At 57.2% G+C, this 385,424-nt stretch carries 341 protein-coding genes, 7 tRNA genes and 2 rRNA genes (2 of these 350 only partly in view); 160 read left to right on the top strand and 190 right to left on the bottom strand.

Annotated features, from left to right (window positions below):
* From EUU25_RS11200 to EUU25_RS11150, 11 genes are all read left to right on the top strand, one after another.
* Positions 1-2,751 (top strand): 23S ribosomal RNA (locus EUU25_RS11200) (it extends 41 nt beyond the left edge of the window).
* Between the two features lie 135 nt (positions 2,752-2,886).
* A 5S ribosomal RNA gene (gene rrf / locus EUU25_RS11195) occupies positions 2,887-3,001 on the top strand.
* Between the two features lie 135 nt (positions 3,002-3,136).
* A tRNA-Met gene (locus tag EUU25_RS11190) sits at positions 3,137-3,213 on the top strand.
* Positions 3,214-3,425: 212 nt separating this feature from the next.
* Positions 3,426-4,598 carry a dipeptidase gene (locus EUU25_RS11185; RefSeq protein ID WP_158901011.1) on the top strand — a complete coding sequence of 391 codons (1,173 nt, stop codon included), beginning with the start codon at positions 3,426-3,428 and terminating at the stop codon, positions 4,596-4,598.
* A 67-nt stretch (positions 4,599-4,665) separates the two neighbouring features.
* Positions 4,666-4,752 (top strand) — tRNA-Leu (locus EUU25_RS11180).
* Positions 4,753-5,223: 471 nt separating this feature from the next.
* Complete coding sequence (locus EUU25_RS11175) at positions 5,224-6,459, top strand: glycosyltransferase family protein (protein ID WP_158901009.1); 1,236 nt, start codon at positions 5,224-5,226, stop codon at positions 6,457-6,459.
* Positions 6,460-6,479: 20 nt separating this feature from the next.
* The gene (locus EUU25_RS11170; RefSeq protein ID WP_158901007.1) at positions 6,480-7,697 is read left to right on the top strand and encodes a glycosyltransferase family 4 protein; all 1,218 of its coding nucleotides are present in this window, start codon (positions 6,480-6,482) and stop codon (positions 7,695-7,697) included.
* A gap of 5 nt (positions 7,698-7,702) precedes the next feature.
* Positions 7,703-8,854 carry a glycosyltransferase family 4 protein gene (locus EUU25_RS11165; protein WP_158901005.1) on the top strand — a complete coding sequence of 384 codons (1,152 nt, stop codon included), beginning with the start codon at positions 7,703-7,705 and terminating at the stop codon, positions 8,852-8,854.
* Positions 8,848-10,695 carry an ABC transporter ATP-binding protein gene (locus tag EUU25_RS11160; protein WP_222848787.1) on the top strand — a complete coding sequence of 616 codons (1,848 nt, stop codon included), beginning with the start codon at positions 8,848-8,850 and terminating at the stop codon, positions 10,693-10,695. The genes EUU25_RS11165 and EUU25_RS11160 overlap by 7 nt, the downstream gene beginning before the upstream one ends.
* Complete coding sequence (locus EUU25_RS11155) at positions 10,679-12,913, top strand: aminoglycoside phosphotransferase family protein (RefSeq protein WP_158901003.1); 2,235 nt, start codon at positions 10,679-10,681, stop codon at positions 12,911-12,913. Before EUU25_RS11160 ends, EUU25_RS11155 begins: the two co-directional genes overlap by 17 nt.
* Positions 12,910-14,217, top strand: a complete 1,308-nt coding sequence (locus EUU25_RS11150; protein WP_158901001.1) for an alginate export family protein — start codon at positions 12,910-12,912, stop codon at positions 14,215-14,217. Before EUU25_RS11155 ends, EUU25_RS11150 begins: the two co-directional genes overlap by 4 nt.
* 82 nt (positions 14,218-14,299) lie before the next feature.
* Here the strand turns inward: EUU25_RS11150 and EUU25_RS11145 are convergent, their stop codons facing one another.
* The 4 genes from EUU25_RS11145 to EUU25_RS11130 all read right to left on the bottom strand — a co-directional run bounded on the left by EUU25_RS11145 (position 14,300) and on the right by EUU25_RS11130 (position 17,143).
* The gene (locus EUU25_RS11145) at positions 14,300-15,217 is read right to left on the bottom strand and encodes a hypothetical protein (protein WP_158900999.1); all 918 of its coding nucleotides are present in this window, start codon (positions 15,215-15,217) and stop codon (positions 14,300-14,302) included.
* Positions 15,214-15,717 (bottom strand): hypothetical protein, encoded by a 504-nt coding sequence (locus tag EUU25_RS11140; protein ID WP_222848786.1) that lies wholly within the window; start codon positions 15,715-15,717, stop codon positions 15,214-15,216. Before EUU25_RS11140 ends, EUU25_RS11145 begins: the two co-directional genes overlap by 4 nt.
* 113 nt (positions 15,718-15,830) lie before the next feature.
* Positions 15,831-16,619 (bottom strand): anti-sigma factor family protein, encoded by a 789-nt coding sequence (locus tag EUU25_RS11135; RefSeq protein ID WP_158900995.1) that lies wholly within the window; start codon positions 16,617-16,619, stop codon positions 15,831-15,833.
* Entirely contained in the window at positions 16,616-17,143 is a 528-nt protein-coding gene (locus EUU25_RS11130) for an RNA polymerase sigma factor (protein WP_246162691.1), read from the bottom strand. The genes EUU25_RS11135 and EUU25_RS11130 overlap by 4 nt, the downstream gene beginning before the upstream one ends.
* 158 nt (positions 17,144-17,301) lie before the next feature.
* Between EUU25_RS11130 and EUU25_RS11125 the strand changes: the two genes are divergently transcribed.
* Positions 17,302-18,789 (top strand): S8 family serine peptidase, encoded by a 1,488-nt coding sequence (locus EUU25_RS11125; RefSeq protein WP_246162690.1) that lies wholly within the window; start codon positions 17,302-17,304, stop codon positions 18,787-18,789.
* A gap of 264 nt (positions 18,790-19,053) precedes the next feature.
* Here EUU25_RS11125 and EUU25_RS11120 read toward each other — a convergent pair whose 3' ends face one another.
* Entirely contained in the window at positions 19,054-19,716 is a 663-nt protein-coding gene (locus EUU25_RS11120) for a DUF937 domain-containing protein (RefSeq protein WP_158900993.1), read from the bottom strand.
* Between the two features lie 266 nt (positions 19,717-19,982).
* On the opposite strand from EUU25_RS11120, the gene EUU25_RS11115 reads away from it, so the two are divergent.
* The 3 genes from EUU25_RS11115 (at position 19,983) to EUU25_RS11105 (ending at position 27,171) form a co-directional block, all read left to right on the top strand.
* Positions 19,983-20,858 carry an ABC transporter ATP-binding protein gene (locus EUU25_RS11115; protein ID WP_158900991.1) on the top strand — a complete coding sequence of 292 codons (876 nt, stop codon included), beginning with the start codon at positions 19,983-19,985 and terminating at the stop codon, positions 20,856-20,858.
* Positions 20,859-20,870: 12 nt separating this feature from the next.
* Entirely contained in the window at positions 20,871-24,461 is a 3,591-nt protein-coding gene (locus tag EUU25_RS11110) for an ABC transporter permease/M1 family aminopeptidase (protein WP_158900989.1), read from the top strand.
* A gap of 70 nt (positions 24,462-24,531) precedes the next feature.
* Complete coding sequence (locus EUU25_RS11105) at positions 24,532-27,171, top strand: DUF2339 domain-containing protein (RefSeq protein ID WP_158900987.1); 2,640 nt, start codon at positions 24,532-24,534, stop codon at positions 27,169-27,171.
* A 3-nt stretch (positions 27,172-27,174) separates the two neighbouring features.
* On the opposite strand, the gene EUU25_RS11100 is transcribed toward EUU25_RS11105, so the two are convergent.
* The gene (locus tag EUU25_RS11100) at positions 27,175-27,861 is read right to left on the bottom strand and encodes a PilZ domain-containing protein (RefSeq protein ID WP_158900985.1); all 687 of its coding nucleotides are present in this window, start codon (positions 27,859-27,861) and stop codon (positions 27,175-27,177) included.
* A 201-nt stretch (positions 27,862-28,062) separates the two neighbouring features.
* On the opposite strand from EUU25_RS11100, the gene EUU25_RS11095 reads away from it, so the two are divergent.
* From EUU25_RS11095 to EUU25_RS11085, 3 genes are all read left to right on the top strand, one after another.
* Positions 28,063-31,287, top strand: a complete 3,225-nt coding sequence (locus EUU25_RS11095) for an amidohydrolase family protein (protein WP_158900983.1) — start codon at positions 28,063-28,065, stop codon at positions 31,285-31,287.
* 604 nt (positions 31,288-31,891) lie between these two features.
* Positions 31,892-36,025, top strand: coding sequence for a beta strand repeat-containing protein (locus EUU25_RS11090; protein WP_158900981.1), 4,134 nt, complete (start codon positions 31,892-31,894; stop codon positions 36,023-36,025).
* Between the two features lie 314 nt (positions 36,026-36,339).
* The gene (locus tag EUU25_RS11085) at positions 36,340-36,969 is read left to right on the top strand and encodes a hypothetical protein (protein ID WP_158900979.1); all 630 of its coding nucleotides are present in this window, start codon (positions 36,340-36,342) and stop codon (positions 36,967-36,969) included.
* Positions 36,970-36,984: 15 nt separating this feature from the next.
* On the opposite strand, the gene EUU25_RS11080 is transcribed toward EUU25_RS11085, so the two are convergent.
* On the bottom strand, positions 36,985-38,448 hold the full coding sequence (locus EUU25_RS11080) for a phospholipase D-like domain-containing protein (RefSeq protein ID WP_158900977.1): 1,464 nt from the start codon (positions 38,446-38,448) through the stop codon (positions 36,985-36,987).
* A gap of 106 nt (positions 38,449-38,554) precedes the next feature.
* Here EUU25_RS11080 and EUU25_RS11075 point away from each other — a divergent pair, with 106 nt between their 5' ends.
* The 3 genes from EUU25_RS11075 to EUU25_RS11065 are packed head-to-tail and all read left to right on the top strand — an operon-like array spanning position 38,555 to position 44,077.
* Complete coding sequence (locus EUU25_RS11075; protein ID WP_158900975.1) at positions 38,555-39,334, top strand: ImuA family protein; 780 nt, start codon at positions 38,555-38,557, stop codon at positions 39,332-39,334.
* The gene (locus tag EUU25_RS11070; protein WP_158900973.1) at positions 39,234-40,772 is read left to right on the top strand and encodes a Y-family DNA polymerase; all 1,539 of its coding nucleotides are present in this window, start codon (positions 39,234-39,236) and stop codon (positions 40,770-40,772) included. The genes EUU25_RS11075 and EUU25_RS11070 overlap by 101 nt, the downstream gene beginning before the upstream one ends.
* Positions 40,769-44,077, top strand: a complete 3,309-nt coding sequence (locus EUU25_RS11065) for an error-prone DNA polymerase (protein WP_158900971.1) — start codon at positions 40,769-40,771, stop codon at positions 44,075-44,077. The genes EUU25_RS11070 and EUU25_RS11065 overlap by 4 nt, the downstream gene beginning before the upstream one ends.
* A gap of 27 nt (positions 44,078-44,104) precedes the next feature.
* Here EUU25_RS11065 and gloB read toward each other — a convergent pair whose 3' ends face one another.
* On the bottom strand, positions 44,105-44,830 hold the full coding sequence (gene gloB, locus EUU25_RS11060; RefSeq protein WP_158900969.1) for a hydroxyacylglutathione hydrolase: 726 nt from the start codon (positions 44,828-44,830) through the stop codon (positions 44,105-44,107).
* Entirely contained in the window at positions 44,830-45,270 is a 441-nt protein-coding gene (locus tag EUU25_RS11055; protein ID WP_158900967.1) for a VOC family protein, read from the bottom strand. Before EUU25_RS11055 ends, gloB begins: the two co-directional genes overlap by 1 nt.
* Before the next feature lie 147 nt (positions 45,271-45,417).
* Between EUU25_RS11055 and EUU25_RS11050 the strand changes: the two genes are divergently transcribed.
* Entirely contained in the window at positions 45,418-46,176 is a 759-nt protein-coding gene (locus EUU25_RS11050) for an SIMPL domain-containing protein (protein ID WP_158900965.1), read from the top strand.
* On the opposite strand, the gene EUU25_RS11045 is transcribed toward EUU25_RS11050, so the two are convergent.
* The 14 genes from EUU25_RS11045 to ruvA all read right to left on the bottom strand — a co-directional run bounded on the left by EUU25_RS11045 (position 46,164) and on the right by ruvA (position 56,836).
* Positions 46,164-46,946, bottom strand: coding sequence for a tetratricopeptide repeat protein (locus EUU25_RS11045; RefSeq protein WP_158900963.1), 783 nt, complete (start codon positions 46,944-46,946; stop codon positions 46,164-46,166). The genes EUU25_RS11050 and EUU25_RS11045 overlap by 13 nt on opposite strands.
* Positions 46,947-46,982: 36 nt before the next feature.
* Positions 46,983-47,723, bottom strand: coding sequence for an alpha/beta hydrolase (locus EUU25_RS11040; RefSeq protein ID WP_425505217.1), 741 nt, complete (start codon positions 47,721-47,723; stop codon positions 46,983-46,985).
* Positions 47,720-47,974, bottom strand: a complete 255-nt coding sequence (locus tag EUU25_RS11035; RefSeq protein WP_158900959.1) for a DUF6356 family protein — start codon at positions 47,972-47,974, stop codon at positions 47,720-47,722. The genes EUU25_RS11040 and EUU25_RS11035 overlap by 4 nt, the downstream gene beginning before the upstream one ends.
* Before the next feature lie 38 nt (positions 47,975-48,012).
* Positions 48,013-49,101, bottom strand: coding sequence for a M48 family metallopeptidase (locus EUU25_RS11030; protein ID WP_158900957.1), 1,089 nt, complete (start codon positions 49,099-49,101; stop codon positions 48,013-48,015).
* Positions 49,102-49,104: 3 nt separating this feature from the next.
* A complete protein-coding gene (locus EUU25_RS11025; RefSeq protein ID WP_158900955.1) occupies positions 49,105-50,193 on the bottom strand; it encodes a YjgN family protein in 1,089 nt (362 codons plus the stop codon).
* Between the two features lie 113 nt (positions 50,194-50,306).
* Entirely contained in the window at positions 50,307-50,837 is a 531-nt protein-coding gene (gene pal / locus EUU25_RS11020; protein ID WP_158900953.1) for a peptidoglycan-associated lipoprotein Pal, read from the bottom strand.
* Between the two features lie 50 nt (positions 50,838-50,887).
* The gene (gene tolB, locus EUU25_RS11015; protein ID WP_158900951.1) at positions 50,888-52,261 is read right to left on the bottom strand and encodes a Tol-Pal system beta propeller repeat protein TolB; all 1,374 of its coding nucleotides are present in this window, start codon (positions 52,259-52,261) and stop codon (positions 50,888-50,890) included.
* Between the two features lie 7 nt (positions 52,262-52,268).
* Positions 52,269-53,096, bottom strand: a complete 828-nt coding sequence (locus EUU25_RS11010; protein ID WP_158900949.1) for a hypothetical protein — start codon at positions 53,094-53,096, stop codon at positions 52,269-52,271.
* 11 nt (positions 53,097-53,107) lie between these two features.
* Positions 53,108-53,563, bottom strand: coding sequence for a protein TolR (gene tolR / locus EUU25_RS11005; RefSeq protein ID WP_158900947.1), 456 nt, complete (start codon positions 53,561-53,563; stop codon positions 53,108-53,110).
* A complete protein-coding gene (gene tolQ / locus EUU25_RS11000) occupies positions 53,563-54,258 on the bottom strand; it encodes a protein TolQ (protein ID WP_158900945.1) in 696 nt (231 codons plus the stop codon). Before tolQ ends, tolR begins: the two co-directional genes overlap by 1 nt.
* Positions 54,259-54,266: 8 nt before the next feature.
* Positions 54,267-54,719 carry a tol-pal system-associated acyl-CoA thioesterase gene (ybgC, locus tag EUU25_RS10995; RefSeq protein ID WP_158900944.1) on the bottom strand — a complete coding sequence of 151 codons (453 nt, stop codon included), beginning with the start codon at positions 54,717-54,719 and terminating at the stop codon, positions 54,267-54,269.
* Between the two features lie 97 nt (positions 54,720-54,816).
* Complete coding sequence (locus EUU25_RS10990; RefSeq protein WP_158900942.1) at positions 54,817-55,209, bottom strand: hypothetical protein; 393 nt, start codon at positions 55,207-55,209, stop codon at positions 54,817-54,819.
* Positions 55,206-56,231, bottom strand: a complete 1,026-nt coding sequence (gene ruvB / locus EUU25_RS10985) for a Holliday junction branch migration DNA helicase RuvB (RefSeq protein WP_158900940.1) — start codon at positions 56,229-56,231, stop codon at positions 55,206-55,208. The genes EUU25_RS10990 and ruvB overlap by 4 nt, the downstream gene beginning before the upstream one ends.
* Complete coding sequence (gene ruvA, locus EUU25_RS10980) at positions 56,228-56,836, bottom strand: Holliday junction branch migration protein RuvA (protein WP_158900938.1); 609 nt, start codon at positions 56,834-56,836, stop codon at positions 56,228-56,230. Before ruvA ends, ruvB begins: the two co-directional genes overlap by 4 nt.
* Before the next feature lie 179 nt (positions 56,837-57,015).
* Between ruvA and EUU25_RS10975 the strand changes: the two genes are divergently transcribed.
* Positions 57,016-57,792, top strand: a complete 777-nt coding sequence (locus EUU25_RS10975) for a hypothetical protein (protein ID WP_158900936.1) — start codon at positions 57,016-57,018, stop codon at positions 57,790-57,792.
* Positions 57,793-57,796: 4 nt separating this feature from the next.
* Here the strand turns inward: EUU25_RS10975 and ruvC are convergent, their stop codons facing one another.
* The 6 genes from ruvC to EUU25_RS10945 all read right to left on the bottom strand — a co-directional run bounded on the left by ruvC (position 57,797) and on the right by EUU25_RS10945 (position 60,852).
* Positions 57,797-58,267, bottom strand: coding sequence for a crossover junction endodeoxyribonuclease RuvC (ruvC, locus tag EUU25_RS10970; RefSeq protein ID WP_158903347.1), 471 nt, complete (start codon positions 58,265-58,267; stop codon positions 57,797-57,799).
* A 99-nt stretch (positions 58,268-58,366) separates the two neighbouring features.
* Positions 58,367-59,110, bottom strand: a complete 744-nt coding sequence (locus EUU25_RS10965; protein ID WP_158900935.1) for a YebC/PmpR family DNA-binding transcriptional regulator — start codon at positions 59,108-59,110, stop codon at positions 58,367-58,369.
* 41 nt (positions 59,111-59,151) lie between these two features.
* Positions 59,152-59,874: a hypothetical protein gene (locus EUU25_RS10960; protein ID WP_158900933.1), complete on the bottom strand. Its 723-nt coding sequence runs from the start codon at positions 59,872-59,874 to the stop codon at positions 59,152-59,154.
* A 26-nt stretch (positions 59,875-59,900) separates the two neighbouring features.
* Positions 59,901-60,221 (bottom strand): heavy metal-binding domain-containing protein, encoded by a 321-nt coding sequence (locus EUU25_RS10955; RefSeq protein WP_158900931.1) that lies wholly within the window; start codon positions 60,219-60,221, stop codon positions 59,901-59,903.
* A 28-nt stretch (positions 60,222-60,249) separates the two neighbouring features.
* A complete protein-coding gene (locus EUU25_RS10950) occupies positions 60,250-60,492 on the bottom strand; it encodes a DUF2312 domain-containing protein (protein WP_143777477.1) in 243 nt (80 codons plus the stop codon).
* Positions 60,493-60,558: 66 nt separating this feature from the next.
* Complete coding sequence (locus tag EUU25_RS10945; protein WP_158900929.1) at positions 60,559-60,852, bottom strand: DUF1244 domain-containing protein; 294 nt, start codon at positions 60,850-60,852, stop codon at positions 60,559-60,561.
* 96 nt (positions 60,853-60,948) lie between these two features.
* Between EUU25_RS10945 and pyk the strand changes: the two genes are divergently transcribed.
* Positions 60,949-62,400, top strand: a complete 1,452-nt coding sequence (pyk, locus tag EUU25_RS10940; RefSeq protein WP_158900927.1) for a pyruvate kinase — start codon at positions 60,949-60,951, stop codon at positions 62,398-62,400.
* A 5-nt stretch (positions 62,401-62,405) separates the two neighbouring features.
* On the opposite strand, the gene queA is transcribed toward pyk, so the two are convergent.
* Positions 62,406-63,437 carry a tRNA preQ1(34) S-adenosylmethionine ribosyltransferase-isomerase QueA gene (gene queA, locus EUU25_RS10935; RefSeq protein ID WP_158900925.1) on the bottom strand — a complete coding sequence of 344 codons (1,032 nt, stop codon included), beginning with the start codon at positions 63,435-63,437 and terminating at the stop codon, positions 62,406-62,408.
* Positions 63,438-63,455: 18 nt separating this feature from the next.
* Positions 63,456-64,109 carry a peptidylprolyl isomerase gene (locus EUU25_RS10930; protein ID WP_158900923.1) on the bottom strand — a complete coding sequence of 218 codons (654 nt, stop codon included), beginning with the start codon at positions 64,107-64,109 and terminating at the stop codon, positions 63,456-63,458.
* Between the two features lie 340 nt (positions 64,110-64,449).
* Here EUU25_RS10930 and EUU25_RS10925 point away from each other — a divergent pair, with 340 nt between their 5' ends.
* The 3 genes from EUU25_RS10925 to EUU25_RS10915 all read left to right on the top strand — a co-directional run bounded on the left by EUU25_RS10925 (position 64,450) and on the right by EUU25_RS10915 (position 72,707).
* Complete coding sequence (locus EUU25_RS10925; protein ID WP_158900921.1) at positions 64,450-67,491, top strand: TonB-dependent receptor domain-containing protein; 3,042 nt, start codon at positions 64,450-64,452, stop codon at positions 67,489-67,491.
* A gap of 337 nt (positions 67,492-67,828) precedes the next feature.
* On the top strand, positions 67,829-71,017 hold the full coding sequence (locus tag EUU25_RS10920; protein WP_158900919.1) for a TonB-dependent receptor plug domain-containing protein: 3,189 nt from the start codon (positions 67,829-67,831) through the stop codon (positions 71,015-71,017).
* A gap of 103 nt (positions 71,018-71,120) precedes the next feature.
* Complete coding sequence (locus EUU25_RS10915) at positions 71,121-72,707, top strand: tetratricopeptide repeat-containing sulfotransferase family protein (protein ID WP_158900917.1); 1,587 nt, start codon at positions 71,121-71,123, stop codon at positions 72,705-72,707.
* Here EUU25_RS10915 and EUU25_RS10910 read toward each other — a convergent pair.
* Positions 72,704-73,720 carry a hypothetical protein gene (locus tag EUU25_RS10910; RefSeq protein WP_246162689.1) on the bottom strand — a complete coding sequence of 339 codons (1,017 nt, stop codon included), beginning with the start codon at positions 73,718-73,720 and terminating at the stop codon, positions 72,704-72,706. The two genes, EUU25_RS10915 and EUU25_RS10910, sit on opposite strands and share 4 nt — an antisense overlap.
* Positions 73,721-73,770: 50 nt before the next feature.
* Here EUU25_RS10910 and EUU25_RS10905 point away from each other — a divergent pair, with 50 nt between their 5' ends.
* The 3 genes from EUU25_RS10905 to EUU25_RS10895 all read left to right on the top strand — a co-directional run bounded on the left by EUU25_RS10905 (position 73,771) and on the right by EUU25_RS10895 (position 75,644).
* Entirely contained in the window at positions 73,771-74,955 is a 1,185-nt protein-coding gene (locus tag EUU25_RS10905) for an aspartyl/asparaginyl beta-hydroxylase domain-containing protein (protein ID WP_246162687.1), read from the top strand.
* A gap of 95 nt (positions 74,956-75,050) precedes the next feature.
* Positions 75,051-75,332 (top strand): hypothetical protein, encoded by a 282-nt coding sequence (locus EUU25_RS10900; RefSeq protein ID WP_158900913.1) that lies wholly within the window; start codon positions 75,051-75,053, stop codon positions 75,330-75,332.
* A 3-nt stretch (positions 75,333-75,335) separates the two neighbouring features.
* On the top strand, positions 75,336-75,644 hold the full coding sequence (locus tag EUU25_RS10895; RefSeq protein ID WP_158900911.1) for a hypothetical protein: 309 nt from the start codon (positions 75,336-75,338) through the stop codon (positions 75,642-75,644).
* A 24-nt stretch (positions 75,645-75,668) separates the two neighbouring features.
* On the opposite strand, the gene clpB is transcribed toward EUU25_RS10895, so the two are convergent.
* Entirely contained in the window at positions 75,669-78,245 is a 2,577-nt protein-coding gene (gene clpB, locus EUU25_RS10890; RefSeq protein ID WP_158900909.1) for an ATP-dependent chaperone ClpB, read from the bottom strand.
* A 103-nt stretch (positions 78,246-78,348) separates the two neighbouring features.
* Positions 78,349-79,917 carry a leucyl aminopeptidase gene (locus EUU25_RS10885; RefSeq protein ID WP_158900907.1) on the bottom strand — a complete coding sequence of 523 codons (1,569 nt, stop codon included), beginning with the start codon at positions 79,915-79,917 and terminating at the stop codon, positions 78,349-78,351.
* 92 nt (positions 79,918-80,009) lie between these two features.
* Here EUU25_RS10885 and EUU25_RS10880 point away from each other — a divergent pair, with 92 nt between their 5' ends.
* The 6 genes from EUU25_RS10880 (at position 80,010) to EUU25_RS10855 (ending at position 87,093) form a co-directional block, all read left to right on the top strand.
* Positions 80,010-82,121, top strand: a complete 2,112-nt coding sequence (locus EUU25_RS10880; protein ID WP_158900905.1) for a penicillin acylase family protein — start codon at positions 80,010-80,012, stop codon at positions 82,119-82,121.
* A 92-nt stretch (positions 82,122-82,213) separates the two neighbouring features.
* Positions 82,214-85,093 carry a M16 family metallopeptidase gene (locus tag EUU25_RS10875; protein WP_158900903.1) on the top strand — a complete coding sequence of 960 codons (2,880 nt, stop codon included), beginning with the start codon at positions 82,214-82,216 and terminating at the stop codon, positions 85,091-85,093.
* A gap of 11 nt (positions 85,094-85,104) precedes the next feature.
* Complete coding sequence (locus tag EUU25_RS10870) at positions 85,105-85,404, top strand: hypothetical protein (protein ID WP_158900901.1); 300 nt, start codon at positions 85,105-85,107, stop codon at positions 85,402-85,404.
* 147 nt (positions 85,405-85,551) lie between these two features.
* Positions 85,552-86,112, top strand: a complete 561-nt coding sequence (locus tag EUU25_RS10865) for a TspO/MBR family protein (protein WP_158900899.1) — start codon at positions 85,552-85,554, stop codon at positions 86,110-86,112.
* A gap of 41 nt (positions 86,113-86,153) precedes the next feature.
* Entirely contained in the window at positions 86,154-86,471 is a 318-nt protein-coding gene (locus tag EUU25_RS10860) for an accessory factor UbiK family protein (RefSeq protein WP_158900897.1), read from the top strand.
* A 109-nt stretch (positions 86,472-86,580) separates the two neighbouring features.
* Entirely contained in the window at positions 86,581-87,093 is a 513-nt protein-coding gene (locus EUU25_RS10855) for a type III secretion system chaperone family protein (protein WP_158900895.1), read from the top strand.
* Positions 87,094-87,109: 16 nt separating this feature from the next.
* On the opposite strand, the gene EUU25_RS10850 is transcribed toward EUU25_RS10855, so the two are convergent.
* The 8 genes from EUU25_RS10850 to argH are packed head-to-tail and all read right to left on the bottom strand — an operon-like array spanning position 87,110 to position 94,205.
* Complete coding sequence (locus EUU25_RS10850; protein ID WP_158900893.1) at positions 87,110-87,529, bottom strand: PaaI family thioesterase; 420 nt, start codon at positions 87,527-87,529, stop codon at positions 87,110-87,112.
* Entirely contained in the window at positions 87,526-87,999 is a 474-nt protein-coding gene (locus EUU25_RS10845; RefSeq protein WP_246162685.1) for a PaaI family thioesterase, read from the bottom strand. Before EUU25_RS10845 ends, EUU25_RS10850 begins: the two co-directional genes overlap by 4 nt.
* The gene (locus EUU25_RS10840; RefSeq protein ID WP_246162683.1) at positions 87,999-89,606 is read right to left on the bottom strand and encodes an amidase; all 1,608 of its coding nucleotides are present in this window, start codon (positions 89,604-89,606) and stop codon (positions 87,999-88,001) included. The genes EUU25_RS10845 and EUU25_RS10840 overlap by 1 nt, the downstream gene beginning before the upstream one ends.
* Positions 89,603-90,403, bottom strand: coding sequence for a pyrroline-5-carboxylate reductase (gene proC, locus EUU25_RS10835; RefSeq protein WP_158900891.1), 801 nt, complete (start codon positions 90,401-90,403; stop codon positions 89,603-89,605). The genes EUU25_RS10840 and proC overlap by 4 nt, the downstream gene beginning before the upstream one ends.
* A 44-nt stretch (positions 90,404-90,447) precedes the next feature.
* Positions 90,448-91,227, bottom strand: a complete 780-nt coding sequence (locus EUU25_RS10830; RefSeq protein WP_158900889.1) for a precorrin-2 dehydrogenase/sirohydrochlorin ferrochelatase family protein — start codon at positions 91,225-91,227, stop codon at positions 90,448-90,450.
* Between the two features lie 12 nt (positions 91,228-91,239).
* Positions 91,240-92,502, bottom strand: coding sequence for a diaminopimelate decarboxylase (gene lysA, locus EUU25_RS10825; protein WP_158900887.1), 1,263 nt, complete (start codon positions 92,500-92,502; stop codon positions 91,240-91,242).
* 12 nt (positions 92,503-92,514) lie between these two features.
* Complete coding sequence (locus EUU25_RS10820; protein WP_187351269.1) at positions 92,515-92,820, bottom strand: hypothetical protein; 306 nt, start codon at positions 92,818-92,820, stop codon at positions 92,515-92,517.
* Entirely contained in the window at positions 92,817-94,205 is a 1,389-nt protein-coding gene (gene argH, locus EUU25_RS10815) for an argininosuccinate lyase (protein ID WP_246162681.1), read from the bottom strand. Before argH ends, EUU25_RS10820 begins: the two co-directional genes overlap by 4 nt.
* On the opposite strand from argH, the gene EUU25_RS10810 reads away from it, so the two are divergent.
* The gene (locus EUU25_RS10810; protein ID WP_246162680.1) at positions 94,204-94,797 is read left to right on the top strand and encodes a TlpA family protein disulfide reductase; all 594 of its coding nucleotides are present in this window, start codon (positions 94,204-94,206) and stop codon (positions 94,795-94,797) included. The genes argH and EUU25_RS10810 overlap by 2 nt on opposite strands.
* A gap of 301 nt (positions 94,798-95,098) precedes the next feature.
* On the opposite strand, the gene EUU25_RS10805 is transcribed toward EUU25_RS10810, so the two are convergent.
* Positions 95,099-95,174 (bottom strand) — tRNA-Val (locus EUU25_RS10805).
* A gap of 51 nt (positions 95,175-95,225) precedes the next feature.
* A complete protein-coding gene (locus tag EUU25_RS10800; RefSeq protein WP_158900885.1) occupies positions 95,226-96,149 on the bottom strand; it encodes a helix-turn-helix domain-containing protein in 924 nt (307 codons plus the stop codon).
* A 217-nt stretch (positions 96,150-96,366) separates the two neighbouring features.
* Between EUU25_RS10800 and EUU25_RS10795 the strand changes: the two genes are divergently transcribed.
* The gene (locus EUU25_RS10795) at positions 96,367-98,493 is read left to right on the top strand and encodes a M3 family metallopeptidase (RefSeq protein ID WP_158903335.1); all 2,127 of its coding nucleotides are present in this window, start codon (positions 96,367-96,369) and stop codon (positions 98,491-98,493) included.
* Positions 98,494-98,827: 334 nt separating this feature from the next.
* Here EUU25_RS10795 and EUU25_RS10790 read toward each other — a convergent pair whose 3' ends face one another.
* A complete protein-coding gene (locus tag EUU25_RS10790; RefSeq protein ID WP_158900883.1) occupies positions 98,828-100,075 on the bottom strand; it encodes a YceI family protein in 1,248 nt (415 codons plus the stop codon).
* A 180-nt stretch (positions 100,076-100,255) separates the two neighbouring features.
* Here EUU25_RS10790 and EUU25_RS10785 point away from each other — a divergent pair, with 180 nt between their 5' ends.
* Positions 100,256-102,244, top strand: coding sequence for a hypothetical protein (locus tag EUU25_RS10785; protein ID WP_158900881.1), 1,989 nt, complete (start codon positions 100,256-100,258; stop codon positions 102,242-102,244).
* Positions 102,245-102,348: 104 nt separating this feature from the next.
* Positions 102,349-104,358, top strand: a complete 2,010-nt coding sequence (locus EUU25_RS10780; RefSeq protein WP_158900879.1) for a trypsin-like serine protease — start codon at positions 102,349-102,351, stop codon at positions 104,356-104,358.
* A 7-nt stretch (positions 104,359-104,365) separates the two neighbouring features.
* Here EUU25_RS10780 and EUU25_RS10775 read toward each other — a convergent pair whose 3' ends face one another.
* Positions 104,366-104,632: a hypothetical protein gene (locus tag EUU25_RS10775; protein ID WP_143777504.1), complete on the bottom strand. Its 267-nt coding sequence runs from the start codon at positions 104,630-104,632 to the stop codon at positions 104,366-104,368.
* 28 nt (positions 104,633-104,660) lie between these two features.
* Positions 104,661-106,607 (bottom strand): TIR domain-containing protein, encoded by a 1,947-nt coding sequence (locus EUU25_RS10770; RefSeq protein WP_158900877.1) that lies wholly within the window; start codon positions 106,605-106,607, stop codon positions 104,661-104,663.
* Positions 106,608-106,724: 117 nt separating this feature from the next.
* On the opposite strand from EUU25_RS10770, the gene EUU25_RS10765 reads away from it, so the two are divergent.
* The 4 genes from EUU25_RS10765 to EUU25_RS10750 all read left to right on the top strand — a co-directional run bounded on the left by EUU25_RS10765 (position 106,725) and on the right by EUU25_RS10750 (position 111,476).
* Entirely contained in the window at positions 106,725-107,561 is an 837-nt protein-coding gene (locus tag EUU25_RS10765) for a peptidyl-prolyl cis-trans isomerase (protein WP_158900876.1), read from the top strand.
* A complete protein-coding gene (locus EUU25_RS10760) occupies positions 107,558-108,535 on the top strand; it encodes a HupE/UreJ family protein (RefSeq protein WP_246162677.1) in 978 nt (325 codons plus the stop codon). The genes EUU25_RS10765 and EUU25_RS10760 overlap by 4 nt, the downstream gene beginning before the upstream one ends.
* An 83-nt stretch (positions 108,536-108,618) precedes the next feature.
* Positions 108,619-110,865, top strand: coding sequence for a putative bifunctional diguanylate cyclase/phosphodiesterase (locus EUU25_RS10755; RefSeq protein ID WP_158900874.1), 2,247 nt, complete (start codon positions 108,619-108,621; stop codon positions 110,863-110,865).
* A gap of 77 nt (positions 110,866-110,942) precedes the next feature.
* Complete coding sequence (locus tag EUU25_RS10750) at positions 110,943-111,476, top strand: hypothetical protein (RefSeq protein ID WP_158900872.1); 534 nt, start codon at positions 110,943-110,945, stop codon at positions 111,474-111,476.
* Between the two features lie 15 nt (positions 111,477-111,491).
* Here EUU25_RS10750 and EUU25_RS10745 read toward each other — a convergent pair whose 3' ends face one another.
* The 3 genes from EUU25_RS10745 to xseA are packed head-to-tail and all read right to left on the bottom strand — an operon-like array spanning position 111,492 to position 114,110.
* Complete coding sequence (locus tag EUU25_RS10745) at positions 111,492-112,418, bottom strand: peptidoglycan DD-metalloendopeptidase family protein (RefSeq protein ID WP_158900870.1); 927 nt, start codon at positions 112,416-112,418, stop codon at positions 111,492-111,494.
* 31 nt (positions 112,419-112,449) lie between these two features.
* Positions 112,450-112,653, bottom strand: coding sequence for a DUF2093 domain-containing protein (locus EUU25_RS10740; RefSeq protein WP_158900868.1), 204 nt, complete (start codon positions 112,651-112,653; stop codon positions 112,450-112,452).
* 44 nt (positions 112,654-112,697) lie between these two features.
* Positions 112,698-114,110 (bottom strand): exodeoxyribonuclease VII large subunit, encoded by a 1,413-nt coding sequence (xseA, locus tag EUU25_RS10735; protein ID WP_158900866.1) that lies wholly within the window; start codon positions 114,108-114,110, stop codon positions 112,698-112,700.
* Here xseA and purD point away from each other — a divergent pair.
* Both purD and EUU25_RS10725 read left to right on the top strand, forming a co-directional pair.
* Complete coding sequence (gene purD / locus EUU25_RS10730; protein WP_158900864.1) at positions 114,109-115,380, top strand: phosphoribosylamine--glycine ligase; 1,272 nt, start codon at positions 114,109-114,111, stop codon at positions 115,378-115,380. The two genes, xseA and purD, sit on opposite strands and share 2 nt — an antisense overlap.
* A gap of 74 nt (positions 115,381-115,454) precedes the next feature.
* Positions 115,455-116,270: a hypothetical protein gene (locus EUU25_RS10725; protein WP_158900862.1), complete on the top strand. Its 816-nt coding sequence runs from the start codon at positions 115,455-115,457 to the stop codon at positions 116,268-116,270.
* A 29-nt stretch (positions 116,271-116,299) separates the two neighbouring features.
* Here EUU25_RS10725 and EUU25_RS10720 read toward each other — a convergent pair whose 3' ends face one another.
* From EUU25_RS10720 to EUU25_RS10705, 4 genes are read right to left on the bottom strand one after another with little or no spacing between them, the layout of a single operon-like run.
* Positions 116,300-116,488, bottom strand: coding sequence for a DUF1272 domain-containing protein (locus EUU25_RS10720; protein ID WP_158900860.1), 189 nt, complete (start codon positions 116,486-116,488; stop codon positions 116,300-116,302).
* A 9-nt stretch (positions 116,489-116,497) separates the two neighbouring features.
* Complete coding sequence (locus tag EUU25_RS10715; protein ID WP_158900858.1) at positions 116,498-117,220, bottom strand: M48 family metallopeptidase; 723 nt, start codon at positions 117,218-117,220, stop codon at positions 116,498-116,500.
* Entirely contained in the window at positions 117,189-117,623 is a 435-nt protein-coding gene (locus EUU25_RS10710; protein WP_158900856.1) for a YcgN family cysteine cluster protein, read from the bottom strand. The genes EUU25_RS10715 and EUU25_RS10710 overlap by 32 nt, the downstream gene beginning before the upstream one ends.
* Positions 117,624-117,631: 8 nt before the next feature.
* Complete coding sequence (locus tag EUU25_RS10705) at positions 117,632-118,267, bottom strand: SCO family protein (RefSeq protein ID WP_158900854.1); 636 nt, start codon at positions 118,265-118,267, stop codon at positions 117,632-117,634.
* Positions 118,268-118,340: 73 nt separating this feature from the next.
* Here EUU25_RS10705 and EUU25_RS10700 point away from each other — a divergent pair, with 73 nt between their 5' ends.
* Positions 118,341-118,979 carry an ankyrin repeat domain-containing protein gene (locus tag EUU25_RS10700; RefSeq protein ID WP_246162674.1) on the top strand — a complete coding sequence of 213 codons (639 nt, stop codon included), beginning with the start codon at positions 118,341-118,343 and terminating at the stop codon, positions 118,977-118,979.
* A 3-nt stretch (positions 118,980-118,982) separates the two neighbouring features.
* On the opposite strand, the gene msrB is transcribed toward EUU25_RS10700, so the two are convergent.
* The 4 genes from msrB to EUU25_RS10680 all read right to left on the bottom strand — a co-directional run bounded on the left by msrB (position 118,983) and on the right by EUU25_RS10680 (position 123,055).
* Complete coding sequence (gene msrB, locus EUU25_RS10695; RefSeq protein WP_158900850.1) at positions 118,983-119,465, bottom strand: peptide-methionine (R)-S-oxide reductase MsrB; 483 nt, start codon at positions 119,463-119,465, stop codon at positions 118,983-118,985.
* A 62-nt stretch (positions 119,466-119,527) separates the two neighbouring features.
* Positions 119,528-120,808, bottom strand: coding sequence for a cytochrome P450 (locus EUU25_RS10690; RefSeq protein WP_158900848.1), 1,281 nt, complete (start codon positions 120,806-120,808; stop codon positions 119,528-119,530).
* A gap of 91 nt (positions 120,809-120,899) precedes the next feature.
* The gene (locus tag EUU25_RS10685; protein ID WP_246162673.1) at positions 120,900-122,126 is read right to left on the bottom strand and encodes an ABC transporter permease; all 1,227 of its coding nucleotides are present in this window, start codon (positions 122,124-122,126) and stop codon (positions 120,900-120,902) included.
* Positions 122,123-123,055, bottom strand: a complete 933-nt coding sequence (locus EUU25_RS10680) for an ABC transporter ATP-binding protein (RefSeq protein WP_158900845.1) — start codon at positions 123,053-123,055, stop codon at positions 122,123-122,125. Before EUU25_RS10680 ends, EUU25_RS10685 begins: the two co-directional genes overlap by 4 nt.
* A gap of 48 nt (positions 123,056-123,103) precedes the next feature.
* Between EUU25_RS10680 and queG the strand changes: the two genes are divergently transcribed.
* A complete protein-coding gene (queG, locus tag EUU25_RS10675) occupies positions 123,104-124,261 on the top strand; it encodes a tRNA epoxyqueuosine(34) reductase QueG (protein WP_246162671.1) in 1,158 nt (385 codons plus the stop codon).
* Here queG and EUU25_RS10670 read toward each other — a convergent pair.
* The gene (locus EUU25_RS10670) at positions 124,258-124,641 is read right to left on the bottom strand and encodes a hypothetical protein (protein WP_158900843.1); all 384 of its coding nucleotides are present in this window, start codon (positions 124,639-124,641) and stop codon (positions 124,258-124,260) included. The two genes, queG and EUU25_RS10670, sit on opposite strands and share 4 nt — an antisense overlap.
* Positions 124,638-125,303: an EI24 domain-containing protein gene (locus tag EUU25_RS10665; protein ID WP_158900841.1), complete on the bottom strand. Its 666-nt coding sequence runs from the start codon at positions 125,301-125,303 to the stop codon at positions 124,638-124,640. The genes EUU25_RS10670 and EUU25_RS10665 overlap by 4 nt, the downstream gene beginning before the upstream one ends.
* A 73-nt stretch (positions 125,304-125,376) precedes the next feature.
* Between EUU25_RS10665 and EUU25_RS10660 the strand changes: the two genes are divergently transcribed.
* Positions 125,377-126,372 carry an adenosine kinase gene (locus EUU25_RS10660; RefSeq protein ID WP_158900840.1) on the top strand — a complete coding sequence of 332 codons (996 nt, stop codon included), beginning with the start codon at positions 125,377-125,379 and terminating at the stop codon, positions 126,370-126,372.
* Here the strand turns inward: EUU25_RS10660 and EUU25_RS10655 are convergent.
* The 3 genes from EUU25_RS10655 to tsaD are packed head-to-tail and all read right to left on the bottom strand — an operon-like array spanning position 126,369 to position 129,936.
* A complete protein-coding gene (locus EUU25_RS10655) occupies positions 126,369-127,865 on the bottom strand; it encodes a lipopolysaccharide biosynthesis protein (protein ID WP_246162669.1) in 1,497 nt (498 codons plus the stop codon). The genes EUU25_RS10660 and EUU25_RS10655 overlap by 4 nt on opposite strands.
* A gap of 44 nt (positions 127,866-127,909) precedes the next feature.
* On the bottom strand, positions 127,910-128,905 hold the full coding sequence (locus EUU25_RS10650; protein ID WP_158900838.1) for an NAD(P)H-dependent glycerol-3-phosphate dehydrogenase: 996 nt from the start codon (positions 128,903-128,905) through the stop codon (positions 127,910-127,912).
* Positions 128,902-129,936, bottom strand: a complete 1,035-nt coding sequence (gene tsaD / locus EUU25_RS10645) for a tRNA (adenosine(37)-N6)-threonylcarbamoyltransferase complex transferase subunit TsaD (RefSeq protein WP_158900836.1) — start codon at positions 129,934-129,936, stop codon at positions 128,902-128,904. Before tsaD ends, EUU25_RS10650 begins: the two co-directional genes overlap by 4 nt.
* Before the next feature lie 42 nt (positions 129,937-129,978).
* On the opposite strand from tsaD, the gene hemC reads away from it, so the two are divergent.
* The 10 genes from hemC to EUU25_RS10595 all read left to right on the top strand — a co-directional run bounded on the left by hemC (position 129,979) and on the right by EUU25_RS10595 (position 138,222).
* Positions 129,979-130,917, top strand: coding sequence for a hydroxymethylbilane synthase (gene hemC / locus EUU25_RS10640; RefSeq protein WP_158900834.1), 939 nt, complete (start codon positions 129,979-129,981; stop codon positions 130,915-130,917).
* Positions 130,914-131,567 (top strand): uroporphyrinogen-III synthase, encoded by a 654-nt coding sequence (locus tag EUU25_RS10635; RefSeq protein WP_158900832.1) that lies wholly within the window; start codon positions 130,914-130,916, stop codon positions 131,565-131,567. Before hemC ends, EUU25_RS10635 begins: the two co-directional genes overlap by 4 nt.
* 59 nt (positions 131,568-131,626) lie before the next feature.
* Entirely contained in the window at positions 131,627-132,460 is an 834-nt protein-coding gene (locus EUU25_RS10630) for an MICOS complex subunit MIC60 (RefSeq protein WP_158900830.1), read from the top strand.
* Between the two features lie 91 nt (positions 132,461-132,551).
* On the top strand, positions 132,552-133,229 hold the full coding sequence (locus EUU25_RS10625) for an alpha/beta fold hydrolase (protein WP_158900828.1): 678 nt from the start codon (positions 132,552-132,554) through the stop codon (positions 133,227-133,229).
* Positions 133,230-133,330: 101 nt separating this feature from the next.
* The gene (locus tag EUU25_RS10620) at positions 133,331-133,762 is read left to right on the top strand and encodes a flagella basal body P-ring formation protein FlgA (RefSeq protein WP_158900826.1); all 432 of its coding nucleotides are present in this window, start codon (positions 133,331-133,333) and stop codon (positions 133,760-133,762) included.
* 228 nt (positions 133,763-133,990) lie between these two features.
* Positions 133,991-134,263 carry a flagellar biosynthesis anti-sigma factor FlgM gene (gene flgM / locus EUU25_RS10615; protein WP_158900824.1) on the top strand — a complete coding sequence of 91 codons (273 nt, stop codon included), beginning with the start codon at positions 133,991-133,993 and terminating at the stop codon, positions 134,261-134,263.
* Between the two features lie 4 nt (positions 134,264-134,267).
* Entirely contained in the window at positions 134,268-134,561 is a 294-nt protein-coding gene (locus EUU25_RS10610; protein WP_158900822.1) for a hypothetical protein, read from the top strand.
* Between the two features lie 67 nt (positions 134,562-134,628).
* Entirely contained in the window at positions 134,629-135,411 is a 783-nt protein-coding gene (locus tag EUU25_RS10605; protein WP_158900820.1) for a lysozyme family protein, read from the top strand.
* Positions 135,408-137,522, top strand: a complete 2,115-nt coding sequence (gene flhA, locus EUU25_RS10600; protein WP_158900818.1) for a flagellar biosynthesis protein FlhA — start codon at positions 135,408-135,410, stop codon at positions 137,520-137,522. The genes EUU25_RS10605 and flhA overlap by 4 nt, the downstream gene beginning before the upstream one ends.
* Positions 137,509-138,222 carry a sigma-70 family RNA polymerase sigma factor gene (locus EUU25_RS10595; RefSeq protein ID WP_158900816.1) on the top strand — a complete coding sequence of 238 codons (714 nt, stop codon included), beginning with the start codon at positions 137,509-137,511 and terminating at the stop codon, positions 138,220-138,222. The genes flhA and EUU25_RS10595 overlap by 14 nt, the downstream gene beginning before the upstream one ends.
* Here EUU25_RS10595 and EUU25_RS10590 read toward each other — a convergent pair.
* Together EUU25_RS10590 and EUU25_RS10585 are read right to left on the bottom strand one after the other, a co-directional pair.
* A complete protein-coding gene (locus EUU25_RS10590; protein ID WP_158900814.1) occupies positions 138,219-138,539 on the bottom strand; it encodes a DUF1905 domain-containing protein in 321 nt (106 codons plus the stop codon). The genes EUU25_RS10595 and EUU25_RS10590 overlap by 4 nt on opposite strands.
* A gap of 12 nt (positions 138,540-138,551) precedes the next feature.
* Positions 138,552-139,565 carry a peptidylprolyl isomerase gene (locus tag EUU25_RS10585; RefSeq protein WP_158900813.1) on the bottom strand — a complete coding sequence of 338 codons (1,014 nt, stop codon included), beginning with the start codon at positions 139,563-139,565 and terminating at the stop codon, positions 138,552-138,554.
* 80 nt (positions 139,566-139,645) lie between these two features.
* Between EUU25_RS10585 and EUU25_RS10580 the strand changes: the two genes are divergently transcribed.
* Positions 139,646-139,736 (top strand) — tRNA-Ser (locus tag EUU25_RS10580).
* Positions 139,737-139,841: 105 nt separating this feature from the next.
* Here EUU25_RS10580 and EUU25_RS10575 read toward each other — a convergent pair.
* From EUU25_RS10575 to EUU25_RS10565, 3 genes are read right to left on the bottom strand one after another with little or no spacing between them, the layout of a single operon-like run.
* A complete protein-coding gene (locus EUU25_RS10575) occupies positions 139,842-141,155 on the bottom strand; it encodes an ABC1 kinase family protein (RefSeq protein ID WP_158900811.1) in 1,314 nt (437 codons plus the stop codon).
* Positions 141,152-141,496, bottom strand: a complete 345-nt coding sequence (locus EUU25_RS10570) for a thiol-disulfide oxidoreductase DCC family protein (RefSeq protein WP_158900809.1) — start codon at positions 141,494-141,496, stop codon at positions 141,152-141,154. Before EUU25_RS10570 ends, EUU25_RS10575 begins: the two co-directional genes overlap by 4 nt.
* Before the next feature lie 44 nt (positions 141,497-141,540).
* Positions 141,541-142,317 (bottom strand): citryl-CoA lyase, encoded by a 777-nt coding sequence (locus EUU25_RS10565; protein WP_158900807.1) that lies wholly within the window; start codon positions 142,315-142,317, stop codon positions 141,541-141,543.
* An 80-nt stretch (positions 142,318-142,397) separates the two neighbouring features.
* On the opposite strand from EUU25_RS10565, the gene EUU25_RS10560 reads away from it, so the two are divergent.
* The 11 genes from EUU25_RS10560 to EUU25_RS10510 all read left to right on the top strand — a co-directional run bounded on the left by EUU25_RS10560 (position 142,398) and on the right by EUU25_RS10510 (position 156,185).
* Positions 142,398-143,549: a CaiB/BaiF CoA transferase family protein gene (locus EUU25_RS10560; RefSeq protein WP_158900805.1), complete on the top strand. Its 1,152-nt coding sequence runs from the start codon at positions 142,398-142,400 to the stop codon at positions 143,547-143,549.
* Positions 143,549-144,361, top strand: a complete 813-nt coding sequence (locus EUU25_RS10555; protein WP_158900803.1) for an IclR family transcriptional regulator domain-containing protein — start codon at positions 143,549-143,551, stop codon at positions 144,359-144,361. The genes EUU25_RS10560 and EUU25_RS10555 overlap by 1 nt, the downstream gene beginning before the upstream one ends.
* 101 nt (positions 144,362-144,462) lie before the next feature.
* On the top strand, positions 144,463-146,658 hold the full coding sequence (locus EUU25_RS10550; RefSeq protein ID WP_158900801.1) for a TonB-dependent receptor: 2,196 nt from the start codon (positions 144,463-144,465) through the stop codon (positions 146,656-146,658).
* A gap of 9 nt (positions 146,659-146,667) precedes the next feature.
* On the top strand, positions 146,668-147,270 hold the full coding sequence (wrbA, locus tag EUU25_RS10545) for an NAD(P)H:quinone oxidoreductase (RefSeq protein ID WP_158900799.1): 603 nt from the start codon (positions 146,668-146,670) through the stop codon (positions 147,268-147,270).
* A gap of 42 nt (positions 147,271-147,312) precedes the next feature.
* A complete protein-coding gene (locus tag EUU25_RS10540) occupies positions 147,313-147,858 on the top strand; it encodes a VOC family protein (RefSeq protein ID WP_158900797.1) in 546 nt (181 codons plus the stop codon).
* A gap of 19 nt (positions 147,859-147,877) precedes the next feature.
* Positions 147,878-148,699, top strand: coding sequence for an alpha/beta fold hydrolase (locus tag EUU25_RS10535; protein ID WP_158900795.1), 822 nt, complete (start codon positions 147,878-147,880; stop codon positions 148,697-148,699).
* A gap of 1 nt (position 148,700) precedes the next feature.
* Positions 148,701-149,843 carry a cobalamin-independent methionine synthase II family protein gene (locus EUU25_RS10530; RefSeq protein ID WP_158900793.1) on the top strand — a complete coding sequence of 381 codons (1,143 nt, stop codon included), beginning with the start codon at positions 148,701-148,703 and terminating at the stop codon, positions 149,841-149,843.
* Positions 149,844-149,958: 115 nt separating this feature from the next.
* Entirely contained in the window at positions 149,959-153,549 is a 3,591-nt protein-coding gene (locus EUU25_RS10525; RefSeq protein WP_158900791.1) for a hydantoinase B/oxoprolinase family protein, read from the top strand.
* Positions 153,550-153,568: 19 nt separating this feature from the next.
* The gene (locus EUU25_RS10520) at positions 153,569-154,261 is read left to right on the top strand and encodes a DUF969 domain-containing protein (RefSeq protein ID WP_158900789.1); all 693 of its coding nucleotides are present in this window, start codon (positions 153,569-153,571) and stop codon (positions 154,259-154,261) included.
* Positions 154,258-155,199 carry a DUF979 domain-containing protein gene (locus EUU25_RS10515; RefSeq protein ID WP_158900787.1) on the top strand — a complete coding sequence of 314 codons (942 nt, stop codon included), beginning with the start codon at positions 154,258-154,260 and terminating at the stop codon, positions 155,197-155,199. Before EUU25_RS10520 ends, EUU25_RS10515 begins: the two co-directional genes overlap by 4 nt.
* Complete coding sequence (locus tag EUU25_RS10510) at positions 155,196-156,185, top strand: DUF2891 domain-containing protein (protein WP_158900785.1); 990 nt, start codon at positions 155,196-155,198, stop codon at positions 156,183-156,185. The genes EUU25_RS10515 and EUU25_RS10510 overlap by 4 nt, the downstream gene beginning before the upstream one ends.
* Positions 156,186-156,239: 54 nt before the next feature.
* Here the strand turns inward: EUU25_RS10510 and EUU25_RS10505 are convergent, their stop codons facing one another.
* The 5 genes from EUU25_RS10505 to EUU25_RS10485 form a co-directional block, all read right to left on the bottom strand.
* On the bottom strand, positions 156,240-156,464 hold the full coding sequence (locus tag EUU25_RS10505) for a hypothetical protein (RefSeq protein WP_158900784.1): 225 nt from the start codon (positions 156,462-156,464) through the stop codon (positions 156,240-156,242).
* A gap of 66 nt (positions 156,465-156,530) precedes the next feature.
* Entirely contained in the window at positions 156,531-157,115 is a 585-nt protein-coding gene (locus tag EUU25_RS10500; RefSeq protein ID WP_158900783.1) for a hypothetical protein, read from the bottom strand.
* 4 nt (positions 157,116-157,119) lie between these two features.
* On the bottom strand, positions 157,120-157,350 hold the full coding sequence (locus EUU25_RS10495) for a hypothetical protein (RefSeq protein WP_158900781.1): 231 nt from the start codon (positions 157,348-157,350) through the stop codon (positions 157,120-157,122).
* A gap of 53 nt (positions 157,351-157,403) precedes the next feature.
* On the bottom strand, positions 157,404-159,446 hold the full coding sequence (locus EUU25_RS10490; RefSeq protein ID WP_158900779.1) for an amidohydrolase family protein: 2,043 nt from the start codon (positions 159,444-159,446) through the stop codon (positions 157,404-157,406).
* A 130-nt stretch (positions 159,447-159,576) separates the two neighbouring features.
* Positions 159,577-160,623, bottom strand: coding sequence for a hypothetical protein (locus tag EUU25_RS10485; RefSeq protein WP_158900777.1), 1,047 nt, complete (start codon positions 160,621-160,623; stop codon positions 159,577-159,579).
* A gap of 218 nt (positions 160,624-160,841) precedes the next feature.
* Here EUU25_RS10485 and EUU25_RS10480 point away from each other — a divergent pair, with 218 nt between their 5' ends.
* Together EUU25_RS10480 and EUU25_RS10475 are read left to right on the top strand one after the other, a co-directional pair.
* On the top strand, positions 160,842-161,960 hold the full coding sequence (locus tag EUU25_RS10480; protein ID WP_158900775.1) for an Rv3169 family protein: 1,119 nt from the start codon (positions 160,842-160,844) through the stop codon (positions 161,958-161,960).
* Positions 161,961-161,968: 8 nt separating this feature from the next.
* A complete protein-coding gene (locus EUU25_RS10475; RefSeq protein WP_158900773.1) occupies positions 161,969-163,018 on the top strand; it encodes a phosphotransferase family protein in 1,050 nt (349 codons plus the stop codon).
* 254 nt (positions 163,019-163,272) lie between these two features.
* Here EUU25_RS10475 and EUU25_RS10470 read toward each other — a convergent pair whose 3' ends face one another.
* The 3 genes from EUU25_RS10470 to EUU25_RS10460 all read right to left on the bottom strand — a co-directional run bounded on the left by EUU25_RS10470 (position 163,273) and on the right by EUU25_RS10460 (position 167,744).
* Positions 163,273-164,556, bottom strand: coding sequence for a glycoside hydrolase family 130 protein (locus EUU25_RS10470; RefSeq protein ID WP_187351267.1), 1,284 nt, complete (start codon positions 164,554-164,556; stop codon positions 163,273-163,275).
* A 12-nt stretch (positions 164,557-164,568) separates the two neighbouring features.
* Entirely contained in the window at positions 164,569-166,956 is a 2,388-nt protein-coding gene (locus EUU25_RS10465; protein WP_246162667.1) for a glycosyltransferase family 4 protein, read from the bottom strand.
* Positions 166,957-167,132: 176 nt separating this feature from the next.
* Entirely contained in the window at positions 167,133-167,744 is a 612-nt protein-coding gene (locus EUU25_RS10460; RefSeq protein ID WP_158900772.1) for a superoxide dismutase, read from the bottom strand.
* A gap of 205 nt (positions 167,745-167,949) precedes the next feature.
* Here EUU25_RS10460 and EUU25_RS10455 point away from each other — a divergent pair, with 205 nt between their 5' ends.
* The 3 genes from EUU25_RS10455 to EUU25_RS10445 all read left to right on the top strand — a co-directional run bounded on the left by EUU25_RS10455 (position 167,950) and on the right by EUU25_RS10445 (position 170,916).
* The gene (locus EUU25_RS10455; protein ID WP_158900770.1) at positions 167,950-168,939 is read left to right on the top strand and encodes an NAD(P)H-binding protein; all 990 of its coding nucleotides are present in this window, start codon (positions 167,950-167,952) and stop codon (positions 168,937-168,939) included.
* Between the two features lie 54 nt (positions 168,940-168,993).
* The gene (locus EUU25_RS10450; RefSeq protein WP_158900768.1) at positions 168,994-170,274 is read left to right on the top strand and encodes a DUF3422 domain-containing protein; all 1,281 of its coding nucleotides are present in this window, start codon (positions 168,994-168,996) and stop codon (positions 170,272-170,274) included.
* A 111-nt stretch (positions 170,275-170,385) separates the two neighbouring features.
* Positions 170,386-170,916, top strand: coding sequence for a c-type cytochrome (locus EUU25_RS10445; protein WP_158900766.1), 531 nt, complete (start codon positions 170,386-170,388; stop codon positions 170,914-170,916).
* 69 nt (positions 170,917-170,985) lie between these two features.
* On the opposite strand, the gene hemA is transcribed toward EUU25_RS10445, so the two are convergent.
* From hemA to bchF, 14 genes are read right to left on the bottom strand one after another with little or no spacing between them, the layout of a single operon-like run.
* Complete coding sequence (gene hemA / locus EUU25_RS10440; RefSeq protein ID WP_158900764.1) at positions 170,986-172,206, bottom strand: 5-aminolevulinate synthase; 1,221 nt, start codon at positions 172,204-172,206, stop codon at positions 170,986-170,988.
* On the bottom strand, positions 172,203-173,000 hold the full coding sequence (gene puhE, locus EUU25_RS10435; RefSeq protein ID WP_158900762.1) for a putative photosynthetic complex assembly protein PuhE: 798 nt from the start codon (positions 172,998-173,000) through the stop codon (positions 172,203-172,205). The genes hemA and puhE overlap by 4 nt, the downstream gene beginning before the upstream one ends.
* The gene (gene acsF, locus EUU25_RS10430) at positions 172,994-174,070 is read right to left on the bottom strand and encodes a magnesium-protoporphyrin IX monomethyl ester (oxidative) cyclase (protein WP_158903321.1); all 1,077 of its coding nucleotides are present in this window, start codon (positions 174,068-174,070) and stop codon (positions 172,994-172,996) included. The genes puhE and acsF overlap by 7 nt, the downstream gene beginning before the upstream one ends.
* Positions 174,070-174,366, bottom strand: coding sequence for a hypothetical protein (locus tag EUU25_RS10425; protein ID WP_158900760.1), 297 nt, complete (start codon positions 174,364-174,366; stop codon positions 174,070-174,072). Before EUU25_RS10425 ends, acsF begins: the two co-directional genes overlap by 1 nt.
* Complete coding sequence (gene puhC, locus EUU25_RS10420) at positions 174,363-174,839, bottom strand: photosynthetic complex assembly protein PuhC (protein WP_158900759.1); 477 nt, start codon at positions 174,837-174,839, stop codon at positions 174,363-174,365. The genes EUU25_RS10425 and puhC overlap by 4 nt, the downstream gene beginning before the upstream one ends.
* On the bottom strand, positions 174,836-175,453 hold the full coding sequence (gene puhB, locus EUU25_RS10415; RefSeq protein ID WP_158900757.1) for a photosynthetic complex putative assembly protein PuhB: 618 nt from the start codon (positions 175,451-175,453) through the stop codon (positions 174,836-174,838). The genes puhC and puhB overlap by 4 nt, the downstream gene beginning before the upstream one ends.
* Positions 175,450-176,220, bottom strand: coding sequence for a photosynthetic reaction center subunit H (gene puhA, locus EUU25_RS10410; protein WP_158900755.1), 771 nt, complete (start codon positions 176,218-176,220; stop codon positions 175,450-175,452). The genes puhB and puhA overlap by 4 nt, the downstream gene beginning before the upstream one ends.
* Before the next feature lie 26 nt (positions 176,221-176,246).
* A complete protein-coding gene (locus EUU25_RS10405) occupies positions 176,247-177,671 on the bottom strand; it encodes a BCD family MFS transporter (protein WP_158900753.1) in 1,425 nt (474 codons plus the stop codon).
* The gene (gene bchM / locus EUU25_RS10400; RefSeq protein WP_246162665.1) at positions 177,668-178,369 is read right to left on the bottom strand and encodes a magnesium protoporphyrin IX methyltransferase; all 702 of its coding nucleotides are present in this window, start codon (positions 178,367-178,369) and stop codon (positions 177,668-177,670) included. The genes EUU25_RS10405 and bchM overlap by 4 nt, the downstream gene beginning before the upstream one ends.
* The gene (gene bchL / locus EUU25_RS10395) at positions 178,366-179,256 is read right to left on the bottom strand and encodes a ferredoxin:protochlorophyllide reductase (ATP-dependent) iron-sulfur ATP-binding protein (RefSeq protein ID WP_158900751.1); all 891 of its coding nucleotides are present in this window, start codon (positions 179,254-179,256) and stop codon (positions 178,366-178,368) included. Before bchL ends, bchM begins: the two co-directional genes overlap by 4 nt.
* A gap of 13 nt (positions 179,257-179,269) precedes the next feature.
* Positions 179,270-182,869: a magnesium chelatase subunit H gene (locus EUU25_RS10390; RefSeq protein WP_158900749.1), complete on the bottom strand. Its 3,600-nt coding sequence runs from the start codon at positions 182,867-182,869 to the stop codon at positions 179,270-179,272.
* Positions 182,859-184,400: a ferredoxin:protochlorophyllide reductase (ATP-dependent) subunit B gene (gene bchB / locus EUU25_RS10385; protein WP_158900747.1), complete on the bottom strand. Its 1,542-nt coding sequence runs from the start codon at positions 184,398-184,400 to the stop codon at positions 182,859-182,861. Before bchB ends, EUU25_RS10390 begins: the two co-directional genes overlap by 11 nt.
* Positions 184,401-184,403: 3 nt before the next feature.
* Positions 184,404-185,687, bottom strand: a complete 1,284-nt coding sequence (locus EUU25_RS10380) for a ferredoxin:protochlorophyllide reductase (ATP-dependent) subunit N (protein WP_158900745.1) — start codon at positions 185,685-185,687, stop codon at positions 184,404-184,406.
* Positions 185,684-186,157 (bottom strand): 2-vinyl bacteriochlorophyllide hydratase, encoded by a 474-nt coding sequence (gene bchF, locus EUU25_RS10375; RefSeq protein ID WP_222848785.1) that lies wholly within the window; start codon positions 186,155-186,157, stop codon positions 185,684-185,686. Before bchF ends, EUU25_RS10380 begins: the two co-directional genes overlap by 4 nt.
* Positions 186,158-186,432: 275 nt before the next feature.
* On the opposite strand from bchF, the gene EUU25_RS10370 reads away from it, so the two are divergent.
* The 7 genes from EUU25_RS10370 (at position 186,433) to EUU25_RS10340 (ending at position 193,057) form a co-directional block, all read left to right on the top strand.
* Positions 186,433-187,380 (top strand): cobalamin B12-binding domain-containing protein, encoded by a 948-nt coding sequence (locus EUU25_RS10370; RefSeq protein ID WP_158900744.1) that lies wholly within the window; start codon positions 186,433-186,435, stop codon positions 187,378-187,380.
* 16 nt (positions 187,381-187,396) lie between these two features.
* Complete coding sequence (gene ppsR / locus EUU25_RS10365) at positions 187,397-188,812, top strand: transcriptional regulator PpsR (protein ID WP_158900742.1); 1,416 nt, start codon at positions 187,397-187,399, stop codon at positions 188,810-188,812.
* A gap of 87 nt (positions 188,813-188,899) precedes the next feature.
* On the top strand, positions 188,900-189,802 hold the full coding sequence (gene chlG, locus EUU25_RS10360) for a chlorophyll synthase ChlG (protein WP_158900740.1): 903 nt from the start codon (positions 188,900-188,902) through the stop codon (positions 189,800-189,802).
* Positions 189,799-191,124 carry a BCD family MFS transporter gene (locus EUU25_RS10355; RefSeq protein ID WP_158900738.1) on the top strand — a complete coding sequence of 442 codons (1,326 nt, stop codon included), beginning with the start codon at positions 189,799-189,801 and terminating at the stop codon, positions 191,122-191,124. Before chlG ends, EUU25_RS10355 begins: the two co-directional genes overlap by 4 nt.
* Positions 191,121-192,314: a geranylgeranyl diphosphate reductase gene (locus EUU25_RS10350; protein ID WP_158900736.1), complete on the top strand. Its 1,194-nt coding sequence runs from the start codon at positions 191,121-191,123 to the stop codon at positions 192,312-192,314. The genes EUU25_RS10355 and EUU25_RS10350 overlap by 4 nt, the downstream gene beginning before the upstream one ends.
* 9 nt (positions 192,315-192,323) lie before the next feature.
* Entirely contained in the window at positions 192,324-192,806 is a 483-nt protein-coding gene (locus EUU25_RS10345; protein WP_158900735.1) for a TspO/MBR family protein, read from the top strand.
* Positions 192,806-193,057, top strand: a complete 252-nt coding sequence (locus EUU25_RS10340; RefSeq protein ID WP_158900733.1) for a hypothetical protein — start codon at positions 192,806-192,808, stop codon at positions 193,055-193,057. Before EUU25_RS10345 ends, EUU25_RS10340 begins: the two co-directional genes overlap by 1 nt.
* 53 nt (positions 193,058-193,110) lie before the next feature.
* On the opposite strand, the gene pufM is transcribed toward EUU25_RS10340, so the two are convergent.
* The 9 genes from pufM to EUU25_RS10295 form a co-directional block, all read right to left on the bottom strand.
* The gene (gene pufM / locus EUU25_RS10335; protein ID WP_158900731.1) at positions 193,111-194,037 is read right to left on the bottom strand and encodes a photosynthetic reaction center subunit M; all 927 of its coding nucleotides are present in this window, start codon (positions 194,035-194,037) and stop codon (positions 193,111-193,113) included.
* A 16-nt stretch (positions 194,038-194,053) separates the two neighbouring features.
* The gene (gene pufL / locus EUU25_RS10330) at positions 194,054-194,878 is read right to left on the bottom strand and encodes a photosynthetic reaction center subunit L (protein WP_158900729.1); all 825 of its coding nucleotides are present in this window, start codon (positions 194,876-194,878) and stop codon (positions 194,054-194,056) included.
* Positions 194,879-194,985: 107 nt separating this feature from the next.
* Positions 194,986-195,195 carry a light-harvesting antenna LH1, alpha subunit gene (gene pufA / locus EUU25_RS10325; protein ID WP_158900727.1) on the bottom strand — a complete coding sequence of 70 codons (210 nt, stop codon included), beginning with the start codon at positions 195,193-195,195 and terminating at the stop codon, positions 194,986-194,988.
* 12 nt (positions 195,196-195,207) lie between these two features.
* Positions 195,208-195,435 (bottom strand): light-harvesting antenna LH1, beta subunit, encoded by a 228-nt coding sequence (pufB, locus tag EUU25_RS10320; protein WP_158900725.1) that lies wholly within the window; start codon positions 195,433-195,435, stop codon positions 195,208-195,210.
* Between the two features lie 127 nt (positions 195,436-195,562).
* Positions 195,563-197,008, bottom strand: coding sequence for a chlorophyllide a reductase subunit Z (bchZ, locus tag EUU25_RS10315; RefSeq protein ID WP_158900723.1), 1,446 nt, complete (start codon positions 197,006-197,008; stop codon positions 195,563-195,565).
* On the bottom strand, positions 197,005-198,441 hold the full coding sequence (gene bchY, locus EUU25_RS10310; protein WP_187351320.1) for a chlorophyllide a reductase subunit Y: 1,437 nt from the start codon (positions 198,439-198,441) through the stop codon (positions 197,005-197,007). Before bchY ends, bchZ begins: the two co-directional genes overlap by 4 nt.
* A 108-nt stretch (positions 198,442-198,549) precedes the next feature.
* Entirely contained in the window at positions 198,550-199,533 is a 984-nt protein-coding gene (locus EUU25_RS10305) for a chlorophyllide a reductase iron protein subunit X (protein WP_158900719.1), read from the bottom strand.
* Positions 199,530-200,465, bottom strand: coding sequence for a chlorophyll synthesis pathway protein BchC (gene bchC / locus EUU25_RS10300; protein WP_158900717.1), 936 nt, complete (start codon positions 200,463-200,465; stop codon positions 199,530-199,532). The genes EUU25_RS10305 and bchC overlap by 4 nt, the downstream gene beginning before the upstream one ends.
* A gap of 112 nt (positions 200,466-200,577) precedes the next feature.
* A complete protein-coding gene (locus tag EUU25_RS10295; protein WP_158900715.1) occupies positions 200,578-201,699 on the bottom strand; it encodes a methyltransferase in 1,122 nt (373 codons plus the stop codon).
* A 14-nt stretch (positions 201,700-201,713) separates the two neighbouring features.
* On the opposite strand from EUU25_RS10295, the gene crtD reads away from it, so the two are divergent.
* Both crtD and EUU25_RS10285 read left to right on the top strand, forming a co-directional pair.
* A complete protein-coding gene (gene crtD / locus EUU25_RS10290; protein WP_158900713.1) occupies positions 201,714-203,330 on the top strand; it encodes a 1-hydroxycarotenoid 3,4-desaturase CrtD in 1,617 nt (538 codons plus the stop codon).
* 122 nt (positions 203,331-203,452) lie between these two features.
* Complete coding sequence (locus tag EUU25_RS10285; RefSeq protein WP_158900711.1) at positions 203,453-204,169, top strand: hydroxyneurosporene dehydrogenase; 717 nt, start codon at positions 203,453-203,455, stop codon at positions 204,167-204,169.
* Here EUU25_RS10285 and EUU25_RS10280 read toward each other — a convergent pair.
* From EUU25_RS10280 to EUU25_RS10255, 6 genes are all read right to left on the bottom strand, one after another.
* Positions 204,166-204,327 carry a hypothetical protein gene (locus EUU25_RS10280; protein WP_158900709.1) on the bottom strand — a complete coding sequence of 54 codons (162 nt, stop codon included), beginning with the start codon at positions 204,325-204,327 and terminating at the stop codon, positions 204,166-204,168. The two genes, EUU25_RS10285 and EUU25_RS10280, sit on opposite strands and share 4 nt — an antisense overlap.
* A gap of 23 nt (positions 204,328-204,350) precedes the next feature.
* On the bottom strand, positions 204,351-205,232 hold the full coding sequence (bchO, locus tag EUU25_RS10275) for an alpha/beta fold hydrolase BchO (protein WP_158900707.1): 882 nt from the start codon (positions 205,230-205,232) through the stop codon (positions 204,351-204,353).
* Between the two features lie 51 nt (positions 205,233-205,283).
* Positions 205,284-206,969, bottom strand: a complete 1,686-nt coding sequence (locus EUU25_RS10270; protein WP_158900705.1) for a magnesium chelatase subunit D — start codon at positions 206,967-206,969, stop codon at positions 205,284-205,286.
* On the bottom strand, positions 206,957-207,958 hold the full coding sequence (bchI, locus tag EUU25_RS10265) for a magnesium chelatase ATPase subunit I (protein WP_158900703.1): 1,002 nt from the start codon (positions 207,956-207,958) through the stop codon (positions 206,957-206,959). Before bchI ends, EUU25_RS10270 begins: the two co-directional genes overlap by 13 nt.
* A 419-nt stretch (positions 207,959-208,377) precedes the next feature.
* On the bottom strand, positions 208,378-209,919 hold the full coding sequence (locus EUU25_RS10260) for a GMC family oxidoreductase (protein WP_158900701.1): 1,542 nt from the start codon (positions 209,917-209,919) through the stop codon (positions 208,378-208,380).
* A gap of 139 nt (positions 209,920-210,058) precedes the next feature.
* Positions 210,059-210,661: a TetR/AcrR family transcriptional regulator gene (locus EUU25_RS10255; protein ID WP_158900699.1), complete on the bottom strand. Its 603-nt coding sequence runs from the start codon at positions 210,659-210,661 to the stop codon at positions 210,059-210,061.
* 258 nt (positions 210,662-210,919) lie between these two features.
* Here EUU25_RS10255 and EUU25_RS10250 point away from each other — a divergent pair, with 258 nt between their 5' ends.
* Complete coding sequence (locus tag EUU25_RS10250; protein WP_158900697.1) at positions 210,920-211,600, top strand: TetR/AcrR family transcriptional regulator; 681 nt, start codon at positions 210,920-210,922, stop codon at positions 211,598-211,600.
* 21 nt (positions 211,601-211,621) lie between these two features.
* Here EUU25_RS10250 and EUU25_RS10245 read toward each other — a convergent pair whose 3' ends face one another.
* The 3 genes from EUU25_RS10245 to EUU25_RS10235 all read right to left on the bottom strand — a co-directional run bounded on the left by EUU25_RS10245 (position 211,622) and on the right by EUU25_RS10235 (position 216,502).
* Positions 211,622-212,080: an META domain-containing protein gene (locus EUU25_RS10245; RefSeq protein WP_158900695.1), complete on the bottom strand. Its 459-nt coding sequence runs from the start codon at positions 212,078-212,080 to the stop codon at positions 211,622-211,624.
* Between the two features lie 335 nt (positions 212,081-212,415).
* Complete coding sequence (locus EUU25_RS10240; protein ID WP_158900694.1) at positions 212,416-214,815, bottom strand: EAL domain-containing protein; 2,400 nt, start codon at positions 214,813-214,815, stop codon at positions 212,416-212,418.
* Between the two features lie 106 nt (positions 214,816-214,921).
* Positions 214,922-216,502 (bottom strand): FecR domain-containing protein, encoded by a 1,581-nt coding sequence (locus EUU25_RS10235; protein WP_158900692.1) that lies wholly within the window; start codon positions 216,500-216,502, stop codon positions 214,922-214,924.
* 227 nt (positions 216,503-216,729) lie between these two features.
* On the opposite strand from EUU25_RS10235, the gene EUU25_RS10230 reads away from it, so the two are divergent.
* The 3 genes from EUU25_RS10230 (at position 216,730) to EUU25_RS10220 (ending at position 219,998) form a co-directional block, all read left to right on the top strand.
* Entirely contained in the window at positions 216,730-218,367 is a 1,638-nt protein-coding gene (locus EUU25_RS10230) for a ShlB/FhaC/HecB family hemolysin secretion/activation protein (RefSeq protein WP_158900690.1), read from the top strand.
* 253 nt (positions 218,368-218,620) lie between these two features.
* On the top strand, positions 218,621-219,484 hold the full coding sequence (locus EUU25_RS10225; RefSeq protein ID WP_158900688.1) for an OmpA family protein: 864 nt from the start codon (positions 218,621-218,623) through the stop codon (positions 219,482-219,484).
* Positions 219,485-219,641: 157 nt separating this feature from the next.
* The gene (locus EUU25_RS10220; protein WP_158900686.1) at positions 219,642-219,998 is read left to right on the top strand and encodes a hypothetical protein; all 357 of its coding nucleotides are present in this window, start codon (positions 219,642-219,644) and stop codon (positions 219,996-219,998) included.
* A 15-nt stretch (positions 219,999-220,013) separates the two neighbouring features.
* Here the strand turns inward: EUU25_RS10220 and EUU25_RS16495 are convergent, their stop codons facing one another.
* The 4 genes from EUU25_RS16495 to EUU25_RS10205 all read right to left on the bottom strand — a co-directional run bounded on the left by EUU25_RS16495 (position 220,014) and on the right by EUU25_RS10205 (position 226,131).
* Positions 220,014-220,163, bottom strand: coding sequence for a hypothetical protein (locus EUU25_RS16495; RefSeq protein ID WP_187351266.1), 150 nt, complete (start codon positions 220,161-220,163; stop codon positions 220,014-220,016).
* A 35-nt stretch (positions 220,164-220,198) separates the two neighbouring features.
* Positions 220,199-222,130, bottom strand: coding sequence for a S9 family peptidase (locus EUU25_RS10215; protein WP_158900684.1), 1,932 nt, complete (start codon positions 222,128-222,130; stop codon positions 220,199-220,201).
* Positions 222,131-222,365: 235 nt separating this feature from the next.
* A complete protein-coding gene (locus EUU25_RS10210; RefSeq protein ID WP_158900682.1) occupies positions 222,366-224,960 on the bottom strand; it encodes a TonB-dependent receptor in 2,595 nt (864 codons plus the stop codon).
* 112 nt (positions 224,961-225,072) lie between these two features.
* Positions 225,073-226,131, bottom strand: coding sequence for an AraC family transcriptional regulator (locus EUU25_RS10205; RefSeq protein ID WP_158900680.1), 1,059 nt, complete (start codon positions 226,129-226,131; stop codon positions 225,073-225,075).
* 136 nt (positions 226,132-226,267) lie between these two features.
* Here EUU25_RS10205 and EUU25_RS10200 point away from each other — a divergent pair, with 136 nt between their 5' ends.
* A complete protein-coding gene (locus EUU25_RS10200; RefSeq protein WP_158900678.1) occupies positions 226,268-227,419 on the top strand; it encodes a glutathione S-transferase family protein in 1,152 nt (383 codons plus the stop codon).
* Positions 227,420-227,495: 76 nt separating this feature from the next.
* Here the strand turns inward: EUU25_RS10200 and EUU25_RS10195 are convergent, their stop codons facing one another.
* Positions 227,496-228,098 (bottom strand): Crp/Fnr family transcriptional regulator, encoded by a 603-nt coding sequence (locus EUU25_RS10195; protein WP_246162997.1) that lies wholly within the window; start codon positions 228,096-228,098, stop codon positions 227,496-227,498.
* Between the two features lie 181 nt (positions 228,099-228,279).
* On the opposite strand from EUU25_RS10195, the gene EUU25_RS10190 reads away from it, so the two are divergent.
* From EUU25_RS10190 to EUU25_RS10175, 4 genes are all read left to right on the top strand, one after another.
* Positions 228,280-229,713 carry a DUF1254 domain-containing protein gene (locus tag EUU25_RS10190; protein WP_158900674.1) on the top strand — a complete coding sequence of 478 codons (1,434 nt, stop codon included), beginning with the start codon at positions 228,280-228,282 and terminating at the stop codon, positions 229,711-229,713.
* Positions 229,710-231,608 (top strand): DUF3604 domain-containing protein, encoded by a 1,899-nt coding sequence (locus EUU25_RS10185; RefSeq protein WP_158900672.1) that lies wholly within the window; start codon positions 229,710-229,712, stop codon positions 231,606-231,608. The genes EUU25_RS10190 and EUU25_RS10185 overlap by 4 nt, the downstream gene beginning before the upstream one ends.
* A 57-nt stretch (positions 231,609-231,665) precedes the next feature.
* Complete coding sequence (locus tag EUU25_RS10180; protein ID WP_158900670.1) at positions 231,666-232,481, top strand: sterol desaturase family protein; 816 nt, start codon at positions 231,666-231,668, stop codon at positions 232,479-232,481.
* A gap of 111 nt (positions 232,482-232,592) precedes the next feature.
* A complete protein-coding gene (locus tag EUU25_RS10175) occupies positions 232,593-233,723 on the top strand; it encodes a hypothetical protein (protein ID WP_158900668.1) in 1,131 nt (376 codons plus the stop codon).
* A gap of 453 nt (positions 233,724-234,176) precedes the next feature.
* Here EUU25_RS10175 and EUU25_RS10170 read toward each other — a convergent pair whose 3' ends face one another.
* The 10 genes from EUU25_RS10170 to EUU25_RS10125 form a co-directional block, all read right to left on the bottom strand.
* Complete coding sequence (locus EUU25_RS10170) at positions 234,177-235,043, bottom strand: class I SAM-dependent methyltransferase (protein WP_158900666.1); 867 nt, start codon at positions 235,041-235,043, stop codon at positions 234,177-234,179.
* 25 nt (positions 235,044-235,068) lie between these two features.
* Positions 235,069-235,170 carry a DUF2474 family protein gene (locus EUU25_RS10165; RefSeq protein WP_187351265.1) on the bottom strand — a complete coding sequence of 34 codons (102 nt, stop codon included), beginning with the start codon at positions 235,168-235,170 and terminating at the stop codon, positions 235,069-235,071.
* The gene (gene cydB, locus EUU25_RS10160; RefSeq protein ID WP_158903315.1) at positions 235,170-236,168 is read right to left on the bottom strand and encodes a cytochrome d ubiquinol oxidase subunit II; all 999 of its coding nucleotides are present in this window, start codon (positions 236,166-236,168) and stop codon (positions 235,170-235,172) included. Before cydB ends, EUU25_RS10165 begins: the two co-directional genes overlap by 1 nt.
* Positions 236,165-237,601 (bottom strand): cytochrome ubiquinol oxidase subunit I, encoded by a 1,437-nt coding sequence (locus EUU25_RS10155; protein WP_158900662.1) that lies wholly within the window; start codon positions 237,599-237,601, stop codon positions 236,165-236,167. The genes cydB and EUU25_RS10155 overlap by 4 nt, the downstream gene beginning before the upstream one ends.
* 112 nt (positions 237,602-237,713) lie before the next feature.
* Entirely contained in the window at positions 237,714-239,483 is a 1,770-nt protein-coding gene (locus EUU25_RS10150; protein WP_158900661.1) for a SulP family inorganic anion transporter, read from the bottom strand.
* A 5-nt stretch (positions 239,484-239,488) separates the two neighbouring features.
* Positions 239,489-241,069 (bottom strand): bifunctional protein tyrosine phosphatase family protein/NAD(P)/FAD-dependent oxidoreductase, encoded by a 1,581-nt coding sequence (locus EUU25_RS10145; protein WP_158900659.1) that lies wholly within the window; start codon positions 241,067-241,069, stop codon positions 239,489-239,491.
* 36 nt (positions 241,070-241,105) lie between these two features.
* Complete coding sequence (locus EUU25_RS10140) at positions 241,106-241,309, bottom strand: YgaP family membrane protein (protein ID WP_158900657.1); 204 nt, start codon at positions 241,307-241,309, stop codon at positions 241,106-241,108.
* An 11-nt stretch (positions 241,310-241,320) separates the two neighbouring features.
* A complete protein-coding gene (locus tag EUU25_RS10135) occupies positions 241,321-241,740 on the bottom strand; it encodes a DUF6691 family protein (protein ID WP_158900655.1) in 420 nt (139 codons plus the stop codon).
* On the bottom strand, positions 241,737-242,177 hold the full coding sequence (locus EUU25_RS10130) for a YeeE/YedE family protein (protein WP_158900653.1): 441 nt from the start codon (positions 242,175-242,177) through the stop codon (positions 241,737-241,739). The genes EUU25_RS10135 and EUU25_RS10130 overlap by 4 nt, the downstream gene beginning before the upstream one ends.
* Positions 242,174-243,094, bottom strand: coding sequence for an MBL fold metallo-hydrolase (locus EUU25_RS10125; RefSeq protein WP_158900651.1), 921 nt, complete (start codon positions 243,092-243,094; stop codon positions 242,174-242,176). The genes EUU25_RS10130 and EUU25_RS10125 overlap by 4 nt, the downstream gene beginning before the upstream one ends.
* A gap of 103 nt (positions 243,095-243,197) precedes the next feature.
* Here EUU25_RS10125 and EUU25_RS10120 point away from each other — a divergent pair, with 103 nt between their 5' ends.
* Positions 243,198-243,845, top strand: coding sequence for a peroxiredoxin (locus EUU25_RS10120; RefSeq protein WP_158900649.1), 648 nt, complete (start codon positions 243,198-243,200; stop codon positions 243,843-243,845).
* A complete protein-coding gene (locus tag EUU25_RS10115; protein ID WP_158900648.1) occupies positions 243,842-244,252 on the top strand; it encodes an ArsR/SmtB family transcription factor in 411 nt (136 codons plus the stop codon). Before EUU25_RS10120 ends, EUU25_RS10115 begins: the two co-directional genes overlap by 4 nt.
* Before the next feature lie 74 nt (positions 244,253-244,326).
* On the opposite strand, the gene EUU25_RS10110 is transcribed toward EUU25_RS10115, so the two are convergent.
* From EUU25_RS10110 to EUU25_RS10095, 4 genes are all read right to left on the bottom strand, one after another.
* Positions 244,327-244,701: an EAL domain-containing protein gene (locus tag EUU25_RS10110; protein WP_158900646.1), complete on the bottom strand. Its 375-nt coding sequence runs from the start codon at positions 244,699-244,701 to the stop codon at positions 244,327-244,329.
* The gene (locus EUU25_RS16710; protein ID WP_158900644.1) at positions 244,650-244,865 is read right to left on the bottom strand and encodes an EAL domain-containing protein; all 216 of its coding nucleotides are present in this window, start codon (positions 244,863-244,865) and stop codon (positions 244,650-244,652) included. Before EUU25_RS16710 ends, EUU25_RS10110 begins: the two co-directional genes overlap by 52 nt.
* A gap of 488 nt (positions 244,866-245,353) precedes the next feature.
* Positions 245,354-245,428, bottom strand: a tRNA-Thr gene (locus EUU25_RS10100).
* Between the two features lie 202 nt (positions 245,429-245,630).
* On the bottom strand, positions 245,631-246,476 hold the full coding sequence (locus EUU25_RS10095; protein WP_158900642.1) for a helix-turn-helix transcriptional regulator: 846 nt from the start codon (positions 246,474-246,476) through the stop codon (positions 245,631-245,633).
* A gap of 306 nt (positions 246,477-246,782) precedes the next feature.
* Here EUU25_RS10095 and EUU25_RS10090 point away from each other — a divergent pair, with 306 nt between their 5' ends.
* From EUU25_RS10090 to EUU25_RS10080, 3 genes are all read left to right on the top strand, one after another.
* Positions 246,783-247,820, top strand: coding sequence for a quinone-dependent dihydroorotate dehydrogenase (locus tag EUU25_RS10090; RefSeq protein WP_158900639.1), 1,038 nt, complete (start codon positions 246,783-246,785; stop codon positions 247,818-247,820).
* A gap of 46 nt (positions 247,821-247,866) precedes the next feature.
* On the top strand, positions 247,867-249,609 hold the full coding sequence (gene ggt / locus EUU25_RS10085; protein WP_158900638.1) for a gamma-glutamyltransferase: 1,743 nt from the start codon (positions 247,867-247,869) through the stop codon (positions 249,607-249,609).
* 105 nt (positions 249,610-249,714) lie between these two features.
* Complete coding sequence (locus EUU25_RS10080) at positions 249,715-251,529, top strand: AMP-dependent synthetase/ligase (RefSeq protein WP_425505216.1); 1,815 nt, start codon at positions 249,715-249,717, stop codon at positions 251,527-251,529.
* A 344-nt stretch (positions 251,530-251,873) separates the two neighbouring features.
* Here EUU25_RS10080 and EUU25_RS10075 read toward each other — a convergent pair whose 3' ends face one another.
* The 3 genes from EUU25_RS10075 to EUU25_RS10065 all read right to left on the bottom strand — a co-directional run bounded on the left by EUU25_RS10075 (position 251,874) and on the right by EUU25_RS10065 (position 255,948).
* Positions 251,874-252,392 carry a hypothetical protein gene (locus tag EUU25_RS10075; RefSeq protein ID WP_158900635.1) on the bottom strand — a complete coding sequence of 173 codons (519 nt, stop codon included), beginning with the start codon at positions 252,390-252,392 and terminating at the stop codon, positions 251,874-251,876.
* 125 nt (positions 252,393-252,517) lie between these two features.
* Positions 252,518-255,181, bottom strand: coding sequence for a M1 family metallopeptidase (locus tag EUU25_RS10070; protein ID WP_158900633.1), 2,664 nt, complete (start codon positions 255,179-255,181; stop codon positions 252,518-252,520).
* A 26-nt stretch (positions 255,182-255,207) separates the two neighbouring features.
* Entirely contained in the window at positions 255,208-255,948 is a 741-nt protein-coding gene (locus tag EUU25_RS10065) for a TlyA family RNA methyltransferase (RefSeq protein ID WP_158900631.1), read from the bottom strand.
* A gap of 49 nt (positions 255,949-255,997) precedes the next feature.
* On the opposite strand from EUU25_RS10065, the gene EUU25_RS10060 reads away from it, so the two are divergent.
* A complete protein-coding gene (locus EUU25_RS10060) occupies positions 255,998-256,528 on the top strand; it encodes a hypothetical protein (RefSeq protein WP_158900629.1) in 531 nt (176 codons plus the stop codon).
* 398 nt (positions 256,529-256,926) lie between these two features.
* Positions 256,927-258,801 (top strand): signal peptide peptidase SppA, encoded by a 1,875-nt coding sequence (gene sppA, locus EUU25_RS10055; RefSeq protein ID WP_158900627.1) that lies wholly within the window; start codon positions 256,927-256,929, stop codon positions 258,799-258,801.
* On the opposite strand, the gene EUU25_RS10050 is transcribed toward sppA, so the two are convergent.
* The 3 genes from EUU25_RS10050 to EUU25_RS10040 are packed head-to-tail and all read right to left on the bottom strand — an operon-like array spanning position 258,798 to position 261,599.
* Positions 258,798-259,109, bottom strand: a complete 312-nt coding sequence (locus EUU25_RS10050) for a hypothetical protein (RefSeq protein ID WP_158900625.1) — start codon at positions 259,107-259,109, stop codon at positions 258,798-258,800. The genes sppA and EUU25_RS10050 overlap by 4 nt on opposite strands.
* The gene (ppa, locus tag EUU25_RS10045) at positions 259,106-259,642 is read right to left on the bottom strand and encodes an inorganic diphosphatase (protein ID WP_158900623.1); all 537 of its coding nucleotides are present in this window, start codon (positions 259,640-259,642) and stop codon (positions 259,106-259,108) included. The genes EUU25_RS10050 and ppa overlap by 4 nt, the downstream gene beginning before the upstream one ends.
* Before the next feature lie 19 nt (positions 259,643-259,661).
* Positions 259,662-261,599 (bottom strand): M61 family metallopeptidase, encoded by a 1,938-nt coding sequence (locus EUU25_RS10040; RefSeq protein ID WP_158900621.1) that lies wholly within the window; start codon positions 261,597-261,599, stop codon positions 259,662-259,664.
* A 326-nt stretch (positions 261,600-261,925) separates the two neighbouring features.
* Here EUU25_RS10040 and hisS point away from each other — a divergent pair, with 326 nt between their 5' ends.
* Both hisS and prfA read left to right on the top strand, forming a co-directional pair.
* Positions 261,926-263,245 carry a histidine--tRNA ligase gene (gene hisS / locus EUU25_RS10035; RefSeq protein ID WP_158900619.1) on the top strand — a complete coding sequence of 440 codons (1,320 nt, stop codon included), beginning with the start codon at positions 261,926-261,928 and terminating at the stop codon, positions 263,243-263,245.
* Complete coding sequence (prfA, locus tag EUU25_RS10030; RefSeq protein WP_158900617.1) at positions 263,242-264,321, top strand: peptide chain release factor 1; 1,080 nt, start codon at positions 263,242-263,244, stop codon at positions 264,319-264,321. The genes hisS and prfA overlap by 4 nt, the downstream gene beginning before the upstream one ends.
* Here the strand turns inward: prfA and EUU25_RS10025 are convergent.
* From EUU25_RS10025 to EUU25_RS10010, 4 genes are read right to left on the bottom strand one after another with little or no spacing between them, the layout of a single operon-like run.
* On the bottom strand, positions 264,318-265,382 hold the full coding sequence (locus tag EUU25_RS10025; protein WP_158900615.1) for an LLM class flavin-dependent oxidoreductase: 1,065 nt from the start codon (positions 265,380-265,382) through the stop codon (positions 264,318-264,320). The two genes, prfA and EUU25_RS10025, sit on opposite strands and share 4 nt — an antisense overlap.
* Entirely contained in the window at positions 265,379-266,281 is a 903-nt protein-coding gene (locus tag EUU25_RS10020) for an aldo/keto reductase (RefSeq protein ID WP_246162659.1), read from the bottom strand. Before EUU25_RS10020 ends, EUU25_RS10025 begins: the two co-directional genes overlap by 4 nt.
* On the bottom strand, positions 266,278-267,309 hold the full coding sequence (locus EUU25_RS10015; RefSeq protein WP_158900613.1) for a LacI family DNA-binding transcriptional regulator: 1,032 nt from the start codon (positions 267,307-267,309) through the stop codon (positions 266,278-266,280). Before EUU25_RS10015 ends, EUU25_RS10020 begins: the two co-directional genes overlap by 4 nt.
* On the bottom strand, positions 267,306-269,318 hold the full coding sequence (locus EUU25_RS10010) for an alpha-glucosidase (RefSeq protein WP_158900611.1): 2,013 nt from the start codon (positions 269,316-269,318) through the stop codon (positions 267,306-267,308). Before EUU25_RS10010 ends, EUU25_RS10015 begins: the two co-directional genes overlap by 4 nt.
* Before the next feature lie 215 nt (positions 269,319-269,533).
* Between EUU25_RS10010 and EUU25_RS10005 the strand changes: the two genes are divergently transcribed.
* The 9 genes from EUU25_RS10005 (at position 269,534) to EUU25_RS09965 (ending at position 279,587) form a co-directional block, all read left to right on the top strand.
* Positions 269,534-271,870, top strand: a complete 2,337-nt coding sequence (locus EUU25_RS10005) for a TonB-dependent receptor (protein ID WP_158900609.1) — start codon at positions 269,534-269,536, stop codon at positions 271,868-271,870.
* A gap of 333 nt (positions 271,871-272,203) precedes the next feature.
* Positions 272,204-272,575, top strand: coding sequence for a BlaI/MecI/CopY family transcriptional regulator (locus tag EUU25_RS10000; protein WP_158900607.1), 372 nt, complete (start codon positions 272,204-272,206; stop codon positions 272,573-272,575).
* Complete coding sequence (locus tag EUU25_RS09995; protein WP_158900605.1) at positions 272,572-274,206, top strand: M56 family metallopeptidase; 1,635 nt, start codon at positions 272,572-272,574, stop codon at positions 274,204-274,206. Before EUU25_RS10000 ends, EUU25_RS09995 begins: the two co-directional genes overlap by 4 nt.
* Positions 274,207-274,315: 109 nt before the next feature.
* The gene (locus EUU25_RS09990) at positions 274,316-275,239 is read left to right on the top strand and encodes an MBL fold metallo-hydrolase (protein WP_158903311.1); all 924 of its coding nucleotides are present in this window, start codon (positions 274,316-274,318) and stop codon (positions 275,237-275,239) included.
* A 61-nt stretch (positions 275,240-275,300) separates the two neighbouring features.
* On the top strand, positions 275,301-276,077 hold the full coding sequence (locus tag EUU25_RS09985) for a hypothetical protein (RefSeq protein ID WP_158900603.1): 777 nt from the start codon (positions 275,301-275,303) through the stop codon (positions 276,075-276,077).
* Positions 276,025-276,813, top strand: coding sequence for a DUF4230 domain-containing protein (locus EUU25_RS09980; protein WP_246162657.1), 789 nt, complete (start codon positions 276,025-276,027; stop codon positions 276,811-276,813). The genes EUU25_RS09985 and EUU25_RS09980 overlap by 53 nt, the downstream gene beginning before the upstream one ends.
* A 78-nt stretch (positions 276,814-276,891) precedes the next feature.
* Positions 276,892-277,881, top strand: a complete 990-nt coding sequence (nadA, locus tag EUU25_RS09975; protein WP_158900601.1) for a quinolinate synthase NadA — start codon at positions 276,892-276,894, stop codon at positions 277,879-277,881.
* A 62-nt stretch (positions 277,882-277,943) separates the two neighbouring features.
* Positions 277,944-278,792 carry a carboxylating nicotinate-nucleotide diphosphorylase gene (gene nadC, locus EUU25_RS09970; RefSeq protein WP_158900599.1) on the top strand — a complete coding sequence of 283 codons (849 nt, stop codon included), beginning with the start codon at positions 277,944-277,946 and terminating at the stop codon, positions 278,790-278,792.
* A gap of 111 nt (positions 278,793-278,903) precedes the next feature.
* Positions 278,904-279,587, top strand: coding sequence for a ribonuclease T2 family protein (locus tag EUU25_RS09965; RefSeq protein ID WP_246162655.1), 684 nt, complete (start codon positions 278,904-278,906; stop codon positions 279,585-279,587).
* Here EUU25_RS09965 and EUU25_RS09960 read toward each other — a convergent pair.
* The 5 genes from EUU25_RS09960 to EUU25_RS09940 are packed head-to-tail and all read right to left on the bottom strand — an operon-like array spanning position 279,574 to position 287,420.
* The gene (locus EUU25_RS09960; protein WP_158900596.1) at positions 279,574-279,996 is read right to left on the bottom strand and encodes a DUF4112 domain-containing protein; all 423 of its coding nucleotides are present in this window, start codon (positions 279,994-279,996) and stop codon (positions 279,574-279,576) included. The genes EUU25_RS09965 and EUU25_RS09960 overlap by 14 nt on opposite strands.
* A gap of 19 nt (positions 279,997-280,015) precedes the next feature.
* A complete protein-coding gene (locus EUU25_RS09955; RefSeq protein WP_158900594.1) occupies positions 280,016-281,464 on the bottom strand; it encodes an ABC transporter substrate-binding protein in 1,449 nt (482 codons plus the stop codon).
* 42 nt (positions 281,465-281,506) lie between these two features.
* Complete coding sequence (locus tag EUU25_RS09950; RefSeq protein WP_158900592.1) at positions 281,507-283,075, bottom strand: S1C family serine protease; 1,569 nt, start codon at positions 283,073-283,075, stop codon at positions 281,507-281,509.
* An 11-nt stretch (positions 283,076-283,086) separates the two neighbouring features.
* Positions 283,087-285,189 (bottom strand): transglycosylase domain-containing protein, encoded by a 2,103-nt coding sequence (locus tag EUU25_RS09945; protein ID WP_158900590.1) that lies wholly within the window; start codon positions 285,187-285,189, stop codon positions 283,087-283,089.
* Between the two features lie 53 nt (positions 285,190-285,242).
* On the bottom strand, positions 285,243-287,420 hold the full coding sequence (locus tag EUU25_RS09940; RefSeq protein WP_158903307.1) for a primosomal protein N': 2,178 nt from the start codon (positions 287,418-287,420) through the stop codon (positions 285,243-285,245).
* A gap of 105 nt (positions 287,421-287,525) precedes the next feature.
* Here EUU25_RS09940 and EUU25_RS09935 point away from each other — a divergent pair, with 105 nt between their 5' ends.
* From EUU25_RS09935 to EUU25_RS09920, 4 genes are all read left to right on the top strand, one after another.
* Positions 287,526-288,206: a DUF4197 domain-containing protein gene (locus tag EUU25_RS09935; protein ID WP_158900588.1), complete on the top strand. Its 681-nt coding sequence runs from the start codon at positions 287,526-287,528 to the stop codon at positions 288,204-288,206.
* Between the two features lie 85 nt (positions 288,207-288,291).
* Positions 288,292-288,945, top strand: a complete 654-nt coding sequence (gene fsa, locus EUU25_RS09930) for a fructose-6-phosphate aldolase (protein ID WP_158900586.1) — start codon at positions 288,292-288,294, stop codon at positions 288,943-288,945.
* 267 nt (positions 288,946-289,212) lie between these two features.
* The gene (folE, locus tag EUU25_RS09925) at positions 289,213-289,833 is read left to right on the top strand and encodes a GTP cyclohydrolase I FolE (protein ID WP_158903305.1); all 621 of its coding nucleotides are present in this window, start codon (positions 289,213-289,215) and stop codon (positions 289,831-289,833) included.
* Positions 289,834-289,916: 83 nt separating this feature from the next.
* The gene (locus tag EUU25_RS09920) at positions 289,917-291,869 is read left to right on the top strand and encodes an alkyl/aryl-sulfatase (protein ID WP_158900584.1); all 1,953 of its coding nucleotides are present in this window, start codon (positions 289,917-289,919) and stop codon (positions 291,867-291,869) included.
* An 18-nt stretch (positions 291,870-291,887) separates the two neighbouring features.
* On the opposite strand, the gene mltG is transcribed toward EUU25_RS09920, so the two are convergent.
* From mltG to EUU25_RS09880, 8 genes are all read right to left on the bottom strand, one after another.
* The gene (gene mltG, locus EUU25_RS09915; RefSeq protein WP_158900582.1) at positions 291,888-292,859 is read right to left on the bottom strand and encodes an endolytic transglycosylase MltG; all 972 of its coding nucleotides are present in this window, start codon (positions 292,857-292,859) and stop codon (positions 291,888-291,890) included.
* A 41-nt stretch (positions 292,860-292,900) separates the two neighbouring features.
* Complete coding sequence (gene fabF / locus EUU25_RS09910) at positions 292,901-294,160, bottom strand: beta-ketoacyl-ACP synthase II (RefSeq protein ID WP_158900580.1); 1,260 nt, start codon at positions 294,158-294,160, stop codon at positions 292,901-292,903.
* Positions 294,161-294,292: 132 nt separating this feature from the next.
* A complete protein-coding gene (locus EUU25_RS09905; RefSeq protein WP_143774736.1) occupies positions 294,293-294,526 on the bottom strand; it encodes an acyl carrier protein in 234 nt (77 codons plus the stop codon).
* Positions 294,527-294,608: 82 nt separating this feature from the next.
* Positions 294,609-295,346 carry a 3-oxoacyl-[acyl-carrier-protein] reductase gene (fabG, locus tag EUU25_RS09900; RefSeq protein ID WP_158900578.1) on the bottom strand — a complete coding sequence of 246 codons (738 nt, stop codon included), beginning with the start codon at positions 295,344-295,346 and terminating at the stop codon, positions 294,609-294,611.
* Positions 295,346-295,822, bottom strand: coding sequence for a GxxExxY protein (locus EUU25_RS09895; RefSeq protein ID WP_158900576.1), 477 nt, complete (start codon positions 295,820-295,822; stop codon positions 295,346-295,348). The genes fabG and EUU25_RS09895 overlap by 1 nt, the downstream gene beginning before the upstream one ends.
* A gap of 1 nt (position 295,823) precedes the next feature.
* Entirely contained in the window at positions 295,824-296,618 is a 795-nt protein-coding gene (locus EUU25_RS09890; RefSeq protein ID WP_158900574.1) for a crotonase/enoyl-CoA hydratase family protein, read from the bottom strand.
* A gap of 4 nt (positions 296,619-296,622) precedes the next feature.
* Positions 296,623-297,561: an ACP S-malonyltransferase gene (gene fabD, locus EUU25_RS09885; protein ID WP_158900572.1), complete on the bottom strand. Its 939-nt coding sequence runs from the start codon at positions 297,559-297,561 to the stop codon at positions 296,623-296,625.
* A 32-nt stretch (positions 297,562-297,593) separates the two neighbouring features.
* On the bottom strand, positions 297,594-298,430 hold the full coding sequence (locus EUU25_RS09880; protein ID WP_158900570.1) for an LD-carboxypeptidase: 837 nt from the start codon (positions 298,428-298,430) through the stop codon (positions 297,594-297,596).
* Between the two features lie 89 nt (positions 298,431-298,519).
* Here EUU25_RS09880 and EUU25_RS09875 point away from each other — a divergent pair, with 89 nt between their 5' ends.
* From EUU25_RS09875 to EUU25_RS09845, 7 genes are all read left to right on the top strand, one after another.
* The gene (locus EUU25_RS09875; protein WP_158900568.1) at positions 298,520-299,911 is read left to right on the top strand and encodes a glutamate ligase domain-containing protein; all 1,392 of its coding nucleotides are present in this window, start codon (positions 298,520-298,522) and stop codon (positions 299,909-299,911) included.
* 53 nt (positions 299,912-299,964) lie between these two features.
* Positions 299,965-301,092, top strand: a complete 1,128-nt coding sequence (locus tag EUU25_RS09870; protein WP_158900567.1) for a GGDEF domain-containing protein — start codon at positions 299,965-299,967, stop codon at positions 301,090-301,092.
* Positions 301,093-301,281: 189 nt separating this feature from the next.
* Positions 301,282-301,719: a 30S ribosomal protein S6 gene (rpsF, locus tag EUU25_RS09865; protein ID WP_158900559.1), complete on the top strand. Its 438-nt coding sequence runs from the start codon at positions 301,282-301,284 to the stop codon at positions 301,717-301,719.
* Positions 301,720-301,722: 3 nt separating this feature from the next.
* Entirely contained in the window at positions 301,723-301,947 is a 225-nt protein-coding gene (rpsR, locus tag EUU25_RS09860; protein WP_143774744.1) for a 30S ribosomal protein S18, read from the top strand.
* 11 nt (positions 301,948-301,958) lie between these two features.
* Positions 301,959-302,639, top strand: coding sequence for a 50S ribosomal protein L9 (gene rplI, locus EUU25_RS09855; protein WP_158900557.1), 681 nt, complete (start codon positions 301,959-301,961; stop codon positions 302,637-302,639).
* Between the two features lie 79 nt (positions 302,640-302,718).
* The gene (locus EUU25_RS09850; protein WP_158900555.1) at positions 302,719-303,225 is read left to right on the top strand and encodes a 2'-5' RNA ligase family protein; all 507 of its coding nucleotides are present in this window, start codon (positions 302,719-302,721) and stop codon (positions 303,223-303,225) included.
* 77 nt (positions 303,226-303,302) lie between these two features.
* Positions 303,303-303,379 (top strand) — tRNA-Met (locus EUU25_RS09845).
* A gap of 32 nt (positions 303,380-303,411) precedes the next feature.
* On the opposite strand, the gene EUU25_RS09840 is transcribed toward EUU25_RS09845, so the two are convergent.
* Positions 303,412-304,917 carry a tryptophan halogenase family protein gene (locus tag EUU25_RS09840; RefSeq protein WP_158900553.1) on the bottom strand — a complete coding sequence of 502 codons (1,506 nt, stop codon included), beginning with the start codon at positions 304,915-304,917 and terminating at the stop codon, positions 303,412-303,414.
* A gap of 155 nt (positions 304,918-305,072) precedes the next feature.
* Here EUU25_RS09840 and EUU25_RS09835 point away from each other — a divergent pair, with 155 nt between their 5' ends.
* The 4 genes from EUU25_RS09835 (at position 305,073) to EUU25_RS09820 (ending at position 311,610) form a co-directional block, all read left to right on the top strand.
* A complete protein-coding gene (locus tag EUU25_RS09835; protein WP_246162653.1) occupies positions 305,073-308,270 on the top strand; it encodes a TonB-dependent receptor in 3,198 nt (1,065 codons plus the stop codon).
* A gap of 105 nt (positions 308,271-308,375) precedes the next feature.
* On the top strand, positions 308,376-309,353 hold the full coding sequence (locus EUU25_RS09830) for a glycoside hydrolase family 16 protein (RefSeq protein ID WP_158900551.1): 978 nt from the start codon (positions 308,376-308,378) through the stop codon (positions 309,351-309,353).
* A 3-nt stretch (positions 309,354-309,356) separates the two neighbouring features.
* Positions 309,357-310,418 carry a LacI family DNA-binding transcriptional regulator gene (locus EUU25_RS09825; RefSeq protein WP_158900549.1) on the top strand — a complete coding sequence of 354 codons (1,062 nt, stop codon included), beginning with the start codon at positions 309,357-309,359 and terminating at the stop codon, positions 310,416-310,418.
* Positions 310,363-311,610, top strand: a complete 1,248-nt coding sequence (locus EUU25_RS09820) for an MFS transporter (RefSeq protein ID WP_246162651.1) — start codon at positions 310,363-310,365, stop codon at positions 311,608-311,610. Before EUU25_RS09825 ends, EUU25_RS09820 begins: the two co-directional genes overlap by 56 nt.
* A gap of 6 nt (positions 311,611-311,616) precedes the next feature.
* On the opposite strand, the gene EUU25_RS09815 is transcribed toward EUU25_RS09820, so the two are convergent.
* The 6 genes from EUU25_RS09815 to EUU25_RS09790 form a co-directional block, all read right to left on the bottom strand.
* Positions 311,617-312,894 carry a sugar MFS transporter gene (locus EUU25_RS09815; protein WP_158900547.1) on the bottom strand — a complete coding sequence of 426 codons (1,278 nt, stop codon included), beginning with the start codon at positions 312,892-312,894 and terminating at the stop codon, positions 311,617-311,619.
* An 18-nt stretch (positions 312,895-312,912) separates the two neighbouring features.
* The gene (locus EUU25_RS09810; RefSeq protein ID WP_158900545.1) at positions 312,913-315,321 is read right to left on the bottom strand and encodes a glycoside hydrolase family 3 protein; all 2,409 of its coding nucleotides are present in this window, start codon (positions 315,319-315,321) and stop codon (positions 312,913-312,915) included.
* Positions 315,322-315,471: 150 nt separating this feature from the next.
* Positions 315,472-316,290, bottom strand: coding sequence for a hydrolase 1, exosortase A system-associated (locus tag EUU25_RS09805; protein ID WP_158900543.1), 819 nt, complete (start codon positions 316,288-316,290; stop codon positions 315,472-315,474).
* The gene (locus EUU25_RS09800; RefSeq protein ID WP_158900541.1) at positions 316,278-316,967 is read right to left on the bottom strand and encodes an alpha/beta hydrolase family protein; all 690 of its coding nucleotides are present in this window, start codon (positions 316,965-316,967) and stop codon (positions 316,278-316,280) included. The genes EUU25_RS09805 and EUU25_RS09800 overlap by 13 nt, the downstream gene beginning before the upstream one ends.
* Positions 316,964-317,224: a phosphopantetheine-binding protein gene (locus tag EUU25_RS09795; protein ID WP_158900540.1), complete on the bottom strand. Its 261-nt coding sequence runs from the start codon at positions 317,222-317,224 to the stop codon at positions 316,964-316,966. The genes EUU25_RS09800 and EUU25_RS09795 overlap by 4 nt, the downstream gene beginning before the upstream one ends.
* Positions 317,225-317,238: 14 nt before the next feature.
* A complete protein-coding gene (locus EUU25_RS09790; protein ID WP_246162649.1) occupies positions 317,239-318,285 on the bottom strand; it encodes a GNAT family N-acetyltransferase in 1,047 nt (348 codons plus the stop codon).
* Positions 318,286-318,315: 30 nt separating this feature from the next.
* On the opposite strand from EUU25_RS09790, the gene EUU25_RS09785 reads away from it, so the two are divergent.
* On the top strand, positions 318,316-319,836 hold the full coding sequence (locus EUU25_RS09785) for an acyl-CoA ligase (AMP-forming), exosortase A system-associated (RefSeq protein WP_158900538.1): 1,521 nt from the start codon (positions 318,316-318,318) through the stop codon (positions 319,834-319,836).
* A 57-nt stretch (positions 319,837-319,893) separates the two neighbouring features.
* Here EUU25_RS09785 and EUU25_RS09780 read toward each other — a convergent pair whose 3' ends face one another.
* Positions 319,894-320,694 (bottom strand): hypothetical protein, encoded by an 801-nt coding sequence (locus tag EUU25_RS09780; protein WP_158900536.1) that lies wholly within the window; start codon positions 320,692-320,694, stop codon positions 319,894-319,896.
* A gap of 219 nt (positions 320,695-320,913) precedes the next feature.
* Between EUU25_RS09780 and EUU25_RS09775 the strand changes: the two genes are divergently transcribed.
* Positions 320,914-322,140 carry a pyridoxal-dependent decarboxylase, exosortase A system-associated gene (locus EUU25_RS09775; protein ID WP_158900534.1) on the top strand — a complete coding sequence of 409 codons (1,227 nt, stop codon included), beginning with the start codon at positions 320,914-320,916 and terminating at the stop codon, positions 322,138-322,140.
* Here EUU25_RS09775 and EUU25_RS09770 read toward each other — a convergent pair.
* From EUU25_RS09770 to EUU25_RS09760, 3 genes are read right to left on the bottom strand one after another with little or no spacing between them, the layout of a single operon-like run.
* Positions 322,137-322,331, bottom strand: a complete 195-nt coding sequence (locus EUU25_RS09770; RefSeq protein ID WP_158900532.1) for a zinc-finger domain-containing protein — start codon at positions 322,329-322,331, stop codon at positions 322,137-322,139. The two genes, EUU25_RS09775 and EUU25_RS09770, sit on opposite strands and share 4 nt — an antisense overlap.
* Before the next feature lie 39 nt (positions 322,332-322,370).
* Positions 322,371-322,967 carry a DUF4402 domain-containing protein gene (locus EUU25_RS09765; RefSeq protein WP_246162647.1) on the bottom strand — a complete coding sequence of 199 codons (597 nt, stop codon included), beginning with the start codon at positions 322,965-322,967 and terminating at the stop codon, positions 322,371-322,373.
* Between the two features lie 19 nt (positions 322,968-322,986).
* On the bottom strand, positions 322,987-323,499 hold the full coding sequence (locus EUU25_RS09760) for a DUF4402 domain-containing protein (RefSeq protein ID WP_158900530.1): 513 nt from the start codon (positions 323,497-323,499) through the stop codon (positions 322,987-322,989).
* Positions 323,500-323,612: 113 nt separating this feature from the next.
* Here EUU25_RS09760 and EUU25_RS09755 point away from each other — a divergent pair, with 113 nt between their 5' ends.
* From EUU25_RS09755 to EUU25_RS09745, 3 genes are all read left to right on the top strand, one after another.
* Positions 323,613-324,530: an ABC transporter ATP-binding protein gene (locus EUU25_RS09755; RefSeq protein WP_158903295.1), complete on the top strand. Its 918-nt coding sequence runs from the start codon at positions 323,613-323,615 to the stop codon at positions 324,528-324,530.
* Complete coding sequence (nadB, locus tag EUU25_RS09750) at positions 324,530-326,104, top strand: L-aspartate oxidase (protein WP_158900528.1); 1,575 nt, start codon at positions 324,530-324,532, stop codon at positions 326,102-326,104. Before EUU25_RS09755 ends, nadB begins: the two co-directional genes overlap by 1 nt.
* A gap of 69 nt (positions 326,105-326,173) precedes the next feature.
* Positions 326,174-327,412: a dipeptidase gene (locus EUU25_RS09745; protein WP_246162645.1), complete on the top strand. Its 1,239-nt coding sequence runs from the start codon at positions 326,174-326,176 to the stop codon at positions 327,410-327,412.
* 51 nt (positions 327,413-327,463) lie between these two features.
* On the opposite strand, the gene EUU25_RS09740 is transcribed toward EUU25_RS09745, so the two are convergent.
* The 5 genes from EUU25_RS09740 to hflK all read right to left on the bottom strand — a co-directional run bounded on the left by EUU25_RS09740 (position 327,464) and on the right by hflK (position 332,689).
* Positions 327,464-328,666 (bottom strand): M20 metallopeptidase family protein, encoded by a 1,203-nt coding sequence (locus tag EUU25_RS09740; RefSeq protein WP_158900526.1) that lies wholly within the window; start codon positions 328,664-328,666, stop codon positions 327,464-327,466.
* Between the two features lie 123 nt (positions 328,667-328,789).
* Positions 328,790-328,987 carry a hypothetical protein gene (locus EUU25_RS09735; RefSeq protein WP_158900524.1) on the bottom strand — a complete coding sequence of 66 codons (198 nt, stop codon included), beginning with the start codon at positions 328,985-328,987 and terminating at the stop codon, positions 328,790-328,792.
* 110 nt (positions 328,988-329,097) lie between these two features.
* Entirely contained in the window at positions 329,098-330,591 is a 1,494-nt protein-coding gene (locus EUU25_RS09730; RefSeq protein WP_343032362.1) for a trypsin-like peptidase domain-containing protein, read from the bottom strand.
* Positions 330,592-330,710: 119 nt separating this feature from the next.
* On the bottom strand, positions 330,711-331,556 hold the full coding sequence (gene hflC, locus EUU25_RS09725; protein ID WP_158900522.1) for a protease modulator HflC: 846 nt from the start codon (positions 331,554-331,556) through the stop codon (positions 330,711-330,713).
* A complete protein-coding gene (gene hflK / locus EUU25_RS09720) occupies positions 331,553-332,689 on the bottom strand; it encodes a protease modulator HflK (RefSeq protein WP_158900520.1) in 1,137 nt (378 codons plus the stop codon). The genes hflC and hflK overlap by 4 nt, the downstream gene beginning before the upstream one ends.
* Before the next feature lie 71 nt (positions 332,690-332,760).
* Between hflK and EUU25_RS09715 the strand changes: the two genes are divergently transcribed.
* The 5 genes from EUU25_RS09715 (at position 332,761) to EUU25_RS09695 (ending at position 338,096) form a co-directional block, all read left to right on the top strand.
* Entirely contained in the window at positions 332,761-333,735 is a 975-nt protein-coding gene (locus tag EUU25_RS09715; RefSeq protein WP_158900518.1) for an Mrp/NBP35 family ATP-binding protein, read from the top strand.
* Positions 333,732-336,008 carry a xanthine dehydrogenase family protein molybdopterin-binding subunit gene (locus EUU25_RS09710; RefSeq protein WP_158900516.1) on the top strand — a complete coding sequence of 759 codons (2,277 nt, stop codon included), beginning with the start codon at positions 333,732-333,734 and terminating at the stop codon, positions 336,006-336,008. The genes EUU25_RS09715 and EUU25_RS09710 overlap by 4 nt, the downstream gene beginning before the upstream one ends.
* Positions 336,008-337,006, top strand: a complete 999-nt coding sequence (gene hemH / locus EUU25_RS09705) for a ferrochelatase (protein ID WP_158900514.1) — start codon at positions 336,008-336,010, stop codon at positions 337,004-337,006. The genes EUU25_RS09710 and hemH overlap by 1 nt, the downstream gene beginning before the upstream one ends.
* Positions 337,007-337,097: 91 nt before the next feature.
* Positions 337,098-337,820 (top strand): acetoacetyl-CoA reductase, encoded by a 723-nt coding sequence (phbB, locus tag EUU25_RS09700; protein WP_158900512.1) that lies wholly within the window; start codon positions 337,098-337,100, stop codon positions 337,818-337,820.
* A gap of 39 nt (positions 337,821-337,859) precedes the next feature.
* A complete protein-coding gene (locus tag EUU25_RS09695) occupies positions 337,860-338,096 on the top strand; it encodes a ribbon-helix-helix domain-containing protein (protein WP_373472801.1) in 237 nt (78 codons plus the stop codon).
* 326 nt (positions 338,097-338,422) lie between these two features.
* On the opposite strand, the gene EUU25_RS09690 is transcribed toward EUU25_RS09695, so the two are convergent.
* Complete coding sequence (locus tag EUU25_RS09690; RefSeq protein WP_158900499.1) at positions 338,423-339,031, bottom strand: LuxR C-terminal-related transcriptional regulator; 609 nt, start codon at positions 339,029-339,031, stop codon at positions 338,423-338,425.
* Positions 339,032-339,135: 104 nt separating this feature from the next.
* Positions 339,136-340,416 carry a UDP-N-acetylglucosamine 1-carboxyvinyltransferase gene (murA, locus tag EUU25_RS09685; protein ID WP_158900497.1) on the bottom strand — a complete coding sequence of 427 codons (1,281 nt, stop codon included), beginning with the start codon at positions 340,414-340,416 and terminating at the stop codon, positions 339,136-339,138.
* A gap of 66 nt (positions 340,417-340,482) precedes the next feature.
* Between murA and EUU25_RS09680 the strand changes: the two genes are divergently transcribed.
* Positions 340,483-340,827 (top strand): energy transducer TonB, encoded by a 345-nt coding sequence (locus EUU25_RS09680; protein ID WP_158900495.1) that lies wholly within the window; start codon positions 340,483-340,485, stop codon positions 340,825-340,827.
* A 15-nt stretch (positions 340,828-340,842) separates the two neighbouring features.
* On the opposite strand, the gene EUU25_RS09675 is transcribed toward EUU25_RS09680, so the two are convergent.
* Together EUU25_RS09675 and EUU25_RS09670 are read right to left on the bottom strand one after the other, a co-directional pair.
* Positions 340,843-341,445: a 2-hydroxychromene-2-carboxylate isomerase gene (locus tag EUU25_RS09675; protein ID WP_158900493.1), complete on the bottom strand. Its 603-nt coding sequence runs from the start codon at positions 341,443-341,445 to the stop codon at positions 340,843-340,845.
* Positions 341,445-342,170, bottom strand: a complete 726-nt coding sequence (locus EUU25_RS09670; RefSeq protein WP_158900491.1) for an SDR family NAD(P)-dependent oxidoreductase — start codon at positions 342,168-342,170, stop codon at positions 341,445-341,447. Before EUU25_RS09670 ends, EUU25_RS09675 begins: the two co-directional genes overlap by 1 nt.
* 54 nt (positions 342,171-342,224) lie before the next feature.
* Here EUU25_RS09670 and EUU25_RS09665 point away from each other — a divergent pair, with 54 nt between their 5' ends.
* Positions 342,225-342,683, top strand: coding sequence for a winged helix-turn-helix transcriptional regulator (locus EUU25_RS09665; RefSeq protein WP_158900489.1), 459 nt, complete (start codon positions 342,225-342,227; stop codon positions 342,681-342,683).
* Here the strand turns inward: EUU25_RS09665 and clpS are convergent, their stop codons facing one another.
* The 4 genes from clpS to EUU25_RS09645 form a co-directional block, all read right to left on the bottom strand.
* Positions 342,684-343,013 carry an ATP-dependent Clp protease adapter ClpS gene (gene clpS / locus EUU25_RS09660; protein ID WP_343032361.1) on the bottom strand — a complete coding sequence of 110 codons (330 nt, stop codon included), beginning with the start codon at positions 343,011-343,013 and terminating at the stop codon, positions 342,684-342,686.
* A gap of 221 nt (positions 343,014-343,234) precedes the next feature.
* Entirely contained in the window at positions 343,235-343,867 is a 633-nt protein-coding gene (locus EUU25_RS09655) for a phasin family protein (protein ID WP_246162642.1), read from the bottom strand.
* A 203-nt stretch (positions 343,868-344,070) separates the two neighbouring features.
* Positions 344,071-345,210 carry an acyl-CoA dehydrogenase family protein gene (locus EUU25_RS09650; protein WP_158900483.1) on the bottom strand — a complete coding sequence of 380 codons (1,140 nt, stop codon included), beginning with the start codon at positions 345,208-345,210 and terminating at the stop codon, positions 344,071-344,073.
* A gap of 54 nt (positions 345,211-345,264) precedes the next feature.
* A complete protein-coding gene (locus EUU25_RS09645; RefSeq protein ID WP_158900481.1) occupies positions 345,265-346,458 on the bottom strand; it encodes an acyl-CoA dehydrogenase family protein in 1,194 nt (397 codons plus the stop codon).
* Positions 346,459-346,666: 208 nt separating this feature from the next.
* Between EUU25_RS09645 and EUU25_RS09640 the strand changes: the two genes are divergently transcribed.
* The gene (locus tag EUU25_RS09640; RefSeq protein ID WP_158900479.1) at positions 346,667-347,434 is read left to right on the top strand and encodes a CsgG/HfaB family protein; all 768 of its coding nucleotides are present in this window, start codon (positions 346,667-346,669) and stop codon (positions 347,432-347,434) included.
* Positions 347,435-347,528: 94 nt separating this feature from the next.
* On the opposite strand, the gene EUU25_RS09635 is transcribed toward EUU25_RS09640, so the two are convergent.
* Positions 347,529-349,268: a PHA/PHB synthase family protein gene (locus EUU25_RS09635; RefSeq protein WP_187351263.1), complete on the bottom strand. Its 1,740-nt coding sequence runs from the start codon at positions 349,266-349,268 to the stop codon at positions 347,529-347,531.
* Here EUU25_RS09635 and EUU25_RS09630 point away from each other — a divergent pair, their 5' ends adjacent.
* The 4 genes from EUU25_RS09630 (at position 349,269) to EUU25_RS09615 (ending at position 353,638) form a co-directional block, all read left to right on the top strand.
* On the top strand, positions 349,269-351,122 hold the full coding sequence (locus EUU25_RS09630; RefSeq protein WP_158900475.1) for a DEAD/DEAH box helicase: 1,854 nt from the start codon (positions 349,269-349,271) through the stop codon (positions 351,120-351,122).
* Between the two features lie 81 nt (positions 351,123-351,203).
* Positions 351,204-352,415: an LL-diaminopimelate aminotransferase gene (locus EUU25_RS09625; RefSeq protein ID WP_158900473.1), complete on the top strand. Its 1,212-nt coding sequence runs from the start codon at positions 351,204-351,206 to the stop codon at positions 352,413-352,415.
* Position 352,416: 1 nt separating this feature from the next.
* Positions 352,417-352,887, top strand: coding sequence for an acyl-CoA thioesterase (locus EUU25_RS09620; RefSeq protein ID WP_158900471.1), 471 nt, complete (start codon positions 352,417-352,419; stop codon positions 352,885-352,887).
* Positions 352,888-352,957: 70 nt separating this feature from the next.
* Entirely contained in the window at positions 352,958-353,638 is a 681-nt protein-coding gene (locus tag EUU25_RS09615; protein ID WP_158903289.1) for a class I SAM-dependent methyltransferase, read from the top strand.
* A 181-nt stretch (positions 353,639-353,819) separates the two neighbouring features.
* On the opposite strand, the gene EUU25_RS09610 is transcribed toward EUU25_RS09615, so the two are convergent.
* Entirely contained in the window at positions 353,820-354,356 is a 537-nt protein-coding gene (locus EUU25_RS09610; protein WP_158900469.1) for an adenine phosphoribosyltransferase, read from the bottom strand.
* Positions 354,357-354,497: 141 nt separating this feature from the next.
* On the opposite strand from EUU25_RS09610, the gene EUU25_RS09605 reads away from it, so the two are divergent.
* The 3 genes from EUU25_RS09605 (at position 354,498) to EUU25_RS09595 (ending at position 356,442) form a co-directional block, all read left to right on the top strand.
* A complete protein-coding gene (locus EUU25_RS09605) occupies positions 354,498-355,028 on the top strand; it encodes a DUF2975 domain-containing protein (RefSeq protein ID WP_158900467.1) in 531 nt (176 codons plus the stop codon).
* Positions 355,028-355,240 carry a helix-turn-helix domain-containing protein gene (locus EUU25_RS09600; RefSeq protein ID WP_158900465.1) on the top strand — a complete coding sequence of 71 codons (213 nt, stop codon included), beginning with the start codon at positions 355,028-355,030 and terminating at the stop codon, positions 355,238-355,240. Before EUU25_RS09605 ends, EUU25_RS09600 begins: the two co-directional genes overlap by 1 nt.
* A 305-nt stretch (positions 355,241-355,545) precedes the next feature.
* Positions 355,546-356,442 carry a hypothetical protein gene (locus EUU25_RS09595; protein WP_158900463.1) on the top strand — a complete coding sequence of 299 codons (897 nt, stop codon included), beginning with the start codon at positions 355,546-355,548 and terminating at the stop codon, positions 356,440-356,442.
* Between the two features lie 76 nt (positions 356,443-356,518).
* On the opposite strand, the gene rplL is transcribed toward EUU25_RS09595, so the two are convergent.
* Together rplL and rplJ are read right to left on the bottom strand one after the other, a co-directional pair.
* Positions 356,519-356,893: a 50S ribosomal protein L7/L12 gene (gene rplL / locus EUU25_RS09590; RefSeq protein ID WP_158900461.1), complete on the bottom strand. Its 375-nt coding sequence runs from the start codon at positions 356,891-356,893 to the stop codon at positions 356,519-356,521.
* A 75-nt stretch (positions 356,894-356,968) separates the two neighbouring features.
* Entirely contained in the window at positions 356,969-357,484 is a 516-nt protein-coding gene (gene rplJ, locus EUU25_RS09585) for a 50S ribosomal protein L10 (RefSeq protein WP_158900459.1), read from the bottom strand.
* 445 nt (positions 357,485-357,929) lie between these two features.
* On the opposite strand from rplJ, the gene EUU25_RS09580 reads away from it, so the two are divergent.
* The 4 genes from EUU25_RS09580 to EUU25_RS09565 are packed head-to-tail and all read left to right on the top strand — an operon-like array spanning position 357,930 to position 360,780.
* Positions 357,930-358,343 carry a ketosteroid isomerase-related protein gene (locus EUU25_RS09580; protein WP_158900457.1) on the top strand — a complete coding sequence of 138 codons (414 nt, stop codon included), beginning with the start codon at positions 357,930-357,932 and terminating at the stop codon, positions 358,341-358,343.
* Positions 358,340-358,930 (top strand): GNAT family N-acetyltransferase, encoded by a 591-nt coding sequence (locus tag EUU25_RS09575; RefSeq protein WP_158900455.1) that lies wholly within the window; start codon positions 358,340-358,342, stop codon positions 358,928-358,930. Before EUU25_RS09580 ends, EUU25_RS09575 begins: the two co-directional genes overlap by 4 nt.
* On the top strand, positions 358,927-359,832 hold the full coding sequence (locus tag EUU25_RS09570) for a carbon-nitrogen hydrolase family protein (protein ID WP_158900453.1): 906 nt from the start codon (positions 358,927-358,929) through the stop codon (positions 359,830-359,832). Before EUU25_RS09575 ends, EUU25_RS09570 begins: the two co-directional genes overlap by 4 nt.
* A gap of 39 nt (positions 359,833-359,871) precedes the next feature.
* Entirely contained in the window at positions 359,872-360,780 is a 909-nt protein-coding gene (locus EUU25_RS09565) for an EamA family transporter (protein ID WP_158900451.1), read from the top strand.
* Positions 360,781-360,833: 53 nt separating this feature from the next.
* Here EUU25_RS09565 and rplA read toward each other — a convergent pair whose 3' ends face one another.
* The 4 genes from rplA to secE form a co-directional block, all read right to left on the bottom strand.
* Positions 360,834-361,529 (bottom strand): 50S ribosomal protein L1, encoded by a 696-nt coding sequence (gene rplA / locus EUU25_RS09560; protein WP_158900449.1) that lies wholly within the window; start codon positions 361,527-361,529, stop codon positions 360,834-360,836.
* 4 nt (positions 361,530-361,533) lie between these two features.
* Positions 361,534-361,965 carry a 50S ribosomal protein L11 gene (gene rplK, locus EUU25_RS09555; RefSeq protein ID WP_158900447.1) on the bottom strand — a complete coding sequence of 144 codons (432 nt, stop codon included), beginning with the start codon at positions 361,963-361,965 and terminating at the stop codon, positions 361,534-361,536.
* Positions 361,966-362,173: 208 nt separating this feature from the next.
* Positions 362,174-362,710 carry a transcription termination/antitermination protein NusG gene (nusG, locus tag EUU25_RS09550; protein ID WP_143774815.1) on the bottom strand — a complete coding sequence of 179 codons (537 nt, stop codon included), beginning with the start codon at positions 362,708-362,710 and terminating at the stop codon, positions 362,174-362,176.
* 27 nt (positions 362,711-362,737) lie between these two features.
* Entirely contained in the window at positions 362,738-362,938 is a 201-nt protein-coding gene (gene secE, locus EUU25_RS09545) for a preprotein translocase subunit SecE (RefSeq protein ID WP_158900445.1), read from the bottom strand.
* Between the two features lie 221 nt (positions 362,939-363,159).
* Between secE and EUU25_RS09540 the strand changes: the two genes are divergently transcribed.
* From EUU25_RS09540 to EUU25_RS09530, 3 genes are all read left to right on the top strand, one after another.
* A complete protein-coding gene (locus EUU25_RS09540; protein ID WP_158900443.1) occupies positions 363,160-364,383 on the top strand; it encodes an NAD(P)/FAD-dependent oxidoreductase in 1,224 nt (407 codons plus the stop codon).
* 85 nt (positions 364,384-364,468) lie between these two features.
* A complete protein-coding gene (locus EUU25_RS09535) occupies positions 364,469-365,374 on the top strand; it encodes a DUF808 domain-containing protein (protein WP_158900441.1) in 906 nt (301 codons plus the stop codon).
* Between the two features lie 74 nt (positions 365,375-365,448).
* Complete coding sequence (locus EUU25_RS09530; RefSeq protein ID WP_158900439.1) at positions 365,449-365,808, top strand: NTF2 fold immunity protein; 360 nt, start codon at positions 365,449-365,451, stop codon at positions 365,806-365,808.
* A 44-nt stretch (positions 365,809-365,852) separates the two neighbouring features.
* Here the strand turns inward: EUU25_RS09530 and EUU25_RS09525 are convergent.
* The 5 genes from EUU25_RS09525 to EUU25_RS09505 form a co-directional block, all read right to left on the bottom strand.
* A tRNA-Trp gene (locus EUU25_RS09525) sits at positions 365,853-365,928 on the bottom strand.
* A gap of 125 nt (positions 365,929-366,053) precedes the next feature.
* Positions 366,054-368,294 carry a TonB-dependent receptor gene (locus EUU25_RS09520; protein ID WP_158900437.1) on the bottom strand — a complete coding sequence of 747 codons (2,241 nt, stop codon included), beginning with the start codon at positions 368,292-368,294 and terminating at the stop codon, positions 366,054-366,056.
* Positions 368,295-368,446: 152 nt separating this feature from the next.
* A complete protein-coding gene (locus EUU25_RS09515; protein WP_158900435.1) occupies positions 368,447-369,820 on the bottom strand; it encodes a glutamate--cysteine ligase in 1,374 nt (457 codons plus the stop codon).
* Between the two features lie 49 nt (positions 369,821-369,869).
* Positions 369,870-370,793 (bottom strand): proprotein convertase P-domain-containing protein, encoded by a 924-nt coding sequence (locus EUU25_RS09510; protein ID WP_158900433.1) that lies wholly within the window; start codon positions 370,791-370,793, stop codon positions 369,870-369,872.
* A gap of 72 nt (positions 370,794-370,865) precedes the next feature.
* Positions 370,866-372,800, bottom strand: coding sequence for a proprotein convertase P-domain-containing protein (locus tag EUU25_RS09505; protein WP_246162638.1), 1,935 nt, complete (start codon positions 372,798-372,800; stop codon positions 370,866-370,868).
* A gap of 223 nt (positions 372,801-373,023) precedes the next feature.
* On the opposite strand from EUU25_RS09505, the gene EUU25_RS09500 reads away from it, so the two are divergent.
* Positions 373,024-374,853, top strand: coding sequence for a CshA/CshB family fibrillar adhesin-related protein (locus EUU25_RS09500; protein WP_158900431.1), 1,830 nt, complete (start codon positions 373,024-373,026; stop codon positions 374,851-374,853).
* On the opposite strand, the gene EUU25_RS09495 is transcribed toward EUU25_RS09500, so the two are convergent.
* On the bottom strand, positions 374,850-375,590 hold the full coding sequence (locus tag EUU25_RS09495) for a 16S rRNA (uracil(1498)-N(3))-methyltransferase (protein ID WP_158900429.1): 741 nt from the start codon (positions 375,588-375,590) through the stop codon (positions 374,850-374,852). The two genes, EUU25_RS09500 and EUU25_RS09495, sit on opposite strands and share 4 nt — an antisense overlap.
* 93 nt (positions 375,591-375,683) lie before the next feature.
* On the opposite strand from EUU25_RS09495, the gene ubiA reads away from it, so the two are divergent.
* Both ubiA and EUU25_RS09485 read left to right on the top strand, forming a co-directional pair.
* Positions 375,684-376,595 carry a 4-hydroxybenzoate octaprenyltransferase gene (gene ubiA / locus EUU25_RS09490; RefSeq protein ID WP_158900427.1) on the top strand — a complete coding sequence of 304 codons (912 nt, stop codon included), beginning with the start codon at positions 375,684-375,686 and terminating at the stop codon, positions 376,593-376,595.
* 9 nt (positions 376,596-376,604) lie between these two features.
* Positions 376,605-377,624, top strand: coding sequence for an aldo/keto reductase (locus tag EUU25_RS09485; protein WP_158900425.1), 1,020 nt, complete (start codon positions 376,605-376,607; stop codon positions 377,622-377,624).
* A gap of 69 nt (positions 377,625-377,693) precedes the next feature.
* Here EUU25_RS09485 and EUU25_RS09480 read toward each other — a convergent pair whose 3' ends face one another.
* Together EUU25_RS09480 and EUU25_RS09475 are read right to left on the bottom strand one after the other, a co-directional pair.
* Positions 377,694-379,160, bottom strand: coding sequence for a Ppx/GppA family phosphatase (locus tag EUU25_RS09480; RefSeq protein WP_158900423.1), 1,467 nt, complete (start codon positions 379,158-379,160; stop codon positions 377,694-377,696).
* Complete coding sequence (locus EUU25_RS09475) at positions 379,157-381,307, bottom strand: RNA degradosome polyphosphate kinase (RefSeq protein ID WP_187351262.1); 2,151 nt, start codon at positions 381,305-381,307, stop codon at positions 379,157-379,159. Before EUU25_RS09475 ends, EUU25_RS09480 begins: the two co-directional genes overlap by 4 nt.
* 179 nt (positions 381,308-381,486) lie before the next feature.
* On the opposite strand from EUU25_RS09475, the gene EUU25_RS09470 reads away from it, so the two are divergent.
* The 3 genes in view from EUU25_RS09470 to EUU25_RS09460 are tightly spaced (at most 47 nt apart) and all read left to right on the top strand, a layout consistent with a single transcriptional unit that may run on beyond the window.
* The gene (locus EUU25_RS09470; protein WP_158900421.1) at positions 381,487-384,303 is read left to right on the top strand and encodes a TonB-dependent receptor; all 2,817 of its coding nucleotides are present in this window, start codon (positions 381,487-381,489) and stop codon (positions 384,301-384,303) included.
* A complete protein-coding gene (locus tag EUU25_RS09465; protein WP_158900419.1) occupies positions 384,303-385,337 on the top strand; it encodes a phytase in 1,035 nt (344 codons plus the stop codon). The genes EUU25_RS09470 and EUU25_RS09465 overlap by 1 nt, the downstream gene beginning before the upstream one ends.
* A 47-nt stretch (positions 385,338-385,384) precedes the next feature.
* Positions 385,385-385,424 carry the 5' end (the start) of a hotdog fold thioesterase gene (locus EUU25_RS09460; RefSeq protein ID WP_158900417.1) on the top strand. The gene runs 398 nt beyond the window's last position, so only the first 40 of its 438 coding nucleotides appear in the window; it begins with the start codon at positions 385,385-385,387; the stop codon falls past the right edge of the window.

The raw sequence follows: 385,424 nt of genomic DNA, 5'->3' as shown, positions 1-385,424 counted from the left end.
ACAGGCGATGAAGGACGTGGCACGCTGCGATAAGCGTGGGGGAGCCGTGAGCAGGCTTTGATCCCACGATTTCCGAATGGGGAAACCCATCCTCACTATTTAATTTCAACGCTGAGTAATCAGTTTTGGAGTTAAATAGGAAGGATATCACTTAGCTGAATAAAATAGGCTTAGTGAAGCGAACCCGGAGAACTGAAACATCTCAGTACCCGGAGGAAAAGACATCAACCGAGATTCCGTTAGTAGTGGCGAGCGAACGCGGACCAGGCCAGTGCCTGGTGTTTAATTAGCAAAAGCTTCTGGAAAGTAGCGCCATAGTGGGTGACAGCCCCGTATGCGAAAATGAAACATCAGGACTTGAGTAGGGCGGGACACGTGTAATCCTGTCTGAATATAGGGGGACCACCCTCTAAGCCTAAATACTCGTATATGACCGATAGCGAACTAGTACCGTGAGGGAAAGGTGAAAAGCACCCCGATGAGGGGAGTGAAACAGTACCTGAAACCGAATGCTTACAATCAGTTGGAGCCTCTTTATGGGGTGACAGCGTACCTCTTGTATAATGGGTCTGTGACTTAATGTATCATGCAAGCTTAAGCCGTTAGGTGTAGGCGTAGCGAAAGCGAGTCTGAATAGGGCGACTGAGTATGATGCATTAGACCCGAAACCCGGCGATCTATGCATGACCAGGTTGAAGGTGCGGTAACACGCACTGGAGGACCGAACCGTTCAATGTTGAAAAATTGTCGGATGAGTTGTGCTTAGGGGTGAAAGGCCAATCAAGCCGGGAAATAGCTGGTTCTCCGCGAAAACTATTGAGGTAGTGCCTCGGATGTTTTCCGATGGGGGTAGAGCACTGGATGGATGCGGGGGTCGCGAGATCTACCAATTCTAACCAAACTCCGAATACCATCGAGTTAGTCCGGGAGACAGACGGCGGGTGCTAAGGTCCGTCGTCAAAAGGGAAACAGCCCTAACCTACAGCTAAGGTCCCCAAATCATATCTAAGTGGTGAAGCATGTGGGATTTCCAAAACAACCAGGAGGTTGGCTTAGAAGCAGCCATCCTTTAAAGAAAGCGTAACAGCTCACTGGTCTAAATAAGAGATCCTGCGGCGAAAATGTAACGGGGCTAAAGATATGTACCGAAGCTTAGGGTGTGCAATTTATTGCATGCGGTAGCGGAGCGTTCCGTAGGCCGATGAAGCGATCTGGTAATGGGTCGTGGAGGTATCGGAAGTGCGAATGCAGACATGAGTAGCGATAGGAGGGTGAGACACCCTCCCGCCGAAAGACCAAGGGTTCCTGCTTAAAGCTAATCTGAGCAGGGTAAGCCGGCCCCTAAGACGAGCCCGAAGGGGGTAGTCGATGGGAACCACGTTAATATTCGTGGGCCTGGTGGTGTGTGACGGATCTCGTGAGTTGTCAGTTCTTATTGGATTGAACTGGCTTCGAAGAGGTTCCAGGAAATAGCCCCACCGTATAGACCGTACCCGAAACCGACACAGGTGGTCAGGTAGAGTATACCAAGGCGTTTGAGAGAAGTATCCTGAAGGAACTCGGCAAATTGCCTCCGTACCTTCGGAAGAAGGAGGCCCTCACATTGCGCAAGCAGTATGAGGGGGCACAGGCCAGGGGGTAGCGACTGTTTAGCAAAAACACAGGACTCTGCTAAGTCGGCTTCAAGACGACGTATAGGGTCTGACGCCTGCCCGGTGCTGGAAGGTTAAGAGGAGGAGTGCAAGCTCCGAATTGAAGCCCCAGTAAACGGCGGCCGTAACTATAACGGTCCTAAGGTAGCGAAATTCCTTGTCGGGTAAGTTCCGACCTGCACGAATGGCGTAACGACTTCCCCACTGTCTCCAGGATATGCTCAGCGAAATTGAATTCTCCGTGAAGATGCGGAGTACCCGCGGTTAGACGGAAAGACCCCGTGCACCTTTACTGCAGCTTCAGAGTGGCATTAGGAAAGAACTGTGTAGAATAGGTGGGAGGCTTTGAAACTTGGGCGCCAGTCCGAGTGGAGCCGAAATGTGAAATACCACCCTGTTGTTTTCTGATGTCTAACCCAGGACCGTTATCCGGTTCGGGGACCCTCTGTGGCGGGTAGTTTGACTGGGGCGGTCGCCTCCTAAAGAGTAACGGAGGCGCGCGATGGTAGGCTCAGGACGGTTGGAAACCGTCTGTTAGAGTGCAATGGCATAAGCCTGCCTGACTGCGAGACTGACGAGTCGAGCAGAGACGAAAGTCGGTCATAGTGATCCGGTGGTCCCTCGTGGAAGGGCCATCGCTCAACGGATAAAAGGTACGCCGGGGATAACAGGCTGATGATTCCCAAGAGCTCATATCGACGGAATCGTTTGGCACCTCGATGTCGGCTCATCACATCCTGGGGCTGGAGCAGGTCCCAAGGGTTTGGCTGTTCGCCAATTAAAGTGGTACGTGAGCTGGGTTCAGAACGTCGCGAGACAGTTTGGTCCCTATCTGCCGTGGGCGTCGAAATTTGAGAGGAGTTGACCCTAGTACGAGAGGACCGGGTTGAACATACCTCTGGTGTACCTGTCGTGGCGCCAGCCGCGCAGCAGGGTAGCTATGTATGGACGGGATAACCGCTGAAAGCATCTAAGCGGGAAGCCTCCCTCGAGATTAGATTTCATCGAGTCGTAGTAGACCACTACGTTGATAGGTTGGGTGTGGAAGCGCAGTAATGCGTGAAGCTAACCAATCCTAATTACTCTTTTCGCGCTTGAAGTCCCACCATCAATGACAGTGCTGACTAGTTCAGTATGTCGATGGCGGATGATTAAGTCACACCAGATACTTTTTTCCCTGCACGGGCATCGATTATAACCCAATATCACTTGATTGTGAGCGCCTGCTTCATTGCTTGGTGGCCATAGCGTTTGTGACCCACCCGATCCCATCCCGAACTCGGCCGTGAAACCAAACTGCGCCGATGGTACTACCGCTTAAGCGTTGGAAGAGTAGGGCGTCGCCAGGCATTGCAGCCGGCGCTCGCAGGCAAGTGCATTGGATAAACCCATTCATAATTCAAAAGGCGGACCGCTGTCGACATTCGATGGTGTCCGCCTTTTTTTGTTTTGATTGCATGCTTCGGCATCAATCAAGTTGGTAGCGCGGGATGGAGCAGCCCGGTAGCTCGTCAGGCTCATAACCTGAAGGTCGTAGGTTCAAATCCTACTCCCGCAACCAACTTTTCCCCCTAAAACAGAGCTTTACAAACCTCGCTGCTACCAGCGGGGCTTTTGTCGTTTTAGCTGGCGTCATCTCGTGCGCACGCGAACAAGTCCAATTTGACATCGTTTACTAGCACCTCTTCCATACCGGTTGCTCCTTACCATCCCGCCGTTTTATTTGGCCTTTACCAAACCACGCAGTTAGCAAGAGTTTTCTGGAGGACGCCTATGACGAAATCATTGCTTTCCCTGCTCGCTCCCGCCGTTCTGGCAGGCTCTTTATTTGTTTCTCCGGCACGGGCGGATGAACCTGCGCTCTTGCTGGTCGATGGACATAATGATCTTTTCATCCGCTACATGGATTGTCCGTCCTGCCCGCGCGGGTTGGATGCCTATGATATTCGCAACAGGACGGATGGCGATACCGATATACCCCGGCTGCGCGAAGGTGGCGTAGGTGCCATTTTACTCAACGTGTTTTCAAGCGACAAGACGACCAAGGGAACTTTGGGAGCTTTTGATTTCCTCAGACATCTGGAATTGAAATATAGGGATCACTTCGAAGTCGCAGCGACCGCGGCCGACGTCCGCAGGATTCATGGCGCTGGCCGGATCGCACTCATTCCGACCATGGAAGGGGCAGGACGATTGGAAAATGACCCCCTCATGGTTCGCACGCTCCAGCGCCTCGGTCTTCGTGCCGTCACTCTTGCCTATCAGACGAATGATCTGGCCGACGGGGCTAATGCCACGCCGCGCCACAACGGCTTGTCTGATTTGGGTCGGGCGATCGTAGCGGAGATGAACGACAGCGGCATATTGGTCGACCTGTCGCATGTATCGACCAAAGTGATGCACGATGTGCTGGATGTGACCAAAGCGCCGGTTATTTTCAGCCATTCATCGGCGCGGAGCCTTGTGAATGTGGAACGGAACGTGCCGGACGATGTGCTAAAGCGCGTCGCGAAAAATAGCGGCATAGTGATGGTGTCGCTCGTCCCCTATTTCACTAGCCAAGCCCACGCCGATTGGGTGAAGCGGGAAGAGGTGCTGTCCAACCAGATTGGCCAGGACTTTGAAGCAAAACGTATCACACAAGCCGAGGGCGACAGGCTGTGGACCGAATGGCACGCAGCGAATCCAGAACCCAAAGTCAGCGTCTCTGCCGTTGCGGATCATATAGAGCATATACGCACGATTGCGGGCATCGACCATGTCGGCATCGGCTCCGATTTCGACGGCATGCCAAACAAGATCACGGGACTCGAGGATACATCCAAATTCCCCAATCTGTTCGCCGAATTGCGACGCCGGGGATGGAACGCCGAAGAGCTGCAGAAACTGGCGGGAGAGAATTTTCTTCGGGTGATGGAAGACGCAGAAAAAATTAGCCGTAAATAGTTCGCCAAATCAACGCGGCGGCATTGACAACGCCCAAACAATACGGCATCCGCGCGGCCTACCCCGTGCCCAGATGGCGGAATTGGTAGACGCACCAGCTTCAGGTGCTGGCGCTCGCAAGGGCGTGGAGGTTCGAGTCCTCTTCTGGGCACCATTTTCATAAATATTTGATATTTATGAATCGCATCATTCATCTACCCAGCATTGGTAAATTGAGCGTTTTTCGCAACGGCCGCGAACCATGCGGGCTTTTGCGCCCTTGGTTAGACTTACCAACTGTTGCGTTCCTTAGAAAATTCGAGCCGCGCCGAATATTCGCATGCTCTTTTCTGGGCATTTCCGTGCGGACTGCCGATCGACATTCCTGCCTAATCCGTAAAAACTATCCAAATATTTCAGATTGATGACAGTTATTTCCCGATCCATTTGATATTAGGGGAATAATCCATCCGAGCTGTCGTTGTCGCATTGTAATTCTTACGATTTCAATCTTCAACGCGGGAGGGCGACCTTTGCTTCTGGACTTAGCGAACGCCACGGCTGGCAAGCTGTTTGGACCAATTTCACGCTCGAACCCGTATCGCTGCCAGGCGCGTTGGAAGTCGAATGATGCAGGCTGCGGATCATGATCGTCAGCCCCATTCGCCTGCCGAGTCCCCGCATTGCGCTCTACTCGCATGACACCATGGGACTGGGCCATATCCGCCGCAACCAGTTGATTGCCATGGCGCTTGCCGCACCGCCGTTGAATGCCACGGTGCTGTTGATCACCGGCGTGCGCGAGGGCGGTGCCTTTCCTATGCCGCAGGGGATCGATTCGGTTGTTCTACCCGCCTATCGCAAGGATGCCGATGGCGGCTATTCATCGCGTTCGCTCAACATCGGTATCGATCAACTGACGCGCTTTAGGGCGGACCTCATTGACCTCGCGCTCAAACGGTTCCAGCCTGATCTGTTCATCGCCGATAATGTCCCGGGCGGCGCTCTCGATGAGTTATTGCCAGCGCTTGAACGGATGCGGCGCGATGGGAACACGCATTGTGTGCTCGGTTTGCGCGACATATTGGACGATCCCGAAACGATCCGCCGCGAATGGGAGCGCCGCCGGAACTTCAGCACGATCGCCCGGCTTTATGATGCGATCTGGGTCTATGGCGATCCGGCCGTATACCCCACGGCGGACATCTATGATTTCCCCGCCGAGTTGAAAGCCATCACCAGCTACACCGGCTATCTTGATCCCTTTCGCTCGTCGGCCAGCCGCATGTCGGCACAGGGTGTCGATGCGGATGTGCGCAAGACTGTCCTGTGTTCGGTGGGTGGCGGACAGGACGGCTTTGCGCTCGCCTGCCATTTCGCCGCCGCTCCTATGCCCGCGCACATGCGTGGCCTGATCGTGACAGGCCCTCTGATGCCGAACGAGAAGCGCGAAGCATTGCTCCGCATGATTGCGCACCGCGAGGATATGGAGCTTGTCGAAGGGGTGTGCGATCTTGTGCCGCTTCTTGTGCGTGCCGATCGGGTCGTGGCTATGGCGGGCTATAATACCGCCAATGAAATTCTCGCGTCGGGCCGACCCGCCCTGTTCGTCCCCCGGTCGACGCCCCGCACCGAACAACTGATCCGCGCGCGCCGTCTGGAAGAATTGGCGCTTGCCTCCTGCCTGCCCGATGCGCAGGCTTCGTCCGATGCCATCGGCCGGTGGCTCGCTTTGCCCACCGGTCAGCCGAACGCGCGCGCCAGCATCGATTTTGGCGGGCTGGACGCCATTGTCACATGGGCGGGCGAAATCACCAGCAGCCATGCGTGCGAACATACCGCGCTGCCACCCCTTCAGCTCGCGTCAGTCGGGCTTGCCTAAACCGGAAAGGAATTCCCCCGATGCATATCGGCTATGTCGTCAAGCGCTATCCCCGCTTTTCGGAAACATTCATCGTCAACGAGATACTCGCCCATGAACGGGCAGGGGTTCCGGTCGAGATCTTTGCCGTGCGCCGGGTTAATGAGCCTTATTTCCAATCGATCCTTGGTCAGGTGCGCTCGCCCGTGCACTATATTTCGGACAGCACGCCCAAGGCGGAAGGTCTGTGGACCGCCCTGAAGGATGGCGCGAAGTCGCTGCCCGGCTTCTGGGACAATCTGGAACGGTTTCGCAACGAGGAATTGCCCGACGTGCTTCAGGGGATTCACCTGGCAATTGCCGCACGCAAGGCAGGCGTCACCCATTTGCATGCCCATTTCGCTACGGTCGCAACCACGGTCGCCCGCATCGCCGCATGCTTTGCCGGCATTGGCTATAGTGTCACGGCACACGCAAAGGATATTTTCCATGCCGATATCGACCCTCTCAAATTGCGACCCAAGCTGGCGGATGCGAAGGCGGTGGTTACGGTTTCGGATTTCAATGTCGATTATCTGGCGACCACACACGGCTTTCGTCCCCCGCATGTGCAGCGCATCTACAACGGATTGTGGCTGGACGAATTTCCCTATTCATCACCGGCAATCCGGCCCAAGCATATTGTCGCGGTCGGACGTCTTGTCGAAAAGAAGGGCTTTTCGACTCTGGTCGAGGCCTGTGCCCTCCTTGATGCTGCCGGCCAGGAATTCACCTGCGAGATTATCGGCGACGGCCCACAACGCGCTGACCTGGCACAACGCATCGAAGAAAGCGGCCTGTCGGACAAAGTCCGTCTCGCAGGCGCGCTACCCCGCCCGAACGTCATAACCGCGCTGCAGTCCGCAGCGGTCAGCGCGCTACCCTGCATCGTTGCCGATGATGGTGACCGCGATGGTCTGCCGACCGTTCTTGTGGAAGCAATGGCTCTCGGCACACCCTGCGTCTCGACCGATGTCACTGGCGTTCCCGAAGTTGTGAAACATGGTACGACGGGCCTTTGTATAGAACAGCGCAACCCGAAGGCGCTGGCCGAAGCGCTTGGGGCTATCCTCGAAAATCCGGCAATGCGCGAGCGGCTGGCGTCGGAAGCGCGGGCGATGATCGAACGTGATTTCGACGTTGATCAAAATGCCGCCTATCTGCGTACTTTCTTTTCCGCCCGCGCCGCAACGGTCGCATTGCGGCGCGCGGCGGGATGACGGCGATGCGGATTGCCTATATCTGCGCCGACCCCGGTGTGCCGGTTTTCGGGACGAAAGGATGTTCGATCCACGTTCAGGAAATCGTCCGGGCCTTGAGCCGTCTTGGTCATGAGGTAACGCTGTTTGCCCGCCGGCGGGGTGGGGAAGCGCCCGCTGATCTTGCGGATATCCATTGCGTCGATCTGGCCAAGCCGGATGCGGCCGCCGGTTCCGCGCGTGAGCTGCAATTGGTCCAATTGGACGCCGATATCGTGCCGCTTCTGGAAACCCATGGCCCCTTCGACATGCTGTATGAACGCTATGCCCTGTGGAGCAGCGCGGCGGTAAAATGGGCGCAGCGCAACGTCGTGCCTTCGGTTCTGGAGGTCAACGCTCCCTTGGTGGAGGAGCAGGCGACGCATCGGGAACTGGTCCACCGTGAACTTGCCGATATGCTTTCAAGCGAAACCTTTCATGCTGCAAACCGGATTGTCGCCGTGTCGACGGGCGTTGCCCGATGGCTCATCCGCGAAGCTGTGGAGAGCGCAAAGATCGACGTCCTCGCCAACGGTGTGGATGCCGCGCGCTTTGCACCGGAATATCATCCCCAAAATGGTGCGCCGGTCATCGGCTTTGTCGGTACCCTCAAGCCTTGGCACGGGCTGGACATCCTCGTCGACGCCGCCGCACAGTTGAAAGCGCAAGACTTGCCATTCCGGCTGTTGCTGGTCGGTGACGGCCCCGAAGGTGCCGCAGTCGAACACGCTTTGGCCGACCGCGGATTGACGGACCGCACCGAATTGACGGGGGCGGTAGCTCCTGCGGAGATACCCGCATTGATTGCCCGGATGGATGTTGCAGTTGCCCCTTATCCCGATCTGGCCGACTTCTATTTCTCCCCGCTCAAGGTCATGGAATATATGGCGGCTGGCCGGGCAGTCGTTGCCAGCCGGATTGGCGATATAGACGGGCTGATACGGCACGGCGAAACAGGTCTGCTGTGCGCGGCAGGTGACCGGGACGCACTGGCCCAGGCCTTGGGCGAACTCATCCGTTCCTCCCACAGCCGGTCGCGGCTGGGGTCGGCGGCGCGGCACCATGCCCTGAACGAACTCGGCTGGGACAGTGTTGCGCGGCGGATATTGGAACGATCCGGGGAATCGGTAGCGTGCTGAAACGAAGGCACCCCCCGGCACGCTTCGGCGAGCTGCGCACCGGACTGTCGCGCGTGTACCGCCATGTCGCGCCCTATCTGCGCGCCCAACGTCGGCTCGCTTTTGGTGCAGGAATGGCGCTGATCGGCGCAACGGCTCTGCGCCTCATTGAGCCTTGGCCTCTGAAGCTCGTCATCGACCGCGTGGTCGCCAGCACCCCTGCGGCCAGCAGCGGTATTGCCGCGCTGGATGCACTGCCGTCCATGACCCTCTTGTTTCTGTGCGCCGGACTTGTTCTGCTCAGCGTCGGCCTTCGCGCGTTGTGCGAATATCTGGCGACGGTCGGCTTTGCGCTGACCGGGTCGCGCGTTCTTGGCCAGTTGCGCCATGATCTTTACTGCCATTTGCAGCGTCTATCGCTTGCTTTTCACGAGACCACACGGACTGGCGATCTGACAATGCGTGTGGTGAACGATGTGTCCTCCATGCGTGAGGCGATGGTGACGGCCATGTTGCCCTTTGCAACCAATGTGCTGATCCTTGTCAGCATGGCCGCGGTCATGCTGGTCCTGGACTGGCGGCTGGCGTTGGTGGCGCTGGCCCCGCTGCCGCTGCTTGCATTAGCGACCGTCCGGCTGGGCGGGCGGATCCAGCAGGTCAGCCGCGACCAGCGCAAGCGCGAAGGCAGCATCGCGGCAACGACTGCCGAGGCGCTGGGCGGTATTCGCGTCGTGCAGGCCCTATCGCTCGAAAGCCGCATGGCCGGTGCCTTTGCCGCGAAGAATGATGGCGCCCTTACCGATGGCGTCAAGGCCAAGCGGCTGTCGGCCAGTCTGGAACGTGCAACCGATTTGATCGCCGGGCTCTCGACGGCGTTGACGCTCTGGTATGGCGCTGTGCTCGTGCTGCGCGGGGAATTGACCGCCGGCGATCTGGTCGTTTTCCTGACCTATTTGAAAAACACCTTCCGTCCCGTCCGGGACTTCGCCAAAAATTCCAGCCGCATAGCCAAGGCGACGGCTGCCGGTGAACGCATTGCCGACCTGCTCGAAGAAGAACCCCAGATTCGTGAAGCCGCGCACGCCTATAAGGCTCCGCACTTTTCAGGTCAGATAAGCTTCAACCAGATCTCCTTCGCCTACCCCAATGGGCGCAAGGTGCTCAATGGCTTTACCTGCGATATTGCGCCGCGCGAACTGGTTGCGCTGGTTGGGCCTTCGGGGACGGGCAAGAGCACCATCGCAAGCCTGTTGCTGCGCCTGTATCAGCCGTCGGGTGGCACCATCCAGATTGACGGGCATGATGTCTCCGACCTGACACTTGCCTCGCTGCGGGGACAGATTGCGGTGGTCCAGCAGGACAATTTCTTTCTGGCCGATACCGTGCGCGAGAATATCGCGCTGGCCCGGCCGAACGCGAGCAGCGCGGATATCACGGCGGCGGCGATATTGGCGGGCGCCCATGACTTTATTTCCATGATGCCCGACGGCTATGACACGGTGCTGGCCGAGCGCGGCGCATCTTTGTCGATGGGGCAGCGGCAACGGATTGCCATTGCCCGCGCCGCCTTGCGCGGGTGCCCGATCCTCGTCTTTGACGAACCGACCAATGGCCTTGATCCGGACAATGAAGCGCTGATCAACGAAGCAATTCACCGGCTTTCCAAGCGGGCAACGGTTATCCTGATCACCCATGACATGGCCGTTGCGGCAAGTGCCGACCGTATCCTGGTTCTCAGCGACGGGCGCATTGCCGAGCATGGCACGCCGCAGGAGTTGCTGGCGAAAGGCGGCGTGTTTTCCGCCATGCAGGCCGAGCGTAGCCCTTCCCAGAGGGGAGGCGTCCATGCTCACTTCGGCTGATCGCGAACTGGTGGCCCGCGACCCCGCGTTGCCGGGTCTGGCTTTGCTGCTGGACAGTTCCGCGCTGCTCGACTTCCTGCGCCATCGCTACCCGCATCTGGTCCTCGACACTTTGTCGTCCACCTATTTGCGTTACAAGCCCGGAACCAGTTGTGTTGCAGGTTTCAGCCTGTCGGTAAATGGCGTGCCGACATGGCTGACCTTCACCGCGCGGCCCAAGGATGCCGCCGACAAGCTGGCGAAGGTGACGAATAAGCAGGGCATAGACGGGCCCTTTGGTCCGGGGCGCGTTGTTTTCCCCGAAATCGCGATCAGCATGGCGTGCTTCCCCAACGACCCGCAGTTGAAACGTCTGTGGCGCATCACCAGTGCAGAGGCGCAAGCTCCACTATTGGCAAGGCTGGGGTTGCCGCGCGATGCCACGATCATTCCGCTGCGTTATCGGCCAGGACGCCGGTTTGTGGCGCAAGTCCGGCAACAGGACCGGCCCATTGCAGTTCTGAAACTGCATAGCGCCGAAAGCTATACCCGCGCGCTGGGTGCAGCCCAGATTTTTGCCTCGTCCGGTGCGCTCAAGGTTCCCGACTTTCTGTCCTGCTCGGATCGCTATGGTGCCGTTGTCAGCAGCTGGGTGTCCGGCGTTGCTGCGCGCGCAACACCGGAAACCGCGCATCAGATAGGCTGGGCGTTGGCGTCGTTGCACCGCCAGCCGGCAACAGGCTTGCGCCGTCTCAGCCTTGCAGAGCAACAGGCCAGTGCGCGCTTTCTCGCCGCAGATATCGCCGCGCTTCGTCCTTGCTTGGGAAAACGGGCTGTCCTGCTGGCCGAGGCCATCGCCACAGCATTGGACAGCGACGCTGCTCCGGTGGCGTTGCATGGGGACTGCCATCTGGAACAATTTCTGCTGCGCGGGACCGACACGATCTGTGTCGACTTTGACGAAGCCGCGAGCGGTCCCGCCGCCTGGGATCTTGGCAACTTGCTTGCGCATCTTGTGGCGGATGGCCTGCCGCAGGTTGAGTCCATCGCCTTTCGCGATGCGTTGGTCGATGGCTATCGCGCGCAGGGTGGCTCAATCACTCCCCATGATCTGGATGCCCAGATGGCGTTGGGTCTCCTTCGCCTTGCAACCCGTCCCTTTCGGGAACGATGTGCAGATTGGCCCGCTGCAATCGCTTCGATCCTGACCTTGGCGGAAAATCTGTGCCCCGTACCTTCAAACAATTTGACGGGCGCAGCTATTCTTCAAGGTTGCCCCGAAGACCCCGCTATCCCGCATATTGCCGCAGCCCTGGAACCGGACGAGGTGAACCGGGCGCTTGTCGAGGCGGGATGTAGCGCCCGCGTCGAAGCGGCGCAGCTTGTCCGGCACAAGCCCGGCCGCCGCTGCCTGATCTCCTATGTATTGCGTGACCAAGACGGCAGGTCGTTTGCAGCTTATGGAAAAATCCGCGCGAAGGGTGCCGATAGCCGCAGCTTTGCCGTGCAGCAGGAGCTTTGGAACAGCGGCTTCGGACCCGATGGGCAGTCGGGCGCATATGTTGCCGAGCCACTCGCCCTGCTTCCACATCTGGGCATGTGGGTTCAGGCGAAAGTGCCCGGCAAGGCTTTCTCGACCCTGACATGCGATGCGGGCCAGGCAGCGCGCGCTATCTCGGCGCTGCACAAGTCCGGGGTGCGACCGTTGCGGCGTCATCTGGTCGCCGATGAACTGGCCATATTGGACGAACGCTTGACCATGCTTGTCGACCGGCGTCCCGAATGGGCGTCGCAGATTGCCGACATCCGTCACGCCGCGAACGAGCGGGCTGCGCACCTTTTGCCGATCGCACCGGGTCCCATCCATCGTGACTTCTACCACGACCATTTGCTCAGCAATGGGACGGACCACTATCTCATTGATCTGGACTTGCTCTGCCTTGGCGACCCTGCGCTCGATATCGGGAATTTCAATGCACATCTCACAGAATGGGCGTTGCGCGAGTGGAATGATCCCGAAAAATTCGCGGACTGGCAACGGCAGTTTACCCGCAATGCGTGCCGGGAAAATCCGGTGACCCGACCCGAAAACATCGCCGTCTACGAATTTCTCTCGCTCGTCCGCTTGCTCGAAATCAGCGATCGCATGCCCGAACGCCGCGCGAGTGCCCCCGCCTTGCTGGAGCTGTGCCTTGCGCATGTCCAGACACTACCCCTATACCGCAGGAGTCCCAAATGATCCGCAAAAGCTTTGGCATGGGCTTTGCCTTTTGCATTGCCAACACTGCCTTACTGCCCGTTTCCCAGGCGCAGGCCCAGACGAAGGCGTCTGTGCCTGACGAAAGTCTGTTCGGCGATAATACCGTCAGACTGGACGAAGAGGATGATCTGCAGATCAGCGCCCGCCTGACGATAGAAGGCAGCCTGTTGGATGACATCGATCTCGACAGTCTGACCGACGATTCCCAGGCCCGCATCCAGCCCGAGGCGCGGGTCGATGTGCTGTACACCCCCGATGATGATATCGAGATACTCGCTTCGGTCGAGGCAGGCTTTGACCTTGATCGGCGTACCGGTCAGTGGGATTCGATCGAGCGGTTGGAAATCCGCGAGCTGAACATTTTGTTCGACGATTTTCTTGCCAAGGACTTCCAGCTTCAGGTCGGGCGTCAGGATGTGGAGGATGGCCGCGAATGGCTTTACGACAGCCGCCTCGACGGAATCCGCGTCGCCTATGACCACCGCCAATGGCGTATCGAAGCCATGTGGGGCCGCGAGGAGTTGGTGCGTGCCAATCTCCTGAAGAACCAGCCGGTGCGCCGCAAGGTCGATAACTGGTTGTTCCACGCGGAATATGAAGCCACCCCCGACTGGGATATCTCGGCCTATGCCATCAAGCAGAAGGATCTGCGCGCCAGCAACATCAGCCCCCTGACCATCGGCATCCAGTCCGAAGGCCGGATGGGGCAGATCGGACACTGGCTTGAACTCGCCCAGCAAAGCGGCACGTCGGGCACACGCAAGCTGCGTGCAAGGGCAGTGGACGCGGGCGTCATCTGGCATCTTCCCCTACCTGCAAAGCCGGCATTGTTCGCAGGCTATGCCCATGCCACCGGCGGCGGAGATGCCACCAAGGACAAGGGCTTCCGGCAAACGGGGCTGCAGGATAACGAAGACCGCATCACCGGCCTCGGCAATGTGCGCTATTATGGCGAAGCGCTTGATCCCGACTTGTCCAATATCGAAATATTCACGCTCGGAATGGGCATCCGTCCCACCGCGTCCAGCTCGCTGGAACTGATCGCCCACCGCTACCGGCAGGCAGTGCGGGACGATGACGATGTCCGCGGCTCCCCAATCTCGGCCGAACTCAGCGGCGACGACCGCGACATTGGCACCGAAATTGACGTCGCCTTTTCGACCCGCCTTGCAAAACCCGTCGCGCTGGAGGCTAAGGTCGGATGGTTCATGCCCGGTAAGGGATTTGATACCTTCAGGAAGGACGCCATCCTCGCCAAGGTCCGGCTGGTATTCCGGTTCTGATTTCGCCTTTTGGGCAGCGCATAAAAAAGCAGCTAGCAACTTGAGGTCGCTAGCTGCCTGATACTTTCCCTAAATAGGGGGCTCAGTTGAGCTTGATGCTCAATCCAATGCCACCGGCAAAATCCGCGCTGTTGCTATTGAGCCCGGTGGAGCCGAATATGGACAGGTTCATTTTGCTGTTGAGGCGCGCACTGGCCCAGGCTGTCACGTCGCTATTGGCAGGGTTGCCTGCAAAAGTGGCTTCCTGCCAGTCATAGTCCGCACCCAGGGTGATGGCTTTTCCGGCTTTGATGCTCGCACCGCCGCCTGCACCCCATGTGCTGCGGATCAGGGAACCTGTCGGTTTGCCTGCAAATTTACGGCGGCCGTGAATGTAGAATGTTGCCGGACCGACCGACTTTACAAAATCCAGGCCGGTCGTGACGTCGACTTCGCCCGTGCCCAACCGCTTTGCGGTGGATGCCGTCGGCACTTTGACCTTGCCGGTTGCATCAATGTAAAAGTCGGATCCCAGATCGAAAGAATAAGTAGCGGAAATAACAACGTCGCCAAAACCGCTTCGTTTGGAACTGACGGGAACGCCGGTGCTATCGTCGATTTCCACACCGCCAGATCCGGAGTTTCCGGAGCCCGAATTGGAGCTTCCATGTCCGCTATTACCGGATCGCCCCGAGCCGCTGTTCGAACCACTGCCGGACCCTTCGGGTGTCTGGATAAGCGAACCCGGACCATCTACGCGGACATAGGGAACCGAAACCCGGATGCTGAAATTTCCCTTGGTATATTTCAATCCAATTGGCGCAGAGACGACCTTGGTGTCGTCGATCTCGCCATAGCTTCCCGTTGAATAGTTCAAGCCGGTCGATAACCGCCAGCTTTCAGGTGAGGAGTCCTCATCTGCCTTTTGTTGTTCATTGGCAAAGGCTGGCGCTGAAAAGGCAGCGGACATGGCCAATGTTGTCGCAGCCACCATGGCTGGCTTGAAAAGATTCTTAATCATATAAATTCCCCCGGACGACATAACCTGAAATTTTGTTGCTTCATGTCATGTCGAAGAATTAGAAAAAAGTAAAAAGGGTTATCCCCTTTGTCAAACGGCCCTGGAAAGTAGCTATCCTTCCAGGGCCGCCCGGCGACCCGAAACTCAGCTCGGATCGTCGCTGCCGCGACCTCGTCCGCGACGGTCATCGCCGGGGGCGTCATCACCACCGCGACCGCGACCACGTCCACGTTCTCGACCTCGTCCTTGTCTGTCATCTGCAGCTGCATCATCCGAGCGACGCGACCGACGCGCACTGCTGTCATCTTGCGTCCGCTCCAGCTTGTCGCCGCGGTCCTTGACCGATTTGTCATCGGCGTCGCGACTGCGACGATCATCGCCAGGTTCATCATCGCAACCACGGCATTGCCGCACATGGCCTGCCGGATCGTCAGCGCCCCGGCGTGCGGAAAGGCTGCTGGCTGTGAACACGGTGGCGCAAACGACCGCCGTGCAAACACTCATTTTCCAAAGTGTTTTCAATTTTCGTCTCCCGCTTGATAGCGTCGACCAAAGTGCCGACGGATCAACAACGGGAGAGATCAGGCTTTATTCCCGGCGCCGTGCAGGAACGTCAGTTTTTTACCCAACCCTCTGAAATTGCATCCATTTCATTTTCGCGGCTCAGCGGATCTCCGGCACCCAAGCGGCCGTAGGTCGCATCCAGCGATGCGGCATCCTGACCAGCGGCTGTCCGAATTTCGCTACTTGAAGGCAGCGCTCCGCCACCTTTGACCAGCGCTTCGATCACCCATATGTTGCCGGACTTGCACGCCACGCCCTGCTCGCCGCTCCCTTGGCCTTCCAGCGCGAATTCGCGGCAAAAACGGCCATCGCCCGCCTTGAAAGACAGGATAGGGGTCAGTTTCTGTTGATCGTTAAGCGCCACCGATGTCCCGGAAGCCGAGCCGTCAAGCGCGGATTGGAATAAGGGTTCGCTCCCGATGCCTTCCGGTTTTGATGTCCAGAAACTGCCGACCGCAATCGCCACGGCAACGCTTGCGGCGATTGAACCTGCAATGGCCCAGCGCCTTTGCGGTGAAGCTACATTGTCGTTTTGCGCCGTCCCCGGCGACCGCTTTGCCGCGCCTATCGCGATCACATTGCTGTCGGCACTATCGGCCGGAACGTCGGCAAGGCCGAGACGTTCCAGCAGTGCGCCCGACACGTGATCCGCTTCGGGCGTTGTGAAGGCTTGCTTCAGCAGTGCGTCATTGCGCTGCCATCTTTCGACGATCGCTGCCAATTGTGCGTCTCCCTCCATCTCCCGTTCAAACGCCGCTGCCTCGGTGGGCGTCATAGCTCCACCCAGATAGGCGCTCACCCGGTCCTGTTCGCTGTCCATGTCTTTTGCCCCGCTCATTCCGCTTTGCCATTCAGATAGAGGTCAATTGCCTGGCGTGCCCTTGAAACCCGGCTCATGACGGTCCCCATGGGAAGATCGAGGATATCCGCAACTTCCCGGTAGGATCGTCCGTCAATCACCACGAGAGCCAGCACAATGCGCTGTTCATCGGGTAATGCCGCCATCGCTTTTTGTGCATGTGCAAGTTCGGAACGCGTTTCGACGACTGTCCGCCCGTCTTCACCTGAAAGGTCCGCCAATTCGTCGACATCTACCTTTTGACCCCTCCGTGCTCCTTTTCGGACGGCATCAATGTGGAGATTTTGCGCGATGCGGAACATCCAGCTTTCGAGACTGGTCCCTTCCTGCCATTGCTCTATCCGTGTCAAAGCCCTTTCTACTGTTTCCTGCAACAAATCGTCACAGCTGTCATTGCTGCCGGTGAGCGCCATGCAAAAACGGCGCAAGCGCGGCAGGAACGCTATTATGCGCGGCTTGACGTCCACATCGATTCCGTTGCGGCTTTGCACTCTAACGTTCACTCCCCAAAACGACGCCTTGCACAGTTTATTCCTTGTTAGGCACTAAATGTTACTAGGCGCATGGATAATAAGACTTTTATTTATTCATTGGCCAGTGGAATAATTGCTATGATAAAGCGTTGTTGGGCTAGACATTCACCCGTTTACGGACTGCAAAAATGACAAATCCCAAAGCTGCGCCACGTCGCCTGATCACCATGACATTGCTCTGTGCTTTGGCCTGCTCGACTTTATATGCGCGCGGCGGTTCGCGGGAAGATCGCATGGACCGTGTGGATCCAAACGAACAGCGGGACTTCGACCGGGCGCAACAACGCGCGGCGGAGGAGAAGGTGAAAGAATTCTCCGGCAAACAGAGCCGCGAAACCAAAGAGGATCAGAATCGTACCAAAGACGTGACCGACGCTGAAAAGCGGGCGGCAAAAGAGGCCGAAGACGCCGCGAAGGATGCAGAAGACGCAGCGGAGGAAGCCGCAAAGGAAGCTGAAGAGGCTGCTGAAGAAGCAGCTGAGGCCGCCGAGGAAGCTGCGGAAGAGGCGGCTGAAGCGGCTGAAGAGGCGGCGGAAGCGGCCGAAGAACATCGTGGCTCGTCCGAATCCATGCGCGATCTTGCAAGTTCGGAGAGCCCGGATCAGGACAAGCACGGTTTTCCTGTTCGCCGGGGTGAAATTGTGGCGCTCGACTTGCGCGATGCCACCCTCGCAAGCGCACAAGCGAAAGGTTTTGCCGTCATTGAACGCACGCCACTTGCGGCGCTGGACAGCACGGTCACACGGCTATCCATTCCCAAGGATATGGATACGCAAACCGCCTTGGCTACCATGCGGGCAATCGATGCTGAGGGCGCGTTTGACCTTACCCATTATTACGCGATGCAATTTGCCACCCAGGGCGTCGGGACGGGCGCGAAGCCAGGCAAGATTGCCAGCCGCAAGGGCAATTTGAAAATCGGAATGATCGACACGGGCGTGACGGCACATCGGGTGTTGAGCGACACCAGCCTGCAACAGCGCGATTTTGGTGATGGCAAAACTGCCGGCCCGACCGAACATGGCACGGCGATCGCATCTTTGCTTGCTCGCGATGGGGCAAGCCAGATTTACGCTGCGAACATCTTTCGCGGCAGTTCGACCCGGCCCTTTACCTCCGCCGACGCCATCGTGCGTGCGCTTGACTGGATGGTCGGACAGGATGTGCCCGTCATCAACATCAGTCTGGCCGGACCGCGCAATAAGATTTTGGATAAACTCATCTCACGCGCCGTCAGCAAAGGCCATGTGATCGTTGCCGCTGCCGGCAATGGCGGTCCGACGGCACCTCCGGCCTATCCTGCCGCGCTGCCTAATGTTGTTGCCGTCACGGCGGTCGACCGTAAACTGCAGGTCTACCGCTATGCCAATCAGGGGGGTTATATTACTGTTTCCGCATATGGCGTGGATGTTGCCGCAGCGGCCCCGGGAGGAGGCATCGGAAGCTATAGCGGCACCTCTTTCGCAACCCCGCATATCGCGGCCTGGCTTGCGCGCTGTGCGAAATCAATCAACAGCACGACCCGTGCAAAATGCATTTCCGCCCTTGCCAAAAGTGCCAAGGATCTTGGCGCACCCGGTAAGGATGAAATCTATGGCCTGGGGTATATTTCGTAACATATGAATATCATAGACTTAATGATGTTACGATAATTGAAGCTATCGACAATCGACGAATTGCTTCGCGAGCATTTATCCTGAACAAATGTCTGCATCGTCCAACGAAGCTGACGCTAGCCTAGATCGGCAGAGCCACCAAAATTTCCCAATAATTTGAGTGCCCATCTTTGGTGTCTGGATCGACGCAGATCGCGGATTTGTTGTCGACCAAAGTGCCGAAGGTGTTTACTGCGTCACATCTTTAAAGCGACCCGGCAAGGTTTACTTCGCAAACTTTCCAGCCATAGCGACGATATCATCGAGCGGATTGCCGTCACCGTCTATGTCGAGCATCGACGCCAGTCCACCCAAGCCGCTGGTGGCAGGTTGTGCTTTTTGACCTCCGCCCAGAGCGCCACCCAAAACATCGCCAAGCATGCCGCCCAAACCGCCGCCGCCAGATGCCTGACTACCGCCGCCAAGCATGCCGCCGATGAGACCGCCAAGTCCACCTGCGTCCTGACCACCGCCCGCAATGCCACCGCTTTGCTTGGCCATGTAACCGGCGACCAGCATCGCAAGTATCGGCAACATCTTTTTCAGAAGCGATGGGTCGATGCCGGTCTGGTCAGAAGCATGGGAGGCGACGCTGCGGCTGACATCTTTAGACCCGAATATCTGGCCGAGCACGTCGTTGCCTTTCTCCACCGGCGTCGGCTCTGGTGATATGACCGAGTCGAACAGTCCGCCGCCACCCAACTGGCCCAGCAAACCGCCCAACCCTTCAAGCCCGCCCGGCTGTGCCTGTGTCGTTTTCTTGAAGCCACCCAATATTGCGGGCAGCAATGCTGCCGCACCCGTTTCAGCAACTTGCTCGTTAACGCCAAGCTGCTGAGCAACTTGGCCGATAGCACCGGTCTGTTTCAAGATGCTGGCAATATCCATGTCGACGTCCTCCGCAAGATTTGGAAAAGAGTGCGCCTAATTGGTGACATTGGCAAGACAGCCCAACCCAGCAAATGCTTGGAAATCAGCGAATTTACATTCTAGCCGGAATCACATTTCCTTAAATTCACAACAGCGGCACATGGTCCTGCAACGCTCGACACGGAAAATGTTGCCCGTCGAGCACCAATTGCCCCTTGTCGAAGCCGAATTTATTTTGCGGGTGGCGAGTCTACTGTCATAGTCGCGCAATACAGGAGGAATTGATGCTCGAAATCAGCGGTATAAGCCATGTCTATGCGAACGGAACACGGGCGCTCGATAATGTAAGCCTGTCGATACCGCGTGGCATGTATGGCCTGCTCGGTCCCAATGGTGCGGGTAAATCGACGCTGATGCGAACAATCGCGACGTTGCAGACGCCGACCGAGGGCACAATCCGGTTCGGCGATCTTGATATATTGGCAACCCCTGAGGAGCTTCGCAAAAAGCTTGGTTACCTGCCGCAGGATTTCGGGGTGTATCCGCGCGTAAGTGCGTTCGACATGCTCGATCATATGGCTGTGCTCAAGGGCATCGCGAACAAGGGCGAGCGCAAGGCCGTCGTTGAAACGCTGCTGAACCAGACCAATTTGTGGAACCACCGTAGCAATTTCATCGCGGGTTTTTCGGGCGGTATGCGGCAACGGTTCGGCATTGCACAGGCGCTGATCGGTAACCCGGAACTGATTATCGTCGATGAACCGACTGCGGGCCTCGACCCCGAAGAGCGCAACCGGTTCCTGAACTTGCTGGCGGGCATTAGCGACAATGTCGTGATTATATTGTCGACCCATATCGTTGACGATGTCGCCGACCTTTGCCCGCGCATGGCGGTGCTGGCGGGCGGCAAAGTGCAACTTGAAGGCGCGCCGCTCGATCTCATCGCCGACACTAAGGGGCGCATCTGGAAAAAGACGATCGCCCGAGACGAGCTTGAGGCGCATCAGCAACAATATCAGGTGATTTCGACCCGGCTCTTCGCCGGACGTACGATAATCCACATCCTTGCCGACAATAAGCCCTCGGGTTTCGACGATGTCGAGGCCGGACTTGAAGATGTGTACTTCACCACGCTCGCTGACCTGCGCCGCGCGGCTTAAGGGGGAATAGACATGCTATTTGGCGTCGCGCGTTTCGAACTGCGCTACCAGCTCCGCAACCCGGTTTTCTGGGTTTCGATGATCATGTTTTTCCTGCTGGGCTTTGGCGTGACGGCGAGCGAAAATGTCAGCATCGGTACGCCAGGCACAGTGCATGAAAATGCGCCTTTTGCCATTGCTTCGATGATAGCGCTTGCCTCGCTATTTTACCTGTTTGTCATTACTTCCTTTGTCGCCAATGCAATCGTGCGCGACGACAGCAGTGGTTTCGGGCCGATCGTCAAGGCGACTGCGGTGGGCAAGCGTAACTATGTGATAGGCCGGTTTCTAGGCGGCCTGGGCATTGCCATTCTCGGCTACCTCGCCATTCCGCTTGGAATGTTCATAGGATCGAGCATGCCGTGGGTGGACCCCGAAACTGTAGGGCCGCAAAATCCAGCCTTCTACATGTGGCCCTATCTCATCCTTGCCGTGCCCAATATCATCCTTGCAAGCAGTCTGCTGTTCGGCATGGCGACGATAACCCGTTCGATGTTGTGGAGCTATATCGGCGTTGTCATTTTCGTGATGGGCTATCTGGTTGCCACAACGATTTTGGGATCGAAGGTCGAATATCAGCAGTTGATGGCGCAGTATGAACCGCTCGGTTTCGGCGCTCTGGCGGAAGCGACGCGCTACTGGACCGCGGCCGATATGAATTCGCGGCTGCTGCCGCTCGACGATAATGTCCTTTTCAATCGCGGGCTGATCATTGCGATTGCCGCTGTGTTGCTGGCGCTGACATATTGGCGTTTCTCGATGGAGGAACGCGCGCCTTCCAAAAGACGGCTGAAGAAGTTGGCGCGGCAACAGGCATCGGAAACCGAAGCGCCCCCGAGCCAGCTCGCCGGGATGCATGCAACGCAGCGTTTCGACGGCGCTACCACGCGCGCGCAGTTTATGGTCCGCTTGAAAACAGAGATCATGCAGGTGCTGCGTAGCCCCGGCCTGATCGTCCTTTTACTGCTCGCCGTCATCAACACAGCGGCTGGGCTTTGGCTGACGCAGACGACCTATGGCACACCCTCGCATCCGCTGACCGCCCAGATCATCAGTAATATCATTGATGGATTTGCGATTTTCCTGCTGATCATCGCCGTCTTCTATGGCGGCGAGCTGGTCTGGCGGGAGCGTGACGTAAAGATCAGTGAAATAATCGACTCAACGCCAACTGCCAATTGGGCAATCACCATCCCAAAGGTGCTTGCGATCTTTTGTATATTGCTGCTGCTGAATATGGCCGCGATGGCAACCGGCCTGATATTCCAAACGATCAAGGGCGCATCCGAATATGGCATAACAAGCTATGTCGGCTGGTTCATCCTGCCTGTTACGGTCGAAATGCTCATGATTGCGGTCCTCGCCGTGTTCTTTCAAGCGCTCAGCCCTAATAAATATGTCGGATGGGGCTTGTTCTTTGCCTATTTCATCGCCGGGATTTTCCTCAACAATATGGGCTATTCCAACGCACTATACCGTTATAGTGTGAACCCGGCCGAGCCGCTGAGCGACATGAATGGCGCGGGCGGTTTCAGCTATGGCGCTTGGGTGCTACGCAGCTATTGGCTCGCTTTTGGCGTTATCCTGTTGGTCATTGCCCATCTCGTCTGGCCGCGCGGAACCGATACACGGTGGCGTTCGCGGCTGAAGCGCGTTCGCCCGGGGTTGCGCGGCGCGCCCCTCGCGTTGATCGGGGCAGCGGTGGTCGCGATGATCGGAACTGGCGGTTATGCCTATTACAACTTCAAAATTCTCAACCGCTATGAAACCAGCGATGAGGCAGAAAAATTTCAAGCCGATTATGAGCGGACCTATCTGAAATATGAAAATCTGCCACGCCCCGTCGTCAAGTCGGTCAAGCTCGATGCGCAGATTTTTCCTAAAGAACGCCGGATGGATGTCACCGGCAATTATGTCCTGCGCAACGAAACTGCGGCGCCGATTTCCGAAGTTCATGTCCGTCAGGGCGGGCGCGATGTCGAATATCGCAAACTCGCTTTATCGGGCGCGAAGCTGGTGAAGGATGACAAGAAATTTGGCTATCGGATTTTCCGCTTCGACGCCCCTTTGCAACCGGGCGGCGAGGCAAAGCTCGATTTCAATTCGCGTATCCACCACAAGGGCTTCCGCAACGGCCAGCCTGAAACGCAGGTCAATTTGAATGGAACCTTCGTCAACAATTTCGAATTCGCGCCCATCATCGGCATGAACCGCAACGGCACGCTGCAGGACCGGACAGTCCGGCGTCGTCAGGGGTTACCCGCCGAACTTCGTACGGCGAAGCTCGAAGACCTCAGCGCCACCCGCGAGAATTATGTGCGTACCGATTGGGTGATGTCGGATATCACTGTCACCACCGATGCCGACCAGACGCCTATTGCGCCCGGCCGCCAGCTTTCCGACGAGACGAAAAACGGAAGGCGCACTGCGCACTTCGTCACCAGCGCGCCGATCCACAATTTTCTCTCGATTCAATCGGCGCGCTACAAGCTCACCGAACGCACGCATGACGGCGTAAAGCTGTCCATCTATCACGACCCGCGGCACGAATGGAATGTGCCGGCAATGCTGAATGCGCTGGAGGCTGGCCTCGATTATTTCCAGAGCAACTTTGGCCCCTATCAATTCGACCATGCGCGCATCATCGAATTTCCGGGTTACCAAAGCTTTGCGCAAGCCTTCGCAGGGACCATGCCTTATTCGGAAAGTATCGGTTTTGCCGCTGATGTCACCGACAAGGATTCAATCGACTACGTCACTTATATCACCGCCCATGAGCTCGCGCACCAATATTGGGCGCATCAGGTGGTCGGCGCAGACATGCAGGGGCAGACGGTCACGTCAGAAACATTGGCGCAATATTCGGCGCTGATGGTGATGAAAAAACTATATGGCGAGGACAAGATTCGCCGTTTCCTGAAATATGAGCTCGACAATTATCTGGGCGGACGAAAGGGCGACGCGGTTGGCGAACAACCGCTCTATCGTGTCGAAAATCAGGGCTATGTCCATTATCGCAAAGGGTCGCTGGTAATGTACTTGCTGCAAGAGCGGCTGGGCGAGGCGGCGGTGAATCGCGCGTTGGCACGTTTCATCCAGACCTGGAAATTCAAGGGTGCGCCATTCCACCGTTCGGTCGATCTCATTGCCGAATTGCGCAAGGAAGCGACCACGCCCGAACAACAGGCGCTTATTACCGACCTGTTCGAGAAGATCACAATTTATGATTTAAAAGCGAAAGAGGCCAAGACGGTAAAGGCTGCGAACGGTCTTTGGCAGACCTCGATCCGCGTCGAAGCAGCCAAATATTATGCCGATGCCAAGGGGAACGAAAAGGCCGCGCCGCTGGGGGAATCCATCGAAGTCGGTCTGTTCGGGGGCCGCCCGGGCATAGGTGCGTTCGGTAAAAAGGACGTGGTGATGATTGAGCGCAAGCCGGTCAAAAATGGCGTGCAGACAATTATCGTCACGTCGAAAACCAAACCTAAATTTGCCGGTGTCGATCCTTACAACTTCTACATCGACAAAAATTCGGACGATAATGTGGTGGGAGTGACCGGATAACGTTCCTTTTGCTGTTTGCGCATGCTGCAAAGCACGCCATACAGACGGCAGGGCAACTGGCGAGGGCAGCTTGACGATCGCACTTCTATTTTTGGGTCTATTCGGTCTCGGGTTCATATTGCATCTGACCCGGGCAGATATGCGATTTCTGCACCGGCGCATTACCGAATTGGAAGAGCGGATTGCCCTGCTTTCCGTGGCACCTTCGCCGGATCAGGGTTCCGATCTGGTTGCTGCCCCGACGCGCGTAGCGGCCAAGGCGCGACGGACGGCGGTCGTGACGAGTGTGCCGGTGACCCCAAAGCCCGCGGCTTCAGTATCTCCGCCTCCGCCGTTACCCCCACCGGTTCCTTCAGATCCGGAGGAAGACGAGCCGCAGCCTTCCCGGTTTGCCGATATCAGCTTTGAATCGCTGATTGGCGGCAAGCTGCCTATCTGGGTCGGCGGTATTTCGCTGGTCTTCGCCGGATTTTTCCTCGTTCGTTACACCATAGAGGCCGGGCTATTCGGTCCCGGCGCACGCTCGGTAACCGCAACAATTTTCGCGCTGGCAATGATAGCGATGAGCGAATTGGGCGGACGGTTGCCGAAGGTCGGTGCGTCGTTCACGGCCGATCCCCGGATAGCGCAGAGCCTCGCCGGGGCGGCGGTCGCGACACTTTATGGCACCTTATATATGGCGGCCGAGATTTATGGATTATTGGGGGTCGGCACCGCCTTCGCCCTTGTTGTGGTTACCACGATCATCGCCTTCACTCTTTCAATGCGGCACGGACCACCGACCGCGCTGATGGGTTTGGTTGGAGGTTTTGCCGCACCTTGGGTGGCAGGTCTGGGGGCCAGCAATCTGCCCACATTGCTGCTATATCTCGCGGTGTTCATGGCCGCGCTTTTCGGCCTTGCGGTTTGGCGGCGCTGGTTGTGGCTTTTGGTGCTGGCGTCGGGGGGCGGTCTCGCGTGGAGCTTTGCGATGCTGGCCACCGCCAATGGCGACCTTGGCCTGCTGGGCGGGTTCATTGCGGTGACCGGCGGTGGGGCGATCTTGGCGGCCAAGCGCTTTGACGATGGAAACGGCCCATGGGCCTATCTCGCGCGCTATGCACCAATGGCGCTCGCGCTGGTGCAGCTCATCATGCTCATGCCCAAAATGGATTTTTCGGTCTTGAGCTGGATATTCTATTTCGCGGTGTCGGCGCTCGCCATTTTGCTTGCGTGGCGTGACAAGCTGCTGTTCCCGTTGGTGGCCTTGGCGCTGGTGCTGGCCATCGGCCCGCTCAGCCTCGCATGGGACGAAGCTGGCGCGTCCAGTTCCAATATCGCCATGACCCTTGCTGTTGCCGCGCTGTTCGGCATTGCCGGCCATGTGCGTGGCCGATCGTCAGACGAGATGGCGCTCGGATGGATCATGGTCGGCCTGTTTGCGCCACTTTTATGCTGGTTCACGGCCTTTCTCTCGCACAGCAGCGATTCGGATTATGTCTGGGCGGGGCTCGCGTTGCTGTGTGCGGCGCCTGCGGTTTGGACGGCGTGGGAATGGCATGCGAAGCCGCGCAATTCTGCCGTGCAGCCTTGGGCCACAGGCGCGGCTGCGCTCATGCTGTGGGTGGCGGCAATATTGTCGATCGATAGTGACTGGTCGGCCAGTTACAGCGCGGTCGTCGCCCTTGGGGTCGCTGCATGGGCGCGCATCACGGGCGGCAAATGGGAAGAACGGCTGCTTTGGATTCCGCTCGGCATGGCGATGCTTTTGGCGTGCGGCTACTCCTACCGCTTTTTCGGCGCCATCGGCGCATCACTATCCGGTGAAGGGGCAGTGCTGAAATATCTGCCTGCTGTCGGCGCGGGCTTGCGCGAGACATTGTTGCCCAGCTTGCTGATCGCCGCAGTGGCGTGGACGCCGGTCTTTGCGGCCGGCCGCAGGACACGGGCTCTCGCGCTCGCCTTGGGTGGAGCCGGGGTGGCGGCTGTCATCTGGTTGTTGGCAAAGCAGGTCGCGGCTATTGTTTCGCCGTCCGATTTCATCCGCCTCGGTTTTGCCGAGCGGGCGGTGTTCACGCAAATGATCTTCGCAGCCGGCTGGCTGTCGCTGCGCCAGCATGCCCGGCAGCCCGACTGGCCCTATGTACGCATGGCCGGACTGTTTCTGGTTGGTCTCGGCCTGTTCCGCGTGATCTGGTTCGATCTTGCCCTGCACAATCCTGCGCTGGACCCGCAGGCCGTAGGCCCTGTACCGGTCGCGAATTTGCTGACCGGCCATTTCGCGCTCGTCGCGATGTGGCTCTGGCTGATCGCCCGCGAGGGTTCGGAACATTTGCGCGTGCCGGTGCAATGCTCGAGCCTTGCCATGATGGTGATCACGACCTTGGGTTCCATCCGGCAGGCCGTGCAGGGTAGCTTGGTGTCCGGGGCCGGCATCGAAACCGGGGAGAATTATCTCTATTCCGCAGGCCTGCTGGCGCTGTCTATCGTCTGGCTCTTCCTTGGCATTTCCCGAGCGTCCAAATTGCTGCGGATCGCCGGTCTTGTTCTGCTGACGGTGGTGACCCTGAAGGTATTTCTGGTCGATGCGGCGGCGTTAACGGGCGTACTGCGGATCCTGTCGTTCCTCGGCCTTGGCATAGCCTTGATCGGGATCGGCTGGGCCTATGGACGGGTGATGGGACTGTCGGTTCCCGGCACCGAAGCGGCCGAAGCGCCCGAACGCCGATAGAGGTTAATGCGCGATGCGGGTGGGGTAGGCGACGCCCGCGGTGTCCGGCTGCACTGCGCCAAGCGGTGCGTGCGGGCTGGCGTAATCCAGCAACCATTCCTGCAGCTCGGTATATTTCAGCGGGTGGCGGAATTTGATGCCCGCGCGGTCGCCGTCGGTCCAGGCGACGGTTGCGTGGTGCGAGGATATGCCGTCGGCGATCAGCTTGACGACATGGCCTGCGCGCAACTTGGTCCGGGGTGGCAGGTCGCACAGGCCCGCGCCGGACAAGCCGATATCGAACATCGAGCAGGAAAAGCAGCCGCCATCGGTCACAAGGACCACATTGGCCGCGCATTGGTAGCGTGGCGGTCTTGGCTTACGGCGATCAATCCGGCTTTCCGAACGCATCAGAAAGCGCGATACGTCGATTGCCGCATCGAACTGTATGCCTGCATTGCCATCCTTGGCCCACATGACCCGACCGGTCATCTTCAGGTCGGACCGCAGTTCCAGCGCCAACAGCGCCCCCTGTTTGAGCGCCATGTTCGTCTCAATTCGGGCGCCCATCGACGAGATGTTGCGGATGCGGCAGATGGTCTGGGTGTCGGCGCACGATAATTTGGCAATCAGCATGACGGCGATATGCCGCGCGCTGGCACGGCGTTCCACGACCTGAATGTCGGGTTCGGCTGCTGCGGCTTCTAGCATATCTTGGCTCCATCATCTTGCGCTCGCCCCCAAATGGGGCAGCGGCATCTATGGTTAACGGCACGGTCCCTGTTTTCTTTAATCATATTGCCGAACGTCGTTCGCCGAAGCCCGCATCCCGATCATCGAAGCGTCAATGCGGCCTTGCCGACGGGCGCTAGGCATGACAGCATAAGAAAAATTCTGTCAGGGGATCCAATCATGAACCGTATCTTTAAATCAGCCTTGCTGCTGGGCGCCGCCTTTGGTCCGGGCCTCGCCTTTGCGCAGACTCCGCCGGCCGAAGAAAAGCCCGTCAAATGGGATGTCGCTGCCCCTCCAGGTTTGACCGTGCGGCAGGTGCAGATCGACACCGCCGAAGGGTCCTGGATGAATCTCGACGTCAGCCCCGATGGCAAGACGCTCGCGTTCGATCTGCTTGGCGATATCTACACCCTGCCGGTCAGTGGCGGCACGCCCACCCGCATTGCCGAGGGCCTGCCTTTCGAAACACAGCCACGCTTTTCGCCCGATGGCCGGCGTATCGCCTTCACCTCGGATCGGGGCGGCGGCGACAATATCTGGATCATGAATGCCGACGGCAGCGACAAGCGCCAGTTGACCAAAGAAGACTTCCGCCTACTCAACCAGCCGAGCTGGAGCCCGGATGGCCGCTTCATCGCGGCGAAAAAGCATTTCACCACCGGCCGCTCGCTCGGCACCGGTGAAGTCTGGCTCTACCATGTGTCTGGCGGTGCAGGCGTGCAGTTGGTCAAAAAGCCCAATGAGCAGCACCAGAAGGAATTGGGCGAGCCGATCTATGCCCCCGACGGCAAGAGCATCTATTATACCCGCAACATAACGCCCGGCCCTATTTTCCAATATGCGCAGGACAGCAACGGCCAGATTTTCGACATAGAAAGCTATGATCTGGAGACCGGAAAGACCGAAACCGCGGTTGCAGGTACAGGCGGTTCGGTGCGACCGACGCCATCGCCCGATGGCACGAAGATCGCCTTCGTCCGCCGCGAACGTACCAAGTCGAAGCTCTACGTCAAGGACATGTCCACCGGTGAAGAGCGCAAGATTTACGACGCGCTGGATCAGGATGTGCAGGAAACCTGGGCCGTGACCGGCGTTTATCCCAATATGGACTGGTCGCCCGACAGCAAGAGCATCTATTTCTGGGCGGGTGGCAAGATCCGCAAGGTCGATTGGCCAAGCGGCACGGCAACGGAAATACCCTTCCGCATTGCCGACAGCCGCGATGTCATCGACCCGCCCCGCCCACCGATCGAGGTGGCCCCGGCCAGCTTCAACACCAGCATGCCGCGTGGTGTCATGACGTCGCCCGATGGCCGCACTATAGTATTCGAAACCATGGGCAAGCTTTGGGTCAAGCCCGCATCAGGCGGCGCGCCCAAGCGCCTGACCTCTGCCACCGATGAAATGGAAAGCTACCCCAGCTGGTCGCGCGACGGCAAAAGCATTGCCTATGTCGCCTGGACCGACAAGGGCCTGGGCGACATCCGCACCATCGCCGCATCGGGCGGTGCGCCGCGTAAGGTGACAACGCAACCGGGCCATTATGCCCGCCCGCGCTTTTCGCCCGATGGCCGGACCATTGTCTTTGAAAAGCAGCAGGGCGGCGGCCTGACCTCGCCCGCCCGTTCCGACCAGCCGGGCATCTACCGCGTCGCGACCGCCGGTGGTGCGGTGGTGCGCGTGCAGGACGGCGGGTCCGCCCCGCATTATGGCAGCAGCAACGACCGCATTTTCTACACTGAATCCGGCGCCAACAAGCGCCTTCTGGTTAGCGTCAATCTGGACGGTGAAGCCAAACGCACCCATGCGAGCGGCGAGCTGACGACCTTGTACGAAGTGTCGCCCGACGGCACCAATTTCGCCTTCCGCCAAAATTACGAGGCCTTTGCCATGCCGCTGATGCCCGGCACGCAAGAGGTCGGCGCAAGCCCTTCCGGCGGGCCGCTTCCCGTCACGCGGGTCAGCAATGGCGGCGCGGACTATATGCATTGGAGCAATGGCGGCGCGACGCTCAACTGGGCGATGGGTCCGGTGGTCTATGCCGCGCAAACCAGCGCCTTCTTCCCCTCCGCCCCGCTCGCCAAGGATGCGAAGCCTACAAAGTTCGAGCCGCCCAAAACCGGCATTTCGCTGTCCATGCCGGTCAAGGCCGACCGCCCCACCGGTCTGGTCGCCTTCACCGGCGCGCGCATTGTGACGATGGCGGACAAGAGCGGCGGGATCATCGACAATGGCGTCGTGCTCGTCGAAAATGACCGCATCAAGGCGGTCGGCAAGGCGGGCGAGATTGCCATTCCGGCTGGTGCCAAGACCGTCGACGTCGCGGGCAAGACGATCATCCCCGGACTGGTCGATGCCCACGCCCATGGCCCGCACGGCAGCGATGAAATGACGCCGCAGCAAAATTGGGTGAATATGCTCAATCTCGCCTTTGGCGTGACGACGCGGCACGACCCGTCGAGCAGCGCGGCGACCGTGTTCCCCGCGCTGGAAATGCAGCGGGCTGGGTTGATCATCGGTCCACGTTCCTTCTCGACCGGCGAGATTGTTTATGGAGCCAAAGCCGCCGACGTCTATGCGGAGATCAACAGCCTCGACGATGCGCTGGCCCATGTCCGCCGCCTGAAAGCGCAAGGCGCGCACAGCGTGAAAAACTACAACCAGCCCCGCCGCGAACAACGGCAACAGGTCGTGGCCGCCGCCTTGCAGGAAAATATGCGCTCTGTGGCCGAAGGCGGCTCGCTGTTCGGGATGGACATGAATCTGGTCGCGGATGGCAACACCACGCTCGAACATAATGTGCCGCTGGATGTCTTTTACGACGATGTGGTCCAATTCTATTCCAAGACGAAGGTTGGCTACACCCCGACGCTGGTCGTTACCTATGGTGGCCCTGCGGGTGACCCCTATTGGCGCTCGCACACCGATGTGTTCCGCCATCCGTTGATGGCGAAACATTATCCGCCCGCCGAACTCGCCGCGAACAATGCCCGGCGTGAGCTCGCCCCGGAAGAGGATTATGTCGACGACAACAACGCACGCGAGGCGCACAAGCTGGCCAAGGCCGGTGTGCCCGTCTCGATCGGCGCGCACGGGCAAGAGGCCGGCATCGCCGCCCATTGGGAGATATGGTCTTTCGTGCGGGGCGGCATGTCCCCGGTCGAGGCGCTTGCCGCAGGGACCATCGAATCCGCCCGCTCGCTCGGCTATGACCGGGATGTGGGATCGCTGGAGGCCGGAAAGCTCGCCGACCTTGTCATCCTCGACGGCGACCCCACCGCCGACATCCGCAACAGCGAAAAGGTCGCAAAAGTCATGATCGGTGGCCGCCTCTTTGACGCCGCCACGCTGAACGAGGAAGTCACCGGCACCCGCAAACGCCTACCCTATTATTGGGAGTAAGCAGGCAGGAGGCCAATGAAGTAAAACGGGGACCGCCCATTCAGGGACTGTCCCCAACCCCGCTCAGGCCGAAGTGCGTGATCACGTCATTCTGTGGGCTGCAAAACCGGAATGGTCGGTTCGCACGAAGACACGAAGACACGAAGGGAGAGGGGAGAAAGAGACAAGAAGCGATGCCACTTTAAAAAGCATCGTCACCCTGAACTTGTTTCACCTTCGGTGACTGCGTTTCAGGGTCCATTTGTCAGCCTATCCCTGCGCTCGTTATGACAAGCCAAGCCGTGAGGCGCAGTTGGTGAGGGGTTCGGACGATGAGGGTAACGCACTCGAATCACTCTGCGTCAATATGTCCCCAATAAGCACAAGTCCCCCAATCGCGTGCCAAAGCCCGCTCCACGGCCGGCTGCCAGCCCAGCCGAAACCTCTTGAAAACCAACGTTAAAAGTCAGATCAATGCATCTGAATTTTAACATAGCAATACAATGTTTACAAACATAGCACTACTATTTATAGGGAAGCGGAATCTGAATTGGGCATTCTATTCCCTGCACCCTGGTGCACGCCCTTTTTGTCAGATTGAACGCGACACGAAGGAGTATTGATAATGTTGATCACGAAAAAAGCATATCTGGCAGCCGCGCTCACCAGCGCGAGTCTCGCCGCACTAGCCATGCCGACCAGTGCTTGGGCTCAGGCTACGCCGAATGTAACCGACGAATGTGCGCCTGCAATAGAGTCTTCTGCGGGTTTGAATCCGGAGGCATTTGATCCGGTAACTGGCGCGCCTTTGAATGCAGGTGACATAATTCCTGACGCCGTTCAGTGCGGAATTGGGGCGACCGCATCTGGTAACGGGGCCTTGGCAATCGGTAATGGTGCTAACGCCGCTTTCGCTGATTCAACTGTAATTGGTACCGATGCAAGTGCAGCCGCACGAAATGCCACCGCCATCGGCGCACGCGCGCAGGCGCTTTTTGAAAACAGTGTTGCAATCGGTGCGGATTCCATCGCAAATGAAGATGGCACAGTGTCCTTTGGTAAGGCCGCTGATCCCGTCACAGGTCTAGGGGGTGTAACCCGCAGACTAACTAACGTCGCTAACGGCACCGCAGCAACCGATGCTGTCAACGTTGGGCAGTTGAATGCCGCGGTGCTTGGGGTGGTCGCGGGCGTAAATCCGCTTGTTTCTTTCGATACAACCACGGGTCCTGTCGCTGCGTTCGTCAGCGCTGGTTCGAACGCCATGGCCATTGGCAGTGGATCGGAAGCTGCGGGTGGTGATTCGGTCGCTGTTGGTAAAGCAACAGTTGCTACGGGCGATTTCTCCGTCGCTTTAGGAAGTGATTCATTAGCTCAGGGTAATGAATCAGTGGCCTTGGGAAACAAAGCTAAAGCGGAAAGCGATCGCTCGACGGCGGTCGGCGCTTCTGCTGAGGTTACTGACCTTTTTTCATCCGCAGTAGGTGCGTTTGCGAAGGCTGATGGTGTAAGGGCCACGGCCTTTGGTGACGGAGCTCTGTCCGAAGGTCTTCAAACACTTGCTGTGGGCTCTGATGCCAAAGTAAATGCGACCGACCGGGGCATTGCCATAGGTGGATTTGCCAATGTGGCGGCTGGTGCAACCGGGTCTATTGCCCTGGGTGCTGACTCGAACGTTGCTGCTGGGGTATTTGATGCCGTCGCCATTGGTTCTGATGCCGTTGCGGATCGTGCAAATACCGTTTCATTCGGTGCTGGGGTTGATGCAGTTGCGGGCGTACCCGTGGTCAAAGAACGTCAATTGGTCAACGTGGCCGCTGGCACCGCCGCAACCGATGCGGTAAACAAGGGGCAGTTGGATGCCGCGACGGTTGATGATGCTTTTATTGCGATAAGTGCCCCAGTGGGATCTACAGTCGCTACAGCAGCAAACACCGGAGCAATCGCGATCGGTGTCGGAACGGAAGCGAATGGGCTACAATCAACCGCAATGGGTAATTTTGCAAAAGCCAATGAGGTAAATTCAGTCGCGTTAGGTTCGACAGCTAATGCAGGCCTGACTGTATCGACGGCGACTCCATTGGCTGGAACTGCCCTTGGCGTTAAAGCGACGGTGCGGGGGGCCGCGAACAATTCCGTTGCTTTGGGCTTTGGTGCCATTGCAGAAGAGGCGGATGTGGTTTCCGTTGGCGGCGGACCCAATGTACTACCTAATGAAGGCCCCGCCACGCGCAAAATTGTGAATGTGACGGCGGGCACCGCCGCAACCGACGCTGTGAACAAGGCGCAGTTGGACGGCAGCTTTACCGCTGCGAACACCGACCTTACCGGGGTGATTGACGGTCGGTTTGACATCACTGCAAACTCGACATTTTCCAATGCTGTGGAAGGCGTGGTTTCGGCATTAGGGATTGGTGGCGCAGGCAATGCCTTTGTCGATGTTAATCCAGACGTCGTTGGTGGTGTTGTTTCGGCGGATGCGGATGCATCGGTTGCAGGCAGCGTTGCCATTGGCGGCGCAGCGACGGCCTCGGCGGCCAACAGCGTTGCCTTGGGTGAAGGTTCGGTGGCGGATGTTGCCGACACCGTTTCGGTGGGTAATGCCACGCTGAAGCGTAAGATCGTGAACGTAGCTGATGGTTCGGCCAACTCCGATGCGGCAACGGTAGGCCAATTGAATACGGCGACAGCGGTCAACAAATTTGTCGGCATTGACCGCACCAATTTCACCGCTAACAGCATCGTGGGCACCGACGCAGTCGCCTTGGGTGCCGGAACCAACGCCGCCGGGCTACGCTCGGTCGCCATCGGCAACGGGTCGATCACCGCGTCGGGCGATACCGATGTAGTTTCATTCGGGGGCAGTGATAAGCCCGGCGGCGCAGTCGGTGAAAAACTGACCCGCAGGTTGACAAATGTGGCGGCGGGCACCGGCGACAATGATGCCACCAATCTGGGTCAGGTCAAATTACTTATCGCAAATGCCGGTGTTGGTGGTGGGGTTGTTGTGCCAGCCAATGTCTTTGTGGCGGTAAAGGAAGTCGCCGGTGCGGCCCCTGCGGAAGCGGCGGTTGCAGGCACGATCGCCCTTGGAGGCGGGTCGAAAGCGACCCTGGCAGGTGCGGTAGCAGTTGGTGAGGGTGCAACCGCATCGGCAGGAAATGCGGCTGCATTCGGTGCTGGTGCAAATGTTGGTGCAAATGCGCTCAACAGTGTTGCATTGGGATCGGGGTCAGTCGCAAGTGAAGCCAATGCGGTGTCGATCGGTTCGGGCAAGACGGGCGATGCGTTCGCCACACGCAAACTGGTAAACGTTACCGCAGGCACTGCAGACACCGATGCAGTCAATGTAGCACAATTGAATGCCGTAAAAAGTGACCTTAAATTGGCCACCGATGACATTGGCATCCTTAAGGGTGATGTGCTGGCACTCAAAAATGCTGCCAATACTGGTGGCGCAGGTGGCGGTTTCCTCGCAGTAAAGCCCGCGACGGGTGCTGCTGCCGCGGTTGCGGATAAGGATGGCGCGATCGCGCTTGGCGGCAATGCACTAGCCGCAACCGAAAATGCGGTGGCAATCGGTACGGGCGCAACGGCCAAGGACGGCGCGGCTGTCTCCATCGGTCTGGGCAATACCGCTTCAGGCAATGGTGCGGTTGCCATTGGCGATCCCAACACCGCCACCGGCCAAGGTGCGGTTGCATTGGGCTTCACCAACACCGCCACCGGCCTTGCCGCGGTTGCGCTGGGTTCGGAAAGCCAGGCCGTCGGTGACAGCGCCTTTGCACAGGGTAATAAGGCAAAAGCTGTAGGCGTATCAGCCATCGCACTAGGTGAAGGCGCTGTTGCGCAACTTGATCCTGCACGTCCTTTGCCAACAGGCGCCAACGCTGACTCAAACATTGCCATCGGGCGCGGATCGCTTGCCAACGCTCAAACAACCATTGCTATCGGTAATGGTGCAATCGCGAATGACGAAGACGCAACAGTAGTCGGCGACAAATCGCAAGCAGGCTTTCACGCCACGGCCATTGGCGGTGAAGTGATCGCCAGCGGTCGTGGTTCGCAAGCTTTTGGTTGGCAGACTAACGCTACAGGTAATCTCTCGACGGCACTCGGCTTCCGGGCGAACGCGGTAGGCGGTAGCGCGATCACGGTCGGTGCCAATACCCGAGCAGAGGGCGCGAGTGCCACCGCGATCGGGGCAGGGGCTACGGCAAACTTCGCCAACAGCACAGCAATCGGAACGGGTGCAGTAACCACCCGTGCGGATCAGATCGTTCTGGGTCGCAAGGCGGTCACCGCAAATGGCGTAACCACGCCTGGCACCTCGGTTACCATCGCCGACATCGCTGCCAGCACGGCGGCGCAATCGGGTCCTACCGATGTCATGACTGTTGATGCTTTTGGTACGATCGGGCGGGATCCGTCGATCCGCGCGTCGATTTCGACGCTCAATGGCCAGGTTGCAAACCTGCAGAAGGGTCAGGAAGAGCTGTTCGACTTGGTAAGCTTCAACCGCAAGGAAGCGCGCCGTGGTATTGCGGCGGCCTCGGCCTTGACCGCGGCACCCATGCCGTCCGAACCGGGCAAAACCTCGTTCGTCGCTGGCACGGCCTTCTACCGCGGTGAAGGTGCCTTCAGCATGTCGTTCAACCACCGCCTGAATCTGGACATTCCGGTGGCTTTCGGCGGCGGCTTTGCGCACTCCGGCGGAAAGGATACCGTTGTCCGTGCGCACGTGGCAACCGAGTTCTAAATAACGGACGTTGGGTGGGGCACATTCTCACCTGACGATCCATCATGTTCGTGGTGCAGGGGCGCGTTGTAAAAAGGACTTGAGCAATCAAGGCGACCGTCCGTGCACCATATTCCGGAAAGCCGAAGCCAGCGAAAAGCAGGCTTCGGCTTTCCTATTTGCAACCTTGTTGAAGCGCGTTGCAATTTCGGAAATAACATTGTAACACTATTTATGAGCGTGCTGGGCGGACGATTCTTGGAATGTCCTTTCTGGCCGGAACTGAAATTCGGGTTGCGAAAAACCCGCGGAGCAAGAGTGAAGTGACCCAGTCCATGAGTAAGGAAGGCCGGATATATCGCCGGAAGAAGGCCTTTGCGTCGGTTGCCTATCGGGTGGCTGTGCTGGTCGTACTTTATGCACTATCGCTGTTCGGTTTCGCAACGCTAGGGCTGGCGCAGACACCCGCTCCACCGGCATTCCCGCAAACGGTGGCCCCGCAAAATCCGCTCTCAACCGTCCCGGTTCCCGGCGAACTGGAATTGGCAAAGCTGATCTGGGGAACGATTGCGGCGGTCGATAATGCCAACCAGTCGGGCAATTATTCCGTGCTGCGCGACCTTTCGGCGACGGGATTTCAGATCAACAACAATCCGGCGCGTCTGGCCGAGATATTCGCGACCCTGCGCGCGAGCAATATCGACCTGTCCAACGCTCTGTTGGTGGCACCATCCTATACCGCGCCGCCGCAGCTGGTGCAGCCGGATGTCCTCTACCTCAGGGGATATTTCGGCATTCGTCCGACGTCGGTCGAATTCGAACTTTATTATCAATGGATGGCCGGCAAGTGGCGTCTTTATGGCGTGTCGATCGTTCCGTTGCAGGTGGCTGGCGTCGCCCCGCCGCAGCAAGCCCGTCCGGCACCCGCGCCCGCCGCTGCGCCGGAAAAGAAACGGAACCGCTGAACCCGGTTTCGCAAACTATCCTGGTGAACGCAGCCGTTTGACGCGGGAAAACAGACCGGGGCTCGAAAATGGTTCAAACATCTGGTCGGCACGTTCGGGGTCGAGCGCCGCATTCTCGGCAATCGCCTTTTCCGCATCTGTAAGTTCCGGAATATCCAGCCGCACCAGACGGCGGCCATTGCCTTTGACCGTGTCGATGATGTGCCGCATGGTCTTTCCCTGTTCGAGAAGCTCGAGCACCTTTTCTTCGGAAAGTCCGCAATGTTCGGCCAGAAGCGAAGCACGCATTAATCGGATCGTCGGACCGGCGCTTTCATTGCCCGGGCGGGTCGTATCGATGAAAATGTCGCATTCGCTGTCCAGGCCCAGCGAACGGTTGTTCATATTCGCGGACCCGATGCGCAATATTTCGTCATCCACAATCATCAGCTTGGCATGGACATAGATCGGCTCACCCTGTTTGGTGTGCGGAACATAGATGCAGAACCGGTCCTTGGGGTCGTGCTTCCCTATGGCGCGCAGCAGCTGCGCGCGGGCGCCATCCATGGCCTTTTGTTCCAGCCACCCGTCCGCGGTCTCGGGGTTGACGACGATAATCTCGGGCGGGTCGGGTTCCGCCATACGCTTGGCGATGGCATCGGCGATTTTGGGCGAGGCAAAATACTGGTTCTCTGCGTAAATGAACTTTTTGGCGCGGGCGATCTGTTCCAGAAACAAGTGCTGGATCTCGCGGATTTCGGTGGCGTCCTTATATTCCGCACGGGTGCGCGCGATCCCCATTTCGACAAATTGATATTCGGCCTCCAGAAATTCGGGCCAGGGCGAGGCAGCATCCGTGGGGCAGGGTTCCATAGGATCACCACCGGCCAATTCCCAACGCGCCCGGCTAAGGACGGCGAGTGCAGCGGCGGCGTCGCCTTCGACCAGCATGGTCGTGTCATGCCAGGGGCCATAGAGCTTCCCGTTGGGGCGCTTGCGCCGTAGGTCGCCGTCGACATGTTCGGGGGTATCCCAGCGGTCTGCGGTCATGTCGATGCCACCGCACGCGGCCATCTTGTCGTCAATGACGACGATTTTCTGGTGGTGGCTGCATCCCACAGGATGCGCACTGTCGAGTTTGAACTGGATCTGCTTGTGCATCGCCCATTTGGCGACATCCACCATAGCCGACCCCCGTGTCATCAGCTTTAGCGCACCGAAATTCCATTTAAGCAGTTTTATTTCCAGCCCCGGCGTCCGGTCGGCCAGCCACAAAATGAAATCACCAAGCCGTTTGGGCGGGTCGCCTTTTTTCCGGCGGCTCCGGCTTAAATCGATACGTGTGTCGAAATCCCAACCGATCAGCATGATGCGGTGCTTGGCATTCATCATGGCGGCCTGGATGATCTCATAATAGGGTGCCGCGTCGACGACAGCATGCGCCCGCGTCGCTTTCGCATGGCACCAGATGCTCGGGCTTTCGGAAATGTCGGGGTTCATGTGGTCTCCTGCATCTTTCTATATGACAGCATCTAACAGGTCCTACCCAAATTTAACGACAAAAAGCTGACTCCACATTCTGGAAAAAGAAGATATAGAACAAAACATGAACATTAAGGCGATTCTATCTGCGCCCCCGTCCAACAGGTTGTGGCAGCAGTACCAGTCGGAGAAGCCGCAAAGGCTTCTGCCGGTCGGCGCGCCTTTGGTGGACCAGCGGCTGCAGGGGGGAATCGCGCAGGACGGTTTGCATGAATTTTTCGCGGCTGACCATAATGACGCAACTGCTGCTGCGGCCTTTGCAATGCTCATGGCGCTCCGCTTGCCCGAGACGGAGACGCATATTTTGTGGGTTTCGGGGGACAAGGAACGGCAGGCCTCGGGCCGGCTCTATGCGGCGGGTCTTGCGCAAATGGGTGCGGATCCCGCTCGCCTTTTGCTGGTTCAGGCGGCGGATATGCGCGATGCCTTGCGCGCTGCCGCCGATGGAATCCGTTCAAAAGCCGCAGGTGCCGTCATCTTGGAGGCGCAGGGCCATGCCCGGCTGATCGATCTGACATCGACGCGGCGGCTGGTGCTGGCCGCGCGCGAAGCCGGGGTTCTGGCACTTCTGGTGCGGGGTGATGCGGTTCCGATGCCCAGCGCGGCCACCACCCGCTGGCAAGTCCGGTCCGCGCCATCGCTGCCTCTACCCGGCAACGTGCCGGGCTTTGCAACATTCGACATCAATTTGCTGCGCCACCGCGGCGGCATTGCGCCTTTTGCGGCGAGAGTGACCTGGGATCATGGAGACAGAATTTTTCACGACGCGCCGTTATCTGGCGGTCTTTCTGCCGGTTCTGCCGGCGGAACGACTGATCCGGAGCTGCGGAGACAAAGCGCCTGACGTTCCTTTTGCGCTGATTGAAAAGCAGCGCGGGGCCATGCGGCTTGTCGCCTGCGATACGGCTGCGCTTGGGCTGGGCATGACGCCCGGCATGGCGCTTGCCGATGCGCGGGCGCGTGTCCCGGATCTGGCGGTATTTGACCATGATCCGCAGGCGGACAGGCAATTGCTCGAATGGCTTGCCGACGGATGCGAGCGCTACACCCCCAGTTGTGCTTTGGATCCGCCACAGGGTCTGATTCTGGATATTAGCGGCTGCGCGCATATATTTGGCGGCACCGAAGCGGCCCTTGCCCGGGATTTGAAAATGCGGCTGCGGCGTCATGGCCTGACCGCGCGTATCGCCTTGGGTGCGACACCGGACAGCGCGCGGGCCAAGGCCAGATTTGGTGTGCGGACGATAAACGCATTGCCGGTGCACGCGCTGGATTGCGACGCAAAGGTGCATGCCGCGTTGCAGCGGGCCGGATTGAAAACGGTCGGTGACCTTGCCGCGCGTCCACGTGCCGCCTTTGCCGCGCGCTTCGGTAAGGATTATGGCCGCACACTTGCGCGTCTGTTGGAGGAAGAGGATCCCCGCATTACGCCGCGCCGGGCCGCCCCGGTTATCCAGGTGGCGCTCAATTTTGCAGAGCCGGTGGCGCGCACGCAGGATGTAATGGCGGGGATCACCCATCTGGCACAGCAAAGCGCGATCCTGTTGCAGGAACGTGGCGAAGGTGGCCGGCGGTTTGAAATATCCCTGTTCCGCAGTGACGGTCATGTCGCGCGGCTTGCCGTGGATACCGGCACCCCGACACGTGATGCGGCTTTGCTCGACCGGTTGTTCGGGGAGCGGATTGATACATTGTCCGATCCGCTCGACCCGGGATTTGGCTATGACATGATCCACATGGCTGTTCCGCGCAGCGAATATTTGGCCCATGTGCAGGCAGGTCTTGAATCCAAGGTGGATGTAAAGGCGGAAAAGGCGGCGCTGATCGACCGGTTGAGCGTACGCCTGGGGCCGGAGCGTATCCGTCATTTTCACATGGGCAACAGCCATATTCCCGAACGTGCAACCTTTGAGCGTCCCGCGCAGGCCGGACCGCCATCGGCTTTCCGGACAACATCCCAGATGCAGGAACCGCAAATGCGGCCTTTCCGTCTGTTCGACCCGCCGCAGCCTGTGGAGGTGACGGCGCTGCTGCCCGATGGACCGCCACGCCAGTTCCGGTGGCGGCGTCATGTCCATCTGGTCCATTCTGTGGAGGGGCCTGAACGGATCGCGGCCGAATGGTGGCGGCGTCCTGCGGGGCATGAACCGGGAAAGGGCGGACTGACCCGCGACTATTACCGTGTGGAGGACAGTGAAGGCCGGCGTTTCTGGATGTTCCGGCATGGGCTCTATGGGGAGGGGGGTGACCCGCGTTGGTATCTGCACGGGTTGTTCGCATGATTGCCTACGCCGAACTGGTTGCTGCAACCCATTATTCCTTTTTGCGCGGCGCATCCTCTCCGGCGGAGATGGTGGTGCAGGCGGCCGCACTTGGTATGAAGGCACTTGGCATAGCCGACCGTAACAGTGTGGCAGGTGTTGTGCGGGCGTGGAGTGCGGTCAAAGCCGCCCGCGCCCAATCCCTATTGCCCCAAGGTTTCCGGCTTGTAACCGGCGCGCGGCTGGTCTTTGCCGACGGGACGCCGGATATTGTCGCCTATCCCCGCACCCGTCTGGGGTGGGGACGGCTGACCCGGCTTTTGACAACCGGGAATATGCGGTCGAAAAAGGGGGGCTGCATCCTTTATTTCGACGATCTGGCGGCGCACGCGCAGGATATACTCTTCATCCTTTTGCCTGTGTCCACGGCGCAGGAAAATACGCCGCAGGGCAGGCCTGTCCCCTATGATCATCATGACGGCAGCGAGGGGTTGCGCCTGGTGGAGCCAACGCCGCAGGGGATCGAGAATATTCTGCTGCGTCTGAAAAAATGCGCGCCCGACCGCGTCTGGTTGGGGGTGTCCATGCATCTTCAGGGCAGCGACAGGCGCCGGTTCGAACAATCCCGCCTTTTGGCCCAGCATTTGGGCGTTCCGCTGCTCGCCACGAACGACGCCCTCTATGCAGAGTGCCGGAACCGGCCCTTGCACGATGTCCTGACGGCAATATCCCTCGGCGTCCCTGTGGCACAGGCTGGTGCCCGACTGGACAGCAATGCGGAGCGGTATCTCAAATCACCCGGGCAGATGGCCGATCTTTTCGCACATTGTCCTGATGCCATTGCCGAAACGTCCCGCCTGTTGCGGCAGATCTCTTTTGATCTGGCGCAGCTGGGTTACGAATATCCGCATGAGCCCGTGCCGGAAGGCTGGGATGCACAAGGCTGGCTGGAACATTTGGTCATGACCGAGGCGCAGCGTCGCCATCCCGATGGGTTGCCGCCCAAATTGGCGAAGATACTGAAGGAGGAATTCCAGCTTGTCCGGCAGAAGAATTATGCACCTTATTTCCTGACCGTGCACGACATCGTCCGATTTGCCCGCACGAAAGAACCGCCCATCTTGTGTCAGGGAAGAGGCTCTGCCGCCAATTCGGTGATCTGCTATCTGCTGGGGATTACCTCGGTCGATCCTGTCGCCAACAATCTGCTCTTCTCGCGCTTTTTGTCGGAAGAGCGGGACGAGCCGCCCGACATCGATGTGGATTTCGAACATGAGCGCCGCGAGGAGGTCATGCAATATATCTACCAGCGGTACAAACGCCACCGTGCCGCCATCGCCGCCACCGTGATCCATTATCGTCCGCGCAGCGCGGTGCGCGAGGTTGGCAAGGCGCTGGGGCTGACCGAGGATGTGACGGCGCGGCTGGCGGGAACGATCTGGGGCAGTTTCGGGCGGGAGTTGCCCGAAGAGCGGCTGATGGAGGCAGGCTTTGATCCGGCCAATCCGCAGATTGCCCAACTGCATGCGCTGGTCGGCCAGTTGCTCGATTTCCCGCGCCATCTATCGCAGCATGTCGGCGGTTTTGTGCTCACCGAAAACCGTCTGGATGAAACCGTTCCCATCCATAATGGCGCCATGGAAGATCGCACTTTCATCGAGTGGGACAAGGACGATATTGCCGCGCTCAACCTGTTAAAGGTCGATATATTGGCGCTGGGGATGCTGACCTGTATCCGCAAAAGCCTCGACCTCATCCGGGAAAACGGATTGGGCGATTATCGTCTGGACAGCATACCGGCAGAGGATCCGGCAGTTTACCAGATGCTGCAAAAGGGCGATAGCATCGGCACCTTTCAGGTGGAAAGCCGCGCGCAGATCAACATGCTTCCCCGGCTGAAGCCCAAGGAGTTTTACGATCTGGTCATCCAGGTCGCGATTGTCCGCCCCGGGCCTATCGAGGGGGATATGGTCCACCCCTATCTGCGCCGCCGCAACAAGGAAGAGCCCGTCGATTTCCCTGCACCCGCCCCGCCGCATGACCCGCGGGAACTGTACGACATTCTTCACCGCACCTGTGGCGTGCCGCTGTTTCAGGAACAGGCCATGAAGCTTGCCATGGTTGCGGCGGCCTTCACCCCGGATGAGGCCAATGGATTGCGCCGCGCGATGGCGACGTTCCGCAATGTGGGGACAATGCCCGCCTATCGCGACAAGATGATCGAGGGCATGGTGCGCCGTGGTTATGAGCGTGATTTTGCCGAGCGGTGCTACAAGCAGATTGAAGGCTTTGGCAGCTATGGCTTTCCGGAAAGCCATGCGCAGGCCTTTGCCCATCTGGTCTATGTGTCGTCCTGGCTGAAATGCCACCACCCCGCCATTTTCACCGCTGCCCTGCTCAATTCCCAGCCCATGGGTTTCTACGCGCCCGCGCAATTGGTGCAGGATGCGCGGGCGCACGGGGTCGAGGTCCGGCCGATCGACATTAACTTCAGCCAGTGGGACAACAGCATCGAAGATGGGGCCTTGCGGCTGGGATTCCGGCAGATCGATCATTTCCGGCAGGATTGGGCCAGGGCAGTTGTTGCCGCACGGCCCTTTGCCTCCATGGAGGACCTCGCGCACAAGGCGTCCTTGCCGTCGCGCGGCCTGCATCTTTTGGCCGATGCCGATGCGCTGCGGTCCTTGGGCCTCGACCGCCGCGCCGCCGGATGGGAGGCGCGGCGGACGCCGTCGGACCAGCTTCCCCTTTTTGCCGCAGCGGATGCGCGCGAACTGGCCGAAGAGATGGACGCCCGCCTACCCGTCATGCCGATGTGCGAGCATGTGGCTGCGGATTACCAGATGACGCGGCTGTCGCTGAAAGGGCATCCGATGCAGTTTCTGCGTTCGGTATTTGCGCGCGAGGGGATATTGAGCTGTGCCGAGACCGACAAGGCGCGGCATGGTTCTCGGGTGAAGACTGCCGGGGTCGTGCTGACACGGCAGCGCCCGGGGAAGGGCAATGCCATTTTCATCACCATCGAGGATGAGTCGGGCGTCATCAACGCCCTTTTATGGGCACGCCTGTTCGAGCGGCAAAGGCGCGCTGTCATGGGCGCGCGCCTGATGGTGATCGAAGGGGAAGTGCAGCGCAGCAAAGAGGGTGTTGTCCACCTGATGGCGACGACGATTACCGACCGGACGCATGAGCTGGACCGGCTATCCGAAGACCATGATCCCAATGTTCCGCTCAGCCGATCGGACGAATTTGCCCGTCCTGTCGCCCCCCGTCATGGCCACCCGCGCGACGTCCGCATCCTGCCGAGATCGCGCGATTTTCATTAGGCCTGGTAACGCGCAAGTGCCCCCAACTTACGCGGCATCCTTCGCAGCGCGCCGTGCGGCGAGTTCGGCCACGGATGTGGCGCGCATAAAGGGATTGGTCGCCTTTTCGAGAGCGATGGTGGTCGGCACTGTCGGTTCCCCCCGATCGCGCAAGGCGACAACCTCTGCCATGCGCTGCACCAAAGCGGTGTTTTCCGGCTCGACGGTGAGGGCGAAGCGGCCATTGCTCAAGGTATATTCATGGGCGCAGTAGATGGCGGTGTCGTCGCCCAGCGCTTCGAGCGCGCGCATATTGCCAAACATCTGCTCCGCCGTGCCCTCGAACAAACGCCCGCAGCCCATTGCGAACAATGTGTCGCCGACAAAAGCGGCTCCATCTTCGGCGAAGTGAAAGGCGATATGGCCTGCCGTGTGCGCCGGGACATCAAGGACATCAGCGGTCACATCGCCCAGCCGCACAGCATCGCCGCCCTTCACCTGCACATCCAATGTAGGGATACGCCCCGCTTCGGCGGCAGGGCCTGTGATCGTGCAGCCGGTGGCCTGCTTTATCTCGGCATTGCCGCCGGTGTGGTCGGGATGCCAGTGGGTGTTCCATATCTGCGAAATCTTCCAGCCGAGCTCTTCCGCCTTTTCCAGAACGGGGGGTGCAACGGCAGGGTCGACCACCATGGTCTCCCCGCTCACCGGTTCGTGGACCAGCCAGACATAATTATCGGACAAGACCGGAATGCGGACAATCTCCAGCGCCATTACCAGCTCCCGACATTGGGCATGCTGACCCAAGGCTCCGCAGGCTCCAGATGGCCTTCCTGCAGAAGTTCGATCGAGATGCCGTCCGGTGTGCGGACAAAGGCCATATGGCCATCGCGCGGCGGGCGGTTGATGGTGACACCTGCATCCATCAGCCGCTGGCAGGTCGCGTAAATATCGTCGACCCGATAGGCCAGATGCCCGAAATTCCGGCCGCCGCTATAATCTTCCGCAGGGCTGCCATCGGCGGGCGGCCAGTTGTAGGTCAGCTCGACTTCCGCAATCCCGTCCTGGCCGGGCGCGGCGAGAAAGATGAGCGTGAAGCGCCCCGCCTCGCTGTCGAAACGCCGCACTTCCTCCAGCCCGATCAGTTTAAAAAAGGCGACGGTCGCGTCGGGGTCGGTGACGCGGATCATCGTGTGCAGATATTTCGTCGCCATTATAACTCCATTCATCTCTATTAAGGCACGGTTCATCGCCGATGCATTAGCGGACCGTGCAGTGGGTCGACGCAACAAATGGACCCTGACAGCATCCGGCGCAAGGGGCGCACAGGGCTGCGGGGCAAAATTTTCTAGGATCAGATCATGGGTGATGAAGGTGGCGATAAAGAAGGATCGGGCTGGCTGGGCAGACTGACCGCCAATCAGGGTAAGGCATGGCTTGCAGGCACCGCGCTTTTGGCGACGGGTCTTGTGGCGGGTGGCTATCTGATGGGTGACGGGCTGGTGCGGATGAAACAGTCCGATCGCGCGGTGACCGTCCGCGGGCTGGCGGAGCGCGATGTGACCGCGGACCTTGCCACATGGACGATCGCCTATTCGGCAAAGGCGGGCGATTTGCAATCGGCGCAGGCCAAAGTCGACGGCGACACAAAGGCAATCCGCAGCTTTTTCAACAGCCTCGGTTTTGATGCCGATGCCCTGCAGCCAACCGGCGCCAATGTCTCGCAATATAATGAAAACGGCATTCCCACCTATACGGTGAAGCAGCGCCTGTCGCTGCGTACCACCGACATCAAAAAGGCCGAAGCTGCCGTGAAGCGCCAGTTTGATCTGGTCAAAAGCGGCGTCGAGCTGGAGGAGGGATCGGGCATGGCCTACACCTTCACAAAGCTGAACGCGATCAAGCCGGAGATGATTGCCCAGGCCACGAAAGATGCCCGCAAATCAGCCGAGCAGTTCGCAAAGGACAGCGGCACCGGCGTCGGCAGCATCAAATCGGCAACCCAGGGCTATTTCGAAGTTACCGCCCGCGATGGCGATAGCGCCGGTGGCTGGGGCGTTTCGGATTCGCCTTACAAAAAGGTCCGGGTCGTCACGACCGTCGAATATTATCTCGACTGACCATCCACAGGCGGTGTTGGGGAAGGCCCCAACGCCGCCAACTGGGCCTTCGCACTTGTGGCTTGCCGGCTGTTGGGCGCGATGGCCAGAACTTGCTCCCATTGCTTTCGGGCACTGGCGTCGTCGCCCGCGGCGATCGCAATATTGCCCGCCTCCAGCGCGACCGCCGGATCACGCGGGCCGAGTGCGGCGGCAGTCTGGATAAACCGCAAAGCATCGGGCAGCTTGTTTTCCCGCCGCGCCAGGGTTGCCGAAAGGAGCCATGCGGCAGCATTTTCAGGTGCCAGACCCCGCGCCGTCGTCAGCGCTGCTTCCGCCTCTCCATTCCGGTTTAACCCGACAAGCGCGCGGGCCCGGTCAATTTCGGTATCTGCTCTTTCGCCCGGGGTCAGCGTCGTCGCTGCCAAAGCCCTGCTCAACGAGTCCAGCGCGACATCCAGTTCGCCCACGGCAATCGCCGCATTGCCGGCCTGCGCCCAGAAGCGGGCGGCGCGGTCGTCTTGTCTGGCTTCGGCGCCACGGGCCGCCTCGGTCAGAAGCGGGACCGCCAGATCAAATTTGAAATCCGTCGCCAGAGCATAACCATGGCACGCACGCGCCAGATAGCCGCCCCCCTTTTGTGCCCAGTCGCTCGCCTGTGTCACGGCGGAAGGCGCATCGGTCACCGCCTGTTTGAGACATTCGCTAAATTGCACCTCGTCCAGCGTCGGAAGCGGTTGGGCCGACGCAGGTGTGGCGGTTTGCAGAAGGAAAAGGGGAAGCAGAAGCATAGTCAATCCAAGAAGCCGGCGCGGCACAGATCCGCGTCAGAGTTTCGCCACCACATCAATCAGCAACGCAATATCCTGATCGCGCGACAGCCGGTGGTCTCCGTCCTTTATCAAAAGCGTCTGCACATCGGCTGAACAAAGACAGGCAGCGAGCTTCAGCGAAATCTCCCACGGAACGTCGGGGTCCTGCTGCCCATGGATAAGCCGTACGGGGCAGTGGATTGCGACACGGTCGGTCAGTTGCAGATTATCCTGACCGGATGTCCAAAAATCTTGGGTAATGACCATGGCGTCATAACCATAATCGCTGGGTCGCTCGATCCGTCCCTTGTCCAGCAAGGCGGCCTTATCGGCTGCGTCAAAATCCCAATCGGTAAAATCAGGGGCCGCCGCAATACCGACCAGCGCACGGACTTGGCCGCCAAGAGCTTGCGCCACCAAAAGCATCAGCCATCCACCCATAGACGACCCGACGAGAATTATAGGCCCGGTGACGACCGCAGCGATGACCGCGCAAACATCGTCGCGCCAGACATCAAGGGTTCCCGATTCAAATTCGCCGTCGCTTTCACCGCAACCGGAATAGTCCAAGCGCAACATGGCCCGATTTTGCGTTTGCGCCCATGCGGCCAGCGCCTGCGCTTTGCCGCCCTGCATATCGGACATATAGCCCGGTAAAAACACGATGGTTGGGCCTTCGCCGCGAAGATGGCGATAGGCAAGACGGGTCCCGTCCGGACGATTCAGAAACTGGACAGGCGGTTCGACCAGCGTCAAATCACCCAATCAACGGTCAAGGTTTGCGCAACATCCTGCCCCTTTGCCCGGCGCTGTTCGACCATGATCGTGTTCAGCCGTTTGACGGTGTCGCTTCCGGACGTGATGCACATCCCCGGAATGATCGCGTGCACAAGTGCCTTCATCCCGCCCCAGATCATCGCGAAGCCAAAGCGGCTTGCGACGCCGAAATGCTCCAGATAATTTTCATCTACGCTTTTGGGGTGATCAATGAACAAGCGGCGAAACATGGTCGGGTCAGTCTCCTTTTGCGCCCCATAGCGCAGCGTCATTCAAAATCAAAGCCGAAGCCCGATTTCGCTTTTCGGTCTTGCGTGCACATGGTCTTCAGTTCGGTCCACTCGGTCGCGGTCAGGGCAGGCTTGTAATTCTTGCCTTTCACAATGCTCTTCTCGAACGCTTTCTTGCGCTCGCGCGATAAAGGGTGGCTCGACATATAGCCCGCAATTCCCTGACCTTTGTCTCCACTTCGGGCGCTGCCGTCCAATTCCGACAATCGTTCAAAAAAGGAAGCCGTGCCAACGGGCGATATTTCCGCCTTGCCCAGCGCTTTCATCGAATGCGCGTCAGCCTCGGCCTCTGAATTGCGGCTGTAGCTCATCGCCAGCATATTGTTCACAAGTGCACCGCTATTTCCGTCTACGCCGCCCAGCACAACCGCAAGGCCCATTTGCCGCAGGAGCGCCTGCATCACATGCTTTTCGCGCACATGCCCGATTTCGTGCGCAAGGACACCGGCAACTTCATCGGGCGAACGGGCCTGTTTCACCAGGCCGTCAAACAATATCACCTTGCCACCGGGCAGGGCGACGGCATTGATCATATCGATCTTGGCGACCTCAACCTGAAGATCTTGCGGGTTGGAATCGAGCGAGTTGACCAGTTTTTTCAGTGCAGCGTCCCCGGCGGGCGTGCTGCAGAAGCGTCCACCAAAATCACCCACGAGCGCATCGCCCAGTTTCTCGTCCACGCTGGACGGAATGAGCGGCGCCAGCCATTGCGGACTGAGCAGGACCACCGCAACCGCAGCAGCGCTTGCAAGCGTGAAGGCGATGGTCGCCTTGCCAAGGCCCAGCCGGTCAACCCACCCGCCATATTTGCGATGCGCAGGCAGAAGCTCCGACAATTCGCTTGGAACGGGCCCCGACAGCATAAGCCGCCAGCCGTCCACATCGGCGAGGCCGTAAACGTCGACATTCTCTTTGCGGGTTACATATTCGACATCGGAAAAGGAAAAGGGGCCATGCCGCCGCTCGTTTTCCAGCAAGAAGAACTGGCGTCCGATTGTCTGGATTTCCACCTTCCGGCGCACGGCGCTCCGCCCGTCATAATGCCAAACGTTGAAAAAGGTATCCATCGGTCAGATCGCGCCGACATCAAAAGCGTCGAGCAAGCCTTCGCCATGTTTCGACACAATGGTTTTGGACTGGGTCAGCTCGTCAATATTGATATCGCCATAGGCTTCCATATGGTCGACGAAGAATTTCCAGTTGCGATAGGGCATGAAGATATAGCCGATACCCAATGTGCAAATGACGATTGCCATATTGGCGAGGAAGAAGAGTATCCAGTCCGGCGCGCGGGCGCGGAAGTCAAATTCCAGATTGTGAAGGCGCAGGCCACCCACCGCGAGACGGAAATATTTGCTGTAAAAGGCCAGGGCCGCCAGCGGCAGGATGATATAGAGGCTTAAAACGGCAACAACCACAATAACGACGCCCACTGCCATACCGGCGCCACCTACTGCGCCAAGTTGGTCACCCGAGGCTGCAGCAACGATGACCATTGTGATAATGCCTGCAACCAGCAAAAATGGCACCAGATAGAAAAGAAGATACCGCTTCATAAGCGGCTTCCAATCCGCATTGGCTTCGAAGCGGTGGGGGCCAAAGCTCATCGCGTTCCAGCGTTCGTTCCACAGCGAAATCATCGACCAGGGCACCAGCAGGAAAATCGGCAACCAGCCCACAAAGCTTTTCCACATATAGGAAAGCCCATACCGAAATCCGGGGTCATTACTGCCCCCGCGGATCCCGCGCCAATAGGTGCGGCTCAGCCGGTAACGAAGCGCGCGGAAATAGGCGACGCCGGTAAGATAGAACAGCAGCAGAAACATGACGAGCGTGATCACGCCCGCAATCACCGTTTCCCCGCGGAAAATAAGCCCTTGGGAAATAAGCTGGATAACGATGAAGGGCAGGCCGAGCAGCAGGAATACCATGATGAAGCCGATGAACAGCTCCATACCCTTGCCGGTCCATTCCAGCCGCTCGTCAATGAAGTCGGTCTGTGCCCAAAGATATTCACGTTCGCGGGTAGTTGCCCAGAAACGGTAAATGCCCAAAGTGACGATGGACAGTAAAAGGTTGGGGAATGCAATTTTGGCAAATTCCTGCCAGCTTCCATGGAAACGGAATGCGCTGTGGCGCTGTGTCAGGTCTTCACTCATAACTATATTGCCCCCGAAAATCCGGCAAAACATGCGCGGAAGGGCTTGGACTTGTCAAGAAAAGCCATGTCAAAGGGACGACGCGCTTCGACAAAAGCGCGCCGTACCGATAATTATTGAACGGTAACCGTCACCGCCCGGCGGTTTTGGGCCCAGCTTTGCTCGTCCGAGCCAAGCGCCTGCGGACGTTCCTTGCCATAGCTGACGGTCTGGATCCGGCTGGCATCGACGCCCACGGAAATCAGATAGTTTTTCGCCGAATTTGCCCGGCGCTCGCCCAATGCAAGGTTATAATCACGCGTTCCGCGCTCGTCGGCATGGCCTTCGACCGTTATGCGCGTATTGGGGTAGCGTGCGAGCCACTGTGCCTGCCGCTGCAAGGTTGCCTGATCTTCGGTATCGACATTGAACCGGTCAGTGTCGAAGAAAATACGATCGCCAAACTGGCCGACTGTTTGCAGAAAATCTTCCTGACTTCCCGGAACAACCGCACCTGTGGTCGGCGTTGTGTCGGTTGGCTGTGTGCCATAATCCGTGCCTTCGGCCGCGGGTGGCAGAACGTCCACTTTCTTTTTGCCGCATCCCGCGACAAGCGCGGTGGAGGCCAGCAATAGTGCCGCCATCTTGACTGTGTTGCTTTTCATCAGCTTACTCCTTTTTCTCAGCCCCGCTTGATATCCAGATAGTAACGCCCTCAGGGCAAAACAGGTCCCCAGGCCGGATCTGATCCATCGACCGGGGTCGGCAACTTGCGTTCGTTCGATCCGGTCAAGTCTACCTGCCAAATGCTTGTTTTACCACTGCCTTTCGCCGTGCGGAAAAACTGGATGACGCGGCCGTTGGGCGCCCAGGTGGGGGCCTCATCCTGCCAGCTGTCGGTCAGCAGGCGTTCGCCCGAGCCATCGGGCCGCATCGTGCCGACGCGGAAATCCCCCGCGATGCGCGTGTAGGCAATCAGGTCGGCGCGCGGGCTCCATTCGGGTGTTGCATAGCGGCCTTGGCCAAAGCTGATCCGGCGCTGGTTCGTGCCGTCGGCGTTCATGACGTAGATTTGCTGGCTGCCCGAACGGTCGCTTTCAAACACGATCTGGCGGCCGTCGGGCGAAAAGCTGCCGCCGACGTCAATGCCGGGCGAACTGGTCAGCTTAACCGGCGTGCCGGTGCCCGATGCCGAGATTTTATAGATATCGGTGTTGCCCGATACCGCCATCGAATAGAGGATCGTCTGCCCGTCGGGTGACCAACGCGGCGCGAAGGTCGGGTTACGCGATTGCGTAATCAACCGCTGCCGTCCGGCGTCGATATCATACACATAGATACGCGGATTGCCGTCGACATAGGACAGATACAGGATCGATTTGTAATTGGGCGAGAAACGCGGGGTCAGCGCGGTCGACTGGCCATTGGTGATGAAGCGGTGGTTGGCACCGTCCGAATCCATGATGGCAAGGCGCTTGACCCGTTTGCCCTTGGGACCGGTTTCGGCAATATAGGCAATGCGGCTATCGAAAAAGGGCAGTTCGCCAGTCAGTTTCGAATAGATCGCATCGGCGCATTTATGCGCGGCGCGGCGCCACTCACGGGGCGGCACGTTAAAGCCAAGGCGTGTTGTTTCGTTGCCAAAGCCGACATCATATAGATAACAGCCGACGGTCAGATTGCCGTCGCCGCCCACGCGGACAAAGCCCTGCACGAGCTGTTCGACCGGACGTGCTTTCCAATAATCGAATTGCGGTGCGGTGACTTCGGGCAGGGTAATCGCGCGCAGGCCATTGGGCCCTTGCGTTTCAAACACGCCCGATGCGCGCAAGTCGGACGAAATCACTTCCGCAATCTGGCGACCCAGCGCAGTGCTGTTGCCCGCAGCCGTGTCGGCGGGCGCGGGCGCAACGAGGGCAGGGACGGCGATGGAGCGGACCCTGTTTTCAACATCAACCTCAATAAGCTCTGGTTCATCGCTGCCGGAGGCGGTTGGAGTCTGCGTTGTTGGTTGAGCATTTGAGCCGTTAGCTGCCAAAACAAACAGGCCTAAGAAAAATGTCACTTTAAATATTATATGGTTTTTCATAGTCCACCTATTTGAAATTGACCTTTAGTTGCACTCGATGACCTTTCCAAACCTCATACTCTTCCGGGTCGAGATTGTAAGGCGAAGCAGCTTTCAGGCTTTGCAAGACGCACCGTTTCATTTCATCAACCTGCGCCTCATTTGAGGGTGTAATTCCTTGCACGTCATAAACGTTTGCGCTGACTAAATTTGCAGATGGGCTGATGCTCAGCGACACAAATACCCTTAGCGAGCTATTGTCGCTGGTCCTTGGTGCGCAAGAAGGAATAAGTGGTCGGACTTCGGCAGCAATTGTTGTATTTGTTGCACTTCGAATGACGGATGCACTGCGTGCCGCCGGGGTTCCAACGGCCTTGCCCGCGCCCGGTGCTTTGCCGATGGCGTTGATGCTGTCTTCGAAACTTTTGCTCAGCCCGCCCGGCTTGGCAGGCGTGGTGCCTTTCCCGCTTTTTGCAGCGGCAGTGCTGGTCTTGCCAGGGGGCTGTTTGACGGCGACTTTCTTGGTCGCCACTTTTGCCGGGGGCGGTGTTTCGCGGGGCAAGGGTTTGGGCACAGGCTTGGCCTGCGGCTTTTCGACCGGCCGCTCGATCTGCATCGCCGGGCTTGGTGGCGGCTCTGCAGGTTCGGCCTCGGCGGGGGCGGGGGGTGCGGATTCTTCCTGGATCGCGTCCGGCGCGGTCGAGACATCGGCAATCTCGCCGACCAGCGAGACCGAGATGGCTTCAGGCTTGGTGACGGGTTCTGCGGACATCATCAGGCCAAGCGCCATCGCGCCGAGCAGCACGACATGGCCACCAACGGCAGCGCCTAATCCCAGTTTCTCCGCCCGGTCCATCGCCCTACTGCCTAGTTTTCACCAGATGAACCTGTGGTGACCAAGCTGACACTGTTCAGCCCCGCACGGTTCAACTCGCCCATCACCCGCATCATCTGGCCGTAGCTGATCGTCGTGTCGCCGCGCAGCATGATCTGCCGCGGCGTGGTTTCATCTTGCGCGGCCGCAATTTCTTCCAGCCGTGCGGGCAGGTCACCCGGGCCGACTTCGGTTCCGTCGATGAAGGTCACGCCATCCTTGTCGATGGCGATCTCAATCGGTTCGTCCTTCTGGTCCAGGGCATTGGCGCGGCTTTCGGGAAGCTCGACCGGCACGCCGGTGACCAGCAAGGGGGCCGTCACCATGAAGATGATGAGCAACACCAGCATGACATCGACCAACGGCGTGACGTTGATCTCCGCCATCGGCGCGCGCCGCCCGCCCCGACCCCGCCTGCGTCCACCGCCGGAGGATAGGTTCATCGCCATCAGTTGCTTTCCCGTTCCAGTTCGCGGCTCAACGTGCCGTGGAATCCGTCGGCAAAGCGACCCATGCGCGCCTCATACTGGTTCAGCCGGTGCGAAAAGCGGTTGTAGGCGATGACCGCGGGTATTGCGGCAAAAAGGCCGATTGCGGTGGCGAACAATGCCTCGGCAATGCCGGGGGCGACCACGGCGAGCGAGCTGTTCTGCTCGGCGGCGATGGCCGCAAAGCTGCGCATGATGCCCCAAACGGTGCCAAACAAACCGACAAAGGGTGCAACAGAACCGGTCGTCGCCAGAAAGTTCAACCGGTTGGCGAGCTTGTCGGTTTCGGCCGCAATGGTTGCGTCCATCGCCGTTGCCAGCCGTTCGCGCGTACCGGCGCGGTCGATATTCTTTCCATTGGTCGATCGCCGCCATTCCGCGACCCCTGCGGTAAAGACGCGAGCTACGGGCAGTTCGCTTTTGCTATGGCCGCTGTAAAAGCCGTCAATGTCGCTGCTCGCCCAGAAATCCCGTTCGAACTTTTCGGTCTGGCTGTTGATCCGCGCCATCTTCACCGTGAAGCTGATGATGATCGTCCACGCCCAAATGCTCGCAAGTGCCAGTCCGATGATCACCGCCTTGACCACCCAGTCGGCGTCCATGAAGAGTGTAATCGGGGAAAAATTTACCGCTTGCGCTGCCAAAACCAGATTCATGGGATTCCTTATACTGCTTTACGGTTCAAAATCGGCTGGAACGCTGCCACCCATTCGGCGGGTTGGCGGCGTGGTTTGCCGTCGGGGGATACGAAAGCGGCCGTGACGGTCGCCTCCACCAATATTTCACTACCGCGCGTGACTGTTTGATGAATATCGCAACTGGCGGCGCGAACTGCCTCTACCGTGCTGACAACAACTAGCGCATCGTCAAAATGTGCCGGACGGCGGTATTTGATATGCATTTCGGTCACGGCATAGGCGCCAGCGCCCTCTTCATGCACGCGCCGTTGGTCGATGCCGACGCACGCCAACATGTCCGAGCGTGCCCGTTCCATGAAGTGCAGATAGCGTGCATGATAGACTACGCCCGAAAAATCGGTGTCCTCGAAATAGACGCGGACCGCAAAATAATGCCGCGTGCCGTCAAAATGGCCTTGATAGGGTTGGGGCGGGGACATTGGTCAACGGCTTACCGCAAGGATTCACAGACCGAAAGGGGGTTTGGCCCGCAAATCCTCAACTTATCGCCTGAAAGAGTCGCTCTGCCTGTCGATCTCATTCCCTTGGCGGATATTCACCATCATCACCGGTAATGCAGTAGCCCTCCCTGCATATTCCAGATCTTTCTATGAGTGCGCGTGTTTCCTTGACCACAACACAATCAGCATGGGCGTCAAAGTCAAAATAGAGATAAGGAAGCATCGGGCGCTTTCTCTCTTCTTGCGCTAAAAATGCTTCAAGTCCCTGAGTGTCAATAGCGGCTTCGTTTAATAAAACATGGCCGCTGTGTGTGACTTCGATTTTATGTTCGACTATCTGATGCGGTGACGGGATGCTTTCTGCGGGAACCCAGACATCCGACGGTCGGCCACAATGAGGCTCGATCATTCTTGGCACACTGCAACCCGATATCATAAGAGCGATTAAAGTCAGGGCACCACGTTTCATTTATCAAACAACCCGTCCTGCGAACCGGCAGGCGGGTTGAGGCCCAGATGCTTCCATCCCGGGGCATTGAGCGCTCGGCCACGCGCGGTGCGGGCGATGAGGCCGAGTTGCAACAGATAGGGTTCCACCACATCCTCGATTGTATCGCGTGGTTCCGACAAACCGGCGGCTAGCGCCTCGACACCGACCGGACCGCCCCGGTAAATATCGGCAATCATGTGCAGATACCGCCGGTCCATGGCATCCAGTCCCAGCGCATCGACCTCCAACCGGTTAAGTGCGGCGTCCGCAATTTTTGCGGTGACCACCGGTTCGCCTGCAACATTGGCGAAGTCGCGCACACGGCGCAGCAAACGACCTGCGATGCGGGGTGTCCCTCGTGCGCGCTTAGCAATCTCATTCGCACCGTCGGGCGCAATGCCCAGATCGAGCAAGCGGGCAGCGCGGGTCACAACCAGTTCCAGTTCGGCATGGGTGTAGAAATTCAGCCGCACCGGAATGCCGAAACGGTCGCGCAACGGCGTCGTGAGCAGTCCCTGCCGCGTTGTCGCCCCGACCAGCGTGAAGGCGGGCAAATCGATCCGCACCGACCGCGCCGATGGCCCTTCGCCGATCATGATATCAAGCGCGCGGTCCTCCATGGCAGGATAGAGAATTTCCTCGACCACCGGACTTAGCCGGTGGATTTCGTCGATGAACAAGACGTCGCCATCTTCCAAATTGGTCAGCAGCGCGGCCAGATCGCCTGATTTTGCAATGACCGGACCTGACGTCGCGCGGAACCCGACACCCATTTCCTTGGCCACAATTTGCGCCAATGTGGTCTTGCCCAAGCCCGGTGGTCCGAAAAACAGGACATGGTCAAGGGGTTGCCCGCGACCTTTCGCTGCCTCGATAAATACCCGCAAATTATCCCGTGCCGCGGCTTGTCCCACAAATTCGGCAAGCGTCTTCGGACGCAGCGCAGTATCCATATCTTCTGGGCGCTTGTCGGGCGTGGTTAGGCGTTCATCTGGGTTCATCGTGAAGCCTTCTTCAACGCCAGCCGGACTAGCGCATCCAAACTCGCATCCGCCCCCAATTCCTCGACCGCCAAGGCCACGGCAGCCCCCGCCTCGCCGGGTTTGAAGCCAAGATTGGCAAGCGCCGACAGGGCATCGCCCGCATGGCCGCCGCTGGCCGTTCCACCAGACATCAGTTTTGCCCCGCCGCCAATTCCCGCAAGCGCGCCGACCTTATCCTTCAATTCATTGACAATCCGGCTGGCGAGTTTTGGCCCGACGCCATTGGCGCGCGCGACCATCGCGGCGTCGCCGCTACCAATCGCAAGCGCGAGATCCTGTGGTTCGATGGCGGACAATATCGCAAGCCCCACCTTGCCGCCCACACCCTGCACCCCTGTCAAAAGGCGGAACCAGTCGCGCTCTTCGCGGGTGGCAAAGCCGATGAGGCGCATGTCGTTCTCGCTGACCTGCATTTCGGTGAATACGGTAGCGAAGTCGTCGGCCTTTCCAAGCGCCGCCAATGTCCGCGCGCTTGCTTGCACCAGATAGCCGACGCCATTTACGTCGATGACCAGATGGTCCACGCCCGTTTCGTCAATCCGGCCATATAGCTTTGCGATCATGCCTGCCCCTTCATATCTAATGGTTAGCGCGGCGTAGACTCGAGGGCAAGAAAAAGAGAACAAGATGCGAACTTTGCTTGGACTTCCCTTCTGCACTTTAGGGAGCTATCGGAAGAGTACAGGCTGGGGGGCTTATGCGCAGGATACATAGAACGGGACTTTTAATCGCGGCGTTGGTTATGGCACAGCAGGGCCAGGCCCAAACACCCAATCCGGAAGAGGCCAAGCCTTGCAACGAGGCTGAGGTCATGATGATGATCGGACCCAACAGCAAAGCGACCGATTTGCTACTCGCCTGCGCTCAAGTGCCCGACCAGACCCCATTCAAGATCGCAAAATCGCGGTTTCGCAGGTTCCAGCTTCTGCAAGCCATGCAGCAAAATGCGTTGGCCGAAGCGGAACTCGTTGCCCTGACCACGCCCCCGCTTTCAGAAAAGGATGTGTTTACCGGCACAGCCAGCGGCAATATCCTGTTTGGTGGAAAACGGTCCATTGGCGCTACGCAAATAGCCTTGCTGGGGGCGCGTGCGAGTTATCGGGTGTTTGAAAAGGATCTTGCTGCTGGGGTTCCGTTGGCGGACAAGGCGATTGCCCTTGCGGGACATGATCCTGCCTTTGTCTTCGATGTTGCCGCCGCCTATGCGGCCAAGGCCAAGGCCGCTTATCTGCAGCAAAATACGACGGAGATCGTCGCGAACAGCGTGCGCGCCTATTTGCGCGGCGTAGAAGATCCGTGGATTAGCGATATCATCAAGCAGTTGCCGGCCGACACCCAAGCGGCCCTGCAAGCGCAGCGGACTGCTTTGCGCAATGGCGCAGGGGCCTATGCCTTTGCAATAAGCCCGCAAGCGCAAACGTCGGACAAGATCGAAACGGCCAAGCGCGTGGTCACCGAAGGAATTATGGCCTTGAAGGCATTAGAGGATTTCGAGCAAAACCAGCTCGGGTTACGTTAGTTTTTTAACCCCGCATATGATGGGCGTGGGTAATCGCCACGGCCAGGGCATCGGCGGCATCCGGTCCGGCCAGTTTGAGGCCCGGTAGCAAGATGCGCAGCATCGCCTGGATTTGTTCCTTATCCGCCTTGCCTGTGCCAACGACCGATTTCTTCACCAGCCGTGCGGCATATTCGGTTACAATGACCCGCGCCTTTGCGGCCCCGAGCAGAACGACCCCGCGCGCCTGACCCAGCTTTAAGGTGGATTGCGGGTTTTTGTTCACGAACACTTCTTCGACCGCCACGGCATCGGGACGGAAGCTGTCGATTACGGCATTCAGCTTGGCATCAAGCAGCAACAGGCGGTTTGCCAGCGGCAATTTGGCGTCCGTTTCAATCTCGCCATTGTCGATGTGGGAAAGGCGGTTGCCTTCCTTGCGAATGACGCCCCAGCCGGTTGTACCCAGGCCGGGGTCAAGTCCGAGGATGATCATACCCGAAATCCGTTCGTGTCGAGCGAAGTCGAGACAGCGATCGGTCGTGCGCGACATAGCGGCATCTCGACTGGGCTCGATGCGAACGGCACTGGGTGCTTAGCCAAGCTTCGCCATGACCTCGTCGGACATGTCGTAATTGCCCCAGACCGTCTGAACATCATCATCGTCTTCCAGCGCGTCGATCATCTTCAACAGGGTCGCGGCATTGGCTTCGTCAACTTCCACGAGGATTTGCGGTTTCCAGGCAAGCTTCGCGCTCTCGGCTTCGCCAAGGGTCGCCTCGAGTGCCTTCGAAACTTCGTGCAGGCTGTCCATCGCCGTCCAGATGCTGTGTTCGTCTTCGCCCGATTCCACATCTTCGGCGCCCGCCTCAAGCGCGGCCTCGAACACATGGTCGGCATCGCCGGCACTTGCGGGATAGGTGATCAGGCCCATACGGTCGAACCCGTGGCTCACCGCACCTGACGCACCCAGATTGCCGCCATTCTTGCTGAATGCCGTGCGCACATTCGTCGCCGTACGGTTGCGGTTGTCGGTCAGCGCCTCGACGATGACAGCAACGCCGCCCGGACCATAGCCTTCGTAGCGCACCTCTTCATAATCTTCGCCGCCGGCGGCATTCGCCTTGTCAATCGCGCGCTGGATATTGTCCTTGGGCATCGACTGCGCCTTGGCCGCGTTGACCGCCAGCCGAAGGCGTGGGTTCATGTCGGGATCGGGCATCCCCATCTTGGCCGCAACGGTGATTTCGCGGCTCAGCTTGGAAAATTGGGCCGAACGTTTCTTATCCTGCGCGCCTTTGCGGTGTTGGATATTTTTGAATTTACTATGGCCTGCCATGGCTCTTTTCTTTGAAGCTAAAGTGAACTGAAGGCGCGCCCTTACATCAGGGACGGGGTCGAGGGCAACTGTTCAGCTATCCGGGATTCAATCTGGTGATGTCCCAGCGCTGCAATTGCTGTCTCCCCGATACTCGAAACCGTCCACAAAGCCCAATTGACGAAGGCGATACCGGCGAGGGCGGCTGGCGAGGAGACATTTTCGGCAATCAAAGGGATCGCGTGAAGGCAGAGAATGGGGAAGATCGAAAAAATAAAATAGGCGCTACGAAGATTGTCAAAAACAGCCCGTCCATTTTCGAGCGTATCTTGCAAAGTGATGTGCGCTAAACGGGATGCACGCCGCATCGCATGAACCAGAAAAGGCAATGCTGCGGTACTTAATATCAGCCTGAAGAGCGCATCACTCCAATAGCCAGCCTCTTCATCAAAGTGCCCGATCATATAGGACATGATTTCCGCTCCTCCGGTGAACAGAAGTCCGAATAAAAATGTCCAAAGGAACCATCCGCCAAATGAACCTTGCGGGTTCATAGGCGTTTCGACCAGCTTCCGGCTCAACAACCAATAGGTCCAAATACTGAGCGTCACACCGGCGATACCCAAGACGAGATACCAATTGTCCCGATCCGAATTTGAGGCTGGGGCGGGGTAGAGTTCAATCAGGGCGAAAGGTAGATAGACAATAAGATACAATATCCAGAGCCATGCTGGAATTGCACCGGAAAATGCAAGCCTGCAGGCAGCTTTTAGAGTATCTTTCACCGTCGATTATTGCCCGCGGCTCAGCGCTAACCCAGCTTCACCGCTGTGCCCGATGCGGTGACCATCAGCATCGATCCTTCCTTGCCCAGCACCTCATAATCCAGGTCGATGCCGATGACGGCGTTCGCGCCCAGATTGCGGGCTTCGTCGGCCAGTTCGGCAAGCGCGGTCTGACGGGCGTCGCGCAGGGAGTTTTCATAAGCGCCCGAGCGGCCGCCGACGATGTCGCGGATACCGGCGAACAAATCCTTGAAGATGTTGGCGCCGACAATGACTTCGCCCGTTACAACGCCAAGATATTCGCGGACGGGTTGGCCTTCGATGGTGGAGGTGGTGGTCATCAGCATAAGGAATCTCCTTTTTGGGGGTGACCCTTTATGCCAGACCCAGCGCCGACTTGTAAGTGTCGAGAACGGCTTCCATCTCCTGCCGGTCATCGTTGCTCATTTTACGCAGGCGGACAATCTGGCGCATGATTTTGGGATCATAGCCCTGGCTTTTCGCTTCGCTGTAGACATCGCGAATATCGTCGGCGATGCCCTTTTTCTCTTCTTCCAGCCGCTCGATACGCTCGATAAAAAGACGCAATTGATCGGCGGCGACATTGCCATCGGACATGATATTCTCCTGTTAGTTGGATGGGCGCCGATGGTTGTCGGCGGCCCGAATCAGATTGGCACCCGCTTAATGCGACGCTGCATTCTTCGCTATGCTTTCCTGCATGCGTTGCAGCTTTTCCGGTGTCGCCTCGCTTTGGTAGCGGGTCTTCCATTCGGCGGCCGGCATGCCGTGGATCAGTTCGCGTGCCTCGTCCTTGGTCAGGGTGCCATCGGCTTCCATCACCCAATCGGCCAAACAGTTGCGGCAGAAACCGGCGAGACCCATCAGGTCGATATTTTCGGCGTCGTGCCGGTGCTGCAAATGTGCGACGAGACGGCGAAATGCAGCGGCTGCGGCGTGGTCGGTCAGTTCTTTCATCGGTGAATACCTATTCTTGTCACGGGAAGGCCTTTCGCCTTGATTCCCATGTGCTATAGCCGCTTACGAAACGATTTCCAGTAACGGAGCGGATGCTTGACTCACTATACGAAACCACGCGCCCGCAAGGTGCGTATTCTCGCCACGCTTGGCCCGGCCAGCGATACGCCCGAGATGATCGAACAGTTGTTTCTTGCCGGTGCCGACGCCTTCCGTATTAACATGAGCCATGGCGAGCAAGCCGACAAGGCGAAGCTGATCGAGCATATCCGCGGGCTTGAGAAGAAATATGCGCGGCCGACCACGATCCTCGTCGATTTGCAGGGTCCAAAATTGCGCATCGACAAATTTGCCGGCGGCAAGGTCGAATTGAAAACCGGCGCGAAGTTCATATTGGACGCCGATACGAAGCCGGGTGATGCGAGCCGCGTCTATCTGCCGCATCCCGAAATCTTTGCCGCGCTGGAACCGCAGACCCGGCTGTTGCTGGATGATGGCAAGATGGTGCTGCGCGTGCTGAACGTCAGCCCGCAGCGGATTGAGACCCAGGTTGAGGTTGGCGGCATGCTGTCCGACCGCAAGGGGCTGAATGTCCCCGATGTGGTGGTGCCTGTGGCTGCGTTGACAGAGAAGGACAGGTCGGACCTTGCCTTTGCCGTCTCGCAACATGTCGACTGGATCGCGATGTCCTTTGTGCAGCGCCCCGAAGATGTGGCCGAAGGCAAGAAGCTGATCGGCGGGAAGGCGTCGTTGCTGGCGAAGATTGAAAAGCCGGCGGCGATCGGGCGGCTCGAGGAGATTTTGGAGCTGGCCGATGCGGTGATGGTGGCGCGCGGTGATCTGGGCGTGGAACTGCCGCCCGAACAGGTGCCGCCTTTGCAGAAACGGATTGTCAGCACCGCACGGCGGATGGGCAAGCCGGTGGTTGTTGCCACGCAGATGCTGGAGTCGATGATCACCTCGCCCTCACCCACACGCGCCGAAGTGTCGGACGTGGCTACGGCGATTTATGACGGGGCGGATGCGATCATGTTGTCGGCCGAGACCGCCGCAGGGGCCTGGCCGATTGAGGCGGTGTCGATCATGGACCGGATCGCGATGCAGGTCGAAAGCGACCCCGATTACCACGCCCGCGTGCAGTTCACCAAGATCAGCGCCGATGCGACCACCGCCGATGCCCTCGCGGCGTCTGCGGCGCAGATTGTGCAGACCATTGATACGAGCGCGATCATCTGCTTCACCTCGTCCGGATCAACCGCGCGGCGGATCGCGCGGGAACGGCCGATGGTGCCGGTGCTCGTCCTGACATCGCATATCGCGACCGCGCGCAGGCTGGGCTTGCTCTGGGGCGCGCATAGCGTGCGGACCAAGGACATTGGCAGCTTCGAAGAAATGGTCGCCAAGGGCCGCCGCATGGCGCTGCGCCACCATCTGGGTACCGCAGGCGCGCGGATCATCATCATGGCGGGCGTTCCCTTTGGTACGCCGGGCTCGACCAATGTGCTGCACATCGTCCGCCTGACCGGGGACGAGCTAAAGGGTCACTAAAAGGCCTAAGCCGGGATGAGCAGGCTGCTGTCCCCATAGCTGTAGAAGCGATAGTCGTTGGCGATGGCATGCGCATAAGCCGCCTGCATCGTCTCGCGCCCCATCAGCGCGCTGACCAGCATGAACAGCGTCGATTTCGGCAGGTGGAAATTGGTCATCAGGCCCTGGATCGCCTTGAAGCGATAGCCGGGCGTAATGAAAATGTCGGTGTCGCCCGAAAAGGGATTGATGGTGCCATCCGCATCCGCCGCACTTTCGATCAGCCGGAGCGACGTCGTCCCCACCGCAATCAACCGCCCGCCCTTTTCGCGCACGCTGTTGAGGCGATAGGCCGTGTCGGCGTCGATCTGCCCCCATTCATGGTGCATCCGGTGCTCGGTCGTATCCTCGGCCTTCACCGGCAGAAAGGTGCCCGCCCCGACATGCAGCGTCAGCGTCGCTGTCTCGATCCCCGCTGCCTCGATCCCCGCCATCAACTCGGGCGTAAAATGAAGCGATGCCGTGGGCGCCGCCACCGCGCCATCCTTTTTGGCGAACATGGTCTGGTAATCCTGCGCATCGCGTTCATCGGTTGGACGCTTCCCCGCAATATAGGGAGGCAACGGCATGGTGCCCGCGCGTTCGAGCAACAGTTCGACCGGATCGTCGCCTTCGAAATAGAGCGTGAAACTTCCGTCCTCATGCCGCTCTTCGGCGACAGCCACGACATCGCGCCCGAAATCGACACTCTCCCCGACCCGCAGGCGTTTGGCGTTGCGGATAAAGGCCTGCCACCGGCGCAGATCGATACGCTTGTGCAAGGTGGCCCCGATTTTGGCGTCGCCCCTTGTGCCCTCCAACTGCGCCGGAATGACGCGTGTGTCGTTGAAAATCAGGCAATCGCCTTTGCGAAGCAGGTCCGGCAGGTCGCGCACGACATGGTCGGTCAGGCCCTGCTGCCCGTGGATATGCAGCATCCGCGCGGAATCGCGCGGTGCGACCGGTCGAAGAGCGATCCGCTCGGCGGGTAAATCAAAATCAAACAGGTCAACACGCATTGCAGGCAAGCCAGATAATCAGGATCCCGGTATCGGATCAACCATGATCTGGGGTGCTGCCGGCAATTTGGGCGGAACATTGTCGGCAGCGATTGATGCCTGCAAGACCGTACTAGGCGTCGCTGGCGGTTCGCCGCGTTCGATCGCGTCTACAAACTGCATTCCGGACATGACCCGTCCGAAGACCGTATATTTATTGTCCAGACTGAAGCGTGGCTGGAAGCAGATGAAGAACTGGCTGTTGGCCGAATCGGGTTCGGTGGCCCGTGCCATCGACACCGTGCCGCGCAAATGGGGCATTTTGTTGAATTCGGCCTTCAAATCGGGAAGCGGCGAGCCGCCCTGGCCTGTGCCCGTCGGGTCGCCTGTTTGCGCCATGAATCCGTCAATCACCCGGTGGAAGACGACACCATTGTAAAAGCCCTGACGCGCAAGGGTCTTGATCCGGTCCACATGTGCAGGCGCAATTTCGGGATAAAGCTGGATCGTAACCCGGCCACCCGTCGACAGATCAAGGTGCAGGATGTTTTCGGGCAGGGCAGATGCCGGTGGAACTGGAACCGCAGGGATTGCTGCTGGCGCTTCCTGTGCCCAAAGCTTGCCTGGTACCAATAGGGTAAAAGCGAGGAAAAGCGCGGTTAAAGCACGGGCAATCGAGGGACATGCAGGCATAAAGATATGATCACTCCACTATGAGGTTGAGCCGCTATTAACGAAACCCGCTGTCGCTGTCATGAATGAAATGCATTTCAAACGCTTCCTCCGCCGCAAAGCACGCTTCGGCAAACTGTTGCATAAATGTTACATCCGCTGATATTTCATGCTGCACCCCAGCAATTTCTTTGCGTGAAAAGTGGATTTAGGTCAAAGCGGGGCCAATCTGGAAGCATTCCGCTCGCCTTGTCGTGTGCCCGACGCGCGCAAAAAGAGCAGAAATTCCGGAGCATTAACAAGTTTTGCAGCCGCGTCCGAGGCGTCTGCGTGACCCAAATAGCTTATGGAGGGCTATACCGTGAAAACTACACGTATACATAAATTGAAATATGCCGCAGCGCCGCTTGCGATCGGTCTGGCGTTGATCTCGACGCCGTCATTCGCGCAAGATGCAGCTGACGAAGAAGAGCCAGCCGGTGAAATCGTTGTTACCGGTTCGCTGATTCAGAACCCCAACCTCGTGCAGTCGACTCCGGTCAACGCAACGACCGCAGACGAAATCGATCTTCTGCAGTCGAACGTTGCTGAAGAAGTCCTGCGCGAACTGCCTGGCGTCGTCCCCAGCATCGGTTCGGCCGTGAACAACGGTAACGGTGGTGCATCTTATGTCGACCTTCGTGGTCTGGGTTCGATCCGTAACATCGTTCTGCTCGACGGACAGCGCATTGCACCTTCGGGTTTGCTTGGCCGCGTCGACTTGAACAACATTCCGCTCGCTCTGGTTGAGCGCGTTGACGCCCTGACCGGTGCGGCTGTGACCACTTACGGTGCAGACGCTATCACGGGTGTTGTCAACTTCATCACCCGCAAGGATTTTGCAGGCGTTGAAATTTCGGCCGGTACGCAGCTGACCGAAAAGGGTGACGGACACACTGTTCGTATCGACGCAACTGTTGGTGGTAACTTTGATGATGGCCGCGGTAATGCGGTCTTGTCGATAGGCTACCAGCAGTCGGATCCTATTTATCAAGGCGACCGTGATTTCGCGAATTTCCAAATCAGCAGTTATACAGGCGGCACAGCCGGTTCGGGGACATCAATACCTTCGCGTTTTTCAGGCACGCGGCCGATTGACCCACTAACCGGACTGCCCAGCATTGACCCCACGGTTGCGAATGGTGGCGTGCGGCAGGTCAACGCATCGGGAGCAGCTGTACCAACGTTCCAAACATTCAACTTCAATCCGTTCAATATTTTCCAGACGCCGTTCAAGCGCTTCAATATATTTGCCCAAGGCAATTATGAAATCTCTGATGCCGTTGAGATTTATACACGGGGCATGTTCTCTAAGAATACTGTCGATACCATTATCGCACCGTCGGGCTCGTTTGGCGGAACCGTGACGATCAACCTGAACAACCCCTATCTGCCGTCGACATTGCGCAACCAATTCTGCGCATTCAACACATCGACTGTCGCTTCGGGTCTCTACACTCCACGGTTTACTCCCGCGCAATGTGCGGCGGCGGCGACTGCAACCGGTCGTACGGATCCGAATTACCGCGAAGTTACAGTTACGCTGAATCGCCGAACTTCGGAAGTCGGTCCACGTATTTCAAACTACCAGACCACAATCTTCGATTACCGTATCGGCGCACGTGGCAGCATCTCCGAAAGCATCGACTGGGATATCAGCGGAGCATATGGCGAGTCTGAAAATGTGCAGACAATCAAAAATTACACGCTTCAATCGCGATTCCGTCAAGCGACATTGGCTGACAATACAACGACATGTCAAACTGCTACCGCAGGATGTGTGCCTGTTAATCTGTTCGGTCCAGAAGGTTCGATCACGCCAGCAATGGCGGCATTTTTGACTGCCGATTCGAGTACCGTAGTACGTACTACACTTGCGCAAGTGCGCGGTACAATTTCGGGTGACATTGGATTTACTGCGCCTTGGGCTGGGGAAGCTGTTGGCTTCGCCGTCGGCGGTGAATATCGCAAATACGGAGCGACTCAATCTTCAGATTTGTTAGCTCGTACGCCCGGAGAACTCGGTGGTGCAGGCGGTGCAGCGCCTAATATCGATGGTGGTTATGACGTTTATGAAGCATTCGGTGAAATCATTGCACCGATTGTTTCGGACAAGCCATTGTTCCACAGTCTTACACTTGAAGCAGGGCTGCGTTATTCTTCATACAAGGTCAACGCCGCAGGCAGTCCGAAAAATGACACTTGGACATGGAAAGTCGGCGGAAGTTGGGAGCCAGTAGAATCGTTGAAGATTCGCAGCAACTATAGTCGCGCTGTCCGTGCGCCGAATATCAACGAATTGTACTTTCCGGCAACCGTCGGTCTGACTAATTTGGCGATCGATCCATGCTCCGGTGCGGCACCGACTCTCAATCCTAACCTCAGTGCTATTTGTATTGCTCAAGGCGCTCCGGTGGGTTCGATAGGGTCGATCACCAATCCAACTGCTGCCCAAGCAAATATTACTACGTTTGGAAGTATTAATCTCTCACCGGAAACTGCAGATACGTTGACGCTGGGTGCGGTATTCCAACCCGATTTCATACCCGGATTCAGTATGTCGCTCGATTATTATAACATCAAAATAAAGGATGTTATTGGTGCGGCGTTACCGGGTGATTTGATCGGTGCCTGCTTTGGAACAATCACTGCAGCTAGCGCAACAAGCGCGGATTGTACTGTAATTCGTCGTAATCCGATTACGGGGGGCTTAGATGGCGACCCGGCAACTACGGCAGGTCTCTTTGGCCCTATCACCAACCAAGGTAAGTTGAAAACGGATGGGATCGACTTGTTGGCTAATTGGAAGGGTGACATCGGATTTGCTGATCTTTCGCTCGCTTTTGTTGGTAACTGGACGAACTCGTCGAAATTTCAATCGCGCCCCGGCGGATTGAACCGAGAGTGCGTAGGTTACTACAGCGTCAATTGCTCTTTCACGGGTTCAATTCAGCCTGAGTTCCAGACTTCGACCCGCGCAACTTTTGGCTTTGAGGACGTTGATCTGTCGTTCTTGTGGCGTTGGACTGATGCTGTGCAGTTTGAGCCGCAGCAACTTGCCGATGACTTGGTCGTAGCTAACGCTACAGGATGCACGGATCCGAACGGCGCCGACCCTGATGGCTGTATGGTCAACCCTGAGTTCCGTAACATTGGGGCCGAACATTATTTCGACCTCACGGCACGTTGGAATGCGAGCGATAACTTCTCGTTCACATTCACCATCCAGAACCTGCTGAACAATAAGCCGAAGGTTGTGGGTAACACGATCGGTGCGACTTCGTTCAACAGCGGTAACGTCTATCCGTCGACCTACGACGCGCTGGGCCGCCGCTTTGGCGTTGCAGCCAAGCTGACCTTCTAATCCGGTCAACTACCAAATTTGAAAGGGGGCGGGCAGCAATGTCCGCCCCTTTTTTTATGCTCTTTTTGCGGCTGGCGATGCGTCAAATCCGCATTAACCACTGTTGCAGAAATGCTACAGGACCTGAAATATCCTGACGTGAATTAGCAATTTCTTTGTGCAGAAAAAGGAATTGGGTCAAAGAACCCTCGTTCCGGAGGCGTAACCTACGCCTTGCCGCGTGCCCGACGCGTGCAGATTAAGCAGAAGTTCCGGGGCATCAACAAGCTTTGCAATTGTAACTCGCAGGCGCGTGACGCGCGTCTGCGCGACCCAAAAGCTTATGAAGGGATATACCGTGAAAACTACACGCACCTACAAATTGAGATATGCGGCAGCCCCGCTTGCTATCGGCCTGGCATTGCTGTCGACGCCATCATTCGCGCAGGAAGCTGCCGACGAAGAAGACAGCGCAGGCGAAATCGTTGTGACAGGATCGCTGATCCGCAATCCAAACCTTGTCCAATCGACCCCCGTCAACGCCACCACGGCGTATGAAATCGATTTGCTCCAGTCCAACGTCGCCGAAGAAGTCCTGCGCGAACTACCTGGGGTTGTCCCCAGCATCGGTTCGGCCGTCAACAACGGTAATGCCGGTGCATCCTATGTCGACCTTCGCGGCTTGGGTTCGGAACGCAATATTGTTCTGCTGGATGGCCAGCGCATTGTACCGGCCGACCTGCAAGGGCGTGTCGACTTGAACAATGTTCCGCTCGCTCTTGTTGAACGCGTTGATGCCCTGACAGGCGCGGCTGTGACCACTTATGGTGCGGACGCGATCACCGGTGTTGTCAACTTCATCACGCGCAAAGATTTCGCGGGTGCTGAAATTTCCGGCGGCAGCCAGTTGACCGAGAAAAGCGATGGCCACACATTCCGCATCGATGCCACGGTGGGCGGCAATTTCGACGATGGTCGCGGCAACGCCGTTCTCTCGATCGGTTATCAGCAGGCTGATCCGGTATTCCAGGGCGACCGTGATTTTTCGTTTGAACAGATCAGCAGCTTTACAGGCGGCGCAGGCGGTTCCGGTACCGCGGTTCCATCACGCTTTTCTGGCACTCGTCCGTTAGACCCTGCTACGGGGCTTCCCAGCGTCGATCCGACCGTACAGAACGGAGGCGTAAGGCAGGTTAATGCCGCAGGCGCAGCTGTTGCGCCTTTTGCCTCGTTCAATTTCAATCCGTTCAACGTGTTCCAGACTCCGTTCAAGCGTTTCAACATATTCGCCCAGGCGAACTATGAAATTTCGGATGCGGTGGAGGTGTACACGCGCGGTATGTTCTCCAAAAATACCGTCGACACGATTATTGCACCTTCAGGTGCATTTGGCGGATCTGTAAATATCAATCTGAACAATCCGTTTTTGCCCGCAACATTGCGGAACCAGTTTTGTGCATTTGACGTCAACCCGCGTGAAGACATTTACACGCCGCGGTTTACGCCCGCGCAATGCGCTGCAGCCGCAACAGCTACGGGACGTTCGGATCCGAACTATCGCGAAATCGGTTTGGGTGGCTTCGTCGCATTCGACGTAAACAATGACGGGATATTGGCTGCAAAAGAAGGTTTCGATCCAAATCCTGCCATTACCCTTAATCGCCGGACGCCAGAGGTAGGTCCGCGTATTTCAAACTATGTGACCACCGTCTTCGATTACCGCTTGGGCCTTCGCGGCGCCATATCGGACAGCATCGATTGGGACATCAGTGGCGCCTATGGCGAATCGGAAAATGCGCAGGCTATCAAGAATTTCACGCTGCAATCGCGCTTTCGTCAGGCGGCATTGGCAGACAGCGCGACGTCGTGCCAAAATTCATCCAACGGCTGCGTTCCGGTCAATCTCTTCGGACCTGAAGGTTCGATTACCCCCGAAATGGCGGCATTCCTGACCGCCGATTCGACGACCATAGTACGCACGACGCTGGCGCAGGTGCGTGGAACGATCTCGGGTGATGCGGGCTTTGCGTCGCCGTGGGCATCTGAAGCGGTCGGCTTTGCTGTTGGTGGTGAATTTCGTGAATATGGCGCGACCCAATCATCCGATTTGCTCGCGCAAACCCCGGGTGAACTGGGTGGTGCTGGCGGCGCAGCGCCCAATATTGACGGCAATTACAGTGTCTATGAAGCGTTCGGGGAAATCATCGCGCCGATCGTTGAAGACAAGCCGATGTTTCACAGCCTGACATTGGACGCTGGTCTTCGCTACTCATCCTATACGGTCAAGGGTGCGACGTCGCAGAACCAGACCACCACCTGGAAAGCGGGGGGTAGTTGGGAACCTGTGGAATCGTTGAAGTTCCGCGGAAACTATAGCCGTGCGGTCCGTGCACCAAATATCGGGGAGCTGTTCACGCCGCAGACCGTTGGACTTACCAATCTTTCCATCGATCCCTGCGCTGGTGCGGCGCCGACATCCAACGCGAATTTGCGGGCCATCTGTATTGCACAGGGTGCGCCTGTCGGGTCCATCGGTTCGATCACGAACCCGACAGCAGGGCAGGCCAATCTTACCGTTGGAGGCAATCTGGACCTGAAGCCGGAAAAGGCCGATACGCTGACCCTTGGTTTTGTGTACCAGCCGGACTTCGTTCCCGGTTTCAACGTGTCGCTTGATTATTACAACATCAAGATCGACAGCGTGATCGGTACAGCGTTGCCGGGGGATATTATCGCGGCTTGTTTCGGCGCTATTTCGGCATCAAGCGCGACAAGCGCGGCGTGTACAAATATCCGCCGCAACCCCCTCACAGGCGGCCTTGATGGCGATCCTGCAACCACAGGCGGGCTATTTGGTCCGACGAACAATCTAGGCAAATTGGCCACCGACGGTTTCGATCTTCTGGCGAATTGGAAGGGAAATATCGGCGCCGCCGACCTCACGCTGTCGTTCGTTGGGAACTGGACACGCTCATCAAAATTCAACGCAAACCCCAGCGATCCAGGCTCTTTGAACCGCGAATGTGTGGGTTTCTACTCGGTCAACTGCTCATTCACGGGATCCATTCAACCCGAATTTCAAACGTCGACCCGAGTAACTTTTGGATATAAGGATGTCGACCTTTCCTTCTTGTGGCGCTGGATGGATGCCGTTCAATATGAACCTGCCCAACTTGAGGCTGAACGCGCCGCAGCAGACGCAGCTAACCGAAATGACGCAGGTGTGTTGTTGCCGATCAATCTGGCACAGATTGGAAAACCAGGCTTTCAAGGCTGTCCTAACTTTGAAACGACCGATGAAGGCGGTTGCCTGGTCGAAGAAGGCTTCCGCCGGATTGGTGCCGAGCACTATTTCGACCTGACAGCTCGATGGAATGCGAGCGACAATTTCTCGTTCACCTTCACCATCCAGAATCTTTTGGACAACAAACCTAAGCTGGTAGGTAATACGATCGGTTCGACCGCATTTAACAGCGGTAATGTCTTCCCGTCGACATATGACGCGTTGGGCCGCCGTTTTGGCGTCGCAGCCAAGTTGACTTTCTAATTCGGTAAGATGTGAAATAACGAAGGGACGGGCAGCGATGTCCGCCCCTTCTTTTACCTGAAGCCCACTTGACAACCCGGCACCCAATGAGCCTAGTCCATCTGTGATTAGCTCCGATCTCGAAGCCGCTGCGGCACTATCCCAAACCGCTCTGGTCCGCGGAATAGGGGACGCCTATGACCATGCTATCGTTGCATTGGCTCATTCGGCGCGCGGTGAGTTTGCCAAAGCGGACGCATTATTCCAGCATGCCCTATCGCTTGAACCTGGTAACCCGTCCACGCTTACCAGCTTGGCTATCCATTACCGCAATCAAGACAGGAACCGCGAAGCCGTGCTGGCATGTGACGAGGCCATTCGTCACTACCCCGATTATGCAGATGCATGGCTGGAGCGCGGTGCAATTTTGGCCGCCGGCGGGTCGAGTGCAATGGCCCGGGACAGTTTTGGAAAGGCCACGCAACTCGCCCCCCATAATCCATCAGCGCATGCAGGCCTTGCATCGCTAGCGGCACGTGAAGGGGATGCTGAAACTGCCCGCGAACATGCGCAACGCGCATTGGCAATCGACCCCACCCACGCGGTCGCCACTAACGCACTGGCGCGTGCTGAATTGCGTTCCGGCGCGCTAGAAAAGGCGCGAGCTCTGCTGGACGGACTCATCCCGCGGCTAAGTTATCCAAGTCTCGAGCGAAGCATTGCGCATTCGCAAATGGGAGATGTTTGCCACCACAAGTCAGACCATGCCGGGGCGTTTCGTCATTTTTCAGCATCAAATGCCGATTTCGCCGCCATCCACGAAAATCGAACCACGGGAAATTTGGATAATCGGGCTTTCGTCGAGGCCTTGCTTACAGGTTTGGCTCCCATTGATGAAGGTGCTTGGCAAAAAGCGAATGGCGATCAGCCAGCGCACGCAGCCCAACGCCATGTATTTTTGATCGGTTACCCTCGTTCCGGTACAACTTTGGTCGAAAATATCCTCGCGTCGTTACCCGGTGTTGCAGCTCTTGAAGAGCGCCCAACTCTTTACGATGCCGATATTGAGTTTATCGCGGGTAACGCCAGCCAAATCGCGGAAGGCTTGAAGCGCTTTTCCGAATTAGACGCTTCAGATTTGGCGCAATACCGGAAGGCTTATTGGGACAAAGTTGTCGCTTCAGTTGTTCCTGCAGGTTCGCCCTGCTTTGTGGATATGGACCCTCTGAAAGCAACAAGATTGCCATTCATTGCGCGGCTATTTCCTGATGCGCGTATTTTGGTCATGCGGCGCGATCCGCGCGATGTTGTTTGGAGTTGCTTCCGTACAAACTTTGCCATGAGCAGCGGAACGCTCGAATATACCAGTTTGGAACGCACGGCTCTGCATTATGATGCGCTTATGCGTCTCACAGAACTGGCCTTGCAACGCCTTCCAGTAAACGCCCACTTTGTCCAATATCACAGATTGGTGCAGGATTTTGAAACCGAAACAAAAGCCATGTGCGCTTTCGTCGGGCTCGAATGGAGCGAAGCGGTGCGCGATTTCGACCGCACTGCCACAAAGCGGGGCGTAAGCACAGCGAGTGTGGCACAGGTCAATCGCGGCCTGTATGATGGAACGCGGCAATGGGAACCATATGCTCAATATCTTGAACCGGTCTTGCCGATCTTGGAGCCGTGGCTCGTTAAATTCGGATATGAAATCTAAATCAACGGATGTGGCAGATTGAGGTCGATGCCCGAAGTTTCCGCGACCTGCTGCGCCCATTTCAATATGGTGTCGATTTCTTCGCCATAGGCCGCTCGTGCGGCGGCATGCTCGGCTAGGCGATCCTCGGTGGTAAACGATCCACCAAATTTGCTGTGCGTGCTAAATGCAGGGTGGCCTTTGATCTCGGCTTCAGTCACCGCGATGCCAAAATGGCGCGCCGCAGCCATAAGGGCTGACTGCGGGTCTCGCGTTAATTGTTCACTATCCAGTGTCGCGATACGGGTCGGGCCATATTTGTCCGCTAGCTGTCGAAATAAATGCTGCTGCGCTAGCCAGCCAACGGCCGCGATTTGCAGATCCGATTGGCGGAAAAAATCGGCGGGCTCAAATCCCAGATCGACTAGGCCGTCGGTCAGTAAACCTTCCAGCAATTCGCGGCACCATAATCGACACCAAAGACCTTTGCGGGCAACGGAAACAAGGAAAACAGGAAGAGGTGCGTGGAGCAAAACTGCATTGCTGTTCGGACGCATAGCAAGGGTGACTGGCATCAAGGCATTGAACACATTGGACGGTTTTATAATAACGGTATGATCGTTGCCGATTGGACGTGCCAGCATATGCAGTGCGTGATCCAATCGTTCGGCTACCGCAGAGGAAGGTGCCCCGCGTCGGCGATAACCAACAATATCGTTGAGAAGGACCGGTTCTTTCAAACCCATGGACAGCCCAGGAAGATTGAACCCCTTGGCCAAAAGGGTCGAAGCGCAGAAGGCCGAATGGATGATGAAGTGCAGACCGTTATTTTTGGAAACCAACTGCATCGCGTCATGTCTAAGAACAACGACAGGCTTAGACTCTGCGCCCAAATAATCGTCTGTCAAAAATGTCGCTGCATCCTGGACTTCACGGGTGAGATGGCGCAAGTGATAAGTGTCGGCTTCCGCATCATAGCGATGCGCAAGCCATTCGCCATTGGCCAAAATCGGTTCGAGCGCGTTCAATGCCATGATGTCGGGGACCTTGCCGTTTGTCCCTGTAAATGGCAAGTGGGACAGCGATGGACCAGAAAACACCGCCGGCCGAAGCGGCCCGACTGAACAGCGCCGGAATGCAGGCTCTGCGTGCACAAAGCTTTGCCGAGGCAGAGCGCCTTTTTGTCGAGGCTGTGGGACATGATTCTGCAGCAAGCGCTTTATGGCGCAATGTCGCCGCTGCCCGACGTGCTCAAGGCAATGATGCCGGGGAGTTACAGGCACTAGAGGCGGCGATAAGCGTCGACCGGGTGGATTTTATGGCATGGCTTAGGAAGGCAGAGCTGCACCAACGCCGCCTAGAGGAAGCCGAAGCCTTAGAGGCATGGCAAGCTGTGCTGCAACTGGCCGCACAGGCGGGAGAATTGCCGCCTGCAGTGGGCGACGCTTTGTCGGTCGGACGTGCATTCGTTGAAAATGCAATGGCACGGATCGCCTCGGCGGTTGAAAGCGAGTTACAACCATTCCAGCTTACTATGGATGAAACTGAGAAGCGTCGAAGCGGCGCTTTTGTGGATCTCGCCTTGGGACGGCGACGTACCTATTTCAACCAATGCGAAGGCCTCTACTATCCTTTCCTTCCAGCTGATGAATTTTTTGACCGACGTCATTTTACGTGGATGCCGGAGGTCGAGGCTGCAACTGCGGATATTCGAGAAGAATTTCTGGCATTGCACGCTGATCCAGGAGACACGCTGCGTCCCTATGTGCGCATGGATAGCGGGATTCCGGACAATAAATGGTCGCCCTTGGATCATTCACTGGATTGGGGCGCCTGCTTTTTATGGGAATATGGCAAGCCGAATTTGCCGGTACTCGACCGTTGTCCAAAGACCGCAGCAGCTTTGGCATCTCTGCCGTCCGCTCATATCCCGGGAAGATCGCCCAGCGCCTTTTTCTCGTTACTCAAACCCCGCACACGCATTCCTCCGCACACGGGTGTTACGAACACGCGGGCGATCATCCATTTACCTTTGATCGTACCTGTAGACTGCGGTTTTCGGGTGGGTGGCGAAACGCGGGAATGGTGTGAAGGCGAGGCTTTTGCATTTGATGACACGATCGAGCATGAGGCTTGGAACAATAGTGACGAGTTACGTGTGGTTCTGATCTTCGACGTTTGGAATCCGCATTTGACAGCTGCCGAGCACGATCTCATTACCCGCTATTATAACGCGGCGGACGCAACAGGCCTGAATCCAGCAAATTGATACCGATTGCATTCGACAAACGACGCCTTCCTGCGATTGCGACCGCTCTATTTGCATGATACACCTCTCCAATAATCATACCCAAGGAATCTCTCATGCGTCACATTTTCTTTGCTCTTGCCTTCACCACATCACTGTCGGTGTCGCCGGTTTTTGCCAACGATGAAGCTGCAAAACCTACGACCACAGCGTCTGATCCCGATCAGGTTATCCGCTGCCGCAAGGTCGAAGTAACCGGTTCGCTCGTCAAGAAGGGCAAAGTGTGCAAGACCATCGCGGAGTGGAAACAGATTCAGGCAAATGGTAATCGCACCGCGCGCGCGATTGCTGAAAGCGGGAACGTATGTGCAGGCGGGTCCTGCGGTAACGGCAACTAATATATGACCAGGGAGGCAACGTTTCGCGTCGCCTTCGTTGTCTGGATAGCGGCGCATGCTGTCGCGGCCAATCCTGCTGCTGCGCAAGTAGCAGCAACCGCAGTCGCCCCTGACGATCCTGACCAACAGATTAAATGCAAGAAATTTGCGGCTGTGGGTTCAATCATCCGCAAAGTTAAAGTCTGCAAAACCTTAGCCGAGTGGCGACGCTCCCAGCAGGCAGGCAATGACGCTGCCCGTGCGATTGTCGGCGAAAATGTCTGCTCGGGCGGTGAGTGCCGTGGATATGAACCTCCGGACGCACAGCCTTAACACGAGCAACTTTCCGCAAAGGGGCTAGACGGCGAGCGCCAATGCTCCGTCGCCCTCGTCCACCTTAACGGTTGCACCATCCGGGATTTCACCGCGCAGTAGCATGTCTGCGAGTGGATCCTGCAAGTAACGCTGGATGGCGCGTTTCAATGGACGGGCACCATAGACCGGATCATATCCAACCCGCCCTAACCAAGCTTTCGCTTTGTCAGTCAGCGCCAGTTCGATCTTTCGGTCTTTCAGTAGCTTCTGCACCCGCTTGACCTGTATTTCGACGATCGGCGCCATATGTTCGGCGGCGAGACGGTGGAACAGGATAATCTCGTCTAGACGGTTCAGAAACTCAGGACGGAAGTGGCTCCGAACAATTTCCATAACCTGCGGTTCGACATCTTTCACATCCTGACCATCTTCCAAGCCTGCCAGATACTGACTACCCAGATTTGACGTCAGAATGATGAGCGTGTTTGAAAAATCAACAGTGCGCCCCTGTCCGTCGGTCAGTCGACCATCGTCGAGTACCTGCAACAGGATGTTGAAGACATCACTATGGGCCTTTTCGACCTCGTCAAACAGGACGACCTGATAAGGCCGACGCCGTACAGCCTCGGTCAACACACCGCCCTCTTCATAACCGACATAACCTGGAGGCGCGCCGACGAGACGCGACACGCTGTGCTTTTCCATGAACTCGGACATATCGATGCGGACCATGGCATTGTCATCGTCGAACAAAAAGCTCGCCAATGCTTTGGTCAGCTCGGTCTTGCCGACGCCCGTCGGGCCTAAAAACAGGAACGATCCCAATGGGCGGTTCGGGTCCTGCAACCCAGCGCGACTGCGGCGTACCGCTTTGGATACGGCCTCGACGGCATCTTTCTGTCCAATCACCCGGCTCCCGATCAACTCCTCCATATTGAGCAGTTTGTCGCGCTCGCCTTCAAGCATCTTGTCGACTGGAATACCCGTCCAGCGGCTAACGACACTGGCTATATCTTGTGCTGTTACCTCTTCGCGCAGCATTGCATTGCCTGCCGCCGCCTCGGCTTCTTCCAGCTGCTTCTCAAGGCCGGGGATGGTGCCATATTGCAGTTCACCCGCCTTGGCGAGGTCGCCGCCACGCTGTGCCTGTTCCAGCTCAATACGCGCGGCATCGAGCTGCTCCTTGATTTTGGCTTCTGCCGAGATCTTTTCCTTCTCCGCCTGCCAGCGTTGCGTCAGACCTGTGGACTGTTGTTCGAGATTGGCAAGCTCATTCTCAAGCGCCGCAAGTCGGTCTTTGGACGCGTCGTCGCTTTCCTTTTTCAGCGCTTCGCGCTCAATCTGCAATTGCATAATCCGGCGGTCGAGATTCTCAATTTCCTCCGGCTTGGATTCTACCTCCATCCGCAACCGCGACGCGGCTTCGTCCATCAGGTCGATGGCTTTGTCAGGCAAAAAACGGTCCGAAATATAGCGATGTGATAAGCTAGCGGCGCTAACAAGTGCACCATCTGTTATTCGCACACCGTGGTGCAGTTCATATTTTTCCTTGAGCCCGCGAAGGATGGATATCGTGTCCTCTACGGTAGGCTCGCCAACGAAAACCGGCTGGAACCGGCGTTGCAGCGCGGGGTCTTTTTCGACGTGCTTTTGATATTCATCGAGTGTTGTCGCACCAATGCAGTGCAATTCGCCACGTGCTAGTGCGGGCTTAATGAGATTGGCGGCGTCCATCGCGCCTTCGCCTTTGCCCGCGCCAACCAGCGTGTGCATTTCGTCAATAAACAGGATGATGTCGCCCTCGGCCTGCTTAACCTCGTCCAGCACACCTTTCAGCCGTTCCTCAAACTCACCACGATATTTCGCGCCGGCGATCAAAGAACCCATGTCGAGCGACAGCAGCTTTCGATGCTTCAGGCTGTCGGGCACATCGCCATTGGCGATGCGGAGCGCAAGACCTTCGGCAATAGCGGTCTTGCCGACTCCGGGTTCACCGATCAGCACAGGATTATTCTTGGTCCGGCGGGCCAATATCTGGATCGTTCGACGTATTTCCTCGTCGCGACCGATTACGGGATCGAGCTTACCTGCGCGTGCAACCTCCGTCAGGTCGCGGGCAAATTTCTTGAGCGCGTCATAGCGGTCTTCTGCCCCGGCTGTGTCAGCGGTACGTCCACCGCGTAATTCGTTAATCGCTGCGTTCAGCCCTTCGGCATTTACGCCCGCAACTGCAAGCGCTTTGCCAGCTGCCGTCGTCGTGGCCAGCGCGAGTGCGAGCAGCAAGCGTTCAACGGTGACATAGCTGTCACCGGCCTTTTGCGCGACCTGCTCCGCTGCGTCCAGCACGCGTACAGAATCATTATCCAAGCCCGGCGTTTGTTGTGCGCCGCCGCCCGACACAGCGGGCACCTTTGCTAACGCGGCATCTGTCTCGCGCAGTGCGGTGGCTGCATCACCGCCCGCTGCCTTGATTAGGCCGGACGCCATGCCCTGCTCATCTTCGAGCAGCGCTTTGAGCAAATGCTCCGGGCTGATCCGTTGATGGCTCATACGGATGGCTACAGTTTGTGCGCTCTGCAGGAAGCCCTTGGCGCGGTCAGTAAATTTTTCGAGATTCATGCCCTCATTCCATCTTTCTCAATTGCTTCCCCATGGATGATTTAGGAAGCGCTCTTCAAAGATGTAATGTTGCATTTTTGCCACACAAGATGCGAGTGTGATTTTATTCCGCTCGCCAAGTTCGTGCCATCTCGTCGAGCAAGCGTACGCCCCATCCTGATGCTCCCTTCGGGTTAACTGGGCCTCCCTTGTCGGACCAGTTCACGCCTGCAATATCCAGATGTGCCCAAGGCGTTTCCTTGTTCACGAAAAAGCCGATGAATGTGGCACCCAGCCCAGCGCCTGGACCACCGCCCTCGACGACATTTTTGATATCGGCAATTTCTGATTTCATATCCTCGACATAATTTTTGTGCAGCGGCATCCGCCAGAGTTCTTCACCTGTGGCGCTTCCAGCTTTACTTAAGCTTGCAGCCAATTTTTCATCGCGGCTGAACAGGCCAGCATATTCATCACTGAGGGCGCCGACAATCGCCCCGGTCAATGTGGCCATGTTGATCAATGCAGCAGGTTTGCGGGTCGCCAGAACATATTCATTGGCATCGGCGAGCACCAGACGGCCTTCGGCGTCGGTATTCAAAATCTCAATGGTCTTGCCGCTCATGGTGCGGACCACATCGCCCGGGCGCGATGCGTTGCCGTCGGGCATATTTTCGGCCAACGCAGCCACGCCGATGACATTGACGGGTGCTTTCGATTTCGCGAGCGACAGCACCGCTCCCATGATATTGGCAGCGCCGGACATATCGGCTTTCATCGCCCACATGCCTGCACCGGGCTTGAGAGAAATACCGCCCGAATCAAAAGTAATACCCTTACCGACGAGAGCCAATGGCGCTTGTGCGCCTGCTCCGTTATACTCGACGAGCAACAAGCGGGACGGGCGCCGCGATCCTTGACCCACTCCGACAAGCGAACCCATATCCAATTTACGCATTGCGGCTTCATCAAGTACCTCAAACTTTACATTTGCCGTGGTTCCCATAGCGGCGCGCACACGGTCTACAAAGCTCTCGGGATAGATGACATTCGCAGGCTCGGTGGCGAGATCTCTGGCGAGAGCGACACCCTCGGCCAGGGCAGCATAGCGCGATTTCCATAGGGCCTCTGCGGCCGCTGAATCCGCACTCACCACCGTTACAGACTGCGATGGCGGTGCCTTTTTGTCGACCGTCTTGTATCGGTCGAAGCGATACTGGCCCAAAGCAAAACCCAGTGCTGCAGCTGCAGCTTCATTTTGTGTCAGGCCCCCCGCGAGCGCGACCGGTTGAGCTTCCTCCTTCAACTCTTGTGCGGCCTTACCCGCTGCATCACGTATATTAGCCGCGCGATCGCCTTCGTTGCCAGTGCCGGCAAGCAAAATGCGGGCATAGCCACCTATCCCCCGCAGCGAGAGCATGCTTCCCTGTTTGCCCTCATATTTCGCAGCCGCGATGGCGGTGTCTATTGCTTGCGCTGTCACGGGATCGATTGTGTTTGCTGGTAAGGACGCGTCGCGCATCGGAATAACCAAAACGCCGCTCGCCGGAACCGTCCCCGAAAATCCAATTGGGCGACCCGCCGAATTGGCTACAGTTGCGGGCGCTATTCCAGAACCTGCACTTACATTTTGGGCAAGAGCAGGCGAAGCAATGGCTGTTGCTAGAGCAAGGGCGATGAGGGGGCGGCGCATGGGGGACTTTCCTTTCCTTCAAACTTGGTTATGCCTCCCTTTATTAGGCGAACGGACCGATGATACAAGGTCACGTCGCGTGGGAGATTGGAATGCGGAAATTATTATGGGCGCTGTTGGCGCTGGTTGGTCTTGTCGCGGTCGCGGGACTGGTGTGGGAACCATTGGTCGCAACACAATATGCCGCCCCGGCACCCCGTAAATATGATGTTGAAATCGCGCGTGATTCTTTCGGTGTCCCGCATATCAATGGCAAAACCGACGCAGATGCGGCCTATGGCCTTGCCTATGCCCATGCCGAGGATGACTTTTCAACTATTGAAGATGTCGTAGCCATGACCCGTGGCCGCTACGGTGCCATTGCAGGTTCTGATGGAGCCAAGGTTGATTTTGTCCTCCATTTATTGGGCGCGCGTGAAACGGCCGATCGCCGTTATCTGGAGCTATCCCCGCAAGTACGTGCTGTTGCCGAAGCCTATGCCGCGGGTTTGAACCACTATGCTGAAAAGCATCCGCAAGAAGTTCGTCTGTCGAAACTGTTTCCAGTGACCGGCAAGGACATCGTCACGGGCTTTGTTCTGCGCGCACCCTTTTTCTATGGCCTCGACAGCACCATCGGTGCGCTGGCTGAGGGCAAGCCACAACCCAAGGAAAGTGCCGCGCGGATGACTCCAATCGGTCGTGATCCCGAAATGAACGGATCCAATGCCTTCGCCATCGCACCCAAACGTATGGCCGATGGTAAAACCTGGCTCATATCCAATTCGCATCAACCCTATGAAGGGCAGGTCGCTTGGTATGAAGCAGTGACCCATTCGAATGAAGGTCTGGACATGGCAGGCGCCCTGTTCCCGGGCTCGCCTTTTGTGCTGTTGGGACATAATCGCAATCTTGGCTGGACCAACACGGTAAACCGGCCGGATCTAATCGACGTCTACAAATTGGTATTGAATGAAGCAGGCGACAAATACCGCTTCGACGGTAAATGGCTGGCTTTGGATACCAAGCGCGTATGGTTGCCCGTAAAATTTGGACCATTTACCCTGCCGGTGCCGCAGACAGTGTACCGGTCGGTTCACGGACCTGTGATCAAGAACAAACGAGGCGCGTTCGCCATCCGCTATGCGGGTATCGACAATGTCAAACTGGTTGAACAATATTACCGGAATACGAAGGCCCGGAATTGGGAAGAGTGGGCTAAGTCGATGGCGATTGGCGGAATACCGGCGACCAATTTCATCTACGCCGACAAGACCGGTCGTGTAGCCTATATCTACAACGCGCTGTTTCCTGATCGGAAGCCAGGTTTTGACTACACCCAGGAATTGCCTGGCGATACGTCTGCGGCACTGTGGAATGGACCGGTCGAATTTGACCGCTATCCCAAGATCGTCGATCCGGCATCGGGCTTCGTTCAAAATGCTAACAACAACCCGTTTTTGGCCGCAGGGCCCGGATCGGAAATGAAGCCGTCGGACTATTCACCCTATCTCGGGATTGAACTCGGCATGACCAATCGCGGATTGCGCGCGACCGAACTGCTCTCGGCCGATAGCTCGATAACCCACGAAGAACTTTTGGCCATCAAGATGGACACGATATACAGCAAGAAAAGCTGGGTCGGTTCGTGGATTGCATCTTTTGCGGCGTTAGACCTGAAAGACGATCCCGAGCTGCTAAAAGCCCAGAAGCTTCTAGCGACATGGGATTGGACAAGCGATGGAAAGGGTGCCGCTGACGCCTTTGCTGAACGGGTCATCCGCTTGGGCGCGCGGCGGAACTGGCGCGGTGAGACCATGCCCGATCCACGCAAGACCCTCCGTGAAGCGGTAGACGAATTCCAGGAACGCTTCGGGCGCATTGATCCACCTTTGGCCGATATCCAGCGGCTGCGGCGTGGCAAGGCCGACATGGCGATGTTGGGTGGCACCGACACGTTGCGTGCGACAACCATGTGGGACGCCGAACAGCCGGACAAGAAAGTGCGCGTCCGGCACGGCGACAGCTTCATCATGTTGATCCGGTGGGACAAGGACGGCACGATTACATCGGAGTCAATCCAGCCATATGGCGCTGCGACCACCCGTCCGGAATCGCCCCATTATACCGATCAGATGAAATTGTTCGTGGAAGGAAAATACAAGCCGGTGCATTTTGAATGGGCCGACGCGGTCAAGGCATCGAAGCGCCGTTATCGCCCTTAAATGCCGTTTGTCGAAATATTGGCACCGTAACATTGTGTTTGGCCGCGTCCACGCTATCTTTCCGACTAATATTAAAGCTTTGGGAGCATATAATGGTTCGTAAATTCACACTCGCGCTGATGTTGTCCGGCAGTGCATTGATTTCCACTGCACCCGCATTGGCACAAGAGCCAGCGCCTGTTTCCAAACTGGTTGATGCGGTCAATATTCCGCATGAAAAATTCACGCTTCCCAACGGTCTGACCGTATTGGTGCATGAAGATCGCAAAGCGCCAATTGTGGCCGTATCTATCTGGTATGGAGTGGGTTCGAAGAATGAGCCTAAGGGCAAGACGGGTTATGCCCATTTGTTCGAGCATATCATGTTCAACGGCAGCGAGAACGCGCCGGGCGATTATTTTGAATATACCAAGAAAATCGGCGCAACCGATCTGAATGGAACGACATGGCTGGATCGGACCAACTATTTCCAGACGGTACCCACAACCGCGCTTGAGTCGGCGCTGTTTTTGGAAAGCGACCGTATGGGCTATTTGCTGAACGGCCTGACCAAGGAAAAGCTCGATAACCAGATCGGCGTTGTATCCAATGAAAAACGGCAGGGCGACAATCAGCCATTTGGACTTGTCGACTATAAGCGTTCGGAAACATTGTTTCCGGTTGGCCATCCATATCATCACGACACGATCGGTAGCCTTGAAGATTTGGCGGCAGCGTCGCTGGATGACATGAAGCTGTGGTTCACCGACCATTATGGCCCGAATAATGCCGTCCTTGTTCTTGCAGGTGACATTAACGCTGCGCAGGCAAAGCCGTTGGTCGAAAAATGGTTCGGTAGCATCAAGCGCGGTAAGGATGTGCCGCCGGTGAATGCGCCGATCCCGACGCTCGAAAAACCGATCAAGATTGTGATGAAGGACAAGATCCCTGCAACACGCATATATCGCAACTGGATTGTTCCAGGTCTTGCCGATCCGGACGCCAATGCACTTTACGTCGCGATGGCTGCGCTTGGTGGTCTCTCCAGCTCGCGGCTAGACAATATCCTCGTTCGGCAGGAACAAAGCGCGGTTTCCGTTGCTGCCTATATGCTGCCATTTGTACATGGTAGTCTCGTGAATATTCAGGTTGATGTAAAGCCCGGCGGCGATGCCGATGCGGTGGCGAAGCGGCTTGATGAAATCCTGTCCGAATTTGTCGCAAAAGGTCCGACCGCCGAAGAGGTGCAGCGCGTTGCGACCAGCACCATTGCACAGCAGATTGACGGGTTGGAGCAGGTGGGCGGTTTCGGCGGTAAAGCCGTCGCGCTCGCCGAAGGTCAACTTTATGTGGGTGATTCCAATTTCTACAAAAAGGAATTGCAGCGTCTTGCCGCAACGAAGCCCGAAACGGTTAAGGCGGCGATGGAGAAATGGTTGACGCGGCCGGTTCTTGAAATTCGCGTAGAGCCCGGTGAACGAGAAGCCTATCAGGAAGTTGCTGCCGGTTCGGGTATGCGTACGGGCACCTTATCGGCGCCTGCATTTTACTCTCCTCCGGGAAGTGAGGATCTCTCTGGAACGGTCGGGACTAGTTTCCAGGATCGTAGCAAGTTTCCGGAGCCAACCGGGACGCCTGCTCTCGACTTTCCCGCTGTTGAAGAAACTACGCTGAAAAATGGCATCAAAGTATTTTTCGCGCGTCGGGCTGCTGTGCCGACGGTGCGCGTCGCGGTAAGCTTCAACGCGGGATATTCTGCGGATCCTGTCGACAAACGGGGGATCGCGTCCATGATGTCAACCATGCTGTTGGAAGGCACAAAAACGCTCACTTCCACGCAGATCGCGGAAACTGAGGAAAAGCTTGGTGCGGATGTTAATGTCAATTCGTCGCTCGACCGCACGGTTGCGAGCCTGCGGGCAGTAAAGCCTAATCTGGCTCCGTCGCTCGACCTGTTGGCGGATGTAATCAAGAATCCGGCCTTCGACGAAAAGGAAATGGAGCGCGTTCGGGTACAACAACAGACACGCATCAAATCGGAAAACAATCAACCGCAGGGAATAGCCGTTCGGACGCTGCCGCCGCTACTCTACGGCAAGGGGCACCCCTATGGCGGCCCGCAAACCGGTAGCGGGTATCCAGAAACCGTTGCCACGATCACCAAGGCAGATGTATCGGCTTTCCATCAAAGCTGGGTCCATCCCGCAAAAGCCGAAATTTTCGTGGTCGGTGATACCAGCCTGAAGGAAATCAAGCCGCTCCTAGAAAAGCGTTTTGGCAATTGGAAAGCCGCTGGAGCCGCTGCTCCAGCGAAAAACTTCACGGCTGCGATACCAGCGGCGCAGTCCAAAATCCTACTGGTGGACCGCCCCAATTCACCGCAATCACTGGTGATGGCGGGCAAGGTGCTGGACGCCAAAGGTTCGGACGACCTATTGACATTGCGCGCTGCTAACGAGATTTTTGGCGGTGACTTCCTGTCGCGGATTAATATGGACCTGCGCGAAACGAAGGGCTGGTCTTATGGGGTTCGCTCTCAGGTGAACGGCGCAGAGGATCGTGTGCCGTTCTATATGTTTGCTCCAGTGCAGACTAACCAGACCGGACCATCGATTAAGGTGTTGATGGATCAGCTGAAGGATTTCAACGGATCAAAGCCCGTAACTCCTGACGAACTGGACAAGACGATCAAGGGCAATGTTCTTGAACTGCCTGGAAGCTATGAGCAGTCAGCGGCTGTGCTTGGTCAGATGCAGGCGGACCGGCTGAACAAGCGCCCGTTCGATTACGCTGAAACTATTGCGGCCAAATACACCGCTCTTACCGCGAAAGCATTAAACGATGAGATGCGGGCGAAGATCGATCCTTCGAAGATCACGTGGCTGGTCGTAGGCGATGCGGCAAAAGTGAAGCCACAACTTGAAGCGCTCGGTTTGCCGATTGAAATGGTCGGTGAAGCTGCTAACACAAGTGCAAGCAACAACGCTAAATAAGGAGCAGGATTATGGCATCAGTTGATGGCGATTGGGACGTAACAATCAAAAGCCCGATGGGCGACCAGAAGGCTGTTTTGACCGTCAATAGTGATGGTGGCAGTTTCTCGGGAAAAATGGCCGGGGGCCTTGGTTCGATGGACATTCCCAGCGGCACCGTTGATGGTGACACGATCAGCTGGTCAATGGACATGACTGTTCCAATGCCCATGAAGCTTGACTGCACGGCAACGGTTGATGGCGATGCCATCTCCGGTGAAGTGAAGGCGGGTGCATTTGGTTCGATGGGCCTTTCCGGCACGCGCAAGTAAATTGGCGCGCGGCACACCCCGCGCCTCATATTGAAACAACAGGCCGTCTTCCCGCAAGGGCAGGCGGCCTTGTTCTATTTGTCCGGGATGCTAAGGAATTGGTCGAACGGCGTTCGCCCGAATCGCCGGATAAGTCTGGAGACTCCCATGAACCAGCTTGCATCTGCTTCGCAGCTGCGCATGTCGCTTTTGCGCTGGGCGCTATTTGTGATCCCGGTCACGATGTTTCTCGGGTTTCTATCGGGCACGATATCCGGTTCGACCGGTGAAAACAGCTGGTACCAGACATTGATAAAGCCCGATATTCAGCCTCCAAGCTGGGTTTTCGGTGTGGTGTGGCCCACGCTTTATTTTCTGATGGGGCTGGCGTTCGCAATGGTGCTCCATGCGCGTGGCGCACGAGGAAGGGGCATTGCGATCGGGTTGTTCCTTACGCAATTCCTGATCAATCTGACGTGGTCGCCCGTGTTTTTTGGTCAGCATAAAGTATCGACCGCCTTTTATATCATAGTTGCAATGTTGATTGTGGCCATCGCAACAACCGTGGCATTCGGGCGGGTACGAAAGGCTGCGGCCTGGTTGATGGTCCCCTATCTGGTATGGATCAGCTTTGCTGCGATCCTGAATTATCAGATCGATCAACTTAATCCCGATGCGGAAAGCCTTTACGTTCCGGCCGCGAGTTCCCAAATAGGGTCAGGACGCTAATTCCCACCCCCGGGGACACTAGCGGAAATGGAGTGAACGACATGCAAAGCGAAAAGCGTATTTTTGATGATCTGGCCAAGGTGCTGAACGGTGTTGCCGGCACGGTTGCAGGCATGGGCCGCGAAGCAGAAGCCAGCATGCGCGAACGCGCACGCGAATGGGCTGGTGGCCTGGATTTGGTAACCCGCGAAGAATTTGATGCGGTCAAAGCGCTTGCTGCAAATGCCCGTGAAGAAGCGGAAGCGTTAGGCAAACGCGTTGCCGCTCTGGAGGCTGCTTTGGGCACAAAAACCGCGCCCGTTGCGAAGGCAGCGCCCAAAGCCAAGCCTGCGCCAAAAAAGCCAGCGGCCAAAAAGTAAAAACTTTTCCACAACCGGCCCACAGACTTGTGCAGATACTCGGCGCAAGCCCCTTGCGCGCGAGTCCGCGGCAAGGCAGAATCACCGCATAATGATGGGCGCATAAAGCATGCACGATGCAGACGAACAATATGAGCATTTTGAACGGGACGAATCCGCTCCTGTAGACATGCTAGCCGCATTGTTCGAAGCGCGGGGCTGGTCCTATGAACTGGATGGCGAAGATGAGATAACTGCCGAATATAAAGGCAGTTGGACCAGTTACCAGATCCGCGCCATTTGGCGGGAAGAGGATAATGCCCTGCAGCTTATCCTGTTGCCCGATGTTACGGTACCTAGCGATAAGCGCGACGCTATTTATAAGGCGCTTGGCCTCATCAATGAACAATTGTGGCTGGGCCATTTTGACATGTGGTCGGCTAACGGCATTTTGCTTTTCCGGCATGGCAGTTTGATGCCGTCTAACGGCCTGCTGGGTGTTGACCATGCCCAGACGATCATCGACGTTGCAATTGATGAATGCGAACGCTTTTATCCGGTCTTCCAGTTCATCATATGGGGTGACAAGACACCTGAAGAAGCAATCACAAGCGCGCTGATCGAAACCCACGGCGAGGCGTAAAAGGCTTCTATTCCTTTTAGTTGCCACCAACTTTTGGTTTTCGGATAAGATAATGCATCGTGCCGATTGCAATCGGCTTGCTGCGGTCGTCCTGCCAAGCACGAGCTTCGACATTGGCCATAGTGCGGCCCAAGCGTATGACTTCACCTATCGCATAGGTCATCTGAGGCGCTCCGCCGCGCATGAAATCAATCGTCACATTGACCTGCTTAATACCGCTATCACTGCCTTTGTCGCGCAGTGCCTGGTGGATGGCGGCAATTGCGGCCATCTCCAATAGACCAGAAATAGCACCTCCGTGCAGAAAGCCCGGACGGCCTTGTACTTTATCGGCAAAGGGCATGCCGATTACCGGCGTGCTGTCGATGCGGTCTACAACTTCCATATCCAGCGCAAGCGCATAGGGCGGCAATCCGATGGTGAGAGGTTCACTCATGACACCCGGTCCCCAACCCTGATGAACGTTCCACTGGCATGGGCCAATGGGTCATCAATATCGCCATTGTGGGCGAAACCCCTCACAAATCCAATGGTCTGTGTCAGATGATAACAAATTCCCCGGCCATAGACTCGCGCACCGGCGGGCGACGGACGCAGATAATCGAGCCGTAAATCCATTGTCACTTGCGGTCGAAATTCACCCAATTTTGTCCAGATCGACATGCTGGTCGCATTGTCCATAAGGCTGATAACGGCCGCAGAGGCCAATATCCCGGTTTCCGGATCGGCGACCAGATCCGCACGCCAATCGATCGCTAATTCAACCCAATCCTCGCCATGGCCGACATATTCCATATCCAAAAAGCCGCCATGGCCAAATTTCCCCATCAGCTTATTGACCATAGCAGGATCGAAAGCGGTGTTGGTTGGAATTAAGCTACCTAATTCCGGTTTGTTGAATGCCATTATTTACTATCCAGACTCGTCTTATAGGTCGGCGTCGCCCGTTGCTTTGAGATCTGCTCATAGGCATAGCCCGCTTTCAGCACCTGATGATCATGCCATTGGCTGCCGATGAAACTGAGGCCGATAGGCAAGCCACCGGAAAGGCCCATGGGTACTGTAAGATGCGGAAAACCGGCGATTGCCGGCAATTGGCTTGCGCTTGGACCAGAAAAGGCATCGCCCTTGCCCAAAGTCGACAGCCACGCAGGTCCATTAGTCTGCGCAACAATGACATCCAGCTTGTGTGCGCCCAGCATACCGTTCAGCGCGCCTGCCGCAAGCTGACGCGAGGTTGCTAATGCTTCCTTATAGGCGGGGTCATCAAGGCCTGCGTCGTTATCGGCAAGCTCAAAAGTTTCCTGCCCGAAATAGGCCAGTTCCTTGTCTGCGTGGGCCTTGTTGAAGGCGATGATATCGGCCAGCGTTTTGTGTGGAACACGGTTCTCTGGCAGGCCTTGTAGATAATCGGCAAGATCGGCTTTCAATTCGGCGAGCAGGACTTTGAATTCCGCTTGTCCCAATTTTTGCCGGTCAAGGTTCGGCATTTCCAAAGCAATAATCTCGGCACCGCCCTCTTTCAGATTGGCTATCGCCGCATCGAAGAGAGCCGCATCGACGTTGGGGGCACGCAGTACACCGATGCGCATTCCTTTCAGACCGTCGGCCGACAATCCCGCAGCATAGTTACCACGCCATTTATCGGCATCTGTAGTCGCGGGGTCTTGTGGATCGGTGCCCGCCATGGCGGTGAGCAAAATAGCCGCGTCGCGCACTGTACGAGTCATAGGTCCGGCCGTGTCCTGACTATGGCTAATTGGTACAACATAGCGACGTGAAACCAGACCGACGGTCGGTTTGAACCCGACAATACCGTTGACGCCTGCTGGGCATGTTATGGAGCCGTCCGTTTCGGTACCGATTGTCGCCGCCGCCAGTCCGGCTGCCATCGCCGAGCCACTGCCGCTCGATGAACCACAGCTGTTGCGATCAAGCGCGTGCGGGTTTTTGGTCAAACCGCCAACTGCGCTCCACCCGCTGGTGGAGTTGTCGGACCGTATATTGGCCCATTCGCTCAAATTGGTTTTGCCCAATATAACCGCGCCTGCTTCGCGCAGACGGGCGATAAGAGGTGCGTCGCGACCGGTGATGTTGTTTGCGAGTGCCAGTGAGCCAGCAGTCGTCGGGACGGGACCAGCCACTTCGATATTGTCTTTCACCAAAACCGGCATTCCGTGCAATGGACCGCGATACTTTCCAGCCTTTATCTCCGCGTCCATCGCCCGCGCCTGATCCATAGCATCGGGAAATGTCGCGATGACGGCATTCAGCATCGGTCCGCTATCATCGACTGCCGCAATTCTTGCGAGATAGGCGGCAGTAATCGCTTCGCTGTTCAGTGCCCCGTCGTCGATGCCATCAGCCAACTGGAAAAGGTCGAAGCTTTCGATAGGTCCTGCTTTGGCAAGATTGGCTTTGGCTGTTTCGGTCGTGCGAGGGGTGGCGACGGAGGCGCACAGTGGGGTCGAAAGAAGGGCAAGACCAACCCATAATGCACCTCTGTATGTCACAATTTGTCCCCTTTTGCCAATTCACCACCCCTGTCCCGGGCCGCCTTAATTGTTGCTTCTATGAGTTTTTTGAGATGATCGTCGGCATCCAGCACGGCAAGTCCCGCCGCGGTGGTGCCGCCAGGACTGGTGACGCGCTGGGCCAGTGTTGCAGGGCTCTCAGTTGACGCCGCTGCCAGCCGCGCGGCACCTTCAACGGTTGCCAAAGCCAGCCGTGCGGACGTGTCTGCAGGCAAGCCCGCGGATTCGCCGCCCTTCGCCATGGCGTCGATGAAGCGATAGACAAAAGCGGGACCCGACCCGGCTAAGGCTGTAACAGCGTCCATCAAGTTCTCATTTTCTATCCAAACTGGCGTCCCAAGCGGTGCCACAAAATCAGCAAGTGTTTCGCGTTCGGTTGAGGATAGATCGTTTGAAAAAAGTCCGAGCGGTGAAAGTCCTATTTCGGCAGAAAGATTCGGCATTAACCGTACAATGCTGGTGTCAGGAAACAGCTTGGCAAGGGTCGCTGTCATCGTGCCCGCCAAAATCGAGAACACCAGCGCACCCGGCGCGACCCGCGAACGAATGGCAGGCGCGAGGCTTTCTAGCATTTGGGGTTTGATGCCGATCAGAACGGTGTCGAAAATTTCGTCCAGTGCACTAGCGGAGGGAACATGTAGGACGCCCACGGGCAAATCCTGTGCCGCCGGATCAATGACCGTGAATAGGGACGGAGACCGACCCGCTGCGATCCATCCGCGCAGCATAGCACCACCCATATTGCCGCAGCCAACAATCAGCATATGAGACGACATTTCGGGCACAGTATCCATCCTGCAATTCAAGCAGGGGTCATGCCCTATCCTGACGCGGACGGCAACCTTAGGTAAAGTACTAAGCCTTCCGGCGCTGGCGTAGGCGGCGCGCCTTCGTGGCGTACGGCATCTGCGCGGGCGCGGTTGAGAATCGCGCCAGGAATATTCGAGTCATGGAAAACATAATCAGCTTCGCCCAGCAAGCGCGCCGTCAGCAAGGTCAGGTCATCGGCATTGCCCGATAGCAGGGGTATTTCCACCAGACGGGAAGGTTGGGCTGCGTCGTCTTGGTCCAGCCAGGTTTCGATGGCGGCTGGGCCATGGCTTTGAAACGGGTCGAGCGAACCACCTGCTGCAAATGCCTGATCGAGTGCACGACGACGGTCCGCGGCCAGCGGCCACTTACTGCGAATAGCATCACGTGCGTGCGCGACCGCATTTGCAAGCGCGCCTAGATTTTGGGGCAATATTGTTTCAATCCGCTGCCGAATGGCCTTTGCCATCCCTGCCGACGCACCGCCTGTTCCGACTGCGACAAGGACAGGCTGCCGGTCGACGACGGCCGGTGTCGTAAAATCGCATTGGTCCGGACGATCGACGACGTTCACCAATAGTCCACGGGCTTTCAGGTCCGCGGCGCTGCCCAAAGCCTCGTCTTCGTCTTCGATCGCAACGAACGCCAGCACGGCATCAGCATTTCCCGCATCGACGCAATGTCCGCCCGCGCGTTCGATGAGCCGCCGTTTGGCATCCGCCGCGTCGCCTTCGCCAACCAAGATGACTTTCCGGCCCCGCACATTTACGAAAATGGGTAGCTGGTCCACCAAAAGTTCCTTCTATTTCAGCCAATCCGGCACGTGTTCGGCGGCTAAAATAGTTTCGGGCGCTATGCGTTCCGCGACTATCGCGAATTTGCCGCCGTCAACCAGCACTTCGGGCACCAGGCCGCGGCTATTATAGGTGCTGGCCATCGTTGCGCCATAGGCACCTGCGGTCCGGAAAATCGCCAGATCATTGGCGGCGACCACATCAATGTCGCGCGCCATAGCAAAAGTGTCGCCGGTCTCGCAGACAGGGCCAACGATATTAGCAGTCATTTTTTGTCCATTGGGTTCAACTGCTTCAAAATCATGCCAGGCGTCGTAAAGCGCGGGACGCGCGAGGTCGTTCATCGCTGCATCGACGATCGCGAAGGGCAAATTGCCCGCACCCGGCTTCACCCGGATCACGCGTGTCAATAATATGCCTGCGTTTCCGGCGATGACGCGGCCCGGTTCAAACATTAGCCGCACATCCCAACCGCGCGTCACACGCGCGACCATGGCACCATAATCGGCAGGCTCGGGCGGATTGTCGCCATCCTTGTACCGCACGCCGAGTCCACCGCCCAGATCGACATGGGTTATGCGATGGCCATTGGCCCGCAGATCCTGCACCAGCGTTCCGATCTTGCCAAATGCGGTTTCCAGCGGTTCCAGACTTGTGAGCTGACTTCCGATATGCAGGGCTACACCACGCATGTTCAGGCTAGGTAGCGCATCGAGACGGCCGTAGATCTCTGGCGCGCGGTGGATGCCTACGCCGAATTTATTGTCCGCTTTGCCTGTTGAAATCTTGCCATGCGTGCCCGCATCGACATCCGGATTGATACGCAGCACGGCATTTGCAGGCAGGTTCAACGTGTTGGCGAGGGTGGCAAGTTCGCGGCCCTCTTCCTCCGATTCAATATTGAACTGGCCGATTCCGGCTTTCAACGCGCGGACGATTTCCTCTGCGGTTTTGCCTACGCCTGAAAACACGATATCGTCCGCGGCCATGCCAGCCGCAAGCGCGCGGTCCATTTCGCCGCCCGATACCACATCCGCGCCATAACCCTGCCGCGCAAGAACTTTGAGTACCGCGAGATTGGGATTGGCCTTTACCGCAAAGGCGAGGTGCGGGTTGTCCAGCCCCGACAGCGCATCGCGGAAGACCTGCGCATGCCGTTCCAGCGTCGCGCGGGAATAGACATAAACAGGGGTCCCGACACTGTCGGCGATGGTGGGCAAGGGCACGTCTTCGGCGTGCAACACGCCATTCACAAGATCAAAATGGTTCATGGGAGAATGGACTTAATTCTGCTTTGGTTTGGGATCGGTGCCGGGGTCTTCCGGATTGAACGGTTTGGGCTCCTCGCCGGGGGGAACGTCAAAGGGGTCATCCTCCCGCCGTTCAGACCGTTTGAGCAATTCATCCGTCCGGCCCGGGCGCGCTTGCACATTCGGTGTGGACAGCGCCTGCGCGGATTGTTCGGTCTTCTGGCCGTAGGCTTTGACGGGCAGGGCGTTGCCGGTGCGCGGTTCAAGGTCGCCAACCTTCCCACAGCCAGCCAGACCAAGGCCAAGAGCAAGGATCAACAGTTTCTGTTTTGATGTCATGCCTCAAGCTCCTTGCGCGCGACCGCGATGGCTTCCCTTACCCGAAGCGGCGCGGTACCGCCAGCGCTCGTCCGGCTGGCGACCGACCCTTCGACGGATAAATCGGGCAATGTGCATCCCGCCAGCGGCGGATGAACGGCAGCAAGGTCATCTACGCTAACCGCTTCCAGGCCGATGCCGCGCGCCTCGGTTGCTTTGACAACGCTGCCTGTCACATGATGGGCTTCGCGGAACGGCATGCCATGTTCACGCACAAGCCAGTCTGCAAGATCGGTCGCGGTCGAAAAGCCGGACGAAGCCACATCGCGCATGCGTTCCGTCTTGAACGACACATTACCGACCATACCGGTCATTGCCGCAATGGATAGCGCGAGCAGATCATAGGCCTCGAACACCGGTGGCTTATCGTCTTGCATGTCCTTGGAATAGGCAAGCGGCAAACCCTTCATCGTGACCATCAGGCTGGTCATACAGCCCATGATCCGTCCCGCATGGCCGCGCACCAATTCGGCTGCGTCGGGGTTCCGCTTTTGCGGCATTATGGAGCTTCCTGTCGACCATGCGTCGGGCAGGGCGATAAAGCCGAAGGGTTGCGAAGCCCACAGGATCATTTCTTCGGCAAGGCGCGACAAGTGGAGTGCCGTCTGTGTGGCGCAGGTTAAAAACTCCAGCGCAAAATCGCGGTCTGACACTGCATCGAGGCTGTTCGCCATCGGGCCGTCAAAGCCGAGCGACTTCGCCGTCGCCGCGCGGTCGATAGGGAATGATGTTCCGGCCAGCGCCGCAGCGCCTAATGGAGAATGGTTCAGGCGGTTCGCGCAGTCCGCAAACCGGCTGCGGTCGCGTTTTGCCATTTCATAATAGGCCATCAGGTGATGGCCAAGTGTCACCGGCTGAGCAACCTGCAAATGGGTAAAACCCGGCATGATGCTTTCGGCATGTTCGTCCGCCCGCATGACCAACGTCGACTGAAAAGCCCTTAGCCCGGTATCGATCTGGCCGATTGCAGCACGTACCCAGAGGCGGAAATCGGTCGCCACCTGGTCGTTGCGCGACCTTGCGGTGTGCAGCCGTGCTGCCGGCTCGCCAACCAGTTCGCGCAGGCGGGTTTCGGTCACCATATGAATATCTTCAAGCGTCCAGTCTTCCGGAACGCCATTCGCCTCATATTCGGCGTGGATGGTGGACAGACCTTGCTGGATTGCGCTCTCGTCTGCGCTGGAGATTATTCCCTTCGCCGCCAACATTTGCGCATGGGCCTTGCTTCCGGCAATATCTTCCTGCCAAAGGCGCTTGTCGAATGGAATCGAGGCATTTATCTCCCGCATGATATCCCCGGGGCCTTCGCCAAAACGGCCGCCCCACATGCTATTGGAATCTGACATGCGCTTGTTAATCGCCTTAGTCCTTCTCGTTCTGGCCGGGTGCGATACGGGAACATCGCCGAAGGGGCAAGTGCAAGCCGATTCACCGACCGATAATGCCAAATCGGCAAAAGCGGACGTAGGTCTGGAAAGCGCCAATGGCATGCGTGCGACGCTCAGTTACGCATCGGCAGGTCAAAAGGCACCCATGGCTGTTTTTGCCGATGCAAAAGGCGGAGATGTGACCTTGTCTGATTTTGCCGGTCGTCCGGTGTTGGTGAATTTCTGGGCGACATGGTGTGCGCCGTGCAAAGCGGAAATGCCCACATTGGATGCTTTAGCTTCCTTGGAAAAAGGACGCATGGCGGTGATTGCGGTGTCGCAGGATCTCGAGGGGCGCCCGCCCGTGGACGCTTTCTTTGCGAAAGCGGCCATCAAAAATCTGGAGGCTTATACCGACAGCGACAATGCACTTCTTGCGGCATTCAACAACCAACTCGCTTTGCCCACCACCATTTTATATGATTCCGAGGGCCGCGAAGTTTGGCGTGTGATTGGCGGTGTGGAATGGGATGATGCCGAAATGGCAAAGCTGCTGCGCGAAGCGGCCTGACTACATCAATACGCGGCGGACTCTGCTTTTGTCTTTTGTCCGAATCGGCAAGGATTCGGTTAGAGGACGCACGACCGAATGCCGATGTTTCGGGTCGGTACAGTTCAGCGCATCATGCTGTTCATTTTGCTCATTTTCACGCGCATAGGCAGAATCAGGTGCGAACATCGCTGCGCACATGACCAAGGCGGCTCCTAATGTCGGAATATGACCCCTCATACGTGGAAAATGCACGTTGAAAGCTTTCTGTACGATGAACGACACGAGCTTTCTCCTTATTTTTCAGCCTAATTCTGAAAAATGGTGGGCGCTAACGGGCTCGAACCGCTGACCCTCTCGGTGTAAACGAGATGCTCTACCAACTGAGCTAAGCGCCCCCGGTGGGGAAGCGCGCCTTTGCCAAAGCGCTGCGCCTTTGGCAAGAGTATTCAGATAATTTGTACGAGACGATCGGCAATGGAGGCAAAATAATCCTTGATTCTGGCGTTTGTTTCCTCCGAAAGAAGAATGAAAACCCGCCGGGCGTCGTCCGGATCTTGCTGCCGGATCAACATTCCGCTTTCGGTCATTGCGGAAATCCAGCGTAAGGCGGTGGTTGGCGGTACCGCTGTCGCGATACAAAGGCTCGACACAGACACCATTTGCTTTTCAAGCTGCGCTGCTTTCAGGTCGAGGAGTATGTCCCAAGCAGGATCGGCAAAAAGGCTATTGTCAAAAAAGCGTTCCTGCTGCCGCCGCAGCCGGATAATCTCGCGCAATCTCTCCGGGGTCAGCGAAGCCGGGGTAGCCGCCGCTTTCGTCGGAAAGGGCTGGAATCCTCCCAAGGGCGCGGGTCGAAACGAAACGGGCTTGTCGGCCATAGCCGAGGGCGTATCGGACTCCGCAATTTTGGCCAAAGTCCGAGCGAATTCGGCAAGTTCATCACTGATCCGGTGCAGTGAACCGAATTCCACTAGACGGTCTTTGTCGTGCACTCGGTTCATTCCGCGACGTCCCAATGCCCCTGCCAAAATTGGCACCGATTCCACATCGTCGGCGTCGATCAGGAAATGGCATCGCGCTTGGGGCAAGATAGCATAGGCTGCCTCCAACTCATTAAGCGATGTCCACACCACAGCGACACTACGATAACGCTCGAGATATCGCACTAAATCGGACAAGAAATCCTGTAGCCTCTCCGTTTCGGAGCAAAGGTCTACCAAGATAATGTCAGACGGCTGATCCGGGTTCCACGCTTTGGTCGCATAGCCCGAAACATGCGCAAGCAACGAAAGAGACTGCGCCCTTTGGTTTGAAACGGCCTGAATCATGGCTGTCATGCGCAGCGATTGAGAGTCGAAGCGGGCATCCAAATTTCGTCTCCTCGACATTCTGAGGCATGGTTTCGACGAAAAATCTATTAAATTCAATATCTAAATAGCTGTTTGGTTTCGCTCCATAATGGAGACGTTTGTGCCTTTGAAACGGGCATTTGCATGACCGAAGCGCAAAGGCTACTCCTGCTCATCTGCGCAGGAGTGGGTGCCATACCCCCTGCAGTCTGTCTTTTGAGGAGTGATATGCGTGAAAATGGGAAAAATGCTGGCAAGTGCTGCGGTGCTTTCAATCTCCGGGGTCGCCATGACTGCGGTTGCTGATGCCAAGGAAATGAAAGCCGCCCAGAATTCTGAGCCTGCTTTGTTGCAGGAATGGACAGGACCTTATGGTGGCGTTCCGCCTTGGGATCAGGTGAAGGTGTCGCAATTTCCATCCGCATTTCAGGCGGCAATGGCTGCCTATAAAGCCGAATTTGAAGCGATCCTGGAGACGCCCGGGCCAATCACATTCGACAACACGATCACGGCCAGCGAATTATCCGGCGAAAAAATGGGGCGGCTATTCTCCATTTGGGGCGTACATTCGTCGAACTTGTCCAGCCCCGAAGTGCGCAAGATCCAGGCTGAATGGGAGCCAAAGGTAAGCGCCTTTTTCTCCGAGTTGACGCTCGACGCGCGATATTTCCAGCGCGTGAAATTTCTTTACGACCAGCGCGCTTCGCTCAACCTCGACGCGAAGCAGATGCGTTTGCTGGAGCGTACCTACGATAGCCTCGTGCGTAATGGCGCATTGCTCAACGCCGCTAAAAAGGCGCAGGTGATCGGCATTGAAACCGACTTGTCGAAGAAATTCTCGGCTTTTTCCGAAAAGGTTCTAGCGGATGAAGAAAGCTTTATCCGGATAGACAAGGAAGCCGATCTTGCGGGATTGCCTGAAACTTTCGTGGCGGCGCTCAGTGCGGCCGCAAAGGAGAAGGGCAAGACCGGTTGGGCTGTCGTCAACACACGGTCCGCAGTTCAGCCCTTCCTCGAAAATTCTACCCGCCGCGACTTGCGTGAGAAGGTATGGCGTGCCTTTACCAAGCGCGGCGATAATGGTGGGGCGAACGATACCAACGCTACCATCGCTGAAATATTGAAACTACGTCAAGAACGTGCCGAGATTCTCGGCTTTCCGACGCACGCCCATTACCGCATGGCGGACACGATGGCTAAAGACCCCGATCGGGCGATGGATCTTATGATGAAAGTGTGGCCGGCGGCCGTCGCACGCGTCAAAGAAGAAGTTGCCGATATGCAAGCCATCGCCAATGCGGACGGCATCACTATCGAGCCATGGGATTACCGCTTCTACGCCGAGAAAGTACGCAAGGCGAAATATGACCTCGATCAGGAGGCCATTAAACCCTATTTCCAACTCGACAATATGGTAGCCGCCATGTTTGATGCCGCGGGCAAACTCTACGGTATGAGCTTTACTGAAAATACGGGAACGGTGCCCGTATTCGAACCCCAAGTGCGGACATTCGAAGTCAAACGTGATGGCAAGATGATAGGGCTATTCTATCTCGACAATTTTGCTCGTGCCGGAAAGAGATCAGGCGCGTGGATGACGACTTACCGCAGCCAGCACAAGCTGGGCGGCAAAAATGACATTGTGCTGGCATCTAACAACAATAACTTTGTGCCCGGCGCTGATGTTGTGCCGACGCTGATCAGTATCGACGATGCGTCAACACTGTTTCACGAATTCGGCCACGCCATTCATTATCTCAATTCGGATATTACATGGCCCGGCCTCGGCGGAACCCCGCGCGATTTCGTGGAGTATCCAAGCCAGGTGAACGAGAATTGGCTTCTCACTCCCTATATCCTCAATACCTACGCCAAACATTACAAAACCGGCGAGCCAATTCCGGCCGCGCTGGTGGAAAAGATCAAGGCGAGCGATACGTTCAACCAAGGTTTTGCAACGGTCGAGTATTTGTCGAGCGCCATTCTAGACATGAAGCTACATAACAGGTCGACCCCTGTGGCAGACCCGGCAGCTTTTGAGCGCGATACCTTGGCAGAAATTGGTATGCCGAAGGAGATGGTCATGCGGCATCGCCTGCCGCAGTTTAACCATCTGTTTGCTGACGATGGCTATTCCGCCGGCTATTACAGCTACCTCTGGTCCGAGACTATGGACGCCGACACATGGGCAGCCTTTACCGAAAAGGGCGATGTCTGGGATAAGGAGACGGCAGAGCGTTTTCGTTCGATGTTGCTGGCAACCGGCAATGAAACTGACCGGATTGAAGCCTATCGCGCATTCCGTGGACGCGATCCAGACGTGAAATATATCATGAAGAAGCGCGGTTTCCCGACCGGAGAATGACATGTTTGGGGCGCCTCGGCACAGTCCGGGGCGCTTCACCTTTGTTTAGAGCTTAGAAAAAGAAAAGCTCTCCTCATTGTGGGAAGAGGAGAGCGTGGATGCCCATCGATGGGGTCGCAATTCACCGTTAGGCATTGTTAAAATCGGAATGGCTCTCCGGACGGAGCGTGCCCCCACACCCGATTCTTTCCTATGTCAATAGGGCATAACAAAGCGGGGCTGTTAGTCAAGAACCAACAGGCTATCCACACATCCAAAACGGAGCTGAATTACCGATAATTCGTCTACTGTGGGAAAGCTGCAACAGTTTGCCAAATCATGTAAAATGCTGGGGCTAAGGAGCAGACTGTGCCGAGAAATTAAAAGCGATGGTCACTGCATCGGCAATCTCGCCAGTCGTTGCCCATTCACCGCTACCTACCCCGAACTGAGTCCGGCGGAGGCTCGATGAGCCGGATACTTTGGCTGTCGTTCCATCGATCTTCAATCTGAAGTCGAGTGTTACCGGATGTGCTTCGCCAAGCAGGCTCAATGTGCCGCGTGCGCGATATGTGTCGCCCCGGACCAGCTTGATTTCGGACGAAGAAAAAACGGCCTTGGGGTGTGTGGCCACATCCAGAAAGCCTTCGCCCAGCAGCATTTCATCGCGCTGGCTATCGGCAGTACTGGCGGATCCCAAATCGATGGTCACCTGCACGCGCGACTGCGCCAGATCGTCCGGACTGAAGCGAATATCGCTGCTCCACCGTCGAAAGGTTCCATTTATGGGTGTTCCGTTCCAATCGGCCGTGAAGGCAAGCCTTCCACCTTGGGAAACTCGCCATTTTTTGACGGGCGCGGCTAAATCCTGTTCGTCCGCTGTCTTCGACGTTTCCTCCCCTTTGGGCGGGGCAATTGCTGGTGCCGCAGTTGCAGGCGCCGGAGATTGTAGTTTGGGCGGAGTTGATGGCTTTGTATTGGTCAGCACGAGTGAGGCCCCTACCGCATAAGCGATTCCCAATGCGGCTAAGGCCGCTGCTATCGCAACCGCAGAATTCGATCTTTGCTTTAGTAGCCAAGGCAGCATCCGCTGCAGAATATCCTCATCTTTGAAGAATTGATGCCGCACTGCGCCGACAACGTGCAGCAGCAGTAGGGCAATAGTCAGCCATGCCAGTTGCGCATGGATTGCCTCGGCTGGCGCATGCACGGCATGTCCGACGGGCAAGTGTGGAAAAGGTAGGATACCGAACAGCACCGTCGGAACCGCGATCTTAGAGCTTGAAACCAGAAGCCAGCCGGTCAGTGGCCCGCCAATGAGGACCACATAGAACGCACCATGCACGAGATTGGCCATATAGCGGGACCAGAGTGTATCGGCCAAAGGCATCGGCTGTGGACGCCAGATGCGGATCGCAAGCCGCGCAAGGCTAAGCACTAGGATGGCTATGCCCACAGATTTGTGCAGCTGGTAAAGAGCAAAAAGGTTGGGGCCGCGGTTCAGGGTTTCAAATTGCCAGCCCAGGCCGATCTGGAAAACAAGAGCTAACGCGAGGCTCCAGTGCAGAGCCATTGCTGTCTTGGAATAACGGGAAGAGGTCATGATAAGGGCACCCGGCATTATTCGATTATCGGCCCGAAAGAACGGGGACAATATCGTGCGGTCGCGAAGTGGCGCTAACAAATCCCGTGCGGTGAGGCAACCCTGCGCAGGATGCTTGAACAAATGGCGATCCGGTTCTAGGTCTTGGTCAACCGGGATAGGGAAGGACGTATTAGCCGCATGCAACGCGACGATGTCGGCAGTTCTGTTCTGCGCCCTCCGGCGGTAACGCTGGATATTGCTATTACTGGCCATCGCAGCCGTCACCCCGTATTTGCGAAAAACAAAGCTGCGATCGCGCAAAGTCTCTCGGCTCTGATGGATCTGCTCGGCAGGATTGCGATCGAGGAATCCGGGTGTGAGGGACGCGGAGAACTTCCAAGCATCCGTTTGCATTCGATGTTGGCCTATGGTGCAGACTTGATGGCGGTCGATGCGGTGCAGAGCAAAGGTTGGCCCGTCATTGCGCCTCTGCCTTTTGGCCAGACGCTCAATCTCGCCATCAATGCCCAGCCTGTGCATGTGGATGACATGCAGGCACTGCTTGACGGCGGCATGGCGTTGGACACGGAAAGCGCCGAGCGTGCCGCCGAAATCAGAAATATTGCTGCCAAAGCGCAGATATTTGAATTGGCGGACCAGGACCTTGAAGTTGAGAGGCTATACCGCAAGCACCTGGCCGAACGGGACAATCGCGCGGCAGAACAGGATTTCGTCGCTATCTGTTCCGACAGGGCCGCCATCGCTGCGCGGGTCATGGTGGAGCATTCCGATATATTGATCGGTATCTGGGACGGCGTCACGCGCGGTAATATCGGGGGCACGCGGCACACGATTGAAAGCGCGCTGGAACAGGGGATCGCGGTGATCTGGCTAGACGCGGGCAATCCCGATCGGTGGCATTTGTTGCGAGCGACCGAAGAGCTGGCCGGACTGGCGGGTCGTCCCGCTTCAGCAGACACCGAGGTCGTCATCCGCTCGGTCGTTCGCGAGGCGCTGTGCCCCGTTGGCGACACATGGCAGAATGCACATACAAACCGGATTTGGCGGGGAAAGAGCAACCGCTTCTTCCATGCCTACCGTAGGATCGAGGCCATATTCGGCAATCCCGGCCTTGGCGCGTTGCGCAGTCTGCGCCAATATTACGAACATCCCGACGCGATTGCCCAGGGCAACGGCGCGCCCATGTTAGCTGCGGTGGCTGCTCTACCGGGTGGCGATGTTGCGCTCGCCCAGCGGATCGGAACCGATGTCTTGAAGCCATATGCATGGGCCGACGGGGTCTCTACATGGCTGTCCGATGCCTATCGCGGGGGCATGGTGGCGAGCTTCCTACTTTCTGCCTTCGCAATCATCGGGGGTATCGGCTATCTGCCTTTTGCAACCATAGAACAAAAATGGGGCTTTGCGGCGTTCGAGTTTCTGCTGCTCACCGCGATCGTCGTCATTTTTCTAACAGGCAAAAGCCGCAAATGGCATGAGCGGTGGTTCGAGACGCGGCGTGTCGCGGAATATTTCCGCCATGCACCGCTCTTGCTGTTGCTCGGCGCAGCACGCTCGACCGGACGCTGGCCAAGAGGGCCAAAGGGAAACTGGCCAGAATGGCATGTCCGCCACGCCTTGCGTGCCATCGGCTTGCCACGGATGCAGGTAACCTCGACCTATTTGCGGGCAGTCCTGACGCTGATGCGCGACCATCATGTTGTGCCGCAGAGGACATATCATTTGGGCAAAGCCGCCCGCCTGAAGCGTACCCAGCATAATTTGCACCGCTGTTCGGAAATGCTCTTTTTGTCTGCGGTGTTGTCCGTCGCTGCCTATCTTTTGATCGAGATTGGAGCAAAAATGGGCTTCGTTCCGCACAACTTGCCCCATGATGTCGCGAAGATGTTCACTTTTCTTGGCGTGCTCTTCCCAACCCTGGGCGGCGCTTTGGCCGGAATACATTATTTCGGAGACTTCGAACGGTTCGCTGCGATTTCCGAGATTACGGCGCAAAAACTGGGTGATGTCGAAACACGCATTGCCTTGCTGCTGGCTGCGCCCGACAGCGACATCAGCTATGCCCGCGTGTCCGGCCTAGCCCACGGCATTGACGACATTGTCGTTGACGAGATCGAAAATTGGCAGTCCGTTTTCGGCGGGAAGCATATCACTGTTCCCGTTTGAAAGCATAGTATAACGACCCCGAACATTGGGGTCGTGTCCAGTGTAAAGTCATGTTATCCAGTTCGTAGGGTCGCACCGAAACCACCTTTGGGGAGGGGTATTGGATGCGTCGCTTACAGGCAAATCGCCAAACTTCATGGTCTTTCCGCCACAAATTGGCCATTGGCCTTTTGTTCGGCGTAAGCGCGCTCGCAAGCCAGCCTGGCTATGCGCAACAACTCGAAACGGATGATGGGACAATAGCGGACGATGAAACCGTCCCGCCCTATGTCCCGCCGCCTTTGCCCTCGTGCGCGCCGGAACGGGTCGCTCCCGGGGCGGTGATTGGCGAAACGGTGACAGGAAATGAGGGCTGCTCCGAATATCAGCCCGTTGCAATCGGCTTCCGTACAAATCTGGGCGCCGATCTTGATCGGATGCAGGCGCTTGTAACGAAAAGTGCTGCCTTGCGCATCGGCTGGCCAGCAGAGTTTGAAATGAGCCGCTCGATCGAGGATGTCCGCCAGATCATTTTGCTGGATATGCTCAACCCGCCGGCTCGCAACATTGCGCCAGCGGAGGACATTTCCTTTTTCACCCACAATTATGACGTCGAAGCAGTTCAAGAGCCGATGGAATATGGTGTCATGATAGGTGATCCTGACGCACCGGATTTTGGCGTTCGTTTTGATCGCGCGATACGCAAAATCATCCGGGCTAGAGCTGTCGTAGCATTTGCACAGACACCCCAGGTTCCAGAGTACACACTCTGCGCAGAAACAGGTGGACGGGAGTGTCCATTGTCGGGCAGTTCGATACTTACCGATTTGCGGAAAAATGATCGTGTAAGCCTGGGCGTGCGTAACGAGGGCAAAACGGCGCAGTATCTATATTTATTGGTGATTGATCCCGATCTGGAATTGCAACTTTTGCTCGCTAGTGAAGCACCGGTCGCACCCGGCGCTTTGCTTGAAGATAAGCAAAAGTCTTTCGTGATTAGGCCGGGTCGAAACCGGTTCATCACCATTCGTTCAGACCAGCCTATCAACTCCGCTTTGTTCAATCTCGACCCGGCAACGCTGAATCCTGCAAATTGCCGGACGCGAGCAGAAGAAACGTTATGCGCCCTGTTGTCGGGTCAGGATATCCGGATCCCACGCATGGCTGACGAGTTCGATGCAAGCTGGGGCATGACTTTAGATGCGGTGGTAATAAGTGCTCGGACTTCCGTAAGAGTCGGCGGCGGCTCATATGTCCGAGCAGGCTATGCACCATGGCAAGTGCAGATTTATTCCAACCAAACCTATAGTCAGCAGCAGTTGGACGCCGACGCCAGGCTGCTTGGTGATGGCAAATGGTTGAAGCAGCAATTACCCTTTCAACGCTATCACCGCTGTGGCGGATCGCTCATTGCACCGAACATCGTTCTGACCGCAGCCCATTGCGTAGCAAAACCGCCGTTGGACGATAAAAATCTTCTCAAGATGCGCGAGATATTGGTTGGCACACAAAATCTGACAGTGGGTGGCGCGCGGTACCGGATTGCTTCAGCAGTGGTTCATAGCGGATACAAGCCGGGCGGGCAGAAGGATGACATTGCGCTGCTTCGGATTGAACCTAAAGCCGCTGCTGCCCCGCAGAGACCCGTCGACCTACCCGCAGATATTCCCGGGTTTCAGCGCGCGACAACCGGTGGCACCATCAAGGTGCTGGGCTGGGGCTTTACAGAAGTTGTCAAACGCGGCGAACGACATGAACAGACACAAGATGGACCACAATTCCCGCAAGCACGTCTACGCATTGCGGATATGGAGGTTTTCGATACCAACAGATGCCGCAAGATTCCCGGCTATACCGATATCGACAAGAAGATTTGTGCCGTAACACCGCAGCGCAGAACGCAAGCAGGAAATAGTTTCAGTTGCCGCGGAGATAGCGGCGGTCCAGTTGTTCAGGAAGTGAATGGACGCGTTGTGCAGGTCGGCCTTGTGTCGGGAGGTGTGGGCTGCGGCGCAGATGAGAATGGGCAGCAAAACCCTTCTCTCTTCGTGGATCTGGTTCAGTTTACGACATGGATAAAGGCAGCGGAGGCACGCGTACGCGCGCTCTCCGGCACCGTAATATCCCTACCTTAAAGGTATCTTATTGGTCTGTCGAACCCTGGTCGGTCGAACCCTGATCAGTTGAACCCTGATCGGTCGAGCCTTGATCGGTTGAACCCTGATCCGCGGGCTTGGTTTCCGTTGCGCCGTCTTCGGTCTTGGCGGCTGAATCTTCAACGGCAGGTTCGGCAACCACGGTTTCTTCAGCTACTACCTCTTCCGATGTTTTTTCGGCTTCGGGCTTGTTGCAGGCGGTAACGCCCAGAACCAGAAATGCAGCTGCTGACAATGTTACAATTTTACGCATATTCTTTCCCCCTTCAGGAAACACGAGTTTACACGAATTTCAGTTGTCCTAGCAAGGCCTTATACCGCGCGTCCTCTCGCAACGGATCCAGGAACGGATCGTTCAGCAAATAGACCAGTCCGGAATCCCCGGCATCATAGGCCTTTTGGAGCGTCGCAAAAGCGTCCTCCTTCTGGCCCCATTGCGCCAGTATCTGCGCCTGTTGGTAAAGTGCGTTGTCGCCATGTTCACTGATGAGCGCCGAAAGCGCTGCCTTTGCCTTGTCCAAGTCGCCTTTTTTCTGCGCAATGATCGCATTCCCCGGCAGCGCAAGCAGGCTGTTTGTTTCCAGCGCAAATTCTGCTTGCGCCTTATCGACATCGCCCAGCATCAGATAGGCATTGCCAATGTCCCCATGCAGGGTGCTGCGCTGCGGATTGAGGGCAAGCGCTTTGCGCCCGAAATTGATCGCCTCTTGATAAGCCTTTGCCGCATATTTGATATTGCCTGCGGACTTGAACATCGTGGAATTGAGCGGGTCAAGTATCGCGGCCCGATTGATTGCGGTTTCCGCCGCGACGAACCTTCCTGTCCGCGCACAATATACGGCATAGCGGCTCAGCACATCGACATCGCTTTTCGCCAGTGCATATGCCTGCTCATACGGCTTACGGGCCGCTGCCGCATCAAGCCGCCCGTAAAACAAGGCGTATCCCAGTGCGGCATAGGCCGGCGCAAAATTCGGTGCTGCCTTGGCTGCCTTTTGGGCTTCATTCACCGCTTCTGAGTAGAGAGCTTTCCGCTCGACTGCCGTGGCATATTGGTTGGCGATAACGGCAAGGGTACGCGACCGGAGCGCCCGCGCGGCGGCATAATCGGGGTCAATTGCAATAGCCTGTTCCAGCTTTGCCAAAGCTGCACGTTCCGACGCCTCGTCAATATGCGATTCAAAAAGTTCGCGTCCGCGCAAATAGGCGTCGAAGGCTGTCAGGCTGCGGGTGCCACCGACTTGTAATGCCTTCTTACCTGCTGAACTATCGTCCATCGCTGCGGACAGTGCCCCGGCGACTGCCGTGGCGATTTCGCTTTGTACCGCGAAGATATCCGACAATTGGCGCTCAAAAATTTTCGACCATTTGTTTGTGCCGCTGCGGCCATCGGTCAACTCGACCGCTATTTTGACCTTGTCGCCAACCCGCTGCACATTGCCGTCGAGCAGGTAGGAAACCTTCAATTCCTGGGCGATGGATTGAATATTGCCTTTTCGATCGCGGAACTGGTTTGATGATGTTTGCCCGACAATTTCCAATAATGCATTGCGCGATAGATTGGACCGGATTTCTGATGCCAGACCATCTGAGAAATAACGTTGTTCAGGATCGCCACTGAGATTGTCGAAAGGCAAAACGGCGACGCTGTTGCGTGTGGAGGGGCCGCCAAATACATCGGTCTTCCACACCGCGAAACCGGCAGCACCCGCCGCCACCGCAAGTCCGCCGCCTATTGCCCAGCGGCGGTTGATCTTAAAACCGTTTTTCGCAACCGGTGCGGGCATGTTTAGTACGGCGCGGTGGGAAGCTGCAATCGCGCGCAGCATCCGTAATATTTCGGTATCGGAGCTGTCCATTTTGGATTGTGCGAGGTTGATGACCTGAAACTGGCCAAACCCCAAGGGTGGTTCCGTACCGTCGAGCGACAGAGGGATAAGGATACTCCGGTCACGTCCGCGGGTGGCCTCATCATGAACCCAGTGCGACTGGACTGATGTTTTGGACCAGAGCACAACGACTGCCTTTGCTCTGTCCAACGCTTCTTCGGTCGACCGGGAAAAACGCTCGCCGCCTTCCAGCATGCCATCCCACCATGTGGCGAAACCGGCATCTTGAATAAGCCCGATTATCGGAATTGCACGTGCCTGGTCTTCACGCGAATAACTGAAAAACACAGTCGACTTTTGCGTATCGGTTGCGTCGGTTATCGGGTCGCTCTCAGTCAAATCGGTGCGTGCCCCCCAGTTGCAGCAAAGCCCGATATTTCAGGCCCGAAATTCACCTATTTCTCACATTGTTTATCGGTGCTTGCAACCGTTTTGATGGCGCTTTAGGCAAATAAAATGACAGGCCCAGAAAAGTCTCCATCTCGTCTTCGCTCTTTGTTGGGTGAACCTCTTGTCCATTTTTTGATTGCCGGCTTTCTGGTTTTCCTTTTGTCGCTTTGGCGCGGTGGGGGCGTCGATGCCGAAAGCCGGACGATCCACATCACCGAAGACAAAGTGGCGCGCTTGTCCGCCAGTTGGGAGCAGATATGGCGACGCCCTCCGACCCAAGCCGAGATTGATGGCCTGATCCGGGATTATATCAAGGAAGAGGTCTATTATCGGGAAGCTAAACGGCTTGGTCTGGACGAGGACGATACGGTCATTCGGCGCCGCCTTCGCTCCAAAATGGAGTTTCTAGCCAAGGCGCAGGTTGAAAACGCGCAGGCCGACGAGAAAACCCTGCAAAACTGGCTGGACCGCCATCCCGAGCGTTTTGCCACCGACATCATCTATGATTTTGACCAGATCTATCTTGGCGAAACGGCACAGGACGGCACCGCGATATTGAAAAGCATTGCTCAAGGTGCGGATTGGCGCACGCAGGGCAAATCAATTTCGCTGCCTCGCGCCTTGGAACAAAGCTCCGCATCGGACATTGCCCGCCAATTTGGCGACGCCTTCACGCAGGCCTTGTCTACTTCGCCATTGGACAGCTGGACAGGTCCTGTCCAATCCGGCTTTGGTGAACATCTCGTTCGGGTCCGTGCCAGAAAGGCATCGGGTAAGCCAACGCTTGATGCCGTCCGGCAAAGGGTCGAAAATGACTGGCGTGTCAGCGGCGCCAATGCACGTGAAGCGGAGGCCTATCAAGCACTGCTGGACGCCTACACGATCAAGATTGCCAAGCCGTGATCAGGCTGCTGTTTCTGCTGCTCCTTCTCGCGCTTGGCACCCCTGCGCGAGCGGATGAATTACGGCCCGGATATATGGAATTCACCCAGCAATCTGCCACACAGTGGATGCTGGTTTGGAAGCTTCCGATGCAGGGCGGTTTCACGCCATCCACCGCTCCGCTCTTGCCCAAAGGCTGCGCACTGACAGGAGAACCGCAACGGGACATCGCGAACGCGGCCGTCACAACGCGGTCCGCTGTAGTGTGCAAAGGAGAGGTTGCGGGGCAATTTATCGGCCTCGACGGCATAGAAACCGCGCAGTCGGACGTTCTGGTGCGGGTTGCTCCGCTTGGTCGTCCTGTGCAAGCCCTGCGTCTCACGCCTGCCGAGCCTCAGGTTTCCATTCAGGAAAAGGCGAGCGGCTGGCAAGTAGCGTGGACCTATTTTGTCACCGGCATCGACCACATCCTTTTTGGCTACGATCATTTGCTGTTCGTGGTTTCCCTCGTTCTCTTGCTGTCGGGCTTCTGGACAATCGCCAAGGCGGTTACGGCTTTCACCGTCGCCCATTCGCTGACGTTGGTGGGCACAACTTTGGGGTTGATTGGACTGCCACAGCAACCCGTTGAAAGTGTTATTGCGCTTTCCATCCTCTTTCTGGCTGTTGAAATAATCAAGCGAAAGCCTGGCGAAGCGCGTCTATCGGAACGGGTGCCTTGGGTCGTCGCCTTCGGGTTTGGCTTGCTGCACGGCTTTGGTTTTGCGGGGGCGCTGAAGGAAATCGGCCTGCCGGAGCAGGACATATCGGTCGCATTATTGACCTTCAATCTGGGTGTTGAAGTCGGCCAGATTATGATTGTCGCGCTCACATTGCTCCTACTGGCTACTTTGCGGCGCGTTTCAGATGCTCTTCTGCTTCCTGTGGTGAAACTGGCGACCTATGCCATCGGCATCACGGCGAGCTATTGGTTTATCGAACGCACCTTTTCGTAAGCGCCCGAAACAAGGGAATATTTACCATTCTGAAAGAGCTTGCTGCTAACTTTCCTGACTGGATCAGTTAGGCATTTTGTAAAATGGCGGCAGGAAAATTTTCATGGGGTGGTGGCAAGAATTCAGACACGCCGTCTGAAGGCTCGTCCAGCCTGTTCGGAAAAATTACCGCACGCTCTGTCGCCAAACCGGCGCAACTTGCGATCAACGCTATCGGCGGCACATCAAAAGATGCGCTTTTGCTGCTGCAAAATTACGAAGAAAGCGGGCGTGGCTGGTTCTGGTCGACCGATGCCGAAGGCCGCATAACCTACCTTACCGAATCTGTCTGCGAGTTGCTTGGCCAAACCCGTGACGAGCTGATCGGTGCGCCCTTCACCAGTCTCTTCCAGCAAGCCGATGAGGCTGCCGGGCACCAGCGCACCTTGCCCTTTATCTTACGCAAACAGTCCAAATTCGACGACCTCCCCCTGCAGGCCGCCAAGCCGGGTGAAGGCGAAATCTGGTGGTCTGTGTCAGGGCGTCCTTATTTCCATACACCTGACCATTTTGGCGGATATCGCGGGAGCGGCACCGACATCACGGCGCAGCGGATCAGCGCCAAGGACAATTCGCGTCTCGCCACATATGATTCGCTAACCGGCCTGCTGAACCGCTTCCGGATGGGCAAGCTTCTCGAAACGACACTTTCGGCGTTTAAACAGCAACGGCGTGCCTGCTCGGTCATGCTGATTGACCTCGACCGGTTCAAGCATGTCAACGATACGCTGGGTCACCCAGCTGGCGATGCGTTGCTAAAGCAGGTCGCGGAGCGGCTGATCAAGGTTGTTGGCGACCGCGAGAAGATCGGTCGTCTTGGCGGCGACGAGTTCCAGATCATCCTTCAGGACGTTGATGATCGTGGCGCATTGGGCGACATGGCCGAGAAGATCATCAAGAGCCTGTCCCATCCCTATTCCGTCGATGGAAGCCGCTGCATCATCGGCGCTTCGGTTGGAATAGCGGTCAGCCCCTTTGACGGGCAAAGCAGCGAAGAATTGATCCGCAACGCCGACCTTGCGCTTTATGCGGCAAAAGGCGGCGGTCGCGGGCGATTCCGTTTCTATTCCAGCGAGCTGCTGCAAGCGGCCGAAGATCGGCGCGTACTTGAAGAAGATCTGCGCGATGCGCTCGCCAAGGACCAGATATGGCTTGCATACCAACCGGTCGTGGATGCCAAAACCAACGTGGTCACAGGCTTCGAAGCATTGATCCGGTGGAATCATCCTGAACGTGGCAATATATCGCCCGCGCTGTTCATCCCGATTGCCGAAGAAACCAACCTCATCGGCGAACTCGGCGAATGGGCGTTGCAAAAGGCATGCGAACAGGCAGCGACCTGGCCCGGAAGGCTGCGCGTGGCTGTTAATGTATCGCCCATCCAGTTTGCAAACGACCTGCTGCCCAAACTTATCGAAGGCGCCCTTTCCACGTCGGGCCTTTCGCCGGACAGGTTGGAGCTTGAAATCACAGAAGGCGTTTTCCTGCAGGAAAGCTCCGATACCGACGCCATGTTCCAGGCGCTGAAGAAGATAGGTGTCCGCCTGGCGCTTGATGACTTTGGTACGGGATATTCGTCGCTCGGCTATTTGCGAACCGCGCCTTTTGACAAGATCAAAATCGACCAGAGCTTTGTCCGCACCGCGACCGAACCGGGCAGCCGTGACGGTGCGATCATCGCCGCCATCGTGGCGCTCGCCGATGCGCTGGATATGGATACCACGGCGGAGGGCATTGAATCCCTCGATCAGTTGGCCATGATCCGCGACCTCAATGTCAGCCATGTCCAGGGATATGTGTACAGCCAGGCAGTCAGTAATGAAGTCCTGCTCGAACGGCTGCAGGCCGGGGAATGGTCCATTAGTCCTTCTGGCCCAGCAGTGACGCGCGGGGACCGCCTGTCGATGTTCCGCAAGATTGGCGCGATCCATGAAAACCATTGCTACAACGTTGTTCTGCGCAATCTGTCGGTGTCGGGCGCGTTGATAGAAGGCATATTGGACGTACCCGAAGGCACGAATTTCGTGCTCGATTTCGGCGACGGTCAGCTTGCCGTGTCCACCGTTGTGCGCTCCATGGGGCATCAGCAGGGTCTGGCTTTTGAAGAGCGTCTGGTGAACGATGGCAATGGCGGCTTGTGCACGAGCCGCCGGATATCCCCCTATATGCTTGCCGCGGCCGGCATGCCGATCAGCAATCTGCCGCCCGGCTATTACCAATCGACCGAAGCCGAGCCACGCCCCAAATCCCTGCCGGTATTCAGCACGGTGAGCGATTGGAAGGCTGGCTGAGTTTAGACCATTCCCCGCTTGCGAAATTGCCCGATTGAAGGGTAAAACCGCTCCCTGTCTAAACGAGAGGGAATAGGATGCGGAAATTCAGGCAAATCGGCCTCATCGGTGCATTGGCTTTGGTGGCATCGCCCGCCTTGGCCAAGGACGACAAGCTAACCGAGGCGCGTCCCCCCATTTTCGAAGAATTGGTAAACTGCCGCACCATTACCGACCCCACTGAACGGTTGTCCTGCTATGATGCGAAGGTCGCCGCAATGGACGAGGCCGAAAAGAAAGACGAGCTCGTCCTTGCCGATAAGGCGTCGATGAAAGAGGCACGGCGTGGCCTGTTCGGCTTTTCCATCCCAAAGCTGAAGATATTCGGCAATGACGGCAAAGAAGAGGAAAAGTTCGAGCTCGTCGCCAAAATCGATTCTGCCTATCAAGCCAGCCCCGGGAAATGGACGATCCTGCTCGACGATGGCGCGCGCTGGGTGCAGATCGATGCCCAAGTCATGCGCAAAAATCCGGAACGCGGTAACGAAATCAAGATCCGTGAAGCGGCAATGGGAAGCTATTTCGCCAATATCAATGGCCAGCGCGCCATCCGCATGCGGCGGGTGAATTAAGCGAAGTTTTGGGAACTAAGGGCCGTTGCCGCTTGGCGAAACAGCCGAGATCACCAACCTGGGGTCAATTCGCGCGCTATTCCATTTCATGCCCCAGTGCAGGTGCGGTCCGCTGGCACGCCCGGTGGCACCGACTTTGCCGATGACCTGCCCTTGTTTCACCACATCGCCTTCGCGCACCAACAGTTCGGAGCAGTGCAGGAACGCACTGTTGAGGCCCATGCCGTGATCAATCATCAGCAAATGTCCCTCTAACGTGAAGACGTCTTCTGCGGCGGCGAGTGTGACCACGCCGTCGGCGGGTGCAACAAAGGGCGTGCCAGCCGCCGCTGCGATGTCCATACCACTGTGGTAGCTTCCGGGTGTGCCATTATAAATGCGTTGCGCCCCGAACAGTCCGGATATCCGTCCTGCGACCGGGCGGATAAAATTCTGCCGCCATCCATCACTTGCCACGCGCGTCGCCCGGGCCGCGTTGATACGGGCGAGTTCCGGTCCGCGCCGCGCCTGAAATTCCTCAGTGGTTTTTGCACCGCCGGTTGGGTTGGCGGCCACATGTTCGATTTTCCAGTTACCCGGTGCAACGGGAAGATAATGCTCCTTACGCTGCCCATCGGAAAACAGGGCGACAAGGCTGGCGCTGTTTTCCGCATCGCGGTCGAAACCTATCAGGAAAAAACCTTCAGCAGTTAAGGGAAGTTCGGCACCGTTAAAAAGGACCGCGCGCGCGCCGCTGGGCGCTCGGGCGGTGACGAGGCCGCCTTGGATCGCAGGGGTAGAAAACCAGAAATCGGGCCGCATGCTCTCGACCTGAGCTGTGGTGGAGCGCGCGGGTGCAGGCGTGATGGCGGGAGGTTCAACTGGAACGGACGCGCTGCGTGCCGGTGTGGACGCTTGTGGCGGTGTCGCTGTGCAGGTTGCGAGCGCCGCAAAAGCGATCATCAGGACCGAACTGCGTCCATGCATCCGGTCGTTAACCCTGTCCGAGCGCTGCCCGTGTCGAAATCTCCGCACTGGCATAGGGTTCCTGCTTGATCACGCTCCAATAGCGCAATTCTTCCAGAGGGATGGCTTGTCCAGTCACTGCACACAGCACATGATCCCCCGGACTCAAGAGGCGGAATCCGTTCGCCATATAGTGCAGGCGTGCGACTTTGTTTTTGCTCGACATCAACATCCCCTCATTATGGCGCAATGTGCATGAATGGGCAATGACAGCATTCAGCCGTCGAACAAATTGCCCTGATTTGGGGCGGGGCGCGGTGGCTTGGGGGATGCATTTTTGGGCTGTGCCGTCGCACCATGTACCGTGGCGCCAATCTCACCATCGGCAAAACGCAAGCCGACCTCGCCTGCCAATTGTGCCGCCTCACGGGTAAGAATTGTCCTGCCGTGGGCATCGGTAACCCGTGCAAATCCGCGTTTCAACGGAGCTTCGGGATGCAGGCTGCCCGCGAGCCGCGCCAGTGCATCCAGCCTTTGTTGCCCTTGATCCACCCGCCGCGCCAACAATCGGGGGTGTAGCATCTGGGCCGGGCCGGAAAAGGCGAGTTCGGCTTTACCTACCCGCGTGCGGAGCGATTGGCGCAACCGTTCGGCCAGTTCGTCGGTGCGTTGCTGGTGCGGGGCAGACAGGTCGGTCAATTTGGGCATCAGGCGACGCTGCGCCTCCAACCGTTCGGTCGCGCGGTCGACATGGCGACGGACGGCACCGGACATACGCAGCGCGGCCTGACCGACCCGCTGAAGCAATTCGCTTCGTACCGGTACGGCCATTTCGGCGGCGGCGGTGGGGGTCGGCGCGCGGACATCTGCGGCAAAATCGCACAACGTAGTATCGGTTTCATGGCCGACGGCCGAGATAGTCGGTATGGTGCAATCGGCAACCGCGCGCACCACCACCTCCTCGTTGAACGCCCATAGGTCCTCGATTGACCCGCCACCACGCGCGATAATGACAAGATCGGGTCGCCGAACCGGGCCATCGGTGGGCAGAGCGGAAAAGCCGTTGACGGCGCGGGCGATCTGGGCGGCGGCGCCTTCACCCTGCACGAGCACGGGCCAGACAAGGACATGGCTCGGAAAGCGGTCGGCAAGGCGGTGCAAGATATCGCGGATCACCGCGCCGGTGGGGGATGTGACGACGCCTATGGTGCGGGGAAGCGCGGGTATCGGGACTTTCTTCTGGGGTGCAAAAAGCCCCTCAGCCGCAAGACGTGCTTTCAGTTTTTCGAACAGCAACATCATCGCGCCTTCGCCGGCGACTTCGAGGCTTTCGACGACAATCTGGTAGTTGGAACGGCCCGCATAGGTGGTCAGTTTTCCAGTAGCGATGACCTCCAGACCATCTTCAGGCGCAAAGGGCAGGCGGGCCGCGCCGCCTTTCCACATAACGGCGTCGAGGCGGGCATTCTCGTCTTTCAGGCTAAAGTAGATATGGCCGGAAGCCGCCCGTTTGAAACCGGAAATCTCGCCGCGGACGCGAACATGGCCAAAACGGTCCTCAACCGTACGCTTGAGTGCGGACGACAATTCCGACACGCTCATGGCCTGGGCATTGTCGCCGGGGCGCTCCTCGGCTAACAGGCGCGCAGTTGGGCCGTTGGGGTCGTTAAAAGGGGCGTTGTCGGACATGAATATCTTGCTCATCGGTTCAGGCGGACGTGAACATGCGCTTGCTTGGAAGCTCGCACAGTCACCCTCCTGTGATACACTCTACGCCGCCCCCGGCAACCCTGGCATCGCAGAAGATGCCGAACTTGTTGACCTGAACGTATCCGACCATGCTGCAGTAATAAGCTTTTGTGCAGGACATGACATCGGATTGGTGGTGGTGGGGCCGGAAGGCCCTCTGGTCGATGGTCTTGGCGATTCCTTGCGTGAGGCGGGCATATCTGTCTTCGGACCGAACCGGAATGCAGCGCAACTCGAGGGCTCGAAAGGCTTTACCAAGGATATGTGCGCAGCGGCCAACATTCCAACGGCCGGCTACCGTCGCCATGATAGCAAAGCCTCTGCGTTGGCCGGGCTTGATGAGTTCAAGCCTCCCTATGTGATCAAGGCGGATGGACTGGCCGCAGGTAAAGGCGTGATCATTGCGGAGAGCAAGGCGGATGCGGAGGCGGCCATCGAGGACATGTTCGGCGGTGGCTTTGGTGATGCCGGGGCCGCCGTGGTTCTCGAGGAGTTTATGACGGGCGAAGAAGTGAGTTTCTTTGCCCTGACCGATGGCCATGATGTCGTCGCTTTCGGCTCGGCACAGGACCATAAGCGGGTGGGCGATGGCGACACCGGCCCGAATACAGGCGGCATGGGGGCCTATTCGCCCGCTCCGGTTTTGACCCAGCTTCTGCAGGACGAGGTGATGGAGCGCATTATCCAGCCGACCGTTGGCTATATGGCGGAACAAGGCATGCCCTATTCCGGTGTGTTGTTTGCAGGACTGATGCTGACGGAAGAGGGTCCGAAGCTGATCGAGTATAATGCCCGATTTGGCGATCCGGAATGCCAGGTATTGATGAGCCGCTTTCAAGGCGATCTGGTGACGCTTATGCACGCCGTCGCGACAGGAGGCCTGTCCGCCGAGTCCGCACCGGGCTTCTCCCCAAACTCAGCCTTGACGGTTGTCATGGCCGCCCAAGGCTATCCCGGCACGCCGCAAAAGGGTGGCGCGATTTCCATTGATTATGTGACACAGGCGAAGGTGTTCCACGCAGGTACGGCGGAAAAAGAGGGCCAGTTGGTTGCCAATGGTGGCCGGGTGCTCAATGTGACAGCCATGGGTGTCAATGTGACCGAAGCACAGCGCAACGCGTATGCGGCGATTGAGGCGATTGATTTCCCCACCGGCTTCTATCGGCGTGACATCGGCTGGCGCGAAGTGGAGCGTGAATCGGCTATTTGATTTGCGCTTTTGCTTTCTTCGAAAATTTGCTTAACCTGCTGTGTTGAGTTGAGGGCCGTTTCGGGGAGAAAATCATGACTGCATCTTTGTTGATTATCGTAAGCGCCATTATCATTTTCACTGCATTGATGTGGTGGTTGCTCGCACTTGGATCGGTCAAAAAGGATTCAGGGACCAAGGATGCAGCAGCGCCCAAGGCTGTTCCTGCTCCGCCGGTTGCAGCCACGCCTCCGCCTGCGGCACCTAAAGTCGCTGCACCCGCCAAATTAATGGACGATCCAGCGCCAGCATCGAAGACGGCGCCTGCAAAAGCGCAGGCACCTTTAAAGGCTGCTGCTACCAAAGCTGCACCGGCCAAACCGGCGGCAAAAAAGGCCGCGGCTCCAAAAGCTGCTGCCCCCAAGGCAAAAGCCGAAAAAGCTGTCACAGCTAAAGCGCCTGCGCCAAAGCCAGCCGCCAAGGCAGCTGCAAAAGCGCCGGTAAAGGCAAAAGCCGAAGCCGCGCCCAAGCCCAAGGCAGCGACGAAGAAAGCCGTTGTGGCACCCGCGCCCAAGGCACCTGCAGCGAAAGCCAAAGCGGCACCAAAGCCGAAAGCCGCAGCAAAGCCGAAAGCGGCTGCAAAACCGGTTATCCCCGACAATCTCGAATTGCTGAAGGGCGTCGGTCCGAAGTTGAATACGCTGCTTAAATCGCTCGGTGTGACCAGCTTTGCGCAGGTTGCCAAGATGACGGCTGCCGATGTGGCGGAACTGGACAGCAAGCTCGGCACATTTGCCGGACGGATTACCCGTGATAACTGGGTTGATCAGGCCTCGCTTCTGGTCGCAGGAGATGTTGCCGGTTTCGAAAAGAAATATGGCGCGCTCGGCAGCGAGATTACCAAAGGCTGATACGGCGCCCCTCCCGTAAGCGGGAGGGGTTAAGCTGTCTTCCGAATCCGCGTAGGCCGGGGTTGCAGAACTCCGCCGCAGTTGGGGCATTTTCCGGCTAGCGGTCCGTCGACACAAGGTGCGCAGAATGTGCACTCATAGCTGCAGATCCGTGCATCCTCGCTTTCCCATGGCAGCGGTGTGGCACAAATTTCACATGTGTCGCGCATTTCCAGCATCAAGCCCTCCTATCGTCCGACCCTTTGCAAACCGGTTCCGTGCATTTTCAACCAACGGTCCGCCGTTTTTCGGTCACCTTCATATAACGCATCCAGCCAAGCGTAGAAAGCCGGGCTATGGTCCATATGCCGCATATGTGCGACCTCATGCGCGATGACGGATCGCCGGACATGAACCGGCGCCATGATGAGGCGCCAACTCAGCGATATCGTGCCTCGGCTGGAACAGCTGCCCCAACGGCTTCGGGGATCGCCCAGCGACAGCCGCGGCACCGGTTCGGCGGCTTTTTCACAATAATGCCGGATTTCCTTTTCATAAATCCGCCGCGCCTCCGCCTTCAGCCAGCGTAGGACACGCGCTTCAACCGATGCTTCGGGGCCACCGAGCCGGATCATGCCTTCGCCGCACCGGATCGTGCGCGGCCACTCCTCGCGCCATTCAATGCGATGGCTTTCGCCCTCTACCGCGATTTCACCGCCCGGGCCTATGGGCGCTGCATCCGGCGCGCTTTGCAGCCGCGCGGCAATCCATTCGCGCTTCTTCGACACAAAATCGAGCGCGACGGTAGTCGGAGTATAATGGGGCATTGTAATCCGGATTTCGCGCTTCACCGCATCGGCGCGCATCGAAATCCGGCGGGCACGCGGGTTGCGCCGGATACGCACCGGAACGCTTTCGCCTTCGATATCCACCTCCGGGTCAGAGAGGCTGTTCGATAATATGGTTTTCAAGCGGTCCAGCATGCAGTTCGGATATTGCCCGACCTTTGACCGACATGCCAGCTTCATGAATCGTTTCGGTACTTCCGCTGACGAGATAATGCCATTCGGGCAGCGGCTGTCCTGCGGCGCGCAGGACATAGGCACATGTCGATGGCAGCCAGACATAGTCATCAATCTTGCGCTGGGTCAGACGAAGGCATTCGGGTACAATGGCTTTCCGGTTGCGATAATCGGCGCAGCGGCATGTGCTCAGGTCTAGCAATTTGCACGCGACATTGGTGGGATAGATACGTCCGGTATCTTCATCCTCCACCTTGTTCAGGCAGCATTTGCCGCATCCATCGCACAGCGCTTCCCACTGCGCGCGGTCAAGCGTTTCGATCGGAGCTTCCCAGAAGGGTGTTTCGGCCATCGGTTGGTTCAGCGAACCCACTTTTCGAGTTCGGCTTCGACCAGTTTCGGCGCACCTTCATTGGCATCCGTATTCGGCTGATCGGCGGGCAATATCGCGATAGGCTTACCGTCCGGCCCCATCAAATAGGGTGTCTGGCTGTGGCTCATCAGGTAATTTTCAGGGGATGAGCCTTCGACCCGGCTGGAGTATATGGCGAATTTCTTGGCGGCGTCCGCGATTTCGGCATCAGTGCCTGACAGTCCAAGGGCGCGCGAATGGAAAGCGCCGACAAATTGCTTGAGCACGTCAGGCGTATCGCGCTTGGGGTCAACTGTAATGAAAATGGGTTGAATCTTGGCCGCCAATTCGGGCTTGGTTTTTTCAAAGGCTTTCAGGCCTGCCATCAAATTTTGCATGTCTGGCGTACAGATATCCGGGCAATTGGTGTAGCCGAAATAGACGATACGATATTGACCGTCGAATTCCTTCCACGTCCGCTTCTTCCCATTCTGATCAGTCAGGGTAAAGTCACCGCCAATGGCAGCTCCGGCCAAGGGAGCTTCGGTTAGCGAAGGTTGGGCGGGTTCCTGATTACAGGCGCTCAAGACAAGCAGAAGGGGCGAAATTGCGATGGATAGCGCGATACGGGGATTTTTGTTCATAGCGGGGCCAGACATGGTCTGCTAATGCACGGATATCAAGTATTTTGGGTTGTATTTTATGGGGCAGTTTTTCGTGAACAAGAAAATGATTTTGGCTCTGCTGGCGGCATCACTCTTTCCTGTGGCTTCCGGGGTCGTCGCGCCGCCAGCCCAAGCCCAGTTTTCGGACAGCTATAACTTCCTGAAGGCGGTACGCGAACGCAAGGGTGAAGAGGCGGAGAAATTTCTGTCGGAACCGGGCACCGTCATCGTCAATACACGCGACAGCACCAGCGGTGAAACAGCGTTGCATATTGTGATTACCCGCCGCGATTCGACCTGGCTCGGTTACTTGTTGCAAAAGGGAGCCAATCCCAATCTGGCCGATAAAAAGGGTACAACGCCGCTGATGCTCGCCACGCAGCTTAACTATGTCGAGGGCATCGACTTGCTGGTGAAGAAAAAGGTGCAGGTCGACCAGACCAACCGTTCCGGTGAAACAGCCCTGATTCTGGCGGTGCAACTGCGCAATGCCGAAGCCGTCCGCGCGCTGCTGAAAGCGGGTGCCAATCCCGATAAGAAAGATAGCCGCGCGGGCTACTCTGCCCGCGACTATGCCAAGCAGGATGGCCGCGCCACGGCGATTGTCGCAATCCTGGAAAATAATGGCAAAACGGATGCCACGAAAAAGCCGGCCGAGCTGGACTTTTCGGGGATTGGCGACCCCAAATAAGTCTTAGCCGGGGACGAACTTCATCGCGACGCCGTTCATGCAATAGCGTTTGCCTGTGGGCTTCGGTCCGTCGTTGAAGACATGACCCAAATGGCCGCCGCAGCGCGCGCAATGCACCTCGGTACGAGGCAAACCGATCTTGTAATCGGTCTTTGTGCCGACGCCGCCGGCCAACGGTTGCCAGAAACTGGGCCAACCGGTGCCGCTGTCATATTTGGTGTTGGACGCAAACAGGCGCTGGTTACAGCCTGCGCACACAAACGTCCCCTTGCGCTTTTCCTTGTTTAACGAACTGGTGAACGGGGTTTCCGTATCCTCCTGACGCAGCACGCGATAGGCGGCGGGGGAAAGCCGCTTTTTCCATTCCGCATCTGTCAGTGTGACAGCAAAGCGGGCTTTAGCCGTTGCGTCCTTGCCGCATCCAAACATGAACGCGGCGACGCCTATGCTGCCCAAGGAAAAAAATTGACGCTTGCTCAGCTTCATGACGAATATCCTCTATCTGGTGACAGGCTTAAATACGCGTCATTCCGCTAAAAGGTTTCATCTCAATATTTGGAAAGTTCCACCATCATCTTGCGGTAACCGTGCACGAAGCAACCTGAGACGCGCTCGGGTTCGGCGACCACATTGGGGCGCAGTCGACGGGTGGCCATTTCTTCGAGCAGGATGCGAATTTGCAATTCAGCGAGACGCGCACCCACACAACGATGGATGCCATAGCCGAAGGCGAGATGTCGGCGCGCATTTTCACGGTCGACGATCAGCTTGTCAGGATTGTCAAAAACACTTTCATCTCGGTTGGCCGACAAATACCACATACCGATCTTGTCCCCTGCCTTGATGGGCGCACCAAAAAGGTCATGGTCGCGAAGCGCTGTGCGCCGCATATGCGCCAGCGGTGTCTGCCAGCGGATGATTTCACTAACCGCATTGGGAATGAACTCCGGATTTTTCTCCAGCTTTTCCCGCTCGTCCTGGAAGGAGTGCAGGCCATAGGCATAACCCGACATGGAATTGCGGGTCGTGTCATTTCCGCCCACGATCAGCAGGATCAGATTCCCCATATATTCGAAGGTCGTCATGTCCTTCATCGGTGAATGGATCATCCGGCTGATGAGATCAGGTGCTTCACCGCGATCTTTGCGCTCATCCCACAGACGCTGGAAGTAGGCGCCCATTTCGAACATCTTTTCCAATCGCGCTTTGCGCGTTTCTTCCGTGCGGAACAGTTCCACGTCACCGGCCCAATCGGACCATTCGGTTAGCTTGCGGCGATCCTCCCATGGGAAATCAAAGAGCAAAGCCAGCATCTGCGTCGTCAGTTCAATCGACACCAGATCGACCCAGTCGAAAGCCTTGCCGATCGGTAGCGAGTCGAGAAGTTCACCCGTGCGGCGGCGAATATCGACGGACATTTGCTCCATCGCACCCGGCGTAAAGGCTGGAGCGATCACGCGCCGTTCCTCGGTATGTTTCGGCCGGTCCATGGCAATGAACATCGGCATGACAATCTTCTGGTCGTCCGGAATAGGTTCGGCCAACGCATCATCGTCGATCAGCGTGATTCCGCCATGTTCAAACGAGGACGAATATATGTCGGGCAAGGCTTCCACATGCTGGATAGCCTTGAGGGTGGTCACGTTCCAATAGCTTCCGAAATCGGACCCTTCGATCTTGTTGATCGGCGCTTTGTCGCGCATTTCCTTGAATATCGGGTGCCAGCGGTCTTCGGTGTAAATCTCCGGGCGGGTGACATCCCACTCATGCGGTGCCTTGTTGACTTCCCAGGGAAGCGAATCGTTTTCGAAGACGGGGGCAGTGGCCATTTTATAAACTCCTCTCGAAGCTGAAACTGCCACTACTGACAAATATGTCAATCCCGTTTCGATAAGCAACTGATCTCGTATTTTAAACCATTCACCCCCGGACGGTGATGAGCCCGAACAATTTGCGCTTGCCTGCATCTTTGATCCGGCCCGCATTTCCGGACTTCATGACGTTGCGCTTGAACAGAACGACCCCAAGACGGAGCAGAAGGATGGCAAATAGGATTTGGCCGACAATGGCTACGCCGTGATGCCACAAATTGGGCTCCAAAGCCGCACGGCCGATCATCGCGAACGGTGAGCTGAACGGAAAGATTGCTGCGAATTGTTCGACCGGCTGGCCGGTTTTCGTCAAGGCATAGGATGCGAAAAAGAAATTGATGAGCTGCGCCATGGTCACGGGCATCGAAATAGTCTGCACTTCGCGCACCGTTGCCGCCATTGCGCCGATTCCGAGGAACAACGCCCCGAGCATCAAATAGGCCATGATGAAATAGGTGAAGCACAGCGTTATGAAAATCGGCCAACCCACCGCTGGCGTGGGAAAATTGGGGATGCCTTGCGCGACCTGAAGGCCGATCCCGCCCACAGCCGTCCAGACAAATATGCCGAGCAGCGCCATGCCAAGCATCGCAAACAGCTTACCCAAGAATACCGATTCCATGGGAATGGAGGCAGCCAATATCTCGATAATCTTGTTCGATTTCTCTTCCACAAGATTGGATAGAACCATGCCCGCCAGCAACATCGTCAGGAAAAAGACCAGAATTTGCCCGCCTTGGGCGGTGACGGTCCGCAACTGCTTGTCGTTATTGGCGGTCTCCGCCACGAAGTCGGCTTTCGCTTCGGGTAATTTCATCGCCGAAGGGTTCTTGGCATAGGCCGCAAGCAATTCGATGCCGGCGCTTTCCCTCTCGACCGCCCTCCTTGTCCCCGTGACCGTGGGGTCTTGCAAACTTCCAGTCACTACCACGCTTAGATTATCTTCCTTCTTTTTGAGATAATCTTGGGGGTTCGTGGCCCCGTCGCGCGCAGGATCGCCTACAATTTTCATCTGGGTGAAGTAGCTCTCGCCCATATTAACCGCGAGCGTTTCACGCGCTTTCAACAATTTTTCGGAATCCGATTGGACCATGGCAAGCCCGACCACAGGTTGTGCGGCTTCGCGTGCAATCTGTCCGCCGAGATTTCCCGCGGCGATGCCTACCAGAACCGGGAAGAAGGGGCCCAGCAGGAAAAAGATAAAGGCTTTGGAATAGATGATTGCCGTGAAGTCGCGGCGGGCGATAACCATCGCAGCGCGGAAAATCTCTTTCACAATGTCTCTCCAGCTACGGGTTCATCCATTTCGGCTGCCACCGATTCCCCGGCAATGGCAACAAAGGCATCGTGGAGGCCAGGGCGCTCAATCGAGAGGGATTTAATTCCTGCCTTACCTTCCACCAGTGCCGTCAAAAGTGGTTCCACCCCGCTTTCGGGCAAGGTGAAATGCCACCAATGTCCCTCGGCCCGTGTGTCGGCAGGCAAGGCCTTGCGCCATACACCATCCAGCGTTTCGGTTTCCAGATGCACCTGCGGGCGCAACCGGTCGCGGGCTTCGGATACGAGCCCGTCGAAACTGATTTTGCCTTTGGCAATGATGGCGATGCGTTCGCATAGCCGTTCGGCGTGCGCGATGACATGGGTCGAAAAAATGACGGTCACACCCTTTGCTGCCTGGGCACGGATCATCTTTTCCAGCTTAGCCTGATTCAGTGCGTCGAGGCCTGAAAAGGGTTCGTCCAGCACGATCAACTTGGGATCATGCACGATGGTACCCATCAACTGTACGGTTTGCGCCATGCCTTTGGAAAGCTGACGGATCTGGCGGTCGGCGGCATAGCCGAGGCCTGCCTCTTCCAGCAACGCGCGGCCTTTCTCTTTGCCTTCCTTGAGCGACAGGCCACGCAGCGCGCCCATGAATGCGATGGTATCGACCGCGCGCATGGATTGATACAGACCGCGCTCCTCCGGCAGATAGCCCACATTGCGCGACTGAGTAATAGGCCGGTCCGAACCGAGCAGGGTGCGCACACCTTCGTCAGGATCAATAATGCCGAGCAATGTGCGCAACATCGTCGTCTTGCCGGCACCATTTGGTCCCAAAACACCAAAAATGCTGCCCAACGGAACTTTCAGATTTACGCCGTCTACCGCCCGAAATCCGTCGAACTGCTTGACAAGTCCCTGTGCCTCGATTGCATACATTCTGAAACGCGCCCCGGATGAGATTGAGGTGCTGAATAGGGTTGGCGTGTGAAAAGACACAAGACAAATTTGGTTAACGCGTTGAAAGCCAAAGCCGCGAGCGAGGGCTTCGTCGCGGTCGGCATCGCGCCGGGCCATTTGGCCCCCGCGGCTGGAGCGCGGCTGCGCCAATGGCTGGACGAGGGTTGCCATGGCGAAATGCTGTGGATGGAAAGCCGCGCCGACCAGAGGGCCAATCCCGAAATACTTTGGCCGGATGTGCAGTCGGTTATCATGTTGGGCATGAGCTATGCCCCTGCCACCGATCCGATGGCGCTGGCGGATCATCCCGAACGTGGCCGCATTTCGATCTATGCGCAGGGACGCGATTATCATGATGTCGTCAAAGGCGCGCTGAAACGTGTTGCCGGCTGGTTGGCCCATGCTGCGGACGTCGGGGTTAAGGTTTTCGTCGATACAGCGCCGGTGATGGAAAAGGCACTGGCCGAAGCCGCCGGTCTTGGCTGGCAAGGGAAGCACAGCAATATCGTCAGCCGTGAGCATGGAAGCTGGTTGTTCTTGGGCGCAATTTATACAACGGCGCAACTTGAGCCCGATGCGGCGGGGTCGGACCGATGTGGATCATGCCGCGCCTGTCAGGATATCTGCCCCACCGATGCCTTTCCGGCTCCCTATAAAGTCGACGCGCGTCGGTGCATTTCCTATCTCACCATCGAACATAAAGGACCGATCAATCGCGCGCTGCGTCCCCTGATTGGAAATCACATTTATGGATGCGACGACTGTCTGGCGGTTTGTCCCTGGAATAAATTTGCCAGTGCCGCCGCCGCACACAAAGCCTTTCTGCCACGGGCGGAATTGGTTGCACCGCGTTTGTCCGATTTGCTGACATTGGATGATGCCGCGTTCAGGGCGATGTTTTCGGGATCGCCGATCAAACGGATTGGCCGCAACCGCTTTGTACGCAACGTCTTGATCGCAGCGGGGAATAGCGGGGATGTGTCGTTGCTGCCGCACGTGATCCATTTGTTGCGTGACCCCGACGACGGAGTTCGGGGAAGCGCCATTTGGGCCTTGGGGCGGCTTTCGCCTGCCCAATTCGGGGAAATGAAAGCCCGGTTCGCCCTTGCGGAGGATAGTCCCGATGTCCGCGCGGAATGGGATTTTGGGGCGGAGGGAAACACCGCCTCAGCGCCATTCGCTTAACGTCGGCTTAGCGCTTCAACACAGGATGCGCGGTCGACTTCTGCGCCGTCACTGCGGCGCGCATCGATATGTGTTACGATTTCGGTTCCGCCTTTTCCGTCGGGATAAAGAAAGGCGTCCAGAACGCAGGCTTTGCCTGTAAACTGCAGCTTGCGGCCATAGACCTCGACTATGTCGAGGCGGGGTTCGCCAAAAAGGCGTTTCAACGTTGCGATATCCTTCCCCATCACAGCCTCCAGTCCTCTTTTTTCAAGGACGGGGCGAACGGGAAAGGCGGATGCAGGGCGCTCGGCCGGTGTTTGCGGACGCGGCGCGGGTGTCGGTGCCGATGCACATCCGGCAACCGCAATGCTCAACAGAAGAGGCAATATATATTTCACAGTCTGGCAATTCCCGAATGGACCATATGGACCGCCATGGCGGTCGCCAGAACGGGTACAAAAAGGTTGAGGATCGGGACCATCATTCCTGCGGTCCCCAAAAGCCCAAGGAGCAAGCGGGGCAGCTTGCGGATGGCACCATGATCCTTGCCGTGACGGGCGATCAGCATGTCTTCCAGATCACGACCCAGCAACAGCGCGTTGACCAACAGGAAGGCAATGGCAGTGCCAATTCCGGTGAAGAGCAGCGCCACATAAATCGGCAGCGCCAGCAGGTTATACAGGATAACCCGTACAACAGAGCGGACCGCCATCTGCATCCCGGTTGCAAGACCGGGTCGTTTGCCCATGTCGGCATGCTGTGGGTAATGGCGATCTTCGACCGCGTCGATAATATCGTCCGCAAAAATCCAGGTCATGGCAACCGCAACGACCCGGAACAGCAAGATTGCGCTTAACAGGGATAATGCCACGGACAGCAACACGGACCAGGTTCCGTCGTCGGTCAGATTAAACCAGACGAACAAGGCACTCATGCCATACCAAAGGCCGATGCCTAACAGGACAAATGCGGCAAGCGTAAGGGCGATAACCTTGGCCAACAGGAGTGCAACACGTCGGTCCGTCAGGCTTTGGAACGACAACATAAGTGCTTGGATCATCGCTCCACTCTAAAGCGCTTGCTCGAAATGTCCAATCCCACTAGGGCGCGCCGGACCGCAAACAGGATATTATATGACTGAAATTCGCTTTGACGTGCTCGCAATTGGTAACGCGATTGTGGATATTATCGCCGACACCGATGATAGCTTCATCACCGAACAGGGCCTCACCAAAGGCAGTATGCAGCTGATCGACGAAGATCGCGCCAAGGCGCTTTACGACCATATGGGACCTGCACGTGAAATCAGTGGTGGCTCGGCGGCCAACACTTTGGCGGGCCTGGCGCGCTTGGGGCATAAAACCGCATTTATCGGTCAGGTCGCAAATGACCAGTTGGGCAATGTGTTCGCGCACGATATCCGCGCAGGTGGGATCCATTTTGACATTCCGGCGCGTGATGGTGCTCCGGCTACGGCCTGCTGCTATATTCTGGTGACTCCCGATGCCCAGCGTACCATGAACACCTTCCTGGGCGCCTCGCAATATCTGCCTGCACGTTTGATCGACAAAGACCTGATCGAGAGCGCTGCGATCCTGTATCTCGAAGGCTATTTGTGGGATCCCGAGGAGCCGCGTGCGGCCATGCGGACCGCCATCGACGTGGCGCGCGCTGCGGGACGCAAGGTGGCACTGACGCTCTCGGATGCGTTTGTTATCTCGCGGCACGGACCCGATTTTCTTGCCGAAATGGAAGCGGGTCGCATCGATATCCTGTTCGCAAATGAAGTCGAAATCTGCGCGTTGCATGGCAGCGATGATTTTGAAGCATCGGTCGCGGCAATCGCGGCCAAGGTTCCTCTTCTCGTATGCACACGTGGCGAACATGGGGCGATTGCCGTCGAGAATGGCGTGCGAACAACAGTGGCGGCTGAGCCCGTTTCACGCTTGGTCGATACAACTGGCGCAGGTGATCTATTCGCGGCTGGCGTCTTTGCAGGTATCGCGCAAAACCGGCCGATGGCCGAATGCCTGACGATGGGGGCTGTATGTGCCGCCGAAATCATCTCGCATTATGGCGCGCGTCCTGAGGCGGATATCGCCGAGCTGGTGCGCAACAGGCTCGGTTAATCGGACTTCTTGCGGAAGAGCACCCGGTCTTCCGGGCCAAAGCCCCACCGCCAGATTATCCAGCTATATAGGCCCAGAATGACCGGGATGCCGACGGTCAGTTCCACCCATTCAAAGCGGGCAGGGACGCTGACGATCAGCATGCCCACGCCGGCTGCGCTAATGACGGCAAAGACGAGGGCGCTGCGCCAGATACTTATGCCATGGCCGAGCAGGCGGCTCAGGAACCGAGATTTGATGATCGAGCCGATGCCGAGCGAAATCATCAACCCGCACGCGACCGCCGCTGCCTGATAGAGACCGACATAAGACGGCTTTATTGGCCAATAGGGGATGAGCATGATCAGCCCGATGCTCACCAAAGCCTGAACGGCGAGCATCATGATCGAGATCAGCAAGTTCCGGTGCCGTGCCATATAGACGAGGGCGGATTCACTGACGACCGCCGTCGCCGCCGCTACTTCCGCCGCCAGAAGAAAGGCAAGGGCTCCTGTGCCGCCAACAAATTCCGGCCCAACAAGTCCCATGACGGCCTCACCCGGTATACCGAGCGCGAGTGCAATACCGGCCTGCGCGGCGATGATCCAGAAACCGACCTGCCCAACCTGCCGGGCAATTTCGGCATAGTTTTTGGACTGCAGGTTGCGGGTAATGACAGGGCCTAAAATGGGGTCAAAACTGGTTTTCAGCTTTTGCGGCAGGCTCGCGACCTGCTGAGCGACATAGTAGATTCCGACAACTGCAGGCGATGCGAACAGCCCCAATATAGCGAGATCCAGCCTCCGACTGCCCCATTCCGCCGCGTCCGCAGCCGCGAGCGGCAAATTGCGGCGGGCGATGACATAGGATCGCGACAGGCTGGGTGCCCAGCCCCAGGCGATCCCGTAACTGCGCCACAAGGGCCAGAGCGCGAAAAGCAGAGCGGCAATCAAAGAAGCTACATAAGCAAGTATCAAGCCGTCCCGTGCCGAATAAAAATAGAAAGCTCCTGCCGCGATGCTGATCGTCCATGGCTCGACAATAGCGCGCGCCCGCACCGTCGATACGATGTCAAAGCGGTAAGCCAAAGCAGCTAGTGCGATGTCGGTGGCGACGATCGCAAAAATGACGAGGGGCAAGAAACGGTCGAGCCCATTTATCGCGCTGTTCGGAAACATGATCTGCGGAACGGCGATCAAAAATGCGGCGCCAAGGGCAGACGCGAGCATGGCCGAAAACATGGCATCGGCCACCAGATTGGAATGAGGACGTTCGCCCTGCGACAAAAGCTCTGCCAAGCCACGGCGCAGGCCGAGCGTTGCCAATTGAGCCACAAATTCGACGATCAATATCGCATAGGCAAACCGCCCCAGGGCTTCGGGGCCGTAAAGACGACCGGCGATGAAAAGAAACGGGATGCGCGCGGCAAGCCGCAGGAGAAAGCCGAAAACATTCGTCCGCCCGCCCTTGGCCAGCGCCTGAATGTCATCCTCATCGGTCCGGACTGCGGTCAATATCTCATCCCTGTTGGCCGGAAGCTAGCGCAATCGCAGGCAACTTACCAGCTTTCGGCCTTTAGGGGACGCGATAGCAGCGCGGCGGTTACGTCACCGACAATTGCTTTGCCCTCCAGCAAGGCGCACACCGCCGCAACAATTGGCATTTCAATGCCGAGCCGCTGGGCTGATTTCAGCAACACCGGTGCAGTAAACGCGCCTTCGGCCACGGTGTTTCGGTCCGCGAGCAGGGCGTCTGCCGAGAGTCCTTGGCCTAATCCGCGACCGAGTGAGAAATTGCGTGAATTGTCCGAACTGCACGTCAGCACCAAATCGCCCAATCCGGAGAGCCCGGCAAGCGTTTCGGGCCGCGCGCCGCGGGCGAGGCCATAACGCTGGATTTCCGCAAATCCGCGCGCGATCAGAGAGGCGCGCGCGTTAAGGCCCAGGCCTGCTCCATCGACAACGCCGCAGCCGATCGCGAGAACATTTTTTACCGCTCCGCCAATCTCGGCACCCGTAACATCTTCGGACCAATAGGGCCGGAAATGGGGTGCAGCAATCAAGCGCATCAACATGGCGCCCATGTCCTGGTTGGCTGTGGCAAGCGTGATGGCGGTCGGCTTTCCGGCGGCCACTTCATGCGCAAAGGTGGGGCCGGATAGCACGGCAAGGGGGTTTTCAGGCCTCACCTCAGCAGCGATATCGGACATCAGCATTTCTGTGCCCGCCTCTATACCCTTTGCGCAGAGCAACAGGGGCGCATCCGTCCGCGGAAGTGCGGCAAGGGTCGCGCGGACATGTTGGGCAGGTGTGACGATCAGAAGCGCACCACATGCTTCCATGGCGGCCAAATCACCCGTAGCCCGGATATTGGATGCAAGCTTCAATCCGCGCAGGAACAGACTATTTTCATGCGTTTCGTTTATCGCGGTGACGACATCGATTTCCCGCGCCCAAATGAGGACTTCCGGATGGATCTGCGCCATGACCGATGCCAAAGCCGTGCCCCACGCGCCTCCGCCCACTATTCCGACAGGATATCGCGATTCACTCATGCTTTTACTCCAGCGCCCCTCGCCGGGGCAGCGTTCGGGTCTAAGGGCCAGCGCGGGCGCGCAACAAAGTCCAGCCCGTCGATCAGTCCGGCTGCAAAACGTTCCGCTCCGGCCCATGCGATCATCGCGCCGTTGTCGGTGCACAGCCATAAAGGAGGCGCAACGAAGCGCATGCCTCTTGCTGTGGCAAAATCGGCCAACATCGTCCGTATCGCCCCATTGGCCGCCACTCCTCCAGCGACCACCAATGCGGGTAGGGATTCCATACGATCGACCGAATAGCGTAGCCTGTCCAAGAGACAGTCGACGACTGCTTGCTGGAAGGAGGCCGCAATATCCTCCACCCTATATTGTCCCGTTTCATGCGCACGCAGCACCGCACTTTTCAGCCCCGCAAATGAGAAATGCGGCTCGTCGGCACCTTTCAATGGCCTTGGTAAGGGGACTGCACCGGCTTCTCCGTTTGCCGCGGCCCGCTCGACGGCAGGGCCGCCGGGGAAACCCAGCCCCAGAATCTTTGCGGTTTTGTCGAACGCTTCGCCCACAGCGTCATCGATGGTCGTCGCCAGCCGGTTATAATCGCCAACCCCGTTGACGCGCAACAATTGGCAATGGCCTCCCGACACCAGCAAAAGCAAATAGGGAAATGCAAGATCGGCATCGACCAGACGAGGCGAAAGCGCATGTCCCTCCAGATGGTTGACCGCGATCAGAGGCTTGTCCGTTGCCATGGCCAACGCCTTCGCGGTTACCAGTCCAACCATCACGCCGCCGATCAAACCGGGGCCTGCGGTTGCTGCAATCGCATCGATATCGTCCAGGGTCATGCCCGCGTCAGCAAGTGCAGCCTGCACAAGTGGCGTCATTAATTCGGCATGCGCGCGGGCTGCAATCTCCGGGACGACACCGCCAAAAGCGCGATGATGGTCCTCTTGTCCGGCGAGCGCATGCGCCAAAATCGTGCGGTCCGAACGCACGATTGCCGCGGCCGTCTCGTCGCAGCTTGATTCAAGACCTAAAATAATTGCCATTGCCCTTTCCCATAGGTGCCTGCCTCGTTATGAACAAGCGGCATGACGGTCCCTGAATTTACTTCACAAAGCCCCTTGCGCATCGGAACGCGGCGCTCCCCCCTCGCTTTGGCGCAGGCCGAGATGGCAGCAGCCGCAATCAGGCAGGCCCATGGCTTGGACGAAGATGCGGTCATTCTGGTGCCCATGCTGTCGAGTGGAGACAAGATACAGGACCGCCCCTTGGCTGAAATCGGCGGCAAAGCGCTATGGACCAAAGAGCTGGAGCGCGCTTTGGTCGAAGACGATATCGATATCGCGGTCCACTCCATGAAAGATGTTGAAACTGTTCGATCGCCGATGTTTGTCCTGTCCGCCATGTTGCCACGGGCGGATGTACGTGACCGGCTGATTGGTGTGGCGAGCCTCGATGAGCTTCGGCATCAGGCTATAGTCGGCACGTCCAGCCCCCGCCGTGCGGCGCAGCTAAAGGCCATGCGGCCCGACCTTGTCACTGTTCCAATTCGCGGGAATGTCGCGACACGCATGGCACAGGTGGCCGCAGGTGACTTTGACGCAACGCTTTTGGCAGCGGCTGGGCTTGATCGCCTGGGCCAACCGGATGTCGGCACCAGTCTGTCGCTCGAAACGATGCTCCCGGCTGCGGCACAGGGTGCCATTGGCATCGATCATTTGGCTGAGCGGGGGGAGCTTGCCGTGTTTTTGCAGGCAGTAAACCATCTGGCGACCTTTGCCGCCGTAACAGCGGAACGGGCGTTCCTTGAAGCATTGGGTGGCAACTGCCACTCCCCGGTTGCAGCGCATGCTACCTGCAATGCGGACAAAATCATGTTGCGTGGTGAGATTTTGGCTGAAGACGGCAGCGAACGCCAAAGCGATGTCTTGGAATTTGCGGCAGATGACGCGGACGGCCCGGCGCGGCTTGCACATGCGCTTCTGGAAAAATCCAGCGAACGTCTGCGGCATTTGTTCACGCCGTGAAACTTCTGATTGTCCGCCCCCAACCGGGAGCCGATGCTACAGCCGCCCGCGTAACTGCCGCCGGACATCTGGCGGTCTGTATGCCTCTCTTCGCAACGCACGCTGTCGCGTGGGATCTGCCCAAAATCGATGATTTTGACGGGCTGTTGCTGACCAGCGCAAATGCACTGCGTTATGCAGGGGACAAGTTGCCGCTATTGACCGGCTTGCCGCTTTTTGCCGTCGGGCAGAATAGCGCGGAATATGCGCAGAGTGTTGGTTTCGACGTGCGGCAAGTAGGCTCCGCCGGGATCGAGAGCCTTCTGGAGCAGGTTGACGCCCGCCGGCTGCTTTGGCTTGCAGGAGAAGACCGGACATCTTTTGCGCCGCCGCCAGATCTGCATATTGACTGCCGAATTGTTTACCGCAGCGCCGCCTTGCCCATTCCCGATGATTTCCACGAAACACTTATGGAAGCAGACTATGTTCTGTTACATTCCGCCCGCGCTGCATCCCGTTTCACTTCTTTGGTTGAAGATGTTCAGCTTCAAAAGAACGCGATTTCAATCGGCGCATTGTCCGAAAAAATCGCGCAGGCTGCGGGTTCTGGCTGGGCGAATATCCGGATCGCGAAGGAGCCAACCGATAACGACCTCTTGTCTCAATTATAAACGCGCTTTACAAAAAGCCATGCTAATCCCTAACTGGTGGTTGGGACGAAGGGGATTTAATGACTGATTTTGCGACGAATGCCGCAACTCCGCGCAGTGGAGTCCGATTCAAATATATAGCGCTGTTGCTATTTGTCGCCTTTGCAGGCGGCGCCGGAGCCAGCTGGTGGCTGGCGGATGAATATGGGCTCCTCGGTGGAGGCACACCACCAACTACAACATCGCCCGCGCCTAATAAGGCTCCCGCGCAAAATGTCGCCGCTGTACCTCTGGTGACCCAACCCACGGTAACTTCTGTCGATTCCGTTATTGCTGCTGGAAACACAGCCCGTGCAGAAGGTTTGCTGGTCGCCTTTGCTGCCCGGCGCACTTTGGACAGCGGAGCGCCGTTGGGCTATCTGACCGACCAGCTGCGGTTACGTTTTGGCGCGAGCCAGCCCAAGGCGGTCATGACCGTTTTGCAAGCCTCGCAAACGCCGATCACGCTCCAATCGCTGCAGGCAGACCTATCGGCCATCGACAATCTGTTGGTTACAGGAACACGCGAAGAGACCGTTTGGGCGACGATCCAACGGGAGTTTTCCGAGCTGTTTGTATTGCGCAAATCCGAATCCCTGTCGCCCGCCCCTACGCAACGGCTGCTGCGTGCGCATGCGTTGGTGGAATCGGGTAATCTGGGCGGGGCCATTCAGGAAATATCCGAAATGCCCGGTGCTGCTTCGGCAGAAGCGCAAGCATGGCTGGTACGCGCCCGCACCTATAATGAGACGCGCAAGGCACTCGACCAGCTGGAACGAAGCGCCCTTGCCGCGCCACCTTTGCCCGTGGCACCCGTCATGCCACCGATAGCCCCGGAGCCGCAGACGGTCCTGCCCACAACAATGCCCCAATAAAAAGCGTCATAAATCTTTCATAAATGTGCAAGTGCCATATACAGGCGCTATGGCGACGCGATTCTCGAATCTTTCTTTATTAAATGAGCCTATGGGCCGTGCCGATTGTGCACCGGCCCTGCCGCTGCTGGCGCGCGAAGCGCTTTCATTTGCCTATATGCGGACCAGTGCCGCGTTCGCGTCGACCGTGCCCCTCGATGTCGCCGGAAATGGCCGCCATGTGATGGTAATCCCCGGATTTATGGCGTCGGACCAGACAACGTCGCGTTTGCGCCGGTCGCTGCAAGATGCTGGCTTTGCCGCCCATGGTTGGGGCTTGGGCCGGAACAAGGGTATAAAATCCGACATATTCGAAAGATTAGGACGCCGTGTCGAAGAACTCGATATTGACGGACCGCTGACGCTGGTCGGATGGAGCCTTGGTGGACTGATCGCGCGCGAATATGCCAAAGTGGCCCGCCATGATGTTGCCAAGGTCGTTACCTTGGGAAGTCCTTTTTCAGGTGATCCTCGCGCGAACAACGCCTGGCGTCTTTATGAATTTGTTGCAGGTTATAAAGTCGACAATCCACCGATTGATGTAATCCTTTCCGAAAAGCCGCCGGTTCCCACATGCGCCATTTGGTCGCGTAACGATGGGGTTGTTGCCCCGGGTTCTGCTTGCGGCCAACATCATGAATCGGACCATCAAGTTGAACTCGACTGCACACATATGGCGTTCGTCGCACAGCCTGATGCGATCCGCGCAATTGCCAAGGTTCTTGCCTAAGCCTTTTGCACTTCCCCGCATTACTGCGGGCTAATTTCAGAAATACCCGACTGGCACGATGATTGCTTGGTGATGGAAGATTATATTTTCCAGGAGCCAATATGCACCATCTACTCTTTATCGTTGCCGCCATATCTGGAGGTTTTGAGGACCTGCAGGCTTTGGATAGCCGCATTTCGGCGGTCGCGCCGCAAGCCGAGCAGGTCGATAAACGCCTGAAACTGGCGCAATGCCCCGATGCACCTATTGTTGCGCCGCCCGCAGGAGGTGCCGTGATCGTGCGCTGTCCGGCGGTAGGCTGGCGTTTGCGTGTGCCCGTAAAGGCATCATTGGATCAAGCAGCCACCTCGGAAATCGTCATCCGTAAGGGTGAAATGGTCGAATGCGTTTCGGATGGGCAAGGCTTTGCCGTCTCTACAACGATGATGGCGCTGGAAGACGCAGCGGTGGGTCAACCGGTCCGTGTCAAATCGCTGACATCATCAACGACCATGACTGCCTATGTCAAAACCCGCGGTGTTGTTACATTCTGACATCCTTTCACGGCTCTCCAATTTGAAGGGTTTTGTAAAGACTTAGCCCCTAAACTACGCATATTGGCGCTATATGGCGCTCCGGTCCGGCGGAAGGCGGGTGGAAAATATTTTTCACCGCCGAAATATTTATAAAAGTTTAAAGCTAAACTTTGTGCAGCAATCGCCGTTTCTGCTTTCATACCGGCTGTCGGTTTCCTGACGGCCCATATGGAAAGGAACAGAAAAATGGTGGATTCCGTTACGTTCGGACCGGCCAGACTGGCTCCGGGTCTCCGTGCATCTGGTGCCGCGGAGGCGGCGCCGAAGCGGGAAAATACGCTCAAGCCTGCTGCTCCGCACAGCTTGAGCCTTGCGACCGCGTTGGCGCAAAAGGGCCCCCCATATGACGCCGAAAAGGTCGCCTCTTTGCGGGCGGCACTTGCGAGCGGCGCATATAAGGTCGATTTGGGCGCTGTTGCAGACGGCATCATCCGCTTTGGCGGACAGGATCTCGGCTAATCCCATGATGGATGCCGTTCTTCAATGCCAATCGGACCTGATTGCCGCGCTGGATACGCAGGATGCGGATGCCATCCTGTCGGCGAGCGCCGCGCTTTCGGTCGCGATTGATAAGCTGCGGCAAATGCGTGGCGCTCCGCCAAAGGAGCAGCTGTCCTACGGCATGAAACAGGCCGAGGCAGCACGCACCCGGGTCAAATATCTGACGGCCTGGAACAGACAGAAAATTGACCGATTGGCGGAATATCGCGGCCAAGCGTCGTCCGCTATTTATGTGATGCCGCAGAAACACACGTAAAAGCTAGGTTTTTACAAAACTGGCACGGGCATTGCAGTTCATCCCGCATGAACAACCGGACCAGAATATGACACGCCCGATTAACGACACGGGATCACCGCATAAGGTGACGGCGGCAATTGCCCGCGCATCGGCACGAACCGGTGTCGATTTCGACTATTTGATGGATCAGGCCCGCATCGAAAGCGGAATGCGCCCCGATGCGCGCGCCACGACGTCGAGCGCGACTGGCCTCTATCAATTCACCAAGCAGACCTGGCTGGGCACCGTGAAAGAACATGGTGCGTCGCATGGAATGGAATGGGCCGCCAATGCCATTTCGCGCAATTCGGACGGAACCTTTTCGGTCTCCGATTCCGCCAAAAGGGCCGCGATACTTGACCTGCGCAGCGATCCCGATGCGGCAGCAGCGATGGCTGCCGAATTTGCGGCGGACAATGGCGCCTATCTGCAAGAACGGATCGGTGCCAATCCTGAGCCTGTCGATCTCTATCTCGCGCATTTTCTCGGCGCCGAAGGGGCCGCCAAGTTTCTCGATGCTTATCGCGAAGATCCCAACCAAAGCGCTGCACCGCTCTTTTCCGAAGCCGCGCGGGCCAATCGCCCCATATTTTACCGGAATGACGGCGGCGCACGAAGCCTCGCAGAAATCCGTGAGAATTTCGCCGCCAAGCTGGGCGACGCACAAAGCCAGTTTCCTGCGCTGAACCGGCAAAGCAGCCAGATAGCGTCCTCATCCAATGCGGCACGCACGCCACTCGAAATGGCCACAATGCTGCCCATGCCCAAAAAGCTTGATCTTAATTTTGCGCGCGATGCCTATCGCCGCCTCTCGGGTATTTCGTCATGATCGGCCGCCTCAACCTCACCATCTGGCTGGAAACCATAAAAAGCGGGGCGTTGCCCGTTGCGGTTTTGCTGCTGGTCATGCTGATGATCGTGCCGATCCCGGCGATGCTGCTGGATGTCGGCTTCATTCTGAACATCATGATCAGTCTGGCTGTCCTGATGGTCGCCATGAACGTGGCCAAACCCCTCGACTTCTCCGCGTTTCCGACAGTTCTGCTGCTCGCGACATTGTTCCGGCTTGCCCTGAACGTGGCCTCAACCCGTGTCGTTCTCGTCGACGGCCATACCGGCGTTGCGGCTGCAGGCCATGTCATCGAAGCGTTCGGGGCAATATTGATTGGCGGCGACTATATCGTCGGCCTGTTCGTCTTTGCCGTGTTGATGATCATCAACATGGTCGTGATTACCAAGGGTGCCGGGCGCGTATCCGAAGTGTCCGCACGCTTCACACTTGATGCACTTCCCGGAAAGCAGATGGCGATTGATGCCGATCTGAACGCCGGCCTCGTCACACCCGACGAAGCCAAAGCGCGGCGTCAGGAAGTCGCGACCGAAGCCGACTTTTACGGCTCCATGGATGGTGCCTCCAAATTTGTGAAGGGCGACGCGGTCGCGGGCCTTCTCATCCTTTTCGTCAATATTTTTGGCGGCCTGATATTGGGTGTGGTCAGCCACGACCTCAGCTTTGGCGATGCGGCCGAGATATACATCAAGCTTGCCATTGGCGACGCACTGGTTGCGCAAGTCCCGGCTCTGCTGCTTTCCATTGCCGCAGCGGCCATCGTCACCCGCGTGTCATCGCCGCTCGACCTTTCGGGCCAGATTTCGACACAGTTCGGGCATGCCCGCGCCTGGGGCCCTGTTGCCGCAATTCTGACTTTGCTCGGAATGGTTCCGGCAATGCCCCAACTCGTCGTGCTGCCAGCAGCCGCGGTAGCGGGATCCATCTGGTGGTTGCTGCGCCGTTCGGAGAAGGCTCCTCCCAAGCCGGTCGACACCATCGTCGACGCGACACCCGGCCATGTGATCGAGTGGCACGAAATTGCCGAAACAGCCCCCATCACGCTGGAGCTTGGCTATTCATTGGTTAGCCTTGTCGATGAACGCAAGGGCGCGCCGTTAATGGGCCGTGTCACGGCCATCCGCCGCCAGCTTTCGCGCGAATTCGGCTTCGTCGTGCCCATGGTTAAGGTCACAGATGACCTTTCCCTGCCCGGGAATAGCTACCAGATCCGCATTTCGGGTGTTCTGGTCGGCGAAGATAGCGCCTGGGCCAACGAATTGCTCGCCCTTGATTCCGGCGATTGCCTTGAAGGTGTCACTGGCCGTGCGGTCAAGGACCCCAGCTTTGGCCTGGATGCCCTCTGGATCGCCGAGCGTGACCGTATCGATGCCGTCGCCGCCGGCTACACCGTTGTCGACCCCGCGACCGTTATCGCCACTCATTTGAACCAGCTCGCCACCGCATCTGCAGCCGAGCTGTTCGGTATGGACGATGCGCAAGCGCTGATCGACAATCTCAAGGAAAGCTACCCGCAACTGGCCGCTGGCCTGACACCGGCACCTTATTCGCTCGCCGCGATTACCGCCTTGTGCCGCGCGCTGCTGGCCGAGCGGGTTCCGCTTCGGGATTTCCGCCGTGTGGCCGAGGCTATGGTTGATCTTGCCCCGCGCAATCTGGATGCATCCGATCTGGTAGAGGCTGTCCGCCAGCGCCTCGGACCGCTCATTGTCCAGACTATCGTTCCTGTGAAAATGCCGCTGCCGGCTATCACCTTTGATGGCGATCTCGAAAGCCTGCTGGTCCAGTCGGTGCAAACCGCACCGTCAGCCAACTGGCCGTTCGAACCTGCGCTTGCCCGCCGCATCATCAGCGCCGTTGATGAAGCAGTCCAGCCGATGCTGGTCGCCGCACGCAGCTTTGCCGTCATCACCTCGCCGCTATGCCGCGCGGCGGTCGCCCGCCTTTTACGGGCGCAGTTCAGCGATGTCGCTGTGCTGTCCTTCCTCGAAATTCCCGAAACCAAAAAAGTCGATGTGATCGCCGTAGTCGGCGGCACACCGCGCCTGGCCGATGCCAACCCTTACAAAGGAGACCATGATGCTGAATGAAGCCCGCGCCGCTTATGCCCGTCCCGATGCGTCGAGCCCTGCGCGCCTGATAGAAGCACATAGTGCCCTTGTCCGCCGCGTCGCCTGGCATGTGCACAGCCGCATGTCGACCGCCATCGAGGTTGAAGACCTGATCCAGATCGGCTTCATCGCACTGGTGGAGGCCGCCCAGCATTTCGAAGATCGCGGCATTGCCTTCGCCCCCTATGCGTCGACCCGTATTCGCGGAGCCATGGTGGATGCACTTCGTCGTGACGCCCGCATGGGCCGCGCAGGCATGGCCAACCGCCGCTATCTGGCGAGCATTCGCGCGCGCCTGGAACAGGAATATATGCGTCCGCCGACCGATGCGGAAATGGCGGATGCCGCCGGGCTGGAGCCACAAGCCTATTATGCCATGGCCGCGTCCACGCAGGCCGTGGGCCAGGAATCGATCGATGAAAGCTATTCGGATCATGATATGTGGTTCGCGGATCTCGCGGATAGTGCCGATACAGCGTTGGAAAAGGCCCAGTTGCGTGAGGCATTGGTGGCAAATCTCGCCAAGTTATCCGAGCGGGAAGCCATGATCTTGCAGCTTTATTTTGTCGAAGAGTTAAATCTGGACGAAATCGGCGAGACACTGGGCGTTGGTGCTGCGCGGGTCTGCCAGATCAAGAAAGCCGCACTCGACAAGATGCGGATGTTAATGGCGGATTAAAGCGTCACGCTAACCTGAATCTGGTCGCCGACGACCAATTCCTCCGCTTTGCGCACTGCCGCCTTGACCGGAAGCAGCCAGCCTCCGCTGCCCTTGTCGGGGAATATGGATGTATCCCAGGCCGTCTCCCCGATGGTGACGTGCACCTTCATCGCCCCCCAGCCGCGCCGCCGTCCGTTTTCGAGCCGCCGCATCAAGGCAAGGGCATGAATTGCCTCAGCCGCTTCGCCTTCAATCGTGAGGAAATGCCAGCTCGCCGGGGCCTTGTCGCTTTGCCAGAGCCAGAGTTTGGCGGTAACCAGATGCGTTTCGGTCATCGCCGACCTCTTTTACTTGGCCGGTCGCCGCCGCACCGGGACCGGAATGTTGCAAATATCTGCGCCGCCCGCTGGTGTTATGAAAAACGGATCGCGCCGGTTGGCCCGCGCATCGGCATAAGCTTTGAAGCTGGGGGTTTGGGTGTAGAGATACTCGAAAGAAGGGGCATTCTGAACTTCGGTCCCCAACCGCACGGATAAGATCGGCACCCGTTCTTCTTCCTTCTCGTAAAAGCCCAGCGCGCCTGTTCCGCGCGGCAGGCTGGACAGATGCTCGATCCCTTCGATCACGCGGCCAACCAAGGCGATATTACGATCCAGATGCCGCGGCGCGTGGCCGATTACGGTGTAGAGCTCGGCGCCTGTGCCGGTGTCGGGCGACAGGTTCCGGCCAACGCCGACCATGCCATAGCAATGGAGAGGCCATGCTGTCTTCGGATCAGCACCTGCGGGCCAGCCTTTGTAGAAGCCATATATGTCGCCGTAAGGATCGCGGCGCGTTATCTGACGGTCGATTTCTTTAAAACAATCTGAAATTTTGTCTTCACTTTCGCGCTTGCACGCGTCTTCGGCTTCCTTTTGCCCGACAATTGCCGAGAATAACAGCATGGAGGCAAAAGGGTCGACCAACGGGGCTGTGTAGCCGCTTTCGGGCACGACCTCCAACCCATCCGGCAACGCTTTCTTCTCCGTCGCATCGCCCCATTGCACAACATAATTGTCCTGCACGCGGTTGATGCTGGTGCCGTCCCACCATTTGGCGGTTGCAAGCTTGCGGATATTGCCGATCCAGCCCTGACTGAACGGGGCAGGCATCAACTGGATGACCACACGGCGCGGTTTGCCGGCCGCATCGGGTGCGAGATCCATGACCAGCAGGTCGGATGGCGCAATAGCGGCCCATTCCTGCGCCTTGGCCGCCGCGACGATCTCGCTTGGTGCGGGATATGTTTTTGCCTCTTGGGCGAACGCGGGCACGGATGCGCAAAAGGCGGCAGCGGCGGTCAAATTCAAAAATCTTTTCATGGAACGGCTTATGGCAAATCACAGTGCCTTGCGAAAGCGCAAAGGAGCCGCTAGGGGCGTCGCTTCCCCGAAAGGGATGCGGAGACGTGGCCGAGTGGTCGAAGGCGCTCGCCTGGAAAGTGAGTATACGTCAAAAGCGTATCGAGGGTTCGAATCCCTCCGTCTCCGCCACCACTCTTTTGAACATCAAGCATACGGATGCCGTGCGCGAAATTGCCCGCGTACGCGCGGTTTTGGCGCTGGAGTTATAGGCACCGAATGTGGTGACTGCGGAACTTATAAGAGCGTCTGCTCCACCATATCCCTCAAAGGCATTTTCGACTTCATCCGGATCGCGAGCAAGGCCGTGCCGCTTACCTTGCGTTGGACGAACAAGGTGTCGGCCGGCGGTATGTGCCAGGACGAGCGGTCGGCGGCGATGGTTTCGACTTGCTGCCGCACCTCATCGGTAAAACTGCGGTCTGCGAAATCGAAGAGGCCAGGCTTGCCCAAATGGGTCATCAGTGTCGCGATCATGGCGTCTAGAGCTGGTTTGTGGCGTTGCAGAGCAACCGGCGATACAAAAGCGGCATCGATCAATGTGTCGCGCAGGGCATCGCTGTCGCCTTCAAGACCAGCACGCATCAGGCGGCGATAGGCGTCCGCCGTTTCGTCCGGCACGGGGCGGGCGGCGCCAAAATCCAGCAGGACGATTTTGCCGCTATCCTCCTGCCAGCGATAGTTGGCGAAATTGGGGTCGGTTTGCATATATCCGAACTCGAACAGTTCGCGCAGCACCAGTCCCAGCAGGGTCGTCATAACGGCATCCCGCGTTTCCTGCGGTTTGGTTTCCAATATTTCGATGGATTGTCCCGGAATGAAATCCATGGCCAGGACGCGTTGCGTCGACAAAGGTGCATATGCCGTCGGCACCAGAAAATTCGGATCGTCGGCAAGCAACTCTTTATAAAGCTGCATCTGCGTTGCCTCGCGGACATAATCGGCTTCTTCGCGCAGCTGCTTTTTCGCCTCCGCCAGCAAGAACGAAATATCCAGCGTCGATGGCAGCAGGTTCGATATGCGGAGCAAGCTTGCGACATTGTCGACATCGGCCTCGATGCTGTCGGCGACGCCCGGATATTGGACCTTGATGGCAAGGACCGTTCCATCACGCAGCGTTGCGCGGTGCACCTGGCCGATGGAGGCGGCGGCGATCGGCGTCGTTTCGAAATGGCGGAACGTGCGCCGCCAGTCCGCGCCCCATTCGGCAATCAGGACCTTGTTGAGCTGAGCGGTTGGCATAAAATGCGCCGAATTACGAAGGCGCGCCAAAATGGCGGTCAGCTCCGCAGGCAGGACATCGCCCGCATCCATGGAGATCATCTGCCCCAGCTTCATCGCGGCGCCCCGCAATTTGGACAGCTGATTTGTGACACGTGTTGCATTGGCAGGCGTCAGGAGAAGGTCCGAAAAACGGGGACGTTCGCCGTTCGCGAGTTTTCGGGCACCCTCAACAAGCATGCCGCCTGCAATTCCTCCAGCCATCTGGCCGAAGGAAGAGAGGCGGGAAATCCGGCCCGACGGAACTTTGCGGTATCGATCGTCGCTCATTTGAAGAAGCTTTGCAGGCGCGGCCGTGCTTTCAGGAAATGCGCATAAGCCCAGTTCAGCAGTCGCTCCGCACCAGGTATTTTTGCCATCATGCCAAGTGGCCACAGAAGCGGAACGGCGCGCCACATTGCGGCAAAAGCACTTCCGCCAGACAGCATCCTACCATTTTCCAAGGCATGGAACCGGGCCAACAACTGCGCGCGATCCAAGGGGCACACCGCGTCCGGGTCTGCCGCATCCACGAAATCGATACGCTTGCGCCAATCTAGACGGCGCATCAATGCGATTTCCCTGCGGCATAAGGGGCAGCTTTGGTCATACCAGACGGTGAGACGGCGCACGATTGGGATCTCTTTTCAAGTAACTGCAGAGGGGAGACATTTGCTTATACGAATTGAATTTTATCCGCGGCTGCACCCGACATGATGAAGCCGATGGGTCTTTCGGTCTCTTCCTGCAGATGGGCAATGATACTCGCGGTGCGTGCTAAAAGTGAGATGCCCTTCAATGCGCTGAGTGGAAAACCGACATCCAGCATGACTGCCGGAATAGCGCCATTCACATTGATCGGAAGCGCGCGACCCAAGGTTTCGGGAAGGATGTCGCGGATCGTATACAGCATTTCGATATTCTTGCCGACAATATTATGTTCCTCTGCAAGACGCAAAAGCAGGTTGGCGCGCGGGTCACCACCGGAGTGCTGGGGATGTCCGAAGCCGGGGATCGCTTTTTTGTCGGCTCTCAGTGCAAGAATATTTTCCTTGGCAATTTCTGCGGCATTCGCGCCGGGTTCATTGGCCTGTGCAACGCAGCTTGCATAAAATCGGCCAGCCACTTCCGCGCTTCCCAGAACCACACTGCCGCAACCTAATAGACCCGCGGCGACAGCGCCGTGGAAAGCTTCCGGTGCGGCGGCATAGGTCATGCGCGATGCCGCGACACTGGGGACCAAACCATGCTCTGCAATGGCGGCCAGCACCGCGTTGCAGAAAAATAACTGCTTTGGTGTGGGCAAGGTGCCCGTGACGAGCATCCAGAAATAACTTGTGAAATCGATCTTGCCGATAATGTCCTCGCACAGATCAAGACCGCGCACGGTGATGCTGTCGGCATCGGAAGTGCAAATCGATGTAAAAGGCTCGTCTTGTTTGCCAATTCGCATAATGGCCTCCATATTTCGTATTTCGAAGTTGATTTCGTTATTCGAATTTTATAGGGTAGAGTCAAGTCTGGAGAGAAAACATGGCCAAGCCGCTCAGCAACGTGACCGTATTGGAGATGGGTACATTCATAACCGGTCCGGCGGCAGGCATGCTGCTAGCAGATTTGGGTGCAAACGTCATAAAGATCGAGCAGCCCAAGGTTGGCGACCCGTTCCGTGCATTTCGCGGTGGTCTTTATAGTCCGCACTTTCAAACCTACAACCGCAACAAAAAGAGCATTACTCTAGATACGCGCAAGCCGGAAGACCTTGCCGTGTTTGATCAAATGCTCCTGGAAGCCGATGTCTTCATCCAGAATTTTCGGCCTGGCGTTGCCGACAAGATCGGGGTGTCGGCGTCCCGCCTTCGGGCGCTCAATCCGAAATTGATTTACGCTTCAATCTCGGGCTTCGGGAATGACGGCCCTGATCGCGATCGTCCCGCATTCGATACCGTCGCGCAGGCAGTCAGCGGGTTTTTACGTCTTCTGGTCAATCCCATTCATCGCCGTGTTGTCGGTCCCGCACTGGCGGATGCCACAACCGGATTCTATGCCGCCTATGGAGTGCTTGCGGCGCTTTACGAACGGGAGCGGACCGGACAAGGCCGGCTGGTCGAAACGTCAATGTTCGAAGCCATGGCGCATTTCAATCTCGACGATTTCACCCATTATTTCGCAGATGACCAGATAATGGGGCCGTATAGCCGCCCGCACGTCTCGCAATCCTATGTGTTCGAATGCGCCGACACATTGTGGATTGCCCTGCACATGTCATCGCCCCCCAAATTTTGGGAAAATCTGGCTACTGCGGTCGATCAGCCCGACATGTTGCAACTGGACATGTTTGAAAGTCGCGAGGCACGGATTGCGAATTACGAAAAGGTCATCGATTTCCTGGCGCCCATTTTCAAGACACGCACGCGTCAGCAATGGTGTGACTTATTGCGGAATCTTGAAGTTCCGCACGCCCCCGTCAACACGTCCGAGGAAGCGATTGAATCCGAGCAGGCGAAAGCGCTGCAGCTGTGCATAGAGGACGCAAATGGACCGCATGGCGTCTTCAAAACCATTAGATCCCCCGTGACTTTCGATGGGCAACGTGCTCTGGATGTTACCGCACCTCCGGTGCTTGGGGCGAACGACGAAGAGCTGGTTGCCCCGCTGAGAAGGAAGTTAGAAAGGCTAGAATAGTGGCAAAACCCGAGAAAGACCCGGAGTATCTTTCGACACTTGAGCGCGGTCTTTCGGTCTTGCGGGCCTTTGATGACCAGCATCCCGAGATGCGACTGAGCGAAGTTGCGGCCGTGACCGGATTGAGCCCGGCGGTAGCGCGGCGATGCCTCAATACCTTGGTTGCCCTGGGCTATGTGGCCCAGCATGATCGCAATTTTTTGCTGAAACCCGAAGTTCTGGCATTTGGATCGGCTTTCCATTCATCCATGCATCTCGAACATGTCTGCGTACCGCCGCTCCAGTCGCTGCGCGATGAAACGGGCGACAGCGCGTCGATGGCCTCGATCGCCGGCAAGGACGTCCTTTATCTCGCGCATGTGTCCACAAACCGGCGGATCCGGTTGGGCGTCAATGTGGGGACGCGTTTTCCGGCTCATGCAACGTCGATGGGGAAAACCATTTTGGCATTTCTGCCTGAGGCGGAGATCGAAGAATATCTTGCCGCTGCACCTTTTGAAAAATTCACCGAGCATACTGTGACGTCCGAAAAGGCAATGCGCGAACGGCTCCAATTGGTGCGGAGCAGGGGCTATGACTCGGCCTTTGATGAACTGGATTTCGGCATTGTATCGGTAGCCGTGCCCGTGTTCGACGCGTCGCGCCGACCGATCGCTGCTGTGAACTGCTCGACCTCGACAACGCGAATCTCCCAAGATGATCTGATCACATCGCGGCTTCCTCTCTTGCGGGAGGCGGCTGCGGAAATCGAGGCTGCGCTTCGCCGATGGCCGTCGCTGGCCCATGCATTGCAACGGGAAACCTCCTCTTAAAAACTTCGCATATCGAACTTGACTTCGACATTCGAACGAATTAGAACACCGTGATACGCTTCGGTGATAGAAAGCGTTTGAAACGGTACGGGAGATGGAGAATGGCATTTCAGTCTGCGAAGTGGGCTTCTGCGGCCTTGGTTACTTTATTGGGCAGCACCGCGCTCGTCCCCAGCATCGTTCATGCTCAAGAAGCATCTGAAGCAGCCGATCAAGACACCCAGGAAATTGTTGTCAGCGCCTTGCGCCGTGACCAGAATCTTCAGGATGTTCCGGCCGCGGTAACCGCGTTCAATTCGGAAACGATCGAAAATGCAGGCATTGAAAAGCCTCTCGATTTCATAAATCTCACGTCCAACGTCAATCTGGTCGAAACCCAGAATTCGGGTAACGCCTTCATCATCATTCGCGGCATCACCCAAGCCCGCAATAGTGAGCCCTCGGTCGCAGTCGTCATTGATGGGGTTCAGCAGGTAAATCCTGCGGCCTTCAACCAAGAATTGGTCGATATCGCCCAAATCGAGGTCCTCAAAGGCCCGCAGGGTGGTCTTTATGGTCGTAACGCCATTGGCGGTGCGATCATCATCACTAGCCAGAAACCAACCGATACCTTGACCGGCAGTTTCAAGGCCGGCATCGACAACGGGTTCGGCTGGAATGTCCGCGCAGGGATCAGCGGACCCTTGTCCGACACCGTAAAATTCCGTCTGTCGGGCTCCTACCGGGATACGGACGGATATCTTCGCAATACATTTCTGAACGAGGATGCCGACCCGGTAAAAGACCTGTCGGTCCGCGGGAATTTGTTGTTTGAACCCGGCAATGGCTGGACCGCCGATCTGCGCGCATCTTATGCCCGACTGGAAACACAGGCGCTCTATTTCAACATCGTCAATGATGTGAACGACACCAGCCTTCCGATCCGGGTCAATAACCGCGGTATCAACAACCGCGACATCCTGAATGTGGCCGCAAAGTTTGCCTATGAAGGCGAAGGCTTCACGGCGACGTCGATCACCTCATATGACACCGTGAAGGAAATCCTCACGGGCGATGCCTTCAACTTCCTACCGTTCAACGAATCCCTTCTGGTCGCTGTTTTTGGCCTGCCGTTCGATCTTGCTCAGAGCCAATATCTGAATGTGAAGGCTGTCAGCCAGGAAATCCGGATCGAGTCCCCGAAAAACGAGAAACTCTTCTGGATGTTCGGCGGATATTATATCGATACGGCACGCTATATTTCGACGGGCAATCTGCTCGATTTCCAACAAGGTGTATTCCCGGTTTTCCGGACGCCATCGACCAATCCCGCAAGCCCGCAGTCGACATTTCTGGCCGACAGCCAGAACAATTTTGCCTGGGCCGTATTTGCCAATCTGGGATATGAATTTTCCGATCAGTTCCGCGTCGATGCGTCGTTGCGCTATGACCGTGACAAGCGGGTGAACACCACGCTGACACCGACGGCATTCCTGCCAAATGTCCCTGGCTTTCCGCAGGGCGCAACAGGTGAGAAACGGCGTGCAACCTTCGACGACCTGCAACCGAAAGTCACGCTTACCTATCAGCCGACCGATGATATCACATTGTACGGCGGATACAGCCGTGGCTTCCGCTCGGGCGGCTTCAACCAGACGGGCGTCGGTGGCGTGGCGAGCAGCAATGGCATCGTCGGCGTTTCGGACATTTTCAAAGATGAAACCGCAACGACATTTGAAGCGGGGATCAAAACACGTCTGCTTGATCGCAAGCTGACTTTGAACGCTGCGGCATATTCGACCTTGTCGCGTAACAGCTATTTCTTTGTGTTCCTTGCCGCCAACTCGACCCAGAATCTGGGGAATGTCCCCAAAACACGCATTCAGGGTTTCGAACTGGAAGCGACATTGCGGCCGACACCGGATATCCAGTTGAACGCGGCCGCCGGATATACGTGGAGTGAAATCAAGGAATTTCCGGATCCCGTTGCAATCGGGAATGAAGCGCCACTGATTTCGCGATACACCTATAATCTGGGTGCGCAATTCACGCCCGAGCTTGGCGCCGGCTTGAAAGGGCTGTTCCGCGTTGACTATCGACGCACCGGGAAAACATGGTGGGAGCCCTTCAACACAACCGTGCGCGCACCGGTCGATCTGGTGGATGCGCGGGTGGGCGTGAACAGCGACAGTTGGTCTGTGGCGGCTTTCGCAAGCAACCTGTTTAACGAGAAATACAACGCCGAATTCTCGCCAGGCGGTTTCGTTTTCAAAGCGCGGCCGCGGATTTACGGTCTCGAAGCATCCTACAAATTCTAAGGGTTCAAAATGACGAAGGTCCTTGTTCTATATTATTCCAGCTACGGTCATATCGAAGCAATGGCCGAAGCGGTTGCCGATGGGGCAAGGTCGGTGTCGGGCTGTACGGTTGACGTCAAGCGTGTTCCGGAACTGGTTCCCGAAGAGGTTGCGGCCGCTGCCCATATCAAGGTGGACCAGGCCGCCCCGATCGCCACACCAGACGAACTCGCCAATTATGACGCGATCATTTTTGGAACACCGACGCGGTTCGGAAATATGGCTGCACAGATGCGGAACTTCCTTGATCAGACCGGCGGGCTTTGGTTTGCAAATGCGTTGGTCGGTAAAGTCGGAAGCGTGTTCTGTTCGACGGCGAGCCAGCATGGTGGTCAGGAAACGACCATAACGTCTTTCCACACTAGCTTGTTGCATCACGGCATGGTCATCGTCGGATTGCCCTATACGTTTAAGGGCAATAGCGAGATGGGAGAAATCAGCGGTGGGACCCCCTATGGCGCCACAACTTTGGCGGGCGCCGACGGGAGCCGGATGCCAAGCGAGAATGAGCTTGCTGGCGCGCGTTTCCAAGGGCGCCATGTTGCCGAGATCGCCGGAAAACTGATAGCATAGTCTTTCCATGTGATTCTAATTTGAGAGATGAGGACAGATAGAATGAACAGCGAAATTCTCGCCAAAAGGCTGCATCATACGGCTTATGTCACCAAGGATCTGGAAGCGACACGGGCGTTCTACGAGGATGTTCTGGGCTTCCCGTTGATGGCGACCTATTGCGAGAAGGACGAGCTGTTCGGCAAGGAGCGCACCTATTGCCATTGCTTTTTCGAACTGGCGGACGGCAGTGCGCTGGCGTTTTTCCAATTTGCCGACCCTGAAGATCAGGCTGAATTTGGCCCGGAAATTCCGGAATCGCCGTTCATTCATATTGCGCTGCAGGTGGATGAAAAAGGGCAGGCCGAACTGGAGCGCAGGATTGCTGCCGCCGGTTTTGTGGAACCCGACACCTACATCCTCGAGCATGGCTATTGCCGGTCAGTCTATGTGAAAGACCCCAATAACATGATTCTGGAGTTCACATATGACGCGCCGGAAGCAGCGCCGCTGGATGCCCAGCGCCGGGCCGAAGCACGCTCCGAACTGAGCCGTTGGTTGGCGGGTAACCATAGCAACAATAACCCGTTCCGGGCATTGCACGCTTAAGCACATAGTGGAGCCCTCGGTGCAACGCGAAGGCTCGGACCATGATATCGCCGACGTGCGCTGGATCGATGTGGAAGGCGGAAAACTGCCTGTCCGTTCCATCGGCTCTGGCCCTGTCGTGCTGTTTCTGCACGGCTGGACACTCGACTGGCGCATCTGGCTGCCGCAAAGCGCGCTGGCGCAGGACATGCAGATTGTCTTCCCGGACCGTCGCGGCTTTGGCGGTTCGACCGCACCCCCTTTGCTCGCCGCTGAGCGCGACGATATCACCGCAATCGCCGATCATTTCGGCGCCGGAAGGTTCGCGCTTGTCGGGCTGTCGCAAGGGGCTTCGGTCGCGCTCGACTATGCGCGGTCAAATCCGGAAAGGCTCAACGCGCTCATTCTGATCGGTGCCCCGTTGCACGGGTTGGTTCCGGACACGGACAATGTCGCCGAAATCGACCGCCCCGCACTGTCAGCGCTTGTTCGGGCGGGCAAGCTACCGGACATGCTCAGCCAGTGGCGACGCCATCCATTGACTCAGGTCACCGAAGAAAATCGCGCGCTTCTGGATGAAATTCTGCGCGATTATGACGGGCGTGACCAGTTGGTCGATCAGGGTGCACTCGATATGTCACTGTCCGACCTGCACGCCCTCTCTGTCCCCACACTCGCGCTCGCCGGCGAAAAGGACAGTGCATGGCGTAAACAGGTGGCGCAATTCATAGGGGAGAACACGCCCCAGGGTGTCACGCAATATGTACCGGATGCGGGCCATCTTGCCAACATCGACCAACCGGAAACCGTGAACGCATTGATCCGAGATTTTTTCAAAAATAACAGCAGCAAGGAAGACTGATATGGCCCATGCAAACCGCTTTTTGACCACCCATGTGGGCAGCTTGCCGCGCGAAGATGAACTGATCGAGATCATGTTTGCCAAGGAAGATGGCCTGCCGCTCGATATGGAAGCCGTTGATGCGCGTATCGCGGAAGCGGTGCAGTTTGTTGTCGACAAGCAGGCAGAGGCGGGTCTCGATATCATAAATGATGGCGAACAGTCCAAGCCGAGCTACGCCACCTATATCAAGGATCGCCTCAATGGCTTTGGCGGCACCGGGAACAGCTTTGCGTTCCAGGATATCGAGGATTTCCCCACCACCAAGGAGCGCGTGTTTTCCGACCCCGGCCGCAAGCATCGCAAAACCCCCGCCTGCAACGCGCCTATCACCGTCAAAGACATGACGGCCGTGACGCGGGATGCCCAGGCGCTGAACGCATCTTTGAGCAAGCATACAGGGAAAACCGCGTTCATGAGCGCAGCCTCACCCGGCGTCACCGCGCTGTTCTTTCGGAACGATTATTATGACAGCGACGAGGATTATGTCTTCGCCCTCGCAGAAGGACTCCGCCACGAATATGAAGCCATCGCGGCGCATGGCATCATACTTCAGATCGACTGCCCCGATCTGGCTATGGGCCGGCACACCCAATTTCGGGAATTGGACCTGAGCGGTTTCCGCGACAAAATGGCGTTGAATATCGAGGCGCTAAACCGCGCCACCGCCAACATCGCGCCCGAGCAGCTGCGCATGCATATGTGCTGGGGCAATTATCCCGGCCCCCATCACTGCGACGTGCCGTTCCGCGATATCATCGATCTGGTCTGGCGCGCACGTCCGCACGCAATCCAGTTCGAGGCTGCCAATCCGCGTCACGCGCACGAATATGCAATGTTTGAAGACGTCAAATTGCCCGAAGGAAAAGTGCTGATACCCGGCGTGATCGAATGCCAGTCGAACTATATCGAACATCCGGAACTTATCGCGCAGCGCATCGCCCGATATGCCCATCTTGTCGGACGCGATAATGTGATGGCCGGTGCCGATTGCGGCTTTAGCATCCATGTCGGGTCCGGCAGCGTCGACCGCAATGTGGTCTGGGCGAAAATGGCCGCGCTTGCGGAAGGTGCCAAGATAGCATCGGCTCAATTTTGGCCATGAATTTGGTATCGAGGTCATCCTAATCAGAAGGAGGACTTAGGTCCGATCGCACCCGACGCCCTCGCGCACGCAGTTTTCATTGGCGCCCGCCCAGAGCAACCGTTAGTCGCCGGACATGGATGCAAATAGCTGGCGATTCTGGGTTGATCGGGGTGGCACCTTTACGGATGTTATCGCGCGCTCGCCCGAGGGCAGCATAACCACCGTCAAATTGCTCTCCGAAAATCCCGAACAATATCGGGACGCGGCCATTGCCGCGATCCGTCAGGTGACGGGTGTTTTTTCAGGCCCCTTGCCGCCGCTGGAATTGCGTATCGGCACGACGGTCGCGACCAACGCGCTGCTCGAACATAAGGGCGAGCCGACCTGCCTTGCCATTACCGGCGGCTTTGGCGACGCGTTGCGGATCGGTTATCAGGAACGGCCCAAATTATTCGTGCGCCAGATTGAACTGCCTGCGCCTTTGCACGCCAAAGTCGTGGAGATTGACGAACGGATTGACGCCCGGGGCGATGTGCTGAAACCGCTTGATGTGGAAAGCGCGCGGGCGGCGTTGCAGGCCGCCTATGATGAAGGCCTGCGGTCGCTGGCGATCGTTTTGATGCACGCCTTTCGCTACCCCGCGCATGAAAAAATGCTGGCGGCGATTGCGGCGGAAATAGGCTTCCCGCATATCTCGGTCAGCCATGTGGTCGCGCCGCTAATCAAGCTGGTCGGGCGCGGCGATACGACGTTGGTTGATGCCTATTTGTCACCCGTGCTGCGCCATTATGTCCGGCAGCTGGAGGCCGACGCAGGCGGCGAAATCGCGGCCCTGTTCATGCAATCCAATGGCGGGCTTGCGAGCAGCGACCGGTTTCAGGGCAAGGACGCGGTCCTGTCGGGGCCGGCAGGCGGCATTGTCGGAATGGCGAAGACCGCAGCGCAGGCGGACATTGCGCATATCATCGGCTTTGACATGGGGGGCACGTCAACCGACGTGTCGCACTATGCCGGGCATTATGAACGCGAAAGCGAGACGATGGTGGCCGGCGTACGCATCCGTGCGCCGATGATGCGCATCCATACGGTTGCCGCAGGGGGTGGATCCATTTGTACCTTCGACGGCGCGCGCTTTCAGGTCGGTCCGCATTCGGCTGGCGCGATCCCGGGGCCTGCCTGCTATCGGCGGGGCGGGCCGCTGACGGTGACGGATTGCAATGTCATGCTGGGCAAGATCGTTCCGGACCATTTTCCCCACATCTTCGGGCCGGATGCCAACCTACCGCTCGACACCGCCACAGTCCGCAGCAAGCTGGAAGCGATGGGGGCGGAGATTGCCGCGGCCACCGGACAGCAATTAAGCCCGGAAGAAATCGCGGAAGGCTTTGTCACCATTGCGGTGGCCAACATGGCCAATGCGATCAAGAAAATCTCGGTCGAGCGCGGGCATGATGTCACACGCTATACGCTGGCCTGCTTTGGCGGGGCTGGCGGCCAGCACGCATGTCTGGTTGCCGATGCACTGGGCATGGATCAGGTCATGATCCACCCGCTGGCAGGCGTATTGTCGGCCTATGGCATGGGCCTTGCCGACCGGCGGGCCATCCGGGAGCAAAGCTATGGCGGCCCGCTGGATGCTGAAGCACTCGCCCCGCGCATCCGGAAACTGACCGCCGAAGCCGAAGCCGATTTGCGTGCGCAAGGCGTTGAGGGCGAAATCCTGGGCGAGGCAGCCGTCCATATCCGCTATGAAGGCACAGACAGCAGTATCGAAGTCCCCTATGGCGACGTGCTGGCAATGCAGGCCGCATTTGAGGACCGCCATTTCCGCCAATTCGGCTTTGTCAGCGCCGCGCCGATTGTCGTCGAGATGATCCGCGCAGAAGCGGTCTTTCGCAGCCCGGATGAAACCGGCCTCACATTTGCCCTGCCACCGGAGTCCGGCCCACCGCAGGCGCATATATCCTGTTTCATGGCGGGTGCCGCGCACAACACGCCGCTTTACAACCGGAGCGATCTTGCGGCCGGATTTTCCGCACAGGGTCCGGCAATCATTATCGACCCCGTATCCACAACTGTGGTCGAACCGGGCTGGACAGTGGAGGTCGATCGCATCGGCAATCTGATGATGACGCGCAGCACGCCCCGTGCCGCCGCCGGCACCATCGGCACCGAAGTCGATCCGGTGCGCCTTGAAATCATGGGCGGGCTATTCATGGCCATTGCGGAGGAAATGGGCGCGGCGCTCCAGCACAGTGCGTCGTCGGTCAATATCCGCGAGCGTCTGGATTTCTCCTGTGCGCTGTTTGACGCCAGCGGCAATCTGGTTGCCAACGCCCCGCATATGCCCGTGCATCTGGGGTCAATGGGCGAAAGTGTCCGCACGATCCTGAAGCGACGAGCAGGCGGCCTTGACGGGCGGGGGATTATTGCGGGCGATGTTTATGCCCTCAACGCCCCCTATGATGGCGGAACGCATTTGCCTGACATCACCGTCATCATGCCGGTATTCGTCGACCCCGCCGACGAGGTGCCTGCCTATTTTGTGGCGGCGCGCGGCCATCATGCGGATATTGGCGGCATAACACCGGGTTCCATGCCTCCCAACAGCCGGTCGGTGGAGGAAGAAGGGGTATTGATCGACAATATGCTGATTGTCGAAAATGGCCAGTTCCTCGAAGACCATGTCCGCCAACTGCTGGGTTCCGGCGCATGGCCATCGCGAAATATCGCGCAAAATGTAGCCGATTTGAAAGCGCAAGTTGCGGCCTGTGCCAAGGGCGCATCGGAACTGGTGCGTATAAGCGGCGACTATGGTCGGGCTGTGGTGACGGCCTATATGCAGCATGTGCAAGACCATGCCGAAGAGGCCGTGCGCCGCCTGATCCTGCGCCTTTCCGACGGGCATTTCCGCTATGCCATGGACAATGAGGCGGTGGTCGAGGTGGCGATCCGGATCGACCGGGAAGACCGAACCGCCATCGTCGACTTTAGCGGAACGACTGCGCAGTTGGACGGCAATTTCAACGCTCCGGTATCGGTCGTTCGTGCAGCGGTCCTCTATGTTGTCCGCACGTTGATCGACGACAGCATTCCCATGAACGAAGGCTGTTTGAAACCGGTCACGATTATTGCGCCGGAAGGAACGCTGGTACATCCGCGCTATCCCGCTGCGGTCGTCGCGGGCAATGTCGAGACAAGTCAGGTGATTACCGATGCCCTGTTTGGTGCGCTAGGCGTGATGGCGGGTGCGCAGGGGACGATGAACAATTTCACCTTCGGCAACGACCGATACCAATATTATGAAACCATCGCAGGCGGCTCTGGCGCGGGGCCCGGCTTTGACGGCGCGTCGGTCGTGCAGACGCATATGACCAACAGCCGCCTGACCGACCCCGAAATATTGGAGACCCGCTTTCCCGTACTGCTCGAAGAATTTTCGGTGCGCGCACATTCGGGCGGCGAGGGGATGTACAGGGGCGGCGATGGTGCCGTGCGCCGGATCCGCTTTCTGGAACCGATGACGGCAGGCATCTTGTCCAACCGCCGCAAAATTCCTCCCTTCGGACTGGCGGGCGGCGGCCCGGCTATGCTGGGTATCAACCGTATCGAGCGCAGTGATGGTCATGTTGAAAGCTTGGGCGCAACGGCGACTGTGGACATGCAGCCGGGCGATGTTTTTGTCATCGAAACGCCGGGCGGTGGCGGCTATGGCAAGGCATGAGGGCGGGGGAATTTAGCTGATGTGGGTTTTGCTGGGGATCGTCGTGATCGTGGTCGGCTTCATGCTGCGGTTCAACCCGTTGCTGGTGATCATGGCCTCGGCGGCGGTGACGGGCATTGCGGCGGGCTTTGACCTGCATGCGATTATCTCGGCCTTTGGCAAGGCCTTCAACGATGCGCGTTATGTCTCCATTGTCTGGATCGTCCTGCCCGTCATCGGAATGCTCGAGGCCTTTGGCCTGCAGGAACGTGCGCGCGGGCTGATCTCCAGTCTGAAGGGGGCGACCATTGGACGCCTGCTGGCCGGTTATCTGTTGTTGCGGCAGGCGACGGCGGCGTTGGGCCTGACCTCCATTGCAGGTCATCCGCAAACCGTCCGCCCACTCGTTGCACCCATGGCGGAGGCCGCTGCGGAAAAACAGGCGGGAACTTTAACGGACGAGGAAAGGGAGGAGGTCAAAGCCTATTCTGCCGCAACCGACAATGTCGGCCTGTTCTTTGGCGAGGATATATTTCTGGCCATTGGCTCGATCCTGCTGATGAAAGGGTTGCTCGAACAATATGGCATCATATTGGAGCCGTTCGAGCTTTCCATCTGGGCGATCCCGACAGCGATCGCGGCCTTTATCATTCACGGGTTCCGTCTCTGGCGACTTGACCGCCGCTTGGCGCGAAAGACCGCCGCCGCGGCCCAAAGCGGAGATTCCGCATGATCACGCTGACCTGGGTTTATGTGCTTGCAGGCGCCGCTTTTGCGGCCTTCGCGCTGTTCAACCTCAACGACAAAAGCAATGCGCGGCGGTTTGGCAATGCGGCATTTTGGGGGCTTATGGCGGTCAGCATGTGGGCCGGCAATTGGCTCGGCGATTTTGGCAATGGCCTGCTTGTCCTCGCCCTTGTTGCCATTGCCGGTTTTGGCGGCTTGGGCAAAGCGAAAGACGATGCCATCCCCGAGGCAACCAAGCAGGAACGCGCCGCGCGCTATGGCAATGGCCTGTTCGGGATTGCCCTGATCATCCCCGCCACGGCATTGGCCGGAACCTTGCTTTTCAAGGAATTTCCGACGCTGTTTGACGTGAAGCAAGTTACCCTGATTTCACTGGCCATGGGGGTCCTGTTGGCGCTTGCGGTCGGTTATGCATGGCTGCGGGCGGCTCCCGCGCTGCCGCTGTCGCAAGGGCGGCGCCTGATGGATTCGGTCGGCTGGGCCGCAATCCTCCCCCAAATGCTGGCCAGTCTGGGCGCGGTATTTGCGCTGGCAGGTGTGGGTGATGTGGTGGGTGGCGTGATCCAGCAGGCCATCCCGGACGGAAGCCTGGCGGGCGCAGTCATCGCCTTTGGTTTGGGCATGGCGCTGTTCACGATGATCATGGGCAATGCCTTTGCCGCATTCCCGGTGATGATCGCGGCGATCGGGATGCCCTTGCTGATCAAGCAATATGACGGTGACCCCGCGATCATTTGCGCCATCGGTATGCTCGCCGGTTTCTGCGGCACGTTGATGACGCCGATGGCGGCCAATTTCAATCTGGTTCCGGCGGCGTTGCTGGAATTGAAGGATGAAAATGCCGTCGTCAAGACACAGGTTGCGACGGCGATCCCGCTGCTGATCGTCAATATCGCGCTCATTTATTTTCTTGCATTCCGATGACGATACTGACCATCGCCATTGCGTCGCAATTTGCCCGCGCCACGCTCGGCCACATCGGCAAGCCTTATCCGTACAAGATGGACCTGGTGCTGAACGGGCCAGAGGATGCGCGCATTCCGGCCGCGTTCCATCCGATTTTCCATGGCAGTTTCGACTGGCATAGCTGCGTCCATGGCTGGTGGCAGATCATGCGGTTGGCCCGGCTTTTCCCGGACATGGCGGAGGCTGCCGACATCTACGCGCGTGCCGATGAAATGCTGGTGCCGGAAAAAGTCGCCGTAGAACGGGCCTTCCTTGATCGTCCCATGTCCGCAGCTTTTGAGCGGCCCTATGGCTGGGCGTGGTTGCTCGCACTGCATGCCGAACTGGAGCGGCATGAGGGGCCGTGGGCGGCGGCGCTGGAGCCACTGGCACTTGCCTTCGCCGCGCGCTTCCATGATTTCTTGCCAAAGCTGACCTATCCGCTGCGCGTCGGCACGCATTACAATATCTCGTTCGCGCTCGTTCTGGCGGGCGACTGGGCGGAATCGCGGGACCCCGCACTCACCGCCCTGATCGCGCAAAAGGCCAATGGATGGTTCGCCCAAGACAGGGATTGTCAGGCGTGGGAACCGGGCGGCGATGAATTCCTATCCTCCGCTTTGACCGAGGCGCTGTTGATGAGCCGCATTTTGCCCAAGGCCGAATTTACGGCATGGTTCGACGGCTTTCTCCCCGCCGCAGCCCAAGGTCGTCCGGCGAGCCTGTTTACCCCGGCTATCGTCTCGGACCGCAGCGACGGCAAGATCGCGCATCTGGACGGCCTCAACCTCAGTCGCGCCTGGTGCTGGTGTGCGATTGCCGCTGCGCTCGGTCCGGAGCATCCCGTTTCGCAACCTGCCGAGCGAACGGCCCGGTTCCATCTGGACGCCAGCCTGCCGCATGTAACCGGTGATTATATGGGCGAACATTGGCTCGCCACCTTCGCGCTTCTGGCGCTGGAATAAGCTCGGCCAATTTCACTCATTAGGGGGCCGGGTCGTCGCCCTATGATGCCCGCGCTAGTTTCCCTTGCGGCGCATCAGGAACACCGAAACCAGACCCACAGCTGCAACCACCCCCATCACCGTGCCCATGGTCGAGGACATGGTTGCTATGGCTTCGGCGGGGGTGCCTGCAGGTTTCAGACTGCCCGACTGGATTCCGGAAACGAGCCAGATCCAGATGCCGGCCAGCAACGCTTCGCTGAAGAGGAGGACGATGAGAAGGCGGGTAGATGGTTTCATGTTGGCGCGTCCTTTCTGTAAGTTGGAGACAATTGCTATCCTAACGTGCGGCGGGTGCGATGGGGTTCAAGGTGAGGGGTTCAGGGTGACCTCACCAAAAACATCCCGCAAAATGGCCTCGCCGCCTTCGACTGACAAAGGCGGTGCCTTGCCGGCAAAGGCTGCACCGCGAACGGCATAGTTCAGGGTGTAAATCGAGTCCGCATCGCGGAACATCATGATATAATTCTGTTCGCCTGCGCCCCTTAAAGCCTTGGGGTAGGCGCCTTCCGGTAATGATGGGCAGCCATTGGCGATGATCGAGCGTTTCAGCCCGCTCGCCAAAATCCGTTCCCCGCCATCCCGGTAAATCGGGCCGGTTGTGCAGGATGCCGGGTAAAAGGCCTGGCGGGCAATGTCCGCGCTTTTCATCGGCGAACGCCCCAACCCGCGATAGGCCTGGATTGTCACGAGCCGCGTCCAGTTGGCGAGGGTCTGGCCCTTGGGGACATATTCGATCAGGATGTTGGTGCCATTGTTGCGGTCGTTCGCGCGGATCATGTCCGCAGGCAAGTTGAACACCAGGGTGCGTTCGAAAACAGGCACCCGTGCCGGCCCGGCTGGGGCCGCAAATGCCGGTGCTGCTAGCGCAAGAAAAAGAAAAGGTCGCATGCTTTCACTCTTTCGGTTTTTTGCCGGTAGACCCGAAATACCATGCCCCGGCGATACCGCCAAGAAGGGCAAGCGCGGGCGCGATGACAAAGGCAACGCCCATGATGCCGCCGCCGTCCCGATCCGCGACATCCAATATGTCCCATGCGAAGACCGTACCGAAAAAGACGAGCACATAGGTCGCAACCGCGCCGCCAACAAAACCTGCACCGCTACGCAAGCATCCGCCGGACATCAGGCGCAGGCCTTTTGCATTGACATATTCAGCTCCCCCCAGCAGCCGTCCGCTTATTTGGGCTTGCCGCTAAAGCCGCTGGCGGCGCGCAGTTCGTCGGCGTTGAGGCGGTAGCCATCAAGAAACACGGTCGTGATCCGGCGAAGTGCGGCCATATCCTTGGATGCGTCTCCTTCGACAAGGATTAAACTCGCGCTCTTGCCCGTTTCGATGGACCCGAAACGGTCGTCCATCCCGGTCATTCGCGCAGGGACGATGGTTGCTGTCTGCAGCGCCTCTTCATTGGTGAGGCCAGCCTGCTGATAAAGTTCAAGCTCGCGCACCAGTTCCAGACCATAGCCGTCTGTTCCCGCGACAATGCGGACACCGGCCTTGTGCAAGCGTCCGACTACGCCGACCATCTTGGCAAAGCTCGCTTTGAAATCTGCGCGGGTTAGACCGTCGAACAAGGGGTAGCCGCCGACCTTCCAACTGCGCGAAATGGCGGGCGGGGAGATTTCGGCGAACGGCGCATAGGCAGGCAGGGTCGCACTGCCGTCCGAAGTCAGACTGCCTTCCCAGACCGAGATCGTCGGATCGATGATCGTCTTGCGCTGGGCTAATTCGGCGTAGAAGGCTTTCATTTCGGGCGAGTCCAGATCGACATCCTTGCCATATTTGGCTGGCCCCTCCAACCGCGCGGCGGTGTTGGCCTTGTCGACCACGTCCTGCGGCATCGCCTGCATCATGATGAAATTGATGTGCGTGATTTCGTCATAGCCCGCGCGCACCGCCTCAATTGGACGCATTCCGGCGGGGATATGCCCGCTGACATGCAGCCCCAGACGATGCGCCTCCGCCGCCGCAGGGGCGATCCAGGCGGGCGTCATCGAGGTGTAGAATTTTGCGCCGGAAAGCCCCGCGTCCTTGATCTTGCGCACGGCCTCGATGGCTTCTTCGGCCGAACTGACGGTCAAGGCGCCTTGCGCGGCGAGGGGGTCCTTGCGGTCGATGATGACCGCCACCTTGCCATCGGGCGCGAGCAGGTCGCCGGACGCACGGCGCTTGAGGATGCTGAGCGACTCGTCGATCATCGACCCTGGGCTGCGAAAGTTGGTGATGCCGGTGGCAACATTCTGCAGCAGGTTCCAGTCGCTGCCGCCGACGTGCAAATGGGAATCCCACAGTCCGGGCAACAGGGTCTTGCCGCGTCCGTCAATCCGCGTGGTTCCCTCTGGCACCTTTATCGTCCCTGCAGCGCCCACCGCTTTGATCTTGCCATCCTCGACCAGCACGGCGCGTCCGGCGACATAGCGTCCGGCGACCGAGTCAAACAGCAGCACATTGTCGACCAATGTCGGTGTCCGGTTGGCAGGGCTCAGAAATTTGCGCGCCACATCGCGCACCATGACGGCTTCGGTGGCGTCCTGTACTTCTTTCAACTTGGGTCCGGCCTTTTCATAGCCTGCGGGCAACAGCGAAATGACCCCGGCATTGCCGAAATAACGGTTATTCTTGTCGAGCCATACAGGTGAGGGGGCGAAACCCGATCCTGTTATATAGGCAAGCTTCACCGACTCCTTGCCCGCCGGTCCGTCAATCTCGGTGGCGGCGCCAATGGAAATAGTTGCCTTGCCACCCGGCAGCAGGTCAATTCCCTTGCTGCCTGCCGCGACAAGCGCATCCACATCGAGCGCGCTGGACAGCCAGGGGCCGCCATAGCTGCTGTAGCGCTTGTTGCCCAAAGGTGCGCTGCCTTCGTCCACTGCGGTCTTCCATCGCGCAATACCCTTGGCATCGACACTATAATCTTCGGTCGCATCGCCGCTATCGGTGTATCCGCGGATTGTGATGGTCGTGGGGCGTCCGTCCGGACCCAAGACCGTGGTCTGGTCCGTCTCGGTAATCCAGCCACGCAGGGACATTGACATGCGATAGGCCAGCTTGCCATCCTCGGTCTTCCACGACCAGATATCGCCATGCTTACCTGCGGCCGAACTGATCGTGTAATGTTGCGCGGCAGCAGGCGGTTGCAACAGCTGTTCTTTCGGCGTCGGTTCGGCCTGCGCCAGTGATGATGTGGTCAAGAGCAGCAAAGCAAAGAATTTGAGGCGCATGGATTGGTCCCTTTTTAACAGCGGGTGCAATCATATGAGCCCCCTTGTCCAGAAAGGGAGTGAGCCACAGCCAGAAAGTTGATGCAAGTGCTATGTTGCATCCATGCTGCGCAGCATGGATGACGGAGGATTAACGGATCACGTAGCGCATTTTGACGGTCGCGATTGTTCCGGCCGCCATTGTGCCTTGTGGGCGGACACGCACTGCGGTTATCTTCGGGTCTGATCCATCCGGCCCGATGACGGGCTGGTAACTCCAGTCCAGCCCGCCATTGTTTGAAAATTCGACGCCATCGGTTGCGCTATCGAGGCCCGAATAGGTCAGAAATACCCCCCCTTTGCCAGCGTCAAGCTGCACCGGACCCGAACCGGGATCTTGAAAATCGGTCACGATCATGGCGAGGTTCGGGGGCGTCGGGTCGGTAATCAACAGAGAGTTGCTCGTTAAGTCATAGTCAGGAGGGATTTCAATATTGATGGAGTAGGTAATGATCCCGCCCGGTATCATCTTGGGATTTTTATAGTTGGATACCGGATCCCAATGCGCTGCGCTCGATTTCTGCACCGACAAGGAAGGCGAATAGGTCACGCTGACGAGGTCGAGGTTCGCCGGATTGGGGATGAAAGCTTCAAATCTATAGCTGCCCGCTGCAACCGGCACATAATCAGCACGCGCCATTTTCCAAAGGCCGATGGGTTCGGACGACGAAAAGGAAACAGACGACGTCGCAACAATTTTGCCATTGGAAAGATTGCGTACCTGGACAAACATTCCGGATAGGTTTTGCGGGAAATCGCGGACCGAAAACCATCCGCTGAAGCTAATCAAGCCCGCCGCCTCAATTTTGAAATCCTGGTTCAGTTGTCCTGATGTTCCGCTGACATCAATATATTGGCGGTCACCGCCTTTAGGTGTTTGGGTCGCATTGTTGCAGCACAAGGCCTTGTTGGCCACGACAATGTTGTAAGGTTTGGGGTCGCTATTACCCTGATTGGACATCGTCCATTCCGGAATAGACGCATAAAAATTGTTTCCGGGATTTGGCGCGACCGGATCTTCGAAGCTCCGGTTTCGTAGAAGTTCCTGGGCGTTTGCCGAATTTGCGGCCAGCATCAGCAGGCAAAAGCACGCAATCAACCTGCCCAATATGGGGAATGGTGCCAGCAAATTTGTCACGGAGTCACATCACCTTCGCAGCATGGGCCAGAAATGGTGTTACGGCGGCGGGACCGCTTTCTTTACTCCGCTCTGTGCTTTTCACCTTGTTTTACAAATGGGTCGTGCCCCGAATAGCCTGTCCGGCCCAAATGCCGCTTGCCTCGCATCCGACTTATGGTAGCTAAACTGCCGCGGACCCGACGGCGAAACGGACGGGCGAAACGGGAGGAACAGATATGCTGACGGCAGGGGATGATTTCCCTATTCACCAATCGCCGGAGCCTGTCGCGCTCGTCTCGGACCGCAATTTCTACGACCGCTATTTCTTCAATGGCGCTTCGCCCGACGGGCGGATTTTCTTCGCGGCTGCCATGGGCATTTATCCGGCTCTCGACATTATCGACGGCGCATTTTGCGTCATGGTGGATGGTGTTCAGCATAACCTGCGGGCATCTGCACGAATGCAGGGGGAGCGGATGGCGATGCGGGTGGGTCCGATCACGATCCAGATCGTGCAGCCTTTGCACATCCTGCGGGTGACGGTCGACGCCAATGACGGCCCCCTAGCGTGCGATCTGACCATCGTTGGCCGCCATTTCCCGATTGAGGAACCCCGCTTTACCCGGCGTAACGGCACGCGCCTGTTCATGGACTATACCCGTCTGACCCAAAATGGTCGCTGGTCGGGACATATCTTGGTGGATGGACAACGCATCGATGTCGATGAAAGCTTTACCGGAACGCGTGACCGCAGTTGGGGTATCCGCCCCGTCGGTGCATCCGATCCGCAACCGCCGCCCAGCTCGCTTTCCGGTACTCTGCCACAATTTTTCTGGCTCTGGACGCCCTGCAATTTTGCGGGCCATTCGCTTTTCCTCCACACCAATGATGATGGTGCGGGTGATCCCTGGAACCGCCGCGGGGTGCTGTTTCCCGATGGCGGTAAAGAACAGCATTTCGACAAGGTCGACATCGACATAATATGGAGCCCGGGATCACGCCGCGCTCGGGAAGTCCGGGTCGATTTGGGCCCCCAAACCAGCTTGCTTTTGAAACCCGTGGGGGGCGGAGGTAGTGCGACGGGGCATTTCTATATGAACGGGCTGGGTTACACCCATCCCCAATGGGGGCATGGCATGGACCATGGGGCTTTGGAGGTTGCACATGACCGCATCGACCTTGCCACGGTGAACGATAATGATCCGTCTTTCATGCATATACAGGCCATTTCCGATGCGGTGCTGATGCATGAAGGGCGGGAAATGCATGGGCGCGGCGTCGTGGAACAACTGTTTCTTGGCCCGCATGGTCCAAGCGGTCTGACGGGTCTGTTCGATCCGGCGGTCACGGGTTGAGCGCTTCAATGGCGGATTATCCCACCCATCCCGACGCCATGCAGCCCGGTTGGCTGGCCGAAACGCTTGGTTTTCCGGCATCGATGCTGCGCGGCTTTTCGGTCAAACCGGTCGGCACAGGGCAGATGTGCGATAGCTATCGTCTGACGCTCGATTGGGCGACAGGCGCTGAAGGCGCACCCGCCACGGTGATTGCCAAATGCCCCAGCCACGACCCGGCAAGCCGGGAAGTCGCCCGGACTTTGGGGGGCTATCTTCTCGAAGTGCGATGGTACCAGACGCTTGCCCATGACGTTGCAGTGCCGCGCCCGCATTGCCATTTTGCCAAAATCGAAGACGATGGGGTTAGCTTTTTGCTGCTGCTGGGTGACCTTGCACCCGCCGCACAAGGGGACCAGTTAAGGGGTGCCGGACCGGCGGAAATCGACCTTGCGGTGGATGCGGCCGCCGAACTGCATGCGCCCTTATGGAATAGCCCGCGTCTTGCCGAAATCGAATGGCTGCAGCGCGATACGCGGCCGATCGTGCGCGCGCTTTTCCCCGTTTATTTTGCCCAGTTTCGCGAACGCTATGCGCAGCGTCTGGACCCCGAATGCCTCGCACTCGGTGACGGTCTGGTCCAGAAACTTGACGCCTATCTGGCGCACGAGCCTTCGGCAACGACGCTGCAGCATGGGGATTTGCGCGTCGACAATATCCTGTTCGCGCCCGACCACAGCGCCTGTTGGGTGGTGGATTGGCAAACTTTGACGATCGGGGCAGGGGCGCGTGATCTTGCCTTTCTGGTGGGGACGAGCATTGCGGATCCGGATGAACGCGCGGCGTTGGACCGTCCGGCTTTTGACCGGTGGACGAACCGTTTGGCGGCATTGGGTGTTGCAACGGATATTGATGCCTTGTGGCAGGATTACCGCCTTGGCGCATTGTCGGGCTATTTCATGGCGGTCTTTGCTTCGATGAGCGTCGAGCGCACCGAGCGGGGTGATGAAATGTTCGCCGTCATGGCCGAACGCCCCGCGCGTCAGGCCATCGCCTTGCGGAGCCTCGATATACTCTGAGCGGCACCGCGCGGGCTATGACCTTGCAATGTAGGACAAGGTTCGCAATTCTGGCGCGAAGGACGTTGCGCCATCGTCCCTCAGGCTCTTTGAATTGTAGACATGACAGTCGAGCTCTTTTTTTGCGGCACACGAAAGCACAGCGACTTGTTAATTAAAGGATACAAAGGATACATATTCGCATCCGTTTTGCGTGTCCTTTGTATCTTTAGGAAAGGCAGTTCCCGCGGTCGCCGTGTGCCGATGGGCCTAGGCTATTGCATCTGGGCCAATATGTCGCGGATGGCGACAAAGGCGAAGCAGACCGAGGAGTCGGCAACTCCATAGGGCAGGAACAGATCATCACCGACGCGGATCGCGCCGCAGGTATAGACGACATTGGGCACATAGCCTTCCCGGTCCTCATCCGCTGCAGACAGGATGGGGCTTGGTGTCCGCCCCAGAACGCGGGACGGGTCTTTCTTGTCGAGCAGCGCTGCGCCTATGGCGTATTTGCGCATCGCGCCGACACCATGCGTCAGGACAAGCCAGCCTTCGTCCAATTCTATAGGCGCGCCGCAATTGCCGATCTGGACATATTCCCAAGGGTATTTCGGCTCCAGCAGCAATTCTCCGTCGTCCCATTCGTCGATTTTGTCCGACCGGAGCAGAAAGAGATTCTTGCCGTCCTGGCGCCCGATCATCAGGAACTTCCCGTCAATCTTGCGCGGGAAAAGGGCCATGCCCTTGTTCCGGCCCGCGCTGCCGCGGATCGGGGTCAGGGTGAAATCATGGAAATCGCGGGTGCGTAGCAACTCGGACCGGATATCACGTCCGCTATAGGCGGTGTAGGTGCCAATCCATTCGCTTTTGCCGCTATCACGTTCGAACTCGACGAGGCGCAGATCTTCCAGCCCGTTCCGCTGGGCTTCGGTCATCGGAAAGATGACGGTGCCCGATATGCTGGCGTCCGGATGACGGTAAACGGAAACCGACCCATCAGGCGCATCCCGCTTGGGCTTGCCGAGCATGGCAGCGGTGGCAAAGGCAGGTTGATGCGACAGGGTAAGTTGGCGGCCGGACGAAATGATTCCTTCGCGAAAGGCTATGGTCGAAATATGCCCTTCACCGACCGCGCGTAACGACAGCAGAACGCGGACGCTGCCATGTTGCAAGCCGCTTTGATCAGGATGGCGCACCACGCTCGGGTTCATCAGCGCCGCCGCTGCATAGCTATATTCATGGCAGAAATAGGCGCCGATCAGTCTTTTGGTATTCCGCTTTATCGATGCGCCATCCAGTTTGAGCGCGAATTCGATTTGCTTGTACCGGTCGTCGAAAACGCGTTCCAACTGCCAATGGCGGTCTGCAAAATCGTTAAGAACAATACCCATTTCACTTCGCACGGTGCGGGGATCAAGGCCAATAATGTCGCCGACAAGTTTCCCCACCCGTTCAATGTCCGGGCCGGATGCTTGCCACGCAAGATGAAACGGGCGCACGACAACACGGCTGGGATCGGCGTGCAGGCGCAACTCATGCTGGAATAAATCAACCACAGACGAGCACTTTCAATTGGTGTCCGCTTTGGACATCAAATCCCGGATCGAACAATGCGCCAACTGGTAGGCCAGCACGGACTCGGCGCCTTCGTTGAGGTTGAGTCCACGCGGATTGATGCCGTCATGGCACGATCCCGAAACGGGGTCGGCCACCGCAACACCGCGATCGTTGGAGCCAAAAAACCAGGCATAGGCACGGCTCGCATGGCTGAGCCATTGGCGGTCCTTGGTCGCATCGAACGCCGCATGGGCGGCGTCAATCGCGGCCCAGGCTTCGACGGGTTGCTGGTCGAAAGGACGCGGCAGGGCATATTCGCGCCCAAAGCTTTCGGACCCGACGGGACGGAAAAAACCTGCCGGGCTGATCTGGATGTCCAAAATCCAGCGCAGCGTTTCAAGTCCGGCGGCGGTAAACTCAGGGCGATCCAGCCTTAATCCGGCGCGGATCAAAGCCTCGGGCATCCGGCAATTATCGTAGGCGAGCACGGTTTCAAACCAGGGCCAGTCGGCCTGTCGTGCCGAGTGGAGACGCGCCATCAGAAACTCCGCGCCATGCTCCAAGATCGATCTTGCCGCCGCATCGTCCATTCTGGTTTCGAGCCGATAATCGGCGCCCAGCATCGCAAAGGCCGTCGCGCGAGGCGATCCGAAATCGGCAGCACTGGAGATAGTCCGGTCGAACAGGCGCTGCGCCCATTGGCGCAAGGACGGCGTGATACCCTGATGCGCCGTAGCGCCCAACGCCCAAAGGGCGCGTCCGCAACTATCCTCTGACCCGACTGCCTCCAGCCAGTTTCGGGCATAGCCCATGAAATTGCGAAACTCTTGGGCGTCATCATTCCACGAATTTTGCACAAAGCCTGCGAAGATCCCGGCGAGACGCGAGCGGTGGGGTTCTGCATCATGGCCAAGGCGGTTCATCAGCATCAACGCCCGGGCATTGTCGTCGACGCAATAGCCATGCGCGCGGTCCGGAACGGAGAAGATGGAATGTTGGATAATGCCGGTGCTGTCGCAAATGCGAAGCAAGCCTTCGATACCCGGGCTTTGTGCAGGGTCTGCAAATGGCGACGCATGGGGCTGTAGCTCCTGCGTCACCAGATCGTGGCAGCGCATCGCAAAAGCCGGCCAGATCATATCCCGGCCCCGATCATAAGCGCGCTTCTGCATGGCGTTGAGGCGTCCCGGCGCGTCGAGAAGACCGCCAATCTCGCGGGCCAAGGCGGTGCTATCTCCAAAGGGGATCAGGACACCATGGTCATCTGCCAGCAGTTCGACAGCATGGGCATAGGGCGTGGAAACCACGGCTTTTCCCAACGCAACGGCATAGGACAATGTGCCGGATGTGGCTTGGTTGGCACCAAGATAGGGCGTCACATAGATGTCGGCAGCTTCAATCAGGTCAAGCAAAGCTTCGGTTTCGAGGAAAGAGTCGATCCAGCGAATGTTGTTTTCTACACCCAGATCGTGCGCAAGCTTCCGTAGGCTATCGCGATAAGCTTCGCCTTCCCGCGCGAGCAAATTGGGGTGCGTCGCGCCAACGATGCAATAGAGAACATCTGGGTGGGTCGACGCAATTTCCGGAAGGGCACTTATGACCGCTTCAATACCTTTGCCCGGCGACAAAAGGCCAAATGTCATGATCACTTTCCGGCCGGTTAAGTGATGTTCTGCTTTAAACTGGTCGGTGCGTCCGAACGGACGGTCCGGAACGCCATGCGGTATAATTTCAATCTGCTCGGGATCAGCACCAAATACGTCCTTTAGCAAAAGGGCGGCGCGCTCCGACATGACAATCAGCTTGGACGCGCGGGCGATTATACGGTCGATCACGCGCCGCTGGTCGGCATCGGGATCGGGCATGACGGTATGCAAGGTGACGAATAACGGGGCTGCTATCCGGTCCAGCAGCTCCAGAATTTTATCACCGGCATATCCACCAAACAGGCCGAATTCATGCTGCAACCAGACGAGGTCTACATGGCTGGATTCGATTTGCCGCGCTGCCGCGATGAAGCTGTCGGTATCGTTTTCGACGATAACGCCGCGAACCGGAGCCGCGAAGGCAATATCATTCGCAACAGGCGCCATGGCATAAACATCGACTTCAGTCTCGGGATAGGCTGCGCGGATAGAATCGTGGGTATCGGCGGTGAATGTTGCGATGCCGCAGCGTCGGGGAGTGAACCCGCCTATCAAGGCAATTCTTGGCGCGATTGAAGTGGCTTGGTTGGTTGCCGCATTGCCATTTGCCGACAATTCTTCGTCCAGCATGAAGCCGCGACGGAGAATGCGTTCAATGCGCATATCGGCGATGGACGATGGCGGAAAACCGCGCCCTACTCCGGTAGGCAATTGCTTGGCATTGGCGGTTGTGGGATTTGCCAAAAAGCTCATCGGTGCAGCTCCAAATATGGGTCGGCAAAAGGCGCGCCGCTCCCACCGAAGGGAGCAAGCAAAGCGCCGAATGTCCGAGTTAGGGTCTCGCCATCGGATTATTCTTTCGATGAAAGTCGAAGGAAAAACTTATTGTGCTCGGAATTGTTCCAGTGGTCACAATTTCACGAAATGCATCAACTGACCGCCTGTTTCACCGTTTCGAGATTCGCGTTCGCGAAGTCCCAATTGACGAGATGGTCGAGATAAGCCGTTACGAAATCGGGACGCCGGTTCTGGTAATCGAGATAATAGGCATGTTCCCATACATCGCAGCACAGCAAAGGGGTCGCTCCGTTTTCGAACGGTATTTCGGCATCATGGGTCGTCACGATGCTGACGGCATCGTCGGCAAATATGAGCCAGGCCCAGCCTGAACCAAAATGCTTCGTTGCTGCGTCCTTAAAGGCCGTCTGGAAATCCTCGGTCGAACCGATATGTTCTTCAATCAGTGCTTTGATGTCGCCCGTTGGAGCGCCACCGCCGTCTGGCGCCATCGAATTCCAAAAGAAGTCATGGTTCCAGATTTGGGCTGCGTTGTTATAGATGGTCTGCCGTGCCGCGAGACCTTTCGATTGTTGAATGACATCCTCGAGCGGAAGGTCTGCAAGCGGGTCGTCCTTCAACAGGCTGTTCAATTTGTCGACATAGGACTTGTGATGCTTGCCATAGTGATAAGACATTGTTTCGGCAGAAATATGGGGCTCAAGCGCGCTTTCGGCGTATGGCAATGGTTTAAGCGTAAACATTCTGGCCGTCTCCTAGGGAATAGCGGGATGGGGACGGCACCGGCTCTGCAGATAATCCGTCCATAGTGACCAGAACACGCAACGGACGAATTTGGTCCCGACATAAGCGAACAATATGAAGGCGGCACAGGGCTGCGGGCTTATAGACAAGTTGCTGGATGCGACTTAGGCTCGGATTTGAACATGATGGCGCAGGGCAGGATTATTGTCAGATACCGTTCCCGACACTTTTGAAACCCCGAAGCGGATTTTGGTTTTTGGGGCGACCGGTACGATAGGTCGCGCGACAGTGCGCGCGCTGTTACATCGCGGCTATGATGTGACTTGTTTTGTCAGGTCCAGCGCGCATCTACCCTCGGATTTGCAAGGCCGCTCCCGCTTTGGGGATGTAACAAAGATCCAGTCCATCCTGGATGATGGAGTGTGTGGCGACCGCTTCGATGCGGTGGTATCCTGCATGGCCTCCCGAAGCGGATCGCAAGAGGACGCTTGGGCGATAGATTACCAAGCGCACATAAATGTGCTTGAAGCTGCCCGGTCAGCCGGCGTTGAACAATTCGTCCTTCTGTCGGCGATTTGCGTACAAAAACCGCGCCTCGCGTTCCAGCACGCCAAACTTGCGTTTGAGAAAGCACTGATAAAGTCAGGATTGTGCTATTCCATTGTGCGCCCGACAGCTTTCTTCAAATCGCTATCTGGTCAGGTGGAGCGCGTTCAAAAGGGCAAAGCTTTTCTTGTCTTCGGCGACGGCACATTAACTGCTTGCAAGCCCATCAGTGATGACGACCTTGCCAATTATTTGGCGGACTGCGTTGAAAAAACTGAGCTACAAAATGCAATTCTACCTATAGGTGGCCCCGGTGAGGCAATGACCCCGCTGGAACAGGGCCAGATGCTCTTCGAGTTGCTGGGGCGTGAGCCGCGTTTCCAGCATGTGCCTGTGCAATTATTGGATTACATAATCAAAGCTCTGGATATTTCCGGCTATCTCATTCCTGCGGCCCGAAAGAAGGCTCAACTGGCGCGCATCGGGCGCTATTATGCGACGGAATCAATGCTTCTATGGAATGAACGTAGCGGGGGCTATGACGCAAATTCAACGCCAGCCACGGGGTCCGAAACGCTCCGTTCCTACTACGGGAGTCTCATCTCCGGTACACGGCAAGCCGAGCGCGGGGAGCATGCGGTTTTTTAAGGAAAAAGTACCGAGATATATGGACTCTCGGCCTTTTTTGACGGATAGTTTCTTATGGGTTTTACCGAGCACCCTCTCCGGCGCTGGGCCGTCGACGAAATGCGGCTACGGCGCTTCGCTCCGGTTAGTTCGCACTGCGATATATTTCAGGTTGTACGCCTGATCGATCCGGAAGAGCGTTCCGATGAAGATCGTTGGCTCATTAATAAAAAACCCGATTTTGATGATTGGACGTTGGCCGCAAGACATGGTTCGGGGCATACCCATTCCGGCATATATTTCCTGTGGGAACGGCATACCGAAGCAAGCACTCTGACTTTGATATTTCCTATCGACACACCCGAAGCCGTTCGGATGCAGTATATCGGTTGGCTGGAACAGTGGCCGGGTGGGGTGGTCAGGGCAACGCATATTCTTGTGATTCCCGACGCCAGCAACATTGATCGCGATTTGGACCGCATTGGCATATCCACTCTGGAAATGGTCTGCTGTGACATTAATGCAGGTTTGCGGATTTGGTCGGATTTCAGCATCCACAGTGACGGTTACGGACGATTGCTTGTAACCGCAGGAAATGTTGAGGAAGGTGAAAGGGGCCGGATCATCCAACGTGTCCAGGAGCTGGGGAATTATCGCAATTTGGCGTTGCTGGGATTTCCGACAGTCCAGGAATATGGGCCCCAACTTGACCGGTTGGAACAGAAGCTTTCTGAACATGCCAAACGTGTCGCGGTGGCGAGCCAGGACGACGAAGTACTGCTCGACGAATTGGCAGCAATATCGTCTGAACTCGAAGTAATCAGATCCGCAACTGGCTTTCGGTTAAGTGCAACCGCAGCTTATGCAGAAGTAGCGGCCGATCGTCTTGCGGCATTGAATGTACAACCCGTTGCCAACTACCAAAGTTTGACGGATTTCACCGAGCGGCGATTGGTCCCGGCCTCACGTACCTGCTCTGTTTTCCGGCAGCGTTTGAGCCACATTGCCGAGCGTATATCGGGTGTCATGCATACGCTCGACGTCCGGATTGATAGCCGCATCAAGGCTCAGAATTTGAGTTTGATGCAGTCGATGGAGCGCTCCACGCAGCTGCAATTTCGGCTTCAGACCTTGGTCGAAGGTCTATCGGTTATTGCGGCCGCCTACTATCTGGTGGGACTTATCGCTTATATCGCAAAAGGGGCCGCAGCCTATCCGGCAGGCGCCAAATACGAGATGTTCGTAGGTCTGGTAACCTTGCCGGTGGTGTTGATCATCTATGTTTTCGTCCGGCATCTGAGGCACAAGGTCTTAAAGGAAAATGGCGAGGGAAATTCCCGTATTGCAGATGAGTAAATCGCGCGCATATTGCACTTTGAATCAAGGGCAATGTGGGTTAAGTCTTGCATTGGGTTGAGGACGTAGAATGTTGACTATGCTGTCAATTGAAACGGGATAGGAGAGTATATGGTCAAGTATAGAGCATTAGCTGGAGTAGTTGCAATTTCCGCGTTGGTCGCCGCCTGTTCGGGCGGAGGCTCGGAAAGCAAAGAAGGCGAAAAAACTGCAGCCGCCGCACCTGCGGCCCCGGCCCCGGCACCCGCCGCTGCACCAGCCGCAGCCCCCGCCGCCGCTGCCGCTCCTGCGGCAGATGATGTCACCACATTGGATGGCACCACCCTGGCAAGCTTCACCGGCGACGCCGCAGCCGGCAAATTGGTTTTTGCGCAGTGCCGGACGTGCCATGTCACGGATGCGGGCGTCAACAAAACGGGACCCTCTTTGGCAGGTATCATCGGTCGTAAAGCCGGCAGTGTTCCAGGCTTTAACTATTCCCCGGCAAATGCTGGAAGCGGCGTTACATGGACCAAGGAAAAGCTGTTCCAATATCTGGAAAAGCCACAGCGCGTAATTCCAAAGACGAAGATGATCTTTGCAGGACTTCCCGACGCACAGAAGCGTGCCAATGTGATCGCCTACCTCGAAAATCCGAGCTAAGCGCGCATAGAATTCGTCATGAAAAAGGTCGGAAAGTTCCGGCCTTTTTTGTGTGCTTGTGTGGGGGGCTTACGCCGCCATATCGCGCCGTGCCAATGCGCATTGCGACCAGATTTCGCTAAGGGCATTCAGCAGTTTATCGATGTCACCATCGCTATGCACGGGCGATGGCGTGATCCGCAACCGCTCGGTTCCACGGGGCACCGTCGGATAGTTGATCGGTTGGACATAGATGCCGTGATTGTCCATCAGCCAGTCGCTGATGAATTTGCACTTATGCGGGTCGCCTACCATTACCGGAATGATGTGGCTGGGATTGGGGATATGGGGAATACCCATCCGGTCCAACGCGCCGCGCACTTTTGCAACGCGGGCCTGATGCTGTTCCCGCTCGGCATTGCTGGCTTTCAGATGCTTGATGCTGGCGCAAGCGCCCGCGGCAACTGCTGGTGGTATGGCGGTTGAAAAGATAAAGCCGCTGGCAAAGGTCCGCACGAAATCGCACAGGTCACGTGACGCGGCGATATAGCCACCCATGACGCCGAAAGCTTTGCCAAGCGTTCCTTCGATCACCGTAATCCGGTCCATCAGACCTTCGCGCTCGGCCACGCCGCCGCCACGGGGACCATATAGCCCGACCGCATGGACTTCATCGATGTAGCTCATCGCATTATGTTTTTCGCAGACGTCGAGTATTTCCGCGATCGGGGCGATGTCCCCATCCATCGAATATACGCTTTCGAAGGCCACGAGTTTGGGAAGATCGGGATCAAGTGCCGCCAATTTGCGGTCGAGGTCCTCGGGAGAATTATGCTCAAACACCTTACACGTGGCGCGGCTATGGCGGATGCCTTCGATCATCGACGCATGGTTCAGTGCATCGGACAGCACTACGCAGTTTGGAATCTTGGAAGCTAGAGTCCCCAAGGCAGCCCAATTGGAAACATAGCCCGAGGTAAAGAGCAGAGCGTCTTCCTTATGGTGAAGATCAGCCAGCTCGGCTTCCAACAGAACGTGGTGATGGTTGGTGCCGGAGATATTGCGCGTGCCGCCTGCGCCTGCGCCACATTCATCGATGACACGATGCATGGCGTCTAGCACCTTCGGATGCTGACCCATGCCGAGATAATCATTGGAGCACCAGACGGTCACGTCCATGGTGCCGCCTTCGATATAGCGCTTGGCATAAGGGAACGACCCTGCTTTCCGCTCGATTTCGGCAAAGACACGATAGCGTCCCTCTTCGCGCACGGCGGCCAGTTCTTCTCCGAAAAATGCCTCGTAATTCATGGTTGAACTCCCTCTCCCAAATTTGTTTTTTCCTTTGCGGCCATTGCCCAACCCCACAAAGCAGAATCGCGGAACGGAATGGCGAGAAACAGATGCTCGAGCGCGGCGAGCAGGCACAGGCAACATAGCAATCCAGCCATTGTGGCGTCATGCGCGGTCACCGCTTTAAAGGCGGCCAGTGTGAACCATGCCGCCAGGCCCAATATCATCAATGTCGACAGGATCAGCATCGGATGCAACTGACGCGGGCCGAAATAGCTTTTCAAATAGGCAAGATGCGACGGAAGCAACTCGTCGCTCATATTCGGGACGCCCCAATAGATGTTGAGCTTCGACGATAAACGGAAGATCAGCAGCAAAGCGAATGTGTAAGCGCCGGTTGGATTGGCCGTTACCGATGCGAGCGAGAGCAGCAGGCCCGCGGTCATTGCAAGAGCGATTTCATGATGCAGCAACGCCATGGTTGCCAGACTGAAACGTTGCCAACCTTGCGCCTCTGCCGGGCAGGGATTGCGATGCGAGCCAGCGACAGCGCCTGTCAGAAAACTGATTTCGTGCCAGCTCCAGATCAGCAGTCCCCCGATAAAAGAGACATAGGTGGCCAAGCTGGTGGTTGAATGGGCCGTCAGCACGAGCAAGCCCAACCCAGTCAAACCGCACAGGCTCGCGATCACAAGCGCACGTCCGAACGATGTCCGCAATCTGTGGTTGATCATGGCGACCAACCCGGTGCTCACAAACCAGAGCAGCGTCACGACTACGAACGGTAGGGCAAGGCTTGCCATCATTACCATGCAGGTTGCAGCCGTATCTTGCTGGGAAGTTCGTTGGTCTGCGGTTTCAGGAAATACATGCGCGCGAAGGAAAAGCCGGCCTTGGCCATATATTTTACCCGCGCCACCGCGCCGACGATCCCGCCACGTGCCTTCGCATTTTCAATCCCGACCGAAGCCAGGCGAAGATTTTCCATGGCGATACGGAAACGGGCGTCGTTGGTGTCCAATTCCACAGGGAAAACCTGCCGACTGATTGCGGTGCAGATTGAAAAAACTTCATAGCCATAATCGGATGGGTCAACGCCCAATGCCTTATGGAAAACCGGACGGTTATGGTCCCGGACATACATGGTGGCATAAACCGACAGCAGGAAGAAGCGGATCCAAAGCTTATTCACACCAGTCAACAATTTGGGGTCAGCGCGCAGCAACAGCGCAAAGGCCTCGCCATGGCGAAACTCGTCGTTGCACCAGTCTTCAAACCAGTTGAAAATGGGATGGAAGCGGTTTTGCGGGTTACGCTGCAGGTGCCGGAATATCGTGATGTACCGGGCATAGCCGATTTTTTCCGACAAGTAGACCGCATAGAAAATAAATTTGGGTTTGAAATAGGTGTATTTCTTACTCTTGGTCAGAAACGAAAGATCAATCCCGATGCCGGACCCTTTCAGGGTTTCGTTGATGAAACCGGCATGACGGCTTTCGTCGCGGGCGAGCAGTTTGAAAAGCTGCTTCATGTCCGGATTTTTTGTCCGCTTTGCGATCTCGGCGTACAGAATGCAGCCTGAAAATTCGGAGGTGAGCGAGCTTGCCAGAAAATCGATGAACTCGGCCTGCAGCTCGGGCTCCAGTCCCTCGATTACGCCGTCAAATGCATCGGTTTTGCGGAAATGGTGCTTATTACGGTCCGACTCCATTTCGTTCATCAGTTCGTCCCATTCGGTCCGAACAGGTGACACATCCAGACCATCCATGGCCTTGAAGTCGGTGGTGTAGAAACGCGGCGTAAGAACAGTGTCCTTACGTGCAATCGCCATTGTATCATGCTTTTGAGCCAATGGTTTTGCGATACTGCTATGCGCGTTCATCATATCCTCCCTGGAGTGAAACTGACTTCGTAAAGTTCGGCCATTTCGAAGTGACCGGCAAATCTCGTCCATGCACGGCGCAGCATTCCGGCGCGCTTCACAGTTGCATGGCGGTGCAAGACAATGCTTTCGCCAAAGGCGACCATGATGGGGTCCCCATGGACCAATACCTGGTCGCCGGGTTGAATTTCGACGTCACCTTCCAGGTCGACATGGGCATGAAAATGATCGGAGCTCTGCTGCACCTCGATGCGGCATGCGGTATCGAATGTCTCGGTGGAGAACAGACGTGTCATGCGTCCGTGCCCCGGAGCATGTCGGCGAAAATCTTGCTATGGTCTGCGCCAAAGCCATGAATCTCGACATCGCGGCCTGTTTCGGGATCGCGCAGCGAGAGCGCTCCGTTCTCCCACAGCGTTAGTTCAAAAGGAGGTGTGGAGCCAATACCGGCAGCAATCCGGGCCTTGGCAAGACGACGCATCGTTGCGCGCAGGAATCCACCCTGGCCAAAACCAACGACCTGTATTTCTTCACCGGACGTTGCGTCGCTGACCACGACGGCACCATCTTCACGGTCTGCGAAACGCAGAAGGCGGGTTTGCGCCGGAGCTACATTTTGGGCCGCGCGAGAGGCTGAAGGGTCGGCAGAATGGGGCAACCATCCCAACTTTGTCGCGCCAGTCAACGACATCGTAAAAATGAGGACAGCCGCGGCCCCAATTAAGGCGCCGCGCGGCACGGTCGGATCGTGATGGACAGCGTGGCTCATGCGGGAACTCCTGCCCATGGAACATTCCGGTCACGCTCCTGACGGACTTCGACAGGCGCTACGGGTTGAACTTTCTGGGTTGCCTTGAACAGGAGCGACGCCACATTGCGTGCGTCAGGAATGGCGCGCAACATAGGTTGCGGCCGAACAAAGCGCATCGACCGCGCATGGGGCCACAGCATCAGGTAACCCAAACGCGGCATGCCCTTTAGCGACAGAACGATATTCCCGTGTCCTTCGGGCAGCATCTTGAGATTGGCGGACTCAATTTCGGACAAAGGCAAGTTGATGCACTTGTTGAGAGCAACGCCAACACGCAAAACGATGCGCTTGTTGGTCAGGGTATACACGGTCGTTCGGCCAACGCCCCAGGCAAATAGTGTAAACAAACTGACCACGACCGTCCCGAGCACCGACACCGCTACCGCCGTGTTTGTATCTCCACGCGCAATTGCCCAAAGGACGATTGCAACGAAGTAGAAAACGGTCAACCGGATATGCAAAGCGCCTTTGGCAAGGGACTTCCAATCCGGTGCCGACTGCCAGATGATATGCTCATCTTCTGGCAGTTCACCGGGTAGACCCCGGGTAGGCTCATGATCATATTCGCTCATATCAACGGCTCCTGACGCGCGGAGTTGGCGTAGAGATAGCCACCACCGAAATAGGCCACGATCCGTTCTTCTTCGTAAAATGTAATTTGACCCGCGGTGCCGGGTACCGGCGCTGCGGCAAAGTCGACGGCGTTGATGGCGTCGATGATGACCTGTTTTGCACGGCCTTTTACCTTGGACATGGCCATGGGAGCCAAGACCTTTTTCGATCCGGTATCGACTTCGAGATAGCGGATGACATGCTCTGCACGGTCGACCCAGATATCACTCACCGTTCCGGCAACAGCGCCATCAGCGCCAATGACCGACATTCCGCGTGGGTCATGATCGCGCGCATGAATTGCGATATGGTCCACTGCGCCGATAGGAACGATACGGTTGCGTCCTTCGCCATCCAGATCCGTGTGTTTGGCGCGATCGGCCCAAGCCGCAGGTCCAATGCCGTCCACCAAGGGATTGCCGGTAGGATAATAGGGCGCGCCGGGCGACCGGAACGTCCGGGCGCCTGCAACATCAACCTTTTCGCGACCCTTTGTAGGTGTCGTTACGATGCCGCGACCGAAGGGCATGTGAAAGCTTTTGGGGGATGCAGCGGAAAGCACGCCTCCCGGTGTATCGACGCGGCCGGTTACCTCATCTTCAAGAGGGTAGCCCTCCCGGCGATCTTCGCGTCGCAGATAAACCATGAGTCCGAGAAAAAACAGCACGAACGCGTAGAAAACCAGTTCTGCCACATCATAGGTGCCCACTATTGTCATGTCATCCATCTTACTTCCTCCTCACACGCTCCGGTTCAGGTTGGAAACTCGCTCAAACCAAAGTTTTCGTTCGTCTTATTTTGCTTTTCGAGATGCAGGCCGATCACGGGACCCAAAACAACAAGTGTGACCAGCAGCAAAAACACTTCCAGTGCGTACACCGTGCCATATCCTGTGGCGCGATCGGCAAGGGTAGCGCCCATGCCGTCCTGAAGAGCGATATAGGCCATGCCGTCGCGGAGCATTCCACCCAGCGCCACGCCCAATCCGGCGCAACTGGCCTGAACGGCACCCCATGCACCCAGGGCAAGTCCGGCGGAATCCTTCTGGGCCAGCCCCATTGCCGCGATCATCGTACCGACCGAAAACAAGCCGGTGCCGAAACCGATAACCGTAGCTCCGGCATAAAGTAATGGAACAGACTGAAGGGGGGCGGCAAACAGCGTCATGAGAAATGCACCTATGCCTGCGACGGCGCCCAAGCCTGCCAAGCGAAGTGGATCCGATCCGCCGGAAAGGCGACGGCCACTGAAGGCAAAGGCAAGCAAGGCACCCAAGGCCCATGCGCCGGTCAACGATGTTGTAGAGCCCACGGATAGACCCAGTATTTCACCGCCATAAGGTTCAAGCAGCGCATCCTGCATGGCAAACGCCATAGCCCCGACGCCGATTGCGAGCAGTAAACGCTTCGCATTGGTCTGTGCGGTAAATGATGCCCAAATGGCCGCAAAGCTCGGACCGTCTTGCGCTGCGCTTGTCGCCGTACGGTTGCGGGCTTCTTGTTTCCACAAAGCAGCGATATTCAGAACCATCGTCAGAACTGCGGCGCCTTGCACAACCTGGACGAGTTTGGTCGCGGTGAAATCGACAAGTAAATTGCCGATGGTGAATGCCGCCAGCATCATGCCTACGAGCAGCATGACATAGAGAAGCGCCACGACGCGAGGGCGTTTTGCTTCGGGAGCAATATCGGTAGCAAGTGCCAGCCCGGCCGTCTGGGTTACATGCATCCCAGCGCCCGTCAGCAGAAACGACAAACATGCCGCCGCAACGCCCAGGACGAAGGTGTCCGGACGTGTGACGAGAATGAGCGAGAATGGCATGATCGCAAGGCCGCCAAATTGGCCTAAGGTACCGAACCAAATATAGGGAACCCGGCGCCAGCCCAAAACAGACCGGTGCCGGTCGGATTTATGGCCGATCAAAGCGCGAAATGGAGCGACCAGCAGGGGTATCGCGATCATCAGTGCGACAATCCAGGTAGGCGTGTCGAGCTCGACAATCAGAACACGGTTCAATGTGCCGTTGAGCAAGACGGTGGCAATTCCGACACTCACTTGAAACAGCGCGAGCCTCAAAAGGCGCGCCAAGGGAAGTTCATGGCTTGCGGCATCAGCAAAGGGCAGGAACCGTGAACCCACGGCCTGCCAGAAAGTCACTGCTGATGGCTTTTCGATCATAGGCGGTTCATTCCCATCGCCTGTGATTTGTAAAAGCCGCGCGACACACGCTGAGTGAATTCAATTTTCCACTCGGGCAACGCGGCCTCTATTTCGCGGGACAATTTGGTTTCCGAAACGGGCAGAATGGCGGGAGAGCGGTCGCTCTTTGGGAATGCCTTTCCAACAAAGTGCATTGTGCGCAGCATTGGTGTCCCCGGCGCGAAGGTGAACAGGACTTCCTTCGCTCTCTGGCTCCACGCTTTCAGGACGCCCAGAATATCCGCCTCATCATAATGGATGAGCGAATCCATCGCGACCACATGGTCAAATGTGCCGAGGCTATGGCTGCGCATGTCGCCGACACGCCAGTCAATCGACAGGTGATCAGGCGCACGCTTGCGTGCTATGTCGATCAAACCGCCCGACACATCAATTGCAAGGACCTCTGCACCCCGTTCGGCAGCGGCAATTGCGAGCGCACCCGTGCCGCATCCGGCATCGAGCAGGCGCATCCCTCTCATATCGACGGGCAGGTTGGACAAAAGCAGATTACGCATCTCGTCGCGTCCGGCCCGAACCGTAGCGCGGATACCGCTGACGGGAACATCAGACGTCAGATCTTCCCAAGCCTTGCGCGCAGTCTTGTCGAAATAGGTTTCGAGGCGGCTGCGGCTTTGCTGGTACCGGTTCGAGGCGAGGCTGGTGTCCAACATCATTCAAATCCCAGAAAGTCAAAAATGTCGCGATCTTTCATGGGCTTTGCTTCCATCGGATCGACACCAGCCCACAGCTTGCGGGCAAGGTTCATATATTCTTCGCGCGCCTGTTCGACTTCGGGCGAATCTTCCATTTCAAACAGGGTGCATTTTTTGAGGCGTGAGCGGCGGATGGCATCCAGATCGGCGAAATGCGCAAGACGCTTCATGCCAATGGCCTCGCTGAAGCGGTCGATTTCATCGGTTGCTGCCGAACGGTTGGCGACGACACCGGCGAGGCGCACATTGTAGTTTTTGGCCTTCGCATTGATTGCCGCCACAATGCGGTTCATGGCAAAGATGCTATCGAAGTCATTGGCGGCCACGACGATGGCATTGTCAGCATGTTGGAGAGGGGCGGCAAAACCGCCGCAAACGACGTCGCCCAGAACATCGAAAATGACGACGTCACGGTCCTCGAGCAAATGATGCTGCTTGAGGAGTTTGACGGTTTGGCCGACGACATAGCCACCGCAACCCGTCCCTGCGGGCGGTCCGCCGGCTTCGACACACATCACTCCATTATAGCCTTCGAACATATAATCTTCGGGCCGAAGTTCCTCGCTGTGGAAATCCACCGTTTCGAGAACGTCGATGACGGTAGGCATCATCTTCTTGGTCAGCGTGAACGTGGAATCATGTTTGGGATCGCAGCCAATTTGAAGCACGCGATGTCCCAATTTGGAGAAGGCCGCCGACAGGTTGGACGAGGTCGTCGATTTGCCGATCCCGCCTTTGCCGTAAACCGCGAACACCTTTGCACCCTTGATTTTATCATTGGGATCAAGCGCAACCTGCACGCTGCCTTCGCCGTCGGGGGGGGCGGTATCCAAGAGATTCAAAGTCATCCTTATTCTCCTGTTATTCTGCGGGGACCAGGCCTTCGAGCCGGTCTTCCAAGTCGTTGCTGGCGGCGCGCAAGCCAGCGAGTGTTTCGGCATCCGGTGTCCACAGCTGCCGTTCGCAGGCTTCGAGGAGACGGTCGGCCACGCGTGCCGAGGATTTCGGGTTCAGTTCGGCAAGCCGGGCGCGCATTTCAGGGTCGAGAACGAAGGTCTCGCTAATCTTCTGATACACCCATGGCGCCACTTTTCCGGTGGTGGCTGACCAGCCCATTGTATTGGTCACATGCAGTTCAAGATGGCGCACACCTTCGAAGCCATGCTTCAAAATGCCTTCATACCATTTCGGGTTGAGCATCCGAGTGTGCGTCTCAAGATCAATTTGTTCGCTGAGTGTGCGGACCTTGGTTTCGCCTTGCGTCGCGTCGACAATATACACCGGGGCCGCAGTACCCCGTGCCTTTTCGACGGCGCGGCTCATGCCGCCCAGGCCATCGACATAATGGTCGACGTCGGTCACGCCGACTTCGACTGATTCCAGATTTTGATAGGTCAGTTCGACGCCGGCAAGTTCGCTTTCGAAAAGCTTGCGTTGCTCGACGGGCACGCCATTGCGGCCATAGGCAAAGCCCTTCTTCTGCTCGAACATGTTGGCGAGCTCTTCGGGATCATCCCACGTGCCGCCATCAATCATCATGTTGACGTTCGCGCCATAAGCTCCCTGCGCGTTGGAAAATACGCGGAGCGCGGCGGTTTCCAGATCGCAGCCATGCAGCGCCTGATGCGCGAGGCTGTGCTTGCGGACGAAATTCTGTTCGGGCGCTTCATCGGCGAGGGTGGCAAGATATGTGGCCTCGGCGATCATCCGCGTTTGCAGCGGCAGCAAGTCGCGGAAGATACCGGACATGGTCACAACCACGTCGATCCGCGGGCGGCCGAGTTCGGCCAACGGGATCAGTTCGGCACCGGCAAGCCGGCCATAATCGTCAAAGCGCGGCTGCGCACCGATGAGCGCCATGGCCTGCGCGATCTGCGCGCCTTCGCTCTTCAGATTGTCGGTCCCCCACAGGACCATGGCGATACTCTCGGGCAGCTTGCCGCCATCTGCGCAATGGCGTGCGAGAAGCTGATCAGCCTGCACCCGCCCCTGGATGCAGGCGAATTTGCTTGGGATGCGGAATGGGTCAAAACCGTGGATATTACGGCCCGTCGGCAAAACTTCCGGATTTTTCAGCAAGTCCCCGCCGGGTGCGGGCGGTACATAAGTTCCGTCCAGCGCCCGGACCAGCGCACCCATTTCGTCATTGGCGTCGATGCGGGCCTCGATGTCTTCGCGCGCGATCTCCGGCGATGCTGCCGTCATGGCGTCAAGTAGCTCGGCCTTTTCCTGATCGGTCATCTTCCCGCCAAGCACGTGAAGTCCCTGCGGAATAAGCTCCCGCTCAAGCTCGTATAACCGCCCGGGTAAATCGTCGAGATTCCCGGCATCGATACCGAGTTCTTCGCAATGATCGCGGATCAGGATTTCCATGTCCGCGCGGTCGTCGCTATCGCCCGCTACGGTGCGGTAGCGTTCCAACAACGCCTTGAGATCGACAAAGCCCTTGTACAAACCCGCTTCCGCCAGGGGCGGGGTGATGTAGCTGATCAGGGTGGCCCCGGACCGGCGCTTCGCAATGATCCCTTCGGAAGGATTGTTTGAGGCATAAAGATAGAAGTTGGGTAGATTGCCGATCAGCCTGTCGGGCCAGCAGTCTCCGCTCATCCCGGCCTGTTTGCCGGGCATGAATTCCAGCGCGCCATGCGTCCCGAAGTGCAGCGCTGCATGGGCGCCAAAATCTTCGCGGATGTAGCGGTAAAAGGCGGAGAATGCGTGCGTAGGCGTGAATGTGCCTTCGAACAGCAACCGCATCGGATCGCCTTCATAGCCAAAGGCAGGTTGAATACCGACAAAGACATTCCCGAAATGCGCGCCCAAAATCTGGATGGATTGGCCATCACTTTGCTGGCGGCCGGGAGCAGGGCCCCATTGCGCTTCGATTTGCTCCAGATATTTTTCCCGGCGGACATGGTCGTCGGCACTGATCCGCGCCGCAACATTCGCATCTGCGCCAAATTGGGCCGCATTGCCCGACAACAGAGTGTCGCGTAATTCGTCCACGGACAGCGGAACGTCGACACTATAGCCTTCGCGGTGCAACCGCTGAAGCGTGGCGTGGAGCGATTCAAATACGGCCAGATAAGCAGCAGTGCCCGTCGCGCCCGCATTGGGCGGGAAGTTGAAAAGGACAACCGCCAGCTTCCGGGCGGCCCGTTCGGAACGCCGCAGTTTGATGAGGGCCGATACCTTGCTTGAAAGCGATGCGGCACGTTCCGGGCACACCTGCATGGCGCGGACATTGTCGGTAATCGTGAACCGGCAGTTGCGATGGCAGCCGGTGCATCCTTCGGGTGAACCGTCGGAGCGGCCACCGAAGACGCTGGGAACGATCGCGCCATCCAGTTCCGGAATAGCCAACATGATCGTGGTTTCGAGCGGCAGCAAACCGGCTTTGCCCGCGCCCCATTGTTCGAGCGACTGGAATTCAATCGGGTGCGCGGCAATATAGGGAACGTTGAGAGCCGTAAGCTTCTCGACCGCTGCATCAACATCATTATAGGCCGGTCCGCCTACCAGCGAAAAACCGGTCAGATTGATGACGGCATCTACGACCGGTTGGCCATCCTGAACGAAATAACGGTCTATGGCCGGACGGGCATCAAGGCCGCTGGCGAAGGCGGGAATAACCTTCAATCCCTGCGATTCCAGCATTTCTATCATGCCATCATAATGGCCAGAGTCCTTACCCAACAAATAGGAGCGCAGCATCAACACACCGACAGTTCCGACAGGATTTTTGATGGCCGGGAGCTTCTTTTCATCTTCGAAAAGACGCTCTTCCATGTCAGGATGATAGACCCCCACTTCGGGATAAGCGCGTGGAGGCTGAGCGGGCATTTTACCCTTCAAGGTTTCGCGCGCACCACTTGCGTAGCGATCGATCAAGCCGCGAACCATATCGATCACATTGTCATCGGATCCCGCCAGCCAATATTGCAGCGTCAGAAAATATTGCCGCACGTCTTGTGCGGGGCCAGGAATGAAGCGCAATATTTTGGGCAAGCGGCGCAGCATGTTCATTTGCCCTGCGCCTGAACTTCCGCCTGGCTTGTTGGAACCACGCAATTTTTTGAGCAGCGCCATCAATCCCTTGGCGGGTTTGTCCATGCGGTAGTTGCCCAGACGGGTCAGTTTTACAATGTCGGCCGCTGACATCATGCCGACGATGGCATCGCATGAGTCCCGACGCTCCATTAAGGCAGGATGGATGGCGCGGACATGATCTTCGAGAAAAAGCATTGTTGCGATGATGACATCGGCGCGCGCAATGTCGCCCTTTGCCCGGGTCAGTACAGACGGATCCCGGTCCCAGTCCGAGGCGGCGTAAAGCCCAATGCTCACATTGTCCGATTTCAGATCGGAATTGGCGCGATCAACGGCACCTGCCAGATGATTGTCGAGCGTTATGATGACAACCCGGACGGGGGGTGTGGACGAAGATGTGCCGTTACCGCGCATAATGTGCCTTCGCCTCATAAAGGGTTGCCAATTCTATGGTCGAAACGCCTTGTTCGGCTGCGAAATGCTCGGTGTTGCGCCGCGCTTTGCCGCGCACAAAAAACGGAATTTTCTTCAGCTCGCGTTCCGCTTCTTCCGTCCAAACCGTCTCTGTATCATTTGCAGGTGTAGCGGGGGCAGGGACGCTTTCGGGTGCGGCGTGGCCGGGACCAAGATGCGATGCTCCTGCGCCATCATGAAATTCAAAATCATCCCGGAACATCGTCAGAAGATGTTCTTCAAGACCCATAACCAACGGATGGACCCAACTGTCGAATATGACATTGGCACCTTCGAAACCCATTTGTGGTGAGTAACGCGCCGGAAAGTCCTGAACATGCACGGGCGACGAGATGACCGTGCAGGGAATGGAAAAACGCTTGGCAATATGGCGTTCCATCTGCGTGCCCAGAACCAGTTCAGGTTGCGCTTCCTGAATTGCTGTTTCTACGGCCAAATGATCGTCGGTAATCAGGGGTTCTACGCCGTAAAGCTTCGCGGCTGCGCGGACTTCACGGGCATATTCCCGGTTATAACAACCGAGACCGACAACCTTGAAACCCAGTTCTTCGCTTGCAATGCGGGCAGCCGCGACGGCATGGGTACCATCGCCAAAGATGAAGACCCGCTTGCCGGTGAGGTAGTTGGAATCGATCGAACGGCTCCACCATGACAGCCGTGACAAGCCGTCTTGCAGCATGGCGTCGGGATCTATTTCGGCGAGAGCGGCTACTTCCCGAATGAAGTCCTGCGTGGCACCCACACCGATGGGGACGGTGCGGACGGCGGGTTGGCCGAATTCGCGCTTCAGGTAATCTGCGGCCAGATCACCCGTTTCAGGATATAGGACGATGTTAAAATCTGCTTCGCCCAGTTTTGCAATGTCGGCCACATTTGCGCCGAGAGGTGCCACCACATTGATATCGATACCAAGCTTGTCGAGCAGGCCTTTGATCTCCGTCACGTCATCACGGTGGCGGAACCCGAGTGCCGTCGGTCCAAGCAGGTTGACGAGCGGGCGGCGTGCGTCCTTGTCGGCGGGCTTACGGTCTTTATCCGCGAGATGCCGGACAATCTGGTAAAATGTTTCGGCTGCCCCCCAATGTTCCTTGCGTTGGTAGCTTGGCAGTTCGAGAGGAATGACAGGGATCGGTAGACCCATATTTTCAATTAGGCCGGCAGGATCGTCCTGAATAAGTTCAGCGGTGCAGGAAGCGCCCACGATCATAGCGTCGGGCTTGAACCGTTCGACGATGTCGAGCGCGGCTGTCTGGAAGAGCTGCGAGGTGTCCTTACCCAAATCGCGCGCCTGAAAAGTCGTGTATGTTACGGGTGGACGCTTGCTCCGCCGTTCGATCATGGTGAACAGCAGGTCTGCATAAGTATCGCCCTGAGGCGAATGGAGGAGATAGTGCACGCCTTCCATCGCGGTTGCGACACGCATTGCTCCGACATGCGGCGGGCCTTCATATGTCCAGACGGAAAGCTGCATCGCCTATACCCTCAGCACGTCGCGGCGGCGCAACGGCCGTGCGAACAGTTCGGCAAGATCGCCAGCTTGGTCAAATCCGTGGATGGGCGAGAACACCAGCTCGATCGCCCATTTTGTGGACAGGCCCTCGGCTTCCAGTGGATTGGCCAGGCCAAGTCCACATACGGTTAGATCGGGCTTAGCTGCGCGGACGCGGTCGAGTTGCCGGTCTACATCCTGGCCTTCACTCAGCAATATCGCGGGCGGCAGCGCGGCGAGTTCTTGCGCCAGATGACGCCGGTGTAGATAGGGCGTTCCGACCTCTATCAGGTGCATGCCGAGCTCATTTGCCAGGAAGCGTGCCAGAGGCACTTCCAATTGCGAATCCGGCATGAAGAAAATAGTGCGGCCTTGAAGGCGTTCACGCTGATGGGCGAGCGCCTTGATTGCGCGCTCCTGATAGGGATGCAGAGTGTGTTCGAAATGCGTGTCGTCGATCCCAAATTCGGCGGCAGCGGCATGCAGCCAGCTTGTTGTACCTTCGACACCAAAGGGAAACAAAGCGTCCAGACGAACCGCTCCGCGCTCCTCTAAAGCTTGCGCGGTATCTCCTAAAAAGGGCTGGGCAAGCAGGAAGCGGGTGTTGGGTCCGATACCCGGTAAATTTGCAACCGCGCGCTCTGGCAAGCTTGCTACCTGCTCTATTCCAAGTTCGCTGAAGAGACGGCGGAACTGGTCCTCTACGATATCCGGCAGCGAACCGACGATAATCAGATTTTTCGGTGCATCCTTCGGCAATGTCGGCATCACTGGAACCAGCGATGCAAGGCAGGCATCTTCGCCTTCGGTAAAAGTCGTTTCAATGCCGCTGCCCGAATAGTTCAATATGCGGACCTGTGGTGCATGCTTTGCCCCCAAGCGTTGCGCAGCCTTGGACAGGTCAAGCTTGATAACTTCGGATGGGCAGCTTCCAACGAGGAACAATGTTTTGATTTCCGGGCGCCGTGCGAGCAGTTGGTCCACGATCCGGTCCAACTCGACATTGGCGTCCGCCAGACCCGCTAGGTCACGCTCTTCCATGATGGCGGTTGCAAAGCGGGGTTCGGCAAAGATCATGACGCCTGCTGCCGATTGCAGCAAATGGGCGCAGGTGCGTGAACCTACGACCAGGAAGAAGGCGTCCTGCATCTTGCGGTGAAGCCAGATAATCCCTGTCAGTCCGCAGAATACTTCCCGTTGACCGCGTTCTTTCAGGACAGGTGCGCAATCCTCGGTCCGGTGAGCGGTCAGAGGAGCCGGTGCGTTCATGAGCTTACGGCCAGACCTGGAGAGGCCTCAAGCCGTGCCATGCGCAGTTTATAGAGAAACTGGCCCGCATTTATGATGTACGTGGCGTAAGCCGCAAGCGCGACATACATGCGGTCTTGCGACGAGCCCCAATCATTGAACAGCATCAAGACATACGCGGTGTGCAGCGCCAAAACCGCCATGCTGAAAACATCTTCCCAGAAGAAGGGTTTCGCAAAAAGCCACTCGTCGAATACGACCTTCTCCCAGATCGATCCGGTAATCATGATCGTGTAAAGTATAAGCGTCTTGAGAAGGATGGATGTCTCTGCCGCGCTTTCGCCCTCTCCTGTGATCAGAAAGCGGATGACGAGACAAAGGCTGATGCCGAAAACAACAAATTGTACGGGTGCCAAAAGCCCTTGAACCAACGTCCATGGCGACTCGTCGCGACGCTTTCTCTGGGCATCGGTATAAAGGGGCATTTTCATGCCAGAAGCGGCCTTTTGGGCTGCTATCGCGAACTCCTCTTCCGATTCAATATGTCTGCTTAAAGACAGATCACATCCTCCCTTGTTGGAATGGCCCAAGTTAAGGAGAGAATCGCAAAAGTGTCAAGTTTTTTAGACGTCTAAAAAAAGTGACACGAGAATGTTTGCTACCATGTAAATTATACTATACGCTCCGATTCGCATGAGGTGACATAGGCATCCATGAGGCCGACGTTATGCCACGCCGACCAGACTTGTTAGGGGAGTCTGCATATATGGCCACCGTTTTTGGAATTTCAGAACTAAAGTCTAAATTGGACGACTGGCGATGGAACCGGAAGAATTCAAAAACTGAAGATTTGGAGAGTGCCAAATCTCAAGAAACCAGTTTTAGACTGGCTCATGGTTCTGGAGAGGATTTTGATCTGTCTCTACTCCTTGAAAATCTGGTTATTCCAAAATTGATTGCGGACCGCGATATCCGAAGCGACCGGATCGAATTTCAGCGCCTCTTTGATGCACCTCAATTGCCAAGCCGACGCGCGATATCGGATGTCGATGTCGAGAATTTTGCCCGACTTTCGGTGAGCGAAGACGCGCATGCGTTGCTCGACTTTATAGAGCAGCAGTTGGCAAATGGCAGTTCGGTTGAAACTCTCTATGTTGAATTGCTTGCACCAGCCGCACGCCGTCTTGGGGAGTATTGGACGGAAGACAGCCAGGACTTCGTCGGCGTGACCATGGGCTTATGGCGCATCCAAGAGATACTTCGTGAATTGACCACACGCATTCCTCCCAAGTCGCGGCCTGGCCAAGGACAGCGTTCCGCACTCTTTTCCGCAATGCCGGGGGATAGCCATAGTTTCGGGACTTTAATGGTCGCCGAATGTTTCCAACGTGCAGGTTGGGATACGGATGTACTCATCGAACCGACCCAATCGGAACTGGTTGGAAAATTTGCAAAACATCACTACGACCTGATCGGATTGACGATCAGTTGCGATTGCTCTAGGGGCACGCTCAGCAGTTTGGTCAGCGCGATTAAAGCTGTATCTAGCAATCCGCACATCCGAATTATGGTTGGCGGGCCCGTCATCAACGAACAACCTGAATTGGTTGCGGAATGCGGTGCAGATGCAACTGCAATTGATGCGCTCTCTGCGGTTGCGCTGGCAGATCGTCTTGTGCCGGTTAAAGTGGAATGTTTTGACAACCTAACTTAGGAAACTGGTCCGTTCGATGAGCTTTGAGTCAGCCAATGGTGACCAGATTCCTTTTAGTGATCCTGACTCGATGTTCGAAGGATTCACGAAAAACGACATCATAAGACTCGCCTATTGCGCGGGCGATTTCATGCTTGCGATTGATGAAAATTCGATCGTGCGGGACATTGCTGTCAATGTGCGCGACCACGGTTTTGCACATAAGTGGATCGGTCAGAAATGGATCGACACGGTGACGGTCGAAAGCCAGCCAAAAATACGGCAGTTGCTTGATGGATCGGTGGCAACCGACAATATTTGGCGGCAAGTCAACCACGACCATGATGGGGAATCTATTCCCATCAATTATCAAGTCATAAAGCCCGAGAACGGTACCTGGCATATCGCCGTCGGCCGTGATTTGCGGTCAGTATCCGCGCTGCAACAACGCTTGTTGAAGACGCAGCAGTCGATGGAGCGCGACTATCTGCACCTGCGGCAAACGGAAACGCGCTACCGGCTCCTTTTTGACAATATTTCCTATCCCGTATTGATCGCGGATGCCGACACATATGAAATTCAACAGGCTAATCGTGCTTGCCATGCGCTGATGAGCGCGGCTGCGGGGTCGCTTGAAGGCAAGGGCATGTTGTCGATTGTCGAGCGCGAATTCCGGGACGATGTTATTGCCTATATCGGCGCCATCTCGGTGAACAGCGCGACTCCGCCGGTCAGTGTTCGCCTTGCGGGACGCACCGGATTTGTCCAGATCGCGGCATCCGCATTTCGTCAGTCAGGCAAGCAATATTGGCTGATCAACATTGACGACGGGCTGCATGAAGTGCCCAGCAAGCAATCCGACCAATATGTGCTTGATGTCGTTGAAAAAATGCCTGACGCCTTTGTGCTCGCAGACGAAAAGCAGGCTATCATCGTTGCCAACAGGGCATTTGCAGAACTGGTGCAGGCAGGATCTGTTGAGCAGCTTTTGGGAATATCCCTGAACCGCTTCATCGGTCGGCCGGACGTCGATCTCGGGTTGCTCAAAAAGCAGCTCAAGGATTATCAGAATGTCCGGAATTTCAGCTCCATCATCAACGATCTGAATGGCGGGGAAGAGCCTGTCGAAATTTCGGCCATCATGATCGAACGCGAACAACCCCTCTTCGGCTATTCTGTGCGCAGCATCGGCCGTCGTGAGCGGGACCTCCCCCAAACAGGCAAGGATTTCCCGCGGTCTGTGGAGCAGTTGACCGAGCTGGTGGGCCGCAAAACGCTTAAAGAAATCGTCCGTGAAAGTACGGACCTGATCGAGCGCATGTGTATCGAGGCGGCGCTCGTCCACACGGCCGATAACCGCGCGTCCGCAGCCGAAATATTGGGATTGAGCCGGCAGAGCCTGTATTCCAAACTACACCGCCATGGCCTCGGCAACCTCATCGGCAAGGATTGATTTCGCTTTAGCGAAAATCCATCATTCTTGACATATTTGCTGTCCAAATAATTTGACAGTCCAGATCTTCTCACATAGCCTCGGCCTATGTCAGAATCGGCAATTTCCGCTGAATTTACCCGCGCTCCCGCGCTTCGCGATGTTGTTGAACTAACCAAGCCGGTAACCTGGTTTCCACCCATGTGGGCGTTCATGTGTGGCGTCGTGTCATCGGGCGTTTCGATTGCCGACAACTGGATGTTTCTGGTGGCCGGAATAGCACTCACGGGACCGATTGTCTGCGGCACAAGCCAGGTCATCAACGACTGGTGCGATCGCTATGTCGACGCGATCAACGAGCCCGATCGCCCTATCCCGTCCGGTCGAGTCCCCGGGCGCTGGCCCGTACGGATCGCCCTGATGGGTGCAGCCCTGTCTCTCGCTGTTGCGGCCTTTTTGGGGCTTTGGGTTTTCGTGGCGACCATTGTCGCTCTGTTTTGCGGCTGGGCCTATAGTTCGGCACCTTTCCGCTTCAAGAAGAGCGGCTGGATTGGCCCGCTGGTGTGCGCGCTCAGCTACGAAGGCCTGTCCTGGTTTACAGGCGCCGCGGTCATGCTGGGCGGTTTGCCATCCACGACGGTTCTGCTGATATTGCTGCTATATAGCCTAGGCGCACATGGCATTATGACGCTGAACGATTTCAAAGCGGTCGAAGGCGATCGGGCGACCGGGCTGCGTTCCTTACCCGTCACGATGGGGGTACGCGGCGCCGCCCTTTTTGCATGTGCCGTCATGGCGATTGCCCAGTTCGCGGTCATCGCCCTGTTGCTTTGGAACAATTTGATGCTGTCGGCGGCGATCGTAGGTCTGTTTTGCGCCGTTCAAATTGGCCTGATGGCCCGGTTGGTCCGCAACCCTGCAAAACTGGCACCCTGGTACAACGCAACCGGTGTTTCGCTTTATGTATTCGGCATGTTGGCGGCTGCACTCGGTTTGGGAGGATATATATGACGCCATACGCAGCAGGAACCGGCATTGGCTGGTTCGGGGTTGTCCGGTTGGGAACGGTCCAGGCAGCCATCGGCGCCATGGTCATGCTGGCAACCTCACTTCTCAATCGCGTAATGGTCGTGGAATTCGCAATCGCCGCTGCGGTCCCGGCCGGACTTGTTGCCTGGCACTATGCCGTTCAATTGAGCAGGCCGCTTTGGGGGCATAAATCCGATCGATCGGAAAAGCGCAGCAGCTGGATAATGGCAGGCATGGGCATTTTGGCGCTCGGTACGCTGATCGCGGTGGATGCCACGATCATGATGGCGGGTGCAGGGATTTTCGCAATCATTCTGGCTTTCCTTGGGTTCAGCCTGATCGGCTTGGGCGTCGGAATGGCCGGTACCGCCTTGCTCGCGCTGTTGGCTTCGCGCGTGGCTGTGGAACGAAAACCAGCGGCGGCAGCGATTAGCTGGACAATGATGGTCGCCGGAATTGTCGTTGCGGCGGGCGTCTCCGGCTCATTTCTGGATCCATTTAGCGAGGCTCGACTTGCGATTGTAACCAGCATGGTCGTGCTCGTAGCCTTTTGCGTCGCCATGTTGGCGCAGCGCGGATTGGAACGAAATAGTTTGCCGGTCAAACAGGGCAAAAATTCCGAAACAAAAGCCAATTTCACCGAGGTGCTGAAAGATATTAGTCAAGATCAGCAGGCACGACGCTTCACCTATTTTGTGTTCATTTCGATGCTGGCCTACAGCATGCAGGATCTTATCCTTGAACCTTTTGCGGGCTTTATTTTCGGCATGACACCGGGTGAGTCCACGCAACTGGCGGGCGTACAGCATAGTGGAATATTGCTGGGCATGCTGGTCGCCGGTTTAGGCGGAAGCCTATATGCCAAATATTTTGGCCGGAATGAAAAGCTCTGGATCATCATCGGGTGCCTCAGTTCCGCTGTTATGTTGGGCGCGCTTTCCATCGCCGCCGCGGTCGGTCCTGCCTGGCCCTTGAAGGCCAATGTCTTCGGGCTTGGTGTTGCCAACGGAATATTTGCGGTTGCTGCCGTGGGCGCAATGCTCGGACTCGCAAGCGACGGATCTTCATCAGGCGAGGGTGCGCGGATGGGAGTCTGGGGAGCAGCCCAAGCCATCGCTTTCGGTGCAGGTGGCCTGTTGGGTGCCATCATTGTCGACCTGTTACGCGGGACCATGGCCGACGATAGCAATGCGTTCCAGATCGTGTTCGTTGTCGAAGGGGCGATGTTCATCCTTGCGGCATTGGTTGCCACCGGCACGTCGATGGCGCGCCGGGAATTGAATGGAAAGGCGGTGCAGATATGAAAGCCGAAGCCGATTTTGATGTCATCGTCGTAGGTGGCGGCCCATCCGGAGCGACAGCCGCACATGATCTGGCCTGTGCCGGATATAATGTGATGCTGCTCGACAAGGCTGGGCGTATCAAACCCTGCGGCGGTGCCGTGCCGCCCCGCTTGCTTAAGGATTTTGACATTCCGCAGACGCTGCTCGTCGCGCATGCTAAATCCGCGCGTATCATTGCACCTTCGAACAAAAAGGTCGTTATGCCTGTCGGCGACGGCTTCGTCGGTATGGTCGATCGCGACAGCTTCGATGAATGGCTGCGTAACCGGGCGGCAGATGCGGGGGCGACCCGGGTCACCGGAAAATGCGAGGCAGTGGACGATAGCCAATCTATCGCTCGATTATCATATCGTGCCGATCGCAACGCACCTTTGCAGACCGTAACCGCCCGCGCCGTAATTGGCGCAGACGGTGCGCGCTCCCAGATCGCGCGGCAGTGCATCAAAAATGCCGGCGATGTCCCGTGCGTATTTGCCTATCATGAAGTGGTCGAAGTGCCTGACGAAATCACTGAAGACTATGACGCCACACGATGCGACGTCTATTATCAAGGCCATTTATCGCCGGACTTTTACGCGTGGATATTCCCGCACGGTAAGACAGCCAGCATCGGGCTTGGCAGCGCGGACAAAGGCTTTCCGCTGCGCGACACCACGCGCTTGATGCGGGAGCAAACCGGTCTTTCCCATTGGAAGACGATCCGCAAAGAAGGCGCGCCGATACCTTTGAAACCACTCAAGCGATGGGACAATGGCCGGAATGTCGTTGTTGCGGGCGATGCTGCAGGCGTTGTGGCGCCTTCGTCAGGTGAGGGTATTTATTATGCGATGACCGCCGGCCGTATGGGTGCCGATGCGGTTGCCTCTTATTTGATGAGCGGCGACGCCCGTGCACTCGGGAAAGCGCGGAAATCCTTTATGAAGGCGCACGGCCGGGTGTTCTGGATTCTGGGTATCATGCAATATTTCTGGTACAAGAATGACAAACGGCGCGAACGCTTCGTCAAGATGTGCGAAGACCCCGATGTGCAACGCTTGACATGGGAAGCCTATATGAACAAACAACTGGTCAGGCGCGATCCGATGGCGCATGTCCGGATATTCTTCAAGGATTTGGGTCATCTGTTCGGGTTGAGGGCGGTAGAGAGATAATATCTTATCATGACAAGAGCCGGATTATTCCCGATACTGATAGCGGGTACATTGGCAATAGTGACCGCAATTGTCGGCAGTACCATTACCGTTTTGGACAGCTGGTATTACTCCCTTCAGCAGCCGGATTGGGCACCGCCCGATTATATGTTCGGCGTTATCTGGACCGCAATTTTCGCAATGATCGCCGTATCTGGCGTCCTTGCTTGGGAAAAGGCGCCGACGCGCCGGGATACCGAGATTAGCCTCGGTCTCTTTGCCCTGAACGGCTTTCTGAATTTGGCATGGAGCTTCATCTTCTTTCGGATGGAACGCCCTGATATCGCGCTTTATGAATTGGTCGCGTTGTGGGTATCGATCATCGTCCTGATCGTTTTTTGCGGACGCTTTTCCAAATGGTCGGCTTTGCTTCTGGTCCCCTATCTGGTCTGGGTGACCACTGCGGGACTTCTGAATTATCAGGTTGTACAGCTAAACGGCCCCTTTGGCTGATGGACGAATTCTTCGCCAGCGGTCGTGCGGTGGACGTCGTACTGGCTGTCTTGGCGATTGAAGCGATTTGGCTGAAGTACCGTGGGGGCAGCTGGATATCCATCGGATCTGCTCTGCTACCGGCCGTATTGATGATGATCGCGTTGCGGTCCGCTCTGACGGGAATGGCTTGGCCCTATATTTCGATACCCTTGGCGCTGGCGTTCCCGGTCCATATTTTTGATCTTCGACAACGGCGCATGGGCAAATAAAAAAACCCGGTCGTTGAAGACCGGGTTTTTTGAAAAGTCTGTGAACTGCGCCTTTAATATTCCGGCGCATATCCATGTTCGATAGCCCAAAGATACCAGTTGTCGACGACCGTTCCGGTCAGCAGGATACCGATACCACCGGTCAACGGGCAGAGCACGGCGAACCACCAAGCCCAGCGATGGATTGATTCCATCGTGGCGTTGAAGCCCATTGTCCATCTCCAGAAAAGCGCTGCCCGCTCCGAAGCGGTGCCACGGTCTGTGATCTGCTCCAACTCGCGCTCGCCGCCGTAACGACCCACCGCCAGGATGGTCGCGCCATGCATTGCGAACAACAGGGCGGACCCGTAGAGGAACACAATCGAAAGTGCGTGGAACGGATTGTAGAACAGGTTGCCATATTGCAGCGAGAAATTGTTCGTCCATTCCAGATGCGAGAAGATTCCGAACGGAACTGCCTCAGCCCAGCTCCCCATGAAAAAGGGACGGATAAAGCCAAGCACCAGGAACAGCCAGATTGCCGCGGCAAAGGCCCAGGATACATGCGTACCCATCCCCAATGCCCGTGCCCGGCGATATCCACGCGCCCACCACAGGAGGATGGAAAGGGTCAGGAAAAAGCCGGCCAATATCCACCAGCCACCTTCTTTAAGCGGGACGAAGGGCGAGAAACCATGCTCTGGTCCCGGAGGGTTCAACGTCAACCAGAAGAACTGGCGAACGAATTCAACCGGATCCCAGTTTACAGAGGCTGCCATGTTGAGCCCGATTATCTCGATGGCGAAAAAGCCGAAGAGCAACGAGGCAAGACCAAGCCAGCCGAGATAGATCGGGCCAATCTGGGCCTGACCGAATTTGCCCATCCAGTAGCTTGCGCCTGTCAGCGCAATGCGGGGTTCGTCCCGGGCGGGAAGGGGCATGCCCATTTCGGGGGCGTGCACCAGTTGAACCTGGGTAAATATGTTTTGATAACGTGCCATTTCTTTACCCCTTCGCTCAAGACCAGATTGGAATGTTGCGCCACCATTCCCACCATTCGGGCCAGCCGCCCGCATAAAGAGGTCCGGCTATGATAATGCACACCGCGCTCCAGAACCCTGCGCTCAGCGCGAGGAATAGTCCGAGACGGTGGATGCCGATCGTGCCGACCGAATAACCGATGAAATCGCGGAAAAATGTATCTTCATATTCCGGCGTTTTGACGTTCTCGCCCTTTTTCGGATTAACCGCGGAAAGGATCAAGGCACCATGCAAAGCGAGTGCAAAGCAGGTCGTAAAGAAGAACGACACCGCGATCATATGCGCCGGATTATAATGGAAGTTCACATATTGATACCCGGTGTTCGACACCCAATCGAGGTGGCTGAAAATTCCATAGGGAAAGCCATAGCCCCAGGCGCCCAACAGGAACGGCCGGAAGACAACAAGCGTCACATAAGCCAAAATGGCAAAGCCGAAGGCAATCGGAACATGATAGCCCATGCCCAGCTTTCGGCAGATTTCGACTTCGCGTAACGCCCAGGACACAAAGGCGCCCGTCGCGCACATTGTGATGATTTGCCAGAACCCGCCTTCTTTCAAGGGGGCGAGCCCCAGACCATATTTGATATCAGGCGGATTAATCGAAATGAGCCACGGGTTCCACGTCGGGCCCAAAGAAGCGGCATAGAATATCAATGCCGTTCCCAATATTGCGCATATCGCTGAGATAACGCCGAAGAATCCGACATAGAAAGGCCCGATCCAGAAATCGAACAGATCCCCGCCGATCAGCGTTCCACCGCGAACACGGTATTTTCTTTCAAAACTCAACAGCGACATAGCACTTCCCCTGCCACCTGTGCGGTGGACCACCTGATTAAGATATTTTGTCCCGGGAGGTCCGTGGTGCGTGTGCGCCACGAACCTCGTTGGGGCTTGGGTTCAGGTCAGCTAGCCGGTGCAGCAGCCGGCGCTGCCGCCGGAGCCGCAGCAGGAGCTGCTACAGCCGCTGCCGGTGCGACCGCTGGACCTTCGATCCAGTTGAAGCGATCAGTGCTCAACAGGATGAAGTGGATCAGCAGTGCCAAGACGAACAGGAAAATTGCCAAAGCAACGAGTGTCCTGCGCGGATCGAAGATTAACCAAAGTCTCCACATGGTACCGCCTCCTTATGCTAAAAATGTCATGATGGTTGCGCTTGCAAGCTGCATGGTGTCTTCCAGCATGGCGTAGCCATTAACGCTGGGGAACCACGGCCTCCAACTCCACACCAATATATGCGCGACAATCGCGATAATGGTGAAAATGATGAAGCTGCTCACAAACATTTTGTGAAATTCCTTGGCTTCTTCCGGGGTCAGATATGCCCCCGGGCCAAAGCGTTCGTTATCGCTCATATTCCCTTCTCCATATTAGCCCCAATCGAGTTGCACCACGCACCTCTCCCGGGCGGTTGCCTTGCAGCACCTGACGCTGCCAAGGTTTCGGACATCCGGTCAGTACCGGATGAATAAATGGAGCGGATCATACGCCGGCTCCTTCAAGCATAGCCGCCGCAAGCCGGTCGGCTGAAACATGGTCTTCACCTGCATGGCGTGCGCCACGTTCGGCCGCATCGCGCAAATTCTTGGCGGCCGAGATGCGCACGAGGACGGGTTGCGCCTCTACGATGGCATCCAGTTTCTCTTTTGCGTCACGGTCCCAGCGCAGCGCGGCTTCACGCCGGGAAGGGGTGGCTGCGCCTGCATCCATTTGGGTAGACAGCGGCAGGATATGAAACAGCGCGTCGAACAACGCATTGCACACTTCCTGGATCAGATAAGTTGCACCGGAATAGCCCATATAGGGGGTTCCGGTATGGCGGCGGATCGCCGCGCCGGGGAAGGATGCGGGAATGAAAATGCCGCGCGCGCCACATTCGGCCATATACATGCGTTCGTTATAGCTACCGAAAACGACTAGCGGCGGATTGGCGGCAATCGCATCGCGGACGGCGTGATTGTCGGTCTTGACGCCGGCCTTGCGACCGAAGGCAAAATGACAGGGCAGGCCCATATCGTCTTCAAGGAATTTCCGGATGCCCCGGGCGTAGGTGTCGTTTGCAACAATGCCGAAGCTGGCGGTGCCGAAGAAATCCTGCGTCACCGAACGCCACAAATCCCACAAGGGTTTGATGGTCGTATGCTTTTCTTTTACGATAAAGGGTTCGGGATCAAGGCCCGTCAATTCGCCCAACTGCCGCAAGAATTTGGTCGTGGAATCGAGGCCGACCGGAGCCTGCAGATAGGGACGCTCAAGCAGTTCGCACAGGTTGCGGCCGAATTCACGGTACATGCAAATGTTGACCGATGCGTGCGCCAGCTTGTGAATATCCGCAAGGTGTGTCCCCAGTGGGAACACCAGGTTCACTTCGCCGCCAATGCCTTCCACGAGGCGGCGTATTTCCGCGAGGTCGGACGGCATGTTGAACATGCCATAGGAAGGCCCGATGATGTTGACCTTGGGCTTCTCGCCTTCTTTCAATATCGAGGGGGCGTGAACCTTTTTGGGGCCAAATTCGGTCCAGAGCCACGACAGGGCCCGGTCTTCCGACTGCCATTGATCTTCATCGATGGTGCGGGGCAGGAACCGTTTGATGTTCGTGCCTTCGGGCGTAACACCACCGCCGATCATTTCGGCTATCGACCCGGTTACCACAACCGCCGGCAGGTCGGGATCGAGTGACCGCCAGGCACGGCGCATCGCGCCTTCGGTACCCGTTTTGCCAAGCTCTTCTTCGCCGAGGCCTGTCACCACGATAGGCAGTTCATGCGGGGGGAGGCCGTCGGTATAGTGCAGCACCGAAGTTACAGGTAAATTCTCGCAGCCCACCGGGCCGTCGATGATGACTTGCAGGCCTTTGACGGCAGTAAATGCGTAAACAGCGCCCCAGTATCCGCCTGCGCGATCATGATCGAGAATAAGCGTCACGAGCCGATCGCCTCCGCCGCTTTGGCGGCTAATGCGTTTTGTGCGGCATATTTCGCTTTGAACTTCGGCCGGTCGGTGGGTGTGTCTTCCCAGATGCCGCCGGTATAGCCTTCGCCGACACCGTCGAAAAATTCCTGCATCTTGTCAAAGCGCACACGGTTGTTGATTGCCATGTTGACAACCTGAGCCAAACTCCCCGCCCCCCCCGGTCCCATGAGGGGGCGTGCAGAAATCAGATTGGTGAAATAGAGCGCCGGAATCGCTTTCGCCTTGGCGTGCTGGACAACCGGTGTGGTGCCGATCGCAAGATCGGGACCGTACTCTTCGACCGCTGCGATATCCTGTTCAAGACTGGCACGATATTTAACACGGACGCCTTTGGCCTCCAGCCATTCGCGGTCGGGTTCAGACCATTTTGTCTGAGGGCAAGCGGTTCCCACATAAGGCACATCCGCGCCGCTCTCGATCAGCAACCGCGCGACAAGCAATTCGGAACCTTCGTAGCCAGAAACGGTAATGCGGCCCTTAATCGGTTTGGCAGCGAGCGCTCCTTGGATTGCCGGTAGAATCGTATTTTGAGCAACGGCAATTTGTTCGGCGCTTGCACCGGTTGCTTCGCCGATCGACTTCAGCCACGCCGCCGTTCCATCGCGCCCGACGGGCGCGGAACCAACGACTTTGCGACCCGCGGCTTCAAATTCACGTACACTTGCGGTGTAGAACGGATGGATTGCGGCGATAACCGCGCCATCAAGCGCAGCATAGAGTTCGCGCCATTCACGTGTTGGTACGACGGGGCCTGCTGCCAAACCCAAGGGTTCCAGCATATGCGCTATGCCCATGGGGTCGGCGGGAAACATTTCTCCCAACAAGGTTACCGACGGGCGGTCCGGCAGCGCCGAGGGCGCGGCTACCGGACCTTGTTCTGCCTCTTCGCGGGCATATTTCAACATTGCCCCAGCGAGGACATCTTTGGCTTCGGCATGGGTTGGGATGCCGAAGCCCGGCACATCAATGCCGATCACGCGGACACCATTTAGAGAATCGGGCAGCAGCCTTAACGGCACGCCGCTCGCAGTCGGCACACACAGATTGGTGACGACGATGGTGTCATATTTTTCAGGGTTGGCCATCTGTTCGACAGCCTCTTTGATATCTTCGAATAATTTTCCTGTGACCAGGGTTTCCGAACTGAATGGTACATAACCGACGCTCCGGCGGGCGCCGTAAAAGTGCGATGTGAACGTTAGGCCGTAAACGCAGCACGCCGATCCCGACAGGATTGTTGCTGTACGCCTCATACGAAGTCCAACGCGCAGCGAGCCGAAAGCAGGGCACATGGATTGAGGTTGGTCATGAGGACCCAAGGGATAGTCCTGGGCATATTGGTCCAATATCTCGGTCTTGCCAGCCTTTTTGGCGGCTTCGATCATGGTGTCTTTACCGCCATGACATCCTGCACCCGTCTCCGGCTCGGCAGACAGATCTATGCGATCTGGTGCACGTGCATTTCCGGTAAGGGGGGTTAGTTCAGTCACGCATCAGACCTCGTCATAAATCACTTCGAGTGATGGTTTCTGCTCATAGGTTCCCCCGCGCATATCAGCCTGGGTAGCAGGAACGAGCTGCACGCCGCCGCCAACTTCGTCGGGGGAGAAAAGACCGAGAAGTCCGTCTTGCTCCAAGGGCTTGGGTTGCTGTGGCGGTGCAATGGCGACATTTTCGGCGAGCTCTGCAAACAGGCTGCCCCACTCGCTGTCGGGTGTGCCGATGATTTGGTAGTTGGCGGACTTACGGCGGATATCTTCGTTAGCAGGAATGGAAATAAGGACAGGAATATCGACCGCATTGGCAAATGCCTGAGCTTCACCGGTGCCATCATCCTTGTTGATGATCATGCCTGCAACGCCGACATTACCGCCCATCTTGCGGAAATATTCGACCGCCTTGCAGACATTGTTGGCGACATAAAGCGATTGTAGGTCATTAGACCCGACAACGATCACCTTCTGGCACATATCCCGTGCAATGGGCAGGCCGAAGCCGCCGCAGACGACATCTCCCAAGAAATCAAGCAAGACATAATCGAAGCCCCAATCATGGAAGCCGAGTTTTTCCAGAAGCTCGAAACCATGGATAATTCCACGCCCACCGCAGCCGCGGCCTACTTCCGGCCCACCAAGCTCCATTGCGAAGACACCATCGCGTTGGAAGCAGACATCTTCGATGCCAACTTCTTCACCGGCCAGTTTCTTGGCGCTTGATGTCTCGATAATGGTAGGGCAGCTTTTCCCGCCGAACAGCAGCGACGTCGTATCGGATTTCGGATCACATCCAATCAGCAATACGCGCTTGCCTTGCTGCGCCATCATGTAGCTCAGGTTTGACAGCGCAAAACTTTTACCCGAGCCGCCCTTACCGTAGATCGCAATAATCTGCGTTTCCTTCTTTACCTCGCCCTGGGGAACCGGATCGGGTTCAATGGCGGCCTCTTGACGCAAGGCATCTATGTCGAGCATCGTCATTCGCATTCTCTCCAATCGAGAACCATTTTCAGGCAGTCGGGGTTTTTAAAGGCTTCGGGGTAGGCATCGCGCGCGTTCGAAGCGGACGAAATATTTGTGATGAGTTCTGAGAGATCCAGCGCACCTGTTTCTATCAACGCGTGGACAGAGGACAGGTCTTCCGGTTGCCATTCGGCAGCGACACGGAGCCGGGCTTCTTTTTGAAACGCCAATGGAAAGGCGAAGCTGATAGGCTGGCTATAGAAACCGGCCAAAACCAATTCGCCACCCTTTGCCAGTCGGCCCATGAACGCATTGATGGAAGAAGCATCACCGCTGACATCATATATATGGCGATAGTCGCGACGCTCATCTGCATCGGGGTGTATAACGCGATAACCTTGTGCGCCATTCTGGCGCGCTGGGTTGGTGTCCCACACAATAGGTGCTGGAGCGCCGGCGGCCAAAGTAAGTCGTGCCAAAAGGCGACCCAAAATGCCATGGCCGATTATCAGCTGCGGCAATTCTCCGTGGCAGATAGCATGAAGGGCGGTCGCCGCCAGTGCATATAATATGCCCTTTTCTGCCAATTCTTCCTTGATGGGCATGGCGCGTGCCGAGGCTACGATCAGGGTCCGGGCTGCACCACCAAAAAGGCCCCGTGCGTCGCGATAACAACTCGCACCGGGAACGAAGACCCATTCGCCCATCCGGTTCTGGTGGTCGGGTCCCGCATCAACGATTCGTCCGACCGACTCATATCCAGGCACTAAAGGGTACCCCATTCCGGGAAAGCTCGGCATCTGGCCAGTCCACAAGAGCTTTTCGGTGCCGGTGCTGATACCGCTGTAATGGATTTCGACGAGCACATCATCACAACCCATGGCGGTCAGCGCGGTTTTGCGCATTTCCAGACTGCCAGGTGCATCAAAAATGATGGCTAAACTATCCAAGACTACCCGATCCTCCTGCGGTCTCTTCTCCCCACTTTGCTGGGTAGAGACTCTGTCAGGTGTCAAATTATCGGAACATAATTAATTGTCAAATAAATTGGACAGTTCTTTGTCATTTAATGGCGACAATGGCGCGTGTGATGATGGGAAGCGCCGTTTTAACGGGTTTTATCGTCGTGAACCCGGCGTTGCGGAGCATGGCGCTTGTCTCTTGACTTGAACGCGGACGACCGGAACCCATTGCCCACAAATACATGCCAAAATAGGCTTCGCCCATAGGTTGGGCAGTCGGCGTATCAGCCATAGGCTCTACGACCAAGAGGCGCCCACCATACGGTAAAGCCGCATAAACCTTGGACAAAAGGGCACTGCATACCGCGTCATCATGGTCATGGAGTATCCGGACAAGCGTGATCAAATCATAACCTTGTGGAATCGGCGTTTCCTTGAAGCTGCCTGGGTGCAGCGTGAAGTCCGCCGAAATTGAGTCGCGCCCGAGTCGTTTTTCTGCCTCCGCAATCACGCCGGGTAAGTCGAATATCCCGATTTTGAGCTGGCATGCCGACGCAGCTACGGCCGTAGAAAATGCCCCTGATCCGCCGCCGATATCCAGTATCCGACGATGTTGGGCGAAGTCATACGCATCCAGGATCTGCTCGGAAACCATAGGTTGTGTGGCTGCCATCAACGCAGAATAGCCCTCAGCGCCCGCGTCGCTTTCAGTTTTGGACGCATAAGTCCAATAGGCCGACAATGCTGTCTCGGTCTGCCGTCCTTGACCTAGTAGAGCCAAGGGTCGTGCGAGATCTGTATAAAGTAGATGATGGTGCCTGATCATCGCCATAGCGCCCTTATTCGCCGATAGCGGCGCGCCAGCTTCCCCCAACGTCCACATGCCGGGCTGGGGCGACTCGCATATCTTGAGAGATTGGCCAGCTTTCAATAACCGAACCGTTGCATCTTCCTCCAGCCCGGCAAATTGAACGATGGCGTCCACGGTTCTAAGTCCGCTCTGCAGATAGGGTATCAGTTCGGCTTCGACAAAGGCGGTCAGAATTTGCGTATAAACAAATCCAGCAATCATATCGAACTGGGCAGCCGCGCGACGCCGCGCGATCAATCGGATGAATGGCGTGCGTGAAGCCCAACGTTGAAAGGCGGGACTCCCCAAAATAGCGTTGCGGCGCAACACCCATCGGGACTTCCAAGTCAGATTGTCGACAAATTCAGACATAAATATTTGTCCAAATGATTGGACTTCTGTTAGCCTGTGGTCAAACGGAACTTTCAAGAGGGAGCAGCAACATCATTCAGGGCAGCCCGACCGTTATCATCGGAGCAGGCATAGGCGGCCTCGTTAGCGCGGTGTTGCTCGCCACGCGCGGCATGAAAGTTACTGTCCTAGAAAAGGAATCCAGGCCGGGCGGCAAGGTACGTCAACTGGAGGTTGATGGTACACCCATTGATGCTGGGCCTACCGTGTTTACGATGCGATCTGTCATTGATGCCATATTCGAGTCGGCCGGTGAACGCAGCGAGGATCATATACGTCTGCACCAAGCCGACAGGCTTGCACGGCATGCATGGGGCCCCGAGGACCGACTTGATCTTTATGCTGACGCCGATCGCAGCATGGAAGCGATCGGCGAATTTGCAGGAGCGAAGGCAGCAGCAGGCTTTCGGAACTTTACCAAAGAAGCGAAACGCATCTTTGAGATATTGGACACGCCGTTCCTGCACAATTCCAAAACTTACCCTCCCGGTTTGATGTGGCGGATCGGGTTGTGGCGCGTGAAGGCGCTGATCGATATCCGCCCTTATGAGAGCCTATGGAAGGTGCTCAAAGAGCATTTTGACGATCCGCGGTTGCTTCAGCTTTTTGGGCGCTACACCACCTATTGCGGCTCATCGCCCTTTCAAACCCCTGCCACATTGATGCTGATCGCCCATGTAGAAGCCCAAGGGGTGTGGGCTATTGAAGGCGGGATGAGTGCATTGGCAACGGCGCTTGAAAAACTCGCCAAATCGCAGGGAGTTGTTTTCCGTTACGATACTCCAGTGGCGCGGATCGATGTGCACAAACAGTCCGTAACTGCCGTTGAACTGGCAAGTGGCGAACGAATTGCGACCGAGAAAATTATCTTCAACGGGGATCCCGCGGCGCTGGCAAGCGGCTTACTGGGTGATGACGTCACGCCCGCCGTTCGTAAGGTTCCGGTGGCGGCGCGTTCCCTATCCGCGCTTGTCTGGCTAGCCAACTGCAAGACTAGCGGCTTTCCCCTCGATCACCATAATGTATTCTTCTCACCAGATTATCCGCGCGAATTTCAGGAGATAAGGGCAGGCAGCCCGCCCAGTGCGCCAACCGCGTATGTCTGCGCGTTAGATCGCGGCACAGGGCAAACGCACGAGCTTGGACGTGAGCGATTGCAGGTCATTGTCAACGCGCCTGCCAATGGCGACCACCATATTTATTCGACGGAGGAGAGAGAGACATGCACATCGAACATGCTGGCACGCTTGAGCGCATGCGGGTTGGAGCTGGAAAATCCGTTGCCGCACCGTCTGGTGACACCGTCGGAATTCGCGACACTGTTCCCGGCGACGGGTGGAGCCCTTTATGGACGGGCCTCGCACGGGTGGGCGGCCTCCTTCCTCCGGCCCGGCAGCCGGACAGCGATCCGTGGGCTTTATTGCGCGGGCGGGGCGACCCATCCGGGCGCTGGGGTCCCCATGGCCGCCTTGTCGGGGAGGCAGGCGAGCGAAGCCTTGCTGTCCGACCATATTTCGACACGCTGGTTCCACCGCAGGGATATCGCTGGTGGTATATCGACGCGCTCAGTGATGACGAACGCTACGGGCTAACCATCATCAGCTTTATCGGTAGCGTTTTCTCGCCCTATTATAAGAAATCGGGACGGAACATTCCGCTAGACCACAGTTGTCTGAACATTGCGCTTTACGGGCGCAAGGGAGCACGCTGGGTTATGACCGAACGTGGCATTGCCGATACTACCCAACAGCGCGACACATTGAGCATCGGACCCAGCGCAATGCGTTGGGACAAGGATCGTTTGATCATCGACATCGAAGAACGGGATATCCGGCTCGGCATCCCGTGGCGGCGTCGAGTAAAGGGACAGATCATCCTGCATCCTGAAATGCTGAACCATCGGGCTTTCACGCTCGACCCAAAGGGACGGCATCATTGGCAGGCTATTGCCCCGCGCGCTAGAATAGAAGTCAAGATGGACGCGCCCCAGATAGCTTGGAAAGGGAGCGGATATCTCGACAGCAACCATGGCAGCGAGCCCATCGAAAACGGTTTCAAGAGCTGGCACTGGTCACGCGCGCATGTGGCAAAACAAGTCGCGGTCATTTATGAAGGCACGCGCCGCGATGGCAGCGAATTTGCAAGTGCGCTCCGTTTTGATGCAAGCGGAACGCCGCAAGAGGACGAGCTTCCGTTGGTCGCGCCCTTGCCGCTGACCTGGTGGGGCATGTCGAGGCAGACGCGCGCTGACAGGGGCCATGCATCGGTCATCAAGACATGGGAGGATTCTCCATTCTACGCCCGCACGGCCGTCGCCGCGCGCATGTACGGAGAACCGGTCATAGCGATACAGGAGAGTATCTCACTCAACCGTTTGGTAAATCCGGTCATCCAGTTCATGCTGCCCTATAAAATGCCGCGAGAGACCTAGTCGGATTTGGAAGGGTCGTTTTTGGTCGCGGCCTTTTCCTTATCCTTGGCGATCTCGCGGTTGATTGACCAAAGCTGCCAAAACCCGAGCCCGAGGGCCACGGCGCCCGAAAAGATGATTTCCACAAAACCCAGATTGTCCCATGCGCTTGGTTCCATGCCGGCTTTCCTTCTTGTTTTGTTTAGGCGATGCCCTGCCTTTTCGCAAACCGCACTATGCTCTCCGCGGCCTGCTTTGGATCTTCCTCATGTGCCAAGTGGCCGAACTTCTCCATAACATCGATTGTGCAGTCGGGAATGAGCGCTGCGGCATCTTCGACCGCAGCTTTTGGAATAGCCAAATCCTGACTTGCCCGTATCAGCAGCGTCGGCGATGTCAGTTTTGGCAATTGGTCCCGCAATTTTTCCAAACGCCAGTTGGCCATCATGCGGATGGCGCCGTCGCAATGGCCCGATTTGCTGAACAGCCGCGTATAATAGCGATCTCCCGCCGAATCGATTTTGGAACCGGTGGCTCGTTCAAGGAATTTTGCGGTCTGACCCGGTGATTGCGCCATCCGTGAAAAGATGATTGCGACAAACGGGTTGGTGAAAAGCATCTTGGCGAGTTGCGGGAAGAGACGCGCAGCTAGGCCCGGAAAAGGCATCAACGCGGGAGTAAATCCGATCAAGGGGATCGTCCAAGCCTGGTCAATCAGAACCCGAGCGCCGATCGCAACGCCGGCGCTGTGTCCAACGATCAGGTTGGGAGTCAGGCCAATTTGTTCAATCAATACCGCAATAGACGCGGCCATACCTTCCAACGATACTCGGCCACCCGCGACGCTTTTCGTGAATCCATGCCCCGGCAAGTCCAACGCAACGACTGTATAGTGTTTCGCCAACAATGGCATAAGGTCGCGCCAGCTATGTGTGGCTGCTCCGGTGCCATGAAGCATCAGGCACACAGGTCCGGTCCCGGCCTGCTGGACATGCCAGTCATAGCCACCTGCACGGACAAAGCGGCTTGTTTCCCGATTGGGCCAGTCTGCACCGTCCGAATTCCAATCGGGATAACGGCTCATTTTGGCGTCCGCATGATATGGCCAAAGGATCCCTGCCGGGATGGGAGGGACTTAGCCACCAATGCTCTCAATGGCGGCGACCATGGCTGTGCTTTGAGCTTGCGGTAAGGGAAGGTAACGACCGTTCAATGCTTCTGCCAATTCCGCCGCTTCTACGCGAGGGCGGGGTGAAATATCAATTACGATGCACTGGACCCCGCTTTGGGCGAGCGATTTCGCCGCCTGTTGTGCTTCGGCCATCGCCAGCTCGCGGTTGGCGGTCCCGTCCGTTCGTACATTGGCTTTGCCATCAGTTAAAATTGCGATCGTGGGTGTTTGCCCACCGCGCATAGCAGTCTCGGCCATGTGCTGCGCCGCCTGCAAACCTGCCGCCAGGGGTGTACCGCCACCCCCGGGAAGCGCCGCTAAAGCGCGCCTAGCCCGGGTGAGCGATCGCGTTGGAGGCAACAATATTTCCGCACCATTTTGACGAAAGGCAATCAGGGCAACTTGGCTGCGTTTCACATAGGCTTGCGCCAACATCATTTCGACCGCACCTTTTGCCTCTGCCAAACGGGACAAGGCGGACGACCCCGATGCATCCACGGCGAATATGGTCAGGCTTTCACGGCGCTGTTCGTAATGACGTACGCGCAGGTCCGATTTACGGATATGGATTTTGCGCAGGTCGTTTGCAGCTGCGGCGGCACGACGCATGGACTGCCAAGGCGCGGCAGCACGCAAGCTGTCAATCAAGGCGAGCTTGCGCCCATGTCCGGGTACCCCCGGTCGGGCGCCCAAGGGGCGGCCACGTTGAGCCGATTTCTGCTTTTGCCCCGACCGGCCAGCTTGGCCTTTACCCTTTCCCTTCGCCGTCCCGTTGATTTGATCGAGAATATTTTTAGGAATAGCCGCTGCGGCCGCCTCGAGCAGGATATCCTCTAAATCCATATCTTCGACCTGACGTTCTTCGTCGTCACCCGGATCGGAATCAGGCTGATCAGGCGGCGGGTCAGATTCCGGTTCAGGAGGAGCATCGGGTGGAAATTGCGTCGCACGTGGCGCCAGCACCAACCGGACTGCGGCGGTCAAGTCGTCATCATTTGCCGCAGCGCGTCCATGAAACTCGGCATGCGCATGCGCGGCTTTATGGGCAAAAATAGAAGCACGAGCTGATCCAATTCCCAATGCCGAAGCAGTATTGACCAACCCGACCAGTTGCATGTCGGTCAGGGCGGCTGAGTGCAGGGCAGTGGGTGACGCAGCACCGTCAAATTGCCGTAACTCGGACATATCGCAATGAAAGGCGATGCGTTCGGTCAAAACCGGGGGAGGGGCTTCATCACCGTCTACGGAATCGTCGAGCAGAATTGCCGCCAGCTTTCTCCCATCCATGGCCTGTGCAATGTGGGCTGCGATGTCGCGTGGAATGCGCTCGGCCATGGGCAGAATGACGACGCCACCGCTGCAGTCGTTGAGCAGACCGGAACGCATCACACCACGACCAGCGGCCAAGGTCGCAGACAGATCAAGGCCACCCAAAAGCCGTTCGCTATCGATATTGACAGGTATACGCGCGACCGGCCCTCTTTTGGCCAGAGCTTCTTGCGCAAAAGCCACCATCGCGTCGCGCACGGGACCCGGTCCCTTAAGGATGATACCTCCAAACTGATGCGGGTTGCGGACAAACAGGTGAAGGGCGAGTTCGGTGTCACTGACGCGGTCACCAAGGACGGTCGTGGGGCTCACCCGAAGCATTCCTCCAATGCGCGTTCGATGCGTACAGTCGATCCTGTTTCATCGAGCACATTGCGCCGCAGACGGTGCCTCAAAGCCAGCGGTGCGATGGATTTCAGGTGCGCACGGGTGACCGTCTTTTTCCCTTCAAGGGCCGCAAGTGCGCGTGCACCGCGCATCACGGTCAGCTCGCCACGCAAACCGTCCGCGCCGACTGCCTTGCACAAGGTAGCTGTGTCCGTAAGGATTGAGTCTGGTGTGTGGACTTTGGTGATCCCCGCCTTCGCTTTGGCAATTCGGCGTAGGACTTTTGCGTCCTCTTCCTTCCAAATCTCGGCAAAAACAGATGGATTCTGTTCATGCGCGTCGCAGCGCTTCATGATTTCGACGCGGTCTTCTACCGTCTCGGGCGTTTTAACTTCGACAGATAGGCCGAAGCGATCGAGCAATTGCGGTCGCAACTCCCCTTCTTCAGGATTGCCGCTGCCGACCAGAACGAAACGGGCCGGGTGCCGAATGGACAACCCGTCGCGCTCGACCAAATTCTGTCCTGATGCCGCGACGTCCAGCAACAAATCGACGACATGATCTTCGAGCAGGTTGATTTCATCAATGTAGAGAAAGCCACGATGCGCCTTAGCCAGCAAACCGGGTTCAAACTGCTTCTCGCCATGGGCAAGCGCACGCTCGAGATCGAGTGTGCCAAGCACTCGGTCTTCTGTCGAACCTAATGGGAGGTCGACGAAGGGTACCGACATCTTGTGTGCTTTTTTCGATGTGCATGGATCGGGGCAATCGTCGCGGGCGTCGGGCGCGCAGTTAAACCGACAGCCTTCCACGACAGAAATAGGAGGTAATGTTGCTGCCAGAGCACGAGCTGCTGTGGATTTCCCGGTGCCACGGTCGCCAAAGATCATCACGCCGCCGATGCGCGCATCAACCGCAGCAATCAGCAACGCACGCTTCATCTCATCTTGGCCGACAATTGCGCTGAACGGAAAATTACCCATCGGTCTTACGCTAACAGAAGAATGAACGACGGCAAGATGCTTACCGCATTTCGTGCATCAACATGTTACATTTGGTGGATAAACACTTCAGCCTCAGGAAATTAGGCCGAAGTCATCAGCTTCCGCTTTACCGGGTGTATTAAGGTCTTTTGCACTTCGGATGAGGGTTCCCTATTTCGTAAAACAGCTGTCGTTCGGCGTGCCAGCGCCTTGACGACGCTCGTTAGGGCTTCCTGTATTTTGAAGATTAAGTTTGACCCGCCCGTCAAAAAACAACTGGGGAGCTGTGCGACGGGCGGGTCCGGCTTGGCAACGGCTATCTCTGAACAGAGTAGAGGTGTTGCCAAACCGATCTCGGAAAATTGGTGTCTGTACAGATACTAGGCGGGTCAGCGGTGGCGTGCTGTCGAATGGACATGTCAGCGTGCCTCGTCTGAGATAAATTCCGCCGCTCGGGCCGCGATCATCGCGACCGCGGCATTAGGGTGACCACGGACGAGCCTTGGCATAACGGAGGCATCTGCAATCCATAGCTTGTCACAACCGTGAACTTTCAATTTGGATGAAATGACACCCTGCGTGGCGTCTCCGATCCGGCATGTTCCTGCGGGGTGGTAGATGGTCTGCACATTGCGGCAAATTTCGGTGAATAACGCGTCATAGTCGTTCGCCCGTTCGCCCGGAGAAAGTTCACCTTCGATATGGGCATTCAATGGTGATTGCGCCGCGACTTTGCGCGCAAGCAACACAGCCGCGAGCATCGTTTTACGGTCATGACCTTCTCTGTCCGTAAAGAGTCCGAGGTCAATTTTCGGCTGCACTTGTACATGCCGTGTGACAAGTGAAACTGAACCCCTCGATGCGGGAGCAATCAATCCTGCTCCAATCGAAAAACCATGTATGGCGGGTGGTTGCAATGCCTGTTCGCGCCATTCAAAGGGTGCAAAAATCAGTTCAATATCAGGCGCATTCAGCGTTGGCGATGATCGGGCAAAGGCGATTGCTTCGGCAGCGTTTGATGCGAGGGGACCGGTTTTTGTAAAGATATATTTAAACAGGTTTTTTGGAGACTCTGCTGTTTTGTAGGTATCAGCATGGTTTGTTGCAAATACCGTGACCGCCATGGGATGGTCCTGCAAATGCTGACCGACATGCGGTGATACGCACTCCACTTCAATGCCCAATTTTTGAAGCGTCTCCCCATCGCCGATGCCCGACCTCAGAAGTAAAGCGGGGGTCTCGATCGCTCCTGCTGCGAGTATCACACCTGCGCGGGCAAGCGCCGAAATCCGGCCTTGAGCTCCGTTCATTATGACGCCAACTGCCTTGCCCTGCTCAATGATCAGGGTTTCGACCGCCATGTGTGTCAATGTCACCAGATTCTGGCGCTTTAATGCCGGTTTCAAATGGCTGTGAAAAATGCTGTGCCGCTTGCCTTTCCGAATATTGCATTGCGCAATCCAGGCGCCTTCATAGTCCCCGCCATTGTACGTAGACCCGGAATTTCCGATCACCGCTCGGGCGGCATCGACAAAGTCGGAAGCGGCCGAATGAGCGTTGGGATTTACGTCATGCTCCAGTTCAGTTTCCAGCTTCCGGAGAATTGGCGATACACTGTCCCAGCCCCAGCCTGTTGCACCCGAATTCACCCATTCTTCAAAGTCGGCGGGATGGCCCCACTGGTGAATTAGCGCATTCATGTTGGCGCTGCCGCCCAGCATTTTTCCGCGCGGAATGTAAACCGTACGTTGGGACGTGCCGCATTGCGGCGTGCTGTCATAATTCCAGTCGCTGCTGCTTTTGAATAGCTTGGCGAAGCCTGCCGGAATGTGGATGAACGGGTTCCGGGGTTTGCCACCAGCTTCGACGAGCAATACGCGGTTCTTGCCATTGGCGGACAGCCGATCGGCAAGCATACAGCCTGCCGTCCCGGCACCGACAATGATGTAATCGTTGATCACAAACCACTCCAGCCGAATGCTCGTTTCGCGCACACGATATGCGGCGCGAACTCGTCCAAGGCCAATATATACATAGTATAACTATGTTTGTAAAGTTATTGCTGTAGAAGTTGTTCCGCTTCCGGATTAACAGTCGTCTTCAGGCTTTTGCTCCTTGGTTGGTTGCGATCCATTGTTTCAATATCGCCTCCACAGCGTCGATAACATCGTCCTCGGCGACGCACGGATCTTTGCGCGCCAAGGCGAAGCACGACTCGTTCAACAGTCCAAGCATAGTGAGCGCGGTTGCCCGTAAGCGCGATTTTGGCACGGATTTGTTTCCGACCAAAAGACGCAAAGCGGGCTCTATCGCCTCCAATGCGATGCTCGTATCTATTTCTTTCCACTGCATGTGCCCTAGAATGCCAGGCGCATCGATCAACACGATTCGCAAATATTCGGGCTTTTGCGACAGTTGAAGCGATGCTCGGGCGCCTGTCAGAAACCGCTGGATCCCTGACGGTGCTTTTGCAGCCGCTTCAAACACGGCCTTGTCGAATTCTTTCTGTAACTGCCGAACGACTTCGGCAAAAAGATCCTGCTTCCCTTTAAAATGATGAAAAAATGCCCCCTCGGTCACACCCGCACCGCGCGCTATTTCGTTGGTTGTTGATTGCGCAAAGCCTCTTTCAGAAAACAGCGTCCGAGCTGCTCTGATTATGTCCCCCCGAGTAACGGCTGCATCCGCGGCGCTCCGCTTCATAGCCAGTCTCCTCTTCCTCCAAAGCAGAACCATATTCATAGTAATACTATGCAGTCAATCAGAGATTTTTCCAAAACGGAGTAAAAATTACAAATAGTTAGGTCTAAAATTCGAGCTCTACGGCCCGTACCGTCGTCGGGTCGCGTGTAAATAACGGGACGAGTATAGATTGGACTGCAGAGATCGACCGGTACATCATGAATTGGTTAGATCAAGTTCAGCTTGACGACAATGCAACACTATCTAATATAGGTCCTTATGGGGAAAAAGAGCGCCGCTGAAGCCGAAAAAACACGCAAGCTTATTGTTGCGACGGCACGTGAATTGTTCGCAGAACTTGGTTTTGCGGGAGCAACGACGAGTCGCATTGCCAAATCGGCTGGATTGACCGAAGGTGCATTCTTTCATCACTTCAAAGATAAAAAGGCCTTGTTCGCGGAGGTCGTCAAAAATCTGCAGCGCGAATTTGCGCATGCGGTGGTCGTGCGTGGGCAAAAAGGAAACGATCCCCTTGAACGATTTATTATCGGTTCGAGGGCTTCGATCGAACTCTCCCAAAGCCCCGAATATTTGAGGCTGGTGCTGATCGAAGCGCCTACTATTTTGGGTGGCGAAAACTGGCGTGAGATTGACGCGGTGACCTCTTTGTCCGTCATTGAACCCGCGTTGGTCGCGATTACTGGACGTGACAACATCGCCCCTGCTGTGCTGCGTCCGATGGCGCTTCTCGTTTTGGGACTGCTCAATGAAACAGCGTTTGCACTGGCGCGCCGTGACGACCAGATCACCATAGATGATGTTGTCGATATTCTGGAATTGTCAATTAACGACTGGCTGCACAGACTCGACAAGCCAAAAGCGGCAAGCCGGAAAATTTCAGCGACGTCGGTGGCAGCCAACGGTAAAATCAAGTCTCTAAAGGCTGGTATAACTTCTTAAGCGGCTCTCGTTTATTGGGGCCTATTTTCGCACAAATTTGATTGTTGCTCCGTCCGCAGATTGCAGGATCAGGGCTCCTTCCGGCGAAATGGTAAAAGAAACCGCTGTTTCAATCAGTTTTTGAAAATTCTGTTCCTGGTTCATGAGCGCGGGTGCGCATGCCATACGGGTCCCGATCAGCGGGGATGTTATTTTCAGTTTATCGTCGGTGATCTGATAGCTGGCTGAATATCCATTGCAGCCCGATTTGCCGCCAATTTTACCATCGCTTCCGATCATCAGAGTTATATCGCTCCGATCAATAATGCCTTTTCCGCCAATATCCTCGGCTTGCCACCACACATCTTTCAAAGCAGGTGCGGGTTTTGGCGGGGTCGCCAGCTCTTGGACCTCAAACTGTTTTGTTTTGCGATTGTATAGGCATAACATGCTGGCCCGTGCGCCCTTCATATGCGGTTGGGGCCAGACACCTTCGATCACGCGAGCGTCCATTAACAATTTATCCGAAAACCGGATAGGCGGACCGGCTGTCGCATTTGTAAGGCCTGACGCTTTAATGCACGCTGCTTGGGTAGCAGCATCCAGCTTCGCCCAACTATCGGGGGTTGCTGCATATGATGGGGTTGCGATTGCCAATGACATTGCGCTAATCAATAATAGGGTCGTACATGTGGCCGGGAAAGTTGGGCTGCGCATAGATCACCTTTAGAATACTGGGACCAAATAAACTAACTACCAGACTATAGGGTTCCTTTGCGAGGCTAGCTAGAATTACTAGCGCTAACGTCTCCTCAACATACCGATTGCCCGGAACGTCAGCCCGTCCGTGCTTGTCCGACCCAATCCGGAGCGGAAGTACCGCCGCTTGAATCGAACAGGTTTAGGCACCAGCGCTGCATGAATTCATCGCGCGCGACCGGTTTGCCGACATACCAACCCTGAATTGTGTCGCAGCCAAATTCCCGCAGCACATTGAGCGCAGCTATGTCTTCGACGCCTTCGGCGACGACTTTCATTCCCAAAGCATGGGCCATTTCGATCGACGACCGGACCATGATCTTATTGGCGTTGTCGGTAGCGATCAATTTGACAAAACTCTGATCTATCTTGATCTCGTCAGCCGAGAAGCTTTTTAGATAGGTCAAAGTCGACTGGCCTGTCCCATAATCGTCTATCGATAAATGAGCGCCTAATTGCTTGAATTGGTTCAGGCTGGATGCGGCCATTTCTTGCGAAGACAGTGCGGCTGTTTCAGTGAGCTCGATGGTGAGCAACGCCGGGTCTATACCGCTGTCGCGTATGATTGCCACAGCTCGCTTAGCAAATGCGGGATTGGCCAGAAGGGATGCGGATATGTTGACGGCACAGCCCATCGGATTTCTCACGGAATTCCAGCGTTCGACATCTTCGACTACCTGCCGCAACACGAAAAGTGTCAGCGCCTCCATCAGATTTTCATGCTCAAGGACTGGGACGAAGAGCGAGGGACTTACCATACCTTTGTCGGGATGTTCCCACCGCACGAGTGCCTCAGCCCCGTTAACAAAATCATCAATCAGGCTATATTTAGGCTGATAGAAAACAGATATCTGTCCAGTCATCAGCGCCTCTTCAAATTCAGACAGGATGAAGAGTGACTGGTCAGTGACCTGTGCCAGACGGTCATTATGCCAAACCAAGCGCTTGCCAAGCTCGCTTGCACGCTTTGCGGCTAAGGTGGCCTGGTTGGCCAATCCTTCTGCATCCCTTATATCGCCTGTTGCAACGCCGAAGCACAAGGTCGCACGAACGGAGCGTCCGCTTACCGGTATTGCCGTGTTGAACAACGACGCGCTTGCTTCGATCGTTGTCTCAACTGCATCGCTGTCCATGGTTTCGGTCCGCCAGCAAAAGCGCTCTCGTCCTATTCGGTGGAGTTCACCAGGACCGCTGGATAACTCTAAACGGTCGGCCACAGCGCGCACCAATTTTTTCGATTCCGCACGATCAAGGGTGGCGACTATCTCTCCGAAATTGGCGATCTCAGCGACGATCACATTGTGGTTGCCTTTGCAATCCATACGCTCTTGCCATGCCGCCAGATTGGGCAGGCCCGTCGCCCTGTCGATGCGACGCTCTAAGGAAATTTGTTTTGTTATGCCGATCACATATTGGGCGGCCATGGAACCCGCCAGCAACAGTAATGCCGGAGTGACATCCAAATGCGCGAGTGAGTATCGTTCAGCGATTAAGGGAACAACCAAGATCGTAATAGCTATAAGGAGAGAGGGCACCACGCCGGTTGTGTTTCGCCGATCCGTCCAATGGATAGCGAACAGCACCGCGATCAACGTCAACGCAAGCATCGGCCATGGACCAAGTTCGGGTAGGTCCGTGCCAGCTATCAGCGTTTCAGCTGCCATGGCCTGAACCACGACTCCGGGAATCACACCAAAGCGAGCGGTCGCGTATCGATCGCCAATCTCGATGGCAGTAGCGCCGATGACGACTTTCTTTCCCTTCAATTCGCGCGCATCCACACGGCCTTCCAGCACATCGACAAAACTGTGTCGGGGGATCGACGAAATCTCGATGGCTTGGTCAATCTTGAATTCTTTATTTACCGGTCCGCTGGCATCACCCAGCAATGCGCCAATTGACGGCCTAGGTATAGAGTCGGTTATCGTGCCGAAGGGATAGTCGTTCACCTGTCCATCGGCATCCGGTCGTACATTAACCGATCCCAGAAATGCCTTTTCCCGCAATATCGGTATTGGCAGATTTTCCAGATCGGCATGAATTTCACCGGTGCTTTGCGGCTGGCGGAATGTGGGAAGCACAACCTTACCATCGGCTCGTTCAATTGCCGCAGCGAATTCTTGGTCCCCATCGCGGGTCGAATAAGAGGAAAAATCGACGTCGAAGACTATTTGGGCAACACCAGCCTTGTCCAGTTCGTCGACCAACTGGGCATGATAACCTCTCGACCAAGGCCATTTGTCCAAAGCGGCGAGCGATTTTGCATCAATTTCGACAATATGAACGCGGCCACTGGCGGGTTTTGAATTGATGGAATCCCGGGCATTATGCAGCAGTTGTTCGACCGGTCCTTCAGGGCTATAAAGTCCGAGAATGATGGCGAGAAGAAGCGAAATGCCAACGGCCAATGGGCGCGCGAAACGCGCCGAAATGCCCGTCTTGGTCAGACCATTTTTCAATGTTGACCGGAATGACATTTCGGCAGCTAATCCTGTTTTTCGTCAAAAAGCTGCCATGAATGCAGCATCACTTAGCCCACTGTAGCGCCAATGCGTTGAAGGTTCGCTAACAAGATAGTAGGATTTACGCGCGCGGCGGTCTATCGTGACCATTGCCGCCGGCGTTTCCGCCCGCATCGCCATTTCCACCGGCGTTTCCGTTATCACCGCCGGCGTTTCCGCCCGCATCGCCATTTCCACCGGCGTTTCCGTTATCACCGCCGGCGTTTCCGCCCGCATCGCCATTTCCACCGGCGTTTCCGTTATCACCGCCGGCGTTTCCGCCCGCATCGCCATTTCCACCGGCGTTTCTTCTTGCTCCGACGGCGTTTCCGCCCGCATCGCCATTTCCACCGGCGTTTCCGTTATCACCGCCGGCGTTTCCGCCCGCATCGCCATTTCCACCGGCGTTTCCGTTATCACCGCCGGCGTTTCCGCCCGCATCGCCATTTCCACCGGCGTTTCCGTTATCACCACCGGCGTTTCCGCCCGCATCGCCATTTCCACCGGCGTTTCCGTTATCACCACCAGCGTTTCCGCCCGCATCGCCATTTCCACCGGCGTTTGCGTTATCACCACCAGCGTTTCCGCCCGCATCGCCATTTCCACCGGCGTTTCCGTTATCACCACCAGCGTTTCCGCCCGCATCGCCATTTCCACCGGCGTTTCCATTATCGCCACCAGCGTTACTATTACTATCTCCGACTCCGCTATCCCAACTCCCCGAAACAGCGCCTACCGCGGCATCGCCAGCATTGCCGCCTGTATTATTTCTACCTTCGCCCGTCGAACCGCCATTCCGCAAGGGGTTGCCGGTGTCCCGAATTATGCCTTGGCTGCCCGAGATCAATCCTCCAGTGGCAAGGGCGAGGCTAACTGGATCACTGGCAATAGAAGATGCAATTTCGCCTGAAAACTCAGAGTTCGCATTGCGATCTCCAACGACGCTGCTGCCATTCTCGCTGTCACTTTCCGACTGACCGCCGGAAGTTTCTTCGTTTCCATCCCGCTGACTCGCCGCCTCTGTCTCTGTCGCTGACTGTTCGTTTGCTGGGGCTATTACAGCGGAAGATTCCGAACGAACGGCGGTTGCGCCAATGCCCATGACCTTCAAAAGCTTCATGTCATTGGCGTCGACCCGGCCAATCCGGCCAGGCACAATCAGATCGGAGGCGCCGCCATCCAGTGTCGACACTTCGACACGGCCTTCGGTAACCTGAACGGTCGCACCATTTGCAGTAACCGTCACGTTAAAGGTTGTACCCTTCACCACAGCCGCCAGATATGGGGTTTTTACACCGAAATGCGGCGTTTCCTTTTTCTCGATTTTGAACAGCGCGCTTCCGATCGATTGGAATATCTGCGTTATCGCGCCTGTTTCTTCAGGCTTGGTAATGCGGACGCGGCTTTTGGGGCTGACGATGACATATTCGCCGCCGCGCACGATGACCGCCCGACCAGTGGAACCTGTGGAGACGGCATCGCCTGCTTTCAAAGCCATTCCACGGGCGCCCGTGCGCACTTGACCGTTCGATTCAACCGAGACGGATCCGGTGCTCTCCGAGATCTGCCACGCCTTCGTGCTCGCCGCCGCTGGGGTCGACAGCACGAAGAGTGCAACTATTGCCATAATCACCGCTTGGATGACGGAGAGATATTTACGCACTGGCTTTGCCCCATTGATAGGATTTCAGAGCCCGATTGTAACAAGTAAATCTGACGAAACTCCGTCGAGAAGTGCCTAAGAACTGGTAAACATCCAGGGTGTCGCAATTAACGGCTACGCAACATGTTGGCTTTAAGAATAGCCGCCACACAATATTTTATTCACGGCTAATCCGAAGCTAAATGACGCGATTTCATTGTTCTTTTTACTTGGCCTTAGGCGGTGCAATGCTTGCGCCTGCGCCCGTCTGCGCGCAAGTGAATGGGGCAGGGGAGGGGGAATGGCGCGCATTCCTACCGGCAGCTACCAAAGATGACCGACCCGACCGGAACGAGGTTAATGTTGAAGCCCCGCAACTGATCCGCAGAGAAACAGCCGCGATCCCGCCGGAACCTGCGGCGGATAAATCCGGCGAGGGCATTCGTGTCGGCTCCGTACTGATTGAAACCGATAGAAGCGTCGATCACAATATGTTTGAGAAGGTCATCGAACCCTATCTCGGCAGCAGCGCGACAAGCGAAGATCTTGCCAAATTGGCGCAGGAGATTGCCGAGATAGCCCGTTCGCAGGGCATGGTTCTCGCCAATGCTTATGTCCCCGAACAACAAATCGAGTTGGGGATCGTCCGGATCAAGCTCGATGCCGGCTCGATTGATAAGGTCAGGATTGAAGGTTCCTCCAATAAGGCACTGCGCCAATTGCTTGAACCGCTCGTAGGTCAGACCGTTATGCAGCACGAGTTGGAACGCCGTCTCATGCTCGCAAATAACATCCCGCAAATCATTGTGAAGCAGACTGAGCTGGTCAATGAAAACGGGGCGCGGATACTGGTTGTTCGCGTTCAACACCGCAAAAACACCAGCGGCCAAATCGTCGTGGACAATTTCGGTTCCAACAAAATCGGACCATTGCGGGCACGCCTCAGTGTTGAGGCTGTGGCGCTGTTAGAAGATTCTGACTCACTGAGCGTGACCTTCAGGACTAATCCCGCCGAACCGCAGGAACTTCTCGCGGCAAGTGTTTTGTACGGTGTTGGATTGGGCACGAACGGTACCCGAGCTGAAATCGCGACTGCGTGGAGCGATAGCAATATCGATCCAAGTTCCGGCTTCGGCAAGCGTAATGCTGGCAGCCGTTACGCCTCGCTCTCGGTCAATCATCCGGTCCACCGGTCGCGCACGGCCAATCTTTGGGCTGAGGGACAGTTCGAATATCTCAAGGTCGATCAGGACAGCTTTGGTGCAGTTCTGCAAAGCGACACCGTCGTTACCTTGTCGGTCGGGCTTTCATCGTCATACCGGTTGGGCAATGGTTGGCTGCGGACAGGTGCCCAGTTGCGGCAAGGTATGGGCATTTTCGGTGCGAATGAGCCGGGTGATATATTTTCTTCACGTGCGGATGCCGACGGCTCGTTTACTCTAGCACGCGCGTGGGCCAACTGGTCTGGCTATGTTTCGGGCAACGCGACCTTAAGGGTGGCAGTTTCGGGGCAATATTCCGCCGACCCTCTTCTGTCGTCGGAAGAAATGGGATTGGGTGGCGCCTATACCGGGCGTGCTTTTGATTTTTATGAGCGTTCGGGCGACAACGGTGTGTTGGCGCTGGCCGAATTTGGATATGAATATACAAAATCCAAAAGCTGGATCCGACGGGTGCAACCCTATGTCTTTATAGATGGCGGATATGTGAGCAATTTCCGGAACGGCTATGGCACGGGCACCCTGGTTTCGGCCGGTACAGGCATTCGTGCCGGATTGGGTATGTTCGACCTGCAAGTCGAAGCTGCCGCCCCGGTTTACACCTCCGGCGCGATCTCCAGTAGCGACGATCCGCGGGTCAATGTGCAGCTTGGTTTGGACTTTTAATAAGCCCCCCAATGCGTAGAAATCGCTCTGCTCAGTTTGAAGTTAGCATCGAATCCAACCGGAAATCTTCTCCTTTTCGTAGCGTAATGCGCTCCCATGCTTCGGTTGGACGCAACGGTTCGTCGCACAATGAGGCCATGCTGACCGCAAAGGCGGTGCGAAATGCAATCGTGTTCATCCGACAGAAAGGATGGAATCAACAGGTAAAATCCAAGGGTATGATGAGGCATTAGCCGTTTGAAGGAGTGAATACATGAACGTGATTTCTAATAGGACGGGATTTCCCGTCCTGCTTGCCGTGGCAACATTAGCTGCATCGGGTAGTCTGTCTGCGCAGTCGAACGACCCTACCATTGTGGTCGATGGTCCCGTGACACAAGAGATGCCGGTGCTGGTAAAAGGACCCGACGTTAAGGGTATCATTACAGCCCGCAGCGGCGACAAACTGAAGATTACGACGGCAGATGGCAATGCGACCGTCATTTCCATCAATGAAGCGACGAAAATCAAGACTGGCGGTGGTCTTCTGAGCGGCAAGAACAAATTGACATCAAACGCGTTGCTGAACGGTTTGCCGGTGACCATTAAGACATGGCAGTCAGGCGCCGGTCTGATCGCGAGCCAGATTACCTTCCGCAATAACGATCTGAAAACCGCCACCATGATCCGCAACGGCACAGCCCAGCAGTTTGAAGAACAGACAGCCGCCACCGAAGCGTTGCGCGGCCGTATGGGCGATATCGACAAGTACAATATCAAGGGTACGACCAACGTATACTTCGATACCGGCAAATACTCTTTGTCACCAAGCGCAAAGCAAGAGCTTTGCTCGACCGCCGCGTCTGCTGAAGCAACCGACAACGCGTTGATGCTGGTCGTAGGCTACACAGACTCTGTTGGCGACGAAGAATATAACCAGACGCTGAGTGAAAAACGCGCCAGCAGTGTTATCAACTATCTGCAGCAGGCCTGTCGCTGGAAACCCTATCGTATGCTGACACCGACCGGGATGGCTGAATCCGACCCGCTGGCAAGCAATGACACCGAAGAAGGCAAGGCGCAAAATCGCCGAGTGTCGGTGAATATTTTGGTCAGCAAAGGGCTCGATGGCCTTTAAATAAAATAGGGGTGGGCATATCCCACCCCTATTTTTTGTTGTTTTGCCCGGAACGGGCCCGTGCATCCAAATCAAATCGGAAATCGTAACTGCATTTATCGTTACCTATCTGCGTGGCTAGCGTTAACGCAGCATGCAGCCGTTGAGGAGAATGTTGATGCGCGTTTTCGGTCTTTTTGTTTCAGCCTGCCTTTTGGCCACAGCCGCGTCCGCAAATGCGCCGCAATTGAGCGGTAACTGGACGGTCGATCTTTCATCGGAACCGGGCAAGCCGTACACCAAACCTATGGTTCTGGATCTGAAAGCCGATGGCAGCGTGCAGGGCAGCTTTTATGAAAGCACCATAGAAGGTGGCCGCTGGAAAAATGATCGCGGCAGAACCTGCGTCAGTTTCCGTACCACCGACGGTGTCGGGCCCTATCACAGCGCAGCTTGTCTGGTTGGCGACAAAGTTGAAGGTCAGACATGGGCCGAGCATCGCAACTTCTTGTTCAACTGGGTCGCGACGCGCTGAGGTGGTTTGAACCCGTCAGGGTTCGCTTTTTGCCTTAAAGCGACCAACAACCAATCCGAACGCAATACCTGAACATAGGCCGAGCGCGGTATTGCCGGTTGTCACGCCCATCCCCATGCCGAGAGCAATGCCTGCACCTAGGAACCGCTTGTCAATTTTCCCCATCTCATGCTCCTTCGCAATATCGCCGGAGTCCGCCTTCATTTCGGTTTCAGATATTTGTCGAACCATTCAACCGTACGGCGCAGAGAATCGATCTGGTTCTCCTTTTTCCGGAAACCATGCCCTTCGGCGGGATAGTAGACGGTTTCGACGATATTGCCCTTCGCCTTCAAAATGTCGTGCACCTCCTGCGCTTGCCCGCGCGGGACGCGGATATCGTTTTCGCCCTGAATGGTGAGCAGCGGCGCCTTGGCGTTTTTAATATAGGTCAATGGCGACGCACGGTCATAGCCTGCAGGATTTTCCTCGGGCGTGCCCATCAGGCTGCGCAAATACGCCTTCAAGACCTCGTCCATGTCGCGGTACATGGTACGCCAGTTGATAATGCCGAACCATTGCACACCGGCGGCAAACTCATCCGGTGTTTTGCCGACCGCCATCAGTGTCATAAAGCCGCCGTAGGATCCGCCGAAAATACCGACGCGTTTTGGGTCGACATAACCACTTTCGACCAAGAAATTCTTGGCCGCAACGGTATCCTTCAGATCACCGCCGCCCAGATCGTCATAATTGGCGGTTTGGAAGGTCTTGCCATAGCCTGTCGATCCCCGGAAATTGGGTGCAATGATGATATAACCCCGACTGGCGAGTGCCGCAGCGATATCATCGAAATAGTCCTCTGTCTTGCCGGTTGGCCCACCATGGGGAAGCACAATGGCCGGGTTGCTGCCGTCACGCTTTAGATTGGCCGGCATGGTCACCAGTGCGCTAATCAAAGTGCCGTCAAAGCTTTTGTAGGTGACCATTTCCGATTTCGCCAAAACTTCCGGCCGCAAACTAGCGACCGAAAGCTGCGTAAGAGGACGCACACTGTCATCCGCCAGATCGTAGCGATTAAGTTCGCCTGCCACATTAGCGCCCATATGGACAACCAGTAGCGAGCGCCCATCCGGAGAACGGGAATCATTCCCCGTGGAGAAGTTCAAACCGGCCGGAAGATTCATCTGAGTTTCCGTCCCTGTCGTCAGATCATAGCGCACTAACATCGTGCGCAGATCGTTGCTACTTTCAACAATCAGGGACTTACCATCATGGGTAAATCTGATGGCCTGCTGGTCCCACGGGATCGGCTTCAGCCACTTCCATTTTTTGGCGGCAATATTGTAAAGACCCGCCCTTGGACGTCCGATATCCGCATCGGTCGTGACGGCCAACCACTGGCCGTCGGCGCTGAGATCCTGGACGCGGTAGATGGTGTTTGCTTTCGACAGGACCGGTATTGCTTTCCCGCTCGCGATATCGATGCGCCAGATCTCGGTGCTGGTGGAATCAATTTTTTCGCGGTTCGCGAACAGGGTTTTGCCGCCATCTGCCCAAAGACGCGGGGACCACTCATATTGCGGATCGGTCTCGGCCGTCAGAGCCTTCACATTTCCCTGACTGTCAATTGTTGCGATATTGGATTGCGCTTCGCTCTTCTTCTTTACCGATAGAGCCATGAGCCCGTTGGACGGCCCAGGCACAAGTCCGCGTTCGCTCAAGGTCGGCGTATTGGTCACACGCTCGACAGCGCCGCCGCTCGTCGGGACGCGGTAAATATCATAATATTCGTCACCCCCATTGTCTTGGGTGAAGTAGATCCATTTGCCGTCCCGCGACGCCGCAAGGCCGCCTTGGGAATCGTCTGACTGGGTCATTTGCAACGGCCAACTGCCGTCGGCGTCGGTGCGCCAGATGTTGAACCGCCCCGTTAAATTGGTGGAAAGATAAACATGCTTTCCATCCGCACTCCATGTCGTGCTGCCCACCGAGCGTGAATTTCCGATATCGTCCAACGGGACCGCCCGCGCATCGGGATTGGCTGGCGAAGTAAGGCTTTTCGGATCGGTCACGGGCCTGTCCGGCGTGGCGATCTGAGCGGCAAGTGGAGATGTCGTGCAAAGCAGGACGGCGGCAATCAATAAGCGCATGGTAGTTCCTCCCGTTGTTCCCAATTGATATCGCGATTTACATCGAAGCTATAGGACAAAATAGACAGGTTTGACCGAAGGGTTGGGAGCGGTACCACATAAAAAAGGGACGCCACTCGCGAACGAAAATGGCGTCCAGTTTTGGCGGATTGAAAGGACGAGGAGAGAAGAAATTCCTTCCCTTTCAAATCCGCACCGAGTCATTCGAACTACTGTAAGTTCGGTCCTACACGCTTTAGAATTTCGCGCGTACGGTCAGGCCATACATACGCGGCTCTTCAACGAAACCGATGCGTGAGCGTGTGCCTGCACCGCCGCGAAGCGGGGTGTTGGCGGTCACACCGCGGGTGATCTCGTTGTTCAGATTGGTGCCCCACAATTCGAACGTAAACCGTTCGTCAGGTGTGGTCAGGCCAATACGCGCATTCATCTTGAAATAGGCATTCTGATAATCCAGCGGGATCGGCAGGTTGTTGGTATCCAAGGGAATGGTGCTGGTCCGGCGGCGATCCGAATAGTTGATGTTGCCGTTGATCAGCAGCCCCCAGCCGGAGCTGTTGAGCGGTCCATCATATGTCAGGCCGACTACACCGGCGAATTTGGGTGCGTTGGTGAGTGTCGATCCACAAAGACGGTTAACCGAAGCAAGCGCCGCCGCAACGACGCCTACATTGCAGTCTTTGGGGTAGCGTGCATTGGCATAGGTCGCTGACACATTCGCCGAGATATGATCGCTCAGCTTCCCAAATAGTTCGAGTTCGGCACCTGTTGACCGCGCCGAATTAACGTTAAACGTGAGGAACTGGACACCAGTGAATTCAAGAACCTGGAAATCGCTCATCTTCATGTCGAATAGGGCCAGGTTGGCTTTGATCGTGCCGAACAATGTTGCCTTCACACCGATTTCGATCTGGTTGACTTTTTCCGACTTAAAGCTGGGGTCAGCATAGACTGGTGCCACGATCACCGGCGTTGGTGTTGTCGCCAAACCGGCCAGAATGGCAGCCGAGTTCTGCAGCGTTGCCGATTGCGGATCGAGGTTGAAGCCACCCGATTTAAAGCCATGGCTGTATCCAGCATAGAAGAGCAGATCTTCATTCGGCTTATATCCAACCTGCGCGGTGTAGGTGATCTCGTCATCCTTGAATGTATCGGACCATACGCGTGGCAATGGCAGCAGACGGCTGGCCAATCCGCCACCCAATGCAGCCGGTGCCGTCAGATTAACCGAGGTTGCAAAGGGGAAGCAGTTGATCCCGATGAGACCTGCGCGCAGCGGCGCGGGAACGGTTCCTGCCAAAACGCCATTAACACTCGCTTGGCAAGCACTGGCTCCGGCACCGGTTGTGGCACCAAGTTGGTTGAAGGATGCGTCCTTGTTTTCCTTCACATAGCGTGCGCCCAAAGTGAGGCTCAGTTGGTCCGTGATGTTGAACACGTTGTGCGTGAAAATAGACCAGCTCTTTGCATCCTGCAAAAAGCGGTTTTCGGCATAATTGCCATTGGCGTTAACAGGAACACCCAAATTGCCTAATGCCGTCAGCGCAAACAACGGGTTTACGCCAGCCGCGCTTCCAAAGTTGAAAGCGCCACCTGTACGTTGGAAATCCGCATTCAAAGTCATGGTCTGGTCGGCACGAATGCTCTCGTCGCCGTAGAAACCACCGATCAACCAATCCAGCTTGTCGTTAAATGCCGTGCCCTGAAGGCGCAGCTCGTGCGTCATGGTCTTGATATGGTCGCCCGAGGGCAAGATACCGGGACGCGAAGTCGTTGCTCCATTGCCTACGGTGTAGGTATCGTTGGCGGTGAAGCCACCCGTCGTCGTCGAGCTGGAGTCAAATTTGCGATAGGAACCGATATAGGTCAGCTTGGCACCGCCCAGATCCCATTTCAATTCGCCTGAAAAGCCCCATTGCTTCGAACCGTTCAAATAGGTTCCCGCATTAACAGAAAGATTGTTCAGCGCACTCATGCCCGATTGGTCGACGCCGTCGCTGGCGAGGCCGTGAAAAGCCGAAAAAGGAGCGAGTTCTGTCTCGCGAACAATCACTGCCTGGCAGCATTGTTCATCGGTTTTTGCATAGTCGGCGAGAAGACGGATGCTCACATCGGCATTCGGCTCAATGTAAAGCTGACCGCGTAGCATATAACGGTCGCGATCGTTGCTTTCGATGCCGCCGGGTGTTTTTAGGTAGCCGTCACGCTTGCGCCATGTGCCGGAAAGCCGGACGCCTGCAACATCCTGTGCAATCGGAACGCTTACGCCTGCTTGCACATTCATGAAGTTGTAGTTGCCATAGCTGGCATTCACAAAGCCTTCGAAATCGGACAGGCTAGGGCGCTTCGTTGTGACGTTAAGCGCACCTGCCGAAGTATTGCGGCCAAACAATGTGCCTTGCGGCCCGCGCAGAATTTCGAGGCGCTCAAGGTCGACCAAATCGCCAAGCGCAACGCCGGGACGTGATTGATAGACGCCGTCGATGAAGACGCCGACCGAGCTTTCCAAACCGGTATTGTTGCCCGTGGTGCCAACACCGCGGATCTTGATGGAGGTGCCTTGCGTTTCAGTCTGCGAGGACTGGATGTTGAAACTCGGCGAAATAGAAGCCAGGTTCTTAATGTCGTTAATGCCCTGACGTTCAAGTGCCTCAGGCGCGACTGCGGTAACAGCCAATGGAATGTCCTGGACATCCATGGCGCGCAATGTCGCCGTAACAATGATGGGTTCCTCACCGGAATCGCTTTCGGCACTTTCCGTCTGCGCAAACACGGGTGTTGCGGCTATCACGGCAAGCGTCGAGACGGCCAAAAATCCTAACTTCTTCATGATCTCTCTCCCTCGATTTGCGGTTCGTTGACCGCCATTTGTCGGGAGCTTTGAGTTTTTATCAGATTCCCGACATTATCGATGTTAGCGATGTCGCAATCATAAACTTGACTTAGTGCGCCAAACTTCCGGCGCCCCGTTTGCGGTCCGGTTTTTGGGACGCAGCTAACAGCGAAATGGAGGCCCCGTCTTTGATGGCGCGGGGCGATTGGCCGTACCAACGGACGACCGCGCGCGACAAGGCGCTTGTTTCAGAAAACTGCAGAATCTCGGCAATTTCCGTAACTTTCAACCGCGACTCTTGTAGGTAGGAAAGTGCAAGATCGGCACGGACGGCATCGATTATCTCCGCAAGACTTGTCCCGTCTTCAGCAAGCTTGCGCTGCAATGTCCGGCGCGACATGCCCAACAGAGTGGCCGCTTTGGATAGGTGGATTGTCTCATGCGCCATGAAAGCGCGGACAATTGTTTCCACAGCAGCGGTGACGGTGCCGGGCGTTGCTTCGCGAAGAACATTATATTGCGCCGCCAGTTCGCCATGCACCTGCATGCTGCGTACACAAGTCGGCTGCGCCAAGTCTTCGTGATTAATGAAAATCGAATTTCGATCGGCGTTGTAATGAATTGTTTTACCCAGAAACTGCCGGTGCTGGGTGCTGTTCTCGGGCGGGGCATGTCTGAACGTGATATATTCCGGTTCCCATCCGGGAATATGACGACGCATCTCCTTCACCAGGATTCCGAAACCAAGCTCGGTAATGTGCAGGTGTGGCAAACCGGTGCCAGCGGCAAGCTCGTAATTGACCTCTATTCCTCCCTTTGTTTCAACGAGAGCGATCAACGCGCCCATCGTAAATACAGGGAAATAGGCGGCAAGATCCTGAAGAGACTCCCTGATCGTATCCGCACTTTCGAGCAGCAGAGCCAGCGACCCCAGAACGGAAAAACCCTGATATTGCGAAAGCATCAAGCCGAAGGATTCGCATTCCAGTGTCTCCGCGGCAAGCGCCAGAAAGCGTGCTAATCCAGCAACTTCAATCAATTTGGCCGGTTCGAGATTTTCGCTTATGTCCAGTTCGGCGGCCGCCGAAAGCGCCGCCCAGTCACCACCGAGTTTCGCGACCAAATCAGGCGCGCCAAAAAGAGCTGAGCTCGACACCCATTTGGCCATATTTCCCTCCCCATTAGGTAAGAGCAAACAGTGAATGGCGCGCGATGTCAAGTTCCCTCAAAACCGCGCAGTATGAAGGGTAGGGCAGGCGTCTTTAACGAAAGCCAACAGATAAAATCAGGGGTAGGCGGGGATTATGACAGGTACATATATAATTTGGGGAACCCCGCATTCGCTCTACACAGGTAAGGTGCGATCTTATCTGATCAAAAAGCGCGTGTCCTTCAGGGAAATCATGGCGTCCGACGCCCGCTTCCTATCGGATGTTACGGAAAGGGTTGGTCACAGGGTAATTCCCGTGATGGAAACGCCGGAGGGAGAGCTTGTTCAAGATACCACGGCCATCATCGATCTGGTAGAATCCCGCGAAACAGGGCCCCACTTCACGCCACCCGGTCCCGTCCAGAAGTTCGTAGCGCATCTCGTCGATGCATTCGGGTCGAATTATATGATGCCATTGGCGATGCATTACCGATGGTCCTATCGCGAAAAGCAGGAGTTATTCTTGCGCACTGAATTCGCGCGGGCAGTACCGCCGATGGAGCATGAACAACGGCTGGAAACAGCCGGTAAGCTTATGACGCGCTTTTCGGGATTTCTTCCCGGCCTTGGCGTAACCCCCGCTGTTATTCCTGCGATGGAAGCAAGCTACGTAGAACTGCTTGATGCTTTGGAGCAGCATTTTCGGCTCCACCCCTATTTGCTGGGCGGGCGACCCAGCCTTGCCGACTTTGGCATGATGGCGCCGCTTTACGCACATTTGGGACGTGACCCTGTGCCGGCGTATCTGATGAAGACGACGGCACCCTCTGTCTTTCGATGGACCGAGCGGATGAACAGTCCCGAGATTATTGACGGGGAATATGCCGGATATTCCGACAGCTTTCCAACCGACGACCATATCCCCCCAACGCTTGAAGCCATCCTCGCCATCATATTTGCTCATTGGACGCCGGGTTTTACGGCAGATACGGCCTGCTTCAACGCATGGGTGAATGACCACTCCAACCCCGCGCCCGGTACGCTGGTTTCGTATAATGACAGCCGAAGTGTCCATCCCACTGTGGGATGGATACGCTACCCATGGCGTGATGTTGTAATGGAGCGTGCAAGCAATCCCCACTCGCTATGGCACTTCAGCCGCGCCCAGACACTCGCCGATGGACTCTCGGGCGCTGATGCTAATCGGCTTGACCAACTTCTGGACCGCACCGGGGGGCGGGCGATGTTGGCATCAAGAACCGAACGTGCGCTTACACGAAAGGACAATGTGCTCGTTCTCGCATAGTCACCAAACTAACTCGTTTGCTTTGCACCAGCCCTCATAATAAGGTTGCACTCGTTGATGCGGCGGGCATCTCGTTTTACTCGACTGTGACAGGATTTAGTTCCCGTTTGAAAATCGGTGTGCATTCGAGAAATCTGAAATTCCGCTTTAGCAATTTGTTTCTTTCAAGCTGACCGAGTATCTTGTTGGTCGCCTGCCGTGATGCTCCGAGCATGGAAGCGAATTCGGTCTGCGTAATGTCAAGACGCATATTGTTTTCGCTCGGATCGTTTGCATCCACGCACAATCTTTTGAGACAGACGACCGCCCGTTGATGCAAGTCCATGAGACATAGCTCTTCGATTGCTGCAAGCGCTGCTCGAAGATTTTGTGTCGCCACGGTCGCGAGTGCTTTGTCAATTTCGGGATACACACCGCGTAATTGTTCCAAGCGTGCTGCAGGAATGAAGTCGGTTGAAAGCAAACTGCGCGCCTCGACCGCAATAGGAGCCGGTTTGCCATCATAAGCGACGATCTCCCCGAATAACTCATTTTCGCGCACGATTTTAAGGAGCAGTCGCTTGCCGTTTGCACCATCAATCTGGAACAAAGCCGACCCGGAACGGATCAAATAGAGCCCGCCGGGTTTTTCGGTACGATTGTAGATTAATGCGCCGCGGGGAAATGCGCGAGATTGCATGGCCATTTGCAGCGCCGTTCGTGCATCGAGCGGCAATTGGTCGATCCAATTCGGAACCCTCACAAAAACCCCTTCTCCAATTGTCATCTAGATGACATCTGGTTTCTCGCATTTGCTTTAAGAAGAATCAAGTTCGAGCGGTTCAGCGATAAGCACAGCCGGAATTTGGGAGAGATTCTGCATGAAGCATTTCCGTTTGACCTTGCTTGCTTTCGTGGGTTTGACCTGCATGCAGACGGGCCCTGCAGTCGCGCAAAGGCCCGTGGACAATGCATCCGAAGCCAAGCTGACGGAAGATTGGCGGGAAACCTACGCCTACACTGTGGGCATGCAGGCGGTGATTTACGGGTTCCCCGCCGTGAAGAATATCAATGTGCGTTACGGTATGATCGAGAAGCCTAACGGGCAAGCCGACATGCCACTTAACACCTGGTTCCATTCGCGACGTGCGTCTGATGCGACCGATAAGGTTCACAGTTCGGTTACGCCGGATCTTCTTTATTCGGCGGCTTGGTTTGATGTCCGCAAGGAACCGGTGGTGCTCACGGTCCCTGCTTCGCCGGATCTGTATTACAGTGTCCAGTTCATGGAAATGTATTCGGACATTTTCGCCTATCTCGGGACACGGGCTACGGGCGGAAGAGCAGGCAAACATCTGCTTGTCCGCGATGACTGGCAGGGTGAGATACCCGCCGGTATCGATTCCGTTATCCGCGCGCCCAATGCTGCAGGATTATTGTTACTGCGCACGGCAATCGTCGACCGCAAAGCGCTAATGGCCTCGCACAAGGTGCAAGACGGCGTTGCGATCGCGCCGCTTTCCAAATGGTTGCGCGGCGACACAGCGCCTGAAACGGACCGTGACGTAATTGATCCAGCGCCACCAAGCAGCGCGCTGCCCTTTTTTGCCAACCTAAACCGCGCCATGACGGAAAGCCCCCCTCCTGCCAAAGATGCAGCATTTGTGGCAATGATGGCCAGTGTAGGAATTGGACCGGGGCAATCGACAGACTTTTCGGCACTTCATCCGGCCACCCTTAAAGGGCTGCAGCGCGCAATGGTTGATGGCTTGGCGTTTCTGAAGCAAGTCTCTGTCGCGGGCGGAAGCACAAAGTTTGTCAATCACTGGGCATACGGAAATAAGGCATGGGGGCGTACGGCTGAAACGCATGATTTGCTCACGCGCGCCGCAACGCAGAGCCTGTCCGGAATGCAAGAACATCATATCGAGGAAGTGGTGAAGTTGCGCGCACATCACGACGGTGAAGGTCAACTGCTCGATGGCAGCACAGGCCGATACACCGTCCGCTTCGAACCGGGCCAGATTCCGAAGGCAAAGACTTTTTGGTCGATTGTGGTTTATGACGAACAATATGATCTGATTGACAATCCGCTTGGCCGTTATTCGCGGGGCAGTGTGGACCGCGACATGAAATATGATGCGGATGGTGGGCTGACCCTTTTGGTGCAGGCCGATACTCCGCCCAAGAAGATGATCGGAAACTGGCTTCCCATACCAAAGAGCAAGTTCAACCTATTTTTGCGGTCCTATTTGCCGGGTCAGGATTTGATTGACCAAAGCTATGTGCCACCCCCTGTAAGGAAGATGCCATGAAGCGGTCTTTACTGTTTTCCGCTTCCGCCGCTACCGCGTTGATCGCGGTGCCATTGCTTAATCAGCCTGCCAACATGTCGGCCGAGGCTTCGCCCATTAACGGGTCCGAAAAGCCAGTTACGCCCAGCCCTTATCCAGAACGCCCACTTTTCGGTGATACGCACCTCCATACAACCAACAGTTTTGATGCTTTTGGCGCAGGGAACCGCCTGTCGCCCAATGAAGCCCTGCGCTTTGCACGAGGCGAGGAAATCATCAGCTCGAGCGGAATACAGGCCAAGCTTTCACGTCCGCTCGATTTCCTCGTCATCGCTGACCATAGCGATGCAATTGGCGTCACCACCGATCTCTACAATACGGCCGAGGCCGATCTGAACGATCCAGTTCTGAAGCGCTGGCGCAACCTGATGCATGGCGACCGTAATCAGGCCTATCTCGTTACCCGGGAAATCATCGCAGCATTCCAGTCCGGAAAGATTCCGCAGGAACTGATACGGCCCGACCGTGTGACGGCAATGACGCGCCGTATCTGGGATGCACAGATTGACTCTGTCGAACGTTATAACGAACCCGGAAAGTTCACCGCGCTGCATGGTTTCGAGTTTTCTCTTTCGATTAAAGGCAATTCGCTCCACCGCAATGTCATCTTGCGCGACGGAGCGGATAAGGCACGCAGCGTTCTTCCTTTTCCCTCACAAGGGACCAAGGGACCAGAGCCACTGTGGGATTATATGGAGGCTTACGAACGGGCGAGCGGCGGCAAAATGCTGGCGATCCCGCATAACCCCAATCTTTCGAACGGCATATTCTTTGCCCTGACCGGCCAGGATGGCGGCCCAATGACAGCCGAACAGGCCCGCCGCCGCGCTGCCTTTGAACCCGTGATCGAAGTCACGCAGATTAAGGGCGATAGTGAAAGCCATTCGCTTCTTTCGCGCAACGATGAATTTGCGGATTATGGCGATGCCGGATGGGAGAATGGCAATGCGCCGTTGTCGCAGCTTAAAAAGCCCGAGATGTTTGGTGGCGAATATGCGCGTGAAGCGTTGAAGCGCGGGTTGCTGATTGAGCAGCGTACGGGGGTCAACCCTTATGCTTTTGGCATGATCGGTTCGACAGACTCACACACGGGGCTTTCGACCGCAGACGAAAATAATTTCTTCGGCAAATTCTCGAACGACGAACCTGGTGCCGGCCGAATGAACACCGTCGTCAACCCCGGCATCGCTGAATCGCGCATTGGCTATCACTATCTCGCGGGCGGGCTCGCCGCCGTTTGGGCAACGGCCAACACACGCGAGGCGATATTCGATGCCCTGTTGCGCCGCGAAGTTTACGCCACCACCGGCCCGCGCATGTCGGTCCGAATGTTTGCCGGCTGGAGTTTTTCATCGTCCCTATTTACAGGGGACTGGGTAAAAGCGGCTTATTCCAAAGGCGTCCCCATGGGCGGTAATTTGAGCGCTGGAAAAGGCACACCAAGCTTTGTTGTGCAGGCCTTGAAGGACCCGATCGGGGCTAATCTGGACCGGATACAGATCGTCAAGGGATGGGTCGACGCCAAAGGTTTGGCACAGGAAAAAATCTATGACGTCGTCTGGAGCGCGCCAAAGAAACGCAAGATCGCAAAGGGCAGGCTGACACCTGTGGGCGACACCGTCGATCTCGCGACTGCAAGCTATAGCAACAGCATTGGCGCGCCTGAACTCCGCACAGTCTGGCGCGATCCTGACTTCACGAAGGGCCAAAAGGCATTCTACTACGCCCGCGTGCTAGAAATACCGACGCCACGCTGGACCGCCTATGACGCGGTGCGCTTCAAGGCAAAGCCGTCGGCGGGCGCCAAACTCAAGGATCAGGAGCGGGCCTACACCTCGCCTATTTGGGTCGGCTGACCCGCAGAGAGAAGCTTTAGATAGCAGCCCCTATTACGATAGAGAGTAACCACCGAGATGCCTACTTCAACCTATGCTGTTATTGCCATTTATGTCGCTTTCGGGATTCTTGAACTGTTTCGCACTCGTCTTTTTTCGAAGATGGAGCAAACCCGGGACGATGGCCTAGTTGAAATTATCAGCACAATATTGCTTCTGGTCATTACTCAGCCGACCATTCTCATATTTGTCGACTATGCGCTCGGATCGCTTCGGCCCGAGTGGCGGGGTATGTTGTCTGATATAAACATATTCCTGGCGATCGGGTTATTTCTGATCCTCGACGATATGATGCAATATTGGCAGCACCGTGCATCGCACAGCTTTTCGTGGCTCTACAATATGCACCGTGCACACCATAATGCCCGTTATATGAGCGTGCGCTTGGTCTACCGGAACAACGTCTTTTACTATGCGCTGATGCCCAGTATCTGGTTCTCCGCAGTGTTGGTCTACATGGGCTTGGGATGGGTTTATGCGGGCTATGTTGTGGTCAAGCAACTGGTTATCATTGGCGCGCATAGTGATGTTGCGTGGGATGCGAAGCTACTCAAAATCAAGTGGTTTTCCCCAGTCATGTGGGTGGTCGAACGGACAATTTCGACGCCTGCCACCCATCATGCCCATCATGGCCGTCACTACAGCGACCCAGCAGTGAACTATAAAGGCAATTTCGGAAATCTGCTCTTCTTCTGGGATGTGCTGTTTGGCACCGCAAAAATCACGCGAACCTATCCGCAAAGCTATGGCGTAGAAAATTTACCAGAGGCGACATTAGGGCAGCAATTGGCGTGGCCACTATTTCCTGAGGCCAAGGCTCCCCAAAGCAGTTAGAGGGACGAGCAGGCTCCCCGCACCGTTTCGGGCTTCGCTTCAAGGAAGTGAGATTGATTGATTCGACCGGTGCAGTCCTTCTTGGTAAAAGAATGGCTTGGGAGCGACTCGATGGGTGAAAACGGGTTACGCAAACGCGATTTTTTGAAAGCCGCGATGCTCGGTACGATCGGGGGGCCTGTGTTTGCGCAGGATCAGGACCTATTCGGTATTAAGGTTCCAAAGGCCCTGATGCAGTTCATTCCCGCAAAGCCGTTGAGTATCGCAACCACGGTCGAAAAGATCATACGGTTGGAAGCCGATGCCGATCGAAAAGGGCTTGCAGAGTCGCCGTTACAACGCCGCAAAGGTGAGAGGGTGTTCGCCACAGAAACGTCAATCTACCAACTTGTATTGCCGCGACTGGTGGCCTTGATTGATCGGAGCGAACTGGTTGATCTTGGACTTGCAGACGAAGCAGGCTCTTTGCTCGCCGAATTGCATGCAACACAGCATGAACTGCCCGAGGCGCTGCTAAACCTGTCGATCACTATTTCGCTTCCACAACCGGAAGGGCGATTTGCGCACAGTCATCTGTCTATGGCCCAGGGAGTCCCGCTTCCTGAACTGGTGAAACCGTCGGAGGAGCGAAGCGAGACAGATACAAACGCACCACTCAGTAAATCGAAAGATTTTTTGAGCTTGAAAGACGAGTATCGGCGCCTGTTCCATTCCGCTGCGGTGCGGTCGGAATATCGTGACAGTACCGATTGGCATCGTGAGATGATGCAAAAATCAAAGCCGCGCTACCAGTCTGTTTCGGACAATACTGGCGTGCCCTGGTATTTTATTGCGGTTTGCCATGCGCTGGAATCGAGTTTCAATTTCAGGGCGCATTTACACAATGGCGACTTTCCGCTGACCGCCCGCACGCGTCAGGTGCCAGCCGGACGTCCGACGAAATGGCTGCCTCCATCCGATTGGGAATCCAGCGCGCGCGATGCCTTGCGTCTTTTGGGATTTGCAGACCAGAAAGACTGGTCGCTAGAACGAACCTTGTATCGGCTGGAAGCGTATAACGGATTTGGATATCGCCGATATGGGGTCGCGTCCCCCTATCTATGGAGCTTTTCCAACCATTATGAGCGCGGCAAATATATCGCTGACCGAAAATGGAGCGCTACGGCAAAATCCCAACAATGCGGCGCAGCCGTCATGCTAAAACTTCTGGCCGACGCTGGAGAAATTGACTGGCCAGAATGACTGTAGAGTTCGTTATTCGGGGATTGTCTCATCGGCCCACGTACCTAAATTCGAATATTCTAAAGCAGCGCCCGTGATGAGCGATCGGGATATGGCTCCTAATTTCGAAAACTGGCTATCAATTCGGCCATTGGCTGCTGACTGACCCTGATCGCACCTGTTGCGGGACGGTCGAGGTCGAAAATCGACACTAGAGCCAAAGTCAAAAGGATGAACAGCATCTTGTTTGCCAGTTGCTGCGGCGTGTTTGCCCGCAACTGCGCCGACTCTTCGGCAAATTCGGTCCTTCTATTTGAGCTAACGCCAAATGGGTGTTTGAGCGCAACAACGGACGTGATGTTTAGCGACGGGTTTCTCTAAAATAGCCCCCATTGAAACGACCAAATTTCCTCTTCAAAACAAGCCGTTCATTCCGGTTGGCCAAAACATAACTTCAGATAAAGGGGACCACCTTTAAGCCGTCGCGGACACGAGCCAAGCCTTACCCTGCATCATCACGCCTTGCTCAGCGACATAATGACTCTTGAATAACTTAACCAAATCCGCTTCAGCTGCCGCTCGAACATCTGCACCTTGTTCGTCCAGCGCGCGTCCAACCGCCATTGAAGACAGCACAAATGAAACCGCATCCTGCGGTTCGACATTCACACCTCCAATCGGTTGCAAGCCTTGATAAGGGATAATGCTCACTCGGGAAAAGCCGCCGCTTGCAAGTATTTCGTTCAAATAGTCGATGTCTTCAAACGCGAACGGACCGGGCGCGCGAGGAATCGCCGGGGGTATTTCAACATAGCGGCGGACAACGCCCATCATTTCCATCATCCACAAATTGTCCCGCGGCGGACCCCAAACAGCCAGATCAATGCGCGCGCCGGGACGCAGCAGGCTGTGCAAATTTGCAAAGGCCTTGTGCGGTTCAGCAAAAAACATGCTGCCAAAGCGCGAAAAGAGCCGGTCGAAAGGCGCATCAGAGAGCTGGATGGTCGCCGCGTCGGCGCATATGAAGCGAATATTGCTAACACCGGCATCTCTCGCGCGTTGCGTCGATGCGGTTGTCAGGTCAGGTGAAATGTCGATACCTAGAACCTCACCTGAAGGTGCCACTGCCTCTGCAATAGCAATCGTGGTACCGCCGCCGCCACATCCGATATCGAGCACGCGTTCGCTAGGTTTGAAATCTGCTTGTTTAAGGAGCGCCTCGCCAATCGGAGCAATCATGCCTTCAAAGCGCTCCAGATTGGCAAGCCATTTGGCGCCCATCTCTCCTGCCCAGTCCTCGCCTTTCAATGCTTCTGGATTACTCTCATTCTGACTGGTCATGTTATACCTCTCCCTTGGCAGACACTTATACTAGTACCCAGCGGATTATACCGCCCACTATCGCCAATGCCGCAACGCTCAGCGCCCAAATGCCGGCAAACCAGCCAATCTGTTTAACATTTGGCATCAATGATACCCATCATGCCCGACTTTACCGCGAAAAACCCAATAGGACCATGCAGTGTAAGCGACGATAGTGGGAACCATGATCGAGGCACCGATCAGCATGAAAAGCTGACTGCGATAGGGTGCAGCCGCTTCCCAAATCGTAACTCGCGCGGGAATGACATTGGGCCAAATCGAAATTCCCAAACCGATCAGGCAAAGACCAAAAAGTGCGAGCGCCCAAAAGAAGGGCTGGGCGTCTTTGGTCTGACGCAGGCTGCGGTAGAAGAAAATTGTCACAGCGATCGTTGCAATCGGAACCAATGCGGTTGCCAGCACTCCCGGGAAACTGAGCCAACGGTTATGATATTGCGCCTCAAGCGTCAGCGTGGCGAGACTGATCACGCCGATCACGATAAGCAAACTAATGCCGAGCCTTCCGGCATAAGTGACAGCTTGCCGTTGCAATCCGCCTTCGGTTTTCCAGTTCAGCCAGCACGCGCCCAGCAACGCATATCCGACAACCAATCCAAAGCCGGTCAATATACTGAACGGCGAAAGCCATTCCCACCATCCGCCAGCATAGGCGCGACCCTCGACCGTGATCCCCTGCAGCAAGGCGCCCAGCGCAATGCCCTGCGCAAAGGTGGCAATGAACGAACCCGTCGTAAATGCACGGTCCCAAAGTTCGCGATGATCCGGGTCGCGCCAGCGGAATTCAAAGGCGACGCCGCGGAACACCAGTCCCAATAGCATCGCGATCATCGGGGCATAGAGCGCAGGCAATATGATCGCATAAGCAAGCGGAAAGGCCGCGAGCAACCCCCCGACTCCCATCACCAGCCATGTCTCGTTTCCATCCCATACTGGCGCAATACTGTTCATCGCGGTGTCACGATCCTTACCCACTTTGAACAAGGGAAACAAAATGCCGATGCCCAAGTCAAAGCCGTCCATGACGACATAGGCGATGATAGCGAAGCCGATGATGCCGGCCCAGATGACTGTCAGGTCCATTATACGATCTCCCCGCTTCGCGCATCGCCGGGAACGCCATCGCCCGACAGCACTTGCGGCGCTGGAGTGATCCCGGCGCTACGGATTGGTGCATCGCTCGGCGGCGCTTCATGTGCTTCTGGCGGTTTCTTCATTAACCGCAGCAAATACCAGATGCCCATGCCGAACACCGCAAAGTACACTACGACGAAAGCCAGAAGCGAAAATGCAACGGCTGGGGCATCAAGGGGTGAAGCACTATCGACCGTCCTCAGAACACCATAGATCGTGAAGGGTTGACGGCCTACTTCCGTGACCGCCCAACCCGCAAGCACCGCGATAAAGCCGGATGGGCCCATCGCAACAGCTGCCTTGTGCAGCAGTGTCCAGTCATAAAGCCGCTTCCGGAAACGGGCGAGCAGGCTCCACAATCCGATACCCACCATTGCCATGCCCAGACCGACCATGATGCGGAAGGCCCAGAATACAATCCCGACGGGCGGTTCGTCCGCGTCGGGGATCGTGTCCAGCCCTGCCATTGGTGCATCGGCATCATGCTTAAGGATAAGCGACGAAGCCTTGGGAATTTCTATCGCATAGTCCACGCGCTGTTCTTTGCTATTCGGAATTCCAAAAAGGATCAGAGGTGCGCCCTCGGGGTGGCTCTGATAATGGCCTTCAATGGCCATCACCTTCACTGGTTGGTGCTCCAGCGTGTTGAGCCCATGAAAGTCACCTGCGACCACCTGAAGAGGGGCAACGATGGCGGCCATCCACATCGCCATGGAGAACATTTTGCGCGCACCCAAATTGCTTTTGTCTTTGAGCAGATGCCATGCACCGACCGCGCCTACGGCGAAGGCGGTTGTCAGATAGGCAGCCAATAATGTGTGGATCAGGCGGTAGGGAAAGCTGGGGTTGAAGACGATTGTCCACCAACTGTCGCCGGGCATGAATTGGCCGTTTGCTGCAATTTCATAGCCGACAGGTGTTTGCATCCAGCTATTCACCGACAGAATCCAGAAAGCGGAAATGAAGGTCCCAACGGCAACCGCCAAAGTTGCAACGAAATGCAGCTTGCGACCCACTTTGTTGATACCGAACAGCATCACGCCCAAAAAGCCAGCTTCCAGGAAAAAGGCTGTGAGAACTTCGTAGGCCATCAAAGGGCCAATCACCGGGCCTGCCTTATCCGAGAACACCGACCAATTGGTGCCAAATTGGTAGGACATCACGATCCCCGAGACGACACCCATGGCAAAAACGACCGCGAAAATCTTGAGCCAGTACCGATATAGATTGGCGTAAACGCCCTTGTTGGTCTTCAGCCAAAGTCCTTCGAGTACAGCCAAATAGCTGGCCAGTCCGATCGAAAAGGCCGGAAACAAAAAATGGAAGCTGACAGTGAAGGCGAATTGAATGCGGGCGAGTATTATGGCCCATTCCTGCTCAATCATGATCGTTCTCTCTGGTAAGCAATGGGTGATGCACTGGGCTTCATATCAAGGAGCAGCAATTGCATATGCAGAATAGCTGATTGCATCTTGCGATGATCTGAGGCGCGCGGCGTCATATCATTCCTCTTGGACCCATGTTGTCAGGCGATAGAGGCGCGTTATCTTCTGCATCGGACGAGCGGATGAGCGATTGAAACGCTTCATTCTGCGAAAGCCAGACTTTGCCGCTGAGGTCATCAAGCAGATGCGATTTTTCGAGCGCGTCCATTACGGGTCCTTTGACTTCGGACAGATGCAATTTGATTCCGCCATCGGCCAGCCGGTGATTGATGGCCTCGATGCTTTCCAGTGCCGAAGCGTCGACGCCATTGATTGCCGAGCACATCAGAATGAGATGCCGCAGATCGGCATGTTCCGAAACCTGCTCCAATACGAATTCTTCCAGCCATCGCGCGTTGAGATAGGTCAGGCTTTCGTCGATGCGGATCGTCAATATGCGCGGGTCGGTGAACACCTTGTGCCGTTTGACATTGCGAAAATGCTCGGTCTCCGGAACGCGCCCGACAATCGCGGCATGTGGACGCGAGGCCCGCCACAAAAACAGGGCGAGGCTAAGGCCAACGCCCGCGATAACGCCGGGTTCAACGCCGACGAGCAAGGTTACGGCTATCGTCGCGGCCATCGCCATGAAGTCGGGTTTGGAATAGCGCCAAATGGCGCGTGGTGTTTTGAAATCGACAAGGCTGAGGACGGCGACAATGATTGTGCCGGCCAGGGTGGCAATCGGCAAAGATGCGAGCAATGGCGTCAGAAAAAGCGCGGCAAGCAATATGCCGATGGCGGTAAATGCCCCGGCTGCAGGTGTTTCGGCACCGGCATCAAAATTGACAACCGAGCGGGCAAAGCCCCCTGTCACCGGATAGCCTCCGGAAAATGCAGCGGCGACATTCGCGGCGCCCAGGCCAATCAATTCCTGATCCGGGACGATCCGCTGCCGTTTCTTGGCCGCCAATGTTTGCGCGACCGAGACGGATTCCACAAAACCTATGATACTGAGCAGCAAGGCCGGAACGACCAAACGCTGCCACAATTCGGGATCAAATACGGGCACTGTAAACGGGGGGAGGCTTTGGGGAATGTCTCCCACCACTTTGACGCCTTTTGCTTCCAGGTCGAAAGCAATGACGGCGAGAATTGATAATGCAACCGCGACAATCGGTCCGGCTTTCGCCGCAAGATCTGCAGGGCGTGCCGCCATGCCAAAGCCGATGAGCAGAGGCTTCAGCCCTTTGCGGACCCAAAAGAGAAAGCCTGTGGAAACAAGGCCAATAGCCAATGTGTAGGGGTTGGTATCCTTGGCGTGCTCGACCAATGTCCGGACAAGTTCCGGCATTGCTTCACCGGATGCCTTTATGCCCAGCACCGACTTCAACTGGCTGGTGGCTATGATGATTCCACTTGCCGTGATGAAACCGGAAACCACAGGGTGCGACAAGAGATTTGCGAGGAAGCCCAAACGCAATACGCCCATCACGATCAGGATCAGCCCTGAGAGAAATGCGAGAATAAGAGCTGCCGCAATGAAGTCGGGTGAGCCGGGTGGCGCAATCGCGCTGGCCGCGGTCAAGGTCATAAGCGATATGACGGCTACTGGCCCGACAGCCAAGGCACGGCTCGTGCCGAATAGGGCATAAGCTATGATGGGAAGGATCGATGCATAGAGACCGATCTCGGGCGGCAGCCCCGCCAGCATCGCATAGGCAAGGCTTTGGGGAATAAGCATGATCGTTACGATAGCGGCCGCTACCAGATCATTGGTCAACGTTACGCCGCCATAACCGCGTCCCCATTCCAATATCGGCAGATAGCGGGCCAATTTCATGTGGGTTACGCCGCCCCTATCTTATGCGGTTTAACCATCCACTCATGTCCCTTGAGCATCCCGTGCCAGTAAATGGGCGGCAATATGGTATCTTTCAGCAGCCATGACAATCGCGAGGGCCGTGTGCCATCGATCAACCAGTTTGGGAAACTGGGGAGCAGTTTGCCGCCATAGCCGAACTCCGCCAGAACGATTTTGCCGCGTTCCACTGTAAGGGGGCAACTGCCATAACCGTCATAATCCGCGACCGGCGATTTGCCTTCGAGTACCGCCAACGCATTGACGGCCACAACCGGTGCCTGTTTACGTGCGGCGGCCATTGTTTTGGCGTTGGAAGCCGAGCACGCATCGCCCAGTGCGAAGATGTTTGGATAGCGTACATGTTGCAAGGTGGCTTCATTGACTTCGATAAAGCCATTTGCAGCGGCCAGCGGACTGTTTCGCACGAAATCGGGTGCAACCTGCGGCGGGACGACATGGATCATGTCGAACTTTTCTTCGACCCGGATAACCGAGTCTCCGCGCTTCTGTTCGAACGTGGCGACCTTTGCGGCGCCGTTGACTGCGACCAATTTGGACTCGAAGTTGAGATGTGCGTTGTAGCGATCCACATATTCCATCAGCGCGGGCACATAAGCGGCGACGCCGAACAGGACGGCCCCGCTATTATGAAACTGCACATCGATGTCGCCGAGCACGGCTGCACGTTCCCAATTGCTACACGACAGATACATTGATTTTTGCGGTGCCCCTGCGCATTTGATCGGCATGGGCGGTTGGGTGAACAAGGCGCGCCCGCTCTTCAGGTCTTTGACCAGACGGTTGGTATAGGGCGCCAGATCATATCGGTAATTGGACGTTACACCGTTTTTGCCGAGTGTGTCGGTCAGGCCCTCAATGGCATCCCAATCGAGCTTGATTCCGGGGCAGGCCACCAACACGCGGTAAGAGACGGAACTGCCGTCTTCGAGCGTAACGGCATTGGTCTCGGGAGAAAATCCGGAGACGGATTTCTTTATCCATTCAACGCCGCGCGGCATGACCGATCGTTCGGACCGCCGCGTAAACTCTGCCGAAAACACGCCTGCTCCGACCATCGTCCAGCCCGGCTGGTAATAATGGACATCCGCAGGGTCGATAACGGCAATTGTCAAATTCGCATTCCGCTTAAGCATGCTCGACGCTGTCGCGATCCCCGCGCTTCCGCCACCAACGATCACGATATCGTAAGCATGTTCCGCAGCAGTTGGACGCGATGCCTCGGCGGCCAGATTCCAGACTTTGCCAGACCTCGCACCAGACCGGCAATAAGCCAGCACGGGCGACGGCAGAGCTTCGAGTGCAGCGCGCATCTTCACGCCATCGCTCGCCACCAACCCCGAGGACGAAACGGGAATGTACGTGAATTTCATTCCCAACGCTTCGGCTTGGTCTTGCACAGCCCTTGAAGAAAGTTGCCCGGGCTCTTCACCGTCCGGACGATTGCAGATGATCGTCCTGAATCCTTGGGCAGCAGCTTCGCGCACATCATCAAGGGTCAGTTGGCCGGATACCGAAAATTCCGGCGAGATTTGCTTAAACGGCATGGCGAAGTCCTACGATTTTGGGGGGATGGGTTTGCCTTAATTTTTGCCGCGGGTGGAAAGGCCAAAAGGCAGATAGGCCGGGCATGTCCCTACGAGGCTTGTCAGCAAGAACATGACGGCCACGACGCCCAATATGATTGCCAAAGTGCCAGACAACTGACCCATCGCATAAGCTGCGCCAATCGCCACGACGACGACAAGGCGGAACAGCCGGTCAAGATTTCCCATATTCTTAGTCATTTTCGTATCCTTTACGTTGATGAAACAGGAATGAAACGGTGGGCCGCCATGCCGACAAACATCGCAACTACGAACGGCAGCACCGCTTTTGGCGCAAGGGCCAGATCGGCAAGCGCGGGGCCGGGGCAAAGTCCGGCAATACCCCAACCCATCCCGAACAAGATCGCCCCGATTGCCAGCGAACGATCGATTTTCGAGGTGCCGGGAAGATCGAAGGATGTTGCCGCAAGCGGCGAAGCGAGCCGGCTTTTAATCATCCAGGCAACGGCCATAGGAAGCACGGCACCACCCATTACAAACGCCAATGTCGGGTCCCAATTGCCAAAGAGATCAAGGAAAGACTGGACCCGAGCGGGATCCGCCATTCCCGAATAGGCAAGCCCGGCCCCGAAAAGGAGGCCTGATATGAGTGCGATCACCACTTTGCTCACAACAAGCCTCCAAAGCGCATAGCGGCTACCGTTACGAAACCGCTTGCCATGAAAAGTGCCGTTGCAACCATCGACCGTGGCGACAGTCGGGAAAGGCCGCAAACGCCATGCCCGCTGGTGCAGCCAGAACCGAGCCGCGTGCCAAAACCGACCAACAAGCCGCCTGCAATCAAGGGAAGGAGAGAGGTCGGGAAACTGACCTGCACCTCACCGAATAGGCGCGCGACCAGGAACGCGCCGAGAGGTAGGCCGATGACAAAGGCAATGGCGATATTCCGTGGTGCTCCGCTGTCGGCAATGCCCGTTGCTCGCGCGGCCATTCCGCTGACACCGGCAATACGGCCAAGGCCCAGCAGCATTGTCGCGGCGGCAAGACCAATCAAAACGCCGCCCATAAACCCTTCTACGGGCATGGCATGGGGAAATGCAGATATCATACCGCGTTGACCGGAATCTTGAGATAGGTGATGCCATTATCGTCTGCAGGCGGCAAATGCCCGGCGCGCATGTTCACCTGAACCGATGGAAGTATAAGCCGTGGCATGTCGAGCGTCGCGTCGCGCGCTTCGCGCATGGTTACGAAATCATCCTCCGATATACCGTCATGGATATGGATATTGGCTGACCGCTCGGCTTCGACCGTAGTTTCCCAGACATAATCCGTCCGCCCCCCGGCGGGAAGATAGTCATGGCACATGAACAGCCGTGTTTCCGGGGGCAGGGACAAAATCCGGCGCGCCGAATGGTAAAGGGTGCGCGCATCACCGCCGGGAAAATCCGCCCGGGCCGTGCCATAATCGGGCATGAACATTGTATCGCCGACAAAGACAGCGTCACCGATCACATAAGCAATACAGGCCGGTGTATGTCCGGGCACGTGCAGCACGGTGACATGCAAATTGCCGATCTGGAACTGGTCGCCATCTTTCCACAATTGGTCAAAATCCGAACCGTCGCGTTCAAAGTCGGAACCGGCATTGAAAAGCTTGCCGAAAACCTGCTGCACCGTGACAATATGTTCACCAATGGCGATCTTGCCGCCCAGCTTCTGCTGCAAATAGGGGGCAGCCGACAAATGGTCGGCATGCGCATGGGTCTCGAGCAGCCAGTCAACGGTTAATTCCTTCTCTTCGACATAGGCGATTACCGCGTCTGCCGAAGAGAAGGAGGTGCGACCCGAGGCGGGATCAAAATTCAGCACGCTGTCAATGATGGCGGCACGGCGGGTCTCGGGATCATGAACAACATAGGTGACGGTGAATGTGGGGCCGTCGAAAAAGGACTTGATGAAGGGGACCCCAGCCTGCGCGGCGGCAATCTGGGTGCTGGCTTTTGCAATCGCTGAGTCGGTCATGGAAAACTCCAATAAATTCATATTTACATAATATGTGTAATTTATTATTTGATGTTCGTCAAGAGTGTTGCCGAAAGGCATGAGATGTGAGACAGCGCGCAATATGACTGAAGCAAGTGACGAAAACCGAAGCCAGGTGCTTCGTATCGGGGACGTAGCGCCCGACTTTAGTGCGCGCACGACGATGGGCGACATTACACTCTCGCAATATCGCGGGAAATGGCTGGTTTTCTTTTCACATCCGGCGGACTTTACGCCTGTGTGCACCACCGAATTTATCGGCCTGGCGAAGGCTGCAGACAAGTTCGCCGCGCTCAATTGTATGTTACTTGGCCTTTCGGTCGACAGCCTGTTCGCGCATCTGGCTTGGATGCGAGCGATCCGGGACGCATTTGGTGTCAGTATCACCATTCCTGTAATTGAAGATCCCGGCATGGTCGTGGGCCGGGCTTTCGGCATGATCGACGCATCGTCTCAGGATAGCGCCACGATCCGCAGCACCTATTTCATTGATCCCGAGGGGGTTATCCGGGCCATTACAACCTATCCGCATAATGTCGGCCGGTCTGTAGATGAAATGCTACGCATGGTTGCGGCGCTGCAACGTGCCGACGGCGACGATGTGCTGACGCCAGAGGGTTGGCACCCGGGAGACGATGTTTTGCTTCCTCCCGCTGTGCAGCTCGAAAATATCTCAGGCAATGCGGGTATAGATGCGGACTGGTTCTGTAAAAGGAGCGCCGACACATGAGTGCGCTTTATCAGAGCCGCGCTCTCGCCGATGCCGCCTGCGAAAAGTTGAGGGTATATGCCCAACCCCAGCGCCTCATGATATTGTCATGCCTTCTGCACGGTGAACGAACTGTCGGAGGAATCGAAACTGCGACCGGCATTGGGCAGCCTGCCTTAAGCCAGCAGCTCGCGGAATTGCGCCGCTCGGAAATGGTGAAAACCCGTAAAGAGGCAAAGCAGGTCTATTATGATCTCGCCGATGAGAATGTCAGCTTTTGTGTGCGCAGTATGGAAGCAATCTTGGGCGATGGAAGTGATCCTGAAGATGCGCTCACTAAAGTGCTTCGATCAAACAAAGCAGCACCGGCTGTTCAGAAAACGCCTTCCGGTACGGCTGCATTCGCGAGGATGATGCCTCGGCAGTAGTCCGCAACCAGCTTTTGGCCTCGAATTGATCGTAGCACCCACCCTTTACTGACCTGCGGATTGATGTGAGGCTCCTAAGGCACGCCATCGCCCGTGGTGACGCTCGTCAGCAGCGCTAGCGCATCAGCTTCCGGCAACGCCCGATCAAACAGCCAGCCTTGACCGAACTTGCAACCGATTTCTTGCAACCGCGACCGCTGGAACTCGGTCTCAATCCCTTCGGCCACAACCCGCAAATCCATGGCCTCAGCCATACTGGTCATAGCTTTGACGATAGTCCAATTGGTATTGGTTTCGTCCTGATTCATCACAAATGACCCGTCAATCTTTAGCGCATCGAACGTCATGGCCTGCAGATGCGCAAGCGACGAATATCCCGTCCCGAAGTCGTCGAGGCTCACACGCACGCCCATAGTGCGTAGTTCTTCGAGCATATGTGCGGTGCGCATCGGGCTGCTGTACGACAGGCTTCACGCAACACCCATGTTCCAAGCGGCACGATAAGACCGCATTCTTCCGCGACTGGAATAAAGATGTCAGGCGCCGTGTCGTCACCATTGGGCTGTGGCCAGCGCAGTAATGCTTCGAACCCTACAATATTGCGTTCGTTCAACTGGACGATCGGCTAGTAGTGTAATTCGAAGGCCCGCTGCTCGATAGCCTGTCGCAATGCCGACTGAAGCTCAAGCCGCGTTAACGCTTTGGGCCTCGCCGCCGCTATCAACCTGTCTGCGGCAAGGTGCGTATAATGTGCCGTACTTTCCCCGTTCACACGCCTGAGCAGCTTGCCAATCGTCTAAAGATCGACACCTGACCCGGCCAACGCCGAAGCCTAACTATGGCAAAAGTCATGGGAGGAAACGTCATCCAACGTAGCCTGTATGCGCGCCTGCAGGGAAGAAGGTTTGGTGTCAGCGAACGGCAACCGCGTCTGCGGGTTTGGCAACCCCCACGGACAGTCGGGATCCCTACCATTGGAATGCGAGCAAAATTGCGTGGGGTGTGAAATCAAACGCCCAAACCATCCCAAACAGGACCCAAAGCCCCTCCCAACGGGAAGGCACTTTCGCATTACTTTTTGGGATTCCCTGTCTAAAGGGATGGTGCTGCTGGGGAGGATTGAACTCCCGACCTCGTCATTACCAATGACGCGCTCTACCACTGAGCTACAGCAGCTTACACCGAAGGTGCGGCCCTATGCGAAGGGATTGGCTTAATGTCAAGTCGCTTGCGTGGATTGGAAGCATTTGGCAACGGTGGACTATGGAAAAGAAGTTGGACAAGAAGCAAATTGAGCGGGAAGCGCGTTTGCGTGAGGCGTTGCGGACCAATTTGCGGCGTCGCAAAGCGCCGGGGGGCAGTGTGTCCGATTCGAAGCCTAACTGTCCGAAACCAGCGGACTGACTTTTCCGCCAAGCGAGCGCCGACCGTCCATCGTCGCTCGGGTCAGTTTGGATTGTCCGCTGCGCAACTGGCCCGGGGTGAGGCCGGTAAATTGTTTCACTTCACGGATCAGGTGCGACTGGTCATAAAAGGCGAGCGCCAAACCTGTTTCATCCAGGCTGTCGCCATGGGCGAGCGACTGCGCCGCCCGCAGCGCGCGGTATTTGCGCGCCAGTTTCTTGGGCGGCAGGCCATAATAGCGTTTGGTCATCCGTTCGAGCTGGCGTTGGGACAGGCCGGATTGCGCGGATAGGCTTTCCACGCTCGGGTCGCCGTCGCTGATCAGCCAGGCGTCGACCATGGATGTAAAATCAAACGGGGCTGTCGATTTGTGGCGGAAAATATTTTCCGCGGCGAGGCAGCCGAGTTCGACCTGTTCGCTAAAGTCCGATGCGGCAATAAGTTCGTCGCGCACTTCCAATATCCAGTCGCCGAATATGTGCTGCGCATCCAAGGCTTTGTCCATATAGGCGCCGGCATTATTGCCCATCAGCGCGACCCATCCTGCGGTGGGCATGCCCCAACCGAAAATCGACAACGGGCAATCGGACTTGGCCAATACAGGCGCGGTAGTTGGCCCGATGATGGTGACAGGGAAGGTTGTGGACATGGTGCCATTGGCAAAATGATATTCGCCATGGCCTTTCAACTGGAACCGGAACTGTGCCCGGTCCGCGCGTTCGAGCTCCGAAAAATGATCGCCGGCAAAATCCAGTCGGTAGAATGACGACACCAGTTTGGCCAGCCGTTCACCCGGGGCTTCATAACGTACGTCAAGCATAGTGCGACCCATCTCCAGTTTCGGTCATACACCGCGACGGCACACAAAAAAAGACCCGCTGTTACCAGCGGGCCTGATAGGAAAAAGAACTTGGCGTCTTTCGACGTCGAGCCCTTCGGGTCGCACCCCCTCTATTCACGGAAATTGTAAAACGCTCTTGCACGAAATCGTCATCGGCAACGATTACATTTGACATTTTCGGCCAACGATATTTTCGTTATCGTTAACATACTGGAAATTGCGGTTTCTTGCATTTGTGTGACAGCGGGATTGCGTCGGATTCTTTTGTGTAGGATAGGCACAGGCATGTTCTACGCCCTTTTCCGCCCTTTCCTGTTCCTCTCCGATGCTGAACGGGCCCATAACATGTCGCTTGCCATGCTGAAGGTGGCGCCGATCGCGTCGCTCGGCGCGTCGGACCCTCTGTTGGCCCAGAATGTGGCGTCGCTGGATTTTCGCAATCCGGTGGGTCTGGCGGCTGGATATGATAAAAATGCGGAGGTGCCGCTGGAGATATTGCGGCTCGGATTTGGCTTTACCGAAGTGGGTACGCTGACGCCTTTGCCGCAGGCCGGAAATCCGCAGCCCCGGCTGTTCCGTCTTGTCGAGGACCGGGCGGTCATCAACCGGATGGGGTTCAATAATGGCGGGCAGGCCGATGCGATGGCGCGGCTGGCGCATCTTGTCCGCGACAGGGGCGCTGGCCCGATTGGCATCAACATCGGCGCAAACAAGGACAGTGTGGACCGAATCGCGGATTATGTGACCGGCGTGCGCAATATGGAGCGTTTTGCCGATTATCTGACGATCAACATCAGTTCGCCCAACACGCCGGGCCTGCGCGCTCTGCAGGACAAGGCGGCTCTGGATGATCTTCTGGCGCAATCCATGGACGCGCGGACATTGGGGAAGCCCGTGTTCCTGAAGGTCGCGCCGGATTTGCAGCCTGCGGATATCGACGACATTGTTCAGGTCGCGATCGCGCGCGGCATTGCGGCCTTGATTGTGTCCAACACCACCATCAGCCGTCCTGACTTGCGCTCTTCGCACCGGGACGAAAGCGGGGGCCTGTCCGGCGCGCCCTTGCGCGATCTGGCGCAGCAACGGCTCGTAGATTTCCGAAAGGCGAGCGGGGGGCAGATACCCTTGATCGGCGTGGGCGGCATTGCCAGTGCAGCGGACGCCTATGCCCGCATCCGTGCAGGCGCGTCGCTGGTGCAGATTTACAGCGCATTGGTCTATGAAGGACCGGGGCTTGCAAAGCGCATCAATGCAGGGCTCGCACGCTTGTTAAAGGCGGACGGATTTCGGAGCCTCGCCGACGCCGTCGGGGTCGATGCCTGAAAAAGGGACTTTGCCTTGGCGACGTCGCAAGGCTAGAGCGCAGGATATGAAAAGAATTTTTATCGCGCTGTTCGCACTTGCGCTGGTGCCCCAAAATGCTGTTGCCAACACCGTTGGCGTTGCGTCCTCCGCTGACCCCCGGGTGACCGAGGCCGGGATGGAAATGCTGAAGCAGGGTGGCACGGCGGCGGACGCGGCCATGGCGATGATGCTGGCGCTGACCGTGGTAGAGCCACAGTCCAGTGGTATCGGCGGCGGCGGGTTCCTGATGTATCAGGATGCAAGCAAAGGCATGTTGAGCACGCTCAACGGTCGCGAGACCGCGCCTGCTGCGGCGACGCCGGACCGTTTTGTGGGGCCGGACGGAAAGCCCATGCCCTTTTTGCAGGCGTTCCAGGGTGGCCGTTCCGTGGGCGTCCCGGGCAATGTCGCGCTGATGGCCGAGGCGCACAAGAAATGGGGCAAGCTGCCCTGGGCGACATTGTTCAAGCCTGCCATCCGGCTCGCGCAAAAGGGATATGTGGTCAACGCCACGCTCGAGTCGCGGTTGAAGATGGTCGAGCGCTTATGGCCCAATTTTGACGAGGCGCGCGCTATTTACTGGGCGGACGGAAAGCCTTTGGTGGCCGGTGCGACCATCCGCAATCCGAAGCTCGCCGCGACGTTGAAGCTGATCGCCAAAAAGGGGCCGGATGCCTTTTACAAAGGCGCGGTGGCCAAGCAGATTGTCGACGCCGTCACCACCAGCAAAGTGGGTGCAGGCGACATGACCCTGACCGATCTCGAAAAATACCGCGTCAAGGAACAGGCGGCGGTGTGTGCGCCCTACCGCGTCTATGTCGTCTGCGGCATGGGCCCGCCTTCGTCAGGCGCAACCACGGTGCTTCAGATTTTGGGCAGCCTGCAGCGGTTCGACATGGCGGCGCTGGGCAAGGATAATCCCAAAAGCTGGTTCCTGCTGGGGCAGGCGATGCAACTCGCCTATGCTGACCGCGAGAAATATCTGGGCGACAGTGATTTTGTCGAGGTTCCGGTGAAGGGCCTTCTGGACCCCGAATATCTGAAGGCGCGCTCGGCGCTGATTGATCCGGATAAGGCGCGCACGGACTATCCCGCGGGGACACCCCCGGGCGCGATGCCGCGCACTGCGGCGCTTTCAAGCGAGGTTGCGGGTACCACGCATTTTGCGGCCGTCGATGCAAAGGGTAATGTTGCCAATATGACGTCCACTATCGAGAGCGTCTTCGGCAGCCAGCTGGTTGCAGGCGGTTTCTTCCTGAATAACGAGCTCACCGATTTCACCTTCGCGCCCGAAAAGGACGGCGCGCCGGTGGCCAACCGCGTGATGGGTGGCAAGCGGCCTTTGTCGTCCATGTCGCCCACGATCGTGTTTGACCGCGATGGCCGGGCGGTTCTCACCCTGGGCTCTGCGGGCGGCAAGCGGATCATCATGCATGTCACCAAAACGCTTGTCGGCGTGCTCGATTTCGGCCTGCCGCTGGATCAGGCCATTGCGCTGCCCAATATTTATTTCGGGCAAGGCGAACTGCAGGTGGAAGAGGGCAGCGCGCTAGCCCCGATGGTCGATACACTTTCGGCTTATGGGCAAAAGGTCCGGGCATCTGATCTAGGATCCAAGGTCAATGGGGCACAATGGGGCGCAGATGGATGGACCGGCGCGTCCGATCCGCGTAGCGAAGGCACCTCGGCGACATTGGATGCAAAGGGCAAAGTTACCGTCACCGCGCCCAAGATTGCGCCCGAAGCCCCAAAGGCGAGCGTGTTCTGATCCTGTTTAAAACGAAAGCCTGATTGCGCTACACGGCGGGCCGCGCTAGCAACGGCGTCGTGGTTGAGGTTCGAAAAGGGCCGGCCGGAATAGTCCGAGGAGAGAATTGTGGCTGCCGAACAATTTGACGATTTTGACAGCTTTCCCAATCTGGTGTCGATATTCCTTGCGCGGGCGCGTTACCGGGGCGATGCGCCGTTCCTGTGGGCGAAAAAGGAAGGCGGCTGGCAATCGCTGAGCTGGGCCGAAACCGCCCGCCAGGTCGCCGGATTTGCCAAGTCACTCCGCCAGCTCGGGCTGCAAAAGGGCGACCGTGTTATGCTGGTATCCGAAAACCGGCCCGAATGGTGCATCGCCGATCTGGGCATCATGGCAGCCGGATGCGTTACCGTGCCCACTTACATCACCAATACCGAGCGTGATCATCAGCATATTTTGGACAATAGCGCCTCGCGCGCTGTGGTTGTGTCGACCGCAAAGCTTGCCAAGACGCTGTTGCCTGCGGCGATCCGGTCGTCCGAAGCCGAATTCATCATTGGTATGGAGCCGCTACAGGCAACGCAGCAGGGCCAGTTGTCGGTCCACAACTGGCACGACATGGTCAACGGTACCGACGCCGATGTGCGCGCCACCGAGGCGGCGATGGCGACCGTCACCCGCGACGACCTCGCCTGTATCATCTACACCAGCGGCACCGGCGGAGCCCCGCGCGGCGTGATGCAGCAGCATGGCGCAATCCTGCACAATGCCGACGGCGCGGCGACGGTCCTGCGCGAAGATTTCGGGCTGGATGAGGAAGAGGTTTTCCTCTCCTTCCTGCCGCTCAGCCATGCCTATGAACATTCCGGCGGGCAATTTCTGCCCATCGGCGTCGGCGCGCAAATCTATTATTCGGAAGGGCTGGAAAAGCTCGCCTCCAATATCGAAGAAACCCGCCCGACGATCATGGTCGTCGTCCCACGCCTTTTCGAAGTGCTGCGCCAGCGGATGATCAAGGCGGTCGAAAAACAGGGCAAATTCCCCAACTATCTTCTCGACAAGGCGCTGACCATTGGCGAGCGGGATTATAAGGGGAAAAAGCGGCTGCGTGACGCGCCGATGCGCGTGCTGTTGTCGCGGACAATCAAGCCCAAAATCCAGGCGCGCTTTGGCGGACGGATGAAGGCCATGGTATCGGGCGGCGCGCCGCTGAACCCCGATATCGGCGTGTTCTTCCAGTCGTTGGGCATCACCCTTTTGCAGGGCTATGGCCAGACCGAAGCGGGTCCGGTGATCAGTTGCAACCGGCCGAGTGTCGGTTTGAAAATGGATACCGTCGGACCTCCACTCAAAAACACTGAAGTAAAAATTGCCGAAGATGGCGAGATTCTCGTGCGCGGGCCGCTGGTCATGCGCGGCTATTGGAGGAACAAGACCGAGACCGATCGCGTCATTATCGACGGCTGGCTGCACACAGGCGATATCGGCCATATTGATGAAAAGGGCCGGATTGCGATTACCGACCGCAAGAAAGACCTGATCGTCAATGACAAGGGCGACAATATCGCGCCGCAAAAGGTGGAAGGTATGCTGACGCTGCAACCCGAAATCCTGCAGGCGATGGTGTCGGGCGACAAGCGGCCCTATATTGTCGGCCTGATCGTACCTGACCCCGAATGGACGCTGGACTGGTGCCGGGCGCAGGATATCAAATGCGACTTTGCCGACCTGAATGACAACCCGCAATATCGCTCGGCGCTCCGTGCCGCCGTTGACCGGGTGAATGCGGATCTGTCGGTGACTGAAAAGGTTCGCCAGTTTGAACTGACCGACGAACCTTTCACGATCGAAAATGGCGAAATGACCCCGAGCATGAAGATCCGTCGCCACGTCATCCGCGAACGCTATGCGGCGCGGGTGAATGGGATGTATAAGGATTGAGGGTAGGGGAATGCTAAGACTTTCCTCTACCCTTTAGGGGAGAGGAGCGAGACTTGGCGGCTTGCCGCCTAGTCGCAGCGGAGAGGGGGAGTTGGTGCGCACACCTCACCGTCGAGCCCCTCACCAACTACGCCTAGGCCTTGCGGCCAAGGCTCCGTATCCTCTCCCCTAAAGGGGAGAGGGATGGTTTCATACCAAGACGCAAACTGCACGGATAACTCTCGCAACTGCCATTATCCAAAAGCGTCACCCTGAACCAAGTTCAGGGTGACGGGTTCAGTAAAGAAGCGTCACAACTGCGGGGACTGTCCCGTAAGGGACTGTCCCCAACGCCCCCGCAATGATTACTCGCAGATATACTCCCCGTTCTCGTTGCAATCGACAGCATCCTCTAGGGCGAGATAAGCCACACCGAGGCCGAGGACGAGCGCGCCGCCGACGATGGCGAGCGTGCTTGGTCCGCCGCCGCCTTCCTTTTTCGCATCTGACCCTGCCGCGGATAGACTGAAATAATGGGTGGCCAAGGGCTGGCCGTTCAACAACAATTTAGTCGAATGGTTCGGAATGAATGACAGTCTGAAGCCGTCCCCGTTGATGGTTGTTCTGCGTTGCAGGGGTTGACCGTCAGAAAGCTGGAAACTCGGTCCGGCGACCAGATCGAACCGCACCGGGGGCTGCGTGGATTGCGTATTGCGAGGGCCGTCCAGAGATATTTTGACGCTAGCCATCACCGCCGCGCCGCGCTGGCTTACCGACGATAGGCCCTGCATATCGGAAAGATGTGCTCTGTCTTGTGCACTTGCAGGCTGCGTGACCGCCATCGCGCCAGCACATAAGACCATCTTGATAGATAAGGATTTCAAGTCGACCGCTCCCCCATTTCGATACATAAATCCGGACACAAGCAGTGTCCTGGATAATATCGCGATATTAGGCGGCAAGCGTTCGCCCTTTCAAGCGTCGAAATGCTTGCCGCCCTTAGACCGGATCACTGCGCCGCTTTCTCATCCAGCCATGCCGATGTTTCGGTCCGGATCCGCGGTTGCGACTTGATGCGGGTCTGGATCGCGGCAACGGCCTGATCGACGGGTTTGCGCGATTCCGGTGAGAGATAGGCTTTGGCATAAGCTTCCAGCTTGCCAATCATCGCCGGATCGCTGGAGCCATAGCCAAGGCCCGGAATGAATTCCGACTTGGACGACACATCAACCAGAGCCTCCACCGCCTCCCGGTTCGCCAACGCGAAATCGACGGCCAGATCGGGATGGTCACCCGATACGCCATTGATGATCGCGGCACTTAGCGTGGAGCCCGGCTCCTTGGTCAGGGCCAGGGCGAGCGCCTGTTTTGCAAGGGCCGTGTCGCGGGCCGAGCCCAGCAAGCGGTACATGCTCGACTTGACGAGAAAACTTTCCGCCGTCTGGCCCAGCTTGCGCATCTTGTCCCAGTCCGCCTGATCTGCATTTTGTGCAATCACGCCCAGCCATGTTGTGCGCAGGGGACCATCCAGTGCTGCGGGGTTGGTTTCCAGTTCGGCGAAAAGCCGCTTGGCTTCGGCCACGACCGCTGGATCGCCCATATAGCCCAAGGTGCTGATCAGCGAGCTACGCAGATTGGCGTCCAAGGTGCTGTCGGACGGGCTCTGCTTATAACCAAGCTTGGCGAGTGCGGGGCCAAAACGGTTGCTGGCCAGCTTCGCGAGCTTGGCTTGGCGTGCCGGATCTTTCTCATACAAGCCGTACAGATAGCCATAGGTGGACACATTATCCTCGGTCACCCGCTGGCTGGTGTCGGATGGCACCGCATCCACCAGATTCAACGCCGTGCGTACCGGCTGATATTCGTTGAAGGCGAGGCTTTGGCTGTCGTTCAGCAAGCCGAGCTGGTCGATTGCGGGAAGCTTTGCGAAATCCTTCTGCAAGGCGGCCATCATATCGGGTTGGTAGAGCACGCGGTAATAGCCGCTTTGTCCGGCATTCACGATGAAGGCGCCGCATCCTGCGAGTTGCAGCGATCCGCTGCCGTTTGAAATGACCGTCTTGCTGGGCGCTTGTCCGATGACTTGCGCAATGACCGGCACGTTCCAGCGTTGCGGCTTTGCCGATGTTTCGGCCTTGCGGTCCCGCGAAAACTCGCTTTGGGTCAGGGTTAGCAGGGTTGAACCATTCACGCATTTTGCCGACTTCACTTCAAGCAAGGGCACGCCCGGCTGTTTGGTGAAATCATGGGCTATTTTGACCAGACCCTTGGCGCCTGCAGCTTCCACCGCGTTCCACAGATCGTCGGTGCGCGTGTTCGCATAGGCGTGCTTCTTCATGTAGGCGCGCAGGCCGTCGCGCCAGATCGTCTCACCGGCATAGGCCTCCAGCATGGTGATGACGGCTTCGCCCTTTTGGTAGGTGATCGTATCGAACGCCTGGCTGGTCTGTTCGACGGTGGAGATTTTCTGGATCACCGGATGGGTGGTCACATAGGCGTCGAGGCCCATGGCCCCTTCGCGGCCGTTCACACGGTCCAGTTCGCTTTGCCAGTCGGGATTGAAATGGGCCGTTGCCTTGCTTTCCATCCAGCTTGCAAAACCTTCGTTCAGCCACAGATCGTCCCACCAGGCCATGGTGACCAGATTGCCGAACCATTGGTGGGCGATTTCATGCGCATCGGTCGAGAAAATTCCCTGACGCGTGCGGGCGCTGGTGATTTTGGGGTCGTTCAGCAGGACGCGTTCAAAGGTGAAGATCGCGCCCCAATTTTCCATCGCGCTGAAAAACTGGCTTTGTCCCGGGCCAGCGACATTGTCCAATTTGGGCAGCGGGTAGGGGGTGTCGAAATAGTCGTTATAATAGGCCACCAATTTGGCCGAGGCATCCAGCGCATATTGGCCTTTCGGGCCATTGCCCTTGCCAACCACAACACCGACTTCGGTTGGTCCTACCTGTTTGGTAATGCGGTCGAACTCGCCCAGACCGAAGAACAGCAAATAGGTCGACATTTTGGGCGATGTGCCAAAGCGGACTTCAGCCAAACCATTGCCAATGTCGCGGCGGGCGGCGACGGGCATGTTGCTGACCGCCATTTGCTCCGCTGGCACTGTCGCGGTCAGGTCAAAGGTTGCCTTGTAGTTCGGCTCATCCCAGCTCGGCACGAAGCGGCGAGCGTCGGGTGCCTCGAACTGCGTAAAGAGCGCGCGCTTTTCTGCGCCTTGCGGGTCCTTATAATCCAATGCGAACAGTCCGTTTGCCTGTTGCAGGATCTTGCCCGAATAATCGATGTTCAGCGTATAGCGACCGGCGGGGAGCTTCTTGCCGAAGGCGATGGTCGCAGTTTGTGCCGCTGCATTGACTGTGGTGGTGGCAGGCATCGCGGCGGCGCGGCCTTTGGCGATGGTTACACGGCGAAAGTCGATGTCCGCGGCGTTGAGCGTGACGCTGTCGCTGGGGGTCTTCAGCAGGAATTCGATGAGGACATTGCCTTCAAAGCTGAGCTTTTCGGCATTGGGTGTCACCGTGACGCTGTAGTGCAGCGGGGCTGCATTGCGGGGCAATTGCGACGGCACCTCGGTCGCGGCGCCTTTTGCAGGCGCGGCCAGTGTGGCGTTGACAGGCGCCAAGGCCAGCAAGGCAGCCGATGCTGCGAGTGAAATATGTACTTTCATTTTCTGCTCCCCGAAACGGACGGGCTTCAGTTTTTCTGAGCCCAGATTAGGAATTCGATATTGCCTTGCGGCCCTGTTATCGGGCTGGTTGTCAGGCCGCGTACAGTCCAGTTTTTTTCGACCAACCACATCTGGACTTCGGCACACACGCGCGCATGTATGGCCTCGTCGCGCACGACGCCCCCTTTTCCGACTTCGCCGCGCCCGGCCTCGAACTGCGGCTTGATGAGGGCGATGATCTGTGCACCGCTTTTGGCGAAAGTCAGCGGGGTTTCCAATACCTTGGCGAGACTTATGAAACTGGCGTCGCACACGATGATATCGATGGGTTCGGGAATATGGCTTTCGGTCAAGATCCGGGCGCTGGTCTGCTCATGGACGATGACGCGCTCGTCCTGCCGCAATTTCCACGCAAGCTGGTTCGTGCCGCTGTCCACGGCGTAAACACGCGCGGCACCGTTGGTCAGCAGCACATCGGTGAAGCCGCCGGTTGATGATCCGACATCCATCGCGACCGCATCGGTGACGTCGATCGCAAATTCGTCGAGCGCGTGGGCAAGCTTGATGCCGCCGCGCGAGACCCAGGGGTGGTCGCTGCCCTTCACCTGCAACGGGGCATCTTCGGCGACCTGCTGCCCGGGCTTTTGCGCCTTTACGTCGCCGATGAAGACATGCCCTGCCATCACCAGGGCCTGGGCACGCGTTTTGCTGTCCGCCAGATTGCGGTCGACGATGAGTTGATCCAAGCGTATTTTTTTCGTCGCCATGTCGCAGGGCGCTAGCGGAATGGAGTGCTTTTGGCCATAAGCTGTGGAGATGAAGCTTCATTATCCCCTGTGCGCCAGTCTGCTCGCCCTTGCGGCCTGCTCGCCGCCACCACCCGCCCCGCCACCTGCGCCTGTCGTAAAGCCCGCGCCGGTGGTGGCACCGGCCCCGCCACCGCCGCGTCTTTCGGGCAACTGGCTGGATTGGCCCCTTGCGGCTGGCGACTGGGTCTATCGCCGGGATGAGCGCGGGTCGCTCGCGCTGTTCGGGCCGACGGGGCAGAATGCAACGGTGACTTTGCGCTGCGACACCACGCGCCGCCGCCTATATCTTGCGCGCGCAGGCTCGGGTTCTGCGGGCCGGATGACGGTGCGGACGAGCTCGACGCTGAAAGAATTTGCGGCCAGCCCGACCGGCGCGACACCGGCCTATCTTGCCACCGAAATCCTGCCAACCGACCCGATCCTCGACGCCATGGCGTTCAGCCGGGGCCGTATCGCGCTTGAGGTGGATGGGCAGCAACCGATAGCGATCCCGTCCTGGACCGAAATCACGCGAATTGTGGAAGATTGCAGAGCCTGAGGGCTTCGACGCAGAACCCCAATGTTTGACGGAAAAAAAATTTAATACAAGACTTGTTTGCAAACTTTGTTTGATTCAGTTTCAGAGTCGCGGAGGGCAGATATATGTTTGAAGCAAGCAATTTCCATTCAACGAAAGGAGGTGATCCGATGTCTCATGGTTCAGTTAAGAGGTCGGGCAATTCCGTTCGGGAGATCGGCCGCTGATCCAATCAGCGATGCCGGTCACGGCATGAAAGCAACTTCCGGCAGCGGCACATCCGACCGCTGACCCATGTTTAAGGGCCGTTGGAGCAACTCCAACGGCCCTTTTCTGTGTCCCATATGCCGTTGGTCGAAAGAATGCTGGAATTTGCGCGGGCAACACCTACATCAACCCTATAGTTCAAGGGGTAGTGTATGACGTTTTTGCGGATCAGCTGGAAAATCATTGTCGGTTTGAAGGACCTGTTGGTGCTTTTGCTGCTCCTGCTGTTTTTCGCGCTGCTGTTCGCTCTGCTCAGCGCCAGCCCCAACCCCGGCATGGTGCGTGAAGGCGCGCTCTGGCTGAAGCTGGACGGTGTTGTCTCCGAACAGCCCGCCGAGGTCGATCCCCTGACCGCGTTGACGTCCACCGCCATGCCGGTGAGCGAGATCCGGCAGCGCGATATCATCCGCTCCCTGAAAATCGCGGAAAGCGACAAGCGTATCAAGGCCGTGGTGCTGGATATGGACCGCTTCATGGGCGGCGGACAGGCGAGCCTTTCGGCGATTGGCGACAGCCTCGACGCCGTCAAAAAGGCTGGCAAGCCGGTTTACGCCTTTGCCACCGCCTATACCGACGACAGCTACCAACTGGCCGCCCACGCCACACAGGTCTGGATGGATCCGCTTGGCGGCGCGATGCTGACCGGCCCCGGCGGGTCGCAGCCTTATTATAAGGGCTTGCTCGACCAATTGGGCATCAAGGCCAATATCTACCGCGTCGGCACCTTTAAAAGCGCGGTTGAACCCTATATGCGGTCCGACCAGTCGCCGGAATCGAAAGAGGCCATCAAGGGCGTTTATGACGAGATCTGGGGTCAGTGGAAGGCCGACGTGGCGAAAGCACGGCCTCAGGCACAGATTAATGGCATATTGAACGACCCCGCAGGCTCGGTCGAAGGCGCGCGTGGAAATCTGGCGCAGCTCGCCGTTTCGAGCAAGCTGGTCGACAAATTGGGTGACCGCATCGCGTTCGGCAAATTCATCGCCACCAAGGTCGGTCCCGACGAAAAGAAAACGACCGGCGGCTTTGCCGCAACACCGATGAACACGCTGCTCGCGAGCTATGGCCCGCCAAGCGCGGGGAAGCAGATTGGCGTGGTGACCATTGCCGGCACCATTGTCGATGGCGAAGCAGGACCGGGCACCGCGGCGGGTGATACCATCAGCGGCCTGATTTACGATGCGATCGACAATAAGGATTTACAGGCGCTCGTTGTCCGCGTGGATTCCCCCGGCGGATCGGTGACCGCATCGGAGAAAATTCGTCTCGCCATCGAAGCGGCCAAGGCGAAGGAAATTCCCGTGATCGTATCGATGGCCAACCTCGCGGCCAGCGGCGGTTATTGGGTATCCTTGCCCGCTGATGTCATCTTTGCCGAACCATCGACCATTACCGGCTCCATCGGCATCTTCGGCGTAATTCCGAGTGCGCAGGCCGGCCTTGCCAAGATCGGCGTTAACGCCGACGGCGTGAAAACTACGCCGCTATCAGGCGAGCCTGATGTGCTGGGTGGTTTCAGCCCCGAATTCGACCGCGTCGCGCAAAGCGCCATCGAAAATGGCTACCGTGAATTCATTAGCCGTGTGGCGACCGCCCGCAAAAAGACTCCTGAACAGGTCGATGCCATTGCACAAGGCCGCGTCTGGGCCGGTGGCACCGCACGGCAAATTGGTTTGGTGGACCGCTATGGCGGCATGGACGATGCCCTGGCCGAAGCGGCGAAACGCGCCGGATTGAAGGCCGACGGCTGGCACGCCGTCTACATTGAGCCACAACCCAACTTTGCAGGATCGCTCCTCGGCGGCTTGATGCCCAAGCGGGCGAGCGTTGCTGCGCCCATGGATGTCTTCGCCCAAGCCGCATGGCAGCAGCAATTGTTCGTGCAGCGCGTGGCTGCCGATCTCGACATGCTGACCGGCGTCAAAGGCGTGCAGGCACGTTGTCTGGAATGCGCCGACTTTACGCCGCCAACCACGCCAAAGGCGGACGGCGGCTGGTTGTCGGTACTGGCGAAGCTCTTCGCTTAGGCCTTAACGGCGCAAATCAGGCCGGATGAGCTCACGACCCCGAGAATCTCGGGGTCTTGGAGCGACTTGGTGCGCTTCAGAAATTCGTCCACCGAAAGCTTGCGCACATCCTTGTTGCGCAGCTTTTTGAGGCCGGATAGCTTGTTGAGCTGGATTAGCGACAACCGGTCGACCATGCGGTCAGCCATGCACGAGGCGATGGGCTTGGAAAGTCCGGCGTCCATCAACGCCGTGCGCACTCGCGTTTCCGGCGTGGCGCAGGCGGATAAGGCCAGCACCGATACGGCGACGAGTGCACTCCGCATCATACGCCATGTTCCTTGGCGCGGGCGACGCAATCCATGATGATGCGTTTCGCGTCCTTTTCGTCGCCCCAGCCGTTGAGCTTTGCCCATTTGCCGGGTTCAAGGTCTTTATAATGGGTGAAGAAATGCTCGATCTGTTGCAGCACGATAGGCGGCATATCCTTATAGGTCACGACGTCCGCATAATAAGGGAAAGTCGCATTGACGGGCACGCAAAGCAGCTTTTCATCGCCGCCCTTGTCATCTTCCATCATCAGCACGCCAATCGGGCGGCATTTGACCACGGCACCGGCAACGATCGGCGAACGTGCGACGACCAAAGCGTCCAGCGGATCGCCATCTTCGCCCAGCGTGTGCGGTACAAAGCCATAATTAGCGGGGTAGCGCATTGGGGTGTGCAGGAAACGGTCGACGAACAGGGCACCCGATGCCTTGTCGAATTCATACTTCACCGGTTCTCCGCCAATGGGAACTTCGATCAGGACATTCAGGCTTTCGGGAACATCGTCGCCGGCAGGGATAAGGTCGATACGCATGGGAGAATGCTTTCTTCGGTTATTTGTTAGGACGCCGCGGGGCAAGCAACCGGTCTATCGCCGTTTCACCCTTGCCCGCAGATTCGAGGTGCGGATAGCGCAAGCCGCCTGAATAGGCGATGTCTATTTGTTCAAAACGCTTGTTACGTTCGATGATCAGCCGGATCGGCGTCTTGCCATCTTTGGCCGCCGTAACCGCTTCGGTCAGCCGGTCTTTGGTAAAGCCCACGCCGCCTACGGCCAAAATCTTGGCGCCATTGACGATATCGGCCTTGAACGCCAGGCCATTCCACATTACCGAAGTGACCTTGCCTTCCTTGTCGACAGTCAGGCCGAGCGAGTGGGTGAGGTCGGTGCTGCCGCCATCTTTCATCCGGTCGCGGTCGAAAATATTAGGTTCTTCTTTCCAGACCAGCTTGTACCCGCCCTTTTCAAAGCCTGTCAGCGGGGCAGGTTGTCCGGGTTTGCGCAATTTGGTGTCGAGGAAGGTCGCCCAATCATAGGGCTGCACCGCATTCAGGGTGCGGACAACTTCGTCGAAATCATAGGTCAGCACGCCCCAATCGGCATCGCGTACGCCGAAAAAGGCTTTGGCAAAATCGTCGAGCGATTTGCTGCCCTTGGACAATTCCCGAATGGTCATGTCGGCGGCAAGCCAGATCAGCGAGCCTTCATTATAATAATCTTCACCGCGCGCATGGCTGGAAAAGGGTTTGGGCTTGCGGGCACCGAAAATCGGATCATGCGTGGTATCTTCGACCGAACGCCAGTCGCGGCCGGGTTGTTCGGCATAGAAACCGGCATAGCGGGCCCACTCGGCCAATACCATTTCCTTGGTCTGCAAGCCGGAACGGGCCGCAAGGACGAGATCCCAATAGCTGGTCTGCCCTTCATAGACCCACAGCAGATTGTCGCGCATCGGGGTCGAATAATTGGGCGTCCACATTTCGGATGGCCGGCGGAATTTGCCGTTCCAGCTATGTGTCAGTTCATGAGGCAACAGGCCGCGTTCCGAACCATTGTCGGCCCATTTGGTGAAATAGTCGGTATCGCGGCTGTTTTCCGAACTGCGATGATGCTCCAGCCCGATGCCGCCCAATTCGTCGGTCAGCGCCAGCAAAAATTCATAGCGGTCGAAATGTTTGGACCCGAACAGGACCAAGGCTTCGTCGACCAGCGCCTTGTGCGCGGCAATATGCTCGGGCTTTGCATCCAGATATTTGGCTTCATCCGCCCATACATTCAGCGTCACCTTATTGCCCAGATCCCATTTGCGATAATGGGGTCCGGCAAACATCGGGCTGTCCACTAATGTTTCATAACTGGTCGTCGCATAGTCGATGCGGTCGCCCGTTACCTTGCCGCCATCCAGGGCCGCAACGCCGGTCCAGCCGGACGGAAGGGTGATCGAAGGCTTCACCTCGATAGCGCGCGTGAAGTGACCGGCGGGATAAAGCGACACCTGTTCCCATTGCACATTCATCATCGCGGGCGTGACAACAATGCGTCCTTCGCTTTCGCGCACGGGGGATGTGAACTGGAATTCTACGTCGACCGACTTCGTTCCGGCGGGGGTATCGACATGGAAGGCGTAGACTTCAACCGGATCGCGCGTCCATTCGAGAAGCTTGCCGCCTGCACGGACCTTGAGCCCCGTCATTTCGGCCAATGCGCCGCGCGGGCCATGCTTGCCCGGCAACCATTGGGGATAGAGCAGCGTCAGCGGCTTGCCCGCCTCGACCGGGATGGTTTGCTTTACGCGGAAAATCGCCCGCGCAACATCGGTCGCATCCACCTCCAGCACCATAGGCGCGGGCAGGGGACGGTCTTCCGGTTCGGGCACCCGATCGACAATCGGCACCGGTTGCGGTGCGCTTTTCTGGGCGTAAGCCGCGGAAGCAAGGCTGGAGGAAAGGGCGAGTGCGGCAAGTGCGCGCGTCAATGTGCGTGAATTCATGGACGCGGGTTTTGGCGGATGTGATTGCGGGCGTCCAGTGGAATGTGAGGGGGGCTCGTCAGAAGACGAGGCACTGGCCTCTCCCCTTTAGGGGAGAGGTGCGCAGTCTTATGGCTTTAGCCATTAGACGGAGTGGAGAGGGGAAGGTGGCGCATCGCCTTCACCGTCGGAGCCCCTCTCCAACTCCGCCTAGGCCTGTCGGCCAAGGCTCCGTATCCTCTCCCCTGAAGGGGAGAGGGGAAGACGCGTTTGAGGACTATCCCCAACCTCTGCAGAAACCAAAGCACTATTCCCCTCTCCGGCAATTGGCGCTAGGGCGCTTGCCGATGGCAAAGATACAGACCCCGCAGCCCGTTCGTGGCACCCAGGATATGTTCGGTGAAACCGAGGAACGCTTCGCGCATGTCGTGGCGACCTTTGAACGGGTGAGGCGGCTTTACGGGTTCAAGGGCCTGCAATTGCCGGTGATCGAGCCGACCGCTGTCTTTTCCCGTAGCCTGGGCGAAGCGACGGATGTCGTTTCCAAGGAAATGTACAGCTTCGAAGATCGCGGCGGGGATTCCATCACGTTGCGGCCCGAATTTACCGCAGGCATTGCGCGCGCCTATCTGACCAATGGCTGGCAGCAATATGCGCCGATGAAGCTGTCGGTGCATGGCCCGCTGTTCCGCTACGAGCGCCCGCAAAAGGGGCGCTATCGCCAATTTCACCAGATTGACGCGGAAATCATCGGCGCGGCGGAACCTGCCGCCGATGTCGAATTGCTTGTCATGGCGGACCAGTTGCTCAAGGAATTGGGCATTGATGACGGCGTTACCTTACAACTGAACACGCTGGGTGACACACCCAGCCGCGATGCCTGGCGCGCGGCGCTGGTCAGTTATTTCAACGACCATCGCGATGTTCTTTCCGAAGACAGCCTTGCCCGGTTGGAAAAGAACCCCTTGCGCATTTTGGACAGCAAGGACCCCGATGATCGCGGTATCGCCTACGCGGCCCCGAAGATCGACGATTTCCTGTCCGCCGAAGCCAGCGACTTCTTTGCAGCGGTGACCGCCGGACTGGATGCAGCGGGTGTGGCATGGACCCGCAATGCGGCGTTAGTGCGTGGCCTTGATTATTACCGCCACACGGCCTTTGAATTCGTCACCGACCGGTTGGGCGCACAGGGCACGGTACTCGGTGGCGGGCGCTATGACGGGCTGATCGAGAATCTGGGCGGTCCTGCGACCCCTGCGGTCGGCTGGGCGGCCGGGATTGAGCGGTTGGCGATGCTGGTGGAGCAACCTGTCCTTGATAAATTGGGGCCAGCGGTAATTTTGAGTGGTCAAGAGGCGGCTTCTGCAGCAGTAAAATTGGTCGCGGCGATAAGACGAGAAAGTATCAATGCTGAACTTATTTACAAAGGTTCAGTAAATAAGCTTTTTGATAAATTAAAAGCTAAAGGTTACCCGATAATTCTAACGGTCGCGCAAAAAGAAAATGCAATCTTTTTAAATTTAAGAAGGTTGAGTAATGATATCTATTCGATCGATTTAGAAGAGAAGCTCATGCAAGTATTCCGATCGAAATTGAAAGCTGATGATGCTGACGCTGATGACCATGGAATTCGCCCCAATTTTCGTATCGCTTTAATTGATACATGACTAAAATCTCCCCGCAACGGATCGCGCAGATTGAATCGCGCTTTGCCGAGCTTGAGGCGCGGATGGCGTCCGGGCAACTCGAAGGCGATGCATTTGTTACCGCCTCGAAGGAATATGCCGAGCTGGAACCTGTTGCTGTCGCCGCCAAAACGGTGCGGCGTCTGCGCAAGGAAATCGAGACGCTGCAGCATATGGTCAAGGATTCGTCCGATGCCGAACTGCACGACATGGCGGTTGAAGAGCTGGAGGATGTGACCCAGCAATTGTTCGAGGCTGAAACCGCGCTGGCCATTTCGCTGCTGCCGAAAGACGCCGCCGATGAACGCCCTGCGATGCTCGAAATCCGCGCGGGCACCGGCGGGGATGAGGCGGCTTTGTTCGCCGGTGACCTCTATCGCATGTATGAACGCTATGCCGCGGGGCAGGGGTGGAAGGTCGAGCCGATTTCTTTGAGTGTTTCGGATGTGGGCGGGTTCAAGGAAATTGTCGCCTCGATCAAGGGCAATGGCGTGTTTGCCAAGCTGAAATTCGAAAGCGGCGTCCACCGGGTGCAGCGCGTGCCGGTGACCGAAAGCGGCGGGCGCATCCACACCAGCGCGGCGACCGTGGCGGTCCTGCCTGAACCGACCGAGGTCGATGTGCATATCGAGGACCGCGATCTGAAGATCGACGTATACCGCGCGTCGGGGGCCGGCGGGCAGCATGTGAACACGACCGACTCTGCCGTGCGGATTACGCATCTACCGACCGGGATTGTGGTGACCTGTCAGGATGGGCGCAGCCAGCACAAGAATAAGGAAAAGGCGATGCAGGTGCTGCGCGCCCGCATGTACGAAAAAGAGCGCGACGAGGCGCAAGGTGCCGAGGCCGAGGCGCGCAAGGCGATGGTCGGTTCCGGCGACCGCTCCGAACGCATCCGCACCTATAATTTCCCGCAAGGCCGGGTGACCGACCACCGCATCAACCTCACCCTGCACAAGCTGCCCGAAATATTGGAAGGCGGCGGGCTGGGCGAGATGGTCGACGCGCTGATCGCCGAGGATCAGGCCGAGCGGATGGCGGGTCTGGGGGACTAAATCTCCAGCCGCCCATGCTCCAGCCGTGGCAGCACATAGCGGGCGAACATGTCGCATTCGTTGATGTGCGGATAGCCTGACAGGATGAACGCCTCGATGCCGACGGCCTTATAGGCTTCCAGCTTGGCGAGCACCTGGTCCGGGTCGCCGACGATGGCCGCGCCGCAGCCGGAGCGGGCACGGCCGATGCCGGTCCATAGATTATCCTCGATATAGCCGTCATTGGCCGCCGCCGCCTCGCGCAATTCCGCCTGCCGCGCGACACCGAAGGTTTGCGCGTCGAGCGATTTGTTGCGTATCGCCTCGCCGGTTCCCGCATCCAGTTTGGACAGCAGGCGGTCGGCATAGGCGCGGGCTTCGGCTTCGGTCTCGCGGACGATGACATGGCTGCGGAAGCCATATTTCAGCGTACGCCCGAACTTCGCGGCGCGCGCGGTCATGTCGTCGATCAGGTCCTTCGCGCCCTGCACCGTTTCGGGCCACATCAGGTAGACATCGCACCCTTCGGCCGCCGCTTCCTTGGCTGCAGGTGACAGGCCGCCGAAATAGAGGGGCGGGCATTTGCCGCTGACGGTCTTCATCCGCGGCGGGTCGAGGTCGATCTTGTAATGCTCGCCGTCGATCGACAGATGCTCGCCATTCAGCAGCGTCTTCAGGATATGCATCGCCTCCACCGTGCGGCGATAGCGGGGTTCGCTGTCCATCTGGTCGCCGGGCAGGTCGGAGGAGATGATGTTGACGTTCAGCCGCCCGCCCGAAATCTGGTCCAGCGTCGCGATCTGCCGCGCCAGTTGCGGGGGCCAGCTTTCACCGACGCGCACCGCCATCAGCAGCTTGATCCGCGTCGTCAGCACCGCAATCGCGCTCGCAAAGGCGGTGGTGTCGAGGCCGAGCGCATAGCCCGAAGGCAGCAGGATATTATCAAACCCGCCCTTTTCGGCGTTCAAAACGATATTGCGGCAATGCTCCCAACTCGACGCCAGCATCGGGTCGGGTTGCCCCAGAAATTCATAGTCGTCATCGCACAGGGCGGAAAACCAGCTGACTTCAACAGGCTTCATGGAAGGGGCACTCCTCTTGCGGCGACCAGCACGCTGTACCAGTCCGCGCGGGTCCATGTGATTTTGAAGGCATCGGCGGCCTCGGCGATACGCGCCGGATTTTGCGAGCCAACGATGGGGATGGGACGCGCCGGATGCGCCATGATCCAGCTATAGGCCGCCGCCGTGCGCGACACGCCATGCGATGCAGCTACACCCGAAAGGGCGCCTGCCACATTCTGCTCGCGTTCATTGGAAGGGTCACCGATCCGCCCGCCACCCAAGGGCGACCAGGCCAGGACAGCCATATCCATGGCAATCGCCTGATCCAGTTCGCCATTTTCGATTGTATCGATCCGCAGCGGCGACAGTTCGGGCTGCGTCGACACAATCGGCACCGCGCTGAATTGCGCCAGCGTGCTGATCTGCGCCTGCGTGAAGTTCGACACGCCAAAGGCGCGGATCTTGCCTGCGCTATGCGCTGCTTCAACCGCGCGCGCGATTTCCTGCGGGTGGGTCAGGATGTCGGGCCGGTGGATCTGCCACAGGTCGATACGGTCGGTGCCCAGCCGCTGCAGGCTGTCGTCGATGGCTTTTGTCAGATATTCGGCGCTGCTGTTATAGGGCGTGGGCGGGGTGATGCCGCCCTTGGTCGCCAGTACCATCCGGTCGCGATATTCCGGCGCATCGGCAAAGACGCGGCCCAATAACTCTTCCGCCTTGCCAAAGCCCTGCTCGCCAAAACCATAGATGTCGGCGGTGTCAAACAGGGTGATGCCGGCTTCAAACGCGGCATCGATGGCGGCGCGTGCGGCGGACAGTTCCAGTCCGGCAAAGCGCCACATGCCCCAGGCGATGGAGGAAATTTCAATGCCGCTCTTGCCCAATGGGCGCGTGGTCGGCGGGGAGGGTAAAGTCATATTTTCTTGCTCTTCTGTGAAGGTGGTGATGTGGATTCGCGTATGACAAGTTCGTGCGGCAGGCGGCGATGCTCGATCCCGCCTTCGCCGAACAACAGCTCGGCTGCGGTCGATGCGAGGTCGCGCACCGGTTGGCGCACGGTCGTCAGTGGTGGCCAGACGACCCGCGCCAGCGTGGTGTCGTCGAATCCGCCGACCGAAAGCTGTTCGGGTACCTGAATGCCCCGGCGATGCGCGACGGCCAAAACGCCCGAGGCCATGTCGTCGTTCGAGGCGAAAATGGCAGTTGGCGGACTTTTCAGCGACAGGAATTTCTCCGTCGCCGCCACGCCGCTTTCAAAATCAAACTGCCCTTCGGCAATGAGCGCAGGGTCGACCGAGATGCCGACGCGGCTCAATGCCCGCTCATAACCTGCGCGCCGTTCGGCGCTCGCCATATGATTGGGGTGGCCGATGATGAAGCCGATCCGGCGGTGGCCGATATTGATCAGGTGGGTAGTCATGTCGTCGGCGGCCTGCGTGTCGTCCATGAACACTGAAGATGTCAGCGCATGGTTGGTGCCGGGCGAAATGCGGACGAAGGGAATGTTGAGCGCCTCCAGCGCGGAAAGCACGGGCGCGCAGTCGGTGACAGGCGACGACAGGATTGCGCCGTCAACATGCGTCTGGCGCACCATGCCGCGCACCTGTTCGCCGACATCGGGGTCCGCCACATCGACAGGCTGCGCAATCAGGCGCATCCCTTCGCTATGGCAACGGTCCCAGCATCCCTGCATGATCTGGTGCATATAATAAGGTGAGTGATTGTCGTAGATCAGCGCGATCTGCCCGGATTTCGTCCCCGCCAAAATGCGCGCGGCAATGCTGGGCGAAAAGCCGAGTTCGGCCATCGCTGCATCGACCTTCGCCTTGGTGGTGGCGCTGACATAGGGATGGTTGTTGAGCACGCGGCTGACGGTCTTGACCGCAACCCCGGCGAGCTTTGCTACATCGCGGATATTCGCGCGAATATTGCTGTTGGGACTCATGCGCCAAACTCCTCCGTCAGGGAGGCGAATAATGGCGCAAACTTACTGTCTTTGCGAGTGAATACAGGCGGCTGGCCATTAGGCGCGGCGATCGCATGCGTGCCTTGGGTATATTCCACTCCCGACCACAGATGCACCCATTTTCCTTCGGGCAGGATGACATCGCGTCCCGTCTGGTCGGCTTCGACCACGGGTGCCACGAGCATGTCCGCACCGTATAGATATTGGTCCTGCACATCATAATAGGCGGGATCATCATAATGCAGAAAGAGCGGACGCTGAAGCGGTAAGCCGGTGGCTACCGCCTCGTCCGATAGTGCGCGGACATAGGGGGCAAGGCGCGCGTGCACCTGGCTCATCCGCGCAAAATGGGTGAGGAATTCCGGGTTGCTGTCCAGCTGCAGATTGTCGGCGGGCCGGTTGCCTTCATGGCTGCGCATGACAGGGGCAAAGGCGGCCATATCGATCCAGCGGTGCATCAGGTCGGCCGTGCGCACTACGCCGTGCAGGCTGGTGTATCCGCCCAGATCGCTATGATGATAGGCATTGCCAAGCAGACCTGAGGACAGGGCGCCGGTCAGGACGGTGTTGATCCCGTCATGGCGTGAAAAATCGACGCATTGGTCACCGGCCCACAGCAAAGGGCAATAGGCTTGCACACCCGAATAACCCGCGCGCATGAAAAAGGTCGCTTCGCCCGTCTTGCCACGCGACGCGATGGCATCGGCATTCACCTTGGCCCACAGAACCGGCCAGCGGTTATGCGCCTCCATAGGGTCGGATCCGTCGAACAACCGCACATCGGTGGGCAGATATTCGCCGAAATCCGCCATCCAGCCCGACAGGCCGAAATCAAGCATTTCCTGCCCGATGATCCGTTCAGAAAACCAGGCCGCTGCGTCGGGATTGGTGAAATCGACCACGCCTGCGTCAAATTCGCCAAAATCGACGGCATAGGGTTCGTCACTGTCCTGCCGCAAAGCCAGATAGCCAAGCGCGGCCGCTTCGGCGAAAAGCGGTCCATCGACGGCGAGATACGGGTTCACATAGCCCAGAAAGCGCACGCCCCGTTCCGCCAGTGCGGCGATCCGGTCGGGAAGGTCGGGGTAGCGCGTTGCATTCCATTGCCAGTCCCAGAACAGGCGCTTGCCAAAGCTGGTTTGGCGGATGCCGATCCAGTCTTCGCACCATAGCCCGGTCAGTGCCGCGCCCGAGGCGGCGATTTTTTCAAAACGCGAAAATGTATCCTGCCCGTCTTTCAGGCCGACAATCGCACCCGAAATGGCCCAGTCGGGCAAGGGGGGTTGACGGCCGAAGCGGTCGGACATCTGGCGGACTAGTTCGGTCCGTCCGGATGCCGTGAACAGCTCCAGATTTAGATCGGCTTTCCAGCATTCAATTCCGGCGCGACTCCCGTCTGTCAGGTCGAGGACCGAATAGGCGGCGGTATCAAGGTGGACGGCATAATTGTGGGAGCTCAGCCAGGTTGGCTGCGGATAATTGGTGGTCCAATAATCGCCGCCTGCCAGCCCTTCGGCATCCATGGTCTGGGTCAGCTTGGTCGATTTGTCGCGGCCGACACCCGGTTCGGATGTCCAGAAGGGAAAGCTCCGTCCATTGAGGCGCAGATAGGACATTTGTTCCCCGCCGCCCCAAAAGGCCTCGCCGTTTTCGCTGCGCATATCGATCCACAGCCGGTTGATCGCATCGTCGGTGCAGCGGATTCGCAACGCCAGTTTTCGGGCATCCACATCGACCTTGATTCCCAGGATCGAATCGGGCCGGTCGCTGCTCCAAAGGCGAATCGCACCTTTGTCATTGGCGAAGCAATCAAGTGGCAGTCGCAGGTGCAGATCGTCGCCGATCCGGAAATTGCCGCGCACCATTTCCATGTCCGGTTTGCCGATGCCGATGGCAAAGGCAGGGGCATGGGTGCGGTGCGACAGGACGCAGATTTCTCCGGCAAAAAGGTCAAAGCCATCGGCGTGCATGATGATCTGCGATGGCACTGCGCTCTCCCTCTCTCCGGTTTAGAAGGACTATGGCATCCTTGCCACAGTCGTTGCGATAATGTGTCCGCCTATATGACACCGCTAGACATATTAAGTCAATCTGGTTAGAGGGCCGAATTACGAACGGTATAACCCGCTAAAACTTCTCTTGCTTGCATTAACTCAAGCAAAATAGTTGAGAATTGGGTGGCCGAATTTAAGGGAGGTGCCTTATGCAAAGTTCCAAGTTCCATAACCGTAATCTGATCCGTGCCACATTGCTGGGCGGCTGTGCTGCTGCGCTCGGTTTCAGTGCGCCTGCGATGGCGCAGGTCGAAGAAATCGTCGTGACCGCACAGAAGGTCGAAGAAAATGTGCAGGACGTGCCGATCGCCATTACCGCTGTGTCGGGTGATGCGCTGACCGCCGCCGGTACCACCAGCCTTGAAAATCTGGGCCAGCTGGTTCCTTCGGTTACCTTCCGCAAGGGCACAACCAATGCAAACTCCGCCGTCGTTCTGCGCGGCGTTGGTACCATTTCCTTCTCGATCGCTGCTGAACCCAGTGTCTCGACCGTTGTTGACGGCGTCGTTCTCAGCCGTTCCGGTCAGGCCTTTGCCGATCTGGTCGAAATCGAGCGTCTCGAAATCCTGCGTGGACCCCAGGGCACGCTGTTCGGCAAGAACGCGTCGGCCGGTTTGATCAACGTTGTTTCAAAGGGCGGCACAGACACGCTTGAAGGTGAATTCACCGCTGAATATTATGAAGGCGACGAAGTCCGCACACGCGGCACCATTTCGGGCCCGCTGGCCGAAAATCTGACATTCCGCGCCAATGCCTTCTTTGGGAAGTATAAAGGCAACATCACCAATGTCGCTCCGTTCCAGACCAAGGACAGCAAGATCAATGGTTATGAGCATCTCGGTTTCCGCGGCCTGCTCGATTTCGACAATGGTCCTGCACGGATCAAGATCATCGCTGACTATTATGAAGCCGATGACGATTGCTGCGGTGAAGTCACCGGCGTATCGCGTGGCGCGCAGCTCAACGCTGAACTGAACCTGCCGCTCGGCGTAGCGCAGGGCGAAAACCAGCGGTTCGTAAGCCACAATCTCGTCACCCAGTCGCTCGATCGCCAATGGGGTCTGACCGTCAATGCTGATTTTGACGTTTTCAGCGACCATGTGCTGAGCGCGATCTACGGCTATCGTAACTGGAACAACACCGAATTGCGTGAAGGCGACTTCCTGCCGCGCGCGATTGTCGGAACTCCTGAACTGCATGACCGTGGCTTCGTCGAAACCGATCAGCAGAGCCTCGAGCTGCGCTTGGCCTCGGACCAGAGCAAGGCGTTCAAATATCAGGTTGGTGGTTTCTACTGGAAGTCGGAAAACACGCAGGACTTCACCCGTCAGGTTGTTTCCTGCACGACATCGACCCTGCCGATTGATCCGGTGTCCGGCGCACGTCCATGCAACCTGACCGACACGGTCAACACGCTGTTCCCGACCGCAACGTCGAACAGCCTTGTGAATATCGAAAACTACGCCCTGTTCGGTCAGGCAACCTATGACTTCACCGACTGGATCGGTCTGACGGTTGGTCTTCGCTGGACGCATGACTCGATCGATTATGCCCATCGTCGCTTCCCGGGTGTCAACCGCACCACGGGTCTGCCCGCAACCGGCCCCGGCGTTTCGGGTGCACCTGCAGGTGGAACGGTCGCCAGTGGCGGTAACGGCACTGTGCTGTCGACCGGATCGTCGTCCAACAGCAACTTCTCGGGCAAGGCCGTCCTCACCGTGAAGCCGTCCGACGATGTGATGCTCTACGGCAGCTACACCCGCGGCTATAAGGGCCCGGCGTTCAACGTCTTCTTCAACCATACAGCGCCGACCAACTCGGTTCCGATTGATGAAGAAACGTCGGATTCGTTCGAACTGGGTATCAAGAGCCGTTTCGCCGACAATCGTATCCAGCTGAACGCTTCGGCGTTCCAGGTGACCTATGACGGGTTCCAGGCGAATAACTTCGTGTTGCTGAATGGCGCTGTTGTGACCAACCTGACCAATGCGGGTACGGTTCGCAGCACCGGTTTCGAACTGGACGCGCTTGCCAATCCGGTTGAAGGTCTCGACCTGTTCGGCAGCGTGGCTTACGCCGATGCCAAGGTCCGCCGTTTCAACCCCAACCCGCTGACCAACGCACCGGACGCCCGTAACGGCACGAAACTGCCGTTGGCGCCTGAATGGAGCTGGAACATCGGTGCGGCTTATGAAACGCCGTTCAACATCTTTGGCGCCGAAGCCAAGGTTTATGTCCGGACCAGCTACAACCATGTCAGCAGCCAGTTCTCCGATCTCGGCCAGAGCGGCCCGATCGATGCCTATGGCCTGTGGAATGCGAGCGTGGGCTATTCGGATGCCGACGACAACTGGCGGATTACCTTCATCATGAAGAATATCACCGACGAAAGCTATGTCCTGCTGAACACCAGCGCCGGACAGCGTCTGCATATTCCGCGCGACGCCGACCGTTATATGGGCGCTTCGCTGCGGTTCCGCATCTAACAATGACCTGAAATAGGGTCGCACCAAAGGGGGCTGGAATCCATATGGGTTCCGGCCCTTTTTTTATGCATTTTTTTGGGGGGTAAACCAGGACGGGTGGTGCGAGACCAGTAGCAAACCACCCGTCCTTGTTTGTGGGGTGTTGAACGCAAATAGTAATGCACTCCCCGTGCCAGTTTTACGCTGCCTATTAAAAACAAGGGGTTAGCTGGTTACCGCGGCATTAACCATGTTGGCTGCTGTAAAGAAGTTCGACAAAAAACCGACGGGCGCGGACAAACGACGTTTACATCTGTAATCGAATCGATTACGTCTGTAGTCGGAGAATATGTAATGACCCTTGAACGTATTAGTGACGCAGAGCTGACGGTATTGGAAATCCTGTGGGAACAGGCGCCGCTGACCGCGACCGAAGTGGCGGAGCGGATTCCGGCGGATCGCGACTGGTCCCTGCCGACGGTCAAGACGCTGCTGTCGCGCCTGCTGGCCAAGGCGGCGGTCGAACATCGCGCCGATGGCCGCCGTTTCCTCTATTCGCCGCTGGTCGAGCGTGAGGATTATGTCTCCCATGAATCCAAGCGGCTGGTCGACCGGCTGTTCGGCGGCAAGTTCATGCCGCTGGTCGCGCATCTCGCCGAGCAGGAAAAGCTGAGCGATGCGGACATTTCCGAGATTGAGAGATTGCTGAGGGAGATGAAGTCATGAGCGTTGAATTCAGTCAAACATGGCTGGTCGACAGCTTGTTGGTAACAACATTGCTGATGGCCGCAATTTTATGTGTCCGCAAACCGGTCGCCAAGCTGTTCGGCCCCGGCGTCGCCTACGCCCTCTGGCTCGTCCCCGCCGCCCGCCTGCTGATGCCCAGCCTAGAGGGCGAGCCTGTGCCTTTGGCGGAAAACGGCCAATCCATCAGCGATGCCGTCCGCCATTCGGTCCTGACCCAAATACCGTCGGATGCTTCAGCCGAGTTAACAAACTCGGCAAGCAGCGCGGTTGCAACCGTTGATTTCATGGCGCTGGGCATTACATTCTGGCTGGGCGGTGCGGTGCTGTTCTTCATCGTCCAGATGATCCGCTACGCCTCAATGCGCGACGACCTCCTCGCAGAAGCCGAGGAAATCGCGCAGATTGAGGGCGTCAAGGTGGTGGCATCCGACCTCGTCGCCGGACCACTCGCCTTCGGCCTGTTCAAACGCTACATCGCCGTACCGCTGGACTTCACAAAAACCTACACCCCCGCCGAACGCGAACTCGCACTGGCCCACGAAATGGCGCACCATAAATCAGGCGATCTCTTCGCCAATCTGGTCGCATTCATCATCCTGTGCCTGCAATGGTTCAACCCGGTTGCCTGGATGAGCTGGAACGCATTCCGTTTCGATCAGGAAGCCGCCTGCGACGCCCGCGTTCTCGCCGGAAAAGGCGCAGAAGTTCGCGCTATCTACGGACAGGCGCTGGCACGCACCGCCTTTGACGGCGTGCCGACATTCGCAACGGCGCTCAATTCGCCAAAAACCATAATAGAAAGACTGAGGAGGCTTACAATGAAAGACGCCAGCACCCAGCGCCGGCTACTCGGCAAACTGGGAATTTTGACCGCAGCGGCCGTCATACTGCCCTTGACCGCAACGATTGTTCCGGCGGTAGTAGCCCAGGACGAGGCGGCAGCGGAAAATGGAAAAGCTGAACCGGTCAAGCGGAACGTCCAGATCATCAAGATCAAAAAGGATGGCGAAACCATAAATGTTGTCGGCCATGACGGGGACGGTGAAGTCACCAAGGTCGAACGGGATGGAAAGACGTTCATCTTCCGCACCGACAAGAAGCTGACCGAACAGGAAGTCGAGCAATGGATCGAGAATGCGGAGAAGTCACGGCTTGAAGCGGACAAGGCGCTTGCCGAAGCCGACGGTGCGCGTGCTCAGGCCGACATTGCCCAAGCTGAAGCCGATAGTGCTGCTGCCGCAGCCGATGGTGCCCGCGCCGCTGCCGAAGTAGGCCGCCGCGAAGCCATTCGCGTCATGACCAACATGAATATCGCATCCTATATTCCCGAGATTGATATCAAGGAAATCACCAAGAACTGCCAGGAAGGGCAGCCGGTAACCACCGATGTCAGCGGCTTTGACGGGCAGAATAGCTCACGCATCCGCCTCGTCATGTGCGGCAAGGGACAAGCCAAAATAGCCCGCGTCGAAGCCATCAAGGGCCTGCGCGAAGCGCGCGGCGATATCGACAAGGACAAAGATATCCCGGAAAAAATCCGCAAGGAAGTCGTCGAAAAACTCGAGCAACAGATCCGCAAACTGGAAAGCCAAGCGGACAAGGCCGATTAACAGGGTGAACTGAACCGAACATAAGCTCCCCTTTTCATTTTGTTCGGCCGGGGCGGTTTTCTTGAACCGCCCCCTTTTTCTTTTTACCCCGATGCGCCATATCGGTTTCATGAGTTGGCCCGACAGCATTCGCGCAGGCGAAACCGAACAGCACGAACCACTGGTCCGCCGCGTTCTCGCCCCCAATCCTTCGCCTTACACTTACACCGGCACGCAAACATGGTTGGTGGGGGCAGGTGAAGATGTCGCCATTATTGATCCCGGGCCATGCGGAAGCGGACAAAGCATTGGTGATCCTGCGGATATTAACGGCGAAGGGCATGTCGACGCGATATTGCGCGCGGTCGACGGAAGGCGGGTCGCCGCGATCCTGTGCACGCATACGCATCGCGACCACTCTCCAGCAGCGGCGCCGCTAAAGCTGGCAACCGGCGCGCCCATCATTGGATGCGCGCCCTTGGTCCTGAAAGATGACGGCCCTCGCGCAGATAGTGCCTTCGATCCAGATTATGCGCCCGACCGGATTTTGTCGGACGGTGAACAGATTGCCGGCGACGGCTGGACGTTGGAAGCCGTGGCTACGCCCGGACACACATCGAACCATATTTGCTACGCGCTGGTTGAAAGTGGGGCCCTTTTTACGGGCGATCATGTCATGAAATGGTCGACGAGCGTGGTCAGTCCCCCCGACGGCGACATGAGCGATTATATGGCAAGCTTGCAAAAGCTCTATGACCGAGAAGACCGGGTTTATTATCCTGCCCATGGTCCAGCGGTCGAAAATCCCCGTCAACTGGTGCGTGGTATGATCGGGCACCGGCGCCAGAGGGAGCGCCAGATACTGAATTTGCTCGAAAGCGGTGAGGGCCACATTCCCGATATGGTAGCCGCAATGTACAAGGGACTCGATCTTCGGCTCACGGGCGCGGCGGGGCGTTCTGTACTGGCGCATCTGGTTGACCTGCAAAATCGCGGGCAAGCAACGGTCTCGGGGAACAGGTGGCAAAGAATCGGCGGTGCAGCAACAGCTTGAGCTTTGAGGCAGCGGGTGTTAGTCCCTCCGCTGGGTCAGCGCACTATATCGGGAGGGATATATGGCCACACTTGCGCCCGCAGCTCCGGCTGCTGCATCAGATGACCGCTTTTTCATGCGCATGGCAACGGTTATGGCGATCACAATCGTCGCCGGTTTTGCCTTGCACTTCGCAATGGGGCGATCCACCTTCGCTGCGCGTCCTCTCGTCCATGTGCATGGCATAGCTTTCATGGGATGGGTTGTACTGTTCGTGACGCAAGTGCGCCTTGCCACCGGTGGATCTTTGGCGTTGCATCGGCGGTTGGGCTGGATTGCCGCGGGCTGGGCCGTTTTGCTCGTTATCATGGGGTTTGCCATTACGATTGATGTGGCACGCCTCGGAAAAACACCATTCTTCTTTCTCCCGCAATATTTTCTGATCGCCAATCCGCTGACGGTGTTATGCTTTGCGCTATTGACCACTGCTGCAATCCGACTTCGTCATAGTTCGGACTGGCATAAGCGGCTCCACATATGTGCAACAATCGCAATCATCGGTCCTGGCCTTGGTCGAATCTTACCCATGCCCCTAATGGGTCGTTATGCTTTCGATATTGTTTTGGCGGTTTCATTGCTGTTTCCGGTCATCGGCATGATCCGCGATCTTAGGAACGATGGACGCGTGCATCCGGCTTGGTGGCGTGGCGTAATTGCGATTGCACTGATCGTCCCGCTTTCGCACCTGATCGCAAATTCACCCATCGGTGATTATCTGTACGTTGCCGTCACCGATGGATATCCCGGTGCAACGGTCCAACCATGGGAGTTCGGTCCGCCGCCACCGATGCCAAGCTGATCGAGATGGCATTGGTGAAAATGCCATTCGTGCTTATGTAACGGTCATGAACCGGTTTTCCTTATCTAATTGGTCGATGCGGATCGGTGCGTTGTTGATTCCGCTCTTGTTTCTGCTGGGAATTTGGTGGGCTATCGACGGCTTGCGGTCGTGGCGGGCCGGCCCTTCACCCGAAACAATTGCGACCGCCAGCTTAACCGGAATTCGCGAACAAAATCGCCTGTCAGCTTTCGCTGCCAATTATGCGGCTGTAGTCACGAGCGAACAACAACGCTTCGGCCTGTCGGCGAAGAAGACACTGATCATGCAAGGCCTTGTCAGGTATGAGGTCGATCTGAGCAAATTGACCAACGACGATGTCCGCTGGGATGCGTCCACGGGTATATTGCTGGTAAAGATTCCTGCTATCGAGACGGCTCCGCCGCAGATCGATTTGAACTCGATTCAGGAATATGGAGAGAATGGTATATTGCGCGCGTTCACCAATGTTGACGATGTGTTAGACGAAGCAAACCGTGACAAAGGAGTGGCTGAACTCACCCGTCAAGCCAATGGTCCGGTTCCCATGCGTCTCGCGCGAGACGCATTCAAAAGGGCGATTACCAATAATTTTCAGGCTCCACTGCGGGCGGCCGGTCTGGATGCTAAAGTTCAAGTCTATTTCGCAGATGAACTTGGCGGTAATGTCACAACCCGTTGGGATGAATCAACACCGCTGAGCGAGATTGTGAAATAAAAACAGGTCGCAGGCGAAGACAAGCCATAACCAATGCGCTAATGCGCTGATGAATACTGACAATAGTGGAATTCCAAAATGAACGCTCCAACCCGTGAAAGCCTGCAAGGCGTTGATCTTTTAAGCGAAATCAATCGACTTAAAAAGGAACGCAACGCCGTCATTCTGGCGCATTATTATCAGAAGCCGGAAATTCAGGATCTCGCCGATTTCGTCGGGGATAGCTTGGAACTCAGCAAACGCGCCGCCGAAACCGATGCCGATGTCATTGCCTTTTGCGGCGTAAAATTCATGGCCGAAACGGCAAAAATACTAAGCCCGCAAAAGACTGTTATCTTACCCGATATGGCCGCCGGGTGTTCCTTGGAAGATGCCTGCCCGCCCGGTAGATTCAAGGCTTTCCGGGAAGCGCACCCTGATCATATTGCGCTTACATATATTAACTGTTCGGCCGAAGTGAAGGCATTGTCCGATATCATCGTGACAAGCAGCAGTGCCGAAACAATCCTTTCGCAGATACCGCCGGAGCAGAAAATCATATTTGGACCCGACCGCCATTTGGGGGGCTATCTATCCCGGAAGTTCAACCGCGAGATGCTTCTGTGGCCCGGCGTGTGCATTGTACATGAGGCATTTAGTGAAACCGAGCTGTTGAAACTGAAGACGCAATATCCCGGGGTACCAGTGGCCGCGCATCCTGAATGTCCGCCGCACATTATCGATCATGCCGATTATGTTGGCTCCACAAGCGGCATCTTGCAGTTCGCAAAATCTTTGACGGGTGACACGCTAATTGTCGCGACCGAACCGCACATTATTCACCAGATGGAAAAGGCTGAGCCTTCGAAGAAGTTTATCGGAGCCCCCGGTGCCGACGGCAATTGCGCGTGCAATATTTGCCCCTACATGGCATTGAATACGATGGAAAAACTTTACTTCGCGCTGCGCGACCTCCAGCCCCAGATAGAGTTGGATGAGGAGGTACGGCTTGCAGCCAAGCGCAGTCTTGACCGGATGCTGGAGATGGCAAGCGGTACGGTCGGAAAAGGCGATTTGGGACGGGCATAGGTAACTTCCTCGAGAGCAAACCCGATCCTCTCTCTTCCTTCAGCTACTAGATTGGCTTTGTCATGAAGTTCACGTTGAAAGATTTTCATCTGCGGTCCTTTGTCGCGGCGACCCTTTCCGAGGATCTCGGCCCAACCGGACGCGACATTACCTCAGAGAGTGTTATTCCGTCCGACGTCCATTTTGCTGGCGTCATGGACAGCCGGGATCCAATTGTGGTCGCGGGGCTGCCCATCGCAGCCGCTTTTTTCAAGCATCTGGATTCCGGCATGAAAATCGACGTTTTGGCGTCTGAGGGTCAGCAGGTAGCGGCCGGGACGGACTTGATGTGGCTAAAAGGACGTGCACGCGCGATGCTGACAGCAGAGCGATCCGCGCTAAACACGGTTCAACATCTTTCAGGCATCGCCACGATGACACGCAAATATGTGGATGCGATTGAAGGCACAGGCTGCACCCTGCTTGATACCCGCAAGACGATACCGGGGCTTCGCATATTGGAAAAATATGCCACGCGTATGGGCGGCGCCACCAACCACCGAATGGGGCTTTGGGATGCCGCAATGATTAAGGATAATCATGTCGCGGTTGCTGGAAGCGTGGAGGAAGCGGTGCGGCGTGCCAAGGACGCGGGTGTCGCGCGTATCATTCTTGAAGTTGATCGAATTACCCAGATCGAACCTGGCCTGGCCGCCGGAGCAAACCATTTGTTGCTCGACAACATGGATGTCGATGAACTGAAGGCTGCAGTTGCTCTGGTCGCCGGCCGTGTTCCGACGGAAGCGTCTGGTGGTGTCACGCTCGAAACAATTCGTGCCAAGGCGGAGACTGGCGTGACCTATATTTCCGTTGGGCGCCTGACGCAAAGTGCGCCTGCCGCGGATATTGGACTGGATTTTGCGCAGGCTTAAAGGATGAGGCTTCGTCTTTTCCTGCTTTCGCTATGTGTATGGCTATCGATTGCGCCAGCGCATGCGCAGGCTTGGCAATGCCGGGCGCCCAAATATGCGCCACGACCAGCTTTGGAACTGCCAAAACCCGGGCAGGCGCGCCGCACGCCCGTCCAAGGTTATACACTGGCGTTAAGCTGGAGCCGCGAACAATGCAGGGCGCGGGAGCGTGATCCGGCCATGCGCTACCAATGTTCGGGTGACATTGGTGAATTTGGATTTGTATTGCACGGCCTTTGGCCAGAAACAAACGGACCGAATTATCCTCAATATTGCAGGTCTGTGGGCGTGCTCTCGCGCGATATGATAAAGCGCAACATGTGCATGACCCCGACCCCCCAGTTGCAGCAACATGAATGGGCAAAGCACGGAACGTGCATGGCCAAAACGCCTGAAGCTTATTTTGGAGCTGCCAGGCTTTTGTTTCACGCAATCCAGTTTCCCGACATGGTCCGGCTTTCGCGTCAGTCTGAGCGGGGAACAGCGTTGACCGCTGCAAACATCGCTGAAGCGTTTGCCGAGTTAAATGAGGGGCTGCCCACCTACGCGGTTAAGGTCAAAACCAACGATAAAGGTTGGTTAGAGGAGGTGAGGATTTGTCTGGGAAAAAACTTTAAGCCCCGCAAATGCCCGCGATTCACACAAGGTGCACCGAACAATGCGACGATAAAGGTGTGGCGCGGTTCAAGTGGAGAATCGAAGCAAAAAGATGCTTTGCTAACTCGCAAGGTCAGCAATCTGGCTAACCCTCGATAATCCGCGTTCCGGGGTGATGTTTGTCGAGATGCTTTTTGATGATCCGAAGGTTCTTGCTATTGGATCGCCAAACAAAGTCGAAAACATCGCCGACCAGCGGCACCGCACCAATCGCAGTATCAACGCCGACATTGGCTGCCATCCTTATAAGCTGCCACTTCGACATTCCCAGATTGCGGGCTTCCCAAACAATATAGGCCCCCATCGCCGCAGTAACGACATCGCCAAGCACTGGCACCAGCCCGACGACGGTGTCCAAACCAAAGGGGATTTTGGTTCCGGGAATATGAAAGGACCTTTCGAGCACTTTCTCCATCGCCTCAACGCGCGCGCGTACAGAATGGGGATCGCTGCCCATGCCCGGTAAATCTTTAGCTAACTTGGCAAACTGCTCTTGTGAAAGTGGCATCCGATGCACTCCTTTCCTGTTATGTTGTGTCGCGCCCTAGATATTGCAACAGGTGCCAACCGCGCCCGTTCGACACATGTCCGAGCAAACCGGGTCGTGCAACCGACCAGCGCAGGGGATTGGCGATGGGGATGAAGTTGCGCATATCCTGCAATTCGGTTTCGGCTTGAGCTAGCAAATCGGCTCGGGCTTCAATCGTAGTTGCCATACGGGCCTCGTAAACTAACCGGTCGGCATCTCGGCTACAGATAACGCTTACGGTGCAAGACAGTTGGTCCATATACCACGCTGGACTGGATTGATCAGCAGTGCGATCGATCAAGCGGAGGTCATGCGGTCTGTCGATTGTGACGCGTTCGACTTCAAGTCCTATCGATGCCATATCTGCCCGAAGGCGGGCGAAGAATATGCGTCCACCATAGCCACGAGGTAAAGCGACCCGCAAAGGACGTACTTGGCCATTACTGTTTTCCCAACCTTCAATTGTCCTCTTGGCGGTCGCCTTGCGCGTGTCGATTTGCCCGGCTGCCCAATCTGGTCGGGGAATGGATAACCGGTTAGGAAGGCTCTCTGGAACCAGCGTCAAAGCTTCGCGCCAAGCCATGATGTCAAAAGCAGTCAAAAGCTTAGGACGATCGATCGCCATGGCTATGGCATCGCGATTTTCACGGGACGACAGGAACGGGCCACCTTCGACAAACAATAGTCCAAACAGCCCGGGTACGGGATCGAAATGTATCTCACCCGCATTTATTTGCGCAGCCTCCAACAGCGGGAAATCTTCAAATCGTCCGCCTTCTACGAGATCACTTTGACCCTCTAGATAACGTGCTAATGCTAGAGACGCCGGACTGCTCCGGATAGTCACGGTTTCCGGATCGAGCACGGTTTTACCGTCGTCATCAAGACTTCGAAGGCGCAACTGCATTGCGTCACCGCGTTTTTCTGCCTGCATTGGTCCGGACCCGAAGCCTTTACGGGCCAGACCGAATTCGGGTTGGGCCAGCATTTCCAAAAGATAAGGCATCGGCGCCTTTAAACGCACTTCGACGACTTTGCCGGTCATTGGAACAACGCGGTCGATGACGGCCAGTTCCGAATTGAAACGACCTTTGCGCAATTCCCTGATGCGGCTTGTTAAAAGATCGGCGACTTCACCCGACGTAACTTCACGCCCATCGTTCCACCGTGTTTTGTTTAAGCGAAAGATGTAACTCAAACCGTCATCGGTAACGATCCATCTGTTGGCGAGTCCTGGCGCCACCCGGCCTTTACTGTCGAAGGCAACAAGACCTTGCGCGGTTGCTCCCCGTAGATAGGCAGATGCTAACGGTAGCGGTATGGCCGCAATACTAAATGGGCGCGGTCGGCTTTCGATGATATCTACGCGAACGCGGCTATTATCCACCCCTTCGGCACACCCTGCCAAAAGCATGATTATTGCGGCGAAACACAGGATGCGGGTCATTGCGCCACAATAGACACAATGGCTTTCGGCACAATCCATCTGTTAGTTATCCGAACATGCAAAAACCAGAATCTCGTTCGGTGACGATGGGAGTACTTCACGAACAGCCTTATTCATGCTGTCGATCTTGTCTGTCGTTTTAGAGTCAGCGCTACATTTGGTGACTTCATATCTTTGCCGCGCGATCCGGGCCTTCTCCATGGCATCCAATCCCAACAGATACCTTTCTATTCGATAGACTTCATTTTTAGGTTCGTAGCTGACGATGGAAACCTGCGCGTCATTGTTAGGGACGAAACTACGCGACCAAGTACCTGCGTTATCAATATATTGGGTTCGATCGTTGACACAGCCATTTTTTGACCAAGTAAATATAACATCGGCTGTATCCGATACAGTTGCGCGACTGCGCTCTGCCTGCAAAACACACCGACGTTTTCCCGCATCGACAGTTGCAGTAGCGCTGTTTGGGGTAACGCCGCTTTTGAGATTTTCAGACATCGCCGCCCGCACGCGCTCGTCAACTTCGTCAAAAGATGGTCGCGCCAAGAAAACAATAATGGCGGCAGCAAGTGCAAAACCGCCTATGCCAGCAGCGATCTTGAACCGATCACGCTGCGCACGCTCTGTAAACTGCCATGCTGCCCCGCCGGCGACCGCACTGACAACAAGCAGAAGTGTAGCAAGAGCGAGATGGTTTTCGCGTTCACCGATAACGGCATGTTCGGCATCACTGCGCACTTTGCCCTCACGGCTGCGTTGCAACTCGCTCGCGATACGGGCCTCGGTTTCCACTTTCGCCCTGATTGCGGCCTCGCGTTCGGCTTCGGCGCGGGTTAGCTCGGCTACCGAACGACACTCATTAGTTACCGCCGCAAGATTAACGCCGTTGCCCTGCAGAAAGGTAATTACTTCACGCACGGAAATGGCAAAATAAAATTCTGCGCCGCCCCCGTCAGCGACCGACCCAAAGCTGTTTATTCCGATAACCCGACCGCAGGAATCCGCCAATGGGCCGCCGCTGCTTCCCGGTGCGATCGGTGCGGTGTGCAGAAGGGATTCGACCGATTTAGAACTGCGTCCCGATGAAATGGAGCCGCGCGTTTTCACAGGAGGTGATGGGCGCAAGACATCTGCTTCGCTCTGTTCCAATGCAATATCGACATTGGCGGGGTAACCGATTGCAAAAACATCAGCGCCGTCGCCAACGATTCCAGAGAAGAAACTGGCTGGTATCAGGCGACCATTTCCAGTCAGTTGCAACAGAGCAAGATCCTTCCCTGGTGATGACGCTATCAAACGTGCGCTGTAAGTTTCGCTTCCTTCGGACGGAATTACCGTGAATGTTACGCTCTCGTCCGTACGCGCGGGTTCTGCGACATGCGCATTGGTTATGATCTTTTCAGATGCGACCGCCACACCTGAGCCATATCCGATCAATGTACGTTGCCCATCAGAAGAGCTGAAAACGGCAATCCGCACCACACTGCGCGTGGCAGCGGCTATGTCACTTGCGTCACCGCGCGATTGTGACACGGCGAAGGGGGTAAGGAGCAGCAGAAGCGCAAGAAAATATCGCATGTGCCAGTCGACCATAAAAGCGCGGGCCAATCAACCTGCCATCAGCGACGAGGTTCATTTTCCTTCGGCGTCGGCTGCACCTCAACACCTTCGCGGCCTAAGCGAATATCAAGGGGCACACCGCCTACTTCGGTATTGACTGTTACCCCGTCCTGTTCATTGATACGCACATCGGTGTTACTAATACCCTCTGGCAGTTCGGGAAGTTCGGGTAAGTCGAGAGGTTCGATTGGACCTTCCGGATCCGGCTTTGTTGCAGGTTTTGGCGCGGCCTTTGGCGCAGCACCCTTTATCGCTTGGCTCATGAAATCGCGCCAAATTCGTGCCGGCAATCCACCACCATTGATGCCGCGCAAGGGACTGTTATCGTCATTCCCGATCCATACGCCTACGACAAGATCGTCTGCAAAGCCGACAAATAGGGCGTCGCGATTGTCCTGACTGGTTCCGGTTTTTCCAAAGGCCGGTATAGATAGGCGCGCTGCGCGTCCGGTTCCATTGGATACGGTTGCCCCTAGGAGATCGAGCAACATTTGGTGCGTCCGTCCGCTAAAGCTGCGTGGGCCCGAAAACAACCATTCGATCCAGCCTTGTTCTTCCTGTTTGAAGGCGTGCGGTTCAACAGGCCAGGCATTTCCGGCAACGCCGGCATAGGCCGAAGTCAACTCAAGTAGTGTGATACCCGAACTCCCAAGTGCGAGGCTAGGGTCCAGATTAAGCTTGCTCGTTACACCCAAATCTTCCGCCGCTTTCGCGACCGCTTCCCCACCGACCTGTTGATATAGGCGCACGGAAGCGACGTTGCTTGAACGTGCGAACGCTTCTTTCAGGCTGATATCGCCACGATAATTGTCACCCGAATTTTTTGGTCGGTACAGGCCTTCGTTGATCGGCGTATCCGCAATCAACGAATTTGGCGTCATCCCGGAACGTAGTGCAGCGAGATAAACGAAAAGCTTAAATGTGGATCCCGGTTGCCGTTTCGCTTGAGTAACTCGATTGAATGTGGAATCTTTATAACTCCGACCTCCCACCATCGCGACAACTTCGCCATTAGGCCGCATTGCAACCAGCGCGACTTGCGCTTTGCCAAGGCCTGCATTTCCAGTCACCCGTCGTGCAATATTCTGCAGGCGGGCATCCAGCGTTGTGGTAATTCGGACGTCGGCGTAACCGCTTTCAGTCAAAAGGCGAGCCTGTGGAATTGCCCAGTCCGCAAAATAAGTGCCCGTGGGAAGGCTGTCGCGCACACGCACGTCCAGCCGCGCTACGGGCGTGGAGTCGGCCTTTGCTTGAGTGATGGCGCCATTAGCCACCATCGCGCGCAGCACCAACCTGGCCCGTTTTGCAGCGCGTTCCGGGTTTTTGGTGGGTGCCAACCGCGAAGGCGCCTGAACCAAGCCTGCCAGCATCGATGCCTGCGACAAGGTCAGGCGTTCGGGTTGGCGGTAAAAATAGTGCAGTGAAGCCGCACGCAGGCCGTAAACATTGTCACCAAAATAGACGTTGGACAAATATCGCTCCAATATCTCGTCTTTGGTTAAACGTCCCTCAAGCCAGAAGGCGATCAGCATCTCGCGTGCTTTTCGCGTAAGGCTGCGTTCTGGTGTCAAAAATGTGAATTTGGCAAGCTGCTGCGTGATGGTGCTGCCCCCTTGGGTAATGCCGCTGCCGAATGCGTTTGACCACGCTGCACGCGCCAATCCGCGCGGGTCGATACCCCAATGCGAATAGAAACGACGGTCTTCGATCGACAGAAAGGCTTGCACTACATGCGGTGGCAAGGCGCTGACATCGACAGGTTTGTCTACAATGGCGCCATTTCGGGCGATGGGTGTACCATCCGATGCGAGAAGGGTTATGCGCGGAGGGGCAATGGGTTGGAGCGACTTTGAAAGCGGTGCAGTCACTGCCAGCCACAAGATGAGCAGCATGAAAAGGAATAGAAGTCCGGCAAAAATGCGCGAAAACCACCACCATCGCGTTTTGCCCCAAAACGGCTTTTTCGGCAGGGTCGGCTGAGCTTCGCCTTCCCATGGCTTGGGGTTTTCCGGAAACAATCCCGCATAGGCTTGATCGAAGGCCGCAAGACGACTGTCAATGTCGGGGGCCGCAGGGGGTGGATTGTCGCGTTTGAAGAACATCGATTGGCTGTATTATCTATATAAGACGCTAAAGGCGAGTATAAAAAACGGCATTACAAAAAGCTGTATGGGTCTACATCGACACCGACGCGGACGCCACGAGGAAATTGTAAGCCGCCCAGCCATTCACGGATAATCGCCTGCATTTCGACAGATCGCTGCGCATGGACCAAAAGCCGTTGTCGATAACGACCGCGCAGCATAGCGAGCGGGGCAGGTGCGGGACCATAAACATACATGCCATCCGCCTGAGGTGCCGCCCCGCCGATGGCTCGCGCCGCCTCGATTGCCTCGCGTTCATCTTCGGATGAAATAATAATGGCCGCAAATCTTCCAAACGGCGGCGCACCTGCAGATTTGCGCTGTTCGATCTCGGCATCGTAAAAAGCGTCCCGGTCGCCGGCCACCAGCGCCGCAATAACGGGGTGGTTCGGATTGCGGGTCTGGATAAAGACTTCGCCGGGTTTCTCACCTCGGCCGGCACGCCCAGCAGCTTGCGCAATCTGCTGAAATGTGCGTTCCGCAGCACGCAGATCGCCGCCTTCCAGACCGAGATCTGCGTCAATGACGCCTACAAGTGTCAGTTCAGGAAAGTGATAGCCCTTTGTAACCAACTGCGTTCCGATGATAATGTCGACAGCCTTGCCTTCCACGCGGGCGACAAATTCCGCGGCCTTTTCGGGAGACCAAAGCGTGTCCGATGTCGCAACTATGGTTCGCGCATTTGGCAAGAGGCGGTTCACTTCGTCCGATATCCGCTCGACGCCTGGACCACAGGCGACCAACGAGTCCGCCTCCCCGCATTCCGGGCACTCTTCGGGTGGGGGCATCACATGGCCGCAATGATGACAGGCCAAACGGCGCACCAACCGGTGTTCGACCATCCAGCTTGTGCAATTGGGGCATTGGAAACGATGTCCGCAGGTCCGGCATAAAGTGAGCGGTGCAAAGCCACGACGGTTGAGGAACAGCAGGCTTTGCTCGCCCCGTTCCAATCTTTCCTCAAGCGCTTTAAGCAGTGTCGGTGCGATCCAATGCTGTCGTTCGGGGGCGTCGATCGTCAGGTCAATGGCCTTGATCTCCGGCATTTTGGCTGCGCCGAACCGGGAAGGAATTTCCAGACCTTTATACCGACCGATGGCAACCATATGGCGCGATTCAAGCGCAGGTGTGGCCGATGCCAGAACGACTGGAAAGCCTTCAAACCGTCCACGCATTACTGCCACATCACGGGCGTGATACCTCACGCCATCTTCTTGCTTGAAACTGGTTTCATGCGCCTCATCAACAATGATGAGGCCGGGATTTGCAAAAGGCAAGAAAAGGGCTGATCTCGCGCCCACTAGTACTTTGGCGCTCCCGTCGGCAATGGCCCGCCATACACGCCGGCGTTGTGTTGAGCGCATATTGGAATGCCATGTCGCGGGTTCGACGCCAAAGCGTTCTTCGAATCGTTTCAAAAATGGCTGTGTTAGTGCGATTTCCGGGAGCAGGACCAAAATCTGTTTTTTCTGCCGCAACGCCTCAGCGACCGCTTCGAAATAGGTTTCGGTCTTTCCCGAGCCGGTAACGCCATCAAGGACAAAGGTATTAAATCCCCCTTCGCGTACAGCAGACACCATGGCGTCCGCCGCTGTCTGTTGCGCCTCATTCAATGCCGGCACCGCAAAATTAGGCAGCGCCTCGGGGAAAGGGGTGTCGACGCTGATGGTGACGGGTTCAAAGGCGCCTGCTTTGATTAATCCGCGAATGATATTGTCGCTTACCCCAGCCTCCGCTGCAAGCTCGCGCACTAGGCCCTGTGCATCCTCCAGCGCATCCAATGCCGCGGCGCGTTGTGGCGTTAGGCGTGCCGGCTCCGATCCGGTGCGGCGATACTCGGTAATGGTACCCGAGGTCGTAAAAGCGGCTGATGACGCCAACACCATGCGCAATACGGCAGCATGCTGCGTTAGATAATAATCCGCGACCCAATCGACCAGCCGTCGCAATCCCCGTCCGATTGGAGGGCATTCGACTAGTTCGAGTACGTTACGCAATTTTTTGGCATCGATAGGCTCGTCGCCAAATATGTCTTCATCCCAAATGACACCGGGCAGTTTGCGCGGTCCAAGCGGTACCATCACTACGCAACCCGGTCCCGCTTTCATACCGTCGGGAAGACGATAGTCGAGCGGGCCGATCGCCTGCGTCAGCAGGACTACACGGACACGTTTGGAGGGAGCACTCATAACAGCGATATAGGCATGCAAATGCGCAGCGTCACCATTTTGCGCAATGCGTTCATGGAAATAGCAGGCGATTGCTGATATCGCGGTTGCGGAGGAGACCAACACATGACCGTTCATACCAACCGTCGCCATATTCTGCTTTCGGGGGCCGCACTCGCCACTTTGATGTTGCCGGGATGCCAAAGCATGCCTGCCTTCAGTCTCACTGAAGCGATCCGGCGATTACTGACGGTCGCGTCGCAAAATGCCTTTGCTCTTTTGCTGCAGCCCGGTGGATTTTACGACAGTTCCGTAGCACGTATTTCTTTGCCCGATCGACTTGGCGGAGAGCGTGGCACAGGCATCTTGTCAGTAGTTCTGCAAAGCCGACAGTTTCGCGACCGCTTGCAGCGCCAGTTGAATCGTGCAGCTGAAAAAGGTGCCGAACGGGCAGCGCCGTTGGTGGCCGATGCCGTTCGGAATCTCAGCATCGAAGATGCTGCGTCGCTCGTTCGCGGCGGACCGCAGGCGGCAACCGCTTTTTTGCGCGGTAAAATGGGCCCGGCACTTGTCGAATCGATGCTGCCGGGGATTTCCGAGGGTCTGCGTCTGTTCGATGATCAAGTCATCGGTCAAGCTGTTCGGTCTGTTACAGGTTTCGATGTCGCCGCATTGGCACAAGATATTACCCGAAAGGCCGATGAGAGCGTCTGGGCTGCCATTGGACTGGAGGAATCGGCAATTCGCGCAGATCCGCAAAAAACAAATGATCCCCTACTGATTGGGGTGTTCGGGCTGGTGCGGTAATTTACCTTTGAACGGGCTTGGATTCCCAAGGGTTTGTTACTAGGCACGGAACACGATTCCAAACCGATTGAAAGTAACCTCAATTATGAAATTCTTTGCCGACACAGCCGAAATTGAAGACATCAAGGAACTGGCGGCGACAGGTTTGCTTGATGGTGTGACGACCAATCCGTCGTTGATCGCGAAGTCGGGCCGCGATTTTATTGAGGTAACGCGCGAGATTTGCGCGCTGACCGATGGGCCAGTATCGGCCGAGGTTGTAGCGCTTGACCATGCCACGATGATGAAAGAGGCCGAGATATTGCGCAAGATTGCGGACAATGTCTGCATCAAGGTGCCGCTGACCATAGATGGCCTCAAGACATGCAAGGCGCTGACAGGAGAGGGGACGATGGTCAATGTGACCTTGTGCTTTTCGGCCAATCAGGCGCTTCTGGCCGCAAAAGCAGGCGCGAGCTTTATCTCGCCCTTTGTTGGGCGGCACGACGATAACGGCTTTGACGGGATGCAGTTGATCAGCGACATCCGTCTGATTTACGACAATTATGATTTCGGCACCGAGATTTTGGTGGCGAGCGTCCGCCATGGTATCCATGTTCTTGAGGCGGCGAAGATCGGCGCTGATGTCATGACCGCACCGCCTGCCGTCATCAAGGGACTGTTCAAGCATATCCTCACCGACAAGGGCATTGAAGGCTTCCTCGCCGATTGGGCGAAAACAGGTCAAGCGATCGGGTAGTAAAATGTTTGAGGGAGAACGGAACGGGTCGCAAAAATTCCGTTCCCCCCCAAAATCCCCGTAAAACGAGGAACTGGATAACGAATCAAAACTAGCAGGATTCGGCAGGCATCGCTTGTATGTTTCCGACATCGGTCGAAAATCTTCTACACTTGCGGACAAATGCCTATGGGCTATTGTCTGTATAGGATTGAAAGGCGGGCGAGAATATTAGCAGTCCCACGCAGACAGCGCGTTTGCGGGAGCCTTAATATGAACAAGCCCGAAATGGTGTTTCCCATCGCACATATTCATTACAACGACGAAATTGACGGTAATGGCAAAGTCATTGTTCCTGAAGAAGTTCAGGATGCTATCCGGACACTCATCCGCTGGTCCGGCGATGACCCTAGTCGTGAAGGCTTGCTAGACACGCCAGCACGTGTCGGACGTGCTTGGCGGGAATATTGTGCCGGTTATGCCGAAGATCCTTCAGCCCATCTGTCACGGACATTTCAAGAAGTCGGCGGTTACCATGAACTTGTGCTGTTGAAAGACATACCGTTCCAGTCGCATTGCGAGCATCATATGGCTCCTATCATTGGCAAGGCATCTATCGCCTATATGCCAACGGATCGTGTCGTCGGGATTTCTAAGCTAGCGCGTGTACTGCACGGATTTGCGCAGCGTCTTCAGGTGCAGGAGCGCCTTACTGCCGAAGTTGCAAACTGCATCTGGGAACATTTGAAGCCCGAAGGTGTGGCAGTTGTCATCGAAGCGCAGCATGGCTGCATGACAGGGCGAGGCGTTAAGGTGCATGGCGTTGGAATGGTAACATCCAAACTCATTGGCTGTTTCTTGGATGACCAATCGAGCCGTAAGGAAGTTATGAGTCTGATGGGTTATTAACCCGGCTTACGCTTCGGCAAAATGTCTAATCGGCTTTACATTTCCTGGGTGCGCGCGCAATCTCCCTTTTGAGGGAGAGTGACATGATCAAGAAAGCTTTGTTTTTCGTCGGCTGCGCTAGTGGCCTTGCTGGTGCTGTTTTTGCAGAGCCTGTCGAAAAGCCGGCTTCGGCGGCTACGATTTCTGCGCAGCGCGCAATGGCGAAAAGCCTGCCTGTGGATGACGGCCGTGACTCCGGTTTTGCGGATCGCGGATTTATAGCCACATTATCCGACCCGCAGATCAAAGCGAAGGACGGCAAAATTGTCTGGAATCTGGGCGCTTATGACTGGATGAGCGGCAATACAGCGCCCGAATCGGTAAACCCCAGCCTTTGGCGGCATATGGGTTTATTGCGTAAACATGGTCTGTTCGCCCTGTCCGAAAACATGTGGCAAGTGCGTGGTTTCGACGTGTCGAATATGACGGTGATCAAAGGACAAAACGGATGGATATTGATCGATCCATTGACGACCCGGGAAACCGCAACTGCCGCGCTTCGCTTGGTCAATGAGACCCTTGGCACACGTCCGGTCAGTGCGGTCATTTACAGCCACAGCCATGGCGACCATTTTGGAGGTGTGCGCGGCGTAGTAAACGAAGCGGATGTGAAGGCCGGAAAGGTTCAAATCATAGCGCCCGAGCATTTCTTGGCCGAAACGGCTTCGGAAAATGTCATGGCCGGTCCAGCTATGGGCCGCCGTGCAAATTTCCAGTTCGGATCTCATCTACAGCCAGGACCGTTCGGGCAGATGGGCAGCGGCATAGGCCGGGGTGTGGCAGGGGGTGACATCACATTGATAGCGCCGACGATTGAAATCCAAAAGACGGGAGAAACCCGGGTCATCGATGGTGTGACACTCGAATTCCAGATGGTACCCGAAACCGAAGCACCGGCGGAAATGAATGTTTATGTGCCAGCGGCGCGCACTTTTCTGGCGGCCGAAATCGCCACCTGTTCGCTTCACAATATTCTGACGCCGCGTGGAGCAAAGGTACGCGATACCCATGCCTGGGCTGGTTTCCTCAACGAAGCCGCCAATCTTTATGGAGATCGCAGCGATACCATTGCCTCAAGCCATTGCTGGCCCCGGTTCGGGCAGGAAGAGGTCAAAGGGTGGCTGACCGGGCAGCGGGACAACTACCGCTACCTACATGACCAGACCGTCCGCATGATGAACAAGGGAATGACGCAGGCTGAGATTGCGGAGGCCCTAAAAGCGCCTGCAGCAATTGGTGATCAATGGTTCAACAAGGGCTATTATGGCACATACAGCCATAACTCGAAGGCGATCTATCAATTCTATCTGGGATGGTATGATGCGGTTCCGGCGAACCTGAACCCACATCCGCCCGAGATACGCGCCGCAAAAATGGTTACGGCGATGGGGGGCACAAAGAAGGTGCTGGCTACGGCCAAAAAGGCAATGGCGGAAGGGGATTACCGCTGGTCGTCTGATTTGCTAAACAATCTTGTCTTTGCAGATCCGAAAAATGCGGAAGGCCGTGCATTGCTGGCCGACAGTTACGAACAACAGGGATATCAAGCCGAATCCGCAATCTGGCGGAACATGTTTCTGACGGCAGCGCATGAACTGCGGCAGGGTATCAAGGCCAGCATCAACACACAAAGCATCGATATGATTTCGGCGGTCCCAACAGCTTTGCTGCTGGATTCAGTCGCCACGCGGCTTGACCCTGCGGCAATTGGCAACCGCAAATTGGCAATAAACCTCAATTTTTCGGACCGGAACGAGCAGGCGAAAGTTTCGGTTGGAAATGCGGTCATGTTCAGCGAAATGGGCGCGGCGCACCCTACGCCAGCCGCAACGATTAGTGGCCCGCGTCAGCTCTTTCTGGCACTCTTGTTCCTGAAACTGCCCGTGGCCCAGCTGGAAAGTGCAGGCCTCAAGGTCGAAGGTGACCGTTCGCAGGTTGAGGCTTTGCAGGCGGCCCTTGATCCTATGCCCGGACCATTCAACATTGTGGAACCTTAAGTCCGCGTAGGGGCAGAATTACATCTCGCCCCGTTCGCGACGGATTGCATACCATTTTTCGACATTGGCGTTATGTTCTTGCAGAGTGTTTGCAAAGACATGGCCGCCTTTGCCGTCGGCCACAAAGAACAGAGCCTTGGTATTTTCCGGGTTGAGGACAGCTTCGATTGCGGCACGTGACGGATTGGCGATCGGACCCTTGGGCAAGCCTACCATGGCATAGGTGTTATAGTCATTCACATCCGAAATTTCGGACTGACGGATGCGGCGGCCCAATGGTTTGCCTTTGGTGATCGGATAGATGATCGTGGGGTCGGCCTGCAACATCATGCCTTGCCGAATACGGTTGGAATAGACGCCAGCGACCATCCGAAGTTCCGATTTCAAAGCGGTCTCTTTTTCTACGATAGAGGCGAGCGTTAGTGCTTCTTCCGGAGTTTTGACGACGGTATCGCTGCTTCGCTTGGGCCAAAGATCGGCCATGGTCTGTGTCATGGCATCCTGCATGCGCTTCAGCACAGCGGCGCGATCCTCGTTTTTCTCAAAGGCGTAACTATCGGGTAGCACCGATCCTTCTACCGGAACCTGTATGGAGCCGGTCAGCCGGTCATTCGCCATCAGGCGCTCATACACCATGATTGAAGGCCAACCTTCGGGTATGGTGACCATCCGTTGAACTGTCTTTCCGCCCGTGAGGATATCAAGCACGTCGGAGTTTGAGGCCCCTGCCGGAATGATAAATTCGCCCGCCTTGATCGTGCTTGTCGCCCCGAATATTTTCGCGCGGTTGACGAAGGCATCTGCGGATTTGACGATACCGGACTTTTCAAGAACTTCAGCTGCCGACGTGATGCTTGAACCGGGCTTGATAACAACCGAGGTCTCACGCGTCAGCGGGCCAGGCGCTGTCCAGCCATAAACGAAATTGGCGCCAATCGCGGCAAGCAACACGATGGCTGCGATGATCGCCCATTTCGCCAGTTTACGCATCGGGGGCAAACCCGATGTTCAAGTGGCCAAGAAGCGGCATTTTAATCGACCGCTTTCATGATCAAGCTGGCATTGGTTCCACCGAAACCAAAGCTATTGTTGAGCACAGCCTTTACTTCACGCTTCTTAGCGACATGAGGAACCAGATCGACACCTTCGGTGCCTTCATCCGGGTTATCCAGGTTCAAAGTGGGCGGTACGATCTGGTCGCGCAACGCCAATATGCAGAAGATGCTTTCCACCGCACCTGCGCCGCCGAGCAAATGGCCGATTGCAGATTTGGTAGAGCTCATCGACACAGTCGATATTGCATCGCCAAACAACCGCTTTACCGCGCCTAATTCAATTGTATCCGCCATGGTCGATGTACCATGGGCATTGATATAATCGATATCGGATGGTGTCATGCCCGCCTTTTTCAACGCCATCTGCATGGAGCGGAACGCGCCATCACCCTCAGGATGGGGTGCGGTCACGTGATAGGCATCGCCCGACAGGCCATAGCCCACGACTTCGGCATAGATTTTTGCGCCGCGCGCCTTTGCATGTTCATATTCTTCGAGAACCACAATGCCCGCGCCTTCGCCCATAACAAATCCGTCACGGTCTTTGTCATAGGGGCGGCTGGCCTGCTCGGGACGGTCATTATAGGTCATGTTCAGTGCCCGGGCTTGCGCAAAACCGGCAATCCCCAAGGGGTTGATAGTGCCTTCAGCGCCACCGGCCAGCATGATGTCGGCATCATCGTCGCGGATCATGCGGGCAGCATCGCCAATGGAATGCGCGCCCGTTGAGCAGGCGGTTACAACAGCATGGTTCGGGCCCTTCAGGCCGTATTTGATGCTGACCTGTCCCGAAATCAGGTTGATCAGACGACCATGCACAAAATGCGGGCTGACGCGGCCCGGCCCCTTTTCGGCCAAGAGCAAGGATTCACTCTCAATGCCGGGCAGCCCGCCGATACCGGACCCGATCGAGCACCCGGCACGCAGCTTTTGATCTTCCGTCAAATCGGTAAGACCAGCATCTTCCAGAGCTTGTCCAGCCGCATCGATGCCGTAAATGATAAAAGGATCGACCTGCCGCTGTACTTTGTGATCAACGCGCTTGTCTGGGTCGAAGCCCCATGGGTGATCCTTGGGCTTTACCTCGCATGCAATATGGCACTTCTGGTCGCTGGTATCGAAGCGGGTGATGACACCTGCACCCGATTTGCTCGCGATCAGATTGGCCCAAGTGGTTTCGACATCCGCGCCCAAAGGCGTAACCAGTCCCAGTCCTGTAACCACAACACGACGCATGCTCTATCTCCTGGCGGGCTTATGAGCGCCCAATAAAAACAAGTGGAGCCAAAATGCAAACGGCTTTCCGGTTAAAACCGGAAAGCCGCGCTATCCTTAAGATGTGCAACGCAAGCGCGCTGCTGCACCCTATCAACCGTTGGCGTTGATAAAGTCGATGGCATCCTTGACGGTCGCGATCTTTTCAGCCGCATCGTCGGGGATTTCCACGTTAAATTCTTCTTCGAACGCCATGACGAGTTCGACGATGTCGAGACTGTCAGCGCCGAGATCGTCGATAAAGCTGGCTGCTTCGGTAACCTTGTCGGCTTCAACACCCAAATGTTCTACAACGATCTTTTTGACCCGATCCGCGGTATCACTCATTTTTTTTGCCCCTTATAGCTTGGGAGGATTAATATCAGGACTCGCCCTAATGTCCAGAATGGCTGCTGGCAAGTGGCAAGCGTTAAAGCATCGCCATCCCGCCGTTAACATGTAGTGTCTGGCCCGTGATATATCCAGCCTCCTTTGAAGCAAGATAGGCAATCGCGGCGCCAATATCGGTGCCTTCGCCCATGCGCCCCATTGGAATCCGTGCATTTAATGCTTCCTTTTGGGCATCGGGCAGCACGTCTGTCATCGGTGTGGCGATAAAGCCTGGCGCAACGCAGTTTACCGTAATTCCGCGGCTGGCAAGCTCTTGCGCCATCGATTTCGACATCCCAACGAGTCCCGCCTTCGATGCGGCATAATTGGCTTGGCCCGGATTACCGGTCGCGCCCACGACACTTGTAACCGAGATCATGCGTCCAAACCGGGCTTTCATCATCGGGCGGCTTGCTGCGCGCATCAGGCGAAACGCGCTTTCCAGATTGATCTGGATCACTTCGGCCCATTCTTCGTCTTTCATACGCATCGAAAGGTTGTCGCGCGTTACGCCTGCGTTATTCACCAGAATGTCGATCTGGCCCAATTTCTCGAGCGCTGCTGGAACAAGCGCTTCGACACTTTCCGCATCACCCAGATTGCACGGTATAGCGACATGATCGCCGCCCAGAGAGGCGCGAAACGCCTCCAATTTGTCGACATTGGACCCGGAAACCGCCAGACGCGCTCCCTGCGAAGCCAGAGCATGGCAAATCGCACTTCCAATCCCGCCCGAAGCTCCTGTCACAAGGGCGGTCATGCCGGTTAGATCAAACATCAATTCATTCCTTTTGATTGGTTCACGTTGATTGGTTCACGCGGAGGCGCGGAGGGTTTGTAGTCGTTTACAACGCGCTTAAAACCATCAATAAGTTTAACGCCGCCAAAATTTATCAGGAGACCAACAGACTGCTTAGTAAGTCTTAGATATGTATGAAGTTGTTTGTGATGGGCAGCATTTAAGGCGTCAACCGATTTGATTTCTATAATTAGCCAGCCGTCGACGAGCATATCGATGCGAAACGCTTCTTTGAAACACTGATCTTCAAATATGATATCTATCGGCTTTTGCCTTTCCACAAGATATCCCATGTCCGCTAGCTTTCCCGCCAGTACAATCTCGTAGACACGCTCCATTAAGCCTGGGCCAAGCTCACGGTGCAATCGAATAGCAGTATCCAGCACGTCGCCCGTTACTTTCTCGCTATCGCGCGTCTCATTCTCTCCGCGCCTCCGCGTCTCCGCGTGAACCATCTCACTCTCCGGTAAACTTCGGCGCGCGTTTTTCCATAAACGCGTTGATGGCTTCGTCATTGTCAGCGGTTGCGTGGGCAAGGGCTTGCATCGCAGCCGACATTTCGAGGATATTTTTCAACTCTGCGGTTTGCCCTTCGCGCAAGAGACGCTTTGTCATCCGCACAGCATGCGGTGGGTTCGCAGCAATTTTGTCCGCGATCCGGCGCGCGGTGGCTATCAGTTCTTCTGGTGCAACTACTTCGGACACGAGGCCGATGCGCAACGCTTCTGCCGCGTCGATCATTTCACCGGTCAGCGCCAGTTCGGTAGCCTTGGAAAATCCCACAATGCGCGGCAGCAGCCAAGCTCCGCCATCGCCCGGTATAATCCCGAGCTTAACGAAGCTCTCCGCAAATTTGGCGTTGTCGGATGCCACACGGATATCGCACATACACGCAAGGTCGCAGCCTGCGCCAATGGCGTGACCGTTGACGGCAGCCACAACGGGCACTTCGAGTGCCTGAAATAACAAGGGCAAGCGTTGAATGCCATATTTGTAATTGCGGCGCGTCTGGACAGACTTGGCAGAGCGAAGGCTGCCGACGTCGGGCGCCATTTGCTTCAGATCCCCGCCCGAAGAAAAAGCGCTGCCTGCACCCGTCAGAATAACGCAGCCGATGCTGATATCCTTATCCGCAGCCTCCATCGCAGCGCATAAGGCGTCGACCACATCATTGTCGGATATGGGATTGCGCTTTTCGGGCAGGTTCAATGTTACGGTAAGGACAGCGCCGTCGCGTTCTTGCAAAAGCATGATCTTAAAGTTCCTTCAAAAGGGCTTCGATGTCGTCCATCGAAATAATGCTGGCGGTCGATACATCTTCGCCGGCGCTGCGTTTCACCATGGGGCTTAGGACCTTGCCCCCAAATTCGACAAAATGCGTTACGCCGGCGCCTGCCATGGCGATGGCCGATTCCCGCCAGCGTACCCGTCCGGTCACTTGTTCCACCAACTGCGCGCGGATGGTATCGGGGTCGACGACGGCTTCGGCCGTGACATTGGCGTAAAGAGGCACGATGGGTGTTTGCAATGCCGTTTTGCCCAAGGCTTCTTCCATAGCGTCGGCTGCTGGCTGCATCAACGGACAGTGAAAGGGCGCCGACACCGGCAGCAATATGCCGCGTTTGATGCCATGCTCTTTTACAAGTTCGATGGCGCGATCAATCGCGCTTTTGTGGCCCGATATGACGACCTGCGACGGATCATTGTCGTTTGCCACGGTGCAGGTCTCTCCCTCGGCAGCGGCCTTTGCCAAGGCTTCCGCTTTCTCGATGTCGGCCCCCAGCAATGCCGCCATCGCGCCGATTCCGACAGGAACTGCCGCTTGCATGGCGCGCCCGCGCAATTTGAGGAGCCGAGCGGTCGTTGCGAGGTCGAACGTTCCTGCCGCGCACAATGCCGAATATTCACCCAGCGAATGGCCAGCGACAAAGCTGCACTTGCTCCCGAGGGAGACGCCACCTTCAACCTCCAGCACCCGCAAGGTTGCTATGGCGTTGGCCATGATGGCGGGCTGCGCATTCTCGGTTAGCGTCAGGTCACTTTCGGGGCCCTCGCACATCAATTTGAACAGGTGCTGGCCCAAGGCGTCATCGACTTCCTGAAACACTGCCTTCGCAGTGGGACTGGCCGCCGCAAGAGCCTGACCCATGCCAACGGCCTGACTGCCTTGGCCTGGAAAGATGAATGCGCGCATGAATGCTCCCTTTCAGATATGTTTGCAGCCGCCTAGAAAGTGGCGCTGGATGTTGCAAGCCCGAACGGTACGATCTTGTTGTCCGCGTCATGGCCGATATCTGCGGCGCCCAGAAAGTTGATGCCGCTCATGCGGCACCAGCGCTTGGCTATTTCGGTTGCGCCTTCGCCAAAGGGGCGGTCATTGTCGGGCACATCACTGACCCGGCCGAGCCGCAAACCGGCCAGCCCTGCGCCTTTCAAATGGCTGCTTACATGAAAGAAGGCGCGGTCGAAGGCATAGAGATATTCGCTGACCTCTTCGATCATCAGAACATGGCCTTTCAGGTCCGGCATCAACGGTGTCCCGGTCATCATGGCCAACGTCATAAGATTGAAAGCCGCATAGCGTTCGCCTGCCTGAATGTGCGGCTCCAGCGATTGCGGGTCGCGGCGGGCGATCCAGTCGAGCCCCCGGATGACGGCGGCATCGCCGCCGGTGCGCCGGATATCCGCCGGCATCGGGCCGTGGGCGAGGTGCGGAAAACCGTGGCGTTGAAGGCAGCCGAGCAAATTGCCCTGATCGCTATAGCCCATATAGAGTTTGCGGCGCGCGACCTCCTTCAAGCTTTCAACTGCGCTTTCGGCGATGCGACATGCGCCATATCCGCCGCGCACAAACCATATGGCGTCAATGCCGGGGTCGTTGGCCAGATCGACGAAAGCAGTCAGGCGCTCCAGATCTGTCCCGGCAAAATGGCCATTCTCGGTGAAGCATTGCGGGTCGAACAGTAACTCCGCGTCGGGATGATGCGCGGCCGCCAATGCCGTGACACGATCTGCGTCTTCGCTGGTAAAGGCGGTTGAGGGGGCGCAAATCCCGATCTTCATGTCTGCCGTTCCTCCCGCCCGTCAATGTTCAACCACGCTTTAACATCGTGCATGTTGCCAAAGCCAGCGCCACGCAATAGCGGGGATGGATGAGCAATACCAAATCCTATTTCTTCTGTGGCATTGGCGGTTCGGGCATGCTGCCGCTGGCCACCATATTGGCGGAACAGGGCGCCGAAGTCGCCGGGTCCGACCGCGCTCTGGACCAAGGGCGCCTGGGCGCGAAATTTGAATATCTGCAAGCGCGGGGGATGGACCTGTTCGCGCAGGATGGCAGCGGCCTGACACGTGGTGAGCAGATATTGGTGGCTTCCGCTGCGGTCGAAGACAGCGTGCCGGATGTTGCCAAGGCCAAGGCCCTGGGTTGCGCGCGCATGACGCGGGCCCAGTTGCTCGCCGAATTGTTCAACGCATCCCCGCGGTCGGTTGCCGTGGGCGGGACGAGCGGCAAGTCGACGGTAACGGGTATGATCGGCTGGATCGCCAGCGAACTTTCGTGCGACCCGACGATAATGAACGGCGCCGTCATGCGCAATTTTGCCGATGCCGAAGCACCCTTTGCCAGCAGCCGGGTGGGCAAGGGTGGACTGTTCATTAGCGAAGTGGATGAAAGCGATGGTTCGATCGCGCTGTTCCAGCCGGAAATTGCGGTGCTGAACAACATCACGCTTGACCACAAAAGCCTTGACGAATTGCGGCAGTTGTTCGGTGATTTTGCTGCGCGGGCGACGTGTACTGTGTGGAATGCCGATGATCCCGAAAGCGTCGCTCTGATGAAGGGAAAACCCAAGGCGGTTTCCTTTGGTTTTGCGGAGAATGCTGATTATCGGGCCGTCGATCTGGTGGAAGCACCTTTGTCGGTTGAATTTCGCCTGTTGGTAAAAGGTGCGGAATATGCCGTTAAGCTGGCGGTGCCGGGGCGACATAATGCGGCAAATGCACTCGCAGCGCTTGCCGCAAGCGGGGCACTAGGACTTGATCTGGAAAGGGCCGTTGCGGCCATCGGCCAGTATAAAGGGCTGGCGCGCCGTTTCGAGATTATCGGCACCATGCGCGACATTACCGTCATCGACGACTTTGGTCACAACCCGGACAAGATATCGGCGACGCTCGATACGTTGAAAGCGTTCCCGGGCAGGGTCATTGCCTTTTTCCAACCGCATGGTTTTGGACCCTTGCGGGTGATGGGAAAGGAGCTTGCCGAGGTGTTTGCGGCAAAGCTGGACAAAGAGGACAGGCTATTTCTGTGCGACCCGGTATATTTTGGCGGCACGGTCGACAAAAGCATTGGGTCCGACAGCGTCGTTGCCGACGTTAACAGGATGGGAACTGTTCACGCTCAACATATCGCTGATCGGGCGGAATGTGCGCAGCAGATGGTAGACGTCGCAATGCCCGGCGATCGCATTGTAATCATGGGCGCCCGCGATGATACATTGAGTGCATTTGCCGCCGAAATTCTCGAAAATCTGCGCCGCTAAAATTTTTTGCAAAATATGGTAAAGAAACTGCGACGCCGTCCGTTTCTTCAGCCATGAGCAGCATTTCTTTAGATCTTGGTGAGAGCAGCGAGCCGTCGGGCGGTCTGCTTAAATGGCTTCTAGGCCGCAAATCGGAAACCCGTACCCCGGGTGTACGTGAGGAGCTGTCGCGTGACGACCGCTTCATGATGCGCCACGGTGCGATGGTTGAAGATATATGCGAGTTTTTGGCAAGGGCGGGGCTGGATCCGATCCCGGACCATTATGAGCTGGCATGGCTTTACCTGGCAGGCGCGTCGAGTACGCAGCGGCACATGATCGAAGCCCATATGCTGGAGCATGGAGGCATTTCGCCTGTTCATGCCTCAGGCTTGCTTGATGTCATGCGCAACGCGATTAGCGAGCGTGAACTGGCGGCGATGGTCGAAAAAGCGAAAAGTGACATTAATGAAGCGCAATTGACGGCTGACCGTTCGGGGCAGGATGTTGCGAATTTTGGTGCCGCTTTGGGGGTATCCGTCGATTCACTTTCTAATCCGGATGCGGCTCGCGAAGCGGTGGCCAAGCTCCAGATTCTGACCCAGAATATGATGGAACGTGCTGCCAAAGCCGAGGCGGAGTTGAAAGAGCGGTCCAAAGCGATGTCGCAATTGAAGAGTCGTCTGGTGCAAAGTCAGAAGCAGGCCTTGAGTGATGCGCTGACCGGGCTTCCAAACCGTCGTGCATTCGATCTGCAATTGGACGAGGCCATCGAAGTCGCCCATGAGACCAAACAGCCGCTTTCTGTTGCCTTCTGTGACATCGACTTTTTCAAGAAGGTCAATGACACCCATGGTCACGCTGTTGGGGATCGCGTGATCAAACATGTCGCTCAGGTCCTGAAAAACTGTGCAGGCGCAAAGGCGCATGTGGCGCGCCATGGCGGCGAGGAATATGCGCTGCTTTTCGAAAACATGAATGCATCGCTGGCATGTGATCTGCTGAACAGTGCCCGGGCTCGGCTGGATGCCAAACGGCTGGTTGCCAAAGACACTAATGTGTCGATCGGTGAAGTCACCATATCCTGTGGCGTTGCGACGCTCCAGATTGGCGAAACCGGCGCATCTATGCTTTCGCGCGCGGATCAGGCCTTGTACGAAGCCAAGAACACCGGGCGCAATCGCATCTGCATAGCGCCCTGAGTTCTTCCGGCAGTGCATTTCCCTGCCCACCAAATGGTCACGTCACTTTAGTGGCCGAATCGCTTGCATTTCCGGCAAAACCCACCTAAGCGCCCCACTTCGCTCAGGCCCGCCTGACCGAAACGAAGAAAGCCGGAGGGGCGTCCGCATGGTGCGGCGTCAGCGATCGGTAGGAACAAGGAAACGCCCATGCCGCTGTACGAGCATGTATTTTTGGCGCGTCAGGACCTGTCTCAGGCCCAAGTAGATGCGCTGGCTGAAAATGCCACCAAGATTGTGGAAGACAATAAAGGCAAGGTTGTAAAGACCGAAACCTGGGGTCTTCGCACATTGACCTACAAGATTCAAAAGAACCGCAAAGCGCATTTCGTGTTGCTTGAGATCGATGCTTCCGGCGACACTGTTGCCGAACTGGAGCGTCAGACCCGCATGAACGAAGATGTGATCCGTTACATGACGATCCGCGTTGACGAACATGAAAAAGGCCCTTCGGTGATGATGCGCAAGAGCGACCGTCCCGAGCGTAGCGAACGTGGCGGTTTCGGCGGCGATCGTGATCGTGGCGACCGTGGCGCACCGCGTGGTGACCGTCCCGACCGCGCACCCCGTGCAGAGCAGGAGGCATAAATCATGGCACGTCCATTTTTCCGTCGTCGCAAGTCCTGCCCTTTCCAGGGTAAAGATGCGCCAAAGATCGATTACAAAGATGTACGCCTGCTTCAGGGCTACATTTCCGAGCGTGGCAAGATTGTACCGTCGCGCATTACCGCCGTTTCGGCAAAGAAGCAGCGTGAGCTGGGCCAGGCTATCAAGCGCGCCCGTCACATCGGTTTGCTTCCCTACATCGTGAAGTAAGGAGCCGCGATATGGATATCATACTTCTCGAACGCGTTGAAAAGCTGGGTGCCATTGGTGACGTTGTCACTGTGAAAGACGGCTATGCTCGCAACTTCCTGTTGCCAAACAAGAAGGCTCTGCGCGCCAACGACGCGAACCGTAAGGTTTTTGAAGCCAACCGTGCCAAGATCGAAGCTGACAATGCGTCGCGTCGTGAAGAGGCGAAGGCTGCTTCGGGCAATGTTGAAGGCAAGCAGATCGTTTTGATCCGCGCTGCATCGCAAACCGGTCAGCTTTATGGTTCGGTGTCGGTCAAGGACATCGTTGACGGCCTGAACGCTCAGGACGCCAAGGTTGCCAAGAGCATGATCGTGCTGGAACGCCCGATCAAGACGCTCGGCCTTTTCGACGTCAAGGTTGTTCTGCATCCTGAAGTTTCCGTCACTGTGCAGGTCAATGTGGCCCGTTCGGACGACGAAGCCGAGTTGCAGAAGGACGGCGTCAATGTTCTCGACCAGATGTTCGAAGCCGAACAGGCCGAGATCGCTGCCGAAGCAATCGAAGCCCAGGTTGAAGCAGAAGCCGCTGCTGACGCAGCCGATGCTGCTGAAGCTGAAGCCAATGCGAAGCGTCGCGAAGAGCAAGCTGCGGCCAAGGCCGCAGCTGAAGCCGAAGGCGGTCTGTCTGCAGACGCCGGCGACGACGCTTAAGTTTTTCGTCACGAAACAGAATGGCCGCCTGATTGCAAAATCGGGCGGCTTTTTTGTTGCCTATTGAAGGCGGCTGGCATTGAACGCGCCTATCATTCTGACTGCGGAAATGGGGAAGGCGGACCAGGCCTGGGCCAATACGTTGCGCCGCGAACATTATCCTGCAGAGCGGAATGTCGTTGATGCGCATATCACGCTTTTCCACCATCTGCCGCCCGCCTATCTAGCCGAAATCAAATCCCGGCTTTCGGCCATCACACAAGAATATCCAAAACCAGATGCTCTCGTCTCCGATGTCATGTTGCTCGGAAACGGCGTTGCCTTTCGGGTCTTGAGTGAGGAGTTGTTGTCCATACGCGAGGAGCTGGTATCCCATTTTCAAGGCTTGCTGATCCCGCAGGATCGGGCCACGCCCCGATTACACATCACTATACAAAATAAGGTTGAATCACCGCGCGCCAAAGCGCTCCATAAAGCATTGAGCCGTGATTTTTCGCCGCGTCCGCTGTCGATAGCAGGACTTGGTGCCTATTATTATTGCGGCGGACCCTGGGAGAGAATTGGAAGCTGGACATTTCGCGGCTGACAACCCTTGACCCGCCTGTAACCCCCGCTTATAGCGCCGCGTGCTTTCCCGCCATTGACGGGATTCACGCTTGGTATGGCGAAGTAGCTCAGCTGGTTAGAGCGGTGGAATCATAATCCATAGGTCGGGGGTTCAAGTCCCTCCTTCGCTACCAAGACATCTGTCCTCCCATATAGCGACACGCATTTAGGCTGGTGCAGGGCAGTATTTCTGCAAATAGTCCCCATGGCTTGGCATATGCTGCACGACGAAGCGGATTGATTGCTCCATGGCATCCATTTCCTTCGCGGTCGCAGGCTCTCTTACCGCGTCGGCCATCGGATTATGTCCGCCCATCATGATGCCTTGACCCATCATTACCGCTGCCCAGCTTGTTTCGGTGAAAAGCTCGTCATCTTCACGGAAGATCTGGCCATTCAGGCGGAACAGGTCCGTCTTTTCGGTCAGGGTTTCGGGTACGGCCATGTTGCGGCAATAATCCCAGAACGGGCTGTCATCGCGGCTGGTGGCATTGTAGTGCAGAATAAGAAAATCGCGGATGCGGGCATATTCTTTGCCGGTCAGGCGGTTGAATGCATCTTCCTGCGCCTGTGTGATACCATCGAGCGAGAGCAGCGCGATGAGCTTGTTTATACCCGTATTGATCAGGTGGATCGACGTCGATTCCAATGGTTCCATAAAACCTGCGGACAGGCCCAGAGCGACGACGTTTTTATTCCAGAACTTTTTCCGGCGTCCCGTCGTGAACCGCAAATAGTTGGGATCGGCCCCGGGCTTGCCAGCGATGTTCCCCAGCAAAATCGACAGGGCCTCGTCATCCGACATAAACTCGCTGCAATAGACATGGCCATTGCCGTTGCGATGTTGCAGCGGCACCTGCCATTGCCAGCCTGCCTTGTGGGCAGTGGCACGGGTATAGGGCAGGGGGCCGCTACCATCTTCACGAACGCACGGAAGTGCTACGGCGCGATTGCACGGAAGGAAGTTGGTCCAGTCTTCATATCCGGTCTTCAACGCCTGTTCGATCAAAATGCCCCGAAAACCCGAGCAATCGACGAACAGATCGCCTTCGACGACATCGCCATTGTCCATGGTCAAAGAAGATACAAAACCATTTTCGCCGTTCAGAGCGACATCTGCCACCTTGCCCTCACGCCGGACGACGCCGCGCTTTTCGGCATAGGAGCGCAAGTAGCGCGCGTAGCGACCCGCATCCAGATGATAGGCGTAGTTTACGGGCGGCAAATCCTCGCGCTGGTAATCTTCGGTGCGCGCAAAGCGCCCGAAATGCGCGGCCATGGTTTCGATGTTGAACACCTGAATCGGACGCTTGTCGCCCGCTTGATGATATTTGTGCCAGACATGATGGAAGGAGATGCCGTCGACTTGATAGCCATAGGCGCCGAAGGGATGGATATAGCTGTCGCCCAATTTCCCCCAATTCACGAACTGGATCCCGAGCTTGAAACTTCCCTGCACGGCGGCCAGCATTTCGCGCTCGTCAACTTCAAGTAGGCGATTGAAGTCGAGAAAGGGCGGGATAGTCGCTTCGCCAACGCCAACCGTCCCGATTTCTTCGGACTCGATCAGGGTGATGTCGACGGGCCGTCCGGCGCGAAGCCGCGATAAGGCTGCAGCTGTCATCCAGCCTGCGGTTCCTCCACCTACGATGATTATTTTTTCGATAGCCATGATACCCCACCATTCATGATAGCCGGAGCATGATAGCGCAAGTGCGAAAATTGTGAACGTTCATTTTGCCTCTTGTGAACGCTCTCAATTCAAGTTATGCGTTGGCGTAACGGTGGGAGAAATGCCCCCGGCTAAAAGCATTCAGGGAGGATCATTTGGCACGCAAATCACTATTCGAAATGGCGCGTTCTCAGCGGTTTGTTGCGCTGACCACCGCCTCCGGCCTCGCGCTGTCGGCCTTTACGGCGACTCCGGCGTTCGCGCAAACCGCCGATCAGCCTGAACAGGCGGCCGAAACAACGGAAACCGAAGACGCAATTATCGTTACCGGCTTCAAAAAATCGCTTGAAAGCGCACAGAATATCAAGCGCGATGCCGACACATTTGTCGACGTCATTACCGCAGAAGATATCGGCGCTCTTGCTGACCGCTCGGTTGCTGAAGCGCTGCAGCGTGTTCCTGGCGTCAATATCTCGCGCTTCGAACAGCGCAACGACCCTGACCGTTTCTCGGTCGAAGGTTCGGGCGTCATCATTCGCGGCTTGCCTTATGTCCGGTCCGAGCTCAACGGCCGCGACATTTTCTCGGCAAATGGAGGTCGTGAACTGTCCTTCAACGACGTTTCGCCTGAATTGCTTGGCCGTGTGGAAGTGTTCAAGAACAACACCGCCGACATGATCGATGGCGGTATTTCCGGTACCGTGAACCTCGTGACCCGCAAGCCCCTCGACAAAAGAGGCTTCCATATCGCCGGGACTCTAGAAGGAAATTACGGGGATCTTGCCAAAAAATGGTCGCCTGGTTTTTCGGTTCTCGCATCAAACACATTTGAAACCGGTATCGGTACCTTTGGCCTGCAGCTAGCCTATGCGCAGTCGGAGCTTGTAACCCGCACCGACGCATCACAGATCACCGATCCCTGCTATCGTGCTCCGGCGCTTAACGCACCTTGCATTCGCGTACGTGCGGTCGGTTCCGGCGGATTTGGCGGCGCGGCTCAATTTGATTCGTCGAATTTCCCGCCCGCTGGCGCGTTGTTCGTGCCGAAGGGTGCGGGCGTTCGTACCACGGACCTGACACGTGATCGCAATGCCTATTCGGCGGTCGGCCAGTGGGAAAGCAACGACGGCCGCGCGCTCGTCACATTCGAATATCTGCGTGCAGAGACCGAAGCGACGCTGAACGAGTTTGCTGTTCTGGCTCTTGTGAACGACGATGCCTTGTTCCCTGTGGTTGCACCGGGCACCACGGCAACATTCAACGGTAACCAGTTCGCCACAGGCACCCTGACCCAGTTGCAGCCCTTTACCGGCGGCCGCGGGATTCCGACCGAGCTGCTGCGCTTCCAGCGTGAAGACGCTGCGAAGACCGAAGATTTCTCGGTGCACATCAAGCTTGATCCGACAGATCGTCTGCGGTTCAATTTTGAAGCCCAGCATATCAAGTCGGACCGTACCGAAGATGGCTTCATCTCCGCCATGCAGACCTACACCGATGTGTTCATCGACAACACCGGCAGCACGCCGCTTGTCCAGTTCCTTGAACCGGGTACGCCCAATTCTCCTGCAAGTTATTTCAATAACCCTGCACGGACATTCTACTGGTTCCTGATTGATAATCAGGTGAAGAATGAAGGCGATTTGACCAGCCTGCGTTTCGACGCCGAATATGATGTCAGCGACGAAGGTTTCTTCAAAAAGGCACGGTTTGGTGCACGTTGGGGTGACCGCAACCGCGTGACACGTAACGCCAACTTCTCCAACTGGGGGAATTTGGGTGCGCCTTGGACTGGACGTGGCGGGAATTGGAACTGCGGCGACTTCCAAGCCTTTGGCTGTGGCGGTGCTTATGCGACGGACTTCCCCAATTCGACACAGATCCGCAATCCATTCGGCAGCAATTTCCAGCGTGGAAATGCACCGGTGCCGCTGGGTAATGGCTCCGCCTTCTTCTTCGGCGGCGACAATCTTGTTGCCGATTATCTGAGCGGCGCGATCCAGCAACAGGCCTCGGCGATCACCGCATTTACATTGACACCTAATGCCTGGTTCCCGATTTCGGCTCGGACCAACGCCTTGCCGGGTGGCCCATGGACGGCTGGTGAAATTTCGGATGTTTCGGAAAGCACCTTCGGTGCCTACGCCCGCGTCGATTTCGGCACCAACTTCGGTGAAAACACCACGCTGACCGGTAATATCGGGCTGCGTTATGTCGAAACTATCGTCCGCAGCGGTGGCTCGATTGCTTTCCCGACCGGGCAATTCTTCGATACCCCTCCGGGCGGAAACGGCGATGGCCGCGTCAGCGTTGCCGAGCTTCAAACCGCATGTGGAGCGGTGCAGCCAGGACAGGTTGCTCCGGGCTATTGCAGCTTGACCCCCGCACGCCTGGCGCAATTTGCGTCGGTGTTTACAGGCGAAGTGATCGACGACAGTTCGAACATCAAATTCGATCATTGGTTACCCAGCTTCAACGCCAAGCTTGATTTCGGCAATGGTATGCTCGTGCGCGCTGCGGCGTCGAAGAGTATATCGCGTCCCGATCTCTCCAGCTTCGCAACAGGCGGCGGGATTTCGGATAACACCACCAATTTGCGATCAGGAGGCACGCTGGATACGGGGCCATTGTTCCAGATTTTCACCGGCAACCGCCTCTTGCGGCCGATCCAATCGTGGAATTATGATCTGTCGTTTGAATGGTATTTTGATGCCGTCGGTTCCCTTTCGGTGTCCGCGTTCCTGAAAGACATCAAAGGTATCGTAAACGGCGGCGCCACGGTGCGCAGCTTTACCAGCCCCAGCGGTGTCACCACCGACGTGCTGGTGAACGGACCGGTCAATAGCGATGGCGGCAAGTTGAAGGGTGTCGAGGTTGCCTATCAGCAAACCTATGACTTCCTACCCAGCTTCCTGAGTGGTCTGGGTGCGCAGTTGACCTATACCTATGTGGATGCGGGTGATTTCAACAACTCCTCATTGGGGGCCGAGCAAAGTCCTTTTGCAGGTGGCCTGCCGTTGGCTGGCGTATCCAAACACACGATCAACGCGGTCGGTTTCTATGAAAAGGGACCCTTGTCTGCCCGCTTGGCCTATAACTGGCGTTCGGATTTCTTGCAGACACCGCGCGACGTCATCTTCCCCTTCTCGCCGATTTACGGTGAAGCAACGGGGCAACTGGACGGCTCGATCTTTGTAACGGTCAGTAAGCAACTGAAACTGGGTATTCAGGGCGTCAACCTGCTCGATGAGGTCACACAGACGTCACAGGTGATCGATTTCACCGGAACCAAGGCCACAAGGTCGGCGTTCCGGAACGACCGACGCTTTACATTCCTGGCGCGGTTTGAATTCTAAGCTGTCCGTAAACTAGACAATGCGAACGGGCCTTAGTCATATGACTTGGGCCCGTTCTTTGTTTGACGGAAAAGCGCGCCTATGTCCTGTCATGAAAGGATGCTTATGACTCATCTCGGAAAGTTGGTACTTGCGGTGGTCGCCGCATGGGCAGGATCCCCGTCTGCCTATGCCAATGCCAATCCCGCGCCAAGCGGGTGGAAACTGGTATGGGCGGATGAGTTTAACGGGACCGAGCTCGACCGGACGAAATGGAAGCCGGAACAATCCTGCTGGGGCGGCGGTAATTTCGAGCGGCAATGTTATACGGACCGTTCGAAAAACATTCGTGTCTCGGATGGCATATTGCATCTTATGGCGCGCAAGGAACGCTTTACGGGCCCCGACCGACCACCGGAAATTGCGGACAAGCCTAACCCCAAGAAGACCCAAAATATAACGTCCGGCAAGATTCGGACCTTGGGTCTGGCAAGCTGGAAATATGGCAAGATCGAATTCCGCGCAAAGCCTCCGAAAGGGCAGGGCACATGGCCGGCTGTCTGGATGATGCCCAGCGAGAACTATTATGGCGGATGGCCCCGGTCGGGTGAAATCGACATATTGGAAGGCGTCAATCTGGGGGCGACCTGCACAGTATGTGAAGGCACCGTCGGCGAAAACCGCATGATCAGTGCGCTTCACTTCGGCGATTTTGCTCCCGCCAACAAGGTTCTCGATACGCGCGTCGCTCTTCCGTCCAAGGCACTGCCATCGGATGATTTTCATATCTGGACGCTGGAGTGGGCCGAGGGCATCATGCGCTTTTCACTCGATGGCCGGCTATACTGGGAAGTGAAAGCGGACCAATGGGATAGCGCATCGCCTCTCGCCAAAGGAAATGGCGTTGCGCCATTTGACCAACCCTTTTACATCATGGCCAATCTTGCCATTGGGGGAAGGCTGTCGGAAGAAAATAACGATAAGGGTGTTGCGGCAGACGTTGTGCCTGCGGAGTTTCTGATCGACTGGATACGCATATACCAGTGCGCGGAAGACCCGGAAAAAGGGCTAGCCTGCCTGCAAAAGGCCAAAGGGGACGAGTAGAATATGGCGAGACGCCGTCAGGCTGTCACGATCAAGCATGTTGCGGCGGATGCAGGGGTATCTCTGCAAACGGTCAGCCGTGTCATCAATAATGAGCCCAATGTACGTCCCTCGATGAAGGAGCGGGTGCAGGCGTCGATCGACAAGCTGGGTTATGTGCCCTCAATCGCGGCCCAAAGGATGAGCGGCTCACGGTCATACCTCATCCTTGCGATCAATGACCGGGAGCGGACGATTGCCGACTGGAAATCCCGGCAGGGAACAGACTGGGTCGACCAGATGTTGTTCGGCGGGATGCTGAAGTGCGCCGAATATGGCTACCGGATGATCTTCGAACTCGTCGACACGCATAATGACCATGTCGAACGCGAACTGGGTGCTACCCTGGCGGCCCTCCAACCCGACGGCGTGATACTGACACCGCCCCACTCCGAAAATCCGTTGATTACGGGCTTTCTGTCCAAGCGCAAAATTCCGTTCGCACGGATCGGCTCCATAACGCCCGGCGCCGGCATCGCGATGACGATGGACGATGAAGGTTCGGCCCGCCGTGCCACCGACCATTTGATCGCCCTTGGACACCAACGGATTGGATTCATCTCGGGATCGGAAGAATATGATTTGTCGACCTGGCGCATCGACGGTTGGCGCGAGGCGATGGCCGCTGCCGGATTGCAAACCGGCGACCTGCTCGCACGAGGCGACTTCGGTTATGAAAGCGGTATCGCCGCAACACATGCATTGCTCGCTCTCAAGGATCGCCCGACGGCAATCATTGCCAGCAGCGATCAAATGGCACTGGCGGCACTGGACACTTTGACGAAGCGCGGACTGAACGTGCCGCAGGATGTTTCACTGATCAGCTTCGATAACACGCCGGTGGTCCGCTTTACCGAGCCGCAGTTGACTGCGGTAGATCAGCCTATCGCTGCCACTTTTTCAAAAGCGGTCGAGCTTTTGATCACCATGGGCGACGGCGCCAACCTGCCGCAACCGGTCGTGACTGAGGGTGGCTTGGTTCTTCGCGGTAGCACCGCGTCGTGCGGCGGCAACGGCCCTGACTGATCCGGTTCCACCGGGTCGGCAATCGCCGCGGTTCATGTATCTCTATGCGCTTGCCGTTTCGGGTGGCGCGGTTGCCTATATGCCGTTTCTGACATTGCTGCTTCCGCTTCGTGTCTCGGCGATGAACAAAGCAGAAGTGCTTACAACACTTGCCATCGCGGCGTTTGTTGGCGCAATTTCGGCAAGCCTGTCCAACATCTTGTTCGGATGGGCAAGCGACGTGACCCGACGCCGAAGAATATGGATATTTGGCGGTTTGTTGCTCTCGTCTGCGCTGATGTTGTCGATGCCATATGCCGGAGACACCAACGTCCTGATCGCATTGATCGTATGTTGGCAGTTCGGGCTGAATATGATGCTTGCACCCCTTGCCGCCTGGGCAGGCGATACCATCCCTGATGTGCAAAAGGGGATGCTGGGTGGGCTTTTGGCGTTGGCGCCTGCATTAGGGGCGTTATCCGGCGCAATCGTCACCACGGATATGTTTGCCGGATTTGCGCAAAGGGAGGCACTGGTGGCGCTTCTGGTGCTGTGTATGGTAGCCCCGGTGCTCTTTCTTGGCAAACCAGTAGCGATGCCGCATTTGATGGATGCGAAGGGCGTGGATATCGGGCGTGACGACGATAATCCAAAGCCCACAAACCCCGCGATCCGCATGTGGCTTGCGCGTCTGCTTGTGCAGATAGCTGAGGCATCGCTTTTCGCATTCTTGCTGCTGTGGTTCCGCAGCCTTGATCCCCGCTTCGGTGAAAATGATGCCGCAAGTATTTTTGCTATTGTTTTGGGGCTCTCGGTTTTTGTCGCACTGGGCGTCGGGACATGGTCCGACCGTTCTGCTAAGCCTATAATGCCTTTGATCCTAACGGCATCCTTGGCCGCAGTCGGCTTGATTATCATGGCGTGGGCGCCGAACATGGCATTTGCGATTGCGGGATATGTCCTGTTCGGTTTGGCGAGCAGCATTTTTCTAGCGCTGCACTCCAGTCAAACGCTTCGGGTTTTACCCCGACCGCACACGCGCGGTCGGGATCTGGGCATTTTCAATCTGACGAACACCGTTCCGTCCTTGATCATGCCGTGGCTGACCATGGCACTGGTGCCGACCTATGGTTTCGACGCGCTATTCATACTGCTGGCCGGCCTCGCCTTCGCCGCCAGTATATTGCTGCTTACGATGTCGCGCCGGATCTGAGGTGACCTAGGCCGGCTTTCGCGCATAGATGCCGAAGGCCGCGATGACCGCGTAGCATGCCATCGGCAATACAAATGCTATTGCGAGGCTGGATGTCAGGTCGGCGATAACACCCGTCAAAAGAGGTATGATAGCCCCGCCGACGATTGCAACATTGATGATGCCCGAACCGTCTGCCGCACGCGATCCCAGCTTTTCGCAGGCGAGGGTGAAAATGGTCGGGAACATGATCGCATTGGTGAGTCCAACTGCAAGCAAGGAGTAACCGGCAACGTCTCCGCTGGTCTGGGTCGATGTGATCAGCAAAAGAATTGCGCCTACCGCGACGGCGGCAAGCAATTTACCCGGGCTTACGAAGCGCAGCACGGCCGAGCCGATGAAGCGTCCAATCATGGCGCCGCCCCAATAAAGGGCAATCAGCTTCCCGGCCGACTGCTCTTCTAGGCCCATGACATGGTCCTGCATCAGATAATTGACGATCAGCGATCCGATGGCGACTTCGGCTCCGACATATAGAAAGATGCACAGGGCCCCAAAGCCGAAGCGTGGACGTTTAAGGAGATCAAGGCCCGCAAGGCCTTCGCTTGCCTCGTGCTTCTCGCCCTTCAAGGCGTTGCGGAACATCCATACCACGCCTGCGACGATGGCGAGCGCTACGGCGATACCAAGATAGCCATTTACAATCGCCTGACTTTCCGCAGTCCGATAAGCGTCCAGCTCAACACCCGACAATTGGTCGGCGGTCACCGTTGCCAGACCGCCCAGAATCAGGATCGAACCGAATATCGGAAACACAGTTGTCCCGAGCGAGTTGAAAGCTTGTGCAAAGGTAAGACGGCTATGTGCTGTCGCCGGTTTGCCCAGCAGGGAAATAAGCGGGTTCGACACCACCTGCACGATGACAACGCCGCTCGCCAGAACGAATAGAGCCAGTAGGAAAACACCGTAAGTCGCGGTCTGGCTGGCGGGAATGAACAGCAGGCAACCCGCCATCATGGTCAGAAGTCCAGCAACCGCACCCCTCATATAGCCGATCTTTTTTACGAGCCGTGCGCCGGGAATGCCGATGACGGCATAGGCGGTGAAGAAACAGAATTGCACAAGCATGGCCTGTGTATAATTGAGCGTGAAGAGCTCTTTCAGCTTTGGAATGATCACGTCATTCAGGCTGGTGATTCCGCCAAAGATAAAAAACAGGCCCATGACGAACAGTTGCAGTTGGGGTGCGTCGATATGGGAATCGGTCGATTCCGAAGGTGCGGCGGCACCCGGTGCTAAAGCCATGTTTTTCTCTCCACTGTTTTAGCGGCCTTTGCTTGGGCAGGGCACGCTTTCTTTTGCTTCTTCGATATGAACGCTGCGAATTGTGGCAACAAGCCCTTTCGGGGCCTGCATACGTATGGGGGAGCCCACCGATCCAAAATTTGCGCCGGATTCGGCAAAACAACGCAACGGGATGCGCGTTTGGACACGCTCGCCGGTCGGCGCGCTGCGGATAGCTTCGCTTAAATCGACCGTCGCGCCGCTGAAGGCGAGTTTGACGGGACCTTTGACAGGCGCATCAATCCGCCAGTCGAGTGTCAGCGACCAACCCTTTTTCAAGGGCTCTTCAAGGTTGATCGCCGGGCCATTGACGGCGAATTCTCCATTGGCGTTCCACGTAAATTGCCGAGCGTCTTCCTGCGCCGAAAGGTCTACGGCCTTTGTGCTGATTGACCCGTCTATGCCCAAATGCCAGGGCGCGGGGACTTTCCCGCGGACAATATAGGCAGTGCTATGTGCCTGAGATGACAGGTCAACTTTCGGGTCCTCGTTCACCGGTCCCAAATTGGAAGAAGATGCATAGGTCAGCCCATAGCCAACCGGAAAGAGCGGGTTTTCAAGCGAAGCGCGTGCGTCGGCCGGCCAAGCGAAGGGCAGGCGTCCCGTAAAATCGCGTGCCGGTTTACCATCGGGACGGGTGACGAGCACATCGGCGATACCACGCGCCTGCGTGCCCGGTAGCCACGCAGCGACAAAGGCATCGGCTTGATTGAATAAGGGTCCGGTAAACATGGGGCGACCCGAAAGAAACAGAACGACAACAGGGATCTTCTGCGCTTTCAGGCGCGCGATCATTTCCTGTTCACTGCTCGACGTCCGGAAACCGAGGTCGGGAACGTCACCTTCAAATTCTGCATAGGGTTTTTCGCCCAACACGACGATGGCAACATCGGGCTTGGCGTCAAATTTGCCTTCGCTCGACAGAATGGCCGAACCGCCATTGCCGTGCACGGCATCGCTCAACGCGCGACCGATGGTTTGGCCGTTGGGGAAATCGGACGCCTTTGTATCCGTACCTTGCCAGCTGATCGTCCATCCGCCCGACTGCATGGCCATATTGTCGGCGCCCGACCCGGAAATCAGAACGCGCGCGCCCTTACGGACCGGCAGCACACCGTCATTATTCTTGAGTAGGACCAGAGATTTTGAAACGGCCTCGCGCGCCAGTTCGAGATGTGCAGGGGCGCCTACAAGGCTTGCATCGCCGCGCTTTATCTGCGTCGCGCCCATCAACCCCAGCTTGTACTTGACCCGCAAGATGCGGCGCACCGCGTCGTTGATGCGCGCCATCGGAATGCGCCCGTCACGCGCTGCCTTCAAAGTGGATTTATACAGCCCCTTCCAACTGTCGGGCGCCATGAACAGGTCGAGCCCTGCATTGATCGCCGCGGGGCAGTCGGTCGCAGAACAGCCGGCAACCTGGCCATGTCCATTCCAGTCGCCCACGACCAGTCCGGCAAAGCCCATGCGGTCTTTCAACACATCGGTCAGAAGCGATCGGTTGCCGTGGTGCTTCTCCCCATTCCAGCTCGAGAAGCTGGCCATTACGGTCAGCGCGCCAGCGTCGATCGCGGCGGGGTAGCCTTGCGCGTGCTTGGCGATCAATTCGGCTTCGCTAATCTGCGCATCGCCTTGGTCGCGCCCGTCTGCCGTTCCCCCATCCGCCAGAAAATGCTTTGCGGTTGCCGCAACATTCTGGGTCGCGAGCGGCTTTCCGGCGACCAATGGTCCTTGCAGTCCGATTGTCATGGCCTTCGCATATTGGGCAACCAGCGCGGGGTCGGATGCGTACCCTTCATAGGTGCGCCCCCATCGCAAGTCCTGCGGAACGGCTAAAGTGGGTGCAAAGGTCCATTCGATACCGCTCCCCGAAATTTCGGCTGCGGTTGCTGCGCCAATGCGCTGTAGAAGATCGACATCGCGTGCGGCACCTAAGCCGATATTGTGGGGGAAGATGGTGGCGTTGGGGACATTGGAATGGCCATGTACGGCATCGACACCGAACAATATGGGAATACGGGCCCCCGATTTGCGCGACGAAGCACGAAAGGCGTCGACCAACTCGGCCCATTTTTGCGCGCTGGCACGTTCGTCTCCATTGGGTCCGGAATTGCCGCCTGCCAATATCGATCCCAGTGGATAGCGGGCAAGATCCTTGGGCGTAATGGCACTGATATCGGCCTGAATTAGCTGACCGACTTTTTGCGCGACCGTCATCCGCGCAATTAGCGCGTCAATTTCGGCTTCTACCTTGGCATCGGTTATCTGTGCGGGGCTTGCTGCCGAAGGCCAAGCGGACGGGGTAGCGGTGGAATCGGCGGCCATCAGTGCCGGGGTCGAAATCATGGACAACAGGGCCAGGACGGCCATCGATCTCGATAAAGACATTTTCCGCGCTTCCATCATTCTTGTGAACGTTATCATTGATACAAGTGACTACATCAACTTGGATGGAAATCAAGTGGCAACGAACAGGGGGTATCTGGCCGATGGTGGCAATGCAGGGCAGAAGTGCCCAATTTCGCCGCTAAAGCGCTCTCATACCTTTTGAAGCGTCTTATGGATGTTATCGTAGAGCCAGCGGCGCGAGGCATCATCGGCAAAGCCATGGGAAGCAGTATCAAACTGGTCCATTTGGATATGCGCCAAAGCCCGCGCATCCGCGAACTCTGCGCTATGCCACGCCCCCATGAATGCCATGGCCGTCGTGTCGTGACGGGCAATCAGCAGATGGGTAGGAACCGTCGATTTTGCGAGCGATTTGGCTAAGCGTACTGCCAGACCCGACACTGGCTCCTTTCGGGAGGCAGAAACCAAGCCGGTTGCCAGTTTGCGCAAATCAACCTTACCGGACAGCAGGTCCAGCAAGCTCCGCGGATTTTTAAGCCGCGCCCAATAGCGTGCCCTTATGGCAGTTGCGCTGGGGGCTGCGGGTTGCTCGTCATTCGCCGGGGTGGCTTCGATGATCCAGGGATTGGCTAGGATCAGGCCGTCAATCGCGTTGCTGTGATGGAAAAGCGCAAGGGCCGTCGCCGCGTCGCAATTGCCAAAGGCGATGATGCGTTTGACCTGTGGTGCCGATTGGCGAAAGGCGGCTAACGCTGCCGCTATATCGTCGGCGCTTTCTTCAAAACCGGCATTTTGCCCTTCACTCTCGCCGATGCCCCGACGGTCGTAGCGGAATGTGGTATAGCCAGCGTCCGCCATATGGGCCGCCAGCGCCGCTTGGCCCCCAAAGGCCCCGCTGCGGATTTCGTTACCGCCGCTGACGATGAGCAAGCCGACATCGCGGGTGCCTTCGTCGAGCGTGCCAACCAGATTGTCCGTGCCGCAAGGGAAGGAAATCATCCGGCGCATGCGGCGCTCCAGTCGGCGATCTTGGCCGCAAAGGCAGCGGACATAGCCGGATCATCCTGCGGTTCCGCCCGCAGCCATAAGGGCGAGCCATCGATTTCGGCCAGACTCACCTCTTGCACTTGGGGCAAGTCGGCGGGAGCGGCCTTTTCCAGTGATTCCAGCATTTCGGCGCACAGGCTATAGCCGGAAAGCTCCAACGGATGGGATTTGGATTGGGCGAGTAGGTCGTCAGCGGTGCTGGATTTCCCCGCTTCCTTGTCAGCGATCAGTCTCGTGCGCAGCATTGTCTTCAACAGGCTGGAGCCTTTGACGGGTGCAAGCCTCAGGACCGGCACGTTCGCTATATCATCGATAAGCCCCCCGCCGCGCAGGGAAACGATATGCGTTACGCCCATCTCCGCCGTCACGATGCGCAGTGCATGCCGCCAATCGTCCAGCGTTTGCACGGTGATATCGGCCAAGCTCTCGTTGCACCCAGGTACATCGGCAAGAACCGTGCGCACGTCGCGTGCAGCCAGCAAGCGCATCATTTCCACCAGCATGCGCCGGGTCCGGTTCATTTCGTCAAATAAGGGCGGAACTATCAATACGCAGCGCGAAGCCGCGTCATCTCCGACGCAAAGGCAAAATTCCTGCCTTCCGCCATAGGTGTAGGTCCGATGCAGCGGGTGCGTCACCCGTCGACCTTGGCCCGTGCAAATGCGACAAGACTGCCGAATGTGGCGAACAGATCGCCATCAACATCATCATCGTCGATCATGATATCAAGCCGGTCTTCCATCTCGGTCAACAATCCGGCGACCGCCATGGAATCCAGTTCGGGCAATGCGCCGAATAATTCCGTATCGTCGTCCATGGCCGCCACTTGCTCGGCGGAAAGGCCGAGGATGTCGGACAGGATGGAACGGACTTTATCGGGGAGGCTATCGGTCATCTTACTCTCTTCTGTTAAGCGGCTTTACGGCGCATGTGCCGCAAGTGGAGGCGGGCAATCAAGGGCCAGTTGGCCACATGGTTCGGCCAGAACATGTCGAGCCGGAAACGGGGACGGACAGATTCCATCCAGTCACGCTTATAGGCGTCGCTGCCGGTCCCAAAGTCGATCTCGTCAACCTTGTCGATATCAATCACATGCTGAAACAGGGCGGCGGACAGCAGCGTTCCGGGGGATGCGTCCAGATGTCGTTCGTCATGGGCAAGTTTGTGAATGAGGGCAATGCCGTTTTCCACGGTCCAGAATTGCGCGGCAACCGGTTTGCCATCGATATAGGCAAGGCCCAGCCGTAAGGTTCCCGCAAGACTTTCCTGCTGCGCCAATTGCATCAGAAATTCCGGGCTGCCCTCATGCGGCTTCCAACTGCGCGCATAGATGCGCTCATAATCGCTCCAGCTTTGGGTAGAAAATTCCGTTTCGACCCGTGTCGACACGATGTTTTTCTTGCCCTTGCGTTTGACTGTGTTCTTCAACTGCCCGGGGCGGCTATCCCAATATTCGTCGAACGAGCGGCCGTTGAGGCGGATATAATGGTTTTCGTCGCACTCCGTCCGGTCGACAATCCATCCGGCACTCGAAAAGGCGGTTGCAATCTGGCTCGCCGATCCGTCCTCATCCGGGACCGGAGCTAGAGTGAGCCTGCGCGTACGCTGCCGCGCGGTTAACGCCAATTGGCGCAGCAAGGACAGACGCGTGCTTTCCGCGCAAGTGTCGCCATAAATCGGGCGCCACGTAAAATTATACCAATTGGCAAGCGCGACATGATGGTTGTTGGCCTGACGCATCAGCGGCAACCAGGCTTCGGTTTCCCCATCGAGGGCCCGCAGCAACAGGGGGGGCTTTTTGCGCAAAGCCATCCGGTGCAGCGGATCAATCCAGTCCAGCCGGTCAAAGAGGCACGCCTGCCTGTCCCGATCAAGCGCTCCGCGTGCTGCGGCCTGCGCTGTCAGAAAATTATCGTGATATTCACCTTTTACCGGCAAATATGTTACCCCTGACATGCCCCGCAATCTCCATCCGAATATGACCCTATGACGACCGATTTGCCAGTATTTCCGCTCGACCACCTTCCGCTGTTCGGGGAAGCCGACGCGCCTGCGCTCATCATTCGTGATAGCTGCTATAATTATAAGGAGTTAAATCTCCGTATCGGTCGCCTTGCGGCTTTCCTTAAATCAAAGGGTTTTGTCCCGGGCGATCGGGTCGCCACATGGCTCGGCAAAGGGGAAATTGCGTGTCTGATGCCCTTGGCATCGGTGCGGGCAGGGCTCGTGCATGTGCCCGTCAACCCGGTGCTGAAAGCGCCGCAGGTCCGGCATATCCTGTCGGACAGTGGTGCGCGGTTGCTGATCACAAACGCGGCACGTGCGTCAACACTTGATGGTCCGGAAGGACATTCCGGTTTCGAGATTGCAGACGAAAAATCGGTTTTGGCGCATATCGGGGATAGTGAAGCACAATGGTGCGATCCGCTGCCCTCCGACACGGACCCTGACCGTTTGGCGGCAATACTCTATACCTCGGGATCGACGGGAAGGCCCAAGGGCGTGATGCTGTCGCATGCAAATCTCGCTTTGGGCGCCGTTAGTGTCGCCCGCTATCTGAACCTTCAGGCAGATGATGTCACATTGGCGGTGTTGCCGCTCAGTTTCGACTATGGACAGAACCAGTTGCTGTCGACCTGGCGTGCAGGCGGATGTGTGGTGCCTTTGGACTATCTCGCCCCGCGTGATGTCATCAAGGCGTGCGGCAAATATGGCGTAACAACCTTGGCTGCTGTGCCCCCGCTCTGGGTGCAGTTGGTGGAGCAGGAATGGCCGGAAAATGCGGTTTCCTCCATGCGCCGCCTGACCAACAGCGGCGGCGCGCTAACGCCCAGTCTCGTAAAAATGCTGCGCAGCATTTTTTGCAGCAAGACCGATATTTTCGCGATGTACGGACTGACCGAAGCTTTCCGTTCCACCTATCTCGACCCGTCGCTGATCGATGAAAATCCGACAAGTATGGGCAAGGCAATTCCCTTTGCCGAGATCATGGTTGTTGCCCCGGACGGGTCCGAGGCAGCGCCGGGTGACGCGGGCGAATTGGTGCATGCAGGGCCGCTCGTCGCGCATGGCTATTGGCAGGATGCAGTCCGGACTGCCGAACGGTTCAAACCGGCACCCGCTTTTTCCGAATATGGCGGCATGGCGGTCTGGTCGGGGGATACGGTTCGTAGGGACCCTGACGGGTTGCTCTATTTTGTCGGTCGTGACGATGCGATGATCAAGACAAGTGGCAATCGCGTGTCGCCCACCGAAATCGAAGAAGTCGCGGTTGAAAGTGGCGTGGTCGCAGAGGCGTGCGCCTTGGGCCGCAAGGATGAGCGGCTGGGCGCAGCCATCGTCCTGTTTGTGCGGGGGTCAGGTGACATGGATGCCCTGACGGCGCATCTTCGCGGGAATTTGCCGAACTTCATGCAGCCCGCCGAAATTATCTGGCTCGATCAATTTCCAAAAAATGCGAACGGGAAACTGGACCGGAATTTACTGGCGGAGCAACTGTTAGCCTGACTCGGTTATATTTCATTTCCGCCGGACCGAAAACAAAAGGCCCGGCGGAATATTCCGTCATCTGCAGTTACGCTTACGGGCCGTTTGGACAGTGTAGACATAACCGTCCCGTGTATTCACCGTAATACATTGCTCCGATGCCGCACGCCACCAAGTGGTGTAGCGGCCATTATAGTCGGTCTTGTCCGAATCGCGCATCACAAAGCCGCGTTGGCTGAGTGAAGAATTGGCGTAACCCTTAGATTGTCCGACCAAATCGTTCACATTTACATAGCCGCCATAGCCTCCGCCATAGCCGTATCCGGGTCGATATGAGGTTTCATAGCCCCGCTGGCGAACGCCTTTTTCGAATCCATGGGAATAGGCATCGCTGCGGTTATAATTGTGGTACGACTGGTTATATAATCCGTCGCGGTAGCCGCGTTCAAACTCCGCCGTTCCGTTCATGTCATAATCGCGATCATCACGGTGATGTGATTTGCTGGCGAGTGCTGCGATCCCCAACAAGGCAGCAGCACCGACGGCAATTGCTGCCGTTTTGTCGCCGCTGCTTGATTTTGCCTGACCGCAATCGGTCGATTGCGCGGCATTGATCGATTCATAACGGCCATCATAGGTCGTGACCCGTACACATTCCTTTTTGGAACTGTTCCACCAATAGCTTACTTTGCGATCGTCCTCAGTCGAAACATGGGTGTTGTAATACCCCCTGGACTCCAGTTGTTCCTCTCCACCGGCGCCTCGTGCGCCGACTAGATCGGAAAGCGAAGAAGGTGTTTTAGCATAAGTCGGCACAGCGGTCAGAATCAGCGCCATGCTGCAAATTCCGGCGCATGCTTTAGTCGCAAATTTGGTCATTTTAATTCTCCCGTTTGACAGAATATCACCCATTTTTTGCGACCAGCCTATGTGCCAAAATTGAGACTCGCTTTGGCTATCGTGCAGAGAATATCCTATTGTAAAATATCTTTACAACGCCTTTTTTGGACTCGGCAGTTCATTGGTCATGCGGACAAAAACCTGCAAAGCGGGGCCGTGGTTATCAAAAGCTTTACCCAATTCGCCTAGGGAAAGCGGATGAAAGCGACTGGTCCCATACCTTCGGGGTACGAAATAGTTGATGGTGAACTCGCAATTGGCGGGATGAAGACCAGCGCATTGGTCGCGCAAGCCGGGGATACGCCGCTATTCGTCTATTCCACCGGGCATTTGCGTCAGCGTGTGGCCGATCTGCGCGCCGCCATGCCGGAGCGATTGGCGATTCATTATGCGATGAAGGCCAATCCCTATTCCCCCCTGTTGTCGTTGATGAACGAACTTGTCGACGGGTTTGATGTGGCGTCAGGAGGCGAGTTGGAACTCGCCCTTAATGCCGGGGTCGACGCCGCCCGGATCAGTTTTGCGGGGCCCGGCAAGCGGGATCGCGAGCTTCAGCGTGCCATTTCGCTGGGCGTAACGCTCAACTGTGAATCCGAAGGTGAAGCGGCGCGGGCGCTGGCGATTGGTGCGCAGCTTGGCATCACGCCCTGCATCGCGATCCGGGTAAACCCCAGCTTTGACCTCAAAGGGTCGGGCATGAAAATGGGTGGCGGGGCCAAGCAATTCGGTGTCGATGCTGAACGTGTTCCAGCCTTGGCACAGCATCTGATTGCCGCAGGGGCCGATTGGCGGGGCTTTCACATATATGCCGGATCGCAGGCATTATCGGCCGACGCCATCATCGCGATGCAGGCGCAGACATTGGCGTTAGTCGGCGAACTCACCGACGCAATCGGAGCAGCCCCCCCACATGTCAATCTGGGCGGCGGCTTTGGGATTCCTTATTTTCCAGGCGACGAGCCGGTCGATATTCAGGCGGTTGGCGCCGCCCTGTCGGAGGCGTTTGATGTATTGCCGGACATTCTTGCCGAGACGGAGTTTTGCATTGAGCTTGGACGTTATCTGGTCGGTGAGGCCGGGGTATATCTGACCCGCATCGTCGACCGCAAGATCAGCCACGGAGAGGTTTTCCTCATCACCGATGGCGGATTGCACCATCAACTGGCGGCCAGTGGAAATTTCGGCACGGTCATCCGGCGCAATTATCCGGTGGCCATTGCCACGCGCTATGAAGCGGAGCCGGAAGAGGTCGCATCTATCGTAGGATGTTTGTGCACGCCGCTCGATAAATTGTCGGACAGCGCGCATCTGCCGCGCGCGGATGTGGGCGATCTGGTCGCGATCTTTTGTGCAGGTGCCTATGGGGCCAGCGCGAGTCCCGCCAATTTTCTGGGGCAGGGACCAGCGAAGGAAATGCTGGTTTAGCCTTTGCCGTTATCGGCAGGGCCGCCAATCAGAACGAAACGGCGGTCGCAATAGCCACAGTCGACATAGCCTTTTTCGTCGATTTGCAGCCACACCTTGGGATGACCCAAGGCAGCAGGAATGTCACCGCTGCCATCGCAAGCGATACGGGTGTCACGGACGCGGATTGTTTCGGGCTGAAAAGTGCTCATGCGCGCCGCTTAGCAAAGCGACGGGCTTGCCGCAACGGCTCAAAAATAGTTGAGTGTGATTGACCAGTTGCCGGTATATTTGCCCGGTGCCTGGTTAGCACCGACTTCCAATGTCGCGCCGAGCGGGAATGTGAAGATCCCGTTGGCCGCCGCAATGCGAAAACGCGTTGGTGTCGTCGTAAGTATGGCAGTAGGGGTGCTACCGACCACAAAAGTCCGCACACGCATAGGCGCGCCAGGACCGGTAATCAGAATACTATTGGCACCAAGCGAAATATCCACACGCTGGTTAAATGTTCCCTGTCCCGAGAAGGTCGCAGGGGTATGTCCACCGCCGACAAGTACAATGCCGTTGGTCGCAGTGCGGGCTCCCGTTGGTGCCATCGTGACGGTACCTGCGGTCGTCCCCGGAATGAGGGAGCCGAAATCCAGATTATCGTCGATGACGAACGAAAGCGGGCGCACAACCGTTATCTCGGCGTTTGCCGTTTCGGTCTCGGCAATAGCGGGATTGCTCGCAAACGCCGCCATTGCGAGGGCGAGCGCGCCGCTAAGCTTCCCTAGATACCTGAATTTTGCCCCACACATGATGAGGTAGATAGACTGAAAATAGTAAAGATTTTCTGTATGCGGCACACAAAGGTGCCTGCACTCCTTAGAGGAAATTCACCGTGACGGTAAAATTCCCCTGATACAGACCGGCTGCCTGCGAAGGGTTCACCCGCAAACGCCCGCCAACATAAAAGGAATATTGGCCGCTTGCGCCCATGATCTGGAACGGCAATCCACTTTGCTGGAACTGGTCGAGCAACATCTGATCTGTTCCCGACACGCGGGTTAGCTGGATATTGCTGGGCAGGTTTATGAAAACGAGCGTCAGCGGCGCTGCAACAACATCGAAACGCGCGCGCGAAACGCTGCCACCCACCGGAAGTGCATTTCCCGCCGAAACGACGACTGTGTCGCTTGTCGGCGGAACGCGGAGTCGGCTTTGCACGCTTCCTGCGATAACCGATCCGAAATCGAGGCTGGTCGCATTGGTCACCAGACCTGGATTGACGATTTGTGTTTGCGTATCGCCGGGCAGTGCATGGGCCGACTGAACGCCGACAAATGATGCGCAAAGGGCTGCTAAACGCCCGAAAATAGGAATGGCCCGACTTTTCACAGCGTCGCTGCTACAGGTCAGGGCTGCCCATTTGGTAACCGGATATGATGAAGATGCCAGTTACCATGTTTCGCGCGATTGCGCAGGGGGCAAGGCTTCGCTATCGCACATGCATGTCCAGCAAAGCCATTTCGATACAGAATCTCTCCAAAAAATATGCAGGCGGTAAGCAGGCGCTGGACGATGTCAGTTTTGACGTCGCGCAGGGGTCTATTTTCGGACTGCTCGGACCCAATGGCGCGGGCAAGTCGACGCTGATCAACATTTTGGCGGGTCTTGTGATGAAGACATCCGGATCGGCATCAATCTGGGGTTTCGATATTGACGTTAACCCCCGTAATGCAAAGGCCTCGATCGGGATCGTGCCGCAGGAAATCATGTTCGATCCCTTTTTTACGCCTAAAGAGGCGCTGGAATTGCAGGCAGGGCTTTATGGCGTGCCAAAGGCAAAGCGCAAGACGATGGAATTGCTGCGCGCTGTCCGGCTGGAGGATAAGGCAGACGCCTACGCCCGTACACTTTCGGGCGGCATGAAGCGGCGGTTGTTGGTGGCCAAGGCAATGGTCCATTCCCCGCCCGTGATTGTACTGGATGAGCCGACCGCGGGGGTCGACATCGAATTGCGGCAGCAGCTGTGGGATTATGTGGTCCAGTTAAACCGGGAAGGCGTGACGGTTGTTCTAACCACCCACTATCTGGAAGAAGCCGAACAGCTGTGCGACCGGATTGCGATCATCAACCATGGCAAGCTGATTGCCAATAAACCGACCAAAGAACTGGTCGGGATGGCGCGGGAAAAGGCGGTTGTCCTGACCCTTGACCGGGACGTGACCGAGGCGCCGAAGCATGCGGCCTTTGAAAAATCGGAGCTGGTCGCTGACCGGACCGTGGAAATCACCTATAACAAGGATCGCATGAACGCAGGCGAGGTCCTGGCCGCAATGCAAGGGCTTGGCCTTGGCATTGTGGATGTGACCACGAAGGAAGCAGATCTGGAAGATGTGTTCCTGCGGTTGACCAGTAGCGCGTGATGGAAGCCGACGTTCTTATCATCGGGTCCGGCGCGGCGGGTTTGACGGCGGCGTTGCAACTTGCGCAGAAATACAAGGTTGTGGTGCTGGCCAAGGGTGCGCTGTCGGACGGCGCGACGGCCTGGGCGCAGGGCGGAATTGCGGCGGTGCTGGAACCCGGCGACACGTTTGACAGCCATATCGAAGATACGATGATTGCAGGCGGCGGCCTCAACAACCGCGCTACGGTCGAATTCGTCGTCGAAAATGCACCCGAAGCCATCGAACGGCTGGCGAAGCTGGGCGTGCCCTTCAACCTTGATGGCAATGACTGGCATTTGACGCGGGAGGGTGGACACAGTCACCGGCGCATAGTCCATGTCGATGATGCCACCGGATGGGCCGTGCAGCAGGCCTTGGAGGCGGCGGCAAAGGCGAACTCCAATATAACTTTGGTCCCCGATATGGTCGCTATTGACCTGATCATGGGCCGGCATCAGGAACGCTTTTCAACTTCCGGACGTATTCACGGGGTCTATGCCCTGAACCGCAAGACCGGCAAGGTTGAAACCTTCACCGCGCGTGCGACGATTTTGGCGTGCGGTGGCGCAGGGCGGACCTATCTTTATTCCACCGCCCCGCGCGGCGCGACCGGCGACGGGATTGCCATGGCATGGCGGGCGGGTTGTCGCATTTCCAATATGGAATTCATGCAATTCCATCCCACATGCCTCTATAATCTGGAGGTCAAGAATTTCCTGATTACCGAAGCTGTGCGCGGCGAGGGCGGGATATTGAAAAACCCGAAGACCGGGCATCGCTATATGCCCGACTATGACGAGCGCGCCGAACTGGCCCCGCGCGATATCGTCGCCCGCGCTAACGACGCCGAGATCAAGCGCGACGGTCTGGATTATGTGCATCTGGATATCAGCCATAAGCCAGCGGAATTTGTGAAGGAGCATTTTCCGAACATCTATGAAAAGCTGATCGGGCTTGGCATCGACATTACCAAGGAACCGATCCCCGTCGTCCCCGCGCAGCATTATACCTGTGGCGGTGTCTTGGTCGATCTCGATGGCCGCACGGATGCCCCGGGGCTCTATGCGGCGGGCGAAGTGACTCAATCGGGGTTACACGGCGCGAACCGTTTGGCATCCAACTCGCTGCTGGAATGCTTCGTGTTCGGGGATGCCTGCGCGCGGCATATCGACGCCCATTGGGGCAATCTGCCGCCACCCCCTGCTATCCGGCCATGGGACGAAAGCCGGGTCACAGACAGTGATGAAGAGGTTGTGATTGCGCAGTGCTGGCGTGAAATCCGCCAGTTCATGTGGAACTTCGTAGGGATCGTGCGCACGACAAAAAGGCTGGAGCGCGCGCAGCATCGCATCGACCTGCTGCGCCGTGAAATTGAGGATTATTACAGCCATTTCCGGGTCACCCCCGATCTGATCGAGCTGCGTAATCTGGTTGAGGTCGCCGACCTCATCATCCGCTCTGCCCTTTCCAGGCATGAAAGCCGCGGTTTGCACTACACCCTTGATTACCCGTCTTTGTCGAAACAGGCCGTCGATACGATATTGGTCCCCTGAGCCGATAAAAAGCATTTCTGCAAACGCCATAATCGGGCATGAACGGGTCTCGATTTCAGGAGATAACCCATGGCAGGCCAGAACAGCGTGATGACTTTGAACTTAACGCGGATTGTGACCGTTTCAGCTCTCGCATTTATCGCAGCCGCTGTCCCGGCAAGCGCCGCAACTCCCGAAGAGACGGCGCGTGAGGTGCTTTCCAAAACGCCTGTGATCGATGGCCATAACGATACGCCGCACCAGATTGCCGAGTTGTTCGACCGCGACTTTTCGAAATTCGACCTGAAAGGCCTGTCGCCCGACATATTGGCCAAGACACACACGGATATCCCTACGTTGCGCGCTGGCTATCTGGGCGGGCAGTTCTGGTCGGTCTATGTCGACGCCGCATTGCCAAAGCATGAGGCGGTGACTCGCACCGTCGAACAGATCGACGTCGTGCGCCAGATGATTGCCCGTTACCCCGATGTCTTCGTCTATGCCGACACGGCGGCGACCGCAGAGGCGGCCATGAAGAGAGGAAAGATTGCCTCACTGATCGGTATGGAGGGCGGGCACTCCATTGGCAGTTCGCTGGAGATTTTACGCCAGATGCATGCCCTTGGCGCACGCTATATGACGATCACCCACAGCCTGACGACCGATTGGGCCGATAGCGCAACGGACGCGCCCAAACATGACGGTCTGTCGCCCTTTGGCTTTGAAGTAATTGCCGAGATGAACCGTCTGGGGATGATTGTCGACCTCAGCCATGTGTCCGAAGCCACAATGCATGATGTGCTCGACAAGGGCAAAGCTCCGGTGTTGTTCACGCACAGCAACGCGCGCGCTGTTACACCGCATCCCCGAAACGTGCCGGATTCGGTGTTGAAACGTCTGCCGCAAAATGGCGGTGTGGTGATGGTGACCTTTGTTCCCGGCTTTACGTCGCCCGAACGCCGCCAATGGGAATATGAGCGCTCTGCGGTTGCGGGGCGTGCCAAGATCGAGTTCACAGGCAATCCCGCAGGCGAAAAAGCCGCCGTCGACGCATGGATCGCTGCACATCCTCAACCCAAGGCGACGTTGGTGCAGGTTGCCGACCATATCGACCATATCCGCAAAGTGGCCGGCATCGACCATATCGGTATCGGCGGCGATTTTGGCGGCGTAGACGAACTGCCGGTCGGGCTTGAAAATGTAGCCACCTACCCGGCACTTTTTGCCGAGTTGGTGCGCCGGGGATATTCCAAAACCGACCTGGCGAAAATTGCCCAGGTCAATGCGTTGCGGGTTATGCGCGGTGTGGAGGCGGCGGCTGAAAAATAATCTCACACAAAGACAAAAAGCAAGGCTTCATGCGTCTTTGCGTGATAAAAACTATTCAAACCCGTCCGTCAAAAACCGCTCCGCAATGGCCGCATGCAACGCTGCGCCGCGTGCCATGACGCTGTCGTCGAGGACCATGCGGTTGGAGTGAAGTCCGCAGCAGGAACGCCAGTCGTCGCCTTCATGGCTGGCGCCCAGGAAGAACATCGCGCCGGGGACTTTTTCGAGGACATAGGCGAAATCTTCGGCGCCCATGATCGGCGTGTCGAGCGTGATCCAGCTTTCTTCGCCAAAGACATCTTCGACGACCGATTTTCCGAACTGGACCGCACGCGCATCGCACAATGTGACCGGGAACCCCGGCTCGATATGCACTTCGGCGGTGCAGCCGTGCGCAGCGGCTATATTTGGCCCAAGCCGGTGCAGATGTTCGGCCACCTGTGCCCGTTGGCGCGGTGACAGGGTCCGGATCGTGCCCAGCATATGCGCAGTTTCGGGAATGATATTGTTGGTCGTACCGGCCGTGATTTTGGCGATGGTCACGACGGCAGGGTCAAATACAGACACGGTGCGCGTCACCATCGTCTGGATAGCGGAGACTATTTCGCAGGCTACGGGGATAGGGTCGGTCGCATCGTGCGGCATGGATGCATGGCCGCCAGCACCCTTGACCGTGATGCTCAGCACGTCGGATGACGCCAACAATGGTCCGGCTCTACCCGTAAACACGCCGCGCGGGGCGTTGGGCATGATGTGCAGGGCAAATGCCGCGTCGGGTAGCGGATCGATCAGGCCGTCATCGAGCATGAAGCGCGCGCCATGATGGCCTTCTTCGCCCGGCTGGAACATGAACTGCACCGTGCCTGCCAGTTCGTCGCGCCGCGCGCACAGCATCTTGGCGGCTCCCACCAACATCGCGACATGGGTGTCATGGCCACAGGCGTGCATCGCACCGTCGGTGGTCGAGCTATAGTCCAGCCCGGTATCTTCATGGAGTGGCAAGGCGTCCATATCGCCCCGCAATAGAACCGTGCGGCCATTGGCCGGGCCCTTCAACGTGGCGATCAAGCCTGTCGTCGACGGCCCTTCGCGCAGTTCCAGCGGCAGGCCCGCCAAAGCGGCCTTTATCTTCGCCAGCGTTTTGGGGTTTTGCAGGCCCAGTTCGGGCTCGGCATGGATTGCCCGTCGCAATTCGACAAGGTCGGGAAGGAGGGCGGTGGCATCATCGTGCCAAGGGGTGTCGGTCAGGCTCATATGATTGTGGTTGTTTCTCTTTGACGGATCGCACGACATTTACCCGATATATCTAAACACCACACTTTAAAACATGAAGGCGGCAAAATGCCGCCTTCATGTCATTTATCTAATTTCGCGCTTTTAAGCTTCATCAATATTCTGAGGGGTACTCATACGCAAAGATCCGTCAGCGTTTTTGATCAAGACCGTAACTGTACCGTCTCCGTTATCAATAACAACTATGGTAGATCCGTTTTGTCCGTCCAGAGTTGCAATAACATCACCGGCGGCTTGTGTTGTAACAAACTCAATTGCTGGGGGTACGTCCATTATAATCATTTGCTGCGCTCCTTGTCAAATTTAACATAGCAATACTTTTTAAATGCATTGGCTCTGTAAAACAAGGAAAATTTCAAACGTGCATCACTTCTTGCAAATATGTGCCCGGCTCAATCAATACCAACAGCGGCAAATTGAGTCGGTCCTCCCCGACGCCTAACGCCGAGTAGAATGTTGGAACGTCCTGCTGCCCGAGCAGATTTGATAGCCGTAACCAACTCTTCCGGAGTGGTGACAGATTTGTAATTCACTGAAACGATGATATCTGCACGTTGAATGCCTGCTTGGGCAACAGTTCCGGAACCTGCAATGTCAATTACCAGACCGCGGGTGTCCGCCGGAATACCTAAGCGGCGAGCGATTGCTTCGTCGAGCGGAATGACACTTATTCCTAAGGCATCGCGCAAATATTTTGCAGACGCCTCATTTGTTTCTCCATCAAATTCTTTTTGTTCATCCGGGTTGAAATTACTCTTTGCGATCTGCTCTTCAGTCGGCCGCGTTCCGACGATCACGTTCAATTTCTGAGGTTTACCTTCTCGCAAGATTTCAAGCGTCGCTCTCGATCCTGGTTTAGTGTTGGCAATAATGTAAGATAATGTTCGTTCAGGCGAGACATCCTGGCCGTCAATTTTCAAAACGATGTCAAATTCTTTAAGACCACCTTTGTCACCAGCTTGACCAGGCACAACCCCTGTTACTTCTTCACCCCGGTTCTTCTCAATCCCGAGCGAATCAGCAAGCTTTTCATTGACGGGCCGGATGCCTACACCCAGATAACCGCGCTCAGGGCGGACACCCTTTTTCAGCGACTCAATGACCGGCTTGGCTTCTTCCGCCGGAATGGCAAAGCCCACACCGATATTCGCGCCGATGGGCGAAATCAGGCGGTTATTGATGCCGATTACTTCACCCTTCAGGTTGAACAGCGGGCCGCCCGAGTTACCCGGGTTAATTGCTGTGTCGGTCTGGATGAAACGGTCATAAGCACCACCTGCGCCAATATTACGCTGCAACGCGGAAATGATACCTGCTGTGACCGAGCTGCTGAGGCCCAGCGGGTTGCCAATGGCGATAACCCAGTCGCCGACGCGGCTCTTGGTTGAATCTGCCATTGCAACGAACGGCAGGTCGGTCGCTTTGATCTTCAACAGGGCAATGTCCGATTGCGGATCGCGGCCGACGATTTCTGCGGTATATTCCTTGCCGTCAAACAAGGTGACCGTAACACGATCAACGGCATCACCCGTCGGGCCACCGGCAACAACATGGTTGTTCGTGACGATGTAGCCATCAGAAGAAATCAGAAAGCCCGAGCCACCGCTCGCCTGTTCCTGCGTAACCGGACGGCGTTCGCCAGTGAAGGGGTTCAGGCTGGTTGCTACCTGCACTTTTTGCTTGGTCGAAATATTGACCACAGCAGGCTGGAGTTGAACAACCAGATCGGCAAAGCTCGCCGGGGCACCGGCAGGCGCCAGATTGGCCTGCGCCGAAACGGGCAGTGCCGTTTGGGCGGTTACGGGCGAACCATTGACCAGCGCCAAAGCGCTTCCGGTCAGCAGTAGAGCGGTTGTAGCAGCATAAGCGTAACGCACGGATTTCATTCCCTTCGTCTAACAATCTTGGGCAAGATGCCCGAATTTCGGCCATTCGATGGCGCTGTAAAGCTTAACGCCAATTGAATGGGAGCCGGACCAACCGGCGAATGTCACTTGCCGTTCGACTAACGACCGTTCCGGAATTTCTCCAGATAGGCGTTTTGCGGCGACAGGATGATGTTGCTCGACCCTTCGCCATTCTGGAATGTCTGCCGATAGCTTTGCATCGCGCGGTAGAAATCGTAGAAATCCGGGTCTTTGTTGTAGCTGATGGCATAGATACGCGCGGCTTCGGCTTCGGCCTCGGCACGGATGATCTGGGCCTCTTTCTGGCCTTCGGCATCAATCGCAATTGCTTCCTGGTTACGGGCACTGCGCATCCGGTTATAGGCCGATTGCAACGTCGCGGCAGGAAGATCGGCGCGTTTGATACGTACGTCGATAACTTCCGCACCATATTTGCTGGCTTCACGGTTCAGGGCCGTCTGGATATTCTCCATCACTTCGCCGCGCTCGGCGCTCAGCAAGGTCGCAAATGTGCGCTTGCCGAGTTCGTTGCGCAGCGACGATCCCAAGATCGTACGCAATTGCTCGCGCAGACGATCCTCTGTGCGGATAGTCCGGTACATCTGGTCGGGCCTGGTAATCCGGAAACGGGCGAAGGCATCCACCTGCAGCCGGAGCTGGTCCGTCGACAGCACTTCCTGCTGTTCCATCTCGACGCTGAGTACGCGCTTGTCGATCATCTGGATCTGCTCGACCAAGGGAATGCGGAAGGTTAAACCTGCGCGTGTGTCGCCAAAGACTTCGCCTTTGCGGTAGGCGTTCACGACGCGATCGACCTTACCATAGCTGCTGATGATGGCCTGTTGCGTTTCGGGCACAACGGTAACCGACATGCTAAGCAGGATCAGCGCGCCGATGGCGGCCACGCCTAGATAGAGCGGGTTGCGGAGGAGTGTCTGGTTCATTGCTTTTTGCCTGTTACGGTCACGGGTTCATTTTTTGCCGCGGCTTTTTTCTGGAACTCGGGAAGCGGAAGATAGGGGGTTACACCGCCTGTCTCGACGATGGTCTTGTCCACCTTGCCGAGAACCTGCTCCATCGTTTCATAATAGAGCCGGCGTTTCGTGACTTCCGGCGCTTCACGATATTGCACATAGATTTTATCGAACTCGGTCGTCTCACCAATGGCAAGTTCGGTCACGCGGCTGGCATAGGCGCGGGCGTCGTTCAAATAGCTTTCCCGACGCTGTTGCGCCGCGTTTACTTCGCGGAACGCGTCATTCACCTCGGCAGGCGGGTCGGACTGGCGGATCGAGATGCTTTGGACAAGCACGCCCGAACGATATTCGTCGAGCACCTGCTGCATCCGGCGACGGACTTCGATTTCGATACCACCACGGCCAGGACCGATCGCTTGTGTCAGGTCATAATTGGCAACTGCCGCACGCATTGCGCTTTCGGCGACTTCCTTGACGGTTGAATCCGCATTTTCCAGCTGGAACAGATAAAGCTCCGGATCCTTGATCGACCAACGGACATCATAGGCCATGTCGATAATGCTCTGGTCCTTGGTCAGGACAAGATTTTCGCTGCTCGCTTTGGGTGAGCCGACGGCCGTCGTCTGGATCTGCTTCGTGTCGACCTTCTGAATATCTTCGAAAGGCGCAGGCAGCGTGAACTGGATACCCGGCGATACGGTGCGCGAATATTTGCCGAAGAAAGTGACAACACCCTCTTGTTCCGGGCCTATCCTGTGGACGCTGGTCCAAACCAGCCAAAGTGCGACAAAAGCGCCCAGGATGATCGGCCACCAGCTTTTTCCGTCGCCGCGCGAAGGCAGTCCACCAAAGCCGCCGCCTTTACCACCGCCCGTGCGGCGCAAAAGATCTTCAAGCGAGGGGCCACGTTGTCGGCCAGGCTGGGTGGATCCGGCAGGTGCGGGGTCCCAAGGGTTCACTGGTTCGGGTTTGGAACCGTCATCCCCGGAAGATTTGGGTTTTCCGGACCGTCCGCTTTCCGATGATGATGGTGAATCCCACGGTCCTTTGCCTTCTGTAGCCAAAATGGAACCGCTCTCTTGATCAATTTTATTGCGCATAGAGCCTTTATAGGAACGGTTTTTCAGAAAAACAGTGTCAATCCCGCAATTCTGATTCTATTCGGCAGGTGATGACCGATTTCAATGCATTTTCCGACATAGTTTCAACCTTGGCAGGCCCCCGTGCGAGCGGGCTGAAGGTCGATAATGGCCAGGTTTCTTTCGTGCTCGATGTCGCGGCAATGGACGCGCAGCAGCGCGACGAACTGGACGCCCGCCTGCGCACCGAATTGCAGCAGGCAGGCGCGCAGTCCGTTCGCATCGTTATGACCGCCGAACGCATCGCTCCGCGCCTGATTGCGGTGGCGAGCGGCAAGGGCGGGGTCGGCAAATCGACACTGTCCACCAACCTTGCCGTCGCGATGGCATTGGCGGGCCGGTCGGTGGGTCTGGTGGACGCCGATATTTACGGACCGTCGCAGCCGCGCCTGATGGGCGCCGAAGACAGCAAGCCCGAGGCAGAAGGCAACAAGCTGTTCCCGGTCAAGGGAGCAGGCGGCGTTCCGTTCCTGTCGATGGGTCAAGTGGCAAAGCCCGGTCAGGCGATTGCATGGCGCGGGCCAATGGCAGGTAATGCCTTGTCCCAACTGGTTGATGCGCATTGGGGCAATGTGCGCGATATTGTGGTCGATATGCCCCCCGGCACCGGCGATATCCAATTGTCGATGATCCAGAAACATAAGCCCATGGGCGCGGTTATTATATCGACGCCACAGGATCTCGCGTTGATGGATGCAGCGCGGGCCATCGGCTTTTTCGATACGGCCAAGGTGCCGATTATCGGGCTCGTTGAGAATATGGCGGGATATCTCTGCCCCCATTGCGGGGAAATGAGTGATCCCTTCGGGTCCGGCGGTGCAGAGGCCGCAGCGGCGGAGCTGGGTATCCCGTTTCTGGGCCGCATTCCGCTCGACATTGCGATCCGCAAGGCCAGCGATGCCGGAGTCCCCCCGGCGCTGGGTGAGGGGCCGATTGCATCGGCCTATGGCGCTATCGCGCGGCAGGTCATCGACTGGATGGATAATCCGAAAGCACCGCCTGCATGACGAACGGTTCAGAAGAGGAAGGCGGCATCTCGCGCCGCAAGATACTGATCGGCGGCGGGGTCGGTGTTGGCTTGCTCGTGTCCTGGGCGCTTTGGCCCCGGCGGTATCTGCCCAATATGCGGGCGGCCAAGGGCGAGCATCTTTTCGGGCCCTGGCTGAAAATTGCCGAAGACGGCAAAGTCATAGTGGGGATTCCGCAAAGCGAATCGGGGCAGGGCGTCTACACCGCGCTTGCGCAGATCGTTGCGGGCGAACTGGGTGCCGACTGGCGCTCTGTGGCGGTGCAGCCTGTTCCGCCAAGTCCGCTTTTTTCCAACAAATTATTGGCCCGCGAATGGGCACCGGCGTTCCTTCCGGAAAAAGCCGGTCTGGAGGCAGAGCAGGGACCCGTAGCGACCGTCGTGAACGAGCTCGCCACCCGCGACATGTTTGTCGCGACCGGAGGATCCACCTCCATCCGCCAGTTTGAACGGCCATGCCGGGAGGCCGGGGCGACGGCGCGCGTGTTGCTATGCCAGGCGGCTGCGGCGCGTTGGGATACCGAGTGGGAACAGTGTCAGGTCGACAAAGGCTTTGTTACCTTCGGCAAAAAACGCCTCGCCTTTGCCGATCTGGTCGCCGACGCGGCGGCACTAAAGCCGCCGTCACCGATTCCGCTCAATCCGTCGGCGCGCAACCGGCTGTCGGGGCGCGATGCCCCACGTCTTGATCTTGCATCGAAGGTAGACGGCAGTGTGAGCTTCGCCGGCGATATCCGTCTACCCGATATGCTGTTTGCGTCAGTCAGGGGCGGGCCGACCGGAAAGACCACCCTGAAATCGCTGAACAGCAAGGCGGCGTTCAAAATCCGGGGTGTCGTGAATATCGTAAAGACCGAGCATTGGGTTGCATCTGTCGCGACCAACTGGTGGGCAGCGAACCGTGCGCTTGATGCCATGGCACCTGTTTTCGTGACCGAAGGACGGATGGCCGACAGCGTCAAAATGACCGATGCACTGGCCAATGCGATTGCCAGCGGGCCGGGGACGCGCATGGTGCGTCAAGGCGATGTCGATGCCACCATGGCGAAGGAGGCGGCAACACGTGTGTTCAACGCTGACTATAGCGTCGCTGCCGCTGTCCACGCACCGATTGAAACACGCTCTGCAACCGCCGACTATCGCGATGGCCGGTTACAGCTTTGGCTGGCAAGTCAGGCACCGCATCAGGCCAAGCAAGCTGCCGCAAAGGCAATTGGCATCGATGCCGATGATGTCACGCTGCATCCCGTGATCGCGGGCGGCAGCTTCGACCGCAATTTCGACAATGTCATCGCTGCGCAAATTGCCGTTATCGCCAAGGAAGTTGGCCGCCCGGTCCAGCTTGTCTGGTCACGGGCAGAGGATTTTGTACGCGATTATGTACGCACGCCCGCGCTCGGACGCTTGTCCGCTTCGCTGGATCAGGACGGCACGCTGGCGGGCATGACTGTCCGCGTTGCTGCCGCATCGTCGATGCGCGAATTGGCAAACCGGCTGGACGGAGAAAATCCCGCGGACGCCCGCGCGACCGCCGCTGGTGAATTTGACTCCCTGGCGCTCGAAGGGGCCGTGCCGCCATACGCAATCGCCAATCTTACCGTAGACCACTTCCCGGTCGATCTGCCCATCATGACCGGCCCGTGGCGATCCCTGGCGCATAGCTATAACTGCTTTTTCATCGAATCCTTTGTCGATGAACTCGCCCAGAAGGCCGGTATAGAACCCTTGTCGTTCCGGATGCAGATGCTGGTCAACCAGACCCGGCTTGCGCGCTGCCTGACGGGTGTCGCCTCTATGGCAGGATGGGACGGCGGTATCTCGGGCAGCAGTAAAGGCTTGGCCTGCCACTCGATGCGCGGTAGCCATATCGCGATCGTCGCCAGCGCGCGTACGAATGAAACAGGCGTACGCGTAGAACGGATTTCGGCGATGGTAGATTGCGGGCGATTGATTAACCCAGATCTGGCGCGCCAGCAGATCGAAGGCGGAATCGTGTTCGGGTTAGCGCAGGCACTGGGTGCCTCGACCGATTTTGAAAAAGGTCTTCCCACGGTCCGCCGGTTGCGCGAGATTGATCTACCGGTCCTTGCCGACATTCCCGAAATCATCGTGGAATTTATCCGCAGCGATGAAGACCCCGGCGGTGTATCCGAATTGGGTGTCCCGGCCGTCGCCCCTGCTGTCGCGAACGCTCTGTTCTCCGCGGCTGGCGTGCGCCTTCGCGAACTCCCCTTATTGTCGCGAGGCTTGTGATGGAAAAGCCCGACACCCATCCCGTCGTCGCTGCACCCAGAATCGGGGTACTACTGGTCAATCTGGGCACGCCGGATGCACCGACCACCGAGGCCGTAAAACGCTATCTGAAACAGTTTTTGTCCGACCGCCGCGTCGTCGAAATTCCGCCGCTGGTCTGGCAGCCGATTTTGCGCGGCGTAATCCTCAACACACGTCCGCAGAAATCGGCCAAAGCCTATTCCAAGGTCTGGACCGAAAGTGGCTCTCCGCTCGCCTTCTTTACGATCGCGCAGATGAAAGCGCTGGCCGAGCGATTGCACGGACAAGCCGACGTGCGTTACGCGATGCGTTACGGAAATCCGTCGATTCCAGACCAGCTCGCAGCGATGAAAGAGGCCGGTTGTAACCGCATCCTTATTGCGCCGCTCTATCCGCAATATTCAGGCGCGACCACCGGCACAGTGCAGGACGAAGCCTATGCCGCACTGACCAAAATGCGCTGGCATCCGGCCATTCGCACATTGCCCGCCTATCATGACGATGCGGCCTATATTGCGGCGCTGAAGACGTCGGTTGAGGCATCGCTGGCAACACTCGATTTTACGCCGGACGCGCTCGTCATCAGTTTCCACGGCATGCCGGAACGCACATTATATCTTGGTGATCCCTATCACTGCCACTGCCAGAAAACTGCGCGGCTCCTATCCGAGGCAATGGGGCGTGAACTGGTGGTCAGTTTCCAGTCGCGCTTTGGCCGTGCCAAATGGCTGGAACCCGCGACCGATGAAACGATCATGCAATTGGCGCGCGACGGTCGGAAAAAGATTGCGATCTTTGCGCCGGGCTTTTCCGTCGATTGTCTCGAAACGTTGGAGGAGCTCGCCATACAGGGGCAGGAGCAGTTCGAAGAAGCAGGCGGCACCCACTATGCCTATCTGCCCTGTCTGAACGACAGCGATGTGGGCATGGATATGCTGGAAACTCTCGTTCGGCGGGAACTTTCCGGCTGGCTCTGAATAGCTATGCGCTAACGCTAACGTCAACTTGCACTTGTGGCGGCTCCGGCTATTCTTCATGTGAAATCAAGCAAAAAGTCAGGAGAGAGATATGTCACGTATTGCGGTCGTAACCGGGGGAACACGGGGCATTGGCGAAGCGATCAGTCTGAAATTGAAGGAAAAAGGACGGTTCGTCGTCGCCAATTACGGTGGCAATGACGCCGCCGCCAAGGAATTTTCGGAGCGTACCGGGATTCCCGTTCGCAAATGGGATGTCGGCAATCACGAGGCGTGCATCGAATCCTGTGCCGCGATTGAGGCGGAATTCGGCTCCATCGATATCATGGTCAACAATGCCGGTATCACGCGCGACGCAACCATGGTCAAAATGACATTCGAACAATGGGACGAGGTCATCCGCGTCGATCTGACCGGCTGCTTCAACATGGCGAAAGCGGTGTTTACCGGAATGCGCGAACGCAAATGGGGACGTATCGTCAATATCGGGTCCGTCAACGGTCAGGGCGGGCAGATCGGTCAGGTCAATTATGCTGCGGCCAAGTCGGGCATCCATGGCTTTACCAAGTCGCTCGCCATGGAGGGCGCCCGCCACGGTGTAACGGCCAACGCGATTGCGCCGGGCTATATCGGCACAGAAATGCTGTCGACCATTCCGGAAAATGTGATGGAAAAGATTGTGGCGCAGATTCCGGTGGGGCGCCTCGGCAATGCGGATGAAATTGCGCGCGGGGTAGAATTCCTGACGAGCGAAAATGCAGGGTTCATTACGGGGTCGACGCTGTCGATTAACGGCGGGCAGCATATGTATTGATGCAATGCTACGTGTGACGGGCGGATGACGGGATAAATTGTGCAGGGCATTTCCATTTATCATCCGCCGGTCAAGCGCAGCATGACGATCGCCGGACATCAAACGTCGATCAGTTTGGAGCCTTTGTTCTGGGATGCGCTGAAACGGGCGGCGGACAAGCGGAGCTTGCCGGTGAATGCCCTTGTCGCCCAAATTGACGTTGAACGGCTGGAATCTGCGTCACCCTGCGGCCTCGCCAGCGCCATCCGCCTCTGGGTAAGCGCAAACCGCGAATAAAAAAGTACCGCCGAAGGCAAGGCCATGGCGGTACAATTGCGACCCCAAAATGCTCGAATTTCCATATCAGGCATTCGTTGGCGGGTTACAGGCGGACGGCAAAGAGAGTCTAGTTCGTGCGATGGAGGGTTACCGCCGTATATACAAAGCGCCCTTCGTTTTGAGGGAGGGATAAGACCGGACGCTTTTCCGACCTACATTGCCGCCTACCTGTGCATGCTTAATGCCGCAATAAGGCTGCACTCAAAATACCGGATTTGGCCCATATAGGCGAATGGCTGTAGCTTTTGGGGCGTGTATGTCGATTTAGTCCGGAAAACAGGACGTTAAAGTCCCGCCTCGACCGCAATACGAACGGCATCTGCCGCATTTGATGTCGACAGTTTCTTGAACATCAGCATCCGGTGCATTTGCACCGTTTTTTCGCTCAGCGACAACATATGGGCGATCTGTTTTGTGCGGAAACCCTGCGCCATTTGCTGCAATATTTCGCGCTGGCGGGGGCTTAGCCGATGGACAATCTCAGCCGCCTGCTGCTGGCGGACGACCGCAATACTCTCCTCTTCGGGAAGTACTTCGATCTGCGATCCGACAAAATATTCAAGCTTGCCACCGCTGTCGAACAGGGGGGCAATCATCACAGCGTTCCGAAACGGCGACCCATCTTTGCGGTAATTGATAAGCTCCGCCAGAGTCGGACGCCGTGCATGAATTGATTCCCGCAGTTTTTCGGTCTGGCTATTCTCGGTATCCGGCCCGCGCAGGAACCGGCAATTCCGGCCAAGAATTTCGCTTTCGTTATAGCCCGTAAGCGTGCAAAACGCCTCATTTGCAGCGATAATCGGGTTATCCGCTTCTTTGGGATCGCTCACTACGGTTGCAATCGGACTGTGCCGTATTGCATCCAGAACTGGGTGACGTCCGCGTCCAGACATTATCATGTGCATCATCATCGGGTCTTCTCTAGTCCTAAGGATGACGCACTTGGCTTCACTTAGCAATAGGCCATCGAAAACATATCCGATTTGGCCGTTAGGGTCTACTCCGCGCCAACCCGCTCGACATCGGCACCGACGAGCTGGAGCTTCTCTTCCAGCCGTTCATAGCCGCGGTCGAGATGGTAGAGGCGGCTGACATGGGTTTCGCCCTCGGCCACCAATCCGGCAATCACCAGACTCATCGACGCGCGCAAGTCCGTGGCCATCACGGGTGCGCCGGTGAGCCCTTTGACGCCGTGCACAATCGCGGTGCGGCCCTTGGTCTCGATATGCGCGCCCATGCGGTTGAGTTCGGGGACATGCATGTAGCGGTTTTCGAAGATGGTTTCGGTCAACACGCTGGCACCGTCGGCCAAGCACAACATGGCCATAAACTGCGCCTGCATATCGGTGGCAAATCCCGGATAAGGTGCCGTCGAAATCGTCAGAGGCTTTAGCTTGCCATCCGAGGATACGCGGATACCAGCCTTGGTTTCTTCCACCGAGACCCCGGCCTGGCGCAATGCATCGACGGTTGCGTCCATTTCGCTCGCCTTTGCACCGATCAGCTCGACATCGCCGCCCGTAATCGCCGCGGCGCATGCATAGCTTCCCGCTTCGATCCGGTCGCTCATCACGCGGTAGGTCGCGCCATGGAGGCGGTCTTTGCCGTGGATGATCAGGTCGGACGTACCGATCCCCTCAATTTCGGCGCCCATGGCAACCAGCAGATTGCACAGATCGACAATTTCCGGCTCGCGCGCAGCATTGTGCAAAATGCAGGTACCCTTGGCGAGGCTGGCCGCCATTAGGGCATTTTCCGTGGCCCCCACCGAGACAACCGGGAAGGTAAAGGTCCCGCCTGGGATGCCGTCGGGTGCCATGGCCTTTACATAACCCGCCGCCAATTCGATTTCGACGCCAAAGGCCTCAAGCGCCTTGAGATGCAAGTCAATCGGGCGGTTGCCAATGGCGCAGCCACCGGGCAGCGAAACGGTAGCTTCCCCCGCGCGCGCCAACATCGGGCCGAGCACGAGGATCGAGGCGCGCATTTTGCGGACGAGTTCATAGGGCGCAACATTGCTGGTGATGCGCGTCGCCTCCAGCGTCATGACGCGGCCGAAATCTTCGGGACGCGATCCCGCGATGCTGGTTGAAATACCGAACTGGTTCAGAAGATGCTGGAAGCCGTCAATATCAGCCAATCGCGGCAAGTTACGTAAGGTCAGCGGCTCATCGGTCAGCAAGGCGCACGGCAGCAGCGTCAGCGCGCTGTTCTTTGCCCCCGATATCGGAATTTTCCCCTTTAGTGCGTTGCCGCCGCGTACGATTATCTTGTCCATCGCCCGTATTTAGCGGCATTGTCTGAGGAGGCAAGCCAGACTAATGCAAGGGCAGGAGCCGTTACAATGAAAGCTGAATTTCTGACCGGAATATGTGCTGTCCTTTTGGTAGCCGCACCCTGCAATGGCACAACAACGAAAACTGCCGACGCAGCGTCTTCCGTCCAGACAATCGCGGTCGATTATCCTGTTCGCGCTCTGCGGGAGGGGCGGCAGGGAACGGTCATCATCGCATTGACAGTCGGTCCAGATGGCAGGCCGAAATCCTGCGCTATTGCGAGCAGCAGCGGCCATGCCGATCTGGATCGCGCCGCATGCACAAGTGCCGTGCGTGCAACGGGCTTTCCGCCCTTGGCTGACGGTAGCGACCGCACATTCACGCAGAAAGCGGAATTCCGGATCGAAGAGTGATCGGCTTTAAAGCGGTTACGACGCGGTCAATGCGTCCTCGACCTGTCCCAGTCTTTCCTTGCCCCAGTACATGTCCGGCCCGACAAAGAAGGTAGGCACGCCAAAGGCTCCGCGCCCCGCCGCCTTTTCGGTGTTTGCGACAAGCTCGGCCTTTACGTCGGGGTCGTCGGCTTTGGCCAATATGGCCGCACTGTCGAGGTCGGCATCTTCCAGAACCTTGCGCACCACGTCAAGATCGCCGGTATTCAGGCCCTTTTCCCACATGGCGGCCATGATCGCCTCGACATAGGGCATGAAGCATCCGAGATGCTGCGCCGCGACCGCGCCGCGCATGAGATATAGCGAATTGATCGGGAAGTTCGGGTTCATCCGGAACGGAATGGAGTGCGCTTTGACGAAGCGGTCAAACTCCAGCATTTCATAGTTCCGCTTGGCGGGCGTCTCCGCATAGCGCATTAGCGGGGCCTGATTATTGGTCAGCTTGAACAGTCCGCCCAAAAGGATGGGCGTGTAGACCGCTTCTGCCCCGGTACGCGCGCAGAGCTCCGGCAGCATTTTATGCGCAAGATAGCTGTTGGGTCCGCCGAAATCGAACAGAAATTCAAAGCTTTTTGCCATCAGAATGTCTCCGCCCAGGGCCGCAGGTCGAGCTCATGCGTCCACGCGCTGCGATGTTGCTTGTGCAGCACAACATATTGCGCTGCTATGGCATCGGGCGACAGGACCTTATCCAGTGCCTTTGCCTCGTCAAAGTCAGCGCGAAGGCCGCGGATGAATTCGGTATCGATGCCACCGTCGATCACGACATGGGCGACATGGATATTCTGTGGCCCCAATTCCCGCGCCATGGATTGCGCCAGCATCCGCAACGCACCCTTCGCACCCGAAAAAGCGGAAAAACCCTTGCCGCCGCGAAGCGACGCCGTCGCCCCTGTAAAGATGATTGTGCCGTGACCGCGCGTCACCATGCGTTTGGCAACTTCACGGCCCATCAGGAACCCGGCAAAGGCCGCCATTTCCCAGACTTTCCGGTACACTTGCGCGGTAGTTTCGAGGATGGAGAAGTTCACATTCGCGCCAATGTTGAACACCGCCACATTGATTGGGCCCACATCGCGCTCGATGGCGTCGACCATCGCGGTCACATCTTCTTCCAGCCGTGCGTCACCGGGATAGGCCTTGGCGGCAAAGCCTTCGGCTTCGATGGACTGCACCAGCGTTTCCAGCTGCGCCACATTCCGCGCCCGGCGGTTGACGCAGGCGGTATAGCCTTCACGCGCAAAGGCCCGTGCAATCGCCCCGCCGGTGGCATCGCCTGCCCCTACAATCAATGCAGCACTCATCCGAATCTCCTTTCGGGCTAGAATAACTATGATAATCATAGTAACAAGCAAATTATGCCGAAACGGACCGTCATCGACACGCGTATTTGCCCCGTTGCCAAATCTGCCGACGTGCTTGGGGATCGGTGGACGTTGCTGATCCTGCGCGAACTGTTTTTCGGGAAGGAGCGGTTCGAACACCTTCAGTCGCGCAGCGGCGCGTCGCCGCAAATGCTGACGGACCGGCTTCGGCATTTGCGCGATAAAGGGATTATTGTGAGGATCGCCTATCAGGAGCGGCCGATCCGGTACCGCTACGCGCTCACCGACAAGGGCAAGGATCTGTTCTCGGTTCTCTATGCGATGCGCAATTGGGCCGAGCGGTGGGAACGTGCAGAGGGCGATCCGCTCGCTATCCGTTATATTCACCGCGCCTGCGGTCAGGATGTGGGGCTGGAAACAACCTGCCCCCATTGTGGGGAGCCGCTGGGTTACGGCGACCTTAAAGGAAATGTGGTCAGAGGCGCGGCCTAATCAGGCCTTTTCAAGCGTACACTGCAGCGGGTGCTGGTTCTTCTGCGCAAAATCCATGACCTGCGTCACCTTGGTTTCGGCAACTTCATAGGTGAAGATCCCGCAGACACCGACGCCCTTTTGATGGACATGAAGCATCACGCGTGTGGCCTGATCGGTGTCCATCGAGAAAAAGGCTTTCAGGACATGAACGACAAATTCCATCGGCGTATAATCGTCGTTGAGCAGGAGCACCTTATACTGGCTCGGCTTCTGGGTCTTGGGCCGCGTGCGCGTGGCAAGTCCTACGCCGGGGGTGCCGCCTGCTTTGTCGTCGTCGTCTTGGGCCATAAAAATATCCATGCCGCTAAAATAGGATAGGGCAGGGGGACTCCGCAAGCCCTGTTAATGATGATTCGTCTTGTCCCAAAAAGAAACCGCCCTTTCCCGAGGTGGGAAAGAGCGGTTTTTGTTTCATTGCGCCGGTTCGCGTCTGCTTTCCCACCACCTATAAGGAGAGGAGAGAGGGCGGCGGGTGCATCTTAGCGCACCGGCACAATATTCAAGTCAGCTTAAGCAGCCTTCTTGAAAAGTTCGGTCGTCGCCGCAATGCGGTTCGAAATCGGCTGGAACATGTCGCTGACCAGCTTTACCATCGCTTCGGTGTTCTTCGAACCCTGGGCAACGGCGGTGTCGAAGCCCTTGCGAGCCCATTCACCCTGCAGCTTGACGAAATCGGTAGGCGACTTGACTGCGGTCAATTCCTTGACGGCAACCTGTGCTTCTTCGAAATTCTTCTTGGCATATTCCATGTTGGTCTTGCCCATGTCCTGAGCGCCCTTGGCAACAATCTTGCCGGCTTCGATCATGGCTTCGACATTGGCCTTGTTGAATTCAACAGCGTCTGCAGCAAGCTTCTTGCCTTTTTCAGCAGCTTCGGTTGCCTTTTCGCGAACGTCGGCGAAAAATTCAGTGGCCTTCTCGGTGGTGGCTTTAACAGTATCGGTCATTCTGGTTACTCCTTGAGCAATCGGTTTGGGTTCAACAGACACGATCTTGGTGACCAGCGCCGCAGCAGGCTTTTCAGCCTCTACCTTTTTGGTTTCTACCTTTTCAGCTACCGGAGCAGCTTTTGCAGGCGCAGCTTTCACCGCTGCGGGTTTCGCAGTTTTGGAAGTTGCCGGGGTAGTTGCCTTGCTGGCCATATTGAGCACCATTTCTGTTGTGTTGCACTGCACAATAATGATTCACGCAAGCGATGTCAACGATAAATGTTGCACTGCACAAAAAATGGGGAATGACGGGTTGGCGCAAAAATTTGGGGACAGTCCCGGAAGGGACAGTCCCCGTTGTTGCGCTATCCGGGGACTGTCCCAATAGGGACTGTCCCCAACAGCTCGGAATAAATTTAAGCCGCCAGCGTCAGCTTTTCAAAGCGGTCATAATGATGGTCGGCCGAGCCGAACTGGCCTTCGATCATTGTGGCGCGTTTGAAATAGTGCCCGATGGCCAATTCCTGAGTGATGCCGATACCGCCATGGGTCTGGATGGCGTTCTGGCCAACAAATTTGGCGGCCCGCGATACCTTCGCTTTGCAGGCGGATACGGCAGCCATGCGTTCGGCGGCAGGCAGGTCGAGCTTCAATGTCGCCATTGTCGTCATGGATTTGCTCTGTTCAACTTCCATGAACATGTCGACCATGCGGTGCTGCAGCACCTGGAAGCGCGAGATGGGCTGGCCAAACTGGTTACGTTGGCGCGCATATTCCAGCGTGCCCTGATGCAGCTTGAATGTGACGCCGCAGGCTTCGGCGCAGACCGATACCGTTGCTTCGTCGACAATCTGTTCGATCAGCGGAAGGCCAGCACCTTCGCCACCGAGCAGAGCGTCGCCTGGGATGGCAACATTTTCGAAATAGACTTCGGATGCCTGGAAACCGTCCACCGTTGGATAATCGCGGCGCACAATTCCGGGCAGATTGGCATCGATCAGGAAGAGCGAAACGCCAGCGGCTTCGCTGCCCGATCCACCGGTGCGGGCGGTCACGAGCAGGTGGCTTGCCCAAGGTGCAGCATAAACCACGCCCTTATGGCCGTTCAGAACATATCCTGCGCCATCCTTCTTGGCAGTGGTCCGCAAATTGGCGAGATTATAGCGGCCCTGCGGTTCGGCATAGGCAAAGGCAATGACGACGTTGCCGCCGATGATTTCGGGAATAACCGCATCCGCAATGGCACCGCCGACAGCCTTCAGGGCACCGCCGCCCAGAACGACCGTCTGCAAATAGGGCTCGATCGCAATGACCTTGCCCAATTCTTCCATGATCAGTGCGTTTTCGAGATGTCCGCCACCCAGACCGCCATGCTCTTCGCTAAAGGAAGCGCCCAGCATGCCCAGATCCTGGGCCAGTGCTTTCCAGATACCGGCATCGCGTCCGGTGGCGCTGGCAATCATCTTGCCGCGGCTGTCGAAATCATAGGTGTCGGCGAGAAACCGGCTGAGTGTCTCGCGGATCATGTCCTGCGTTTCGGTGTAGCTGAAATCCATCTCTCTAAATCCCTCATTATCTTTCCCCTCCCGCGTGCGGGAGGGGTGAAAAGCTTAAATCCCGAGCACCATCTTGGCGATGATGTTCCGCTGGATCTCGTTCGATCCGCCGTAAATCGTCGTCTTGCGGGTGTTGAAATAGGTCGGCGCTGCGCGGTGTGCGTAATCGGGACCAATGGGGTGTTCGTTGTCGCCTTCGCCGAAGCCGCGGAAATAGGGCGCGCCATAATGGCCAACCGCTTCCAGCGCGAGTTCGGTGATACGCTGCTGAATTTCCGAACCCTTGATCTTCAGCAAGCTTGATTCAGGTCCAGGGCCTTTGCCTGCGGCTTCACCAGCGAGGCTGCGCAATTCGGTGAATTCCAGCGCGGTCAGGTCGATTTCCAGCTCCGAAATCTTGCGCTTGAAAAAGGCATTGGCGAGCAACGGCTTGTCGCCGTCCATTTCGGTGCGGGCAATCTGCTTGATCTTCTCAACGCCGCGCTTTGAACGGGCAACCGCCGCAATGCCGGTGCGTTCATGGGCGAGCAGGAATTTGGCGCAGGTCCAACCCTTATTCTCTTCATAAATACGCTGATCGACGGGAACGCGGACGTCTTCGAGCCAGACTTCGTTGACTTCATGTTCGCCGCCCAGCGTGATGATCGGGCGGACGGTGACGCCCGGCGATTTCATGTCGATCAACAGGAAGCTGATGCCTTCCTGCTGCTTCGCATCGGGATCGGTGCGAACAAGGAAGAAGCCCCAGTCGGCATGCTGCGCCATGGTGGTCCAGGTTTTCTGGCCATTGACGATATAATGGTCGCCATCGCGCACAGCTTTTGTGCGCAGCGAAGCGAGGTCGGAACCGGAGCCGGGCTCCGAATAACCCTGACACCACCAGTCATCGCCCGACAGGATGCCGGGAAGGAAGCGGGCCTTTTGCTCGGGCGTGCCGAAGGTGTAGATAACAGGGCCAACCATCGAGAGGCCAAAGGGCATGGTGCCGACGCAATCGGCAGCCGCCAGTTCTTCGGACCAAATGAAACGCTGCGTCGCGGTCCAGCCGGTGCCGCCATATTCAACGGGCCATGCAGGGGCGATCCAGCCTTTTTTCGCAAGTATGCGGTGCCAGGACAGGAAATCTTCTTTCGAAAGATCATGCCCTTCATCCTGCACTGAGCGCAGGTTCTGCGGGTAATTTTCGGCGATGAAGCTACGTACTTCCTGCTGGAAGGCGATTTCTTCGGGACTGAATTCCAATTGCATGGCGACTCTCCTCTGAAGCGTTTGAGAGGTGTTACCGAACGTTTACGTAAACGTCAACTCGCGCATGTCGTAATTTCGGCTTTTTTGGGTGATGACGCGCTTTGCGCTTGGCAATCACGAAAACAGGTGGATATACAAGCCGCAACGGGTCGCACCACAATAGCTGTTTTAGGCAAACTACCGATTTGCCAACACCGGAGGGATAGCGATGCGACGGATTATTTCCACATTATTGGCAGGTGCACTTTTAAGTGTCGGGGCACCCGCCTTTGCGAAGGAAGACAAGTCTTCCGCAAAAAAAGCACAAGACAAGAATATGACCGAAATCCCGGTCTGCACCCGTAAATTGGGCACTGTGGCGATTACCGAGCCAGAAACCCAATGGTGGAGTGAACTCGGGCTTTCCAACCCCGAAGCGGTTATCAAATTTTTCGTGCAGAAATCGGGCTGCTTCTCACTTGTCGATCGCGGCGGCGGCCTTGCGGCACGCGCGGTTGAGCGTGCTCTTGGCGATTCCGGCGAATTACAGCGCGGGTCGAACATCGGCAAACGGCAGGTGAAGGCTGCCGACTATGTGATCGTACCCGACATCATCAGCCGTAATAGCAACTCCGGCGGAAGCGGGATTGCGGGCGGTCTGGCAGGCGCATTGGGCGGCCGGTTTATCGGCGGGCTCGTGGGCGGTCTGAAGGTGTCCAAGAAGGAAGCCAGCGTTTCGTTGTCGGTCGTCAATGTGCGCACCACCGAGATTGAAGCGCTGTCGGAAGGCTATTACCGCAAGTCGGACGTCAGCTGGGGTGCCGGCGGCGGTGCATGGTGGGGCGGTGGCCTCGCAGGTGCCGGTGGCGGCAGCTACCAGAATAGCGACATCGGCCAGGTTATCGTGCTCGCCTATCTCGACGCCTATAAAAAGATGGTCGGGGAACTGGGTGGCCTGCCTGAAAATGCAAGCGACGCTGCGCCACAAGCGGAGTGATCTTAATGTTGGGGACAGTCCCTGAAGGGACATCCCCCTAGAACTGCGCCGGGGACTGTCCCTCCAAGGACTGTCCCCAACGCCTCCGACGCCCTCAGCGCGCCTTCACATAACTGCCCGGCGCAGATTCCAGCGCCTTCAGCGTGCCTTCACCGGGCACGCGCGCGCCTTTGACGGCTACCATTTTATCGCTGCCATGCTGTAGCCATGACAACCAGTCGGGCCACCAACTGCCCTTGGTCTCGGTTGCGCCCGCGATAAACTCTTCCAGCGAACCAACCTTCGCGTCGTTGGTCCAATATTGATATTTTTGCTGCACCGGCGGATTGACGACGCCTGCAATATGCCCGCTTCCCGCCAGCAGGAACTTGACCGGGCCGGTAAAGTGATCCTGCAATTTCCAGACGCTTTCCACCGGCGCAATATGATCTTCGCGTCCGGCCTGAATATAGGTCGGCGTTTTGACTTTGGTCAGGTCAATCGGCGTTCCCAAGGCGGACAAGGCACCGGGGACGACAAGCTTGTTATCGCGGTAAAGGTCGCACAGATATTCGCGGTGCCATTTGGCCGGAAGATTTGTGACGTCCCCATTCCAGTGCAGCAAGTCGAATGCCGGATATTCTTCGCCGAGCAGATAGTTTTTGACGACGGTTGACCAGATCAGGTCTTTTCCGCGCAGCATATTGAAGGTCAGCGCCAGAAAGCGGCCATCCAGATAACCCTGCGGCGCGGCGAGGGCCTCGACCATGGCGAGTTGATGTTCGTCAATGAAGTTGAGCAATTCGCCGCCGCGGCTGAAGTCGACCTGCGCGGTGAAGAAAGTCGCGCTCTTTACCTTATCCGCTTCGCCCTTCGCCGCGAGGATGGCCAGCGTTGCAGCCAAGGTCGTGCCCGCAACACAATAGCCGATGGTGTGCACATCATCGACTTTCAATCCGGCGCACACCGTATCGATGGCGTCAATCTGTGCAGCAATATAGTCGTCCCACACGATGTCCTTCATCGTGCTGTCGGCGGACTTCCACGACACGACAAATACCGTGATGCCCTGATCGACGCACCATTTGATGAAGCTTTTTTCCGCGGTCAGGTCGAGAATGTAGAAACGGTTGATCCATGGCGGAAAGATAATCAGCGGGGTTTCAAGAACCTTCTCGGTCGTGGGTTCATATTGCAGCAATTGGTAAAGCGGCGTCTGATGGACCACTTTGCCCGGTGTCGCCGCAATATTCTCGCCAAGGCGAAACGCATTGGGGTCGGTATGGGTCAATTGGCCACGCTGCATATCGTGCAGCAAATGCTGCATGCCGGACATCAGGCTCGCACCCTTGGTCTCGACCGCCTTTTCCAGAGCGACAGGATTGGTAAAGGGCGAGTTTGCCGGGCTCATCGCCTCGACCACGGTGCGGATCGCAAAGCCGATTTTTGCTTTTTCTGCCTCCGGGATATTGTCGAGTTGCGCAGCGGCACCCAGCATATAGTCCGACATCACCTGATAGCTTTGTCGCACGAGATCGAAAACGGGATGTTCCCATTGCGGCCCCGAAAAACGTCTGTCTTTTGGATCGACCTTGTCACGTCCCGCCTTTGCGAGCGGTGCGAGCACCTGACCCCAGGCATCCAGAGCCTTCTGGTAGGCCGCTAAGGGATCGGTGGAAACCGCGCCGGTCCCCTCGATCATCTTGGTGAATTGTTCGGGGTCTATGAAGGGGGGGAAGGAAGGTGAATCGGCCATTTGGATTGCATAACCCAACATCGTCTTTTGGCGAAGCGTCGATTTATTGTGCAGCGCAGCATGGACATTACCGTAAAAAGGGCGCAAGGGGCGGCACATATGACATTTGAAAATCTTCCCCCGCTTCTCGACGAAGCGCTTACCGCGCGTGGCTATACCGCGCTGACCCCTGTGCAAACCGCTGTAATTGCGGCTGAAGCCGAAGGGCGTGACCTTGTTGTTTCGGCGCAGACCGGCTCCGGAAAGACCGTTGCCTTCGGACTCGCCATGGCGCCGCAGATCTTGGATGGCGGCATTGTAAGCCTCGCCCGTGAGCCTGCAGCACTTATTATTGCGCCAACGCGCGAGCTGGCCTTGCAGGTTAGCCGCGAACTGATGTGGCTCTATGGAAAAGCCGGGGTTCGCATTGCGACCTGTGTTGGCGGCATGGATGCCTCGAAAGAACGGCGCAACCTGAGCCAAGGCGCACAGATCGTGGTGGGGACGCCGGGACGGTTGCGCGACCATCTGGAACGTGGCGCGCTTGACCTGTCGGCACTTAAGGTCGCGGTTCTGGATGAAGCCGACGAAATGCTAGACATGGGATTCCGTGAAGAGCTTGAAGAAATATTGAACGCCACACCGGAAGGCCGCCGGACACTGCTGTTTTCGGCGACGATGCCAAAGCCGATCGTATCGCTGGCCAAGCGCTATCAGCGCGATGCCCTGCGCATTTCGACTGTCGGCGAAGATCGCGGACATGGCGATATCAGCTATCAGGTGGTCACGGTTGCCCCGCCTGACATCGAGAATGCTGTGGTCAACCTGCTCCGCCTGCACGAAGCGGAAACGGCGATCCTGTTTTGCGCGACGCGCGAAAATGTTCGCCATTTGCACGCCAATCTGACCGAGCGTGGTTTTAATGTGGTCGCGCTTTCAGGTGAGCATAGCCAGAGCGAACGGAACCAGGCGCTTCAGGCGCTGCGTGACCGTCGTGCGCGCGTATGTGTCGCAACCGATGTCGCCGCGCGCGGTATCGATTTGCCCAACCTGTCATTGGTGGTCCATGTCGAACTGCCCCGCGATGCCGAAGGTTTGCAACACCGTTCAGGCCGCACCGGTCGCGCCGGACGCAAAGGCACCGCCGTACTGATCGTGCCGTATCAGCGCCGCAAGCGCGTCGAATCGATGCTGCGCGGCGCGAAGATCGAGGCGGACTGGATCAAGGTTCCGACCGCCGCCGACATCCGGGCAAAGGATCATGACCGCCTGCTGGAAACGCTTCTGACCCCGGTCGAAGTCGAGGACGAAGACCGGACGCTGGGTGCTCGTCTGCTGGAAACCATGTCGGCGGAAGATATTGCCGCCGCTTTGGTCCGCGTGCACCGTGCCCGTATGCCGCAAGCCGCCGATATGCTCGATGACGGCAGCCGCGAACAACCGCGGGACAACCATCGCGCCGGTTTTGATGACTCGGTCTGGTTTACGCTCAACATTGGTCGGCGCAACAATGCCGATCCCAAATGGATTTTGCCTTTGCTGTGCCGCCGTGGCGGTGTGACCAAGAACGACATTGGCGCGATCCGCATTGCTGCCAATGAAACCCATGTCGGGATCGCGGCCGCCGCCGTTGCGAAATTTGCCAAGGCAATAGCGCAACCGGGGCATGATGAAGACAATGATGTCGAGATCGTGCAGGCCAGCGGCCCTCCCCGCGAAGCCGCGCGCGAAAACAAGCGCCGTGGCCGTGACGGTGACCGTCCGCAACGCGCCCAGTTGGGCGTCAATCCGCGCGGTGACAAGCCTCGCGGCGACCGTCCCTTTGGCGATAAACCGCGTGGCGATCGTCCGCGCGGCGATGGCCCACGCGGCGGCCCGCCCCCGCGCGACGGCGCTCGTCCGTTCCGCAAAGACGGTCCTGCACCGTCGAAACATGGGGTCAAGCACAAGGCGAAGGGCAACCGTCCGCGTTAATCGGTATAGTTTTTCTGGAAATGGGCGGAAAGTTCGACCATGAAGGTCGGACTTGAAACCTCAAACCGGAAACGGGAGCCCATGTCCGAAGAATTCTACCGCATTAAGCGTTTGCCGCCTTATGTCATCGCCGAAGTCAATGCGATGCGCGCGGCCGCCCGTGCGGCGGGTGAGGACATTATCGACCTTGGCATGGGCAATCCCGATCTGCCGCCGCCGCCCCATGTGATCGAAAAACTGTGCGAAGTGGCGCAGAAGCCCGATGCACACGGCTATTCCGCGTCCAAAGGTATCCCGGGCTTGCGTAAGGCGCAGGCCAATTATTATGGCCGCCGTTTCGGTGTCGATGTCGATCCCGAACATGAAGTCGTCGTGACCATGGGCTCGAAAGAAGGTTTGGCAAGCCTTGCGACCGCCATCACGGCGCCGGGTGACGTTGTGCTCGCCCCGAACCCCAGCTATCCCATTCACACATTCGGCTTCATCATCGCGGGCGCGACAATCCGGTCGGTGCCAACAACGCCCGATGAGAATTACTTCCGGTCTCTGGAGCGGGCCATGGCCTTCACCGTGCCGCGCCCGTCTATTCTTGTCGTGAACTATCCGTCAAACCCGACGGCCGAGACCGTCGATCTGGCATTTTACGAGCGGCTGGTCGCATGGGCGAAAGAGAATAAGGTCTGGATCCTGTCCGACCTTGCCTATTCCGAACTCTATTTTGACGGCAACCCCACGCCCTCCATCTTGCAGGTGAAGGGCGGTAAAGATGTCGCGGTGGAATTTACCTCTTTGTCCAAAACTTATTCCATGGCCGGTTGGCGGGTTGGTTTTGCCGTGGGCAACCGGCAGTTGATTGCTGCGATGACGCGGGTCAAAAGCTACCTGGACTATGGTGCCTTCACCCCGATACAGGCCGCTGCTTGTGCTGCGCTCAACGGACCGCAGGACATTGTCGAGCAGAACCGGCAACTTTACCATAAGCGCCGCGACATATTGGTCGAGGCATTCGGGCGTGCAGGCTGGGACATTCCGCCGCCCCGCGCATCGATGTTCGCATGGGCCCCATTGCCGCCCGCGCTCGCACATCTTGGCAGCCTCGAATTTTCGAAGCAAATGCTGACCCATGCCAAGGTCGCTGTTGCACCGGGCGTTGGCTATGGGGAGGATGGCGAAGGCTATGTGCGTATCGCCATGGTCGAAAATGAGCACCGGTTGCGGCAGGCAGCCCGCAATGTGAAGCGATACCTGCAATCGATGGGCGTCAACACACCCAGCCAGTCGAAAGCAATCTAATATGGCACGCAGCGATTTTGCCTTCAGCCACCGCTTCCGCGTGCGTTGGTCAGAGACCGACGCGCAAGGCGTCGTCTTCAACGCCCGCTATCTGGATTATGCCGATGTCGCGATCACCGAATATTGGCGCGAAGCCAAGTTTCGGGAAATGGCGGGGGGCGAGCCGCTCGAATTCCATGTCAAAAAGGCAACGGTAACCTGGTTCGCGCCGATCCTGCCGGACGAACTGATCGACGTCATGGCCCGCACCATTGCGACCGGCCGGACGAGCATGACCCAGATTGTGGAAATTCACGGCGCGCGCGACGATGGCGCGGATGACCTGCGGGCGACCGTGGATCTGGTCAGCGTCTATGTCGATCTGGAAACGCACCGGCCCATGCCATTGCCGGAGTGGGTAGCGCCAGCTTTCGCGGATTTCGACAAGCAAGCGCCCGCTGCTGTGGCGAATCTGGAAACGAGCGGAGTTTAAGGTGACGAGCAGCGCTTTCGGTCGCCGTACGCACGCTGTCTTTTTACTGGCCTCGCTTGGTGCCGGCGTCATGGCGTGCAAACCGGTGGAAGAGGCGAGCAATCGTCCCGCCACATCGCTGGAATTCCCAAGCCCGTATCGCCCGGTATCCGAGGCCGGGGATACGCAATTCTCGACAGAAGCTGCCCGCGACGAGGCTGGTGAAGCCAAATTTGTCATGGACTGGGCCGGTATCAAACTCGGGACCACGGTGGCCGACATCGGGGCAGGGGAAGGCTATTATACCATCCGCCTCGCCGAACGGGTTGGACCCAAGGGACGGGTTCTGGCGCAGGATATCAATCGCGGCGCACTGGATCGGCTCGGCGAGCGTGTGACGCGCGAACAACTGGACAATGTGGCGATCAAGGAAGGCGCAATCGACGATCCGCGCCTGCCGGAAAAAAGCTTCGACCGTATTTTCATGGTGCATATGTACCATGAGGTTGACGAACCTTACGCGTTCCTCTGGCGCCTCCGCCCCGCCCTTGCCAAGGGAGGGGAGGTCATCGTCGTGGACCGCGACCGTGCAACCGATCAGCACGGCATTCCGCCCAAACTGCTGTTCTGCGAATTTGCAGCGGTCGGCTACCGTTTGACGGGTTTTAGCGAGGAGCTGAAGCTTGGCGGATATATCGCGCGGTTTACCCTGTCGGGTCCGCGCCCTGAACCCGCTGCCATCAAGACATGCGGTACACCCCCAAAAAAATGACCCCCAAACCCTGTAAAGGGTTGAGGGTCAGATACGGATCGCCGGTTGGGTTCGGGGGTTGGCCATCCGAGTCGAGCTAAATTCGCACATGGATTTTACTCTTTTGCGTCACCGCTGACAAATTACGCAGAATCCGATTAAGTCCAAAATGGACTGTTTTTTGGTTCGACGGTAATTTCGTTCAATCGCCTTCAAAATCTATCAGGCATTTCACCTCGATACCCTGATTGCGCAGGCGGGTTGCGCCGCCCAAATCGGGAAGGTCGACAATGAACAACGCCTGCTCGACCTTGCCGCCACCTTGACGGATAAGCTCGACACCGGCCGATGCGGTTCCACCTGTCGCGATCAGATCGTCAACGAGCAGCACTTTCTGGCCCGGCCGGACATGGCCGACATGCATTTCGATGCGGTCGGTGCCATATTCCAGGGCATAGTCCGCACCGATTTTCTCGCCCGGCAACTTGCCTGGCTTGCGCAGCATCAATTTGCCGAGACCAAGCGCATAGGAAAGCCCCGCAGCAACGACAAAGCCGCGCGCCTCTATCCCTGCGATCAGCTCGGTGTCCGGTGCCACCAACGCCGCCAGCCGGTCGATCGTCGCGCGAAAACCCGGGCCATCCAGCAGCAATGTGGAAACATCGCGAAACAATATCCCCGGCTTTGGATAATCGGGGATCGTCCGAATCAGGGCTGCGAGGTCGGCATTGTCTGTCATGGGCAAGGAGTGCCTTGAACATCTGAAAGTTTCAAAGGAAAAGCGCAGCTTTTCGGGGTATTATCGTAAAACAATAAAACTATTGACGCGAATCAATGCAAGTCTTATTGAAAAACAATAAGCACAACATTGGAGATCGATATGACTGAAATTGCTGATAACCGCATTTTGCGGGTTACAAGATTGCTCGTGTACCTGATCATGGGGTTGGTGGCATTTGCCGGTTCCGTGCTCGCATTGGTGTGCGTCGTCTTGCCTTTCTACTGGACCGAGGCGATGGCCGAATTGAATACGGCCCATCCTAACCTTGATCCGACAACCCTGCTTCCGCATCTGCTGTCGGTGTTCGCATTGGGCATACTGACACTGGGTCTGCTCTGGACCATGATGCGCAAATTGCTCGCGATCATAGCAAGTGTTGAAGAAGGTAATCCCTTCGTCCGCGCCAACGCCATCCGGTTGAAAGCTATTGGCTGGCTGATGGTCGGATTGCAGATCGTGGGCGTCCCGCTCGCCATTGCTGCCGGAAAGGCGGCCGATATGTTCGGTGAATCCGATACCGGCTGGGACATGTCGCTCAACGGCATATTGGCGATCCTTCTGGTATTCATCCTGGCGGGAATCTTTGAACGCGGCGCAGAAATGCGTGAAGAATTGGAGGGTACGGTCTGATGCCTGTCACCGTTAAACTGGACGACCTACTCTACGCCAAGCGCATGACGCTGACCGAATTGGCCGAACGGGTCGATATTACACTCGCAAACCTCTCGATCCTGAAGACGGGAAAAGCCAAGGCAATCCGTTTTTCCACGCTCGAATCGATTTGCAAGGTTCTGGAATGCCAACCCGGCGACCTGCTGGGTTTTGAAGAAGGAGAGAATTAATGCAACTCGCGTTCAAAATTTCGATCCCGCCCCGAATTCTCCTGATCGCGGCGCTGATAGGTTTAACGGCTCTCTTTTTAAGCTGAGCACCGACAAGAAAGGAACAAGGCGCAGCCGCTCAGTTGGCTGCGTCTCTTTTTATTGATCGTCCGATTGCGGCAAAAACCCGCCCGGGGCGTGAACCCCAGATGAACCCGGGCCTATGATCCTCAACTCGCCGTTGTGGCGGCACGATGCACCCCATCATCAATGCCCGAATTTTGCGATGAACCGTTTTCCCCCTGTCCCAACGACAGGAGATTGAAATGACACACCAACATAAGCTCGCCCTAGCCGGGAAAACGGCAGTCGTCGCAGCGCTGATGAGCGGTTCGTCCCTCGTCTGGGCGCAGGACGCCGCCGCGCCTGCGGCACCCGCCCCCACACCGGCGGCGGAAGCAACCTTTGCGCCTCCACCAGTGGTCCGCACCATGCCGACAGAAAATGATGTGGTGAACCCCGCTGCAGCGGAGCAGGCAGCCCAGGAAAAGGTGGTGAAGCCGACCCCGAAACCCGCAGTTGCTGCACCTGCCAGAGTGCGCAATGACGCACCGGTCCGGACCACTAATGCGGTGGCACCCGCACCCGTCATCGCGGACAATGATGTGACGCAAACGCCGGTGGCTACACCGCCGCTGACCGACCCCATTGCGTCAGCAGCATCAACGGAGCAGACACCCGATACGGTAGCTTTTGCAGATGACAGTGTCGCCGAGCAAGACGCCACGACGGGCGAAGATGTGACCTTGATCGGTGGCATGGCTGCGGCATTGGCAGCGCTTGGTATAGGTGCAGCGTTTTTCGCACGCCGCCGCCGTAAGCCGGCGGATGTAGACCGCGTTACACCGGTCGATGCCGCGCCTGCTTTTGTGGCACCGCAACCCATTCGGGAAGCAAGCGTCTTTAAGCAGTTCGACCGTACACCAGCACCACAGGCGATCGCGCCACGCATGCCGATACAAGGAAGATCGGATATTCCGGTCACTGATCCGCTGTTCTCGACACCATTTGTCGCCGGACCGATTACCGATCCGCTCTTTGCGCCCCGTAACGCGGTGGAACCGCCGATTACCGATCCGCTGTTCGCCAATCATGACCGCTTCACCGGTCGGGCGCGTCACCAAAGCGATATCGAACCGCGGAAGCCAGCACTCGTTTCCTGATCGAGTTTGATCCGCAAACGAAAAGGGCGGCCTATCGCTAGGCCGCCCTATTTCATATTCCCGAAGGAAAACCGAATTACTTCAGTTCGACAGTACCACCAGCAGCGGTGATCTTCGCCTTGATTTCTTCGGCTTCAGCCTTGTTAACGCCTTCCTTGATGGCCTTCGGAGCCGACTCAACAAGAGCCTTGGCTTCGGTCAGACCCAGCGCGGTGATGGCGCGGACTTCCTTGATGACGGCGATCTTGTTGCCGCCGTCGCCGGTCAGGATTACGTCAAATTCGGTCTGCTCTTCAGCAGCCGGTGCAGCGGCACCAGCAGCAGGTGCTGCAACAGCAACTGCAGCAGCGGCGCTAACGCCCCACTTTTCTTCCAAAGCCTTTGCAAGGTCAGCCGCTTCAAGAACGGTCAGCGACGAGAGCTGCTCAACGAGCTTTTCAATATCAGCCATAAAAATAACACTCCGATTTTCTAGTCTATCTGTAGGGCCCGTCCGGATGGACGCAGCCGGTTAATCCAAAAAAAATTAAGCTGCTTCTGTCGCAGCATAGGCACCAAATACCCGTGCCAGTTTCGCAGCAGGTGCGGTCGAGAGCTGGGCGATCTTCGTTGCCGGTGCCTGTACCAGGCCGACAATGGTAGCGCGCAGTTCGTCGAGCGAGGGCATCGAAGCCAACGCCTTCACACCGTTTACATCGAGGAAGGTGTCACCCATCGCACCGCCGACAATTTCAAGTTTGTCATTGGTCTTGGCGAACTCGACCGCAATCTTTGCAGCGGCGACCGGGTCCGACGATGTGGCGAGCGCCGTAGGTCCGGTGAGCAATTCTGCTACCGCACCATATTGCGTTCCCTCAAGGGCGATCTTGGCAAGACGGTTCTTGGCGACCTTGTAGCTTGCGCCGGCATCCCGCATCTTCAAACGAAGGTCGGTCGATTGTGCAACCGTCAACCCGAGGTTCCGGGTAACGACAACAACCGCCGCTTCGTTAAAAGTGGCGTTCAGCGATGCAACTGTTTCGGTCTTTTCAGAACGGTTCATGCATTACTCCTTTTTCGGGTCTTTCCGGCGAGCCGGACAAACCCAACACGAAATTCGAACCACGCAGATGCGTGACCCGTAGCTTAGTCCGTGGGGAAGTTTCATGCCGAACTCGCGACAATGAACGTCGGGAGCAATTGGCGAAGGCAGGCACAAGGGCCAAACCTGAAATCTCTATCCCCGTCTAGGCTGGACATTAAGATGGGCAAATTCCCATCACCAACTGTCTCGGACGGTTGTCCGGAAAGGCCGTCGCCTTGCCGAACGTCGCCGCCACTAGCAGGATCAGGGGCAGAGTCAAGGCCGTTGGGGAATTCCGCGCTGTTTCCGGCCGTGCGAATCCCGAAATCTCGTGCGGCTTTGGACAATTTATCTTACTGGACAAGCTTTGTCGCGCTGACCTAATCCGGTCACGTTGAACAGCCAAGGCAAGATAGGAGCAGATATGCCAGATGTCCGTGAAACCTCTATGGCCCTGATCGAACGCTATTATACCGCGTTCAATGCCATGGACATTGAAGGCATTTTGGCCTGCCTTACCGATGATGTTGCCCATGACATCAATCAGGGCGATCGCGAAAGCGGCAAGGATGCATTTCGCGCCTTTCTGGGCCGGATGGACCATGCCTATAGCGAGCAGCTGAAGGATATCGTCATCATGACCAGCCCGGACGGCGCACGTGCGGCCGCCGAATTCATGGTGCACGGCATCTACAAGGTTGCCGACGAAGGTTTCCCGGCGGCGCACGGCCAAAGCTATACTCTACCTGCTGGCGGCTTCTTCGAAATCCGCGACGGAAAGATTGCGCGTGTTTCGGTCTATTATAACCTTGCCGACTGGATCGCCCAGGTTTCATGACCGTCGTCGTCCGCACGTTGACGGATGCAGAGGAGCGGCATGCCGCCATTCCGGCGTTGTCCGATCTGCGTATCCGTATCTTTCGGGGCTGGCCGTATCTCTATGACGGGACGGCGGACTATGAGGCGGAATATCTCGCTGAATTCATCCGCGAACCCGGCTCGGCGTTGGTTGTGGCACAGGATGGCGACGCGATTGTCGGTGCGGCGACGGCATCCCCGATGGCGGGACAAAAGCCCGAGTTTCAGGAACCGTTGAGGCGCCAAGGGCTGGATATCGCGCGCATCTTCTATTTCGGGGAGTCGGTCTTGCTGCCCGCCTATCAGGGGCAGGGCATCGGCCATCGCTTTTTCGACGCCCGCGAAGCTGCTGCCCGGGCGGCAGGGGCGGTTCAGACGGCTTTTTGTGCGGTGATCCGTCCCGACGATCATCCGATGCGGCCCGCTAGCCCCCGCGATCTGCATCCCTTCTGGCGCGCCCGCGGCTATGCGCCGGTGCCCGGTTTGACCGGAACGCTCGAATGGCAGGATGTGGGTGATACGTCTGAAAGCGCGCACCAGATGCAATTTTGGATGCGCAACCTGTGACCGCGCCGGTCCGCATCGCCGCCGCCCAATATACCATCGGGCAGCCCGACAGCTTTGCCGCTTGGCAGACCAAAGTGGCGCAATGGGTGGCCGATGCGGCGGGGCAGGGTGCGCAGCTTTTGGTGTTTCCGGAATATGCGGCGATGGAACTGGCCGCGATCAATAGCGCGACGGCGAGCGACCTGCATGCGTCCCTGCGGGCTGTGGTTGCGCTCGGACCGCAGATCGATGCCCATTATGCCGATCTGGCACGGCGCTTTGGCCTCACGCTGCTTGGCGGGACGCGGCCGCATGAGGTGGACGACGGGCGGATCGTCAACCGGGCAACACTCTATCTACCCGACGGGCAAAGCGGGCATCAGGACAAGATCATGATGACGCGCTTTGAACGGGAATCCTGGGACATAAAGGGCGGTACCCGCCTGCGTGTGTTCCGGACGCCTCTGGGGATGCTGGGCATTTCGACCTGCTATGATGTTGAATTCCCGATGATAGCGCGCACTCAAGCCATAGCCGGCGCGCAGGTGGTCCTTTGTCCATCCTGCACCGACAGTCTGCAGGGCTATTACCGCGTCCGGATCGGGGCGCAGGCACGGGCGCTGGAGAACCAGATTTTCGTGGTGCAGGCTCCGACCGTCGGCATGGCGCCCTGGTCCCCCGCGCTCGATGAAAATTTTGGCGCAGCCGGGATTTTCGTTCCCCCTGACGGGGACAGCCCCGACGATGGTGTGGTTGCGATCGGCACCGAAGGGCAGGGGGCGTGGGTGGTTGCCGACGCGGATCTGGCCCGTGTCGAGCGGTGGCGGACCCAAGGATCGGTGCGTCCTTTTGCGCATTGGCCCGAACAATATTGTGGGGCCAAGGCCGAAGACCTTCCCGTCGAGATTGTCCCGCTGGATTAAACTGTTCGCAAATCGGGACGGAGCGGCTAGGGCGCTGGGATGCCGCACAATTCCGCCCTGCCACGCCTGCATCTGCTGCTCGCCCTGGCGGTGATGGCGGTATGGGGCACGAATTTCGTCGTTATCAAATTGGCGCTGGCGCATCTGCCGCCCCTGTGGCTCGCCACCTTGCGCTTTGCCTGCGCCTTTCTACCCGCCGCATTCTTTCTAAAGCGCCCGTCAGTGCCTCTGGGCAACCTCGCCGCTTATGGCGTGCTGATCGGCGCGGGGCAGTTCGGGCTGCTTTTTCTGGCGATGAAAAGCGACATTACGCCGGGCCTCGCCTCACTGGTTGTGCAGATCCAGGTGTTTTTCACCATCGCCCTGTCGATGCGCCTGACCGGCGAGCGGGTGCGCGGGTTTCAATGGGCCGCGCTCGCGCTGGCGACCAGCGGGCTCGCCGTTATCCTGACCCATTCGGACGGCAGCGCCACGCCCTTGGGGCTGGGCCTTGTTGTCACCGCCGCCTTTTGCTGGTCGAGTGGTAATATGGTGTCCCGGGCCGCGGGCAAGGTCGACATGCTCGCCTATGTGGTCTGGGCCAGCATCTTTGCGGTCCCGCCCTTGCTCCTCCTCGCCCTGCTGTTCGAAGGCGCACCCGCCTTGATCGCCGGTGCGCAGGAGGCGACTGTGACGACTTGGGCCGCTGTGGTGTGGCAAGCGGTGGGCAATACGATGTTCGGCTATGGCGTCTGGGGATGGCTGCTCGCGCGGCATCCGACGGCGACGGTGGCGCCGATGGCGCTGCTGGTGCCTGTGTTCGGCATGGGGGCCTCGGCGTTATTTCTTGGCGAACCCTTGCAGAGCTGGAAGCTATTGGCTGCCGCGCTGGTCATGGGCGGTCTGGCGCTCAGCCTGCTCTGGCCGCGTTTTGCCGCAAAGCGGAGCACCGCGAACAGCGGGCAATGAAAAAGGGCCGGAAGTTTCCCTCCGGCCCCTTATTCTAATCTAAATGTGCAGGCTTATGCGCCAGCAACGTCGGCCAGATTGACCTTCAGGCCAGGGCCCATTGACGAGCTGATCGCGACCTTGCGAAGGTACTTGCCCTTGGAACCGCTTGGCTTGCTCTTGATAACCGCATCGACCAGCGCGTCGAAATTCTTGCGCAGATCGGCGTCGGAGAAGCTCTTCTTGCCAATGCCGCTGTGGATGATGCCCTGCTTTTCAACGCGGAACTCAACCTGGCCAGCCTTGGCAGCCTTGACTGCTTCGGCAACGTCCATGGTAACCGTGCCCAGCTTCGGGTTTGGCATCAGGCCCTTGGGACCCAATGTCTTACCGAGACGGCCAACGATACCCATCATGTCCGGCGTTGCGATAACGCGGTCATAATCGAGGTTACCGGCCAGCATGTCTTCCATCAGGTCTTCGGCACCTACCTTGTCGGCACCAGCAGCGGTCGCAGCAGCGGCCTTGTCGGCGCGTGCGAACACGGCAACCTTCATTTCCTTACCGGTACCGGCAGGAAGCGAAACCATGCCACGGACCATCTGGTCGGCATGACGAGGATCAACGCCCAGGTTCAACGCAACTTCGATGGTTTCGTCAAACTTGGCAGTTGCCAGTTCCTTGATGGTCTTCAGCGCTTCGTCAACGCCATACAGCTTGTCAGCATCGAGATGTGCGAGCGACTTTGCTTTCTTGGTCAGCTTGGCCATTGGTTCAGCCCTCCACGATTTCGAGGCCCATGGCGGTAGCCGAGCCTGCGATGATTTTTACAGCCGCGTCCATGTCGTTCGCGTTGAGGTCAGCCATTTTCAACGTGGCGACTTCTTCAAGCTGCTTGCGGGTGATCTTTCCTGCCGAAACCTTGCCGGGTTCTTTCGAACCGGACTTCAGGCCGAGAACCTTCTTGATCAGATAGGTTGCTGGCGGCGACTTCATTACGAAGGTGAAGCTCTTGTCCGCGAAAACGGTGATCTTGGTTGGAATCGGCGTGCCCTTTTCCATGTCGCCGGTGGCGGCATTGAACTGCTTGCAGAATTCCATGATGTTCACGCCGCGCTGACCCAATGCAGGGCCGATCGGCGGGGAGGGGGTGGCAGAACCTGCAGGAACCTGCAGGCCGATATAGCCGTCAATCTTCTTGGCCATGAGTGGCCTCCTTTCATTCTTTCTCCGCCTTTGCGCGCGCGCATTGGCGGATCAAATTAAGCGGTCAAACGGCGATTCCGAAGAAAGCCTCCCGCACGGTTTTTCCCTGATTCTCATCAAGGAAGGAGCGCGCATAGTCTAACACGACGCTTAAATCAACAAACTCGTCACCCTGAACTTGTTTCAGGGTAATGGTTCCCCGCGTCTGTTACTTCATCAATTCGACTTCTTCGAAGTCCAGCTCGACCGGTGTTGCGCGGCCGAAGATCGATACCGATACCTTGACGCGGTTCTTGTCGAAGTCGAGTTCTTCGACCAGACCGTTGAAGCTTGCGAACGGGCCGCCCAATACCTTGACCTGATCGCCGATTTCGTAATCGACCGAAACGCGCTTCTTGGGCGCAGCTTCCAGTTCCTGCTTCGTGTTCAGAATGCGTGCGGCTTCGGCTTCGCTGATCGGCTGCGGCTTGTTGCCCGCACCGAGGAAACCGGTGACCTTTGGCGTGTTCTTCACAAGGTGATAGACATCGTCATTCATGTTCAGCTTGGCGAGCACATAGCCAGGGAAGAACTTGCGTTCCGCCTTGATCTTCTTGCCACGGCGCACTTCGGTGACCTGTTCGGTCGGAACCTCGACGGCTTCGACCAGTTGCGAGAGGCCAATGCGCTCCGCTTCGGCGAGTATCTGGTCACGGACCTTGTTTTCAAAACCCGAATAAGCGTGAATGATGTACCAGCGTGCCATATCTTCTATTCTTTTCTCTTGCCGCGCTTAGCCTTGGGCCAGCGACAGCAGCCCCTTCACAATCGCGGCAAAAACCGCGTCGACGCCCAGGAAGAAGAAGGCAAGTATGATCGTCATGATCAGCACCATGATAGCGGTCTGCACGGTTTCCTGCCGCGTGGGCCATACTACCTTGCCGATTTCGGTCCGTACCTGACGGATGAACTCACCGGGGCTTGTTTTTGCCATATCACTTCTTCCTGTTTCACTTCCGAGGGTAGCCGCCAGCGCTCCGACCTGCGGGGTCGAGAGCGATATAGGTTCCGATTTCGGAAAGACTAGGCCTTTAGCCAGAGATTCGCGCGGAGGCAAGTAGCATTAGGCACCCCCATGCCCACGCAAACATCGCGCTGGAGCAGGCGGAACCCATGCCCTTCTGCGGTGTTCAGTATCGCGCAAAGGGGATATTTATGTCAGCAACCATTCAACGCGATTTACGGACGGGTCGTCCGCTGTGGCTCGACCAGCGTCTTCCGTCCATTCCTACCCAGCAATTGACGCGAAAGGTCAGTTGCGACGTTCTGGTGGTGGGCGCGGGTATTTCCGGTTCGATTATCGCAGAATCGCTGAGCGATGCGGGATTGAAGACCGTCATTGTCGACCGTCGCGGACCCGTGCGCGGTTCCACGTCGGCGTCCACCGCCCTGCTGCAATATGAAATTGATACGCCCTTGTCGCACCTGTCCGACCGCATCGGGCTGGACCGTGCCGAACGGTTGTGGCGCCGGTCACGGCTGGCGGTGGATGCGTTGCGCGAACGAACACGCGCGCTGGGCATAAAGGCCCAGCAGGCAACGCGCGATTCGCTCTATTTGTCGGGCAATGTCCTCAACGCCGAAGGTTTGGCGCGCGAAGCCGATGCCAGGCGGCGCGCCGGTTTCGAGGTCAGCTTTCTCAAGCCCGCCGAGGTTTTGGAAAATTACGGGATCAAGGGGCGATCCGCCATTGTCGGGCGCGACAACTATATGGCGGACCCGCGCTTGCTGGCGGCTGGCTATCTGAAAAGCGCGATAGCCAAGGGAGCCAAATTGTACGCGCCGGTCGAGGTGACGGATATCGAGTCATCAAAAGCGGGTGTGGTCGTCCAGACCGCGGACGGCGTGGAAATCCAGTGCGCATCGCTGGTCATTGCGACCGGATATGAAATGCTGAAAGGCATTCCGCGCAAGGGAAACAAGATCATTTCCACCTGGGTCATTGCGACCAAGGCGCAGCCGCGCAAAATATGGCCGACAGGCTGTATCATCTGGGAAGCGGCGGACCCCTATCTCTACATCCGCACGACGCCCAAAGGGCATGTCATATGCGGCGGCGAAGATGCGGAAATTGCCGATGCCGATGAACGCGATGCCCTGAACGAGGCAAAGACGGCCAGGTTGACGGAAAAACTGGCCAAGCTGCTGCCGATGATCGACCCCACGCCCGCCTATAGCTGGAGCGGCAGTTTCGGCGATTCAGAGACAGGCACGCCCACGATTGGTCCCATTCCCAAGATGCCCAACTGCTTTGCGGCAATGGGCTATGGCGGCAATGGCATCACCTTTTCGATGATGGCCGGTCAGATGTTGCGTGGCATGATTAGCGGTGATGGTGATCCGGACAGCGATCTGGTTTCGTTCGGGCGGAATTTCTGAAGCCCCCTCCGCCACCGTAATGCCTTGACGCACCGCCCCTCTGGGCTATTTCCAACATGGTCTTTGCAACAGGAATCTCTCGCCCATGCCATCCGGTCTCGCCGCCTTACTCGACGATATTGCCACCATCACCAAAGTCGCCGCCGCGTCGGTAGACGATGTCGCCGCCGCCGCTGGTAAGGCAAGCAGCAAGGCCGCGGGTGTTGTGATCGACGATACCGCCGTGACGCCGCAATATGTGACCGGCTTCACCCCCGACCGCGAATTGCCGATCATCTGGCGCATCGCCAAGGGGTCGCTGTTCAACAAGATTGTGATCATCCTGCCGGTGGCGCTGGTGCTCAGCCTGTTCCTGCCATGGGCGATTACGCCCTTGTTGATGCTGGGCGGGGCCTATCTGTGTTTTGAGGGGGCGGAGAAAGTTATCGAAAAGCTCAGCCCGCATGAGGAAGAGACCTTGGCGGAAGAGGTCGCCGAACTGACAAGCGCGGAGCATGAGGAGGTGATGGTCAAGGGCGCGGTGCGCACCGACTTCATCCTGTCTGCGGAAATCATGGCGATTGCCCTGAATGAAGTGAAGCAGCTTGCCGAAACCTCGGTCTGGCTGGAGGCAGCGACATTGGCCGTGGTGGCCGTTGCCATTACGATTGCGGTTTATGGTGTGGTCGGGCTGATCGTTAAGATGGATGACATTGGCTTGAACATGGCGCAACGCAAGCTCGGCGCCACCCGCGCCATCGGCCGCGCCATGGTGCGCGGGATGCCGAAGCTTCTGACGGCACTGTCGACCATCGGCACTGCGGCGATGCTGTGGGTCGGCGGCCAGATCATCATCCACGGTTTCCACATTCACCCCGCCGAATATGTCGGCCTGCACGAAGGCGCGCTGGCGTGGTTTGTCGACGCGGCGCTCTGCGGCGTGTTCGGCCTGGCGTTGGGTGCGATCATTGTCTGGGTGCATCACAAGGTCGCGGGTGCGAAGGGGCATTGAGCGGAGCTATGTGACCGAAAGCCGACTGATAAGCTGTCAGTCAACACGAGCCTGGTTGGCGGAGGAGCAGACTTATGGTCTCGATTAGATGCATCATCCCCTTGGTCATATTATCCTCCTGCCAGGCACCTGCCGATTACCGGTATGACGGGGCGGAAAGCGAACCATCGAAGGAAATGGTGGAAACATATAAACCCGCGGGTGGCTATGTGCGGACGCCCGAGATGGCCGCTAAAATCGCCGGGATATATGGTGTGGAATATTATGGCCAGCAAACCATTGACGAGCAAAAACCATTATTGGTTTCGAAAGCAGGCACGATTTGGATCGTAAAAGGCAGTTTTCCCGACGATCCTAATCTTAAAGGGGGCGTGTTTGAAATCAGGATATCCGCCGCCAATGGCGAGGTGCTGGGCATGATCCACGGAAGGTGAGCTATTGCAGCCCGAGCCTTAAAACCAGCAAAACCATTGAAAAATGGCAGGAGTTGGGGGACTCGAACCCACGACCCTCGGTTTTGGAGACCGATGCTCTACCAACTGAGCTAAACTCCTGCACTTCACGTTTCCGCGAAGAGATGCGCCCTTAACGCTGTTGGCGTGGCGGGGCAAGTATCAATGTGGGGCTTGCGGCCTATGTGTCGGGGACAGTCCCATCAGGGACTGTCCCCAACCCCTAATCAGAACTTGATCGATGCTTCCAGACCGTAGATCCGCGGTTCGTTGACGAAACCGGTCAGGTTGTTGAAGTCGATGCCGCCCACGGCCGACGCGTCGTTGGTGATGTTGCGGACATAGCCGGCAATATCGAAACGGTCGGTGCGGTAGCCGAGGCGCAGGCCGCCTTCGAGCATATGGTCGTCATTAAACTCTGCCGAGGTGTAGAGGAAGAAGTTGACGTTCGACCGGTACGCCCAATCGGTGAAGGCATAGATTTCGCCGCCCGCAACCGGCACGCCATAGCCTGCGGTCCAGTTGATCGACCATTTCGGTGCCTGCGGCAATTGGTTGCCGTCGATCGAGAAGATGCCGGGGCTGCCGGGACGGACCGGGTCGGTCACGGTGCAACCGCCGCCGCAGCCGGTGATGAACGCGTTGGCGTCGTCGATTTCGGCATTGTTATAGCTGATCCCTGCGGTCAGACTGAGATTGTCGACAGGGCGTGCCTCCAGCTCGGCTTCGAAGCCATAGCCAGCGACATTGTCGACGTTGATCAGGCGGGCTGCGTTGCTGGCACCACCGACGGCGGTCAACTGCGCATTGTTCAAATCATATTTGAACGCCGACAGGTTGAAGCGCAGGCGGTTGGAGAACTGCGTCTTGATACCGGCTTCGTACGACATGATCGTTTCGGAATCGGCGGTGCTGATCGCGTCCTGAACCGTGGTGAAGACGAACAGCGCACGGCCCTGGATTGATGGCGCGCGATAGCCCTTGGCCACGCGGGCATAGACGTTCACGGCGTCCGACGCTTCGTAGGTGGCGCTGACATCCCAGGTCAGGTTGTTGTCCTGAACCTTGGCAAAGCCATTGCCGATGGCGCCGAAGAAGCCGCCGCGACCAACGTCCAGACGACGCTTGTCGTCATTGTAACGCAGACCAGCGGTCAGCGAGAGCTGCTCGGTTACCGGATAGGTCAGCGACCCGAACACGCCCCAAGCCTTGGAATCCTGCTGCTGCAGCGCGGTTACGCTGGGGCGGGTGCCGGTGGGCGTATCGTAGTTGAACGACGCAATGGCGAGGCTTTCGTCGAAGTAGAACACGCCTGCCTGATATTTCAGGCCTTCGTCATTGTTCGAGGAAATGCGCAGTTCTTGCGTGAACTGGTCGAGATCGGGAACATCGTCCTGCGAGTTGGCGGAGAAGGGGATGAAACCCGGGCCAGCAGGCACACCGCCGTCAATATCGCCACGGCTGGTATATTTGCCGCTCCACCACGAGGTGACCGAGGTCAGGGTCGCAGGGCCGAAATCATATTCGAAGTTGCTGGCGACGCTGTACAGTTTCAGTTTCTGGAAGTTCAGGCCATCGGCGCGCACCTGATCCCGGCGGAACGGGGTGTTGACGCCGCCCAGACCGACCAGATTGTTGGTGCCCGGTGCGAACAGGTTGGCGCGGAAGACGCGGGCGGTGCCGTCAAAATCGCGATACTGGCCCGTAACGCGCAGCTTCACATTGTCGGCGGGCGCATATTGTACCTGCAGACGGGCGGCGAGGTCGGCATAGCCTTCCAGATCGCTGCCATTGTTGAAATTGTCGATATTGTCGACCCAGTCGCTGCGGCGCTGCCAAGAGAGCGAACCACGGATCGACAGGCTGTCGGTGACCTTGCCGCCAATTCCGGTTTCGATACCGGCGGTGTTGAACCGGCCGAAAGATGCCTTCAGATAGTTGGCGCCTTCCTTGTCAGGACGCACGCTGTCGAACTTCACAATACCGGCAGGGGTGTTGCGGCCGAAGAGAGTACCTTGCGGTCCGCGCAAGACTTCGACGCGATCGACGTCGAATACGGGGAAGCCTTTCAGGATCGGGTTTTCCAGAACGACATCGTCATAGACGATGCTGACGGGCTGCGATGCGTTGAGGTCGAAGTCGGTGTTGCCGAGACCGCGGATGTAAAAGCGCGGGAAGGTGCGGCCGAACGAGCTTTCGATGTTCAAGCTGGGGACGCGGCCGGCAAAGGCGCGGATGTCGCCGCCGCCTGCGTTGATCGCATCAAGCTTTTCGCCCGAAACAACGTCGACGGACAAGGGAATGTCCTGCAGATTTTCTTCGCGACGCTGCGCGGTCACGACGATTTCGGTCAGGCCTTCATCTTCGGCAGCAGCAGCGTCTTGCGCGGCGGCAGGCGCGACGAACAGGCTGGTGGAGGCAATGGCGATGGCGACGCCGGATACGATTGTAGAATGGATAGAACGCATGGGAGACTCCCTGAAAGTCAATGGATCGAAGAAGAATCGGTGCACTTCCGGCACCGTTAATCGCGCCATCATTCTTCCCGTTTAAAGGGTCAACCTCACATTGCAGTTTTGCGACAATTTTTGCCACTACTGTGGCCGATTTGCACTGCTGGTCAGAAGCTCATTTCGTCATAGACACGGCGCACATCGCCGCCCCATTCGCCATGATATTTGTCGAGCAATTGTTCCGACATCGTCTTCCCCGACGCCACGATTTCGCGCAGCGGATCAAGGAAACCGGTTTCATTGTCGCCGCTGCTGTTCAGGCAATCGCGCGCTGTCAGGCCTGCCGAGGAAATGTCGAGGATGCGCCCTGCAAGGTCGAGCAGCTTCCCGCCACCGGGGAGCGCAGCGTTGAGCCCTTGCGCAGGCACGGCCGAGCGCAGCGCCTCGCGCTCTTCCATCGTCCAATGCTTGACCTCGTCCCAGGCTGCATCCAACGCGCCCTGATCGTAGAGCAATCCGACCCAAAAGGCGGGCAGGGCGCAGATGCGGTTCCACGGGCCGCCATCGGCCCCGCGCATTTCGAGGAAGCTTTTCAACCGGACCTCGGGAAAGGCGGTCGACATATGGTCTTCCCAATCGGTGACGGTGGGCTTTTCACCCGGCAGAACCGACAATTCACCCTTCAGGAAATCTTTGAAATCGAGGCCCGCGGCATCGATATATTTACCGTCGCGATAGACGAAATACATCGGCACATTCAGCATATAATCGACATAACGTTCATAGCCGAAATTGTCGTCAAACACGAAGGGTAACATGCCGGTGCGGTGTGGATCGGTGTCCGACCAGATATGGCTGCGATAGCTCAGGAAACCGTTCGGTTTTCCTTCCAGAAAGGGTGAGTTGGCGAACAACGCGGTTGCCAGCGGCTGGAGCGCCAAAGAGGTACGGAATTTGTGCGCCATGTCGGCTTCGCTCGAAAAATCGAGATTGACCTGGATGGTGCAGGTGCGCAGCATCATGTCGAGACCCATGCTGCCGACGCGCGGCATATGGCGCAGCATGATTTCATAGCGGCCCTTGGGCATGATGGGCAGCTCTTCACGGGTCTTGTCGGGCCACAGGCCTAGACCCAGAAAGCCCTTGCCAGTCTTTTCGCCAATGGCTTTCACCTGTTTCAGATGCCGCCCCGTTTCGGCGCAGGTCTGGTGCAGATTTTCAAGCGGCGCGCCGGACAGTTCCAACTGGCCCGCAGGTTCCAGACTGACTGTACCGTCAGGGCCGCTCATCGCGATGACATTGTCGCCTTCCATCACAGGCGCCCAACCAAATTCAGTTAGCGCCATCAACAGGTCGCGAATTCCGCCGGGTTCGTCATAGGAGGGGGCGTTGAAATTCTTGCGGCAATAAACGAATTTCTCATGCTCGGTCCCGATGCGCCACCGGTCCTTAGGTTTCTCTCCCTTGGCGATCGCTGCAACGAGTTGGTCGCGGCTTTCGATGACGGGTTCGTTGCGATTCGAAACTGTTTTTGTGCTCATGGCGGGGGTTTAGAAATGTCGCGGCTGTATTGCCAGCAATTTCATTGCGTCAGTTGACCGTGACAAGAAAGGCAAGGGCAAAGCTGGCGGCGTTCGCCATTGTCGGGGCCGAGAGGGAGAGTACCGATCCCGATACCGATGCACCCATCGGATCGGATTCGTCGGCACCCACGGCGTCATCATCTTCCGCAGTTAACGTGCTCGCGCAGTCGTTGCCCGAGCGTAATGAATTCGGGACATAGCTTGTGTTGGGGGGGATGATGTCGGTGCCTGCGATCGTCGTCGCCAGACCCGGGCCATTATTGGAAATGGTAATGCAATAGCGGACGCGTGCACCGGGCACGGACTTCGGGTTCGTGGCGCTTACAGAGTCAAATTGCGCAACACTTATCTTCGTTACACTGAGCGTGGCGCGGAGCGGAATGATCGACAAGGTGGAATGGAAAAATGTTCCGGCATTTCCCGTCGCATTATCACAAATGCTCAATGTCCACGGCCCGTTCGCATTCTGGCCGTTAAACACGTTTAAACTTTGCACCGGTGCAAAGCTGCGCTGATAGGGGGGTGCTATCGTTGTCGCGACTGCCGTATCGTTCGCAGCGGTATGCGTGTTCACGGAGGTCGGAATTGCACTGTCGAACAGCACATTGAGATTACTGCGTGATCCCCCGGTATTTCGGAACAAGGTGACGCTGGTGCCGGCAGGGGACGTCAGCGTTATGATCAAATTGTTCCGCCGTGTGTGGCCAAGCAGAACCCCGATGTTGACGTCGGCTATCGTATACGTCTCCGGAACGTTGAAAATACGATTTAACGGGTTTGCGCAGGGGGACAGGGTTTCCGAAATGGCGGCATCAATTGTGTTGGTATAATTGATCGCGGTCTGCGCAAAACCAGGGGTGATCGTACACAGCAACATGGCAGCGCAAATCACGGCCTTGGTCAGCCATCCGGATAATGTGCGACGGGTCAAATCTATAACCATAGTTATAGATTATCATCTCCCGCACAAAATTCACCCCTGTTTTTGGAGTTTTTCGCGCGCCTAATTTACCGTTGCATTGAAAACCATGGCGAAGCTGGCCGCTGGACCGAGCGATGCGGCCCGGCCGGTCACGACATTCCCGGCAAAATCCATACCGAACGGGTCGGTTTCATCGCCGCCGCTATTATTGTCATCCTCTGCCGTGGTCGCTGCCGCGCAGGATGTACCGGAGAGCATGCTGCCCGGAACGAACGTCAGATTGGCCGGAATGCTGTCGGTGGCAACGACATTGCTGCTGGTGGCGCTGCCCGAATTGGACACGAGCACGCAATAGCGGACAATGGCACCGGGAACGGACTTGGGATTGCTGCCGCTGACACCGTCGCTCACTACGGTGCTCAGCTTGGTGACGCTGAGCGTGGTTTGCGGATTGCAGAAGGTGAAGTCGTTGATGGCAATGGCTTGCCCGTCGGGATCGGCGGGGGCTGTCGTGTGGTTGCCGTAGACGATCGTGATCGTATCGACGGGCGATGCGAAGGTTGCAACGACCGTGCCCTGGCTGGTGGTGTCTGACGCGGTGACATCGCCGATGGCGACATTGCCGAAGACATAGTTGGTGATGCCATTGGTCAGCGTCGGAGTAACCGACGAACCATTGTAACTGCCCGTGATGGTCATCTTGTCGGCAAAGTCATTGGGTGCATAGTCGACATCAAAGATCGTAAACTGTGTGCCGGGCACCGCGGTCGGCAAGGTGACAACGGTCGTCGTCGTTTGCGTGCGCGTGGTATATTCGACATTCTGGTACAGCGAGTTCTGGCCCGGTAATCCGCCCGTGATCGTCGCGTTGAGTTGCAACGGGATGGTGAACGTGCCTTGCGTGGTCACATTGAAACCGATGGTGCCGATATTGGCCACAGTCGCGGTCCCGGTCGAACTGCCGCTGGTCCAGCTTTGCGCGTTCCAGTCCAGCAGGGTCGTGCCATTTGGGCAGACCAGCGTCGGCGGCGTACCGGCGGTACGGGTGCCAGTCGTAGTAAAGCTGACAGCCGCGTCATCATCTTCATTTACGGATGCGTTGTTCGGCGTCGAATCCAGATCCGCTACGGACGATGCGCTGATTTCGGCATCATTCTGGATAGTGGTTCCAAGCCCTGCCGTCACGGTTACGTTTATCGTCAACGTCCGGGTGGTTCCTGCAGGGATGCTGCCGACAGTCCAGACTCCGGTGGCGCTGTCATAGCTGCCAAAGCCGGAGGCGCTGACAAAGGAAACCCCGGCGGGCAGGATATCCAACACCGTCACGCCCGAAGCCGTGGACGTCGAACCCGCGGCGTTGGTGACGGCCAAAGTATAGGAAATCGCGCCGCCGCTCGCCGGGTTGGCGTTGCTGACGGTCTTGGTGAGCGAAAGATCGGCATAGCTGGCGGGGGCGCTCGTCAAATAGAGGTCGGCACGGGTGAATGTGCCGACATCTATCGATACGGAATCGCAAATGACCATGGTCCATGCGCCTTGCGCATTTTGTCCGTCAAATGCGGTCATTACCGCCGTCGGCCGGAATGTGCGCAAATAAGGGGGAACTGTTCCTGTCGTATCGTCCACACTATGGGATGAAATCGCCGCAGCCGCTTCGTCGTCAAACAGGACATTCAAATTGTCCGCCGCGCCACCGACATTGGTCATGATCTGGACACTGGTTCCCAGCGGCGAGGTCAGCGTGATACGCAAATCGGATCGGTAGGTATGGCTCAGCAAAACGCCGAGGTTGACGTCGGCGACGAGGAAACTTGTTCCTACTGTGAATGTTCGCGTCACTGTGGTCGCGCAATTGGTCGAGTCGACGATATTTCCGGTGGTCGTATTCGTATATTGGGTTACCGTCTGCGCGACAGCCGATGCGGGTAGGCCGCACGCCATCATCAGCAGCACCACAATGGCACTGACCGCGCGCAACAAGGTTGCATTCCAAACAGGAAGCGATCCCATTTTCATTTTCGCTCCGGTCCCCACATCCAACGGAACGGCTAAAGCATAGGACTTAATTAATAATAAAGAACGGCAGAAGTCCCCACATCCAATTTGTAAAATCTGGTCATTTTGCGGCAAAAGTTAACACAATTACGGGTCGTTAACCTTAGCCCGCTACATATGGTCGCGAGTGTTACGACCAGGACCTCCATTGCAAAGACTTTTGACCCAAAGGCTTCGGCTACTGTTGGCGACTTTGTTCGTCCTTTTGATGGGCTTCGGATCGACATCCGCCCAAGCGCAGAGCTGTGCGCCCGCTGCGTCGCAAGGCACCGCGCCGCAGGGGTGGGAAACTTACTGCTGGCTGGATTTTTCGACCTATAATGATGCGACCGCGCGCTCTGCGGCGGGTCAGAATTTCTCGTTCAACCTGAATGATGGATCGACGCTGTCGTTCAACCTGAAGGTGACACCGACGACCGCGGCTGCGTTCAACTCGATCGCTGCGCCATCCTGGACCGGGGCCGCCGTCGGCAACACAGCCTTTCTCGGTATTCCCGGCCGGCCCGTGCTCTATACTTCGGCGGCGGGCAGTAAATCGATCACCTTTTCAGGGATAACGATCACGCCACCGCCGGGTGCGCCTGCGGTGACTGCTTACTCTTTTGTGGCCGCGGATGCGGAATCCACCAATGATGGCGAGAACTTGCAATTCGTCACCAACGGTACGGGGTGGCAGATCCTGGATCAGGTCAACCCGATCAGCGGCAATAACTATCCGACGATCACCGGAACCGGTACGTCGACATTCACCGAAACGGGCGTGCCGGGCACGGTCGGGGGCTATATTGTCGGGTCAAACAGCCCGACCACAGTCACCACCAATATGCAGGCGGGTGGCTTGCAAGGCGCGATGTTCGCGGTGCGCTTCGCCTCGATCCGTCTGCGCAAGACGATCACCGGCGCACGCGTCAACGCGGCGGACCAGTTCACCTTTCGCGTGTCCGCAACATCGTCGGGAACGACGCTGGCATCCGGCACCACGACCGGGACCGGAAATGGACCATTTTCCGCCACGCCGCTTTCGCTGGCGTCCGGCATACCGTTGACCTTGTCCGAGGCCATGGCCGCAGGCAGCGTTAGTACGCTGGCAAAATATGAAAGCCGGCTGACCTGTACGAATACCACAACCAGCTCGACCACGCCGTTGCCCACCAACCTGCTGACCACCAGCTACAATTTTGGCGCGTTGCAGTTCGGGGATGCGGTGATTTGCGTGTTCAACAACGCTGCCTTTCCGCATATCCGGATCAGCAAGGCACTCGGCGCAGGGGGACGGCGATTTAATACCGACCAGTTTACCGTGCGGATCAACCAGGCATCGACCGTTGTGGCGTCGGCTACAACGACCGGCACTGGCACCACGGTGACCGGCGGAAATACCGGCTTGGTGCAGGTCACGCCGGGGACCGCCTACACCTTGGATGAAATCATGTCCGGCCCGGGCAGCCTGTCGCAATATACGTCCACTCTCGCCTGCACGAACGCGACCAACGGGGTCACGACGACTTTCCCTACGACCGTGCCGGGGAATATCACGCCGGTCTTGGGTGATGTTATCAGTTGCGTCGTAACCAACACGCGGCTGGCGGGTAATGCGACTTTGGTGGTGTCAAAGACATCGACGGTGCTGTCCGATGGCGTCAGCGCGGCCAATCCCAAATCTATTCCCGGCGCGATTGTGCGCTATACCATCACGGTGCAGAATACCGGCAATTTGTCGGTCGATGCCAACAGCATCGTCATCGTCGATGCATTTCCGCCGAATTTCACACTCGACGCCTCGACGCCCTTCACCTTTACCGAAGGCGCAAGGCCCAGCAATCTCAATGCGTTTAACCAGGGCACGATGGTGACCTATTCCAACACGGGAAGCGCGCCTTTTACGGCGCCGTTGGGCAGTGGCTATAACGCCGCCATCCGCGCGTTCCGTTACGCGCCGACGGGGACGATGCAGGGCGCCAACGCCACGGGGCCATCCAGCTTTTCGATCTCCTTTGTCGGGCGCCTGAACTAGGCCCAGTCGCCCTGCGCCGCCATCCAGACCGATAGCGCCGCCACCGCCGCCGTATCGGCGCGCAATATCCGCGGGCCAAGCGAGACGGCCACCGCCGCCGGATGCGCGCGGATTGCGCTGTTCTCCGCATCGGTAAAGCCACCTTCCGGCCCGATCAGCAGCGCGGCTGGTCCGGCTTTGATAGCCGATCCGAACGGCACGCCCCCGCGTTCGTCACAGAAATAGAGCGCGCGTTCCGCCGGCCATTCGCGCAGCAGGGCGTCGAGTTTTGCCAGCGGCGCAATCTCCGGTAAGGCCGTCCGCTCGCACTGTTCGGCCGCTTCGATCATATGCGCGCGCAGCCTGTCCTCCTTGACCTTGTCCACGACGCAGCGAGCCGTCAGCAAGGGCACAAAACGCGCCGCGCCCAATTCACAGGCTTTCTCCGCGATCCAGTCAAACCGGTCCTTTTTGACCAGCGCCTGACACAGCCAGACATCCGGCACAGCCTCGCGCGGGCGCAAGCGTTGCGCCACATGCAGCGTCAGGTCGCGCTTCCCCGCGCTCGCCACATAGGCGAGATATTCGCCGGTTTGATCATCGAACAGGACAACGGGCGCGTCCACTTTCAGCCGCATGACCCCGATCAGATAATGCGCCGCGCCACCGGACACGGCGACATCCTGCCCCTCGGCCAGCGGCTGTTCGACAAACAGGCGCGGAGTGGATTTCGGGGGCCAGGCGGGGGTTGCGGGCATGACGGTTCCCTAACCCCAAATAGACCGCGCGTCATCCTGCTTTTGGAACAAGTTCGGCGTGACGACGGGCGGATTTTTGTGCAGAGCGGTGCCATGGCGATTCAAACGGTTCCGGACAGTGAATATAGCGGCTTCATGGGCCTGTTGCCTCCAAGGCTCCGCGCCTTTGCGTTACTTGCCCGTTTTGACCGGCCGATTGGCTGGTGGCTGCTCTATTGGCCTTGCGTTTATGGACTGGCGCTGTCGGGCGGACTGATTGCGCAGTGGGATCTGGCGCTGTGGATGCTGCTCGGCGCCATTGCGATGCGCGGCGCCGGGTGCGTGTATAACGACATCGTCGACCGCGACCTCGACGCGCAGGTCGCGCGCACCGCGCTGCGGCCTTTGCCAAGCGGCGCGGTCAATGTGAAGGCGGCGTGGGCGTGGCTGCTCACCCTTTGCCTCGTCGGTCTCGCCGTGCTCATGCAACTGCGGTGGGAGGCGCAACTGGTTTCCCTGGCCAGCCTTGGGCTCGTTGCGGCCTATCCCTTCATGAAACGTATCACATGGTGGCCGCAACTCTGGCTCGGACTGGTGTTCAGTTGGGGCGCGCCGGTCGGATGGGTCGCGATTACTGGCCAGATCGATGCGACGATGCTGTGGCTCTATGCGGGCACCATTTTCTGGGTCATCGGCTACGACACCATCTATGCCATGCAGGACCGCGAAGATGACGCGCTCGTTGGCATCAAGTCGAGCGCTTTGCGGTTGGGCGGTTACATCCGCAGCGGCGTGGCGGTCTTCTATGCGTTGGCGATTGCAGGCTGGGGCATGGCGATCTGGAGCATCCGCCCCGAAAAGCAGGCGCTCGTCGCGCTGGTGCCCGTTGCTATTCACTTGATGCTTCAGCTTTTCTCGCTCAAACGTGATGGCAGCAATGCGCTTGGCCATTTCCGGTCCAACCGGATGGCGGGGCTGCTGGCAGCCCTGGCCTTTCTGGTCGTCGGGGCAGCAGGGACATTTTAGGAGAGTAATATGGAACATCGCCGTCTGGGCAAAAGCGCTGTTGTTGTTTCCGACATCTGCATGGGAACAATGACCTTCGGATCGCAAACCGAAGAGGCAGAGGCGCATCGCATATTGGACAAATGCCTCGATGCCGGAATCAACTTCTTCGACACGGCAGAGGGCTATCCTGTTCCGCCCGACACCAAATGGGTCGGCCGGACCGAGGAAATTGTCGGGCGCTGGATGAAGGGCAAGAACCGCGACGCGATCATCATGGCGACGAAGGTGTCCGGCCCAAGCCATGTGTGGTTCAAATCCCCCAAGCGCGGCGGCATGACGGCGCTGGACCGGCATAATATTACCGTCGCGGTCGAAGACAGCCTGCGCCGGTTGCAGACCGACTATATCGACCTCTACCAAACCCATTGGCCCGACCATGACACCGCTTATGACGAGACCATGGAAACGCTGGATGAACTGGTGCGCGCCGGAAAAGTGCGCGTGCTGGGCTGCTCGAATGAAACCAGCTATGGCCTGATGAAGTCGCTTGCGACCTCGGAGCGGCTGGGCACGGCGCGCTACCATACGATCCAGAATAATTATTCGATCAACAACCGCCGGTTCGAAGATGAACTGAAGCAGGTCTGCCGTCAGGAAGGCGTGTCGTTGCTGCCCTATTCCCCCTTGGGTGGCGGCGTGCTTTCGGGCAAATATCTCGACAACCAGCGCCCGGAAGGTGCCCGCTTCTCGCGCTATCTGGAAATGCAAGGGGAACGCCAGTTCGACATGGCGCAGCGTTTTGCCGGACCAAGGGCGCTGGAATCAACGGCGCGGATTGTCGCCATTGCGAAAGAGGCGGGCATGTCGCCCATCACCCTAGCGACGGCTTGGTCGAAACAGAATGACTTTGTGGCCTCGACCATCGTGGGCGTCAGCCGCGAAGATCAACTCGACGAGATTTTCGCGGCGATTGACCTGAAGCTGAGCAAGGAAGTGATGTCGGCGGTGCACAAGGTTACGAAAGAAATTCTGTACCCAATGGGGTAGTGGTTAGGGTGACGGGATGTTTAACTTCAACAACACCGAAGGCTTTTTCACGCAGCTTTGCCCGCCCGATCAGCCCGTCACAATCTCCGAACGACCATAGCCCAAGGCTTCGGCCAGTGCCTGCAACCGGCGCTGGACCGAGTTGGAACGCAGTCTTGTTGCCTGACCGCTCAACCGCAGGCGTAATATGGCGTCGTCGCCTTCGATCCGGCTGTCGGACAAGGCGCGTCCGGTGCCGCCGTCGAGCCGCTGGGCCAGACGGATCGCCAAGCCCCAGATTACTGCCTGCGCCAGCGCACCCGGCTTGGCGAGATTAGCCAGCATTTCCGGCAGCGTCCGCTTGCCCGCATGCACGGTCCATAAAGCGGCGGCGATGATCGCACGGTCGCTGGCGACGACACCCGGCCAGTTTCCGTCGAGCGCCAGATCAAGCGCATGATCGGCGCGATATTCGGGGTTCACATTCCACACGCTGTCCGACAGCAGGCAAGCGGCGCGGCACAGACGCGCATCGCCATCGCTTTGTCCGGCGAACACGGGGGCAATCCAGTCGGCCAGCGCATCGCCATGGAAGGGGAAACGCGCGAGGCGTTCGCCTTCAAAACGGGTCGCGGCGATCAGGGGATCTTCACGGCGTTCGGCATCGGACAATTGGTCGAACAGCAAACCTTCGCGCAGGCCATAGACGCTGGTGACAAGCTCGCGCGGCTCCAGAAGGCGCACGACCGCCGCCAGCAAGGCTGTGGCGCCCGGCAGCGCCGCCATACGGGCAGAGGCAATGACCTTGGTCTGGGCAAGCGCGGCTTCGTCGTTGATCAGCGGCATCAGCCGCGTCGGCGCATCGGGTGGAATCTGGTAATTGGACAAGATGGTCAGCGGATAACCGGCGTCATGCATATGTAGCCGCGCAAAGGACCGCCACGACCCGCCGATCATGTAAAAGGGCAGGTTGGGTTCGTACGGAAAGCCGTCTTCACCCTTCAGGACGGCAATTTCCTGCCGCAGCATCTGCGTAATCTGCTTGGTCGTTTTGCCTTTGAGGGCTTCCTGCCGCAGCGTGCCGAGCGGCAGGGAAACCCGTTCGTGCAATTTGCCATCTGCAACCCGGATCAATTCGAGGCTTCCGCCACCCAGATCGCCGACATAGCCATTGGCGTGCGGATTGTCGCTGATGACACCAAGGCCGGCCGCCGTGGCTTCGGTTTCGCCATCGAGTACTTCGACGCGGATACCCAGTGCCGCAGCACCTTCGACCAGTTGCTGGCCGTTCTTGGCTTCGCGCGTGGCCGCGGTGGCGACAACGCGCAGCGTGTCCACTTTCATCGCACGGGCCAGCGTCTCGAACCGGCCAAGCGCGGCCAGCGCCTTTTTCATTGTCGCGCTGTTGATGACGCCGTCGCCCGCAAGGCAGGCGCCCAGCGCTACCCGGCTTTTTTCATTGTAAATCGGCATCGGCGCGCGCGGCAGGCCGTCATAGACGACCAGACGGATCGTGTTGGAGCCGATATCGATGACGGCCTTGCGTGTTGATCTCATCTCCGCCGGACGAGGCTAAGCGTCGGCACCTTCTTTTCATCGGCCAAAGCGCCGCCCCGACCGGACAAGGACGCATTGGTCATGAAATAATGGTGCAGATTGAATGGCATATCGCCAGCCTTTAACCTTTCATAACGGCCATCGGACCGCAACATCCAGCTTTGCTGATTGTCGAGAAGGTTTGCAACCATTACCTGATCGAGAATCTGGTCATGGACCGTCGGGTTCTCGATGGGCAGCATATATTCGACGCGCCGGTCGAAATTGCGCGACATCCAGTCCGCCGACGAGATGAAGACTTTCGCCTTGGAATTGGGAAGATCCGCGCCGTTGCCCATGGCCCAGATGCGGCTATGTTCCAGAAAACGTCCCACAACCGATTTGACACGGATGCGCGACGACATGCCCTTGACCCCCGGCCGCAGGCAACAGATGCCGCGCACCACCAGGTCGATTTCGACGCCGGCCTCGCTCGCCTGGTAAAGCTTGTCGATGACCTCCTTGTCGACCAGCGAATTCAGCTTTGCCCAGACGGCACCAGGTTTGCCCGCCTGCACATTGGCGATTTCCTGATCGATCAGCGCCATCACCTTTTCGCGCAGGCCCAGCGGGCTCATCGTCAGCAGTTGCAGATTGCTCGGCGGAATATAGCCGGTGATATAGTTGAAGATCTGCCCCGCATCATGCCCGACGCGCGGGTCCGCGGTGAAGAAGCTGATGTCGGTGTATATCTTGGCGGTGATCGGGTGGTAATTGCCCGTGCCCAGATGGCAGTAGGTGCGAAAACCATCGGCTTCGCGGCGTACGACCAGCGAAATCTTGGCATGGGTTTTCATGTCGACAAAGCCGTAGACGACCTGCACGCCGCTATTTTCAAGCTGCGACGCCCAATGGAGATTCTGTTCTTCGTCGAAACGGGCTTTCAGCTCGACAATCGCGGTGACCGATTTGCCGGCCTCGGCGGCTTCGCACAGCGCCCGGATGACCGCCGATTGTTTGCCTGCGCGGTAGAGCGTCTGCTTGATCGCCACGACATCGGGATCGCGCGCCGCCTGCTGCAGGAAGGCGAGCACCACGTCGAAGCTTTCATACGGGTGGTGGATGACGATGTCTTTTTGGCGGATGGCGGCAAAGCAATCGCCATCATGTTCCAGGATGCGTTCGGGAAAACGCGGCGAATAGGGCGGGAATTTGAGCGAGGGGCGGTCTTCCTCGACCAGTTGCGCCAAATCGCCGATCCCCAGAAAGCCGACGGTTTCCGCAACGAGCGATGATCCCGCGCCGAGTTCGGTGCGGATCAGCGTCGACAGTTCGGCGGGCAGGCCCTTTTCCAGTTTCAACCGGATAATCTTGCCCCGCCGCCGCCGTTTGATGGCGCTTCGGAAATAGCGGACGAGGTCTTCGGCCTCTTCCTCCACCTCGATATCGCTGTCGCGGATGATGCGGAACGCGCCGGCGGCGATCAATATATAGTCGGGGAACATCTGCCCGACGAAATGGCGGATCAAATCTTCGATGGTCACAAAGCGGGTTCCGGCACCCGGCAGGCGCACAAAGCGCCGCAGCGACGACGGGATCATCACCAGTTGCCGGACGACTTCGCCATCATCCTTGCGGCGCATGTCGAATATCAGGCTGATGCCCTGGTTGGGAATGAACGGAAAGGGGTGGGCCGGGTCAAGCGCCTGCGGTGTTAGCACGGGCAATATCTGTTCGCGGAAATAGCGTTCGACTTCGGCGGCATGGGTTTTGCCGATGGCGGCAGGTTCGACGACCTTGATGCCTTCGGTGGCCAGTTCCTTGAGCAGTTTCTTCCAAAGCTTTTGCTGCTCCGCCATCAAGGCGTCGGCGGCGGCGACCGTGGCGGCCAACTGTTCAGACGGCGTGCGGCCATCAATAGATAGCTCTTCAATCTTGCGCGACTGCTGCCCGCGCAGGCCCGCCACGCGCACCATGAAGAATTCGTCGAGGTTCGTTCCCGAGATCGACAGGAAACGCAGCCGCTCCAAAAGCGGGTGTGCGGGATTGGCGGCTTCTTCGAGGACGCGCTCGTTAAATTTCAGCCAGGACAATTCGCGGTTGAAATAGCGGCTGGCGGCCAGGTTTTTCTGGGCTTCGAGAGTGTTCAAACCGGGCGCGGGCTTCACGAATATCGTCCTTTATTACGGGTCACCGAGCGGTGGCATGGAAACATTACGTTTTTACGGCATCGGTCGATAAAAAATGTAATATTTCCGTCCCTATTTTGTCATCGCTTATAAGCGGTCGAGTCACAAGCCCTGCCTAATGCGCCGGAAACCATGTTGGTTAGCCAGGGGCAAGGTACATGAAATCGCATACATTCGCATCCGTTCGTCTTTTGAAAGCATCCATGCTGGTAAGCGCCGCAATTGTGGCCTTTTCGGCACAGACCGTTGCCGCACAAGAGGCTCCTCCCGCTGACGCGGCCGACGAAGGCGAGGCGATTGTCGTCACCGGTTCGCGCCCGATTGCCGAATCCGAAGCCGCCGCCTTGCAAGTGCAGCGCAATTCCGATTCTCTCGTCACGGTCGTTGCATCGGACTCGGTTGGCCGTCTGCCGGACCAGAATATCGCGCAGGCCACAGGCCGCCTTCCGGGCGTCGCGGTCGAGCGTGACCAGGGTCAGGCGCGCTATATCTCCTTGCGCGGTGCACCGAACTATTGGACGACCCTGTCGTTTGACGGCATCAACGTCGTCAGCCCCGAAGGCCGCGATGTGCGGTTTGATTCCATTCCGTCAGCTCTGGCGGCGCAGATTATCGTGTCCAAGGCGGTAACCCCCGACATGCCGGGCGAAACAATTTCGGGCAATGTAAACATCATTACCCGCTCGGGCCTCGATTATGATGGCTTCCATCTGTCGGGAAAACTGGGCGCTGGACAGACAGAATTGGGCAAGCGTGGCGAATATGAAGGTTCGCTAACCCTTTCCAATAAGTTTGACACCAATATTGGCGAAATCGGGATCCTTGTTTCGGGCAGCTATTATGAACGCAACATGCTGACCGACAATTTTGAAATTGATTGGGAGCAGGTTTCCAATGATCGTCGGCCCGGTTTTGAATCGCGCTTCTGGGCCCGCGAAACGGAAAACAAACTCTATCGTTTGACCCGTAAAAACTATTCGATTTCCGGCCGTATTGATTTTCGTCCCGACCCCGGCAATGTGATTTCTGTCCGCTCGCTCTACACCATCTTCACCGATGATGAGGCGCGCGATAACTATATCTTCGACTTGGATGACCGTCAGGGCGATCTGGTCGCAAATACCGCAGCTTGCACCGGCGGAACAACAACGCCGACGACATCTGCCTATGCCGATGCGTGTATCAACAGTCCTTTTGCCGGAACCGTCTACGGGGTCGACATCAACCAGCGTTCGACATTGCGCGCGTTCCGCCAATCGGTTTTCACAAATACAATTGAGGGCAAGCATGAACTTGGTGAAAATTGGGGACTGAAATGGGTCGCCAATTACACCAAGTCGATAGACGACCGCTCCGTAGTGGGCGAGACCCGCTGGGACAGCCCGTCGACCCGCACCCTGCGTCCAACGGTCGCTTATGATTTTACCAATAACAATCTTGCCCGTGTGCAGTTGTTCACGACCAACCAGCTCACTTTGCCAACGCGCTTTTCGGCAGGTACGCCTGTTACGGCGATCGACACTTTTACCAAGCCGCTGACGTCGTTCCGCTCGCTCGATGCCGTCGATCCTACTTCAGCCTATACGTTCAAGGGCGAGTTGTCGCACGACACTAACCTCTTCGGCGGCGAAACAACTTTCCGCGCTGGCTTCCAATATGATCAACGCACCAAGATCAACCGCGAGCGTGAATTGCTGCTCAATTCTGCGGCACAGTTTACGGCCGCAGGTATTGGTACCACCTACGACCAATTCTCACTGGATATCCCGTTCCGGGGCGAAATACCTTTGGGCTACACATTCCGCTATTTTGATCTCGACGCGATGCGCGATTATCTTGAACGTGCAAAAACGGTTCGCGGTTTTACGCCGGTGTCGGGTAACCACTATAATGTCCGCGAACGTGTCCTGGCTGGATATATCATGGCGAACAGCAAGTTCGATTGGGGCAATGTCGTGGGCGGCGTTCGCGTGGAAAAGGTGACCAACAGGGGCCGTTCGCTTGCGACAATTCCGGGCGTGGTCGGCGAGATTGAGGCGTCTAGCAGCACAACCATGGCCTTCCCCAGCCTGCACATGAATTTCGATGTCAACGATGACGAGAAACTGCGCATCGGGTTCACCAGCGGGGCTGCGCGCGCCGATTATGACCAGTTGCGTCCCAATGTTGTGGTCAACGATGCCAACCAATCCATTTCCGGCGGTAACCCTGCGGTCAAGCCGGAACGCGCCTATGGCGTTGATGCCTATTATGAATATTATGTCCAGCCACAGGGCTATTTCATGCTCGGCGCGTTTTACAAGCGCGTGGAAGATGTGCTGTACAATTCGCGCCGTACATTCGGTTCAAACGCCCTGGATACCAACGGTATTGACCGCTCCGGATATGCCTTCAGCGGGATTACCAATGGTGGTTCCGGGCGCATTTTCGGTTTTGAGGCTGCCGCCCAGATCCAGCTTGAACCTTATGTGGCCGATCTGGGGCTGCCCGACTGGATGGGCGGCTTTGGCCTGACCGCGAACGCAACCTATAACGACAGTGAAGTCAAAAAGCCTGCCATCGTCAATGCGGCGGGTGTCATCACGTCGCCGGAACGCCGCGTGCCGCTGCCGGGCACTTCGCAGGTTGTTTACAATGTCGGCGCCTATTACGAAAAATACGGTCTGTCGCTGCGTCTGCAATATCAGAACCGCACGACCTGGGCAGACGGTTTTGCCGATGATCTGGCGGATGCAGGCGACACCTATTGGGCCGATGATGACGAGCTCGATTTCTCGGCACGTTATGAAATTTCGAAGGGCTTTGAAGTCTATTTCGATGCGTCCAACCTGCTCAACAACCCGGGTCGTCGCTATTCCGACCCGTCGAACCTGCTGAACGCCAGCGGTATTCCGGCGGTGCGCAATGGGCAGTATACCATCGAGTGGGAGCAATTTGGCCGTCGCTATTCGGGCGGCATCCGCGTCAACTTCTGATGCGCGCTGTCTTTGTCCTGGGGACCCTGCTTCTCGCCGGTTGCGCCTCCACGCCGCAACCGGTGATGAGCCCGCTGCCCACCGCGCCGGTCACCGCCTCGGTCGAAACCGATCCTGTCGGAACGGCCGACGATGCCGCTGACGATCCCGCCATCTGGCGCAATGCGGCTGACCCGGCGGCAAGTCTTGTGGTTGCGACCGACAAGCAGGCGGCGATCCATGTCTATGACCTGAAGGGCAAGCGGCTCCATTCCGCCCCGTCGCCCCGGCTGAACAATGTCGACCTGCACGATATGGGCGGCACGACCGGTGTGCTCGTGGCCGCCAGCGACCGGCAGGATATTGCCAACGCCAAGATGGCGCTGTTCCGGCTCGACACCACTGCCCGGCAACTGGTTCCCATCGGCAGCATCGCCGTCGGCACCGGCGAAGCCTATGGCATGTGCCTGTGGCAACGGGCGTCGGACAAGGCGCTGTTCGGCTTCCTCGTCCTCAAAGATGGCCGTATCGATCAGGTCGCGCTTGACCTCAGCGGTCCTGTCCCCACCGGCAAGGTCGTGCGCAGCATGAAGCTTGCGACCCAGTCCGAAGGCTGCGTCGTCGATGACCGCACGGGTATCCTTTACGTGACCGAAGAAGATGTGGGCCTGTGGAAATTCGACGCCGCGCCCGACGCGCCGGTCACCGCCACGGCACTCGCCAAGGCCGATGGCAAGGAAATCGTCATGGACGCCGAAGGTGTGGCCCTCGCTCCAGAAGGAGCCGATGGCGGCTATCTGCTCGTCTCCAGCCAGGGCGATAACGCCTATGCCGTCTATCGCTTGCCCGCCGTCACCTATGTCGGACGCTTCCGCATTGGCGATGGCGCGCTCGACGGGGTGCAGGAAACCGATGGCATCGAACTGATGCCCGGCGATTTCGGACCCGCCTTTCCCGACGGACTGTTCGTCGCGCAAGATGGCGACAACCGGCCGCAGACCCAGAATTTCAAATATCTGGGCTGGGCCGAAATCCGCAAGGCATTGGGGCTATAGGCAAAAGACGGTGTTGCAATGGCGTGCCTGCGGGTTATGGGCAGGGCATGACAAAAATCTGGTTTGACGAGACGCTTGACCTTGAAG

This window comes from Sphingorhabdus lacus (assembly GCF_009768975.1).
Lineage (GTDB): Bacteria > Pseudomonadota > Alphaproteobacteria > Sphingomonadales > Sphingomonadaceae > Sphingorhabdus_B > Sphingorhabdus_B lacus.
The sequence above is the reverse complement of the archived record's forward strand: the minus strand, read 5'-3'. Positions and strand labels throughout refer to the sequence as shown.

Coding starts and splice junctions, on each gene's coding strand:
- EUU25_RS10185 (WP_158900672.1), top strand. CDS start 229,710: ATGAAGCGGTCTTTACTGTTTTCCGCTTCCGCCGCTACCGCGTTGATC.
- EUU25_RS09675 (WP_158900493.1), bottom strand. CDS start 341,445: ATGGCAAAAAGCTTTGAATTTCTGTTCGATTTCGGCGGACCCAACAGC.
- EUU25_RS10390 (WP_158900749.1), bottom strand. CDS start 182,869: ATGCGCGGTAACGGCACATCTTCGTCCACACCCCCCGTCCGGGTTGTC.
- EUU25_RS11075 (WP_158900975.1), top strand. CDS start 38,555: ATGAACATTAAGGCGATTCTATCTGCGCCCCCGTCCAACAGGTTGTGG.
- EUU25_RS10295 (WP_158900715.1), bottom strand. CDS start 201,699: ATGTCTGAATTTGTCGACAATCTGACTTGGAAGTCCCGATGGGTGTTG.
- EUU25_RS10820 (WP_187351269.1), bottom strand. CDS start 92,820: ATGACATCAAAACAGAAACTGTTGATCCTTGCTCTTGGCCTTGGTCTG.
- EUU25_RS09955 (WP_158900594.1), bottom strand. CDS start 281,464: ATGACCCGCATCCTGTGTTTCGCCGCAATAATCATGCTTTTGGCAGGG.
- EUU25_RS10505 (WP_158900784.1), bottom strand. CDS start 156,464: ATGAAACCATCTACCCGCCTTCTCATCGTCCTCCTCTTCAGCGAAGCG.
- fabG (WP_158900578.1), bottom strand. CDS start 295,346: ATGTTTGATCTAACCGGCATGACCGCCCTTGTGACAGGAGCTTCGGGC.
- EUU25_RS10285 (WP_158900711.1), top strand. CDS start 203,453: ATGACCGAACGTGGCATTGCCGATACTACCCAACAGCGCGACACATTG.
- EUU25_RS10765 (WP_158900876.1), top strand. CDS start 106,725: ATGACAGGCCCAGAAAAGTCTCCATCTCGTCTTCGCTCTTTGTTGGGT.
- EUU25_RS11115 (WP_158900991.1), top strand. CDS start 19,983: ATGCTCGAAATCAGCGGTATAAGCCATGTCTATGCGAACGGAACACGG.
- EUU25_RS09755 (WP_158903295.1), top strand. CDS start 323,613: ATGTCCAGCAAAGCCATTTCGATACAGAATCTCTCCAAAAAATATGCA.
- puhA (WP_158900755.1), bottom strand. CDS start 176,220: ATGGATGACATGACAATAGTGGGCACCTATGATGTGGCAGAACTGGTT.
- EUU25_RS10220 (WP_158900686.1), top strand. CDS start 219,642: ATGCGCGTTTTCGGTCTTTTTGTTTCAGCCTGCCTTTTGGCCACAGCC.
- EUU25_RS09840 (WP_158900553.1), bottom strand. CDS start 304,917: ATGGCTATCGAAAAAATAATCATCGTAGGTGGAGGAACCGCAGGCTGG.
- EUU25_RS10900 (WP_158900913.1), top strand. CDS start 75,051: ATGCGTCACATTTTCTTTGCTCTTGCCTTCACCACATCACTGTCGGTG.
- gloB (WP_158900969.1), bottom strand. CDS start 44,830: ATGGCGCTGGAGATTGTCCGCATTCCGGTCTTGTCCGATAATTATGTC.
- EUU25_RS09640 (WP_158900479.1), top strand. CDS start 346,667: ATGCGACGGATTATTTCCACATTATTGGCAGGTGCACTTTTAAGTGTC.
- flgM (WP_158900824.1), top strand. CDS start 133,991: ATGGTGGATTCCGTTACGTTCGGACCGGCCAGACTGGCTCCGGGTCTC.
- EUU25_RS10625 (WP_158900828.1), top strand. CDS start 132,552: ATGGGCCGTGCCGATTGTGCACCGGCCCTGCCGCTGCTGGCGCGCGAA.
- EUU25_RS09880 (WP_158900570.1), bottom strand. CDS start 298,430: ATGAAGATCGGGATTTGCGCCCCCTCAACCGCCTTTACCAGCGAAGAC.
- xseA (WP_158900866.1), bottom strand. CDS start 114,110: ATGTCCGACAACGCCCCTTTTAACGACCCCAACGGCCCAACTGCGCGC.
- EUU25_RS10595 (WP_158900816.1), top strand. CDS start 137,509: ATGATGCTGAATGAAGCCCGCGCCGCTTATGCCCGTCCCGATGCGTCG.
- EUU25_RS11050 (WP_158900965.1), top strand. CDS start 45,418: ATGGGTGATGAAGGTGGCGATAAAGAAGGATCGGGCTGGCTGGGCAGA.
- EUU25_RS11010 (WP_158900949.1), bottom strand. CDS start 53,096: ATGGACCGGGCGGAGAAACTGGGATTAGGCGCTGCCGTTGGTGGCCAT.
- EUU25_RS10795 (WP_158903335.1), top strand. CDS start 96,367: ATGGGAAAAATGCTGGCAAGTGCTGCGGTGCTTTCAATCTCCGGGGTC.
- EUU25_RS09795 (WP_158900540.1), bottom strand. CDS start 317,224: ATGACCGATAGCCTCCCCGATAAAGTCCGTTCCATCCTGTCCGACATC.
- EUU25_RS10755 (WP_158900874.1), top strand. CDS start 108,619: ATGGCGGCAGGAAAATTTTCATGGGGTGGTGGCAAGAATTCAGACACG.
- EUU25_RS09600 (WP_158900465.1), top strand. CDS start 355,028: ATGCCTGTCACCGTTAAACTGGACGACCTACTCTACGCCAAGCGCATG.
- EUU25_RS10210 (WP_158900682.1), bottom strand. CDS start 224,960: ATGAAGAAGTTAGGATTTTTGGCCGTCTCGACGCTTGCCGTGATAGCC.
- rplA (WP_158900449.1), bottom strand. CDS start 361,529: ATGGCCAAGCTGACCAAGAAAGCAAAGTCGCTCGCACATCTCGATGCT.
- EUU25_RS10140 (WP_158900657.1), bottom strand. CDS start 241,309: ATGACTAAGAATATGGGAAATCTTGACCGGCTGTTCCGCCTTGTCGTC.
- rpsF (WP_158900559.1), top strand. CDS start 301,282: ATGCCGCTGTACGAGCATGTATTTTTGGCGCGTCAGGACCTGTCTCAG.
- EUU25_RS11025 (WP_158900955.1), bottom strand. CDS start 50,193: ATGAGTGAAGACCTGACACAGCGCCACAGCGCATTCCGTTTCCATGGA.
- msrB (WP_158900850.1), bottom strand. CDS start 119,465: ATGAAGCTGAGCAAGCGTCAATTTTTTTCCTTGGGCAGCATAGGCGTC.
- EUU25_RS11055 (WP_158900967.1), bottom strand. CDS start 45,270: ATGGCGACGAAATATCTGCACACGATGATCCGCGTCACCGACCCCGAC.
- bchF (WP_222848785.1), bottom strand. CDS start 186,157: ATGAAAATGCCCCTTTATACCGATGCCCAGAGAAAGCGTCGCGACGAG.
- rpsR (WP_143774744.1), top strand. CDS start 301,723: ATGGCACGTCCATTTTTCCGTCGTCGCAAGTCCTGCCCTTTCCAGGGT.
- bchB (WP_158900747.1), bottom strand. CDS start 184,400: ATGCAGCTTTCCGTCTGGACATATGAAGGCCCGCCGCATGTCGGAGCA.
- EUU25_RS10740 (WP_158900868.1), bottom strand. CDS start 112,653: ATGTTGATGTCGAGCAAAAACAAAGTCGCACGCCTGCACTATATGGCG.
- EUU25_RS10585 (WP_158900813.1), bottom strand. CDS start 139,565: ATGAAAAGATTTTTGAATTTGACCGCCGCTGCCGCCTTTTGCGCATCC.
- EUU25_RS10560 (WP_158900805.1), top strand. CDS start 142,398: ATGGCCAAGCCGCTCAGCAACGTGACCGTATTGGAGATGGGTACATTC.
- EUU25_RS09810 (WP_158900545.1), bottom strand. CDS start 315,321: ATGTCTTTATCGAGATCGATGGCCGTCCTGGCCCTGTTGTCCATGATT.
- EUU25_RS11035 (WP_158900959.1), bottom strand. CDS start 47,974: ATGTTTCGCCGCTTGTTCATTGATCACCCCAAAAGCGTAGATGAAAAT.
- bchM (WP_246162665.1), bottom strand. CDS start 178,369: ATGATGTTGGACACCAGCCTCGCCTCGAACCGGTACCAGCAAAGCCGC.
- EUU25_RS09580 (WP_158900457.1), top strand. CDS start 357,930: ATGCCAGATGTCCGTGAAACCTCTATGGCCCTGATCGAACGCTATTAT.
- EUU25_RS09875 (WP_158900568.1), top strand. CDS start 298,520: ATGAGCAATACCAAATCCTATTTCTTCTGTGGCATTGGCGGTTCGGGC.
- EUU25_RS10480 (WP_158900775.1), top strand. CDS start 160,842: ATGCTGACGGCAGGGGATGATTTCCCTATTCACCAATCGCCGGAGCCT.
- EUU25_RS11065 (WP_158900971.1), top strand. CDS start 40,769: ATGATTGCCTACGCCGAACTGGTTGCTGCAACCCATTATTCCTTTTTG.
- EUU25_RS10020 (WP_246162659.1), bottom strand. CDS start 266,281: ATGACTTTACCCTCCCCGCCGACCACGCGCCCATTGGGCAAGAGCGGC.
- wrbA (WP_158900799.1), top strand. CDS start 146,668: ATGACGAAGGTCCTTGTTCTATATTATTCCAGCTACGGTCATATCGAA.
- EUU25_RS10145 (WP_158900659.1), bottom strand. CDS start 241,069: ATGCCGTTTAAGCAAATCTCGCCGGAATTTTCGGTATCCGGCCAACTG.
- EUU25_RS10040 (WP_158900621.1), bottom strand. CDS start 261,599: ATGAATTCACGCACATTGACGCGCGCACTTGCCGCACTCGCCCTTTCC.
- EUU25_RS09710 (WP_158900516.1), top strand. CDS start 333,732: ATGACGAACGGTTCAGAAGAGGAAGGCGGCATCTCGCGCCGCAAGATA.
- EUU25_RS10860 (WP_158900897.1), top strand. CDS start 86,154: ATGCAAAGCGAAAAGCGTATTTTTGATGATCTGGCCAAGGTGCTGAAC.
- EUU25_RS10790 (WP_158900883.1), bottom strand. CDS start 100,075: ATGACCTCTTCCCGTTATTCCAAGACAGCAATGGCTCTGCACTGGAGC.
- EUU25_RS09940 (WP_158903307.1), bottom strand. CDS start 287,420: ATGAGTGCTCCCTCCAAACGTGTCCGTGTAGTCCTGCTGACGCAGGCG.
- EUU25_RS10345 (WP_158900735.1), top strand. CDS start 192,324: ATGACAAGAGCCGGATTATTCCCGATACTGATAGCGGGTACATTGGCA.
- EUU25_RS10190 (WP_158900674.1), top strand. CDS start 228,280: ATGAAGCATTTCCGTTTGACCTTGCTTGCTTTCGTGGGTTTGACCTGC.
- EUU25_RS10990 (WP_158900942.1), bottom strand. CDS start 55,209: ATGAAACGTGGTGCCCTGACTTTAATCGCTCTTATGATATCGGGTTGC.
- EUU25_RS09520 (WP_158900437.1), bottom strand. CDS start 368,294: ATGCGTTCTATCCATTCTACAATCGTATCCGGCGTCGCCATCGCCATT.
- EUU25_RS11045 (WP_158900963.1), bottom strand. CDS start 46,946: ATGCTTCTGCTTCCCCTTTTCCTTCTGCAAACCGCCACACCTGCGTCG.
- EUU25_RS09495 (WP_158900429.1), bottom strand. CDS start 375,590: ATGCCCGCAACCCCCGCCTGGCCCCCGAAATCCACTCCGCGCCTGTTT.
- EUU25_RS10550 (WP_158900801.1), top strand. CDS start 144,463: ATGGCATTTCAGTCTGCGAAGTGGGCTTCTGCGGCCTTGGTTACTTTA.
- EUU25_RS09740 (WP_158900526.1), bottom strand. CDS start 328,666: ATGAGCCTGACCGACACCCCTTGGCACGATGATGCCACCGCCCTCCTT.
- EUU25_RS09690 (WP_158900499.1), bottom strand. CDS start 339,031: ATGTCTGGACGCGGACGTCACCCAGTTCTGGATGCAATACGGCACAGT.
- EUU25_RS10120 (WP_158900649.1), top strand. CDS start 243,198: ATGACTGAAGCAAGTGACGAAAACCGAAGCCAGGTGCTTCGTATCGGG.
- ppsR (WP_158900742.1), top strand. CDS start 187,397: ATGAGCTTTGAGTCAGCCAATGGTGACCAGATTCCTTTTAGTGATCCT.
- EUU25_RS09745 (WP_246162645.1), top strand. CDS start 326,174: ATGGCAGGCCAGAACAGCGTGATGACTTTGAACTTAACGCGGATTGTG.
- EUU25_RS10540 (WP_158900797.1), top strand. CDS start 147,313: ATGAACAGCGAAATTCTCGCCAAAAGGCTGCATCATACGGCTTATGTC.
- nadB (WP_158900528.1), top strand. CDS start 324,530: ATGGAAGCCGACGTTCTTATCATCGGGTCCGGCGCGGCGGGTTTGACG.
- EUU25_RS10215 (WP_158900684.1), bottom strand. CDS start 222,130: ATGCGCTTATTGATTGCCGCCGTCCTGCTTTGCACGACATCTCCACTT.
- EUU25_RS09515 (WP_158900435.1), bottom strand. CDS start 369,820: ATGAGCACAAAAACAGTTTCGAATCGCAACGAACCCGTCATCGAAAGC.
- chlG (WP_158900740.1), top strand. CDS start 188,900: ATGTCAGAATCGGCAATTTCCGCTGAATTTACCCGCGCTCCCGCGCTT.
- EUU25_RS10130 (WP_158900653.1), bottom strand. CDS start 242,177: ATGATATCTGCATTTCCCCATGCCATGCCCGTAGAAGGGTTTATGGGC.
- EUU25_RS09890 (WP_158900574.1), bottom strand. CDS start 296,618: ATGCTTTTGCAAGAACGCGACGGCGCTGTCCTTACCGTAACATTGAAC.
- EUU25_RS11155 (WP_158901003.1), top strand. CDS start 10,679: ATGCTCACTTCGGCTGATCGCGAACTGGTGGCCCGCGACCCCGCGTTG.
- puhC (WP_158900759.1), bottom strand. CDS start 174,839: ATGAGCCACGCTGTCCATCACGATCCGACCGTGCCGCGCGGCGCCTTA.
- EUU25_RS09680 (WP_158900495.1), top strand. CDS start 340,483: ATGAAAGCTGAATTTCTGACCGGAATATGTGCTGTCCTTTTGGTAGCC.
- pufM (WP_158900731.1), bottom strand. CDS start 194,037: ATGGCACGTTATCAAAACATATTTACCCAGGTTCAACTGGTGCACGCC.
- EUU25_RS10865 (WP_158900899.1), top strand. CDS start 85,552: ATGAACCAGCTTGCATCTGCTTCGCAGCTGCGCATGTCGCTTTTGCGC.
- EUU25_RS09775 (WP_158900534.1), top strand. CDS start 320,914: ATGAAAGCGACTGGTCCCATACCTTCGGGGTACGAAATAGTTGATGGT.
- clpS (WP_343032361.1), bottom strand. CDS start 343,013: ATGGCCCAAGACGACGACGACAAAGCAGGCGGCACCCCCGGCGTAGGA.
- EUU25_RS10605 (WP_158900820.1), top strand. CDS start 134,629: ATGACACGCCCGATTAACGACACGGGATCACCGCATAAGGTGACGGCG.
- EUU25_RS10150 (WP_158900661.1), bottom strand. CDS start 239,483: ATGAAATTGGCCCGCTATCTGCCGATATTGGAATGGGGACGCGGTTAT.
- EUU25_RS10575 (WP_158900811.1), bottom strand. CDS start 141,155: ATGAGCGACGATCGATACCGCAAAGTTCCGTCGGGCCGGATTTCCCGC.
- EUU25_RS10305 (WP_158900719.1), bottom strand. CDS start 199,533: ATGACGATGCTCGACATAGATGCCTTGCGTCAAGAGGCCGCCATTGAA.
- EUU25_RS10125 (WP_158900651.1), bottom strand. CDS start 243,094: ATGACCGACTCAGCGATTGCAAAAGCCAGCACCCAGATTGCCGCCGCG.
- EUU25_RS10445 (WP_158900766.1), top strand. CDS start 170,386: ATGGTCAAGTATAGAGCATTAGCTGGAGTAGTTGCAATTTCCGCGTTG.
- EUU25_RS10680 (WP_158900845.1), bottom strand. CDS start 123,055: ATGTATGCAATCGAGGCACAGGGACTTGTCAAGCAGTTCGACGGATTT.
- EUU25_RS09770 (WP_158900532.1), bottom strand. CDS start 322,331: ATGAGCACTTTTCAGCCCGAAACAATCCGCGTCCGTGACACCCGTATC.
- EUU25_RS11030 (WP_158900957.1), bottom strand. CDS start 49,101: ATGGATACCTTTTTCAACGTTTGGCATTATGACGGGCGGAGCGCCGTG.
- EUU25_RS10610 (WP_158900822.1), top strand. CDS start 134,268: ATGATGGATGCCGTTCTTCAATGCCAATCGGACCTGATTGCCGCGCTG.
- EUU25_RS10630 (WP_158900830.1), top strand. CDS start 131,627: ATGACTGATTTTGCGACGAATGCCGCAACTCCGCGCAGTGGAGTCCGA.
- EUU25_RS10000 (WP_158900607.1), top strand. CDS start 272,204: ATGACCCTTGAACGTATTAGTGACGCAGAGCTGACGGTATTGGAAATC.
- EUU25_RS09730 (WP_343032362.1), bottom strand. CDS start 330,591: ATGAAATCCGTGCGTTACGCTTATGCTGCTACAACCGCTCTACTGCTG.
- EUU25_RS11085 (WP_158900979.1), top strand. CDS start 36,340: ATGAGTAAGGAAGGCCGGATATATCGCCGGAAGAAGGCCTTTGCGTCG.
- EUU25_RS10885 (WP_158900907.1), bottom strand. CDS start 79,917: ATGCGCCGCCCCCTCATCGCCCTTGCTCTAGCAACAGCCATTGCTTCG.
- puhB (WP_158900757.1), bottom strand. CDS start 175,453: ATGAGCGAATATGATCATGAGCCTACCCGGGGTCTACCCGGTGAACTG.
- EUU25_RS10165 (WP_187351265.1), bottom strand. CDS start 235,170: ATGCCAAATGTTAAACAGATTGGCTGGTTTGCCGGCATTTGGGCGCTG.
- fsa (WP_158900586.1), top strand. CDS start 288,292: ATGAAATTCTTTGCCGACACAGCCGAAATTGAAGACATCAAGGAACTG.
- EUU25_RS09990 (WP_158903311.1), top strand. CDS start 274,316: ATGAGTTGGCCCGACAGCATTCGCGCAGGCGAAACCGAACAGCACGAA.
- hemH (WP_158900514.1), top strand. CDS start 336,008: ATGGAAAAGCCCGACACCCATCCCGTCGTCGCTGCACCCAGAATCGGG.
- EUU25_RS10280 (WP_158900709.1), bottom strand. CDS start 204,327: ATGGAACCAAGCGCATGGGACAATCTGGGTTTTGTGGAAATCATCTTT.
- EUU25_RS11095 (WP_158900983.1), top strand. CDS start 28,063: ATGAACCGTATCTTTAAATCAGCCTTGCTGCTGGGCGCCGCCTTTGGT.
- EUU25_RS09995 (WP_158900605.1), top strand. CDS start 272,572: ATGAGCGTTGAATTCAGTCAAACATGGCTGGTCGACAGCTTGTTGGTA.
- prfA (WP_158900617.1), top strand. CDS start 263,242: ATGACTAAAATCTCCCCGCAACGGATCGCGCAGATTGAATCGCGCTTT.
- EUU25_RS10200 (WP_158900678.1), top strand. CDS start 226,268: ATGACAGGTACATATATAATTTGGGGAACCCCGCATTCGCTCTACACA.
- EUU25_RS10660 (WP_158900840.1), top strand. CDS start 125,377: ATGACTGAAATTCGCTTTGACGTGCTCGCAATTGGTAACGCGATTGTG.
- tolR (WP_158900947.1), bottom strand. CDS start 53,563: ATGGCGATGAACCTATCCTCCGGCGGTGGACGCAGGCGGGGTCGGGGC.
- EUU25_RS10230 (WP_158900690.1), top strand. CDS start 216,730: ATGCTTGCGCCTGCGCCCGTCTGCGCGCAAGTGAATGGGGCAGGGGAG.
- EUU25_RS10955 (WP_158900931.1), bottom strand. CDS start 60,221: ATGCTGATGACCACCACCTCCACCATCGAAGGCCAACCCGTCCGCGAA.
- flhA (WP_158900818.1), top strand. CDS start 135,408: ATGATCGGCCGCCTCAACCTCACCATCTGGCTGGAAACCATAAAAAGC.
- EUU25_RS10875 (WP_158900903.1), top strand. CDS start 82,214: ATGGTTCGTAAATTCACACTCGCGCTGATGTTGTCCGGCAGTGCATTG.
- EUU25_RS10725 (WP_158900862.1), top strand. CDS start 115,455: ATGACTGCATCTTTGTTGATTATCGTAAGCGCCATTATCATTTTCACT.
- rplK (WP_158900447.1), bottom strand. CDS start 361,965: ATGGCCAAGAAGATTGACGGCTATATCGGCCTGCAGGTTCCTGCAGGT.
- EUU25_RS10780 (WP_158900879.1), top strand. CDS start 102,349: ATGCGTCGCTTACAGGCAAATCGCCAAACTTCATGGTCTTTCCGCCAC.
- crtD (WP_158900713.1), top strand. CDS start 201,714: ATGATTGGACTTCTGTTAGCCTGTGGTCAAACGGAACTTTCAAGAGGG.
- EUU25_RS10050 (WP_158900625.1), bottom strand. CDS start 259,109: ATGATGCGGAGTGCACTCGTCGCCGTATCGGTGCTGGCCTTATCCGCC.
- EUU25_RS10450 (WP_158900768.1), top strand. CDS start 168,994: ATGGGTTTTACCGAGCACCCTCTCCGGCGCTGGGCCGTCGACGAAATG.
- EUU25_RS10785 (WP_158900881.1), top strand. CDS start 100,256: ATGCAACGCGACGATGTCGGCAGTTCTGTTCTGCGCCCTCCGGCGGTA.
- puhE (WP_158900762.1), bottom strand. CDS start 173,000: ATGGTAATGATGGCAAGCCTTGCCCTACCGTTCGTAGTCGTGACGCTG.
- pufL (WP_158900729.1), bottom strand. CDS start 194,878: ATGTCGCTGTTGAGTTTTGAAAGAAAATACCGTGTTCGCGGTGGAACG.
- EUU25_RS09645 (WP_158900481.1), bottom strand. CDS start 346,458: ATGCAATTGGAATTCAGTCCCGAAGAAATCGCCTTCCAGCAGGAAGTA.
- EUU25_RS11080 (WP_158900977.1), bottom strand. CDS start 38,448: ATGAACCCCGACATTTCCGAAAGCCCGAGCATCTGGTGCCATGCGAAA.
- EUU25_RS10690 (WP_158900848.1), bottom strand. CDS start 120,808: ATGGCCACTGCCCCCGTCTTCGAAAACGATTCGCTTCCCTGGGAAGTC.
- EUU25_RS09960 (WP_158900596.1), bottom strand. CDS start 279,996: ATGCCACTTTCACAAGAGCAGTTTGCCAAGTTAGCTAAAGATTTACCG.
- EUU25_RS09620 (WP_158900471.1), top strand. CDS start 352,417: ATGGCACGCAGCGATTTTGCCTTCAGCCACCGCTTCCGCGTGCGTTGG.
- EUU25_RS09815 (WP_158900547.1), bottom strand. CDS start 312,894: ATGGCTTTAGCACCGGGTGCCGCCGCACCTTCGGAATCGACCGATTCC.
- EUU25_RS10720 (WP_158900860.1), bottom strand. CDS start 116,488: ATGCTGGAAATGCGCGACACATGTGAAATTTGTGCCACACCGCTGCCA.
- ruvA (WP_158900938.1), bottom strand. CDS start 56,836: ATGATCGCAAAGCTATATGGCCGGATTGACGAAACGGGCGTGGACCAT.
- EUU25_RS11175 (WP_158901009.1), top strand. CDS start 5,224: ATGATCGTCAGCCCCATTCGCCTGCCGAGTCCCCGCATTGCGCTCTAC.
- bchL (WP_158900751.1), bottom strand. CDS start 179,256: ATGACTTTGAATCTCTTGGATACCGCCCCCCCCGACGGCGAAGGCAGC.
- EUU25_RS09485 (WP_158900425.1), top strand. CDS start 376,605: ATGGAACATCGCCGTCTGGGCAAAAGCGCTGTTGTTGTTTCCGACATC.
- EUU25_RS10930 (WP_158900923.1), bottom strand. CDS start 64,109: ATGCCTGCATGTCCCTCGATTGCCCGTGCTTTAACCGCGCTTTTCCTC.
- proC (WP_158900891.1), bottom strand. CDS start 90,403: ATGTCGTCTCATATGCTGATTGTTGGCTGCGGCAATATGGGTGGTGCT.
- EUU25_RS09665 (WP_158900489.1), top strand. CDS start 342,225: ATGCCGAAACGGACCGTCATCGACACGCGTATTTGCCCCGTTGCCAAA.
- hemA (WP_158900764.1), bottom strand. CDS start 172,206: ATGAATTACGAGGCATTTTTCGGAGAAGAACTGGCCGCCGTGCGCGAA.
- EUU25_RS11170 (WP_158901007.1), top strand. CDS start 6,480: ATGCATATCGGCTATGTCGTCAAGCGCTATCCCCGCTTTTCGGAAACA.
- pufB (WP_158900725.1), bottom strand. CDS start 195,435: ATGAGCGATAACGAACGCTTTGGCCCGGGGGCATATCTGACCCCGGAA.
- EUU25_RS10465 (WP_246162667.1), bottom strand. CDS start 166,956: ATGAGCTTTTTGGCAAATCCCACAACCGCCAATGCCAAGCAATTGCCT.
- EUU25_RS10065 (WP_158900631.1), bottom strand. CDS start 255,948: ATGGCGACGAAAAAAATACGCTTGGATCAACTCATCGTCGACCGCAAT.
- EUU25_RS10565 (WP_158900807.1), bottom strand. CDS start 142,317: ATGCGAATTGGCAAACAAGACGAGCCTTTTACATCGATTTGCACTTCC.
- rplI (WP_158900557.1), top strand. CDS start 301,959: ATGGATATCATACTTCTCGAACGCGTTGAAAAGCTGGGTGCCATTGGT.
- clpB (WP_158900909.1), bottom strand. CDS start 78,245: ATGAATCTCGAAAAATTTACTGACCGCGCCAAGGGCTTCCTGCAGAGC.
- EUU25_RS09790 (WP_246162649.1), bottom strand. CDS start 318,285: ATGTCAGGGGTAACATATTTGCCGGTAAAAGGTGAATATCACGATAAT.
- EUU25_RS10095 (WP_158900642.1), bottom strand. CDS start 246,476: ATGCTTGACGTACGTTATGAAGCCCCGGGTGAACGGCTGGCCAAACTG.
- ruvB (WP_158900940.1), bottom strand. CDS start 56,231: ATGAACCCAGATGAACGCCTAACCACGCCCGACAAGCGCCCAGAAGAT.
- EUU25_RS10180 (WP_158900670.1), top strand. CDS start 231,666: ATGCCTACTTCAACCTATGCTGTTATTGCCATTTATGTCGCTTTCGGG.
- EUU25_RS09575 (WP_158900455.1), top strand. CDS start 358,340: ATGACCGTCGTCGTCCGCACGTTGACGGATGCAGAGGAGCGGCATGCC.
- EUU25_RS09715 (WP_158900518.1), top strand. CDS start 332,761: ATGACCGATTTCAATGCATTTTCCGACATAGTTTCAACCTTGGCAGGC.
- EUU25_RS09530 (WP_158900439.1), top strand. CDS start 365,449: ATGGTCTCGATTAGATGCATCATCCCCTTGGTCATATTATCCTCCTGC.
- pal (WP_158900953.1), bottom strand. CDS start 50,837: ATGAAAAGCAACACAGTCAAGATGGCGGCACTATTGCTGGCCTCCACC.
- EUU25_RS10880 (WP_158900905.1), top strand. CDS start 80,010: ATGCGGAAATTATTATGGGCGCTGTTGGCGCTGGTTGGTCTTGTCGCG.
- EUU25_RS10350 (WP_158900736.1), top strand. CDS start 191,121: ATGAAAGCCGAAGCCGATTTTGATGTCATCGTCGTAGGTGGCGGCCCA.
- EUU25_RS10170 (WP_158900666.1), bottom strand. CDS start 235,043: ATGACCAGTCAGAATGAGAGTAATCCAGAAGCATTGAAAGGCGAGGAC.
- lysA (WP_158900887.1), bottom strand. CDS start 92,502: ATGAACCATTTTGATCTTGTGAATGGCGTGTTGCACGCCGAAGACGTG.
- EUU25_RS09470 (WP_158900421.1), top strand. CDS start 381,487: ATGAAATCGCATACATTCGCATCCGTTCGTCTTTTGAAAGCATCCATG.
- EUU25_RS10710 (WP_158900856.1), bottom strand. CDS start 117,623: ATGGCCGAAACACCCTTCTGGGAAGCTCCGATCGAAACGCTTGACCGC.
- nusG (WP_143774815.1), bottom strand. CDS start 362,710: ATGGCACGCTGGTACATCATTCACGCTTATTCGGGTTTTGAAAACAAG.
- fabD (WP_158900572.1), bottom strand. CDS start 297,561: ATGCGCGCATTCATCTTTCCAGGCCAAGGCAGTCAGGCCGTTGGCATG.
- EUU25_RS09635 (WP_187351263.1), bottom strand. CDS start 349,268: ATGTGCCGCCCCTTGCGCCCTTTTTACGGTAATGTCCATGCTGCGCTG.
- EUU25_RS10370 (WP_158900744.1), top strand. CDS start 186,433: ATGGCCACCGTTTTTGGAATTTCAGAACTAAAGTCTAAATTGGACGAC.
- EUU25_RS10070 (WP_158900633.1), bottom strand. CDS start 255,181: ATGAAAGTACATATTTCACTCGCAGCATCGGCTGCCTTGCTGGCCTTG.
- purD (WP_158900864.1), top strand. CDS start 114,109: ATGAATATCTTGCTCATCGGTTCAGGCGGACGTGAACATGCGCTTGCT.
- EUU25_RS10155 (WP_158900662.1), bottom strand. CDS start 237,601: ATGATTGAGCAGGAATGGGCCATAATACTCGCCCGCATTCAATTCGCC.
- EUU25_RS09920 (WP_158900584.1), top strand. CDS start 289,917: ATGATCAAGAAAGCTTTGTTTTTCGTCGGCTGCGCTAGTGGCCTTGCT.
- EUU25_RS10650 (WP_158900838.1), bottom strand. CDS start 128,905: ATGAGTGAATCGCGATATCCTGTCGGAATAGTGGGCGGAGGCGCGTGG.
- EUU25_RS10905 (WP_246162687.1), top strand. CDS start 73,771: ATGGACCAGAAAACACCGCCGGCCGAAGCGGCCCGACTGAACAGCGCC.
- EUU25_RS11070 (WP_158900973.1), top strand. CDS start 39,234: ATGGAGACAGAATTTTTCACGACGCGCCGTTATCTGGCGGTCTTTCTG.
- EUU25_RS09505 (WP_246162638.1), bottom strand. CDS start 372,800: ATGAAAATGGGATCGCTTCCTGTTTGGAATGCAACCTTGTTGCGCGCG.
- EUU25_RS10425 (WP_158900760.1), bottom strand. CDS start 174,366: ATGACACGTCTGTTCTCCACCGAGACATTCGATACCGCATGCCGCATC.
- EUU25_RS10665 (WP_158900841.1), bottom strand. CDS start 125,303: ATGATCCAAGCACTTATGTTGTCGTTCCAAAGCCTGACGGACCGACGT.
- EUU25_RS10525 (WP_158900791.1), top strand. CDS start 149,959: ATGGATGCAAATAGCTGGCGATTCTGGGTTGATCGGGGTGGCACCTTT.
- EUU25_RS10515 (WP_158900787.1), top strand. CDS start 154,258: ATGATCACGCTGACCTGGGTTTATGTGCTTGCAGGCGCCGCTTTTGCG.
- EUU25_RS10945 (WP_158900929.1), bottom strand. CDS start 60,852: ATGAAAGAACTGACCGACCACGCCGCAGCCGCTGCATTTCGCCGTCTC.
- EUU25_RS10195 (WP_246162997.1), bottom strand. CDS start 228,098: ATGCAATCTCGCGCATTTCCCCGCGGCGCATTAATCTACAATCGTACC.
- fabF (WP_158900580.1), bottom strand. CDS start 294,160: ATGCGTCGTGTTGTGGTTACAGGACTGGGACTGGTTACGCCTTTGGGC.
- EUU25_RS10355 (WP_158900738.1), top strand. CDS start 189,799: ATGACGCCATACGCAGCAGGAACCGGCATTGGCTGGTTCGGGGTTGTC.
- EUU25_RS09670 (WP_158900491.1), bottom strand. CDS start 342,170: ATGAGTGCTGCATTGATTGTAGGGGCAGGCGATGCCACCGGCGGGGCG.
- tolB (WP_158900951.1), bottom strand. CDS start 52,261: ATGAAAAACCATATAATATTTAAAGTGACATTTTTCTTAGGCCTGTTT.
- EUU25_RS10475 (WP_158900773.1), top strand. CDS start 161,969: ATGGCGGATTATCCCACCCATCCCGACGCCATGCAGCCCGGTTGGCTG.
- EUU25_RS10005 (WP_158900609.1), top strand. CDS start 269,534: ATGCAAAGTTCCAAGTTCCATAACCGTAATCTGATCCGTGCCACATTG.
- EUU25_RS09650 (WP_158900483.1), bottom strand. CDS start 345,210: ATGGATTTCAGCTACACCGAAACGCAGGACATGATCCGCGAGACACTC.
- ubiA (WP_158900427.1), top strand. CDS start 375,684: ATGGCGATTCAAACGGTTCCGGACAGTGAATATAGCGGCTTCATGGGC.
- EUU25_RS10950 (WP_143777477.1), bottom strand. CDS start 60,492: ATGTCCGATGGCAATGTCGCCGCCGATCAATTGCGTCTTTTTATCGAG.
- EUU25_RS11120 (WP_158900993.1), bottom strand. CDS start 19,716: ATGGATATTGCCAGCATCTTGAAACAGACCGGTGCTATCGGCCAAGTT.
- EUU25_RS10205 (WP_158900680.1), bottom strand. CDS start 226,131: ATGGCCAAATGGGTGTCGAGCTCAGCTCTTTTTGGCGCGCCTGATTTG.
- EUU25_RS10460 (WP_158900772.1), bottom strand. CDS start 167,744: ATGTTTACGCTTAAACCATTGCCATACGCCGAAAGCGCGCTTGAGCCC.
- nadC (WP_158900599.1), top strand. CDS start 277,944: ATGAAGTTCACGTTGAAAGATTTTCATCTGCGGTCCTTTGTCGCGGCG.
- EUU25_RS09905 (WP_143774736.1), bottom strand. CDS start 294,526: ATGAGTGATACCGCGGATCGGGTCAAAAAGATCGTTGTAGAACATTTG.
- EUU25_RS09780 (WP_158900536.1), bottom strand. CDS start 320,694: ATGACCAAATTTGCGACTAAAGCATGCGCCGGAATTTGCAGCATGGCG.
- EUU25_RS10530 (WP_158900793.1), top strand. CDS start 148,701: ATGGCCCATGCAAACCGCTTTTTGACCACCCATGTGGGCAGCTTGCCG.
- nadA (WP_158900601.1), top strand. CDS start 276,892: ATGAACGCTCCAACCCGTGAAAGCCTGCAAGGCGTTGATCTTTTAAGC.
- EUU25_RS10845 (WP_246162685.1), bottom strand. CDS start 87,999: ATGGCATTCAACAAACCGGAATTAGGTAGCTTAATTCCAACCAACACC.
- EUU25_RS11165 (WP_158901005.1), top strand. CDS start 7,703: ATGCGGATTGCCTATATCTGCGCCGACCCCGGTGTGCCGGTTTTCGGG.
- queA (WP_158900925.1), bottom strand. CDS start 63,437: ATGCGTGTTGACCTGTTTGATTTTGATTTACCCGCCGAGCGGATCGCT.
- EUU25_RS10750 (WP_158900872.1), top strand. CDS start 110,943: ATGCGGAAATTCAGGCAAATCGGCCTCATCGGTGCATTGGCTTTGGTG.
- EUU25_RS10520 (WP_158900789.1), top strand. CDS start 153,569: ATGTGGGTTTTGCTGGGGATCGTCGTGATCGTGGTCGGCTTCATGCTG.
- EUU25_RS11135 (WP_158900995.1), bottom strand. CDS start 16,619: ATGAGCGGGGCAAAAGACATGGACAGCGAACAGGACCGGGTGAGCGCC.
- EUU25_RS10175 (WP_158900668.1), top strand. CDS start 232,593: ATGGGTGAAAACGGGTTACGCAAACGCGATTTTTTGAAAGCCGCGATG.
- EUU25_RS10270 (WP_158900705.1), bottom strand. CDS start 206,969: ATGCTTCGGGTGAGCCCCACGACCGTCCTTGGTGACCGCGTCAGTGAC.
- bchI (WP_158900703.1), bottom strand. CDS start 207,958: ATGGGTAATTTTCCGTTCAGCGCAATTGTCGGCCAAGATGAGATGAAG.
- EUU25_RS10495 (WP_158900781.1), bottom strand. CDS start 157,350: ATGTCCGGCGGATGCTTGCGTAGCGGTGCAGGTTTTGTTGGCGGCGCG.
- EUU25_RS09735 (WP_158900524.1), bottom strand. CDS start 328,987: ATGATTATAATGGACGTACCCCCAGCAATTGAGTTTGTTACAACACAA.
- EUU25_RS10060 (WP_158900629.1), top strand. CDS start 255,998: ATGAAGCTTCATTATCCCCTGTGCGCCAGTCTGCTCGCCCTTGCGGCC.
- EUU25_RS09610 (WP_158900469.1), bottom strand. CDS start 354,356: ATGACAGACAATGCCGACCTCGCAGCCCTGATTCGGACGATCCCCGAT.
- hflK (WP_158900520.1), bottom strand. CDS start 332,689: ATGCGCAATAAAATTGATCAAGAGAGCGGTTCCATTTTGGCTACAGAA.
- hisS (WP_158900619.1), top strand. CDS start 261,926: ATGGCAAAGATACAGACCCCGCAGCCCGTTCGTGGCACCCAGGATATG.
- EUU25_RS16495 (WP_187351266.1), bottom strand. CDS start 220,163: ATGGGGAAAATTGACAAGCGGTTCCTAGGTGCAGGCATTGCTCTCGGC.
- pufA (WP_158900727.1), bottom strand. CDS start 195,195: ATGTGGAGACTTTGGTTAATCTTCGATCCGCGCAGGACACTCGTTGCT.
- ybgC (WP_158900944.1), bottom strand. CDS start 54,719: ATGTCCCCGCCCCAACCCTATCAAGGCCATTTTGACGGCACGCGGCAT.
- EUU25_RS09895 (WP_158900576.1), bottom strand. CDS start 295,822: ATGGTTCACGCGGAGACGCGGAGGCGCGGAGAGAATGAGACGCGCGAT.
- acsF (WP_158903321.1), bottom strand. CDS start 174,070: ATGAACGCGCATAGCAGTATCGCAAAACCATTGGCTCAAAAGCATGAT.
- EUU25_RS11185 (WP_158901011.1), top strand. CDS start 3,426: ATGACGAAATCATTGCTTTCCCTGCTCGCTCCCGCCGTTCTGGCAGGC.
- EUU25_RS10705 (WP_158900854.1), bottom strand. CDS start 118,267: ATGAACAAAAATCCCCGTATCGCGCTATCCATCGCAATTTCGCCCCTT.
- rplL (WP_158900461.1), bottom strand. CDS start 356,893: ATGGCTGATATTGAAAAGCTCGTTGAGCAGCTCTCGTCGCTGACCGTT.
- EUU25_RS10745 (WP_158900870.1), bottom strand. CDS start 112,418: ATGATCGCTTTTGCGGCGCTCGCAACCTGCACAGCGACACCGCCACAA.
- tolQ (WP_158900945.1), bottom strand. CDS start 54,258: ATGAATCTGGTTTTGGCAGCGCAAGCGGTAAATTTTTCCCCGATTACA.
- EUU25_RS09825 (WP_158900549.1), top strand. CDS start 309,357: ATGGCGAGACGCCGTCAGGCTGTCACGATCAAGCATGTTGCGGCGGAT.
- EUU25_RS10775 (WP_143777504.1), bottom strand. CDS start 104,632: ATGCGTAAAATTGTAACATTGTCAGCAGCTGCATTTCTGGTTCTGGGC.
- EUU25_RS10090 (WP_158900639.1), top strand. CDS start 246,783: ATGTTCTACGCCCTTTTCCGCCCTTTCCTGTTCCTCTCCGATGCTGAA.
- EUU25_RS09535 (WP_158900441.1), top strand. CDS start 364,469: ATGCCATCCGGTCTCGCCGCCTTACTCGACGATATTGCCACCATCACC.
- EUU25_RS10500 (WP_158900783.1), bottom strand. CDS start 157,115: ATGCGACCTTTTCTTTTTCTTGCGCTAGCAGCACCGGCATTTGCGGCC.
- EUU25_RS10250 (WP_158900697.1), top strand. CDS start 210,920: ATGGGGAAAAAGAGCGCCGCTGAAGCCGAAAAAACACGCAAGCTTATT.
- EUU25_RS09830 (WP_158900551.1), top strand. CDS start 308,376: ATGACTCATCTCGGAAAGTTGGTACTTGCGGTGGTCGCCGCATGGGCA.
- EUU25_RS10910 (WP_246162689.1), bottom strand. CDS start 73,720: ATGGCATTGAACGCGCTCGAACCGATTTTGGCCAATGGCGAATGGCTT.
- EUU25_RS10380 (WP_158900745.1), bottom strand. CDS start 185,687: ATGAACGCACCGGCTCCTCTGACCGCTCACCGGACCGAGGATTGCGCA.
- argH (WP_246162681.1), bottom strand. CDS start 94,205: ATGTCAGATTCCAATAGCATGTGGGGCGGCCGTTTTGGCGAAGGCCCC.
- EUU25_RS11090 (WP_158900981.1), top strand. CDS start 31,892: ATGTTGATCACGAAAAAAGCATATCTGGCAGCCGCGCTCACCAGCGCG.
- EUU25_RS09945 (WP_158900590.1), bottom strand. CDS start 285,189: ATGTTCTTCAAACGCGACAATCCACCCCCTGCGGCCCCCGACATTGAC.
- EUU25_RS09605 (WP_158900467.1), top strand. CDS start 354,498: ATGACTGAAATTGCTGATAACCGCATTTTGCGGGTTACAAGATTGCTC.
- EUU25_RS10965 (WP_158900935.1), bottom strand. CDS start 59,110: ATGGCAGGCCATAGTAAATTCAAAAATATCCAACACCGCAAAGGCGCG.
- EUU25_RS10870 (WP_158900901.1), top strand. CDS start 85,105: ATGGCATCAGTTGATGGCGATTGGGACGTAACAATCAAAAGCCCGATG.
- secE (WP_158900445.1), bottom strand. CDS start 362,938: ATGGCAAAAACAAGCCCCGGTGAGTTCATCCGTCAGGTACGGACCGAA.
- ppa (WP_158900623.1), bottom strand. CDS start 259,642: ATGCGTATCGACCTTATCCCTGCCGGCGACGATGTTCCCGAAAGCCTG.
- EUU25_RS11100 (WP_158900985.1), bottom strand. CDS start 27,861: ATGCTAGAAGCCGCAGCAGCCGAACCCGACATTCAGGTCGTGGAACGC.
- EUU25_RS11125 (WP_246162690.1), top strand. CDS start 17,302: ATGACAAATCCCAAAGCTGCGCCACGTCGCCTGATCACCATGACATTG.
- EUU25_RS11145 (WP_158900999.1), bottom strand. CDS start 15,217: ATGATTAAGAATCTTTTCAAGCCAGCCATGGTGGCTGCGACAACATTG.
- EUU25_RS11110 (WP_158900989.1), top strand. CDS start 20,871: ATGCTATTTGGCGTCGCGCGTTTCGAACTGCGCTACCAGCTCCGCAAC.
- EUU25_RS09785 (WP_158900538.1), top strand. CDS start 318,316: ATGACGACCGATTTGCCAGTATTTCCGCTCGACCACCTTCCGCTGTTC.
- hemC (WP_158900834.1), top strand. CDS start 129,979: ATGACGGTCCCTGAATTTACTTCACAAAGCCCCTTGCGCATCGGAACG.
- EUU25_RS11150 (WP_158901001.1), top strand. CDS start 12,910: ATGATCCGCAAAAGCTTTGGCATGGGCTTTGCCTTTTGCATTGCCAAC.
- folE (WP_158903305.1), top strand. CDS start 289,213: ATGGTGTTTCCCATCGCACATATTCATTACAACGACGAAATTGACGGT.
- EUU25_RS10255 (WP_158900699.1), bottom strand. CDS start 210,661: ATGAAGCGGAGCGCCGCGGATGCAGCCGTTACTCGGGGGGACATAATC.
- EUU25_RS10895 (WP_158900911.1), top strand. CDS start 75,336: ATGACCAGGGAGGCAACGTTTCGCGTCGCCTTCGTTGTCTGGATAGCG.
- EUU25_RS09870 (WP_158900567.1), top strand. CDS start 299,965: ATGAGCAGCATTTCTTTAGATCTTGGTGAGAGCAGCGAGCCGTCGGGC.
- EUU25_RS10240 (WP_158900694.1), bottom strand. CDS start 214,815: ATGTCATTCCGGTCAACATTGAAAAATGGTCTGACCAAGACGGGCATT.
- EUU25_RS10855 (WP_158900895.1), top strand. CDS start 86,581: ATGCACGATGCAGACGAACAATATGAGCATTTTGAACGGGACGAATCC.
- EUU25_RS10110 (WP_158900646.1), bottom strand. CDS start 244,701: ATGCGCACCGCACATATGCTCGAAGAACTACGCACTATGGGCGTGCGT.
- EUU25_RS09805 (WP_158900543.1), bottom strand. CDS start 316,290: ATGCGCCGGATGATTTCCTTCCCTTGCGGCACGGACAATCTGGTTGGC.
- EUU25_RS09595 (WP_158900463.1), top strand. CDS start 355,546: ATGACACACCAACATAAGCTCGCCCTAGCCGGGAAAACGGCAGTCGTC.
- ruvC (WP_158903347.1), bottom strand. CDS start 58,267: ATGATCATCCTCGGACTTGACCCCGGCCTGGGTACAACCGGCTGGGGC.
- hflC (WP_158900522.1), bottom strand. CDS start 331,556: ATGAACCAGACACTCCTCCGCAACCCGCTCTATCTAGGCGTGGCCGCC.
- EUU25_RS10975 (WP_158900936.1), top strand. CDS start 57,016: ATGGCACAGCAGGGCCAGGCCCAAACACCCAATCCGGAAGAGGCCAAG.
- sppA (WP_158900627.1), top strand. CDS start 256,927: ATGACGTTTTTGCGGATCAGCTGGAAAATCATTGTCGGTTTGAAGGAC.
- EUU25_RS09630 (WP_158900475.1), top strand. CDS start 349,269: ATGACATTTGAAAATCTTCCCCCGCTTCTCGACGAAGCGCTTACCGCG.
- EUU25_RS10015 (WP_158900613.1), bottom strand. CDS start 267,309: ATGAGTCCCAACAGCAATATTCGCGCGAATATCCGCGATGTAGCAAAG.
- EUU25_RS10620 (WP_158900826.1), top strand. CDS start 133,331: ATGCACCATCTACTCTTTATCGTTGCCGCCATATCTGGAGGTTTTGAG.
- EUU25_RS09480 (WP_158900423.1), bottom strand. CDS start 379,160: ATGAGATCAACACGCAAGGCCGTCATCGATATCGGCTCCAACACGATC.
- EUU25_RS10115 (WP_158900648.1), top strand. CDS start 243,842: ATGAGTGCGCTTTATCAGAGCCGCGCTCTCGCCGATGCCGCCTGCGAA.
- EUU25_RS09465 (WP_158900419.1), top strand. CDS start 384,303: ATGCGCGCTGTCTTTGTCCTGGGGACCCTGCTTCTCGCCGGTTGCGCC.
- EUU25_RS10405 (WP_158900753.1), bottom strand. CDS start 177,671: ATGATCGAAAAGCCATCAGCAGTGACTTTCTGGCAGGCCGTGGGTTCA.
- EUU25_RS10810 (WP_246162680.1), top strand. CDS start 94,204: ATGCGCTTGTTAATCGCCTTAGTCCTTCTCGTTCTGGCCGGGTGCGAT.
- murA (WP_158900497.1), bottom strand. CDS start 340,416: ATGGACAAGATAATCGTACGCGGCGGCAACGCACTAAAGGGGAAAATT.
- EUU25_RS10490 (WP_158900779.1), bottom strand. CDS start 159,446: ATGCGCCTCAAATTCTTTGCTTTGCTGCTCTTGACCACATCATCACTG.
- EUU25_RS09540 (WP_158900443.1), top strand. CDS start 363,160: ATGTCAGCAACCATTCAACGCGATTTACGGACGGGTCGTCCGCTGTGG.
- EUU25_RS10850 (WP_158900893.1), bottom strand. CDS start 87,529: ATGAGTGAACCTCTCACCATCGGATTGCCGCCCTATGCGCTTGCGCTG.
- EUU25_RS10025 (WP_158900615.1), bottom strand. CDS start 265,382: ATGAAGCCTGTTGAAGTCAGCTGGTTTTCCGCCCTGTGCGATGACGAC.
- bchY (WP_187351320.1), bottom strand. CDS start 198,441: ATGATCGAAGCCGCCAAAAAGGCTGGCAAGACCGAGATATTGGACCAA.
- tsaD (WP_158900836.1), bottom strand. CDS start 129,936: ATGGCAATTATTTTAGGTCTTGAATCAAGCTGCGACGAGACGGCCGCG.
- mltG (WP_158900582.1), bottom strand. CDS start 292,859: ATGCGTAAACTGGCGAAATGGGCGATCATCGCAGCCATCGTGTTGCTT.
- ggt (WP_158900638.1), top strand. CDS start 247,867: ATGAAAAGAATTTTTATCGCGCTGTTCGCACTTGCGCTGGTGCCCCAA.
- phbB (WP_158900512.1), top strand. CDS start 337,098: ATGTCACGTATTGCGGTCGTAACCGGGGGAACACGGGGCATTGGCGAA.
- EUU25_RS09985 (WP_158900603.1), top strand. CDS start 275,301: ATGGCCACACTTGCGCCCGCAGCTCCGGCTGCTGCATCAGATGACCGC.
- rplJ (WP_158900459.1), bottom strand. CDS start 357,484: ATGAACCGTTCTGAAAAGACCGAAACAGTTGCATCGCTGAACGCCACT.
- EUU25_RS09935 (WP_158900588.1), top strand. CDS start 287,526: ATGACCGTTCATACCAACCGTCGCCATATTCTGCTTTCGGGGGCCGCA.
- EUU25_RS09655 (WP_246162642.1), bottom strand. CDS start 343,867: ATGGCCAGCAAGGCAACTACCCCGGCAACTTCCAAAACTGCGAAACCC.
- bchO (WP_158900707.1), bottom strand. CDS start 205,232: ATGAGCCGTTATCCCGATTGGAATTCGGACGGTGCAGACTGGCCCAAT.
- EUU25_RS09625 (WP_158900473.1), top strand. CDS start 351,204: ATGTCCGAAGAATTCTACCGCATTAAGCGTTTGCCGCCTTATGTCATC.
- EUU25_RS10225 (WP_158900688.1), top strand. CDS start 218,621: ATGAACGTGATTTCTAATAGGACGGGATTTCCCGTCCTGCTTGCCGTG.
- EUU25_RS10340 (WP_158900733.1), top strand. CDS start 192,806: ATGGACGAATTCTTCGCCAGCGGTCGTGCGGTGGACGTCGTACTGGCT.
- EUU25_RS10510 (WP_158900785.1), top strand. CDS start 155,196: ATGACGATACTGACCATCGCCATTGCGTCGCAATTTGCCCGCGCCACG.
- EUU25_RS09615 (WP_158903289.1), top strand. CDS start 352,958: ATGGCGTGCAAACCGGTGGAAGAGGCGAGCAATCGTCCCGCCACATCG.
- EUU25_RS09565 (WP_158900451.1), top strand. CDS start 359,872: ATGCCGCACAATTCCGCCCTGCCACGCCTGCATCTGCTGCTCGCCCTG.
- EUU25_RS10590 (WP_158900814.1), bottom strand. CDS start 138,539: ATGACCGAAACGCATCTGGTTACCGCCAAACTCTGGCTCTGGCAAAGC.